397 protein-coding genes, 6 tRNA genes, 1 pseudogene and 1 riboswitch (1 of these 405 cut by a window edge) are annotated in these 461,373 nt (G+C 63.4%); of the genes and pseudogenes, 187 read left to right on the top strand and 217 right to left on the bottom strand.

What is annotated here, in order from left to right:
• Nucleotides 1-110: 110 nt before the first annotated feature.
• The 6 genes from metH (at nucleotide 111) to hisG (ending at nucleotide 7,434) form a co-directional block, all read left to right on the top strand.
• Complete coding sequence (gene metH / locus RA302_RS15125) at nucleotides 111-3,680, top strand: methionine synthase (RefSeq protein ID WP_214925684.1); 3,570 nt, start codon at nucleotides 111-113, stop codon at nucleotides 3,678-3,680.
• The gene (locus tag RA302_RS15120) at nucleotides 3,673-4,371 is read left to right on the top strand and encodes an HAD family phosphatase (protein WP_007729900.1); all 699 of its coding nucleotides are present in this window, start codon (nucleotides 3,673-3,675) and stop codon (nucleotides 4,369-4,371) included. The genes metH and RA302_RS15120 overlap by 8 nt, the downstream gene beginning before the upstream one ends.
• A gap of 12 nt (nucleotides 4,372-4,383) precedes the next feature.
• Entirely contained in the window at nucleotides 4,384-5,244 is an 861-nt protein-coding gene (locus tag RA302_RS15115) for a rhodanese-related sulfurtransferase (RefSeq protein ID WP_338477218.1), read from the top strand.
• 3 nt (nucleotides 5,245-5,247) lie between these two features.
• Entirely contained in the window at nucleotides 5,248-6,162 is a 915-nt protein-coding gene (locus RA302_RS15110) for a pseudouridine synthase (RefSeq protein ID WP_007729895.1), read from the top strand.
• Between the two features lie 41 nt (nucleotides 6,163-6,203).
• Nucleotides 6,204-6,485 (top strand): phosphoribosyl-ATP diphosphatase, encoded by a 282-nt coding sequence (locus tag RA302_RS15105; RefSeq protein WP_174519490.1) that lies wholly within the window; start codon nucleotides 6,204-6,206, stop codon nucleotides 6,483-6,485.
• Between the two features lie 97 nt (nucleotides 6,486-6,582).
• Nucleotides 6,583-7,434, top strand: coding sequence for an ATP phosphoribosyltransferase (gene hisG / locus RA302_RS15100; protein WP_003944905.1), 852 nt, complete (start codon nucleotides 6,583-6,585; stop codon nucleotides 7,432-7,434).
• Nucleotides 7,435-7,480: 46 nt separating this feature from the next.
• Here the strand turns inward: hisG and RA302_RS15095 are convergent, their stop codons facing one another.
• Both RA302_RS15095 and RA302_RS15090 read right to left on the bottom strand, forming a co-directional pair.
• Nucleotides 7,481-8,290 carry a thioesterase family protein gene (locus RA302_RS15095; RefSeq protein ID WP_065352494.1) on the bottom strand — a complete coding sequence of 270 codons (810 nt, stop codon included), beginning with the start codon at nucleotides 8,288-8,290 and terminating at the stop codon, nucleotides 7,481-7,483.
• Nucleotide 8,291: 1 nt separating this feature from the next.
• The gene (locus RA302_RS15090; protein WP_003944992.1) at nucleotides 8,292-9,353 is read right to left on the bottom strand and encodes a RecB family exonuclease; all 1,062 of its coding nucleotides are present in this window, start codon (nucleotides 9,351-9,353) and stop codon (nucleotides 8,292-8,294) included.
• On the opposite strand from RA302_RS15090, the gene RA302_RS15085 reads away from it, so the two are divergent.
• Nucleotides 9,321-10,244, top strand: coding sequence for a tRNA (adenine-N1)-methyltransferase (locus RA302_RS15085; RefSeq protein ID WP_007729892.1), 924 nt, complete (start codon nucleotides 9,321-9,323; stop codon nucleotides 10,242-10,244). The genes RA302_RS15090 and RA302_RS15085 overlap by 33 nt on opposite strands.
• Before the next feature lie 64 nt (nucleotides 10,245-10,308).
• On the opposite strand, the gene RA302_RS15080 is transcribed toward RA302_RS15085, so the two are convergent.
• Nucleotides 10,309-10,833 carry a hypothetical protein gene (locus RA302_RS15080; RefSeq protein WP_003944789.1) on the bottom strand — a complete coding sequence of 175 codons (525 nt, stop codon included), beginning with the start codon at nucleotides 10,831-10,833 and terminating at the stop codon, nucleotides 10,309-10,311.
• Between the two features lie 195 nt (nucleotides 10,834-11,028).
• On the opposite strand from RA302_RS15080, the gene arc reads away from it, so the two are divergent.
• Nucleotides 11,029-12,804 carry a proteasome ATPase gene (arc, locus tag RA302_RS15075; RefSeq protein WP_003944870.1) on the top strand — a complete coding sequence of 592 codons (1,776 nt, stop codon included), beginning with the start codon at nucleotides 11,029-11,031 and terminating at the stop codon, nucleotides 12,802-12,804.
• A gap of 118 nt (nucleotides 12,805-12,922) precedes the next feature.
• Nucleotides 12,923-13,600, top strand: coding sequence for a TIGR00266 family protein (locus RA302_RS15070; RefSeq protein ID WP_003944961.1), 678 nt, complete (start codon nucleotides 12,923-12,925; stop codon nucleotides 13,598-13,600).
• Nucleotides 13,601-13,651: 51 nt separating this feature from the next.
• On the opposite strand, the gene RA302_RS15065 is transcribed toward RA302_RS15070, so the two are convergent.
• Nucleotides 13,652-14,209, bottom strand: coding sequence for an NUDIX domain-containing protein (locus tag RA302_RS15065; protein ID WP_007729886.1), 558 nt, complete (start codon nucleotides 14,207-14,209; stop codon nucleotides 13,652-13,654).
• Between the two features lie 58 nt (nucleotides 14,210-14,267).
• Here RA302_RS15065 and dop point away from each other — a divergent pair, with 58 nt between their 5' ends.
• The 4 genes from dop to prcA all read left to right on the top strand — a co-directional run bounded on the left by dop (nucleotide 14,268) and on the right by prcA (nucleotide 17,749).
• Nucleotides 14,268-15,767 carry a depupylase/deamidase Dop gene (dop, locus tag RA302_RS15060; protein ID WP_003944852.1) on the top strand — a complete coding sequence of 500 codons (1,500 nt, stop codon included), beginning with the start codon at nucleotides 14,268-14,270 and terminating at the stop codon, nucleotides 15,765-15,767.
• Nucleotides 15,768-15,915: 148 nt separating this feature from the next.
• The gene (locus RA302_RS15055) at nucleotides 15,916-16,110 is read left to right on the top strand and encodes a ubiquitin-like protein Pup (protein ID WP_003944925.1); all 195 of its coding nucleotides are present in this window, start codon (nucleotides 15,916-15,918) and stop codon (nucleotides 16,108-16,110) included.
• Nucleotides 16,107-16,985, top strand: a complete 879-nt coding sequence (gene prcB, locus RA302_RS15050; RefSeq protein ID WP_030536341.1) for a proteasome subunit beta — start codon at nucleotides 16,107-16,109, stop codon at nucleotides 16,983-16,985. Before RA302_RS15055 ends, prcB begins: the two co-directional genes overlap by 4 nt.
• Nucleotides 16,982-17,749, top strand: a complete 768-nt coding sequence (gene prcA, locus RA302_RS15045) for a proteasome subunit alpha (protein ID WP_003945006.1) — start codon at nucleotides 16,982-16,984, stop codon at nucleotides 17,747-17,749. Before prcB ends, prcA begins: the two co-directional genes overlap by 4 nt.
• Nucleotides 17,750-17,786: 37 nt before the next feature.
• Here the strand turns inward: prcA and RA302_RS15040 are convergent, their stop codons facing one another.
• Nucleotides 17,787-19,205, bottom strand: a complete 1,419-nt coding sequence (locus RA302_RS15040; RefSeq protein ID WP_007729871.1) for a phosphatase PAP2 family protein — start codon at nucleotides 19,203-19,205, stop codon at nucleotides 17,787-17,789.
• Between the two features lie 144 nt (nucleotides 19,206-19,349).
• On the opposite strand from RA302_RS15040, the gene pafA reads away from it, so the two are divergent.
• The 7 genes from pafA to RA302_RS15005 all read left to right on the top strand — a co-directional run bounded on the left by pafA (nucleotide 19,350) and on the right by RA302_RS15005 (nucleotide 27,955).
• Nucleotides 19,350-20,708 (top strand): Pup--protein ligase, encoded by a 1,359-nt coding sequence (gene pafA / locus RA302_RS15035; protein WP_007729869.1) that lies wholly within the window; start codon nucleotides 19,350-19,352, stop codon nucleotides 20,706-20,708.
• Nucleotides 20,709-20,818: 110 nt separating this feature from the next.
• The gene (locus RA302_RS15030; RefSeq protein ID WP_003944939.1) at nucleotides 20,819-21,829 is read left to right on the top strand and encodes a YafY family protein; all 1,011 of its coding nucleotides are present in this window, start codon (nucleotides 20,819-20,821) and stop codon (nucleotides 21,827-21,829) included.
• Nucleotides 21,829-22,806 (top strand): YafY family protein, encoded by a 978-nt coding sequence (locus tag RA302_RS15025; protein ID WP_070162325.1) that lies wholly within the window; start codon nucleotides 21,829-21,831, stop codon nucleotides 22,804-22,806. The genes RA302_RS15030 and RA302_RS15025 overlap by 1 nt, the downstream gene beginning before the upstream one ends.
• Nucleotides 22,807-22,940: 134 nt before the next feature.
• Nucleotides 22,941-23,216: a Sec-independent protein translocase subunit TatA gene (gene tatA / locus RA302_RS15020; RefSeq protein ID WP_003944836.1), complete on the top strand. Its 276-nt coding sequence runs from the start codon at nucleotides 22,941-22,943 to the stop codon at nucleotides 23,214-23,216.
• Nucleotides 23,217-23,289: 73 nt separating this feature from the next.
• Complete coding sequence (gene tatC / locus RA302_RS15015; protein ID WP_003945030.1) at nucleotides 23,290-24,318, top strand: twin-arginine translocase subunit TatC; 1,029 nt, start codon at nucleotides 23,290-23,292, stop codon at nucleotides 24,316-24,318.
• 48 nt (nucleotides 24,319-24,366) lie between these two features.
• Nucleotides 24,367-27,078, top strand: a complete 2,712-nt coding sequence (locus RA302_RS15010; protein WP_070162323.1) for an RNA helicase — start codon at nucleotides 24,367-24,369, stop codon at nucleotides 27,076-27,078.
• A 52-nt stretch (nucleotides 27,079-27,130) separates the two neighbouring features.
• Nucleotides 27,131-27,955: a DUF4333 domain-containing protein gene (locus tag RA302_RS15005; RefSeq protein WP_003944884.1), complete on the top strand. Its 825-nt coding sequence runs from the start codon at nucleotides 27,131-27,133 to the stop codon at nucleotides 27,953-27,955.
• 4 nt (nucleotides 27,956-27,959) lie between these two features.
• On the opposite strand, the gene RA302_RS15000 is transcribed toward RA302_RS15005, so the two are convergent.
• Nucleotides 27,960-28,925 carry a 5'-3' exonuclease gene (locus tag RA302_RS15000; RefSeq protein ID WP_003944862.1) on the bottom strand — a complete coding sequence of 322 codons (966 nt, stop codon included), beginning with the start codon at nucleotides 28,923-28,925 and terminating at the stop codon, nucleotides 27,960-27,962.
• A gap of 37 nt (nucleotides 28,926-28,962) precedes the next feature.
• Between RA302_RS15000 and RA302_RS14995 the strand changes: the two genes are divergently transcribed.
• Nucleotides 28,963-30,099: a Xaa-Pro peptidase family protein gene (locus RA302_RS14995; protein WP_064114375.1), complete on the top strand. Its 1,137-nt coding sequence runs from the start codon at nucleotides 28,963-28,965 to the stop codon at nucleotides 30,097-30,099.
• Here the strand turns inward: RA302_RS14995 and RA302_RS14990 are convergent, their stop codons facing one another.
• Nucleotides 30,100-30,525 (bottom strand): PPOX class F420-dependent oxidoreductase, encoded by a 426-nt coding sequence (locus RA302_RS14990; protein WP_007729859.1) that lies wholly within the window; start codon nucleotides 30,523-30,525, stop codon nucleotides 30,100-30,102. It abuts the gene before it with no gap.
• 30 nt (nucleotides 30,526-30,555) lie between these two features.
• Between RA302_RS14990 and RA302_RS14985 the strand changes: the two genes are divergently transcribed.
• The 8 genes from RA302_RS14985 to RA302_RS14950 all read left to right on the top strand — a co-directional run bounded on the left by RA302_RS14985 (nucleotide 30,556) and on the right by RA302_RS14950 (nucleotide 36,865).
• A complete protein-coding gene (locus RA302_RS14985; RefSeq protein ID WP_083291701.1) occupies nucleotides 30,556-31,317 on the top strand; it encodes an SDR family NAD(P)-dependent oxidoreductase in 762 nt (253 codons plus the stop codon).
• Complete coding sequence (gene cbiE, locus RA302_RS14980) at nucleotides 31,314-32,597, top strand: precorrin-6y C5,15-methyltransferase (decarboxylating) subunit CbiE (protein WP_338477197.1); 1,284 nt, start codon at nucleotides 31,314-31,316, stop codon at nucleotides 32,595-32,597. Before RA302_RS14985 ends, cbiE begins: the two co-directional genes overlap by 4 nt.
• Nucleotides 32,594-33,343, top strand: a complete 750-nt coding sequence (cobM, locus tag RA302_RS14975) for a precorrin-4 C(11)-methyltransferase (RefSeq protein ID WP_003944967.1) — start codon at nucleotides 32,594-32,596, stop codon at nucleotides 33,341-33,343. Before cbiE ends, cobM begins: the two co-directional genes overlap by 4 nt.
• A gap of 23 nt (nucleotides 33,344-33,366) precedes the next feature.
• Nucleotides 33,367-34,113 (top strand): cobalt-precorrin-6A reductase, encoded by a 747-nt coding sequence (locus tag RA302_RS14970; RefSeq protein WP_070162321.1) that lies wholly within the window; start codon nucleotides 33,367-33,369, stop codon nucleotides 34,111-34,113.
• 166 nt (nucleotides 34,114-34,279) lie between these two features.
• The gene (locus RA302_RS14965) at nucleotides 34,280-35,179 is read left to right on the top strand and encodes a HAMP domain-containing protein (protein WP_225320034.1); all 900 of its coding nucleotides are present in this window, start codon (nucleotides 34,280-34,282) and stop codon (nucleotides 35,177-35,179) included.
• 159 nt (nucleotides 35,180-35,338) lie between these two features.
• Entirely contained in the window at nucleotides 35,339-35,980 is a 642-nt protein-coding gene (locus RA302_RS14960; protein ID WP_019748499.1) for a ScbR family autoregulator-binding transcription factor, read from the top strand.
• 10 nt (nucleotides 35,981-35,990) lie between these two features.
• Nucleotides 35,991-36,350, top strand: coding sequence for a VOC family protein (locus tag RA302_RS14955; protein WP_070162319.1), 360 nt, complete (start codon nucleotides 35,991-35,993; stop codon nucleotides 36,348-36,350).
• Nucleotides 36,350-36,865: a DUF1990 domain-containing protein gene (locus tag RA302_RS14950; RefSeq protein WP_070162318.1), complete on the top strand. Its 516-nt coding sequence runs from the start codon at nucleotides 36,350-36,352 to the stop codon at nucleotides 36,863-36,865. Before RA302_RS14955 ends, RA302_RS14950 begins: the two co-directional genes overlap by 1 nt.
• 13 nt (nucleotides 36,866-36,878) lie before the next feature.
• On the opposite strand, the gene ccsB is transcribed toward RA302_RS14950, so the two are convergent.
• Entirely contained in the window at nucleotides 36,879-37,838 is a 960-nt protein-coding gene (gene ccsB, locus RA302_RS14945) for a c-type cytochrome biogenesis protein CcsB (protein ID WP_070162315.1), read from the bottom strand.
• 274 nt (nucleotides 37,839-38,112) lie between these two features.
• Here ccsB and RA302_RS14940 point away from each other — a divergent pair, with 274 nt between their 5' ends.
• Nucleotides 38,113-38,895 carry an alpha/beta hydrolase gene (locus RA302_RS14940; protein ID WP_070162313.1) on the top strand — a complete coding sequence of 261 codons (783 nt, stop codon included), beginning with the start codon at nucleotides 38,113-38,115 and terminating at the stop codon, nucleotides 38,893-38,895.
• Nucleotides 38,896-39,308: 413 nt separating this feature from the next.
• Here RA302_RS14940 and RA302_RS14935 read toward each other — a convergent pair whose 3' ends face one another.
• The 7 genes from RA302_RS14935 to cobG all read right to left on the bottom strand — a co-directional run bounded on the left by RA302_RS14935 (nucleotide 39,309) and on the right by cobG (nucleotide 44,272).
• Entirely contained in the window at nucleotides 39,309-39,899 is a 591-nt protein-coding gene (locus RA302_RS14935; protein WP_042450962.1) for a dihydrofolate reductase family protein, read from the bottom strand.
• Between the two features lie 77 nt (nucleotides 39,900-39,976).
• On the bottom strand, nucleotides 39,977-40,216 hold the full coding sequence (locus RA302_RS14930; protein WP_070162310.1) for a PLDc N-terminal domain-containing protein: 240 nt from the start codon (nucleotides 40,214-40,216) through the stop codon (nucleotides 39,977-39,979).
• Nucleotides 40,213-40,617: a hypothetical protein gene (locus RA302_RS14925; RefSeq protein ID WP_007729842.1), complete on the bottom strand. Its 405-nt coding sequence runs from the start codon at nucleotides 40,615-40,617 to the stop codon at nucleotides 40,213-40,215. Before RA302_RS14925 ends, RA302_RS14930 begins: the two co-directional genes overlap by 4 nt.
• Nucleotides 40,614-40,973, bottom strand: a complete 360-nt coding sequence (locus RA302_RS14920) for an HNH endonuclease signature motif containing protein (RefSeq protein ID WP_076948440.1) — start codon at nucleotides 40,971-40,973, stop codon at nucleotides 40,614-40,616. The genes RA302_RS14925 and RA302_RS14920 overlap by 4 nt, the downstream gene beginning before the upstream one ends.
• Before the next feature lie 26 nt (nucleotides 40,974-40,999).
• Nucleotides 41,000-42,487: a precorrin-3B C(17)-methyltransferase gene (gene cobJ, locus RA302_RS14915; RefSeq protein ID WP_030536355.1), complete on the bottom strand. Its 1,488-nt coding sequence runs from the start codon at nucleotides 42,485-42,487 to the stop codon at nucleotides 41,000-41,002.
• Nucleotides 42,484-43,110: a precorrin-8X methylmutase gene (locus RA302_RS14910; protein WP_007729839.1), complete on the bottom strand. Its 627-nt coding sequence runs from the start codon at nucleotides 43,108-43,110 to the stop codon at nucleotides 42,484-42,486. The genes cobJ and RA302_RS14910 overlap by 4 nt, the downstream gene beginning before the upstream one ends.
• A gap of 19 nt (nucleotides 43,111-43,129) precedes the next feature.
• Entirely contained in the window at nucleotides 43,130-44,272 is a 1,143-nt protein-coding gene (gene cobG, locus RA302_RS14905; protein ID WP_230358677.1) for a precorrin-3B synthase, read from the bottom strand.
• A 74-nt stretch (nucleotides 44,273-44,346) separates the two neighbouring features.
• Nucleotides 44,347-44,432, top strand: a riboswitch (cobalamin riboswitch).
• A 63-nt stretch (nucleotides 44,433-44,495) separates the two neighbouring features.
• On the opposite strand from cobG, the gene cobN reads away from it, so the two are divergent.
• Nucleotides 44,496-48,116, top strand: a complete 3,621-nt coding sequence (gene cobN / locus RA302_RS14900; RefSeq protein ID WP_030536358.1) for a cobaltochelatase subunit CobN — start codon at nucleotides 44,496-44,498, stop codon at nucleotides 48,114-48,116.
• Between the two features lie 39 nt (nucleotides 48,117-48,155).
• On the opposite strand, the gene RA302_RS14895 is transcribed toward cobN, so the two are convergent.
• Complete coding sequence (locus RA302_RS14895; RefSeq protein ID WP_030536359.1) at nucleotides 48,156-49,811, bottom strand: GMC oxidoreductase; 1,656 nt, start codon at nucleotides 49,809-49,811, stop codon at nucleotides 48,156-48,158.
• 203 nt (nucleotides 49,812-50,014) lie between these two features.
• Between RA302_RS14895 and RA302_RS14890 the strand changes: the two genes are divergently transcribed.
• A complete protein-coding gene (locus RA302_RS14890; RefSeq protein WP_003944780.1) occupies nucleotides 50,015-50,395 on the top strand; it encodes a PPOX class F420-dependent oxidoreductase in 381 nt (126 codons plus the stop codon).
• 7 nt (nucleotides 50,396-50,402) lie between these two features.
• Here the strand turns inward: RA302_RS14890 and RA302_RS14885 are convergent, their stop codons facing one another.
• The 4 genes from RA302_RS14885 to RA302_RS14870 are packed head-to-tail and all read right to left on the bottom strand — an operon-like array spanning nucleotide 50,403 to nucleotide 54,981.
• Entirely contained in the window at nucleotides 50,403-51,308 is a 906-nt protein-coding gene (locus RA302_RS14885) for a TIGR01777 family oxidoreductase (RefSeq protein WP_338477164.1), read from the bottom strand.
• Nucleotides 51,308-52,666: a metallopeptidase TldD-related protein gene (locus tag RA302_RS14880; protein ID WP_070162306.1), complete on the bottom strand. Its 1,359-nt coding sequence runs from the start codon at nucleotides 52,664-52,666 to the stop codon at nucleotides 51,308-51,310. The genes RA302_RS14885 and RA302_RS14880 overlap by 1 nt, the downstream gene beginning before the upstream one ends.
• A complete protein-coding gene (locus RA302_RS14875) occupies nucleotides 52,663-54,183 on the bottom strand; it encodes a TldD/PmbA family protein (RefSeq protein ID WP_003944822.1) in 1,521 nt (506 codons plus the stop codon). Before RA302_RS14875 ends, RA302_RS14880 begins: the two co-directional genes overlap by 4 nt.
• Before the next feature lie 30 nt (nucleotides 54,184-54,213).
• Nucleotides 54,214-54,981 carry a TSUP family transporter gene (locus tag RA302_RS14870; protein WP_030536361.1) on the bottom strand — a complete coding sequence of 256 codons (768 nt, stop codon included), beginning with the start codon at nucleotides 54,979-54,981 and terminating at the stop codon, nucleotides 54,214-54,216.
• Nucleotides 54,982-55,055: 74 nt separating this feature from the next.
• On the opposite strand from RA302_RS14870, the gene RA302_RS14865 reads away from it, so the two are divergent.
• Both RA302_RS14865 and RA302_RS14860 read left to right on the top strand, forming a co-directional pair.
• Nucleotides 55,056-56,183, top strand: a complete 1,128-nt coding sequence (locus tag RA302_RS14865; RefSeq protein WP_080712739.1) for a sensor histidine kinase — start codon at nucleotides 55,056-55,058, stop codon at nucleotides 56,181-56,183.
• Nucleotides 56,184-56,240: 57 nt separating this feature from the next.
• On the top strand, nucleotides 56,241-56,900 hold the full coding sequence (locus tag RA302_RS14860) for a response regulator transcription factor (protein WP_003945024.1): 660 nt from the start codon (nucleotides 56,241-56,243) through the stop codon (nucleotides 56,898-56,900).
• Between the two features lie 37 nt (nucleotides 56,901-56,937).
• Here the strand turns inward: RA302_RS14860 and RA302_RS14855 are convergent, their stop codons facing one another.
• On the bottom strand, nucleotides 56,938-57,597 hold the full coding sequence (locus RA302_RS14855; RefSeq protein WP_003944837.1) for a hypothetical protein: 660 nt from the start codon (nucleotides 57,595-57,597) through the stop codon (nucleotides 56,938-56,940).
• A 250-nt stretch (nucleotides 57,598-57,847) separates the two neighbouring features.
• Here RA302_RS14855 and RA302_RS14850 point away from each other — a divergent pair, with 250 nt between their 5' ends.
• The 6 genes from RA302_RS14850 (at nucleotide 57,848) to RA302_RS14825 (ending at nucleotide 64,549) form a co-directional block, all read left to right on the top strand.
• The gene (locus tag RA302_RS14850) at nucleotides 57,848-58,408 is read left to right on the top strand and encodes an FxsA family protein (RefSeq protein ID WP_003944915.1); all 561 of its coding nucleotides are present in this window, start codon (nucleotides 57,848-57,850) and stop codon (nucleotides 58,406-58,408) included.
• Between the two features lie 12 nt (nucleotides 58,409-58,420).
• Entirely contained in the window at nucleotides 58,421-60,055 is a 1,635-nt protein-coding gene (locus RA302_RS14845) for an amidohydrolase (RefSeq protein ID WP_070162303.1), read from the top strand.
• A gap of 37 nt (nucleotides 60,056-60,092) precedes the next feature.
• Nucleotides 60,093-61,661, top strand: a complete 1,569-nt coding sequence (gene lnt, locus RA302_RS14840) for an apolipoprotein N-acyltransferase (RefSeq protein WP_050655285.1) — start codon at nucleotides 60,093-60,095, stop codon at nucleotides 61,659-61,661.
• Nucleotides 61,662-61,753: 92 nt separating this feature from the next.
• A complete protein-coding gene (locus tag RA302_RS14835) occupies nucleotides 61,754-62,584 on the top strand; it encodes a hypothetical protein (protein ID WP_047270554.1) in 831 nt (276 codons plus the stop codon).
• Nucleotides 62,585-62,720: 136 nt separating this feature from the next.
• A complete protein-coding gene (locus RA302_RS14830) occupies nucleotides 62,721-63,374 on the top strand; it encodes a hypothetical protein (RefSeq protein WP_228232700.1) in 654 nt (217 codons plus the stop codon).
• Nucleotides 63,371-64,549 carry a PrsW family intramembrane metalloprotease gene (locus tag RA302_RS14825; protein ID WP_064444604.1) on the top strand — a complete coding sequence of 393 codons (1,179 nt, stop codon included), beginning with the start codon at nucleotides 63,371-63,373 and terminating at the stop codon, nucleotides 64,547-64,549. The genes RA302_RS14830 and RA302_RS14825 overlap by 4 nt, the downstream gene beginning before the upstream one ends.
• Nucleotides 64,550-64,978: 429 nt before the next feature.
• Here RA302_RS14825 and RA302_RS14820 read toward each other — a convergent pair whose 3' ends face one another.
• On the bottom strand, nucleotides 64,979-65,317 hold the full coding sequence (locus RA302_RS14820; protein ID WP_003944971.1) for an RNA polymerase-binding protein RbpA: 339 nt from the start codon (nucleotides 65,315-65,317) through the stop codon (nucleotides 64,979-64,981).
• A 189-nt stretch (nucleotides 65,318-65,506) separates the two neighbouring features.
• Here RA302_RS14820 and RA302_RS14815 point away from each other — a divergent pair, with 189 nt between their 5' ends.
• From RA302_RS14815 to RA302_RS14800, 4 genes are all read left to right on the top strand, one after another.
• Nucleotides 65,507-65,863: a hypothetical protein gene (locus RA302_RS14815; RefSeq protein WP_050655267.1), complete on the top strand. Its 357-nt coding sequence runs from the start codon at nucleotides 65,507-65,509 to the stop codon at nucleotides 65,861-65,863.
• 294 nt (nucleotides 65,864-66,157) lie between these two features.
• Nucleotides 66,158-92,734 carry a non-ribosomal peptide synthase/polyketide synthase gene (locus RA302_RS14810; RefSeq protein ID WP_338481161.1) on the top strand — a complete coding sequence of 8,859 codons (26,577 nt, stop codon included), beginning with the start codon at nucleotides 66,158-66,160 and terminating at the stop codon, nucleotides 92,732-92,734.
• Between the two features lie 80 nt (nucleotides 92,735-92,814).
• Nucleotides 92,815-94,020 carry a lipase gene (locus RA302_RS14805; protein ID WP_030536368.1) on the top strand — a complete coding sequence of 402 codons (1,206 nt, stop codon included), beginning with the start codon at nucleotides 92,815-92,817 and terminating at the stop codon, nucleotides 94,018-94,020.
• Nucleotides 94,021-94,093: 73 nt separating this feature from the next.
• Entirely contained in the window at nucleotides 94,094-94,567 is a 474-nt protein-coding gene (locus RA302_RS14800; protein WP_003945009.1) for a DUF5709 domain-containing protein, read from the top strand.
• Here the strand turns inward: RA302_RS14800 and RA302_RS14795 are convergent.
• Nucleotides 94,556-95,878: a GGDEF domain-containing protein gene (locus RA302_RS14795; protein ID WP_256261835.1), complete on the bottom strand. Its 1,323-nt coding sequence runs from the start codon at nucleotides 95,876-95,878 to the stop codon at nucleotides 94,556-94,558. The genes RA302_RS14800 and RA302_RS14795 overlap by 12 nt on opposite strands.
• Before the next feature lie 405 nt (nucleotides 95,879-96,283).
• On the opposite strand from RA302_RS14795, the gene RA302_RS14790 reads away from it, so the two are divergent.
• On the top strand, nucleotides 96,284-97,111 hold the full coding sequence (locus RA302_RS14790; protein WP_230587555.1) for a hypothetical protein: 828 nt from the start codon (nucleotides 96,284-96,286) through the stop codon (nucleotides 97,109-97,111).
• Nucleotides 97,112-97,118: 7 nt separating this feature from the next.
• On the opposite strand, the gene galE (RA302_RS14785) is transcribed toward RA302_RS14790, so the two are convergent.
• From galE (RA302_RS14785) to RA302_RS14765, 5 genes are read right to left on the bottom strand one after another with little or no spacing between them, the layout of a single operon-like run.
• Nucleotides 97,119-98,117 (bottom strand): UDP-glucose 4-epimerase GalE, encoded by a 999-nt coding sequence (gene galE / locus RA302_RS14785; protein ID WP_030536370.1) that lies wholly within the window; start codon nucleotides 98,115-98,117, stop codon nucleotides 97,119-97,121.
• Nucleotides 98,114-99,244: a nucleotidyltransferase family protein gene (locus RA302_RS14780; protein ID WP_030536371.1), complete on the bottom strand. Its 1,131-nt coding sequence runs from the start codon at nucleotides 99,242-99,244 to the stop codon at nucleotides 98,114-98,116. The genes galE (RA302_RS14785) and RA302_RS14780 overlap by 4 nt, the downstream gene beginning before the upstream one ends.
• Nucleotides 99,223-100,101, bottom strand: coding sequence for a hypothetical protein (locus RA302_RS14775; RefSeq protein ID WP_230587557.1), 879 nt, complete (start codon nucleotides 100,099-100,101; stop codon nucleotides 99,223-99,225). Before RA302_RS14775 ends, RA302_RS14780 begins: the two co-directional genes overlap by 22 nt.
• A 7-nt stretch (nucleotides 100,102-100,108) precedes the next feature.
• Nucleotides 100,109-100,381, bottom strand: a complete 273-nt coding sequence (locus tag RA302_RS14770; RefSeq protein WP_007732082.1) for a PqqD family protein — start codon at nucleotides 100,379-100,381, stop codon at nucleotides 100,109-100,111.
• 46 nt (nucleotides 100,382-100,427) lie between these two features.
• On the bottom strand, nucleotides 100,428-102,515 hold the full coding sequence (locus RA302_RS14765; RefSeq protein WP_030536373.1) for a glycosyltransferase: 2,088 nt from the start codon (nucleotides 102,513-102,515) through the stop codon (nucleotides 100,428-100,430).
• A 52-nt stretch (nucleotides 102,516-102,567) separates the two neighbouring features.
• Between RA302_RS14765 and RA302_RS14760 the strand changes: the two genes are divergently transcribed.
• Nucleotides 102,568-102,879: a hypothetical protein gene (locus RA302_RS14760; protein WP_030536374.1), complete on the top strand. Its 312-nt coding sequence runs from the start codon at nucleotides 102,568-102,570 to the stop codon at nucleotides 102,877-102,879.
• 421 nt (nucleotides 102,880-103,300) lie between these two features.
• Here RA302_RS14760 and RA302_RS14755 read toward each other — a convergent pair whose 3' ends face one another.
• A complete protein-coding gene (locus tag RA302_RS14755; protein WP_080712736.1) occupies nucleotides 103,301-104,098 on the bottom strand; it encodes a metalloregulator ArsR/SmtB family transcription factor in 798 nt (265 codons plus the stop codon).
• Between the two features lie 411 nt (nucleotides 104,099-104,509).
• On the opposite strand from RA302_RS14755, the gene RA302_RS14750 reads away from it, so the two are divergent.
• Nucleotides 104,510-105,925 carry an NAD(P)/FAD-dependent oxidoreductase gene (locus RA302_RS14750; RefSeq protein ID WP_003944885.1) on the top strand — a complete coding sequence of 472 codons (1,416 nt, stop codon included), beginning with the start codon at nucleotides 104,510-104,512 and terminating at the stop codon, nucleotides 105,923-105,925.
• 83 nt (nucleotides 105,926-106,008) lie between these two features.
• On the opposite strand, the gene RA302_RS14745 is transcribed toward RA302_RS14750, so the two are convergent.
• Nucleotides 106,009-106,437, bottom strand: coding sequence for a PaaI family thioesterase (locus RA302_RS14745; RefSeq protein ID WP_003945020.1), 429 nt, complete (start codon nucleotides 106,435-106,437; stop codon nucleotides 106,009-106,011).
• Nucleotides 106,438-106,673: 236 nt separating this feature from the next.
• On the bottom strand, nucleotides 106,674-107,456 hold the full coding sequence (locus RA302_RS14740; RefSeq protein ID WP_003944809.1) for a hypothetical protein: 783 nt from the start codon (nucleotides 107,454-107,456) through the stop codon (nucleotides 106,674-106,676).
• Nucleotides 107,457-107,658: 202 nt separating this feature from the next.
• On the opposite strand from RA302_RS14740, the gene RA302_RS14735 reads away from it, so the two are divergent.
• The 3 genes from RA302_RS14735 to RA302_RS14725 are packed head-to-tail and all read left to right on the top strand — an operon-like array spanning nucleotide 107,659 to nucleotide 111,055.
• A complete protein-coding gene (locus tag RA302_RS14735; RefSeq protein WP_073512408.1) occupies nucleotides 107,659-109,119 on the top strand; it encodes an iron ABC transporter permease in 1,461 nt (486 codons plus the stop codon).
• Nucleotides 109,116-110,207, top strand: coding sequence for an iron chelate uptake ABC transporter family permease subunit (locus tag RA302_RS14730; protein ID WP_003944960.1), 1,092 nt, complete (start codon nucleotides 109,116-109,118; stop codon nucleotides 110,205-110,207). The genes RA302_RS14735 and RA302_RS14730 overlap by 4 nt, the downstream gene beginning before the upstream one ends.
• Nucleotides 110,204-111,055: an ABC transporter ATP-binding protein gene (locus tag RA302_RS14725; RefSeq protein ID WP_030536377.1), complete on the top strand. Its 852-nt coding sequence runs from the start codon at nucleotides 110,204-110,206 to the stop codon at nucleotides 111,053-111,055. The genes RA302_RS14730 and RA302_RS14725 overlap by 4 nt, the downstream gene beginning before the upstream one ends.
• 10 nt (nucleotides 111,056-111,065) lie before the next feature.
• On the opposite strand, the gene RA302_RS14720 is transcribed toward RA302_RS14725, so the two are convergent.
• Complete coding sequence (locus RA302_RS14720) at nucleotides 111,066-113,642, bottom strand: phosphatidylglycerol lysyltransferase domain-containing protein (protein ID WP_030536378.1); 2,577 nt, start codon at nucleotides 113,640-113,642, stop codon at nucleotides 111,066-111,068.
• A 191-nt stretch (nucleotides 113,643-113,833) separates the two neighbouring features.
• On the opposite strand from RA302_RS14720, the gene RA302_RS14715 reads away from it, so the two are divergent.
• The 14 genes from RA302_RS14715 (at nucleotide 113,834) to RA302_RS14650 (ending at nucleotide 130,727) form a co-directional block, all read left to right on the top strand.
• Nucleotides 113,834-114,247, top strand: coding sequence for a BlaI/MecI/CopY family transcriptional regulator (locus RA302_RS14715; RefSeq protein WP_003944876.1), 414 nt, complete (start codon nucleotides 113,834-113,836; stop codon nucleotides 114,245-114,247).
• Between the two features lie 25 nt (nucleotides 114,248-114,272).
• Nucleotides 114,273-115,226, top strand: coding sequence for a M56 family metallopeptidase (locus tag RA302_RS14710; RefSeq protein WP_007730909.1), 954 nt, complete (start codon nucleotides 114,273-114,275; stop codon nucleotides 115,224-115,226).
• Between the two features lie 261 nt (nucleotides 115,227-115,487).
• Nucleotides 115,488-117,458: a DEAD/DEAH box helicase gene (locus RA302_RS14705; protein WP_030536379.1), complete on the top strand. Its 1,971-nt coding sequence runs from the start codon at nucleotides 115,488-115,490 to the stop codon at nucleotides 117,456-117,458.
• Between the two features lie 217 nt (nucleotides 117,459-117,675).
• On the top strand, nucleotides 117,676-119,133 hold the full coding sequence (gene gndA, locus RA302_RS14700; protein ID WP_007730904.1) for an NADP-dependent phosphogluconate dehydrogenase: 1,458 nt from the start codon (nucleotides 117,676-117,678) through the stop codon (nucleotides 119,131-119,133).
• A 62-nt stretch (nucleotides 119,134-119,195) separates the two neighbouring features.
• Complete coding sequence (locus tag RA302_RS14695) at nucleotides 119,196-120,698, top strand: DEAD/DEAH box helicase (RefSeq protein ID WP_003944962.1); 1,503 nt, start codon at nucleotides 119,196-119,198, stop codon at nucleotides 120,696-120,698.
• Nucleotides 120,699-120,702: 4 nt separating this feature from the next.
• Nucleotides 120,703-121,584: a DMT family transporter gene (locus RA302_RS14690; RefSeq protein ID WP_030536380.1), complete on the top strand. Its 882-nt coding sequence runs from the start codon at nucleotides 120,703-120,705 to the stop codon at nucleotides 121,582-121,584.
• A gap of 3 nt (nucleotides 121,585-121,587) precedes the next feature.
• Nucleotides 121,588-123,024 (top strand): GuaB1 family IMP dehydrogenase-related protein, encoded by a 1,437-nt coding sequence (locus RA302_RS14685; protein ID WP_030536381.1) that lies wholly within the window; start codon nucleotides 121,588-121,590, stop codon nucleotides 123,022-123,024.
• Nucleotides 123,025-123,335: 311 nt separating this feature from the next.
• Complete coding sequence (locus RA302_RS14680) at nucleotides 123,336-124,718, top strand: hemolysin family protein (protein WP_003944847.1); 1,383 nt, start codon at nucleotides 123,336-123,338, stop codon at nucleotides 124,716-124,718.
• Nucleotides 124,711-125,799: a hemolysin family protein gene (locus RA302_RS14675; RefSeq protein ID WP_003944826.1), complete on the top strand. Its 1,089-nt coding sequence runs from the start codon at nucleotides 124,711-124,713 to the stop codon at nucleotides 125,797-125,799. Before RA302_RS14680 ends, RA302_RS14675 begins: the two co-directional genes overlap by 8 nt.
• Nucleotides 125,800-125,802: 3 nt before the next feature.
• Nucleotides 125,803-126,681, top strand: coding sequence for a hypothetical protein (locus RA302_RS14670; protein WP_030536382.1), 879 nt, complete (start codon nucleotides 125,803-125,805; stop codon nucleotides 126,679-126,681).
• 18 nt (nucleotides 126,682-126,699) lie between these two features.
• A complete protein-coding gene (locus tag RA302_RS14665) occupies nucleotides 126,700-128,013 on the top strand; it encodes a CoA transferase (RefSeq protein WP_030536383.1) in 1,314 nt (437 codons plus the stop codon).
• Between the two features lie 31 nt (nucleotides 128,014-128,044).
• A complete protein-coding gene (locus RA302_RS14660; RefSeq protein WP_007727816.1) occupies nucleotides 128,045-128,521 on the top strand; it encodes an OsmC family protein in 477 nt (158 codons plus the stop codon).
• Nucleotides 128,514-129,548, top strand: coding sequence for a nucleoside hydrolase (locus tag RA302_RS14655; protein WP_338481160.1), 1,035 nt, complete (start codon nucleotides 128,514-128,516; stop codon nucleotides 129,546-129,548). Before RA302_RS14660 ends, RA302_RS14655 begins: the two co-directional genes overlap by 8 nt.
• 231 nt (nucleotides 129,549-129,779) lie before the next feature.
• Nucleotides 129,780-130,727: a sulfite exporter TauE/SafE family protein gene (locus RA302_RS14650; protein WP_007727818.1), complete on the top strand. Its 948-nt coding sequence runs from the start codon at nucleotides 129,780-129,782 to the stop codon at nucleotides 130,725-130,727.
• 62 nt (nucleotides 130,728-130,789) lie between these two features.
• Here the strand turns inward: RA302_RS14650 and meaB are convergent, their stop codons facing one another.
• The 3 genes from meaB to mutA are packed head-to-tail and all read right to left on the bottom strand — an operon-like array spanning nucleotide 130,790 to nucleotide 135,944.
• Nucleotides 130,790-131,782, bottom strand: a complete 993-nt coding sequence (gene meaB / locus RA302_RS14645; RefSeq protein ID WP_003945003.1) for a methylmalonyl Co-A mutase-associated GTPase MeaB — start codon at nucleotides 131,780-131,782, stop codon at nucleotides 130,790-130,792.
• A gap of 17 nt (nucleotides 131,783-131,799) precedes the next feature.
• Nucleotides 131,800-134,052 carry a methylmalonyl-CoA mutase gene (gene scpA, locus RA302_RS14640; protein ID WP_030536385.1) on the bottom strand — a complete coding sequence of 751 codons (2,253 nt, stop codon included), beginning with the start codon at nucleotides 134,050-134,052 and terminating at the stop codon, nucleotides 131,800-131,802.
• On the bottom strand, nucleotides 134,049-135,944 hold the full coding sequence (gene mutA, locus RA302_RS14635) for a methylmalonyl-CoA mutase small subunit (protein ID WP_030536386.1): 1,896 nt from the start codon (nucleotides 135,942-135,944) through the stop codon (nucleotides 134,049-134,051). The genes scpA and mutA overlap by 4 nt, the downstream gene beginning before the upstream one ends.
• Nucleotides 135,945-136,364: 420 nt before the next feature.
• Between mutA and RA302_RS14630 the strand changes: the two genes are divergently transcribed.
• From RA302_RS14630 to RA302_RS14620, 3 genes are read left to right on the top strand one after another with little or no spacing between them, the layout of a single operon-like run.
• Nucleotides 136,365-137,075 carry a TVP38/TMEM64 family protein gene (locus RA302_RS14630; protein WP_003944944.1) on the top strand — a complete coding sequence of 237 codons (711 nt, stop codon included), beginning with the start codon at nucleotides 136,365-136,367 and terminating at the stop codon, nucleotides 137,073-137,075.
• A 31-nt stretch (nucleotides 137,076-137,106) separates the two neighbouring features.
• Nucleotides 137,107-137,703, top strand: coding sequence for a hypothetical protein (locus RA302_RS14625; RefSeq protein WP_003944858.1), 597 nt, complete (start codon nucleotides 137,107-137,109; stop codon nucleotides 137,701-137,703).
• A gap of 55 nt (nucleotides 137,704-137,758) precedes the next feature.
• Nucleotides 137,759-138,292, top strand: a complete 534-nt coding sequence (locus RA302_RS14620) for a hypothetical protein (protein ID WP_003944797.1) — start codon at nucleotides 137,759-137,761, stop codon at nucleotides 138,290-138,292.
• 43 nt (nucleotides 138,293-138,335) lie between these two features.
• On the opposite strand, the gene RA302_RS14615 is transcribed toward RA302_RS14620, so the two are convergent.
• Genes RA302_RS14615 through RA302_RS14605 form a run of 3 tightly spaced genes read right to left on the bottom strand, consistent with a single transcriptional unit; the run spans nucleotide 138,336 to nucleotide 140,920 of the window.
• A complete protein-coding gene (locus RA302_RS14615) occupies nucleotides 138,336-139,619 on the bottom strand; it encodes an SPFH domain-containing protein (RefSeq protein WP_030536387.1) in 1,284 nt (427 codons plus the stop codon).
• Nucleotides 139,619-140,050, bottom strand: a complete 432-nt coding sequence (locus RA302_RS14610) for an NfeD family protein (RefSeq protein WP_003944877.1) — start codon at nucleotides 140,048-140,050, stop codon at nucleotides 139,619-139,621. The genes RA302_RS14615 and RA302_RS14610 overlap by 1 nt, the downstream gene beginning before the upstream one ends.
• 42 nt (nucleotides 140,051-140,092) lie before the next feature.
• The gene (locus tag RA302_RS14605; RefSeq protein ID WP_030536388.1) at nucleotides 140,093-140,920 is read right to left on the bottom strand and encodes a DUF3097 domain-containing protein; all 828 of its coding nucleotides are present in this window, start codon (nucleotides 140,918-140,920) and stop codon (nucleotides 140,093-140,095) included.
• 67 nt (nucleotides 140,921-140,987) lie between these two features.
• Between RA302_RS14605 and RA302_RS14600 the strand changes: the two genes are divergently transcribed.
• Entirely contained in the window at nucleotides 140,988-141,779 is a 792-nt protein-coding gene (locus RA302_RS14600; RefSeq protein ID WP_030536389.1) for a hypothetical protein, read from the top strand.
• Here the strand turns inward: RA302_RS14600 and RA302_RS14595 are convergent.
• Both RA302_RS14595 and RA302_RS14590 read right to left on the bottom strand, forming a co-directional pair.
• Nucleotides 141,769-143,562, bottom strand: coding sequence for an enoyl-CoA hydratase-related protein (locus tag RA302_RS14595; protein ID WP_070162291.1), 1,794 nt, complete (start codon nucleotides 143,560-143,562; stop codon nucleotides 141,769-141,771). The genes RA302_RS14600 and RA302_RS14595 overlap by 11 nt on opposite strands.
• A gap of 154 nt (nucleotides 143,563-143,716) precedes the next feature.
• The gene (locus tag RA302_RS14590) at nucleotides 143,717-144,208 is read right to left on the bottom strand and encodes a hypothetical protein (RefSeq protein ID WP_030536391.1); all 492 of its coding nucleotides are present in this window, start codon (nucleotides 144,206-144,208) and stop codon (nucleotides 143,717-143,719) included.
• 77 nt (nucleotides 144,209-144,285) lie between these two features.
• Between RA302_RS14590 and RA302_RS14585 the strand changes: the two genes are divergently transcribed.
• Entirely contained in the window at nucleotides 144,286-144,627 is a 342-nt protein-coding gene (locus RA302_RS14585; protein ID WP_003944783.1) for a metallopeptidase family protein, read from the top strand.
• A gap of 106 nt (nucleotides 144,628-144,733) precedes the next feature.
• Entirely contained in the window at nucleotides 144,734-145,342 is a 609-nt protein-coding gene (locus RA302_RS14580) for a transcriptional regulator (RefSeq protein ID WP_007727873.1), read from the top strand.
• An 11-nt stretch (nucleotides 145,343-145,353) separates the two neighbouring features.
• Here RA302_RS14580 and RA302_RS14575 read toward each other — a convergent pair whose 3' ends face one another.
• The 8 genes from RA302_RS14575 to RA302_RS14540 form a co-directional block, all read right to left on the bottom strand.
• A complete protein-coding gene (locus RA302_RS14575) occupies nucleotides 145,354-146,418 on the bottom strand; it encodes a ferrochelatase (RefSeq protein WP_030536392.1) in 1,065 nt (354 codons plus the stop codon).
• A gap of 72 nt (nucleotides 146,419-146,490) precedes the next feature.
• Nucleotides 146,491-147,288: an NADH-dependent enoyl-ACP reductase InhA gene (inhA, locus tag RA302_RS14570; RefSeq protein WP_003944803.1), complete on the bottom strand. Its 798-nt coding sequence runs from the start codon at nucleotides 147,286-147,288 to the stop codon at nucleotides 146,491-146,493.
• Between the two features lie 54 nt (nucleotides 147,289-147,342).
• Nucleotides 147,343-148,092, bottom strand: a complete 750-nt coding sequence (gene fabG1, locus RA302_RS14565) for a 3-oxoacyl-ACP reductase FabG1 (protein WP_007727875.1) — start codon at nucleotides 148,090-148,092, stop codon at nucleotides 147,343-147,345.
• A 70-nt stretch (nucleotides 148,093-148,162) separates the two neighbouring features.
• Complete coding sequence (locus RA302_RS14560; protein ID WP_003944878.1) at nucleotides 148,163-149,143, bottom strand: VWA domain-containing protein; 981 nt, start codon at nucleotides 149,141-149,143, stop codon at nucleotides 148,163-148,165.
• Entirely contained in the window at nucleotides 149,140-150,132 is a 993-nt protein-coding gene (locus RA302_RS14555; protein WP_030536393.1) for a DUF58 domain-containing protein, read from the bottom strand. Before RA302_RS14555 ends, RA302_RS14560 begins: the two co-directional genes overlap by 4 nt.
• Nucleotides 150,129-151,229, bottom strand: a complete 1,101-nt coding sequence (locus RA302_RS14550; RefSeq protein ID WP_230587571.1) for a MoxR family ATPase — start codon at nucleotides 151,227-151,229, stop codon at nucleotides 150,129-150,131. Before RA302_RS14550 ends, RA302_RS14555 begins: the two co-directional genes overlap by 4 nt.
• A 228-nt stretch (nucleotides 151,230-151,457) precedes the next feature.
• Nucleotides 151,458-153,005 carry an NlpC/P60 family protein gene (locus RA302_RS14545; RefSeq protein WP_003944866.1) on the bottom strand — a complete coding sequence of 516 codons (1,548 nt, stop codon included), beginning with the start codon at nucleotides 153,003-153,005 and terminating at the stop codon, nucleotides 151,458-151,460.
• Nucleotides 153,006-153,456: 451 nt separating this feature from the next.
• Entirely contained in the window at nucleotides 153,457-154,047 is a 591-nt protein-coding gene (locus tag RA302_RS14540; RefSeq protein WP_030536395.1) for a DUF6676 family protein, read from the bottom strand.
• A gap of 456 nt (nucleotides 154,048-154,503) precedes the next feature.
• Between RA302_RS14540 and acnA the strand changes: the two genes are divergently transcribed.
• Both acnA and RA302_RS14530 read left to right on the top strand, forming a co-directional pair.
• Nucleotides 154,504-157,305, top strand: coding sequence for an aconitate hydratase AcnA (gene acnA, locus RA302_RS14535; protein WP_007727883.1), 2,802 nt, complete (start codon nucleotides 154,504-154,506; stop codon nucleotides 157,303-157,305).
• 180 nt (nucleotides 157,306-157,485) lie between these two features.
• Complete coding sequence (locus RA302_RS14530) at nucleotides 157,486-158,052, top strand: TetR/AcrR family transcriptional regulator (RefSeq protein ID WP_003944970.1); 567 nt, start codon at nucleotides 157,486-157,488, stop codon at nucleotides 158,050-158,052.
• Nucleotides 158,053-158,112: 60 nt separating this feature from the next.
• Here RA302_RS14530 and RA302_RS14525 read toward each other — a convergent pair whose 3' ends face one another.
• Complete coding sequence (locus tag RA302_RS14525; RefSeq protein ID WP_003944932.1) at nucleotides 158,113-159,744, bottom strand: ABC-F family ATP-binding cassette domain-containing protein; 1,632 nt, start codon at nucleotides 159,742-159,744, stop codon at nucleotides 158,113-158,115.
• Nucleotides 159,745-159,873: 129 nt separating this feature from the next.
• On the opposite strand from RA302_RS14525, the gene RA302_RS14520 reads away from it, so the two are divergent.
• Both RA302_RS14520 and RA302_RS14515 read left to right on the top strand, forming a co-directional pair.
• Nucleotides 159,874-160,659 (top strand): SDR family oxidoreductase, encoded by a 786-nt coding sequence (locus RA302_RS14520; protein WP_030536396.1) that lies wholly within the window; start codon nucleotides 159,874-159,876, stop codon nucleotides 160,657-160,659.
• A 10-nt stretch (nucleotides 160,660-160,669) separates the two neighbouring features.
• Entirely contained in the window at nucleotides 160,670-161,800 is a 1,131-nt protein-coding gene (locus RA302_RS14515) for a lycopene cyclase family protein (protein WP_030536397.1), read from the top strand.
• Between the two features lie 14 nt (nucleotides 161,801-161,814).
• Here the strand turns inward: RA302_RS14515 and RA302_RS14510 are convergent, their stop codons facing one another.
• The gene (locus RA302_RS14510) at nucleotides 161,815-162,786 is read right to left on the bottom strand and encodes an alpha/beta hydrolase family protein (protein ID WP_030536398.1); all 972 of its coding nucleotides are present in this window, start codon (nucleotides 162,784-162,786) and stop codon (nucleotides 161,815-161,817) included.
• Nucleotides 162,787-162,926: 140 nt separating this feature from the next.
• Between RA302_RS14510 and RA302_RS14505 the strand changes: the two genes are divergently transcribed.
• Entirely contained in the window at nucleotides 162,927-163,775 is an 849-nt protein-coding gene (locus RA302_RS14505; protein ID WP_020907736.1) for a Ku protein, read from the top strand.
• A gap of 1 nt (nucleotide 163,776) precedes the next feature.
• On the opposite strand, the gene RA302_RS14500 is transcribed toward RA302_RS14505, so the two are convergent.
• The 8 genes from RA302_RS14500 to RA302_RS14465 all read right to left on the bottom strand — a co-directional run bounded on the left by RA302_RS14500 (nucleotide 163,777) and on the right by RA302_RS14465 (nucleotide 185,049).
• Nucleotides 163,777-178,062 carry a non-ribosomal peptide synthetase gene (locus RA302_RS14500; RefSeq protein ID WP_030536399.1) on the bottom strand — a complete coding sequence of 4,762 codons (14,286 nt, stop codon included), beginning with the start codon at nucleotides 178,060-178,062 and terminating at the stop codon, nucleotides 163,777-163,779.
• A gap of 339 nt (nucleotides 178,063-178,401) precedes the next feature.
• Nucleotides 178,402-178,824, bottom strand: coding sequence for a metal-sulfur cluster assembly factor (locus RA302_RS14495; RefSeq protein ID WP_003944963.1), 423 nt, complete (start codon nucleotides 178,822-178,824; stop codon nucleotides 178,402-178,404).
• Nucleotides 178,821-179,324 (bottom strand): Fe-S cluster assembly sulfur transfer protein SufU, encoded by a 504-nt coding sequence (gene sufU, locus RA302_RS14490; RefSeq protein WP_003944894.1) that lies wholly within the window; start codon nucleotides 179,322-179,324, stop codon nucleotides 178,821-178,823. Before sufU ends, RA302_RS14495 begins: the two co-directional genes overlap by 4 nt.
• Before the next feature lie 3 nt (nucleotides 179,325-179,327).
• Entirely contained in the window at nucleotides 179,328-180,593 is a 1,266-nt protein-coding gene (locus RA302_RS14485) for a cysteine desulfurase (RefSeq protein WP_003944865.1), read from the bottom strand.
• A 5-nt stretch (nucleotides 180,594-180,598) separates the two neighbouring features.
• Nucleotides 180,599-181,405 (bottom strand): Fe-S cluster assembly ATPase SufC, encoded by an 807-nt coding sequence (sufC, locus tag RA302_RS14480; RefSeq protein WP_003944795.1) that lies wholly within the window; start codon nucleotides 181,403-181,405, stop codon nucleotides 180,599-180,601.
• 61 nt (nucleotides 181,406-181,466) lie between these two features.
• On the bottom strand, nucleotides 181,467-182,687 hold the full coding sequence (gene sufD, locus RA302_RS14475; RefSeq protein ID WP_003945011.1) for a Fe-S cluster assembly protein SufD: 1,221 nt from the start codon (nucleotides 182,685-182,687) through the stop codon (nucleotides 181,467-181,469).
• Nucleotides 182,687-184,147: a Fe-S cluster assembly protein SufB gene (sufB, locus tag RA302_RS14470; RefSeq protein ID WP_003944799.1), complete on the bottom strand. Its 1,461-nt coding sequence runs from the start codon at nucleotides 184,145-184,147 to the stop codon at nucleotides 182,687-182,689. The genes sufD and sufB overlap by 1 nt, the downstream gene beginning before the upstream one ends.
• 155 nt (nucleotides 184,148-184,302) lie before the next feature.
• Nucleotides 184,303-185,049, bottom strand: a complete 747-nt coding sequence (locus RA302_RS14465; RefSeq protein ID WP_269455348.1) for a metalloregulator ArsR/SmtB family transcription factor — start codon at nucleotides 185,047-185,049, stop codon at nucleotides 184,303-184,305.
• Nucleotides 185,050-185,179: 130 nt separating this feature from the next.
• Here RA302_RS14465 and mptB point away from each other — a divergent pair, with 130 nt between their 5' ends.
• The 5 genes from mptB (at nucleotide 185,180) to RA302_RS14440 (ending at nucleotide 191,461) form a co-directional block, all read left to right on the top strand.
• Nucleotides 185,180-186,934, top strand: coding sequence for a polyprenol phosphomannose-dependent alpha 1,6 mannosyltransferase MptB (gene mptB, locus RA302_RS14460; RefSeq protein ID WP_003944776.1), 1,755 nt, complete (start codon nucleotides 185,180-185,182; stop codon nucleotides 186,932-186,934).
• Entirely contained in the window at nucleotides 186,931-187,872 is a 942-nt protein-coding gene (locus RA302_RS14455; RefSeq protein ID WP_007727917.1) for an ABC transporter ATP-binding protein, read from the top strand. The genes mptB and RA302_RS14455 overlap by 4 nt, the downstream gene beginning before the upstream one ends.
• Nucleotides 187,869-188,723, top strand: coding sequence for an ABC transporter permease (locus RA302_RS14450; protein ID WP_080712737.1), 855 nt, complete (start codon nucleotides 187,869-187,871; stop codon nucleotides 188,721-188,723). The genes RA302_RS14455 and RA302_RS14450 overlap by 4 nt, the downstream gene beginning before the upstream one ends.
• Nucleotides 188,724-188,770: 47 nt before the next feature.
• Entirely contained in the window at nucleotides 188,771-190,165 is a 1,395-nt protein-coding gene (locus RA302_RS14445; RefSeq protein WP_218960187.1) for a hypothetical protein, read from the top strand.
• A 321-nt stretch (nucleotides 190,166-190,486) separates the two neighbouring features.
• Nucleotides 190,487-191,461: a heme A synthase gene (locus RA302_RS14440; RefSeq protein ID WP_021332987.1), complete on the top strand. Its 975-nt coding sequence runs from the start codon at nucleotides 190,487-190,489 to the stop codon at nucleotides 191,459-191,461.
• Nucleotides 191,462-191,524: 63 nt separating this feature from the next.
• On the opposite strand, the gene RA302_RS14435 is transcribed toward RA302_RS14440, so the two are convergent.
• Nucleotides 191,525-191,887, bottom strand: coding sequence for a hypothetical protein (locus RA302_RS14435; protein ID WP_003945032.1), 363 nt, complete (start codon nucleotides 191,885-191,887; stop codon nucleotides 191,525-191,527).
• An 83-nt stretch (nucleotides 191,888-191,970) separates the two neighbouring features.
• Here RA302_RS14435 and RA302_RS14430 point away from each other — a divergent pair, with 83 nt between their 5' ends.
• Complete coding sequence (locus tag RA302_RS14430) at nucleotides 191,971-192,936, top strand: quinone oxidoreductase (RefSeq protein ID WP_007727939.1); 966 nt, start codon at nucleotides 191,971-191,973, stop codon at nucleotides 192,934-192,936.
• A 56-nt stretch (nucleotides 192,937-192,992) separates the two neighbouring features.
• Here RA302_RS14430 and RA302_RS14425 read toward each other — a convergent pair whose 3' ends face one another.
• Nucleotides 192,993-193,976 carry a heme o synthase gene (locus RA302_RS14425; RefSeq protein ID WP_003944994.1) on the bottom strand — a complete coding sequence of 328 codons (984 nt, stop codon included), beginning with the start codon at nucleotides 193,974-193,976 and terminating at the stop codon, nucleotides 192,993-192,995.
• Nucleotides 193,977-194,177: 201 nt separating this feature from the next.
• Between RA302_RS14425 and tkt the strand changes: the two genes are divergently transcribed.
• From tkt to RA302_RS14370, 11 genes are all read left to right on the top strand, one after another.
• A complete protein-coding gene (gene tkt / locus RA302_RS14420) occupies nucleotides 194,178-196,280 on the top strand; it encodes a transketolase (RefSeq protein WP_003944976.1) in 2,103 nt (700 codons plus the stop codon).
• A 5-nt stretch (nucleotides 196,281-196,285) separates the two neighbouring features.
• The gene (gene tal, locus RA302_RS14415) at nucleotides 196,286-197,410 is read left to right on the top strand and encodes a transaldolase (protein WP_030536403.1); all 1,125 of its coding nucleotides are present in this window, start codon (nucleotides 196,286-196,288) and stop codon (nucleotides 197,408-197,410) included.
• A 4-nt stretch (nucleotides 197,411-197,414) separates the two neighbouring features.
• Nucleotides 197,415-198,959, top strand: a complete 1,545-nt coding sequence (zwf, locus tag RA302_RS14410) for a glucose-6-phosphate dehydrogenase (protein WP_030536404.1) — start codon at nucleotides 197,415-197,417, stop codon at nucleotides 198,957-198,959.
• Nucleotides 198,959-199,867 carry a glucose-6-phosphate dehydrogenase assembly protein OpcA gene (gene opcA / locus RA302_RS14405; protein WP_003944921.1) on the top strand — a complete coding sequence of 303 codons (909 nt, stop codon included), beginning with the start codon at nucleotides 198,959-198,961 and terminating at the stop codon, nucleotides 199,865-199,867. Before zwf ends, opcA begins: the two co-directional genes overlap by 1 nt.
• The gene (gene pgl, locus RA302_RS14400; RefSeq protein ID WP_338481159.1) at nucleotides 199,860-200,600 is read left to right on the top strand and encodes a 6-phosphogluconolactonase; all 741 of its coding nucleotides are present in this window, start codon (nucleotides 199,860-199,862) and stop codon (nucleotides 200,598-200,600) included. The genes opcA and pgl overlap by 8 nt, the downstream gene beginning before the upstream one ends.
• 324 nt (nucleotides 200,601-200,924) lie before the next feature.
• A complete protein-coding gene (locus tag RA302_RS14395) occupies nucleotides 200,925-201,845 on the top strand; it encodes an SDR family oxidoreductase (protein ID WP_030536406.1) in 921 nt (306 codons plus the stop codon).
• A gap of 25 nt (nucleotides 201,846-201,870) precedes the next feature.
• Nucleotides 201,871-202,215 (top strand): DUF1801 domain-containing protein, encoded by a 345-nt coding sequence (locus RA302_RS14390; RefSeq protein WP_030536407.1) that lies wholly within the window; start codon nucleotides 201,871-201,873, stop codon nucleotides 202,213-202,215.
• A gap of 32 nt (nucleotides 202,216-202,247) precedes the next feature.
• The gene (locus RA302_RS14385) at nucleotides 202,248-202,970 is read left to right on the top strand and encodes an AAA family ATPase (protein ID WP_003944997.1); all 723 of its coding nucleotides are present in this window, start codon (nucleotides 202,248-202,250) and stop codon (nucleotides 202,968-202,970) included.
• Between the two features lie 27 nt (nucleotides 202,971-202,997).
• Nucleotides 202,998-203,318, top strand: a complete 321-nt coding sequence (locus tag RA302_RS14380) for a TfoX/Sxy family protein (protein ID WP_003944891.1) — start codon at nucleotides 202,998-203,000, stop codon at nucleotides 203,316-203,318.
• A gap of 134 nt (nucleotides 203,319-203,452) precedes the next feature.
• On the top strand, nucleotides 203,453-203,701 hold the full coding sequence (locus RA302_RS14375) for a hypothetical protein (protein WP_207624530.1): 249 nt from the start codon (nucleotides 203,453-203,455) through the stop codon (nucleotides 203,699-203,701).
• A gap of 172 nt (nucleotides 203,702-203,873) precedes the next feature.
• Nucleotides 203,874-204,386: a hypothetical protein gene (locus RA302_RS14370; RefSeq protein ID WP_230587563.1), complete on the top strand. Its 513-nt coding sequence runs from the start codon at nucleotides 203,874-203,876 to the stop codon at nucleotides 204,384-204,386.
• On the opposite strand, the gene RA302_RS14365 is transcribed toward RA302_RS14370, so the two are convergent.
• The 3 genes from RA302_RS14365 to secG all read right to left on the bottom strand — a co-directional run bounded on the left by RA302_RS14365 (nucleotide 204,373) and on the right by secG (nucleotide 208,374).
• Nucleotides 204,373-205,158, bottom strand: a complete 786-nt coding sequence (locus tag RA302_RS14365; RefSeq protein ID WP_030536410.1) for an oxidoreductase — start codon at nucleotides 205,156-205,158, stop codon at nucleotides 204,373-204,375. The two genes, RA302_RS14370 and RA302_RS14365, sit on opposite strands and share 14 nt — an antisense overlap.
• 104 nt (nucleotides 205,159-205,262) lie before the next feature.
• The gene (gene ppc / locus RA302_RS14360; protein WP_030536411.1) at nucleotides 205,263-208,037 is read right to left on the bottom strand and encodes a phosphoenolpyruvate carboxylase; all 2,775 of its coding nucleotides are present in this window, start codon (nucleotides 208,035-208,037) and stop codon (nucleotides 205,263-205,265) included.
• A 103-nt stretch (nucleotides 208,038-208,140) separates the two neighbouring features.
• Entirely contained in the window at nucleotides 208,141-208,374 is a 234-nt protein-coding gene (gene secG, locus RA302_RS14355; protein WP_003944946.1) for a preprotein translocase subunit SecG, read from the bottom strand.
• A gap of 209 nt (nucleotides 208,375-208,583) precedes the next feature.
• Here secG and RA302_RS14350 point away from each other — a divergent pair, with 209 nt between their 5' ends.
• Entirely contained in the window at nucleotides 208,584-209,384 is an 801-nt protein-coding gene (locus RA302_RS14350) for a tyrosine-protein phosphatase (RefSeq protein ID WP_030536412.1), read from the top strand.
• An 89-nt stretch (nucleotides 209,385-209,473) separates the two neighbouring features.
• On the opposite strand, the gene tpiA is transcribed toward RA302_RS14350, so the two are convergent.
• The 16 genes from tpiA to fmt form a co-directional block, all read right to left on the bottom strand.
• Entirely contained in the window at nucleotides 209,474-210,259 is a 786-nt protein-coding gene (gene tpiA / locus RA302_RS14345; RefSeq protein WP_030536413.1) for a triose-phosphate isomerase, read from the bottom strand.
• Nucleotides 210,260-210,265: 6 nt separating this feature from the next.
• On the bottom strand, nucleotides 210,266-211,477 hold the full coding sequence (locus RA302_RS14340; protein WP_030536414.1) for a phosphoglycerate kinase: 1,212 nt from the start codon (nucleotides 211,475-211,477) through the stop codon (nucleotides 210,266-210,268).
• Nucleotides 211,478-211,494: 17 nt separating this feature from the next.
• Nucleotides 211,495-212,514, bottom strand: a complete 1,020-nt coding sequence (gene gap / locus RA302_RS14335) for a type I glyceraldehyde-3-phosphate dehydrogenase (protein WP_003944851.1) — start codon at nucleotides 212,512-212,514, stop codon at nucleotides 211,495-211,497.
• Between the two features lie 158 nt (nucleotides 212,515-212,672).
• A complete protein-coding gene (whiA, locus tag RA302_RS14330; protein WP_021344225.1) occupies nucleotides 212,673-213,650 on the bottom strand; it encodes a DNA-binding protein WhiA in 978 nt (325 codons plus the stop codon).
• Complete coding sequence (yvcK, locus tag RA302_RS14325) at nucleotides 213,647-214,711, bottom strand: uridine diphosphate-N-acetylglucosamine-binding protein YvcK (RefSeq protein ID WP_003944943.1); 1,065 nt, start codon at nucleotides 214,709-214,711, stop codon at nucleotides 213,647-213,649. The genes whiA and yvcK overlap by 4 nt, the downstream gene beginning before the upstream one ends.
• Entirely contained in the window at nucleotides 214,708-215,607 is a 900-nt protein-coding gene (rapZ, locus tag RA302_RS14320) for an RNase adapter RapZ (protein WP_003944872.1), read from the bottom strand. Before rapZ ends, yvcK begins: the two co-directional genes overlap by 4 nt.
• Entirely contained in the window at nucleotides 215,604-217,796 is a 2,193-nt protein-coding gene (gene uvrC, locus RA302_RS14315; RefSeq protein WP_030536415.1) for an excinuclease ABC subunit UvrC, read from the bottom strand. Before uvrC ends, rapZ begins: the two co-directional genes overlap by 4 nt.
• Nucleotides 217,797-217,870: 74 nt before the next feature.
• Nucleotides 217,871-218,344, bottom strand: a complete 474-nt coding sequence (locus RA302_RS14310; protein WP_003944987.1) for a PH domain-containing protein — start codon at nucleotides 218,342-218,344, stop codon at nucleotides 217,871-217,873.
• On the bottom strand, nucleotides 218,341-218,838 hold the full coding sequence (gene ribH / locus RA302_RS14305; RefSeq protein WP_003944999.1) for a 6,7-dimethyl-8-ribityllumazine synthase: 498 nt from the start codon (nucleotides 218,836-218,838) through the stop codon (nucleotides 218,341-218,343). The genes RA302_RS14310 and ribH overlap by 4 nt, the downstream gene beginning before the upstream one ends.
• Nucleotides 218,835-220,109, bottom strand: a complete 1,275-nt coding sequence (locus RA302_RS14300) for a bifunctional 3,4-dihydroxy-2-butanone-4-phosphate synthase/GTP cyclohydrolase II (RefSeq protein WP_003944833.1) — start codon at nucleotides 220,107-220,109, stop codon at nucleotides 218,835-218,837. The genes ribH and RA302_RS14300 overlap by 4 nt, the downstream gene beginning before the upstream one ends.
• Before the next feature lie 110 nt (nucleotides 220,110-220,219).
• Complete coding sequence (locus RA302_RS14295) at nucleotides 220,220-220,828, bottom strand: riboflavin synthase (RefSeq protein ID WP_003944892.1); 609 nt, start codon at nucleotides 220,826-220,828, stop codon at nucleotides 220,220-220,222.
• A gap of 5 nt (nucleotides 220,829-220,833) precedes the next feature.
• Nucleotides 220,834-221,886 (bottom strand): bifunctional diaminohydroxyphosphoribosylaminopyrimidine deaminase/5-amino-6-(5-phosphoribosylamino)uracil reductase RibD, encoded by a 1,053-nt coding sequence (ribD, locus tag RA302_RS14290; protein ID WP_030536416.1) that lies wholly within the window; start codon nucleotides 221,884-221,886, stop codon nucleotides 220,834-220,836.
• An 8-nt stretch (nucleotides 221,887-221,894) separates the two neighbouring features.
• On the bottom strand, nucleotides 221,895-222,578 hold the full coding sequence (gene rpe, locus RA302_RS14285) for a ribulose-phosphate 3-epimerase (RefSeq protein ID WP_030536417.1): 684 nt from the start codon (nucleotides 222,576-222,578) through the stop codon (nucleotides 221,895-221,897).
• Between the two features lie 64 nt (nucleotides 222,579-222,642).
• On the bottom strand, nucleotides 222,643-222,990 hold the full coding sequence (locus tag RA302_RS14280) for an MmcQ/YjbR family DNA-binding protein (RefSeq protein ID WP_003944924.1): 348 nt from the start codon (nucleotides 222,988-222,990) through the stop codon (nucleotides 222,643-222,645).
• Nucleotides 222,991-223,030: 40 nt separating this feature from the next.
• Complete coding sequence (locus RA302_RS14275) at nucleotides 223,031-224,479, bottom strand: transcription antitermination factor NusB (RefSeq protein ID WP_003944903.1); 1,449 nt, start codon at nucleotides 224,477-224,479, stop codon at nucleotides 223,031-223,033.
• The gene (gene fmt, locus RA302_RS14270) at nucleotides 224,476-225,399 is read right to left on the bottom strand and encodes a methionyl-tRNA formyltransferase (protein WP_030536418.1); all 924 of its coding nucleotides are present in this window, start codon (nucleotides 225,397-225,399) and stop codon (nucleotides 224,476-224,478) included. The genes RA302_RS14275 and fmt overlap by 4 nt, the downstream gene beginning before the upstream one ends.
• A 288-nt stretch (nucleotides 225,400-225,687) precedes the next feature.
• On the opposite strand from fmt, the gene RA302_RS14265 reads away from it, so the two are divergent.
• Nucleotides 225,688-225,894, top strand: coding sequence for a hypothetical protein (locus RA302_RS14265; protein WP_003944900.1), 207 nt, complete (start codon nucleotides 225,688-225,690; stop codon nucleotides 225,892-225,894).
• A 57-nt stretch (nucleotides 225,895-225,951) separates the two neighbouring features.
• Here RA302_RS14265 and RA302_RS14260 read toward each other — a convergent pair whose 3' ends face one another.
• The 19 genes from RA302_RS14260 to RA302_RS14170 form a co-directional block, all read right to left on the bottom strand.
• Entirely contained in the window at nucleotides 225,952-226,971 is a 1,020-nt protein-coding gene (locus tag RA302_RS14260; protein WP_030536419.1) for an alpha/beta fold hydrolase, read from the bottom strand.
• 94 nt (nucleotides 226,972-227,065) lie between these two features.
• Nucleotides 227,066-227,821, bottom strand: a complete 756-nt coding sequence (locus RA302_RS14255) for a PadR family transcriptional regulator (protein ID WP_306170107.1) — start codon at nucleotides 227,819-227,821, stop codon at nucleotides 227,066-227,068.
• 85 nt (nucleotides 227,822-227,906) lie between these two features.
• Nucleotides 227,907-229,925 carry a primosomal protein N' gene (locus RA302_RS14250; RefSeq protein WP_030536421.1) on the bottom strand — a complete coding sequence of 673 codons (2,019 nt, stop codon included), beginning with the start codon at nucleotides 229,923-229,925 and terminating at the stop codon, nucleotides 227,907-227,909.
• Between the two features lie 25 nt (nucleotides 229,926-229,950).
• On the bottom strand, nucleotides 229,951-231,165 hold the full coding sequence (gene metK, locus RA302_RS14245; RefSeq protein WP_003944827.1) for a methionine adenosyltransferase: 1,215 nt from the start codon (nucleotides 231,163-231,165) through the stop codon (nucleotides 229,951-229,953).
• 188 nt (nucleotides 231,166-231,353) lie between these two features.
• Nucleotides 231,354-232,604, bottom strand: a complete 1,251-nt coding sequence (gene coaBC / locus RA302_RS14240; RefSeq protein WP_085989960.1) for a bifunctional phosphopantothenoylcysteine decarboxylase/phosphopantothenate--cysteine ligase CoaBC — start codon at nucleotides 232,602-232,604, stop codon at nucleotides 231,354-231,356.
• 44 nt (nucleotides 232,605-232,648) lie between these two features.
• A complete protein-coding gene (gene rpoZ / locus RA302_RS14235; RefSeq protein WP_003944996.1) occupies nucleotides 232,649-232,948 on the bottom strand; it encodes a DNA-directed RNA polymerase subunit omega in 300 nt (99 codons plus the stop codon).
• 98 nt (nucleotides 232,949-233,046) lie between these two features.
• Nucleotides 233,047-233,646 (bottom strand): guanylate kinase, encoded by a 600-nt coding sequence (gene gmk, locus RA302_RS14230; RefSeq protein WP_003944801.1) that lies wholly within the window; start codon nucleotides 233,644-233,646, stop codon nucleotides 233,047-233,049.
• A gap of 36 nt (nucleotides 233,647-233,682) precedes the next feature.
• A complete protein-coding gene (gene mihF, locus RA302_RS14225; RefSeq protein ID WP_003944825.1) occupies nucleotides 233,683-234,003 on the bottom strand; it encodes an integration host factor, actinobacterial type in 321 nt (106 codons plus the stop codon).
• A 369-nt stretch (nucleotides 234,004-234,372) separates the two neighbouring features.
• Nucleotides 234,373-235,572: a glycosyltransferase 87 family protein gene (locus RA302_RS14220; RefSeq protein ID WP_230793238.1), complete on the bottom strand. Its 1,200-nt coding sequence runs from the start codon at nucleotides 235,570-235,572 to the stop codon at nucleotides 234,373-234,375.
• Nucleotides 235,573-235,629: 57 nt separating this feature from the next.
• Nucleotides 235,630-236,451, bottom strand: coding sequence for an orotidine-5'-phosphate decarboxylase (pyrF, locus tag RA302_RS14215; RefSeq protein WP_007728008.1), 822 nt, complete (start codon nucleotides 236,449-236,451; stop codon nucleotides 235,630-235,632).
• Nucleotides 236,448-239,804: a carbamoyl-phosphate synthase large subunit gene (carB, locus tag RA302_RS14210; RefSeq protein WP_003945010.1), complete on the bottom strand. Its 3,357-nt coding sequence runs from the start codon at nucleotides 239,802-239,804 to the stop codon at nucleotides 236,448-236,450. Before carB ends, pyrF begins: the two co-directional genes overlap by 4 nt.
• The gene (gene carA, locus RA302_RS14205; RefSeq protein ID WP_007728009.1) at nucleotides 239,804-240,979 is read right to left on the bottom strand and encodes a glutamine-hydrolyzing carbamoyl-phosphate synthase small subunit; all 1,176 of its coding nucleotides are present in this window, start codon (nucleotides 240,977-240,979) and stop codon (nucleotides 239,804-239,806) included. Before carA ends, carB begins: the two co-directional genes overlap by 1 nt.
• On the bottom strand, nucleotides 240,976-241,542 hold the full coding sequence (locus RA302_RS14200; RefSeq protein ID WP_030536423.1) for a transporter: 567 nt from the start codon (nucleotides 241,540-241,542) through the stop codon (nucleotides 240,976-240,978). The genes carA and RA302_RS14200 overlap by 4 nt, the downstream gene beginning before the upstream one ends.
• 6 nt (nucleotides 241,543-241,548) lie before the next feature.
• Entirely contained in the window at nucleotides 241,549-242,856 is a 1,308-nt protein-coding gene (locus RA302_RS14195) for a dihydroorotase (RefSeq protein WP_003944990.1), read from the bottom strand.
• 26 nt (nucleotides 242,857-242,882) lie between these two features.
• On the bottom strand, nucleotides 242,883-243,827 hold the full coding sequence (locus tag RA302_RS14190; protein WP_003944883.1) for an aspartate carbamoyltransferase catalytic subunit: 945 nt from the start codon (nucleotides 243,825-243,827) through the stop codon (nucleotides 242,883-242,885).
• Nucleotides 243,824-244,465, bottom strand: coding sequence for a bifunctional pyr operon transcriptional regulator/uracil phosphoribosyltransferase PyrR (pyrR, locus tag RA302_RS14185; protein ID WP_003944977.1), 642 nt, complete (start codon nucleotides 244,463-244,465; stop codon nucleotides 243,824-243,826). Before pyrR ends, RA302_RS14190 begins: the two co-directional genes overlap by 4 nt.
• Nucleotides 244,466-244,638: 173 nt before the next feature.
• Nucleotides 244,639-245,136, bottom strand: coding sequence for a transcription antitermination factor NusB (gene nusB / locus RA302_RS14180; RefSeq protein WP_007728014.1), 498 nt, complete (start codon nucleotides 245,134-245,136; stop codon nucleotides 244,639-244,641).
• Complete coding sequence (gene efp / locus RA302_RS14175; RefSeq protein WP_003944958.1) at nucleotides 245,137-245,700, bottom strand: elongation factor P; 564 nt, start codon at nucleotides 245,698-245,700, stop codon at nucleotides 245,137-245,139.
• Between the two features lie 34 nt (nucleotides 245,701-245,734).
• Entirely contained in the window at nucleotides 245,735-246,829 is a 1,095-nt protein-coding gene (locus tag RA302_RS14170; RefSeq protein ID WP_030536424.1) for a Xaa-Pro peptidase family protein, read from the bottom strand.
• 111 nt (nucleotides 246,830-246,940) lie between these two features.
• On the opposite strand from RA302_RS14170, the gene RA302_RS14165 reads away from it, so the two are divergent.
• A complete protein-coding gene (locus tag RA302_RS14165) occupies nucleotides 246,941-247,549 on the top strand; it encodes a B-4DMT family transporter (protein ID WP_019748369.1) in 609 nt (202 codons plus the stop codon).
• An 87-nt stretch (nucleotides 247,550-247,636) separates the two neighbouring features.
• Here the strand turns inward: RA302_RS14165 and aroQ are convergent, their stop codons facing one another.
• The 11 genes from aroQ to RA302_RS14110 form a co-directional block, all read right to left on the bottom strand.
• Nucleotides 247,637-248,065, bottom strand: coding sequence for a type II 3-dehydroquinate dehydratase (gene aroQ / locus RA302_RS14160; RefSeq protein ID WP_003944916.1), 429 nt, complete (start codon nucleotides 248,063-248,065; stop codon nucleotides 247,637-247,639).
• Nucleotides 248,062-249,171 carry a 3-dehydroquinate synthase gene (gene aroB, locus RA302_RS14155; protein WP_003944873.1) on the bottom strand — a complete coding sequence of 370 codons (1,110 nt, stop codon included), beginning with the start codon at nucleotides 249,169-249,171 and terminating at the stop codon, nucleotides 248,062-248,064. Before aroB ends, aroQ begins: the two co-directional genes overlap by 4 nt.
• Nucleotides 249,172-249,196: 25 nt before the next feature.
• On the bottom strand, nucleotides 249,197-249,706 hold the full coding sequence (locus RA302_RS14150) for a shikimate kinase (RefSeq protein ID WP_030536425.1): 510 nt from the start codon (nucleotides 249,704-249,706) through the stop codon (nucleotides 249,197-249,199).
• Between the two features lie 13 nt (nucleotides 249,707-249,719).
• Nucleotides 249,720-250,907 (bottom strand): chorismate synthase, encoded by a 1,188-nt coding sequence (gene aroC / locus RA302_RS14145; protein ID WP_003944974.1) that lies wholly within the window; start codon nucleotides 250,905-250,907, stop codon nucleotides 249,720-249,722.
• A gap of 111 nt (nucleotides 250,908-251,018) precedes the next feature.
• Nucleotides 251,019-251,717, bottom strand: a complete 699-nt coding sequence (locus RA302_RS14140; protein ID WP_007728030.1) for a S1 family peptidase — start codon at nucleotides 251,715-251,717, stop codon at nucleotides 251,019-251,021.
• A 225-nt stretch (nucleotides 251,718-251,942) separates the two neighbouring features.
• Complete coding sequence (locus tag RA302_RS14135) at nucleotides 251,943-252,566, bottom strand: A24 family peptidase (RefSeq protein ID WP_030536426.1); 624 nt, start codon at nucleotides 252,564-252,566, stop codon at nucleotides 251,943-251,945.
• An 80-nt stretch (nucleotides 252,567-252,646) separates the two neighbouring features.
• Nucleotides 252,647-253,486: a shikimate dehydrogenase gene (locus RA302_RS14130; protein ID WP_003944839.1), complete on the bottom strand. Its 840-nt coding sequence runs from the start codon at nucleotides 253,484-253,486 to the stop codon at nucleotides 252,647-252,649.
• Complete coding sequence (gene mltG / locus RA302_RS14125; protein ID WP_003945033.1) at nucleotides 253,476-254,786, bottom strand: endolytic transglycosylase MltG; 1,311 nt, start codon at nucleotides 254,784-254,786, stop codon at nucleotides 253,476-253,478. The genes RA302_RS14130 and mltG overlap by 11 nt, the downstream gene beginning before the upstream one ends.
• A complete protein-coding gene (ruvX, locus tag RA302_RS14120) occupies nucleotides 254,783-255,316 on the bottom strand; it encodes a Holliday junction resolvase RuvX (protein WP_003944838.1) in 534 nt (177 codons plus the stop codon). The genes mltG and ruvX overlap by 4 nt, the downstream gene beginning before the upstream one ends.
• A gap of 2 nt (nucleotides 255,317-255,318) precedes the next feature.
• Nucleotides 255,319-257,991, bottom strand: a complete 2,673-nt coding sequence (alaS, locus tag RA302_RS14115) for an alanine--tRNA ligase (protein WP_030536427.1) — start codon at nucleotides 257,989-257,991, stop codon at nucleotides 255,319-255,321.
• A 77-nt stretch (nucleotides 257,992-258,068) separates the two neighbouring features.
• Complete coding sequence (locus RA302_RS14110) at nucleotides 258,069-259,457, bottom strand: replication-associated recombination protein A (RefSeq protein WP_230587572.1); 1,389 nt, start codon at nucleotides 259,455-259,457, stop codon at nucleotides 258,069-258,071.
• Nucleotides 259,458-259,667: 210 nt separating this feature from the next.
• On the opposite strand from RA302_RS14110, the gene RA302_RS14105 reads away from it, so the two are divergent.
• Entirely contained in the window at nucleotides 259,668-260,048 is a 381-nt protein-coding gene (locus RA302_RS14105; protein WP_003944973.1) for a nuclear transport factor 2 family protein, read from the top strand.
• 71 nt (nucleotides 260,049-260,119) lie between these two features.
• Here the strand turns inward: RA302_RS14105 and RA302_RS14100 are convergent, their stop codons facing one another.
• From RA302_RS14100 to aspS, 3 genes are all read right to left on the bottom strand, one after another.
• Nucleotides 260,120-261,301, bottom strand: coding sequence for a kinase (locus RA302_RS14100; protein ID WP_030536429.1), 1,182 nt, complete (start codon nucleotides 261,299-261,301; stop codon nucleotides 260,120-260,122).
• Between the two features lie 191 nt (nucleotides 261,302-261,492).
• Nucleotides 261,493-262,458 (bottom strand): DUF389 domain-containing protein, encoded by a 966-nt coding sequence (locus tag RA302_RS14095; RefSeq protein ID WP_007728045.1) that lies wholly within the window; start codon nucleotides 262,456-262,458, stop codon nucleotides 261,493-261,495.
• Nucleotides 262,459-262,476: 18 nt separating this feature from the next.
• Complete coding sequence (gene aspS, locus RA302_RS14090; RefSeq protein ID WP_003944808.1) at nucleotides 262,477-264,285, bottom strand: aspartate--tRNA ligase; 1,809 nt, start codon at nucleotides 264,283-264,285, stop codon at nucleotides 262,477-262,479.
• Nucleotides 264,286-264,448: 163 nt separating this feature from the next.
• On the opposite strand from aspS, the gene RA302_RS14085 reads away from it, so the two are divergent.
• From RA302_RS14085 to RA302_RS14075, 3 genes are all read left to right on the top strand, one after another.
• Nucleotides 264,449-265,372, top strand: coding sequence for a neutral zinc metallopeptidase (locus RA302_RS14085; protein WP_030536430.1), 924 nt, complete (start codon nucleotides 264,449-264,451; stop codon nucleotides 265,370-265,372).
• A 74-nt stretch (nucleotides 265,373-265,446) separates the two neighbouring features.
• Entirely contained in the window at nucleotides 265,447-266,076 is a 630-nt protein-coding gene (locus RA302_RS14080; protein ID WP_007728048.1) for a helix-turn-helix domain-containing protein, read from the top strand.
• 2 nt (nucleotides 266,077-266,078) lie between these two features.
• Nucleotides 266,079-266,795 (top strand): ATPase, encoded by a 717-nt coding sequence (locus tag RA302_RS14075; protein ID WP_030536431.1) that lies wholly within the window; start codon nucleotides 266,079-266,081, stop codon nucleotides 266,793-266,795.
• A gap of 4 nt (nucleotides 266,796-266,799) precedes the next feature.
• On the opposite strand, the gene RA302_RS14070 is transcribed toward RA302_RS14075, so the two are convergent.
• From RA302_RS14070 to RA302_RS14055, 4 genes are all read right to left on the bottom strand, one after another.
• The gene (locus RA302_RS14070) at nucleotides 266,800-268,200 is read right to left on the bottom strand and encodes a DUF2252 domain-containing protein (protein WP_007728051.1); all 1,401 of its coding nucleotides are present in this window, start codon (nucleotides 268,198-268,200) and stop codon (nucleotides 266,800-266,802) included.
• 31 nt (nucleotides 268,201-268,231) lie between these two features.
• Nucleotides 268,232-268,651 carry a DUF1622 domain-containing protein gene (locus RA302_RS14065; RefSeq protein ID WP_007728052.1) on the bottom strand — a complete coding sequence of 140 codons (420 nt, stop codon included), beginning with the start codon at nucleotides 268,649-268,651 and terminating at the stop codon, nucleotides 268,232-268,234.
• Between the two features lie 51 nt (nucleotides 268,652-268,702).
• The gene (locus tag RA302_RS14060) at nucleotides 268,703-269,734 is read right to left on the bottom strand and encodes an ABC transporter substrate-binding protein (protein WP_228402242.1); all 1,032 of its coding nucleotides are present in this window, start codon (nucleotides 269,732-269,734) and stop codon (nucleotides 268,703-268,705) included.
• Nucleotides 269,735-269,835: 101 nt separating this feature from the next.
• Nucleotides 269,836-270,180, bottom strand: coding sequence for a zinc ribbon domain-containing protein YjdM (locus RA302_RS14055; protein WP_003944988.1), 345 nt, complete (start codon nucleotides 270,178-270,180; stop codon nucleotides 269,836-269,838).
• Nucleotides 270,181-270,293: 113 nt separating this feature from the next.
• On the opposite strand from RA302_RS14055, the gene RA302_RS14050 reads away from it, so the two are divergent.
• The 4 genes from RA302_RS14050 (at nucleotide 270,294) to RA302_RS14035 (ending at nucleotide 274,092) form a co-directional block, all read left to right on the top strand.
• Nucleotides 270,294-270,926, top strand: a complete 633-nt coding sequence (locus RA302_RS14050) for a TetR/AcrR family transcriptional regulator (protein ID WP_003944787.1) — start codon at nucleotides 270,294-270,296, stop codon at nucleotides 270,924-270,926.
• Nucleotides 270,927-270,967: 41 nt separating this feature from the next.
• Nucleotides 270,968-272,539 (top strand): MDR family MFS transporter, encoded by a 1,572-nt coding sequence (locus RA302_RS14045; RefSeq protein WP_003944867.1) that lies wholly within the window; start codon nucleotides 270,968-270,970, stop codon nucleotides 272,537-272,539.
• Nucleotides 272,540-272,556: 17 nt separating this feature from the next.
• Nucleotides 272,557-273,153, top strand: a complete 597-nt coding sequence (locus tag RA302_RS14040) for a CHAP domain-containing protein (protein ID WP_176742021.1) — start codon at nucleotides 272,557-272,559, stop codon at nucleotides 273,151-273,153.
• 210 nt (nucleotides 273,154-273,363) lie between these two features.
• The gene (locus RA302_RS14035) at nucleotides 273,364-274,092 is read left to right on the top strand and encodes an HD domain-containing protein (RefSeq protein ID WP_030536434.1); all 729 of its coding nucleotides are present in this window, start codon (nucleotides 273,364-273,366) and stop codon (nucleotides 274,090-274,092) included.
• Here the strand turns inward: RA302_RS14035 and RA302_RS14030 are convergent, their stop codons facing one another.
• Entirely contained in the window at nucleotides 274,093-274,464 is a 372-nt protein-coding gene (locus tag RA302_RS14030) for a cupin domain-containing protein (RefSeq protein ID WP_030536435.1), read from the bottom strand.
• 89 nt (nucleotides 274,465-274,553) lie between these two features.
• Between RA302_RS14030 and RA302_RS14025 the strand changes: the two genes are divergently transcribed.
• On the top strand, nucleotides 274,554-275,372 hold the full coding sequence (locus tag RA302_RS14025) for an AraC family transcriptional regulator (protein WP_030536436.1): 819 nt from the start codon (nucleotides 274,554-274,556) through the stop codon (nucleotides 275,370-275,372).
• A 95-nt stretch (nucleotides 275,373-275,467) separates the two neighbouring features.
• On the opposite strand, the gene RA302_RS14020 is transcribed toward RA302_RS14025, so the two are convergent.
• Together RA302_RS14020 and RA302_RS14015 are read right to left on the bottom strand one after the other, a co-directional pair.
• Entirely contained in the window at nucleotides 275,468-275,923 is a 456-nt protein-coding gene (locus tag RA302_RS14020; RefSeq protein ID WP_230587565.1) for a hypothetical protein, read from the bottom strand.
• On the bottom strand, nucleotides 275,920-276,975 hold the full coding sequence (locus RA302_RS14015) for a LacI family DNA-binding transcriptional regulator (RefSeq protein WP_228232709.1): 1,056 nt from the start codon (nucleotides 276,973-276,975) through the stop codon (nucleotides 275,920-275,922). The genes RA302_RS14020 and RA302_RS14015 overlap by 4 nt, the downstream gene beginning before the upstream one ends.
• A gap of 70 nt (nucleotides 276,976-277,045) precedes the next feature.
• Here RA302_RS14015 and RA302_RS14010 point away from each other — a divergent pair, with 70 nt between their 5' ends.
• Nucleotides 277,046-278,275 (top strand): MFS transporter, encoded by a 1,230-nt coding sequence (locus RA302_RS14010; RefSeq protein ID WP_030536438.1) that lies wholly within the window; start codon nucleotides 277,046-277,048, stop codon nucleotides 278,273-278,275.
• Here the strand turns inward: RA302_RS14010 and RA302_RS14005 are convergent.
• Genes RA302_RS14005 through RA302_RS13990 form a run of 4 tightly spaced genes read right to left on the bottom strand, consistent with a single transcriptional unit; the run spans nucleotide 278,236 to nucleotide 283,980 of the window.
• Nucleotides 278,236-278,904 carry a class I SAM-dependent methyltransferase gene (locus RA302_RS14005; protein WP_030536439.1) on the bottom strand — a complete coding sequence of 223 codons (669 nt, stop codon included), beginning with the start codon at nucleotides 278,902-278,904 and terminating at the stop codon, nucleotides 278,236-278,238. The two genes, RA302_RS14010 and RA302_RS14005, sit on opposite strands and share 40 nt — an antisense overlap.
• Nucleotides 278,905-278,940: 36 nt before the next feature.
• Complete coding sequence (locus tag RA302_RS14000; RefSeq protein ID WP_243617261.1) at nucleotides 278,941-281,484, bottom strand: polynucleotide kinase-phosphatase; 2,544 nt, start codon at nucleotides 281,482-281,484, stop codon at nucleotides 278,941-278,943.
• Nucleotides 281,481-282,905: a 3' terminal RNA ribose 2'-O-methyltransferase Hen1 gene (locus tag RA302_RS13995; protein ID WP_243617260.1), complete on the bottom strand. Its 1,425-nt coding sequence runs from the start codon at nucleotides 282,903-282,905 to the stop codon at nucleotides 281,481-281,483. Before RA302_RS13995 ends, RA302_RS14000 begins: the two co-directional genes overlap by 4 nt.
• Nucleotides 282,906-282,942: 37 nt before the next feature.
• On the bottom strand, nucleotides 282,943-283,980 hold the full coding sequence (locus tag RA302_RS13990) for an Rv2578c family radical SAM protein (protein WP_030536442.1): 1,038 nt from the start codon (nucleotides 283,978-283,980) through the stop codon (nucleotides 282,943-282,945).
• A gap of 98 nt (nucleotides 283,981-284,078) precedes the next feature.
• Here RA302_RS13990 and RA302_RS13985 point away from each other — a divergent pair, with 98 nt between their 5' ends.
• Genes RA302_RS13985 through RA302_RS13970 form a run of 4 tightly spaced genes read left to right on the top strand, consistent with a single transcriptional unit; the run spans nucleotide 284,079 to nucleotide 287,645 of the window.
• A complete protein-coding gene (locus RA302_RS13985) occupies nucleotides 284,079-284,444 on the top strand; it encodes a RidA family protein (protein WP_007728089.1) in 366 nt (121 codons plus the stop codon).
• A 54-nt stretch (nucleotides 284,445-284,498) separates the two neighbouring features.
• Nucleotides 284,499-285,383, top strand: a complete 885-nt coding sequence (locus RA302_RS13980) for a DUF5995 family protein (RefSeq protein WP_243617282.1) — start codon at nucleotides 284,499-284,501, stop codon at nucleotides 285,381-285,383.
• Nucleotides 285,384-285,432: 49 nt separating this feature from the next.
• Nucleotides 285,433-286,866: a putative nucleotidyltransferase substrate binding domain-containing protein gene (locus tag RA302_RS13975; RefSeq protein WP_243617259.1), complete on the top strand. Its 1,434-nt coding sequence runs from the start codon at nucleotides 285,433-285,435 to the stop codon at nucleotides 286,864-286,866.
• Nucleotides 286,863-287,645 (top strand): Fic family protein, encoded by a 783-nt coding sequence (locus tag RA302_RS13970; protein ID WP_243617258.1) that lies wholly within the window; start codon nucleotides 286,863-286,865, stop codon nucleotides 287,643-287,645. Before RA302_RS13975 ends, RA302_RS13970 begins: the two co-directional genes overlap by 4 nt.
• Here the strand turns inward: RA302_RS13970 and RA302_RS13965 are convergent.
• The 5 genes from RA302_RS13965 to RA302_RS13945 form a co-directional block, all read right to left on the bottom strand.
• A complete protein-coding gene (locus RA302_RS13965; protein ID WP_243617257.1) occupies nucleotides 287,623-287,988 on the bottom strand; it encodes an AraC family ligand binding domain-containing protein in 366 nt (121 codons plus the stop codon). The genes RA302_RS13970 and RA302_RS13965 overlap by 23 nt on opposite strands.
• Nucleotides 287,989-288,148: 160 nt before the next feature.
• On the bottom strand, nucleotides 288,149-290,131 hold the full coding sequence (locus tag RA302_RS13960; protein ID WP_019748330.1) for a 5-oxoprolinase/urea amidolyase family protein: 1,983 nt from the start codon (nucleotides 290,129-290,131) through the stop codon (nucleotides 288,149-288,151).
• Nucleotides 290,128-290,781, bottom strand: coding sequence for an urea amidolyase associated protein UAAP2 (locus RA302_RS13955; RefSeq protein ID WP_020907663.1), 654 nt, complete (start codon nucleotides 290,779-290,781; stop codon nucleotides 290,128-290,130). Before RA302_RS13955 ends, RA302_RS13960 begins: the two co-directional genes overlap by 4 nt.
• The gene (locus RA302_RS13950) at nucleotides 290,778-291,611 is read right to left on the bottom strand and encodes an urea amidolyase associated protein UAAP1 (RefSeq protein ID WP_243617256.1); all 834 of its coding nucleotides are present in this window, start codon (nucleotides 291,609-291,611) and stop codon (nucleotides 290,778-290,780) included. The genes RA302_RS13955 and RA302_RS13950 overlap by 4 nt, the downstream gene beginning before the upstream one ends.
• A gap of 2 nt (nucleotides 291,612-291,613) precedes the next feature.
• Entirely contained in the window at nucleotides 291,614-293,173 is a 1,560-nt protein-coding gene (locus RA302_RS13945; protein ID WP_042951823.1) for an amino acid permease, read from the bottom strand.
• 197 nt (nucleotides 293,174-293,370) lie between these two features.
• Here RA302_RS13945 and RA302_RS13940 point away from each other — a divergent pair, with 197 nt between their 5' ends.
• Nucleotides 293,371-294,102: a TetR/AcrR family transcriptional regulator gene (locus RA302_RS13940; RefSeq protein WP_041814987.1), complete on the top strand. Its 732-nt coding sequence runs from the start codon at nucleotides 293,371-293,373 to the stop codon at nucleotides 294,100-294,102.
• A gap of 12 nt (nucleotides 294,103-294,114) precedes the next feature.
• On the opposite strand, the gene RA302_RS13935 is transcribed toward RA302_RS13940, so the two are convergent.
• On the bottom strand, nucleotides 294,115-294,669 hold the full coding sequence (locus tag RA302_RS13935) for a transglycosylase family protein (protein WP_019748325.1): 555 nt from the start codon (nucleotides 294,667-294,669) through the stop codon (nucleotides 294,115-294,117).
• Nucleotides 294,670-295,108: 439 nt separating this feature from the next.
• On the opposite strand from RA302_RS13935, the gene RA302_RS13930 reads away from it, so the two are divergent.
• Complete coding sequence (locus RA302_RS13930; protein ID WP_030245609.1) at nucleotides 295,109-295,756, top strand: hypothetical protein; 648 nt, start codon at nucleotides 295,109-295,111, stop codon at nucleotides 295,754-295,756.
• Between the two features lie 17 nt (nucleotides 295,757-295,773).
• Here RA302_RS13930 and RA302_RS13925 read toward each other — a convergent pair whose 3' ends face one another.
• Genes RA302_RS13925 through RA302_RS13915 form a run of 3 tightly spaced genes read right to left on the bottom strand, consistent with a single transcriptional unit; the run spans nucleotide 295,774 to nucleotide 299,855 of the window.
• Nucleotides 295,774-297,456: an ATP-binding cassette domain-containing protein gene (locus RA302_RS13925; RefSeq protein WP_020969548.1), complete on the bottom strand. Its 1,683-nt coding sequence runs from the start codon at nucleotides 297,454-297,456 to the stop codon at nucleotides 295,774-295,776.
• Nucleotides 297,457-297,471: 15 nt separating this feature from the next.
• Nucleotides 297,472-299,235, bottom strand: a complete 1,764-nt coding sequence (kstD, locus tag RA302_RS13920; protein ID WP_243617255.1) for a 3-oxosteroid 1-dehydrogenase — start codon at nucleotides 299,233-299,235, stop codon at nucleotides 297,472-297,474.
• The gene (locus tag RA302_RS13915) at nucleotides 299,235-299,855 is read right to left on the bottom strand and encodes a TetR/AcrR family transcriptional regulator (RefSeq protein WP_020969546.1); all 621 of its coding nucleotides are present in this window, start codon (nucleotides 299,853-299,855) and stop codon (nucleotides 299,235-299,237) included. The genes kstD and RA302_RS13915 overlap by 1 nt, the downstream gene beginning before the upstream one ends.
• A gap of 158 nt (nucleotides 299,856-300,013) precedes the next feature.
• Between RA302_RS13915 and RA302_RS13910 the strand changes: the two genes are divergently transcribed.
• From RA302_RS13910 to RA302_RS13890, 5 genes are all read left to right on the top strand, one after another.
• A complete protein-coding gene (locus RA302_RS13910) occupies nucleotides 300,014-300,517 on the top strand; it encodes a hypothetical protein (protein ID WP_223257837.1) in 504 nt (167 codons plus the stop codon).
• Entirely contained in the window at nucleotides 300,514-301,569 is a 1,056-nt protein-coding gene (locus RA302_RS13905) for a serine/threonine protein phosphatase (RefSeq protein WP_243617254.1), read from the top strand. Before RA302_RS13910 ends, RA302_RS13905 begins: the two co-directional genes overlap by 4 nt.
• An 80-nt stretch (nucleotides 301,570-301,649) precedes the next feature.
• Nucleotides 301,650-302,624 carry an ATP-binding cassette domain-containing protein gene (locus RA302_RS13900; RefSeq protein ID WP_046378519.1) on the top strand — a complete coding sequence of 325 codons (975 nt, stop codon included), beginning with the start codon at nucleotides 301,650-301,652 and terminating at the stop codon, nucleotides 302,622-302,624.
• Nucleotides 302,624-303,415, top strand: coding sequence for an ABC transporter permease (locus RA302_RS13895; protein ID WP_019748317.1), 792 nt, complete (start codon nucleotides 302,624-302,626; stop codon nucleotides 303,413-303,415). The genes RA302_RS13900 and RA302_RS13895 overlap by 1 nt, the downstream gene beginning before the upstream one ends.
• 133 nt (nucleotides 303,416-303,548) lie before the next feature.
• Entirely contained in the window at nucleotides 303,549-304,349 is an 801-nt protein-coding gene (locus RA302_RS13890) for an alpha/beta hydrolase (RefSeq protein ID WP_243617253.1), read from the top strand.
• Nucleotides 304,350-304,358: 9 nt separating this feature from the next.
• Here the strand turns inward: RA302_RS13890 and otsB are convergent, their stop codons facing one another.
• Nucleotides 304,359-305,147 carry a trehalose-phosphatase gene (otsB, locus tag RA302_RS13885; RefSeq protein ID WP_019748315.1) on the bottom strand — a complete coding sequence of 263 codons (789 nt, stop codon included), beginning with the start codon at nucleotides 305,145-305,147 and terminating at the stop codon, nucleotides 304,359-304,361.
• Between the two features lie 174 nt (nucleotides 305,148-305,321).
• Between otsB and RA302_RS13880 the strand changes: the two genes are divergently transcribed.
• Both RA302_RS13880 and RA302_RS13875 read left to right on the top strand, forming a co-directional pair.
• Nucleotides 305,322-305,651: a type VII secretion target gene (locus tag RA302_RS13880; RefSeq protein WP_243617252.1), complete on the top strand. Its 330-nt coding sequence runs from the start codon at nucleotides 305,322-305,324 to the stop codon at nucleotides 305,649-305,651.
• Nucleotides 305,648-306,955, top strand: coding sequence for a hypothetical protein (locus RA302_RS13875; protein WP_243617251.1), 1,308 nt, complete (start codon nucleotides 305,648-305,650; stop codon nucleotides 306,953-306,955). Before RA302_RS13880 ends, RA302_RS13875 begins: the two co-directional genes overlap by 4 nt.
• Before the next feature lie 33 nt (nucleotides 306,956-306,988).
• Here the strand turns inward: RA302_RS13875 and RA302_RS13870 are convergent, their stop codons facing one another.
• The 4 genes from RA302_RS13870 to RA302_RS13855 all read right to left on the bottom strand — a co-directional run bounded on the left by RA302_RS13870 (nucleotide 306,989) and on the right by RA302_RS13855 (nucleotide 310,631).
• On the bottom strand, nucleotides 306,989-307,978 hold the full coding sequence (locus RA302_RS13870) for a malate dehydrogenase (protein ID WP_019748312.1): 990 nt from the start codon (nucleotides 307,976-307,978) through the stop codon (nucleotides 306,989-306,991).
• Nucleotides 307,979-308,044: 66 nt separating this feature from the next.
• A complete protein-coding gene (locus RA302_RS13865) occupies nucleotides 308,045-308,674 on the bottom strand; it encodes a hypothetical protein (protein ID WP_047888379.1) in 630 nt (209 codons plus the stop codon).
• Nucleotides 308,664-309,935 (bottom strand): histidine--tRNA ligase, encoded by a 1,272-nt coding sequence (hisS, locus tag RA302_RS13860; protein WP_243617250.1) that lies wholly within the window; start codon nucleotides 309,933-309,935, stop codon nucleotides 308,664-308,666. The genes RA302_RS13865 and hisS overlap by 11 nt, the downstream gene beginning before the upstream one ends.
• Before the next feature lie 15 nt (nucleotides 309,936-309,950).
• Complete coding sequence (locus RA302_RS13855) at nucleotides 309,951-310,631, bottom strand: MBL fold metallo-hydrolase (protein WP_019748309.1); 681 nt, start codon at nucleotides 310,629-310,631, stop codon at nucleotides 309,951-309,953.
• A gap of 194 nt (nucleotides 310,632-310,825) precedes the next feature.
• Between RA302_RS13855 and RA302_RS13850 the strand changes: the two genes are divergently transcribed.
• The gene (locus tag RA302_RS13850) at nucleotides 310,826-311,707 is read left to right on the top strand and encodes a peptidylprolyl isomerase (protein ID WP_029255291.1); all 882 of its coding nucleotides are present in this window, start codon (nucleotides 310,826-310,828) and stop codon (nucleotides 311,705-311,707) included.
• A 17-nt stretch (nucleotides 311,708-311,724) separates the two neighbouring features.
• Nucleotides 311,725-312,519 carry a peptidylprolyl isomerase gene (locus RA302_RS13845; protein ID WP_243617281.1) on the top strand — a complete coding sequence of 265 codons (795 nt, stop codon included), beginning with the start codon at nucleotides 311,725-311,727 and terminating at the stop codon, nucleotides 312,517-312,519.
• Between the two features lie 53 nt (nucleotides 312,520-312,572).
• Here the strand turns inward: RA302_RS13845 and RA302_RS13840 are convergent, their stop codons facing one another.
• From RA302_RS13840 to RA302_RS13795, 10 genes are all read right to left on the bottom strand, one after another.
• Nucleotides 312,573-314,984 (bottom strand): RelA/SpoT family protein, encoded by a 2,412-nt coding sequence (locus RA302_RS13840; RefSeq protein WP_003943344.1) that lies wholly within the window; start codon nucleotides 314,982-314,984, stop codon nucleotides 312,573-312,575.
• Nucleotides 314,985-315,082: 98 nt separating this feature from the next.
• Nucleotides 315,083-315,616, bottom strand: a complete 534-nt coding sequence (locus tag RA302_RS13835) for an adenine phosphoribosyltransferase (protein WP_243617280.1) — start codon at nucleotides 315,614-315,616, stop codon at nucleotides 315,083-315,085.
• Nucleotides 315,617-315,657: 41 nt separating this feature from the next.
• Nucleotides 315,658-317,388: an ABC transporter substrate-binding protein gene (locus RA302_RS13830; RefSeq protein ID WP_243617249.1), complete on the bottom strand. Its 1,731-nt coding sequence runs from the start codon at nucleotides 317,386-317,388 to the stop codon at nucleotides 315,658-315,660.
• A gap of 2 nt (nucleotides 317,389-317,390) precedes the next feature.
• Nucleotides 317,391-318,614, bottom strand: a complete 1,224-nt coding sequence (gene secF, locus RA302_RS13825; RefSeq protein WP_007732958.1) for a protein translocase subunit SecF — start codon at nucleotides 318,612-318,614, stop codon at nucleotides 317,391-317,393.
• On the bottom strand, nucleotides 318,611-320,332 hold the full coding sequence (secD, locus tag RA302_RS13820) for a protein translocase subunit SecD (RefSeq protein ID WP_007732956.1): 1,722 nt from the start codon (nucleotides 320,330-320,332) through the stop codon (nucleotides 318,611-318,613). Before secD ends, secF begins: the two co-directional genes overlap by 4 nt.
• A gap of 197 nt (nucleotides 320,333-320,529) precedes the next feature.
• Nucleotides 320,530-320,877: a preprotein translocase subunit YajC gene (gene yajC, locus RA302_RS13815; RefSeq protein ID WP_003943339.1), complete on the bottom strand. Its 348-nt coding sequence runs from the start codon at nucleotides 320,875-320,877 to the stop codon at nucleotides 320,530-320,532.
• Between the two features lie 138 nt (nucleotides 320,878-321,015).
• Nucleotides 321,016-322,113, bottom strand: a complete 1,098-nt coding sequence (gene ruvB / locus RA302_RS13810) for a Holliday junction branch migration DNA helicase RuvB (RefSeq protein WP_243617248.1) — start codon at nucleotides 322,111-322,113, stop codon at nucleotides 321,016-321,018.
• Entirely contained in the window at nucleotides 322,110-322,709 is a 600-nt protein-coding gene (ruvA, locus tag RA302_RS13805; RefSeq protein ID WP_007732953.1) for a Holliday junction branch migration protein RuvA, read from the bottom strand. The genes ruvB and ruvA overlap by 4 nt, the downstream gene beginning before the upstream one ends.
• Nucleotides 322,706-323,275 carry a crossover junction endodeoxyribonuclease RuvC gene (gene ruvC / locus RA302_RS13800; RefSeq protein WP_243617247.1) on the bottom strand — a complete coding sequence of 190 codons (570 nt, stop codon included), beginning with the start codon at nucleotides 323,273-323,275 and terminating at the stop codon, nucleotides 322,706-322,708. Before ruvC ends, ruvA begins: the two co-directional genes overlap by 4 nt.
• 124 nt (nucleotides 323,276-323,399) lie before the next feature.
• Nucleotides 323,400-324,152 carry a YebC/PmpR family DNA-binding transcriptional regulator gene (locus RA302_RS13795; protein WP_007732951.1) on the bottom strand — a complete coding sequence of 251 codons (753 nt, stop codon included), beginning with the start codon at nucleotides 324,150-324,152 and terminating at the stop codon, nucleotides 323,400-323,402.
• Nucleotides 324,153-324,297: 145 nt separating this feature from the next.
• On the opposite strand from RA302_RS13795, the gene RA302_RS13790 reads away from it, so the two are divergent.
• On the top strand, nucleotides 324,298-324,654 hold the full coding sequence (locus tag RA302_RS13790) for a GntR family transcriptional regulator (RefSeq protein ID WP_047269313.1): 357 nt from the start codon (nucleotides 324,298-324,300) through the stop codon (nucleotides 324,652-324,654).
• Nucleotides 324,651-325,571: a hypothetical protein gene (locus RA302_RS13785; protein ID WP_054826060.1), complete on the top strand. Its 921-nt coding sequence runs from the start codon at nucleotides 324,651-324,653 to the stop codon at nucleotides 325,569-325,571. Before RA302_RS13790 ends, RA302_RS13785 begins: the two co-directional genes overlap by 4 nt.
• 13 nt (nucleotides 325,572-325,584) lie before the next feature.
• Here the strand turns inward: RA302_RS13785 and RA302_RS13780 are convergent, their stop codons facing one another.
• Together RA302_RS13780 and RA302_RS13775 are read right to left on the bottom strand one after the other, a co-directional pair.
• The gene (locus tag RA302_RS13780) at nucleotides 325,585-326,286 is read right to left on the bottom strand and encodes a GAP family protein (protein ID WP_081557824.1); all 702 of its coding nucleotides are present in this window, start codon (nucleotides 326,284-326,286) and stop codon (nucleotides 325,585-325,587) included.
• Between the two features lies 1 nt (nucleotide 326,287).
• Nucleotides 326,288-326,488 carry a hypothetical protein gene (locus tag RA302_RS13775; protein WP_003943331.1) on the bottom strand — a complete coding sequence of 67 codons (201 nt, stop codon included), beginning with the start codon at nucleotides 326,486-326,488 and terminating at the stop codon, nucleotides 326,288-326,290.
• A 111-nt stretch (nucleotides 326,489-326,599) separates the two neighbouring features.
• Here RA302_RS13775 and RA302_RS13770 point away from each other — a divergent pair, with 111 nt between their 5' ends.
• Complete coding sequence (locus RA302_RS13770; RefSeq protein WP_230359835.1) at nucleotides 326,600-327,814, top strand: histidine kinase; 1,215 nt, start codon at nucleotides 326,600-326,602, stop codon at nucleotides 327,812-327,814.
• The gene (locus RA302_RS13765; protein ID WP_243617246.1) at nucleotides 327,769-328,446 is read left to right on the top strand and encodes a response regulator transcription factor; all 678 of its coding nucleotides are present in this window, start codon (nucleotides 327,769-327,771) and stop codon (nucleotides 328,444-328,446) included. Before RA302_RS13770 ends, RA302_RS13765 begins: the two co-directional genes overlap by 46 nt.
• A 25-nt stretch (nucleotides 328,447-328,471) precedes the next feature.
• Here RA302_RS13765 and pdxT read toward each other — a convergent pair whose 3' ends face one another.
• Both pdxT and tesB read right to left on the bottom strand, forming a co-directional pair.
• Nucleotides 328,472-329,077 (bottom strand): pyridoxal 5'-phosphate synthase glutaminase subunit PdxT, encoded by a 606-nt coding sequence (gene pdxT, locus RA302_RS13760; protein WP_007732937.1) that lies wholly within the window; start codon nucleotides 329,075-329,077, stop codon nucleotides 328,472-328,474.
• Nucleotides 329,077-329,946 carry an acyl-CoA thioesterase II gene (tesB, locus tag RA302_RS13755; RefSeq protein WP_007732935.1) on the bottom strand — a complete coding sequence of 290 codons (870 nt, stop codon included), beginning with the start codon at nucleotides 329,944-329,946 and terminating at the stop codon, nucleotides 329,077-329,079. Before tesB ends, pdxT begins: the two co-directional genes overlap by 1 nt.
• A 37-nt stretch (nucleotides 329,947-329,983) precedes the next feature.
• Here tesB and RA302_RS13750 point away from each other — a divergent pair, with 37 nt between their 5' ends.
• A complete protein-coding gene (locus RA302_RS13750; RefSeq protein ID WP_261949404.1) occupies nucleotides 329,984-330,649 on the top strand; it encodes a hypothetical protein in 666 nt (221 codons plus the stop codon).
• A gap of 35 nt (nucleotides 330,650-330,684) precedes the next feature.
• On the opposite strand, the gene RA302_RS13745 is transcribed toward RA302_RS13750, so the two are convergent.
• The 3 genes from RA302_RS13745 to RA302_RS13735 form a co-directional block, all read right to left on the bottom strand.
• Nucleotides 330,685-331,506 (bottom strand): acyl-CoA thioesterase II, encoded by an 822-nt coding sequence (locus RA302_RS13745; protein WP_019748291.1) that lies wholly within the window; start codon nucleotides 331,504-331,506, stop codon nucleotides 330,685-330,687.
• Between the two features lie 114 nt (nucleotides 331,507-331,620).
• The gene (locus RA302_RS13740) at nucleotides 331,621-333,129 is read right to left on the bottom strand and encodes an HNH endonuclease signature motif containing protein (protein WP_243617245.1); all 1,509 of its coding nucleotides are present in this window, start codon (nucleotides 333,127-333,129) and stop codon (nucleotides 331,621-331,623) included.
• A gap of 128 nt (nucleotides 333,130-333,257) precedes the next feature.
• Nucleotides 333,258-333,680 carry an NUDIX domain-containing protein gene (locus RA302_RS13735; protein ID WP_243617244.1) on the bottom strand — a complete coding sequence of 141 codons (423 nt, stop codon included), beginning with the start codon at nucleotides 333,678-333,680 and terminating at the stop codon, nucleotides 333,258-333,260.
• Nucleotides 333,681-333,841: 161 nt separating this feature from the next.
• Between RA302_RS13735 and RA302_RS13730 the strand changes: the two genes are divergently transcribed.
• Nucleotides 333,842-334,318 (top strand): RidA family protein, encoded by a 477-nt coding sequence (locus tag RA302_RS13730; RefSeq protein WP_020969521.1) that lies wholly within the window; start codon nucleotides 333,842-333,844, stop codon nucleotides 334,316-334,318.
• Nucleotides 334,319-334,416: 98 nt separating this feature from the next.
• Here the strand turns inward: RA302_RS13730 and pdxS are convergent, their stop codons facing one another.
• The 9 genes from pdxS to RA302_RS13685 all read right to left on the bottom strand — a co-directional run bounded on the left by pdxS (nucleotide 334,417) and on the right by RA302_RS13685 (nucleotide 342,767).
• Nucleotides 334,417-335,325, bottom strand: a complete 909-nt coding sequence (gene pdxS, locus RA302_RS13725) for a pyridoxal 5'-phosphate synthase lyase subunit PdxS (protein WP_003943338.1) — start codon at nucleotides 335,323-335,325, stop codon at nucleotides 334,417-334,419.
• Between the two features lie 170 nt (nucleotides 335,326-335,495).
• Nucleotides 335,496-336,518: an NUDIX domain-containing protein gene (locus tag RA302_RS13720; RefSeq protein ID WP_020969519.1), complete on the bottom strand. Its 1,023-nt coding sequence runs from the start codon at nucleotides 336,516-336,518 to the stop codon at nucleotides 335,496-335,498.
• The gene (locus tag RA302_RS13715; RefSeq protein WP_020969518.1) at nucleotides 336,515-337,642 is read right to left on the bottom strand and encodes a glycosyltransferase family 4 protein; all 1,128 of its coding nucleotides are present in this window, start codon (nucleotides 337,640-337,642) and stop codon (nucleotides 336,515-336,517) included. Before RA302_RS13715 ends, RA302_RS13720 begins: the two co-directional genes overlap by 4 nt.
• Nucleotides 337,639-338,541: a phosphatidylinositol mannoside acyltransferase gene (locus tag RA302_RS13710; RefSeq protein ID WP_019748286.1), complete on the bottom strand. Its 903-nt coding sequence runs from the start codon at nucleotides 338,539-338,541 to the stop codon at nucleotides 337,639-337,641. Before RA302_RS13710 ends, RA302_RS13715 begins: the two co-directional genes overlap by 4 nt.
• A complete protein-coding gene (locus RA302_RS13705; protein ID WP_037134299.1) occupies nucleotides 338,538-339,233 on the bottom strand; it encodes a CDP-alcohol phosphatidyltransferase family protein in 696 nt (231 codons plus the stop codon). The genes RA302_RS13710 and RA302_RS13705 overlap by 4 nt, the downstream gene beginning before the upstream one ends.
• A gap of 81 nt (nucleotides 339,234-339,314) precedes the next feature.
• A complete protein-coding gene (locus RA302_RS13700) occupies nucleotides 339,315-339,869 on the bottom strand; it encodes an HIT domain-containing protein (RefSeq protein WP_019748284.1) in 555 nt (184 codons plus the stop codon).
• On the bottom strand, nucleotides 339,866-341,923 hold the full coding sequence (gene thrS / locus RA302_RS13695) for a threonine--tRNA ligase (protein ID WP_243617243.1): 2,058 nt from the start codon (nucleotides 341,921-341,923) through the stop codon (nucleotides 339,866-339,868). The genes RA302_RS13700 and thrS overlap by 4 nt, the downstream gene beginning before the upstream one ends.
• Before the next feature lie 133 nt (nucleotides 341,924-342,056).
• The gene (locus RA302_RS13690) at nucleotides 342,057-342,509 is read right to left on the bottom strand and encodes a TIGR02611 family protein (RefSeq protein WP_243617242.1); all 453 of its coding nucleotides are present in this window, start codon (nucleotides 342,507-342,509) and stop codon (nucleotides 342,057-342,059) included.
• Between the two features lie 186 nt (nucleotides 342,510-342,695).
• A tRNA-Val gene (locus RA302_RS13685) sits at nucleotides 342,696-342,767 on the bottom strand.
• Nucleotides 342,768-343,060: 293 nt separating this feature from the next.
• Between RA302_RS13685 and RA302_RS13680 the strand changes: the two genes are divergently transcribed.
• The 5 genes from RA302_RS13680 (at nucleotide 343,061) to RA302_RS13660 (ending at nucleotide 343,564) form a co-directional block, all read left to right on the top strand.
• A tRNA-Gly gene (locus RA302_RS13680) sits at nucleotides 343,061-343,133 on the top strand.
• Nucleotides 343,134-343,158: 25 nt separating this feature from the next.
• Nucleotides 343,159-343,229 (top strand) — tRNA-Cys (locus tag RA302_RS13675).
• A 1-nt stretch (nucleotide 343,230) separates the two neighbouring features.
• Nucleotides 343,231-343,305, top strand: a tRNA-Val gene (locus RA302_RS13670).
• 92 nt (nucleotides 343,306-343,397) lie between these two features.
• A tRNA-Gly gene (locus tag RA302_RS13665) sits at nucleotides 343,398-343,473 on the top strand.
• A 16-nt stretch (nucleotides 343,474-343,489) separates the two neighbouring features.
• Nucleotides 343,490-343,564 (top strand) — tRNA-Val (locus RA302_RS13660).
• A gap of 146 nt (nucleotides 343,565-343,710) precedes the next feature.
• On the opposite strand, the gene RA302_RS13655 is transcribed toward RA302_RS13660, so the two are convergent.
• Together RA302_RS13655 and RA302_RS13650 are read right to left on the bottom strand one after the other, a co-directional pair.
• Complete coding sequence (locus RA302_RS13655) at nucleotides 343,711-344,208, bottom strand: alpha-isopropylmalate synthase regulatory domain-containing protein (protein ID WP_243617241.1); 498 nt, start codon at nucleotides 344,206-344,208, stop codon at nucleotides 343,711-343,713.
• 174 nt (nucleotides 344,209-344,382) lie between these two features.
• On the bottom strand, nucleotides 344,383-345,768 hold the full coding sequence (locus tag RA302_RS13650; protein ID WP_243617240.1) for a GH1 family beta-glucosidase: 1,386 nt from the start codon (nucleotides 345,766-345,768) through the stop codon (nucleotides 344,383-344,385).
• A gap of 116 nt (nucleotides 345,769-345,884) precedes the next feature.
• On the opposite strand from RA302_RS13650, the gene RA302_RS13645 reads away from it, so the two are divergent.
• On the top strand, nucleotides 345,885-347,081 hold the full coding sequence (locus RA302_RS13645) for an MFS transporter (RefSeq protein ID WP_019748279.1): 1,197 nt from the start codon (nucleotides 345,885-345,887) through the stop codon (nucleotides 347,079-347,081).
• 67 nt (nucleotides 347,082-347,148) lie between these two features.
• Nucleotides 347,149-347,682, top strand: a complete 534-nt coding sequence (locus RA302_RS13640; RefSeq protein ID WP_019748278.1) for a GNAT family N-acetyltransferase — start codon at nucleotides 347,149-347,151, stop codon at nucleotides 347,680-347,682.
• 12 nt (nucleotides 347,683-347,694) lie between these two features.
• Here RA302_RS13640 and zapE read toward each other — a convergent pair whose 3' ends face one another.
• The gene (gene zapE / locus RA302_RS13635; protein ID WP_019748277.1) at nucleotides 347,695-348,711 is read right to left on the bottom strand and encodes a cell division protein ZapE; all 1,017 of its coding nucleotides are present in this window, start codon (nucleotides 348,709-348,711) and stop codon (nucleotides 347,695-347,697) included.
• Between the two features lie 43 nt (nucleotides 348,712-348,754).
• On the opposite strand from zapE, the gene RA302_RS13630 reads away from it, so the two are divergent.
• From RA302_RS13630 to msrB, 4 genes are read left to right on the top strand one after another with little or no spacing between them, the layout of a single operon-like run.
• Entirely contained in the window at nucleotides 348,755-349,504 is a 750-nt protein-coding gene (locus tag RA302_RS13630) for a pyrimidine reductase family protein (protein WP_243617239.1), read from the top strand.
• A gap of 19 nt (nucleotides 349,505-349,523) precedes the next feature.
• Complete coding sequence (locus RA302_RS13625) at nucleotides 349,524-351,077, top strand: alpha/beta hydrolase (RefSeq protein ID WP_243617238.1); 1,554 nt, start codon at nucleotides 349,524-349,526, stop codon at nucleotides 351,075-351,077.
• A 60-nt stretch (nucleotides 351,078-351,137) separates the two neighbouring features.
• On the top strand, nucleotides 351,138-352,421 hold the full coding sequence (locus tag RA302_RS13620) for a glycosyltransferase family 87 protein (protein ID WP_019748274.1): 1,284 nt from the start codon (nucleotides 351,138-351,140) through the stop codon (nucleotides 352,419-352,421).
• Nucleotides 352,422-352,430: 9 nt separating this feature from the next.
• A complete protein-coding gene (msrB, locus tag RA302_RS13615) occupies nucleotides 352,431-352,862 on the top strand; it encodes a peptide-methionine (R)-S-oxide reductase MsrB (protein ID WP_003942631.1) in 432 nt (143 codons plus the stop codon).
• A 53-nt stretch (nucleotides 352,863-352,915) separates the two neighbouring features.
• On the opposite strand, the gene RA302_RS13610 is transcribed toward msrB, so the two are convergent.
• From RA302_RS13610 to hemE, 7 genes are all read right to left on the bottom strand, one after another.
• A complete protein-coding gene (locus RA302_RS13610) occupies nucleotides 352,916-353,836 on the bottom strand; it encodes a hypothetical protein (protein ID WP_243617237.1) in 921 nt (306 codons plus the stop codon).
• Nucleotides 353,836-354,147 (bottom strand): hypothetical protein, encoded by a 312-nt coding sequence (locus RA302_RS13605; RefSeq protein WP_195791958.1) that lies wholly within the window; start codon nucleotides 354,145-354,147, stop codon nucleotides 353,836-353,838. Before RA302_RS13605 ends, RA302_RS13610 begins: the two co-directional genes overlap by 1 nt.
• A complete protein-coding gene (locus tag RA302_RS13600; protein WP_243617236.1) occupies nucleotides 354,140-354,613 on the bottom strand; it encodes a YbaB/EbfC family nucleoid-associated protein in 474 nt (157 codons plus the stop codon). Before RA302_RS13600 ends, RA302_RS13605 begins: the two co-directional genes overlap by 8 nt.
• An 82-nt stretch (nucleotides 354,614-354,695) precedes the next feature.
• Nucleotides 354,696-356,972 (bottom strand): molybdopterin-dependent oxidoreductase, encoded by a 2,277-nt coding sequence (locus tag RA302_RS13595; protein ID WP_243617279.1) that lies wholly within the window; start codon nucleotides 356,970-356,972, stop codon nucleotides 354,696-354,698.
• A 54-nt stretch (nucleotides 356,973-357,026) separates the two neighbouring features.
• Nucleotides 357,027-357,722: a hydrogen peroxide-dependent heme synthase gene (gene hemQ, locus RA302_RS13590; protein ID WP_019748269.1), complete on the bottom strand. Its 696-nt coding sequence runs from the start codon at nucleotides 357,720-357,722 to the stop codon at nucleotides 357,027-357,029.
• 4 nt (nucleotides 357,723-357,726) lie between these two features.
• A complete protein-coding gene (locus tag RA302_RS13585) occupies nucleotides 357,727-359,088 on the bottom strand; it encodes a protoporphyrinogen oxidase (RefSeq protein WP_097387402.1) in 1,362 nt (453 codons plus the stop codon).
• A complete protein-coding gene (hemE, locus tag RA302_RS13580; RefSeq protein ID WP_243617278.1) occupies nucleotides 359,085-360,152 on the bottom strand; it encodes a uroporphyrinogen decarboxylase in 1,068 nt (355 codons plus the stop codon). The genes RA302_RS13585 and hemE overlap by 4 nt, the downstream gene beginning before the upstream one ends.
• A 198-nt stretch (nucleotides 360,153-360,350) precedes the next feature.
• Between hemE and RA302_RS13575 the strand changes: the two genes are divergently transcribed.
• The 5 genes from RA302_RS13575 (at nucleotide 360,351) to RA302_RS13555 (ending at nucleotide 367,197) form a co-directional block, all read left to right on the top strand.
• The gene (locus tag RA302_RS13575; RefSeq protein ID WP_019748266.1) at nucleotides 360,351-360,941 is read left to right on the top strand and encodes a DUF3000 domain-containing protein; all 591 of its coding nucleotides are present in this window, start codon (nucleotides 360,351-360,353) and stop codon (nucleotides 360,939-360,941) included.
• A 60-nt stretch (nucleotides 360,942-361,001) separates the two neighbouring features.
• Nucleotides 361,002-362,408, top strand: a complete 1,407-nt coding sequence (locus tag RA302_RS13570) for a wax ester/triacylglycerol synthase family O-acyltransferase (RefSeq protein WP_019748265.1) — start codon at nucleotides 361,002-361,004, stop codon at nucleotides 362,406-362,408.
• Between the two features lie 11 nt (nucleotides 362,409-362,419).
• A complete protein-coding gene (locus tag RA302_RS13565) occupies nucleotides 362,420-363,709 on the top strand; it encodes a ribonuclease D (protein ID WP_243617235.1) in 1,290 nt (429 codons plus the stop codon).
• Between the two features lie 161 nt (nucleotides 363,710-363,870).
• Nucleotides 363,871-365,091 carry a thiolase family protein gene (locus RA302_RS13560; RefSeq protein WP_243617234.1) on the top strand — a complete coding sequence of 407 codons (1,221 nt, stop codon included), beginning with the start codon at nucleotides 363,871-363,873 and terminating at the stop codon, nucleotides 365,089-365,091.
• Complete coding sequence (locus tag RA302_RS13555) at nucleotides 365,092-367,197, top strand: 3-hydroxyacyl-CoA dehydrogenase NAD-binding domain-containing protein (RefSeq protein ID WP_243617233.1); 2,106 nt, start codon at nucleotides 365,092-365,094, stop codon at nucleotides 367,195-367,197.
• A gap of 66 nt (nucleotides 367,198-367,263) precedes the next feature.
• Here the strand turns inward: RA302_RS13555 and RA302_RS13550 are convergent, their stop codons facing one another.
• The gene (locus RA302_RS13550) at nucleotides 367,264-368,835 is read right to left on the bottom strand and encodes a GMC oxidoreductase (RefSeq protein WP_243617232.1); all 1,572 of its coding nucleotides are present in this window, start codon (nucleotides 368,833-368,835) and stop codon (nucleotides 367,264-367,266) included.
• Nucleotides 368,836-368,937: 102 nt separating this feature from the next.
• Complete coding sequence (locus RA302_RS13545) at nucleotides 368,938-369,489, bottom strand: TetR/AcrR family transcriptional regulator (protein ID WP_092765579.1); 552 nt, start codon at nucleotides 369,487-369,489, stop codon at nucleotides 368,938-368,940.
• A 124-nt stretch (nucleotides 369,490-369,613) separates the two neighbouring features.
• On the opposite strand from RA302_RS13545, the gene RA302_RS13540 reads away from it, so the two are divergent.
• From RA302_RS13540 to RA302_RS13530, 3 genes are all read left to right on the top strand, one after another.
• Entirely contained in the window at nucleotides 369,614-370,630 is a 1,017-nt protein-coding gene (locus tag RA302_RS13540; RefSeq protein ID WP_243617231.1) for an iron-siderophore ABC transporter substrate-binding protein, read from the top strand.
• A gap of 41 nt (nucleotides 370,631-370,671) precedes the next feature.
• Nucleotides 370,672-370,881 (top strand): hypothetical protein, encoded by a 210-nt coding sequence (locus tag RA302_RS13535; protein WP_243617230.1) that lies wholly within the window; start codon nucleotides 370,672-370,674, stop codon nucleotides 370,879-370,881.
• A 213-nt stretch (nucleotides 370,882-371,094) separates the two neighbouring features.
• On the top strand, nucleotides 371,095-372,537 hold the full coding sequence (locus tag RA302_RS13530; RefSeq protein WP_019748260.1) for a sugar porter family MFS transporter: 1,443 nt from the start codon (nucleotides 371,095-371,097) through the stop codon (nucleotides 372,535-372,537).
• An 88-nt stretch (nucleotides 372,538-372,625) separates the two neighbouring features.
• Here the strand turns inward: RA302_RS13530 and dxs are convergent, their stop codons facing one another.
• The gene (gene dxs, locus RA302_RS13525) at nucleotides 372,626-374,572 is read right to left on the bottom strand and encodes a 1-deoxy-D-xylulose-5-phosphate synthase (RefSeq protein ID WP_019748259.1); all 1,947 of its coding nucleotides are present in this window, start codon (nucleotides 374,570-374,572) and stop codon (nucleotides 372,626-372,628) included.
• A 252-nt stretch (nucleotides 374,573-374,824) separates the two neighbouring features.
• Between dxs and glsA the strand changes: the two genes are divergently transcribed.
• Both glsA and RA302_RS13515 read left to right on the top strand, forming a co-directional pair.
• The gene (gene glsA, locus RA302_RS13520) at nucleotides 374,825-376,651 is read left to right on the top strand and encodes a glutaminase A (protein ID WP_338481086.1); all 1,827 of its coding nucleotides are present in this window, start codon (nucleotides 374,825-374,827) and stop codon (nucleotides 376,649-376,651) included.
• A gap of 9 nt (nucleotides 376,652-376,660) precedes the next feature.
• The gene (locus RA302_RS13515) at nucleotides 376,661-377,326 is read left to right on the top strand and encodes an SIMPL domain-containing protein (protein ID WP_243617228.1); all 666 of its coding nucleotides are present in this window, start codon (nucleotides 376,661-376,663) and stop codon (nucleotides 377,324-377,326) included.
• A 50-nt stretch (nucleotides 377,327-377,376) separates the two neighbouring features.
• Here the strand turns inward: RA302_RS13515 and RA302_RS13510 are convergent, their stop codons facing one another.
• The 4 genes from RA302_RS13510 to RA302_RS13495 form a co-directional block, all read right to left on the bottom strand.
• Nucleotides 377,377-379,023 carry an MDR family MFS transporter gene (locus tag RA302_RS13510; RefSeq protein ID WP_019748256.1) on the bottom strand — a complete coding sequence of 549 codons (1,647 nt, stop codon included), beginning with the start codon at nucleotides 379,021-379,023 and terminating at the stop codon, nucleotides 377,377-377,379.
• A gap of 5 nt (nucleotides 379,024-379,028) precedes the next feature.
• Nucleotides 379,029-379,517 (bottom strand): MarR family winged helix-turn-helix transcriptional regulator, encoded by a 489-nt coding sequence (locus tag RA302_RS13505; RefSeq protein WP_003942624.1) that lies wholly within the window; start codon nucleotides 379,515-379,517, stop codon nucleotides 379,029-379,031.
• Nucleotides 379,518-379,671: 154 nt separating this feature from the next.
• Nucleotides 379,672-380,940 carry a TRAM domain-containing protein gene (locus RA302_RS13500; protein WP_113683575.1) on the bottom strand — a complete coding sequence of 423 codons (1,269 nt, stop codon included), beginning with the start codon at nucleotides 380,938-380,940 and terminating at the stop codon, nucleotides 379,672-379,674.
• 48 nt (nucleotides 380,941-380,988) lie between these two features.
• The gene (locus tag RA302_RS13495; RefSeq protein ID WP_007732857.1) at nucleotides 380,989-382,983 is read right to left on the bottom strand and encodes an APC family permease; all 1,995 of its coding nucleotides are present in this window, start codon (nucleotides 382,981-382,983) and stop codon (nucleotides 380,989-380,991) included.
• Between the two features lie 171 nt (nucleotides 382,984-383,154).
• On the opposite strand from RA302_RS13495, the gene RA302_RS13490 reads away from it, so the two are divergent.
• From RA302_RS13490 to RA302_RS13480, 3 genes are all read left to right on the top strand, one after another.
• Nucleotides 383,155-383,820 carry a TrkA family potassium uptake protein gene (locus RA302_RS13490; protein ID WP_019748254.1) on the top strand — a complete coding sequence of 222 codons (666 nt, stop codon included), beginning with the start codon at nucleotides 383,155-383,157 and terminating at the stop codon, nucleotides 383,818-383,820.
• A gap of 86 nt (nucleotides 383,821-383,906) precedes the next feature.
• Complete coding sequence (locus tag RA302_RS13485; protein ID WP_003942632.1) at nucleotides 383,907-384,569, top strand: TrkA family potassium uptake protein; 663 nt, start codon at nucleotides 383,907-383,909, stop codon at nucleotides 384,567-384,569.
• A gap of 33 nt (nucleotides 384,570-384,602) precedes the next feature.
• Nucleotides 384,603-384,896 (top strand): GNAT family N-acetyltransferase, encoded by a 294-nt coding sequence (locus RA302_RS13480; protein WP_243617227.1) that lies wholly within the window; start codon nucleotides 384,603-384,605, stop codon nucleotides 384,894-384,896.
• Here the strand turns inward: RA302_RS13480 and RA302_RS13475 are convergent.
• Both RA302_RS13475 and RA302_RS13470 read right to left on the bottom strand, forming a co-directional pair.
• Complete coding sequence (locus tag RA302_RS13475) at nucleotides 384,889-385,602, bottom strand: DUF3159 domain-containing protein (protein ID WP_019748252.1); 714 nt, start codon at nucleotides 385,600-385,602, stop codon at nucleotides 384,889-384,891. The two genes, RA302_RS13480 and RA302_RS13475, sit on opposite strands and share 8 nt — an antisense overlap.
• Before the next feature lie 52 nt (nucleotides 385,603-385,654).
• Nucleotides 385,655-386,029: an OB-fold nucleic acid binding domain-containing protein gene (locus RA302_RS13470; protein WP_003942613.1), complete on the bottom strand. Its 375-nt coding sequence runs from the start codon at nucleotides 386,027-386,029 to the stop codon at nucleotides 385,655-385,657.
• 138 nt (nucleotides 386,030-386,167) lie between these two features.
• Here RA302_RS13470 and RA302_RS13465 point away from each other — a divergent pair, with 138 nt between their 5' ends.
• Nucleotides 386,168-386,893, top strand: coding sequence for an alpha/beta hydrolase (locus tag RA302_RS13465; RefSeq protein WP_042951781.1), 726 nt, complete (start codon nucleotides 386,168-386,170; stop codon nucleotides 386,891-386,893).
• Between the two features lie 11 nt (nucleotides 386,894-386,904).
• Here the strand turns inward: RA302_RS13465 and RA302_RS13460 are convergent, their stop codons facing one another.
• A complete protein-coding gene (locus RA302_RS13460; protein ID WP_243617226.1) occupies nucleotides 386,905-387,744 on the bottom strand; it encodes a DUF3710 domain-containing protein in 840 nt (279 codons plus the stop codon).
• 3 nt (nucleotides 387,745-387,747) lie between these two features.
• Nucleotides 387,748-388,242 (bottom strand): dUTP diphosphatase, encoded by a 495-nt coding sequence (gene dut / locus RA302_RS13455; RefSeq protein WP_003942635.1) that lies wholly within the window; start codon nucleotides 388,240-388,242, stop codon nucleotides 387,748-387,750.
• Nucleotides 388,243-388,283: 41 nt separating this feature from the next.
• On the opposite strand from dut, the gene RA302_RS13450 reads away from it, so the two are divergent.
• Nucleotides 388,284-388,781 (top strand): DUF3093 domain-containing protein, encoded by a 498-nt coding sequence (locus tag RA302_RS13450; RefSeq protein WP_019748248.1) that lies wholly within the window; start codon nucleotides 388,284-388,286, stop codon nucleotides 388,779-388,781.
• Between the two features lie 80 nt (nucleotides 388,782-388,861).
• Here RA302_RS13450 and RA302_RS13445 read toward each other — a convergent pair whose 3' ends face one another.
• The gene (locus RA302_RS13445; RefSeq protein WP_003942593.1) at nucleotides 388,862-389,164 is read right to left on the bottom strand and encodes a DUF4193 domain-containing protein; all 303 of its coding nucleotides are present in this window, start codon (nucleotides 389,162-389,164) and stop codon (nucleotides 388,862-388,864) included.
• 533 nt (nucleotides 389,165-389,697) lie between these two features.
• On the opposite strand from RA302_RS13445, the gene cei reads away from it, so the two are divergent.
• Complete coding sequence (cei, locus tag RA302_RS13440) at nucleotides 389,698-390,381, top strand: envelope integrity protein Cei (protein WP_003942618.1); 684 nt, start codon at nucleotides 389,698-389,700, stop codon at nucleotides 390,379-390,381.
• A gap of 16 nt (nucleotides 390,382-390,397) precedes the next feature.
• Here cei and RA302_RS13435 read toward each other — a convergent pair whose 3' ends face one another.
• Nucleotides 390,398-391,276, bottom strand: coding sequence for an inositol monophosphatase family protein (locus RA302_RS13435; protein WP_021344118.1), 879 nt, complete (start codon nucleotides 391,274-391,276; stop codon nucleotides 390,398-390,400).
• A gap of 156 nt (nucleotides 391,277-391,432) precedes the next feature.
• Here RA302_RS13435 and RA302_RS13430 point away from each other — a divergent pair, with 156 nt between their 5' ends.
• Together RA302_RS13430 and RA302_RS13425 are read left to right on the top strand one after the other, a co-directional pair.
• On the top strand, nucleotides 391,433-392,200 hold the full coding sequence (locus RA302_RS13430; protein WP_007732834.1) for an ROK family protein: 768 nt from the start codon (nucleotides 391,433-391,435) through the stop codon (nucleotides 392,198-392,200).
• A 178-nt stretch (nucleotides 392,201-392,378) separates the two neighbouring features.
• On the top strand, nucleotides 392,379-393,737 hold the full coding sequence (locus RA302_RS13425; protein WP_019748245.1) for an RNA polymerase sigma factor: 1,359 nt from the start codon (nucleotides 392,379-392,381) through the stop codon (nucleotides 393,735-393,737).
• Between the two features lie 69 nt (nucleotides 393,738-393,806).
• On the opposite strand, the gene RA302_RS13420 is transcribed toward RA302_RS13425, so the two are convergent.
• The 4 genes from RA302_RS13420 to RA302_RS13405 form a co-directional block, all read right to left on the bottom strand.
• Nucleotides 393,807-394,616, bottom strand: a complete 810-nt coding sequence (locus tag RA302_RS13420) for a tyrosine-protein phosphatase (protein ID WP_047888402.1) — start codon at nucleotides 394,614-394,616, stop codon at nucleotides 393,807-393,809.
• 21 nt (nucleotides 394,617-394,637) lie between these two features.
• Nucleotides 394,638-395,810: a cation:proton antiporter gene (locus tag RA302_RS13415; RefSeq protein WP_003943778.1), complete on the bottom strand. Its 1,173-nt coding sequence runs from the start codon at nucleotides 395,808-395,810 to the stop codon at nucleotides 394,638-394,640.
• A gap of 7 nt (nucleotides 395,811-395,817) precedes the next feature.
• Nucleotides 395,818-396,300, bottom strand: a complete 483-nt coding sequence (locus RA302_RS13410) for a cation:proton antiporter regulatory subunit (RefSeq protein WP_021344116.1) — start codon at nucleotides 396,298-396,300, stop codon at nucleotides 395,818-395,820.
• 86 nt (nucleotides 396,301-396,386) lie between these two features.
• Nucleotides 396,387-396,764 (bottom strand): DUF952 domain-containing protein, encoded by a 378-nt coding sequence (locus RA302_RS13405; protein ID WP_243617225.1) that lies wholly within the window; start codon nucleotides 396,762-396,764, stop codon nucleotides 396,387-396,389.
• Nucleotides 396,765-396,998: 234 nt separating this feature from the next.
• On the opposite strand from RA302_RS13405, the gene RA302_RS13400 reads away from it, so the two are divergent.
• Entirely contained in the window at nucleotides 396,999-397,190 is a 192-nt protein-coding gene (locus RA302_RS13400; protein ID WP_003942643.1) for a hypothetical protein, read from the top strand.
• Nucleotides 397,191-397,323: 133 nt separating this feature from the next.
• Here the strand turns inward: RA302_RS13400 and RA302_RS13395 are convergent, their stop codons facing one another.
• Nucleotides 397,324-399,102 carry a DEAD/DEAH box helicase gene (locus RA302_RS13395; RefSeq protein ID WP_020907558.1) on the bottom strand — a complete coding sequence of 593 codons (1,779 nt, stop codon included), beginning with the start codon at nucleotides 399,100-399,102 and terminating at the stop codon, nucleotides 397,324-397,326.
• Between the two features lie 256 nt (nucleotides 399,103-399,358).
• Here RA302_RS13395 and RA302_RS13390 point away from each other — a divergent pair, with 256 nt between their 5' ends.
• Nucleotides 399,359-400,606, top strand: coding sequence for a YihY/virulence factor BrkB family protein (locus RA302_RS13390; protein WP_020907556.1), 1,248 nt, complete (start codon nucleotides 399,359-399,361; stop codon nucleotides 400,604-400,606).
• Here RA302_RS13390 and RA302_RS13385 read toward each other — a convergent pair.
• A complete protein-coding gene (locus tag RA302_RS13385; protein WP_003942602.1) occupies nucleotides 400,579-400,815 on the bottom strand; it encodes a DUF3039 domain-containing protein in 237 nt (78 codons plus the stop codon). The genes RA302_RS13390 and RA302_RS13385 overlap by 28 nt on opposite strands.
• Nucleotides 400,816-400,898: 83 nt before the next feature.
• On the opposite strand from RA302_RS13385, the gene RA302_RS13380 reads away from it, so the two are divergent.
• The 3 genes from RA302_RS13380 (at nucleotide 400,899) to RA302_RS13370 (ending at nucleotide 403,915) form a co-directional block, all read left to right on the top strand.
• The gene (locus tag RA302_RS13380; RefSeq protein ID WP_019748237.1) at nucleotides 400,899-401,258 is read left to right on the top strand and encodes a DUF3099 domain-containing protein; all 360 of its coding nucleotides are present in this window, start codon (nucleotides 400,899-400,901) and stop codon (nucleotides 401,256-401,258) included.
• Nucleotides 401,259-401,284: 26 nt separating this feature from the next.
• A complete protein-coding gene (locus RA302_RS13375) occupies nucleotides 401,285-402,784 on the top strand; it encodes a methyltransferase (RefSeq protein ID WP_243617224.1) in 1,500 nt (499 codons plus the stop codon).
• Nucleotides 402,785-402,943: 159 nt separating this feature from the next.
• Nucleotides 402,944-403,915, top strand: a complete 972-nt coding sequence (locus RA302_RS13370; RefSeq protein ID WP_003942639.1) for a sigma-70 family RNA polymerase sigma factor — start codon at nucleotides 402,944-402,946, stop codon at nucleotides 403,913-403,915.
• A gap of 142 nt (nucleotides 403,916-404,057) precedes the next feature.
• Here RA302_RS13370 and RA302_RS13365 read toward each other — a convergent pair whose 3' ends face one another.
• Nucleotides 404,058-406,763 carry a bifunctional GNAT family N-acetyltransferase/acetate--CoA ligase family protein gene (locus RA302_RS13365; RefSeq protein WP_060938493.1) on the bottom strand — a complete coding sequence of 902 codons (2,706 nt, stop codon included), beginning with the start codon at nucleotides 406,761-406,763 and terminating at the stop codon, nucleotides 404,058-404,060.
• Nucleotides 406,756-408,027, bottom strand: coding sequence for an acetoin utilization protein AcuC (locus tag RA302_RS13360; RefSeq protein WP_019748234.1), 1,272 nt, complete (start codon nucleotides 408,025-408,027; stop codon nucleotides 406,756-406,758). The genes RA302_RS13365 and RA302_RS13360 overlap by 8 nt, the downstream gene beginning before the upstream one ends.
• A 176-nt stretch (nucleotides 408,028-408,203) precedes the next feature.
• On the opposite strand from RA302_RS13360, the gene RA302_RS13355 reads away from it, so the two are divergent.
• Both RA302_RS13355 and galE (RA302_RS13350) read left to right on the top strand, forming a co-directional pair.
• The gene (locus RA302_RS13355; RefSeq protein WP_003942150.1) at nucleotides 408,204-408,890 is read left to right on the top strand and encodes a metal-dependent transcriptional regulator; all 687 of its coding nucleotides are present in this window, start codon (nucleotides 408,204-408,206) and stop codon (nucleotides 408,888-408,890) included.
• 8 nt (nucleotides 408,891-408,898) lie between these two features.
• Nucleotides 408,899-409,888 (top strand): UDP-glucose 4-epimerase GalE, encoded by a 990-nt coding sequence (gene galE / locus RA302_RS13350; protein ID WP_029255256.1) that lies wholly within the window; start codon nucleotides 408,899-408,901, stop codon nucleotides 409,886-409,888.
• Here the strand turns inward: galE (RA302_RS13350) and RA302_RS13345 are convergent.
• Nucleotides 409,885-411,015 (bottom strand): DUF4192 domain-containing protein, encoded by a 1,131-nt coding sequence (locus RA302_RS13345; RefSeq protein ID WP_243617223.1) that lies wholly within the window; start codon nucleotides 411,013-411,015, stop codon nucleotides 409,885-409,887. The genes galE (RA302_RS13350) and RA302_RS13345 overlap by 4 nt on opposite strands.
• Before the next feature lie 155 nt (nucleotides 411,016-411,170).
• Nucleotides 411,171-411,926 (bottom strand): sensor domain-containing protein, encoded by a 756-nt coding sequence (locus tag RA302_RS13340; RefSeq protein ID WP_041814972.1) that lies wholly within the window; start codon nucleotides 411,924-411,926, stop codon nucleotides 411,171-411,173.
• 361 nt (nucleotides 411,927-412,287) lie between these two features.
• Here RA302_RS13340 and RA302_RS13335 point away from each other — a divergent pair, with 361 nt between their 5' ends.
• From RA302_RS13335 to RA302_RS13325, 3 genes are all read left to right on the top strand, one after another.
• Complete coding sequence (locus RA302_RS13335) at nucleotides 412,288-413,247, top strand: PAC2 family protein (RefSeq protein ID WP_003942198.1); 960 nt, start codon at nucleotides 412,288-412,290, stop codon at nucleotides 413,245-413,247.
• 181 nt (nucleotides 413,248-413,428) lie between these two features.
• Nucleotides 413,429-414,466, top strand: coding sequence for an alpha/beta hydrolase (locus RA302_RS13330; RefSeq protein WP_019748230.1), 1,038 nt, complete (start codon nucleotides 413,429-413,431; stop codon nucleotides 414,464-414,466).
• Nucleotides 414,467-414,492: 26 nt separating this feature from the next.
• Nucleotides 414,493-416,997, top strand: a complete 2,505-nt coding sequence (locus RA302_RS13325; RefSeq protein WP_020907550.1) for a DEAD/DEAH box helicase — start codon at nucleotides 414,493-414,495, stop codon at nucleotides 416,995-416,997.
• Between the two features lie 55 nt (nucleotides 416,998-417,052).
• On the opposite strand, the gene RA302_RS13320 is transcribed toward RA302_RS13325, so the two are convergent.
• A complete protein-coding gene (locus RA302_RS13320) occupies nucleotides 417,053-417,460 on the bottom strand; it encodes a DUF5997 family protein (protein ID WP_019748228.1) in 408 nt (135 codons plus the stop codon).
• A 56-nt stretch (nucleotides 417,461-417,516) separates the two neighbouring features.
• On the opposite strand from RA302_RS13320, the gene RA302_RS13315 reads away from it, so the two are divergent.
• The 6 genes and pseudogenes from RA302_RS13315 (at nucleotide 417,517) to RA302_RS13290 (ending at nucleotide 423,432) form a co-directional block, all read left to right on the top strand.
• The gene (locus tag RA302_RS13315; RefSeq protein ID WP_003942255.1) at nucleotides 417,517-418,365 is read left to right on the top strand and encodes a LysR substrate-binding domain-containing protein; all 849 of its coding nucleotides are present in this window, start codon (nucleotides 417,517-417,519) and stop codon (nucleotides 418,363-418,365) included.
• Nucleotides 418,366-418,485: 120 nt separating this feature from the next.
• A complete protein-coding gene (locus RA302_RS13310; protein ID WP_019748226.1) occupies nucleotides 418,486-418,794 on the top strand; it encodes a type VII secretion target in 309 nt (102 codons plus the stop codon).
• Nucleotides 418,791-420,638, top strand: coding sequence for a hypothetical protein (locus RA302_RS13305; RefSeq protein WP_243617222.1), 1,848 nt, complete (start codon nucleotides 418,791-418,793; stop codon nucleotides 420,636-420,638). The genes RA302_RS13310 and RA302_RS13305 overlap by 4 nt, the downstream gene beginning before the upstream one ends.
• Nucleotides 420,638-421,147, top strand: a complete 510-nt coding sequence (locus RA302_RS13300) for a hypothetical protein (RefSeq protein ID WP_243617221.1) — start codon at nucleotides 420,638-420,640, stop codon at nucleotides 421,145-421,147. Before RA302_RS13305 ends, RA302_RS13300 begins: the two co-directional genes overlap by 1 nt.
• 163 nt (nucleotides 421,148-421,310) lie before the next feature.
• Complete coding sequence (locus tag RA302_RS13295; protein WP_338481048.1) at nucleotides 421,311-421,955, top strand: hypothetical protein; 645 nt, start codon at nucleotides 421,311-421,313, stop codon at nucleotides 421,953-421,955.
• Nucleotides 421,956-422,032: 77 nt separating this feature from the next.
• A pseudogene (locus RA302_RS13290) lies at nucleotides 422,033-423,432 on the top strand (FAD-linked oxidase C-terminal domain-containing protein).
• A gap of 28 nt (nucleotides 423,433-423,460) precedes the next feature.
• On the opposite strand, the gene RA302_RS13285 reads toward RA302_RS13290, so the two are convergent.
• Entirely contained in the window at nucleotides 423,461-424,381 is a 921-nt protein-coding gene (locus RA302_RS13285) for a hydrogen peroxide-inducible genes activator (RefSeq protein WP_020907545.1), read from the bottom strand.
• Between the two features lie 229 nt (nucleotides 424,382-424,610).
• Here RA302_RS13285 and RA302_RS13280 point away from each other — a divergent pair, with 229 nt between their 5' ends.
• From RA302_RS13280 to RA302_RS13270, 3 genes are all read left to right on the top strand, one after another.
• Nucleotides 424,611-425,198, top strand: a complete 588-nt coding sequence (locus RA302_RS13280; RefSeq protein WP_003942119.1) for a peroxiredoxin — start codon at nucleotides 424,611-424,613, stop codon at nucleotides 425,196-425,198.
• A gap of 2 nt (nucleotides 425,199-425,200) precedes the next feature.
• Nucleotides 425,201-425,740, top strand: coding sequence for a carboxymuconolactone decarboxylase family protein (locus tag RA302_RS13275; RefSeq protein WP_003942122.1), 540 nt, complete (start codon nucleotides 425,201-425,203; stop codon nucleotides 425,738-425,740).
• 80 nt (nucleotides 425,741-425,820) lie between these two features.
• Nucleotides 425,821-426,501: a PhzF family phenazine biosynthesis protein gene (locus RA302_RS13270; protein WP_003942237.1), complete on the top strand. Its 681-nt coding sequence runs from the start codon at nucleotides 425,821-425,823 to the stop codon at nucleotides 426,499-426,501.
• On the opposite strand, the gene RA302_RS13265 is transcribed toward RA302_RS13270, so the two are convergent.
• Nucleotides 426,487-427,185 carry a hypothetical protein gene (locus RA302_RS13265; protein WP_243617219.1) on the bottom strand — a complete coding sequence of 233 codons (699 nt, stop codon included), beginning with the start codon at nucleotides 427,183-427,185 and terminating at the stop codon, nucleotides 426,487-426,489. The genes RA302_RS13270 and RA302_RS13265 overlap by 15 nt on opposite strands.
• 17 nt (nucleotides 427,186-427,202) lie before the next feature.
• Between RA302_RS13265 and RA302_RS13260 the strand changes: the two genes are divergently transcribed.
• Nucleotides 427,203-427,469, top strand: a complete 267-nt coding sequence (locus tag RA302_RS13260) for a hypothetical protein (protein ID WP_007732799.1) — start codon at nucleotides 427,203-427,205, stop codon at nucleotides 427,467-427,469.
• A gap of 2 nt (nucleotides 427,470-427,471) precedes the next feature.
• On the opposite strand, the gene RA302_RS13255 is transcribed toward RA302_RS13260, so the two are convergent.
• Nucleotides 427,472-428,695 carry an aminotransferase class III-fold pyridoxal phosphate-dependent enzyme gene (locus RA302_RS13255; RefSeq protein ID WP_020907543.1) on the bottom strand — a complete coding sequence of 408 codons (1,224 nt, stop codon included), beginning with the start codon at nucleotides 428,693-428,695 and terminating at the stop codon, nucleotides 427,472-427,474.
• Between the two features lie 132 nt (nucleotides 428,696-428,827).
• Here RA302_RS13255 and RA302_RS13250 point away from each other — a divergent pair, with 132 nt between their 5' ends.
• Nucleotides 428,828-429,145 (top strand): DUF2322 family protein, encoded by a 318-nt coding sequence (locus RA302_RS13250; protein ID WP_020907542.1) that lies wholly within the window; start codon nucleotides 428,828-428,830, stop codon nucleotides 429,143-429,145.
• Here RA302_RS13250 and RA302_RS13245 read toward each other — a convergent pair.
• Nucleotides 429,116-429,793 (bottom strand): Pr6Pr family membrane protein, encoded by a 678-nt coding sequence (locus tag RA302_RS13245; protein ID WP_243617218.1) that lies wholly within the window; start codon nucleotides 429,791-429,793, stop codon nucleotides 429,116-429,118. The two genes, RA302_RS13250 and RA302_RS13245, sit on opposite strands and share 30 nt — an antisense overlap.
• 53 nt (nucleotides 429,794-429,846) lie before the next feature.
• Here RA302_RS13245 and hrpA point away from each other — a divergent pair, with 53 nt between their 5' ends.
• Nucleotides 429,847-433,752: an ATP-dependent RNA helicase HrpA gene (gene hrpA, locus RA302_RS13240; protein ID WP_047889277.1), complete on the top strand. Its 3,906-nt coding sequence runs from the start codon at nucleotides 429,847-429,849 to the stop codon at nucleotides 433,750-433,752.
• 286 nt (nucleotides 433,753-434,038) lie between these two features.
• On the opposite strand, the gene nrdR is transcribed toward hrpA, so the two are convergent.
• Nucleotides 434,039-434,536 carry a transcriptional regulator NrdR gene (nrdR, locus tag RA302_RS13235; RefSeq protein ID WP_020907539.1) on the bottom strand — a complete coding sequence of 166 codons (498 nt, stop codon included), beginning with the start codon at nucleotides 434,534-434,536 and terminating at the stop codon, nucleotides 434,039-434,041.
• 195 nt (nucleotides 434,537-434,731) lie between these two features.
• Nucleotides 434,732-435,472 carry a LysM peptidoglycan-binding domain-containing protein gene (locus RA302_RS13230; protein WP_024487622.1) on the bottom strand — a complete coding sequence of 247 codons (741 nt, stop codon included), beginning with the start codon at nucleotides 435,470-435,472 and terminating at the stop codon, nucleotides 434,732-434,734.
• Nucleotides 435,473-435,758: 286 nt separating this feature from the next.
• On the opposite strand from RA302_RS13230, the gene lexA reads away from it, so the two are divergent.
• A complete protein-coding gene (gene lexA / locus RA302_RS13225) occupies nucleotides 435,759-436,487 on the top strand; it encodes a transcriptional repressor LexA (RefSeq protein WP_020723648.1) in 729 nt (242 codons plus the stop codon).
• A gap of 92 nt (nucleotides 436,488-436,579) precedes the next feature.
• Here the strand turns inward: lexA and RA302_RS13220 are convergent, their stop codons facing one another.
• From RA302_RS13220 to RA302_RS13210, 3 genes are all read right to left on the bottom strand, one after another.
• A complete protein-coding gene (locus RA302_RS13220; protein ID WP_019748214.1) occupies nucleotides 436,580-437,722 on the bottom strand; it encodes an acyl-CoA dehydrogenase family protein in 1,143 nt (380 codons plus the stop codon).
• 185 nt (nucleotides 437,723-437,907) lie between these two features.
• Nucleotides 437,908-439,188 carry a solute carrier family 23 protein gene (locus tag RA302_RS13215; protein ID WP_020907537.1) on the bottom strand — a complete coding sequence of 427 codons (1,281 nt, stop codon included), beginning with the start codon at nucleotides 439,186-439,188 and terminating at the stop codon, nucleotides 437,908-437,910.
• Between the two features lie 75 nt (nucleotides 439,189-439,263).
• A complete protein-coding gene (locus tag RA302_RS13210) occupies nucleotides 439,264-440,937 on the bottom strand; it encodes a putative PEP-binding protein (RefSeq protein ID WP_243617217.1) in 1,674 nt (557 codons plus the stop codon).
• Nucleotides 440,938-441,128: 191 nt separating this feature from the next.
• Here RA302_RS13210 and RA302_RS13205 point away from each other — a divergent pair, with 191 nt between their 5' ends.
• The 4 genes from RA302_RS13205 (at nucleotide 441,129) to RA302_RS13190 (ending at nucleotide 445,331) form a co-directional block, all read left to right on the top strand.
• Nucleotides 441,129-441,896 (top strand): DeoR/GlpR family DNA-binding transcription regulator, encoded by a 768-nt coding sequence (locus tag RA302_RS13205; protein WP_020907535.1) that lies wholly within the window; start codon nucleotides 441,129-441,131, stop codon nucleotides 441,894-441,896.
• Nucleotides 441,893-442,888 carry a 1-phosphofructokinase family hexose kinase gene (locus tag RA302_RS13200; RefSeq protein ID WP_020907534.1) on the top strand — a complete coding sequence of 332 codons (996 nt, stop codon included), beginning with the start codon at nucleotides 441,893-441,895 and terminating at the stop codon, nucleotides 442,886-442,888. Before RA302_RS13205 ends, RA302_RS13200 begins: the two co-directional genes overlap by 4 nt.
• A gap of 18 nt (nucleotides 442,889-442,906) precedes the next feature.
• Nucleotides 442,907-444,976 carry a fructose-specific PTS transporter subunit EIIC gene (locus RA302_RS13195; RefSeq protein WP_020969479.1) on the top strand — a complete coding sequence of 690 codons (2,070 nt, stop codon included), beginning with the start codon at nucleotides 442,907-442,909 and terminating at the stop codon, nucleotides 444,974-444,976.
• 97 nt (nucleotides 444,977-445,073) lie between these two features.
• On the top strand, nucleotides 445,074-445,331 hold the full coding sequence (locus RA302_RS13190) for an HPr family phosphocarrier protein (protein ID WP_003942144.1): 258 nt from the start codon (nucleotides 445,074-445,076) through the stop codon (nucleotides 445,329-445,331).
• A gap of 39 nt (nucleotides 445,332-445,370) precedes the next feature.
• Here RA302_RS13190 and RA302_RS13185 read toward each other — a convergent pair whose 3' ends face one another.
• The 7 genes from RA302_RS13185 to RA302_RS13155 all read right to left on the bottom strand — a co-directional run bounded on the left by RA302_RS13185 (nucleotide 445,371) and on the right by RA302_RS13155 (nucleotide 452,686).
• Complete coding sequence (locus RA302_RS13185; protein WP_243617216.1) at nucleotides 445,371-446,696, bottom strand: alpha/beta hydrolase-fold protein; 1,326 nt, start codon at nucleotides 446,694-446,696, stop codon at nucleotides 445,371-445,373.
• A 55-nt stretch (nucleotides 446,697-446,751) separates the two neighbouring features.
• Nucleotides 446,752-447,759: a hypothetical protein gene (locus tag RA302_RS13180; protein WP_243617215.1), complete on the bottom strand. Its 1,008-nt coding sequence runs from the start codon at nucleotides 447,757-447,759 to the stop codon at nucleotides 446,752-446,754.
• Nucleotides 447,752-449,227, bottom strand: coding sequence for a GTPase HflX (gene hflX / locus RA302_RS13175; RefSeq protein ID WP_003942213.1), 1,476 nt, complete (start codon nucleotides 449,225-449,227; stop codon nucleotides 447,752-447,754). The genes RA302_RS13180 and hflX overlap by 8 nt, the downstream gene beginning before the upstream one ends.
• 115 nt (nucleotides 449,228-449,342) lie before the next feature.
• Nucleotides 449,343-450,212 (bottom strand): diaminopimelate epimerase, encoded by an 870-nt coding sequence (gene dapF, locus RA302_RS13170; protein WP_243617214.1) that lies wholly within the window; start codon nucleotides 450,210-450,212, stop codon nucleotides 449,343-449,345.
• Between the two features lie 32 nt (nucleotides 450,213-450,244).
• Complete coding sequence (locus RA302_RS13165) at nucleotides 450,245-450,916, bottom strand: class F sortase (RefSeq protein WP_070797206.1); 672 nt, start codon at nucleotides 450,914-450,916, stop codon at nucleotides 450,245-450,247.
• 85 nt (nucleotides 450,917-451,001) lie between these two features.
• Nucleotides 451,002-451,937, bottom strand: a complete 936-nt coding sequence (gene miaA / locus RA302_RS13160) for a tRNA (adenosine(37)-N6)-dimethylallyltransferase MiaA (RefSeq protein ID WP_243617213.1) — start codon at nucleotides 451,935-451,937, stop codon at nucleotides 451,002-451,004.
• Entirely contained in the window at nucleotides 451,925-452,686 is a 762-nt protein-coding gene (locus RA302_RS13155; protein ID WP_243617212.1) for a class III extradiol dioxygenase subunit B-like domain-containing protein, read from the bottom strand. The genes miaA and RA302_RS13155 overlap by 13 nt, the downstream gene beginning before the upstream one ends.
• Nucleotides 452,687-452,825: 139 nt before the next feature.
• On the opposite strand from RA302_RS13155, the gene RA302_RS13150 reads away from it, so the two are divergent.
• Entirely contained in the window at nucleotides 452,826-454,211 is a 1,386-nt protein-coding gene (locus RA302_RS13150; protein WP_019748202.1) for a DUF349 domain-containing protein, read from the top strand.
• A 92-nt stretch (nucleotides 454,212-454,303) separates the two neighbouring features.
• Here RA302_RS13150 and RA302_RS13145 read toward each other — a convergent pair whose 3' ends face one another.
• Nucleotides 454,304-454,894, bottom strand: coding sequence for a hypothetical protein (locus RA302_RS13145; RefSeq protein ID WP_243617211.1), 591 nt, complete (start codon nucleotides 454,892-454,894; stop codon nucleotides 454,304-454,306).
• Entirely contained in the window at nucleotides 454,891-456,438 is a 1,548-nt protein-coding gene (gene miaB / locus RA302_RS13140) for a tRNA (N6-isopentenyl adenosine(37)-C2)-methylthiotransferase MiaB (protein ID WP_020907524.1), read from the bottom strand. Before miaB ends, RA302_RS13145 begins: the two co-directional genes overlap by 4 nt.
• Before the next feature lie 231 nt (nucleotides 456,439-456,669).
• On the opposite strand from miaB, the gene gluA reads away from it, so the two are divergent.
• The 4 genes from gluA to RA302_RS13120 all read left to right on the top strand — a co-directional run bounded on the left by gluA (nucleotide 456,670) and on the right by RA302_RS13120 (nucleotide 460,034).
• Nucleotides 456,670-457,398: a glutamate ABC transporter ATP-binding protein GluA gene (gene gluA / locus RA302_RS13135; RefSeq protein ID WP_007735175.1), complete on the top strand. Its 729-nt coding sequence runs from the start codon at nucleotides 456,670-456,672 to the stop codon at nucleotides 457,396-457,398.
• Nucleotides 457,399-457,524: 126 nt separating this feature from the next.
• Nucleotides 457,525-458,361 carry a glutamate ABC transporter substrate-binding protein gene (locus RA302_RS13130; protein ID WP_020907523.1) on the top strand — a complete coding sequence of 279 codons (837 nt, stop codon included), beginning with the start codon at nucleotides 457,525-457,527 and terminating at the stop codon, nucleotides 458,359-458,361.
• A gap of 99 nt (nucleotides 458,362-458,460) precedes the next feature.
• Entirely contained in the window at nucleotides 458,461-459,141 is a 681-nt protein-coding gene (locus RA302_RS13125) for an amino acid ABC transporter permease (RefSeq protein ID WP_019748198.1), read from the top strand.
• Nucleotides 459,138-460,034, top strand: a complete 897-nt coding sequence (locus tag RA302_RS13120; RefSeq protein WP_007735172.1) for an amino acid ABC transporter permease — start codon at nucleotides 459,138-459,140, stop codon at nucleotides 460,032-460,034. The genes RA302_RS13125 and RA302_RS13120 overlap by 4 nt, the downstream gene beginning before the upstream one ends.
• Before the next feature lie 115 nt (nucleotides 460,035-460,149).
• Here the strand turns inward: RA302_RS13120 and recX are convergent, their stop codons facing one another.
• Nucleotides 460,150-460,728 (bottom strand): recombination regulator RecX, encoded by a 579-nt coding sequence (gene recX / locus RA302_RS13115; protein WP_099697704.1) that lies wholly within the window; start codon nucleotides 460,726-460,728, stop codon nucleotides 460,150-460,152.
• 8 nt (nucleotides 460,729-460,736) lie between these two features.
• Nucleotides 460,737-461,373, bottom strand: the 3' portion of a protein-coding gene (gene recA / locus RA302_RS13110; RefSeq protein ID WP_007735170.1) for a recombinase RecA. It continues 401 nt past the right edge of the window; the window shows 637 of its 1,038 coding nt (coding positions 402-1,038); its start codon lies beyond the right edge, outside the window; its stop codon occupies nucleotides 460,737-460,739.

Genomic DNA, 461,373 nt, shown 5'->3' with positions numbered 1-461,373 from the left:
GCGGAATCATCGAAATCGACCGGGCCGTCGGGAGTGACGGGGAACTCACTTGGACTCACCCACCCAGCCTACGGCCAGAGCTTGTCGGTGCGCCCACTACTCTGGACGGCATGTCTGCCCCATTTAACTCTGCCCTGCTTGATGCGCTGAAACAGCGCGTTGTCATCGGCGACGGAGCGATGGGCACCATGTTGCAGGCCGCGGACCTCACCCTGGACGACTTCCTCGGCCTCGAGGGGTGCAATGAGATCCTCAACGACACCCGTCCCGACGTGCTCAAAGACATCCACCGTGCGTACTTCGCCGCTGGTGCCGATGCCGTCGAGACCAACACCTTCGGTTGCAACCTGCCCAACCTCGCCGACTACGACATCTCTCACCGGATCCGCGAACTCGCGGAAAAAGGCACTGCTCTCGCCCGTGAAGTAGCGGACGAGATGGGACCAGGCCGCGACGGCATGGCCCGATTCGTACTCGGCTCGATGGGACCGGGAACCAAGCTCCCCAGCCTGGGACACGCACCGTACGCAGTCCTGCGTGACGCGTACACCGAAGCTGCGCTCGGCATGATCGACGGTGGCGCCGACGCCATCCTCGTCGAAACCTGCCAGGACCTGCTTCAGGTGAAAGCTGCAATCCTCGGCAGCCAGCGTGCGATGGAGCAACTCGGACTGCGGTTGCCGATCATCACGCACGTGACGGTCGAGACAACCGGAACGATGCTCCTGGGCAGTGAGATCGGTGCGGCGCTGACGGCACTCGAGCCACTCGGTATCGACATGATCGGTCTGAACTGTGCCACCGGGCCGGCCGAGATGAGTGAACATCTCCGTCATCTGTCCAAGTACTCCACGCTGCCGGTGTCGGTCATGCCCAATGCCGGCCTGCCGCAGCTCGGCCCCAAGGGTGCCGAGTATCCGCTGACTGCCGACGAATTGGCCGAAGCCCTCAGTGGTTTCGTCTCCGAGTTCGGACTCGGCCTCGTCGGTGGCTGCTGCGGTACGACGCCCGAGCACATCAGCGCGGTCGCCGACGCGGTTCGTCAGGTCGAGAAGGCCCAGCGCACGCCGATCCACGAGCCGAGCACCTCTTCGCTGTACTCGGCGGTGCCGTTCGAGCAGGACGCCAGCATCCTGATGATCGGCGAACGCACGAACTCCAACGGCTCCAAGGCTTTCCGCGAGGCGATGCTCTCCGCGGACTACCAGAAGTGCCTGGACATCGCCAAGGACCAGACCCGCGACGGCGCACACATGCTCGACCTCAACGTCGACTACGTGGGCCGCGACGGTGCCGCCGACATGTCGGAACTTGCCAGCCGCCTGGCGACGTCCTCGACGCTGCCGATCATGCTCGACTCCACCGAGCCTGCCGTGCTGCAAGCCGGCCTCGAGCACCTCGGTGGCCGCTGCGCCGTCAACTCCGTCAACTACGAAGACGGCGCCGGCCCCGAATCGCGTTTCCACAAGATCATGACTCTGGTCAAGGAGCACGGCGCGGCGGTCGTCGCCCTGACCATCGACGAAGAGGGCCAGGCTCGCACCGCCGAGACGAAGGTCGCCATCGCCAAGCGTCTGATCGAGGACATCAAGGGAAACTGGGGACTCGCCGAGTCCGACATCATCGTCGACGCCTTGACCTTCCCCATCTCCACCGGTCAGGAAGAGGTGCGACGCGACGGCATCGAGACCATCGAAGCCATCCGTCAGCTCAAGGCTGCGTACCCGGAACTCCACTTCACCCTGGGTATCTCGAACATCTCGTTCGGTTTGAACCCGGCCGCACGGCAGGTTCTCAACTCGGTGTTCCTGCACGAGTGCACCGAGGCAGGTCTGGACACGGCGATCGTTCATGCTTCCAAGATTCTGCCGATGGCCCGAATTCCTGACGAGCAGCGTGAAACCGCACTCGACCTCGTCTACGACCGTCGTAGCGAGGGGTACGACCCGCTGCAGAAGCTGATGGCTCTGTTCGAGGGTGTCTCGGCTGCGTCGGCGCGCGAGTCCCGTGCGCAGGAACTGGCGGGACTTCCGTTGTTCGACCGGCTCGAACGCCGCATCGTCGACGGCGAGCGCAACGGCCTCGACGACGACCTCACCGAGGCGATGACGATCAAGCCTCCGCTGGCCATCATCAACGAGACCTTGCTCTCGGGCATGAAGACCGTCGGCGAGCTGTTCGGCTCCGGACAGATGCAGTTGCCGTTCGTGTTGCAGTCGGCCGAGGTCATGAAGGCTGCCGTGGCATTCCTCGAACCGCACATGGAAGCGAGCGACGAGGACGGCAAGGGTCGCATCGTGATCGCGACCGTCAAGGGCGACGTTCACGACATCGGCAAGAACCTGGTCGACATCATCTTGAGCAACAACGGCTACGAGGTCGTCAACATCGGTATCAAGCAGCCGATCGCGACCATCCTCGACGTCGCGTTGGACAAGAAAGCCGACGTGATCGGCATGTCCGGACTGCTCGTGAAGTCCACTGTCGTGATGAAGGAAAACCTCCAGGAACTCAACGCACGCGGAGTCGCCGAGAAGTTCCCGGTTCTGCTCGGTGGTGCGGCGCTCACGCGCTCCTACGTCGAGAACGACCTGCAGGAGGTGTACGAGGGCGACGTCAGCTATGCCCGCGACGCCTTCGAGGGTCTGAACTTGATGGACCAGATCATGACGACCAAGCGTGGTGGCGGCCCGGCGCCGGACAGCCCGGAGGCCATCGCTGCTCGCGAGAAGGCTGCCGAGCGTAAGGCACGTCACGAGCGTTCCAAGCGCATCGCCGAAAAGCGTAAGGCTGCAGCGGTTCCCGTGGTCCTGCCGGAGCGTTCCGATGTCGCAGCCGACATCGCGGTGCCGACACCTCCCTTCTGGGGCTCGCGCATCGTCAAGGGAATCTCGCTGTCCGAGTACTCGGGGCTGCTCGACGAGCGCGCTCTTTTCCTCGGCCAGTGGGGCCTTCGCGGTCAGCGCAAGGGCGACGGTCCGACGTACGAGGAATTGGTCGAGTCGGAAGGCCGTCCGCGACTTCGGTACTGGCTCGATCGGTTGACGTCCGAGGGCATCCTCGCGCATGCCGCGGTCGTGTACGGGTACTTCCCGGCGATCTCGGAGGGCGACGACGTCATCGTGCTCACCGAGCCGAAACCGGATGCACCCGAAAGGTTCCGGTTCACCTACCCGCGCCAGCACCGCGACCGCTTCCTGTGCATCGCGGACTTCGTTCGCTCGCGCAAGGACGCCGAGGCCACCGGGCAGGTCGACGTACTCCCGTTCCAGTTGGTGACGATGGGTCAGCCGATCGCGGACTTCGCCAACGAGTTGTTCGCATCGAACTCGTACCGCGATTACCTCGAGGTTCACGGAATCGGTGTCCAACTCACGGAATCTCTGGCCGAGTACTGGCATCGACGCGTCCGTGAAGAGCTAGTGCTTCCCGAGGGTCACACCGTCGCGGAGCAGGATCCCACCGAGGTTGCCGGTTACTTCGATCTCGAGTACCGCGGCGCTCGTTATTCGTTCGGATACGGCGCGTGCCCGGATCTCGAGGATCGAGCCAAGTTGGTTGCGTTGCTCGAACCCGAACGAATCGGCGTCGAATTGTCCGAGGAGCTGCAGCTGCATCCCGAGCAGTCCACGGACGCTTTTGTCCTGCACCACCCGGAAGCAAAGTATTTCAATGTCTGAGTTGTTGACCGAAGTATCCGAATCAACGCTCGGTGGTGTCCTGTGGGACATGGACGGCACCCTGCTCGATTCGGAGAAGCTGTGGGACATCGCGCTTCGTGAGCTGTCCCTACGCCTGGGCGGACCGATGACGGAAGCGACACGCGTTGCCGTCATCGGTGCGTCGAGCCCCTTCGCCCTTGCGACGGTGTTCGACGCTCTCGGCCTGGAGAAGCATCCCGATGCCATCGCCGAGGCGAAGGACTGGATGTACACCCGCGTCGGCGATCTTTTCGAGGACGGCGTGACCTGGCGGCCGGGTGCTCGCGACGCACTGTCGACCGTGCGTGACGGTGGTCTGCGTTCTGCACTGGTCACCAACACCGAGCGAGTTCTGGTCGATCGGGCACTCGGCATGCTCGGCCGTGAGTTCTTCGACCATTCGGTGTGTGGCGACGAGGTCCCCAACGGGAAACCGGCAGCGGATCCGTACCTGCGCGGCGCGCATCTGCTCGGACTCGAGCCGGCGCAGTGCCTCGCGATCGAGGACTCGCCGACCGGCACGGCGTCGGCCAGCGCTGCGGGTTGCGCGGTGCTCGTCGTTCCGTGTGAGGTCGACGTCCCCGCCGGCCCTGGACGCGTGTTTCGAGAGTCCCTGTTGGACTTGTCCATTCACGATCTTCACGACGTTCACTCGAGCGCGGCACGTTAGGCTGGATTTGCTGTGGCTATTCCGAAAATTGTTCTCTTCTACCAGTTCACGCCGTTGGCGGACCCGGAAGCGATCAAGCTGTGGCAGCACAGCCTGGCCGAGTCCAACAACCTGACGGGCCGGATCATCGTCTCGCCGCACGGGATCAACGCGACGGTCGGCGGAGACATCGAGGATGTCAAGCGATATGTCCGTGGTACGCGTGGTTACGAACCCTTCCGTACCGCTGACATCAAGTGGTCGGACGGCCTCGGGAACGATTTCCCTCGTCTGAGTGTCAAGGCACGCTCGGAGATCGTGACGTTCGGTGCCCCAGACGAGCTGAAAGTCGACGAGAACGGTGTGGTCGGCGGAGGAGTTCACCTGGTGCCCAAGGAACTACACGAACTCGTCGAAACTCGCGGTGACGACGTCGTGTTCTTCGACGGGCGCAATGCCTTCGAAGCCGAGATCGGCCGTTTCCGAGATGCGATAGTTCCGGACGTCGCCACCACTCGGGATTTCGTCAACGAACTCGACAGTGGCAAATACGACCATCTCAAGGGCAAAGCCGTGGTCACGTACTGCACCGGCGGAGTGCGCTGTGAGGTGTTGTCTTCGCTGATGCGCTCACGTGGCTTCGACGAGGTCTATCAGTTGGACGGCGGAATCGTCCGTTACGGCGAGACTTTCGGCGACCGCGGCCTCTGGGACGGTTCCCTGTACGTGTTCGACAAGCGGATGAACATCGAGTTCTCATCCGAAGCCAAGACACTCGGCGTGTGTGTCGATTGTGGTACTCCGACCCCGCGGTACCGCAACCGGATCGACGGCGACGGCCGAACCCTCGAATTGCTCTGCGAGAGTTGTTCACCAGACCTCGAGCAGGACTGAGCTGTGCCCAAGGCTCCGTTGCCGATCCGAAATGGTCTCGGACCTGACCGGCTGCGGATGCCGGCGGAGTCGTCGGCGCGGACCGTCCTCGAGCACCTGGTCGGCGAGCATCCCGGGGAGCGGGACCTGTGGGCGGACCTCGTCAGCGCCGGGGACGTCGTCGACGAGCACGGGCGGAAGATCACGAGCCGAACGCCCTATCAGCCGACCCGGTTCGTGTACTTCTACCGCGAGCCGGCCCCCGAGATTCCGGTTCCGCACGAGATCGAGATCTTGTACCGCGACGACTCGATTCTCGTGATCGACAAACCGCACTTCCTGGCGACCATTCCACGGGGAGCGCACATTGTCGAAAGCGCAGTCGTGCGCCTGCGTCGTGACCTGGACCTTCCGGATCTTGCGCCAGTTCACCGCCTCGACCGGATGACGGCGGGTGTCATCGTGTTCACCGTGACACCGGACCTACGACGGCCGTACCAGGAACTTTTTGCCGAGCAGCGGATCGTCAAGGAGTACGAGGCGATTGCGGGCTTCGATCCGGAACTGACTTTCCCTCGCACGGTGCGCAGCCGCATCAACAAAGTTCACGGCGAGATGACGGCTACCGAAATCGCGGGCGAGCCGAACAGTGAGACCTCGATCGAACTGATCGAGGTGATCACCGACTCGGCGGGCCGGACGCTCGGGCGATACAGGTTGCTCCCACGGACCGGCCGGACCCATCAGCTTCGGCTGCACCTCAACTCGCTGGGCGTCCCGATCGTCGGTGACAATTACTATCCGGAGTATCTGCCCGCAGTGCCCGGTGACTTCTCGACTCCGTTGCGATTGTTGGCGCGAGCGTTGGAGTACCCGGATCCGATCACCGGGCAGACCCGCAGGTTCGTGAGTTCGCGCAGCCTCGACGCAGGCCTGTGAACACCGCTGTTCGTGGGCGTGTGAAAACCGCTTCCGTCCTCGTGAAAGAATGGCTACCCGTGAAGACCTTCGAATCCTTGTTCGCCGAATTGACCGAGCGCGCTGCTACTCGCCCCGAGGGGTCCGGCACTGTCGCCGCCCTCGACGCCGGTGTGCATGCTCAGGGCAAAAAGGTCATCGAGGAAGCCGGTGAAGTGTGGATCGCTGCGGAATACCAGAGCGATGAGCAGCTCGCCGAGGAAATTTCCCAGCTGCTGTACTGGACGCAGGTGTTGATGGTCGGTCGCGGACTGACCCTCGAGGACGTGTACCGACATCTGTGATCGGAGCTGACCAGCGAGGTGTACTCCCTCTCGCTCGTCCAGGGCTTCCGATTCATGTCGTCTCACGTCACCCACACCTTCCGAAAGGACATCCACCATGCTGCGCGTAGCAGTTCCCAACAAAGGCTCACTGTCCGAGTCCGCCGCCGAGATTCTCAGCGAGGCCGGCTACCGTCGACGCACCGATTCCCGTGACCTGACGGTCCTGGATCCGGCCAATCAGGTCGAGTTCTTCTTCTTGCGCCCCAAGGACATTGCGATCTACGTCGGCTCCGGTGAGCTGGATCTCGGCATCACCGGTCGTGATCTCGCCGGCGACTCGGGTGCTCCCGTATCCGAGCGTCTGTCACTGGGCTTCGGCCGTTCGTCGTTCCGTTACGCAGCACCGGCCGGCAAGGACTGGGCCGTCGAGGATCTGTCCGGCCTGCGCATTGCAACGTCGTACCCGAACCTGGTCCGTAAGGACCTCACAGATCGCGGACTCGACGCCACCGTCATCCGTCTCGACGGAGCAGTGGAAATCTCGATTCAGCTCGGCGTCGCCGACGCGATCGCCGACGTGGTCGGATCGGGCCGTACTCTCCGCCAACACAACCTCGTGGCTTTCGGTGAATCGCTCTGCGATTCCGAAGGTGTCCTGATCGAGCGCACCGGCGCTCCGCAGGACGATCCCGCCCGCAACCAGCTCATCGAACGCGTTCGCGGAATTGTCTTCGCGCAGCAGAATCTGATGATCGACTACGACTGCCCGCGCACCATCCTCGACGACGCCATCAAGATGACTCCGGGTATGGAGTCGCCAACGCTCTCACCGTTGGCCGATCCCGACTGGGTCGCGGTTCGCGCGATGGTCCCGATCAAGGGACACAACCAGGTGATGGATGCCTTGGCCGAACTCGGTGCCAAGGCCATCCTCGCGTCGAACATCCGCTCGGTACGCGCTTTCTGATCACTGCCTGAATAGATTTACGCGCATTCGCGCCCGTTCCTGGAAATCAGGAACGGGCGCGAATCTGCAAAGTCTGGGCGATACGGCCCACGGCACCCTGCTCGTCGTAGAGCACGCCCGCACACATGCCGACGCCGTCCGGACCCGTTGTGGTTTCGGCGGCGACACCGACCCACTCTCCCTCGGGCACACGGAAGATATGCACCGTGAGATCTGTGTTGAGAAACGTCCAGTGCTCCGGGTCGAGCTTGGCGCCGACCCCGTTTGAGATGTCGGCCACCGCGAACAAACGCTCGAGAGCAGACATCTTCTCACCCTCGACCAGCTCTGGCTTGGGGCGCGCCCATACCTTGCCGGTTCCCACGCATCCGATTGGAGCAATCCAGGACCAGTCGAGGGTCTTGAGATAGCCGACGCTCCACAGACCCTCGAGAACGCCCGGGGTGCCGCTGTCGCGGGGTTCGAGCGGGGGATCGACTACGTGGACGACGTCGCCGGTATCCACCGTCTCCATCCGCCACGCCGTACCGCGCGCAACCGCGCGTGCAGTTCCATCGGCGGTGGTTGCCCACAGTTCGGCGACGATCAATTCGATTCGGCGACCGGGTCGTTCGATCCAGGACCGGACTTCGAGGTCGGCAATCGGAATCGGTCCGAGAATCTCGACGACGACGCGCGTCAGACGGGTTTCGTCGCGCGCACCGCACCGCTCGAGGGCTCGTACCAACAGCGCCGACGGGGGAGCGCCGTGCTGCAGTGTCGGGCCCCAGATGCTGACAGTTGCCTGCGTGCTCGCGAACCGCTCGTGCCCTTCCTCCGTCGTTCCGAGGTAGCGGTAGTACGAACTGTCCGTCATGTTATGAATTCTCCTTTGCAGCAACAGGTTCGGTGCTCAGCAGGTCCGGCCAACCTGGATACGGCGGAGGTGTTCCGCCGAACGAGGGGCACAGTGACTTGTGATCGCACCAGTCGCACAGTTTGCCAGGCTTGGGTCTGAAGTCTCCGGTCGCACCTGCTGCGAGGATCGCTTTCCAGATGGCGGAGAGGGTTCGCTCGAATCGGATGAGCTCGTCGTGATCCGGGGCGTACGTGAGAATCGAGCCGGAGGCCAGATAGATCAGGCGCAGTTGTGCGGGAACGATTCCGCGAGTGCGCAGCAGTACGAGCGCGTAGAACTTCATCTGGAAGAGCGCCTTGGATTCGGTGAACTCGCGAGGCGCTTTTCCGGTCTTGTAGTCGACCACCCGCACCTCACCCGTCGGTGCAACGTCTATCCGGTCGACGAAGCCGCGAAGTCGAACGCCGTTCTCCAATTCGGTCTCGACGTAGACCTCGCACGCCTCGGCATCGAATCGAGTGGGATCTTCGAGCGTGTAGTACGTCGCGACGAGCTTGCCGACTTCGTCGAGGAACGAATCCAGCTCGCCCTCCGGAACAAGGTCAGCGGCCTCGGGAGACTCGGCACTGACACGTTCCCACGCGGGACGGACGAGTTCGGCGGCGCGATCGGGAACCCGGTGACCGGTCGGGAGTGCAAACAGTGCTTCCAGTGCCGCGTGTACGACGGTGCCTCTGACCTGGGCTCTGGTTGGCGTTTCCGGAATTCTGTCGACTGCTCGGAAGCGATAGAGCAGGGGGCATTGTTTGTAGTCACCCGCCCGAGACGGAGAGAGCGCCGGCCGACTACGCGGGCGCTCGTGTGATGTTGCACCCGTTGGAGTGGGGGTTGGCAATTCGACAGAGCTCACACCTGGCAGGCTATGCGGTTGGTCCGACAACTCCGTCGGAGCCGGTGGCGAGGACACCGGAAACAAGCGAACAGGGATCATCTGCGCATGGCGAACGAGCTGCAACCAGAAGAAGGCACGACCGAAGTGGATGAGGTTGTGCAGTCCGCTGTCGCCGAGATTCCCGAACAAGAGCTTCCAGAAGCTGATCTCACTGCGCCGGGCAAGCGGCCGTCAGGTCCGTTCCGCGTCGGCGACCGAGTACAGCTGACCGACGGCAAGGGACGCCACTACACGATCGTTCTCGAGGCGAACCGCGAATACCACACCCACAAGGGCGGAATCGTTCACAACGATCTGATCGGTGCCGACGAGGGCAGCGTCGTCAAGTCGGTCAACGGCACGCCCTATCTCGCACTGCGCCCCCTGCTGGTGGACTACGTGCTGTCCATGCCGCGCGGTGCCCAGGTCATCTACCCGAAGGACGCAGCTCAGATCGTCCACGAAGGCGACGTGTTCCCCGGAGCACGCGTGCTCGAGGCCGGAGCCGGCTCCGGCGCACTGACATGTTCGCTGCTGCGTGCCGTCGGACCCGAGGGCAAGGTCATCTCCTACGAGGTCCGCGACGATCATGCCGAACATGCGGTTCGCAACGTCGAGACCTTCTTCGGGGAACGTCCGCCGAACTGGGAACTGACCATCGCCGATCTCGCCGAGTTCGATCCGGAAGCGCACGGAGGCAAGGTCGATCGCGTCGTCCTCGACATGCTGGCCCCGTGGGACGTCCTGCCCGCCGTCTCGAAGGCACTCGTGCCGGGCGGCGTGTTGATCGTCTACGTCGCGACCGTTACTCAGCTCTCGAAGGTCGTCGAGGCGATGCGGGAGCAAGAATGCTGGACCGAGCCCCGCTCGTGGGAATCGATCGTGCGCGGTTGGCACGTCGTCGGTTTGGCGGTGCGGCCCGAACATCGGATGCAAGGCCACACCGCGTTCCTCGTGAGTGCTCGTCGTCTCGCCGAAGGAACCGTCACCCCGAAGCCGCAGCGGCGTGCGGGCAAGGGCTCGAACACCGCGGCCAAGTAGTCACACGAAAACAACAAGAGCGGCGATCCGGTATCCGGATCGCCGCTCTTGTCGTAGCTGGAAGTTATGCGGTGCAGGAAGCGCGGCCCATTTCCAGGAGCACGCATGCCGAGGTGTCGGACAGCTTCCAGGAGCCGTCTTCGAGCTCCCAGGTCCACGGGGTGGCCGGGGCGGCGCCGTGCGGGCTGACGACGGCGACGTCTGCGGTTGCGGTCTGACCGTCGACCTTGACGTTGTCCACGTTGAACGTGATCGCGTAGGCAGGGTTACCGCCCAGCGCAGCACTCATCGTCTCGATGTTGGCCTGACGCTTGGTTCCGTCGACCACCAGAGCGGTCTTCTCCTCGATCGGCTTGGCCGGATCGATCAGAGCGACGAGCGAAGCGTTGAGCTCCTCGGCCGTCGGAGCCGCTGCGGCAGCGGCAGCTGACGTCGTGGCGGAAGCCGAGGCCTTGGCCGTGGTGCTCGAGGCGGCGGCGGAAGTCGAACTTGCAGCCGTCGAATCCTTGTTGTCGTCCGAGCTGCATGCACCCATGGTCAGGACGGCAGCGACAGCACAAGCGCTGATGAGAGTCTTGCGGATGATCACAGCGTTACCTTTCGTTGTAAAGAGAGACAGGCGCTGTCTCCATCTTGTAGGCAAGGCTAACATGATCAAATTCTGGCTCGAGACCAGTCGGCACGGTCCGCGCGCAGGTGTGAATTCGCACTCGCGCACCGTGTCTGGCGACAGTTGGGGCCTTATGCCGGTAGCGTTGATGGATCGCACTGGGAGGAGACGCACATGAGCTCGACAGAGAACCCGGATTCGGTTGCGGCAGCAGAAGAACTCCACGCGCTACGAGTGGAAGCACAAGTACTGCGCCGACAACTTGCACAATCGCCGGAGCAGGTGCGTGAGCTGGAGTCGAAGGTGGACTCGTTGTCCATCCGAAACAGCAAGTTGATGGACACCCTCAAAGAGGCCCGTCAGCAGCTCATCGCGCTTCGTGAAGAAGTCGACAGACTCGGTCAACCGCCGAGCGGTTACGGAGTCCTTCTCTCGGTACACGAGGACAAGACCGTCGACGTGTTCACGTCGGGTCGCAAGATGCGGTTGACGTGCTCACCGAACATCGACACGGACACCCTCGCCCTCGGGCAGACGGTTCGCCTCAACGAGGCACTCACCATCGTCGAGGCCGGCACCTACGAGCAGGTCGGTGAGATCAGCACGCTCCGTGAGGTACTCGACGACGGCTTGCGCGCACTGGTGGTCGGCCATGCCGACGAAGAGCGCATCGTCTGGCTCGCAGCACCGTTGGCGGCCGTCTTCGCCGACCCCGAAGCCGACATCATCGCGTACGACGCCGATTCTCCGACCAGGAAACTGCGTCCGGGTGACTCGTTGCTCGTCGACACCAAGGCCGGGTACGCCTTCGAGCGCATCCCGAAGGCCGAGGTCGAAGATCTGGTTCTCGAGGAAGTTCCGGACGTTCACTACGACGACATCGGTGGTCTCGGGCGTCAGATCGAGCAGATCCGTGATGCCGTCGAACTCCCGTTCCTCCACAAGGATCTGTTCCACGAGTACTCGCTGAGGCCGCCGAAGGGTGTACTGCTCTACGGTCCGCCTGGTTGCGGCAAGACGCTCATCGCCAAGGCCGTCGCCAACTCGTTGGCCAAGAAGATCGCCGAAGCTCGCGGTCAGGACAGCAAGGACGCCAAGTCCTACTTCCTGAACATCAAGGGCCCGGAACTTCTGAACAAGTTCGTCGGCGAAACCGAGCGTCACATCCGGATGATCTTCCAGCGTGCTCGTGAGAAGGCGTCCGAGGGCACGCCGGTGATCGTCTTCTTCGACGAGATGGACTCGATCTTCCGTACCCGTGGTTCGGGAGTCTCCTCCGACGTCGAGACAACGGTTGTTCCGCAGCTGCTCAGCGAGATCGACGGCGTGGAAGGGCTCGAGAACGTCATCGTCATCGGCGCCTCCAACCGTGAGGACATGATCGACCCGGCCATCCTGCGTCCCGGCCGACTGGACGTGAAGATCAAGATCGAGCGCCCCGACGCGGAATCGGCTCAGGACATCTTCTCGAAGTACCTGGTGGACGGTCTGCCGATCAATGCAGACGACCTCGCCGAGTTCGGTGGAGATCGCACTGCCTGCTTGAAGGCGATGATCGTTCGCGTCGTCGATCGCATGTACGCGGAGAGCGAAGAGAATCGTTTCCTCGAGGTCACGTACGCCAACGGCGACAAGGAAGTTCTGTTCTTCAAGGACTTCAACTCGGGGGCGATGATCCAGAACATCGTCGACCGCGCCAAGAAGTACGCGATCAAGTCTGTGCTCGACACCGGTGCTCCGGGCTTGCGTGTGCAGCACCTCTTCGATTCCATCGTCGACGAGTTCGCCGAGAACGAGGATCTGCCCAACACCACCAATCCTGATGACTGGGCACGTATTTCGGGCAAGAAGGGTGAGCGGATCGTCTACATCCGCACTCTCGTCACGGGCAAGAACGCCAGTGCAAGCCGCGCGATCGACACGGAGTCGAACACGGGCCAGTACCTGTAACGAAACGAACATCGATCGGGCCGGCCGCTCCGCGAGAGTTGTCGGCCCGATCTCTGCGTCGCTGCCGTTGACTTCGTTGCGATTGGACCGGTCGGTCGCGCTGGTTTAGAGTCCCGCCGTGCAGATACATCTTCGACACAATCCGTCGTCCACAGTCGCTCGCTGCTACCTCGCGCCCGGCGAACCGCTGCGCGTGGAGAGCGGGGCGATGCTCGCGCATTCTGCCGGCGTAGTTCTCGAAGCGAAGGCGCAGGGCGGCGTCCTGCAGGGACTCAAGCGGTCGATGCTGAGCGGCGAATCATTTTTCGTCACGACGTATACCGCTCCGCCGCAAGGTGGTTGGGTCGACGTGACTGGTGTGCTTCCCGGAGATCTGATCCCGCTGACCATCACCTCTGATCGCCCGTTCTTCCTCAACCGTGGAACCTGGTTGGCCAACTCCTACGGTGTGACGGTCGAGTCCAAGTGGGGCGGCATGTCCAACCTCTTCGGCGGTGAGGGAGGCTTCGGCCTGCGGGCAAGTGGCGACGGTGAAGTAGTGCTGGCCGTCTACGGCGCGATCGACGTCATCGACTTGCAGCCAGGCGAGACAGTCACGATCGATACCGGTCACGTGGTCGCCTACGACCTCGGCATGAATTTCAACATGCGGCGCGCCGTTCAGGGGCGCACCATTCAGTCGATGAAGTCCGGTGAAGGATTTGTCTTCGACTTCACCGGCCCAGGACGCGTTCTCGCGCAGACCCGCAACCCCAGCGCGTTCGCTGCTTGGCTCTCGGCGATCACCCCGGGCTGATCACAGGTCCCACCAGTGTTCAGTCCCAGCGGTGTTCAGTCCCAGCGGTGTTCAGCTCCAGCAATAGTCGGCCAGCAGCGCGCGTGAGTCCGGAACGAACGGCCACGACGGGTCCTGCAGGTGGGCGCCGAGTTCTTTCGGCGTCCACCACCAACCTTCGGCGATCTCGCTGGGCTGATGTGCCATCGGCCCGTCGTATCTGAGTTCGAACGCAAACAGGTGACAGCGCAACGGAGAGTTGTTCCACTCGCCGTCCCAGGATTTTCGAGCGATCTCCGTCAGTCGGAGTGGCTGGTCTGCCGTTCCGAAGATTCCGAGTTCTTCACCGACTTCACGGATCGCAGTTTCCTGCGGCGTCTCACCTGGATCGACGACACCTCCGGCCAGACAGTCGTGATAGCCCCCGAACACCGCTTTCGTGTCGGTTCGGCGATGGACGTAGATGCGGGAGCCGTCCCCGGTACGAACCAGGACGCCCGCACTCGCGTGCCAGAGCCCACCCGAGTAGACGACGGAACGTGGTGCTCGGCCGATCGGATTACCCGTCCGGTCGTACACGGCGACTACCTCGTCCGCGGGATTCAGGTCTGCGGTGAGAGGTTGGTGCATTCCTCCAACTGTGCCACGCCTGTGGGTGCCGCGCCGCAATCACATAGGCTCTTGTGTCATGCAGCGGATCATCGGTGTCGAGGTCGAATACGGAATATCTTCACCCAGTGAGCCGTCGGCGAATCCGATTCTCACTTCAACCCAGGCGGTGCTTGCCTACGCCGCCGCAGCGGGCGTGCCACGGGCCAAGCGCACACGCTGGGATTACGAGGTCGAATCTCCGCTGCGAGATGCCCGAGGCTTCGATCTGGGGCGAATGAGCGGTCCCGCGCCGGTGATCGACGCGGACGAGATCGGCGCCGCGAACATGATTCTCACCAACGGGGCACGGTTGTACGTCGACCACGCACATCCGGAGTATTCGGCGCCCGAGGTCGCCGACCCGCTCGACGCCGTGATCTGGGACAAGGCCGGCGAACGCGTCATGGAAGCGGCTGCGCGGCACGCATCCAGCGTGCCGGGTGCGCCTCGGCTCCAGCTGTACAAGAACAACGTCGACGGCAAGGGTGCCTCGTACGGCACGCACGAGAACTACCTCTGCTCACGTGAGACCCCGTTCGCCTCGATCGTGACAGGATTGACGCCGTTTTTCGCGTCCCGGCAGGTCATCTGCGGTTCCGGGCGTGTGGGTCTCGGTCAGTCCGGCGACGAGGCCGGATTCCAGCTTTCGCAGCGATCCGACTACATCGAGGTCGAAGTAGGCCTCGAGACCACTCTCAAGCGCGGAATCATCAACACCCGCGACGAACCGCACGCGGATGCGGACAAGTATCGCCGCCTGCACGTCATCATCGGTGACGCGAACCTCGCGGAGATGTCGACGTACCTCAAGGTTGGAACAACGGCGCTGGTACTCGACCTGATCGAGGCAGGTGTCGACCTCACCGATCTGCAACTGGCGCGTCCGGTCACGGCCGTCCACCACATCAGTCACGACCCCACTCTGCGCAAGACCGTTGCGCTGGCCGACGGACGTGAACTGACAGGGCTTGCGCTGCAACGCATTTACCTCGAACGTGTCTCGAAGTTCCTCGACCGTGAGACCGATCGTGATCCGCGAGCGGACGATATCGTCGCCAAGTGGGCGATGGTTCTCGATCTCCTCGAGCGCGATCCCATGGAGTGCGCGAACATCCTCGACTGGCCGGCCAAACTGCGTCTGCTCGAAGGGTTCCGCAATCGTGAGGGACTCGCGTGGTCGGCGCCGCGATTGCATCTGGTGGATCTGCAGTACTCCGACGTGCGACTCGACAAGGGCCTGTACAACCGCCTGGTTGCTCGCGGCTCCATGGAGCGGCTTGTCACCGAACAGCAGGTTCTCGACGCGGTCACGAACCCTCCCACCGACACTCGCGCATACTTCCGGGGCGAGTGCCTACGCCGATTCGGTGCCGATATCGCGGCCGCGAGCTGGGATTCGGTCATCTTCGATCTCGGCGGTGAATCGTTGATCCGTATCCCCACCCTCGAGCCGCTTCGAGGTACCAAAGCGCACGTCGGAGCGTTGCTCGACTCCGTGGACAGCGCCGCGGAACTGGTTGATCAGCTCACTCACTGAAATCAGCCGATTCGGCTCGCCGTCGCGTCTCTCCACACCTGACGGTGCCGCTCGGTAGGGTGAAGGTCCGAGCGGGATCAGTTACCGACTCTGCTGGGCCGAACAGGATGCTCGCGAGAGCTCCCTTCACACAAGGAGGTCGACGGCGATGGCTCAAGAACAGACGCAGCGTGCCGGTGGCGGCGAAGACGACGAAACCACTGGTGGCGACGGCAGTGCCGGCCAGGAACGTCGCGAGAAGCTCGCTGCAGAAACCGACGACCTGCTCGACGAGATCGACGACGTGTTGGAAGAGAACGCCGAGGACTTCGTCCGTGCCTACGTCCAGAAGGGCGGCCAGTGACGGTGGATCGCGCGCCCCGGATCACAGACGGGGACACACGGTTGAGCTTCGGCTCGAATCTGTCGTCATTCTCGGAATACCTTCGGGTGCATGCACCGGAGCATCTTCCGCAGAACCGCTTCGCCGACACAGGAGGTGTTGTCATGGGCGGGGGAGACGTAGCTCCGCACGGCACCACCATCGTCGCGATCAGCTATGCGGGTGGTGTTCTGCTCGCGGGTGATCGCCGAGCGACGATGGGCAATCTCATCGCCAGCCGTGACGTGCAGAAGGTGTACGTCACGGATGACTACTCGGCTGCGGGTATTGCCGGTACGGCCGGGATCGCAATCGAACTGGTCCGGCTCTTCGCGGTCGAGCTCGAACATTACGAGAAGATCGAAGGCGTCCCACTCACGTTCGACGGCAAGGCCAATCGACTTTCGTCGATGGTTCGAGGAAATCTCGGAGCAGCGATGCAAGGTTTGGCGGTTGTGCCACTGCTCGTGGGTTACGACCTGGACGCGGTCGATCCGTCCACCGCCGGTCGCATCGTCTCCTACGACGTCGTCGGTGGGCGATACGAGGAGCGCGCGGGCTATCACGCAGTCGGATCCGGCTCCCTGTTCGCGAAATCGGCGCTCAAGAAGCTGTATTCACCGGGAATCGACGAGGACACCGCGCTTCGGTTCGCCGTCGAGGCGCTCTACGACGCGGCAGATGACGATTCGGCTACCGGTGGTCCTGATCTGACACGAGGGATCTATCCGACGGCGGTCACCATCACCTCGGCCGGCGCTGTGGAGTTGTCGCCCAGCAGGGCTGCCGAGATCGCCCGGGAGATCGTCGCGGCTCGCACGGCGACCGCGAGTCCGGAAGGGGAGTCTGCGCTATGACGATGCCGTACTACGCATCAGCCGAACAGATCATGCGCGATCGTTCGGAATTGGCGCGCAAGGGAATTGCCCGCGGGCGCAGCGTCGTCGTTCTCACCTACCGCGACGGAGTGCTCTTTGTCGCCGAGAACCCGTCGCGTGCTCTGCACAAGGTCAGCGAACTGTACGACCGTCTCGGATTCGCGGCAGTGGGCAAGTACAACGAGTTCGAGAATCTGCGCCGCGCGGGCATCGTCCACGCAGACATGCGTGGGTACTCGTACGACCGTCGGGACGTAACCGGGCGTTCTCTCGCCAATGCGTACGCACAAACCCTGGGAACGATCTTCACCGAGCAGCCCAAGCCGTACGAGGTCGAGATCTGTGTTGCCGAGATCGGTCGCTTCGGAAGCAGTACGCCGGCTCAGCTCTACCGGATCACGTACGACGGATCCATCGCGGACGAGCAGGAATTCGTGGTCATGGGCGGCACGACCGAACCGATCGTGACGGCGATGCGCGAGTCGTACCAGCGAGACCTCGACCTCGAATCCGCAGTGCGGATTGCAGTCGGGGCGCTCCAAAAGGGCGGCCCGGCACCGGCCGGAACCACTGAGGCGGAACCACGAACTCTCGATGTGAGTGCACTCGAGGTTGCCGTACTCGACAGCAATCGTCCACGCCGTGCGTTCAAACGGATCGCTGGAACGGTTTTGGAAGAGATGCTTCCAGCTCCGGCAGCAGTCGAGGATGCGCCGCCGGCAAACGGCGACGCACCCTCGTAGATACTCCGTAGGTCTGGGAGTTACTGCAGGTCTGGAGTTACTGAGTGACTCGGTAGACGGCCACCGCGCCCGGTTCGGTGTCGAAATCGAACCGGCGCGCGTCTGCCACCACTTCACCGTCGGTGGCGATGGCTACCGGTGAATCGGCGACTCGAACCGACATCGACGAGACGAGTTCGCGAACGTAGACCCGCGAGCTGCCCAATGTTCCTGTGGCAGCCGCAAACAGCAGACGTGAGCGCGAGAATTTCTTGTCCGCGCGCAGATAGCGGACGTCGAGTAGTCCACGGTTCATCTCCGGACGCGACATCGGCACCTGATCGGCGGGGGAGTATCGCCCGTTTCCGACGAACAGCATCCAGATTGTGGTCCGCTTCCCGTCGATGGTCACCGTCATCGGCTCCGCCGCTGCGAGAACCCGGATCATCGCGGCTCCTGCGGCCGGCCACTTACCGAATCGTGGTTCCCATTTTTCCCTCAGGCGCACAGCATCCGGGTATCCACCGAGGCTGGCTGTGTTGAGAAACCGTGCAGTCACTCCGGAATCCGTGCGCACCACCGCGTGGTCGACGAATGCCGCCTGACCGGACTCGACTGCCTGTGCGGTCTCCTCGACATTCACCGCCCCGACGTCGCGGGCGAAATGGTTCAATGTTCCGCCGGGAAAAACCGCAAGTGGTAGCTCGTGCTTTGTCGCCGCGGTCGCGACCGTGACCACTGTTCCGTCGCCGCCGCATACACCCAACGCTTTCGGCGAGAGCTCGGGGATCTTGGCATCGATCTGCATGTCGAAGTCGATGTCCGCGTCGAACTCGTAGACGATCGCTTCCGGTAGTAGTTCTCGAATCGATTCCACGATCCCGTCGTCCTCGGAGCCTGAACCAGGATTGGTGAAGACCAACAAGCCTTCTCCGCGCGGGAGCGCGGGAACCACGCACTCGGGTCCGAGTTCGGCGGGTTCTTCGTCGCGCACCGCCCACCAACGACGCGTGCCGGCAGCGATAGCACCGCCGACCGCGAGGCCTGCGAAGACGTCGGACGGCCAGTGGACTCCGTTGTGAACGCGTGAGTACGCCACTGCCGCGGCCAGTGGTGCGAGAGCAGCTCCAGCAACCGGGGACTCCATGGCCACTGCCGCGGTGAATGCCGCGGCCGAAGACGAATGTCCGGAGGGGAACGAGGACGACGTCGGAATGTCGACGCCTCGCTTCGGGCTCAGCCAGACGCGTGCCGGTGGGCGTCGGCGGGGAAAGAGGGGCTTGAGTATGCCGTTGGCCAGCGCGCTGGAACCGGCCAGTGCGAGCAGCCCGCGTGCTGCTGCCCTACGGGGCCGCCCGCCGATCATCGCGAGCAAGGCGGCGACAACCATCCACAAAACGCCGTGATCGGCGGCTCTGGAGAGAAACCGCATGGTCGGGTCGAGCACGGAAGGGCGCAGTGCTCCAGTGCTTTCCATGACTTTGACGTCGCTTCGGACAACTTTTCGGCGAATAAGGCTCACACCGTCACACTATGCTGCCGCCCGACGTTGTCGAGTCGTGACTTACGACGCGATCGAAGTACACGGGTGAACCTCGCATTCTGGTTGTACTGTCGAAGTGTGCAGAGACGAATCATGGGTATCGAGACGGAATTCGGCGTTACCTGCACCTTTCACGGGCACAGGAGACTGAGCCCCGACGAGGTTGCTCGTTACCTCTTCCGTCGTGTCGTGTCGTGGGGTCGCAGCTCCAACGTCTTCCTCCGTAACGGAGCTCGCTTGTACCTGGATGTGGGTTCGCACCCGGAGTACGCGACGGCCGAGTGCGACAGCCTCATCCAGCTGGTCAATCACGACCGTGCCGGTGAGCGTGTGCTCGAAGAACTGCTGATCGACGCCGAGGCGAGACTCGCCGAGGAGGGTATTGGTGGCGACATCTATCTCTTCAAGAACAACACCGACTCGGCCGGAAACTCGTACGGCTGCCACGAGAACTTTCTCGTCGCGCGCGCCGGTGAGTTCTCCCGCATTTCGGATGTCTTGTTGCCGTTCCTCGTCACGCGCCAGTTGATCTGCGGCGCCGGAAAGGTACTGCAGACTCCGAAGGCCGCGACGTTCTGCCTCTCGCAGCGCGCGGAACACATCTGGGAGGGCGTCTCGTCGGCTACCACTCGCTCGCGTCCGATCATCAACACCCGCGACGAACCGCACGCGGACGCCGAGAAGTACCGCCGCCTGCACGTGATCGTCGGCGATTCGAACATGGCCGAAACGACGACGATGCTCAAGGTCGGTTCTGCCGCACTGGTGCTCGAGATGATCGAAGCCGGGGTGTCGTTCCGCGATTTCGCGCTGGACAACCCGATTCGTGCCATCCGCGAGGTCAGTCACGACGTGACCGGTAAAAAGCCGGTTCGCCTTGCTGGTGGACGTCAGGCCAGTGCCCTCGATATTCAACGCGAATACCACGCCAAGGCAGTCGAACATCTGCGTAACCGCGAACCGGACCCGCAGGTGGAGCAGGTAGTCGACCTGTGGGGTCGCACCCTCGATGCCGTCGAAGCTCAGGATTTTGCGAAGGTCGACACGGAGATCGACTGGGTCATCAAGCGCAAGCTGTTCCAGCGCTACCAGGACCGTCACGGTTTCGACCTGTCCGATCCCAAGATCGCGCAGCTCGACTTGGCGTACCACGACATCAAACGCGGCCGGGGTGTCTTCGACGTTCTCCAGCGCAAGGGCTTGGTCAAGCGGGTCACCGAGGACGAAACGATCGACGACGCCGTCGAGAATCCGCCGCAGACCACGCGCGCCAAATTGCGGGGCGACTTCATCACCGCAGCCCAGGCCGCAGGCCGGGACTTCACAGTCGACTGGGTTCACCTCAAGCTCAACGATCAGGCGCAGAGAACGGTGCTGTGCAAGGACCCGTTCCGCTCCGTCGACGAGCGTGTCGAGCGTTTGATCGCTTCGATGTAGGTCACTCAATTTCGAGATGTACAAGACGGCAGGTCTGTTTTGCGGCGACGCGCCGGGCACGAAAGTGTCCGGCGCGCGTTCGGTTATCGGATAGCCACTAGGATTTCGGCGTGGCGACATCAAAAATCGAGCGGTTGATGAACCTGGTGATCGCATTGCTGTCCACCAGACAGTTCCTCACGGCGGAGAAAATCCGTGACAGTGTGGCCGGGTACAACGATTCCGCGAACTACGAAGCGTTCAGTCGGATGTTCGAGCGCGACAAGAACGAACTTCGTGACCTGGGTGTCCCGTTGGAAACCGGTCTGGCAGGACGGTTCTCGACCGTCGAGGGGTATCGGATCAATCGCAATGCCTACGAGCTTCCGGACGTGGACCTCACCAGCGAGGAATCTGCTGCAGTCGCCGTCGCGGTGCAGTTGTGGGAGTCGCCGGAACTGATTTCGGCAGCCCAGAGTGCACTACTCAAACTCCGAGCGGCCGGCGTCCAGGTCGACTCAGAAGTCAGTGCCGCCCCGGTCACCGCGATTCCCGCGCGCACCCGCGGTTCGGAGCCCGCGCTCGGCAAGCTTCTTGCAGCGGTCGACGCCGGCCGAGCAGTTCATTTTCAGCACCGCGGCGCATTGAACGAACCGTTCACCGAGCGCACCGTCGAGCCGTGGGGCGTCGTCACGCACAACGGCAAGTGGTACCTGGTCGGGCACGACGTCGACCGTGATGCGGTGAGGACCTTCCGGCTCTCACGGATCGGTGACGACGTCAGGGAGTTCGGCCCGGCCGGTTCGGTTCACAAACCTGAAGGTGTCGACCTTCGCGAGGTCGTCGATCGCGTGACCGGTTCGGGCGTCGTGACCGGGACGGCTACGGTGTGGGTCGCAGACGGCCGCGCCCATGAGCTTCGGCGGCTTGCGACGTCGTCGTCCGAACGGCGGTTGACCGATCGCGACGGCAGCGTGCTGGCCATCCCCGTCCGATCCTGGGAATGGACCGCTCGGTTGATCGCCGGTCACGGGTTGGACGCATTGGTACTGGACCCACCGGATTTGCGTGCTGAGGTCGTCGCGAAGCTGCGCGCCGCCGCGGCGAGCCCGATCACCGGCAATGGACAGGGGGACCACTGATGAGCAATCGACTGTCGTCGCGGTTGGCACGGCTGCTCAACCTCGTGCCGTACTTCATCGCGAATCCTGGCATCAGTCCCGCCGAGGCCGCCGAGGAGCTCGGTGTCAGCACCACTCAACTGATGACCGACCTCAATCAACTGTGGGTGTGCGGACTGCCCGGTTACGGTCCCGGTGATCTCATCGACCTGTCCTTCTCCGAGGAAAGTATCGAGGTCACGTTCTCGGCCGGGATCGATCGCCCGTTGCGCCTCACGTCGACGGAGGCGACGGCGTTGCTGATCGCCCTGCGGTCCTTGGTGGAAATGCCGGGCATGGTCGATCCGTCCTCGGCGCAGCGTGCCATCGCGAAGATCGAGGACGCAGCAGGCTCGGCCGCGGCACGAGCCATCGGTCAGGACCGGGACACATCGCCGGCGCCGGATATCGCCGAAGACCCGATAGCCGCGACGGTCAGAGCCGCGCTCGCAGACAAGACCGCCCTGCGATTGACGTATTACTCGGCCTCGCGTGACGCGGTCTCCGAGCGCATCGTCGACCCCGTTCGTATCGTGTTGGTCGACAACTACAGCTACCTCCAGGCGTGGTGCCGTCAAGCCGAGGGCGTGCGGTTGTTCAGATTCGATCGGATCGACGCCGCCGTCCAACTCGCCGAGCCCGCCGACCCGCCGCCGCAGGCCCTCGAGGAGGATTCGAATCTCGAATTGTTCAGCGGCGACGGTTCCCTTCCGGAAGCGCGGTTGTTCATCACCAAAGAGTGGGTGTGGATGCTCGACTACTACCCGTTGGACGTCGAGCACGTGAACGACGACGGGTCGGTCGAGGCGACGATGAGTTTCGGAACACTTGAATGGATGGCAAGGCTGGTGTTGGGATTCGGTGAGGGCGTTCGGGTCCTTCATCCGCCGGAACTGGTCTCCGAAGTCCATGATCGAGCCGTTGCGGCGCTCGACGCCTATGACGTAATCGGTTCGTAAAACTTCGGGAAACTTCACGTTCAGTGAGTTCGCAGGAAACAAACAGGTAAAAGGTAGCTGAAGTAAGTGCTTTGGCACCTCCGAGCGCCGGTTGTGTCCGGTAGCATCGAGGAATCTGATCATGGGAGGTCGTTATGGGTGCAATGCAGCCGATGCATTGGCTGATTGTCGCTGTTGTCGTCGTAATTCTGTTCGGGTCGAAGAAGCTTCCCGATGCAGCACGCGGTCTGGGTCGTTCCCTCCGCATCTTCAAGAGCGAAGTCAAGGAAATGCAGAACGACGATGCGGCGCCCGCAAGCGCGCCGGTCGCACAGCCTGCTCCGGCACAGTTGCCGACGGCCAACACCGCGGTGGTCGCAAACGGTGCAGCAGCACCTGTTGCGCAGCCGACCGAAGTCAAGCCGCTCTAGTACACACTGCGTTCTAGCCGGGGTGAAATATTCGTTCACCCCGGTTGTCTGCTGACCAAGACCAGGATGCACAGTGCGTATTCCGTTAGACCCGCGTAACCGCAAGCGGAAGGTCAACCCAGACGGCACCATGTCGTTGGTCGACCACCTGTACGAATTGCGGACTCGTTTGTTGTTCGCATTCCTCGGCGTGATCATCACCACGGCGTTCGGCTTCTTCTGGTATTCACACTCGATACTCGGTCTCGAAAGTCTGGGCGATCTGCTTCGCGGACCGTACTGTGAGCTTCCGTCCGAGAGTCGCGCCAACCTCAGCACCGACGACGCGTGCCGATTGCTGGCGACCGGGCCGTTCGAGCAGTTCATGCTGCGATTCAAAGTGGCGCTCACCGCCGGCATCGTTCTTGCCTGCCCGGTGTGGCTTTACCAATTGTGGGCATTCATCACCCCGGGCCTATACGCCAAAGAGCGTCGCTACGCGGTCGGATTCGTCACCGCGGGTGCCGCTCTCTTCATTCTCGGCGCAATCCTGGCGTACCTCGTCGTGGCGAAGGCTTTGCACTTCCTCCTGACCATCGGTGACAACGTCCAGATCACCGCGCTCAGTGGTTCGGAGTACTTCGGCTTCATCATCAATCTGCTGCTCATCTTCGGCGTCAGCTTCGAAATCCCACTGCTCGTCGTCGTGTTGAACTTTGCCGGCATTCTGACGTACGAGCGTTTGAAGGCCTGGCGTCGAGGATTGATCTTCGGGCTCTTCGTATTCGCTGCAGTTGCCACGCCAGGGTCGGATCCGTTCTCGATGTTGGCGCTCGCGCTGGCTCTGACGCTTCTCTTCGAGGTCGCGGTCCAGATCGCTCGCCTCAACGACAAACGTAAGGCCAAGCGAGCCGGTGAAGACTGGGGCGCACTGTCCGACGAGGAAGCTTCCTCCATCTCGGCTCCGTCCGATCTGAACGAGGCTTTCGACAATCCGACCAAACCCAAGGCCGAATCGAGTGGATTGTTCGGACGTAAGTCCAAGTCCAAGGCTCCGGTCGCGGAGAAATCCGACACCGCCGGCGACAACGCGCCCGGCCAGGATTTCACTGACACTCTCTGAGCGCCGTGCCACCACGTCGGCGGCGTGTGAAACCCTGACGAGGTGGTTATGAACAAGAGTGAACTGAGCACGTTCGCGTCCAGCCTGAAGTTCGAACTCGATCCATTCCAGGTGAAGGCATGCGTTGCGCTCGAAGCGGGCCACGGCGTCCTTGTCTGCGCGCCGACCGGTGCAGGCAAGACCGTGGTCGGCGAGTTCGCTGTCCACCTGGCTCTGGCGGCGGGCCGCAAGTGTTTCTACACGACGCCGATCAAAGCGCTGAGCAATCAGAAGTACGCCGAACTCGTCGAGCGGTACGGCCCCGGCGAAGTCGGTCTGCTGACGGGTGATTCGAGTATCAACTCCGACGCACCGGTGGTCGTCATGACCACCGAAGTCCTGCGGAACATGCTCTACGCCAACTCCGAGGCACTGCGCGGGCTTTCGCACGTCGTCATGGACGAAGTGCATTACCTGGCCGACCGGTTCCGTGGGGCGGTGTGGGAGGAAGTGATCCTGCACTTGTCCGAGGACGTACGCCTGGTGAGTTTGTCGGCGACCGTGAGCAATGCCGAAGAATTCGGTGCCTGGATGGAAACCGTCCGCGGCAACACCACTGTGGTCGTGGACGAGACTCGGCCGATCCCGCTGTGGCAGCACATCATGGTCGGTAGGCGAATCTTCGATCTCTTCGACAGTCGTAGTCATCCTGCTGCCGGGCCGAAGACCGTGCTCGTCGACCAGGATCTGGTTCGCCACGTCAAGCAGCGTCAGGCTCTCGAACGCGTCGAGAGCTGGCAGCCGCGTGGCCGCGGACGACGCGGCAGCTACCAGAGTTCCAACGATTTCCGGCCCTTGCCACGACCTGACGTCATCGCTCAGCTCGATCAGTCCGGACTGCTCCCGGCCATCACTTTCATCTTCAGCCGAGCCGGTTGTGATGCGGCTCTTGCACAGTGCCTGCGGTCCAGACTGGATCTCACTTCGCCGGAGCAGGTCCGCGAGATCGACACCATCATCGAGAAACACACCGGGGAACTACCCGAAGAGGATCTCGAAGTTCTCGGATATCGGGACTGGTGCAAGGCACTACGACGCGGACTGGCATCTCACCATGCCGGCATGCTGCCGGCATTCCGCCAGACAGTCGAGGAACTGTTCGTCAAGGGGCTCGTGCGGGCGGTCTTCGCGACCGAGACGCTGGCCCTCGGCATCAACATGCCGGCACGCACGGTGGTGCTCGAACGTCTGGTCAAGTACAACGGTGAATCGCACGCCGAACTGACGCCGGGGGAGTACACGCAGCTGACGGGTCGGGCCGGCCGACGCGGCATCGACGTCGAAGGCCACGCTGTGGTCCTGTGGCAGCCCGGGGTCGAGCCGACGGATGTCGCCGGTTTGGCGTCGACACGGACGTTCCCGCTCCGCAGTTCGTTCCGCCCCTCGTACAACATGTCGATCAATCTCGTCGAACGCATGGGCGCGGCGGATTCACGGAAGCTGCTCGAACGTTCCTTCGCGCAGTTCCAAGCGGATCGCTCGGTGGTCGGCCTGGTGCGTGGCATCGAGCGGAACGAAGAAGCACTGAAGGGTTTGCAGGAGAAACTCGGCGGTGCGGACGGCGAATACTTCGAATACGCGTCGTTGCGTGAGCGGCTCAGTGCGCGCGAGCGCGCGCTCGAACGTAAGGGCCGCGAAGACCGACGCGGAGATGCGGTGGAGTCCCTCCGTGCACTCGCCCGCGGTGACGTGATCGCAATTCCCATCGGTCGTCATTCCGGGGTGGCAGTGGTCCTCGTCCCGGACAACGATCCGAAGGACCCGCGTCCGCTGGTTCTGACGGCCGACCAGTGGGCCGGCCGACTCTCCTCGAGTGATTTCCCGGAAGCAGCCGACGTTCTGGGAAAGATGCGACTGCCCAAGCATGTCGATCACCACACCGCCCGGATCCGGCGCGATCTGGCCTCGGCGTTGCGTAGTACCGGGATCAGTGCCCCCCGGCGAAAGAAGCGCCACAAGGCGGGCGCATCCGAAGATGCCGAGGTCGCTACTTTGCGACGTGCTATTCGCTCGCATCCGTGCCACAGCTGGCCCGATCGTGAACATCTGAGCCGGATCGGTGAGCGCTACAACCGGCTGGCCAGGGAAACGCAGTCGATGAGGGAAAAGGCTGCGGCCACCACCAACTCGTTGGCGCGGACGTTCGACCGCATCATTGCGCTACTCAAAGAGCGTGAGTACATGACTGCCGAAGCAGCGCCCGAAGTCACCGAATCCGGACGACGACTCAGCCGCATCTACTCGGAAAGCGACCTTCTGGTCGCCGAATGCCTGCGGACCGGGGCGTGGACAGGTCTCAGCCCGGCCGAGCTGGCGGCCGTCGTGTCCTCGGTGGTCTACGAATCACGTCGGGACGGGGACACCGTCGATCGGGTGCCGACAGCGGCGCTTCGTCACGCCCTCAACGACACTCAACGATTGTGGAGCGAGCTGCGGTCGGACGAGATTCGCCACAAGCTGCCGCCGACGCGGGAACCGGATCTCGGATTCGTCACTGCCGTTTATCACTGGGCGAGCGAAAACTCGCTTGTCGACGCACTGATCGCGGCCGGAGTGCAGGGTCGTGCGCTGTCTGCGGGTGACTTTGTACGTTGGTGTCGTCAGGTGATCGATCTCCTCGATCAGGTCCGCCTGACTTCGACGGATGCCGACGTCGCGAAGACTGCGGCGCGGGCGGTAGCTGCAATTCGTCGCGGGGTAGTTGCTGTCGACGCAGCATGACCGCAACTATGTGGTTTGATTCGCAGACTGGTATTTCGAGTGGGAGGCGAACATGAGCGGGCCTTACGGACCGAACGATCCGAATCGGCAATGGGGTCCTGGTGATCAGCAGCAGCCGAACGAGCAGCAGTGGGGGCAGAATCCTCAGCAGCCGGGCGGACAACAGCAGCCTGGTCAGCAGCCCGGCCAGCAACAGCCGTGGGGTCAGCCTGGTCAAACACCGCAGCCCGGTCAGCAGCCCGGCCAGCAACAGCCGTGGGGACAACCTGCCTACGGCCAGCCGGGTGGTCAGCCTGCGTACGGTCAGCCGCAACAGCCTGGACAAGGACAACCCGGCCAGCAACAGCCGTGGGGACAACCCCAGCAACAACCTCCCGCACAGCCGTGGGGTCAGCCCGGGCAACAGCAGTCACCTGACGCAACCCAGGCGTGGGGTCAGCCTCCGGCTGCCGCACCGCAGCAGGCGTGGGGCGCCACGGCCCCCGGGCAGACTCCGGGACAGCAGAACCAGTGGAACCAGGCTCAGCCGTTCCCGAGTCCCGGTGCGCCCGGAAACCAGTCGGGTAAGTCGAAGAAGCCCCTGATCTTCGGTGCGATCGGCGTTCTCGTCGTTCTTGCCGCTGTCGTGGTGGCCCTGGTGTTCGGAGTCTTCGGCAAGAACACACTCGATCAGAGCGCGGCTCAGGCCGGCGTCGAGAAGATCGTCACCGAGTCCTACGGGGCGAAGAACGTGAGCAACGTTCAGTGCCCCGCGGACCAGGAAGTCAAGTCAGGCAACAAGTTCACCTGCACGCTTTCGATCGCGGGTGTGAAGTCGAACGTGACCGTGACGTTTGTCGACGACAACGGCACGTACGAGGTCAGCCGCCCGAGCTGACGCCCTATTGGTCGGAACGGCCTGCCGCCGCAGCCTCGAGCGCGGCGGCAAGCCGGCCGGCCGAGCGCTCGATGTTGAGCGAGGCCGCCACTTCCTCGAGGCGTGCGGGATCGACGGGGGTCGCCGGGAGTCGGTCGTCCTTCGAGAACTGAACGTCCGCGTCGCGAACCACTCGTACGACCGGCAACGCAGCATCAAGGTAAGCCATTGCCTCAGGTGAGGTCAGTTTTGCGCGAATCCCCTTGGCCATATCCGATTCAGGATCAGCTGCGGCCGCCCGAAGTCCGGCCAACGAGCCGTAACGGAGCATCAGTGTCGACGCAGTCTTCTCACCGACACCCTTGATGCCGGGTAGACCGTCGGAGGCGTCTCCGCGCAGTACCGCGAGTTCGGCGTAAGCCTCGCCCGCACGGTCACCGGGGACTCCGTATTTCTCCGCAACCTCGACCGGTCCGAAGAGTTCCGCCTTGGACAGGCCACGGCCCACGTACAGGACACGGACGGGCACGTACTCGTCGGTGACGACCTGCAGTAGGTCTCGGTCACCACTGACGACGACGGTGAGATCTTCGCGCTCGGTGGCGGCAAGCGTTCCCAGTACGTCGTCGGCTTCGAGTCCGACTGCACCCGCCGTCGCGATACCCGCTGCAGCGAGCACGTCCATGATCATGTCGACCTGAGGCGTCAACGTGTCCGGAACTTCTTCGGACGCACCGTCAGAGCCTTCCTCGACGCGATGCGCTTTGTACGTCGGGACTGCATCGACGCGGAACTGCGGTCGCCAGTCCAAGTCCAGGCACACGGCGAGACGACTCGGCTGGTGTTTGGTGATCAGGGAAGCAACCATGTCGGTGAAACCGCGCACGGCGTTGACAGGTCTTCCGTCGGGGTCGACGAATGACTCGGGCAGCGCGTAGAACGCACGAAACCACAGGCTGGCACCGTCGAGGAGAAGCAATGGCCCACTCATGGTCACCATCCTGCCAGTCGGCACTAACCTGTAAGCCATGACGTCTCCAGCCGAACAGGATTCCCGATTCTCCAGCGCCGTGTACGGCGCACGTATCGCTCGCGCCGCGGAGTTGGCTCGATCAGCAGGTCTCGACGGTCTGGTGGTGACTCCAGGTCCGGATCTTCGGTACCTGACAGGTTCTCGGGCTGACTCGTTCGAGCGCTTGACCGCGTTGGTCATCGCCGCGGACACGGCGAAGGCATCCGTCGTACTTCCTCGGTTGGAGTTGGCGTCGCTGAAGGAATCGGCAGTGGGCGATCTCGGGTTGACCGTCCTCGACTGGGTCGACGGTGTCGACCCGTATGCGATTGTGGCGGCGCAACTCCCGACCGGCGCGAAGGTGGCGGTGACGGATGCGATGCCTGCGCTGCATCTGATCCCGCTCGCAGACACCTTGGGCGCGTTGCCGATTCTCGCCACCGGCGTCTTGCGCGAATTGCGGATGGTCAAGGACGGCGCCGAGATCGAGGCGTTGCGGCGAGCCGGTGCGGCCATCGACCGTGTTCACGCCCGCATGGCCGAGTTCTTGGTCGTCGGACGTACGGAAGCTGAAGTAGGCGAAGCGATTTCGGCGGCGATTCTCGAAGAGGGGCACACCGAGGCCGCGTTCGTGATTGTCGGTTCGGGCCCGCACGGCGCCGATCCGCATCACGAGGTTTCGGACCGGGTGATCGAGAGCGGCGATATCGTGGTCATCGACATCGGCGGACCGGTCGAGCCCGGATACAACTCGGACTCCACTCGCACGTACAGCATGGGGCAGCCGTCCGCGGAGGTTGCCGCACAGTTCGCGGTACTCGAGGCGGCGCAGCAGGCTGCGGTCGATTCGGTGCGGCCAGGAGTCTCCGCAGAATCCGTGGACGTTGCAGCCCGCGAAGTGCTTGCCGCACAAGGGCTTGCAGAGGTATTCGTTCACCGCACCGGTCACGGTATCGGGCTGTCCGTGCACGAGGAGCCGTACATCGTCGAGGGCAACACCATCGAACTCGTCGAAGGTATGGCCTTCAGCATCGAACCGGGAATCTACTTCCGCGGCAGTTGGGGTGCCCGTATCGAGGACATCGTCGTCGTGACCGCCGACGGTTGCGAGTCGTTCAACAACCGTCCGCACGGCCTGACTGTCCTCGCCTGATCAGCTTTTCTTGAACGCAGCGGACCCGAGTATGCGTGTGACGTCGATTTCGATGACCACGCGCGCGGGATTGACCCGTGGCTGGCGGTACCGCTCGGCATAGCGCCGAACGGCGTCGGCCACGGAGTCCGCGTCGGTGAGCACGCGTGCCGGCCCCTCGAGCGTGAGCCAGCGGCCACCGTCGACCGAACTGACGGCGGCGTATCCGCCACGCGCTGCGTTGATCGCCTTCTGTGAGCCACCGCTGGTGATCACGCGCGCCTTTCCGGCTTCCTGGTCCCAGGTGAACCCGACGGCAACGACGTGTGGGGTGCCGTTCGGACGCAACGTCGTGAGTGTCGCGAGGTGGTATTCACCGACGAACTTCAGCCCGTCTTCGGTGAGAGTCTGTTGTGACGATGGCGTGGTGGAGGGGGTGAGCGTCATGCCACGACGGTAATCCAGGACACTGGAGCGGTGACTGCGGGTGCGAACGTGAATGACATCGAGACGGTACTGCTCCTCGGCGGACGAAGTGAGATCGGCCTCGAGATCGCGGTCAGGCTCGCGCCGGGCCGCAACATCGTTCTGGCTGCCAGACGCAGCGGAGAGCTGTCGGACCAGGAGCAGATGCTCAAAAATGCCGGCGCTGTCGACGTCTCCACCGTCGAGTTCGACGCCGACGCCGTCGACACGCACGGAGACCTCCTGGGCGCCGTAGTCGCCGAGCACGGTCGGATTTCGGTTGCAGTGCTGGCCTTCGGAATTCTCGGCGATCAGGCGCGTGCCGAAACCGACGCGGCGCATGCGGTCGCGGTGGTGCACACCGACTACGTGGCGCAGATCAGCATCCTCACGCACCTCGCGGAGATCATGCGCCGACAGGGAACCGGAAAGATCGTGGTGTTCTCGTCCGTCGCCGGCGTCCGGGTTCGCCGCGCCAACTACGTCTACGGGAGCGCAAAGGCCGGCTTGGAAGGTTTTGCCAGCGGTCTGGGCGACGCGCTGCACGGTTCGGGCGTCCAATTGATGCTGGTACGGCCAGGGTTCGTCATCGGCAAGATGACCGAGGGAATGTCGCCTGCCCCTATGTCGAGCACTCCGTCGCAGGTCGCGGACGCCGTCGTGCGGGGACTGAACTCCGGGGCGACGCGTGTGTGGGTACCGCGAATTCTGCAGCCGGTGTTCTTCGTCATGCGGCTTCTGCCTCAGACGATCTGGCGCCGGATGCCGCGATGACCACACACCCGGTGGTGATCGTCGGCATCGGCGCCGACGGCTGGGATGGGCTGTCCGAGAGCGCAAAGGGCGCAATCCTGGGCGCGGAGGTCCTGATGGGGTCGCCGCGCCAATTGGACTTGGTCCCGGCGACACATCTCGGGGCACGGCGTGCGCCCACCAGGCTGACCTGGCCGTCTCCGATGATTCCGGCGTTGCCGTCGATGTTCGCCGAGAACGCGGACCGCAGAGTATGCGTGCTCGCCAGCGGTGACCCGATGTTCCACGGTCTCGGTGTCACATTGGTCAGGCTGCTCGGCGCGGACAACGTGCGAGTGATCTCCCACCCGTCGTCGGCGGCGTTGGCGAGCGCGCGAATGGGATGGGCATCGGCCGAGATCGACGTCGTGAGCCTGGTCAACCGAGACTCGGCGACAGTATTGGCTTCCGTGACTGACGGTGCGCGACTGCTGGTGTTGAGCAACGGGCGCTCGACACCGGGGGAGGTGGCACGTCTGTTGTCCGGCGCGGGCTTCGGTCGATCGATCGTGACCGTGCTGGCCCAGCTGGGCGGGGCCGGGGAATCGCGGACCGTCACGGTCGCAGACGAGTGGGATCACGCGGACGAGGACGTGGACGCGTTGAACGTTCTGGCCGTCGAGTGCATCGCGGCCGATCCTCTCTTGCGGCTGACTCGAATCCCGGGGCTACCGGATGCTGCTTTTGTCGGCGACGGTCAGATGACCAAGCAGGAGATCCGTGCGTTGACGTTGTGCGCGCTTGCCCCGGCGCCGGGAGAACACCTCTGGGACGTGGGCGGTGGGTCGGGAACCGTCGCCATCGAGTGGATGCGAACTCACCCACGTTGCACTGCAACAATATTCGAGAAGGTGGCGAGCCGCGTGTCGCAGATCGGTGCCAATGCACTCAATCTCGGCGTGCCCGCGTTGAACGTGAAAGGGGACGCGCCGGAGGCGTTTGCGGACGAAACTCGACGTCCCGATGCGGTGTTCGTCGGCGGCGGCGTCACGCAACCGGGAATGCTCGAAGCGTGCTGGGAGCAGTTGAGCGTGGGTGGTCGTCTGGTCGCGAATGCCGTGACCGCCGAGTCCGAATCGTTGCTGCTCGGCTGGATGAGTCGCCACGGTGGGACGCTTCGACGCTTTCAGGTGCAGCGCGCCGAGCCGTTGGGAACGTTCAACGTTTGGCGACCGCAACTTCCGGTGGTCCAATGGTCCGTCACAAAACGTCAGCCGTCTGCAGGCGCAGACACAGATACGCCGGAGGAATCCACACAATGACCGTTCATTTCATCGGTGCGGGTCCCGGTGCGGCAGATTTGATCACTGTCCGCGCGCAACGGATCATCGCTGCGAGCCCTGTGTGCTTGTACGCAGGCAGCCTTGTTCCAGCGGAGTTGCTCGAGTGGTGCCCGGTCGGAGCTCAGGTCGTGGACACTGCTCGGCTGAGCCTGGACGAGATCACCGCGATTCTTGTCGAAGCGGATTCCGCTGGGCTGGACGTCGCGCGTTTGCATTCCGGTGATCCGTCGATCTTCAGTGCAGTGGCAGAGCAAGCTCGTCGCCTGGACGCCGCAGGAGTCGATTTCGACATGATTCCCGGTGTTCCTGCATTTACCGCGGCTGCAGCCGCGCTGGGGCGCGAGCTGACTGTCCCAGGCGTCTCGCAGACCATTGTTCTCACCCGAGTCTCCACCTTGTCGACGGCGATGCCGGAGGGCGAGGATCTGCGGTCCCTCGGCCGCAGCGGCGCGACGATGGTGATTCACCTCGGCGCTCATCGCATCGAACAGATCGCATCCGAGTTGGCCGACAATTACGGCGAGGACTGCCCGGTCGCGGTGGTCGCCTTCGCCTCACGGCCCGAGGAGATCGTTGTTCGAGGCACTTTGAAGACGATCGTCGAACTTGTTCATGCGGCCGGCATCACGAAGACGGCCGTCGTGATCGTCGGCCGAGTGTTGACTGCGGAGGGGTTTCCGGACAGCTACCTCTACTCGGCAGCGCGCGAGAGAAGCACACACTGACCTCGACAGGTACTCGTCGTCGCGTGCTCCTGCTCGGCGGCACAGGCGAAGGTCGAGTGATCGCTTCTCGCTTGGCCGGTTCAGCCGACCTCGAGGTTGTCACATCGCTGGCCGGCCGGGTTCGTGATCCTCGATGGCCCGAGGGGGAAGTGCGTATCGGCGGGTTCGGGGGAGCCGAAGGGCTGTCGGAGTGGTTGTCGGCCAATGATATTCGTGCAGTGCTCGACGCCACGCATCCGTTTGCCGCTCGCATCACCCAGAATGCGTTCGAAGCGTGCCTTGCGAATTCCGTGCCGTACGCCATGTACCGACGCCCGCCCTGGCGCGAGCAACTCGGTGACACTTGGCTTTCGGCACACGATCTCGATCACGCCGCAGAGTTGGTGCCGACGGTCGGCTCACGCGCTTTTCTGACGATCGGGAGGCAAGGAGTTTCGGCGTTCGACCGCGTGAAGAGCGTCTCGTTTCTCGTCCGCTCGATCGATCCGCCTTCAGGGACATTGCCGCCTCACTCGCAATTGCTGCTCGCACGTGGTCCATTCGACATCGAAGCGGAAGTCGATCTGATGCGAACTCACAGCATCGACGTCGTGATCACCAAGAACAGTGGCGGCGAGCAGACGTACGCAAAGATCGCCGCAGCCAGGCAATTGTCGATCCCGGTGATCGTCGTCGAACGACCACCGATCCCGGCGACCGTCCCGGCATTCGATACCGAAGCCGAGGCGATGGACTGGCTCACGGCTTTCGGTCGTGGAACGGCGCTGTGAGGCCGACATCGCGTTCGCTTCAGGTTCGTCTAAGGTTCCGTGACCATACTGGAGGGATGTTGGGATTTTTCGACGCCGCACTGCGGGACCGCGCATGAGAGTGTCGGTTCCCGGAATGAGCCGTCGAAAACCATCGGGAATTCACGTGCGGACGCTCCATGCTCGCGTGAAATTGCTGACTGCAGGCCTGGTGGCGATCGCGGTGATCGTGTCGGCGTCGGCGGTGTACATAGTGTTCAACGCGTATTTGCAAGGCAACGTCGATCGGCAACTCGAGCGCACGAGTGACGCGATCACCGACACCGTCAATTTCGGCGGTGTCACACCGGTTCTGGGATTGACGGCCGGCGCGGATACAGCGGTCATCCAGGCGGTGGGGCTTCTTACTGCCGACGGCGCCTTGGTGACGGCGACTCCCGGTCTGCCGCCGTTCAGCACGAGCGCAGACGCCATCAGGTCGATCGCAGACGGCAATTCGTCGCAGACAATCGCGACGGTTGATGCGTATCGAATTCTTGTCGAGCCCTCGGTTGCGGGCCAGACTTTGGTTGTCGCGCAATCCCTGGGGCCGACGCGTTCGGTACTCAAGCGACTGGCAGTGGTGTTGGCGGCACTCGGGGCGGCCGGAATCGCCCTAGCTTACGCGGCCGGAGATGCTGTGGCACGCACAGGATTACGGCCGATCGCGCGACTTACTGCGGCGACGCGGCGGGTCGCCGAAACGGATGATCTTGCGCCGATCCCGGTGACCGGTGACGACGAGTTGGCGTCGTTGACAGTCAGTTTCAATCGGATGCTCGGGACGTTGTCGGAATCGCGGGCACGCCAGAGAAGTCTGATCACCGAAGCGGGCCAGGACCTTCTGGCTCCTTTGACTGCACTTCGCACCAATATCGAGTTGTTGATGTCTTTCGATACCAAGTCCGGCGCGATTTCCGAGGCGGATGCAACGCAGCTGCGTGAGGAAATCACCGACCAGATGATGGAGTTGACGCTCCTCGTCGGAGAGTTGGTGGACCGTGCGCGGGTTGACGAAAGCACGTTGGGGAGAGGAGATTCCCTCTAAATCGGACGTCTGACCAGCGACTTTGTTGCATTCGTAATTGAAGCAATGGAAGGAGCGCTGGTAATGTGGGGCAATTGTGAAGTTTTTGGGTATAGCTGGAATGTGGCGCGAACCGTGGGGTTTGCTGGGCGGGGGCCTTTGGAGGACGAGAGGGATTCAGTGGTCAAGCAAGCACGCGCCGAGCTGACTCGGCAGCAAATCGTTGCCGGCGCGGCCGCGCAGTTCGAGAAGACTGGTTACGGCAGCACCAGCATGGCCGACATAGTCTCGGGGGCCGGTACTACCAAGGGCGCGTTGTATTTCCATTTCGCGTCGAAGGACGAGCTCGCGCAGTTCATCATTGCCGAACAGCATCGGCTCTCGATCGAGTCGGTGCAGGCGATTTCCGCGACGGGCAAGGACCCGTTGGAACAGATGATCATGCTCACGCACGAAATGGCACGCCAGATTGTCGACGAGCCGATCGTTCGCGCGGGCATTCGCCTCACGCTGGAACTGAGCACGTACGAGGGGCCGGTGGAACCGTACGCCGAATGGATCTCGGCAATCACCGATCTCACCGCCAGAGCTCAGGCGGAAGGTGAAATCCGAAAATCGGTCAGCGCAGAGTCGTTCGGCAGGTTCATGCCCTCGGCATTCACGGGGGTACAGCTGGTTTCGAACGTTCTCACCCGACGCTCGGATCTTCCGGATCGTGTCGACGAGATGTGGCAGATCCTGCTTCCGGGGATCGTCAGCGACGAACTTTCCGGTGACATCGAGCGCCTCGTCAAGTCGCGGTGGACTCCGGCGGCGGCGTAACCTGCGGGACATGGCCGTCACGCGGATAGTTTCGGATCTGTCGAGTAGTTCGCTCGAGGCCGCGCAGCGCTTCTACACCGAAGTGCTGGGCCTCGAAGTTGTCATGGATCACGGGTGGATCGTGACGTTGGCTTCGCCGACGGATCCGTCATTGCAGATCAGCATCATGACGCACGACGCTCATGCGCCCGTAGTACCGGACGTCTCCGTCGAGGTGGATGATCTCGACGCGGCGTACGAGGCCGCGGTGCAGCGCGGCGACACCATCGTCTATCCCGTCACCGAGGAGCCGTGGGGTGTCCGCAGGTTCTTCGCTTCCGACCCCGACGGCCACGTGATCAACATCCTCAGCCACCGACGCGAGCAATGATGGCGTCCCGCCCGGACGGGCTGACGTACCTCGAGGTGGGCGCAACGTCAGGCGTTCTCCCCGCCGGCTATCACCACGTTCACGAGAGCGCGACGGTCGGATCCGGACGGGAGGATTTCGAGGTTGCCGCTCGAACCGTCGCGAATTGGGGAATGCACCGCGGAGCCGGACTGGCCGTACGGACGGCAGCCCCGACCGCCGTGGCGGGTCAAGATGCGACCTTCGGACTCGGTCCGGTAACTATCCCCGTTCGGATCGTCTATGTCGTAGACGAACCCAATCGCAAGGGCTTCGCGTACGGAACCCGCGCAGGCCACCCCGAATGCGGGGAGGAGTTGTTTGTCGTCCAGTTCGACGAGACCAGCCAAGCGGTTCGTATCGAGATCGTCGCATTCTCCAAGCCTGGAACGTGGTGGGTACGTCTCGGCGCTCCGATCGGACGTCGAGTACAGGCGTTTGTCACGCGCCGCTACATCCGTGCCGTCCGCCAGAGCGTCGCCCGATCGCGGGTCTGACCCGTTGTAGGCGTCAATTCAATCCAGCGTACGAATGCAATCCCGACACGACGTAGTTGATCGCAAACATGTTGAAAAGCATGGTGGCGAGCGCAGCAACATTGATCCATGCCGCACGCATGTTCTTCAACCCGGCGGTAGCGCGCGCATGGAGGTACGCGGCATAGAGAACCCAGGAGATGAACGAGACCGTCTCCTTGGGGTCCCAGCCCCAGAAACGTCCCCACGCGGCCTCCGCCCAGATCGCCCCGCAGATCACCCCGATGCTGAACAACGGGAACCCGACGACCGTTGTTCGGTAGGCCACGCGGTCAAGCAATTCGGATGACGGCAGTCGTGCCGCAATCCAACGCAACGCGCGTTTCTTCGACTGCGGGCCCACCTCGGCAATCATGAAAAGTGCGCTGACCGAACTTGCGAACGTAAGGATGCCGGAGGCGGCGACGATGATCGTGACGTGCACGCCGATCCAGTACGAACGAAGAGCGGGTACGACCGGCGCTGCCTCGGCATACATGCTTGCGGCGGCGACGAACAGAAGCACCACGGTGGGTGACAGAACGAAGATGGTCAACGATCGAATCGGGCACCGCCGCAGAATGACCAGCCAGCATGCCACCAATGCCGCGCTGAGGAAAAGCGCGTACTCGTAGAGGTTTCCGAGAGGCCATCGGTGCGTCGAGATGCCGCGAAGTGCAAGCGCGGTGACGTTGAGGACCAGGGCGACGACGATGAGAGACATGGCAGCGCGACCCGCACGATGGGCGCGGGTTCGATTCGGCAGCAATGCGATCCGGCCGGGCAATGCAGGATTCGATGCACTTCCGGCATGTGCGAGTGCCGGTCGCACCGTGGCAGAGAGGGGTGTGCTGGAGAAGTCGACGACGGAAAGAACCAGGGCGAGAACGTAAATCGCGAAAGACGACGCGAAGGCGTAGTCGCTGTACTGCGCGAGAACTGGATCGACCGACATCAGACTCCTCATAACGACCGGTTGGTTGTCATTTGGAATCTACTACACACGATCGTAGAACTGGCAGGGCCGTCTGTCGGATCAGTGGCCCGGAAAATGATTGGACGAGCTTCGGTTGGGGTTGATAGCTTGTGCGAGACCGTGACAACACGCCAGGAGGTGAGACCCATGAACGCTGTAACCATGTGGGTGCTCCCACTCGTGTTCACGGATCGGCGATTGACGTAGGTGTCGCCGGGAGCGCCCCGAGTAGGCAATCCCGAAAGGTAACACCATGCAATCCAATTCTCCGACCATCGAATTCACTTCCGAGACAACGTCGAACGGTGTCATCGAACGCCATTTCGTTGTAGACGACATCACCGGCGTGCTCTGGTCACTCGCGTCCGGATCTGTCGAATCACCACTTCTGCTGTCCGGGCACTCCGGCGGCATGCACAAGAAGGCGCCGGGACTTGTTGCCAGCGCACTCCACAGTGTGAGCTCCCACGGGTTCGCAGTCGCCGCGATCGACGCGCCCGGACACGGCGACCGGCCGCGGAACACACAGGACGAACAGTGGGTCGAGGCGATCCACCAGGCTAGGGCGGCCCACGAACCGATCGCCCCGATCGTCGTCGAGTACAACCGATCGTTGGCGGAGCGTGCAGTGCCGGAATGGCAGGTGACCATCGACGCTCTGCAAACGCTGCCCGACGTCGACGCCGACGCTCCGATGGGCTTCGGCGGCGTGTCGCTAGGGGTCGTGACCGGGCTGATGTTGGCCTCGGTCGAGTCTAGGATCGCTGCCGTGAGCTTCGGGGGAGTTTTTGTGGACGACTCCCTCATCGAAGCGGCACGAAAGCTCGCGGTCCCGGTCGAGTACCGGATCCCTTGGGACGACAAGGATTACGACCGCACGTCGGGGATAGCGTTGTTCGATGCCTTCGGCTCGAAGGAGAAGACGCTGCACGCCTACTCGGGCAGGCACTATCCGGTGCCCGACTACGAGCGCGACAGTTCGGCTCGGTTCTTCGCCCGCCACCTCGGCGGGAGCGGTGGCGCTCCTGTGAGCTGACGTGAACACGTATCGGCGTCCGGCCTGTGTCGGACGCCGATACGATTTTGATCCTTCGCTCGCTAGAAGCCGTCCAGCTTGGCCATTTTTGTTGAGGCGCGCGAGGGCGCGCGCAAGCATGGCCCTCGACCGGGGGTGCTTACAGCTCGAGGTGCAGTGCCCGTGGAATAGGGGGCCAGAGTGTTCGATAGCGACGAGTGGTCCTTACGGTCCGCCGGGCGGAACGAACTTGTTCGTGATCCAGTTCGATGCTTCGATCTCGTTGAGGATTGTCCGGAGACTTCGGTGGCTAATGCTCGTGCTGTGCCGAGTGTCCGGTCAATACCGAACATCGAACAAGACTGGAAACTTTCTCGTGTCCGACCTGAGGCGACGACATGTCTTTCAACCGCGCATGTCCAGCCATGCGTCGACTAACCGTCCGATACCTGACCTGGGGGCGGTACTTGAGTGGGCCGATATCGCACGGCGACTGCACCCGACTGGAACTCGTGGCGATCGACGAGTTCGAGTTGGATGCGCTCGTGCAGACCGGCGAGCAACGTCGGTCCGTGTCCGGCAAGGACCGGTTGCACAACGAACTCGTACTCGTCGATCAGTCCCAGGTCTGCCAATGCCAGGGGGAGTGTCACGCCGCCAACCCACAGACCTTCGCCGGGCTGCTCCTTGAGCCGTTGAATCGCTGACCCCAAGTCGCCTTGCACGAGTTCGGCATTCCAATCGACCCCGCTCAGCGTGCTCGACACGACGTACTTCTTAGCCCGGTCCATTGCCTCGGCGAACGGGATCTCCCACTCGTCCATCCAGTCAGGCCACGCCCCCGTTGCGGGCCGCCGCCACGCCGACTCCATCATCTCGTAGGTCACCCGGCCGAACAGCAAAGCATCGGCTCGTTCCATCTGAGCGGTCCAGTAGCGCATCGACTCCTCGTCGGGTGGAAGCCCCGCCTCGTGATGGCAGCAGCCGTCGAGGGTGACGTTGATCGAGTATCGAAGTGGTCTCATCTCGTTGTTCTCCCCTGATACGCGCAGAGTGACAGCACCGGACCGTACTCAGACTACTGCCGGGCCGTCGGTGTAGATCAGGTTCGGGACCTGGAGTCACGCGGGGGTCGACCGAACAGTAACCAGACGAGCGCACCGAGTACAGGCACCGCGATCACCAGTGCCGACCACCAGAATTTGCTCCCCAAGCGGTCGAAATCGGTGCACACGATCGCCACGAGCGCGCTAATCGTGATGAAGATCCAGGCAAGAACGAAGACGGTGAAGGTGATGTCCATCCAAAGCGGAATGGTGGGGTTGGGGGTCGATTCGTTCACGCTTCCAGACCACTTTCGACGACTGTGCCTTGATGAAACAACACGCTCCATCGATTCTCGGTGAACCGCCAGATGGATGATCGCTCGGTAACTCGTTGCGCTTGCGCCAGCCGGTACGTCACCAGATACGTGTCAGGCGCAATCCGGCTCAGCGCTGGCCGGTCGGCCGTCCACCCGAGTTCGGCGGCGTCGTTCACCTCGCCGCGGAGGCGTCGGCGCTCAACTACCGACTGCACGTAGTCGCGGGTGTATCGAGCGCCGGAGGCTCCGATCTCCCGGAACTGCGGGTCGACGACCGCATCGAACTCGTCTCGTGACATCGCTACTCGAGTTCGGTGAAACAGAGGTTCGAACTCCATCAACTCGTCGAGGATCGGGCGAAACTCGTGTGGGGTCGTCACGACTGCTCCGAGAACTGCGCCCTCATCTCGATCCCTATCTCCGCGTGTCGCAGGAGGAAGGCCTTCTCGTCATACCCCTTGCGCCGCAACCAGAGAGTGACCTCGCTGTTGCATTTGCTTGCATTGCACGAGCGGCACGCCGGTGCGATGTTGTCGAGTGTGTAGCGCCCACCGCGGGAGATCGCCAGCACGCAGTCACGTTGCGGCGACTCGTCCGACTCGCCGCAGTACGCGCAGCCACCCCAGGCCGCTTTGAGCGCGGACCACTGCTCGACGGACAGATCGTGCTCCACCAAATCCATCCGGCGTTTCCGTTTACGCGCGTATCTTGCTTTCCGGGTCCGGTTGACGGGCATGACGCCATGCTATCGCCGTGCGGCGTTCACTCCGGGTAGCGCCGCGGGGTGAACACCTGACGGCCCGAACCGGTTTCGACGACGGTTGTCATCGACGAACCGACGATGAGCAGCGTCCGCATGTCGATCTCGGAAGGCTCGAGCTCGCCGAGGGTCACGACGCGAACTGATTCCTCGGCACCGGCAACATCGCGGCCGATGACGACGGGAGTCTCGGGGGAGCGGTGCTCGAGCACGAGGTCCTTCATGGCTTGGACCTGCCACGTCCGGGACTTCGACGCCGGGTTGTAGACCGCAAACGCCATGTCCGCGGCTGCAACTGCCGAGATACGGCGCGCGACGACATCCCACGGCTTGAGGCGATCAGACAACGAGAGCACCGCGTAGTCGTGCCCGAGGGGAGCACCGACGCGACTGGCGACAGCGTTTGCCGCCGTCATGCCGGGAAGGATGCGGACCGGCACGCCGCGCCACTGGTCTTCGGCGGCAACTTCGAGAACTGCTGCAGCCATGGCGAATACGCCGGGATCTCCCGACGAGACGACAGCTACACGGGCGCCGTTCTTCGCCAGGTCCAACGCCATCGCGGCGCGTTCCGCTTCGACGCGGTTGTCGCTGGAATGGCGACGCTGGCCCGGACGCGTCGGCACGCGATCGACGTACGGGCCGTAGCCGACGAGGTCGGTTGCCAACGAAAGCTCATGCGCCACTTCGGGTGTGGTCCAGGCGGTGTCGCCCGGCCCGAGTCCGACCACGACCACCTCGCCGCGAGACTCGGTCGCAGGTCGAGGGTTGTTCGACGGGCTCGGAACGATGGCGATCGAAAAGTACGGAACTCCGTCCGGGTCGACCTCGGCAGCGGATTCGACGCGTTGACGTGTGGTGCTCGCGCGCTCGACGTAGTGGGCCTCGCCGAGGCGACCGGAATCCTCGAGCGATTGGAGGACCGGTGGGAAGGTACGTCCGAGCTTGAGGATGGCCGCGGCGTCGGTTTCCTTGAGCCGCCTGGTCAGCTCGGCCTGCGGCAACGTTCCGGGCAGGATCGTGAGGATCTCTTCACCCTCGACCAGCGGCTTTCCGAGTGCAGCAGATGCCGCGCTGACGGAGGTGACGCCGGGAATCACTTCGGCGTCGAAGCGATCGGCCAGTCTCTTGTGCATGTGCATGTAGGAGCTGTAGAAGAGCGGATCGCCGGCGGCGAGCAACGCGACGGTTCGACCGGCCGCGAGGTGAACTGCCAGCCGTTCGGCAGCTGCTTCGTAGAACTCGTCCATCGCGCCCTGGTATCCGCCGGGATGATCAACGGTCTCGGTGGTCACGGGGTAGACGAGGTGTTCTTCGATCTGTCCTTCGCGCATGTACGGCGCTGCAACTCCGCGGGAGATGCTCTTGCCGTGCCGCGCGGAGTGGAACGCAACCACATCGGCCTCGCCGATGACGCGGGCGGCCTTGACGGTCACCAATTCGGGATCGCCGGGGCCGATACCGACACCCCAGAGCTTGCCTGCACTCATTCGACTTCGCTCGCAATCGCATTGACGACGGCGGCGGTGATCGCGCTGCCGCCGCGTCGGCCGCGGAGAACGAGATGATCGATCCCGCTGGCGTGTTCGATGAGGGCTTCCTTCGACTCGGCAGCGCCGATGAAGCCGACCGGACCTCCGACGATGGCGGCCGGACGGGGTGCGCCGGCTTCGATGAGATTCAGAAGATGGAACAGTGCGGTGGGTGCGTTTCCGATCGCGACAACAGCGCCCTCGAGCTTGGCTCCCCACAGTTCGAGAGCAGCCGCCGAGCGAGTGTTGTCGATGGTCGACGCCAGCACGGGAACCCGCGGATCGCCGAGGGTGCAGATGACGTCGTTGCCGGCGGGCAGACGCTTGCGCGTGATGCCGGCAGCCACCATCTGGGCGTCGCAGAAGATCGGCGCGCCGTCGCGCAGAGCTGCGCGCGCAGCCGAGACGACACCGGGTGTGAAGGCGACGTCGTCGACGAGATCGACCTGGCCACTTGCATGAATCATGCGCACTACAGCTTGCGAGACATCCGCCGGGAAACGGCTCAGGTCGGCTTCGGCCCGAATGGTGGCAAAGGACTGGCGATAGATTTCCGCGCCGTCACGGATGTACTCGATCATGTGCCACACGATAGAGGCATCACCGATCGGGCGGATTCACCCGGTAACCGTCACCCGTCGCGATCACATCCGCTACGTCCCCGCGGGGACGTCCGCAGCTGCGGTCGCACCCGGCCCAGTGCTGGCGCCCGACAACCGGAAGTTCTGCCTGCTCGACCGCGGTGATCGCGTCGGCGCGCACATCGGCGAGCGACTTCTCGCATCCCGGACTTCCGGTGCAGGCGGTGACCTCGAGCCACGGTGAGTTCTCGTCGAAGATCAACCCCATGGGTGCCAGCACCCGGACTACCTGCTCGGCTGCCCATTCGTCGAGGTCGAAGATATGCACCGATCGCCACGGCGTCACGACGACGGGCTTGTCGACGGCGGCGAGGAACTCGGCCAGCCGAGCGTCGAGCAGCCCGAATCGCAGGCCGCCGCCCAGAGCTACGGTCCCGTCGCGCTGCTCGAGCCAGCCGATAGTGGGCCGTGCATCCGGCGTGAGGTCCGCCGCAACGGTGGACTCGGCGCTCAGACCCAGCTGCTCGAGGGTGCGTTCGATTCCGTCCGGAACCTCGGCCAGGCGCCAGTGCTTGTCGCGGACGTCGAGGAATGATCGAGCCGCCTCGAGGAGCAATTCGACGGCGTCGTCCGCCTGGACGAGATGAGTGGTGTGGTGACCGGCGAGCACCAGTGAATGCTCGGTGGCGCTGCGCGCATGGAGTCCGAAATCGCCCCGTAGCCCGGTGATGTCTCCGCGCCCGTCGTCGAGGGTGAACAGGGTTCGCCCTGGCAGATCCGCCAATGCTTGATCTGCTTGGATCGCCGAATCGAGACGGTGGACCAGTTCACGAATGTCGGCTACGCCCCCGATACGGCCGGACAGTGGGGACGCGAGGATGTTGCGCACTCGCTCGTGCGTCGCGGACGGCAGCAGGCCGGCCGACGCGATTCGCGCTGCGAAGGCTTCGGGATCCGAGACCGAGCGCAGTTGTACGTTGCCCCTCGAGGTGAGTTCCATCTGCCCGTTGCCGAGATCGCGCGCCGCGTCGGCGAGCGTCTGCAACTGGGTGGGGGTGAGGAGTCCGCCGGGTAGGCGCACGCGTGCCAATGCGCCGTCGGCGGCGTGGTGAACTTGCAGTGCACCCGGGCACGCGTCTGGCTGTGAACGGTCCGTGGGCATGGCTCCAGGGTACGACCTGTCATGAGTGCCTTCTGCGGACCGGTAGCATCACCACCACCAGTGACGGCAGTTGAGGAAACCGGTGAAAGTCCGGTGCGGTCGCGCCACTGTGAGTGTTGCTCGAGCGGGACGTGTTTCCGCTCGGAAACACGAGTCAGACCCTCAACCGCCGTCGATGACAGATCTGTGCCACGGGGCGCGAAACCCCAGGAAGGCTTCACCCGTGATTCTTCTGCTCTCCACGTCCGACACCGATCTGCTGAGCGCCCGCGCCAGCCAGGAAGCCGGCGACGGAGTCTCCTATCGCTGGGCCAACCCCTCACGCTTGCTGGTCTCGGAGGACTTGCCGCCCTTGCTCGACGGCGTCGACCTCGTGATCGTTCGTATCCTCGGCAGCCGTCGCAGCTGGGAAGACGGCCTGGACATGGTCCTCGCCTCCGGACTCCCCGTAGTCGTTCTCGGCGGCGAGCACGCGCCGGACGCCGACCTCATGGAGTGCTCGACGGTCTCCGCCGGCGTTGCTGCCGAGGCGCACAACTACCTGGCCGAGGGTGGCGCACAGAATCTGGCACAGCTGCACCACTTCCTGTCCGACACGGTCCTGCTCACCGGCCACGGTTTCGAGCCGCCGGCTCACCTGCCTTCCTGGGGCATCGCTGATTTCGCGCCCGATCTCGACTCGGCGAGCGGTCCGGTCATCGCAGTTCTGTACTACCGTGCTCAGCATTTGGCCGGCAACACCCGGTACATCCAGGCGTTGTGCGACGCGGTCGCCGAGGCCGGTGGCACCGCGCTGCCGATCTACTGCGCATCTCTGCGAACCGCTGAAGCCGAACTTCTGAGCACGCTCCGCCGCGCCGACGCCATGGTCGTGACAGTTCTCGCTGCCGGTGGCACGAAGCCCGCTACCGCGTCCGCCGGTGGGGACGACGAAGCCTGGGATGTCGCCGCACTCGCTGCACTCGACGTCCCGATCCTGCAGGGGCTGTGCCTGACCAGTAGCCGCGCCACCTGGGACGAGAACGACGACGGACTGTCGCCTCTCGACGTCGCGACCCAGGTCGCGGTGCCGGAATTCGACGGCCGCATCATTACCGTCCCGTTCTCCTTCAAGGAAATCGACTCCGACGGACTGTCCACGTACGTCCCCGACGTCGAGCGCGCCGCCCGTGTCGCCGGGATCGCGGTCCGTCACGGCAAGCTGCGCCACATTCCCACCACCGAGCGTCGCGTTGCTCTGATGCTCTCGGCGTACCCGACCAAGCACGCCCGCATCGGCAACGCGGTCGGTCTCGATACTCCGGCGAGCGCAATCGACCTGCTCACCGAAATGCGTTCTGCCGGTTACGACCTCGGTCCGGTCGACGGCCCGGACGCAGTTCCCGGCCTGGCGGCGAAGGACGGCGACGCGCTGATCCATGCCCTGATCGCGGCCGGCGGCCAGGATCCTGACTGGCTCACTGCCGAGCAGCTCGAGGGCAATCCGATCCGCATCTCGGCAGCAAAGTACCGCGAATGGTTCGCCACCCTGCCCGAGGAACTGCGCAGCGGCGTCGAAGAGCACTGGGGCGCAGCGCCCGGAGAGCTGTACGTCGACCGCTCGCAGGATCCGGACGGCGAAATCGTCATCGCGGCACTGCGATTCAACAACATCGTGCTCATGGTCCAGCCGCCGCGGGGATTCGGTGAAAAGCCCGTCGCGATCTACCACGACCCGGATCTGCCGCCGAGCCACCACTACCTCGCGGCCTACCGCTGGATCGCTGCAACACCGGACAACGGCGGATTCGGCGCCGACGCCGTTGTGCACCTCGGCAAGCACGGCAACCTCGAATGGTTGCCGGGCAAGACGCTCGGCATGTCCAGCAACTGCGGCACCGACGCAGCCCTCGGCGACCTGCCGCTGATCTACCCCTTCCTGGTCAACGACCCGGGTGAAGGAACACAGGCAAAGCGTCGTGCCCACGCGACACTCGTCGATCACCTGATCCCACCGATGGCCCGCGCCGAAAGCTACGGCGACATCTCCCGTCTCGAGCAACTGCTCGACGAGCACTCCAACATCTCCGCACTGGACCCGTCCAAGCTGCCGGCCATTCGCCAGCAGATCTGGACGCTGATGCGGGCAGCCAAGATGGACCACGACCTCGGCCTCGCGGAGCGTCCCGAAGAAGACGTGTTCGACGACATGCTCCTGCACGTCGACGGGTGGCTGTGTGAGATCAAGGACGTCCAGATCCGCGACGGCCTGCACATTCTCGGCCGCGCACCCGAGGGCGACGCCGAAATCGAACTGGTCCTGGCTATGCTCCGTGCCCGTCAGATGTGGGGCGGCGAACAGAGCGTCCCTGGTCTGCGCGAAGCTCTCGGGCTCAGCGAAGACGGCGACGAGTCCCGCAACCGTGTCGACGACGTCGAGGAAAAGGCGCACGCACTGGTTCGCGGCATGTACGACGCCGATTGGAACCCCGCTGCGGCAGAACAACTCAGCGACGACGAGACCGTCGTGAAGATCCTGCAGTTCGCGGCCACCGAAGTGGTTCCGCGTCTTCGGCAGACCGACAACGAGATCAAGCAGGTCCTGCACGCGCTCGACGGCGGATTCATCGCCGCGGGTCCGAGCGGTTCGCCGCTGCGCGGCCTGATCAACGTTCTTCCCACTGGTCGTAACTTCTACTCCGTCGACCCCAAGGCAGTTCCTTCACGCCTGGCGTGGGAGACCGGTCAGGCGATGGCCGAGTCGCTCGCCGCTCGCTATCTCGCCGATCACGGCGAATACCCGCGCTCGGTGGGTCTGTCGGTGTGGGGAACCGCCGCCATGCGTACCTCCGGCGACGACATCGCCGAAGTGTTCGCGCTCCTCGGTGTTCGCCCCGTCTGGGACGAAGCGAGCCGACGCGTCGTCAACCTCGAAGTGATCGATCTCGAAGAACTCGGCCGCCCGCGCATCGACGTCACCGTCCGCATCTCCGGATTCTTCCGTGATGCGTTCCCGCACGTGCTCGCACTGCTCGACGACGCCGTTCAGCTGGTCGCGGCACTGGACGAGACGGACGAGCAGAACTACGTGCGCGCCCACGCACAGGCCGACCTTGCCGAGCACGGCGACGCCAGGCGTGCGACCACCCGTATCTTCGGTTCGAAGCCCGGAACATACGGCGCCGGACTGCTGCAACTCATCGACTCCAAGACCTGGCGCGGTGACGACGACCTCGCCGAGGTGTACACCAACTGGGGCGGCTTCGCGTACGGCCGTGGGCTCGACGGAATCCCGGCAGCTGACGACATGCGCAGTGCTTACCGTCGAATCAACGTGGCGGCCAAGAACACCGACACGCGTGAGCACGACATCGCCGATTCGGACGACTACTTCCAGTACCACGGCGGCATGGTTGCCACCGTGCGCGCGCTGACCGGAAAGTCGCCCGAGGCATATATCGGCGACAGCACTCGACCGGAATCGGTTCGCACACGCACACTTTCGGAAGAGACCGCACGTGTCTTCCGGGCGCGCGTGGTCAATCCCCGCTGGCTCGACGCGATGCGCCGTCACGGGTACAAGGGTGCCTTCGAGATGGCAGCCACGGTCGACTACCTCTTCGGGTACGACGCCACCACCAACGTGGTCGCGGACTGGATGTACGAAAAGCTCGCCGAGACCTACGTTCTGGACGAGCAGAACCAGAAGTTCATGATGCAATCCAACCCGTGGGCACTACACGGAATCGCCGAGCGGCTCCTCGAAGCTGCCGAGCGCAACATGTGGGAGCACCCCGAGCAGAAGACACTCGACGGCTTGCGTCAGGTGTACCTCGAAACCGAAGGCGAGCTCGAGGGGGAGTAGACCTCGAGCATCACCGGCAGATCCGGGCGCTGAAGTGAGTCAGCGTCCGGACTTGATGATCTGAGCGATGTTCCGCTCCGCCAGGGCAGTGATGGTCAGTGACGGGTTGACGGTGCCGGTGCTGCCCGGAATAGCGGCGCCATCCATCACGTACAGGCCGTCGTAGCCCTTGACTCGCCCGTAACCGTCGGTGGCCTTGCCCAGAACCGCACCGCCTAGGGGATGCGCGGTGAACGAGGAATTGACGTCCTTCGCGAACGGCAATGCCGACGGCAGCGTGGTGCCGGCGAAGGCCATCTTGTTCTGGACGGCGCGTAGTGCCTCGACGGTGGCGTCGTTGCCGTTCTTCGGCCAGTTCAGCACCACCCGATCGGAGCCGCCGTCGTAGGCGAAGTCGGCGCGCTGCGAGTCGAGGGTCATCCCCAAGGTTCCGAGCATGCCGATGTTGAGGGGCAAGCCGGGGACGTACCAATTTTCCAGGGAGAGTGGCATTCCCGACTCGTCGACGATGCGTGATGCCGACGGTGCGGCTTGCGCAGTGCCGTCACTGAAGCCGAACGAGCGCACCATCCCGGCGTCGCCGTTCGTTCCCCAGCCTTTGCCGACGTGTTCGTTGAGGTTCGGCAGCGCACCGGTCGCCTGGGCGCGTACCAACAGTTCGGACGTGCCGATCGAACCGGCGCCGAGGAACAGACGGTCACAGGTAAGAGTCTTCCGGGCCAGAACGCCACCCGTCGGATCCGTCGATTCGACGTCGACGACGTAGCGTCCATCACGTTCGCGACTGATCGCGAGCACCTGATGTCCGTAACAGACGGTGGCTCGTCCGGTGGCTTCGGCGGCAGGAATGTAGTTCTGTGTGAGGTCGAACTTAGCGCCGTTGGAGTTACCCATGTTGCTGTCACCGACAGTGGCCGAGGCTCGGGTTCGGCCGTCGAGTTCTGAGCGCACCACGTCCCAGTTCCAGATCCCGTCGATCCGCTGCGGATCGAATCCGGCACGACGAGCGTCCTGATCCCAACGACGCGAGTGACCGAAGTTCGGGGTTTGGTAAATGTCTTCGGGCAACGGGCTCAGACGCAGCATCTGGCGCACTTTGGGGTACCAGGTGGACGCCATCTCGTCGTAGTCGAGGGAGTTGCCGAAGACTGCGTCGAAGAATCGGCGCTCGGGCGCGATCATCACGCCGGTGAAGATGATGGAACCACCGCCGACTGCAGCGCCGCGCCAGACCGAGATGTGTTGGTAGTCGGTGGCATCGAGGACGCCGCTGAAGTAGTCGCACGCCACGGGGAGTCCGGTGAGGTTGGTGAACGATGTTCGCCGGAAGACTCCGCGGCCGTCGGCCAGCATGTCGGAGGTGTGAATCTCCCGCTGCGGATCATGCGGCCATCGGAGTCCGCGTTCGAGGATGGTGACCTGGGTGCCGCTCTGCGCCAACCGGAGAGCGGTGGCGCTTGCGCCGAATCCGGACCCGATGACGATGGCTTCGGAATGCTCCGGGGGAGTAGGAGAGGGTGCGAACAACTCGGGGACGAGCGCGCGGTAGTGATCAGCACCCATCGGGAGCGCCCGCAGTGGTGCGGGGGTGGCGTGGCTGGTCGACGTCGACATGAGCGGTGTCGCGGCGGCAACTGCCGCCCCCGCCCCGGCGGCTTTGAAAAAGTCACGACGCTGCATGTCACGGCGCTGCATGTGTAAGTTCGACTCCCCAGTTCGACGGTTTGCCTCAGAATAACTCGAGATGGAGTTCGGGGACGAAACGGCGTGTCCGACGTCAAGAAGAACCGGATAAAACGTGCATAAGTGGCACTTCCTGGGTGGTACTGATCGGTCGCCAGATAGTCGCGGAATCTTGTCGGTGTTCAGCGAGAGGCGCTCGCACCTATCCTCGAGGAGTGAACCCCGACTTCAAGCGCGTCTCCGAGGCCAAGTACGTCCTACTCACGACCTTCCGCAAGGATGGAACTCCGGTGGCGACTCCACTCTGGGCCGCGCCGGACGGCGACAAGCTCCTGATGTGGACCGTCACCGATTCCTACAAGGTCAAGCGCATCAGGCGAAACCCGTCGGTCACCGTCGCTGCGTGTGACGCTCGGGGAAATCCCAAGGGTGAACCGGTGGCCGCCGTCGCCGAGATCCTCGACGGACCGGGCACCGATCATGCTCGCGACGCGATCGCGCGTCGCTACGGAATCCTCGGCTGGATCACCATGAAAGGCAGTCTCCTTCGCCGCGGCAAGACCGGAACGATCGGACTTGCCGTCACTGCAGCCTGACCGCGCGTCAGTTGCCGAGCAGATCGTCCAACGTTGAGTCGAAGCGCGGATACGTGAAGGGGAAGCCTTTGTCGGCCAACACTTTCGATACGGCATGACGACCCGTCAGGCCCAGGGCAGCGTCGCTGCGAAGAAGGAACGCGCCGATTCTGACCATGAAAGCGGGCGTCGGCGGCGCAGGTGGCCGGTGAAGGTGCTTGCGCAGCCCGGCCATCAGTTCTGAGTTTCGGACGGGATCCGGAGCAGTCGCGATGACCACGCCCGAGGCAGCCGAATCGGGTTCGAGTGCCCAGCGCACGATCGACAGCCAGTCCTCGATGTGAATCCAACTGGTCCACTGCCTACCCGAGGCGACGCGTCCGCCCAGTCCGAGACGCACGAGCAACAGCAATCGCTCGAGCGCCGGTGTGCCCTTCTCCAACACGACACTGGTTCGCAGGATCACTACTCGTGACGTGTTTGCTCCCTCGACCGCTGCCTCCCAGTCCTTTGCGACGTCGGTCATCTGAGGTGGCCCGTCAGCGAGTGGGGAAGCCTCGTCGAGCCGGGTCTCTCCGGCGTCGCCGTAGATCGCGAGCGTGCTCGCCTGGATCCACACCGGAACAGGGTTCGCCAGTAGTTTCGACGCTTCGACCAGCGCGCGGGTCGGATCGACTCGGGAACTGGTGAGTAGTGCGATGTTTGCCGGTGTGGGTCGGCGATCGACCAACTCGCCGGCCAGATTGATCACCGATGCGCCGTCGAGTTCTCCCGCCCAGTCGCCCACCGTGACGCCGTCCCACTGAACCTGCCTGTGCCTGCCGGGTTTCGGTGAGCGAGTCAGGACCACGACGTCATATCCGCGGTCCGCGAGATCGTCGCTGATTCGGCGGCCGAGAGCGCCGGTGCCGCCGGCGATCACGACCTTCGTCATCACTGCGCCTGGCTGACCGAGGACATGTGGAAGTCGGGAATCCGCATGGGCGGCATGGCCGTGCGGGTGAACCAATCTTTCCACTCCCGGGGAAGCGTGATCTCGGTGCGTCCAGCCTCGGTGACCCGCCGCAGGAGATCGAGCGGACTCTCGTTGAAACGGAAGTTGTTGACGGCACCGACGATCTTGCCGTCCTCGATCAAATACACCCCGTCACGGGTGAGTCCGGTCAACAGCAGCGTCGTAGGATCGACCTCACGGATGTACCAGAGGGTTGTGAGCAGTAGACCCTTCTCGGTACCTGCGATCATGTCCTCGATCGAGGTGTCGTCACCACCGGTCAGGATGAGATTGTCGCCGGGAACTGCGACAGGTCGACCGAATTCTCGTGCAGCGTGGCGCGGGTACGCCAACGCATTGACGACGCCGTCTCGGACCCAGTCGACGGGTTCGATCTCCATACCGTTGTCGAACAGTGAGACGGATTCACTCGACGACGTCGTGATCACGAACGGCGCGGATTGCAAGCCCTCGGCGCCGGGGTCAGAGGTGAGTGTCAGTGGCAATCCGAGCTTCTCGCCGATCCGGGTACCACCGGTGGTGGACAGTGCGGTGTGGCCCTCTTCGGCGCCGCGACCCTCCATGGTCCACATCAGATAGATCATCAGGTCCGCCACAGCAGACGGCGGAAGAATTGTCTCGTAGCGGCCGGCAGGCAGACTGACGGAGTTACCCGCCCAGTCGAGTCGAGTGGTCAACTGCGACAAGAGCTTCGGTATCGAGATATCGCTGAAATCGACGGTTCCGGATCCGACCCAGGCGCTGGCGTCGTCGCGCTTGCCGTTGATTTCCACGGAGCCGGTGGCCTGAGCCGTTCTACGTCGCACGCCCGTCGAGGTTCCGAGCCAGGTGGTGTGCAACTGGTGGTGGGCGAAGCCGAACAACTGGTCGCCGCCGTCGAAGCCCTTCGCCAGGTCGGCAGCCAACTGAGCGAAGACAGCGATGTCGGTCAGGGCGGCCGGCAGGTCCCAGTCGGTCTCTGCCGCCGACTGCGTGATCAGGTCGGACGCGTCGTCAGCCGGAGTGGCTGTGCGCGCAGCTTCTTCGCTTGCCTGTACGAGTGCGGAAATCTGCTCCGGATCGACACTGCTGGAACTGACAGTGCCCACCTTCGCGATGTCACCCTCGCGCACGATCGAGATCACCGTCCACGTCCGGGACAGCGAAACTCCGTTGGTGGTCATCGAATTGTTGGCCCACCGCAGCGACGCCTCACTCGCATCGGTCACGATCACCAACGATTCGTCTACCGTCCTCGCGGCCAATGCACGCTCGACGACCTGCTGCGGATCGATCACTGCTGAGCCTCCGAACGAGTATTGAGGATGTTGACTCCGCGGAACAGAGCGGACGGGCAGCCGTGGCTGACCGCCGCAACCTGACCGGGTTGCGCCTTGCCGCAGTTGAACGCCCCCTGCAGGCGCCAGGTCGACTCACCGCCAACGGCTTCCATCGAGCCCCAGAAATCCGTCGTCGTCGCCTGATACGCCACGTCGCGCACCTGACCGTCGAGCTTTCCGTCACGGATCTTGAAGAACCGCTGACCGGTGAACTGAAAGTTGTAGCGCTGCATGTCGATCGACCAGGACTTGTCACCGACGACGTAGATGCCGTTCTCGACTCGCGAGATCAGGTCTGCAGTCGAGGTGTCCGTAGAAGGGTCGGGGGAGAGCGAGACGTTGGCCATTCGCTGGATGGGAACGTGATGTGCGGAGTCGGCGTACGAGCAACCGTTGGAACGCGTCAGCCCCAGCCTCGGCGCGAACACACGGTCTAGTTGATACCCGACCAGTGTTCCCTCTGCCACCAGATCCCACCGTTGAGAGGCGACGCCGTCGTCGTCGAATCCGACGCTGGCCAGGCCGTGCTCTTCGTTTCGGTCGGCGGTCACGTGCATGAGTGGCGTTCCGTATTTCAGCGTTCCCAGCTTGTCCGGCGTCGCGAACGACGTACCGGCGTAGGCCGCTTCGTAGCCGATCGCGCGGTCGTATTCGGTGGCGTGTCCGATGGATTCGTGGATCGTGAGCCACAGATTGGTCGGATCGATCACGAGGTCGGTCGGACCTGCTTCGACGGTCGGTGCCTTGGTCTTCTCGGCCAGCCACTCCGGGATCTGCGCGAGCTCATCGCCCCAGTTCCATGTGCTCTCCGCCCCGAGGTACTCCCATCCGCGCCCTACCGGCGGCGCCAAGGTACGCATCGATTCGAAGCTGCCGGCCGACTTGTCGACGGCAGTGGCCTCGAACTCGGGGTGTAGACGCACCCGTTGCTGGGTGATCGACGAACCGGCCAGATCCGCGTAGAAGGTCTGCTCCTTGACCTGGAGGACACTCGCCGTGACGTGATCCACGCCGTCGGCGGCTTGAAGCCGTCCGGAGTAGTCGACCAGCAGGCCTACCTTCTCGGCCGTCGGTGTCGCGAAGGGATCTTCGAGGTACGGCGACACCCACGTCGCGTCGGCGTAGACGGGCTCGTCGGCGAGGGTGACCGGATCCCGATTGAGCGAGCGCAATGCCTTCGCGACCTCGACCGCTTGGCGTGCCAGCGCAGCAGCGACATCGGGGGACACCTCGGCGTGCGAGGCGAATCCCCACGTGCCGTCGACGATCACACGGACGGCGACCCCGATCTCGTCTCCGTCGGACACCGCCTGAACTACGCCGTCGCGCAAGCGGATCGACTGTGTGAGCACGCGGTGGACACGAACATCGGCGTGCTGGGCGCCGGCCGTTCTCGCTGCCGACAGCGCCGCATCAGCGACAGCTCGCAGCGGGAGGGCGAGGAAATCTGCATCGACATCTCGGGTGACGGTCACGCACACGACGCTAGCCGACGACCGCCGATCTCAGCCGAACTGCTGCCATCCGAGGCGAATCACCATGGCGATCACGACCACCAACAGCGTGATCCGCACGAATCCGGATCCCTTGCTCAGCGCCATCCGCGAACCGATGACCGCGCCGAGAACGTTGCACACCGCCATCGCCAAACCCAAACTCCACCAGACATGCCCGGTGACGGCGAAGTAGGCGAGCGCGCCGAAATTGGAACCGAGATTGATCACCTTCGCCATGGCCGCGCTCCGAACGAATTCGGTTCCGAGGAAGGTCGCGAAGCTGATGATGAGGAAGGTGCCGGTGCCGGGTCCGAGCAGACCGTCGTAGAGGCCGATGAGTCCGGCGGAGAGCAGCAGGACGAGGACGGTCTTGCGCTGCGTCGGACGATGAGTGGCGATCGTCGTGCCCAGCGTCGGACGCATGGTCACGAAGACGGCGACGGCGACGAGGACGACCATCACGATCGGAATGAAGTACTTCTTGTCGATCAGCGAAACGGCCGCCGCCCCGCACGCGGCCGTCACCGCAGCCAACGCGGCTGCCGGCGCCATCTGCCGCCATTCCATCGGGATTCGGCGGGAGAACGTGTACACCGCAGCACTCGTCCCGGTGAATGCCGTCAATTTATTGGTGGCCAGTGCCGCCTGTGGGGTCAATTGGGGTGCGACCAGAAAGAGCGCCGGCAACAGAATCAATCCACCGCCGCCGACCACGGCGTCGACCCAACCCGCCGCCGTCGCTGCCGTCATCAGCAGTCCCCAATCAGCAATATCCACGGCGGTGACTCTTTCACAGCTGTGACACTCTTGAGCACATGCGGAGGTTCAGCCTGTGGCTGCGAGGAAAGCCGATGATCGCGGACAGCGCGCTGGCGCTCGTGTTCTTCGCGCTCGAGGTAGTCACGTTCGTCAGTTCGCCGCGTGAGGAGCGGTGGCCTCAGCTCGTCGTCGGATTTCTGATCTGCCTTCCCGTCGTGTGGCGTCGCAAATATCCGCGTGTGTCCGCTGCGTCCATTTTGTCGATGTCGTACTTCGCAACCTTGATGATGTGGGCGACCGGGGATCCGGCTGCGGAACATCCAGGCCTGTTGGCGCTCGGGGTCTCGCTCTACACACTCGTTGCGTATGTCGATCGACGCACCGGGGCGATTTTCGCGTGCTTCCTTGCCCTGGACATGACACTCTCGTTGCTCGTCATCCGCGAAGACGTGATCCTCACGATCATCATCGCGACCCTGCTCTATGCACTGGCCTGGATCACCGCCGAGTTCTTGAGCGCCCGCCGCGCCTACGACGAGGAAGTGGCCGCCAGACTCGAAGTGGCCGAATACGAACGGGATCGGCGTGCCGAGGATGCGGTGGCCACGGAAAGAACCCGAATCGCCCGCGAACTCCACGATGTCGTCGCCCACGCGGTCAGCGTGATGATCGTCCAGGCGGACGGCGCGTCGTATGCGGTCGATTCCAATCCCGCGTTGGCCAAGAAGGCGCTCGGCAACATCTCCAGCACCGGACGCGACGCCCTTGCCGAGCTTCGCCGGACCGTCTCGCTGCTGCGCACCGAGGTCAGTAGTGATGCGATGCCGCAACACGGAACTGCCGGCATCGCCAAGGTCGTCGAGATGATGCGGGCCGCTGGTCTCGGCGTGCGCCTCGAGCTGACCGGCGAGCTCGACGACGTCAGTCCTTCAGTCAGCCTGGGAATTCATCGCCTCGTTCAGGAATCACTGACCAATGTCCTCCGCCACGCCGGCGCAAACCCGAAGGCACGAGTCACCGTGCGCCGCACCGACACCGCGGTACTACTCGAGGTCGTCGACAACGGAACGTCGAGTTCGACCTTCTCCCACGGTTCGGGGAATGGACTGGTCGGAATGCGTGAGCGGGTGGCGGTACTGCACGGGACGCTCGAGACCGGACGACGCCCCGACGGCAGTTGGCGTGTGTACGCAGAGCTGCCGCTCGAGATCCACGATTGATACCGGCTCGCCGCAATCGCATTGGCACCGACGTCTCAGGCCCGATAGGTTTACGCCGTGCCCATCACCGTGCTGCTAGTCGACGACCAGGAACTCATGCGGATGGGCCTGAACATGGTGCTCGAAGCACATGAAGACATCTCGGTTATCGGTGAGGCCGGCGACGGGGCCGCGGCGGTCGCAGCGGCGGTGGCGCTGAAGCCTGACGTCGTGTTGATGGATGTGCGGATGCCGATTGTCGACGGGGTGAAAGCGACCGAGCAGATTCTTGCCTCCGGGATCGAATCCAGGGTCCTGGTGATGACGACCTTCGACCTGGACGAACACGCTCTCGGTGCCTTGCGCGCCGGAGCCAGCGGCTTCCTTCTCAAGGACACCCCGCCCGAGGATCTCGTGTCGGCTATCCGCAGCGTGGCAGCCGGTGACGCGGTTGTTTCCCCGAAGGTGACACGTCGTCTGCTGTCGAGGTTCATCGTGGACGGTCCGGCGCCCCGGCGCGATCCGGTAGTTCTCGACGTCCTGACCGAACGCGAACGCGAAGTCCTCGGACACGTGGCCACGGGGCTGTCGAACATCGAGATCGCACAGCAGCTGTACCTGTCCGAATCGACGATCAAGTCGCACGTCGGACGCATTCTCACCAAACTCGATCTGCGTGATCGTGTGCAGGCTGTGGTGCTGGCCTACGAGACCGGACTGGTGACTCCGGGCGCGTAGGCCAGCCGTCTGTCAGGCAGCGAGCGTTTCGCTCTGCTCAAGCATCAAAAGCGCCCACTGTTGGCAGCACGATGCAGGTCTTCCCGTCTGCGTAATCGACATTGCCGAACAGAGCGGCAAACACCTTGCCGTCACCGGTGTCGACGACCTTCGAGAGCAACGGCGTATCGAGTACGGGCAACTTCTCGTCCAACGGGACGATGCCGCCCTTGAACGTGCCGACGTTGATCCAGGCAACACTCAACCCTGAGGTCTTGGGTATGCCGACGTAACCCGGGATTGCCTGGAAACGGAGATGGTCGGCCTCGACCCACGGCGGCAACGGGAAGTTCGGACCGGCCTGTGCGGAGCTGAGGGTTACGGTGACGGGTTCACCGGCCACGCCACACCCGACCGTCGGTGCGGGGTACATGAACGACTGCGGCTTGGTGACGCCGATGTCCGGGAGATCGAGAGCGGTCGTGATCTGATCAGCGCCTGCCGTGCCGATCAACTGCTGAACAGCAGCAGAGGCTTCGGGGGAGATGGCTGCGGCCTGCGCGATCAGTGCGGCAATCCCTTCGGGTACTACCGGTTCTGCGGCCGCGGTTCCCGCGCTGATCATCGCGCTGCCGGCGGTGAGTGCCACGACGGCGGCAGTGCCGGCGATGGCAGCGGGAATGCGTCGGGCGAGTGTCTTGCCGGGGAGTCGGCTCATGTCGGGCTCCTTCATTTCATGAGGCCGGGAAATGCGGCCCGAAGTGACTTGACCATGCGCAGAGTCTCAACGTCAACTTGAGGTTTAGAATCGTTAGCGGAGCGTTAGTTAACGCCAGGCAAGTCGCACGTGCGTGAGAGAAGGCCCGTGTGACTCACGGCACCCACCTGTTTTGCACCTCTGCGTCGTTGTCGGGAGAAAAACCGGCCCCTCGAGCGTTGAACGAATAGACCGTCTGAAAGGGGACGTCATGATCGCCGCCGTATTTCTCCTCTACGTGATCGTCGAGATCGCAGCCTTGGTCATCGTGGGCAACGCCATCGGTGTCGCCTGGACAGTGCTGCTGTTTCTCGCCGGATCGCTTGTCGGATTGATCCTCATGCGCTCGCAGTGGCGACGGGTCATGGACGGGTTCCGTAAGGCCACGCGGGGTGAGGGATCGCCGTCACTGGCGGTCGCCGACGGCGCCCTGGTCGCGGCGGGCTCCGCGTTGATGTTCGTACCCGGACTCGTGACTTCGGTTCTGGGCCTGCTGCTTCTGATTCCGCCGACCCGCTGGGCGCTGCGCCCGCTTGCAGTGCTCCTGGCAGGTAAGCGCGCAGCAGCATTTGCCGCCGGTGGTGACGCCTTCGCCGGAACCGTCGGCTACGCGGCGCGGATGCGCGGAAACGGCGAGGTGATCGACGGCGAGATCATCGTCGAGACACCCGAAACCACCGAGTACGTCGCCAGCAACGGCAAGGAACTCGTCCTCGAGGGTGAGATTCTGGACACGGATACACCCACCCGTTCGCGGGGGCCGCAGTACTAACAGGCAGACTGGGTGCTCGTGACTACTCGTCTGCTGGTCAACGGCCGGATCTACAGTTCATTTGCACCTGACGCGACCTCGATCGCCATCACCGACGGCACCGTCGGGTGGGTCGGCGACGAGCGCGCCGGACGGGCGTTGCACCCCGCCGCGGAGATCGAAGACCTGGGTGGTGCGTTTGTCACTCCCGGGTTCGTCGACACCCACGTCCACATCACCGCGCTGGGACTCAATCTCGTCGGCCTCGATCTCGTGGGCGCGAACTCTCTGGACGAATGTCTCGCGCGAGTACGAACATTCGCAGCCGCGAACCCCGAAACTGCCCATCCCGACGCAGTCATCTGGGGACACGGTTGGGACGACACCGAGTGGGCCGAACAGACCCCGCCGTCGACCGCAGATCTCGACGCGGCCGCCCCTGGCCGCAAGGTGTATCTCTCGCGGATCGACGTTCACTCGGCCGCGTGCTCGAGCGCACTGCGCGACGGGATCTCCGGCCTCGCCGCCACCGCTGGATACTCGGCCGAAGGCCCGTTGACGTTCGACGCACACCACCTGGCGCGCAATGCCGCTCGGAATCTGCTGACGGAAACTCAGCGCGCTTCTGCTCGTACCGCTGCGCTCGATCTCTGCGCCTCACGCGGAATCGTGGCCGTTCACGAGTGCGGGGGACCGGACATCTCGGGATTGACCGATTTCCAGGAACTGTTGGCCCACGATCACGGCGTGGAGGTTCGGGGCTACTGGGGTGAGCGTGTCGACAGCGAAGAGGATGCTCGCGCGCTCCTCGACAAAACCGGAGCAGACGGACTCGGCGGGGATCTCTTCATCGACGGCTCGCTCGGTTCGCATACCGCGTGGTTGCTCGAACCCTATGCAGACCAACCTGATTCGACGGGCAATGCCTACCTCGACGTCGACGCGATCGCCGCACACATCCGGGCCTGTACCCTCGCGGGCGTCCAGGCCGGGTTCCATGCCATCGGTGACGGCGCCGTCTCGTCGGCAGCTGCCGCGTTCCGCAGGGTCGCCGACGAACTGGGTGGCCCCAAGGTCGCCGCGTTGGGTCACCGCCTCGAGCACGCGGAAATGATGTCCATGGCCGACGCGGAAACCTTTGCCGCCTTGGGTGTCATCGCTAGCGTCCAACCGGTGTTCGACGCACTGTGGGGTGGCACCGACGGTCTTTACGCCACGCGCCTGGGAGTAGAGCGCGCAGCAGCGTTGAATCCGTTTGCACCTGCTGCCGGTAAGGGTGTCTCGCTCGCATTCAGCTCCGACGCCCCGGTCACCCCCATCGAGCCGTGGGCGATGCTGCGCGCCGCTGTCCAGCACCGCACCGACGGAAGTGGAATCTCGCCGCGTGCGGCCTTCTCCGCGGCAACTCGCGGCGCCTGGCGCGCGGGCGGAGTGCGGGACGGCGCCGCGGGAACCCTTAATCCGGGCGCACCGGCCTCCTACGTGTTGTGGGAGGCAGGCGAACTCGAAGTGAGCGCACCCGCCGACTCGGTTCAGCGATGGTCTACCGATCCGCGCTCGCGCGTACCCGCTCTGCCGAGGCTGGCGGAAGATGCGCCGATTCCGGTCTGCATCAAGTCGGTGCATCGCGGACGCGTCGTCTATCAGCGCGGCTCGTCGAGTGAGTGAGGCCGGCGCAGAGGCGTCTGTCGGTGATCGCTCCCGTGTGAGCGCTGTGCTCACCGGTTCCGCATGGCTACGTTCGCTGTACGCGGCCGCAGGTGGATTCCTGATCTTCGCAGGGTTCCCACCCCGCCCGCTGTGGTTCTTGGCGCCCGTCGGGATCGCTCTTCTGACGTGTGTGTTGACGAACTTCGGGCGCGGCGGACTGCGCCTTCGTGCCGGCTTCGGTTACGGATACTTGGCCGGTCTCGGATTTCTGGTGCCGTTGCTTCCGTGGATCGGTGTGTTCGTAGGTGCGGTCCCGTGGATCGCGTTGGCCGCGGTGGAGTCGTTGTTCATCGGACTGTTCGGGCTGCTTGCGGTTCTGGTGGCGAGGTTGCCATGGGCACCCTTGTGGATTGCCGCGACCTGGACGCTCACCGAGTGGCTTCGTTCCAGCGTTCCTTTCGGCGGATTTCCTTGGGGCAGGCTCGCATTCGGTCAATCCGAAGGGTGGCTCCTCCCACTTGCGAGTGTCGGCGGTGCGCCGCTGCTCAGCTTCGCGGTGGCCCTGACCGGTACCGGCTTGGCAGCAGTTGCAGTCGCTGTCGCGGCCAAACGATGGGACCGAGGATTCTTCGGAGCTGTTGCCGCTGCCCTCGTGCCCGTGATCATTGCTCTCGCGGTGTCGCCGTTCTTGTCCACCATGGATTCCGGTGATCGAACGATCACCGTCGCCGCCATTCAGGGAAGCGTTCCGAGGTTGGGCTTGGACTTCAACTCGCAACGCAAGCAGGTCCTCGACAACCATGTCGCCGAAACCGTGAAACTTGCTGCCGAGGTGGACGCGGGCCGCGTCGATCAGCCTGACGTCGTGATCTGGCCGGAGAACGCCTCGGACATCGACCCCCTGCGAAACGCCGATGCCGCTGCCGACATCACCCGGGCCTCCGAAGCGATCGGAGCGCCGATTCTTGTCGGCACCGTACTCGTGAACGCCGATCGTACGACCACCAATTCGGTGATCGTGTGGGACGGCGCCAACGGTCCTCAGGAACAGCACGACAAGAAGATCATTCAGCCGTTCGGCGAATACCTGCCCTACCGAAGCTTCTTCCGGAACTTCTCCTCGTACGCCGATCGCGCGGGCAATTTCGTTCCCGGCGAGGGCAACGGCGTTGTCCATGCAGCGGGGGTACCCATCGGTGTCGCGACTTGTTACGAGGTGGCGTTCGACCGGGCGTTCCAGGAATCTGTGCGCAACGGTGCACAGTTGCTGGCGGTACCGACCAACAACGCCACTTTCGGGGACACCGAGATGACCTATCAGCAGCTGGCAATGTCGCGTGTGCGGGCAGTCGAGCACGGCCGCGCCGTCGTTGTCGCCGCAACCAGTGGTGTCAGCGCCATCATCGCTCCCGACGGTGCGGTGACTTCGCAAACCGACCTGTTCGTGCCGGCGACCCTGGTGGCGAAGGTGCCGCTCTCGACCAGCTCCACCCTTGCCAGCCGAGTAGGTCCGGTGCCGGAGATCGTGCTCAGCATCATCGCGGTCGGCGCGATTGCCATGGCAGTGCTGGCCCGGCGCCGAGATCAGGCTGAGCACTCACCCGAGGAGACTGCGGCAATCTGAGCCGAGCATCGGATATTAGGGCTGCCGATGTTCCGAGGAGCGCCTACGCGGGTACTCGCTGTGCCACCCGTTCCTGCGTAAGGCGGCTTCTTGTGACCGAGCCTGAGAAAACCGAGCCAGACAAGTCCGAGCCCCGGGATGCAGTTCACAAAACCAGTGTCGTCGACGCGGTTCTGCAGTCACCGCTCGCCGGCCTGTCACCGTGGATCTTGCTGTCTTTGCTCTCCGGGCCGGGAAGGTTCGAGGAATCCGCGGCCGCAGCCCTCGGGTTGTCGCTGCTGATCTTGGCGGCCAGTCACCGGCGCGGCGGCACCGTGAAGCTGTTGGAGGTCTTCGACGTCGTGTTCTTCGGCGTTCTGGCGGCCATCGGCCTCCTCGCGTCGGCGAACACGATTCGGTGGTTCGAACTCTGGGGAGGCGAACTGACCAACATCGCGCTGGTGGTCTTTGCCTTCGGATCGATCCTGCTCCGCAATCCTTTCACTTTGCAGTACGCGAAAGAGTCGACGCCTGAAGAGTATTGGACGACGCCACTGTTTCTGCGCATCAACTACGTCATTACGGCGGTGTGGGCTCTCGCCTTCACCTGGTCGGCCGTGGTGGGCCTGTTCGGAGACGCACTGCTGCACGACGGTGACAACTTCTGGACCGGATGGATTCTGCAGTTGCTCGGAACCTTCTTCGCGATCTCCTTCACCGAGTGGTACCCCGAGTATGCGCCGAACAAGGCCGCTCAGGCTCAGGGCCTCGAAACCGAACCACCGCAGTCGATTTTCAGGCTGTTCGACTTTTTGCCGGTGTTCGTAGCCGTGACCGGCATCGCGGGGTTGGTGACCGACTCCGTTTCCGTGACCGCAGGCGTCACGTTGATTCTGGTCGGCGTGTTCGGACATCTGGCGATGCGAAGATTCACAGTCGACTAGGAGCTCTCGGTGATCTCGCGCCTACGGGAACTTGGTGCACGATCGTCTCGATGACCGGCAGGTGCCGGCTGATGCACGGAATTTGTCCGTTTCTGCGATAGTCAGTGCACCTGCTGTGCAATGGAAACGAGGGAAATTGAGCGTTATTTCGAGTACTGCACACAAGCACGAGCCCCTACACGGAAGACGTCCACCAGCGGATCACCGCTTCCTCGGATTCGACACACGAGTCTTCCCACACGCCCTCGCGATCTTGGCGGTGTGGATGCTCTGGACCGTGATCGTGCCCGCCATCGATTCCGCTGTCTCCTCCGAAGATCCAACCGGCGCCGGAGACCGGATGGCCGTGACCGAAACGGTCTCCTTCGCCGTACCTGCGGGCTGGAATGTCGACAGTGGTTTCCGAACCGACCAACATGGCGCGTCCGATTCGCTCCCACGTGTGACGTTGACCGATGGCACCGTCACCGTGAGCGTCGACGCCGACACATTCAGTGGAACTGCCGACGAGCTCCTCTCCCAAACAGATGCCGTGAGTCTTGCGACGAACGGCAGTTCCGTGCTTGCGGTCTCCGGTGCGCGCCAGCCGATCAGCACCGCCGGGGGTCTGAGCGGCGTCCAGGTCAGCTTTGACACTCCGCGGTCCGCCGGATCGGTGACCACATTCGTCGTCGACGGCAAGGGAATTCGGGTACAGGTAGTCGGCCCACCCGATCAGATCGCCGCCCGCAGTCGAGAAATCACCGACATGATCGCCTCTATCGGCACACACGAGGGAGACACCAAGTGAGCACCGATCTCCTCGAAACCCGCTCCCGCGCATTCGATACGACGGCCTGGGGCGAGAAATTTCACTTCTTCCAGCCACGCAACGTCGTGTTCTGGATATACCTGTGGATGTGCGGATTCGGCCTCGTCAAAGGCTGGCAGATGTTTGCTCCCTTCGCCGGATACTTCGGGCGCGCACTCCTCGTTGCCGGCATCGTCGGCGTCATCAGCGCCGCGGTCTGGACATGGTGGTTCCGGCACATCGACCGCCACGAACGCCAACCCGTAGGACTAGTGGTCACCGGCTTCATCTGGGGCGCCACCGCAGCAACGTTCACTATCGCAGTACCCGCGAACGGAGCAGTCGGTTCGCTCTACTCGAAGATTTTCGGGCAGGTATGGGCTCAGGACTGGCATGCGGGCCTCTCTGCACCCTTCGTGGAGGAAACCGCCAAAGGCATCGGCATCGTAGTCCTCCTCGCGCTTGCACCACGCCTGGTGCGCACCGCAACCGACGGCCTGCTCCTCGGTGCTTTCATCGGCTTGGGATTTCAGACCAGCGAAGACTTTCTGTACTCGATTGCCGGCGCAACACAGGGCTTCGGCGCCCACCAAACCGACGGCCTGCTCGGTTCCATCGCCACCCGCACCTACTCCGACATCGTCTCTCATCCCCTGTTCACCGCCCTTTTCTGCGCCGGCGTGATCTATCTGATCGGCACCCCGGCCCAGCCCCGGCGGATCGGACGCGGATTGGCGTTGATCGTGGCACCCATCCTGATCCACGGCGTGTGGGATTCCATGCTCGCGATCGCCGGCGGCAGCAGTTCGCTCGTGTTCGTCATCATGATCGGCGACATCGTCTTCGCGTTCACTGCCTTGTGGATCGCGTTCGTCTGGGCGCACCCACGTGAATCCCACTTCGTCCGTGACATTCTCGCCCCGGAAATCGAGTCCGGCGTCCTGACCGACGCCGAGGTGACAGCCGCCGGCGGATGGCGACAACAACGCACTTACGCGAAAGCCGCACCCACTCGCACCGAACGTCGCCAACGACGACATATCGTTCGTGCCGCGCTGGATCTGTGCAGCGACCTAGCTGTCAGCAAGGGCGACGACAGCCCCCAGGTCGTCGAATCACGCAACGAAATCACCCGCCTCCGCCAAGGAACCGCGGCACAGAGCATCACTCGGTGACCGGGAAGTAGCGGAAGAACCGTTCAGCACCGCAAATCATTCACCCACACCCCAGTCGGCCGGGTTGCTTGCCATCGTCACTTAGCAAGCAACCCGGCCGAGTGACTGGGCTACCAGTTCACTCCGTATCGAAGTTTGGTGTACCGAAGTTTGGTGTGTCGCGGGGTGGGGGATACAGCTCACACTGGTGCACGAAGCAGTGCCGATGGTTCTCCAGCGCAAGTCCAGGATTTGCGCACTGTCGGCCCGCGAGTGCGCCTGGATGCTGAATGACGTTGCCCTGAAGTGTCTTTGAGGACCGCGAAGCATCCTGAAGTTGCCACGTCGAAGAAGGGCCGAAGTATGACGTCGACTTGTGAACGATCACTCCCCGAAGAACGAGAAAGACCGCCCGGTGTAGAACCGGACGGTCTTGATCGAAGTGCTAGTTCATGCGCCGCGACGCTTGGCCTTCAGCAAATCGAGACGCTCTTTGAGGAGCTCTTCGAGTTCCTCGACCGAGCGACGCTCGAGCAGCATGTCCCAGTGGGTGCGGGGAGGCTTGACCTTCTTGGCTTCGGGAGCAGTCCCCTCCATGAGGGTGCCTTCGAGGCCGTTTCGGCACAACCAGGTGCCGGGGATCTCGGCTTCGTCCGCGAACGGGATGTCGAAGATCTCGCCGTTCTCGCACTTGTACTTGGCCATACGACGGGGCGCGAGGTCATGGTCACGGTCGGTCTCGTAGCTCACAGCTCCGAGTCGGCTACCTCGAAGTACGCGATCTGCCATGGTGGTGTCCTCTCTTCGTTCGTCACCGCTGGTGGGCGCCCTGACTTGGGGAGTAGACGCTCACACTCATCTACAACGCCACGAGCACCCGATTGGTTCCCGTGTGGCGAGAAGACGCAACCTCTCCATCTTACCGGGTACCGTGCGCGTTCATCGAAGGCGTCCGAATCTCGAGTACAGTGTCGATTCATGGCTGAGAGCACACGCGTCGGATCACCGCAGTCTGCGCGTTCGGGAAACCCGTGTGTGTGGTGTGGTCGAGAGGTCGCGGTGACCGGTGTCGGTCGTCGACGCCGGTACTGCAGCCAGTCTTGTCGACAGCGTGCGTACGAGCAGCGCAATGCCGTCAAGGGCACGTCGATCCCGGCTGACGCCGTCATCTTGACCGCAGTCGAAGCGGTCGAACTCGTGGATCGGATGTTCGAGGTCCGATGCGCTGCCGAAGATGTGGCGACAGCAATTGCCGAGGGCGCAGAGAGTTCAGAGCTCACACAGTTGTGTGAACGGTTGACCGAGCTTGCCCGCGAAGCCGAACGTTTCCGGTAGAGCAGGTGTGGGCAACCGGTTTCTAGCCTTGCGTCGAGCACTGCAACACTGCGGTGCTCCTGACGCCTGACGACGACAAATTTTGATCCTGAGTTCGGACCTTCGGGGAGGTTCGGACTTCGAAGCGACCCTTCGTCGAGGTCGATGACCTTCGGCTGCGCTCTCGCAGGATCGCCACATGGTTTCCACTCGATATCGAGGCGGTGCGATGTTTCTCTTCAATCCCCGAGCCACACTTCCCGGCGCTGATCGTGACAACGCTGATCGTCACAACGCTGTGTGGGGGTGGTCGTGATGGATACCGACAAGAGGATCGACCCGCTCACCGGATCGCGAAGCCTGCCGGCAGGAGCGTTCCCCCTGTCAGCGGTGCAGCGCAGCATGTGGTTTGCGCAGCAACTTCACCCGACGGTCCCGTACTTCATCGCGCAGTACATCGAGTTCCACGGCGATTTGGACATGCAACTGCTCAGTCGCGCCGCGGTGGAGGCTGCCCACGAGTTCGAATCACCGTTTCTACGGTTGATGTACCCGGATGGGGAGCCCTGCCAGATCGTGGACTTCACGATCGACCCGGGCATCGACTACTTCGACTTCCGCGAGCGTGAGAACCCTCGGCAGGCTGCCTCGGAGTGGATGGACAACGATTACGCGACGACGCTCGATCTGACTCGCGATCGTCTCGTCGAGATGACAATTCTTCAAACTGGTGATCGGGATTACCTGTGGTACACCAGGATTCATCACGTCGCTCTCGACGGATACAGCGGTATGACGATCGTCAATCGGATTGCGGCGATCTACACCGCAGCCGTCGAAGGTCGAGAGCCTGCGGTGAACAAGGCGCTCGACGTCACGACGCTGTCCGAGCTCGACCAGAAGTACCGCGAATCGAGCCGATTCGAAGCCGACCGCGAGTACTGGGCCCAGCGTGTGTCGGGCGTCGAACACGGTTCGACGTTGGCCACCCGTGAGGGACCCCCGACTGCACGCAGTGAACTCGTCAGTGCCGCGATGTCGGCGAACAGCCTTGCTGCCTTGGACGAGTGGAATTCACGTTCCGGTGCAACTCCGGCCGCAGTGTTGATTTCGGCACTGGCGTGCTACCTGTCCCGCAGTACCGGCTACGACGACGTGCTGATCAACCTGCCGGTTTCCGCGAGGACGACGGCACCGCTGCAGCGGTCCGGCGGAATGCTGGTCAACGTCGCGCCGCTACACATCCACGTAAACCCGGACGAAAGTGTCGACGATCTGGTCGGGCGCGTGCAACTCGAACTTCTCGGTGCGCTTCGTCATCAGCGATGCAGCCTCGAGGACATCCGGCGTGATGCCGGTCTGACCGTCGGCGACGCGCGTCTGTCCGGCCCGATGATGAATGTGATGCTCTTCCGGCAGGAGATAACCCTCGGGCCACTGACCGGTGAGTATCACATCGTCACGTCGGGTCCGGTCGAGGATCTGCTGGTCAACGTGTACCAGAGCGGCGATCCGGCGCAGACGTTGATCGACTTTCGCGGAAACCCCAATCGCTACGGACACGACGAACTGGCCGAGCACCACCGGGCGTTCACCGAGTTGGTCGCAGAACTGACAGCAGCACCGGCCGGTACGCCGATGAACCGGATTCATCCGGCAAGTGCCGAGGCAGGGGCGCGCAGTGCACAGCGCAGGGAACTCGAGCGGTTCTGGGCGAGATACCTGGGGGACTCCGACGAGGGCTCCACACTGGACCTCGAGACACTGGGCCTCGAGCGAATCGACGCCGAATCGGAGCCCACCGGTACGAATCGGCTGAGCGTCCCACTCGATCCCGCGGTCGCCGAACTTGCGCGCACGGAAGGCGTCTCCCTCTTTGCCGTTGTCCATGCCGCATTTGCTTCGTTGCTGTCGAGATCGACCGAGCGCCGGGACGTGCTGATCGGAACGAGGACCGAGTGGGGAACTTTGCCCCTGCGCTGCGAGGTCGATCCGGCGGCGCCGTTCGACGAGTTCGTGAGTTCTCTTGCTCGAGAACGCGATACGTTGTCGATTCGATCGGCGGCAGGTGTCCCCGCACTGCCCGAGTTGCACGTCCACCTCAACGACGGCTCGCAGGAGACCACGATTGCCGGCCTCGACGTGGCGATCGACGTCCACGCAGATACCGGCGCCCTCGAGGTTGCGTACTCCACGCAGCACTACGCCGAATCCACGGTCCGAGCCTTCCTCTCGCGACTGGTGCGGATCCTTGCAGGCGCAGCAGCAGCCCCGCGAACGCCGGTCGGAGACCTCGATCTCCTCGACGACTTCGAGCGTGAGTCCCTGGTACCGGCGCGGGGAGCGACCGCGTCCTCCCCGTTGACCCTCCCCGATATTCTCCGCCGGGCCTCGGCTGTGAACCCCGATGCCCCAGCGCTCGTTTTCGGTGATCGTGAGGTGAGCTACCGGGATCTCGACGCCGAGTCGAACACACTCGCCCGTGAACTGATCAACAGGGGAGTCGGCCCCGGCACCTATGTCGCCCTTGCGCTGTCGAGGTCTCTCGAATCGGTGACCGCGACGTGGGCGGTGGCCAAGACCGGCGGTGCCTTCCTCCCGATCGATCCGCACTACCCCGAGGATCGTATTCGGCACATGCTCACCGATTCGGGAGCTGTAGTCGGAATCAGTGTGGGGGAGCACCACGGCGGGCTCGCCGATTCGGTGGATTGGCTGCTCCTCGACGAACTGGACACCTCGCACCATTCCGATGCACCGGTCGACGACGCCGAGCGGCGTACGCGCCTGAGCTACGACGATCCGGCATACCTCATCTACACGTCCGGCTCCACTGGTGTCCCCAAAGGCGTCGTGGTCAGTCACCGCGGGCTGAGCAGCTTCGCCGACGAAGAACGAGTCAGGTTCGGAGTCGAACCTGGAGACCGCACCCTGCATTTCTCTTCGCCGAGCTTCGACGCTTCGGTCCTCGAACTCCTCCTTGCCTTCGGGGGCGCGGCAACGATGGTGATCGCGCCGCCCACCGTGTACGGCGGCGACGAACTGGCACAGGTGATGCGTATCGGACGGGTCACCCACGCCTTCGTCACCCCGGCCGCGCTGGCAACAGTCGATCCCGCCGGCCTACCGGATCTACGAGTGGTCGTGACCGGCGGCGACGCATGCTCACCCGCGCTGGTGGATCAGTGGTCACACGGACGCTCGATGTTCAACGCGTACGGACCGACCGAAACCACCGTCGTCGCCACTCTGACCGGACCGCTGAGCAGCGATGTTCCCGTCACCATCGGGAAGCCGATGCGCGGAGCCGCAACCGTCCTCCTGGACTCGCGGCTTCAACCGGTGCCGATCGGTGTCGCCGGCGAGCTCTATGTGAGCGGTGTCGGTTTGGCGCGCGGGTACCACGCGCGTGCCACGATTACGGCCGAACGATTTGTTGCCGACCCCAACGGTGTTGCGGGAGAGCGCATGTACCGCACGGGTGACCTCGCGCGGTGGAACGGCGAGGGTGAGCTGGAGTACCTCGGCCGGAGCGACTTCCAGATCAAGATCCGCGGTTTCCGCGTCGAGCTCGGCGAGATCGACGACGTGCTGCGCCGCCACCCGAGCGTCGCACAGGCAGTCACCGCCGGAGTTGCGGGCCCGAGTGGGGAAACACTGTTGGCGGCGTACGTCACGGCGGCTGCGGGCACACACATCGACAACTCCGAGCTGGTCGCCCACGCGAGATCTTCGTTGGCAGCCCACATGGTTCCGGCGCGGATCGTCGTCCTCGACTCCATTCCGTTGACTCCGGCAGGAAAGATCGACAGGAAAGCGTTACCGGACATCGATTCTGTGGGCGGGTCGGCTGAATACCGTGCCCCTGAGACCTCGACCGAGAAGCGAATTTCGGCGGTGTTCTGCGATCTGCTCGGTATCACCCGGGCGGGAGCAGACGACAGTTTCTTCGACCTCGGCGGTGACTCGTTGATCGCGACCCGCGTCGTGTCGCGAGTCAACGGAGCTCTCGGAACGACGCTGAGCGTTCTCGACCTCTTCGAGGCGCCGACCGTCTCCGCTCTGGCAGCACGTGCCGACCTCGCGGACTCGCGGAACACACGTGCCCCGGCACTGACGCGTATCGATCGCCCTGACCGGATACCGGTATCTCTGGCGCAGCAACGAATGTGGCTGACCAATCAACTCGATCCGAGTTCGCCGGCGTACAACATTCCGATCGCGGTTTCGATGACCGGCGATCTCGACGTCGATGCACTGTTCACCGCGCTGCGGGACGTGATCGTTCGACACGAGATCTTGCGGACCGTTTTCCCCGAGAGTGCGCGTGGCCCCGTCCAGCACGTTCTCGGTGTGGACGAGATGTTCGATCATCTCGAGGTGGAAACGGTGCCTGCCGCAGTGACCTCGGCGCGGGCGAGTGAGCTCGCGCGAGAGGGATTCGACGTCAGCGAATCGGTGCCGATCCGCGCGACTCTGCTCGAGGTGAACGAACGCGAGCACACCTTGGTCCTCGTCGTGCACCACATTGCAGCAGACGGCCTGTCGATGGCGCCGCTGGCTCGTGACGTGATGGTGGCGTACGCCTCGCGGGCGAGCGGACGCGTGCCGGCGTGGCTGCCACTCGAAGTGCAGTACGGCGATTTCAGCGAGTGGCAACGCGGAGCGCTCGGTGAAGCGTCCGACCCGGATTCGATTCTTGCCGAGCAGTTGCGGTTCTGGTCGCACACGCTCACCGAACGCGGTGAGCTCGCGGAACTGCCGATGGATCACCCGCGGCCTGCGGGTGTCTCGCTGCGCGGTGACGATCTCGATTTCCGGATCGACTCCGCGACGTACCGCCGGGTCGGCGAGATCGCGGCGCGCAGCGACGTCAGCGTGTTCATGGTGATCCACGCCGCGCTGGCCGTCCTGCTCAGCCGAGAATCCGGAGCGAACGACATCACGATCGGCACTCCGGTGGCCGGGCGGAGCGAGCGCGCTCTCGACGACGTCGTCGGAATGTTCGTCAACACGGTGGTGCTGAGGACGGTTCTCGAGGGGGGACTCACCTTCGGTGAAGTTCTCACCCGCGTCCGCGACGTCGACGTGGCGGCCTTGCAGCACACCGAAGTGCCGTACGACGTACTCGTCGAATCCCTCGCAGACAACCAGGCGCCGCTGTTCCAGGTGATGCTGGTGATGCAGGGCGCCGCTCCCACCGAGGTCACTTTGCCCGAGCTCGAGGTCACGGTCGACGAACTGTCGACGGGCGCGGCAAAGTTCGACCTTCAGGTCATTCTCACCGACCGCGGCGACCATCTCGACGGCCAGTTGAACTACGCCAGCCAGCTTTTCGACTCGGACACCATGTCCGGCCTCGCTGATCGCTTCACGATGCTCCTCGACGCGGTAGCTGCCTACCCGGAATCCGTCGTCGGCGACGTCGATCTCACAGCTCCGGGCGAGGCGGAACTGGTCCTCGAGCGTTGGAATGCCACCGAACACGCCGTACCGATCACCACCCTCTCGGACCTGGTGGCGGAGCAGGCAGCCCGGACACCCGAGGGGGCCGCGCTGGTCTACGGCGAGCGGACACTGACCTATGCGGAGTTCGACGCGAGGGTCGATGAACTTGCCAGAACCCTCATCGCCCGCGGGGTCGGCCCGGACATGCGCGTCGCGGTGTCGATTCGACGGTCACCGGAACTACTCGTCGCGGTCCACTCCGTGATCCGTGCCGGTGCGGCATACGTCCCGGTGGATCCCGATCATCCCGCCGAGCGCATCGCGTACGTCTTCGACATCGCGGAACCGATCTGCGTGCTGAGCCGGCCCCAGGACCACGGCGCTCTTCCCGCGCGAGTCCCGATCGTGGACGTCGATCTCGATCGTCAGGTGTCCACGACGGCGCCGATCACCGACGCTGATCGGCTCGGACCCCTCCGCCCGGACAATGCTGCTTACGTGATCTTCACGTCCGGATCGACGGGTCGACCGAAAGGTGTTGCAGTATCACACCGTTCGATCGTCAATCGCCTGCTGTGGATGCAGGACACGTACCCCCTTCACGCGTCGGACGTGGTGCTGCACAAGACCCCGGTGACCTTCGACGTCTCGGTGTGGGAACTGTTCTGGCCCCTGCAGACCGGCGCGCAGTTGGTGATCGCGGAACCGGACGGGCACCGTGATCCCGGGTACCTGTCGGCGTTGATTGCCGACAGAGGCGTCACGACGGCGCACTTCGTTCCGTCGATGCTCGCGGAATTCGTCGCTGCCGCGACTGCCGGGCAGTGTGCGAGCCTGCGTCAGGTGTTCTGCAGCGGTGAAGCCCTCGCGCCTACCACTGCGGAGGCGTTCACCCGTCTGAGTTCTGCGGGACTGTTCAACCTGTACGGACCCACGGAGGCTGCCGTCGACGTCAGCGCCGCCGAATTCACCCCCGACATGACCGTCACCGTTCCCATCGGTGCGCCCGTGTGGAACACCCAGCTCTATGTCCTCGACGGGCGGCTGCATCCGGTTCCGGTCGGCGTTCACGGCGAGCTGTATCTGGCGGGAGTGCAACTGGCGCGTGGATACCTCGGGCGCAGCGATCTCACCGCCGACAGGTTCGTGGCCGACCCGTACGGCCCGTCTGGCACCCGGATGTACCGAACCGGTGATGTCGTCCGGTGGCGCGCCGACGGGCTGCTCGACTATGTCGGTCGACGCGATTTCCAGGTCAAGATCCGCGGCCAGCGCATCGAACTCGCCGAGGTCGAAGCAGCATTGCTCAGGCTGCCCGGTGTCGCGCAAGCTGCTGCTCTCGTCCATCACGACGACGTGGTCGGTGACAGTTTGGTCGGCTACGTCATCGCCGACACCGGCACTTCGATTGACACGGACGGCCTACGCACCGAGTTGAGAGGTCTCCTTCCGGCCTACATGGTTCCCGCGGTGGTCATCGCCCTCGACGTGTTCCCTCTCGGTTCGACCGGCAAGCTTGATCGGAAGGCTCTGCCCGCGCCCAGCTTCGACAGTTCGCAGACGTATCTGGCGCCGCGAACACCGCTCGAAGCGCAGTTGGCGGCGATCTTCGAGGAGCTTCTGGAATCCGGGGCAGTCGGTGTTCACGACAACTTCTTCGAGATCGGCGGAAACAGCCTCGTCGCTGCACGCGCTGTGGCGCGCGTGAACGATTCGCTGTCGTTGAACTTGTCGATCAGAGAGTTGTTCGACGCGCCGACCGTTGCGCAGTTGGCGGTCGAGTGCGCCACGGCACGAGGGGGACCGGCAGTCCTTCCGCTCGAGGCATTGCCGCGGCCACAGACGATCCCGCTGTCGCTGGCACAAAAGCGCATGTGGTTCGTCAATCAATTCGACGTCACGTCCGCGGCGTACAACGTCGCCATAGCGATCAGGCTGAGAGGCCGGTTGGACGTTGCCGTGTTGGAGGGCGCGATCACCGACGTGCTTACTCGCCACGAATCGCTGCGCACGCTGTTTCCCATGGTCGAGGGAGTGCCGGCGCAGGTGATCGTCGAACCCGGTGAAGCGTTGGGCGCGCTGCCGGTTGTCGCCGCAAACGCCGAAGCGGTACTCGGGGAGATCGAACGTCTCACCTCGAGGGGCTTCGACGTCACGCAGGCTCCACCGATCAGGGCGGAACTGATCGAGGTCGACGAAGAAGATCACGTCCTGACCGTGGTCGTCCATCACATCTGCGCCGACGGATTCTCGATGGCACCGTTGGCGTTCGACGTGATGAGCGCGTACTCGGCAAGGCATCGAGGTGAGGCGCCCGACTGGTCTCCTCTTCCGGTCCAGTACGCGGACTTCGCCATCTGGCAGGAAAGGGCTCTCGGTCGGATCGACGAAGCGGACAGCACTCTTGCCGGTCAGCTCGAGTACTGGACACGTCAACTGGCGAGTGTTCCCGAAATTCTTGCGCTCCCCGCAGATCGACCGCGTCCGCGTGTGCAGGATCTCTCGGGCGGCGTCGTTCGATTCGACATCGATGCCGGCATCCACCGTCGTCTGAGCGAAACCACGATCGAACACCGAAGCAGTATGTTCATGGCGGTACACGCCGCATACGCAGTGCTCGTGGCGAGATTGTCCGGCATGGAAGACATCACGATCGGCTCACCGATCGCCGGGCGCGGAAATGCCCTGCTGGATCCGATGGTCGGTATGTTCGTCGGCACGTTGGTCCTGCGCGCCGACGTCGACCCCGCCGCCTCGTTCACCGATCTGTTGGCCAGAGTTCGCAGCACCGACCTCGACGCCTTCGCTCACGCAGACGTCCCCTTCGAGCGCGTCGTCGATGCGCTGGCTCCGGAGCGGTCGACGTCGCATTCACCGTTGTTCCAGGTGATGCTGGAGTTCAAGAACACCACTCGGCCAGCAGTTCGTCTGACGGATTTGGACGTCGAGGTCCTCGAACTCGAATCCGCCGTCTCGAATTTCGATCTGCAACTCACGCTTGCCGAGACCTTCGACGACGACGGCCGGCCGGCCGGAATCGAGGCCGGGTTCACCTACGCGAGCGCCCTGTTCGACGAGTCGACCGTCGAAGGTTTCGCTCGATACCTGGTTCGGATTCTCGGTGCTGTCACCGAGTCACCGCACACGCCGGTCGGCGACATCGATCTCGTGAGTGATCTCGACACGATTCGCGCCGTCGCACCGGAACTTCCCGAGCAGGTTCACTTCTCGACGTTGCTCGAGCGGAAGTACGTCGACGAACCGCAGAGGGCTGCACTGATTTTCGGCGACCGCCATCTGACCTACTCCGATCTGGACCGCCGCGCCAACCGGCTTGCACGACTGTTGATCAGCCGCGGGGTCGGTCCGGAATCCGTTGTCGCCCTGGCATTACCACGCTCACTGGAATCCGTGGTCGCGATCTGGGCGGTTGCCCGGTCCGGCGCTGCATTCGTACCCGTCGACCCGGCGTATCCCGTCGACCGCGTGCACCACATGATCAACGACTCGGGAGCGGGCGTCGTTCTCACCACCGCCGAGCATGTGGGTGTCGTCCCCGACGAGGCAGACGCCGTTCTGCTCGATCAGGCAAAGACACTCGCAACCCTCGAACAGATCGGTGATCAGCGGATAGATGCCTCGGAGCTGCTGGCTGCGGTGTCCCTGGACAACCCGGCCTATGTCATCTACACCTCCGGTTCCACCGGCGTCCCCAAAGGCGTCATGGTCACTCACCGTGGGCTTTCGGCACTCGCCGAGCAGGAACGCAGTCGCTTCCGCGTCGAGTCGACCTCGCGCACGCTGCATTTCAGCTCACCGAGCTTCGACGCCTCGATTCTCGAACTCCTGATGGCTGTTGGTGCCGGGGCCACGATGGTCATCGCCCCACCGAGCATCATCGGCGGAACCGAACTGACGAGTCTGATCGCCGACCAGCACGTCACGCACGCCTTCATCACACCAGCCGCACTGGCCACGGTCGATCCGAGCGGACTGAACGAGCTGGTGTGCATCGGAACCGGCGGCGACGTCTGCCCACCCGATCTCGTCGCCGCCTGGGTCAGCGATCACCGGATCATGATCAATGCCTACGGACCAACCGAATCGACGGTCGTCGCCAGCATCACCGAGCCGATGTCCCCGACCGATCGAGTCACGATCGGTCGCCCGTCGACAGGCATCACCGCGTGGGTCCTCGACAATCGCCTACACCGCGTCCCGGTCGGAGTGACGGGAGAGCTGTACGTCAGCGGCGACGGACTCGCCCGCGGTTACCGAAACCGCGCCGGCACGACCGCCGAACGATTCGTGCCCAATCCCGCGGGCAGTGCGGGCACACGGATGTACCGAACCGGCGACCTCGCCAGGTGGAACAAGAACGGCGAACTCGAGTACCAGGGTCGAGGCGATTTCCAGGTCAAGATTCGCGGATTCCGCATCGAACTCGGCGAGATCGAGGCAGTTCTGGCTCGCTATCCCGGCGTTGCACATTCCGTGGTGACCACGCTCGAACGTGACGGAGGCGCCGCACGGATCGTCGGATACGTCGTGCCTGCCAACGACGCTCAGACTGTGGATCCCGAGGCCGTCATCGCGTTCGCGGGCTCGGCTCTGGCCCCGTACATGGTTCCTGCGGTCGTGGTCGTTCTCGACGAACTGCCGATGACTGCCAACGGAAAGCTCGACCGCCGAGCCCTGCCGGTTCCTGACTTGCGAGCAACCCAGGCACGCTCGCGGGCCGCCGAATCCGATACCGAACGCACGCTGGCCGCCTTGTTCGTCGATGTCCTCGGTGTCGAATCGGTGGGCGTCGACGACTCGTTCTTCTCGATGGGCGGCGATTCGATCATGTCGATTCAGCTCGTCGCCCGTGCCCGCGATGCCGGGCTCGTCTTCACCCCGCGTGACGTCTTCGAGGTGAAATCGGTCGCCGGTCTTGCGGTTTTGCTGGCATCGACCAAGGACGACGAACCCGAGGTGCTCGAGGAACTTCCCGGAGACGGCGTGGGCCACGTGCCGTTGATGCCGGTGGCTCAGTGGTGGCTCGACCGGCTCGGCTCCGATCTCCGAGGTCTCGATTCGTTCTCCCAAGCGACTCTTCTCAACGCGCCGCACGGGCTTCACAGTGTGGAGCAGTTGACCGCGGCTCTTCAAGTTGTTCTCGATCGTCACGACATCCTTCGCGCACGCCTCGAGCTCGACGGCGAGCGCAGGCTTGTTGTCGGCGAGCCGGGATCTGTTGCAGCCGAGAATATTTGCCGGGTGATCGAGGTAGAGGCCGAGCCGGGCACCGCGGTGTTCGACGCGGCGATCGTCGACGCACTGGGCGGTGCGCGTCGAGAACTCGACCCCGGCCGGGGCGCGATGGTGCGGGTCGTCTGGTTGTCCGGCGTGCGCAACACCGGCCGGCTGCTCCTGGTGATCCACCACCTCGCCGTCGACGGTGTCTCCTGGCGCGTCCTCGTGCCGGAACTTGCGTCGGCTTTCCACCGCATCGATGCAGGCGAGGAACCGGAGCCGTCGTACTCGGGCACGTCGGTTCGTCGTTGGTCGCATGCGCTCCGCGACATCGCGCCCGATCGAAGAGTCGAATTGCCCCGGTGGCGTTCGATACTCGAAGGTGCCGACCCGCTGATCGGAACCCGGCCGCTGGACCCGCGGCTCGACACGTTCGATTCGGTCGGCCGAGTTGTCGCCGACGTACCCGTCGAACTGTCCGACACAGTCCTGACCACGCTTCCGGCGCTTTTCGGTGGATCAGTCAACGACGGTCTCGTTGCTGCTCTCGCACTGGCACTGACGCAGTGGAGGCAGGCACAGGGCATACGAACCGACAACGTGCTCATCTCGATGGAGGGCCACGGACGCGAAGCTCACGTGGTGCCCGGTGCGGACGTCCTGCACACGGTCGGCTGGTTCACCAGCGTCTTCCCGATGCGGATCGACCTCGCCGGCATCGACATCGCGGAAGTGATGAGCAGCGCCCCAGAGGCAGCGGTGGTGCTCAAGCGTGTCAAGGAAGAACTCTTGGGTGTTCCGGACAGCGGCATCGGCTACGGAGTTCTGCGTTACCTCGACGAGGTGGGTCGAGCGGAACTCGAAGACCTCCGCCAACCGCAGATCTCGTTCAACTATCTGGGCCGTTTCTCCGGCACCGAAGCAGGAGAGTCACTGGGGGACTGGGCACTGGCCCGGGACGTCGATCTGGAAGCGGCAGCGCGGTCCGAGATGCCAGTGGGTTCGGTCCTGGACGTCAACGTCGTCACCACCGAGATCTCGGGCGCACCGCACATCGGTGCCACTATCGCCTATCCCACCGGCGTGCTGGCAGAGCGCGATGCTCGCGCCATCGCCGACCTCTGGGTGCAGGCGTTGCGCGCGCTGGCCACCTATGCCGAACACAGCGAACGCGGGGGACTCACCCCGTCCGACATCGACCTGATCGACCTCGACCAGGATTCCATCGACCACCTCGAGCGCGAGTTCCCGACACTGACCGACGTCTGGTCCCTCTCACCGCTGCAATCCGGACTGCTCTTCCACGCCCGCTACGCCGAACACACAGTCGACGCGTACACCGTCCAACTCGCACTCGAACTCGACGGCGTCGACGCGTCCCGGTTGCACCGTGCCGCACAGGCACTGCTCGACAGACACGAGAACCTACGCGCGGCGTTCACGACCGACACCGGTGGACGATCGGTGCAGGTGATCAACGCAGACGTTGACGTGCCGTGGACCGAGATCGACATCTCTCCGTTGGCCCCCACCGAACAAGCGACCGAGATACGCGAGCTTCTCCATGCGGATCGGGTCCGCGGCTTCGACATGGCCACTCCGCCCCTGCTGCGGTTCCTGCTTCTGCGAACCGGTGACGACGCGTATCGGTTGATCCTGACCAACCACCACATCCTCCTCGACGGATGGTCGATGCCGCTGCTGGTCCGCGACCTACTGACGCTCTACGCGACAGACAGTGATCACAGTGCCATCCCACGCGTACACCCCTACCGGGACTATCTGAGCTGGATCAGCACTCGCGACGACAGCGTGTCGATCGAGGCCTGGGGCGAAGCACTCCGCGGACTCGACGACCCGACGCTGCTCACCGGAACTCACGCCGTCGACGAGGACGGCGCTACCTCACGCTCGACGACCACAGCGCTCGGAGAACGTGAGACGGAACTTCTGCGTGGATTCGTCCGCTCCCGTGGCCTGACGACAGCCTCCTTGATCCAGGTGGCCTGGGGAATCGTGCTCGCCGAACTCCTCGGACGCGACGACGTCGTCTTCGGTGGAACCGTCTCCGGCCGACCACCCCAGGTGTCCGGCGTCGAGTCGATGGTGGGTTTGTTCATCAACACCGTCCCCGTCCGAGTTCGCCTCGATCCAAGAGAGTCCCTGGCGGCGCTGTGCGTTCGCGTCCAAGCGGAACAGGCGCGGTTGTCCGATCACCATCATGTCGGGCTTTCGCACATCACTTCGGCTGTGGGGTCCGCTGCATCGTTCGACACGCTGACTGTGTTCGAGTCGTATCCCGTCGACCGCGGTGGACTCTCCTCCGGCACCGACATAGCCGGAATGCACGTTCTCGACGTCCACGACGCCGAGGATGCCGCGCACTATCCACTCGCGATCGTTGCCTCTGCGGCAGACGGGCGACTGCGGCTCAAATTTGAGTATTTCCCGGGAGTCCTGGGCGATCACGACATCGACGCGATCGCCGACCGGCTGCTCCGCACCCTCGAGCTGATCACCGCGCAACCGGATCTCCCGCTGGCGAAACTGCGCCTGATGCCGGATTCGCAAGTGCAGCAATTGGTTCCCGCGCGCGGCCGGCAGGGCCGCTCGGTCAGGACACTCGATCGCATCTTTTCGGACACCGCGAGCAGATTCCCCGAACGGGTCGCACTGTCCTGTGGTGACAGAAAGATGACCTATCGAGAGCTGGACGAGGCGTCGAACCAGTGGGCGCGCGTGCTCATCTCGGAAGGCGCCGGCCCGGACTCACGGGTGGCGATCTGTGTGGAACGGTCCTTCGAATCCGTCGCAGCGGTCTGGGCGATCACCAAGACCGGCGCCGCCTTCGTGCCGATCGATCCTCGCTACCCGAGTGACCGGATCTCGTTCATGCTCGAGGACTCGGCATCCTCGCTCGGATTGACCACGGCTGCCCACAGACCCGGCGACGGCGGTGTGACGAAGTGGCTCGAACTCGACGACCCGACGAGCATCGCTCGGCTCTCCGGAGTGTCCACGGCGCCGCTACGCGAGGACGAGCGTCGAGGAACCCCGCGGTTGGAGAACACTGCCTACCTCATCTACACCTCGGGCTCGACCGGCCGACCCAAGGGCGTCGTCGTCACGCACACCGGTCTCGAGAACTTCGCCGACGAACAGCGTCATCGCTACGGTCTCACCGAGAATTCACGCGCACTGCATTTCGCCTCTCCGAGCTTCGACGCCTCCGTTCTCGAGTATCTGCTCGCCTTCGCCGTCGGCGGTGAACTGGTCGTAGCTCCCACCACCGTCTACGGAGGAACCGAACTGGCCGACGTTCTCCGCGAGGGACATGTCACCCACGCGTTCATCACGCCTGCAGCGCTGACGTCGGTGGATCCCGAGGGAATCGACGAACTGACCACCATCACGGTGGGCGGCGAGGCGCCCTCGGCGGACCTGGTGCGCACCTGGGCGCCGGGAAGATCGTTCGTCAACGTCTACGGACCCACCGAAACCACCATCTCCTGCAACCTCAGCGACCCCATCCCGGCCGGCGAGAAAGTCTATCTCGGACCGCCGAACCGCGGATTCAGCGAGGTCGTCCTCGATCGCAGACTTCAACCGGTGTCCGTCGGAGTTCCCGGCGAACTGTATGTCGCCGGAGTCGGACTCGCGCGCGGCTATCACGGGCGCTCACCACTGACGAGCGAACGATTTGTCGCCAACCCGTACGGCGAGCCGGGGGAGCGGATGTACCGCACGGGCGACGTGGTGCGCTGGCGCAGCGACCGCACCATCGAGTACCTCGGACGCAGCGACTTCCAGGTCAAGATCCGCGGCTTCCGGATCGAACTCGGCGAGGTCGACACGGCGTTGGGTCAGCTGCCCGGCGTGGAGTACGCGGTCACGTTGGCGGTGCGCGGACCCTCCGACGAGCAGGCCTTGGCGGCATATGTCGTCTGCGACGACGAACGCCGGGTGAGCGCCGAGGACATCCGGGCGGCGGCACGGGAGCTACTGCCGGCACACATGGTGCCCGCAAGCGTCGTCGTGCTCGACGAACTACCGCTGACCGGCGTCGGCAAGGTCGATCGGGCTGCTCTTCCGGCGCCTCGTTTCGACACCGATGCCGAAACACTCACTGCACCGGCCACCGAGTTGGAACGGCTGGTGGTGGGCGTTTTCGAGGACGTGCTCGGAGTGTCTCCGATCGGTATCGACACTCACTTCTTCGACGTCGGCGGAAACTCACTGACCGCGACCCGCGTCATCGCCCGCGTCAACGCACTTCTCGGCACCGACATCGGCGTTCGAGGATTGTTCGAGTCTCCGACAGTTCGGCAGCTGTCTCGTCTGGCGGAGAGCGTCGGCCGCGGCGAGAACCCCAGACCACCGTTGACTCGGCGATCCCGCCCGGACCCACTGCCCGTGTCACTGGCACAGAAGCGGATGTGGTTCCTCAACCAGTTCGACGTGACGTCCCCCGCCTACAACGTTCCCCTGGCAGTGCGCCTCGACGGCGATCTGGACTTCGCCGCATTGCAGGCCGCGGTAGCGGACGTACTGGGGCGCCACGAGAGCTTGCGGACGAAGTTCCCCTCGATCGACGGACAGCCGGTTCAGCAGGTGATGTCCAGCGACGAGGTCATGCCGATCCTGGAGCCGGAAATCGTCACTGCTGCCAGAGTGTCCGATCGAATCCTCGAGCTGGCCTCGGCAGGCTTCGACGCCTCGGCCGAAGTTCCGATCCGCTGCGCGGTCCTGCGCGTCGACGGGGACGAGCGCAGGCACGTACTCGTGATCGTCGTCCACCACATCGTCGCCGACGGGTTCTCGATGAACCCCCTCGCAGCGGACGTGGCAGCGGCTTACGCGGCCCGCAGTGCCGGCAGTGCGCCGAACTGGTCGGAACTGGCCGTGCAGTACGGCGACTTCGCTGTGTGGCAGCACGAAGTGCTCGGCTCCGAGGAAGATCCGGACTCGGCTCTGACCCGTCAGCTCGATTACTGGAAGGACCGACTCGCGGGACTGGGCGAGCCGATCGCGTTGCCGACGTCGTTCCCACGTCCGGCAAAGCCGTCCATGGTCGGCTCGGTCCACCGGTTCGCGGTATCGCCGCAGACCCATCGGGCGCTGACCGACCTGGCACGTGAGCACGGCACCACCATGTTCATGCTCATGCACGCAGCACTGGCGGTACTTGCGGCGCGCCTGGCCGGTACCGAGGACATCGCCATCGGGACACCCGTCGCCGGCCGCGGCGAGGCCGAACTCGATCACCTGGTCGGTATGTTCGTCAACACTCTTGTGCTGCGAACACAGATCACGCCCGACGCGTCGTTCGAGGACGTCCTCGCCCAGGTTCGCGAAGGCGACCTCGGCGCGTTCCAGCACACCGATTTGCCCTTCGAAAGGTTGGTCGACGCACTCGACCCGGAACGCTCGACTTCGCACACTCCGTTGTTCCAGATCCTCATCGAGTTCCGCAACAATGCACTCCCACAACTCGAATTGCCGGGGCTGTCGGTCTCGGGAGTCGAGTTCGACCTACCCGTCGCCAAGTTCGATCTGCAACTCTCGGTCACCGAGCGTTACGACGCGGATGGCGGAACGGATGGAATCGACGCCGAATTCATCTACGCCACAGACCTGTTCGACGGTGACTTGATCGATTCGTTCTCACGCAGACTGCTCACCATCCTCGAGGCGGTCTCGCGAGAGCCGTCGACTCCTACCTGTGACATCGACGTCGTGAGCGCCGACGAGCGTCGACAGATGCTGACCGAGTGGAACACTCACGCCGAACCGGCTCCAGCGGACAACATCGCGGACCGATTCTTCGAGGCTGTTGCAGCACATCCGTCGTCGACCGCGGTCAACGACAGCGACGGCGCCATGACGTACGCCGAACTGGACGGGCGCGCTAACCGCCTGGCGCGGCTCCTGATCGGCCGCGGTATCGGTCCGGAATCCGTGGTGGCTGTTGCAATGCCCAGAACCACCGATCTCGTGCTGGCCCTCGTCGCCGTCATCAAAACCGGAGCGGCATACCTGCCGGTCGACATCACCTACCCGGCCGAGCGCATGCGGTTCCTCTTCGACGACGCGCGGCCGGTATGCCTGGTCACGACCGGAGACTTCCGAAGCGACCTACCTTCGGAGATCATCGAATCCGGCATAGACGTCGTCGAACTCGGATCGCCGGAGATCGCGGTACGCCTCGATCACTCCGCGCCCCATCGCATCACCGACGCGGACCGGACGACACCACTTCTGCCCGACGCGATCGCGTACATCATCTACACCTCCGGATCCACAGGGCGCCCCAAAGGTGTCCAGGTCAGCCACCGAAACGTCCTGACTCTGACGGACAACACCGCCCCGACGTTCGGGTTCGACGACACGGACGTGTGGACCATGTTCCACTCGTACGCATTCGACTTCTCCGTCTGGGAGCTGTGGGGGCCGCTGCTACACGGGGGCCGGCTGGTCGTCGTCGACTACTACACGACCAGATCACCGGACATGTTCCACGAACTGCTCCGCCGTGAGCGAGTGACGGTCCTGAACCAAACGCCCACCGCCTTCTACCAACTCGCCGAAGCCGACCGTGCGTACTCACCAAACGGCACGGATCCCGACCTTGCACTGCGTTACGTCGTCTTCGGTGGCGAAGCGCTCGACCTCGGGCAGTTGCGCAAGTGGTACGACAGGCGGCCCGACACGGCCCCGACGTTGGTCAACATGTACGGGATCACCGAGACGACAGTGCACGTCAGTCGAATCGCACTCGACCGCAACGACAGCGAGCACGCGTCGGCGAGCATCATCGGGCGAGCAGTACCGGGATTGTCCGTCTACGTACTCGATCGGCGACTGAACTTGGTACCACCAGGTGTCGTCGGCGAAATGTACGTCGCCGGTGATCAGGTGACTCGGGGATACCTCGGGAAACCCGCATTGACTTCGGTGCGGTTCCTTCCCGATCCATTCGGTAGTTTGGGGGATCGAATGTATCGGAGCGGGGACCTGGCGAGGTGGAACGACGCGGGGCAGTTGGAGTACGTGGGCCGCAGTGATTTCCAGGTGAAGGTGCGTGGTTTCCGCATCGAACTCGGAGAGATCGAAGCCGCAATGCTCCGCTGCCCCGGCGTCGCGGCCTCGGTAGCACTTGTTCGGACAGAGGGAGCGTCACCGCGGATCGTCGGGTACGTGGTCGCCGAAACAGGCAGTACCGTCGATTCAGCGACGGTGACCGACTTCGTCGCCGCCGAACTCGCGGAGTACATGGTGCCCACCGCCATCGTCGTCCTCGAATCGCTTCCACTGACGGTCAACGGAAAGCTCGACCGACGCAGCCTCCCGGCTCCGGACTTCACCGTCACGGGAACAACCGAGGCGACGCGGGCGCCGGCCACCGCTACCGAAGCGGTCCTCGCGGACCTCTTCGCGGAGGTGCTGGGTCGGGGCAGTATCGGAGTAGACGATTCCTTCTTCGGTCTCGGCGGCGATTCGATCATGTCGATCCAACTCGTCTCACGGGCGAAGTCCGCAGGCCTCGTCTTCACTCCGCGGGACGTCTTCGAAGCGAAGACCGTGGCCGGCCTCACCAAAGTGCTCCTCATCGAATCATCGGAAACGGCACCGGTTCTCACGGAGCTACCCGGCGGGGGAGCCGGCCCGCTACCGCTCACGCCGATCATGGAGTGGCTCGTCGAACGCAGTCGCGGTGACCTGAGCACGATCCGCAGTTACAGCCAGAGCGCGCTGATCGCACTGCCCGCGGATGTCTCCGGCCCCGCGCTGGAACGAGCATTGCAAACGATCCTCGATCGTCACGACGTGCTGCGGGCGCGCCTGGACGCCGCGACTCACCAACTCGAGATCCGCGAGCCAGGGAGCATCACCGCCCCCGACATCCTGCGCCGAACCTCCATCGTGTCCACCAGCGGCGAAGAATTCGTCGCCGCTGCGGAAACCGCGATGCAGGACGCATCCAGCCGCCTCGATCCCGAACACGGGAAGATGATCAGCGCAGTCTGGTTGGATCCCGTCAGCTCGAACGGCAACCGGGCCGAAGCCGGACGGTTGCTCCTGGTCCTTCATCACCTCGCGGTCGACGGTGTGTCCTGGCGCATGCTCGTCCCGGGCCTGGTCACTGCTTATGCCTCGGCGTTCGACGGAGAAACACCGATACTTCCGCCGGGTGGAACGTCGATACGTCGCTGGGCGACAGCGCTCGCCGAGACCGCTGCGCAGCGACGCGACGAGATCGACCTGTGGTCGAGAATGCGGACCGACGAGCCATTGCTCGGGGCACGCGGGCTCGACCCAGCCGTCGATGTCGGAGCCACCGTCGACCGAGTCAGCGTCGACGTTCCGACCTCCGTGACCGAGAACGTCATCTCGACGGTGCCTCAGCATTTCGGAGGCTCGGTGAACGACGGGCTGCTCGCTGCTCTCGCGATTGCCGTTACCGCCTGGCGTCGATCGCGCGGACAGCGCAGCGGGGACGTGCTCGTCAACCTCGAAGGGCACGGCCGGGAGGAGAACGCCGTACCGGGCGCCGACCTCTCGCGCACGGTCGGTTGGTTCACCACCTTGTTCCCCGTCCGGATCGATCTCACCGGACTCGATGTCGTCGATGCACTGGCCGGGGGATCAACCGCCGCCTCCGCCGTGAAACTCGTCAAGGAAACGCTGCTCGGCCTGCCCGACAACGGAATCGGGTTCGGCATCCTGAAGTACCTCGATCGAAACGAGGAACTTCGTGAGCTGCCCACGCCGCAGATCTCGTTCAACTACCTCGGACGATTTGCCGGCTCGGATCCCGAGCACGGCGAAGTGCCGTGGCTGCCGATCTCGGAAGTGACCCTCGACGAAGCGCACAGCGGCGAATTGGCCGCCGCGTCGGTGCTCGACATCAACGCCGTCACGACCGATACCGCACACGGTCCGATTCTGCGCGCTACGTGGTCCTTCCCCCGCGGCATTCTCAGCGAGGCCGAAGTCACCGAACTGGCGGAGCTCTGGGCCCGAGCACTGGGCGCACTGAGTGAATACGTGGAGGAACACTCCGAGCGCGAGCTCACGCCCACCGATCTCGATCTCGTCACCGCGGATCAACAGAGCATCGAACAGCTCGAGCGCAGATTCCCCGACCTGACCGACATCTGGTCACTGTCACCTCTGCAGTCGGGCATGCTCTTCCACGCCCAGTTCGACGAAACCGAAATCGACCCGTACATGGTGCAACTGACCCTCGAGCTCGGGGGTCGGGTGGAGGCGCCGCGCCTGCGCCGCGCCGCGCAGGCCTTGGTTGATCGTCATCCGAGCCTGCGCGCGGGATTTGTCTCCGCACCGGGAGGGCGGGCACTGCAGGTGATCCGTTCCGGTGTCGACATCGGCTGGGCCGAGATCGACCTGTCCGGAGCCGAAGACAGTGAAGTCGCGTTCGGTCAGCTGCTCGAACGCGATCGCGCTCATCGTTTCTACATGGAAACAGCCCCGTTGATCCGCTTCATGCTCGTGCGAATCGGACCGGACACAGCACGCCTCGTCGTGACGAACCACCACATCCTGCTCGACGGCTGGTCCACCCCGCTGTTGCTTCGAGACCTGCTCACTCTCTACGCAACCGACGGTGACCCCGAGATTCTGCCCCGAGTTCAGTCGTATCGCGACTATCTCTCCTGGATCTCGAAGCAAGAACCCGAGACTTCGCTACGGGCGTGGCAAGAAGCGCTACGGGGCGTCGACACGTCCACCCACCTCTCGAGGGCAGACACCGCCGCCGAAACCGTGGCAAGTGAAATCCACTCGTACTCGCTGCCGACAGAACGAACCGAGACTCTTCGAGCGTTCGCGCGAAGCCGCGGCCTGACCATGGCGACCCTGGTACAGGTGGCATGGGGAATCGTGCTCGCCGAACTTCTCGGACGCGACGACGTCGTCTTCGGCGGAACGGTCTCAGGACGCCCACCACAGGTGCCCGGCGTGGAATCGATAGTCGGCTTGTTCATCAACACGGTGCCTGTCCGAGTCCGCCTCGACGCCCGAGAAACCCTCGCCGAAATGGCCATTCGCGTCCAATCCGAGCAAGCGTCATTGCTCGACCACCACCACATCGGACTGTCGGACATCGCCGGAGCAGTCGGCGCCGCCGGCTCCTTCGACACCCTGACGGTATTCGAGTCGTATCCCGTCGACGAGACAGCCCTGACCGCCGAAACCGACATCGCGGGAATGCACGTTCTCGGCATCGACGGACGCGACTCGGCGCACTATCCGATTGCCGTGGTGGCGTCCGAAAGTGACACGCTGAATCTGAAGATGGAGTACTTGCCGACGCACTTCTCCGCCCGCGAAGTCGCCAAGATCACCGAGCGCGTGGGCATCGTCCTCGGGCAACTCGCCTCGGCACCGGATCAGCCGCTGGCCCGTCTGCAGGTTCTCACAGAGTTCGAGAGCCGTGATCTTGCGCCGGTCTTCGGCTCCCCGGGGCGCTCCGCGCGAACGCTCCCAGAGATTCTCGCCGACGTCTCTGCCACCTATCCCGACCGCATCGCGCTCTCGGCCGGCAGCCGTTCCATGACCTACGCCGAACTGGACCGGCGCTCGAACCAGTTGGCCAGAGCCATGATTCGCCGCGGCGCCGGGCCCGAGACGTCGGTTGCCATCGGCATCGAAAGGTCCGTCGAATCCGTACTCGCGGTGTGGGCGGTGGCCAAGACCGGCGCAGCGTTCGTCCCCGTCGACCCCACCTATCCGGCTGACCGAATCGAACACATGCTCAGCGACTCCGAGGTGCTGTTCGGGTTGACCGTCGTCGACGCCATCGACACACTTCCACCCATCGTGTCCTGGTTGGTGCTCGGAGAAGAGGCATTCGACGACGACGTCGCCACCAGTTGCACGCTGCCGATCACCCAGGACGAACGGCGTGCACCGGTGGTCATGGACAACGCCGCCTACGTGGTCTACACCTCGGGATCCACCGGCCGACCCAAGGGAGTTGTCGTCACCCACACCGGACTCGACAGCTTCGCACTCGACCAGCAGCGTCGATTCCACGCAGATCACCACTCTCGAACCCTGCACTTCGCCACCCCCAGCTTCGACGGAGCCGTCTTCGAGTACCTGCAGGCATTCGGTGTTGGAGCCACCATGGTGATCGTCCCGACCGACATCTACGGCGGCGCCGAACTGGCAAGTCTCATCCGCCGCGAACACGTCACTCACGCGTTCGTCACCACGGCAGCGCTCGCCACCGTCGACCCGGCCGGCCTGGACGAGTTCCGGCACGTCGTCGTCGGGGGAGAGACACTACCGCCGCATCTCGTCGGCCTCTGGGCTCCCGGACGAGAATTCGTCAACGCCTACGGCCCGACCGAGACAACCGTCATGGCAGACATCAGCGAACCCATGACAGTGGGCGCACCCATCACGATCGGTGGACCGATCCGCGGCGTGCACGAGATGATCCTCGATTCGCGCCTGCAACCCGTACCCGTCGGAGCTCCCGGTGAGCTGTACATCGCCGGCATCGGCCTGGCTCGCGGATACCACCGGCGTCCCGGCCTGACCAGCGAGCGATTTGTCGCCGACCCCTTCGGCAAGCCAGGCGACCGGATGTACCGCACGGGCGACATCGTCTCCTGGCGAAGCGATCACACCATCGAATACGTCGGGCGCAGCGACTTCCAGGTCAAGATTCGCGGATTCCGCATCGAGCTCGGCGAGGTCGACGCCCAGATCACCGCAATGGCGAGTGTCACGAACTGCGTGACACTCGGCGTCGACGGACCGGCCGGCGCCACAGTTCTCGCGTCCTACCTCACCGTGGAGGAAGGATCGACGCTGACCGGGGCAGAGATCACCGCGCACCTCGCCGGACGTGTTCCCTCGCACATGGTTCCGGCCAGCATCATGATCGTCGACGAGCTACCGCGCACCGCGGTCGGCAAGCTCGATCGAAAAGCGTTGCCGACGCCGGAGTTCACCGGAACCGGTGTGGAATTCCGGGCGCCCGGCACCAGCCTCGAACGTCGGATCGCCGATGCGTTCATCGACGTACTCGGCGTCGAACGGGTCGGCGTCGACGACAATTTCTTCGAGCTCGGCGGCAACTCGCTGATCGCCACTCGCGTGGTCTCGCGGCTCAACTCCGCACTGAACATCGACGTCGGGGTGCGCGTGCTGTTCGAGGCACCGACGACGGCTCAGCTCGCCGAACGGCTCTCCAGCGCTGTCACTGCCGTCGGCGCTGTGCCGCTCACTCCCATGGAGCGCAGTGGCAGCGTCCCGCTCTCGTTGGCGCAGAAGCGCATGTGGTTCCTGAACCAATTCGACACACGCTCAGCCGCGTACAACATCCCACTAGCGGTTCGCCTTACCGGTGACCTCGACGTCACGGCCATGCAACAGGCCATCGCCGACGTCGTCGAGCGGCACGAAACACTGCGGACGGTGTTCCCCGCCGTCGGCGGCGATCCGATTCAGCAAGTGCTCACCGTCGACGAGGCAGTACCGCCGGTCCGTGAAATGACGTTGGGGGAGGACGAGCTCGCGGAGCGCATGCAACGACTCGCCACGACCGGCTTCGACGTGTCGGTGGACCTGCCGCTGCGCGTGGCACTGTTCCGACTCGACACCGCTGAACCCGTTCACATTCTGTTTGTCGTGGTCCATCACATCTGCGCCGACGGTTCGTCGATGGCGCCGCTCGCACGCGACGTGATGACGGCCTACCTGGCGCGTACGGCTGGGACCGAGCCCACGTGGGCGCCGCTCGAGGTGCAGTACGCAGACTTCACGTTGTGGCAGCATCGCGTCCTCGGATCGGAAGACGACCCGGAATCCGTCATCAGTCGCCAATTGCACTACTGGAGTGAGCAACTCGCCGGACTCGACGACGTCATCGCACTGCCCGCCGACCACCCGCGACCCGTGCAACAGACCTTCCACGGTGACCGATTCACCTTCGACATCGACGCGAACACCCACCGCGCCCTCGCGGACCTCACCAGGGCAAACGGTGTCACGATGTTCATGGCGCTGCACGGCGCGCTCGCAGTGCTGATGTCCAAGTTGTCGGGCGCCGACGAAGTCACCATCGGCACACCGATCGCCGGCCGAGGTCAGGCAGCGCTCGACCATCTCGTCGGAATGTTCGTCAACACACTGGTCCTGCGAACCAGCGTCGATCCCGACATCACGTTTGCCGACCTGTTGGAGCACGTCCGGGAAATCGACCTGGCCGCATTCCAGAACTCGGACCTGCCATTCGAACGGCTCGTCGACGTCATCAACCCAACCAGATCCACGTCGTACTCACCGTTGTTCCAGGTCGCCCTCGAACTTCAGAACAACGAACCCGCACATTTCCACCTACCCGGCCTCGACATCGACGGACTGACCGTGGAAACCAAATTCGCGAAGGAGGACCTGGAGCTGATCGTCGACGAGAAGTTCGACGAGTTCGGCATCCCGGCTGGGATGTCCGCAGCCTTCGACTTCGCAACCGATCTCTTCGAACCCGCCACCATTCGTCGGTTTGCCGACCGACTGCGCCTGATCCTGGACGCTGTCGGACGCGACCCCGCAACACGTATCGCCGACATCGGCATCCTCGGCGCCGATGAAACAGCTGCCCTGGTGCCGGCATCCGGTGCCGCCGCGACTCGAGCGCGGGTGTGGCCGGAGATCCTCGCCGAAGCAGTCGCCTCGAACCCGGATGCCCCAGCCCTCTCGAGTCGCGAGAGGTCGATGACCTACCGCGAGCTCGACGAGGAATCGACGAAGCTGGCGCGCGCGCTGTGTCGGCGCGGCGTCGGTCCCGAAGATTTTGTGGCGCTGGGTCTGCCGCGGTCCACTGCGGAGATCGTCGCGATCTGGGCGGTCACGAAAACCGGTGCAGCGTTCTTGCCGGTCGACCCGAACTATCCCGACGATCGCATCAACCACATGCTCGACGATTCGCGGGCCGTACTCGGCATCACCGACGACGCTCACCGCAGTCAACTTCCCGACACGGTCGAGTGGATGGTCCTCGATGAAGCCGAGACCGTCGACGAGATCGACGCCCAGAGCGCAGCCGCGATCACCGATCGCGACCGCACGATCCCCTTGCATCACGGGCATCCCGCGTACCTGATCTACACCTCGGGTTCAACCGGGAAGCCGAAGGGCGTCATCGTCACCCACCTCGGGTTGTCAAACCTCAACGCCGAGGAACATCAGAGATTCAACGTCCAGCCCTATTCGCGGATCTCTCACCTGGCATCACCGAGCTTCGACGCCTCGGTCTTCGAACTCATGATGGCATTCGGCAGCGGAGCGTGCCTGGTCGTCATCCCACCGACGGTCTTCGGCGGATCCGAGTTGGCCGAAATCTTTGCCGACGAACACGTCTCACACGCGTTCATCACTCCGACCGCGCTCAGCTCGATCGAAAGCTCCGCGCTACCCGAACTCCGCGTACTCGCAGTCGGTGGCGAAGCCTGCCCACCCGAACTCGTGGACATCTGGGGCCGCGACCGTCGCATGTTCAACGGATACGGACCCACCGAATCCACCATCCAGGCCAGCGTCAGTGAACCCATGCGACCGGGCAAGGACATCAACATCGGACGACCGGCCATCGGCTTTGCCGGACTGGTCCTCGACGGGCACCTCAAGCCCGTGCCGGTGGGAGTCATCGGGGAGCTGTACGTGACCGGCCCCGGACTCGCCCGGGGATACCACAATCGTCCCGACCTCACCGCCGACCGATTTGTCGCCGATCCGTTCGGCGAACCAGGCCAGCGGATGTACCGCACGGGCGACCTGGTGCGCTGGCGCTCCGACAGCACCCTCGAATACCTGGGCCGCAGCGACTTCCAGATCAAAGTCCGCGGATTCCGCATCGAGCTCGGCGAAATCGACTCTGTCCTGATGGCACACCCATCCGTCTACTTCGCCGCCACACTCGGGCACGAAGCGCCGTCGGGGGAGACGATGATCGCCTCCTACATCCAGCCCGTGGAAGGACAGACCGTCGACGACTGGGAGCTTCGCCGCCATCTGTCTTCTCGCCTGCCCGCGCACATGGTTCCCGGCGCGATCGTCGTCGTCGACCGCATTCCGGTGACACCGGTCGGCAAGCTGGACCGCAAGGCACTGCCGACCCCGAGCTTCGAGCGACGCACGGTCCCGTACGCACCGCCGACAAACAACACCGAACGAACGGTCGTCGACATCTTCGAGACGGTGCTCGGGCACGAGCACATCGGCGTCGACGACGACTTCTTCGAACTGGGCGGAACGTCGATCGTGGCCACTCGCATCACCATCGAACTCGAGAAGCGTCTCGGGATGCGAGTGCCGTTGCAATCGCTTTTCCTGGATCCGACACCTGCCGGTGTCGCCCGGGCTGCCGACGGAATGGACGCACACTCGCCGGACGATTCGTCGGATCTTCTCGCCCCGATGATCACGCTGCGCGCCGGATCCGATCGTGCACCATTGTTCTTCGTCCATCCGGGTATCGGATTGTCCTGGGGTTACGCAGAATTCGTCAAGCATCTCGAGCTGGATCAACCCGTCTACGGTCTTCAGCTGCCGTCCCTGAGCGGCGGGCCCAGCTTCGACTCGCTGATCGAGCTCGCCGACGACTACGCGAATCGCATTGCAGCCGTGGCATCGACCGGCCCGATCCATCTGGCCGGCTGGTCGCTCGGCGGCGTGATCGCACACGCCGTGGCACACAGCCTCACTCGGAGCGGACGTGACGTGACTCTGTCGATACTCGACAGCTATCCGTCGTCGGATTCCGATCAGCCCGCAGAACTCTCGGTCTCCGAACTACTGGCCGGGCTCGCGATGCCGGCGGGATCCAAGACGGTCGAGACCTTCGAAGAAGCGGCGGAATTGCTGGAGCAGACCCTGGGTGCCGGAATCGGAATCGAAGCGGAGCATCTGGCGCGGATCAGTCGCGGTTACTCCCACTCCGTCGAATTGACGAATCGGCACCAACCGCCTGTCCACGTTGGAGCCGTCGAGTTCTTCGTAGCCGGAAGATCTACGGAGAACGGACACGATGTCGCCGAATGGCGAAGGTTTGTAGAAGGGGACATCCGAGTCACCGAAGTCGATTGCGAACACAACCAGATGATCGAACCGGGTCCGGCGGCAACCATAGCTGTACGATTGCGAGAAGTTATCGCTCAGTGGGGTGTCTGAACCAGGTTCGACATGGGTATGAGTGAAACACACAGGGTGATGGACCCCGGGTGGGTCCGGACGAGGGGAAAACGTTGAAACTGCGAACCACACGCGTGTTTACCGGATCGATGCTGACTGCCGCTGCACTGACTGCCGCACTGCTCTCCGGGGGGACTGCACAGGCCGATCCCGCATATCCGGCACCGGACCCGGACCCGTTCTACTCGCAAGCAGCGGCCGAGGGGACCGCCGGCACGCCGATCTCCGTGCGCCGGGCCCCTGACCTGATGACCTTTCCCGGCGTCGCGATCTGGCAGGTCAGTTACAGGTCCACGAACTCAGAGAACAAGCCTATTGCCGCGGTCAGCACGATCCTGGTCCCGCCGAATCAAGCACAAGACGGCCCGTTGCTCTCGTATCAGCACATCGTCAATGCACTCGGTACGGGATGTGCGCCGTCTCGCGCGCTTTACGCATCGGATCCCAACATCGTCATCCGTGAAGCGCCCATCCTCAACGTCGCGCTGCAACGTGGATGGACCATTGCCCTTCCCGACCATCTCGGACCCAACAGTGCGTACGGCGCCGCGCGCCTGGGCGGACAGATCACGCTCGACGGTATCCGCGCCGTTCAGAAAGTCCCCGAATTGCGTAGTGGCGCCAGCCCTGTAGGTATTGCCGGCTACTCCGGCGGCGGCATGGCCACCGCGTGGGCGGCCGCACTGGCCCCGAGCTACGCACCCGAGGTCAACCTTGTCGGTGTAGCCGAGGGCGGCGTCCCGATGAATCTGTCCAAGATGGCAAACGGCCTCGGACAGGATCCGCACCCGGCATTCGGCCTCGCCTTCGCCGCAGCAATGGGCCTCGAACGCGAGTATCCCGACCTACTGCCGCTGAGCAACCAACTCAACGACCTCGGACGGTCGATGCGGGCCGAACTCACCAACGCGTGCACCAACGACATCCTCAGGGTCGGTGCCGGGCGCAGTGCCTCTCAGGTGTCGACGTCGACATCCTTGCTGTCCAGCCCTGAAGTGCGAAAGGTGATGGACGACAACAGCGTCGAACTCTATCCCGGTGTGCCGACTGCCCCGGTGTTCGAATGGCACACGCCCGACGACGTTCTGATCCCCATCGATTCGGTGGTCAACACGATTTCGCGGTACTGCGCCGCCGGAGCCACGATTCAATCCCAACTGTTCCCCAGCCCGGACCACCTCACCACTGCGGTCCTCGGTCTGCCCACCGCATTCGAGTACCTACAGGACCGATTCGACGGAGTGCCGGCCCCGCGTTCGTGCTGAATGTCTCCGGAGTGACGTATCGAGCAGGCGCGGCACATGGCCAACTCGGTGTGCCCGTGGCATCGTTGATCGTATGAGCGACACGGATGACACCGGCGCGGCCGGCAATGGCGATTACAGTCTCGATCCCGACGACCAGCTTCAACCTGAAGACACTCTGATCGATCGAGGCGTCGACGACATTCTCGACGAGGGAATCTCACCACCGGAACGCCCACTGGGACTTGATGCCCACGGGTTGACCGGCAGCGAGGAATCAGCGGGGGAGACCCTCGACGAGCGCCTGGCCGAAGAAGAACCCGATCCGTACGCGTCGCTCGGAGATCCTTTGAAGGATCCCGCCGATGCCGACGAATTCGAACGGGAAGAAGAATTCCCGAACGGTGACGAAGTGGGTAACCGTCGGGTCGGCCGTCTCGTTGCCGAAGACGAGGGCAGATACGAGGACGAGGAAAGTGAACTCATTGCCGGAGACGTCGGAATCGACGGCGGCGCAGCGTCGGCAGAGGAAGCCGCGATGCATCTGATCGACGATTCAGAGGACTGAACGACCGCCTGACTGTTGTGGCTGTTGTAGCTGTTGATCGGTGAGAACGATGGAGTGGACGTGATTTCCACCCATTCTCTTGCTTTCGTACATCGCCGAATCGGCGAGGCGATGTAGATCGTGAACGCCACTTTCTGCTGCTTGTACGTCCGGCCAGGCGCCGTTGTGGATGGCTATGCCGATGCTTGTCGTCGAGATTGGTTCGCCTGTAGGGGAGTTCATGATGGGCGCGATCCGGGCCAGTAGATCGCCGACGTACGGCAACGGCATCATCTGAACGACGACGAACTCGTCACCGCCGAAGCGCGCTATCGCCGCGTCCGATCTGGCCCAGTCGTGTAGTCGATAGGCCGTGCGCAGTATGACTCGGTCGCCGACGTCGTGACCGTAGGTGTCGTTGAAGTGTTTGAAATTGTCGATGTCGATCACCACCACCAGCAAAGACTGGTCGAGGCTGGATTTCGCTTGCAGTAGTTCGGAAGTCCGCCGTGCGAGTCCGCGCCGATTCAGCAGGTCCGTCAACGGATCGAGTTCTGAGCTTTGAGCGTCGTTGCTCAGGAGCGCCAGAGCAATCTGCGTGACCACCGGTATGACAGTGATGACAGGAATGGCAAAGGCAATGCGTCCCAGGACGTCTGGAAGGCCAGAAGGTACATCGGTGAACACGCCGATGCTGGCAACAACGATGACCGCCCCGGAAAACAGCAGGTGCCACAGCTGAGTTCGAAGATTGTGAAAGAAGGCTATGTACGAGCCGACGAGCCCGAAGACGAGACATCCAAGCAATCTCTGATCCGGATTCGCCTCGGCCAGCACGATCACCGCAACAGCGAAGTCCCCGGCAACGACGAAGAAATACGACCTTTCACGGGTGGTCGCTACGACAGGCAGGGCAATTCCGCCGATCATCACAAGCACTGCGACGACGACGTCCAACGGAAATCCGATGGTCTGTACCGAATGAGTGCCCAGTCGCTTCAGCAGAATCGTGATACCCAGGAGGAAAACCAATACGCCGATGCCTATCCGAGTCGGCATCAGAATTCCGTTGTCGCGCAAGAATCGCGTGAATCGGTCAAACTGGTCTGGCACTGCGAGCCAGCGATGCACGACCTTGGGTGTGTCGCTCATCGCGGCCACTGACCATGAGAAGCGGCCGGTCGAATACAACACATGCGGCGATAGTAGTCCGTGGCGATGACAATGGAACTGAACTCGCCTCCAGCCTGTCAACCATAATACGTCACAGTGACGAATTGAGGTGGGGTAGCCGGAAGTCGGTGAGACGTGTTTATCGGCATCAATCCACATCAGAGCACTTATTGGTCGTTCCTGCTCGTGAGCGTCCAGGTCGCGCGGCGTAGCCGCAGTCGCCGGCGAGGCCAGGCGGTGATCGGCAGCAATTCAGCCGGCGATCGCGGAGTCGCAATGGTCGAGTCGTGCAAGCCGGTCGCAGATCTCGGACTGAAACGCAGGAAAGCCGGCAAATGTACCGGCAGACAGACATGAGTGGGCGGAAACAAAGAAGGTTGCACGAACCAGGCGTGAGGCGGATATCGCCAGTTCGAGAATTTGCCGATAATCTACATTATGTCAAGTAATGGATATTCGAACGTCCCCCGTCAGCTTGTCCGCTAGCTTTACCCACATGGATTCCGTTGCACTCGTCCTCGGTTCACCACGTGGCCGTCGCTTCTGTGCGAACGTCGGTTACGCATGCCAGCAGAAATGTCCGAACTCGAGATTCTGCACTGTCTTGCGTATGCCGTAGATTGCGCACGCTACTGGGAGCCGCCGGACGAAGAAGACCTGATCTTCGTCCGGCCGGATGTCGCAGCGGCGCTGCGACCGATTGCCGAAGCACTACTCGACTCGCCACACACTGCCTGGTGGACCGAGCCGATCGACCGTCTGAACCAGAATCTGGTTGAAAAGCGAAACCCTATTTACGGCTGGTCGGACCTACCCTTGCGGATTTACCGCACAGAAGACGGCCTCGAACAGTGGCGTGCTGAGGCACTCGACAACGAACGTCAGTTTCTGGAATACCAGATCGAAGATCCGGACCGTCACATCGGAGGCGAATGGTGGTCTATCCCGTTTGCCAACGGCACAACCGAAACAACCAGGGCCCGCGACGGTATCGGGGCCCTCGGGGTGTTTCTCGAAGAAGACAGCTCCTCGAACGAGGCGCGGGTGCAGCCGGTAAGGATCTACGGCGCGCCCCGGATCTACGAGATCACCGGTCCGCAGGACTGGGCGAATCTGGTCGATACCTATCCCCTGCCTGTGCCCGCTTCACGTCGCTCCGTGTGGTACGACACGACCGGTGAATACCGTGACTGGTTCATTCCGGACTGGGTTTCGGTCGCTGCAGATTACGACGCCGTGCACCTGACCATGATGGCTTATCTGACCACGCCAGGCATCGCGATCCCGTTGTCGGCCAACTCGGGGGCCACCGTGCTCGCCGGGTGGGATCCGGACGCCACCTTCTGGCTACGTAGCAACAACATCACCGTTCACGACGACCCGACGGGCTGACGTTCGGCTACACCGAGTTGAGCAAGTGCGGCCGCACTGCCAGCCACCGCGCGGTGTCCTCGATCCCCTGTTCCAGGGTGAATGTCGGAACCCACCCGAGTAGTCGCAACGCACGATCGTTCGACGCATAAGCGCCGGCAGTGTCACCGGTGCGTCGGCCGGCAGCGACCACGTCGATATCTTCACCGAGCACGTTCTCGAATGTGTGTACCAGCTCCCACACCGTCGTCCCCCGCCCGCTGCCCAGATTGACCACAGTCATGCGTGATGATTCAGCGGTGACCCGGTCGAACCTTTCCAGCGCTCGAACATGAGCGTCTGCAAGGTCCCAGACATGAACGTAATCACGCACTCCGGATCCGTCGCGCGTCGGCCAATCCGTTCCCGTAACCCTGAAAGGCGTTCCTGTCGAATATGATTCGAACAGCTTTCCGAGTGCGTGGGTCGGGCGTGCCGATGGTGTACCACTTCGCAGCTCCGGATCTGCCCCGACCGGATTGAAGTAGCGTAGAGATATCGCCGATAATTTAGTGGCCGCCGCAATGTCGTCGAGCATCGTTTCGAACTGAGCCTTGCTGTGCGCATAGGGACTCTGCGGTGCGATCCCCCAATGTTCGTCGACACACCCACCGTCGCTCGGCGCATACACCGCCGCAGAGGAACTGAACAAGAAGCGCTCACACCCGTTCCGAAGGACACTCGATACCAGCGTCAGCGACTTGGATACGTTGTTCTCGTAGTACCGCGCCGGGCTACTCACGGAATCTCCGACCACGATCAAGGCCGCACAGTGAACTGTCGCATCGATATCGGGATGGTCGGCGAATATCTTGTCGAGCAGTTTCTCGTCCGCGATGTCGCCGCAGTAGAACGGGAATCTGTGCGCAAATTCGGCGCGGCCGGTCAGCAGGTTGTCGAGAATCACGACATCGATCCCGGCGTCGACGCACTTCGACGCTACGGTGCTTCCGATGAATCCCGCTCCGCCCGTGATCAGTACTTTCACGCCGCTCCCCCGGCATCTTCGACGGCAGTCCTCGCACGACGGACGAAGTGGGACACGCGTGAGCGGGCCAAGTCCCATCCACGTAGGTCGCGCCCGTCCCGGATGGAAAGCCGATCACGGTCGAGAAAGAGCGGCACCATGACCAGATCGCGGTAGAGCGAGTGCAGGCGTGGGCGATCCGCCAACCACAGCGTCCATCGCCACCACCAACGCGCCGAGATGGTCGTCATTCCGGTACTGACGCCGAAGATCGATTCCACCGCCGCCCAGTGGACGTTCACCGCCCGACGGACATCGCGTGGCAACTGGCGTCTGGAGAGCGTCACAGCGAGTTCCGGTTCGGAAGTGAGCAGGTACCCCACGTCGAAGACACTGTTCAACGACAAATCGGCTCGAATCAAGGCCCGATCGGCAAGCCGCGCGTGAGCGATGACGTGCAGCGTCACGTCGGCCATCGCAAGGCGGGATCCTTCCGCCTCCGCGCTGATTCCTCGGACCGCGGCCTCCCGGGTCAGCGCGTGACGTGCGAACCGCGGAAGCAAGTGCGAATGGATTTCGACGGAGCCATGACGGTCGTCGCGAAGGAGTGCCGGTTCCTGGTGATCGTCGTGATCGATGGAGTCGGAGTCCACTTCGTCGGGGCGGACCATTCGGTAGCCGAAATCGAGGATCGCGTCGTTGGCCGGAACGGCATGTGCAGGGTCGACGACCAAAAGGTCGATGTCCGTCATCCGTCGAGCTGCCGGGTTCGGCCAGATTTTTCGCTCGAGAAGGGCGGCACCCTTCAGTGCAACCGTCGGAAATCCGTTGCTGTGTAACAACTCTTGCAGTTCCACTCGCTGCGCGTCGAGGTCCGAGATCCTTATGGTGTTTCGGTGATGGACAAGGCTCAGCGTCAGTTCCGGACTCGATGCGGTGGCCGAGGATTCCGACAGCATTTCCGCGAAGCTCGCAGGTAGGACCGATGCGAAGCCGGCCTCGACCGCTCGGGAGGCGAGCAGCGGCAATACCTTGTGCCTTACAGCGGCGTCGATGACTCTGGGCCAATCCTGCTGCGAACACAAGCGGATGACGTCGGCCCCACACTCGGGTTTCAACATGGAAATCAGGTACCGGGTGTCACGCATGACGCCACCAGTTCCTCCACGGTGTCGGCGCCGGTGTCGCCGTGATGTCGAATCAGTCTGTAGCACGGGGCATTCGAGAGTAGAGCAGCGATGTTTCTCAGGGTCAATCCGTGGTTGTCGGACCACAGTGCGGATTGCTCGGCTAGCGACTGTATCGCTTGGGGTACGGGCATCGGAGCGAGTCGAGTCGGCCCCTCGTCCCATCCATCGAGGATCAGCACCAGGTCGATTCCGCGAACCGCCGAGCTGACGTTTCGTTCAGCAGGCAAGGTCGACGGGTCCAACGCCCACACCGGCGGGGCGTACGGAAGATACAGCGAATCGTGCGCTTTGATCTCCGGGAGGACGTCGAACGTACCGGCTTTGAGGTGAACCCGCCGCGGTAAGCCCACAGCTTCGGTACCACGAATGAAGACGCCTTCGTCAGCACGCAGTTGTGCACCCCGCATCGCAAGGGCGAGCGCCAAGGTGGTCTTGCCCGCCCCTGAATGCCCGGCGATCGCCACTCTCACACCGTTGCAGTCGACCAGAGCGGCGTGCAGGCGTGTCCACTGTCGGGCGTGCGCGGCCGTCATGACATCCCGGTGCACCGTGCGGTACACGCTCTCCGCGAGCTGGAGACCGTCCAGACCGATCAGCGTTTCATGGCTGCCGCCGATGGTCGATTCGATGGTGACGTCCCAGCGACCGAATGTCGCTCGATTCCGCTGAATCCGAACTTCGACGTTGTTGTCCGCAGGCCACGGGCTGGCAATCCGGTGCTCGACGACACCGACCTCGGGTATGCGGAAACCGCGCACAATCGCGTCAACCCAAAGGTAGTGCGCCCGGAATTGTGGTACGTGGTTGCCTGTCACGGAATTCTCACACCAGCAGACGAGAGGTGCTCAGCTGTCCGTACGTCTCGTTGACTACCGACTTCGCCTCGTCGTCAGGGATCTCGAGCACTTCTGCCACGGCCTGGACAATTTCGCTGACGGTCCGGCCGTCACACAGTTCCCACACCAACGTCGCGACCGGGTTGAGGTGATGGGCAACCTCGCTGGAACTGTCGTACAGCACAACACCGTCGGTGAGATCGTTGCTCTCCACCGTCTGAGAGCGTTGCGGTCTCACACCTTCGAGTAGTTCGGTCAAGATATCTCCTTGATTCAGCGAATCCGATTTCGTTTTGGTGGTGGTCTCACAGTGCGAAGCGTCGTGAGTATTCGGATTCGATTGCGCCCGAACGAATCAGGCTGCGTGTGGAGGCGATGCCGGGCGACAGCGTCAGGCACGTGAGCGCTCCCCCGGCACTCGCATCCACCAGGTAGTCGCCCAGAGTTCGGTAGTGACCCGCCCATTGTCCGAATGCTGCGGGATCTGACTCCGGATCCGCAATCTCATCGAGAATTTGCTCGAAGGCGCGCGAATGTACGAGAACGGCGTGGACTCCACGGTTCTCAGGACTGGTGCGCAAGAGTGCCGAACCGTCGAGCAGAGCTCCGTCCCTCGATTTCGGGTCGTGTCCGAGGTGGACGACATCCCAATCGCCGTGATCCAACTCTTCGCGGGCATGGCCAAGGATCGATGCGGCGGCATCCAGCAAACTGACGTCGTCAGCGGCGATGAGGACCGAATCCCAGCCCTTCTCAGTCGCCCGAGCGAGCGCACGACGCCACGAGACGGTGAAGGCCGCGTCCTGATTCATCGCGTCCTCGAAAGCCGACACTCTTTCCACCGCTGTTACGCGCGGTAAGCGAATGAATCTATGCCAGGACGCTTTCCATCTGTCGATGTCAAGATCGAGATTCACGACGGCAACACCGAGGTCCGACTGAGAATCCTCGACAACGGGGTTGGGTTCTCCCCCTACTCGGACAGGCGACAGTGGGCGATCGAGCACAACGTCGACTGCGCCTCGCTCGAGCAGATAAGCCGCCAGTGAGAAGTCGGACGGCACGGGTCCGTTGATCCTTCGTGAGAGTTCGTCTCGCAAAGTTCCGTATGTCGCCGCGCGAACAATCAGTGCAGCTCCGACCAGATCTTCGCCGTGTGCGTGGATGACAGCCGTATCGGCTTCGGCGGGGAGGTCGTCGACGATGTTCCGTAGCTTGTACATAACCGCGGGTTCGATCACGCGCGCCTCGTCCAGAAAAACCACCGACTTCCAGCCCAGCAGAATTGCCTTGTCGAGTCCGGCGACGAACGCAGAGACCGTCCTCCACCCATCCGGACCGTCGTCCTCCGCCGGAATGGCACGGTGAACGGTCAGTTCGATCGACTCGGCCTCCGCCAGGCATGAACGCCACGGAGCGACTCGGCCGTCGTCGCTGAGAACGACCACCCCACCGAAGACCAACTCGGGTCGCTGGACGCTCAGCTCGGCACGGCGACGAATCTCGGGATACGAATCACCGAGGTACCTGGAGAACTGACGATGGAGTGAGTCGAGATCCCATCCGACCTCACTCCAACCGAGCAGGTAATTGTGAACACGATCTTCCCAGTTTATTCGATACGGGACACCGGCCGGGCGCTCGAATCGATGGTGCCAACCAAATGTCGGAAGGCAGACGACCTTTCCGCCGTTGATCCGGAACTTCTCGTGGATGTATCCCTCTTCACCGCCGAATCCGGTGAAGTGCGAGTTCAATCCCGGCCATGCCTCACGCCTGCAGGCAAATGAGCCGAGGCCCTGCATGACGATCTCGAAAGGCACGTCAGGGTGTTGCTTCGCTCGCGGATCAACTCCCCACGAGCCGAACATCCCGTTGCGCCACTTGGGGTCCATGTGGGTGGCCGCGATGTGCGAGGAATCCTGGGAGAGCATCGGTCCCTGGATCAGATCGTCGGTTTCCGGGTCCGCATCGAAATACGCCAGCAACGCCGACAACGATCCCGGTGCCAAGATCACGTGGGAGTCGAGGACCAGGACGTACTTTCCTGTTGCCTTGCGGAACAGGACGTCCCGCACCGCAGTCGATCGAACGTCGGTGAACGGAACGTAGCGGAACCGATCGATACACCCCCCAAACGATTCGAGCATCGGCGCCGGCAACCCCTCGGGGTTGTTGTCCAACAAGACGAATTCGACTCTGTCCAGAACCTCGCGATGATGGACCAAGATCGAGTGGATCGTGAAGTACGCGCCGTCGAAATCGTCGTAGGTCGCGATCGCGATAGTCAGATCGGCCGGTTCTCCGTGCGGTGGAGTCTCCTTCACCTGAACCGACCCCGCGCTCTGAAACTTCTTCAGAGCGCGGTGTAGCGCGACATCGAACTCTGTCATCGTCGGTGTTCCCCCTCGGAACCAGTCGCGTCGTGTCGGCTACGTAGGTTCCGTGGGATTCGTCGGCTGGGTCGGAGGGGTCGGGAAGGTCGGCTCGGTGCGAGTGGTTGGCACTGTCGGTACGGTTGGCACAGTCGGGACGGTCGGCTCCGTCGGCACAGTCGGCCCGGTCGGCTTAGCCGTCGTCGTTCCACCGGAACCTGACGAGCTACCGGTTGATCCGGCACCTGTGGAACTTCCAGACGATCCCGAACTCCCGGAACTACCCGAACTGCCTGACGATCCCGAACTTCCCGATGATCCGGGGTTGCCCGGCTCGTTTCCGCCCGGCTGGTTCCCTCCCGGAGTATGGCCACCGGGCTGATTCCCGCCTGGTTGTTCGCCGCCTGGTTGATTCGGGTTCTGCTGGCCACGACTTGGCGCTCCGGAGAGATTCGGCGTGTCTCCGGCTGCGAAGGCCGGCGCCGCACCACCGAGGCTGATCGACGTCACGACGGGCACAGTTACCGCCGAGGCCGCTAGAACTGTCTTGACGAACTTGCGTCGATCAACCGGAACATTCTGAAAAGCGTCGTCGCCCATAGTGTTTCTCCCATGCGTCCGAGACGAGGTCGTCCTCACTCGATGTCGGGCAAAACGCTAGCATCCTTCCGGCAACTTTACAGACTGAACCCGCCGAAATTTGGTTCTTATGCGAAGTTGAGACCGGACTGGGCCGGCAATTCGGACGGGAGTACGACAATTCCCTCCAGCACAGGGAGCACGTTTGTCCTGTTCCATCACCGTCAGCCGGCCGGCATCTCCCACGGCGCCACCGGAAGAGTGCTTCCGGTTTCGAGGTAGGACTTCAGGTTCGACAACACCGCCGACCATCCACCGGCCACCTCCATGCGAGCCGATTCGTCCGCCAAATCGGTGTGCTTGACGGTCAGTCGCACGATCGCGCCGAAGGCTTCGATGTCGAAACTCACCCGAGAGATGTCGACGCCCGGTTCGCCGTTCGGATCAGCCCAGGTGGTGACCAACCTCGACGGAGGGTTGCTCTCGACTACGGTGCCGACTACATCGGCAATGTTCGAACCGTCGATCCGGCGGTGCTCCCAGGTCGATCCCGGCTGCCAGTCGGAGACGTTGCTGTGTCCCCAATACTCTGCGGTGGCCTGTGCGTCGGTGAGCGCTTTCCAGACGTTGTCCGCCGTGCTCGCAATGTAGGTGACGTACACAAAACTAGGCTTGTCGGTCATGGCTTCCTCCGCAATTTTTTTGACGGTACTGAGCGCACGAAGGCGCGGTACCTCGAACTTGTTGATCCACCGCTCTCGAATCTCCTCGAGCGCAACGGGATTGAGATAGTGAAGCTTTGCCCTCCCCTGTCGGACCGTGCTGATCAGATTGGCGTCCTCGAGCATGGTGAGGTGTTGAGTGACAGCTTGCCGACTCATGTCGAGGCTGTCGCACAGCTCGCCGAGCGACTGACCGTTGGCTACGAACAAGCGGTCCAGGAGAAGCCTTCGTGTGGGATCGGCCAGTGCTTTGAAGGCTGCATTCATCCGGTCGTTCACAACTTCACAATATGCAAGCATTTACTTGCATGTCAACGGTTGGGCGTGCCGGGTTTCGAAAGTTGGGACGGATGAGGTGTGATGTCTCTAGGCAGATGTGATCTGAATCCCGGATTACACCGTAAGAGAGGTTGGGCACATGGACTGGGCAGCAATTGGAGTGGGTGTCGGGTATGCCTCGGTGGCCCTGTCGATCCTGGTTTTCGTCGGCGGGTGCATCGCACTGTTCATCTTGTCCGTCCGCCAGTAGCTGACACCTCGACAAAGTGGTGATCACCCCGGGGTCCGGCCAAGCCGATCACCTCGGGAGCGATCACCCTCGAGGCCGCTTGATCGATTCGGACACACCGGCGCGCGTCGGACTGCTCGCAGAGAAGCTCGGCCGCGGTGGGACTACCGTAGGACTGTCGCCTAGAACTCGAGGAGTACGGAATGAGCATCCAGTCGGTTGAACCGCACCGCCATCGCGTAGTGGTGATCGGTTCCGGCTTCGGAGGATTGTTCGGCACTCAGGCTCTCAAAAAAGCCGATGCCGACATCACGATGATCGCGCGTACAACCCACCATCTGTTTCAGCCGCTCCTCTATCAGGTTGCGACCGGCATCCTCTCGGTCGGTGACATCGCTCCCGCCACGAGACTGGTGCTGCGCAAGCAGAAGAACGCACAGGTACTGCTCGGTGAGGTCGAGACCATTGATCTCGAGAATCAGACCGTGACCTCGCGCCTGCTCGAACGCGTCACGGTTACGCCGTTCGACAGTCTGATCGTGGCAGCCGGTGCCGGTCAGTCGTACTTCGGCAACGACCAGTTCGCGGAGTTCGCTCCCGGAATGAAAACGATCGACGACGCCCTCGAACTGCGCGGACGAATCCTCGGGGCCTTCGAACAGGCCGAACTGTCGGACGATCCCGCCGAGCGTGCGCGCTTGCTCACCTTCGTCGTTGTCGGCGCCGGCCCCACCGGCGTGGAGTTGGCCGGGCAGATCGCCGAGCTTTCCCGTCGAACGCTGGACGGCGCGTTCCGCAAGATCGATCCTCGTGAAGCGCGCGTCGTGCTCCTCGACGGCGCCCCTGCCGTGTTGCCCGTGTACGGCGGGAAGCTCAGCCGCAAGGCTGCCGAGACGCTCGAGAAGCTCGGCGTCGAGATCCAGCTCGACGCGATGGTCACCGACGTGGACAACGACGGTCTGATCATCAAGGAGAAGGACGGCACGCTTCGCCGTATCGAGTCGCAGTGCAAGGTGTGGTCCGCCGGCGTGCAGGCCAGCCCCCTCGGCAAGCAGCTCGCAGAACAGAGCGGCGGAGAAACCGACCGCGCCGGCCGCGTCATGGTCAATCCCGACTTGTCTCTGCCCGGGCACCCCAACGTCTTTGTCATCGGCGACATGATGTCGCTCGACAAGCTTCCCGGTTTGGCTCAGGTTGCCATGCAGGGTGGCAAGTACGCGGCCAAGCAGATCAAAGCGTCACTGGACGGCAAGTCCCCGTCGGAACGAGTTCCGTTCAAGTACTTCGACAAGGGCAGTATGGCAACGATCTCGCGCTTCAGCGCGGTAGCCAAGGTGGGCAAGCTCGAGATCAGCGGCTTCATCGGGTGGGTTGCCTGGCTGGCAATTCACCTCCTCTACCTCGTCGGATTCCGTTCCCGTGCCTCGACGCTGTTGTCATGGGCGGTGACGTTCTTCGGGCGTGGCCGTGCTCAGATGGCGTCCACCGAGCAGCAGGTCTTCGCGCGAAACGCGATGGGCGAATTGGAGAAGAAAAACAAGGAAGCGACGGAGTCCGGCAGCGCTTCGAATGGCGAAGCCAAGAAGGCTGCCGGCAAGCAGCAGAAGGCCGCCGGCTGATCAACACCTGAGTGACCGGCGGAGGGCGGCTGTGGAGTTCAACTCCACAGCTGCCCTCCGTCATTCGATCGACTGCCGTGTTGTCAGTTTCCGATCTTCGCCACCTCGGTGATGTTCGCGAGGCGAACCTGTCCCTTGGAAACGAGTCGGTCGTTCTCGTCGGTGATGCGAACTTCCCAGAGTTGCTGGGTGCGTCCGCGATGAATCGGGGTGGCTTCAGCGGTGAGAGTGCCCTCCCGCGTTGCGCGCAGGAAGTCGGTGTTGTTGTTGACTCCGACCACGTGTCCTCGCTCACCCAGCCACACGGTGCCACCGACGCTGGCGAGAGACTCCACCACCGAGCAGTACACACCCCCGTGCTGTATCCCGGCGGGCTGGTGCAGCGTGGGCTTGACGGTCCATTGCGCCCGCACGCGATCTGGGCTCAGTTCGGTGTATTCCAGGCCGATGGTGGCGTCGAAGCCCGTTCCGAGCCGTTTCATCATCTCTGCGGTCTCAGCAGTGTCGACCATGCCATCTCCATCTGTGATTCTCTGGCGCCGGTGTGGCTGCCACTCCCTACCTGATTACACGAGAGGTAACTCGAGCTTGGAATCAGGTCTGGAAAAAGAACCGGCGGGTTTCACATCATTCGATGTGAAACCCGCCGTGGGAAGGACCGGGAGTCTCTGCAGCCCTCAGGACTCCGGCGCGGTCCGGCAGTTTCGTCACTCTCGCGGGGTGTAGCTCTCCGCGCGGTGTTCCACAATCATAGGCAAGGCTGACCTAATTTAGCAAGCCCTTCGTCGAACTGGTTCCAACGAGGACGTAGCGAGACCTTGCGGCGTGCACGCACGGGCAGTCCGGCGGCGACAAAAGCGTCCAGCAGCCCCTGCCCGCGGCGCTGAGCGGCTGATTCGCCCCCGCCGGCCAAGATGGGGACATATGCCGCTGCGCCCAGGATCGACTCCCCTACCAAGCCCCAGAATCTGAACTGGTCGACGGGCGCACACCTGGAGACGGCGTCGTAGATCGCCCGTAGCGAGGTCAGGCAACGGTGCGCGGTCCAGACGAGGAGCGCTTCTTCGCACGGCATGTCGACGACGCCGTCACTGCCGGACTCCCGTCCGTTCGGCGCAACGCGCAGAGTTTCGTCGATCACCCCGGCCCAGTCGATACCGCCGTCGCTGTCCATGTGGATGAACAGGTTCTCGAGGCCTGGATCCCAAGCGGCACCTTCGGAGACGATCGATGCGGCAACCCTGCCGACCACAGCGTGAATCAGTGATGTTGCGACCTGTATCGCCGCAGCTTCGGCACTGTCGAGATCCTGGAGCGAGCGGGCGAACATCTGATGCACCCGATCCCCGCACAAGCCTTCACTCAACTGCCACCAACGCCGTTTGCCTTCACCTGACATGGCGGCAACCGCGTAGACGCGCGGGTAGTCAGGGTTGAGTGCTCGTAGGCGAACGCTGGTGCGGCTCAATGCGTTCGACCGGAGTTCGAATTCACGAACATCCGCATGCTGGGTGGTCAAGGTGATTGTCACCGTGCACTCCAATCGGCCGAAGTTGTCTTGTGGTTCTTAATGTAGGTTAGCCTCACCATAATTCAAGAGTAAAGAACTGTGACGCTGGGCACCGCATATTCACAGGAACTTGCCCCGCAAGGAGCACACCCACATAGGGTTCCGTAACCTAAGATGCGAATTCCCTGCGCACAAAGACCAGGAGCTCGAACCGCCAGTGACGATGATCAAACCGCTCGGGAACGGACATCCCCGAGGACCCAGCGAGACGTACGGACGGCGCATAGTGCCGCGCGGCCCGGCTCCTGTCCGAATGCGTGTTCTAGCTGGGATTTTCGACGCGGGGGTGTTCCTGCTTCCGTTGCTCGTCGGCTGGTACGTCGTTCAGTCGCTCCGAGACGAGAACGGTGGCGGCGAAGCCGACCGCGCAGTATTCGGTGGGACGGCAATAGCCATTGCCGTTGGTCTCCTCGTGTGGAACCTGGGATTCCGCGAAGGTGCCACAGGCCGGACCTCGGGAAAGGGATGGGTAGGTCTGGTCACGCGTGACGCGAAGACAAAGCAGCCCATCGGTGTTCGCCGGGCTCTGCGCAGGCCGTTCGATCGAACCGGTATCGAGGTGGTCCGTGAAAGCACGGCGCGCGAAGAAGGGTTCGAGGAACTCGCGCGCGACAACAGCGTCGGGGCAACTCGTCGACGCCGGCTGATCGGTCTCGCGGTGCTCACGGTTCTTCTCGCGCTCGTCATGCTCGCGAGCATCGCGGTGGGCGCACGTCCGCTGACGTTTGCCGAGATCTTCCACGCCATCTTCAGTTCGGACGGCACCCAGACGGACATCATCGTGCGAACGTTGCGCGCTCCGCGGACCATCCTGGGTCTTGTCGTCGGCATCGCACTCGGTATCGCCGGCGCCCTGATTCAGGGACACACGCGTAACCCGTTGGCAGATGCCGGACTACTCGGCCTCAACGCCGGCGCGGCTTTCTTCGTAGTCATGGCGATCTATCTCTTCGGCTTCACCGCACCGAGTCAGTACCTCTGGTTCGCGTTTGCAGGATCGTTCGTCGCCAGCATCGTCGTCTTCGGCTTGTCCTCCATCGGAAACGGCGGCGCAAGTCCTCTGAGTCTGGCTCTGGCGGGCGCGGCCGTCGCGTTCTTCCTGCAAGCCATGACCAACGCCGTGATAATCCTCGACCAGACGAGCCTGGACGCCTACCGTTTCTGGGTAGTCGGGTCGGTGTCCGGTCGCGGGTTCGACGTTCTCTGGCAGGTCCTCCCCTTCCTGATACTCGGGTTGGTCATCGCCCTGGCGAGTACGCCTGGTCTCAATGTCCTCAGCCTTGGTGAAGACGTCGCAAAAGCGTTGGGAACGAACATCGCGTTCAGTCGCACCCTCGGCATCATCGCGATCACCCTGCTGACCGGCGCCGCGACCGCAGCGTGTGGACCTATCGCGTTCATCGGATTGGTGGTCCCCCACGTGGCCCGGGCCATCACCGGACCCGACTATCGCTGGCTGGTCCCGTACGCGGGCTTGCTCGGTGCGGTCATGTTGATCACCGCGGACATCATCGGTCGCGTAGTCGTGCGCCCCGGCGAGTTGCAGGTCGGAATCATCCTGGCCCTCTTCGGCGCCCCGTTCTTCATCGCTCTCGTACGCCGCAGGAAGTTGGCAAGTCTGTGACGCTCAAGCAAGAACTCCGGGTACTCCCCCGGACCGTCCCCTCACGTAAGTCGATTCGTATCGGTGGATTCTCGCTGGTCTACCGTCCACTCGCGGTGTCGGTGTGCATTGCGCTCGCGGTCGCACTCTTCCTTCTGCTCTGCATCAACATCGGACGCGGCGACTATCCGATCTCGATCCCCGATGTCATTTCCGTCCTGCTCGGTAATGGAAGCAAGACACAGAACCTGATCGTCTTCGATCTCCGACTTCCTCGATCGCTCACCGCACTCTTCATCGGCATGGCACTCGGTATTGCCGGTGCGGTCACCCAGACGATCGCTCGCAACGCCCTCGCCAGCCCCGACATCCTCGGAATCACGGCCGGATCGAGTGCTGCCGCGGTTGCTCTCATCGTGCTCGGTGGTGGCGGGTCGTTCGTGGGACTGCTTGCCACACTGGGGATTCCGTTGGCTGCACTCTGCGGCGGCCTACTGACAGCAGTGGTGATCTACGCCTTGGCGTGGCGCAAGGGCGTCGAGGGGTTCCGCCTCATCCTGATCGGTATCGGCATCAACGCCATGCTGGTGGCAGCGACGGGATGGCTCCTCATCTCGGCGGACATCAACGATGCTTCCCGCGCACAGGTGTGGCTCAACGGTTCACTCAACGGTGCCACCTGGAATCAGATGTGGCCGGTAGCCATCGCCGTCGCAGTAGTCGGCGGCTACGCGGTGATCGCATCGTTCACCATGGGAGCGCTGCGGTTGGGCGACGACAACGCCACCTCACTCGGTGTTCGCTTGCAATCATCGCAGGCCAAACTGTTGCTCTCCGCCGTGGCGCTGGCCGCCATCGCAACCGCCGCAGCAGGTCCGGTCGGCTTTGTCGCCCTGGCTGCGCCACAGGTCGCTATGCGTCTGGTGCGCTCTGCCGGCCCGCCCATCGTGGCGTCCGCGCTGACCGGTGCTGTACTGGTGGTCGGCAGCGACGTCATCGCTCGAACAATTCTGCCTGTGGAACTCCCCGTCGGAATCGTGACTTCCGCACTTGGTGGTCCGTTCCTGCTCTACCTGTTGGTTCGTAACAATCGGAAGGTCACAGCATGACCACCATCGCCCAGTCCACCGATACTCCTTCGCGTCTCGTCGCCAAGAACCTGACGCTCGGGTACGGGGACCGCATCATCGTCGACGGACTCGATCTCGAGATCCCTACCGGCGTGATCACGACGGTCATCGGCCCCAACGGTTGCGGCAAGTCGACGCTCCTGCGTGCGCTCGGTCGTCTGCTCAAGCCCAAGGGCGGATCGGTTGTCCTGGACGGCAAGGCGATCAGTTCGATGAAGACCAAGGAAGTCGCACGGGTGCTCGGAATGCTCCCCCAGACTCCAGTTGCGCCCGAAGGACTCACCGTCGCCGATCTGGTCTCACGTGGGCGCCACCCGCACCAGTCGTGGATCAGGCAGTGGTCCGCGGACGACGAGGGCGAGGTCGCCGAAGCGCTGGAGCTGACCGGTGTCTCGGATCTCGCCGATCGACCCGTCGATCAATTGTCCGGCGGTCAGCGCCAGCGAGCCTGGATCTCGATGGCTCTCGCCCAGGGAACCGACATTCTGCTTCTCGACGAACCGACTACCTATCTGGACCTCGCGCACTCGATGGAAGTCCTCGACCTGGTGGATCAACTCCACGAGGAAATGGGGCGCACCGTGGTGATGGTTCTGCACGACCTCAATCTCGCGGTCAGATACAGCGATCATCTGATCGTGATGCGCGACGGCGCCGTCGTCGCTTCTGGTGTCCCCAAGGACATCATTTCCGCGGAACTTCTGCTCGACGTATTCGGTCTCGAAGCTGCGGTCATCGACGATCCCGTCTCGGATCGGCCGCTGATCGTTCCGATCGGAACCCGGCACGTGTTCGGCGCCGTCGGCGGGCCGGCAAAGCCTGCGTGACGATCGCGAATCAGCGACCCAGAATCGTCCGAACAAGTTTGAATCCCTGACCGATCGTCACGGTCGGCAGGTACGCCCGTCCGACCGCGTTCCCGATGCTCGGCAACGCGGCTGGATCGGCGAAGGTCATGTGCATCGGCACGTACCGAGGCTGGAACTTCGATTTGAAGGCCAACAGCGAACGAAATCCGTACACCGGTTCCAGGGTGCGACCGAGCAGGTCGAGCACGCTGTCCATCATCGCCGAGAAAGTCGTGGCCTCCGGTTCGTTCGCATTCCTCTCGGAATCACCGGCGATTGTTGCCAACGGTGCACCGGACAGACTGAGGAACTCGACGTCCTCCTCCTCCTCCAATTTCAGTGCAGCGGAGGCGATGAGGAACTCCATCGCGGGACGGAATCCTTCGGAGCGTCGCCTCATGAAGTCGAGTGTCCACCCGACGACTTTGCCGTCGCGGTACACCGGTAGCCACGACGTGACACCGTGCACGGTGCGATCCTCGTCGACGGCGATCAGGCACCGCACTTGTTCGTCGTCGATCTCGTCGAGTCCGCCGAGGGTGAATCCCATCTCGGGCATCCCCTTGTCCGCCACCCATTCCTCCGAGATCGCAACTATCTGATCCTTGATCGCGAGAGGTGCATGAGGGAAGGAAATCCACTCGGCCGTGATCCCGGACTTCTTCGCCCGGTTCAGTGCTGTTCGCACATCCTGGAACCGCTTTCCTGTGAACGCGACCTGTCCGAGGTCGAGCACGGTTTCCTCGGCGACCTGCAGGCCGCTCCAGCCCATGGAATCAGTGATGCTTCGGGCGTCGTCGGTCACTGAATAGAAGCAGGGAATCCAACCGTTCGACGAAGCGAACTCGGCAAACTCCTCGATCGCCGTGCGCATGCGATCTGGAGGACCGACCGGATCACCGGTTGTGAGAGCAACACCGGCGATGACGCGATACGCGACGTAACTCGAACCGTCCGCGCTGAACCAGTATGTGTTTCCCTTCCACGTCGTCATCCAGGACAACGGGCTGCCGGTACCGGCGATCAACATGGATCGTGCTCGTTCGGCGGCTTTGGGATCGGCGGTCTTGACCGGCTTGAGGAAACTCACGAACACCAACACGGCGGCGACGCCCCAGAACACGACGCCGGTCCACTCGAAGAGCAACGTCGACTCGATGTCCACGGGAAGCAGACGCGGATCGATCAACTGCAGGTACACGGGCGGTACAAGGCGCTGAGGGAAGTCCGCGAGCAACATCGTTACGGTGGGCTCGCGATCGAACCCGTGCCTGGCGAGCATTCCGCCGCCGACGTAGATCACGGCGAGGACCGCGAGCAAGGTCACGATCGCAGCACCGAGACGTCGGTATGTCTTGGCCGGGGCCGCGACGTCGAAGTATCGACGTGTCGCGATCAGCAGGATCAGTACGAAGAGCGGTGTCAGGAACGGCACCAGAGTTCGGTACACGTTCGGATCGCTGATTCCGTAGAACAAGCTGTCACTGTCGACGGCGTCGACGAACCTGATGACGAAGTTCCCGATCGAGAGGACGAGTAGGACTACCTGAGCACACACTGTCGCAATCCAGGCAAATCTGCGGCCACGACGGAGCCCGTCACTCAACACGAGAACGAAGATCGACGGCATCAGCGAGAGCAGAGTCGGGCCGATACCGGAGAGTCTGAGCTCGAGGAGTCCTCGTCGGCAGTCCGGATCCGACGAGGACTCCTCACACAGTTCTCGAACCTCGGCGACAGTCCAGGGAACTCCGCGGAAGAGGTCACGGAGGACCGCGAGTGGGCCGACCGCCTGCGGGGACAATGCGGCGATCATCGGGCCGATCGCACTCGCCGCGACGACGATGGCGACCAGGACGCGACCCTCTCGCTGTGTCCCGGCGATGCGCTCACCGCGCGCCGATCGTCCGACGATCCACTGTCCGATCACCAAACCCACCACAGCGGCAAAGAATCGGATGACGTCTTGCAGCTGACCACTGAACAAGGCCAAAGTGATCGTCAACGCCAAAGTTCCGACGCGAATGCGACGGCGCCACAGGGTGCCCATGTTCGAGCTGGCGGCCATCGCAGCGCCGACGATCCATGCACTGGCTCCGACCGCGGAGCCCACGTGGAGGCGGAATCCCCAACTGGAATCGAACACCTTCGCAAACGACGCCCAGCCGAGCCCGAGCAGGACTCCCAAGATTTGAGTGCTTGCGCCGGCGATCGCAAGCTTGATCGTTCCCATTCGGCGTTCGAGGGGTGCGGCGACTGCGATCAGGAGCACGGTCGCGCCGAGGTACCCGAGCAGGTTTCCTGCCCACAGCACGGACGTGAGCGGAGTCCAGATGCGGCCGTGCTGGATCGAGCCCATTCCGGCACCGATCGTGTGCTCGAGATCGCGGGACGGTCCGTGAACGAGGCTGCCGGTTGCGGCACCCACGATCCACATGGTGAGAAGTAGAACGACCGTCAATGGTGCGTCGCGAATGCCGAAACGGATGATGCCGGCAGCTTTCTGCGTGACTACCCGCGCCCGTGATGTCGATTCTTCGGTGCCCGGCGAACTGTCGATCGTCATCTACGTGCGGCTACTTTCTGCGGATCGACTGTTGGCTTGCAATTATCGGGCATCGTCATTGTCGGGAATTCCGTCGTCTCACACCACCGTAACCGTCACGCAGATCACTATGGCCAATACCACACCCCCACCGAGGTGGTTACTACTACCAGTAGTACGTATTTCGTCGTGGAAGTCCGTAGAATCGAAGAATGGCAGGTCTAGGTGAACTCGAACGCGCGGTGATGGATCATTTGTGGTCCACATCGGAACCGCAAACTGTGCGACAGGTGCATGAAGCACTCGCGACGCATCGCGAATTGGCGTACACGACGGTAATGACCGTTCTGCAGCGCCTGGCGAAGAAGCATCTGGTGATTCAGCAGCGTGACGATCGCGCACATCGCTATCTTCCCGTCAACAAACGCGAAGAACTGGTCGCGAGTCTGATGGTCGACGCGCTGGCCCAGGCTCCGGAGTCCGGCGGTCGCGCCGCGGCGCTCGTCCACTTCGTGGGACAGGTCAATGCTGACGAAGCCGATGCTCTCCGCGAGGCGCTCGCTGCCCTCGAGGTGCGCGAGTCCGCGAAAAAGGCTGCGCAGCCCGGAATTTCTAGGCCGAACTGATTTCGTCGTGCATGATGTGTAGGACATGAACGCCACTACTGCACTGGTTTTCGGACTGCTTGCCTTGTTGCTGGCCGGTCCGGTTCCCGCACTCCTGAGCCGCTCCACGTGGCCTTACCGCGCTCCACGCGCGGCGTTGGTTCTGTGGCAAGCCGTCGCAATTGCTGCGGTGCTGTCGGCATTCAGCTCGGGCCTGGCCATTGCCAGCCAGCTGCTCGTTCCCGGCACTGACGGTAGGCCGACGACGGCCCCGACCGCCGAAATCGATGCACTCGGGCTCCCGCTGTGGATTCTGTACGTGGTTGTTTTTGCCCTGACGCTTCTGATCGGCGCGAAGCTGATCTTCTCGATCATCCAGGTCGCTGTGAGAACCCGACGTCGCCGTGCACGTCACCGCGTGTTGGTGGACCTTCTCGACGACTGCGCCATGCCCGCGTCGGTGGAACGCACACCCGATCTGCGGGTACTGGACGTCGACGAACCGATCGCATACTGCCTGCCAGGTCTGCGTCAACGCGTGGTTCTCAGTCAAGGCACTCTGCAGAACCTCGATCATGCCGAGGTCAAAGCCATCCTGACGCACGAGCGTTCCCACCTGCGAGCTCGTCACGATCTGGTCCTCGAGGCTTTCACTGCCGTCAACCACGCGTTCCCCCGTTTCGTTCGTAGCAAGTCGGCCCTGGGATCGGTGCAGCTACTGGTGGAGTTGCTCGCCGACGATTCAGCCGTGCGGGCTACCGGTCCCACTCCCCTCGCGCGGGCGCTTGTCGCGTGTGCCGGATCGACGGCACCCCGCGGGGCAATGGCAGCGGGCGGGCCGTCGACGCTCATCCGAGTGCAACGCCTCTCGGCCGACGACGCAGATCCCCGCATCGCAGTTTTTGCGTATCTCGGGGCGGTCGCGATTCTCGTTGTTCCCACGGTTGCGGTGGCTGTGCCCTGGCTCACCGAACTTCGACTGCTTTTCAACGCATACTGAGTCTTGACCTGCGTAACCCCGTGTAGTAGTGCAGGTCACAGGCGGGGCTACCTGACTTCGGTGTCCCCGGTGGCGTAGAGTGGATCACGGCCACCATCGTGGTCCGTCAACATATAACGGCACACAGCCCAATTCCCCGCAGTATGCGTTCGGATTGCCAGGTGACATGTGCCCTGGCTCGTCCCTTTGCGAACTGTGTCGTGTATTTCAGCATGGCTTCTTCCGCTCCGCGACGTGCCCGTAGTCCGGAGAGGTTTCCGCGTGACCAACGCTGTCCAAATGTCGTCTTCCGAGAACATCGAAGACCCCACCGTCAACACCCCCGCTGCCGAAGAAGCAGTCGCCACCGAGCCGGGTATCACCTTCGCCGAGATCGGCCTGCCCGAGCAGCTTGTTGCCGCATTGGCGCGCAACTCCATCACCGTCCCGTCCCCCATCCAGGCGCAGTCCATCCCGGACGCGCTCGCCGGAACCAACGTTCTCGGCCGCGCACAGACCGGATCGGGCAAGACCCTCGCCTTCGGCCTGCCGATGCTGACCCGCCTCTCACGCCACGAAGATCGCCCGGCCGCCAAGCGTCCCCGCGCACTCGTGCTCGTCCCCACCCGTGAGCTTGCTTTCCAGGTGGTCGACTCCCTCAACTCCTACGCCGGCGCACTCGGACTCACGGTTCGTCCCGCTGTCGGTGGAACGCCGTTCGCCAAGCAGGTCGATCAGCTCCGACGCGGCGTAGACGTCCTCGTCGCAACGCCGGGTCGTCTCGGCGACCACCTGCGTCAGGGCACCTGCATCCTCGACTCGGTGGAAATCACCGCACTCGACGAAGCCGATCAGATGGCAGACATGGGCTTCCTGCCCGAGGTTCGCTCGATCCTCGGTGAGACCCCCGCAGACGGACAGCGTCTGCTGTTCTCGGCAACCCTCGACCGTGAGGTCCAGTCGCTGGTTCGTCAGTTCCTGGCCAACCACGTCACCCACTCCACCGAAGACGGCCGCGCAAGCGTCGACACGATGGAGCACTACGTTCTCCTCGTCGATCGTGGACAGAAGGATTCCGTTCTCGCCGAGATCGGTGCCCGCGACGGACGCACCATCATGTTCGCCCGCACCAAGCTCGGTTGCGAGGGAATCACCGACCGCCTCCGCGCAGTCGGCATCGCTGCCGAGTCGCTTCACGGCGGCAAGGCACAGAACCAGCGCACCCGCGTCCTCGAGCGTTTCAAGAACGGCCGCACCCCGGTCCTCGTCGCAACGGACGTCGCAGCACGCGGCATCCACGTCGACGGCATCGACCTCGTCGTTCACGTCGATCCCCCGGCCGACCACAAGGACTACCTGCACCGCGCTGGTCGTACCGCTCGCGCCGGCGAGAAGGGCACCGTTGTCGCCATCGTGCTGCCGAACCAGAAGCGTCAGTTCAAGCGTCTGACCGGTATGGCCGGCGTCAATGCCGCAGCCGTTGCCGTCACCCCGGGTTCTGCTGAACTTGCTCGCATCACCGGCGCCAAGAAGCCGACCGGAGAACCGTTGCGCGAGAGCTCTTCTCGTGGCGAGCGTTCCTTCGGTGATCGTGGTGGAAGCCGTGGCGGCTACCAGGGCAACCGCTCGTCCGGTGGATACCAGGGCAACCGCTCTTCGGGTGGCTACCAGGGCAACCGCGACGGCGAGAGCCGCGGCGGATACCAGGGTGATCGCTCCAGTGGTGGTTACCAGGGCAACCGCGACAGCCGCCCCTCGACCGGATACCAAGGAAACCGCTCTTCGGGTGGCTACCAGGGCAACCGCGACGGCGAGAGCCGCGGCGGATACCAGGGCAACCGTTCGTCCGGTGGTGGATACCAGGGTGATCGCTCCAGCGGTGGTTACCAGGGCAACCGTGACAGCCGTCCGTCCTACGGAGACCGCGACAGCCGCCCGTCGACGGGTTACCAGGGCAACCGCTCGTCGGGCGGATACCAGGGAAGCCGTGACGGCGAGAGCCGCGGCGGATACCAGGGCAACCGTTCGTCCGGTGGTGGATACCAGGGCAGCCGTGACAACAACCGCTCGTACGGCGATCGCGACAGCCGCCCCTCGACCGGCTACCAGGGCAACCGCTCCTCCGGTGGATACCAGGGAAACCGCGAAGGCGGCGACAACCGTGCAGCCTCGACCAGCGGTGGCGGCTTCCGCAGCCGCACCGACCGTCGTAGCTATGACGGATTCGACGGCCCGAAGCGCGATCAGCGGTAATACCTGCGCTGAGCTGCGGCTCGACAACTGAACACTGAAAACCTTCCGGCTGTGCCGGAAGCTGTATCGAGACGGATGCAGGTCACTGCAATTAAAGTGATCTGCATCCGTGTTTTGTATGCACGGTCTGATGTTCACGCGCGTCGCGGCCGCACCGTTTTCGGCTGCGCACAGCGCAGGATTTCACAGCCGCGGACCGAGAGGGAAAGCTGTAAGCATGTCAACCACTAGCACCGAATCACCCCGAGCTCAGATCGGCGTCACCGGCCTGGCCGTCATGGGTTCGAATATTGCCCGCAATTTCGCCCGCCACGGTCACACCGTTGCCCTGCACAACCGCAGCATCGCGAAGACCGATGCCCTGATCGCCGAGCATGGTTCCGAGGGCGATTTCGTGCGCACCGAGACCGTCGAGGAGTTTGTTGCCGCACTTCAGAAGCCGCGACGCGTCCTGATCATGGTCAAGGCCGGCGCCCCGACCGATGCTGTCATCGAAGAGCTCGCAAACGCCATGGAGCCCGGCGACATCATCATCGACGGTGGCAACTCGCTCTACACCGACACGATCCGTCGTGAAGCGGCGATCCGCGCCCGCGGACTGCACTTCGTCGGCGCCGGTATCTCCGGTGGCGAAGAAGGCGCACTCAACGGTCCGTCGATCATGCCGGGCGGCCCGAAGGAGTCCTACGAGGCTCTCGGCCCGCTTCTCGAGTCCATCTCCGCTCACGTCGACGGCACCCCGTGCTGCACGCACATCGGCCCCGACGGCAGCGGTCACTTCGTCAAGATGGTGCACAACGGCATCGAGTACGCCGACATGCAGCTCATCGGCGAGGCGTACAACCTATTCCGCGACGCTCTGGGCTACGACGCCGGTCAGGTTGCCGACGTCTTCACCGAGTGGAACAAGGGCACCCTCGAGTCCTACCTGATCGAGATCACCGCCGAGGTGCTCCGCCAGGTCGACGCCGAGACGGGCAAGCCTTTGGTCGACGTCATCGTCGACGCTGCCGAGCAGAAGGGCACGGGCCGCTGGACGGTCAAGTCCGCTCTGGATCTGGGCGTGCCGGTCACCGGCATCGCCGAGGCCGTATTTGCTCGCGCACTGTCCGGTAGCCGCAATCAGCGCGCCGCAGCTCAGGCGCAGGGTCTGGCTGCCGGCTCTCTCGGCGACAAGCCTGCTGACGCCGAGCAGTTTGCCGCCGACATCCAGGCCGCGCTGTACGCGTCGAAGATCGTGGCGTACGCGCAGGGCTTCGATCAGATCGCTGCCGGCAGCGCCGAGTACGACTGGAACCTCAAGCCTGCCGACCTGGCGACGATCTGGCGCGGTGGCTGCATCATCCGTGCGCAGTTCCTCAACCGCATCAAGGACGCGTTCGACGCCGATCCGAGCCTGCCGAGCTTGATTCTGGCGCCGTACTTCCGCGAGGCCATCGAGGCAGGCATCGACAGCTGGCGCCGCGTGGTCGCCACCGCGACGATGCTCGGCATTCCGGTACCTGCGTTCGCGTCCTCGCTGTCGTACTACGACGGTCTGCGCGCGGAGCGTCTGCCGGCCGCCCTGACTCAGGGTCAGCGCGACTTCTTCGGCGCGCACACCTACGAGCGCATCGACAAGCCGGGCAAGTTCCACACACTGTGGAGCGGTGACCGCAGCGAAATCGAGGCCTGATTCACAGCGGGTATCGGTAGATGCGGTCATCTGCGTCTACCGATACCCGGTAGCCTGGACAAATGCAGGAATCGACGATCGACTCGCCCACCTCGACCGAAGGGCGTTCGTTCGTCGACCTCGGAATCCCCGCCGTGATGGTGCACGCGTTGCGCCGAAGCGGCATCGATGCCCCCTTCCCCATTCAGTCGGCAACCATCCCCGATGTTCTTGCCGGTCGGGATGTACTCGGGCGCGGTGCGACGGGTTCCGGAAAGACTCTGGCCTTCGGGCTTCCGATGCTGGTGCGCCTCAAGGGTGGGGCGAGCAAGCGGAATCGTCCGCGCGGTTTGGTGCTCGCTCCCACCCGTGAGCTGGCGATCCAGATCCACAAGGCACTCGACGACGCCGCTACCGAGATCGGTTTGCGTGTGGCAAATGCGGTCGGGGGCGTTCCGATCAAGCGTCAGGCCGACATCCTTGCCCGCGGCGTCGATCTGCTGATTGCGACCCCCGGGCGCCTGCTCGACCTACTCGAGCAGAAGTCGGTGATTCTCGACGACGTCGTGATCACGACCATCGACGAAGCCGACCACATGGCAGACATGGGTTTCATCGACGAGGTTGCGAAGATTCTCGACACGACTCCGAAAGACGGTCAGCGTCTTCTCTTTTCGGCGACACTCGACGGCAAGGTCGACGATCTGGTCGCGGGTTACCTGCGCAATCCGGCGTCGCACTCGACTGCTCCCCCGGTTGCGACCGTCTCGACCATGGAGCATCACCTGCTTTTCGTCGACCGCGACGACAAGAGATCCGTTGTCGCACATATCGCTTCGCGCGCGGGGCGGACCATCATGTTCGTCAAGACCAAGCACGGTGTGGATCGTCTTGCGCAGCAACTGCATTTGATCGGCGTCTCGGCCGGGGCTCTGCACGGCGGCAAGACGCAGAACAATCGGACCAAGACCCTCGCGTCGTTCTCCGACGGGACAACACCGGTCCTGGTCGCCACCGATGTCGCCGCGCGCGGAATCCATGTCGACGACGTGACGCTCGTCGTTCACGTCGATCCCCCGGCCGAGGCGAAGGACTACCTGCACCGGGCCGGCCGGACGGCACGCGCCGGGGAATCAGGCGTCGTCGTCACCATCGTCACCGACGAAGAACGTGATTCGGTCGAGAAGTTGACCAAGCAGGCAGGCATCAAGGTTCACGGTGTGCGGGTTCGTCCTGACGATCTTGAACTCACGCGCATCACCGGTGCGATGGAGCCGACGGGAATTCCGGTCGAGGCTCCCGATACGACGGTTGCCGTCAAGCACACCGCCAAGCGTGGCCGTCAGGAACACGACACTGCAGGCCGGACCGCTGCCGGAGGCCGGATGAAGAAGGACGGCGACAAGCGCGCCGCCTCCTCGCGGCGCGTCACCGATCCGAAGAGTGTGAAGAAGATCCGTGCGGACGGCACTCCGGTCCCGACCCGTTCGGAGCGTCTGGCGTCCAAGGGCTTGACCCCGCGTCGCGGCGCACCCGGCGCAGGAAAGCCGTCTGCCGGAAATCGGGCGGGCAAGCGCGCACACTGAGGGAATGGGTGATCTTCCACTGATCTCGGTTCTCTGCGCACTTCTCGCTGCACTGCTCTTCGCGTGCGCTTCGGTCGCTCAGCAACGGGCGGCGTCCGCGGTTCCCGAGGGCGAGGCGTTGGTGGCGTCGTTGATTCGCAGTCCTCGGTGGTGGGCCGGGCTGATCGGTGACGGCGGCGGGTACGTCATGCAGGCCGTTGCACTGTCGTTGGGTTCGGTGTTGGTGGTGCAGCCGCTGATCGTGACCTCGTTGCTGTTCGCGCTGCCTCTCTCGGCCAAATTCTCGGGAATCCGCATCACCCGTTCCGCGTGGTCACTGGCGATCATGCTCGCGATTTCCTTGGCGATCTTCCTCGTCGTCGGCGATCCCACCGAGGGAGACAGCAATGCTTCATGGTCGGATTGGGCTGTGCCCCTGACGATTACGGTCGCAGTGGCCGTGGCCGCAACTGTCGGCGGCTTGTCCAAACTCGACGGCGGCTGGCGCGCACTGCTTCTCGGCTCTGCGGCAGGCATCTTTTACGGCGTCGCCGTCGCATTCACCAAGTACGTCACCGACCTACTCGGCCACGGCGTCGTCGGGGTGATTTCGGCATGGCAGACGTGGGCGCTGATCGCCTCGGGCGCAATCGGGGTCTACCTGCAACAGCGCGCGTTCCAGGTCGGGCCGCTGTCGGCGTCGCTACCCGCCCTGACGATCGGCGAGCCGATCGCGGCCATCTTCCTGGGGATGACAGTGCTCGACGAACGCCTCCGCGTCGACGGTCCCGGAATTGCTCTCATCGGGTGCGCCGTCGCCGTCATGATCATGACCACGATCGCCCTTTCCCGCTCACAAGCGCGCGATACCGAGGGCGCTACGGCGGAATCGACGGTAGGCTCGTGAAACGTGCAGTTCCTCGAAGGGCAACGCCCCCCATACGACCTGACCTACGACGACGTCTTCCTCGTCCCTAACCGGACCGAGGTCACCTCTCGGTTCGACGTCGATCTCAATTCTTCCGACGGATCCGGAACGACCATTCCCGTCGTGGTCGCCAATATGACCGCAGTCGCCGGCCGCCGCATGGCGGAGACTGTCGCCCGCCGCGGCGGACTGGTCATCATTCCGCAGGACGTCCCCACCGAAGCTGTCGCCGAGACCGTGGCGTTCGTCAAGAGCCGCCACCTCGTCGCCGATACGCCGGTCACGCTGAGTCCGGACGACGCCGTCTCCGATGCGCTGGCGCTGCTTCCCAAGCGCGCTCACGGCGCGGTCGTGGTGGTCGAGGACGGTAAGCCTCTCGGTGTCGTCACCGAGGGTGCCTGCGCGGATGTCGATCGGTTCACTCGCCTACGTACCGTCGCGATCACCGACTTCGTCACGGCCCCGGTCACCGCCACACCGCGTGAGGTCTTCGAACTGCTCGAAACCAAGCACGATCCGCTGGCGGTCATCGTCAACGAAGACGGGACTCTTGCCGGCGTCCTCACCCGCACCGGCGCGATCCGTGCCGGCATCTACGACCCCGCAGTCGACGAGCGCGGCGCACTCCGGGTCGCTGCGGCGGTCGGTGTGAACGGTGACGTGGGCGCCAAGGCCAAGGCACTCGTCGACGCCGGTGCCGACGTGATCGTCGTGGACACGGCTCACGGTCACCAGCAGAGAATGATCGATGCACTCACCACCCTCAAGGCGCTCGATCTCGGCGTCCCGTTGGTCGCAGGCAACGTGGTCTCCGCACAGGGAACCCGTGATCTGATCGCCGCAGGCGCGGACATCGTCAAGGTCGGCGTCGGACCCGGAGCCATGTGCACGACTCGCATGATGACCGGCGTCGGACGCCCGCAGTTCTCGGCCGTCGCGGAATGTGCTGCAGCGGCACGTGAGCTCGGCAAGCACGTCTGGGCCGACGGCGGCGTTCGCCACCCCCGCGACGTTGCACTCGCCCTCGCGGCGGGCGCGTCGAACGTCATGATCGGCTCGTGGTTCGCCGGCACGTACGAGTCCCCCGGCGACCTCAAAGTCGATCAGGCGGGCAACGCGTACAAGGAGAGCTTCGGTATGGCCTCCAAGCGCGCTGTTGCCGCTCGCACAGCCACCGAAACGGCTTTCGATCGCGCCCGTAAGGGATTGTTCGAGGAAGGCATCTCCAGTTCGCGGATGCGTCTCGATCCCGAGCGCCCCGGAGTCGAGGACCTGATCGATCAGATCTGTTCCGGCGTGCGCAGTACCTGCACGTACGCGGGTGCGCGCTCTCTCGAGGAGCTGCACGAGAAGGCCGTTCTGGGCGTGCAGTCCGCCGCCGGATTTGCCGAAGGACGGCCGCTTCCGTCTGGTTGGTGAACCACGTTCTGTGACTGTCGGCGGGTGCTCGGGTCCCTACTCCCGGGCACCCGCCGGTATCATTGGATCCGTAAACAGAAAACAAAACTCGGTCGGGTGCCCTTCGGCGACCCGACCGAGCCCGCTACAGCCGAGAACTACTCGGCTCTGACGAAAGGAACCCGGTGCCCGAGGCACCCACACACTTACCCGGCGCTACACCCGTCGTATTATCCGAGGAATCTTCTGATTCCGCCGGTTCGGAGGGCTCCTCTAGCGAGCCGGGAGACAAACCCGGCGGCCCCCGTGCACATCTCAGGTGGCGATGACACATGGACATCGTTTTCACCATTCTCAGCCTGGTCGGCTTCATCGCGCTGACTGCAGGCACCGCCCTCTTCGTGGCGGCCGAATTCTCACTGACCGCGCTCGAACGCAGCACCGTCGACGAAGCTGCTCGTGGCGGCGACCGACGCTCGCGGCAGGTTCAACACGCGCACAAGACTCTTTCGTTCCAGCTCTCCGGCGCTCAGCTGGGCATCACGATCACAACCCTGATCACCGGTTACCTGGCCGAGCCGGTCCTGGCACGGTTCATCACACCGGTCACGAAGGCCGTCGGGCTCAGTGAATCCGCGGCATCGACAACGTCTTTGATCCTGGCGCTCGTGATCGCGACCTCGTTCTCCATGATCTTCGGTGAGCTCGTACCGAAGAACCTCGCAATCTCCAAGCCGATGCCCACCGCCCGCGCGACTGCGGGCCTGCAAGCAGGGTTCTCGCTGATCTTCCGGTGGGCCATCAACGGCCTCAACGGAACCGCCAACTGGATCGTGCGACGCCTGGGCATCGAACCCGCGGAGGAATTGCGCTCCGCGCGATCACCGCAGGAACTCGGGTCCCTCGTGCGGACGTCCGCGCAGCGCGGGTCCATCGACAAGGGCACGGCGATGCTCGTCGACCGTTCACTGCAGTTCGGTGACCGCACGGCAGAAGAGCTGATGACTCCGCGAGTGAAGATCGAATCGCTGGAACTCTCGGACACCGTCGCAGACCTGATCGTGACGGCGTCGCGGACCGGCTATTCGCGCTTCCCGGTCGTTCGCGGCGATCTCGACGACACGGTCGGCGTCGTACACATCAAGCACGCGTTCACCGTTCCGGCCGAACGTCGGCGCACGACGCGCGTCGACAGTCTGGCTCAACGTGTTCCCGTCGTGCCGTCGAGCCTGGACGGAGACACCGTCATGGAGCGAATCCGCTCCGACGGTATGCAGGTTGCGCTCGTCGTCGACGAGTACGGCGGAACTGCCGGCATCGTCACGATGGAAGACCTCATCGAGGAAATCGTCGGCGATGTGCGCGACGAACACGACGAACCCGAACTCGACGTGCAGCGCGTCGGCGACGGATGGTCGTGCTCCGGTCTCCTGCGCATCGACGAGGTCACTTCGGCTACCGGGTACACCGCTCCCGAAGGCGACTACGACACGCTCGGCGGCTTGGTGCTCACCGAACTGGGCCGCATCCCCGACGAGGGTGACGAGGTGGAATTGCCCGACGTCGACTCGTCCGGTGATTCGCGCGGAAAGTGGATTGCACGAGTGACCGGCATGGACGGCCGCCGTATCGACCGGGTGACCATCACGCCGGTCCCCGCTTACGTCGAACCCGAATCCGCAGACGACAGCAAGAAGGAGTCCGACGATGAATAACCTCTTCGGTGTACTCCTCACCGTCGTGCTGCTCGCCGGCAATGCATTCTTCGTCGGTGCGGAGTTCGCACTGATCTCCGCACGACGTGACCGCCTCGAAGCACTGGTCGCGCAAGGCAAGAAGCGGGCGCTCACAGTCATCAAGGCCGGTGAGAACCTCTCGCTCATGCTTGCGGCGGCTCAGCTGGGCATCACGATCTGCTCGATCCTCCTCGGTAAGGTCGCCGAGCCCGCCATTGCGCACCTCCTCGAGGTGCCGATGGAAGCCGTCGGCCTGCCCGACGGATTGCTGCACCCGATCTCGTTTGCCATCGCGCTGTCGCTCGTCGTCGTGCTGCACATCCTGCTCGGCGAGATGGTGCCCAAGAACATCGCGTTGGCCGGCCCCGAGAAGACGGCCATGCTGCTCGTTCCCGTGCATCTGGCGTTCATCAAGATCGCTCGCCCGATCATCGCGTTCTACAACCTGTGCGCGAACGGAGTGCTCAAGCTTCTGCGCGTCGAACCCAAGGACGAACTCGACGTCACGGTCTCGGCGGTGGAGTTGTCCGCGATGATCGGTGAGTCGCGATCCGAAGGTCTGATCGACGCCGAAGAACACCGGCGCTTGAAGCAGGCACTCGAATCGACCGATCGGACCGTCTCCGAGGTCCTGATCACTCTCGACAAGGTGCGGACCATTCCCCTAACACCGTCGGGAACAACACTGGGTGAGATCGAGCGTGCGGTCATCGAGACCGGATACTCGCGTTACCCGGTGCGAGCGAGCGACGGATCGCTGGCTGGGTACGTGCACCTCAAGGACGTGCTCGACGAGGTGCTCGACGAGGCCGCTGGACCGGACACCGTCGTTCCGACGTCGGATATCCGGCCGCTGCCCATCGTTCCGCTCAGCACACCGCTGGCCGAAGCGTTGGCCGGCCTTCGTCGGGCCAGCTCGCACCTCGGCGCTGTCACGGACGCTGACGGAGTGGTGATCGGTATCGTCGCGCTCGAGGATCTCCTCGAGGAGTACGTCGGAACGGTCCGCGACGGCACGCACCGCGGCACGGATGCTGTTCCCGGACAAAGAAACAGCTGATCGATGACACGTTCGGTGCATTCACTCGCACTCGCGCAGAGCGAGTGGACGGCTCGGCGGGCGCTTCACCTCGAGGAGGTGGAGAAGCTCGTCGAGCCGCACCGAGCGCGTCGTAGCGCCGGTATCTCTCACCCGGTGCACGACTTCCTCTTCACGTACTACAACTTCAAACCCGCCCAACTGCGCCGCTGGCACCCCGGGTACGGAGTCGCGCTCGAGAACGCCGCCGAATACGCAGCCTTCTCCGGCTACCGCGTCGACGAGTCGGGTACCGCGACGGTCGAGGCCTCAGTGCTGGAGCGTCGGCGTCACACAGTCGAATTCGTGTGGAATCTGTTGAATCAGACGTCTGCGCGGCCCGCTGTGCTGGGTTGCTTCGGCCTCCACGAATGGGCGATGGTCTATCGCGGGGGCGAGGACGCAATCCGTCACCAGTCGGTGCCGCTGCGACTCGGGTTCGCCGGTACCGACGCGGTCGTCGAATCCCTGCCACTCAAATGCACGCACTACGACGCGTTCCGGTTCTTCACACCGGACGCGGCCCCCAAGAACTCGCTCCCGCTTGCACGCGAAACTCAGATCGATCACGAACAGCCGGGCTGCCTGCACGCCGGTATGGACCTGTACAAGTGGAGCTTCAAATTGTTGCCACTCGTCGATTCCGACCTGGTGATGCGGTGCTTCGAACACGCGCTCCTGGCCCGTGAACTCGACATGCGCGCGAGCCCATACGACCTTGCCGAGTACGGGTACTCCCCCATTCGTATCGAAACTCCCGCGGGCCGCGCCGAATACGTGCGTCAGCAACAACAGTTGGCGGATCGTGCTGCGCCGCTCCGCGATACGCTGGCAGAGAAGTGCCGGGAGCTTCTCGGCCACTGAACTGCCGAAAGGCGTCGCATGGATCACGGGTACGGGTTCTATCTCGACGAATACCAGCGTGACGTCGGGGTGCACACCGACGACCGACGCGGGCACATCGAATGCCCGGACTCGGCGGGTTTCCTTGCGGCGCACTTGCCGGTGTTCGACCTCGCTGCGGGCTCGGTAGCGGCGTTCGCCTCGGCGATTCATCGGTCAACCGGCCCGGGCGACGGACACTGGACCCTCGATCCCGAGCGCATCGCCGCGTCCTTCTCGAGCGATCGACTGTTCCGGATCGGCGGCGAGCCGATCAACGGGTTCTCCGAGCACTCGGGGTTCTTTGCCGCCCGCGACGGTTGGGTCCGCACGCACGGCAACTATCCGCACCATCGCGACCGCCTGCTCGCCGTCCTCGAGCTCGATCACGGATCACCCAAAGATGCAGTGGCGCAACGGATATCCGAACTCAGCGCCATCGAGATCGAGCAGCAGGCCGCCGAGATCGGAGCCATCGCGGTCCGTGTTCGTACCGAGACCGAGTGGCGCCTGAGTGAGCAGTGCGCAGCTGCGAGGTCTGCGCCTCTGGTATCCATCCGAGCACGCGACGAGGGAAAACCCCGCACGCATCCGACGCGCCCACGCGTTCTCGACCTGACCCGCGTCATCGCCGGTCCGGTCGCGACGCGCGCCCTGGCGTTGGTCGGCGCTGACGTTCTGCGGATCGATCCCCCGGCGATCCCTGAGATCGGATGGCAGCACCTCGACAGTGGACAGGGCAAGCGGTCGGCGCTTCTCGACCTGAAGTCCTCGGCGGGAGCGACAGCGTTCCGAGAACTCCTCGAAACCGCAGACGTACTGGTCACCGGCTACCGGCCGGGTGCACTCGAAGCGCTCATCGGGCAAGATCTTCCCGCCCACCTGATTCACGGGCGCGTCAGCGCATGGGGATGGGAAGGTCCGTGGGCGAATCGCCGTGGCTTCGACAGCATCGTGCAGGCCGCGTCCGGCATTTCGTTTCTCGAGGGCGGTGAGAACCCTGGTGCACTTCCGGCGCAGGCACTCGACCACTCGACCGGATACTTCTTGGCAGCGGGGATCCTCGACGCGTTGACGCTGCGCTCGCAGGACGGCGGTGGCCGCGATGTCGACGTGTCATTGGCCAGCACCGGCGCCCGTCTTCTCGACGCACCCGGCCGAACCGTCCATCCCGGTCTGCCGACCGCTCCCGGCCTGAATGTTGTTGTCAACCATGCCGACGTGACCACCGCACGACCCGCGCTGGCAGAGTTCGAGGACTACCCCGAACCGGCGCATCCGTGGGGATCGGATCGCGCGGAGTGGGCACACTGAGGGACCGGCACATTCAGGGCAAGATGGACCTGTGAAGTCACATACCTACACACTCGACCTTCAGTGGACGGGCGATCTGGGAACCGGAACGTCCAGCACGCAGGGATATTCGCGCAATCATGCAATATCCGCGGTCGGAAAGCCGGAACTTCTCGGCAGCTCCGATCCCTCGTTCCGCGGTGACGCGCAGCGATGGAACCCCGAGGAACTGCTCGTTGCCTCCCTCGCCCAGTGCCACATGCTCTGGTACCTCGGTCTGGCAGCTGCCGCTGGGGTCGTCGTTCTCGACTACAGCGATCAGCCGGTCGGCAGCATGATCGAGGAATCCGATGGCGGCGGCCAGTTCATCGAAGTGACGTTGAATCCGACGGTGTTGGTCGCGGAGGCGTCGATGGTCGAGAAGGCCCAGGAGCTTCACGGCCCCGCACACACGAAGTGCTTCATCGCTCGGTCGGTGAACTTCCCCGTCCTGCATTCCCCGACGATCCTGGTGGCCACCGATGAGTGACATGCACAAGCTCATCGTCGACGTCGACACCGGTATCGACGACTCGTTGGCGCTTCTCTATCTCCTTGCCAGCCCCGAAGCCGAGATACTGGGGATTGCGAGCACCGCCGGCAACGTTCCGGTGGAACAGGTCGCGGCCAACAACTTGAACTGGCTTGCGCTCTGCGGCGCCCCGAACATCGAGGTTGCACTCGGCGCCCGCGAGCCATTGGTCATACCGTTGCGCACCACCGAGGAGACTCACGGTCCGCAAGGAATCGGCCATGCGGTCCTCCCCGATTCGGGTCGCAAGCGCTCGGTCCGAACCGCCACCGACCTCTGGGTGGATCTCGTCCGGGAGTACCCCGGACAACTCACCGGGCTGGTGACGGGGCCGCTCACCAACCTGGCCTTGGCGATCAGACGTGAACCCGATCTGCCGTCTCTGCTGAAGCGACTGGTAGTGATGGGTGGGTCGTTCAACTATCCGGGCAACACGACGCCGACCGCGGAGTGGAACGTCTCGGTGGATCCGCACGCCGCCAAGGAGGTGTTCGACGCGTTCTCCGTCGTACCCGCGCACCGGCGCCCGATCATCTGCGGCCTCAACGTCACCGAATCCATCGAGATGTTCCCCGAACATGTGCGTCGGCTCGCCGAAGCTGCCGGGAGCACCCCGGAAGAGATCATCTCGCCTGACGACGGTCCCGACGTCCGCAGTTCCGCGTCCAACAGCGTGATCAGGCATATGTCCGACGCAATCCGGTTCTACATGGAATTCCATCGTGAATACGACCAGGGATTTCTTGCTCACATGCATGATCCCTTCGCTGCTGCCGTCGCGCTCGATCCGAGCCTGGCGACGCTGAAACCGGCAACGGTAGATGTCGAAACCGAGAGCCCACTGCTGATCGGAACGACGGTTGCGGACTGGGTCGGGCACTGGAAGCGTGAGCCCAACGCGGATATCGCGGTCAGCACCGATCCGGCGGAATTCTTCGATCGACTTGTCCACCGAGTGGGAAATTATGCCCGCGTCGTGAGTTGACCGAGCCGGGCACCGGCTATGCTCGCATGGACAGAACACCAACGAACGAGAACAAAGGACCTGACGTGCAGATTTCCAGCCACGATGCCTCCCCGGCATTTGCGCTCGGATTGATGGCGTTCTGGCCCACTCGTCGTAGCGCATGCTTCGATCAGGCGTGTTGCTGAGCGGCGATTTCTCGCTGCCTGCACCCCTGACTTTGTCGCTTCTTCGCTCGGAGTCTGTCTTCTCATGTTCAATCTTCTTTTGTTCACCCTTGTCGGCGTCGGCGCCCAGCTCGTCGACGGCGCCCTCGGTATGGCCTTCGGTGTCACCGCAACCACTCTGTTGATGATCGGTGGCCTCGGTCCGGCTCAGGCCAGCGCCGCTGTTCACCTGGCCGAGGTCGGCACCACCCTCGCTTCGGGTGTGTCGCATTGGAAGTTCAAGAACATCGACTGGAAGCTCGTCGCCAAGCTCGGTGTGCCCGGCGCAGTCGGTGCATTCATCGGCGCAACTGTGCTCTCGGGTCTGTCCACCGAAGCGGCAGTCCCCATCACGGCGACGATCCTGCTGGCCATCGGTATCTATGTGGCACTACGCTTTTCGGTCCGCCCACCGGCCGTCGCAGACGCTCGTACCACCCCGCACACTGCACGTTTCCTGTCCCCACTCGGCCTGTTCGGTGGTTTCATCGATGCATCCGGCGGTGGTGGTTGGGGTCCGATCACCACCAGCACGCTGCTCTCACGAGGAAAGACCGCGCCGCGCACCGTGATCGGCTCGGTCAGTGCCTCGGAGTTTCTGGTCGCGTCAGCCGCGTCGCTGGGATTCCTTGTCGGATTGGGACGTGAGTCGGCGGGAAACCTCCTCGTTGTCGCCGGTCTCGCGCTCGGCGGTGTCATCGCAGCTCCGTTCGCGGCGTGGCTGGTCAGCCGCGTACCTGCAACCTTGCTCGGAACGGCGGTGGGCGGCGTCATCGTGTTGACCAACGCACAGAAGCTGTTCAAATCCTTCGACATCACCGGGGCGGTCACAGTGGCCGGTTACCTGACCATTCTCGGCGCGTGGGCAGCGCTGCTGTTCTACGCGTGGAAGCGGTCCACTCTCACCCCGGCCGAGGCAGAAGGCGATTTCACGGGAGTCGAACTCGCTGTCGAGACCGAACTCACCGAGCCTGCAGTCAAACGCGAACGATAGCTCGTCACAGAAGAAATCCCGGGTATCCGCGCTCGGATACCCGGGATTTTGTTCTTTCCGCGCTAGTTGCTTCCGTCGAACGCGTCGAGAATTCGCCCCGCCGCCAACGCTGCCGTCAGCGAACCGTCACGCACGCTCTGCTCGACGTCGGCCCGGATCGCACGCACCCGATCGTTGCTCGAGAGCCTGCGTAGCAGCTGATCGTTGACCATCGTCCAGGTCCAATCGACCTGTTGCTTGCGACGCTTCTCCTCGAACTGTCCCGCTTCGGTGAGCACCTCACGGTGTTTGGTGACAGTTCCCCAGAACTCGTCCAGCCCGACACCTTCGAGACCGCTCATCGTGATGACGGGCGGCTTCCAGATGGCGTCGTGCGGGTAGATCAGGCGAAGCGCACCCGCCAATTCACGGGCAGCGCCCTTTGCCTCGCGCTCATGCTTGCCATCGGCCTTGTTGACCGCCACCAGATCTGCGAGCTCGAGGACACCCTTCTTGATGCCCTGGAGCTGATCACCGGTACGAGCGAGGGTCAGGAACGTGAAGCAGTCCACCATGTTGGCAACAGTGACTTCGGACTGGCCGACACCCACCGTTTCCACCAGGATGACGTCGAAACCGGCAGCTTCGAGAAGCACGATGGTCTCGCGGGTTGCCTTGGCAACACCACCGAGCGTGCCGGACGTCGGTGACGGCCGGATGTACGCATTCGGTTCGACGGTGAGCCGAGCCATGCGTGTCTTGTCGCCGAGAATCGAGCCGCCGGTGCGGGTGGACGACGGATCGACCGCCAACACCGCAACCCGATGTCCCTTGCCCAGCAAGTACATTCCGAGCGCGTCGATGAAGGTCGACTTGCCGACGCCGGGAACGCCGGTGATGCCGATCCGGTGCGCTCCCCCGGCCTCCGGCAGCAACTTCAGTAGAAGTTGCTGCGCGAGGGCCCGGTGGTCGTCGCGGGTGGACTCGACGAGGGTGATCGCCCGAGCGAGGCCGGCACGCTGATTTCCGCGCACCGCCTCGGCGAGGGAATCAATGTCGATGGGCTGACGTGCCATCTTCAGTGACCCCCTTCTCAGCTGTTGTCGTGACCCAGTTGGGCGGAGAGCTTCTCCAACAATCCGCTGGCAGCGTCGGCGATGACGGTGCCGGGCGGGAAGATGGCAGCAGCGCCGGCCTCGTAGAGTTCGTCGAAGTCACCGGGCGGAATGACGCCGCCGACGACGATCATGATGTCGGGACGACCGGCCGCAGCCAAAGCCTCCCGCAGCGCCGGCACCAAGGTGAGGTGACCGGCTGCCAACGACGACACACCGACTACGTGGACGTCGTTGTCGGCCGCCTGATTGGCGACCTCTTCGGGGGTCTGGAACAGCGGTCCGACGTCGACGTCGAATCCGATGTCCGCGAAGGCGGTGGAGATGACCTTCTGGCCACGGTCGTGACCGTCCTGGCCCATCTTCGCGACGAGGATGCGGGGACGACGTCCCTCGTCCTCGGCGAACTTCTCGACCAGTTCCATCGCCTTGCTGATGTTGCTCACCGTTCCTGCCTCGTCGCGGTACACACCACTGATGGTGCGGATCTCGGCCTGGTGGCGTCCGTACACCTTTTCGAGGGCGTCGGAAATCTCGCCGACGGTAGCCATCGCGCGGGCGGCGACGACAGCGAGGGCGAGGAGGTTGTTCTCCATGCCGCCTTCGGTGGATGCGGCAGCGCGAGTGAGGTTCGCCAGTGCGGCCTCGACGGCTTCCGGATCACGTTCCGCGCGAAGGCGAACCAACTTCTCGAGCTGTTCCTTGCGGACCTTGGAGTTCTCGACCTTGAGAACTTCGATGGTGTCGACCTCGTCGGGAACGTACTTGTTGACGCCGACGAGCGGCTGCCGACCGGAGTCGATGCGTGCCTGGGTGCGGGCGGCAGCTTCCTCGATGCGCAGCTTCGGGATGCCTTCGTTGATGGCCTGAGCCATTCCGCCGGCTTCCTCGACCTCTTCGATGTGCTTACGAGCCCGGTTGGCGAGTTCGTTGGTGAGCCACTCGACGTAGTACGAGCCACCCCACGGGTCGATGGGACGCACTGTGCCGGATTCCTGCTGCAGCAGCAACTGGGTGTTACGGGCGATGCGGGCGGAGAAGTCCGTCGGCAATGCGATCGCTTCGTCGAGTGCGTTGGTGTGCAAGGACTGGGTGTGGCCCTGGGTGGCAGCCATGGCTTCGACGCAGGTACGCGGCACGTTGTTGAAGACGTCCTGCGCGGTCAGGGACCAGCCGGAGGTCTGCGAGTGGGTACGCAGCGAGAGCGACTTCGCGCTCTTGGGGTCGAACTTGGCGACAAGCTCGGCCCACAGGAGGCGTCCGGCGCGGAGCTTGGCGACCTCCATGAAGAAGTTCATGCCGATGGCCCAGAAGAAGGACAGGCGAGGTGCGAACTTGTCGATGTCCATACCGGCGTCGAGGCCGGCGCGGATGTACTCGACGCCGTCGGCGAGGGTGTACGCCAGTTCCAGATCGGCCGTCGCTCCGGCTTCCTGGATGTGGTAGCCCGAGATGGAGATGGAGTTGTACTTCGGCATTTCCGCGCTGGAATACGCGAAGATGTCCGAGATGATCCGCATCGAGGGCTTCGGCGGATAGATGTAGGTGTTACGAACCATGAACTCTTTGAGGATGTCGTTCTGGATCGTTCCGGCCAGCTTGTCCGGAGTGACACCTTGCTCGCCTGCCGCAGCGACGTACAGCGCGAGAATCGGCAGCACGGCGCCGTTCATCGTCATCGAGACCGAGACCTGCGAGAGGTCGATTCCGTCGAAGAGCTGACGCATGTCGAGGATGGAATCGATTGCGACACCGGCCATTCCGACGTCACCGGCAACGCGAGGATGATCGGAGTCGTAGCCGCGGTGTGTGGCGAGGTCGAAGGCGACCGAGAGACCCATCTGACCGGCCGCGAGGTTACGACGGTAGAACGCATTCGACTCCGCGGCAGTGGAGAATCCGGCGTACTGGCGAATGGTCCACGGCTGGTTCACGTACATGGTCGGGTACGGACCACGCAGGAACGGCGCTGCGCCCGGGAAGCTGTCGAGCGGGTAACCCGACTCGGCGGCGGCCGTGCGGTCCGCACCGGTGTACACCGGCTTGACGTCGATGCCTTCGGGGGTGGACCAGACAACCTGCTCGGCGGCGTAGTTGTTGGCGTTGGCGCCCTCTTCGATGAGCGCCTGGGCCTGCTCGACCGACGGCGGTGTGGGTGCCGGAGACTGCGGGTCCTCGAGTGGGACCTCGGCGAAACTGCCGATCACGTGCTTGACCTCTCGTGTCGTCACTTGGAGCTTCCCGTCTCGATGAAGTCGAGCAGTTCGGTCAGAGCCGACACTGCGTCGATGCGGGCGGTGAGGAATCCGTCCGGGCGAGAATCGCCGGTCGCGTCGGCGACTGCCTTCTCCGGTCCTGCGAGCAGCACCTTGGTGATGCCGGCGGCGCGAAGTTCGGCGACGGCCGCTGCGGCGCTCTCGCCGTAGCGCTTGTCCGTGCCGCACAGCACGGCGACGGTGGCACCGGAAGCCTTGACTGCAGCGGAGATGGCCTCGGCGCCCACCTCGAGCGGGCCGGGGTTGACTGCGTCGATACCACCCGAAGCGAGCAGGTTGGACGCAAACGTGGTGCGCACGTTGTGTTCTGCAACCGAGCCCAGCGGCGCGAGAAGCGCAGTGGGACGGGCGCCGCCGGCGGCGAGGAACGCGTCCGAACGGTCACGAAGCGCTTCGAATGCAGCTGCGTAGCGGGCGACGGACTGGCCGGGCTCGACGGCTTCGGCGGACAGCGGCGTTTCGCCGAGGTTCGGGAACTCGTTGACACCGGTGACCGTGGTCTTGCGGTGTGCGATGTCGGAGTCGCGCTTGGCCTTGGTAGCGGCGATGCGACCGGAGACGATTCCCGCTTCGAGTGCCGCCAGATATCCGCCGGCTGCTTCGATTTCCTGGAAGAACTCCCACGCGGTGGCGGCGATCTGCTGTGTCAGGTCCTCGACGTACCAAGACCCGGCCGACGGATCGAGGACACGGCCCAGGTGCGACTCCTCGAGCAGGAGCAGCTGTGTGTTGCGCGCGATGCGCGAGGAGAAGGACTTGCTGACACCGAGGGTGCCGTCGGCCAGGGCGACGTCGAACGGAAGAACAGTCACTGCATCTGCTCCGCCGACGCCGGCGCCGAATGCAGCGAGGGTCGTGCGCAGCATGTTCACCCAGGGATCACGCTGAGCCATCATCGCGGCGGAGGTGACTGCGTGCTGCGGCGCTCCACCAAAATCGGAAGCTCCGCAGACCTGGGCGATGCGTGCCCATACGAGACGTGCGGCGCGGAACTTCGCGATGGTCTGGAACTGATCGTCGGTTGCCGCGTAGCGGAAAGCCAACTGCGACAACGCAGCACCGATGGTCAGGCCGCTCTGGGCGGTGAGTGCACGGAGGTACTCGAGGCCGGCGGCGATTGCGGCTCCGAGTTCTTCGGCGTCGCCGGCACCCGCGTTGTGAAAGGCCGTGCCGTCCACGGTGATCGCGTGCACGGTTTCCGCACGAGCGGCGGCGAGGGCGGCCAACTCGACTGCGCCTGCAAATTCGACGTCGGCTGCGCCGGAGAACGAACTGGTCAGCGGTGCTGCACCGAGGTGAACTCGGATACTGCTGCGATCGCTGACACCGTCGCCGGCTTCGCTGCGTGCATCGAGGAGTGAGAAGAGTGCTCGGGCTGCATCGTTTGTCGCTGCGCCTGCATCGAGCGTGAGCGGTGCGAGGTCGAGAAGCACGCCCTCGAGCGCAGCGGCGAGGTCGGTGACCGGAACGCCGTCGGCGCCCACCTTCAACCAGAGTGCGCTGACTCCGTTTTCGAGGGCGTCCAGGATGGCGCGATTGGTCTCGGCCGCCGAGGCGGTTCCGAATGCAGCGGAAACCAACCAACCGGCATTGACATCACGGTGAGCGTCGACGCCACGCACGTACGGAAACGTGCCCGGCAAGCTCTGCTCGGGACGCTCGTCGCGTGGGCTGTAGAGCGGTGCGACAGTGACACCGTCGTAGGTGACGGTTTCGAGCAGTTTCTGTGGCTCGGGGCCCAGTTCTGCCGCATCGACTCTGCGGGACTTGGCGAGCACACCGGCTACGGAGCGCTGCCACTCCGCGTACGCCTGCTCGACAGCCTCGGCTTCTGAAGCTAATGACACTGTGTCCGCTCCCTCTCATTTTTTGCGTGAGCGCTTTACCGATAATCGGATTTGTTCGTTAGTTCTGTGATGCTAACCCGCGGTTGAGCCCAGATATCGTGAGGATCACGTCATGTTCTTCACAGGGCTGTTCGTGGCCACTTTCCGACCGGCCGGGCGACGTGCGGATTCGGTCGTTCGTGCACGTGTAACCGGCCCTTACCTAGCGATTGTTCAGCATGTTTGCGGGTTACCCGCGAGTTCGTTTCACTGGCCGGGACTGCAGGTGAAGGCCACTCCGAAAGCCTAGTGGTTTTCGTCACAGCGCCGTTTCATTGTCGCCTGGAGCACGTCGCTTTCCCGCCCCCGTGGCGATGTTCGACTCACGATTGCGGGTCGGCAGTCGGCCCGGTTCACCGTTCGCAGGTAGCCTTGTGACCTGTGATGGGACGCCTGCTGGACCGAAGATTGATCGCAATAGTCCTGGTAGTGCTCGCTTTGTTCCTCGCAGCCCTCCTCGCCCCACATCCCACGGTGTCCCAGGTGCGAGAGTGGGCGGACTCGGTTGGCCCGGCGTTTCCCCTCGTGTTCTTCCTGGTTCATTCGATAGTCACCGTCGCGCCGTTCCCGCGCACCGTCTTCACGCTCAGCGCGGGGGTTCTTTTCGGCTCGGTGACCGGCATCGCTCTTACCGTGGCGGCAACGACTGTGAGCGCCGTTCTGGCCCTCTACCTGGTCCGCGCCATCGGCCGCGACGTCGTGTGGCAACGGATTTCGAGTCCGACGATCCGGCGGGTGGACGAGCGGATCGAAAAGCGGGGGTGGCTGGCCGTCGGCTCTCTGCGCTTGATCGCGTTTGTCCCCTTCTCGGTGGTGAACTACTGCTGCGGCATTTCGTCGATCCGGATCGTGCCCTACATCCTTGCCACCGTCGTCGGCATCTTGCCCGGCACTGTTGGGATTGTCGTTCTGGGCGATGCGCTCTCCGGCGAAGCCGATCCTCGTCTCCTGATTCTGTCCGGGATCTGCATTGCGATCGGCATCGCCGGTCTGGTGTTCGACGCTCGCCGTCAGCCTTCACCGGGCGAAACCATCGTTGACAACGGTCAACCCCAAGAGGTTGATTTGATTGAGTCAACCCAAAACGATTGACTATTGAAAGTCAACTATCTAGCATTGACTAATGTTTGTACTGACGGTGGATCAGCGAGGTAGCCGACGGGATGTCGACCGCGTCGGGGACATCATCGACGACATGGCCGATCGCAGGCTCCTGCGGCCGTTCGAGCGCACAGCGGGCGACGAGATTCAAGCGGTGACCGACGATCCGGCGCTACTCGTCCTCGTCGCACTCGAGCTGATTCGGCGCGAGCACTGGAGTGTCGGGATCGGGATCGGTCCCGTCGAGCAGCCTCTCCCACGGCAGACCCGGGCCGGACGCGGACCGGCATTCGAAGCTGCTCGGATCGCCGTCGAGCGAGCCAAGCGAGCTCCGGCCAGAATTGCCGTCGAACAGGCGCCGGCGGATAGCTCACGCGACGAACTCGCCGCAGATGTCGATGCCGCGTTCACCTTGCTCGGAACGATCGTCACGAGACAGACGAAGGACGGACGCGAAGCCATCGCCCTGATGGACAGCGGACTCACTCAGGTCAGCGCAGCGGCCCACCTCGGAATCACCAAACAGGCCATGTCCAAGCGACTCCTGACAGCCGGGTGGCACGCAGAACTCGCCGGGCGCAGACTCGCAGAACGACTTTTGGTCAGACTCCAGCCCTAGACTGCTCACGCTCGCACCGGTACAAACTCGTCGACACAGCAGGGGGCTCGAATACATGGTCGTTCTGGCGTTGATCGCGCTCGCCGTCGCCGCCGCGGCACCAGCAGTTGCAGCGGCACTGGGACCGCTCAGTCGTGGTCGACTCGAAGTCCCCGAATGGGCGTCGTCCGTGGTGGCTCTTCCGGCGCTGGGTGTTGCCGCACTGGCATCGACCCGAACGACCCCGGTCACCGGTTTCGCTCTCGGGGCGACGCTTGTCCTGTGCGTACTTGCCGCCGCCACGGCCGGTGCACCGTTGGTACTTGCCACCTTCAAGATCGCTCGTCGCCAACCGGACGGGAGCCCGGCACCGGACGCCGGACCTCTTCGCGGCGGACGTGTGATCGGCATCCTCGAACGGCTCGCGGTGGCGGCATCGATTCTCGCAACCTGGCCGGAAGGCATCGCGATCGTCTTGGCAGTCAAGGGGCTCGCGCGGTACCCGGAACTTCGCGAACCTCATGCGTCCGAGCAGTTCATCATGGGAACCTTCGTCAGTGTCCTCTGGGCGATCGCCGTATGCGGAACGGGACGGGCACTCATCACGTAGGTGATGAGTGCCCGTCCCGATCAACGTTCGCTACGAGAGGCGTCTACTGGCGCTGGCCACCCTCGGGCGGCTGCCCCTGGTACGGGTACTTCTGCTGGAAATCTTCACGCTCGGGCGGCAGCGGCAACTGACCCGGCCAAGGATTTTCGCCCTGCTGTGGCAACGCGGGATCTACGAATCCAGGCTGCTCGGGCGCACTCTCACGGCGGTGCCTGACCGCAGCTGCCGGGTCTTCGACCGGTGTGCGTGCAGCAACTTCAGCAGCGCGCACTGCTTCCGCGATAGCCGGATCGGATTTGGTCTCGAACCACTCCGCCACCTCGGCTGAATCGTCCTCAGGATTGGGAAGATTCTCTTCGGCGGCCGGCGGCTCGTACCGGAAAACGCCATCCTGCCCTTGCGCGCCAAGCGTTTTGGCAAATCCCTTCAGCGCGTCACCGAAGTCGCTGGGTACGAGCCACACCTTGTTCGCATCGCCTTGCGCCATCTGCGGCAACGTCTGAAGATACTGGTATGCAAGCAATTCCGGAGTCGGCTTACCGGACTTGATGGCAGCAAAAACCTTCTCGATGGCCTTGGCCTCGCCTTGAGCCTGCAAGTACTTGGCCGCGCGGTCACCTTGAGCGCGAAGGATCTGGGACTGGCGCTCACCCTCGGCGTTCAGGATCGAGGCCTGCTTGTTTCCCTCGGCAGAAAGAATCTGGCTCTGCTTGGCACCCTCGGCGGTCTTGATAGCGGATTCGCGGTGACCTTCAGCCGTCAGAATCATCGCGCGCTTCTCGCGGTCCGCCTTCATCTGCTTTTCCATCGACTCCTGGATCGAGGGCGGCGGATCGATGCTCTTGAGCTCGACGCGGGCCACTCGCAGGCCCCAGCGACCAGTCGCCTCGTCGAGGACACCACGAAGCTGACCGTTGATGGAATCACGCGAGGTAAGCGTCTCTTCGAGGGTCATTCCGCCGACGACGTTTCGCAGCGTGGTGGTTGCCAACTGCTCGACGGCAGCGATGTAGTTGCTGATCTCGTACACCGCAGCTTGCGGATTGGTGACCTGGAAGTACACCACCGTGTCGATGGACAGTGTCAGGTTGTCCTGGGTGATCACCGGCTGCGGTGGGAAGGAGACCACCCGCTCACGAAGATCCACCTTGGCGCGCACACGATCGGCGAACGGGATCAAGAACGTGAGCTGCCCGGACACCGTCTTCGAATACCTACCGAGCCGCTCGATCACCGCGGCTTCTGCCTGCGGTACCAGTGCTACCGACTTCGCGACCACCAAGATCACGAATAGCACCAACACACCGAGCACTATGAGTGCTGCCATTAAGGTCCCCTCCAGACGACTGCTGTTGCGCCGTTGATTTCCATCACCGTCACCTTGGTGCCCGGCGGGTACACCTCGGTGGTGTCGTACGGCCTGGCAGTCCACACCTCGCCGTCCAACTTGACCTGCCCGGAATGCTCGCCCACTTCTTCCAGAACCAGAGCGTGCTTACCTTCGAGTGCCTGTATTCCGGTCGGGGTCGGCGGCGGACTACCGAAGCGACGCAACATGATCGGTCGCACGCCCAGGACGAGGGCGGCGGAGAACACTCCGAACATGACGGCGTCGACCCACACCGGGAAGTCGGTGACAGCACTGACACCGGCAGTAGCGAGCGCCCCACCGGCGAGCATCAGCAGGAAGAAATCCCCCACCAGCGCTTCGGCCCCGGCGAGCACCAGTGCTCCGATCAGCCAAATAAGTGCAGCCACAACACCATCTAACCAGAATGTGTGACCCAGGCCGCCGCTACGTCAGTTCGGCTCGGTAACGAAATCGACAAGTTGTTCGACGGCACCGATCAAGGGAGCTTCCAGATCGCGGAAGCTCTCGACCGAGTTGTAGACCCGCCGCCAGCCCTCCTGAGGTGTCCCCCAGCCCAGTTCGCGGCAGATTCCCGTCTTCCAATCCTCGCCGCGTGGAATCTTCGGCCAGGAGGCGATTCCGACAGATTTGGGACGAACGGCCTCCCACACGTCGATGTACGGATGTCCGGTCACCAACACGTTCGGGCCGAGGCCCTGAGTCAGTTGGGTTTCCTTGGAACCGGTGACCAGGTGGTCGACGAGGACACCGACACGGCGGCCGGGGCCCGGCCCGAATTCGGCAAGCCGCTCCCCCAGATTGTCGAGCCCTTCGAGATGTTCGACGACAACACCTTCGACGCGAAGGTCATGGCCCCACACCCGCTCGACGAGGGCAGCATCGTGTACTCCCTCCACCCAGATCCGGCTGGGCAGTGCCGTGCGTGCACGTAAGCCTTCGACTCGGGTCGAACCCGAAGCCGACCGTGCGGGTTTGGTGGACACGGGCTTGGGGGCCGGGCGTACGAGGGTGACCGGTGAGCCGTCGATGAGGAAGGCCGCCTCGCGCATCGCGAACAACCGCGTCCGGGAACGACCGTCCTCGAGCCGCACGAAATCGCCGTCGTACGTGCGCTCGAAACCGACTACCGCACCGCAGAATCCCGTCGCCGCATCCTCGACGACAAGATCACGCTCGGCCGCCACTTCAGGCGTCACGCGCTTCTGTTTGCGGGTATGACCCGCAAAAATGTCACCGTATCCGTTGCCACCGCTCACGCCGGTTCACGCTAGGTCACAACGCCGGGGCCGCGCATGTCGCCACGCCGAACTAAACTTCACGGTCATGAGTTCTCCCAGCGCAACCCTCACCGTGTGGGCAGCGTCATGGCTCGCCGGCGACGCTGCGCCGGACGACGTCATCGACGCCCTTGCCGCGTGGGCACCGATGCACCTGATCGGCGCCGCCGATGCGGAAACCGCGGTCCGCCACGATCTCGAATGGCCGGGAGTCACGGCTTCCGGTGTGCCCACCCTGCTCAGAATCGCACGCTCGGAGGCTGCCGAGGTCCGCCTGGTCCTTCCTACGGCCGGTGATGTACGTGGTCTGCCCACCGGGACCGAGTTCGCGCGCGCTGCGATCGCAACGGGTGAAGGGTTACAGATCGGCGCCGTCGGCAAGCCGGGAGTCGGACTCGTGCCGTCGAAGGAAGGCCCGGACGTCCTGCGATGGACGGTCTTCTCCATTCCCACTGTGGCGGGCAGCGCCGAATCGATCGGACTCCGCGAAGCCGAATACGAACTGCGCCAAGCTGTTCGGGACGCAGCCGAGGTGCTCGGCGGGCTTCCGACCGTAGCCACCGGAATGCCTGGAAACGACGCTCGCACGCTGGTCGCCGAAGCCCTGCAGGCACAGGCCGGACATCGCTGGCCGTCGACACTGTCACCTCGGCATTTGCAGGTGATCGACACCGCCGACAACGTGGCAGCCATTCTCACCGTGGCTGCGTCGGTATCGACCAATCAGGCCCCGAGCGTGTCTACTGCGCAGAGGCGTGACGACCTGCTGCGACGACTGTGGGACGTTGTTCGCACTGCCCGTGTCGCGTCGGCGAACAGCGTGTCGATCAGAGCTTGAGCACGAAGTTCCGGCGTTTCTCGGCAAACCCGTTGCGGTCACCGAACATGTCGATCTTCATCTCTTCGAGCTCACGCTCCTCGTAGGGCTCCACCGGATCACGTTCCAGTCGAAGACGTTTGCACTCCAGCATCGATTCCAGCCGATCTCCTTCGAGCAAGTCGGTGGCGACCTCGCGCAACCACGCCTCGAACAGATCCGGCCGCCTGGGGCCGATCGCGTCGACAAGTCCGATGTCCAAGGCTCGACGGATGCCGATCGCACTGCACTCGGCCAGCAGACTGCGGGCCTGCTGCTCGCCGACCCGAGCCGGAAGTGTGTACGTGTGCAGTTCCGAGCCGAACAGGCCCATCGTGGCGTAATGAGGATTGAGAACCACACCGTCCCTGGCCACGACTACGTCGGCTCCAAGCGGGAGCATGACCCCGCCGGCACCGGCGTTGCCTGTGAATGCCGCCACCACAACCTGTTCCGTACAGGTGACGATCGCTTTCGCGATCTCGTTGATGGCTTTGATGTTGGCCCACGCTTCTCCGGCTTGATCCGACGCGGCCTCGATGACGTTGAGGTGGATACCGTTGCTGAATCTGTCGTAGTCACCCGTCAGGACAAGGATCTTGGTGTCCTGCGCGATCGCCCAGCGGAGCCTGGAGGTCAGTCGCGCGCATTGCTTCGTACTCATCGCACCGTTGTAGAAGCGGAACGAGAGATATCCGATTTCGCCGTCGCGGTGATAGTCGGTCTCGGGGTAACGACTCTCCCAGACCTGTGGAACGAACACGTCCGGACGTACGACCGCGGTCGACGGAAGTTTGACATTGCCGGCGCCGACGAGCCGCGCATGTCCGATCCAAACGGAGCCCGCACCGGTGGCAACACGTATTGCCTGGTGGAAGTACTCGACGATGGTGCCGGGCGCTGCATCGACGTGGGTATCGAGGTGAGCGTCGTAGACGTAGACCCGGTCGAGCCCCAACTGAACGGCGACGCCGGGAAACCCGTCGGCGGCGTTGACGGCGCGGACGATGCTCGACGCGTCTTGCTCCCAGCTGAAAACGCGATCGGCCTGTTTCATGCTGGGCCTCGATCGGGTCGAAGCCACGGGCCGCGCAACTAGGTCCGATGGGATCGCCTGGAAGTCAGGAGTCCGGAAATGTTCGACGACCTCCGTAATGCACTCCATCGCCGCGTCGGTGACTTCCTCGTTGTATACCGAGGATTTGGTTGCCCCGTTCCGGAGTTCGAACGTCCGCCAGGCCCACACCGGCCCGGCGTCGAGTTCCTCAGCGGCCTGCAATGCCGTGACACCCCAGATCGGTTCGCCATCCGTTATCGCCCAGTCCAGCGACGACGGCCCGCGATCTCCGGGCGGGCCGGGATGGATGATGATCGTTGTCCACCGCTGCCAAACAGATTCCGGGACATAGGCTTTCAAGAACGGGCAGATGACGAGGTCAAAATCTCCCGAAGAAGTCGCGGCCAGCACTGCGTCCGCGTCGGCGACGACGGCTGTACGGACTTGGTGTCCCGCCTCGCGAAGAACAAGACCGGCCCGCTGCGAGAGACCGTTGTCGGAGGTGACGAGAAGAAGCACGCTCAACGGTGGCGCGGAAGTCGTACGTGGGCGTGAGCGCCGGAACAGCGCCGCCGTCGCCGCTCGCAGACGGCCCCTGCCCGATACACCTTCACGTAGCTTCGCCGTTGCTCCATCGCTGGAAATAGCCACAGAAGTCGTGAGCGCGGCCGATTTGGGCATCGGTCGCACTTCGGGGGTCGAAACCATGAATTCCTGCTCGCATGCTCGGGTATCTGCAGCGCAGACCAGACTCCCCCCAGAGCAGGACCGACGCACCGATAGATTGATTGAGGTATTTAGGGACTTTATACCTACCGTCGGTTTGTTTCAATAGCTATTTTCAAGCAAACCGTTTGATCGATCAACCCACAGACTTGTGATTGATCGCGATATGGCGGTCGATGCGAATATGTTCATCCAGCGTCGGGTAGCGCAAACCGGTGTCCTGGCTGTACCCCTGACGGCGCAACCAATCCAGGACGTCGCCCCAGAACCAGATCCCCCCGGCAACCGAGTTGTACGGAATCGGGAAAGGCGTAGCCGCCTGCCGGACCCCTCGCACCCACTGCCCGACAGCTTGCCGCGTCACCCCCGCACGGTCGGCAATGTCCTGACGTGACACCAGATCGGGATGTGTCCGCTGGGGACGCACGCCTGCAGCCACCAACTGGTCCACCACGGTGATAGCCGTTGTCGCCGCTCGCATACCTTCCGAGGTGAGCGTCAGCAGCTGCAGCCCGCGTCGGTCCTCGACCCTTCCGCCCAAGCTCTCTTCGATCGCCTGCTCTTGCGAGACTGTCAGCATCTGAACGATGAATGTGAATTCGTAACGGTGATAGAGGTCTTCGGCCACGCAATGAACATAGCCGTAAGCTGCACTGTTTCCACATGGACACACCCGGGTCCCGCCCCCGCACGCACAATGGGCAGATGATCGACGTGGACGACAGCCAGTTCGAGGACATGGTCAAGCGGGCGCTCGACAGCCTGCCACCGAAATTGGGTGCGGAGATGGCCAATGTCGCAGTGACCGTTCAACTCGAAGGTGGACGACCGGGGCTACTCGGGCTGTATCAGGGCATCCCACTGACCAAGAGAACCACCACGTACGCCGGCGTCCTTCCCGATCGCATCACGATCTACCGCAGGGCCATCTGTGCGATCTGCAGCACCGAAGACGAGGTGATCGAGCAAGTTCGCCGAACCGTGATCCACGAAATCGGCCACCACTTCGGGATCGGAGATCCCCGGTTGCGTGAACTCGGATGGTGACAACCGACTCATCTACAAGTCGGAAATCAGCTAGAGGTTGATAATCGGCGAATTGTCATGTCAGCTGTACCAAGCCCGCAACAATTGAACACTTACAGGAGTTCGCATGGTCAATTTGATCCAGATCGCCCCGAAGAATGCCCCGACGTTCGCGATGAGCCGACAGAAGGCCGCAGAACTGCTGGGCATCTCGGTCGACAGCGTCGCGTTTCTCCTCAAGTCTCGCTATCTCCCGGATCTGGACGCCGGTCGGTTGATCAAGATGGCCAACCAGCCCTGGTTGTACTCGGACGGCGACTTTCCCGTCCTTCAGCAGGGCGCATCCGAACTTGCCCCCAAGAAGATGCTGCCCGCACGTAAGTACATCGGCGAGAGCGCAATTCACTCCGATGCCGAATGCGTGGAGGCCAACCAGGGGCAGTGGGCGGGATTCAACGTCGACCACGTTCTCGGCGCCCGCTTCCTGCCTGTGACGCTGCGCAAGTTTCCGGTGTCGGTGCTGCAGATCCACGACGTCAACGACGACGACGAAGAACGCGTCTCGTTTGTCGCGACCCTCGCCGGGCGAGTCCGCGAACTGGGCGCGCCCGAACTCAACTACATCGACCCGTCACTGAGCCCCGAGGATCGACAGATCGTCGAGACGCTCCTCACCTCGCGCAGCACGTCCACCGTTCCCGGGCCCTGCGGAAAGCTCAAGCATCCGAACACCTGAGCGCCGGACCGTCAGCGGGGACGCTGAACGGCCGCGCAGCAATTGAGCGCACACGAGAGACCGTTGGTGGTCGAGCCGAGCAGCGGCTCGACCCCCAGTCGCAGTGGCTGCTCGGCCTCGGCCAGTTCCCGAACGAGCGTGGGCACCAGCTGCGCGAAACGCTGATCGCGGCCGGGCGTTGCTGCCCGAACGAAATCCATCCCGAGTTCGGCTGCCTTGTCCTTGGCCTCGGTGTCCAGGTCCCACACCACTTCGAGGTGATCGGAGACGAAACCGACGGGGCACACGATCACGGCGCGAACATCCTTGGCGGACAACGTATCCAGGTGATCACAGATGTCGGGGTCCAGCCACGGAACCTGCGGCGGGCCTGATCGCGACTGCCACACCAGATCGAAATCCTCGGCGCCGACGGCCTCGGCAACCAACTTCGCGGCCTCGGCGACCTGTCGACTGTAGAGGTTTCCGCCCTCTGCCGGCGGCCCTGCATTGCGGTCTGCGGCACTCGGTACCGAATGCGCGGTGAACACCAGGCGCGCAGTATCGCGAGTCGCTTCGGGCAACTCTGCGCGGGCCGCGCGCACACCGTCGGCGAACGCGCCGACGACCAGCGGATGGTCGTAGTACTGGCGAAGTTTTGTCAGCGTCGGTGCGCCGTCACCGACCGCCTCACGGGCACGGGCGATGTCCTCGTGGTACTGCCGACATCCGGAGTAACCACCCCACGCCGACGTGGCGAACACGGCGGCGTTGCGGACACCGTCCTCGCGCATCTTGGCAACGGTGTCTTCGACCATCGGGTGCCAGTTGCGGTTGCCGAAGTACACGGGCAAATCCACGCCGGCTGCTGCCAGCTCACCTTCGACCCGTTCGATCAGGTCTCGGTTGAGCGCGTTGATGGGCGAAACTCCACCGAAATGCATGTAGTGCTCGACAACGGCGTCGAGCCGCTCCGGTGGCACTCCCCTACCGCGCGTGACGTTTTCGAGGAACGGCCGTACGTCTTCGGGTTTTTCGGGACCGCCGAACGACAAAACGAGAAGAGCATCGAACTGCATGTCCATACTTACGGTCATGAGTTCAATCTTGCGCGATGCCGTTCGGCGGGAGTCACCCGGGTACTCACCTGCGTAGTAGAAGGGGTGTTACTAGCCGACCATCGCGTGGAAGCCGCCGTCGACGTAGATGATCGACGCGGTCGTGCCGGGCAACCAATCCGAGAGAACGGTGCAGACCGTTTTGGCGACCGGCTCGCGATCGTCGACGTCCCAGCCGATGGGCGCAGCACCGTCCCATGCGGTGTTCAGCTTGTCCAACTCCGCGCCCGGGCCGGTGCTGTCGCCGGCAATGGCCTTGGCGGCCAGGGTCTTGATCGGGCCGGAGGACACCAGGTTCGAGCGGATGCCGCGGACGCCGACTTCTTTGGCCACGTACCGATTGACGGCCTCGAGGGTTGCCTTGGAGACACCCATCCAGTTGTAGAAGGGCATTGCGCGTGCCGGATCGAAGTCCATTCCGACGATGGACGCGTTGTCGTTGAGCACCGGCAGCAAGGCCTTGGCCAGTGCGCTGTACGAGTATGCGGACACCTCGAGTGCGACCGCCACGTCTTCCCACGGCGCGTCCATGAACGGGCTTCCCAGGCAGGAGCGGGGAGCGAAGCCGATCGAGTGGACGACGCCGTCGATACCCTCGGGAGCCAGCTCGCGCACACGCTCGGCGAGAGATGCGAGATCCTCCGAGCTCTGGACGTTGAGCGAGATTGCCGGCGGCACGGGCTGCGGCAGTCGCTGGGCGATGCGATCGATGAGGCGCAGACGATCGAATCCGGTGATCAGTACCTTCGCGCCCTGTTCCTGCGCGACCTTGGCCACGTGGAACGCGATCGACGAATCGGTGATGATGCCGGTGACAAGAATGGTCTTACCCTCGAGCAAGCCGCCCATGAGATGTCCTCCTGATTTCAGACGTACGAGAAAGGTGTGTGTACGAAAAGCGGGTCAGTGCCCCATGCCGAGTCCACCGTCGACGGGGATGACCGCACCCGAGACGTAGGCCGAATCGTCGGAGGCGAGGAAACTGACAACTGCTGCAACATCTTCCGGCTTTCCGGTCCGCTGCAACGGGATGAACTCGGTGGCCTTGTCCTTGACGTCGTCGCCCAGTGCTGCCGTCATGTCGGTCTCGATGAACCCGGGAGCGACGACGTTGGCGGTGATCGAACGTGAGCCGAGTTCCCTTGTCAGGGAACGAGCGATACCGACGATGCCTGCTTTGGACGCGGCGTAGTTGACCTGGCCGGCTTGTCCTGCCAGACCCACCACAGAGCCGAGGAAGATGAACCGTCCGAAACGCGCGCGCAGCATCGACCGGGTCGCACGCTTCGAGAGGCGGAACGTACCGGTGAGGTTCGCGTCGACGACGCTCGTGAACTGCTCTTCGCTCATTCGCATGATCAGTGTGTCGTCGGTGACGCCGGCATTGGCGACGATGACCTCGACCGGCCCCTGGTGCGCTTCGACCTCTTTGAACGCACGGTCGATCGACTCGGTGTCGGTGACGTCGCACACGACGCCGAACAACCCTTCGGGGACACCGGAACCGCGGTGCGTGACGGCTACCTTGTGGCCGTCTGCGGCGAGCCGCTGAGCGACGGCCAAGCCGATTCCGCGGTTACCGCCGGTGACGAGCACCGAGCGCGGTGTGGTGACGGTCCGTTCGGAAACCACTGTCGTGGGAGGGGTAGACATGGCGATCAACCTATCAATTCTCTGCGGGCCGCGTACCAGCGGTATTTGGACAATTCGGAACTGCTCTCGATCAGGGCAGACGCTGCCTGCGTACCAGGGCAATCGTCAGACCAGCGGTCGCGAACACGACGCCGAGAACCAACCACGGTCGACTCGCATCGCCTCGTGTCGTCTCGAAACCGATCTGCTCTTCGAGCGTGTCGTACACCTGGCGCAGTTCTTCGAGGCTCGATGCCGTGAAGAAACTTCCGCCGGAAAGGTTGGCGATCTCCTTCAATGACGCGTCGTCGACCGGGACGGGGATTCGGTCTCCTTCGATCTCGACTCGCCCGTATGTCGTTCCGAAGGAAATGGTCGAGATCGGAACGCCCTTGTCCTTGGCCTGACGGGCAGCGGTGAATCCGCCCCGCGGATCGTCCGAGTTCTCGGGAACGGTCTGCTTACCGTCGGACAGCAACACGATGCGCGCCGGTGGCGCCTGATCGCTGCCGCCGAGAACAGCCGACAGCGTGTCGATCGACTGCAACGAGGTGAAGATCGCTTCGCCCGTCGCCGTTCGCTCACTGAGCTTGAGGTTGTCGATGGCGACCTTCGTCGCGTCACGATTCGTGGTGGGCGACACCAGAACCGAAGCGGTTCCGGCAAATGCGACCAACCCGAGGTTGATGCCGGGAGTCAGACCGTCGGCGAACGACTTCGCAGCTTCCTGCGCTGCTGCCAATCGCGTCGGCTCGACGTCGGTGGCCTGCATCGACAGCGACACGTCGATCACGAGGATCACCGTGGCACGGTTTCGCGGGACCTTCTTGTCTGCCGTCGGACCGGCAAGGGCGACGGTGAAGAACACCAATGCGATGACCATCAGAATCGCCGGAATATGACGCCACCGCCCGGGCCGCGAAGGCGCGACCTTCTCCAACAGTGCGAAGTTCGTGAACCGAAGTGTGTGCTTGGCTCGCTGCTTCTGCACGAGTACGTAACCGACCACCAACGCGGCGATGACAGCGAGGAACAGCAGCCACCACGGTGCGGTGAATTGAGAAAGACTCACGAACGAACGCCCCCAGTTCCGGCGCCGGCACCATAACTGTGTCGGCGTGCCGAGATGAATCTCACGACGTCGGCGATCCAGTCCCGATCGGTGTGCAGGGACATGAGCGGTGCGCCGCAACGACGTAGAGCTTGCCTGACCTCGACGCGGTGCTCGGCGGCGACTCTGGCGAAGTCGGCGCGCAGTTGCGGCGTCGTGGTGAATTCTCTGGTCCGGCCGGACTCGGGATCGTGGAGCACCACGTCGCCCACGTCGGGCAGTTCGAGGTCTCGCGGATCGACCACTTCCACACCGAGCACGTCGTGCCGTCCTGAAATGGCGCGCAGCGAGCGTTCCCAGTCGATCGGTCCGAGGAAGTCGCTGATGACGACCGCGAGTCCGCGCCGACGCTGTGGGCGTCTGAGCGCTTCGATCGCGCCGACCAGATCACCGCGTACCCCGTCCGGCGCGTGCGGAGTCGTCGCGATCTTGCGGAGCATCGCCTGTGCGTGAATTCGCCCACCGCGGGCCGGAATTCGAGTTGTCTGTGCGCCGGTCGAGATGATGGCGCCGACGCGGTTACCGCCCGAACTGGTCAGGTGAGTGATCGCCGCGGCTGCGGCGACGACCAGGTCGCGCTTCTCGCATCCGGCGGTCCCGAAGTCGAGACTTGCGGACAAGTCGATGACGAGCCACGTCTCGAGCTCACGATCTGCGACCGTTTGACGCACGTGTGGGTGCGTCGTCCGTGCGGTGACGGACCAGTCCATCTGCCGCACGTCGTCGCCCGGCTGATACTCGCGGGCATCTCCCGGCTCCGAACCCGGACCGGGAATCAGGCCGAGATGATCGCCGTGCAGCACACCGTCGAGGCGGCGGCGAACCGTCAGCTCGAGGGTGCGCAGCGCAGCGGTGAGTTTGGGGTCGCTGAGCTCGCCGGATCGGAACGACGGCGGAGAACCGGTGGATCCGGCGGGTGTCGCCTGGCCACCGTCGCGGCCTTCGGTCACTGCGGGCGACTCATCGTCTCAGCGGTCGCGATCGGCGCGCCGTTGCCCTGCGGATTAGCTGTGCCCGGTGCGTTGAACTGCGGTGCTTGCGGTGCGCCCTGCTGGGGCGGTCCGGGAACGGTAGGAACCGGCCGCGCGGCGATCTGCGGCAGTCCGACGGTCTGCAGCACCCGGGCGATGACGGCGTCGGGAGTCACCTCGTCGGCCATGGCGTCGTAGGAAAGAACGAGACGGTGACGCAACACGTCCGGGATCACCTCGATGACGTCCTGCGGCACTACGTAGTCGCGCCCGCGGACGAGAGCGAGGGCCCGCGACGCGGCGATGATGCCGAGCGTCGCGCGGGGTGAGGCGCCGTACGCGATCCAGCCGGCGACGTCCTCGAGTCCGACCTCACGCGGCGTACGCGTGGCGGCGATGACCCGGACAACGTAATCGACGAGCGCGTGGTGAACGAAGACGTTGCTGGCGACGCGTTGGAGCCTGACCAACTCCTCCGGACCGAGGATCTGGTGCGGCTCCGGCGCTGCCACGCCCATCCGGTAGACGATTTCGCGTTCTTCCTCCACTGTCGGGTAATCGACGAGGATCTTGAACAGGAAGCGGTCGCGCTGCGCTTCGGGGAGCGGATAGACGCCCTCGTTCTCGATGGGGTTCTGCGTCGCCATCACCAGGAACGGATCGGGCATGTGGTACCGCTTGCCACCGATCGAGACGTGGCGTTCTGCCATCACCTCGAGGAGCGCGGACTGCACCTTGGCCGGGGCACGGTTGATCTCGTCGGCCAACACGAAGTTGGCGACGACGGGGCCGAGTTCGGTGTCGAACTCCTCGCGGCCCTGACGGTAGATGCGCGTGCCGATCAGGTCGGTGGGCACCAGGTCCGGGGTGAACTGGACGCGGGAGAACGAACCGCCGACGACCTTCGCGAAAGTCTCGACGGCCAGCGTCTTGGCGACACCGGGTACGCCTTCGAGGAGGACGTGCCCCTTGGCGAGAAGTCCGACGAGAATGCGCTCGACAAGCCGGTCCTGCCCGACGATGACTCGCTTGACCTCGTAAATCGCTCGTTCCAAGGTCTGAACGTCGGCTGCCAGGGAAGGTGCTGCTCCGTCCGCACTTCCACTCGCCTTGCTTACGTCGACCGTTCCGACCGAATCTTCACGTGAGGTCACCAAGAATCCATCGCTTTCACCTAGAAAAGTACCGACAGTAACGTGTTCCCCGTCAACTATTCCAGGTAGTTGCGCTCGATGCCGTAACACCACGTCGGGAACTTGATACTTCCCTGACAATGCGGGTGTCAGCGGCATTTCCTCTGACGGTCAGGACACCAGTCGGACGGCGTACGGCGTCATTCCGCCCCACCGAACCGGTGAGACCATGACACTCGAACCGGATTGTGGTGCCTCGAGCATCTGACCGTTACCGAGGTAGAGCGCCACGTGTTGGCTGGCGTTGGGGCCGTAGAAGATCATGTCGCCGCGCTTCATCTCCGAAGACGGAACCTGAGTGCCTGCGGTGTACTGATAGCCGGTGTAGTGCGGCAGCGAGATCCCGATGCCGGCAAAGGCATAAATCATCAAGCCGGAGCAGTCGAACCCGACCTTGTTGAAGTCGCCGTAACTGTCAGCGACGCCGCCGTCACGGATGCCTCGCGTCGGACCGTTCTCGTCGCCGCCGCCCCAGGCATACTGCACGCCTAGCTGAGACATTCCGCGGTCGATGACGGATTCGATTGCAGCGCTTCCGGTGACGGAAGGCTTCGGAGTGGTGGGTTTCGGCGTCGTCGGCTTCGGGGTGGTGGGCTTGGGCGTCGTGACCGTTTCCTCGTCGGTGCCGGTCTCTTCGTCCGTGCCTGTTTCCTCGTCGGTCCCTGTTTCTTCGTCAGTCCAGGTGTCGTCGTCGTCCGGGATGACGGTCGGAGTCGGGTCTTCGACCGCGGTGTGCGGACGCTGGGCTGCTGCCAATGCGGCAGCTCGATCCTTGGCTGCCTGGTCGGCAGCGGCACGGGCGGCGGCCTGAGCGGCCGCTTCCTTGGCAGCGGCTTCGAGAGCCTTCTGATGAGCTTCCTCGGCGCGGCGCTGTTCGTCCCAGGTCGCGTATGCCTGGCGTTGACCCTGCAAGCCGGCGACGGCGTTGCGGGCGGCGTCGAGCTGAGCCTGGGCAGAGTTGCGCTCGGCTTCGATCGCGGCCTTCTTGGCTACCTGCTGATCGAGAGCGTTGCGCGCGATCTGAATCGCCTGCTCCGCCAGATCCTTCAGCTGCGCGGCGACCTCGGCGGCGGCATCGGCCTGCTGCTTGGCCTGGCGGGTCGCGGAATCCTTGTTCGCCTGCTCGGTACGTGCTCGCTGGAGACCGTCGAGCACTGCACTCTGCGTATTGGCGAGAAGCTTGAGGACCTGGGCGCGGTCGAGAACGTCGCCAGGACCCTTGGCGTCGAGGAACGACGAGATCGACGCAGTATTGGTGCCCTTGACGTAGCTCGAGCGTGCGTACTTGTCGAAGTCCGTCTGAGCGACCTCGATCTGCGCCGACGCGTCCTTCAGAGCTTGTTTCGTGACTCCGACGGCCTGCGCTGCGGAGTCTGCGGCGCCGCGAGCGTTCTGCAGATCCACGAGAGTCTTGTTGACGTCTTCACGCTTGATCGCAACTTCGTTGTCGAGTGCCGACAACTGTTCGTTTGCCGATGCGACTTGATTGATGAGCGCGCTGACGGTGCCGACGCTCGACGAGACCTGCGAATCTGCCGCGGCGATATCCGAGTCACTCGGATTCGGCGGCGGTGGCGGTACGGCCGAGGACATGGCCGGCGTCCCGACGATCAGGGATCCGACGACGCCGAATCCGATGACCAGTTGCGCCAGGCGCATCGATTTACGGGAAGGACCACGACGGGACTCGCCGCCACGTGTTACTTGCCTCACAAATAACTCTCCCTCGCGTGTAACGCCACGGCCCGCTGGGTCGCCGATCCGTGCGGGGAGGGAATGCGCAGACCAAGCACCGGTCGCCCACAGCCCGAGAGCTGCTCGTCGACCTGGACGTGCCGTACGAACGCCACCGTCGACACCCCGAGAACGAGGCAACCGACAAGTACGCGTCGAACAACATCAGCCTGTCTGCGACACTTCTTCCCCAAAAAGTGCCAGTTGTACCGTACGACACTCAAGCGCTCTTTGGAAACTTTAGCCACAAATAACACAAACGGTATTTGAGCTGGTCGAATGGCATGCAGGCACCAAAAAGGGCAGGTACTCACCGCAAACAGCGGTGAGTACCTGTTTTCGACGAGTTACTGAAAATCTCGCAAGAGGACCAAGGTCAGACGGAATCGGCCCGGTGGTCGGATGGTACTGGTGTTTCCGAAGGCGAAGCGATATGTCTGGTTTGCGCGTTTTCTGGCTCTCGCCGCCACTTGACGGCAAAGGTAATTCCGGCAATAACCGCCACCACTGCGATGACAAGGACCGTGTAAAGCGTCCACGGCGGACCTGGCGCCACGATCTCGTGCGAGAAGCGGTCCGCGGTCACGCTTGCGCTTTCGCCGAAAGATCGGTCCTGTGCAGTTTCGAGCTGCACTCGACTGATCGAATCGCTGTAGCTACCCATCCAGTCAGGGCTCAGAACGAGAACCGTTCCGCCTTCTGTTTTGCCGACCGTCGTGGCCAGGTCTCGAAGATCGGACGGCCGGCCCGGATTTGCGTCGACTACTACGACGCTCAAGTCGACACCACGTTCACGAGCGTCGGTCACCACCGCGGTCAGCCCCGCAACATCATCCGCGGGGGCGGAGACGCCGTCCGTCGAAATGTCCGCGAGCACGTCGTCGAGATCGACGTCCGACGGAACAGCGACGTGCAACGGGGACTTCACGTGCACAGGCGCAAAAGCGTGATTTGTAGGAGCAGACATCTCTCATCCGGGTGCTGTTCGGATTCCGTCCACCGCTGAGATGCGGGGAGTTCTTCCGAGGTCGTTTTTCGGCGGCCGACCCGCGACGGGCCTGCATGCACCCTACTTCAGGTCGACTGCCACCAGGCGTCACACACAACCGCCGCGCGTGCCGCCCGAGCGGTAGCTGTGGGTGCGGTCACCCAGCCAAGCCTGCGTTGCGCAGGCCCGCAGTCTGCATGAAGATTGTTTCGGTCAACTTGCCCTGAATTCTCACAGGACAAGCGTACTGTTAGACTTGGACCAAGAGGTACCACCGGTCAGGACAGGTTCTACTGCAGCTCCGATGTTCGGACAGTTCTCACGCGAACTGTGCGATTGGCGTGAGCTACGGAGGATCTTCCCGGCCGAAGTACCTCGCTTCAGCTGCCGACACAGCCCCGTCGGTAGCGACCCTCATAGACGAGTGGAGCAGACGTGAGCACCAGTATCGATTCATTCGGAGCCAAGGGAACCCTCGAGGTCGGTGAGAACTCTTACGAGATCTTCCGCCTCTCGGCCGTCCCCGGCACCGAGAAATTGCCCTATTCCTTGAAGGTTCTCGCCGAGAACCTTCTCCGCACCGAAGACGGCGCCAACATCACCGCGGATCACATCCGCGCAATCGCAAGCTGGGATCCCTCAGCCGAGCCGAGCATCGAAATCCAGTTCACGCCTGCCCGCGTGATCATGCAGGACTTCACCGGCGTTCCTTGCATCGTCGACCTCGCCACCATGCGTGAGGCCGTCACCACCCTCGGCGGCGACCCGAACAAGGTCAACCCGCTCTCCCCCGCCGACATGGTCATCGACCACTCGGTCATCCTCGACGTCTTCGGCCAGGCCGACGCACTCGAGCGCAACGTCGACCTCGAATACGAGCGCAACGGCGAGCGTTACCAGTTCCTCCGTTGGGGCCAGGGCGCATTCGACGACTTCAAGGTCGTCCCCCCGGGAATGGGCATCGTTCACCAGGTCAACATCGAGTACCTGGCACCCACCGTCATGTCGCGTAACGGACAGGCATACCCCGACACCTGTGTCGGCACCGACTCGCACACCACGATGGTCAACGGCCTCGGCGTGCTCGGCTGGGGCGTCGGCGGCATCGAGGCCGAGGCAGCAATGCTCGGCCAGCCCGTCTCCATGCTGATCCCCCGCGTCGTCGGCTTCAAGCTCTCCGGTGAGATCAAGCCCGGCGTCACCGCAACCGACGTCGTGCTCACCGCCACCGAGATGCTCCGTAAGCACGGCGTCGTCGGCAAGTTCGTCGAGTTCTACGGCAACGGTGTTGCCGAGGTTCCGCTCGCGAACCGCGCGACGCTGGGCAACATGAGCCCCGAATTCGGTTCCACCGCAGCGATCTTCCCGATCGACGCCGAGACCATCGAATACCTGCGCCTCACCGGCCGCAGCGACGAGCAGCTCGCTCTCGTCGAGGCGTACGCCAAGGAACAGGGCCTGTGGCACAACCCCGACAAGGAACCCGTCTTCTCGGAGTACATCGAGCTGGATCTGGGAACCGTTGTTCCCTCGATCGCCGGCCCGAAGCGCCCGCAGGACCGAATCCTGTTGTCGGAGTCCAAGACTGCGTTCCGCAAGGACATCCACAACTACGTGGAAGAGAACCACCCGACCGAGCACACCCAGCTCGACGAGGCCGTCGAAGAGTCCTTCCCGGCTTCCGATCCCGCGGTTCTGTCGTTTGCCGACGACGGAGCGGTCGACGTTCTCTCTGCTGCCAACGGTGCAGAAGGCCGTCCGAGCAAGCCGGTCGTCGTCAAGTCCGACGCCGGTGAGTTCGTTCTCGACCACGGCGCCGTCGTCGTTGCAGGTATCACCTCCTGCACCAACACGTCCAACCCGTCGGTCATGCTCGGCGCTGCACTGCTCGCACGCAACGCCGTCGAAAAGGGCCTCGCCACCAAGCCGTGGGTCAAGACCAACATGGCTCCCGGTTCGCAGGTCGTCACCGACTACTACGAGAAGGCCGGCCTGTGGCCGTACCTCGAGAAGCTCGGTTACTACCTCGGTGGTTACGGCTGCACCACGTGCATCGGTAACACCGGACCGCTGCCCGAGGCAGTCTCGAAGGCGATCAACGACAACGACCTCTCGGTCACCGCGGTGCTCTCGGGTAACCGTAACTTCGAGGGACGTATCTCCCCCGACGTCAAGATGAACTACCTGGCTTCCCCGCCGCTCGTGATTGCCTACGGCCTCGCCGGAACCATGGACTTCGACTTCGAGACCGATTCGCTCGGTAACGACACCGACGGAAACCCCGTCTACCTCAAGGACATCTGGCCGTCCACGCAGGAAATCGAAGAGACGATCAAGTCCTCGATCGACCAGGACATGTTCCGCAAGTCGTACGCCACCATCTTTGCGGGCGACAGCCGCTGGCAGAACCTCGAAACCCCGAAGGGTGACACCTTCGAGTGGGACGAGAACTCCACCTACGTGCGGAAGCCACCTTACTTCGACGGCATGACGATGGATCCGGCTCCGGTCAAGGACATCAAGGGCGCTCGCGTCCTCGCACTGCTCGGCGACTCGGTCACCACCGACCACATCAGCCCGGCAGGTCCGATCAAGGTCGGTACCCCCGCTGCGCAGTACCTCGACTCCCATGGCGTCGAGCGTGCGGATTACAACTCGCTCGGCTCGCGTCGCGGTAACCACGAGGTCATGATTCGCGGAACGTTCGCGAACATCCGTCTGCGCAACCAGCTCCTCGACGACGTCTCCGGTGGTTACACCCGCGACTTCACGCAGGAAGGCGCACCGCAGGCATTCATCTACGACGCGTCGCAGAACTACCAGGCAGCCGGCATCCCGCTGGTCGTCCTGGGCGGCAAGGAGTACGGCTCCGGATCCTCGCGTGACTGGGCAGCCAAGGGCACGAGCCTGCTCGGCGTCAAGGCCGTCATCACCGAGTCGTTCGAGCGCATCCACCGCTCCAACCTGATCGGCATGGGCGTTGTCCCGCTGCAGTTCCCGGTCGGCGAGTCCGCAGGTTCGCTCAAGCTCGACGGCACCGAGACCTTCGACATCGAAGGTGTCGAGAAGCTCAACGAGGGCGTCACCCCGAAGACCATGAAGGTCACGGCGACGCGCGAGAACGGCGAGAAGGTCGTGTTCGACGCAGTCGTACGCATCGACACCCCCGGCGAAGCGGATTACTACCGCAACGGTGGCATCCTGCAGTACGTGCTTCGCAACATGATCCGCGGCTAGTAGGCACTACGTGCCTGTGAGCACTTTCGGCCCCTGACGGGTCACAAAGCGCTCACGACCACTTTCGCCGGAAGGCGAACCAGGTTTCATCGGTGGTCGTGAGCGCTTTGTGCACTGAGTCGACATTCAGCGCCTACGGCCGAAAGTGTTCACAGGCAACCCGACAAAGGAGGGATGCCCGTGCCCAAGGTCAGTGAAGACCATCTCGCGGCACGGCGCAGTCAGATCCTTGACGGCGCCCGCCGCTGCTTTGCGGAATACGGCTACGACGGCGCCACAGTTCGCCGTCTCGAAGAAGTCACCGGTTTGTCCCGCGGAGCGATCTTCCATCACTTCAAGGACAAGGACGGCCTGTTCCTCGCTCTCGCAAGCGAGGATGCGAGCCGGATGGCAGATGTCGTCGCCGAAGAGGGCCTCGTCCAGGTCATGCGGGACATGCTCGCGCAGCCCGACCAATTCGATTGGCTGGGAACGCGACTGGAGATAGCGCGTCGACTGCGCAACGACGCCGATTTCCGCGAGAAGTGGTCGCAGCGCTCCGTAGAACTGACGGAAGCGACCAGTGCGCGCCTCGCCAGACAGAAATCGGCCGGTCGGCTCCGTGACGACGTCCCCACCGAAATTCTGATCGGGTATCTGGATCTGGTGATGGACGGCCTGGTCGCGAGAATCGCCTCCGGCCACGGCGTCGACAACCTGTCAGCGGTTCTCGATCTAGTCGAGGAATCGGTGCGGCGGAGAGATTGAGGGGCTTCGCCCCTGTGCGCCTTTTTGGTAGTTCCCACTACCAAAAAGGCGCACAGGGGGTTAGGCGAGCTGGATCAGCTCGAGGTACTCCTGCGACCAGTGGTCCTCGTTGCCGTCGGGCAGGAGGATGACCCGCTCGGGGTTGAGGGCCTCGGCAGCGCCCGGATCGTGGGTGACCAGGACGACGGCACCGGTGTAGCTGCGGAGCGCGTCGAGCACCTGCTCGCGCGAGATCGGGTCCAGGTTGTTGGTGGGCTCGTCGAGAAGCAGAACGTTGGCAGCCGAAGACACCAGACCGGCCAGAGCCAAACGCGTCTTCTCACCACCCGAGAGCGTTCCGGCCGGCTGTTCGAGCTGCGGGCCGGTGAACATGAAGGCACCGAGCAGCGAACGCAGTTCCTGCTCCCCTGTGTCCGGCGCGGCGTGGCGGATGTTCTCCCAAACGGACGCGTCGTCGTCGAGGGTGTCGTGCTCCTGAGCGAAGTAGCCGACCTTGAGTCCGTGACCGGCGATCAGCTCACCAGCGTCCGCCTTCTCCGCGCCCGCGAGGATGCGGAGCAGCGTGGTCTTACCTGCACCGTTGAGTCCGAGGATAACCACACGAGACCCACGATCGATCGCGAGATCGACACCGGTGAAGATCTCGAGCGAGCCGTACACCTTGGTGAGGTTCTTGCCCATCAGAGGAGTCTTGCCACAAGCGGCGGGTTCGGGGAAACGAATCCGCGCAACCTTGTCCGAGACACGTTCGGCATCGAGGTTCGCCATCAATTTGTCGGCTCGCTTGGCCATGTTCTGAGCCGCGACGGCCTTGGTTGCCTTTGCGCCCATCTTGGCGGCCTGAATCCGCAGCGCACCGGCCTTCTTCTCGGCATTGGCGCGCTCGCGGCGACGACGCTGCTCGTCCGTGGCACGAGCGTCGAGGTACTTCTTCCAGTTCATGTTGTAGACGTCGGCCTCACCGCGGACGGCATCGAGGAACCACACGCGGTTGACGACGTCGTTGAGCAGGTCGACGTCGTGGCTGATGACCACCAGTCCACCCTCGTGGTTCTGGAGGAAGCCACGCAGCCAGGTGATGGAGTCGGCGTCGAGGTGGTTGGTGGGCTCGTCGAGCAGCAGAGTCGTGTCCGAGCGGGCACCGCTGCCGTCGGAGGCGGCGAAGAGGATGCGCGCCAATTCGACGCGACGACGCTGACCGCCGGACAGCGTGCTGAGCGGCTGCCCGAGAATGCGGTCTTCGAGACCGAGGCTGCTGGTGATGCGTGCAGCTTCACTCTCGGCTTCGTATCCGCCGAGGGCCGAGAACCGATCCTCGAGCTGACCGTACTTCTTGACCGCGCGGTCCTGCGATTCCTGATCGAGCACCTCGCCCATCAGAATCTGCTGCTTCTCCATCTCGCGGAGCATCGTGTCGAGGCCACGTGCGGAGAGAACCCGGTCCTTGGCGAGGACGCTCAGGTCGCCCTCTTTGGGATCCTGCGGGAGGTATCCGAGTTCACCGGTACGTACGACGCTTCCGGCATATGCCTCACCTTCGCCGGCGAGGATGCGCAGTGTGGTCGTCTTTCCGGCTCCGTTACGTCCGACGAGTCCGATCCGGTCGCCCGGCTGGATGCGCAACGAAGGCCCGGGAGCCGTGAGAAGGGTGCGGACACCGGCACGAACTTCGAGGTCAGTGGCGGTAATCAAGCAAACTCCTCAGGAAAAACGACGAATACGGGTAAACAATGCCTGACTACAGACACAAGAACTATCGATTTTACCGTGACCTGACGGTCGTTCCGACCAGCAGCGTGTGAGTCCGCTAACGTTCGGGACATGACTAGCGAAAACAGCACTCGTCCTCGCGACCTCGAAGGCCGTGCCGCCATCGTCACCGGCGCAAGTCGCGGAATCGGCAAAGCTGTCGCCGCCGAACTCCTCGCTCGCGGTGCCGACGTCTTGATCACAGCCCGCAAGCCGGAGCCCCTCGAGGCCGCCGCATCCGAGCTGTCCGCTCTGGGGCACGGCGGAAAGGTCGTCGCATTCGCGGGCAACGCAGCCGATGCCGAAGCCCGCTCCGGTGCCGTCTACCGCGCCGTGTCCGAATTCGGTTCACTCGACATTCTGGTCAACAACACCGGAATCAACCCCGTCTTCGGTTCGCTCATGGAAGCGGACCTCGACGCCGTGCGCAAGATCTTCGACGTGAATGTGGTTGCCGCCCTCGGTTACGTCCAGCAAGCACATCGGGCATGGATGGGCGAACACGGTGGAGCCGTCGTGAACCTGGCAAGTGTGGCCGGGATCCGGTCGACGGGCGTCATCGCGGCGTACGGCGCGTCGAAGGCTGCGCTCATCCGCCTGACGGAAGAACTGGCCTGGCAACTGGGACCGAAGATTCGTGTCAACGCCGTAGCTCCCGGGATCGTCAAGACGCAGTTCGCGGCAGCCCTGGTCGCTGCCGGCGAGGACAAGGCGTCGGCGGGCTACCCGATGAAGCGGCTCGGCACCCCCGAGGACGTTGCCGGTCTGGTCGGCTTCCTCGTCTCCGACGCGGCGGCGTGGATCACGGGCGAAACGGTCCGGGTCGACGGCGGTCTGCTCGCAACGGGATCGATGTAGTGCGCCGGTCGTGAGCACAGACAACTCTTCCGCCGACGTGGTGATCGTCGGTGGCGGCCCGGCCGGGCGGGCACTCGCCACCCGCTGTATCGCCCGGCAACTCACCGTCGTCGTTGTCGATCCGCATCCCCATCGGGTGTGGACGCCGACCTATTCGGCGTGGGCTGACGAGCTGCCGTCGTGGCTGCCGGTCGATGTGATCGCAAGCCGGATCGAACGCCCGAGCGTGTGGACCCGCAGACAGAAAACGCTTGATCGCACATATTGCGTATTGAATACATCTTTACTGCAATCATTTCTCTCGGGCACATCCGTACAGTTCAGAGCCTTGCGTGCTCAAACACTGTCACCCACCGCCGTCCTGTGCGTGGACGGATCGCAGCTGAGGGGATCAGTCGTCATCGATGCCCGAGGTACCGAACTGACGGTGACAACAGCGCAGCAGACCGCCTTCGGAGTGATCGTCGACCGCGCTCTGGCCGATCCGATTCTGGGTAGTGGCGAAGCCTGGTTCATGGACTGGCGACCAGACAACGGCGCCTCCGACGCCGACACTCCGTCGTTTCTCTATGCGGTCCCACTCGATGACGAGCGAGTTCTCCTCGAGGAGACCTGCCTCGTCGGCCGGCCGGCGTTGGGGCTCCGCGAACTCGAAGCGCGTCTGCGCACCCGGCTTCGCAATCGGGGCTGCGAAGTCCCCGACGACGCACCGGTCGAGCGGGTCCGTTTTGCAGTCGAAGGCCCGAAGGAGTCGTTCCCCGACGGTGTACTCCGTTTCGGCGGGCGAGGCGGTCTGATGCATCCGGGAACCGGATACAGCGTTGCCTCGTCACTCGCCGAGGCAGACGCTGTCGCCAAAGCAATCGCCGACGGTGGAGATCCCAACGCGGCGCTCTGGCCGCGGTCGGCCAAGGCGGTGTCTGCCCTTCGCCGCGTTGGCCTGAACGCACTTCTCAACCTCGGCTCGAGAGAGGTCGCGACATTCTTCGACACGTTCTTCGATCTACCGGTCGAGGCTCAGCGGTCCTACCTGTCCGATCGGCGGGACGCGTCCGCGACGGCGAAGGTGATGGCAACCCTGTTCCGATCGTCACCGTGGCACGTCCGAAAGACGTTGATGCGCGCGCCGTTTCTGAGGTGAGCACTCCGGACCGACTACTGCGCTCCCATCGAGCCGGCGATCATCGGCCAGGAATTGTGTAGGTCGTCCTGCCAGTAGCCCCACGAGTGGGTTCCGGTCGGCTTGAAGTCGAAGGTCGCGGGGATGCCCAGTGCGTTCAGTCGGTCCGCCAAGCCGTGCGTGCACCCGTTGACCGCGGATTCGATGATGCCGCCGACGACGATCTGATTAAGGAGGGCTCCGGGATTTCCGTTCACATCGGGTGCCTGGAGGTTGTCGTGCGGACCTGGCAGACCGGATCCGCTGGAAACGTACAGTGCGGTCCCCCGCAACTTCTCCGCGTTCACGACCGGATCGTTCTCGCGCCACCCCGGACCGTCGAACGGTCCCCACATGTTTGTCGGATCAGCGCCACCCCGCGCGCCGACCACCAACCGCACATAGTCCTGACCCGGCTGCGTGGAAGTCTCCGCGCACCCGCTGTAGGCCCCGACACTCCGATAAAGCCCTGGTGCCGAGATCGCGAGATTGAGTACCGACGTCGCCGTCATCGAAATCGCCGCGATGGAGTTGACCCCGTTGGTACCGAACTGCGCATCGATGACGGGCGGCAGTTCGCGAGTGAGGAACGTCTGCCACTTGTTGCGCCCGAGTACGGGATCGTCTTTCTGCCAGTCGGTGTAGTAGCTGAACGCTCCTTCCAGCGGCGTCACGACGTTGACGTTCTTGTCGGCGAAGAAATCCAGGACATCGGTCCGTCCTTCCCACGTTGCACTGTCCTCGCCGCCACCGGCACCGTTGAGCAGATACAGCGTCGGGCGTGGCGCACTGGTGTCGGCGGGGAGGATCACCTCGAGAGGTATGTCGCGGTCCATCGCTTCCGAATGAACAGTGATCCGGACGGTACGGGCCGGATCCGCGCCCGCATGCCAAGGAGCCAACAGCAACGAAACCAGTGAAATCGCCAGCGCCGCGGTGACGCGTCGACGGTGGGTTCGGATTCTCATCGGAGCGTCCCCCCAGGTGTGCGAGTCGGGTTCTCGAAGCGGATACCCGCTCGATACGCCCCGAACCGACCCATCCACACGCAACGGTTCGGGATCAACCGTGATCGTTTGCCTCGCGCAAACGGCCGGCGGCGACCATCATGGGAGGCATGCGCTCGATTTGGAAAGGCTCGATAGCCTTCGGTCTGGTCAACGTCCCGGTCAAGGTGTACTCGGCGACCGAGGACCACGACATCCGATTTCACCAGGTCCATGCAAAAGACGGTGGCCGCATCAAGTACAACCGTGTGTGTTCCGAGTGCGGAAACACGGTTCAGTTCGCGGACATCGACAAGGCGTACGACTCGGAAGACGGATCGCGCGTCATCTTGAGCGACGAGGACTTCAACAAACTCCCGGCTGCGGAGAAGCACGAGATTCCGGTGCTGGAATTCGTGCCGAACGATCAGATCGATCCGATCTTGTTCGAGAAGAGTTACTTCCTCGAACCCGATTCGGCGTCGCCGAAGGCATACGTCCTGCTTTCGACTGTACTCACCGAGAGTGATCGAACAGCACTGGTGCATTTCACTCTGCGACAGAAGACGCGCCTGGCCGCGATGCGCGCTCGCGACGGCGTCCTGGTGATCCAGACGTTGCTGTGGCCCGACGAAGTTCGCGCAGCAGAGTTCCCTTCGCTCGACGACGTGGAGAAGCCGAAGGCCAAGGAACTGAAGATGGCGCAGACGCTCGTCGAGAGCATGGCGGGCGATTTCGATCCGACCGAGTTCACCGACGACTACCAGCTCCAACTGCGGCAGTTGCTCGACGAGATGATCGAGAACGGCGGCAAGAAGGTCATCCCCGCCGCCGAGGTCGACCAAGAGGGCACCGATGCGGAGGTGGTCGACCTGGTTGCCGCACTGCAGCGCAGTGTGGACGAAGCGAAGTCGAACGCCTCCAAGGCCGGCTCGTCGAAGTCGACCACACCGAGGAAGAAACGAGCCTGAGTCAGCCGCGCACGTCTTGGACCTCGATCAGAGCGTCCAACTCTGCGTCGACGTCCGGGGCCGCGTGACGACCCGTTCCGACCGCAAGGTTGATCACGGGTCCGATCGCCTCCAGACCTGCCTCGGTGAACATTTCGGCGTGTGACGTGGGCACCGGACGGTCGATGATCACCCCGGAGACGAACGGTCGCCACGCCGACGCGGTTCGCAGCGGGTCGAAGGTGTCGGCGTGTGCCGAGAAGAACAGCAGATCGCCCACGAACTTGCCCGGGCGGTATCGGTGAGCCAGTTCGGCGCCTGCGGAGTATTCCTCGAACAGTCGCTCGATCCGATCGCTCGAGACCAAAGGGTGATCGCCGATGGCTTCGAGCAAGAGCGCTTCGGCGTCCTCGGGTGTCAGATCACGCTCGCCGGTGTCCGGGACCGAGATCCCCAACCCGCCGATCAGTTCGGCGAGAGAAGGCTGCGCGCCCGCCATCGTCGGGTCTTCGAGAACGAAGCTGTCGAGCAGAATCAGGTCGGCGACGCTCTCACCCGCGGCTTGCAACTGCACCGCCGCCGCGTGAGCGATCAATCCGCCGATGGACCACCCCAGCAGGTGATACGGACCGTGCGGCTGAACTCCGCGAATTTCCTCGACGTACCGCGCCGCGAAGTCCTCGATCAGCTCCGCCCGAAATTCGGAGTCCGTCAGGACCGGCGACTGCAGGCCGTAGAGCGGCCGGCTGGAGTCGACGTAGCGATCGAGCGCTCCGTAGCACCAGGCCAATCCGATGGCCGGATGGATGCAGAACAGTGGCTCGGCGCGGCCTTCCGGACGTAGTGGCAGGACTACCGCAAGTGCGGAGGTATCCGCGTCACTTGTCACAACTGTTGCCTCGAGTTCGAAGAGTCTGCGCGCCAATGCCTCCGGAGTCGGGTCGGAGAATATCCACGCGACGGGGACGGTCATGCTGGTGCGTTCTTTGATGGCAGCGACCAAACGCGTTGCCATGAGTGAGTTGCCGCCGAGTTCGAAGAAACTCGAATCGGCGTACGTGTCTACGTCGGCCAGATCGAGTACCTCTGCGAAAGCAGCGCAGATCGCGATCTCGTCGCTGCCTTCCGGACTGCGTCCACTCGGCGACTCCCAGTTGGGAGCAGGCAGAGCGCTGCGATCGAGCTTGCCCGCCGGTGTGGTCGGGACTGCGTCGATCACGACAACAGCGGACGGGATCATGTGCGCAGGCAGCGATATACCTGCGTGACGGCGTAGCGCGGCGGCGTCGAAGTCCGCATGTGCCGGGACGACGTACGCGACGATCCGAGCGTCGACGCCCTCCCCGACGACGACGCTGACAGCCGAATGCACGGACGCTTCCGCTGCCAGCACCGCGTCGATTTCTCCGAGTTCGATTCGGAACCCTCGGATCTTGACCTGGTGGTCTGCGCGTCCGAGGTAGATCAGTGCCCCTGAGCGATCTTCGCTCACAAGATCCCCGGTGCGGTACATCCGAGCGCCTTCGGGTCCATGCGGGTCGGCGACGAAGCGCGCGGCTGTGAGTGCGGGGTTGCCGAGGTACCCGCGGGCGAGACCGTCGCCGCTGACGTAGAGCTCACCGACGACCTGGCCGGGAACCGAGTGCAGTCGGGAATCGAGAATCATCGCGTCCACGCCGCGGATCGGACCGCCGATCGTCACGGGCTCCCCCGCGACCAGCGAATCACTGATGGTGACTGCGACGGTGGCCTCGGTCGGGCCGTACGCGTTGAACATTCGGCGCCCCGGTGCCCACCGAGATACGAGGTCGGCGGAACAGGCGTCGCCGCCGACGACGACGGCTTCGAGATGGTCGAGCCCGGCGGGATCGACAGTCGCCAAGGCGGCTGGAGTCACGAAAGCATGGGTGATCGTCTGCTCGTCGAGCAGTTCGTGCAATTCGACACCGCCGAGAACTGTCGGAGGCGCTATCACCATCGTTGCGCCGGCGCCGAAAGCCAGAAGGAGCTCGAGAACCGACGCGTCGAAGCTCGTCGAGGCGAAGCTCAGAGCGCGAGAGTGCGCGGTGACGCCGAAACGCTCCCGCTGTTCGTCGGCAAACGCTGCCAGTCCCGCGTGAGTGACCAACACGCCCTTGGGTTTTCCTGTCGAGCCCGAGGTGTAGATCAAGTAGGCCGGGTTGTCGAACTCGAGTGGCGCGTCCGGCAGTGTCTCGGAATGGACTGCCTCGATTTCGGTGGTGAATTCGATCGCATCCAACTCGATCCACGATGTGACGCCAGGAAGGTCGGCCGCATACTCGCCCCTGGTGATACCGAGTACCGCTCCACTGTCGGTGAGCATGTGCTCGATCCGCTCGGCGGGGTACGCCGGATCCACGGGAAGAAACACTCCGCCGGCTTTCGCTACGGCCCAGAGCGCGATCACATAGTCGGCCGACCTCGGAAGCGCCAGTGCCACCATCATTTCCGGCGCTATTCCGCGAGCGATCAACGCAAACGCCATAGCGTCGGAGCGTCGGTCGAGTTCGCCGTACGTGAGCGTGACGGATGTGGCGACGTCGACGATTGCCGGAGCGTGCGGATCGGCAGCGCCGCGAAGCAGCAACTCCGGCAAGGTCAAAGCATCGCCGGCCGGACGTCCGGGCAACGCACGCAGGCGACGTCCCGCAAGATCCACGTCACCGACGACGGCGGAGGGCTGGGCAGTCAGTGTCTCGACGATCGTTTCCAGCATCACTGCAAACGACTCCGCCGTATCGGTGTCGAAGAGATCCTTCGCGTAGGTGAGGGAGGCCTCGTAGCCGCCGCCTTCCTCCGCGGTCTGTTCGACAACGGTGAACTGCAGGTCGTACTTGGCGATGTCCGGTGTGATCTCGTGGGCACGAACGGCAAGTCCAGGCAGGTCCCACGTCGTCGGGTGGGCGCCGTGGAACGAGATCATCGTCTGGAACACCGGATGACGGTCGGTGCTCCGGGTCGGCGCCACCACGTCCACGACCTGCTCGAACGGAATGTCCGCGTGGGCGAAGGCGTCGAGATCGACGGAGCGGACAGTACGCAGAACGTCGACGAACGTCGACCCGGGATCGACCGTCGTGCGCAGTCCGACCGTGCCCACGAACATTCCCACGAGGTCGTCGAGAACTCGGTGTCCTCGCCCGGCGACCGGAGATCCGATCACGATGTCGGTGCTTCGACTCAGCCTGGACAGCAGGACGGCATAGGCAGCGTGCAGCACCATGAACGGCGTCGCCGCATTGGCTCCAGCAACCGCCTCGACCGCGATCCGGGTGTGCGCCGGAAGCGAGACCGCGGTGTGGGCACCGCTCAACGACTGGGTGAGCGGGCGCGCTCGATCGCTCGGAAGGTCGATCAATTCAGGTGCGCCCCGCAACGTCTCCCGCCAGTACGACGCCTGTGCCCCGAGCACGCTCGCGGATTCGTTCACCGCGCCCAGCGCTTCCCGCTGCCAGATGGCGAAGTCCGCGTAATGCACCTCGAGCGCGGTGAACTCGGGAGCGTGTCCCGAACTTCTCGCGACGTAGGCGGTGAGCACGTCCTTCATCAACGGCGCGATCGACCATCCGTCCGCCGCGATGTGGTGGATCACGATGACAAGTGTGTGGTGCTGCGGCGTCGATTCGAGCAGGAGCGCGCGAACGGGAGCTTGGGTCGTGATGTCGAATCCGCGCGACGCGAATTCTCTGGCTAGCTCTGCCGGTTCACGGGTGTCCGCATTTCCGTACTCGAGCGAGGTGAATGCATCCTGGATCACCTGGTGTGGACCGGAGTCGGAGTCGGGGAACACCGTGCGCAGGATTTCGTGCCTTTCGATCACATCGAGGACCGCAGCTTCGAGGGCCGGCACGTCGAGTGCACCGTCGAGGGAGATCGCAGCAGGGACGTTGTACGCGGGTGAGCCGGGATCCATCTGGTTGAGGAACCAGATGCGTGCTTGCGCGTAGGACAGCGGAATTCGCTCGGGGCGGTCTACGGCGGTGATCGGTGGAAGCGCCTTCGCCCCGGCGGATGTGTCGAGCGCGGTGGCAAGTTCCCGAATTTCGGGGTGCTCGAACAGCATTCGGACAGGCACCTGCCTGCCCAACGACTCGCCGAGTCGCTGGGCCAGTCTGGTGGCGAGCAGTGAGTTGCCACCGAGTTCGAAGAAACTGTCCGACGCACTGATCTGTTCGATACCCAGCAGTTCCGCCACGACGCCGGCAACCTGGAGTTCGGTCGCGGTCGTCAGCGGCTCGACACTTCGCTCGGGCGAACGCAGTGTCGGCGCCGGCAATGCCGATCGGTCGAGCTTCCCGACGGGGGTCAGCGGTACGTGATCGATCGGGGTGATCGCCGACGGCACCATGAAGGCGGGCAGTGAGCGGCGCGCATGGCTCAGCAACTCGTCCATCTCGACCGCATCGGCACCGAGCACTACGTACGACGCCAACATCGTCTCACCGGAAGCTGCGTCGACGCCCACGGTGACCGCGAACTCGACGCCGGGGTAAGTGCTGAGGACGGAGTCGATCTCGCCCAGTTCGATGCGGAATCCGCGCACTTTCACCTGGTGATCGGAGCGCCCGACGTATTCGATCGTCCCGAGCGGCGTCCACCGAACCAGGTCACCGGTCCGGTACATGCGGGTGCCGGCCGGGCCGAACGGCGCTGCCACGAATCGCGTCGCCGTCAAGGCGGGTTGGTCGAGGTAGCCGCGGGCAAGTCCCAGGCCGGCGATGTAGAGCTCACCGGTGACCCCGACAGGTACCGGCTGAGCCGAGCCGTCGAGAATTACCGCGGACACGCCGCGGACGGGCCCGCCGATGGTCACGGTCTCCCCCACGCTCAAGGCATCACTGATGCAGACCATGACGGTGGTTTCCGTCGGCCCGTAGCCGTTGAACAATCGGCGACCCGGTGCCCACTTACGGACCAGTTCGGGTGGGCATGCCTCGCCACCGACAACGATCGACTGCAAGACGTCCAGCCCGGTGGGATCGACCGAGGCCAGCGCTGCCGGTGTGATGAACGCGTGGGTCACCTGGTGATCGGTGACCAATTCGGCGAGGTCCTGGCCGCCGTAGACGTCGGGAGAGGCGATCACCATCGTCGCGCCTTCACCGACTGCGAGCAGCAGTTCGAGGATGGATGCGTCGAAGCTCGGTGAGGAGAAGTGCAGCGTCCGCGACTGCGCCGAGATGCCGTAACGCGCCGTCTGCTCGGCCGCCAACGCGCTAAGGCCACGATGAGTGATGCTGACGCCCTTGGGCTTTCCCGTCGATCCGGAGGTGTAGATGATGTAGGCGAGGTTGTCGATTCGGATCGGCGCGGCCGGAACCGGCTGCCCGACACCGTCGCCGTGGATGTCGTCCATTGTCATCCACGGAACCGGGCGGGGCAGTGATTCGATCACCGCTTCCGTCGTCACTCCGCGAGTGGCTCCGGAGTCGGTGAGCATGTGCAGAATGCGATCGGCGGGGTATCGCGGATCGACCGGAACAAACGCGGCGCCGGTCAAGGAAACGCCCCACAAGGCGACGATCGAGTCGATCGAGCGCGGAATCGCGATCGCCACAATGTCTTCGGCACCGATCCCTTCCGTGGTCAGACGGCGGGCAAGCGCCGATGCACGGGCGAAGAGATCTCGGTAGAGCACGGTGGTGTCACCGGATCGAAGGGCCACCGAATCGCCTGAACGGGTGGCGGTCCGCGTCAATATTTCGGCCAAGGTGCGCGAACTGGTCCACGCCGGACCTCGTACCGGCATCAGCGACGCCCGCTCGAGGGTGCTGAGGAAATCTAGGTCGTCGATCGCGGCGTCCGGATCTGCGGCGACGGCGCGGGCCACCGACTGCACACGCGCGGCGATCGTTTCCGCGGTGGCAATGTCGAAGAGCGCCTCGGCGAACCTGAGCGACCCGGTGATCTCGGTCTTCTCGGAATCGCCTGCCAGCAGGGTGAACTCGAGGTCGAACTTCGCGACGGACGGTTCGAGTGCTTGCGCTTCGAGATGCGCGTCGTGGACCGTGACCTGCGGCGAGACCACATTCTGGTGGTACGACAGCATGACCTGAAACAGGGGGTGTCGCGTAGTCGACCGGTCGAGATCGAGGGCGTCGACCAGCACCTCGAAGGGCAGCTCGGGGTGCGCAAAGGCGGCAAGGTCGCGCTCACGGACGACCTCGAGCAGGGAGGTGAACGGCGCTCGGTGATCGACCGGCGTGCGAAGCGGTACCGAATTGACGAACATCCCGATCAGGGAATCCAGCTCGGGTCGCCCGCGGCCTGCCACCGGGGTGCCGACCACCACGTCGTCGGTTGCACCGAGACGCGCGAGAACAACCGCCAGGATCGCGTGTACGACCATGAACTGCGTCGAGCCACTGCGCCTCGCCAAGGCGGCGAGACGCTCCCCGGTCGCCGCGTCGATGACGATCGGCACCGATCCGACGGCGGTCGTGGAGACAGATCCGCGTGGGCGATCGACCGGTAGCAGTACCTCGTCCGGGGCACCAGCCATGGCAGTGGTCCAGAAGGTCAGTTCGCGGGCAACCAGAGACTCCTGGTCGCCGACCTGTCCGAGCGAGTCTTGCTGCCACACCGCGTAGTCGGCGTACTGCACGTCGAGCGGTGTGAAAACCGGGGCGTCTCCAACGACGCGTGCGGAGTACGCCGCGACGAAATCTGTCGCAAAGGGAGTCAGGGACCAGCCGTCGAAGGCGATGTGGTGGATGACGACGACCAGTACGTGAGCGCCGGCGTCCTCGCGCACCAGCATGGCCCGAATCGGCAGATCCGAACCGAGATCGAACCCACACGCCGCGAACTCCGTCGTCGCCGCGTCCACACCTTCGGATCCGCAGTAGCGCTCGACGGAGAACTGCACGTCGGAGAGCGCTCGGATGACCTGGCTCGGGCCGTCGGCGCTGTCGACGTAGATCGTTCGAAGCACCTCATGGCGTGCAATGACGTCCGCAAGCGCCTCCTCGAGTGCATCGCCGTGGATGTCTCCGGTGATGCGGATCGCGAACGGAATGTTGTAGACCGCGGACTGGGGGTCGAAGCGATTGACGAACCACAGGCGCTGTTGCGCGGCGGAGAGCGGTAGGCGGTCCGGCCGAGCGCCGGCGCTCAGGGCAGGTCGATCGTCTGATTCTTCGGCGCTCGCCGCCAGACGTGCAGCGAGCGCTTCGACGGTCGGCGCTTCGAAGATCGAGCGAACGTCCACCGTGAGTCCCGTCGCTGCGCTCAACCGCGCGGACACCTGCGTCGCGACGAGCGAGTTGCCCCCGAGATCGAAGAAGCTGTCTCCGGCCCGGACCTCGGGCACGTCGAGCAGTGAAGCGAACACGTCGGCAACGGTTCGTTCGAGTCCGGCCTCGGGTTCACGGCCCGTTCCGAGGATTTCGCGCGGTATCGGCGTCGGCAACGCTCTGCGATCGAGTTTGCCGACCGGAGTCAACGGAATGGCGTCGATCGGGGTGATCGACGACGGAATCATGTACCGCGGCAGCGTGTCGGCGAGTCCCACGAACAGCGACTCGATATCAGCGTCGCCGCTCAGCAACACGTACGACGCCAGAGTGGTACCCGCGGCGGATTCGACGGGAATCGTCGTGGCGAACTGGACGAGAGGGGAATCCATCAGAGCAGCGTCGATCTCGCCGAGTTCGATGCGGAACCCGCGGATCTTGAGCTGATGATCGCTGCGGCCCACGTAGCGAAGGGTCAGGTCCTTGGTCCAGCGGACCAGGTCACCGGTTCGGTACATCCGGGCACCGGGCGTCGAGTACGGATGCGCGACAAACCGATCCGACGTCAGCGCGGGACGAAGGTGGTAACCACGTGCAAGGCCCGGCCCACCGATGTACAGCTCGCCGACGCCGCCGATCGGGACCGGTTGCAGCCGAGAGTCGAGCACCACGGCGTCGATTCCGCGGATGGGACCGCCGATGGTGATCGGCTCCCCCGGTGAGAGTGGGTCACTGATGGCAACCATGACAGTGGTTTCGGTCGGACCGTATCCGTTGTGCAGTCTGCGCCCGTTGCCCCAGCTCGAGACCAATTCCGGCGTGCACACGTCGCCGCCGACGACTACGCATTCCAGTGACGTCACGCCCGCCGGATCGACGGTCGCCAGCGCAGCCGGAGTGATGAAGGCATGAGTGACCTCGCGGCTTCGGAGGAACTCGCTCAACGCCTCCCCTCCGTAGATGTCGGGAGGGGCGATCACCATCGTCGCGCCGGTCGAACCGGCGAGCAGTAGCTCGAGTACGGCGCCGTCGAAGCTCGGTGACGCAAAATGCAGAGTTCGCGACCCGGCGGTGATCCGGTACCGATCCTGTTGTTCGCGAGCAAGATTGGCCAAACCCGCGTGAGTGACGACGGTGCCCTTCGGCACTCCGGTCGAGCCGGACGTGTAGATGACGTACGCAGCCGACGCCGCAGTGATCGACGCTGTTCTGTCAGCGTCGTCGATGGCAGCGTCGGAGTAGGCGGCACATTCTGCAACCGTGTCCGCGTCGCCGAGGTCGATCCAGACTGCGACGTTCCCACCGGCTGCCGGACCAGCCGCAACCTCGGCGGACCGAATTCCGATCCGCACACCCGAATCCTCGAGCATGTGCGCAACTCGATCTGCGGGATAACGGGGATCGACCGGGACGAAAACGCCACCGGCTTTGGTGACCGACCAGACTGCGAGCACGGAGTCGACCGATCGGGCGACGGCCAGTGCGACCGGTGTCTCGGGGCCGACTCCCAGGTCCATGAGGTATCGAGCGATCCGATTCGATCGACGCTCCAGCTCCCCGTACGAGAGTGAGCGCTCGGAGTCTTCGAGGGCGATCGCGTCGGGATACGTCCTCGCGGTGTCCCCGAGGATCTGCGCCAGCGTCGATTCGCCCACCGAAGCCACACCGCGTCGCGGCAACGTCGCGGCACTCTCCCGCGATCCGAGTACACGAAGGTCACCAACCGATGCAGTCGGTTCCGACACTGCCGATTCCACGAGTGTCACGAAGTTTCGCGCCAACGCTTCGACGGTCGCGCTGTCGAACAGGTCGGTGGAATAGGTGAACGTGGCATCGATTCCTGCTGCGGCCCCGGCCTCGTGACGTTCGGTGACGGTGAGCTCGAGGTCGAACTTGGTCAGCCCCGTCTCGACTGCCCGCGCCGTCATCGACACCCCTGCCAGTTCGGCTGTGTGGGTGGTGGCTATCCGCGAGGTGATGGCCGCTTGAAAGACCGGGTGGTGTGCGGGCGAGCGGTCCAGTTCGAGCGCGTCCACGACGACGTCGAAAGGCACGTCCGCATTGTCGAAGGCATCCACGTCGACGGCCCTGACCTGTGACAGGTGTGCGGCGAACGTTGCGTCCCGATCGACGACGGTCCGCAGGGCAAGAGTGTTGACGAACATGCCGACGAGCAGATCGAGAGATCTGTCCCCTCGTCCGGCCACCGGTGTTCCGATGACGATGTCGTCCGTGCCGCTGTACCTGGCCAGAAGCAGGGCGAAGCACGCGTGCAGGGCGATGAACGGCGTGGCGTCGTGATCGGCGGCAAGTACAACGAGCTTCTGATGCGTGGAAGCGCCGATTCTGATGTCGACTCCGGCTCCGCGCATGGTCGGGTCGAGTGCGCGCGGACGGTCCGTCGGCAGGTGGAGCTGCTCGGGCGCTCCCGCCAGCTGCTGCTTCCAGAACGCGATCTGTGAGTGGGCAAGTGAATCGGTGGATGACGCGTCGCCGAGGTGTTCTCGGTGCCAGAGCGTGTAGTCGGCGTACTGCACCGGAAGGGGTGCCCACTGCGGGCTGTTGCCGCCGACGCGGGCGGCGTAGGCGCCGGTGAGATCAGCAGCCAACGGCGCGAGCGACCAACCGTCGGCCACCATGTGGTGCAGAACCACTACGAGGACAGCTTCCTCGTCATCGCCTTCCTTCTCGGCGGCGACAGTGATCAGCAGGTAGCGCACCGGACGTTCGCGGACCAGATCGAAACCGGCCGAAGAGAATTCGAAGATCACTCTCTCGAGGCTTCCGCGTTCCACGTCGATCGACTCGAGCCCTGCGATCCCCTCGCCCAGGCCCAGAACCTTCTGCGTCGCGTTGTCCCCGATCTGAGGAAACACGGTGCGTAGTGACTCGTGACGTGTCACGACGTCCACGATCGCGGCACTGAGTGCGTCGGGATCGACGGCGCCGCGCAACGACACCGCCAGTGGAATGTTGTACGCACCTGATTCCGGTGCCACGCGGTTCAGGAACCACAGTCGCTGCTGCGCGGGAGCGAGAGGCAGTACCGCCGGCCGGGCCACGACCTGAATACCGTCGGCGTCCGGGGTCTGTGCCGCACGCTCGATCGTCGCCGCGATCCCGGACACCGTGGGATGGTCGAAGAGTGCACGCAGCGGCATTTTAACCCCGGTGGCTTCGGTCAAGCGCGCTACCGCCGTCGTCGCTACCAGCGAGTTTCCGCCCAGATGGAAGAAATTATCGTCGAGTCCGAGCGGTCCACTACTCAGGATGTCAGCCAGAACCGCCGCAACCTTGCCCTCGGTCGGGGTCGTCGGGGGTCGGAAGACCTTGGTGGAGGCCAGGATAGGCGAAGGCAGCGCACGCCGGTCCAGTTTTCCGTTGGTGGTCAACGGAATCGAATCGAGGACCATGAAGGCATCGGGAACCATGTAGGTCGGGAGGGCTTCGGCGGCGTGAGCTCGGAGGGCTTCGGCGTCCACGACGTCGGAAGCGGTCACATAGGTCACGAGAGCGCCGCCCGCCGGCGTCGGAGCCACGACGGTCACGGCATCGTCGATTCCCGGCGCGCTGAGGATGACGGAGTCGATTTCGCCGAGTTCGATCCGGAATCCGCGGATCTTGACCTGCGCGTCGCCGCGTCCGAGGTACTCGAGTTGTCCGGGCGCAATCCATCGTGCGCGGTCGCCGGACCGGTACAACCGTCGTCCGCCGGCATTGAACGGATCGGCGACGAACCGGCCCGCGGTGAGGTCTGGACGGCCCAGATAGCCACGGGCGAGTTGACCGCCCGCGACATAGATCTCCCCCGCGATCCCCACCGGGACCGGGGAGAGATGCTCGTCGAGCAGGTACACACGAAGTCCGTCGATCGCGTCACCGATCCGGCTGCCGGTCAGCGCACTCGCGCTCGCCCGGTCGAGTTCGAGATGGGTGACGTGCACCGTCGTCTCGGTGATGCCGTACATGTTGACGAGTGCAGGCCCGGATTCCGTGTGACTTTCGTACCCCGGGTGATTGTCGTACCAGCGCCCGAGGCGACGAAGATCCAAGGCTTCGCCACCGAAGATCACGTACCGGAGCCGGGTCTCCGAATCGGCTCGAAGGTCGGCTTCGATGTACTGGTAGAAGGCCGAGGGCGTTTGATTGAGCACGGTGACGCCTTCTGCGGCGACCAGCGCCCGGAAGGCGTCAGGGTCGCGTGATACCTCGTGATCGACCAGGACCAGCGTTCCGCCGTGGAGCAGCGCGCCCCACAGTTCCCAGACCGAGAAGTCGAAGGCGAACGAGTGGAACATCGTCCACACGTCGTTGCCGTCGAATCCGAATTCGACGTGCGTGTTCTCGAACAATCGCACCACGGTGGCGTGGGTGACGGAGACACCTTTGGGTCGGCCCGTCGACCCCGAGGTGTAGATCACGTACGCCAGATTGTCGGCTCCGTGTCCGCGCGGGCGCTCATCGGTTTCCAGACTCTCACCGGAGTACTCGTCGGATTCGACCCCGACGACCACCACGTCAGAGTTCGGGAAGGCGGAGTTCGGGAAAGTGGAATCGGAGATGACGCACACCGGTTGCGCATCCTCGACCACGTATGCCAAACGCTCGGCGGGGTGCGCACGATCGAGTGGGAGGTATCCGCCGCCGGCCTTCACTACCGCGACAGCGGCAACGATCATGTCCACGGATTTCGGCAGCATGATTCCGACCAACGACTCGGATCGCACGCCATGATCGACGAGCTTGCGCGCCAACTGATTCGATCGTCGATCGAGTTCGCGGTACGACACGCGCTCGCTGCCCGCGACAACGGCGATCGCTTCCGGGGTCGCCCGAATGCGGTCGGAAAGGATCTCGGAGAGCGTTCGGACCGGGGTAATCGGCAGAACGGGCGGCACCAGCGCCTGGCGCGCCTCCGGGCGCAGTAGATCCACTGAGCCGAGCGCCGAGTGCGGAGTACCGACCATCGCGGTCAAGATTCGTAGATAACGGTCGGCGAGGTCCTCGGCTTGCTCCTTCGTGCCGAGCCAATCCAGAACACCGGAGATCGGCTGATCGAAATCGGCATGCTCACCAGTCGGAATCGCCAGGGAGACAAACAGTTCCGGCACGGTGGCCAGATCCGATCCGATAGGCGCACCGACCATGAGCCCCGGAAATCTCGGGTGAGCATCCAGCGGCTCCTCGAAACAGACCATCGCCCGGAACAACGGGCCCGTCTCGACCCAGCGGCCGTCACCGAGTGCGGCGGTCACCGAAGACAGAAGAATGTCTGCGTGTTCGAGAGCTTCGATTGCGACGGTGTCCACCGCACCGACCAGGTCGGTGAGCGTCATGGTGTTTGACACCGTCGAGCGAAGCACCAACTGGTTGGCGAACATCGAGACGAAATCGTCCGGATTGGAGGCGCCGTACCCTCGGACCGAGACGCCGATCGACACCTCGTCGGCCGAACCGACGCGGCGCAGCAGTCCGGCCATCGCAGACTGGAACAGCACGAACAGACTCGTGTTCATCGTCGTCGCCATCGTCTCGAGGCTCCGGCAGAGGCCTGCCTCGATCTCGAGGGGCGTGGACGTTCGACCGGATCCGGCGACGACCGGCAAACCCAGTTCCTCGGCGGGGTTCGACAAGGTCGCAGACCAGTACTCGACGTTGCGGGCGTGTTGAACTTCGGCGATCCATTTACCCGCGGCGTCGGGGTCGATATCCATCAATCGAGTTCCCGATTCCGCAGCGCAGAACAAGTCGAGGAACTCGAGGAAACGCCGGTGGTGACGCGAGATGTCCTCGTTGGTGTACAGGTCTGGATTCGCGGCGAAGTCGATCTGGATCTCTTCGGCTGCGGAAGTCTGATAGACGTTGACGGAGAGGTCTTCGATCGGCCCGGTCGAGATCACGTTCAGTTCGCCGTGCGCGTCCCCGAGAGTGATTCCGGAATGGAACAGCATGAGGTTGATCAACGGCCCGTGGAAGCCTCGTCCGTCGGCGATGCTGTGATCACCGGCGTTGAGGTCGCGTCGTAGGTCCTCGTGGCGGTACTTCTGATGACGCAGTGCGCCGGTGAGTTCGATCTTCACCTCGTGCAGCAGGTCCCCGACCGCGAAATGCGGATCGACGCTCGCACGTATCGGGACGACGTTCGACATCATTCCGCCGGACCTGCGAGCAGCTTTTGTCGTCCGCCCCGAGACCGGCAGGCTGAGGACCACGTCGCGGGTCCCGGTGGCCCGGGCGAGGTAAGCCGCCAGTGCACCGATCACCACTGACGACGTCGTCACGTCGTGGGCGGCGGCCAGCCGTTCGAGGGAGCTCCGCAGTTCCGTAGGTACCGTGGCCGACCGTAGGCGTGACCATGCCTGCGACGGAGCAGTCGAGGACGCGAGCGAGGTTCCGCCCGGCTTGTCGGCCATCTTGGTGTTCCAGTAGTCGCGATCGCGTTCCCACCGGGTTGAGCCCAGATAGTCGGCCTCTGCCTTCACCAACGATTGGAGGGGGGCAGTTACCGCTGGGGGAACTGGCAGATCCCGCACCGCGGCGGTGTAGATCTCGGCTGTGCGGTTCATCATCGACATCGCGCCGAAACCGTCGAGCGCCACATGATGAATACGGCTGTACCAGTAGTAATGGTCGTCGCGAAGCACCAGGACTGCCAGCCTGACCAGACGATCGGTGAACGGATCGATGGCGGTGGTGTGCTCTCTGCGCATCCATTCCTGCGCTGCAGATTCCGGATCCGATTCGGCGCGAAGATCGACCACGTCGAGGGAGTCGTCCATGTCGAGATCGAGCCACTGACGCGCAACCCCGTCCACCTCGACCAGGCGCAGATATCCGGAGCCGATCTCACGACCGGTCTGTTTGCTGGCAGCGGTCAGCAGCTCGATGTCGAGTGGGCCGTCCACGTCCACGTACTGAGCGATGCTGACGGGAATCTCGGGTCGAAGCTGTTGTGCGACAAGCAGGGAAAGTTGCGCGGCAGAAAGAGGGAAGGTGAGTTCGTCGTCCGGACGAGCTGCGGAAACGATTCCTCGGTCGGGACTGCCATCCACACGAATCTCCCTCTTACAACTTGATCATGATGCAAACAGGTTTATGCGTCCGCTGGACGCTTCGAACTGATCGGGGCACTTCGAAAATGAGACGAATACTTTGGAAAGCTCGGGTGGAAACTGGCTAATCGCCCGCCGGAGATCACATCGTGACAATCAGCTGCGATGTTACCGATCAGTCAGCTTCCAGCAAATATTCATCAAACAACCATTTGGGACTATTGTCCTGAATATCATGGCTAAAACGGCCCTATATAACAAACCGAAGCGCCGGTACCCGACGAACGGGCACCGACGCTCCGGTGAAATGTATTCAGTTGATCGTGCCGAGGTTGCTTGTCAGACCGTGAAGCCGAGTGCGCGCAGTTGCTCGCGTCCGTCTTCGGTGATCTTGTCCGGTCCCCACGGCGGCAACCACACCCAGTTGATCTTCATGTCGGTACACAGATCGCTACGCACAAGTGCGCCGCGCGCCTGGTCCTCGATCACGTCGGTCAACGGGCACGCCGCCGACGTCAAAGTCATGTCGATCGTGACGACACCGTCGTCTTCGAAGAGTCCGTAGACCAAGCCGAGATCGACGACGTTGATTCCCAGTTCGGGATCGACGACGTCGCGCATCGCTTCTTCGAGTTCGTCGAGTCGCTCAGGCGACGGGACAGTGCCACTGCCCTGTGCGCCACCGAATTCCGCAGTGGAATCGGGATTCGGATTCACCGGAGCGCCGACCTCGGCGTCCTGCACTGGTTGTGTCTCGGTCATGATCCCTGTCCTTCAGTCGTGTCGACCAATTCACTGCTGCTGTCCGCCGTCGTCACAGCACTGCCGTCGACAATCTGGACTACAGCATCCTTGAATGCCATCCATCCGAGCAAGGCGCACTTCACGCGTGCCGGATACTTCGAGACTCCGACGAACGCGATACCGTCGCCGAGAACGTCCTCGTCCCCCTCGACGGTGCCCCGACTGCTCACCATCTCGTTGAACGCCGTCACCGTCTTCAGTGCGTCGGTGACCTGCATCCCGATGACGAGGTCGTTGAGCACCGACGTCGACGCCTGGCTGATCGAACAACCCTGACCGTCGTACGAGACGTCGGAGACCGTTCCGTCCTCGGATATCTGGACGCGCAACGTCACCTCGTCGCCACACGTCGGGTTGACGTGGTGCACCTCGGCGCCGAACGGCTCACGGAGTCCGCGGCCGTGCGGATGTTTGTAGTGATCGAGGATCACTTCCTGATACATCTGCTCCATGCGCATGATTCAGTTCAACTCCCCTGCGACACCGAAAAATTCCTGCGCACGCTTGATCGCTGCAACGAGAACATCGATTTCCGCGGTGGTGTTGTAGAGCGCAAACGACGCACGGGCCGTCGCAGCGACACCGAACTTACGATGCAGCGGCCACGCACAATGGTGTCCGACGCGAATCGCGACGCCCTCGTCGTCGAGGATCTGTCCGAGGTCGTGGGCGTGAATACCGTCCACGACAAAGGAAATCGCTCCGCCGCGGTTCTCGGACGTCTGTGGTCCGATGATGCGCAGACCTTCGATCGCCGACAACTTTTCGAGAGCAGCCTCCACCAACACGTGCTCGTGCGCAGCGACGGCGTCCATCCCGAAGGTGTTCAGGTAATCCACGGCAGCGCCCAGTCCGACCACCTGTGAGGTCATCGGTACGCCGGCTTCGAAACGCTGAGGCGGCGGCGCGTAGGTGCTGACCTCCATGGTGACCGTCTCGATCATCGACCCGCCGGTGATGAACGGAGGCATCGCTGCCAGCAGTTCACGACGGCCGTAGAGAACTCCGACCCCCGAAGGGCCGAGCATCTTGTGGCCCGAGAACGCCGCGTAGTCCACTCCCAGTTCGTGGAAGTCGACGGCCATGTGAGGCACCGACTGGCACGCGTCGAGCACGACGAGTGCACCGACGGCGCGTGCTCGTCGCACCAATTCCTCGACGGGCGCGATCGCGCCGGTCACGTTGGACTGGTGGGTGAACGAAACGACCTTCACCGCGTCTGTCAGCTCCAGCGAATCGAGATCGATCCGGCCGTCGTCGGTGACTCCGTACCACTTGAGCGTCGCACCGGTTCGGCGCGCAAGTTCCTGCCAGGGAACGAGGTTGGCGTGGTGTTCGAGTTCGGTGATGACGATTTCGTCGCCAGGACCGACATGGCGGTCGAAGCGATCGTCACCGAGAACGTAGGTCACCAGATTGAGAGCCTCGGTGGCGTTCTTGGTGAACACCAACTCGTCCGAATCCGCGCCCACGAAAGAAGCGATGGTGGCGCGAGCATTCTCGTACGCGTCCGTCGCCTCTTCTGCGAGCTGATGAGCACCCCGGTGTACTGCCGCGTTACACGTGGTCAGGAAGTCCCGTTCGGCATCGAGAACCTGGACCGGACGCTGCGAGGTAGCGCCGGAATCCAAGTACACCAAAGGTTTTCCGTCGCGCACGGTTCGCGCCAGGATCGGGAAGTCGGCCCGAACCGCTGTGACGTCGAGCTCGCGCACCGAGGTGGTCATCGTGATTACGCTCCCTGGGTAGCTGCGGTGTCCGCGGTGAAACGAACGTAGCCGTTGGTCTCGAGCTCGTCGGCCAGCTCCGGTCCACCGGACTCGACGATGCGGCCACCGACGAACACGTGAACGAAGTCGGGGTTGATGTAGCGCAGAATGCGCGTGTAGTGCGTGATCAGCAGAACGCCGCCGTTCTCGCGCTCCTTGTAGCGGTTGACGCCTTCCGAGACGGTGCGCAGAGCGTCGACGTCGAGGCCGGAGTCGGTCTCGTCGAGTATCGCGATCTTCGGCTTGAGCATGCCCAACTGCAGGATCTCGTGGCGCTTCTTCTCGCCACCGGAGAAGCCTTCGTTGACCGAGCGCTCGATGAACGAGGGATCGATCTCGAGCTCGCTGAGGGCTTCCTTGACTTCCTTGACCCAGTGGCGCAGCTTGGGAGCCTCGCCTCGCACGGCCGTAGCGGCGGTGCGCAGGAAGTTGGACATGGAAACGCCGGGAACCTCGACGGGGTACTGCATGGCCAGGAAGAGCCCGGCACGTGCACGCTCGTCGACGCTCATTGCGAGGACGTCTTCACCGTTGAGGGTGATGGAGCCGGACGTGACCTGGTACTTGGGGTGACCGGCGATGGCGTACGACAGAGTCGACTTGCCGGAGCCGTTGGGGCCCATGATCGCGTGGGTCTCCCCGGAGCGGACCGTCAGGTCGACGCCCTTGAGGATCTGGATGGGCTCGGCGTTGGCATCGGAGTTGGCGACCTCGACGTGCAGGTCACGAACCTCGAGGACCGAGGTGGTGGTGTTGTCACTGGTAGACATGAAATTCCTTCAAGATGAGGCGGGCGAGCGTAGCGACGGGGTGGTGTCGCAGGCGGGGCGGTCAGGAGCCGACGGCTGCGAGTTCGGCTTCGACTGCGGCTTCGAGGCGATCGCGCACCTCGGGAACAGCGATCTTGTTGATGATTTCGTGGAAGAACCCACGTACGACCAGACGACGAGCCTGATCCTCCGGGATACCACGAGCACGCAGGTAGAACAGCTGCTCGTCGTCGAAACGTCCCGTTGCACTTGCGTGGCCGGCCCCGACGATCTCACCGGTTTCGATTTCGAGGTTCGGAACCGAGTCGGCGCGGGCGCCGTCGGTCAGCACCAGGTTGCGGTTGAGCTCGAACGTGTCGGTGCCCTCCGCTGCGGCGCGGATGAGAACGTCGCCGATCCACACGGTGTGCGCGTCGGGCTTGCCGGATCCGGGATCTCCCTGAAGCGCACCCTTGTAGACCACGTTGGACTTGCAGTTGGGCTGCGAATGGTCCACCAGCAGACGCTGTTCCAGATGCTGGCCGGCGTCGGCGAAGTACAGGCCGAGCAGTTCGGCGTCGCCGCCCGGTCCGTCGTACTTGACGGTGGCGGACAGGCGAACCAGGTCGCCGCCCAGGCTGATCGAGGTGTATCGAAGCACTGCGTCGCGGTTCAGGCGAGCGTGGTGTGACGTCACGTGAACTGCGTCGTCCGCCCAGTCCTGGATGGCCACCACGGTCAGCTGCGAACTGTCACCGAGAACGAATTCGATGTTCTCCGCGAAGGTTCCGCTGCCGCGCTGGTCGATCACGAACGTCGCCTTGGCGAACTGCGCCAGACGAATCTGGGTGTGTCCGTAGGCGACGTTGTCGACTCCGGGGCCGGTCATGGTGACTACAACGGGCTTCTCGACCTCGACCTCGGCACCAACCGAGATGACCGTTGCCGTCTCGAAGCTCGAATACGCCTGCGCTGCAATGCGATCAGCGGGAACGCCGGCTTTGCCCAGACGTGCGTCGTCACGCCCGACGGTCTCGACGGTGATGTCGCTTCCGCCGTCGACCTCGACGGTGACCTGTCCGTTGGCGACGGCGCTGCCGTCGTGCAATCCCCGGAGGCGACGCAGCGGGGTGAACCGCCAGATCTCGTCACGTCCGCCGGGAACCTCGAAAGCATTGACGTCGAACGAGGAGAACTGCTCACCCTTGTTCGTGATGGGTGAGCCTGTGGCTGCACCCTTTACAGGAGCGGTCGGGTTCTCCCCGGCAACAGCTCCGATGACTCCGGTCTCTGGCGTGGTCACTAACCCACAGCCCCTTCCATCTGAAGTTCGATAAGGCGGTTGAGCTCGAGCGCGTACTCCATCGGGAGCTCCTTCGCGATGGGCTCGACGAATCCACGCACGATGGTGGCCATCGCCTCGTCCTCGGTCAGTCCGCGGCTCATCAGGTAGAAGAGCTGATCGTCACTGACCTTGGAGACGGTGGCCTCGTGACCCATGGTGACGTCGTCCTCGCGGATGTCGACGTACGGGTAGGTGTCGCTGCGGCTGATCTGGTCGACGAGCAGAGCGTCACACTTGACGGTCGACTTGGAGCCGTGGGCACCCTTGTTGACCTGCACCAGACCGCGGTACGACGCACGTCCACCGCCGCGGGCGACAGACTTGCTGATGATGGTCGAGGACGTGTGCGGCGCGAGGTGGAGCATCTTGGCGCCGGTGTCCTGGTGCTGGCCCTCGCCGGAGAACGCAACGGAGAGAACCTCACCGCGGGCGTACTCACCCATCAGCCACACGGCCGGGTACTTCATGGTGACCTTGGAGCCGATGTTGCCGTCGACCCACTCCATGGATCCGCCGGCCTCTACCTTGGTGCGCTTGGTCACCAGGTTGTAGACGTTGTTGGACCAGTTCTGGATGGTCGTGTAGCGGCAGTGGCCGCCCTTCTTCACGATGATCTCGACGACGGCCGAGTGCAGTGAATCGGACTTGTAGATCGGCGCGGTGCAACCCTCGACGTAGTGCACGGAGGCATCTTCGTCGACGATGATCAGGGTGCGCTCGAACTGACCCATGTTCTCGGTGTTGATGCGGAAGTACGCCTGCAGCGGGATGTCCACGTGGACTCCCGGCGGAACGTAGATGAACGAGCCGCCCGACCACACGGCGGTGTTCAGCGCGGAGAACTTGTTGTCGCCGGCCGGGATGACCGATCCGAAGTACTCCTTGAACAGCTCCGGATGCTGCTTGAGACCGGTGTCCGTGTCGAGGAAGATGACGCCCTGCTCCTCGAGGTCCTCACGGATCGAGTGGTAGACGACCTCGGACTCGTACTGAGCTGCGACGCCGGCAACGAGGCGCTGCTTCTCCGCCTCGGGGATGCCGAGCTTGTCGTACGTGTTCTTGATGTCCTCGGGCAGGTCTTCCCACGACTCGGCCTGCTTCTCGCTGGACCGGACGAAGTACTTGATGTTGTCGAAGTGAATACCTTCGAGGTCGCTGCCCCAGTTCGGCATCGGCTTCTTGTCGAAGGTGCGCAGCGCCTTGAGGCGGATGTCGAGCATCCACTCGGGCTCGCTCTTTTTGGCGGAGATGTCCCGCACGACAGCCTCGGACAACCCGCGCTGCGCGCTGGCTCCGGCTTCGTCGGAATCGGACCAGCCGTAGCCGTAATGACCGAGGGACGCGATGGTCTCTTCCTGCGTGAGCGGCTCGGTGCCTGCTGCCGCAGTGGTAGTCGCCTGGTCTGATGTGACGGTCATGCGAGCTCCTTCCGGAGTCTTGTTTCTTGACGGCTGCTCGGGCTCAGCGAGGGCTGGTCGCTGTGGTCGAGCAGTTCTGACTTTGAAGAACTAGCTGAAAAATCTTTATTCGAACGCTGCACGGTGGCAACGCTCTGTAGAACACTCTGGTCCGGTCATCTACTCCCGGTGGACACGAGGGGCACGTGCGTCGTGCAGGCGCAGTCACCGTTGGCGATGGTCGCCAGACGCTGAACATGAGTCCCGAGCAATTGCCGGAATGCTTGCTGCTCTGCCTCGCACAGTTCCGGAAACTCTTCTGCCACATGGGAAACCGGGCAATGGTGTTGGCAGATCTGCACGCCGTTGCCGACCGGCCGGGTCGACGCCGCGAACCCCACCGCGTTGAAGGCTTCGGCGATTGCGTCCGCTGTCGCCTCGACGTTGTCGACATCTGTCGGATCAGCCGGTTCGACGTCTCCGACGATCGCCTGAACCCGACGCTTGGCGAACTCCTCGATTGCCGCGTCTCCGCCGATTTCACGGAGTTGCCGCATCGCGGCTCCCGCCAGATCGTCGTAGGTGTGGCCGAGGCGGCCGCGACCGGTCGCGGTGATCTGGAACTGCTTGGCGGGACGACCTCGTCCACGCTGACGCAGCGACGACGCCGAAGCAGTTCGGGCTTCGCCGGACTCGATCAACGCATCCAAGTGACGTCGGACACCTGCGGCACTCAAACCGAGGCGCGTGCCGATTTCGGAGGCGGTAATGGGGCCTTCTTCGAGTAGCAGCTTGACCACTGCCGCCCGCGTCTGACCTTCGACGCTCACTGTCACCGGATTTGCGGCAGCACTCGGCGAGGCCGCTACAGTGGGCTGACCTGCAACTTCCTTGCTTCGTGGGTCTGACGCATTTCTTTTCACAACACAAGTGTGACGGAATTCTTTTCGCAGGTCTACTAAGGGCAACCTGCATTACATTCGGGAATATCCGGACAACGTACGTTGTTTGTGCTTGTCTGTCCGGCTGGATGGAGCCGCTACGCTGCCTGGTGTGCCGCAGACCCCCGAGAAGACGACGACCGCCCGATCGGCGCGCGCGATCCTGCTGGAAAAACCCAAGGCACTCGCGCTTTCCACAATCGGCGTTCGACCTTTCGGATCCGCTCCCCGGCAGAGTATGGCCGCGGTGCTGCACGGCGACGAGGACGAGCGCCCGGGCCTGAACGCGAAGGAAACCGCACAACTGCGAGGGATTCGCCGATTCGGCGCAACCGGCGCGGTCTTGATGGCAGTCGGAGCGCTCGGCGCCGGCGCACAACCCGTCCTGCAGAATCCGACCGCAGGACTTCGAGTCCTCAGCCTTCCCGGACGTATGCCGACGGTCTCACTCACCATGACGATGACCGGAACCGTGCTCGTCGTTCTGGCCTGGCTGATGATGGGCCGATTTGCAGTCGGGGACATACGCAGCCGTTCCGGCGCACCGCGGCGCATGACCCGTTCCCAGTTGGACCGCACACTCCTGCTGTGGATCCTGCCGCTCTCGGTCGCACCGCCGATGTTCAGCCGCGACGTCTACTCGTATCTGGCTCAAAGCGAAATCGCGGCCCGTGGACTCGATCCGTACGCCATCGGCCCCAAGGCGGCACTGGGCGTCGACCACGTTCTCACCCGCACGGTTCCGACGATCTGGCGCGACACCCCGGCTCCGTACGGTCCGTTCTTCCTGTGGCTGGGACGCGGGATCAGCTCACTGACCGGCGACAACATCGTGGCCGGAATCTTCTTGCACCGCTTGCTCGCATTGGCCGGCGTCGCGCTCATCGTGTGGGCGATACCGCGACTGGCCAAGCGATGCGGTGTCTCTGCCGTCAGTTCGCTCTGGCTCGGTGCCGCGAACCCGCTGTTGCTCTTCCACTTGGTGGCCGGCATCCACAACGAAGCACTCATGCTCGGGTTGATGCTCGCCGGAATCGAGATCGCTCTTCGCGCAGTCGAAGGGTCCGGGCCCATCCGTGGGCGAGCGCTGTTCTATCTCGTTGCGGGATCAGGTTTGATCGCATTGTCGTCGACCGTCAAAATTCCGTCCTTGCTTGCACTGGGATTTGTCGGCATGGCCTTGGCCCGGCGTTGGGGTGGAACCTGGAAAGCCCTGGCGGGAGCCGCGATTCTCCTGGGCATCGTTGCCGCTGTCGTCACGTTTGTCATCAGCGTGGCCAGTGGGCTCGGTATGGGTTGGATCAACACCCTCGACACCGCCACGGCAGTCCGGAGTTGGATGTCCATCCCGACGCTCCTGGGCGTCGGCACGGGATTGGCAGGCGTACTGCTCGGACTCGGCGATCACACGACGGCGATCCTCACGATCACGCGGCCCATCGCAACTCTCGTCGCCATGCTCGTCACCGCACGGATGATGATCTCGGTCTACATGGGCCGCATCCATCCGGTCGGCGGACTCGGCATCGCGCTCGGCGCGATCGTTCTCCTGTTCCCCGTCGTTCAGCCGTGGTACCTGCTGTGGGCGATCCTTCCGTTGGCGGCGTGGGCCACCGCGCCGATTTTCCGCATCCCTGCCGTCGTCTTCACCTCGATCGTCAGCGTCATGTTGATGTCCAACGGCGCCGAATACCTTCCGTTCATGATCGTGCAGGCCGTCATCGCGACCATCCTCACCGCCGGAACGCTCATCGTCTTCACCCGCAATTCACTCCCCTGGCGTAGCGACAAGCCAGTAGCGGAGATCACGAAAGGCGGACCGGTAGACGAAGACAACTCGGCGGGGGCTTACGCTGATTCCCCGTGACCTCGAGAGCCTCCAGATCGTCGACGCCGGCGGTACAGATCCAGGGTGTCGTCAAGTCCTTCGACGGTGTTCGAGCCGTCGACGGTATCGATCTCACTGTCGAGACGGCCCAGGTCGTTGCCCTGCTCGGCCCCAACGGAGCCGGCAAGACAACCACCGTCGAGATGTGCGAAGGGTTTGTCACCCCCGATGCCGGCACGGTTCGAGTGCTCGGTCTCGACCCCATCGCCGACTCCGGTGAAGTCCGCTCGCGAATCGGCGTCATGCTGCAGGGCGGCGGCGCGTACCCCGGGTCCAAGGCCGGGGAAATGCTCGACCTCGTGGCCGCATACTCGGCCGACCCGCTCGATCCCGCCTGGCTCCTTTCCAAACTCGGCCTCACCGATGCGCGCAAGACCCCGTACCGCCGCCTCTCCGGAGGCCAGCAGCAACGACTGTCCCTGGCGTGCGCGCTGGTCGGGCGTCCCGAGTTGGTATTTCTGGACGAACCCACCGCCGGCCTCGACGCTCAGGCGCGCCTGCTCGTGTGGGAACTCATCGATGCTCTGCGACGCGACGGCGTGAGCGTCCTGCTCACCACACACCTCATGGACGAGGCCGAAGCGCTCGCCGACGAACTGGTCATCATCGACCACGGCAAGATCGTCGCGTCGGGAACGCCGGCGGAGGTCACCAGCAAGGGCGCCGAAGGACAACTCCGTCTGACGACGGTTCCCGGTTTGAGCCTCGATTCGCTGGCCGGTTCACTCGCCGGGTTCCGCATCGAGGAATCCAACCCCGGCACCTATGTCGTCGAAGGTGCAATCGATCCGGCAACCGTGGCGACTGTCGCAACGTGGTGTGCCGATCAGGACGTGCTGATCAACGACATTCGCGTCGATCAACGGAGTCTGGAAGACGTCTTCCTCGAATTGACGGGCCGGGAACTGAGGGGATGACGGAGATCAAGGTCATGAACGAAACAGCGTCGAACGGCCAGAGCAGTCCCATCAGCGTTGCCAGAGACCGACGGCTCGCCGAGAACCGCTTCGAGCCACGCACCTTCTCGCCGGATCCCCGCCCCAATTCGGCGGCCAAGATGCTGGCGGCGCAGACCAAACTGGAGCTGACTCTTCTGCTCCGCAACGGTGAGCAATTGCTGCTCACCATGTTCATCCCGATCACCCTGCTCATCGGACTGTGTCTACTTCCGATCGGCGATTTGGGCGATTCTCGGGTCGATACCGTGCTCCCTGGTGTCATGATGGTTGCCGTGATGTCGACGGCGTTCACCGGACAGGCCATCGCCGTCGGATTCGACCGCCGATACGGCGCGCTCAAGCGACTCGGTGCAACGCCGCTACCGCGGTGGGGAATCATCGCAGGCAAGAGCGCTGCCGTCATCATCGTCGTGGCTCTGCAGTCACTCTTGCTCGGCGCTATCGGTTTGGCGTTGGGATGGCGTCCGTCATTCGTCGAACTTGTACTCGGCGCAGTGGTCATTGCCATCGGTACTGTCACATTTGCAGCGCTTGGCCTACTGCTCGGCGGTACTTTGCGAGCAGAGATCGTTCTCGCTCTCGCCAACATCCTGTGGTTCATCATGGTGGGCATCGGCAGTGTGGTCTTCGCCAGTGGTGAACTTCCGACCGCCGTCCACACGCTGGTCCGCATTGTTCCGTCCGGCGCTCTCGCACACGCACTCGAAGCGGCCCTCGACACCTCGATGGACTGGTTCTCGATTCTCGTACTTCTCATCTGGGCCGCAGTGGCCGGAGTCTGCGCAGCAAGGTGGTTCAAGTTCACGTGAGTACACGACGGACAGCTCAGATCGTCGGCTGTGTGGCCGCAACAGTCATGTTGTGTGCCGGACCCGCAACGGCGACCCCTTCGGTGTCCGGTCCCCTCGCACCTGCAAATCCGTACCTCGGTCCCGTCGGTACTTCCACCATGCACGGTGACGCGGGCTCGTCCGACGTCACGCCGCTGCCTGGTCCAGGAACCGGCCCACACGAGGTGACAGCTTTCCCGATGATGGCCGCCTGCCCGACGGTCCTCCAGGGTTCCGACGGCATGGTCGTCTCGCTCTGCACGACGATGATCGGCCAGATCCCGACCATCCATTTGATCGATCCGAAGGCCGACGCCACGCCGTTGGGTAGATCCGTAGCACAACTGCCGCTCGCGAAGGGCAGTCTGCTCGGCGGCGTCTACGCCTACCTCGACAACGAGAACCGTCTCGTAGCCGTCGACGGAAACCGTCAACTGGTCCGCATTTCCCATGCGCAGAATCCGGACGGCAGTTGGCGGCTGGAACTCGCGGAGGTCATCGATCTCAGTGGTGCGGTTGCCGCCGACGACAACGTCACCGGCCTCGCTCCGGACTGGGACGGCAATGTCTGGTTCGCCACCGGGCACGGCACCGTCGGGTATGTCGGCGCGGATCGAATCGCGCACAGCATTGCGCTCCCCGAAGGTGAACAGGTGCAGAACAGCATCTCCACCTCCCCGACGGGCACTGCTGTCGCAACTACCCACGCGCTCTACCAACTGAAGCGAAATGGCGACGAGGTCGTCATCGACTGGCGTCAGCCGTACGACCGCGGGCCGGCCCGTAATCCGGGTCAGCTCAGCTGGGGAACCGGATCGACGCCGACATACTTCGGCCCGTCGACGGGCAGCGATTTCTTGACCATCGTCGACAACGCCCACCCGACAGTGAGCTTGCATGTCTATCGCGCTGACACGGGCGCCGAGGTGTGCACGCAGCCGGTGTTGTCCGCTGCCAGCCAGGACGGCTCACCGAGCGGCAGCGAGAACTCCCCCGTCGGCATCGGTCATTCCGTCTACGTCGCCGGCACTTACGGATACCCGTACCCCACGACTCCTGAAGGTGCCGGTCCAGCGGTCCCCGCCACGGCACCCTTCAACGGCGGAATGACCCGCGTCGACATCGATCCGGTCGGCTGCCATGTCGTGTGGGACAACACGATTCGCAGCTCCGCGGTACCTCACCTCTCGACGGCTGACGGCTCGATTTACACGGTGACACGGGACGGTGCTCCGAACACCTCTCCGCTGGACGGTTACTCCTTCGCGGTGATCGACTCGAAGGACGGGTCTCAGATCGGTTCGACTCCGTTGCCGTCGACGATCCTCAACGACACCCTTCAGATGTCTGCACTCATCACCGAGTCGGGCGAGTACTTCCAGGGAACGATCTCGGGAATCGTGCGAGTTCGCGCGAACTGACGCGAGCTGGCCCCACGGCTGCGCAGTTCTGGTCTCGACGAGTCGGGGCAGGCGCGGAGCGAGCTGGCCCCAACGACGCGGGGCAGGCGCGGAGCGAGCTGGCCCCAACGACGCGGGGCAGGCGCGGAGCGAGCTGGCCCCAACGACGCGGGGCAGGCGCGGAGCGAGCTGGCCCCAACGACGCGGGGCAGGCGCGGAGCGAGCTGGCCCCAACGACGCGGGGCAGGCGCGGAGCGAGCTGGCCCCAACGACGCGGGGCAGGCGCGGAGCGAGCTGGCCCCAACGACACTGTGTAGTTGATGGGGAACTACGATCGTTGGCGTGGTGAATCGTGTGTATGCCGGATTTTTACGCTTGGTGGATCGACTACCTCTCCCCTCGCTGAAAACGCAGAAAATCATCGCGTTCATCGTGATCCTGACGCAGGGCGGCATCGCTGTCACCGGCGCGGTGGTGCGCGTGACGGACTCGGGACTCGGTTGCCCGACGTGGCCGCAGTGCTTCCCCGGTAGCTTCGTCCCGGTCGGCCACGGACAGGTCGCGGTGATTCACCAAGCCGTCGAGTTCGGCAACCGCCTGCTGACCTTCCTGGTCGTCATCGTCGCCGCTGCGATCGTGCTTGCGGTGACTCGCGCTCGCCGACGCAAAGAGGTGCTTGTCTACGCCTGGATGATGCCGCTCGGCACTGTCGTTCAGGCAGTGATCGGCGGTATCACCGTCCTCACAGGCTTGCTGTGGTGGACGGTCGCCATTCACCTGGTTGCGTCGATGCTGATGGTCTGGGTTGCCACGGTGATGTACGCGAAGATCGCGGAACCCGACGAAGCAACAACTCTGGTCGTGATGCCGAAGCCGTTGCGCTGGCTTACCGCGCTGTCAGGTGTCGCGCTCGCCGGCGTTTTGGTCGCTGGAACTCTCGTAACGGGCGCAGGCCCGCACGCCGGCGACAAGGGACTGGACCGGACGGTGCCTCGCCTGGAGATCGAGATCGTGACGCTCGTCCATCTGCACTCACAGCTTCTGGTCGGATATCTCGCGCTGGTCGTGGGTCTGACCTTCGGCCTGTATGCGGTCGGGACATCCGCAGCCGTGAAGATCCGTCTGAAGGTCCTGCTGGGACTGATCCTCGCGCAGTCGCTCATCGGTGTCGTGCAGTACTTCACCGATGTGCCGGAAGTTCTGGTGATCATGCACGTCGCCGGTGCAGGACTGTGCACGGCTGCGACCGCAGCAGTTTGGGCTGCGGGTAAGACCCGCCAGTACACGCCGACCAATTCGCCGATACCAGCTGTCTGACGCTTCAAGACACGTGTGGGGCGTAGGAACACCAAAAGGTGTTCCTACGCCCCACACGTCATTTCAGGATTCGTTGCGAGCTTTCGGGAACCGAGTCTGGTTGGCGACCCAACCGGCCATCTTCTTGAAATGGCCTTCCTGCGGGGTGACGATGCTCGTCAGTTCGCGCTCCCACTCGGCAACGGTGACGTTGTCGAAGGACGCAACGACGGCATTGGCCGTGGCGAGGTCCTCGACGACCTGATCACCGAGGATGCCGTCGGCACCTACGAGGGTGATGCGAACGCCGGCCAGGCCGACCGGCTGGATGACGGCGCTGGCGGAGCCGCCGTGCTCGGCGACGAACTTGGTGATGGCGTTCACCGTGGACTTCGGCAGTTCCGGCGCGGACGGGGTGGCGTCCGACTTCTCGGTATCGGTGCTCATGACTCGACAATACTGGTCGGTAGCCCGGAAGCGACACCAGGCATGGACTGAGCGTCGGCCGCCTCGGGTGTAGAACAGAAACCATGCGAGCCATCTACGTGACCGAGACCGGCGGACCAGAGGTTCTGACTCTGACCGAACAACCCGAACCGACACCCGGCCCAGGCGATCTACTCGTCAAGACCGAAGCGATCGGCATCAATTTCATCGACACGTACTTCCGAATGGGCCAGTACAAGCGTCCGCTCCCCTACATTCCCGGCGACGAGGGCAGCGGTGTCGTCGAAGCTGTCGGCTCCGAGGTCAACGAATTCTCCGTGGGCGACCGGGTCGCGTGGGCCGCTGCCACTGGCAGCTATGCCGAGAAGGTGGCTGTTCCCGCCGCAGTCGCAGTGAAAGTGCCTGACGGTGTCCCGGCATCGGCCGCAGCGTCGGCGCTCCTGCAGGGGATGACAGCGCACTACCTCGCGAAGTCGACGTATCCGATCCAGAGCGGCGACACCGTGCTCGTGCACGCAGGCGCGGGCGGCGTCGGGTTGATCCTGACGCAGATGGCCGTCAGCCTCGGGGCGAAGGTCATCACGACTGTGTCATCGGATGCAAAGGAAGGACTCTCGCGCGGCGCCGGTGCCTCGGAGGTTCTGCGGTACGACGAGGACATCGCAGCGCGAGTCCGGGAGTTGACCGGCGGCGAAGGAGTAGCGGCGGCATACGACGGCGTCGGCGCGACAACTTTTGATTCGAGCTTGGCTTCCGTGCGCATCCGCGGCACGGTCGCTTTGTTCGGTGCGGCCAGTGGACCGGTTCCGCCTGTCGATCCGCAGCGGCTCAATTCGTCGGGTTCGCTGTTCCTGACGCGTCCGACGCTCGCGCATCACATTCGCACTCGAGAGGAACTGACCTGGCGTGCCGGCGATGTCTTCGACGCCATTGCGGCCGGGAAGCTCGATATTCGTGTCGGCGCCGATTATCCCCTCGCCGACGCGGCAACAGCCCATCGGGATCTGGAAGGTAGAGCAACGACCGGGTCGATCGTTCTGATCCCCTAGCGAAGTGCTGTGCGCCTTTATTAACCGCCCGCGGTTAATAAAGGCGCACAGCAGAATCAGCTGAGCATGTCGCTGATCGTCTGCAGTCCGAGAACCGAGTCGACAGCGAGGCCGACGAACACGATCGCAAGATAGTTGTTGGACTGCAGGAACAGGCGGAGCGGTTTGACCTGAGCACCACCGCGAACGCTGCGGTACAGCTGATGTGCCATGAGCAGGAACCACGCACCGGCGACGATGGTGATTGCGGCGTAGATGACGCCCGACGCGGGGACGAGGACAAGCGTCGTGACGACCATTGCCCAGCTGTAGAACAGAATCTGCTTGGTGACGTGCTCTTCGGTGGCGATCACCGGAAGCATGGGAACACCGGCAGCTTTGTAGTCCTCTTTGTATCGCATCGCCAGCGCCCAGGTATGCGGCGGCGTCCAGAAGAAGATGATCAGGAACAGCACGACGGGCTGCCAGCTCAGCGACCCGGTGACAGCGGCCCAGCCCACGAGGACGGGCATACATCCGGCTGCGCCACCCCAGATGACGTTCTGCCAGGTACGACGCTTGAGAACCATCGTGTAGATGAGGACGTAGAACGCGATCGTGATCACGACGAGGATGCCGGCTAGGAGGTTGGCTCGCCACCACAGCCACAGGAACGACGCGAGTCCGAGAAGGAGCCCGAAGACGAGCGCGTTGCGCGTCGGCACCGCCTCGCGGGCCAGCGGACGCTTCGCCGTGCGCTTCATGACCTTGTCGATGTCGGCGTCGACAACGCAGTTGAGCGAGTTCGCACTCGCCGCGCCCATCCAGCCACCGAAGAGGGTGCTGAGGATCAGAACGATGTCGACCGTTCCGCGATCGGCCAGCAGCATTGCCGGAATGGTTGCCACCAACAGCAATTCGATCACTCGCGGCTTCGTGAGCGCGATATAAGCCAGAACCTTGCCCGTTGCGCGACCCCACACCGTATCGGTATTGGTCGCCCGCGGGGCGGCACCTGGGCTGCCGAAGCCATGTCCGCTCGGCTGTTGCCCTGTCCGCACGTTCTCTCCTTGCACCACGCGTTACCGCACTAACTCTTCACGACACACTGCTGACACTGTTCTCTACTACGAACGATGGTAGACCGCAGCCATTGAGGAACCGAATCGACCCGGACAGCCAGGACCATTAGGCTGGGTTACGCAGTGGAGGGACACCCCACCCTCGCAATCCACGTACACCATGTCAGGAGACATCTGCCAGTGTCGATCACAGACGAGATCCACGTCCTCACGCAACCCGTCCACCCCTCGGACTGGACCGACCTGGACACCAAGGCTGTCGATACCGCCCGCGTGCTCGCCGCCGACGCGGTTCAGAAGGTCGGCAACGGCCATCCCGGAACTGCAATGAGCTTGGCGCCGTTGGCATACACCCTCTTCCAGCGCGTCATGCGCCACGATCCTTCGGATGCAGAATGGGTCGGCCGTGACCGCTTCGTTCTCTCCTGTGGCCATTCATCCTTGACGCTGTACACCCAGCTCTACCTGTCGGGCTACGGTCTCGAGCTCGCTGACCTCGAAGCTCTCCGCACGTGGGGCGCACTGACCCCCGGCCACCCCGAGGTCGGCCACACCGTCGGCGTCGAGATGACCACCGGTCCGCTGGGCCAGGGCCTTGCGTCCGCAGTCGGTATGGCGATGGCTGCGCGTCGTGAGCGTGGGTTGTTCGATCCGGAGACCCCGGTCGGCTCCTCCCCCTTCGACCATCACATCTACGTGATCGCGTCCGACGGTGACATCGAAGAAGGCGTCACGTCCGAGGCCTCGTCGCTCGCCGGTGTCCAGGAACTGGGCAACCTCATCGTCTTCTACGACGACAACAAGATCTCCATCGAGCACGACACCACCATCGCTCTCGGCGAAGACGTCGGAAAGCGATACGAGGCATACGGCTGGCACGTTCAGCACGTCGAAGGTGGCGAGAACGTCTCCGGCATCCTCGACGCGGTTGCCGCGGCCAAGGCCGTCGTCGATCGTCCGTCCATCATCTTGCTCCGCACCATCATCGGTTTTCCGGCTCCGAAGAAGATGAACACCGGCGACGTCCACGGCTCCGCTCTCGGTGCCGACGAAGTTGCAGCGGTCAAGGAAGCCCTCGGCTTCGATCCGGCCAAGTCCTTCGACGTCGACGCCGACGCTCTGGCTCACGCCCGTGAGGTCGTCTCCCGCGGCGCCGACGCACGCAAGGCATGGCAGGTCGAGTTCGACGCGTGGGCTGCACGTGAGACCGAGCGCAAGGAACTCTTCGACCGCCTGTTCGCCGGTGAGTTCCCCGCCGGCTGGGCCGACGCTCTCCCGACCTACGAGGCCGACGCCAAGGGCGTTGCGACTCGCAAGGCCTCCGGTTCGGCACTCAACGCGCTCGGACCGATCCTGCCCGAGCTGTGGGGCGGCTCCGCCGACCTCGCCGGCAGCAACAACACCACCATCAAGGGCGCAGATTCGTTCGGCCCGTTCTCCATCTCCACCAACGACTGGAATGCGCAGCCTTACGGCCGCACGCTCCACTTCGGCATCCGCGAGCACGCGATGGGCTCGATCCTCAACGGCATCGCGCTTCACGGACCCACCCGCCCGTACGGCGGAACCTTCATGGTCTTCTCCGACTACATGCGTCCGGCGGTTCGCCTGGCCGCACTGATGAAGACTGCCGTCACCTACGTCTGGACCCACGACTCCATCGGTCTCGGCGAAGACGGCCCGACCCACCAGCCGGTCGAGCACCTCGCTGCTCTTCGTGCGATCCCGAACCTCGCCGTCGTCCGCCCGGGTGACGCCAACGAGACCTCGTTCGCATGGCAGGCAGCACTCGAGAACAAGACGGGCCCGACGGCTCTGGCACTCACTCGCCAGGACATCCCGGTTCTCGAAGGCACCAAGGAGAAGGCTGCCGAGGGTGTCAAGCGCGGCGCTTACGTCCTCGTCGACGCAGCCAACGGTTCGCCCGAGGTCATCTTGCTGGCGACCGGTTCCGAACTGCATCTGGCCACCGAGGCTCGCGAAACCCTCGAAGCTCAGGGCGTCGCAACCCGCGTCGTTTCCGTGCCGTGCCTCGATTGGTTCCTCGAGCAGGATCAGGCGTACCGCGACGAGGTCATTCCGCCCGCCGTGCGCGCGCGTGTGTCCGTCGAAGCCGGCATCGCGATGCCGTGGTGGCGCATCCTCGGCGACGCCGGTCAGGCCGTCTCGCTCGAGCACTACGGCGCTTCCGCCGATTACAAGACCTTGTTCCGGGAGTTCGGCATCACTGCCGACGCGACTGTCGAAGCCGCGCAGCGCTCCCTCGCAGCTGTGAAGGGATGATCTCGATGACACAGAACGTGACTACCGAAAAGCTCTCCGCTGCAGGCGTTTCCATCTGGCTCGACGACCTCTCGCGGGATCGCATCCAGTCCGGCAACCTGCAGAACCTCATCGACACGAAGTCGATCGTGGGTGTCACGACCAACCCGTCGATCTTCCAGGCGGCACTGTCCAAGGGATCGGCGTACGACGCTCAGGTCCGTGAGCTCGCACAGCGCGGCGCCGATGTCGACGCCACCATCACCGCGGTGACCACCGACGACGTGCGTGCTGCGTGCGACATCCTGGCTCCGCAGTTCGAGGCGTCGAACGGCGTCGACGGCCGCGTGTCCATCGAAGTCGATCCTCGCCTGGCACACGACACCGACGCCACCGTCGCGCAGGCGATCGAGCTGCACAAGATCGTCGATCGTCCGAACGTCCTGATCAAGATCCCCGCGACGCTGGCAGGCATTCCCGCCATCGCCAAGGTGATCGGTGAGGGCATCAGCGTCAACGTCACCTTGATCTTCTCGGTCGAGCGCTACGAGGCAGTCATGGGCGCATACCTGGAAGGTCTGGACACCGCCAAGGCTGCCGGCCGCGACATCTCGTCCATCGAGTCGGTCGCCTCGTTCTTCGTCTCCCGCGTGGATTCCGAGATCGACAACCGCCTCACGGCAATCGGCACGCCGGAAGCCCTCGAGCTTCGTGGCAAGGCTGCACTCGCAAACGCGCGTCTGGCGTACAACGCGTACCAGCAGATCTTCGAGGTGCAGCCGCGCTTCCAGGCTCTTCTGTCCGACGGCGCCAAGGCTCAGCGTCCGCTGTGGGCGTCGACCGGCGTGAAGAACCCGGATTACCCCGACACTCTCTACGTCACCGAGTTGGTTGCGCCGAACACGGTCAACACCATGCCGGAGAAGACGCTCGACGCTCTCGCCGACCACGGCGAGATCACCGGCGACACGATCTCGGGCACCGCTCAGGAGTCACAGGCGGTCTTCGATCAGCTCGCTGCAGTCGGCATCGATCTTGCGGACGTGTTCAAGGTCCTCGAGACAGAGGGCGTCGACAAGTTCGAGGTGTCCTGGAACGAGTTGCTCGACGCAACCGCCGAGCAGCTCCGCGCAGCAACCCAGAAGAGCTGAGCCTGTGAGCGATTCCGCGGCGGCATCAGATTGGGTGAATCCCCTTCGGGACAGCACCGACAAACGGCTTCCGCACATTGCGGGGCCCTGCGCCCTGGTGATTTTCGGTGTTACCGGCGACCTTGCCAGGCGCAAGCTCATGCCCGCCATCTACGACCTCGCCAACCGTGGACTGTTGCCGCCCGGATTCGCTCTGGTCGGGTTCGCCCGGCGTGACTGGACGGACGAGGACTTCACGAACGTCGTCCTCGAAGCAGTCAAGGACGGCGCTCGCACCAAGTTCCGTCAGGACGTCTGGGAGAGGCTCGCCGAAGGTATCCGGTTCGTGGAGGGCAGTTTCGACGAGGCCGAGGCCTTCCAGAACCTGTCCGACACGTTGGCCACGCTCGACAACGAACGTGGTATCGGCGGCAATCACGGTTTCTACCTTGCGATTCCGCCCAACGCGTTTCCTCAGGTGCTCGAGCAACTGTCGGCGTCGGGCCTCGCGCAGGCCGAGGACGGTCAGTGGCGACGAGTCGTCATCGAGAAGCCGTTCGGCCACGACCTCGAGAGCGCTCGCGAACTGAACGCCGTCGTCAACAAGGTGTTCCCCGAGGACACGGTCTTCCGTATCGACCACTACCTCGGTAAGGAAACCGTCCAGAACATTCTGGCTCTGCGCTTCGCGAACCAGTTGTTCGATCCGATCTGGAACGCGCACTACGTCGACCACGTTCAGATCACGATGGCCGAGGACATCGGCCTCGGTGGACGCGCGGGGTACTACGACGGCATCGGCGCGGCCCGTGACGTGATCCAGAACCACCTGCTGCAGTTGCTCGCGTTCACGGCGATGGAAGAACCCATCAGCTTCGAGCCGCTCAATCTGCAGGCGGAGAAGATCAAGGTCCTCTCGGCTACTCGCCTTGCCGAGCCCCTCGACGAGACCACCGCCCGCGGCCAGTACGCGGGCGGCTGGCAGGGTGGGCTGCCGGTGGTCGGGCTCCTCGAAGAAGACGGCTTCGCAGCGGACTCCATCACGGAGACCTTTGCCGCCATCACCCTCGAGGTCGACACCCGCCGCTGGGCGGGTGTGCCGTTCTACCTGCGCACGGGCAAACGACTCGGACGCCGTGTCACCGAGATCGCGGTGGTGTTCAAACGTGCACCGCACCTACCGTTCGACAAGACGATGACCGAAGACCTCGGCCAGAACGCTCTGGTCATCCGCGTGCAGCCCGACGAGGGCGTCACCATGCGGTTCGGCTCGAAGGTTCCCGGATCGAGCATGGAAGTCCGTGACGTCAACATGGACTTCTCGTACGGCCAGGCTTTCACCGAGTCGTCTCCGGAGGCGTACGAGCGGCTCATTCTCGACGTGTTGCTCGGCGAGCCGTCTCTGTTCCCGGTGAATGCCGAAGTCGAATTGTCTTGGGAGATCCTCGATCCCGTCCTCGAGCACTGGGCTGCCGGCGGTAAGCCGGAACCCTACGAGGCCGGAACGTGGGGACCACCGTCTGCGGACGAAATGATGCAACGCACCGGACGCGAATGGAGGCGACCCTAGTGATTCTCGATTTGCCGTCCACCACCACGGTCCAGGTCAGCAAGAAACTGGTCGAGGTACGTAAGACCGGCGGCGCTGTCACCTTGGGACGAGTGTTGACGCTCGTCGTCTGCACCAGGGACACCGGGAATGCCGAGGAAGCCATCGAGGCCGCCAACGAAGCAAGCCGCGAGCACCCATGCCGCGTCATCGTGCTTCTGCGTGGCGACGAGCAGAGTGAGCCCAGGCTCGATGCTCAGATCCGTGTCGGCGGGGACGCCGGCGCCTCGGAGGTTGTCGTGTTGCGTCTCTACGGTCCGCTTGCGGATCACGAGAGCAGCGTCGTCATCCCGTTCCTGCTCCCCGATACACCGGTAGTCGCGTGGTGGCCCCTCGAGGCACCCGAGATTCCGGCCAAGGATCCCGTCGGGAAGCTCGCGATACGGCGCATCACCGATGCCACCGGCGCCCCCGATCCGACCGCCACCATCAAGGGGCGACTCGCGTCGTACACCGCCGGCGATACCGATCTCGCCTGGAGTCGCGTCACCTACTGGCGCGCGCTCCTCGCGTCGGCTCTCGATCAGCCGCCGCACGAGAAGATCACCTCAGCGGTGGTCTCCGGTCTCAAAACCGAACCGGCACTGGATATTCTCGCCGGTTGGTTGGCGGCCAAGATCGACGGTCCGGTCATTCGACGTACGGGTGAGCTGACGGTCGAGTTGAAGCTCGAGACCCGCAGTATCTCCATCAGTCGTCCGCAGGAGGGCACGACCGCTACGTTGATCCGCACCGGTCAGCCTGACGCGCTGGTTTCTCTGGGTCGTCGAGAGACACGCGATTGCCTCGCCGAGGAATTGCGTCGGCTCGATCCGGACGAGATCTACGAAGAAGCTCTGGCCGGATTGGAGAAGGTGACCTATGAGTGATGTTGTCGTGGAGAAGTTTTCCGACGCCGGCCAACTTGTCGACGCTGCCGCCGCACGCCTGGTCACGACCATCGTCGATGCCCAGAAGGCTCGCGGGTTTGCGTCCATCGTGCTGACTGGCGGTGGAACCGGCATCGCACTTCTCGAGAAGTTGCGTGAAGCTCCCGGCGACATCGACTGGTCGCAGATCGATCTGTACTGGGGCGACGAACGGTTCCTGCCGTCCGGCGATCCCGAGCGGAACGAAGTGCAAGCACGTGAGGCGCTTCTCGATCATGTGCCGGTCGATCCCGACAGGGTACATGCGATGGCCGCATCCGACGGTATCTACGACGGTGATCCACACGGGGCGGCGACGGCGTACGAACAACTGCTGGGCGCTCAGGCACACGGGAATCAGGTTCCGACGTTCGACGTGCACCTGCTCGGTATGGGCGGCGAAGGACACGTCAACTCGTTGTTCCCGCATACCGACGCTGTTCGCGAAGAAGCGCGTTTCGTAGTCGCGGTGATGGACTCCCCCAAGCCGCCACCGGTGCGGATCACCCTCACGTTGCCTGCTGTTCGGCGAGCCAAAGAGGTCTGGCTGCTCGTCTCGGGTGCTGCAAAGGCCGAGGCCGTTGCCAAAGCCGTCGGAGGTGCTTCGGCCGACGACTGGCCGTCTGCCGGCGCCACCGGTTTGGTTGCGACACGTTGGTTCCTCGATTCGGACGCTGCCTCGCAGCTTCCCTGATCTGATTTCACAGATCTGATTTCACACCGGTCGGGAATCGTCTTCGGGCGATTCCCGGCTTGGTGGTACGTCGACGACTTCCTCACCGTGGCGACTTTCGATTACCCGCCGAGTCCGGATCCGATGCGAATTTCCTTTTGACGGAACGGAACTCAATCCCGAGATCCCGTTTCTCCAACCAGCACTGCGCCCCACACAACGATCCATCTCTCCCCTACCTCCTTCATCCGAGTGATTACTACCTTGGACGCCGCGAAGTAAGGTTCGGTTCCGCAGATCGCGTTCACTCTTGAACGAAGCAATCCAGGCGAGAACAATCGAACAATGTCGTGGACACCGAATCCGGACGCACTTCGCGGGCGAGTGGCTGTAGTTGCCGGGGCGACGAGGGGCGCCGGACGCGGAATCGCCGCGGCCTTGGGCGAGGCCGGTGCAACCGTCATCTGCACTGGCCGGAGCACATCTGCCGGAATTCTTCAGTCGGACTATCCGCGCGGAGAGACCATCGAAGAGACGGCAGAGCTGGTCACCGAGCTGGGCGGCGTCGGCGTGCCGATTGCCGTCGATCATCTCAAGAGCAAACAAGTGGCTGATCTCGCCGAACGCTTGCGAATCGACTATCACCATATCGACATCTTGGTCAACGACATCTGGGGCGCGGAATTACTCAAGGGTGGGCCGGCGGAGTGGAACACGCCGGTATGGGAACACGATCTGGACAAGGGGTTTCACATCTTGCGTCTGGCGATCGACACCCACATCACCACGTCGCACCACCTCCTGCCGCTCATGACTGATCGGCCAGGCGGACTGGTCGCCGAAATAACCGATGGCACTACCGAATACAACGCATCGAACTATCGCATCTCGGTGTTCTACGACTTGGCCAAGGTGTCCGTGAACAGGCTCGCATTTTCGCAAGGCCACGAACTTGCCCCGTTCGGCTGTACTGCCGTCGCCATCACTCCCGGGTTCCTGCGATCGGAGATGATGCTCGAGAATTTTGGTGTCGGCGAATCGAATTGGCGTGACGCTTTGTTGCCGGAGCGGGATGGTCCGACTGCGCCCGCGGATTTCGCACGCTCCGAGTCACCGAGATTCATCGGACGTGCGATCGCGGCCATCGCTGCCGATCCGAATCGACAGCGATGGAATCAGCGATCGGTCAGTTCAGGCGAACTCGGAACGGAATACGGGTTCACCGACGCGGACGGCAGCCGCCCCGATTTCTGGCGGACCAAATGAATCCGGCTGCGATTATGATCCGCGCATGGCCGAATTCGCGACGATCAACGAATACATCGCTTCGTTTCCCACCGACGTGCAACCAGCCCTCGAGAGTATCCGCGAGACGATTCACAACACGGTTCCAGGCCTCGATGAGACCATCAGCTATCAGATGCCGACCATGACGGTGCACGGAAAGAACCTGATTCACTTCGCAGGCTGGAAAAACCACATCTCGATGTACCCGCTCCCGGCGGGTGACGCCGAGTTCGAGAAGTCCGTCGACCCTTACCGGGCTGCGAAATCAACGGTGAAGTTCCCGCTGAACAAACCGATCCCTCTCGATCTCGTGGCTCAGATCGTCGAATTGCTCGCGCAGCGCCACTAACGTCCGTTCTCGTCGGAGCCTTGTGAGAACGTATGGCCGTGCAGAGACAACCCATCCGCCGCATCAAGGCCGGGCCATCGTCGGGCGCCGACGTAGGCAGCTGGCCGATGACGGTGCCTGCAGTCGCGCAGATCGTTCAGCACGGTCTCGAGCTACCACCGGGTGTCACCATTCTGGTCGGCGAAAACGGAGCGGGAAAGTCGACCGTCATCGAAATTATTGCCGCCGTTCTCGGTCTCAACGCCGAAGGCGGGTCGACCAATACGCGGCATCAGACTCGATCGAGTGAACCGGGCGGCCTCGACCTTGTGCTCGAGCGGAGTCCCGGAGCATCGAAGTGGGCGTACTACCTCCGAGACGAAACCCTGCACGGTTTGTACACGTACTTGGAGGACAACCCCAATCCCAAGCGACCTGAACCGCTTTACCATCACCTCTCCCACGGTGAGGCGCTGCTCGAGATCCTGTCGTCGAGGACCTCCGACGGCGGCTTCTATCTCATCGACGAACCCGATGCCGCACTCTCCTTCCAGGGGACCCTGACACTGGCCGCGCTGCTCGGCGAGCTGGTGGAATCCGGCGCGCAGGCGGTGATCGCGACGCACTCGCCGATCATCGCGGCGCTGCCGAACGCCAACCTGCTCGAGATCGGCGAATGGGGAATCCGAGCCTCGAGCTGGGAGGACCTCGATCTGGTCTCGAACTGGCAGCGGTTCCTTCACGACCCGCACACGTACCTGCGCCATCTGATCTAACCTGGAACTCCACCCCAGGAGGCCTCCATGGCATACGACAAAGCGCTGGCTGAGCGTATCCGCGATGCGCTCTCGGGCGAGGACGACGTCGAGGAAGTAAAGATGTTCGGTGGGCTGAGCTTCATGGTGAACGGGAAGCTGGCCGCCAGTGCGAACTCACACGGCAACATCATGGTTCGGTGTGACCCCGATCGAGTCGACGAGCTTCTGACGCACAAGGGTGCAAGCTGGCCCGAGATGCGGGGTAAGCCGATGAGCAAGGGATGGATCGTCGTCGACCGAACCGGGACGAGTTCGAACGTCGAATTCAACGCGTGGATCAAGGAAGCTCTGGACTTCGTTCACTGACAGCTGGGGTGCGTTGCCGAAGATATCTGACGAGACTGGTGTGGCCGCGGGCTCTCGCGTCGATGAGAGACTGAACCGTGCCCGATCGACCTGAGATTGTCTGTATCTGCGGCTCTGCGCGATTCGCTGAAGAGATGCGGGAGGCGAACCGCGACCTGACGTTCGCGGGCGTGATCGTCGTCGCGCCGGTTGAAGCAGACGAGGCGGTCTCTGTCGAGCAGAAGAACCTGCTCGACGCGCTCCATCTGCGCAAGATCGACCTCGCCGATCGGGTTCTGGTCGTCAACCCTCGCGGATACATCGGTGAGTCCACGCGCCGAGAGATCGCGTACGCGCGCGCCGCCGGCAAACCAGTGTCGTTCACGACGCCGTTTGATCAGTAAGCGCCTCGTCGGTGCGGGCCGCAACGAATATTCTCACGCCGAGTTGCTCGAGCCCTAGCGCCGGTTCGATCAATTTCGCTCGATTCGGCAAAAGTGAACTGGGCGGCCCTTAGACTCCGGAAAAGCATTGGATTGGGCGGCTCGACGCCGCGGAGGAAAGGTGGTCCGTCGCGTGACGTTCACACCCAATCAGCCGGATCACCAACGCGCCTTCGGGTTTCAGACGCCGTCGACCCGCGCAATTCCCTCCCTCATGCCCGACCGTTTCGGACCTAGCCTCATCGGATCGCTCTGGGCGTGCGCCGGGATCGTCGCCGGAAGCCTCGGCCCGTGGACGTCATCCTCTGCGCTGGACCACAGTGGTGTCGACGAATGCGGAGCGATCACTCTCGTCCTCGCTCTGTGCGCGGTGACCGCGTTGATCACCCTCATGGTTCGAGACGTCACGCCCGAGATCAAGAATCACTGCACCGGCCCTTTGGTCGGAATCGCGGTATTGATCGTTGCCGTCGGAAACGCCGCGTCCATCGTGCGACGTAGTACCGAGTTCGCAGGGCACACTGCCGGACCGTCCATCGGGTGGGGACTGTGGGTGGTCATCGCGTCCGCAGTGATCCTGTGCATCACGTCGTCGACCGTCGCGCACATGATCAGGTTTCAGGCAGCAATGATCACAAGGTCTTGATCAGACCGCCGTCGATCACGAAATCCGCGCCTGTCACGTTCCCCGCACGATCGCTGGCGAGGAACAACACCAGGTCGGCAACCTCTTCGGGGAAGGTAAACCGCCCAGTCTCGGCTCCGGCCGCGGCGCTTTCGACGATGTCGTCGGCGGCTGATCCACTCGCCTTCGCCAGCGTCGAGGCCACTCCGTGCTTGCCGAGCCACAACTCCGTTTGCACCGGGCCAGGGCTGACGGTATTGACGCGGATCCCCTGCCCGCCCAGTTCTTTCGACAACGACTTCGAGAAGTTGGTCAATGCCGCTTTGGCGGCGCTGTAGTCGATCACCGTGGGGTCAGGTAAGAATGCGTTGACCGAACTGATCGTCACGATGCTCCCTCCACCTCGGCGGATCAACTCCCGCAGCGCAGCGCGAACAGTGCGTACAGCAGACAAGAACGTCAGATTGAACGACGCCGCCCACTCTTCGTCCGTGATGGCCGCGAAACCGCTCGTTCTCGGGGTGACGGCGCCGACGTTGTTGACCAGGATGTCGACGCCGCCCCTCGCTGCTGCAACCTCGAGCAGTCGGGTTGATCCTTCGACACTCGCGAGGTCGACGCCGACAAAGGTGACGGCGCCGCCGGACTGCAGCGATTCGAGTTCCGGCGAGAGCGTCCGCGAGCCCGCGACGACGTGGACTCCCTCGGCCACCAGGGCCCGAGTGATCGCCAACCCGATACCTTTTCCCGCGCCGGTAACGACGGCAGTTCGTCCGTCCAATTGCAGATCCACTGCGGTCCCCGTTCGGTCCGGTGCGCAGCGTTGGGTGTGCGTGCGACAGCTCTAGAGTCGCCGCACGCACACCCTGGTAAACCTGCAGAACCAGCCGCTGTTACCTAGCCACTGTTACGAAGCGCAGTGGCCAGGCCGTTCATCGTCAGCTGGATACCCCGACGCACCTGATCGCTCTCGTCGCCGGAACGGTACCGACGGATCAGCTCGACCTGTAGATGGTTGAGAGGTTCGAGGTACGGGAACCGGTTGTGGACCGAACGCTCGAGGCCCGAGTTGTCGGCAAAGAGGTTCTCGTTGCCCGTGATTGCCTTGTACATGCGAATTGTGCGTTCGTGCTCGTCGGTGATCATTCCGAAGACTCGATCGCGCAGTTCGGCGTCGGGCACGAGGTCCGCGTACCGGGCCGCCAAACCGAGATCCGACTTCGACATCACCATGGCCATGTTCGAGAGCACGGTTCGGAAGAACGGCCACTTCTCGTACAGGGCCGTCAACGTGGCAAGCCGAGTATCGTCTCCGTCTATCCATCTTTCGAACGCGGCGCCGGTTCCGTACCAACCCGGAAGCATCACGCGAGACTGACTCCACGAGAGCACCCAGGGAATCGCTCGCAGGTCGGAGATCGCCTTGGTCTGCTTGCGAGAGGCCGGACGAGAGCCGATGTTGAGTGCCCCGATCTCGGCGACCGGTGTCGACGCTTCGAAGTACTGCACGAATCCTGGTGTGTCGTGCACCAATTCGCTGTACGCGGTGCGGGCGAGGGCCGCGAGCTCGTCCAGTACCGCGTAGGCAGCGTCGGCATCGCTGCCGAGTCCTTCGACGTCGAGCAACGTCGACTCGATAGTCGCGGCGATGAGTGTTTCGAGGTTGCGATGTGCCAGACGCGGTTCGGCGTACTTGGCCGCAATCACCTCACCCTGCTCGGTGATTCGCAGAGAACCCGCGACTGCACCGGGAGGCTGAGCCAGAATCGCTTCGTAACTCGGTCCGCCGCCACGTCCGACGGTTCCGCCGCGGCCGTGGAAGAGCCTCAACCTGATTCCGCTCTTACGCGCGGCATCGACGAGGTCGAGTTCGGCACGGTACAGCGCCCAGTTGGCTGCCAGGTACCCGCCGTCCTTGTTCGAGTCGGAGTACCCGAGCATCACTTCTTGACTGTCACCACGGGAACGGACGATCGCACGATAGATCGGGATGTCGAGCGTCGCCAGCAATGTGTCGGCGCCGCCCTGCAGATCCTCGATCGTCTCGAACAACGGCACGATGCCGATCGGGCACGAGGGCTCGCTACCGACGCCCGGATCGAGCACCCCGACCTCTTTGAGCAGCACTGCAGCCTCGAGCATGTCACTGACCGAGGTACACATGCTGATGATGTAGTTGGGTACCGCACCCGCTCCGAGAACCCGCACTGCCTTGGCACCGGCCGCCATGATGGCCAGTTCCTTGGTGGTCAATTCGCTGAACTCGGCGTCCGGCGAAGTCAGTGGTCGCCGCGTCGTCAACTCGGCCGACAGCAATTCGACTCGATCGGCTTCCGGCAAGGACGCGTAGTCCGGGTGAACTCCGGCCCACGCCAGAAGTTCTGCGACGACGCTTTCGTGTACCTCGGAGTTCTGCCGCATGTCCAGACCGGACAGGTGAAAGCCGAACACCTCCACCGCTTCTCGGAGCCGATCGAGTCGATCGTCGGCGATGGTCTCGTCACCGAAACGACGCAACGAGGTGTCGATGATTCCGAGATCCCGCTGCAACTGTGCCGGGTCGGTGTACGCCTCGAGTCCGTCGTCGGACCCGTGGGCGGGCAACTCCCCCAGTACCGTCAGTGCTGTGGCGCTCAAGCGCCCGCGGATACCGCGAATCGCGCGACGGTACGGCTCGTCGGCCCTGAAGGCAGAGTCGTCGCCGGAGGTAGACGCCAGCAGATCGAGTTCGGGCGTGACGGAAACCAGCCGCGCCGACATCGACAGTTCACGCTCGAGATGTTCGAGTTCCTCGAGGTGATGCTCGAGAGCAGTCGCCGCAGCGCGCGACGTGGCGCGCTGGACGATTTCGCCGGTCACGTACGGATTGCCGTCTCGGTCACCGCCGATCCACGAACCCGGCCTCAGGATCGGTTCCGGCAGGAGCCCGGCGTCCGGCCAACGAGTGCGCAGAGCTTTGCGAACCTCGGCGTTGATCTTCGGAATCACCTCGAACAACGCTGCGTCGTAGTAGCGCAGGCCTACCTCGATTTCATCCTGGATGCGGAGGCGGCTGAGCCGGATCAGAGCCGTCTGCCACAGGGTCAGGATCTGACGGCGCAATTGCAGATCGACATCAGCGGTTTCTGCGACGCTCAGCGCCGTGCGCTCGCGGTATCGCATCAACTCGGTGATCCGACTCTGCGTCTCGAACACCGTACGGCGTCGAGTCTCCGTCGGGTGAGCGGTGATGACGGGTGAGACCAGAGCGCCCCGAAGCGCTTCTTCGACGGTGGCCGAATCGATATCGGCTGCATCAAGTTTGGTGTACGTGGCCGCGAGAGTGCTGTCGCGGGGCGGTTCCCCCGCGTTGACGTGGATGGCCCGTCGACGCTCGCGATGGATGTCCTCGGCCAGGTTGGCGAGCAGTGCGAAGTGACTGAACGCCCGGATGACGGGAATGGCGTCGTCCGTACTGATTTCGGCGAACAGCGACACCAGTTCGGCGCGATCGATCTCCGAACGACGGACTCGGAACGACTCGACACGGGCTCGCTCGACCAGATCGAACACATTGTCGCCGGCTTGCTCTCGCACTATTTGTCCGAGTATTCCGCCGAGAAGCCGGATGTCTTCGCGCAGCGGCTCGGTGGCCTCTCGCGGTGTTTCTCGATGCGACGCGGTTTCAGTCATCACACAATTATCGACCGAAACAAAGAACCCCGCTCGATAGGCGGGGTTCCGTGTCTGAAATTCGTGTGTGAAAAACTACCGGCTGTAAGTCATGAGCCGAGAATCAGGCGAACTTGATCTCCAGGCCGATGCCGACGATCGAAATGAGCCAGATCAACGCGGTGAAGACCGTCAACCGGTCGAGGTTCTTCTCGACAACAGTCGATCCGGACAGGCTGGACTGGACACCGCCACCGAACAGACTCGACAAACCGCCGCCCTTACCGCGATGCAGGAGCACCAAGGCGATGAGGAGCAAGCTGGTGATGACCAGCAGGATATCCAGGAACAGTTTCATGTCTGTCTACGTCCACCAATCCAATAGGGACAACTACAACCGATAACACCATACAGGCGCGCGCAGATAGCCTGACCACATACCCGCCTCGCACATGACTTTGCACCCGGCCAGGCACGACTCTTGGTCAGTGGCATCGATCACACTGTCGAGATACCGATTCAGTAGTTTTTCAGTTGACGCGACTCTACCTCCGAAAGGCCGGCTCCATGCTTTCCGACACTGCCCTGCCCAACACTGCCCTGCCCGACACACCCCTGCCTGACACACCGCGTCTGGCTTCGATTCACAACTTCCGCGACGTGGCCGGCCCCGGGTACGTCACGACCAGCGGACAGGCGATGAGCCGCGGAGTCTTCTACCGTGCAAACGTACTGACGCCCTCGCCCGAGGATCTTGCAATCGTGGAATCGCTGGGGCTGACCGCCGTCTATGACGTGCGCTCCGAAACCGAGGCGAACGAAACTCCCGACATCGTGCCGGCGCCGGCGATGTACGCCCACATTCCCATCCTGTCCGGAAACATCCACGCCGAAGCGATGGCTCTCCGAACAGCGGACGCTGCAACAGCTTTCATGCAGAACATCAATCGCAGCTTTGTCGCAGACCCCGTCACTCGGAACGGATTTTCGCAGTTGTTCGCCGCCCTGGCGACCACCGCGGGGCCGCAACTCTTCCACTGCACGGCGGGCAAGGACCGAACAGGTTGGGCGGCAGCACTACTGCAGACACTCGCTGGTGTACCGCGCGAAACGATCACGGCGGACTACCTGCTCACGAACACGTACTCGGCCGAGTACATCGAGGCAACAGTCGCGAAGATCGCCGCTGCCACAGATGCAGACAAGGGCGAGGTGATCCGGTTGCTGCTTTCCGTCGACGCGAGTTACCTGGGCGCTGCCTTCGAGCAGGTCGAGCACCACTACGGAACCGTTGAGAACTATCTGACCGCCGGGTTGGAGCTTGCTCCCGAACTCGTCGGCGCTCTGGAAACCAAACTCCTGACCTGACTCGCGAACAAAAAACTGCGGGCGTGTGACCTAGTCGGTCACACACCCGCAGTCTTAGTCTCGAGCAGTTTCAGCTCACTACCCGATCATCACGGGAGTGGACCGCCTGCAGCGATCGCAGACAGTGTCGCGAACTCGTCAGCCTTGAGTGACGCGCCGCCGACAAGAGCGCCGTCGACGTCGGCCTGGCCGACGATCTCTCCGACGTTCTTGGAGCTGACGCTACCGCCGTACAGAACGCGAACGCCGGCCGCGACCTCGGCGTCGGCAAGTTCGGCCACTGTTGCTCGTACCGCAGCACACACTTCCTGTGCATCGGCGGCAGAAGCGACACGGCCGGTGCCGATGGCCCAGACAGGTTCGTACGCGATGACGATCTTGGAGATCTCCTCCGCGCTCAGGCCCGCCAACGAACCCTTGAGCTGGTCGACGTTGTAGGCGACATGCTCGCCCGCTTCGCGGATCTCGAGGCCTTCGCCGATGCACACGATCGGCGTGAGGCCGTTCTTGAGAGCAGCCTTCGTCTTCGCGAGGACGGTCTCGTTGGTCTCACCGTGAAGGGTGCGACGCTCGGAGTGACCGACCACGACGAAGGTGCAACCGAGCTTGGCCAGCATGGAGCCGCTGATCTCGCCCGTGAACGCACCCGAGTCATGAGCCGAGACATCTTGCGCGCCGTATGTGAGGAGGAGCTTGTCGCCCTCGATCAGCGTCTGGACGCTTCGGATGTCGGTGAACGGCGGGATGACCGTGACGTCCACTTTGTCGAAGTACTTCGCAGGCAAGGAGAAAGCGATCTTCTGCACCAGGGCGATAGCCTCGAGGTGGTTCAGATTCATCTTCCAGTTGCCGGCGATCAACGGCTTACGTGCCATGTCGGATCAGCCTTCCAGTACTGCGATGCCAGGCAGCTCTTTGCCCTCGAGGTACTCGAGGGAAGCGCCACCACCGGTGGAAATGTGCGAGAAGCCCTCGTCCGGGATACCGAGCTGACGAACGGCTGCTGCGGAGTCGCCGCCGCCGACGACGCTGAAGGCGCCCTTCTCGGTTGCCTCCACGATTGCCTCGGCGACACCGCGGGTGCCTGCCTCGAACTTCGGGAACTCGAACACGCCCATCGGGCCGTTCCAGAACACCGTCTTGGCGCCGGTCAGGATCGCGGCAAAACGCTTGACCGACTCCGGTCCGATGTCCAGACCCATCCAGCCGTCGGGAATCTTGTCGAACGGAACGATCTTCGACTCGGCATCGGCCGAGAAGGAGTCCGCGACGACAACATCCTGAGGGATGTGGATGACGTCGGCGTACCGGTCGAGGAGATCCTTGCAGGTCTCGATCATGGACTCTTCGCACAGCGAATTGCCCACGGACACACCCTGAGCCGCGAGGAACGTGTAGAACATTCCGCCGCCGATCACCAGAGTGTCGACCTTCGGCGCCAGTGCCTCGATGACGGCCAGCTTGTCCGAGACCTTGGAGCCACCGAGCACCACCGCGTACGGACGCGCCGCGTCCTGCGTGAGCTTGGCGAGCACCTCGACCTCGGCGCCGACCAGGTATCCGGCGTAATGCGGGAGCAGCTTCGCGACGTCGAAGACCGACGCCTGCTTACGGTGAACAACACCGAATCCGTCGGAGACGAATGCGCCGTCGTCACCGACCAGCTCGACGAGAGCCTTGGCGAGCTTGACCCGCTCGGCTTCGTCCTTGCTGGTCTCGCGAGGGTCGAAACGGATGTTCTCGAGCATCAGGACGTCACCGTCGGTGAGTCCTTCGGAACGAGCCAGCGCGTCCTGTCCCACGACGTCACCGGCGAGTTGCACGTTGCGACCGAGGATTTCGGCCAACTTCGCGGCAACCGGTGCGAGGGAGAACTTGGGATCGGGCTGACCGTCGGGGCGCCCGAGGTGCGCGGTCACGATGACCTTCGCTCCACCCTCGGCGAGTGCCCGCAGGGTGGGAGCGGACGCGACGATGCGACCCGGGTCCGTGATTTCTACGCCATCCAACGGGACGTTGAGGTCGGAACGCACCAGTACGGTGCGCCCCTCGACCCCAGCGTCCAGCAGATCCTTCAGCGTCTGAACTGCCACTGTTATCGAAACTCCGCTCAGAGAGACTTGGCGACGAGGCCGATGAGGTCGGCGAGGCGGTTGGAGTAGCCCCACTCGTTGTCGTACCAGGAGACGATCTTGACCTGGTCGTCGATGACCTTCGTCAGACCCGAGTCGAAGATCGACGAGTGCGGGTCGGTGACGATGTCCGAGGAGACGATCGGTGCGTCGGTGTACTTCAGGATGCCCTTGAGGGGTCCTTCGGCAGCAGCCTTCATCGCGGCGTTGATCTCGTCGGCGGTGGCCGACTTCTTCAGGTTCGCGGTGAGGTCGGTGACCGAGCCCGTGGGGATCGGCACGCGCAGTGCGTAGCCGTCGAGCTTGCCGAGCAGCTGCGGGAGAACCAGGCCGATTGCCTTGGCTGCACCGGTACCGGTGGGAACGATGTTGAGGGCAGCTGCGCGGGCGCGACGGAGGTCTGCGTGCGGAGCGTCCTGCAGGTTCTGATCCTGGGTGTACGCGTGGATCGTGGTCATCAGACCCTTGACGATGCCGAACTCGTCGTCGAGAACCTTGGCGATGGGGCCGAGGCAGTTGGTGGTGCACGACGCGTTGGAGATGATGTTCTGGCTGCCGTCGTACTTGTCGTCGTTGACGCCCATCACGATGGTGATGTCTTCACCCTTGGCCGGAGCCGAGATGATGACCTTCTTGGCGCCGGCTTCGAGGTGTCCCTTGGCCTTTGCGGCGTCGGTGAAGATGCCGGTGGACTCGACGACGACGTCGACGCCCAGCTCGCCCCAGGGAAGTTCGTTCAACGGGCCACGGTGTGCGAGGGCCTTGATGCGCTGATCGCCGACGACGATCGTGTCGTCACCGTCGAGCGACACGTCGTACGGCAAACGGCCGAGGATGGAGTCGTACTTCAGCAGGTGAGCGAGCGTCGCGTTGTCAGTCAGGTCGTTGACTGCCACGATCTCGATATCGGTGGTTCCGAGCGCCTTCTGCGCATCCACCGCCCTGAAGAAGTTACGTCCGATACGGCCGAAACCGTTTACGCCAACCCGGACAGTCACAATTCGCTCCTTTGACCATGATTCTGGTGTGCAACTTGACCCACGCATACTCCGAATCCGTGTGTGCACGACGCGGACGTGGGGTTCATCGGTCGATGTGACTCATACCCTAATGCGCGTGGCCCGAACGTGCGCAGCCCACCCTGACGGAGGGCAGGTCACCCCTCTTCGAGTAGCTCCACATTCACTGCGGATTCGGTGTCGGGTATGCCCGTTTCCTTGGCCTTGCGATCAGCCATGGACAGCAGGCGACGGATACGTCCGGCAACGGCGTCCTTGGTCATCGGCGGGTCGGCCAACTGGCCGAGTTCTTCGAGGGACGCCTGCCGATGCTCGACGCGCAGTGCACCCGCCGCCGCGAGGTGATCGGGCACGTCCTCACCGAGGATCTCCAACGCACGCTCGACGCGCGCAGCAGCCGCAACGGCAGCGCGAGCAGAGCGTCGCAGGTTTGCGTCGTCGAAATTGGCGAGACGATTGGCGGTGGCGCGGACCTCGCGTCGCATCCGCCTCTCCTCCCACACCAGACGTGTGTCCTGGGCTCCCATTCGGGTCAGGAGATCGCCGATGGCCTCACCGTCGCGGATCACCACACGATCCGTTCCGCGAACCTCACGTGCCTTCGCCGAGATCCCCAGACGCCGCGCAGCTCCAACCAGAGCAAGTGCGGCTTCCGGGCCCGGGCAGCTCACTTCGAGCGCCGACGAACGGCCGGGTTCGGTCAGGGAACCGTGCGCGAGGAACGCACCGCGCCACGCTGCTTCGGCGTCGCCGACACTTCCGCCGACGACCTGCGCAGGCAAGCCGCGAACCGGGCGCCCGCGAAGATCGAGCAGTCCCGTCTGGCGCGCGAGGGCCTCACCCTCCTTCGCCACACGCACGATGTAGCGAGCGGACTTTCGAAGCCCGCCCGCACTGAGTACGTGCACATCGGCACTGTAGGTGAACAGGTCGAATATCTCCCGGCGCAGACGTCGCGCCGTGGAGCCCAGATCCACCTCTGCTTCGACGACCACCCGGCCGCCGACGATGTGGAGCCCACCGGCAAAGCGCAGCAACGCGGAGACCTCTGCCTTGCGGCAGCTGACCTGAGTCACCACTAACCGGCTCAGTTCGTCCTTGACCTCCGCTGTCATTGCCACGAAGCGTTCTCCCTCTGTTCTTCGGATTGCTGTTCTTGCAGGGAAGACTGTGTCGAATCCCCTACTGCCGCACTGCTCGACAGTTCAGCCAGTACATCGGCCAGTTTTGCCGGATCGTGTACATGCGCTGCGCCCGGTGAGGTGTCCGCGACATCCGCGTACCTGACTTCGGCTGAAAATTGATCCGCCGCACGCTGCAGATGTTCACGTTCACGCCCGGCCGGTACCGACGCCGAGTCGACCACCACGTAGTCGACCCGGAAATCGGGCACGTGTTGGGAGAGTACGTGCAGGTGACGCTCCGCGGAGAATCCGGCGGTCTCCCCCGGCTCGGGTGCGAGATTGAGCACCAGTACCTTTCGAGCCTTCGTCGACGACAGTGATTCGACGAGTTCGGGTACCAGGACGTGTGGGATCACGCTCGAGAACCACGATCCCGGGCCGAGAACCACGAGATCGGCACGATCGATCGCAGTCACGGCATCGGGGCACGCGGGCGGATTGGACGGGAGCAGTCTCACACGCCGAACCTTGCCCGGGGTGGTCGCGACGGCAACCTGTCCACGAATGCAGCGGCTGACGCGGGGGTCCTCTTCGAGTCCCTGAACGTCGGCTTCGATCTCGAGCGCGATCGGCGACATCGGCAGCACACGGCCACGGATTCGCAGCAGTCGCGCCATCTCGTCGAGCGCGACGACCGGATCGCCGAGCACCTCGGTCAGTCCGGCCAGGATGAGATTGCCCACCGAATGCCCGGCAAGTGCGCCGACACCGCCGAAGCGATGCTGAATGGTCCGAGTCCAGTCGACTATCTCGGGTTCGTCCGACGCGAGAGCAGCCAGCGCCATCCGGAGGTCTCCAGGCGGGATGACGCCGAGTTCGGCGCGTAGCCGGCCCGACGAACCACCGTCGTCGGCGACCGTGACCACGGCGGTGACGTCGACCGTCAAGCGTCTGACGGCCTGGAGCGTGGCGAACAATCCGTGCCCGCCGCCGAGCGCGACGATGGCCGGCCCTTCGGGTGTCTCCCGCGAGCGATGTGTCGGTTCACTCATTCGCGCCCCAGATCCCGGTGCACGATGCTGACCGAGATGTCGTCCTCGGAACCCAAACGCCTCGCGAGAGCTTCGGACATGGCCACGCTTCGGTGCTTACCGCCGGTGCACCCGACCGCAATTGTCATGTAGCGCTTTCCTTCTCGTCGATATCCGGCGATCGTCAAATCCACCAGATGTCGGTAGGTGTCGAGATAGTCTTCCGCGCCCTCGCGGGACAACACGTAGTCGCGGACGTCGGCATCCTGACCGGTGTGCGGGCGAAGTTCAGGGATCCAGTGGGGATTGGGCAGGAAACGAACGTCACAGACGAGATCGGCGTCCATCGGCAGGCCGTACTTGAATCCGAACGACTGGACCGTCACCTTCATCGTTCGGTTGGCATCGTTTCCGAACGCCGTTTCGATCTTCTGACGCAGCTGATGCGCCTTCAGTGCCGACGTGTCGATGACCAGATCGGCGGCCGCCTTCACCACGGCCAACTGCCGACGCTCGGCTGCGATCCCTTCGGACAACGTGCCGTCGATGCCGTCGTTCTGCAACGGATGACTGCGGCGCACCTGTTCGAACCGTCGGATCAACACGTCGTCCGACGCTTCGAGGTACAGCACCCGAGTGTGGATCGGTTCCGCCTCGAGTTCGGTGAGCACCCACCCGAGATCGCCGGTGAAGAGTCGACTCCGCACGTCGATCACGACGGCGAGACGATCGACCGGCGGATCGGAGGTCAAGCTCAGACCGACCATTCGGGAAATGAGCTCAGGTGGCAAATTGTCCGCGACATACCAGCCGAGGTCTTCGAGCACCTTGGCAGCGGTACTCAAACCTGCTCCGGACAATCCCGTCACCAGCAGGAAATCCATCGTTCGACTGTCTTTGGCGCTGTCGGTAGTCACTGTGCACTCGGCCCCGTCGTCGGCATGGACAATTCTCGCGACTCGGAGCCCTCGTCATCGCTACCGGATTCGGCGCTGGGCGCGTCAGCAGACGTAACAGACGATTCGGATTCCGTGTCCAGCTCATCATCCCCTACCGCGGCTGGCAGCGCTCGAGCTTCAGCACCCGCGTCGGCTGCAGCCGAATCCGTGCCGAGTGCGGCCAGAACTGCTGTGGCGGTGGTCTCACCGATACCGGGGACCTGCATGATCTCCTCGACCGTTGCCGTTTTCAGCTTCGCCACGGAACCGAAGTGAGCCACCAGAGCGGTTCGACGAGTTTCACCGAGCCCCTTGACCGAATCCAGAGCCGAAGCCGTCATCCGCCTCGAGCGTTTGCTGCGATGGAACGTGATCGCGAAGCGGTGGGCTTCGTCTCGGATGCGCTGCAGTAGGTACAACGACTCGCTCGTCCGAGGGAGGATGACCGGATCTTCTTCCCCCGGCACCCATACCTCTTCGAGTCTTTTGGCCAACCCGACTACCGCGACGTCAGTGACCCCCAGCTCGTCGAGGACCGCCGCTGCCGCCGTGACCTGAGGGGCGCCGCCGTCCACGACGAACAGATTGGGCGGATAGGCGAACCGCCGAGGCCGGCCCGTCGCCGGGTCGATCGCCGCTTCGGGAGCCAGATCCCCACCGTCCGAGTCCATGGTCGACGCCGACGCCGCGAGGACGCCCAGGTCGCGGTTGTGGCGCAGGAACCGCCGACGCGTGATCTCCGCGATACTCGCGACGTCGTCGGAATGACCGTCGCCGGCAGCTTCCTTGATCGCGTAACGGCGGTAGTCCGACTTACGCGGGAGCCCGTCCTCGAACACGACCAGTGACGCCACGACGTCGGTTCCCTGGACGTGACTGATGTCGATGCATTCGATTCGTAGCGGAGCCGAGTCCAGGTCCAGTGCTTCCTGGATGCCCTGCAGCGCCGCGGAACGCGAAGTGAAATCGCCGGCGCGCTTGAGCTTGTGCTGCGCCAGAGCCTCTTTCGCGTTTCGCTGGACTGTTTCGGCGAGGTCTTTCTTGTCGCCGCGTTGCGGAACCCGCAGTTGCACTTGCGATCCCCGAAGCTTGCTCAGCCACGCCTGGATCTCGGTCGCGTTTGCCGGCAGAACCGGCACCAGAACTTCCTTGGGAACTGCGCTGATCCCGGCCTCGGAACCCGCTCCCGGGTCGAGGGCCGCCTGCTCACCGTAGAACTGGGTGAGGAACTGCTCGACCAGGATCGGCAGGTCGGACTCGGCGTCGAGTGCGGCCCAGTCGATGGCGTCGCCTGCCTTCTCCACGACCCATCCACGCTGACCCCGCACGCGTCCGCCCCGCACGTGGAACACCTGAACGGCGGCTTCGAGATCATCGGTGGCAAAGGCGACGAGATCGGCGTCGGTGCCGTCACCGAGTACGACGGCCTGCTTCTCGAGCGCCTTGCGCAAAGCCCCGATATCGTCACGCAGACGGGCTGCGGTCTCGAAGTCGAGATCCTCGGAAGCCTGCTGCATGCGCTTTTCGAGATCTTTGACCAACTTGTCCGTGCGGCCGGCGAGGAAGTCGCAGAAATCTTCGACGATCTGACGATGCTCCTCGGCGCTGACTCGCCCGACGCAGGGCGCCGAGCACTTGTCGATGTAGCCGAGCAGACACGGACGACCGATCTGGTTGTGCCGTTTGAAGACTCCGGACGAGCACGTTCGTGCGGGAAAGACTCGTAGCAGCAGATCGAGAGTTTCGCGGATCGCCCAGGCATGGGAGTAGGGACCGAAGTACCGGACACCCTTGCGCCGCGGACCGCGGTAGACGAACAAGCGCGGGAACTCTTCGTTGAGCGTCACCGCGAGAACCGGATACGTCTTGTCGTCGCGGTACCGGACGTTGAACCGCGGATCGAATTCCTTGATCCAGTTGTACTCGAGCTGAAGCGCTTCGACTTCGGTACTGACGACGGTCCACTCGACGCTGCCGGCGGTGGTCACCATCTGCCGAGTACGGGGATGAAGTGTCGTGACGTCCGCGAAGTACGAGTTCAAACGTGAACGGAGGCTTTTCGCCTTTCCGACGTAAATGACCCGACCATGCGGATCGCGAAATTTGTAGACGCCCGGCGCAGCCGGAATGGTTCCGGTAGCGGGGCGGTAAGTCGAGGGATCCGGCACGGTTTCAGGTTAGTCGCCGCCACCGACCGACTCGGAAACGCGCAGGATGCGGGCACCGAACCGGTCGGAAGACGTCAGTTGCTCTTGTGCGCGACCGGTGCGTAGCGGTCGGCCAGTTCGCGGAACTTACCGACCGTGTCGACGGCGTACTCGCGGTCGTTGGACTGGATCGCCATCACTGCCATGTACTCGTCGTCGGGCAATTCGATGCGTGCCCAGGCGGCACCGTCGGGGAACGAGAGTCCCTCGAACAGATCCCAGTCGACGATCTTCTCGCCCAGGATGTTTCGTACGGCAATACCCTGCTTGCCCACCTTGACCCGGGGCCGCGTCAACATCAGCACACCGAGAGCCAGAATGGTGCCGATGCCTGCCATCGCGATCTGGTCCGCGGCACGGAAGTACACGCCGGTGGACCCCTGGCGAAGCAGGAGCGCCAGTGTGACGTGAACGATCACCAGAAGGACAGCAACTCCGATCGCGTATCGCGTCGACTTACGCGGTGACGCAATCAGTTCCCAGTTCTCGTTGTCGCCGGGTGTACTCATCGAAACGAATCCTCGGTCCATGGTGCTCGGAGATGGCGCAGGGTCACTGCGGTGTCCAGTGCGGCCGCGCAGGCCTGTGCGCCCTTGTCCTCGACGCTACCCGGCAGACCCGAACGGTCAAGAGCCTGCTGCTCGGTGTCGGTGGTCAGGACACCGTTCCCCACGGGGGTGCTTTCGTCGAGCGAGACGCGTGTGAGGCCCGCGGTGACCGCGTCGCACACGTACTCGAAGTGCGGCGTACCGCCGCGGATGACAACACCGAGAGCGACGACGGCGTCGTGCGTGCGCGCCAATGCCTGCGCAACGACCGGCAGTTCGATCGCGCCGGCGACACGGACCAGTGTCACGTCCTTGATCTGTGCTTCCTGCGCGACGCGCTGCGCGCCCGCGATCAGAGCCTCGGAGATCGTCGCGTGCCACTGCCCGGCAACGATCGCCAGCTTCAGATCCTTGGCCTCGGCGATCGCGAGCTGCGGCTGACCTTCGCCGCTCACAGTGCGGTTCCCGGCTGTGCGGTGTTCTGGTTCGCCTCGTACTCGTCCAGTCCGATCAGATCGTGACCCATCCGATCGCGCTTGGTGCGCAGGTAGGTGAGGTTCTCCGCATTCGCGCGCAGCGGCATCGGAACACGATCGGTGATCTGCAGGCCGTAGCCGTCCAGACCCACACGCTTGGCCGGGTTGTTGGTCAGCAGACGCATCGACGAGATCCCCAGATCGACGAGGATCTGGGCACCGATGCCGTAGTCACGGGCGTCCGCCGGTAGGCCGAGTTCGAGATTGGCGTCGACGGTGTCGGAACCGGCGTCCTGGAGCTGGTAGGCCTGCAGCTTGTGCATGAGACCGATGCCACGACCCTCGTGCCCGCGCATGTACAGAACAACGCCGCGGCCCTCCTGGGCGACCATGTCCAGTGCGGCGTCGAGCTGCGGGCCGCAATCGCACCGCAACGAACCGAAGACGTCGCCGGTGAGGCACTCGGAGTGAACGCGGACGAGTACGTCGCTACCGTCTCCGTCGGGGCCTGCGATGTCGCCGCGCACCAGCGCAACGTGCTCGACCTCGTCGTAGATGCTGGTGTAGCCGACAGCGGTGAACTCACCGTGGCGGGTGGGGATGCGGGCCTCGGCGATACGCAGCACGTGCTTCTCGTGCTTGCGACGCCACGCGATGAGGTCCGCGATCGAGATCAGAGCAAGGTTGTGTTCGTCGGCGAAGACTCGCAGCTCGTCGGTCTGAGCCATCGCGCCTTCGTCCTTCTGGCTGACGATTTCGCAGATGACGCCGGCAGGACGCAGGTCCGCCATGCGGGCGAGGTCGACTGCAGCTTCCGTGTGGCCAGGACGACGCAGTACTCCGCCTTCCTTCGCGCGGAGCGGAACGACGTGACCGGGGCGAGTGAAATCGTTGGCACCGGATTCGGGGTTGGCGAGCAGACGCATCGTCGCAGCGCGGTCCGACGCCGAGATGCCGGTACCGATTCCCTCACGGGCGTCGACGGTGACGGTGTACGCCGTACCGTGCTTGTCCTGGTTGGTGGCGTACATCGGGGGCAGGCCCAACCGATCGCAATCGTCACCGTCGAGCGGCACGCACAGGTAGCCGGAGGTGTACCGGACCATGAACGCCACCAGTTCCGGGGTGGCTTTCTCGGCGGCGAAGATGAGGTCGCCCTCGTTCTCGCGATCCTCGTCGTCCACGACGACAACAGCTTTACCTGCAGCGATATCTGCTACTGCGCGCTCGATACTGTCGAACCTGGTCACGTGCTCGCACTCCAAAGTCTTGACTTTTCACATCATCGAATACAACAAGTGCATCCGACGGATGCACTGACAACCCTACGACCAATCGGACGGGTCCGATCAGCCTGGTCCTACCGACCGGCAGAGTGAAGCCGCTCGACGTACTTGGCGATCACGTCCACCTCGAGGTTGACCGGCGTACCGACCACAGCGGTTCCGAGCGTCGTCAACTCGAGCGTTGTCGGGATCAGCGAGATCTCGAAGTACTCGAACCCGCGGTCTCCGCCCAGCGCGGAGACCGTCAGCGAGACTCCGTCGACGGTGATCGAACCCTTCTCCACGACGTAACGGGAAATGGAGTCGGGCAGTGCGATCCGCACTACCTCCCAGTTCTCGGACGGCGAGCGGGAAATGACGTGGCCTGTTCCATCGACATGCCCTTGAACCAGGTGGCCGCCGAGTCGGCTGTTCAGCGCCGCGGCACGCTCGAGGTTGACGCGAGAGCCGACATCCAATTTCGCCAGGCTCGAGCGGTTCAGGGTTTCCTGCATGACATCTGCGGTGAACGAACCGTCGGCAAGCACGTCGACCACCGTCAGGCACACTCCGTTGACCGCGATCGAATCACCGTGGCCGGCGTCGGAGGTGACCAGTGGCCCGCGCACCGTGAAACGTGCAGCATCGACCAGTTCTTCCTTGGCGACAATTTCGCCGAGTTCTTCCACAATTCCTGTGAACACGCGCCCTACTCCTCGTTCCCCGGAGCAGAACTCTCCGGAACCAGACTCAACAAAATATCGGGGCCGATCGTTACCGCAGACTCCAAACGGAATCGGTGGGCGTCGGTGATGGTGTGCACTCCGGCATCGACGAGCGCGGAAGCGCCCGCGCCGAGCAGGATCGGAGCGATGTATGCCTCTATGACGTCGACATATCCGGCGGCAAGGAATGCTCCGGCCAGACGCGGCCCACCCTCGAGAAGTACGTCCGTGTACTCCCCCAACGCCTCGACTACTTCGTCGATGTTGTCGGTGTTGAGCACCAGAGTCGGTGCGGTGTCGTCGAGAATGCTTGCCGTCGAGGGTATTTCGCGCTTTCCGACGACGACGCGAACGGGCTGGTGCGCCGCGAGCTCACCGGTGGGCTGACGTGCGGTCAGCCACGGATCGTCGGCGAACACGGTGCCGGTACCGACCACGATCGCATCGATCTGCGCTCGCTGCGCATGCACGCGCGCCCTCGCCTGCGGACCGGTGATCCACTGACTCGTTCCGTCCTCGGCGGCGCTGCGTCCGTCCAGACTGGCCGCGTACTTCCACGTGATGTGCGGGCGACCGGTGCGCTGTTTGTGCAGCCAGGCCCGCAGTGGACCAGCTTCCACCTCGGGTGCTCGCAGTCCGGCCGTGACGCTGATTCCAGCGCGCATGAGGGTCGCTGCGCCGCCGGAAGCCTCGGGATTGGGATCACCGACGGCGTAGACAACCGCCGAGACTCCGGCGTCGATCAATGCCTGCGAGCAAGGGCCGGTTCGTCCCTGGTGATTGCACGGTTCCAGTGTCACCACGGCCGTACCGCCACGTGCCGCATCGCCGGCCTCGTCGAGAGCCACGACCTCCGCGTGCGGTCCACCGGGCGGTTGCGTCATACCGACGCCCGCGATGGTTCCGTCGGCAGCGAGGATGACCGCGCCGACCGGTGGGTTGGGGCTGGTGAATCCGCGCGCGGAATCAGCTGCGGCCAGCGCGATCTGCATCGCGGCGTCGAGATCAGCCGTCGACGCCTGTCCACCCTTTGCCATCGAGCGGCTCAGACCGACAGCGTCAGGTGCGGCGACGCCGAGGCGGCCTGCGCGCGCAGCTTGCGCACCGCCTCACCGGGATCACTCGCTCCGTACACCGCCGAACCGGCGACGAAGCAGTCGATCCCTGCTTCAGCGGCCTGCTCGATCGTGGAAGCGTTGATGCCGCCGTCGATTTCGACAAGGAGCGTCAGCTCACCCGAGTCGACGAGCTTTCGAACTGCGCGTGCCTTGTCGAGCACCTGAGGCATGAAGGACTGACCACCGAATCCGGGTTCGACGCTCATGATCAAGAGGGTGTCGAAGTCCTCGAGGATTTCCAGGTAGTCGTCGATCGGGGTTCCAGGCTTGATGCTCAGCCCCGCCTTGGCACCAGCTGCACGAATATCGCGGGCAACCGAACGCGGATCGTCGGTGGCCTCGGCGTGAAACGTGACGTTGTACGCACCGGCCTCGGCGTACGGCGGCGCCCAGCGCTCCGGATTCTCGATCATGAGATGGCAGTCGAGCGGAATATCCGTCGCCTTCAGCAGACTCTCGACCACCGGCAGACCCAGCGTGAGATTGGGAACGAAATGCGCGTCCATCACGTCGACGTGAAGCCAGTCGGAGCCGGACACGGCAGTCGCTTCATCAGCGAGTCGAGCAAAATCTGCGGACAGAATGGACGGTGCAATCATCGGGGAAGCCACGACGCCGAGTTTAGCTGTGTCTCATTGCCGACCGTGCATGCACATCGGAGCCGGTGCAATCAGATCAGTTCTTGACGACGGTGTGGAGCTTTCGCACCTTGGCCGGTGCCTTGATCCGCCACGCGTCTTCGAGCATCTCACCCAACTGCACCTCGTCGATCAGTTCGAGGTGCACGAGGATCGAGCCGTGCCCGTGATAGTGATCGGTGGTGAAGAAAGCCGCCTCGCCACTGGCGAGTAGCGCCTCCTTCTCGTCCAGACCGCACATCACGACCAAAGCGCCCTCCGCTTCGGTGCGGAGCCGCGCAAAAGTCTTACCTGCCACCTTGAGTGCCGGGGTGTTGTACGAGGTCGACTCTTCCACGGAGGGAAGAGCCGAACCCAGTACTACAACCTGTTCCCACGTAACCATGTAGGCACCATACGACTACCGATGCCCAGAAGTCATCCGATCAGGCCAGCGGCTTGCGCAAAGCGGCCATGAACATCGCATCGGTCCCGTGTCGGTGCGGCCACAACTGAACCGACGATCCGTCGCCGACGTCTGGGACACCTGGCACCAATTCCTTGGTGTCGAGTTCCACGACGCCGTGACGTCGCACTGCATCGGCGACCACTGCCAGCGTTTCCGACAAGTGCGGCGAGCACGTGGAGTACAGCACCACTCCGCCGGGGCGAACCAGTTCGATTGCGGCAGCGAGCAATTCACGCTGTAACTTCACGAGCGGAGCCACATCGGACGGCTGGCGACGCCAACGTGCCTCCGGGCGCCGACGCAGCGCACCCAACCCGGTGCAGGGAGCGTCGACGAGGATGCGGTCGTATCCGGGTTCGAGCCCGGATTCGCGGCCGTCCGCCACGTGTACGTCGACGGGAAGTTCGCGAGTGGTCTTGCGGATCAGTTCGGCGCGATGTTCGACGGGCTCGACGGCGTCGAGTCGACCACCTTCAATGCCGGCAAGAGCACCGAGAAGTGCCGCTTTTCCTCCTGGACCTGCACAGAGGTCGAGCCAGCGTCCGGAGTCTTCACCTTCGAGAGGAGCAATGCTGAGGGCGCGGGCCACCAGCTGACTGCCCTCGTCCTGCACGCCCGCCAAGCCTTGGCGGACCGCCTCGAGCTGTCCGGGGTCACCGCCGTCGAGATGCACGGCGTACGGCGAGTACGGCCCGATCTCGCCGCCGGTCACCAGTGCTAGCTCCTCGGCGGAGATCTCGCCGGGGCGGGCGACGAGGTGTACTGCAGGGCGGGCGTCGTCGGCGATCAGGACGTCTTCGAGTTCACCGGCAGCAGCGCCGAGCGAGTCGGCAAATACCTGCGCGATCCACAGGGGGTGAGCGTGCTCGAAGGCGAGCCGGCCGACCGGGTCCTTCGGGGCCAGCAGCTCGACCCACTCCTCCTGGGTGCGTTCGGAAACACGGCGCAGGACCGCATTGACGAATCCTGCTCGGCCCTGGCCGTTTTCGGCGCGGACCAGATCGACCGAGGTTGCGACGGCAGCGTGCGGTGCGACACGAGTGCGCAGCAATTGGTACGAGCCGAGTCGGAGTACATCGAGCAGCGTTCCGTCGATCTCTTCGATCGGCCGACCCGCTGCATGGGCGATCACCGCATCCAGCAGTCCCTGAGCACGTGCCGCGCCGTACGCCAGTTCGGTTGCCAGCGCAGCGTCGCGTGCGTCGAGTTTGCGGTCACGCAGGAGCCCTGGCAGAACCAGGTTCGCGTACGCGTCACGCTCACGGACCGCGCGCAGGACGTCACGCGCCGCCAGACGCGGTTGATCGAGCCCGGCGGTTGCCGGATCAGGCCGCTTGGCCTGCTTCGGCTTGGTGTTCTTGGCGCCGCCGCCGTTCTTGGCTCCGGGACCCTGTGTCCGCCGTGCCGGTCGTCGTGATTCGGTCACTGTGCTCGTACCTCCGCGTCGAGTCGGGCACCGCGTGCCCAGTCCCCTGCCGACATCAATTTCTTGCCCGGGGGCTGAATCTGCCCGAGTCGCACCGCGGTGGTCGCGGTACCGATGTACAGACCATCCTTGCGTACCGAGATCTCACCGACTGCCAGGGTCTCGTCCGTAACGGTGACCGGGCCGACCTTGACTCGAAGATCACCGATCATCGTCCAGGCCCCGGGTGCGGGTGTGACGGCTCGGATGTGCCGGTCCACCGTGCGAGCGGGCAGTTCCCATCGCACGCGGGCCGCGTCCACCGTCACCTTGGGGGCGTACGAGACGCCGTCGTCAGACTGCGGAACCGCGTTGATCTCTCCGGCCTCCAGGCCGTCGAGTACCGATTCGAGCAGGGCAGCGCCGTTTTCCGCCAGACGCCCGAGCAGGTCGCCTGCCGTATCGGTGTCGCGAATCCGCTCGGTCATCACTCCGTACACGGGGCCGGTATCCATGCCGGCTTCCAAACGGAACGCGCTCGCACCCGTCACCTCGTCACCGGCACTGATCGCGGCCTGCACCGGCGCGGCGCCGCGCCACGCGGGAAGCAACGAGAAATGCAGATTGACCCAACCGTATTTCGGAATGTCGAGGACGTTCTGTGGCAACAGGTTTCCGTAGGCGACGACGGGTGCACAGTCCGGTTCGAGGCGGGCGAGTTCGGCCGCGAAGTCGGGATCGGACGCCTTGGCCGGCGTCAGCACCGGGATGCCGTGCTCGTCGGCAAGCAGACCGATCGGCGATCGGGTGACTTTTCGACCGCGGCCCGCCACAGCGTCCGGACGCGTGACGACAGCTACCACTTCGTGGTTGGCGGATTCGATGAGCCGACGCAGTGAAGGAACCGCGGGTTCGGGTGTTCCGGCGAACACGACGCGCATGTCAGCTCTCCCGTTTCGTTGGGCTCTTCGGACTCTGATCAGCCGATCGGCCTGTCGAACGCGGTGGACTGCAACTCACGAAAATGCTCCCGGATGTGTCGGTGGGTGGAACTGTCAGTCTAAGGACTGCGAGAGCTACGACCTACCTCGCGCCACACCGAACCACTTTCTCAGCAATTTCTTTGATCAGAACCCTGCACATTCACCGGTCCTCGGTATTGACTGTTTCTGTCGTCGCCACTCGGCGGAGGCTGATACGGGATACACCGATCACACGGAGGAACTTAGATGGCAGGCATCGACAGTAAGTTCGACAAGGCCTACGCAGGAAAGTCCGTCGAAGAATTGGCGGACGCCCCGGTCGCGGCACTCAACGGCGTAAGCGATTCGGACGCAGAACATTTGAAGGCAGCGTTCAACATCAAGACCGTCCGCGACCTCGGAACGAACAAGTTCTTCCTGTGGGCGCAGGCCACTGCCAAGCTCGCCGAGTAAACATCCCGACCCACGTGATCTCGGTGCTCACGAGTTAGCAGCTCACGAATTTGCAGCTCACGAATTTGCGTCGATGACCACTTGCGGAATATCCGTGCCGAGCGGCACCACGCTACACGAAGCGTGCCGCTCGGCATCGGGGTCGAGGACCGTCCGGATGACGTCGATCACGTATGGGTCGTACGGCATGCGGAAATGGCCGGTCAGGTTCGACGGGCACAGATCCTGGAGGACGATGTTTTCTGCACCGGCATCGCGGAGCGCGATGTTCGAGGACGGCTGGATCATCTCGTCGACAGTGGACCCGATGGTCGTGTAGCGCACTCCGGGAACGGTGTCGCCTCCGGCGTTGAGGGCGTTCAACATATCCGACCCTTGCATCTGCTCGCGGACAGCTCGCGAAAAGACGTCTTCGACAAAGTCTTCTCCGCCGGGGATCGCACGAACAATGGGAACCAACCCGAACATCACCCCACCGTAGGTCGGCGAAGCCAAACCGACCCAATGATCGACGTAGGCGTCGCCGCCCATCTTGTTGACGTAGTACCGCGTCACCGTCGCGCCTTGGGAGTAGCCGATCACGTCGACCTTGTCCGCTCCGGTCGCGGTCAGCACCTGATCGACGAAAGAACCGAACGCGGTGGCACTACCGACTATGTCGCCGACGCCGTAGGTCTCGTGTGCGACGTCCCCGTCTACTTCTTTGATCGCACCGCCGTAATTGAGGGCGAAGACGCAGTAGCCGTCAGCTGCCAGTGCCGGCGACAGGGCCGCCCAATCCGCGTACGCCTCGGTGTCGGTTCCGTGGGCGAGTACAACCGGTCGGGGATGCGTGGCGGAAGGCTCACAGCCGAAATCGTTCGATCCGGCAGGTGCGGATGCTGGATGAGCATGCGCATATGCCGTAGCAACGGAACGGGTCGCCTGACCCGGACCGACGTCGAGAGGAACGTCCATCGCGTCGGCACTCGCAGACGGAAGCGTCGGTGCGGCACCCGATATAGCCGGCGGTGCTCCGATCAGCAGCGCCACTGCTACCGAAAATGTCAGTCCCACAGACCGTTTGACGCCAGACATTGTTCCTGCTCCTGCTCTAATCCTACGAGGGAGCTGACCGTAACACCAGAAACTTCGAGGCGCATACCCTACCGAACAGTAGGTATCCGACGTCTCAATTGCCGCCTTCATCGGCGTCATCACCGGCAAGCACTCGGTAGAGCGATTTGCGCGCCTCGACAAGCACGTCGGCTGCGGCCTTGACCTGCGCTGGTGTGCCTACAGCAGCCACTTGACCGGCCGCGCCCATCAGCTGGCCGATCAGTTCTCGAAGGTCCTGCTCCGGCTCCCCTACGCTGAGACGAACGTCATCCCACGGCGCCCCGAGATCGGCGCGATGTTCCTCGACGTACGCGACGCCTTCTTCTGTCAGCTTGGCGGTCTTGCGGCCGGCAACCTTTTCGATGATCACCAGTCCTTCGTCCTCGAGTTGGGACAGCGCGGGATAAATGGAGCCCGGACTCGGCTTCCAGACGCCGCCGCTGCGCTCGACGATCTGCTGAATCAATTCGTAGCCGTGCATCGGCTCTTCCGCGATCAACAGCAGAATCGCAGCGCGCACATCTCCTCGACGACCTCGTCCGCCACGTCCTCGCCCGCGACCGAACTGAGCGCCCGGACCGAAGCCGGGGCCGGGTCCGCCGTCTGGACCGAAACGCCCCCGCCGATGGCCTCTGCGTGGCATGTCACCGAAGCCCGGCCGCTCGTGCGGTCGACCGCGTCGTCCACCGTCTCGATCGCCGGGACCATCGCCCGACGCGCCGTCGTCCGTCGGCACCCACATCACAAATGGTGGCCGTTGCTCACGGCCGAAACCGCCGAAGAAACCGCGCCGGCCGAACATCCCCTCGTTCGGGAAACTTGCATCCATCGTCGAACCTCCATCACTATCGTTGATAGTTCGACGATATATCGTCATATCGGGTAGCGCAAGGATTCCTCCGACAACTCGAAACTCAGCCGATGCGGCGTGGGTCGATCTGAATGCGGACCGGACCCGAAGACTTCCGCGCACTGCGCGCGGCCCTCGCATGTGCCAGAGCGTCCGCAAGGCCGCGACCGTCCTTGCGTGGAACGCGGACCAGCATTCGCTCCGGCGCGACACCGCTCTCGTCCTCACCGGAATACGGAAGCCTCTCCCCCGCAGGCAATTCCACTGGTCCGAGCAGTACAGCACTTGCCGGCAGATCAGCTGAATCCACCAACTCCGCAATTGCCGCGGATCCACCGTCGATCGCAGCCATGTGAACGGCCGGAGGAAAGCCGACCTCGTCCCGTTCCTCGAATTGAGACTGTGCGTGCCCCACTGGATCCCATCGGACCAACGCCTGCACCGTCGGGATACCCGAGTCTGCGACAACCACAACTTCACCGCCTTCGGACAGCGGAATCACCATGGCAGCAGCCGACATCCAGCGTCTGAGTGTTTCCTCGGCGGCGCGAAGATCGGGCCGGCCGAGCAGTGCCCAACCGTCGAGCAAGAGCGCGGCGCCGTAGCCGCCGGTCATCACCGGCTCCGCACCCACTGTCGAGACCACCAACGCGGGCCCGTGTGGCAGTTCCTTGACCACATCACTGCCCCCGGACAGAACAACTTTCACACCGGGAAACGCCCGCCCGAGTTCTTCGGCGGTCCGGCCGGCACCGACCACCACCGCGCGCAACGCTTTCGCCCCGCACGCGTGACATCGGTAGGCGGCATCGGCAACCCCGCACCAGCGGCACGCCGGTGTCCCGGCGCCGTCGGGACCTGCCGCAGCGGGAAGAGCCAGTGGGCCGTTGCACCGACGGCACCGTGCCGGGGCACGGCACTTTCCGCAGGCCAGGGTCGGTACGTACCCCCGCCGAGGCACCTGTACCAGGACTCCGTTGCCCTCACCCAGAGCGCGCCGGGCGGCCGCGAATGCAATAGCGGGCAAACGAGCCGCTCTGGCTCCCGGATCGCGGGCCAAGGCTTGATCGCTGTCGGCAAGCGCGGTGATCTTGGGTGCGTGGGCACGAACGACGTCCCGCGTAGCGACCAGATCGTGCGCCCATCCCGAGTCGACGAATACCTGCGCTTCTGCCGTACGGGAGAACCCACCGATCACGACGGCGCACCCGGCGACGTAGCCACGCAGGACGGCAACTTCGCGGGCATGTGGATACGGCGACCGCGGCTCGGACAAGTTGTCGTCGCCGTCGTCCCAGACGACGACAAGACCGGTCTCGGGCGTCGGCGCAAAAACAGCACTCCGCGTGCCGACGACGATCCGGGCGGTCCCGCGCAGTGCAGCGAGCCACCTCCGATATCGCATGGCCGGCCCCAGGCCCGCGGACAGACCTACCACCGCATCCGCTCCGGAGAGTTCGGTACAAGCGGCGACGACGCGGTCCAGGTCGCGTTGATCGGGCACAACCAGGATCGCGGATTTACCACTTGCCGCTACGGCCCCGGCCAGTTCGGCCAGGCGCAGTGGCCAGTTTTCACCAGGCAACGCCTGCCAGACCGCACGTGGGCTTTTCGACTCGCGAATCGCGGACAGGAAGGCGTCACCGAATCTGTAGAGATGCCAACCATTTTCGATCGGTTCAGGAGCGGACGGCGGCTCGGCGGGCCCCCACGGTTCCGCCTCGACCTTCGCGTGCCGCGGCGGTACCGCCAAACGGAGAACATCGGCACGGGTTCCGGCATAACGCTCCGCCACACGATCGACGACTTGCGCGATTTCGGCCGTCAGGACCCGCTCGGACGAGATGACGCGTTCGAGCCAGCCGAACTTCCCCTGATGGTCACTGGTCGCCTCGCGCGAGACGATGAAACCGTCCACCAGACGACCAGCGAAGCGGATGCGCACCCGGACTCCGGGCTGCGCATCCGCTTCGAGTTCACGAGGAACGAGGTAGTCGAATTCACGGTCGAGGTGAGCGAGCGGGAGCATCGGCAGCACCCGGGCGACCGGATCGACTTCTGCCGCTACTCTTTCCGCGCCCACCCGCGCCCCGTCTGTACGTCAGTGATCAGAGACCAGCTGCGCTACGCAGCTTGTCGGCGCGATCGGTGCTCTCCCACGGGAGGTCGATATCGGTGCGACCGAAGTGACCGTATGCCGCCGTCTGCGCGTAGATCGGGCGCAGCAGGTCGAGGTCGCGGATGATCGCTCCCGGACGCAGGTCGAAGATCTCGGTGATCGCCTTCTGGATCCGTGCCGGATCGGTCTTCTCGGTGCCGAAGGTTTCGACGAAGAGTCCGACCGGAGCTGCCTTGCCGATGGCGTAGGCGACCTGAACCTCGATGCGGTCGGCCAGACCTGCGGCAACAGCGTTCTTGGCCACCCAGCGCATGGCGTAGGCAGCGCTGCGGTCGACCTTTGACGGGTCCTTGCCGGAGAACGCGCCGCCACCGTGGCGAGCCATTCCGCCGTAGGTGTCGACGATGATCTTGCGGCCGGTCAAACCGGCGTCACCCATCGGGCCACCGAGGACGAACTTGCCCGTCGGGTTCACCAACAGACGAACATCGGAGGTGTCGAGATCGGTGAGGTTGACGTCGGTCAGCACCGAGTGAAGCACCTTCTCGCGAAGATCGGGCGTCAACAGGTTGTCGAGGTCGATGTCAGCGGCATGCTGGGTGGAGATGACCACGGTGTCGAGACGGACAGCCTTGTCACCGTCGTACTCGATGGTGACCTGGGTCTTGCCGTCCGGGCGCAGGTACGGCAGCACGCCGGACTTACGGACCTCGGTCAACCGGCGAGAGAGACGATGAGCCAGCGCGATGGGCAGCGGCATCAGTTCCGGCGTGTCGGTGGTGGCGTAGCCGAACATCAGGCCCTGGTCGCCCGCACCCTGACGGTCGATCTCGTCGTCGCTGATTCCGTCGACGCGAGCCTCGTGCGAGTGATCGACACCCTGCGCGATCTCGGGCGACTGGGCGCCGATCGCGACGTTGACGCCGCAGGAGTTACCGTCGAAGCCCTTTGCGGAGCTGTCGTAGCCGATTTCGAGGACCGTGTCGCGCACGATCTTCGGAATGTCCGCGTACGCAGTGGTCGTGACCTCACCGGCTACGTGAACCTGGCCGGTGGTGACCAGTGTCTCGACGGCCACGCGGGCGCGCGGGTCCTGGGTGAGCAGCGCGTCGAGGATCGAGTCGCTGATCGCGTCACAGATCTTGTCCGGGTGCCCCTCGGTGACGGACTCGCTGGTGAATAGCCGACTGCCGGACTTGCTCACAGATCTCCCTCTCGACGACTGAGTTCTTGACTACAGCTTATTGAAGTATCCGAATCACCGTTCGGTGACCGTTTTGTCATGCTTTGTTAGCTGGGGGCTGAGCCGACGATAACGGTTGGACCGCCTGCGCAACACCCTTGTACTCACCCGATTATCGTGGGGTAACTCTCACCACCGGGCGCGTGTCGCTACTCGGGAAAGAGCTTGACCAGGGCGTCGAGTACTCGACTGGCCATCAAAGCCTTGGATCCGTGTTCGAGAGCGGACTCCGAGCCGTCGGAACCGAGCAGCCAACCGTCGTTGTGATCGACCTCGAACGCCTTGCCCTCGCCGACCGCATTGACCACGAGGAGATCGCAACCTTTGCGGGCAAGCTTGGAGCGGGCATAGGTGAGTACGTCACCATGGGCGTCACCGGTCTCAGCGGCGAATCCGACGATCACCGTTCGAGCATCCAAGTCGCCGTCACGACGCGCTTCGACGAGACCGGCGAGGATGTCGGCATTTCTGGTGAGGCTGATCGAGTCGGGTTCGTTTGCGCCCTTCTTGATCTTGCTGCCTTCGACGGTGGTGGGGCGGAAGTCCGCGACAGCCGCAGCCATGACGACTCCGTCGTGTCCCGGTGCGTGCTTTTCCACTGCCAACCGGAGATCTTCGGCCGTCTTGATGTGCACGACGTCGACAGCGGCGGGGTCGGCGAGATCAGCCGTGTACCCGGCGATCAGTGTCACGTGCGCGCCGCGTTGCGCGGCAAGACGGGCGAGCGCGTAGCCCTGCTTGCCCGAGCTGCGATTACCGAGAAAGCGCACGGGATCGAGCGGCTCGCGAGTACCGCCGGCGGTGACCAGAATGCGGCGACCCTCCAGGTCGCGCGGCAACGCGTCCGAGCGCTCGAGGAGCAACGATGCCAACCCGACGATCTCGTCGGGTTCGGGAAGTCGACCGGCTCCGGTGTCTTTCCCGGTCAAACGCCCGGAGGCAGGTTCGATCACGTGGACGCCGCGCGAACGCAGTGTCGCCACGTTCGAGACCGTTGCGGGGTGCTCCCACATCTCGGTGTGCATTGCTGGGGCGAAGACGACCGGACAGCGCGCGGTCAACAAAGTGGCCGTCAACAGGTCGTCTGCGCGACCCATGACCGCTCGCGCCATCAGATCAGCGGTTGCCGGCGCGATGACGACCAGATCGGCTTCCTGTCCGAGACGGACATGCGGAACCTGCGGGACGTCGTTGAAGACGCCGGTGTGAACCGGGTTGCCGGAGAGTGCTTCGAACGTCGCGCGCCCGACGAACTCCAGAGCGGATTCGGTCGGAATCACGCGGACGTGATGACCGCTCTCGGTGAAGCTGCGGATGATCGAGCACGCCTTGTACGCGGCGATACCCCCACCGACACCGACGACAATGCGCTTACGTATCGATGTGGGCGCGTCGGACACTCCCCCGACACCCGAACGAGGTTCGGGTGCGGCAGATGTGGTGCTCACTCGCCTTCGGTGTGCTCGAGGAGATCAGCGTGGATTTCACGCAACGCGATGGACAGCGGCTTTTCCTGCAGACCGGGCTCGACCAGAGGTCCGACGTATTCGAGGATGCCGTCACCGAGCTGGTTGTAGTAGTCGTTGATCTGGCGCGCGCGCTTGGCCGAGTAGATGACCAGGGCGTACTTGGAAGAGGTGCGTTCGAGCAACTCGTCGATCGGCGGGTTGGTGATGCCGAGCGGGGTGTCGTAGGCAGGCAGAGCGCCCTGACCTGCTGCGGACGCGGCTGAAGTGCTGCTCACTCTTGTGTCTCCTGAATTAGATCTTCATTGAAGAACTAGTTTTATCGATCCGGATATCTGAGAAACGGGGTGGAAATCGGTTCCCGAAGGGTGCGGAATCAGTTCCCAACCAACAAGGATACCAACTCATCGCAAGCACGGCTTACATCCTCGTTCACGATGACCGTGTCGAACTCGTCCTGTGCGGCCAATTCCACTCGGGCCGTCTCGAGTCGGCGCGCCACGACGTCTTCCGTTTCGGTTCCACGTCCGGTCAGCCGTTGCACCAGAACGTCCCAGCTCGGTGGAGCCATGAACACCAACAGAGCCTCGGGCATCGCCTTGCGGACAGCTCGTGCTCCGGCGAGATCGACCTCGACGAGAACGGGCTTTCCAGCTTCGAGCGCTTCTTCGACCGGAGCTGCGGGGGTGCCGGAGCGCTGCAGGCCGCCGTGGATTTCCGCCCATTCGAGAAGTTCACCGGAGTCGATCATCCGTTGAAATTCTTCACGGGAGGTGAATCGGTAGTCCTTGCCGTCCACTTCACCTGGACGGGGATCGCGAGTGGTCGCCGAAACACTGAAAACGAGTTCAGGCAACCGAGTTCTCAGCTCGCGAACGACGCTGGACTTACCGACAGCCGAAGGGCCGGCCAGTACAACCAGCCGACCCCTCCGCACTGCGGTCTTGCTCTCTGACACTGTTGCGTCAGCAATCATCAGACACTGCCGCGTCAGCAATCATCACTTGTCGGCTCAGGCCTCGAAGTCGAACTTGGTGAGCAGAGCCTTGCGCTGCCGATCACCGAGGCCACGAAGGCGACGGGTCGGTGCAATCTCCAGCTCGGTCATGATCTCCTGAGCCTTGACCTTGCCCACCTTGGGCAGCGCCTCGAGCAGTGCCGAAACCTTCATCTTGCCCAAGATTTCGTTGTCTTCGGCGTCCTTGAGGACCTGCTTGAGGTCGGTGCCGCCACGCTTCAGGCGCTCCTTGAGCTCAGCCCTGGCCTTGCGGGCAGCAGCTGCCTTCTCCAAAGCAGCAGCGCGCTGCTCATCAGTCAACTGGGGAAGGGCCACGGTTCCTCCGTCTCGTCGTGTGCAAATTTTGTCTATTCCGCTGATAACCAGCAGCGATAGCGACCGTACTCACGCCTGGCGCGAATTGCTAACCCACCCCCCGCGGTCCGATGCAGATCGCGGTGGGTTATGCGCGTCGAATCGATGTCACGGATCGTCACCGTTTTCGGCTGGATCGAGACGAATTCGACGCCACACGAACGTGCGTACAGTACCGAAATAGACTGTAACACAATGTATTTCGACCCATAGCGTGCGACACCCCCGTGCGAGTGTGCGAAATCGTTACCTGCGGGAATGAACGTGGTCGCCGACACATCCAAAATTTTCGAGCATTTTCGACGCCTATGCGCGTGTCGCGGCCCGTTTTCAGGTCTGCAGCGACGATTTCGGATCGCCGGCGTCGACCGTCTCGGGTTCGATGCGACTCACGCCGGGGGCGGCCAGAGCGAGCACTACCGCGAGGCTCGCCCAGAGCAATGAATTCTCCAGCACGAAGCCGACTACCGGGATATCCATGTCCGCGCCGACTCGAGGAAGCCGAAACAGCACTACGACAGCGGTGAGACCGATCGCGATCCAGGACCACACAGGGACCGATCGAGTGCCCTCCCCCACGCCAGACTTGATCGGAACGAGGAGTACACCGACCGCCGGCACCAACCACACGAAGTGGTGCGTCCAGGCAATGGGAGTCACGATTGCCGCCAGCAGAGCCACCACCGTGAAACCGGCGAGATGGCCCCGCAGGCGCTGAGCGCGCCGCGTCGCGACAATTCCGAGGACACCCAACACCGCACAGGCGACGAGCCATGCCGGACCCACCAGGCCCTCGGGAAGTAGCCGCAAGGCCATTCCACGCACGGACTGGTTACCGAACACGGACGGGTCACCGACGGCGACGCGCCCCGAGAGTGAGGCGATGTCGCCGAAGTAGTCGATCGTCTGGCGCGGGAGAACCGCAAAGCCCAGAGCCGTGGCGCCGAGGAAGCCGGCGAGGCCGCCCGCAACTGCTTTCCAGCGCCCGGTGATCACGTAGTAACCGATGTAGACGAGTGGCACCAGTTTGACCGCGCCGGCGATCCCCACCAGCACACCCTCGGGAATCCACCGTGGTCGAGCCAGCACGTCGATCAAGCACAGGAGAGTCAGAAACAACCCGACCTGGCCGTACCCGAGGTGATCGGAGATCGGCGATGCCGCCGTCCACAGGACCAGGAAACCCACGTAGACGACGACTGGCCGCTTACGTGTGAACGGGACTTCGCGATAGCTGAGCACGATGATCGCGGCCAGCATCAGGAGGCTGACGAAACTCCATCCCCACTGGACCGCACCCCAGGAACCCAGGGCGACTGGAACGGCGACGAGCGCAGCGAAGGGCGGATACGTGAACGGCAGTCTCGCGTTGAACGACTCGTCGTACAGGTTCGAGCCGTCGAGGACGGCCTGACCCGCCGTCCGGTACACGGCGAGATCGTCGCCGTGTACGCCGGTGACGGATTGGAACCCGGTGGCCAGCAGCGCGCACGCCGCGACGAGAAGTCCGATCTGCCACCAACGATTCACCGACGGACGGTACCACCGGGTTCCACCGCTCGAACGAGCCTCGAGGTCACTCACGGATCAGTTCGCCAATGCGGCTTCGATCTCGTCTCGGTCACGCATTGCTGCCTCCCGAAGTGCCGATACCGAAGGACCATGCTTGAGCACCCCACGGGAAGTGTTCGGCAGCAGGAGCTCGGTCGATCCCGCGAAGATGTCTGCGAGATCCGCTGCCGTCGCACCCTGAGCGCCGAGTCCCGGAGCGAGAATCGGGCCGTTGAACTGCGACAGGTCCAGACCGTGGTCCCGAGTTGCACCGACCACCAGTCCGACGGTGTCACGGCCGTCGCCGTTCGCATCGACCGCAGCGTCGACGATCGACTGAGCCACGCTCACACCGTCAGTCGACGACTGTTGAAGTACGCCGCCTTCCGGATTGGAGGTTCGTGCCAGGACGAAGATCCCGCGGGCGTTCTGCCGTGCCAGTTCGAGTGTCGGAGTCAGCGCCCCGAATCCCAGGTACGGCGAAACGGTGACCGAGTCGGAGGCCAACGGCGAATCACCCAACCAGGCTTGCGCGTACGCGTCCATCGTCGAACCGATGTCACCGCGCTTGGCATCCGCGACGACCAGAGTTCCCGCATCACGAAGAACCGAGATGGTCCGCTCCAACACGGCGAAGCCGGCGCTGCCGTAAGCCTCGAAGAACGCGACCTGAGGTTTGACCAGTCCGACCTCACCGGTGAAGGCCTCGACGCAGATCTCGGCGAAAGTCTCGAGACCTTCGGCCGTACGCGGCAGTCCCCACGCGTCGAGAAGCGCGGGATGCGGGTCGATACCGACGCACAGCCGCCCCCGGTCCGCGATCGCGGACCGGAGACGCTGCCCCCAACTGTGACTCACGACTGCTGTGCCGGCTGACGAAGACCTGCGTGCAATTCCTGCAGGGAGTGAACTCCGATGTCGCCGCGAATGGCTGCTTCGATGCCCTGCACGGCAGCCGAGGCGCCCTGCACCGTCGTGATGCACGGGATGTTCGACGCAACCGCTGCGCTTCGGATCTCGTAGCCGTCGACACGCGGGCCGTTGTTGCCGTACGGCGTGTTGATGACCATGGCGACCTCGCCGCTGCGGATCTGGTCGACGATGGTCTCGGCACCGGCCGGAACATCTTCACCCGACTGCTTGTACACCTGCTTGCACTCGATACCGTTGCGCCGCAAAACATCTGCGGTTCCTTCGGTGGCAAGAATGGTGAATCCGAGGTCTGCCAGGCGCTTGACCGGGAAGATCAGCGAACGCTTGTCCTTGTTGGCGACCGAGACGAACACCGCGCCCGTGGTGGGCAACGAACCGTAGGCGGCAGTCTGCGACTTGGCAAAAGCCGTACCGAAGTCGAAGTCGATTCCCATGACTTCACCGGTGGACTTCATTTCCGGGCTGAGCAAGGTATCCACGCCGGTACCGTCGGCGCGGCGGAAGCGGTTGAACGGCAACACAGCTTCCTTGACCGCGATCGGTGCACCGGCCGGGGTGTTTCCGCCGTCGCCCTTCGCCGGCAGAATGCCGCTCGCACGCAGTTCCGCGATGGATTCGCCGAGCATGACGCGGGCGCATGCCTTGGCCAGCTGGACGGCCGTCGCCTTGGACACGAACGGAACCGTGCGGCTGGCGCGGGGATTTGCTTCCAGCACGTAAAGGATGTCGTCCTTGAGGGCGTACTGGACGTTGAGCAGGCCCTTGACGCCGATGCCCTTCGCGAGAGCCTCGGTGGAGCGGCGGACGTTCTCGAGATCCGCCCGGCCCAGAGTGATGGGCGGGAGCGCACACGCCGAGTCACCGGAGTGAATGCCGGCTTCCTCGATGTGCTCCATGACGCCGCCGAGGTACACCTCGGTGCCGTCACACAGAGCGTCGACGTCGATCTCGACCGCGTCTTCGAGGAAGCGGTCGACCAGGACCGGACGATCGTCGGAGATCTCCGTGGCGCGCGAGATGTAGTCGGCGAGGGAAGCCTCGTCGTAGACGATCTCCATGCCGCGACCACCGAGCACGTACGACGGACGCACCAGCACCGGGTAGCCGATGCCTGCTGCGATCTCGCGGGCGCCGTCGAACGTGGTGGCGGTACCGAACTTCGGTGCAGGCAGACCGGCTTCGGTGAGCACGCGACCGAATTCGCCGCGGTCCTCCGCCAGGTCGATGGCTGCGGGGCTGGTTCCCACGATGGGGACGCCGGCAGCTTCGAGACGCTTCGCCAGTCCGAGCGGGGTCTGGCCGCCGAGCTGGACGATGACGCCGGCAACGGTGCCCGACTGCGCCTCCGCGCGGTAGACCTCGAAGACGTCCTCGAACGTCAGCGGCTCGAAGTACAGGCGATCAGCGGTGTCGTAGTCCGTGGAGACGGTCTCGGGGTTGCAGTTGACCATGACGGTCTCGTACCCGGCCTCGGACAGCGTCTGCGCCGCGTGGACACACGAGTAGTCGAACTCGATGCCCTGACCGATGCGGTTGGGGCCGGATCCGAGGATCAGAACCTTGGGTCGCTCGGTCTGCGGAGCAACTTCGGACTCGGCCTCGGGATCGAGCTCGTAGGTCGAGTAGTGGTACGGCGTCTTGGCCTCGAACTCTGCGGCGCAGGTGTCGACGGTCTTGTAGACAGGGCGCACGCCCAGCTGATCACGCAGAGCGCGAACGGCGTCCTCACCTGCGTGCGTGTCACCACCGAGTTCGGGGCGCAGAGCCGCGATCTGGCGGTCCGAGATGCCGTGGTACTTGGCCTGACGCAGGGAAGCCTCGTCGAAAGACTCTGCAGCGCGCAGCTTTTCACCGAGCTCGTGAATCTGCTGGAACTGGTCGAGGAACCACGGATCGATCTTGGTGGCGTCGAAGAGCTGCTCGACAGTTGCGCCGAGCGCGAATGCCTTCTCGATGCCGTACATGCGGCCGTCCTGCGGAACGCTCAGATCGGCGAGCAGTGCATCCAGGCTCTCCGTCTCGATGTCGGCGCCGGTCCAGTAACCCGCACGCTTGGTCTCGAGCGAACGCATGACCTTGCCGAAAGCCTCGGTGAAGTTGCGGCCGATGCTCATGGCCTCGCCCACCGACTTCATCGTGGTGGTCAGAGTTCCGTCGGCACCGGGGAACTTCTCGAAAGCGAACCGCGGAGCCTTGACGACGACGTAGTCGAGCGTCGGCTCGAAGCAAGCCGGGGTTTCCTTGGTGATGTCGTTGACGATCTCGTCGAGCGTGTAGCCGATGGCAAGCTTGGCCGCCATCTTCGCGATCGGGTAACCGGTCGCCTTCGACGCCAGAGCCGACGAGCGGGAGACACGCGGGTTCATCTCGATGACGACCAGGCGGCCGTCCTTCGGGTCCATCGCGAACTGGATGTTGCAGCCGCCGGTGTCGACGCCCACCTCACGCAGAATGTCGATGGAAAGGTCGCGCATCGCCTGGTACTCGCGGTCGGTCAGCGTCATCGCCGGGGCGACGGTGACCGAGTCTCCGGTGTGGACACCGACCGGGTCGACGTTCTCGATGGAGCAGACGATCACGACGTTGTCGCGACTGTCACGCATGAGCTCGAGTTCGTATTCCTTCCAACCGAGGATGGATTCCTCGATCAGGACGTTCGCCGTCGGCGACGCGGCCAGACCGCCACCGGCGATGCGGTTGAGATCGTCGACGTCGTACGCCATGCCGGAACCGAGGCCGCCCATGGTGAAGGACGGACGCACGACAACCGGGTAACCGAGTTCGGCGACCGTGGCGTGTACTTCGTCCATCGTGTAGCAAACTGCGGACTTCGCGGATTCGCCACCGACCTTGGCGACGATGTCCTTGAACTTCTGGCGATCCTCGCCGCGCTGGATGGCGTCGAAGTCGGCGCCGATCAGTTCGACGTCGTACTTCTCGAGGATGCCCTGCTCGTGCAGCGCCACTGCGGCGTTGAGCGCAGTCTGACCGCCGAGCGTCGCGAGGACGGCGTCGATCTTGTTGCCCTGCAAGGCTTCCTTGGCGATGACCTTCTCGAGGAACTCGGCCGTGATCGGCTCGACGTACGTGGCGTCGGCGAACTCGGGGTCCGTCATGATGGTGGCCGGGTTGGAGTTGACCAGGCTGACGCGCAGGCCCTCCTCCTGGAGGACGCGGCAGGCCTGGGTGCCCGAGTAGTCGAACTCGCAGGCCTGACCGATGACGATCGGACCGGAGCCGATTACCAGGATGTGCTTGAGATCTGTACGGCGTGGCATTAGTTCTTGACTCCGGTTTCTTTCCGTGCGGAGAGCAGGCTGGTGAAGCGGTCGAAGAGGTACGCGGCGTCGTGCGGGCCGGCTGCCGCCTCGGGGTGGTACTGCACCGAGAAGGCCGAATCGTCCAGCAGGCGAACACCTTCGACGGCTCCGTCGTTGGCGCAGGTGTGGCTGACCACCGCGCGGCCGAACGGGGTGTCGAATTCCTGACCGGCTTCGCCTTCGAGCGCGAAGCCGTGGTTCTGAGCGGTGATCGCGATGCGACCGGTCTGATGCTCGATCACCGGGATGTTGATTCCGCGGTGGCCGAACTTCATCTTGTAGGTGCTCAGGCCCAGGGCGCGGCCCAGGATCTGGTTGCCGAAGCAGATACCGAACAGCGGCAAGCCCTGTCCGATGACCTCTTTCGTGAGGTGGACTGCGCCGTCGGCGGTGGCTGGGTCACCGGGACCGTTGGAGAGGAACACTCCGTCGGCCTTCAGGTCGAGGATCTGTTCGAGACTCGCGTTGGACGGCAACACGTGGACGCGAATACCGCGCTCGGCGAACATGCGCGGGGTGTTGGTCTTGATACCGAGGTCGATGGCGGCAACCGTGTACAGCGCCTCCCCGCCCTTCGGCTCGACGACGTAGCCGCTGGTGGTGCTGACCTCACCGGCAAGATCGGCGCCGAGCATGGTCGGCTGATCCTGAACCCGTCGGACCAGTTCGTCATCGGCGGCGATGGCTTCACCGGAAAAAATTCCGGCCTTCATCGAACCGCGAGTACGCAGGTGGCGAACCAGGGCGCGGGTGTCGATCCCGGCGATTCCGACGATGCCCTGCTCTTCGAGCTTGGCCTGGAGCGAACCGGTTGCACGCCAGCTCGAGGTGACGCGCGAGGGGTCACGAACGACGTACCCGGCAACCCAGATCTTGGCGCCGGCACGCTCGCCGGTCGGTCCGACCGACTCGTCGTCTTCGTCGTTCCAGCCGGTGTTGCCGATCTGCGGTGCGGTGGAGACGACGATCTGGCGGTGGTAGCTGGGATCGGTGAGCGTTTCCTGGTAGCCGGTCATTCCGGTGCTGAACACCGCTTCGCCCAGGGTCTGTCCAACCGCACCGAAGGTGGTTCCGCGGAACACCCGTCCGTCTTCGAGGACCAGTACTGCGGGGCTGTTGTCAAAGCCGCTCATGCGTTCTTTCCGTTCTGCTCGATGTCGCCAGAGCTTGCGTCTTCGTTGTCATTCGTCTTGTTCGAAGCGGTCTTGTTCGAAGCAGTCACCGGCTTGACCCAGTCCGGATAAACCGTCTTGTCGTCACCGCGCACGCCCGTGTCGATCTCGGTTCCGCTCGGCAATTCCCAGCGAATCACCAGGACGCCGTCCTTGCTCATGACCTTGCCGGCAAGACCGTTCTCCGTGCGGATCGCGCGGATCGACTTCTCCGGAATCCAGATGGCCGACGCGCCGTCACGCTCGACCAGAATTCCGCCGCTGTAGTGGCTGATCTCGCAGGTGGCGCGGAAACCGAGGTCGCCGACGGCGATTCGGTCCTGCCAACTGGGTGCGATGGTGCTGCCGACGTACAGGCCGGTGGTCGGCAGGACGAGCAGTTCACCCAGGGTTGCCGGTACCGTCGGCAGTTCGCCGATCTTGTCTTTCTGGCGTCGAGCGCGTCCACGCCAGCCGACGTACATCAGGCCGATCATCGCGACCCAGAAGATCGCCAGACCGATGATCCACAGTGCTCTGTCCATGACGCGCTACTCCTCGCTACTCCGCAGCCGCACATTCCCGTCGTGTGCGGTGATGCGGCCACGTAACAGTGTGGTCGTGACCCGAGCGGGCAATGTCATCGACTCGTACGGAGTGTTATGCGCGACACTCGCCAGGTCGGGACCGTGGACCGTCCACTCGGCCGACGGATCGACCAATGTCAGGTTCGCGGGCTCCCCCACCTCGATGGGACGGCCCTGATCGTCGAGGCCGACGATTGCCGCGGGGCGCTCGCTCATGACCCGGGCAACACCGCGCCAGTCCAACAGGCCGGGCTGGACCATCGTCTGCACGATGATCGAGAGTGCGGTCTCGAGGCCGAGCATTCCAGGGCGAGCGGCTGCGAACTCGCAGCACTTGTCCTGCTCGGCGTGCGGAGCATGGTCGGTCGCGACGCAGTCGATGATTCCCTCGGCCAGACCCTTGCGCAGCGCGGCAACATCACTGGCCTCACGCAAGGGCGGGTTGACCTTGTTGATCGCGTCGTACGTCTCGAGCCGTGAATCGTCGAGGAGCAGGTGATGCGGGGTGACCTCGGCGGTGATCGAAATCCCTTGGCTGCGAGCCCACTTCACGAGTTCGACGGTTCCGGCGGTGGAGGCGTGGCAGATGTGAACGCGGGCGCCGGCGTCACGCGCGAGCAGTGCGTCGCGGGCCACGATCGATTCTTCGGCTGCTCGCGGCCATCCGGCCAGGCCGAGACGCGCGGCCGTGGGGCCCTCGTGGGCGACCGCACCGACGGTCAAACGCGGCTCTTCCGCGTGCTGGGCGATCAGGACGCCCAGTGAACTGGAGTATTCGAGCGCGCGACGCATGATCAGTGGGTCGTAGACGCAGTGGCCGTCGTCGGAGAACATCTTGACCTTGCCGACGCCTGCGGCCATGGTCGCCATCTCGGCGAGTTGTTTGCCTTCCAGGCCCGCTGTGACTGCGCCGACGGGGTGGACGTCGACGAGGCCGACTTCCTGCCCGCGTCGCCAGACGTGATCGGTGATGACCACCGAATCGGCGACGGGACTCGTGTTGGCCATCGCGAAGACCGCGGTGTATCCACCCAGAGCCGCTGCCGAGCTTCCGGTTTCGATGGTCTCGGTGTCTTCGCGGCCGGGCTCACGCAGATGTGTGTGCAGGTCCACGAAGCCGGGAAGCAGGATCTGCCCGCCGGCATCGATCACCTCGGATGCCGTGGCCGGATCGAGGTCCACGCCGATCTCGAGGATCGTGCCGTCGCCGACGAGTACGTCGGTGGGCTCACCTTCTCCGTAGATCAGGACTCCGCGGAGCAGGACACTCACGGGTGATTCTCCGTTCTCGTTTCTGGTCACAGCGCACCGTCCTCCGACCCGACCAGCAGTCGGAACAAGACAGCCATGCGCATGTGTACGCCGTTGGTAACCTGTTGCAGTACAGCAGTTTTGGAGGAATCGGCAACGGCGGATGCAATCTCCATGCCGCGCAGCATCGGGCCGGGGTGCAGGACCACCGCGTGATCGGCCAGCATCGCCAGCCGCTTCTCGGACAGGCCGTAGTTGATCGAGTACTCGCGCTGCGACGGGAAGAAGCCACCGTTCATGCGTTCGGCCTGAACCCGCAGCATCAGCACCGCGTCGAGTCCGGGCAGTTCCGCGTCGAGCGAATGCGAAACCGTGACCGGCCACGTGTGCGCACCGACCGGCAGCAGTGTCGGCGGCGCAACAAGAACAACCTCGGCACCGAGCATCGAGAGCAGCAGTGCGTTGGAGCGGGCGACACGGCTGTGCAGGATGTCGCCGACGATGGCGATCCGCTTGCCCTCGATGTCGCCGAGACGCTGGCGAAGGGTCAAAGCGTCGAGAAGCGCCTGAGTGGGGTGCTCGTGCGTGCCGTCACCTGCGTTGATGACTGCCGGGCCACCGTCGTCGGCCGCTCCGGTCCACTTTGCGATCTGGTGGGCGGCGCCCGAAGCCGGGTGGCGCACGATGAGTGCGTCGGCACCGGCCGCGCGCAGGGTCATCGCGGTATCGCGCAGGGATTCACCTTTGGACACCGAGGAACTGGATGCGCTGACATTGATGACGTCGGCACTCATCCATTTGCCTGCCACCTCGAAAGACACCCGGGTGCGCGTCGAGTTCTCGAAGAACACCGTCATGACCGTGCGTCCGCGCAGCGTCGGGAGCTTGCGTACCTCTCGTCCCAGAAGTGCCTGCTCGAACCGTTCTGCCTCGTCGAGAAGTTCTACCGCGGACTCACGATCGAGGTCCGCGATGGAAAGTAGGTGCTTCACGCGCTCTTACCCCCGGAGATGACTACCGCTTCCCTGCCGTCGTGCTCCTGGAGGAGAACCTTGACGTCCTCGGACCTCGCGGTCGGGACGTTCTTGCCGACGTAGTCGGCGCGCAGCGGGAGTTCGCGGTGACCACGATCCACGAGCACTGCGAGTTGGACCGCGCGGGGGCGGCCCAGATCGCGCAACGCGTCAAGTGCCGAGCGCACGGTGCGACCGGAGAAGAGGACGTCGTCCACGAGAACGACCAGCGCATTGTCGACGCCACCTTCGGGGACGGACGTGCGCTCGAGCGGGCGGTGCGGCTTGTTCCGGAGATCGTCGCGGTAGAGGGTGATGTCGAGAGATCCGATGGGAAGTCGCACACCGGAGAATTCTTCGATCTTGGCGCGCAGTCGCGTGGCGAGGGTGGTTCCACGCGTCGGGATCCCGATCAGGACCACACGAGGGGCAGTTCCCTCGGGTCCGTCGAGTGCGGTCTTCTCGATGATCTCGTGAGCGATCCGCGCGATGGTCCGGCCCACATCCTGGGCGGACAACAATTCGCGGGTTTCGCTACCTGCCTCGGCACCGACCGGCGCCTTCGAGTTACCTGGACCTGCAAGATCGGATGGGCGAGACCCTTCGGGCACGCTCATGCAGCGACCTCCTTCTCCGCCTCACTGGACGGATCGTTAAAGGATGTCTGACGGTCCCCACCCTATCAGCCGACAGACCTGATCCCGCCGTGCGAGCAGCGACTCCGACCGGTTGTGTGCAGACACACAACGCGCTCGGTGACACTCGCACGGCGGTGGTGGAACAAAACTTGCTACTCGGTACCCGAATCCGATTCCTGCGCGCGCTGGGAGGTCGCGGCCGCAGCCGATCGAACCTGCGGCGCAACGAGAACGACCTGGCCGAGGATTCCGTTGACGAATCCCGGAGAGTCGTCCGTCGAGAGCTGCTTCGCGAGTTCGACGGCCTCGTCCACGGCGACAACCGGCGGAACGTCCGTCGCGTGGAAGAGCTCCCACACGGCGATACGCAGAATCGCACGGTCGACGGCGGGCAGACGCTCGAGCGTCCAGTCCTGCAGATGCGAGGAGATGACCTGATCGATCCGGTCCAGATTCTCCGCAACGCCGGACACCAACGTGACGGTGTAGGCCGCGACGGGTGCTACCGCGTCGTCCTTGACGGACAGATCGGAACGCTCCGACGCCAGTGCGACCGGATCGAGGTCACGTGCCTCGGCTTCGAAGAGGAAGTCGACGGCACGCTTGCGCGCCTTGTGGCGTGCACCGAGTTTCTTATGTGTGCCGGACACTCAGGAATTCACACGCCCGAGGTAGTTGCCGTCACGGGAATCGACCTTGAGCTTGTCACCGGTGTTGATGAAGAGCGGGACGTTGATCTCGGCACCGGTCTCGAGGGTGGCAGGCTTGGTGCCGCCGGTGGAGCGGTCGCCCTGCAGGCCCGGATCGGTGTGCTTGACGACGAGCTCGACGGTGACCGGAAGCTCGACGAAGAGGGGAACGTCTTCGTGGGTCGCGACCTGGACTGCCATGTTCTCGAGCAGGAAACGCGACTGGTCGCCGACGGTGGATTCGCTGATCGACACCTGGTCGTAGGTGTCGCCGTCCATGAAGATGTAGTCGCTGCCGTCGTGGTACAGGTACGTCATGTCACGACGGTCGACCGTGGCGGTCTCGACCTTCACACCGGCGTTGAACGTCTTGTCCACTACCTTGCCCGAGAGCACGTTCTTGAGCTTGGTGCGCACGAAGGCAGGGCCCTTGCCGGGCTTGACGTGCTGGAACTCGATGATCGTCCACAGCTGGCCTTCGATCTGCAGAACCAGACCATTCTTGAAATCACTGGTGGAAGCCACTTGCTTCGCGTCTCCTAGGGGTCGGGAAACCGTCTCAGATGACGGTAAGGTCTTTTGCGGTCAGTGTGAGCAGCTCTGGCCCCTGCTCACGAACAACGAGCGTGTCCTCGATCCGTACACCTCCGCGCCCGGAGAAGTACACGCCCGGCTCGACGGTCACCGCCGCGCCGGAAAGAAGTGTACCGGTGCCGAGCTTGCCGATCCCCGGTGCTTCGTGGATTTCGAGCCCCACACCGTGGCCGAGGCCGTGCAGGAACAACTCGCCGTAGCCTGCATCGTCGATCACCGCACGGGCGACGGCGTCGACTGCCGCACATTCGACACCCGGCGCGAGCGCGTCGCAACCGGCAGCTTGCGAACGCGCGACGAGCTCGTAGATCTCCCGTTGCCAATCGGAAACGGACTCGAGCACGTAGGTCCGTGTCATGTCCGAGTGGTACCCACCGACCTGGGCTCCGAAGTCGAGTTTGACGAAGTCACCCGACGCCAGGATCGCATCGGTCGGTCGGTGATGCGGAATCGCCGAGTTGGCGCCGGCCGCCACGATCGTCTCGAAGGAAATACCGTCCGCCCCGTTGTCGAGCATCAGATTTTCCAGCTCGCGGCCGACCTCTCGTTCCGTTCGGCCAGGTCGCAGGCCACCGCGAGCGATCAACTGCGCCAACGCGACATCGGCTGCGGTGCACGCGGCTCGCAACAACTCCACCTCGTACTCGTCCTTGACCATGCGCAATTGTTCGACGAGTCCGCTCACCGGTTCGAACCGGATCTTCGGCGCTGCTTCGGTCCAAGCCCGATGTTCGGCGAACGTCGCCACATGTGACTCGAACGCGAGAACGGGCGCCGTGGACTTCTCGATCAAGTGCGCAGCACTCGAACGGGCGATTTCGGCCCGAAGGTCCGGCACCTGCTCTGACACCTGCGTCACGTAGCGGCCGTCGGTGCAGATCACCGTCTCACGCTCGTCGGACGCTGAATCCGATGCACTGACGACGAGCGCCGCATTGGAACCGGTGAAACCGGTGAGGTATCTGATGTTGAGGAGATCTGTGACGAGAATCGCGTCGAGTTCGCGCTCCGAGAGGAGGCGTCTGAGGGATTCACGGCGTGTTCTGAAGTCGACCGGCATCCCTCGAACCTACCGCCCGCGCAGACCTGCCGATCAACTCGAAACTCGCGGTTACAGCAATAACTGTGGGTTAGGCCACAAGGTGTAATGGGTTCTAGTTAGGCTGTACCCATGAATGCGTGGTTGGTACGTGGCCTCGGCATGGCCCTGATACATGTTGTGTTTCGTGCGTTGCTCGGTGCAGCGATCGCACAGTGGCCACTTCAGGGGTCCACCCTGCGCTGGCTGTCCCTGTTGATCGTCATCGTCTTCGCCGCGATCTGGGGTGGCATCGACGGCATTCGCGACCGCCGGAATTTCCCCGAACCAGAGGACGGCGCCGATCTGACCATGCTGTGGCTCAAGGCCGCATTGGTCGGCGGGTTCGTCGCCGGCGCTGCCAGCTGGGCACTCAGCCTGGTCCCCTCCCTCGAACTGACCCAGCAGGGCTTGTTCTTCGAGGTGACCTCCGGTGCGGCGTTCACGATCCTTCTCATCTTCGTCCCCGCCATGATCGCCATCACCGTCGGACGCTTCTTCGTCAGCCGTGAACAGCGCAAGAACGGAACAGCTCCGCAGACCCCGTCCCACGAGCGTCACCACGAACCGGTGCCCGTCAGCGAGGGCTACGACTCCCCCACCGAGCAGCACGCATACAGCGGAGCCGCCATGTCCGTCGAGGAATCCGACGCCGATACCGCGGTCTTCCCGGCGATCGATCTGGGCAAGCGCGAGCAGTAACGCCCGCCGTCCACACAACCGAATGCGGCCCCGAGGATATTTTCCTCGGGGCCGCATTCGTGTGGCTGTTTTTTCGACTTCCCTCGTTCAGCCTCGCTCGGCGAGGAACCTGATCGCCAGCGGATACGCGGCGACGCCGAGTCCGACGATCACTCCGGTCGCAATCGGACTCAGGTAGGAGTGGTGCCGAAACTCTTCTCGCGCATGAACGTTCGAGATGTGTACCTCGACGAGACCTGCGGTCAGTTCGGCGCATGCATCTCGCAGGACCACCGACGTGTGCGTCAAGCCACCGGCATTGAGGATCACCGGTTCCCCCGCGTCCGCCGCATCGTGGATCCAGCCGAGCAGATCACCTTCGTGATCGCTCTGACGGACGATCACCTCGACGCCGAGCTCCTTGCCTGCCGCGACACACAATTCGATCAGATCGTCGTGTGTGGTCGCGCCGTAGACCTCGGGCTGACGCTTACCCAGACGCCCCAGATTGGGTCCGTTGACGACGTTGATCCTCACAACAGGACCGTTCCGCCGGCCGGCCTCGCATCGCGGGCAATCGCGGAGTACGCCGCAACCAGCAGACTCGGATCCGGCCCCTCGAGGCGACCCGGCTTGGCCAGTCCGTCGAGGACCACGAAACGCAGCAGCCCGGCACGGTTCTTCTTGTCGGTCTGCATTCCCTTCATCAGATCGCCGAACGCATCACCGTCGTACGACGTCGGCAGCCCGACGAGATCGAGGATCGACTTGTGACGATCCGCGGTGGCGTCGTCGAGTCGGCCCGCGAGCCGTCCGAGTTCGGCAGCGAAAACCAGGCCGACGGAGACAGCGGCACCGTGGCGCCACTTGTAGCGCTCACGACGTTCGATCGCGTGGCCGAGGGTGTGGCCGTAGTTGAGGATTTCGCGCAGATCCGACTCGCGCAGATCCGCGGCCACGACCTTGGCCTTGACCTCCACGGAGCGCCGAATCAACTCGGGCAGAACAGTTCCCGACGGATCGAGAGCTGCCTTGGGATCGGCTTCGATGAGATCCAGGATCACCGGGTCGGCGATGAATCCGGTCTTGATGACCTCGGCCATGCCTGCAACGATCTCGTTGTGCGGCACAGTCTCGAGCGTCGCGAGATCGATGAACACCGCTCCCGGCTCGTGGAACGAACCGACGAGGTTCTTGCCCGCTTCGGTGTTGATACCGGTCTTGCCGCCCACTGCTGCGTCGACCATCGCGAGCAAGGTGGTGGGGACGTGAACTACCTTGACACCGCGCATCCACGTAGCCGCGACGAAGCCGGTGAGGTCGGTCGCCGCTCCCCCGCCCAAGCTCATGATCGCGTCGCTGCGAGTCAGGCCGATCCGGCCGAGCACGTCCCAGCAGAAGCCCGCCACAGCAAGATCCTTGCCGTCCTCGGCATCGGGGATCTCGATACGGTGGGCGTCGATTCCCTTCTCCGCCAACGCAGCCCGTACGGCCTCCGCGGTCTCTGCCAGCGGCGGCTGATGGAAGATCGCGACAGTGCGCGCGCCGTCGAACTCGGCAACGAGATCACCGAGCAGGCCGCGGCCGATCACGACCGGGTAAGGACTTGCGGTCTTCACCTCTACACGTACGGGTTCGGTCACTGCTCCACTACTCCGCTCCGGTTGTTCATTTGTCTTGAAGTTTCGACACCAGTTGCCCGACGACACGCGCCGGACTTCGGCCGTCGGTCCGAATCCGAATCGTGGCCGAACGCCGGTACAGCGGACGACGACGCCTCATCAACTCCTGGTACTTGACCTTGGGATCTCCGCCGGCCAGCAGCGGGCGATGATTGTTCGCCCCCGTGCGGCGAAGCCCTTCGGCGACACTGATCTCGAGGTAGATGACCGTGTGCCCCTGGAGCAGTTCGCGCGTGCGATCGGAGAGGATCGCACCACCGCCGAGCGAGACGATTCCGTCAGTGGCCTGCAACGCTTCGCGAACCACCGATTCCTCGATTTCACGAAACCGAGGCTCTCCGTCATGGGTGAAGATCTCCGGGATCGTCCTACCCGTGGTCCGTTCGATCTCGGCGTCGGTATCGACCAACTCGAGTTCGAGTGCCTGCGCGAGACGTCGACCGATGGTCGATTTGCCGGCACCGGGCGGACCGATGAGTACAGCCTTCGGCTTCATCGATACGTGAGTCCTATCGAGGCGGTCGGGCTGCGATGCCCTCGGCGTAACGACGGTAGTTGGCAGTGGTTTCAGCAATGGAATCACCACCGAACTTTTCGAGTGCGGCCTGAGCCACGACGAGCGCGACCATCGACTCGGCGACGACGCCGGCGGCCGGAACCGCGCACACGTCGCTGCGCTGGTGGATGGCAACCGCTTCCTCGCCGCTCTCCATGTCGACCGTCGCCAGAGCGCGCGGAACCGTCGAGATCGGCTTCATCGCGGCGCGAACTCGAAGAGCCTCACCATTGGTCATGCCACCTTCGATTCCGCCTGCGCGGTTCGTGGAGCGCACGATGCCGTCCGGGCCCGGACGGATCTCGTCGTGAGCTTCGCTGCCACGACGGCGCGCGGTCTCGAAGCCGTCGCCGACCTCAACGCCCTTGATGGCCTGAATTCCCATGAGAGCAGCAGCAAGTCGTGAATCGAGACGCTCGGCGCCGCTGACGAAAGTGCCGAGTCCGACCGGCAGGCCGTGGATGACGACCTCCACGACGCCACCGAGGGTGTCGCCGTCCTTCTTCGCCGATTCGATTTCGGCGATCATCGACTCTTCTGCAGCCTTGTCGAATGCGCGGACCGGGCTCGCGTCGATCGCGTCGAGATCCTTGCCCTCCGGCACGGGTCCGACGTACGGCTCGGAAGCACCGATGGAAATAACGTGTGAAACGACCTCGGCACCGAATACCTGACGCAGGAAGGACCGTGCGACGGTTCCAGCGGCCACGCGGGCTGCGGTCTCGCGAGCGCTGGCGCGCTCGAGGACGGGACGCGCGTCGTTGAAGCCGTACTTGAGCATGCCGCTGTAATCGGCGTGTCCGGGACGCGGGCGCGTCAACGGGGCATTGCGAGCCTGATCGGCGAGCAGGTCCGGGTCGACCGGGTCGGCGGACATGATGGTTTCCCACTTGGGCCACTCGGTGTTGCCGATCTCGATGGCCACGGGGCCACCGAGCGTAAATCCGTGGCGGACACCGCCGATGATGGTGACCTTGTCGGCCTCGAACTTCATCCGTGCGCCACGGCCGTAACCGAGTCGACGACGGGCAAGTTCGGACGAGATGGCCTCAGAGGTCACTTCGACCCCCGCGACCATGCCCTCGAGCATCGCGACGAGGGCGGGACCATGGGATTCTCCGGCAGTTATCCAACGCAGCACGCCGACCATCTTTCCACGTCGCAGACCTCAGTTGTCACAGTGGTCCTCCCGGTGAACACAGATGGCCCACACGCACGAGGCGTGTGGGCCATCTCAGAGGTACCTGTGGGTCTAGAACAGGCGGAATCCTCCACCGTTTGCGTTGATGTCAGCCAAACCGATGTTGATGTCCGCCGAGTTGTCGGGAGCGTGGAACGGCGGCGGAAGCGGCTCGAAGCAGTACGGCGGGTAGCCATTGCTGATCAAGCCCACCAGGCGGTCACCGACGACGAGCGGTCCACCGGAATCACCGGGAATCGAGCACGTGTGCTCGACGATCTCACCGTAGACGGAGTCGTAACCCCAGGTGATACCGCACGTGTTGCCGGTCGAACGGCCTTCCTTGCACACGATCGTGCCCGGTGCCGGCGGGGCGCCGATTCCGTTGATCGTCGTGCCGCCGACGGTACGCAGCGGAGCTACCTTGGCGTCGTCGAGATCGATCACGGCGATGTCCGAGACCGGACTCGAGTAAGAGAACCGACCGATGGGTCCGGCCTCGGGCAGATACTCGGCGAACACCCGGTCCCCGACAACTCCGCAGTGTCCGGCGGTGAGTGCCACGAGAGAACCGGCGTTGTCGTAGCCGACCGCGGTCAACGTGCATGCTGCAACTCGGTCAGGATCGGAGTGATCCACGTCCGGCAGCAGGATTCCTGAGCCCCCGCCCAGTGCCACCGATGAAGGTGCAGGCGCGGCGCCGGCGACGCCCGCTCCTGCAGCCACAGCCGCCAAACAGGCTGCCGCGGCGACGAAAAGCCTTGTGCGCATAGGTTCCCCCGATAATCGAGTGCGAAACGAGATTCGTTTTGTCCCATTTCCGAAACCTCAGTGAACGTCAGGATGTGGACATTCGGCAAGTCCGACTCGCCGCATATTGGGACCGCGCGCTGGCAATACCCGCATTTATGAAACCGACGGTTACGTCTTTCCTGCAGTTCACCGTCCGTCGTTGAACGGTCAATAACGCCAGACTTCTCGCGGATGTTGCACTCGTCACGTCAGCCAGGCAAACGCAATCGAACCGCAGGCTGCCAGGCACATCGAGGGTCCGTGCGCAATGGGCGAATTGTGGGCTACCGGCCCTCGTCTTCGCAGTTCCAGCGCGGTGCCCAGCGTTGCGGTGAGCACCGAGGCAGACACCAACGACCACAGCCAGGCGTCCGCTCCCACCAATCCGGTCACGGCGCCCAGAGGAAGCGACAGCTTCACATCGCCGACGCCCATGGAACCAGGCGACATCACGTGCGCCAGGAGGTGGATTCCGGCGAGCAGTGCCGACCCCACCACCGCCACCCACACCGTTCCCGACACCGTCGCGTAGACCATCACGACGGCGTAGCCCGGCAGCGTGAAACTGTTGGGCAGCCGACGCACAGCCAGGTCGACAGTCGAGATCGCGACGCACCACCACACCACGGCGAGACCGGAAAATAACTGCACCACCGAGGTATTCAGCGCACCGACGACAACCCAGCCTGTTGCGACGGCGCACTGCGGCACACAACAGAAAGTCACGACTGGTCGATAACCGTGTCGCCGCAACCAATTGTCGACGATCGCCCGAGCTCCGAAGCCAGCGACTACCCCCGAGCCTGCCAAGACCATCAACGTCCACATGGTTTCGAGCTTGGCGTCTGCCGTTCGCCAGCGGCAGACTACGAATCGTCTTGTGGACTACCTCGACACTGTGAACAGACCTAAGCGATAGCGGCTGCCATCGCCTCTCGCGGAGCGGGCTTGCCCGTGAACTGCTCTACCTGCCCGAAGGCCTGATTGAGCAACATCTCGAGGCCACCGATCACCGTGCCATCGGCCGCCTCGACAACCGAAGCAAGTGGCGTCGGCCAGGGGTTGTAGATCGCGTCGAGGACAAATCGCGCCTTCCCCAATTGCTGGGCAAAGGGCGCTGCCGCTTCCGCGGGAACGGTACTGACCAAGACCGAGGATTCGGCGCAGATCCCGCCTAGCCGTGCGTCGTCGAAGGCGACCAGATCAATGTCCAACCCGACAGCACCGCCGCATTCGATGGCACCGGATGCGCGCCCCGGATCACGCGCGACCACGGTGACTGTCCGAACTCCCATGTCGGCCAACGCGACCAATGCCGGCCGCGCGGTGCCGCCCGCGCCGACAACTACCGCCGAAGTGCCGCTGAGATCGCCGACACCGCCGGCGATCAACGCACCGCTGACTCCGTCGACGTCCGTGCAGTCGGCACGCCAACCGCCGTCGATGCGAACCAGGGTGTTGGCCGAGCCGATGGTCACCGCTCGCGGTGTGCGTTCGGTGGCATATTCGAGTGCTGCGATCTTGCCCGGCATCGTCACCGAGAGGCCGATCCATTCGGGGCCGAGTGAGTCGACGAGGGCAGGCAACTGCTCGCCGGTGCATTCGATCCGCTCGTAGGTCCAATCGCTCAGCCCCAAAGCCGCGTACGCCGCAAGATGCAGCAACGGGGACTTCGAGTGAGCGATCGGGCTTCCGAGAACTGCCGCCTTACGTGGCGTCGCGAGCGAAGTCGCGGTACTACCGTCCACTGTCGAGAATCCCACTTTGCTGTGCCAGTTCGATGTTGGCCAAATGCTCCTCGTAGCTCTTGGTGAAGAGCGTCTGGCCTTCCTTGTTGATCGTGACGAAGTACAACCAGTCACCGGCCGCCGGCGATTCCACGGCCTTCAGCGCGTCGATGCTCGGCGAAGCGATGGGCGTTGCAGGCAGACCCGGCATTGCGTACGTGTTCCACGGCGTGACGCGCTCACGGTCGGCATCCGTGGTTGCGACCTCGGTGGTGTCGAGTGAGTAGTTGACCGTGGAGTCGAACTGCAGAGGCTGATCGACTGCGAGTCGGTTGACGATCACCCGCGCAACCTTGGCCATGTCAGCGGGCAACGCCTCACGCTCGACCAGCGACGCTGCCACCAACAACTGGTACGGAGACATTCCGACCCCGCTGCCGGCTGTCAGAATTCCCGTGGCCTCGTACTTGGCGGCGCTACCCTCGACCAACGACCGCAGGATCTCGGTGGGCGTAGCAGTGGGATCGAAATCCCAACTGCTGGCGGCGATCAGGCCTTCGAGCTGACGGTCCTTGTCCGGCACGCTCTTGACCGACGACATCGCCCAGTCCGGCACGCCGAGCGAAGCCAGATCGGAAGATGCTCCCGCAGTGTTCAATTCGTCTGTCGAGACACATTTCTGAGCGGAAACCGGGCCGACACAACTCGCCTCGGAAATGAGGTTGTAGATGCCCTTCTTGAGCGAGCCGGTCTGCGCGTCCGAACTGTCGTGCAGCTGACGCCCTTCGGCGATGACAACACTGCCGACTCGGGAGTCCGGGGCAACCAAGGTGTCGAGTGCGCTCGCGGCGCTACTCTGCACCGGCACCTGGTAGAAGCCGGGTTGCACCTTCTGGATCTCAGACGGATTGGCGATCGCCGCGTTGTAGAAAGCAGCGGAACTCGCGACGACGTTCTTCGCCTCGAGCGTCGCACCGATCTCCGATGCGGTTTCTCCACTGTTGATCTGGATGACCACGGGTGCGCCGCCGGGGCCGGCAAAATCCTCCGCGGTCTTGTTGCGATCCATGTACCAGAGAGCGCCGTATGCACCGACACCGAGGACTGCGATCACCAACACCAGCAGGGCGAGAACGCCGACCTTCTTGCCACGCTTGGCGCGCTTGTTGCGCGCTTCGCGTTGCTTGCGTGCCTCGGCTCGCGACATGTGCGGCGGATCGATGTTCTGCGGCAGTGCACGCATGACCATGGTCTCGTCGTTGTCGAAGTCGAACGAACTGGTGGGCCGGCTTCCGCCGCCCTCATCCCACCGCGCGTTCACAGATCGCCCTCCAGTGCAGCGTCCTTCGACGACTCCCCTGGTTTCACAGCTCTACTCCGCTCGTCCAGCCAGCCTTGCAGGATTTCCACCGCCGCAGCCTGATCGATCATCGGTCGCTGGCCGCGTGCCTTGACTCCACTTTCGCGGAGATTGCGCGCAGCCGTGACGGTCGTCAGTCGTTCGTCGGACAGTCTCACCGGGATCGGTTCGACGGCCCGCTGCAGTCGTTTGGCGAATGCAGTCGCGATACCGGCGGCTTTACCTTGCTCACCGCGCAGCGTCTGTGGCAGTCCGACGATAACCTCAACGGCCTCGTATTCGGACACGATGGCGATAATGCGCCGGATATCCGGCGCGTCGGGCCCACGCTCCTTCGAGCGTGGAACCGTTTCCACCGGTGTCGCGAGGATGCCGTCGGGGTCGCTGGACGCGACGCCGATGCGAACACTGCCCACGTCGATGGCGATGCGCCGCCCGCGACCAGGGTCGTCGATGCCGGGGCGATCGGGACCCTGTTGCGTAGCCACCACCGTCAGCTGCCGCCCGCCAGCTCTCCGACTCTGTCCCGGATCGCATCGAGCGCCGCCGGGATTCCTGCGGAGTCCGAACCCGAACCCTGGGCCATGTCGGGCTTTCCGCCGCCGCGGCCGCCGATCTTGGGACCGAACGACGCGACCAGCTCGCCGGCCTTCACACCGAGACCTTGAGCTGCCTTGCTCGAGGCGACCACGAACGGAACCTTGCCGTCGACGTCACCGAGCAGAGCTACGACGGCAGGTTCGGAGCCGAGGCGACCCTTGATGTCCGTGACGAGGCTGCGCAGGTCGTTTCCGCCGACTCCGGCGGGAGCAGGCTCGGCGATGACGAGGACACTGCCGATGCGCTTGGCCTTGGCGACGTACTCGCCTGCCGACGCCAGCACAGCCTTGGCCTTTGTCTGCTCGAGTTCCTTCTCGGCCACCTTGAGTCGCTCGACGAGCGCCTCGACGCGGGCGGGCACCTCTTCCGAAGGAACCTTCAGCGAGGAGGAGAGTCCGGCCAGGAGCGCGCGTTCCTTGGCGAGGTAGCGGTAGGAGTCCAAACCGACGTACGCCTCGACGCGTCGGATTCCGGAGCCGACCGACTGCTCACCGAGCAGCGTTACCTGACCGATCTGTGCGGAGCTTCCGACGTGAGTGCCACCGCACAGTTCCATCGAGAACGGGCCGCCGATTTCGACGACGCGAACCTCGTCGCCGTAGTTTTCACCGAAGAGTGCCATCGCACCCATCGCCTTGGCCTTGTCGAGATCCGTGACAAATGTGTTGACCGCGTAGTTCGACGCCACGGCTTCGTTGGTGAGTGCCTCGATGTCCTGCTTCTGGGAGTCGGACAGCGCGCCCTGCCACGAGAAGTCGAAGCGGAGGTAACCCGGCTTGTTGAGCGAGCCCGCCTGCACCGCGTTGGGGCCGAGCACCTGACGCAGCGCCGCGTGCACCATGTGGGTGCCGGAGTGCCCCTGGGTTGCACCCTTGCGCCACTCGGCGTCGACGTGCGCGAGTACGACGTCGCCCTCGGTGATCTCGCCCTTCTGCACCGTCACCTTGTGCGTCCAGACCTTCTTGGCGATCTTCTGCACGTCGTTGACCTTGGCTTCGAGGCCCGGAGCGGTGAGCGAACCGATGTCGGCGATCTGTCCACCGGACTCTGCGTAAAGCGGGCTGCGGTCGAGGATGACCTCGACGTCCTGACCGGCCTTCGCGACCGGCACGCGGACACCGTCGACGATCAGTGCGAGGACGTGAGCCTCGGAGACGAGCTCGTCGAAACCGGTGAACTCGGTGGCGCCTCGGTCGAGCAGTTCCTTGTAGACCGTGAGGTCGGCATGGGCGTGCTTGCGCGCTTGAGCGTCGTCCTTGGCGCGCTTGCGCTGCTCGGCCATGAGCGTGCGGAAGCCGTCCTCGTCCACGGTGAGACCGGCCTCGGACGCCATCTCGAGCGTGAGATCGATCGGGAAGCCGTAGGTGTCGTGCAGTGCAAATGCCTGATCGCCGGCGATGACCGACTTTCCGGACGACTTGACCGTCTCGGCAGCATTCTCGAACAGAGCAGAACCCGAAGCCAGCGTCTTGAGGAACGCGGTCTCCTCGCCGACGGCGACGTTCTCGATGCGCGTGAAGTCGGTTTCCAAAACCGGGTACGACGGCGCCATCGTGTCGCGGACGACGACCATGAACTCGCGCATGGTGGGCTGCTCGCTGCCGAGCAGTTTGGCCGAACGCACGATGCGACGCAGCAACCGGCGCAGGACGTAGCCGCGGCCGTAGTTGCCGGGGTTCACACCGTCGGCGATCAACATCGCTGCGGTGCGTGCGTGGTCGGCGATGACGCGGAAACGGACGTCTGAAGTGTGGTCGGTCCCGTAGACACTGCCGGTCAGTTCGGCGGCCTTGTCGATGACGGGGCGGAGAAGATCTGTCTCGTAGACGTTTTCGACGCCCTGCAGGAGGAACGCAACGCGCTCGACGCCCATGCCGGTGTCGATGTTCTTCTTCGGCAACGGTCCGAGGATCGGGTAGTCGCCCTTGTTGGTGCCCTCGCCGCGCTCGTTCTGCATGAACACGAGGTTCCAGATCTCGATGTAGCGATCCTCGTCGGCTTCGGGGCCACCCTCGACGCCGTATTCGGCGCCGCGGTCGTAGAAGATCTCCGAGCAGGGGCCGCACGGCCCGGGAATGCCCATGGACCAGTAGTTGTCCTTCATGCCGCGGCGCTGGATGCGCTCTTCGGGCACTCCTACCTCGTCGCGCCAGATCGAGAACGCTTCGTCGTCGTCGAGGTAGACGGTGGCCCACAGGCGCGTGGGATCGATGCCGTATCCGCCGTCCTCGACCGAACCTGTCAGCAACTGCCAGGCGTGGGAGATGGCTTCCTTCTTGAAGTAGTCACCGAAGGAGAAGTTGCCCGCCATCTGGAAGAAGGTGTTGTGGCGGGTGGTGATGCCGACCTCTTCGATGTCCAGGGTGCGGACGCACTTCTGCACGGACGTCGCCCGTGAGTAGGACGGCGTCTGCTGCCCGAGGAAGAACGGCACGAACGGAACCATGCCCGCGTTGACGAACAGAAGGTTCGGGTCGTCGAGAATCAGCGAGGCGCTGGGCACCTCGGTGTGGCCGGCCTTGACGAAGTGGTCGAGGAATCGCCTGCGGATCTCGTGGGTTTGCACTAACCGGTCCTTACCTTCAAGAGCGTCGAGCTATGGGTGTCCAGACTAACGCGTCGGCCGGTGGAACCTGGCAGGCGTCAGCCACGAACTATTCGGCGAAGTTTGCTCACCCGATCGGCGATCTCCCGCTCGTTGCCGTGCGCGGTGGGCTGGTAATAGTCGACACCCACCAGATCGTCCGGTGGATACTGTTGCCGCAGAACACCATCACGTGTGTCGTGCGGGTACTTGTATCCGACTGCGTTGCCCAATTGCTCGGCGCCCTTGTAGTGCCCGTCACGCAGGTGCGGCGGTACCAGTCCGGATTTTCCGGCGGCCACGTCGGCCATGGCCGCGCCGAGTGCGGCGATGACCGCACCCGATTTGGGAGCCGTCGCCAGATGAATGGTGGCCTGTGCCAGCGCCAGACGAGCCTCCGGCATACCGATCAGCTGCACTGCCTGCGCCGCGGCGGTGGCAGTCTGCAGCGCCATCGGATCAGCCATGCCGATGTCTTCGCTGGCGTGAACCACCAGACGCCGTGCGATGAAGCGAGGGTCTTCGCCCGCGGTCAGCATCCGTGCGAGGTAGTGCAGGGCGGCGTCGACGTCTGATCCACGAATGCTCTTGATGAATGCACTGATGACGTCGTAGTGCTGATCTCCGGCACGGTCGTACCGAACCGCGGCCTTGTCGACACTGGCCTCGACGGTCGCGAGGTCGAGCACCACCGGGCCCGAAGCGTCACCGGCCGTGTCCAGTGCAGCTCCGGCGGCAGCCTCGAGTGCCGTCAGGGCTCGGCGGGCGTCGCCGGCCGTGTCCAGTGCAGCTCCGGCGGCAGCCTCGAGTGCCGTCAGGGCTCGGCGGGCGTCGCCGGCCGCCAGACGAACGAGGTGTTCCATCGCGTCGTCGTCGATCGTGATCGCTCCGCCGAACCCGCGTTCGTCGGCGACAGCGCGCTCGAGCAGTTCCTGGACATCCGCAGCGGTGAGCGATTGCAGTTGCAGGACCAACGAGCGCGACAACAGAGCGGAGACGACCGAGAACGACGGGTTCTCGGTGGTCGCGCCGACCAAGAGCACGATGCGGTTCTCGACCGCGGCGAGCAAGGCGTCCTGCTGGGTCTTGGAGAAGCGATGAACTTCGTCGATGAACAAGACGGTTTGTTCGCCGTTCAGCAGGCGGCGGCGCGCGAGTTCGATGACACCGCGGACTTCTTTGACTCCGGCGGACAGAGCCGACAGAGCCTCGAACCGGCGGCCGGTAGCACCCGAGATCAACGATGCGAGCGTGGTCTTGCCGGTGCCGGGAGGTCCGTACAGAAGTACCGATGCGGCGCCGGACCCCTCGACCATTCTGCGGAGTGGCGCGCCGGGCCCGAGTAAGTGCTGTTGGCCGACAACTTCACCAAGAGTGAGCGGACGCATGCGGACAGCCAGAGGAGCACCGGGCGGCACCGAGGACAGGGCGCGCTCGGCTACAGACACGACATCTGGTTCGTCGACGATCGCGGATTCCTCCGGAGTTGCCTCGAACAGGCCGTCTTCCGCCACCACGCCGTCTTTCGCCCCCACACTGTCTTCCGCTTGCCAATCGCTCACGAATCGACGCTACTAGAGACCACCGACGCCCGACACAATCCGCTGTTCCGCCAGCCCTCACCCAGTCGTGAATCCGCATTGGATAGCGTTGTCGCCATGAGCACCTCCGAGATCGCCACCGTCCTCGCGTGGCACGATGCACTCAACTCCCAAGACGTCGACACTCTGCTGCAGTTGTCGAGTGACGACATCGAGGTAGGCGGCCCCAAGGGCGCGAGCCAGGGACTCGCTGCCCTGCGCGAGTGGGCCACCAACGCCGGCATCACGCTCGTCCCCGGAAAGATGTACGTCCACCACGGCGTGGTCGTCGTCGAACAGACCGCAACGTGGGCGGCCGAACCGGACAAGTCCGCGACCCTGGCCTCTGCTTTCCGAGTCGTGGCCGACCAGGTGACGTCGACGTTCCGGCATCCCGATCTGGCGACGGCGCTCGCGGCGACGGACCTGTCCGAGAACGATCTGGTCTCCGACAACTGAGCGGACTCGACCGAGAAAGGGCGCTCGTGCTTCGTGCACGGGCGCCCTTCTGTGTGTGATCGGTCAGGGCCTCAGCTGAACTCGGTCCGCAGCGCCGCCACGACGTCGCGGGCGTGTGCTTCGACGGCGTCGTTGCCGGCGAGCTGAGCCGAGCGTGCGAGCCTGGCCCAGCGTCCGACCAGTGCGTCGGCGCGTGGAATCGAGAGATAATGTTCGCGGACGGCGGCGATACGCGAATGATCCTCGGGCAGGTACAGATAGGTACTGAGCCAGACCCAGATGAGTTGGGCCTCGACGATCCTGCGCCCCAATTCGGCCTCGTCGGCCAGGGCGGGCCACATCCCCACGACCTCGGCCCGCCAGGCATCGACCATCGCCGACGCCCGCTCTTCGGTCAGGTCGATGTTGCACAGGCAGCCGGGAAAAGACACCAACGCGTAGGTGATGTCGAGGAGGGCGTCGCGGTAGCCACCCCACTCGTAGTCGAGGAACTGCACGCCGTCGTCGTTGACGATGATGTTGTCGGGGCACAAGTCCGACGGACTGAAGGCACGGAACCGACCGCCACTGAACAGTGTCTGCGCGTGCTGAACCTGCTCGAGAATGTCCGAACTCACATCGATCCCGAGACTTTCCACCAACATCGCGGGAACACCGGTCACTGCGCGTCCCACCTGATCCGCAACTTCATCGGAGCAATGGGCAACCTCGGCTCGACGCAGCAGTGCGGTGAAGTCGTCCTCCCGGCCGACGGTCGCGGCGTGCATGCGTCCCATTGCCTGAGCCATGGCCATCAACGTGTAAGTGACGGTGTCCGGGTCGGAGTCTTCGAGTCGGACGCTGATTGCGGTGGCGTCGCCGAGATCACTCAGGATCAGGAGGCGAGCATCGAGGTCGGACGCCAACAGTTCGGCGCCGGGGCGTGCGTCCTTGGCAAGCGCGTTGGCGAACTGATACGACACCGCTTCACGAAGGAATGCGGTCTCGACGTCGAAGTCACCTTCGGACGCGGCCGGGAGCGCAATCGCTGTTTTGGTAGCTCCCTGGAAGTTGTCGCGGACCTGCTTGATCACCAAAGTTCGGGGCAGGGAGAACGGGTTCTCGGCGACACGAACGCGCAGCACGACGGTGCGGCCACTCCCCCCGAGATCTACGGGATCCACCAGGGTTACGGGTGCCCCTGTGCGGCGTGTCAGCAACTGCTCAGCAGCTGCGACGACTTCGGAAACGGGGTCTGCCAGTAATGCGGTCATCACCGACCAACTTACCCGTTAGTGACTCCGATCATGCCCAGCTCGTCCGCTCGCAGCGGAGAATTCAAGGCCTCACAGCAACAGAAATTGCCGACTACCTGCGGCGATGACAAAAGTCCCCAATCGCCACACCGGCACACAGTTCTCTCGAGAATTTTGCTGTCGGTGAGCAGAACTCCGAACCTGCGACGTCATGGAGTCTTGTCCTCGTCGACAAATCGAGAAATGCCTTTCAACGCTGCTTCGAATTCCTCGTCGGCCCGGGTTCTGAGCCAGAGAACAAGCACGCAGGCAGTGACGATCCCGAGCAGGTTGACAGCCAGTTGCAGAGACGACAACCCGGCGATCCGCCATTCTCCGTTTGCTGCCGCAACCACCGCGAAACCGGCGGCAGGAACCGTGGTGACAGAGATGAACACCCCGACCAAGGCAGCGGACTTCGACGAGACGAGTGCCAGCATCCCAGCCGCACCGGCAAGAAGCGCGACGACAAACGAAATGGGCCCGACCTTGTATACGAAATCGACCTCGTGGAGTGACTCGAGACTGACGACGTCCATCCATCCGAAGAACTTCACCACGAACGTTGCGGCAAGCGTCACGCCCATCGCGATGGGGAATCCGACGGCAAGCGCGAGAATCGAACGCCGACGCAACCGTCGATCCCGCCGTACGAGTGCGACTGCCAAAGCAGCCAGCGGACCGAACTCCGGACCGACGACCATGGCGCCGACGATCGTGATCTGAGAGTCGGTCACGACGCCGATCGCGGCCAGCAGACACGCAATGGTCAGGAACGCGACGAACAATCCGTTGAGAGTCGACTCTTCGCGAGTGCGGGACAGCAATTCCTCCCACACGACGGAATCCGCGGGATCACCAGGCACGTCACGCTCGGCTTTGCGCGCCGCCGCCGACAACACCGTCTCGACCGGTACGAGCGTCATTCCGCCGTCCTCGGCGACGCCGAGTTCGTTCAGGGCATCGACGACGTCGTTTGCCGCCTCACGGGCGACGTCGGCCTCCACCATGTCGCCGGCAGGATGAACCGCGACGTCGCGCATCACGACGATGTGTGTCGCGCCCCGCTGCGACGCGAGCGCACCGAGAACTTGCTCGGTGCGCTCGGTCGGGCAGATCACCCGCAAATGCAGCATGGCGATCCGGTGTCGGCTCTACTTGGCTTCGCCGGTGTCGCCTTCGGACTTCTTGTCCTCTGACTTCTTCTCGGGCTTCGCGTCGATACCCGATTCCTTGCGCTGCTGAGCCGAGATCGGTGCCGGAGCATCCGTCAGCGGGTCGACGCCGCCGCCGGACTTCGGGAACGCGATGACCTCACGGATGGAATCCATGCCGGCGAGGAGCGCGGTGATGCGGTCCCAGCCGAATGCGATTCCGCCGTGCGGCGGCGCACCGAAGGCGAAGGCGTCGAGGAGGAAGCCGAACTGCTCCTGCGCCTCTTCCTCGGAGATACCCATCACCTTGAACACTCGTTCCTGAATGTCCTTGCGGTGGATACGAATACTGCCGCCGCCGATCTCGTTGCCGTTGCAGACGATGTCGTACGCGTAGGCGAGAGCGGAATCCGGATCGGTGTCGAACGTGTCGAAGAACTCCGGCTTCGGCGACGTGAACGCGTGGTGCACGGCGGTCCACGCGGAGTGGCCGAGAGCGACGTCACCGGATGCAGTGGCGTCGGCGGTCGGCTCGAACATCGGAGCGTCGACGATCCACACGAACGCCCACGCGTCAGGATCGATGAGGTCCTTCTTGCGGGCGATCTCACCACGGGCAGCGCCGAGGAGGGCGCGCATCGGCTTCGTTGCACCAGCTGCGAAGAAGACGCAGTCTCCCGGCTGAGCTCCGACGTGGGCGGCCAGGCCCTCACGCTCGGCGTCGGTCAGGTTCTTGGCAACAGGTCCACCGAGAGTGCCGTCTTCACCGACCAACACGTACGCCAGACCCTTGGCCCCACGCTGCTTGGCCCATTCCTGCCAGGCGTCGAGTTGCTTGCGCGGCTGGCTTGCACCGCCGGGCATCACGACGGCGCCGACGTACTCCGCCTGGAACACGCGGAACGTCGTGTCCTTGAAGAAGTCCATGCACTCGACGAGTTCGATGTCGAAACGCAGGTCCGGCTTGTCGCTGCCGTAACGACGCATTGCCTCGGTGTAGGTCATGCGGTCGATCGGCGTCTTGATCTCGTGGCCGACGAGCTTCCAGAGCGCCGTCAGGATTTCCTCGGCGAGCAGGATGATGTCGTCCTGGTTGACGAAAGCCATCTCGATGTCGAGCTGAGTGAACTCGGGCTGGCGATCGGCGCGGAAATCCTCGTCGCGGTAGCAACGTGCGATCTGGTAGTAGCGCTCGATGCCGCCGACCATGAGGAGCTGCTTGAACAGCTGCGGGCTCTGCGGCAGTGCGTAGAAGCTACCGGGCTGAAGGCGCGACGGCACCAGGAAGTCACGGGCACCCTCGGGCGTCGAGCGCGTGAGCGTCGGAGTCTCGACCTCGACGAACTCGTGATGCGCGAGAACGCCGCGCGCTGCAGCACTTACCTTGGAGCGCAAGCGAATTGCGGAGCCGGGGCCTTCACGGCGCAGGTCGAGGTAGCGGTACTTGAGGCGCGCTTCTTCGCCGACCTGATCGTCGAGCTGGAACGGCAGCGGTGCGCTTTCGTTGAGAACCTCGAGTTCAGTGGCGTTGACCTCGATTGCTCCGGTGGGGATCTCGAAGTTCTGGTTGCCCTCGGGGCGAACCTCGACCGTTCCGGTCACGCGAACGCAGTATTCCGCGCGCAGACGGTGCGCCTGCTCGGCCACGTCACCTGCCCGGAAAACTACCTGCGCAACTCCGGATGCATCACGGAGATCGATGAAGATCACTCCGCCGTGATCACGACGCCTGGCTACCCAACCGGTGAGCGTTACGGTCTGCTCTGCCTGCTCGGGTCGCAATGAACCGGCGAGATGTGTGCGCAGCACGGGATTCCTTTCGAACTACTTCCAATAACCGACGACCGACTACTTTGCCTGCGATCCTACGGAGCGAACTGCACAGAGCGGAAACGCGGACCCGCATCGCATGCGAAGCTATCTCCAGAAGTGACGGCAAGCACTTGTTCACGACAGCAGAAAGCGGACATAGATGACCTTCAACGAGGGGGCCCGCGGCGAAGCGGGACGCGTTCAGGTTCAAGGCGGCGGGGGTGGCGGTGGCCGCGGCGGCAAAATCGCGATCGGCGGTGGCGCGGGCGGCATTATCGTTCTGATCCTGGCGCTGTTGTTCGGCGGTGACCCCGGCTCACTCCTGGGTACGTCTACCGAGACTTCGAGTTCGTCGACCGGACTGTCGTCGGTCGACGAGTGCACCGGTGCTCAGGCAAACGCCGATGTGAACTGCCGCGTCACACTGACCGTCGGAAGCCTCGACGACGTTTGGGAACAGCAGTTGGTCAAGCAGTCCGGCACGGCGTACGTGCGACCCGAAGTCATTCTGTTCAGCGGTTCGGTCAACACCGGTTGCGGCCAGGCGTCGAGTGACGTCGGTCCGTTCTACTGCCCGGCCGACCAGACTGCGTACTTCGACACGAGTTTCTTCCAACTACTCGTCGACCGTTTCGGTTCCAGCGCCGGACCGCTCGCACAGGAGTACGTGGTCGCGCACGAGTTCGGACATCACATCCAGAATCAGCTCGGCGACATCGGCCGCGCGCAGGCCGACCCGCAGGGTGAGCAGTCGGGTGCGGTTCGCACCGAACTCCAGGCCGATTGCTACGCCGGCGTCTGGGCACATTTTGCGGACACGATTCCCGACGAAGCGACCGGTCAACCATTCCTGAAGCCCTTGTCCGAGAGCGATATTCGAGACGCCCTCTCGGCGGCGTCATCGGTGGGCGACGACCGCATCCAGAAGTCCACGACCGGTCGGGTCAACCCCGAAGGCTGGACACACGGCTCCTCCGCACAGCGGCAGGCGTGGTTCAAGACCGGATACCAGACCGGCCAGATTTCGTCGTGTGACACGTACTCGGCGCGGGATCTGAACAACCCGCCCGACCTCAAGCGATAGCGAACCTTCGAAACCATCCCACCGACAATTTTTTCTGTCTTGACAGATTCAGTTGTCGGTGGGATGGTTTTCTCATGTTGGACGTAGCAGTCATCGATCGCCCCGGCGCTGCCGAGGCGTCGCTCGATCCGATTCGGCAACGGATTCTGGCCGAATTGGCGGTGCCGGGATCGGCATCCTCGCTGGCGCCCCGGATCGGGCTGACACGCCAGAAGGTGAACTACCACCTGCGCACTCTCGAAGACCACGGACTTGTCGAGCTCGTCGAGGAACGCAAGCGAGGCAACATGACCGAGCGAATCATGCAGGCCAGTGCCGCGTCGTACGTCATATCCCCTGCCGCCATGTCGGCGCTCGCCCCGGACCCGGGCCGGTTCCCCGATCAACTCTCGGCGCGCTGGCTCGTCAGTCTCGCAGCGCGGATCGTCCGAGAGGTCGGCGAACTGATCGCCGGAGCAACTGCAGCCGGAAAACCGTTGGCGTCCTTTGCCATCGACAGCGACATCACCTTTGCCACGGCGGCCGACCGTGCCGCCTTCGCCGGCGAACTCGGCGAGTCGATCAACTCACTCGTCGCCAAGTATCACGACGGCAATTCCGAAGGCGGACGCAAACACCGCCTCGTTGTCGCCCTGCATCCCAGCCTCACCACACCCCAAACCATCACAACCCAAGCGATCGACGCGCCCGAAACGGAGAAGTAGCAATGTCCGAGAAATTCGAAATCCGCCGCGAGGTGGTCGTCCCAGGAACCCCCGAGCAGATCTGGGCCGCCATCTCGGCCGAAACGGCCGGCTGGATGTTCCCCTCCCCTCTCGAGATCCCCGCCGACGGCAGCCGCCCGGACAGCCCGATCATCGCGACCTGGGAGCCGCCCCGCGAACTCGCCATCCACATGCAAGGCCCCGACGGCTGGTTCAACAACCTCGAATACGTCGTCGAAGCACGCGACGAGAGCACCGCCGTTGTCCGCTACGTCCACGCCGGAGTGTTTGCCGATGACTGGGACAACCAGTACGACGGCGCGAGCAAGCACACGGACTTCTACCTGCACAGTCTCGGCCAATACGTGCGGTACTTCGCCGGAAAAACCGTCACCTATGTCTCGGCCGAAGGCCCGGAATCCTCGTCCGCGCCGCAAGCGATGGGAACGCTTCGCAGCGCCCTCGGAATCACCTCGGGCGCCGGTGTCGGTGACTCCGCGTCGGTGGAAGTCCCCGGAATCGGAACCGTCGACGCGATTGTCGACTACATCAACGACTGGTTCATCGGCTTGCGCACCGAGGACGCATTGCTGCGGTTCTACGGCCGAAATGCTTTCGGCGGCAACGTCGACGCGGCCCATCACCTCTTCGCAGAGGGCGCTGACGGTGGATCAGCAACGGCAGCGTGGCAGGGCTGGCTCGACGGCGTGTTCGCCTGAGTCGTCACACTCCCCGCTCTGCTGACACGCGACCGTCGTCGATCGCGGTCAGCAGAGCGGCGTGATCGCGAGCATTGCGCTTGGCGTAGGCAGCCGCGAACTCCCCGATCGCGAAATCGAATTCGGTTCCGTCACCGAGATATTCGGCGATCGCTATCCGATCGGACGAGCGAGCGTGTGCGTAGGCAAGGACCCTGGCGCACAGGCGCCCGTAGAGTTCCAGCCCCTGCGGCACCATCTCTTCGATGACTGCCGACCCTTTACCGTCACGCAGTTGACGAATGTAGAAATCGTGCTCACCCTCGTCGAGCCCCGGCCCTCGTTCCCAGCCGAGAAAGATGTCGCTTGTCGCTTGCATCAAGCGTTGCCCGTTGACGACGCGTTCCCCTTCGTTCTTGAAGGTCGGACCATCGACGTAGCCGGACAATACCGAGGGTTGCGCTTCCTTGACCTGCAGGATCAACGGATCGTCGTCGTCGACGCCTTTCATGAGGATCATCCATGCGCGTGTTCCGACGCTCCCGACACCGACAACCTTCCGCGCAATGTGCGTCATCTCGAAGCTTTCGAGCAACACCCGACGGTCCCACTGCAGCGTGCTCCGATACGACCGAACGCGCTGACGTAGCAACTCCTCGATCTGCGTGAGATCGGTCCCTGCGAACAACTCGTTTGCGGGCACGATCAGCGGCGGATCACTGATGAATTGCCGCCGGCCGTCGACGATTTCGGTGAACTTGCCTGCCGCCTGCACACTGTCGCGGCGACGAGCCTTGTCCAGCGTCGCTTGTGTGCGAGCAAGCATGCGCTTCTTCAGGTCGATCTGGAGAGCCTCGAGCCCGTCCTCGGGTGCGATGTGCGAGTACCAGACTGCAAGATTTCCCAATCCTGCCTGGGTGATCATGGTTTCCCGATACTCGGCCGCGCATCCGCGAACGATCTTCTTCCGCTCCTTGCCCGAAAATCCGTTGTCCTTTGCGGCGATCACCAAACTTGCGGCCAGACGCTTGACGTCCCATTCGAACGGTCCCGGGTACGTTTCGTCGAAGTCGTTGATGTCGAACGCGAGCTTTCGCTCGGGCGTCGCATAGATACCGAAGTTGCTCAGGTGCGCGTCGCCGCAGAGTTGGCTGGCAAGACCCGAATCCGGACTGCGTGACAAATCGTCGGCCATCACCAGCGCAGCGCCGCGGAAGAACGAGAACCGCGATGCCGACATCCGCCCGTATCGGATGGGCACCAGGTCCTGTACCCGCGACTTCGCCTGCAATTCGAGCAGTGATATCGGATCACGGTCACTCTCTGCCAGATCCGCGAGCGCGGCCAATGGCGTATCTCTACGCGCCTGGCGCCCGCGCGCCCGCCTTTCGTCGACCGTGAGATGCTCGGTGCGCACTGCTGTCATCTGCCCGACCTTTCACTCGCAACGGCTATCGCTACGAACTCGACGCGTCGGGCGTCGTGCGGCCTCCTGATCCGCGCGCTGCGCGTACCAGGAGTTCCGGACTTGACACCAACGCCTTGCGCCACGGAAGTACCCCGTCGATCTCGATCTGAATCGACAGGCTCAGCACGGTCCGAATAAGAACGATCATGCCCAGAACTGCGGCGTCTGTCAGCGACGGCGACGACGTCACCGTCTTCACCAGATCAGCGGCGACAAGGATCTCGAGGCCGAGAAGGATGACCGCGCCCATGGTCTCGCGCAGAGTACGAAACGCCGAACTACCGTCCCGCGTTCGACTCCATGCGCGCCCCGCGATCACGAATGCGAACACGAACCCGAGAACCATGGCGACAACACCGAGTACCTCGAACCATTCGGTGACCAGCTCGAAGAACCTGATTTTGTCCATGGTCATGATTCTCGAGGTAATGCACCGATAAGTCGAGGTGACACGACGGCGTCAGCTGAAGATCCGCTCGATGTCGTCGAGTCGCAGCTCGGTCGCGCGGGGAGAATAGCCCGAGCCCCACAGGCTGTCGTCGACGTAATGGACGTTCCCCGAGCGGACAGCGGGAAGACGCTCCCAGAGCGGGTTCATCGCCAACTGCGCGCGGACGTCCTGCTGGTCCTGGAATGCGCCCACGATGATCACGTCGCTGGTCACCTGATCGAGTTGCTCCGCTGTGAGTGTGCGCGTGAACTCCTCCGATGTAGCTCGTTCGCCGGGGAAACCGAGGGCGTCGAGAAGAGCGTCGACCTGGTTGTAGACGACACCGTTCTCGCCGGTGCGGAGGAGGGTCACCGACGGCAACGAACCGAGGGCGGAGAGTCGATCCTTGATTGTGAGGAGGCGCTCTTCCGTTCTCGCGTTCAATTCCGCAGCAGCGTCTTCGCGTCGGACCGCGACGCCCATCGAGGTGACCAACTTCTTCATCTCGGCCCACGTGAGGTACCCGTTGAAGCCGGCGAATACTGGAACACCGGTCGCGGAGAGTTCGTCGTAGGACTTTGCCGCATAAGCATTTCCGGCGGTCAGGAGCATGACGATCAGATCCGGCGACGCGCCGATGATCGCTTCCTTGTTCCACGTCCCCGCCGTGCCGAGGTTCGGGATGTTCGCAGCCTCCGGCATCGTACGCAACACCGCGTCACCGCTCACACCCTCGAGACCGAAGAAGCCGCCGACGATCTTCTCCGGCGGCACACCGAGGTCGAGCACCGTCGCCATGGCGCTGACATGGGCGATGACCATTCGCTGCGGGTCCGACGGAATCTCGACACTGCCCGTCTCATCCTGCACTGTGACGAGACCACTTGGCGCCGAGCCGTTTTCGTCGCTGCTGCACGCTGCAAGCAAGGTCGCGGCCGCGGCACCGAGCCCGGCGCCGAGGAAACCCCTGCGCGTCAGCGCATCGACGATGCGTTTCCACTGCTCGTCTGTATCGAGTGCGGTGTTATCGAGTGCGGGCGCCAGGCAGATCGAGTTCGGCACAGTTCGGTCCATTCGTTCGAGCGGTCGAGAATCACCTCGATTGTGGCTATCGAACCGTCGAAACTGAACAGGATTTCGAGCCGACAACTATCGCTGTCCGGTCACACCTTCTTGACGACGCTCGACTTCAATTGCATCGGTCCGATGCCGTCGACCTTGCAGTCGATGTCGTGGTCACCAACACCCTGAACAAGGCGGATGTTGCGAACTTTCGTACCTGACTTGATGCCGGTCGGACTGCCCTTCACCTTGAGCGTCTTGACGACCGTCACCGTGTCGCCGTCCGCAAGAATGTTGCCTACGGCATCTTTCACCACACCCAGGTCCTCGCCGGCACTATCGGTCGGCGCCCACTCGTGCGCGCAGGACGGGCAGACCATCAACGCGCCCATCTCGTAGGTGTATTCGCCGGCGCATTCAGGGCAAGGGGGCAAGGTGTCTTCCACGCGGTTCATCCTATCCACCAGGCACCCGATCCCCATTTTTGCATTTCATGAGGCATTCTTGGGCGAAATATTGCATTCGATGAAACTTTGCACTCTGTGCAATTATGGATGAAATGGGAACCGAAACTCTCGGATTGCGCGAACGAAAACGAATTGCGACGAGGCAGCTGATCGAGCACACCGCCGTCGAACTCGTTCTCGACCTGGGCTATGACGAAGTGACCGTCGAGAAAATCTGCGAAGCCTGCAATCTGTCGACCCGCACGTTCTTCAACTACTTCCCCACCAAGGACGCAGCGATCGGTGGGCTCATGCTCGTCGTGCCAAGTGAGACGACCATGCTCACGCTCATCGGCGAGCACCCGGACGATCCGCTGCGCGGCGCTCTCGCGGTATTCGAGGCGGCGATGCAAATCGTCGACGAGCGACCCGATCTGCTCGCGCATCGACGCGAATTGTTCGAGCGTCATCCCACGCTGTTGCAACAACATCTGGCCACCTTCCACGATCTTGAAGACACGCTCACCCGGATCCTCACGCGGGAGTTGTCGAACAGAACCGAGTATCGCCGCCTGCACTCGGACACAGCCGCTGCCGACGAAGCCACAGCAACGGTCATCACCGCAGGCGCCGCGATGCGTTACGTCTTCCGAAAATGGCAGAACAGTGAACGGGCAAGCCCCAGAACAGATTTGCTCGATCCGGCACTACTCCTGATGGCTCGAATACTGAGGTCCGAGAGCTGATCCACACTCTCGCACCCGCCGTCACTCAACTAAGGAACTACATGTCCACTCGAGAAGCTGCGACCGTCGAGCCCGACGGCACGCATACCGACACCGAGGCCTCGCCGGACAAACGGTCGATCATCCTCGTTTTTGTCGGGCTGATGATCACGATGCTTCTGGCTTCGCTCGACCAGATGATCTTCAGTACCGCTTTGCCCACCATCGTGGGCGAATTGAACGGCGTCAACCACATGGTCTGGGTGACGACGGCATACATCCTCGCCTCGACCGTCATGATGCCGGTGTACGGAAAACTCGGTGACCTGATCGGCCGCAAGGGCCTCTTCATCGGCGCCATCAGCATTTTCATCGTCGGTTCGGTGATCGGCGGTCTGTCCCACGACATGACCACACTCATCGCTGGTCGAGCCGTGCAGGGACTCGGCGGCGGCGGATTGATCCTGCTGTCCCAGGCGATCATCGCCGACGTCGTCCCCGCCAGGCAACGCGGCCGGTACATGGGTGCGATGGGCGGGGTGTTCGCACTGGCTTCGGTTGCCGGTCCCCTACTCGGCGGCTGGTTCACCGAGGGCATCGGTTGGCGTTGGGCCTTCTGGATCAACATCCCCCTAGGCCTACTCGCCATCGCGAGCGCGATGGCATTTCTGCACCTGCGGAAGCCGAACCTCGGCAAGCCTCGCATCGACTATCTGGGCATGGTTCTCGTCGCGACGGCAGCGACGTGTCTGATCCTGTTCACGACCTGGGGCGGAAACACCTACGCCTGGGGATCGGCCGTCATCATCGGGTTGATCGTCGGCTGCGTCGTGACGGCAGTGGCTTTTGTCTTCGTCGAAAAGCGTGCCGACGAACCGGTGATTCCGATGCACCTGTTCGCTCAGCGCAACTTCGTGTTGACCACCGTCGCCGGCCTGATCATCGGAATCGCCATGTTCGGTGCGCTCGCCTACCTGCCGACCTACATCCAAATGGTGACAGGCAAGAACGCCACCGAAGCTGGATTGATGATGATTCCCATGATGGCGGGCCTGCTCGTCGCCTCCATCGGGTCCGGCCAGCTGGTCAGCAAGACCGGCCGCTACAAGATCTTCCCCATCGTCGGAACATCCATCGTCGCTGTTGCTCTGGTCCTGCTCTCACGTCTGACGCCGTCGACCTCACTGCTGGTCTTCGGTTGCTACATCGCACTCATGGGTATCGGACTCGGCCTCGTCATGCAGATCTTGATCTTGATCGTGCAGAACACCTTCCCCGCGGCCGAAGTGGGAACGGCCACCGCGTCGAACAACTTCTTCCGCCAGATCGGTGCGTCGTTGGGCAGCGCGATCGTGGGCAGCCTGTTCGCCTCGCGTCTGACCAATCTCCTGGCCGAGCGACTCCCGGCGAATGGCGGCGCGGTCGGTGGTGACGAGAACTCCTTGACCCCGGGAATCCTCTGGAAGTTGCCGAGCCAGGTTCGCGAGATCATCGTCGGTGCATACAACGACGCGCTGGCGCCGATCTTCCTGTACCTCGTCCCCTTGGTCATCGCGGCGGTTGTCCTGTTGCTCTTCGTCAAGGAGAAGCCCCTCGCGACGACGATCGATCGCTCGGCGCCCCCGCTCGAGTAATTGACTATCGTGGCGTGATGTCGCACGCACCGAATACGCCCAGACGCACTCTCGCTGTTCTGGGCGTATTCGGCGTTGTGGTGGTCGTAGTTGTCGCCGGCGCACTGTGGTGGTTCGCGCGCGGCGACGACGCTCTTGCCGGCGAGAATCTCGATTCGTTCCCGGCCGTCGACCACAGCATTCTCAGCGCTCAGCAGAGTGCGCTACTGGGCGTCCTCGAGCAGGAGTGGGAGTCAGGGAGTCCCGGCACCAAATACGCCGAGGGTGTCGAAGAATCGTGGTGTGCCGATTTCGTGAGCTGGTCGATGAACCAGATCGGCACGCCGTTCTCGAACCCCAACTCAGGGTCGTGGCGCATCCCCGGGGTGTACACGCTGCAGGAGTATTACGAGTCCGTCGACGCGTTTGTCCCCTACGGTCAGGACTACCAACCCAAGGTCGGCGACACGATCCTGTACGGCGACTCGAGCCCCTTCGGCCAACACGTCAACGTCGTTCTGGTCAACGACGCCGGCACTCTGACGACCGTCGGCGGCAACGAGAACAACAAGGTCATGCTCCATCGCATCGTCCCGTCGGAAGTCCCGGGCATCGTCGGGTTCGGCGTCATCTGAGCCCGAGCCCCACCGTCGTTGCTTGATGGTTCTTGCGATGTCCAGAGGTGAGGCTACAGATTCGTGGTTGCCGTTGGATGGCACTTGCTATTAACCGATATTCTGATAATTCCGTGTTTCCGTCATTGACAGACATTAGACATCTGTGAAGAAGTTTCCCTGCCAACTAGATTCGTATCCAGCTGTCCCCCCACCCAGAACAGGAATTCGATGCGCCCTGGTGAGCTCTCCACTCTCGAGCAGATACAACTCATGGCCCGCGCGGCTGCTGCGCAGGCCATGAGTGCTCCGTCGATGCTCCGACTGCGGCTCGGCCGCTACCCCACTCGCACACCCGAGCTGCGCAAACGCCCACTCCCCGACACCAAGCTGTGCAGCGAAGCGCTCGATCACGCCAGAGGAACCCTCTCCCCCGCGGTCTTGAACCACAGCCTGCGCTGCTGGATCTGGGCCGACGCCTTCGCGCAGATCGATGCGATCGAGTACGACCCCGAAGATCTCTTCACTGCGTGCGCCCTTCACGATGTCGGACTGGGCGCAGAAGGATCGGCCGAGCACGGGTGTTTCACCTACATCAGTGCCGCAGACGCAGAAGAACTCGCGACCCGAGTGGGAACTTCGGAGAGGTCGGTACAGCGAATCGGCGAAGCGATCCGTCTGCACATGGATCTGACCGTCGACCGCGGCGCGGGCGCTGACGCCTATCTACTGCATGCCGCAGCGCATTTCGACGTTGCCGGTCGGCGTGCGCCCGAAATTCCGCGAGCAACTGTTGATGCAGCAATCGCGGAGTACCCGCGAACAGGGTTCACCGACGAGTTCACGCAGTCGATGCGGCGCGAGGTCCAGCTCCGTCCGCACTCTCGCGCGGCGACGCTCTGGAGATCGGGCATGGCACTGCCGCTCCGAACCAATCCCCTGGATTGGAAGAGCCGCTAGCTACGTCCAGTCCTCGAGCACCGCGGTTCGTGATCCTCCGACGTTCCCGGTATTCACCACGCCCACGGGTTCGATCAACATCACCTCCGCTTCCTCTTCGGCGATGGGACAATGCTCGACTCCGCGAGGCACAACGAACAATTCACCGGGCCCCAACGAAACATCTCCGTCGCGCAGTTGGATTCGGATCTGCCCCTTTGTCACCAGAAACATTTCGTCGGTGTCGGTGTGGGAGTGCCAGACGAATTCACCTTTGATCTTGACGATCTTGATCTCGTAATCATTGAGGGCCGCAATCTTCTTGGGCGACCAGTGCTCGGTGAACTGACCGAACTTCTCGCGGAGCGATACCGCTGTTGCCGAACTGTTCATGTTGTTCCTCCCTCGGTCGCGCCACCACCGCGATGACGACCCCGCCACTCTTCGTCACCCGAGGCAGCTGCGTCTTGTACGTTTCTGACATGGACCCCCGCGGCGCACAGATCACCGCGTGGGCACCGAGCCTCGCGGGAATCACCGAGGTCTTCCATGCCGATTTCGTCGGACACGCCTATCCCAAACACACGCACGATCAGTGGTCCCTGATGCTCGTCGACCGCGGCACGATTGCATACGACCTCGATCATCGCGCTCATGGCGCAGCACCAGAGATCGTGACTCTGTTGCCGCCAGGCATCGCACACGACGGAGTTCCGGTCACCGAGGCCGGATTTCGTCAACGAATCCTCTACCTCGACACGTCAGTTCTCGGCGAGGTCCTCATAGGCCCGGCGGTGGACAGCCCCGAGATTCGAGACCCTCTGCTGCGCCATCGCATCGATCAACTGCACTCTGCACTCGGCCCGGACGGCGAATCACTCGAAGCCGAAAGTCGCCTGGGGTTCCTCGCTGAAAGATTGAACGAGATCCTCACACCGGCCACAGGTCGATCCCTTCACACGCCGACCGTTGACGAACGCGTTGCCGATCAACTTCGGGACCTGCTCGATGCGCGACTCACAACGGGAATCACGATGCGGGAAGCGTCGAACATCCTGCAACGGAACCCCACGTATCTGATCAAGAACTTCGCGAAGCATTTCGGGCTTCCGCCCCACAAGTACGTGACGGGACGTCGAATCGATCTGGCGCGACGCGCAATCCTCGCCGGGCGCGAATTGGCGGACGTGGCCGTCGACGTCGGATTCCACGATCAATCCCACCTGTCGCGGCACTTCGTCAAGCATGTCGGGGCGCCGCCCGGTAAATACGCACTGAACGTGGTCGGCAGAGCGCGCTAGTCGAAGCACCTGGCACCGGTTTCGTCGAGCAGACACTGACTCCGATCAGCTGGAGTCTGTGTCCACTGAATGAAAACGGTGTCAGGTCCCAACGATCAAGCAGCCGTCTCGAGGTCGACCAGGAGGAAGTCCTCGCGCCGCGGCCCGTATTCACGATCGGTCAGCTGATACGAGCGCAACGCACGAGGTGCACGGGCCAACTCGTAGAACCGCTCGGAGCCAGGCACGAATTGCCTCGTAGCCCAACCCCAGTTCGGGCCGTGCGGAAACTTCGGGTCTGGCAGCATGTCGGACTCCATCGACATCAGCCGTAGACGGCGAACCACTCCGGTAGTGGAGGCATTATCGTCGAAATCGGCCCACGCCTGACGCGCGTTTGGGTCGTCACGAGGAGTTCCGGCGCGTAGTTGCAAAGCGCCCGCGACTTCGGCAACCGCCCACCGGCGCGGGTTGTCGACATTCCAGGAGAGTCCCCACCGGACGGTCTCCCCCAATTCTGGAGGAACAAACCACCGAAAACGCAGACCGTCGATGACTACCGGCGTGATCATCGCGTCGAGGTTCGCCGACGCACCGACCATTCGACCGGCTCGACCGCATCGTCGAGCCCGAGAACCACGCGAGCTGCGTTGCGCCCTTGATCGAACAGGGACTGGCGAACCGTTGTCAGGCCGGCGTCCGATGCGGCTGTTGTGTCGTCCCATCCGACGACTGCGACATCGTCGGGCAGCGCGAGGCCGAGTTCACGGATCGCGTCCAGAACCCCCAGAGCCAGTTCGTCACTCATCGCCAAGATGACATCGGGCCTTCGGCTCTCGGGAACGTCGAGCAGGGACCGAGCCATCCGCGCACCCTCGCTCCGCTCGTTGACAGTGACGACCCCTACCCGCACCGAGGGCCAATCGAGGCCCGCGTCGCGGACGGCGCGCTCGTAGCCCTCGAGCCGATGGCGGGACACCGGAAAGAACGCTTCACCTGGATCCACGTCCATCCGAATCTCGGACCGACGCTCACGATCCCACGGAAGGCTGATCACCGCGGGCCGCTGCGCCCCCGACAACCCGACTGCCGCGATCGCGACGGCGCCGGCAACATCGTCCATCCCGACGAGATCCACACCCTCGTGCAACGGACCACCCTGGATGCATGCGGGTTTTCCGGTGCCGACAATCGCGTCGAGGATGGGATCGTCGAAGACGGTGGTCCAGACGACAAAACCGTCTACTGCCGCGTCGCGAACTCTGTCGACGTCTCCCGGTTTCCCCGAGTTCGGCAGCATCATCAGCCCGGCGTTCGCATCCAGGCACGCTTCGGCGACTCCCGAGAGGAACCGCCGAGCTACTGCGTCTTCGAAGGCGTACGTCAGCTTCTCGCTGAAGACGACCGCGATGTTGTTGAATTTCCCGCTCCGCAAGGACTGCGCCGCCCGGTTCGGGCCCGCGTACTCGAGCTCTTCGGCGGCGGCGAACACCTTGGCCCGCGTTGATTCAGACACGCGCTCGGGCTGCGCGAAGGAGTACGACACCGACATCACCGACACGCCTGCGGCCTTGGCGACGTCGGCCATCGTCGGACGACTCGAACGCTGCGCACGTATGGCCATGAGCATCAGCATAGCGAGTGCAAAATATCCATTGCGCAGTTGTGTATCGATACATGTATCGTTACACAACATGACTGCTCGACTGCCGAAGGCAACCACGCTACGGCTGATGACACTGGCCGGAGCAGCCTTCGCCTACGTGACGGCCGAAATGCTCCCCGTCGGACTGCTCAGCGAAATCTCGACGGACCTCTACGTCACCGAAGGGCGTGTCGGCCTACTGCTGACCTTCTACGCATACGGTGTCGCGGTCTTGACGCTTCCGCTGATCGGAGCGGTCAAAACCTGGCCGCGACGACGCGTCGTCGTTCTGACGGTGGCCACCCTCGCGGTGTCGCAACTGGTCGCAGCATTGGCCGTCAACTATCCGATGCTCGTGATCGGACGATTGCTCTGCGCTGCGACGCACGGAGTGTTCTGGGCTGTCGTTGCACCGGTCGCTGCCACCCTGGTTCCGCGCGGACAACAGGGCAAGGCCATCGCGATGGTGTATGCCGGTACGTCTCTCGCTTTTGTTCTCGGAGGACCCCTGTCTTCGGCGATCGGCCAGTCCTGGGGTTGGCGGACCGCGTCGGCGGCAATCGGTGTGGTGGCAGTGGTCATTGCTTTCTCACTGCATCGTGCGTTGCCAGAAATGCCGGTCGATCAACACCATCGGAGTAAGCGAGACAAACCGAAGCCGACACCGGCGATGAAACGGGCACTCGCCGTCATCTGCGCGGCAACGCTGTTTGCCGCCCTTGGGCAATTCGCTTCGTACACGTTCTTCACACTTCTGGTGGAGGAAAGCCTCGGCTCGTCCGGTGGCATCCGTACCGCGATGCTTCTGGTCTACGGCGCCGCCGGCGCCGTCGGAGTGTGGGTCGCCGGCAAGTACTACGACCGCCGACCACGCCTCTTCACGCTCATCTCGATCGCGACGGTGGCAGGCGCGCTGGCCATCTTCTGGCTCTTGGCGCCGTCGATGGGAGCGTTCGCTGTCGTCGCCACGATCTTGTGGGGTGCGGCGTTCACCACCGTTCCGATCTGCCTCCAGTCCTCGGTTCTGCGCGCCGTCCCGATCGGGACCGACCGTGCCTCGGCCATCTACGTTGTCGTGTTCCAGATCGCGATTGCAACGGGCGCTCTGCTCGGTGCGGCCGTCGTCGACAGTGGCGGGCTCTCACATCTGGCGGGCATCGGGGTCGCTCTGATGATCGCTTCGTTGGCGATAGTCGGGTTCGGCCGACGCGCGTTTCCCCAGGAACCGGAACGGTCTACTCACTCCCCCACCGACGCGCCGGCCGGACTCTCGTCGTAGATCAGGGTGTATCGCCAGAACAGTCGTCTCCTGATCCGGCTACCTGGCAGACACAACGCGGCCGCGCGCCGGACGTCAGCCATCGACTCACCCGGTTCCGCGGTGGGAGCTGTCATCGCCTTCAGTGGCTCGGAGGCAACCCGTCGATGCTTGACGACGCCGACGACGGGATTGCACACGGTCGCCAACACCGACAGGAGTGCGTCGGTGGCTGTGGTCGATCGATAACACCCGACCACGACGAGCCGCCCGCCCGGTTCGAGCAGGCTACTCAGCTGCTTCATCGATTCTTCGAGTGGAAGATGATGCAACGCTGCGACGACTGTGATCGCGTCGTACTTCGCCTCGGATGCAAAGTCCTCGATCCGCTGCGCGTCGATGATCACGTTCTCGTCGTCGACAAACCTTGCGCGCACGGCGGCCGAGGTTGTCGGGTCGGGTTCCACACCGACCACCACGTCGAACCGCCGACGCAAGAGGTCGATCAGATTGCCCGTCCCGCACCCCACGTCGAGAGCGCGACCGGACCTGACCCCGCGCAGTTTACGTAGAATCCGCCGGCGGTAGTGATCGTTGTGACTCCACGGATGGCGTCGGTTGAAACCGTCCAAGCGAGCAATCACACCCATACCCGACGGTATCAATCCGAGCCTGCGCACCGACCGTCACAACCGCGGGTCGACCGGCTCCGATTCGAGAGCCAACACCGCGAACACGGCCTGGTGCGCTCGCCACAAAGGTTCACGGTCGACAAGCCTGGAGACTGCCTCCATGCCGAGCGCGTACTCGCGCAGCGCCATCGACTGCTTGTGCCCGAGGTTGCGATTGCGTAGCCGAGCAAGTGTCGACGGTTCGAGGTAGTCGGCACCATAAATCAATCGCAGGTACTCCCGGCCGCGAACCTTGATCCCTGGCTGAACCTTCGCGTTGTACCCCCGCGGTCCGTGAATCTGATTCGCCAGCGGTTTGACGACCATCCCCTCACCACCGTCGCCGGTGAGCGACTCCCACCACTTCGTCGCTTCGGACACCGAGTCCTCGGAACCGAGATCGACCACCAGGCGACGTGTAGTGGTAAATCGACTCGGGTCGGCCGCGGCCAGGCGATCCGAAATACCGAGGTGCCATTCGTGATCCCGTTCCCCGTACGACTGGCCCTCGGCCGCCAGAATCTGGAACGGCGCGATGGTGACGCCGTCCAGTCCGTTCGTCGGCCACACGTACCGTCGGTACGCCTCGCCGAAGCGCTCGATACTGGCGGCCCGAACAGTTGTCTGTTCGAACATCTCCGCCACGTCCAGGCCCCGCGCCCCGGCCCGCGCCAGCACGGCCTCGCGAGCTGTGAGGTCTGATCGCCCGGCCGCCGCGACCGACGCGTACTGCGAGCGCAGCAGACCTTCCGCTTTGACGTTCCACGGCAACAGTTCGCAGTCGAGGAGCAGCCAGTCGGTGCCCAACTCTTCCCACAACCCAGCGGAGGTGACTGCGGCGGCGATGTCGTCGATCAACTGCTGAGTCAGGTCGTCGTCGAAGAACTGGCGGCCGGTGCGGGTGTGCACCATCCCGGTGAGCGCATCCGGTGCGTCGAAGCGGGACTGAGCAACCGATCGATCACGGCACACGAGCACCACTGCCCGCGAACCCATGTGCTTCTCTTCGCAGATCACTGTTCCGATTCCGCCGGCCCGGTATGCGTCGAACGCGGTCGACGGGTGTTCCAGATAGTCATCGGATTGGGCGCTCGCGCAGGGCGCCATGGTCGGCGGTAGGTATCGCAGCCATTGCGGCGCGACCGCGAATCGGCTCATCACTTCCAAGGCGCCGGCAGCGTTGTCGGTGCGAACGGACACTCGACCGCGCAGTTCGGTGTCGACGCCGGTCGTTTCGAGGACGTCGGCGAGATCGAGCACATCCGGATCACGAGTCGGCGGTGCCAGCGGTACCACCGGCTCGTACCAAACCTGCTCCGCCGGAACCGACACGATCTCTCGTTCCGGGTATCGAAGGGCGGTGAGGGATCCACCGAAGACGCACCCGGTGTCGAGGCACGCGGTGTTGTTGATCCATTCCACCTCGTGCACCGGCGTGTGACCGTAGAGGACCGTCGCTGATCCTCGGTAGTCCTGCGCCCACGGGTATCGAACGGGTAAGCCGAATTCGTCCGTCTCACCGGTAGTTTCACCGTAGAGCGCAAAGCTCCGGACTCGACCGGATGCCCTGTTGTGGTAGTCCTCCTTGAGACCGGCGTGCGCGACAACGAGTTTGCCGTCGTCCAGGACGAGGTGCGCGACGAGGCCGTCACAGAAGTCGACGACGCTTTCGCGGAACTCCGCCGACTCGGTGGCCATCTGCTCGAGGGTCTCGGCGAGTCCGTGACTGGCCGTGACCTTCTTACCGCGCAAGGCCTTGACGAGTTTGTTCTCGTGGTTACCCGGAACCGCTATCGCATGTCCCGCCGCGACCATCCCCATGACCAGACTCAGCACACCGACCGAATCCGGTCCTCGATCCACGTAGTCACCGAGGAAGACGGCAGTTCGCCCTTCCGGCGGCACCGCATCGACAGCTCTGCCATCGGTCCCGTAGTCGACGGTGTAGCCGAGTTTCACGAGGAGCGTCTCGAGCTCGCTTCGACATCCGTGGATGTCACCGATGACGTCGAACGGACCACGCTCGACACGCAGATCGCTGCGGAGCGGGTGGCGCAAGAATGTGGCTTCGGAAACCGCGTCCTCACCTCTGAGTATGTGAACCGAACGGAAACCTTCCTTGCCCAACCCGCGAAGCGAGCGAGTCAGCTGTTGGTGCTGGCGGCGAATGACGTCGCGTCCGAACGTCCGATCAGAGCGTGCGTCGTTGCGCGCAGAACAGACCGATTCCGGAATATCGAGCACGACTGCCACCGGCAGTATGTCGTGCTCGCGAGCCAACGCAACGAGTCGCTTGCGCGCGGCGGGCTGGACGTTGGTCGCGTCGACCACCGTGAGGCGTCCGCGTCGCAAACGCTTGGCCGCGACGAACTCCAGCACTTCGAAAGCATCGGACGTCGACTCCTGTGAGTTCGGATCATCACTGACCCACCCTCTGAATGTGTCACTCGAGAGAGTTTCGAACTCACCGAAGTGGCGCGCCGCGAAGGTCGACTTTCCCGAGCCACTGACGCCGATGAGTACTACCAGGGCGAGATCTGGAATCTCGTACACCGTCATGACGTTCGTGCCTCCTTCGTGAAGATTGCCATCTGTGTCGGTCCGCCAAGGACCGGATCAATTGCTCCGACAAATTCGAACTCCACGCAATAGCCGTGGACTCGGGCCGTTTCGGTTGCCCAGTCGCGGAATTGGGTCCGTGAGAACTCGAACCTGTGATCGGGGTGCCTGAACTCTCCCTCTGCCAACGCCGGATACAGCACGTTGTAGTCGGCATTCGGAGTAGTCAGCAGCACATACTGCGGTGCTGCGTCCACGAAGACCGATCTGACCAGAGCCGGCAGGCGCGCCGTGTCGACGTGCTCGACCACCTCCATCAGCACGGCTGCGTCGAAGCCTTTCAAGCGTGCGTCGCGGTACGTCGCGGACGACTGCATCAAAGACACACGATCACGTTGGGCGTCGGACATTTCGGTGAACTTCAATCTGCGTTGCGCCCGTGTCAGTTCGCGCGCGCTCACATCGACGCCGACAAGTTTGTCGAATTGAGCGTGCGGCATCAGCGCCTCGATCAGTTTGCCTTCGCCGCAACCGATGTCGACAATCGTTCTGACGTGCAGTCGCTGAAGCGTCGCCAAAACTGCGTCGACGCGAAGCCGTGCCAGCGGCGGATCCGGTCGCGGTAGTTCGATCTGCGCCTCTGCTTGGTCGGGAATCAGTCGATCGACCACCGATTCGACCAGGTCGCGTCGACGCGCCAGGTAGCGGGACATGATCAGCGCGGAATCCGGATGCGACGCCAACCACTCTCCAGCGACGCGGATCAACTTGTCTGCCTCGTCAGGTCCCACCCAGTAGTGCTTCACATCGTCGAGGACCGGCAACAGCACGTAGAGGTGCCGAAGGGCACTCTGCACCGTGTGTTCCCCGGTAAGTATCAGCGACACGAAGTCGGAGTTTCCCCACGTCGGCAGGTGCGGATCAAGCTGCACCGGTATCGCGGTCACATCCCAGCCCAGCGGCTCGAACAACCGACGAGGCAATTCCGCATCGCCGCCACACGGAACCACCGGAATCGAGACGGTCAACGCGAGTTCGGTTCCAACGAGTTCCGGGTGCGACTTGCACGTTCCCGTCAACGCGGTCCGAAACAGCTTCGACAGAGCAACCGAGAGTATGGACGACGCCGCATACGGCCGATCATTGACATACTCACCCAGCGAAAAGTTGTCGCCACTCTTGCCGCGGCGATACCTACTCTGCACAAGTTCGATGGGGTCGACGTCCACAATCACTGCCACCGTGGTCTTTTCGGCCGAGGCCTCCGGGTACAGAACCGTGGCGGTGCCGATCGCCAAGTCGAAGCTTTGCACGCGGTCGGGATGTTTGTGCAGCAGGTAGCTCAACGCGGTCGCATCAGGAGTCTGCGGGGTCGGGGTGGACGTCAGTGTGAGTAGCACCAGGCGAATGTAGCCCGGCAAACGTCCGGGGCGCCTCCGATTTACGCGCCCGCGGCCGTCAGAACAAAGTGAGAGCTGCTCCCGCACCCACCAGTTCCCGGGGCGCCTCACGCGGCTCACTGCCAGCCGCACTGACGTCTCGATGCCCCGAACGACCACCCAACCCATGACGCTCGACCAATGGCTCGACACGGCTTGCGAGCCAACGCTTGTATTCGGGAGTGACATACGCGCCCCGCCCGTACAGCTCGCGGTAGCGACGGATGAGCGCCGGATGTTCCTGAGCAAGCCAATTCATGAACCAACCCCGAGTACTCCCCCGCAGGTGCATCGGGAAGACCGTCACACTCGTCGCACCGGCTTCGGACAGTGCCTCGAACAGCCCGTCGAGATGACTGGTGGAATCGGTGAGGAACGGAATGACCGGCGCCACCATGACATTGCACGAGAATCCCGCGTCGGTGATGGCCCGGATCATCTCGAGACGCGCCCGCGGCGACGGGGTACCAGGCTCGATCTGCTTCTGAAGTGCAGCGTCGTTGATCGCCAACGACACACCGATTCCGACGTCGACCTGCGCTGCCGCCATCTTCAACAGCGGCAGGTCCCGTCGGAGCAGAGTTCCCTTCGTCAGGATCGAGAAGGGAGTTCCCGATTCGGTCAACGCGCGAATAATGCCGGGCATCAAGCGGTATCGGCCCTCCGCTCGCTGATAAGGATCAGTGTTGGTACCCAGTGCCACCGCCTCCCGTTTCCAGGACTTTCGCGCCAACTCCTTGCGGAGCACCGCGGCAATGTTCGTCTTCACGACCACTTGGGAATCGAAATCCGCGCCGGCGTCGAGGTCGAGATACTCGTGACTCGGTCTCGCGAAGCAATATCGGCATGCGTGCGAACAACCACGAAAAGCGTTGACGGTGAAGCTGAACGGCAACGTCGACTCTTCGGGCATCTTGTTGAGCGCGCTCTTGCAGAGCACCTCGTGAAACGTGATTCCCTCGAACTCGGGAGTCTGCACGGAGCGAACCAACCCGGCCCGTTCGAGTCCGGGTAGCGCTCCGTCATCTGCATCCAATGCCTGACCCGACCACCTCATGGCCCCAAGTCGAACACTTGTTCTAAGGTATGTCAAGATGGAGCGAATACCCGACCGTGCCTCACCACGGCCGGGAAGTTGTTGGCAGAATTCGGTGCATGTCGAACAGAATCAATATTTCGTCCGGTTCCGAATGGGAACCCAAGATCGGTTACTCCCGTGCCGTGCGCATCGGTAACCAGATCGCAGTCTCCGGCACCACCGCTCCTGGTGAGACCCTCACAGATCAGACCCGCGCAGCGCTCGAAACGATCAAGGCAGCACTGGTCGAGGCCGGCGCCTCGCTCGACGACGTCATCCGCACTCGCATGTACCTGCGCGACATGACGCAGTGGGAGCAGGCCGCTCTCGCGCACGGTGAAGTGTTCGGCGAGATTCGTCCCGCCACGACCATCCTCGAGGTCAGCTCGCTGATCGACCCCGCTCTGCTCATCGAGATCGAGGCCGACGCGGTCCTCAGCTGATCGCCAATCCGGACGTTTGTGACAGTGGGCGCCTAGTCTGAGCCGATGAAACCGATGCGGCTGTATCCGTTGACGCTCGCGCTCGGCATCACCGCCGCTTTCCTCTCGCCCGGCTCTGCACTCGCAGAACCGGGCGAGAGTCTTTCGACGGCTTGCGGCAGCCCGCTGAGCAATGCCGAGGTCGATAGGATTGCCGAACTCAGCGACGTCACGACACTGACCGGCGGCGGGCTACCTCGCCTCGAGACCGCTGTCGAACGTCATCGTGAGATCACGTCGATCCTCGTCTCCCACCACGATTGGCGAGGCCTGTTCTCCGTCGGCCTCGACGCTGTCGAACACGAGGCGGTGATGCCGCTGCAGCGAGACCCCGCGGCCTTCGACGATGACGAGTGGGCCCATTCGGTCAGCTACGAATTGCTGCGCAGGTACCTGGTGAACGTCCATGCGGAGTTCACCGGCACTCCCACCGATCCGGCGTGGACCAACTACTTCACCCTGACGCGTCAGTGCGACGCCAGTCCGGCACGAGTCGCCATGGCCGGCTACAACGCGCATCTCACCGTCGACCTCGCTCACGCCGTCGCCACGTCCGGAACCACAGCGGAGGATGTCCCCGATTTCTACAAGATCGTCGATTCGATTGCCGTCAAGGGTGGTTCGATCGTGACGCTCACCAAGGCCGAGTACGACGCCGATCTCGGGCCCCTCTGGCGGTTCTACTTCGTCGGCGAAGGACTCGACCGATTGGCCGGAAACTCGCAGCCCTCGGAACTGTTGCTCCGCGCCGCCGACAGCGGATACAACACCATCACGCTGGCCAACGGGTTCGCCCTCCAGAATCCGCAGACACGTCCCGGCGCAGAACAGGAGATCGACGCGCTCTGGCGTACTACAGATTCCGCTCTCGACGTACTCTCGCGACTCGGTGGTCTCTGACATCTCACCCTCCGCTGCCTGAACCGGACACACCTGCGACAATGACCCCATGACGGGGCACTCGACGGGGCAAGGCATCCAGAGTCCCGCCATGCGCCGGGTGCGAGACCTGTTGCGCGGGCCCGCAATTGTCTGCGACGGCCAGGCAACCATCCGCGAGGCCGCGAAGTTGATGACCGATGCGGGCCGCCGCGCCGTTGTGATCCCGACGGAGACAAGCGGTTTCGGAATCTTCACCGAAGGTGACCTACGCGCTCGCGTGGTAGTCGGTGGTATCGACAGCAATCAGCCGGTATCAACAGTGATGACGCCGTCAGCAGTGACAGTCGATCCGGATCGATTGGGCGCCGACGCCGTGACCGACATGCTCGAGTACGGATTGCGCCATCTCCCGGTCGTGACCGAGGCAGGCGCACTGATGGGCGTGCTCGAACTCAGCGACCTCCTGACTTCGGCCACCAATCAGGGTTTCGAACTGCGCGCAGCGCTCGCCACAGCACAGGACGACGCCCACCTCGTCGAAACAGCCCGCGCGGTCCCTGTTCTGGTGACGGAATTGGTGGCCTCACGGGTCTCACCGCTCGACATCGGCGCGACGCTGGCCGTGCTGATCGACGTGACGGTCAGGCGAGCCATCGAATTGGTGGTGGGCGGAGACGAGCGACCGGATTTCGCGTGGCTGTCGCTCGGCAGCGTCGCCAGGCGTGAAGCGCTCCCCTCTTCGGATATCGACAGTGCGCTGGTGTGGGGCGGCGAATCTCATCACGAGGGAGCCGACGCCGCGAAGACCATCCACGACATCCTCGATCTCTGCGGGTTCCCTCGCGACACCAAGAACGCCGTCGCGACCCAGGCCAGGTTTGCTCGGACGCTCCCACAATGGCGCACTGCGCTGCGGAAATGGGTATCCAATCCGTACCAGGACCAAGCCCTGGTCATGTTGTCGATGCTGGCGGATGCCCGCGTCGTCGCAGGCGATCCGGCGTTGGATCCTCGCCCTGCGGCGTTGGATCAACTGCGACTGCACCCGGCCGTCATGCGACTGCTCCTTCGCGAAGCGGTCGGAGACAAGGCAAAGCTCCATTCGTTCAAGGACGTGATGACGCGTCGGACCGGAACCGTCGACCTCAAAGCCAGCGCCGTCCAACCGATCGTGAACATCGCTCGATGGGCGGGGATTTCCGTGGGCGCCCGCACGAGTTCGACACTCGAACGCCTCAAGGCTGCAGCGGGAAGCGGTTTCCTACTCGACGACGACGCCCAGGTACTGATCGAATCTTTCGAGGTGTTGCAGCAGATTCGTGTCCGCCACCAGACCGATCAGTTCGCGGCAGGTCGGCCACCGACCGACGAAGTCGTGATCTCCGAACTCACTCCGCTCTCGCGGAGCTTGCTGAGCAATGCAGTACGCGAGGTCGCGGGTGTGCAACGACGACTCGAATATGCCGCGTCCGCGTCGGCGCTACCCGACATCGACCCGTGAATCGCACTGCGCTCGAACAGGTTCTGGCGGCGGAGCGCCTCGAAGGCTGGGATCCGAGTAACGAGCAGATCGCGGAACTCGAGGCCGTCATGATCGGGATGCTCTCTCGGCGTGAGTATTTCGAGCAGGAATTGGCGCGAGCCGTCGGCCTGTCGTCAGCAATTCCCCCGCGAATCCGCTGGCGAAGATCAGCGCCGTACGTCTATCGCGGTACATCGGTACTCGAGAACAATTTCGACGTGCGAGATCCCGCCGCACTGCAATCACTCGAGTTCGCGTCGACCGCGCTTCGTCTGGGTGAGGCGCATCTCGGCGGCGACCTCGTACCGCACACGCGAGACACAGCCGAACTTCTCCTACTTCACCAGCACGTTTTCCAAGATCTGTACCAGTGGGCCGGCCACATCAGAACCGTCGACATCAGAAAAGGTGCGGCAACGTTTGCTCCGGTCTCGGCGATTCGGAACTACCTGTCCGAGGTGGAAGAGATCATCGCCGCCGTCGATTGGGTAGCGCTCGATCACGGCGCTGCGTCGTTCGCGCTCGCATCGGTGTACTCGACGCTCAATCATGCCCACCCGTTTCGGGAAGGAAACGGGCGAACCGGAACACTCTTCCTGCACCGACTCGCCGCCGACACCCGGTATCAGCTCGACTTGTCGCGGGTGAGCAGAACCGAGTGGGTATCCGCGTCGAGGGATTCTGCGCCTTTCCGGCCGACCGGAACCCCGTCGCCTCGCCCGTTCATCGATCTGTTCAATCGCGCGCTGACTCGCTGACGAGCCCGGTGAACGGAGTGCCGCTTTGCACTATCACCACAAGCATCCCGTCATCCGAACCGGACTCGTGGATCTCGCCAGGGCTCCACAACACTGCCTCGCCTGACGCCATCGAGACCCGTCGACCGTCGCCTTCGGCTACCCAGCCCGAGCCGTCCACGACGACGTACAGCTGCCAGAGGTTCGCAGAGTGCTTCCCCAACAGGCTGTTCGGCCGACACCACGCGAAGTGACTCCTGAATTCTCCACCGTCCACCGAACGGGCGAGCTGCATCATGGTGATGTTCCGGCTGCCGTACTCGTCGGCGTCCAGGCTTCCTTGGGGCAGTGTCACGAATCGCATGGCTGAGTGTCGCTCACGTCGTCGACCTCCACAATGACCAACCCATGAATGACCAATGATGACAACCACCGCGGACTGAACATCGTTACTGCTGAGTGAGCACCGCTTCCGACACTCTGGAAGCGGTGCTCACTCTAAGACGACTGTGCTCACTCGACCATCAACCGGGCAGCGCGAACTCCCCTGCGTCGGACCAGCGCTGACGCTCGGCCCCGAACGCGACGGACTGCATCGCACGGAACTCCTCGATCGAGCGCGAGTTCGACGCGAGGAACTCCTGATGCTCGGCCAGCGAGAAGCTGCCGTCCTCGATCTCGACGCCCCCGCCGCGGCCGGCCGCAGTGTCAGCGCGCAGATCCATCAGCTCTTCCGGCTCGACGGGGTACCAGGAGATCCGGTCGAAGAATCGCAGCAACCACGGAGTGCCCTCCTCGAACGGGCCCGACTTCGCGGGGTGGCGGTGATTCCACACCTGCGTCGTACGCCCGACGAACTGGTACCCGCCCGGGCCTTCCATGCCGTAGATGCAGAGGTAAGCCCCACCGATCCCGACGGCGTTTTCGGGGGTCCAGGTGCGGGCGGGGTTGTATTTGGTCGTGACAAGGCGATGACGTGGGTCGAGCGGCGTCGCGACCGGAGCTCCGAGGTAGACGTCGCCGAGCCCGAGCACCATGTATTCGGCGCCGAAAACGGTGTCGAACACGTCGTTCACGGATTCGAGACCGTTCATCCGGCGGATGAACTCGATGTTCCACGGGCACCACGGCGCGTCTGCGCGCACTCCGTGCATGTACCGCTGGATCGCTTCGCGCGTAGCCGGGTCGTCCCACGACAGTGGCATCCGCACAGTGCGACTGGGCACAACGAGTTCGTTGGCCGCAGGCAAGGTGTCCTCCGCCTCGGCGAGCATTCCCATCAGTTTGCCGACGGGCAGCACGTCTGGGTCGACGCGGACCTGCAGGCTACGGATTCCCGGGGTGAGATCGAGTAGTCCGGCCGGCTTCTCGGCTTCGAGTCGCTGATGCAGTGCATGTGCACGCGCACGTAACGCCAGGTCGAGATTCATGTCGCCGTATTCGACCAACACATTGTCATCGCCTGAGCGCCGGTACGTGACCGCGGTGTCGCCGTCACGGCGAGCTATGACGCCGTCGTCGCCGTCACCACCGGAGGAATGCACAACCGAATTGGACGCTCGACGCGATACTCCGAGGTCACGCCGGGAGGCTGCCCGTTCGGCGCGGACCGGCACGAAGCGAATCTTGTTCCCGGGAGCCAACTGTCCAAGCTTCCAGCGATCAGCAGACACCACCGTGATCGGGCAGACGAAGCCGCCGAGGCTCGGTCCGTCGGGCCCGAGGAGGATGGGCGTGTCGCCGGTGAAGTCGAGTGCACCGATCGAATACGCGTTGTCGTGGATGTTCGAAGGGTGAAGTCCCGCTTCGCCGCCGGTGGTTCTGGCCCAGTCAGGTTTCGGACCGATCAACCGGACTCCGGTGCGGTCGGAGTTGAAGTGGACCTCGTACTCGGTCGCGTACAGCGTGTCGATGTCGGAGCGGGTGAAGAACTCCGGCGCCCCGTGCGGGCCCTCGGTCACCGCAAGTTCCCAGCACGTGTGTATCGCCGGAACATGCTCGGCGGGAACACCTCCCGCTGCGCCGGTCGCCTGTCCGAGTTTGAGAACGTCCCCCGCCCGCAAAGTCCTACCTTCGTGTCCACCGAACCTGCCCAGGGTGAAGGTCGACGCACTGCCGAGATAGTCGTCGGTCTCGATTCCGCCCTGTACGAGTACGTAGATGCGCAGTCCTGGGCCGCTGAGCGTCCCGACGTCGAGCACCGCTCCAGCGGGGACGAAAACAGGACGCCACTGACCGTGGGCGATGCCGTCGACGGTCACAGACACCGGAGCGCCCGTGACGCACACCGTGGTGTCCTCGTCGAACGTCATCGCAGGTCCGGCCATCGCGCATTCGATGCCGGGTGCGCCTTCGGGATTTCCGAGTGCGGTGTTTCCCAACCGAAACGACAGGTCGTCCATCGGGCCCGACGGTGGGACACCGATCTGCCAGTACCCGACGCGCCCTGGATAGTCCTGAACCGTCGTCAACATTCCGGGACGTACGATGGTCAGTTTTGCGTTCATTCGTCTGCCTCCGGCCGTGTGACGATCATGCGGACGGCCGTCGGATCGAAGCCGTTGCACGGGTTGTTGATCTGCGGGCAGTTGGACACGAGGACGAGCGCGTCGCGTTCGGCACGCAACGCGAGCCGCTTGCCTGGCGCAGACATTCCGTCGACGATTCCGAGTGTGCCGTCGGGGTCGACCGGGACGTTCATGAAGAAATTGATGTTGGACACCAGGTCCCGCTTCCCGAGCCCCCATTTTGCGCCCTCGACGAGGAAGTTCTCGACGCACGCGTGCTGGTGCTTGGTGTGGTGGCCGTATCGCAGGGTGTTCGATTCCTGTGAGCACGCGCCGCCGACGGTGTCGTGGTTTCCGACCTCGTCCGCGACCAGGGTCATGAGCGGAGTTCCGTCGTCACTGCGGAGCACGGATCCTGTGGTCAGAAACAGATTCTGCTGCGCTGTGACCGTCGCTGCTGCCGAGTACCGAACGCTGTGATCGTCACTGGCATAGACGAGTGTGTCGACGGCTTGATTTCCGTGCAGATCGACGATGGTCAGGACGTCGCCGGCGCGGACAACTGCGGACCACGGCCCGAACGCTTCAGCAATCTCGTCGAGGATCACCGTTCCGGGAACGAGGGCGGGGACATCCAGGGTGGTGGTCATGCGATCTCCTCCAGGTTCGAAGCCGTCCAGGCGTCTTCGGTATTGAGCACTGCGCGTTGGTATTCCGGCCCGAGATCGTCAAGGCTGCCGAGTTCGTCGGCCGCGTTCCACGCGAGCACTTCGAGGGACGTGGTGGGAAACTCCAGCGCCGGATCGAGTGGGTGCGCGGTGTTGGCGATCATCACGATGACCGGCAGGTGGATCAGAAGGTCGACCGTCGCGCCGGCGCCGGCGGAACCCGTACTGGTGAGAGCGCCGTCCGCCTCGACGCGGACACCATGGAAGAAGGACAACGGCGGCGCAATGTCCTGCGGCCCGAGTCCGTTCTTCGCGACAGCGACGGTGAACAGTTCACGACCGGCGGGTGAGGCACTGTGCAGCGAACCCTGCCCGTACTTCGCCTCGTTGGTAGCGCGTGACGTCGTTCCGCAGAACGCGTCGTGGTGACCCGACGTGTCGGCGACCACCGTCGCGAGTACTCGCCCCTGATCGGAGAGCAACGGGTGCCCGACACCGAGATAGGCCTGCCATGGCACCTTGACGGTATCGGCGACGTTGAGACGCTCCCAGGGGGCGTCGGCGCGGTAGAGCAAGATGTTTGCACAGGCGCTGCCGACGATGTCGCGAAGTCGCAATCGGGTTCCACGGGCGAGAACCTTGGTCGTGTATCGCCCACCTGGCACTGTTTCAGCCCAGGTCAGACGTTCGGGAGCGACGTCGTCGGGCGGGTTCGGCCAGCGGGTGGCCGGCAACACCGGCATGGAGTCTGTGATTGTTCCGGCCTGGGACCGGGCATGCTCGCGCGCTCCGGCGGTGGTCTGAGTACTCATGGTCAGGCTCCGATCGTGACGGGATTCGGGGTGGCGCGGCCACGTGGGAAGCAAGCGACTCCCAGCCCCACGACCAGCGCTACCGTGATGGGCGCGGCCCACTGCAGAATGGGGTACTCCCCGGTGGGGTTGAAGATCTCGGCTCGTGGCCATGACAGGTTGATCACCATCAGCGCGCCGTACACAACCGCGGCGATGTTGACCGGAACTCCCCAGATGCCCAGGGAGAAAAGCTTTTTGCCTTCGGCGTCGAACTTGGGGCCGACTGCCGTGCGAGGCCATCCCTTGAGACGCTGAACCAGCAGCGGCACGGTCACCATGAGGTAGGCCAAGTAGATCAAGATGATGCATACGCTGGACAGGGTTGCGAAAATTGCCGAGTTGCCCACGTTGACGGCCAGGACGGCAATGCAGACCAGACCGATGAGGACGGACGGCGCGATAGGTGTTCCGGTGCGGGGGTTGACCTTTGCCAGTACCTGCGAGGCAGGAAGCCGCCCGTCGCGGGCCATGGAGAACATCAGCCGTGAAGCAGCAGTCTGAATGGCCAAGGTGCACACGAACACTGCGATCGAGACGTCGATCAACAAGACCGTGCCCCACGGCGAACTCAGAATAGAGGTCAGTACGTACGGCAAACCTTCCGTGGCCAGGCGTCCGTCGGTGAGTGAGGGCGCTGCCATCAACGCGCCGAGGATCATCAAGCCGCCGCCGAGTGCGGAAGCGGAGAGTGCAAGGCGGATCGTACGAGGTGCGACGCGTCGGGGGTTGCGGGTCTCCTCGGCCAGTTCGCCTGCCGAACCGAAGCCGACCATGACGTAGGCAGCCATCAGTCCGGACATGATCCACGCCCAGGCGTATCCGGGCTGACCGCCGGCACTGCCGGTGTCGAAGACGACGTCCGGTCCGCGCTGAGCGTGGGTGAAGAACATCCCGATCACCGCGATGACACCGACGATTTCGCAGGTCACGCCGATGTTGTTGATACGCGACATCCAGTTGACGCCGATGCAGTTGATGAAGGTGGTCAGAACCAGAAGTACCGAACCGAGCAGCACGGCATTGGCAGCACCGCTCGAGGAGGTGAGTGCACTGTCCTCACCGATGATCTGGAACCCGCTCCACACATTCGGGAGCACGACCTGCAAGGCGATCGCGGCGGCGGACGCGGTGACGATCTGAGCGAGAATCATGAACCAACCCGCGAACCAGCCGACGATTTCACCACCCATCCGCCGCGACCACTGGTAGATGGCGCCCGAAATCGGATATCTGGCAGCAAGTTCCGCGAAGTTGAGAGCAACCATGAACTGACCGATGAAGACGACGGGCCAGGTCCAGAAGAACGCCGGACCCGCGAAACCGAAACCGAGGCCGAACAATTGGAAGATCGTGGTCAGGATGGAAACAAAGGAGAAGCCCGCGGCGAACGACGCGAACTTTCCCAGCGATCGATGCAGCTGCTGCTCGTAACCGAACTCCGCGAGGTCACCGTCGTCGTGAGGCGAAGAGGCGAGTGCGGATGCGGTGGTGGGCTGCGCAGCCGGGGTGGTTGCACTCAACGGCGTACTCCTTCGGCGAAGCGATTCAGAGGCGAATAACTGTCGATTGATAGTTTTCGCGAAATCCACTCGCCGCAGGTGACGCCCGCGTATACGATTCGCCTGATTCTGTAACAGGCTCGTTGAGTACGTTTCGAGCACGTGACCGAATGCTCACAGCGACGGCCACCCCGCATGTAAGGCCAGAGCCTGCCACTATGGAAGGCGTGACCAACGCCGGCCCCGGACGACCCCGCCTGACCGCTCGCCGACGCCCGGGTGGGACTGCCCGGGCGGAGATCTTGGATGCAGCCGCTGAACTGTTCACCACCCGAGGCTTCGCCGCGACGTCGACACGCCACATCGCCGAAGCAGTCGGAATGCGTCAGGCGTCGCTGTACAACCATTTCGCCACCAAGGACGACATCCTGGTTGCACTGCTCGCCGACACCGTGACTCCGGCGCTCGACTTCGCGGAGAATCTCAGGCCACGCGGCACTTCACCCGAGGTGAAGCTGTACGCACTTTCGTACATCGACGCCGCCCAACTGATCACCGGACGGTGGAACCTCGGCGTCCTCTATCTCTTACCGGAACTGAGAAGCGACAGGTTCATGTCGTTCCGAGCCGATCGCGATCGGCTTCGCGAGCAATACCGGGCCCTCGCCCAGGCAGTGCTCGACGCGATTGACGATCCAGCATCAACTCACCTGGCCGAGCTTCCGTTTCGCCTGGTAGAAAGCGTGATCAGCGCGCGAGCCGACGCACTCGAAGGCACCCCGATCCCCAACGCCGCCGTCATCGCCGGGTCGGCACTGCACATTCTGGGGTGGCGCCAGGATCTTGATCCCATCCACACGGAAGCGGCAGAGCTCATTGCGAACGCAGAAACGCCGAAATTGTCCGGGGCTGCATCAGCTCCGGACAATTTCGACGCAATGAGGACCTAAACGGCCACGAGACTAGACCGAGAGGGACTGTCCCGGGAAGATCAGGTTGATGTTCGGGACCTGGCTGGCGAGGTTCTCGAGCGAGATGCCGTGTGCAGCAGCGATCTTCGACAGGGTGTCGCCTGCCTTGACCACGTAGTTGCCGCTTCCGGTGCTTGCTGCCGGAGCCGACTCGACGGAAGCCTCAGCGGTGACGGGGGCTGCTGCGGCCTCGTAGTTCCCTGCGGTGGTGCCGGTGGTCAGGTACTGACCGCAGACGGGCCATGCGCCGACGCCCTGGCCTGCGAGAACGTTCTCGGCGACACGGATCTGCTCAGACTGGCTGGCGTTGGCAGCGTTGCCCGATCCACCGAACGCGTTCCAGGTGCTCTGCGTGAACTGCAGTCCGCCGTAGAAGCCGTTTCCGGTGTTGGCGGCCCAGTTACCGGAGGACTCGCAGTTTGCGACTCCGGACCAGTCGTGGCCGGCTGCCGAAGCGGTGCCGGTGCTCATGGCGAGCGGGATTGCGACGACTGCGCCTGCGGTTGCAACTGCGCCGAGGGCGCGCTTGAAGGTGATGCTGGTCATTGGGTAAATCCTCTCCGCTACCGCGGACGAGGTCGGCCCGGACGCTTTCACGTCTCGTCGATCGACTCGCCTGTTTCACTCCTGCCCCGCGAAGGTTTCGGGAGTACCGGACCCGCGGGGCAGAAGCACGCAGTTGCGGGTCGGTGTTTGCCCGGTAGTTTCGGGCTGTCAACGACCGTAGGCGATGGTCACGGATTGGTCACGGGGCAGTTTTCCGGCACTGCCGTACCAGATTCAGTCGAGATGCAAGAAATAACCACAGGTCAACTAGTTGATTCGAGCTTCAACCATACCGATCGTTATCCGTCCGTTATGTGGCAACCGTCACTGCGATTTTGTGACCCACCGCACCGAAACGGGCGTGTCGGAACGCAAAACAGCCCCATTCAAATGTTAAGAGAGTCCTGGCAACGAGCAAAAACCAACCGCCCCAATCATTATGGAGAATGAACTGGTGATCGTCGCAGTAGAAGGACCCAGCGCCGCCGGCAAGACCACCTGGTGCCGAACCCAACTCGGTGGACAAACCGCAGCGGAAGGATTCGTCGCCGAGTATCAGCCCACGGGGCGCGAGCCGGACGGCACGGATCTCGACGTCCAGGCAAGTTACTGGGCAACGGTCAATTCGAAGCGATGGTCGCAAGCGGAAGAACTCGAATCGAGAACCGGGATCGCGCTCTGCGACAGCGACCCGCTGAAACTGCACTACAGCTGGTGTCTCGCCGCGGTGGGCGCCGCACCTCGGGAGCGATTCGAGTACGAGCTCGAGGCAGTCGAGACGGCTTTTACGCGCCTCGAACTGGGTCTCGCGGATCTGACCGTCATCTCGATACCGTCACCGAAGCAACTTCGACTGCAGCGCGAAGGAGACCCCAGCCGCCGACGACGGCATTTCGAGCTTCACGCGGCGCTCGCCGAGCCGCTCACCCACTGGTACTCGGCGGTGGACAGGGTGGATCCAGGTCGCGTTCTGTGGGGCTTCCCGACACTGCTCGATCTTTCGCGCTGTCCCCCACCTCGATCGGATCGCAGCGATCCGGGCCTCCTGCGCGCGATGATCAACGAGTTGCCGCCACTCCCCAGATAGCAAGCGGCTACTCGATCTCAGCGCGCTCGTTCGACCCTGGCCTCGTCCCACACCGGAGACTCGCTCTCGTACACGTTCCCGTCCGATCCGAATACCAGGAACCTGTCGAACCCGCGCGCGAACCAACGATCGTGGGTTACCGAGATGACGGTGCCGGCAAACTGTGCGATGCCCTGTTCGAGCGCGTCAGCCGAATGAAGGTCGAGGTTGTCTGTCGGCTCGTCGAGCAGCAACATCGTGGCGCCGGAAAGCTCGAGGAGCAGAATCTGCAGGCGCGCCTGCTGTCCGCCGGACAGGTCGTCGTACTTCTGTTCGGCTGCTTGGGACAATCCGTAACGGTCGAGCGCGCGGCTCGCCGCTTCACGCCCCATTCCGTTTCGGTGTTCGTCGCCCATGTGCAGGATCTCGAGCAGCGTGTTCCCGGTCAGATCAGGCCTGGAATGGGTCTGCGCAAACAATCCGGGACGTACCCGGGCACCCAGCGTCGCAGTACCCCCGTGCTCGACCGGCGCGATGTCGAGCGCCTCGACGGGCAGATGCTCGGTCCCCGGATCGGTCCCACCACCCGCCAAGAGACGAAGGAAATGTGACTTCCCGGATCCATTGGAGCCCAGCACGGCAACCCGATCTCCGTACCAGATCTCGGTGTCGAAAGGCTTCATCAATCCGGTCAGCTCGAGATCCTGACATACCAACGCGCGCTTGGCGGTTCGCCCGCCCGCCAGCCGAACTGTCACCTTCTGCTGAAGTGGAATCGCTTCGGGTGGCCCTGCCTCCTCGAACTTCGCCAACCTGGTTTGCGAGGCGTGATACCGCGCAGCGACGCCGTCGTTGAACTTGGCCTTTTCACGCAATCGCAGAACCAGGGCACGCAGTTTCGCGTGCTCCTCGTCCCAGCGTCGACGCAGTTCTTCGAATCGAGCGTTGCGATCCTCGCGGGCCTGGTGGTAGCTGGCCAGCCCAGCGCCGTGGGTCCACGACGTTGCGCCGCTGATTCCGGGCTCGAGCGTCACGATGTGGGTGGCCGCGTTGGCGATCAGTTCGCGGTCGTGGCTGACGAACAAAACCACTTTCGACGATTCCGAGATCGTCTTTTCCAGCCATCGCTTGCCCGGAACATCGAGGTAGTTGTCCGGCTCGTCCAGCAGGAGTGCGTCGTCGGGCCCAGCGAACAGTGCTTCGAGAACCAACCGTTTCTGCTCGCCACCGCTGAGCGAGTTGGCCGCGCGCCACTTCGCACGGTCATAAGGAACACCGAGAGCCGCGGTAGTGACCTTGTCCCAGAAGTCTTCGGTCTCGTAGCCGCCCACATCGGCCCAATCGGCCAGCGCATGCGAATACTTCATTTGAGTTGATTCCTCGTCGCGCTCGATCATCGCGTTTTCTGCCGTATCGAGCGCCAGTGCTGCATCCCGGATCCGCGCCGGAGAGACGGACAACAAAAGATCGCGCACGGTGGACTCGTCGCGAACCTGGCCGACGAATTGCCGCATCACGCCCAGTGTTCCGGATCGAGTGACAGCGCCCTCGTCGGCGACGGCGTCTCCGGCGACAATGCGAAGCAATGTCGTCTTACCAGTCCCGTTGGGCCCGATCAGTGCAGTTTTTGCACCGTTTCCGACCCGAAAGCTGACACCGCTGAGCAGTTGTCGACCATCAGGAAGGAAGTAGTCGACGTCGGCGATGTTGAGGTGGGTCACGCTCTCAAGGGAACCCTACCCACGGCGATCTGCCAAACCATTATTCCTGCCTTCGCTGTCGAGTTCACGACCGTCATGGGATCGTCCGACCGCATCGAGCGCGGCCAGATATCCGAAAACCATTGCGGGACCGATAGTTGCACCTGGACCGGCATAGGTATGACCCATGACCGGCGAGCTGGTATTACCTGCTGCGTAGAGCCCGTCGATGACCGAACCGTCGGCGCGCAACGCTCGCGCGCGAGCGTCCGTGTTGATGCCGCCCTTGGTCCCCAGGTCTCCGGGCACCATCTTCGCGGCATAGAACGGACCCTTCGTGAGTTCTCCGAGGCTGGGGTTGGGCTTGTTGGTGCAGTCGCCGTAGTAGTGGTCGTATCTGCTTGTCCCACGGCCGAAGTCGCGATCGACTCCGTCGCGCGCGTGACTGTTGAATCGTGTGATGGTCGCGGACAGCGCATCGCCCGGCACTCCGATCTCGGCAGCGAGTTCGGCAATCGATCCAGCTCGCACGATCGCACCCGATTCGATCCACGACCGAGGTATCGGCCTGCGCGCCGGCACTCCCGCGAACAGGTAACGGTCACGGTACGTCTGATCGAAGATCAGCCAAGCGGGGATGTTTTCAGCGGGTCCTTCACCTCGGCCGTACTTTCCGCCGAACATGGCGTGCGCGGCTTCGACGTAGGGAAGCGACTCGTTCATGAAGCGCTGACCGCTGGCGTTGACCATCAGGCTTCGAGGCAACGAGCGTTCCGCCAAGGCGAACCACGGGCCTTTGGGCAGCGGAATCGACGGGGCCCACCACGCGTCGTCCATGTACGAAATTGCCGCGTCGACGCGCAGAGCGGCACGGATACCGTCCCCGGTATTGGTCGGTGCCCCGAGAGTCCACTGCGCACTACTCGGCCGGCGCTGGTACTCGCCTCGCATGTCGTCGTTGTTGTCGAACCCGCCGCATGCGAGGATGACACCGCATCGAGCGTGCATGGTTCTCCGCACTCCCCCGGACTCGAGTCGCGCACCCACGACACGATCATTGTCGGTAACCAAATCCACAAGCCTCGTTCCGAGCTCGACCGTCACTCCGGCGTCCCGAACTCCGAGCATCAGTTCCGCCATGAGCGCCGGCCCGAGCCCGATCAGCTTCTTCTTCCGAGCTTTTGCGACCAGGGATCTCATTCCCACCCGAAGCATTCGCACCGGCCCCCGCCAATGCCGAACCCCCGTGCTCAGCCAACGGTAATCAGATTGTTGGACAACCATGTTGAGCGGCACCTTCATGTACGGCGGATGAAGGGTCGCGAGATCGTCGCCCAGAGCTCGCGCGTCGAACGGGCGCGGCTCGCACGAGCGGCCGCTTGCAAGTCCGCCAGGTGCCTCGGGAAAGTAGTCGGAGTAACCCTTCACCCATTCGAGCTCGAGTGCAGAGTGCCGAATCAGGAAATCGAGGGCTTCCGGGCCTCGATCGATATACGTGTCGATACGGTCGGTGTCTGCATCCTCTCCGACAATGCTCTTCAGATATGTTCGCGCAGAGTCGATATCATCCGCCGGCGCCTCGCGGCGAAGTATCGAGTTTCCCGGAATCCACACTCCGCCCCCGGACCGGGACGACGAACCGCCCCAGTACTCCGACTTCTCCACGAGAATTGTCGAGAGTCCGTTGCGGGCTGCAGTGATGGCTGCCGACATGCCGGCAGCCCCCGATCCCACAACGATCACATCCACCGCTGGTACATCCACTACCGAGCGCTCGGAGTTTCGAGAGTTCTCGTTCATCACTGATCACGACCTTTCATGTCATCGTCATCCTGCGTGCGCCACCGGGATCCCTGAACCGCGTCGAGTGCCCCCTCGACGCACACGGGAAGTGATGCCCCACGCTTCTGGGGGTTACGTATCCATTGCCGATAGCCGAACTCCGCCGCCGCCAACATCAAGTGAACGAGTAGTCCTGGTCGGCTGTCATTTTCAGGATCGAGTTGCATTCGTTGTGCCACCAACTCCACCAACCGATCACGATGCTCGGGCGCGATCAGCGCGACTCGATCCATCAGGTGCGGCGCGGTGCGGAACGCTGCTCGCCACTGATCGATCTCCGCGGACTCGAAAGCATTGGAACGCTCGAGGATTGCCCGCGAGATCGCAAGATCAGCCGACTCAGATGCCGGGCGATCCTCGAGCAGTGTCACGATCCCGGCACCGCCCTGCCTGACCGGGTCCAACAGCAGATCCTCCTTGTTACGAACGTGCCGGAAGTACGTACTCGCCGACACCCCCGCTGCTGCCGCAATCTGCTCGGTGGTCACATCCTCGAAACCGTCACGCGCGAACAGATCGAATGCCGCACGTTGAATGTCTGCTCGCACCTGCAACCGTTGTCTCTCCCGTAGTGACATCAGCAACGTCCTCCCGCCTCGGCCGAGATCCGGCCATTCTCGATAATGCGAGTCTCACCTATTGTGACAGTCACTGTCAATATCCAATACTCTGTCAGATATCAGCAGACCCCGGCATTTCGTTGACAGGGCATTCGATGCCACGACAAGCTTCGAAGATGAAACGATGGTTCGCGGCGGGCTTCGGAACGGCGATCGTCTCGCGATCACTTCTGCGCAAAGCACTCATCTTCAAGTTCCGACGCGACGTCCGTGCACTCAATTCCGGCAACTACCGGCCGCTGTTGAATTCCTATCACCACCACGCGGTGCTCAGATTCGCCGAGGGTGATCATCGGTGGGCAGGAGTGCATGCCGGACGGGACCAAATCGAGACGTTTCTCCAGGAATTTGTCGACGCGGGGCTTCAAGGCGCGGTCACCGAAGCGTATTTCGGTGGTCCGCTCTGGCGCATGACACTGCTCGTCCGATTCGACGACCGAGCCCTAGGCCCGGACGGCGCCGTCATCTATCAAAATCGAACAGTGCTTCTCGTTCGAACCAAGTGGGGAAGAATCGTCGAGCAGGAGGACTACTACGAGGACACCGCCAGAATCGGTGACTTCGACAGACGGCTCCGCGAAATCGAAGCCGGACGAGCCTGTGGCACAGTCGCGGAATGACGGACGTCAGGATTGACCGCCACCGGAAACTATCAGCATTCCTGTCTTCCCAGAACGATGTCGAACTGGCCCGACTGGTCGACACCGCTCGAGTCTCGAGCGTAGGCGTGGGCGGCGCCGCAGGACTCGTCGGTGTCTGCGAAAACGGGTTCGACAGCGTTCCGGTATTCACCAAACGCATCCCACTGACCGAACAGGAACTCGCCGACGTGGGCTCTACTTCCAACCATTTCGACTTGCCGACGTTCTGCCAGTACGGCATTGGGGGCCCGAGCTTCAACGCCTGGCGAGAGCTGGCCGCGAACGTCTTGGTCACCGAGGCCGTTCTGGCCGGCGAAACACAGTCGTTCCCAATGCTTTACCACTGGCGGGTGCTGCCCGGTCGATCGCCGGTTGCACCCGAACACGCCGACATCGCTTCCGTTCCCACCGCCTGCGCCAGTAGTGAAGCGCGGGTCCGCCTCGAAGCACTCGCCACTGCGCCGTGCAGCCTCGTACTGTTCTGCGAGTACGTCGCACACCCGATCTCGGATTGGCTGCATGACAACCCGGCCGCCAAAGCTGCCGAAGTCGAGCGACAGTTTTCGGAGATCGTGGCGTTCTTACGCGATCGACAGTTGCTGCACATGGACGGACATTTCGGCAACATGCGCACAGATATGGAGCGGATCTATCTCACCGACTTCGGACTGGCCACATCCCCACACTTCGACCTGTCGACTACCGAACATGACTTCGTCCGGCGCCATGCCACCCATGACGCCGACTACGCCGCCATGCTTCTGGTCAACTGGCTGGTCACCGAGGTCTGCGGAGTGCCGAGACCGAAACACGGCGGACCAGTCGCCCGCAACCAGTACGTACGACGATGCGCCACAGGTCATGTCCCAGGTGATGTGGCAGCGGAGGAGGCCGCGATCTTGACCCGGCACGCGCCCGCCGCTGCGAGAATGAATGACTTCTACTGGCGATTGTTCGACGGCGACTTCGACGCGCCCTACCCTCATGCCGCGGCAGTTCCGACTTCCGGTCGAGGACAGGGTTTTCCCTGAACTGCCGTCTCCACATCTCAGGGTCCATGTCATCCTCCGGACCGATGTGCTGGTCAGCGCCGTAGGGCACAGTTCTCCTCATGATTGAACTGAGGGGATTGACCAAGGTTTACGGACCGACGAAAGCGGTGGACGATTTGTCGTTCACGGTCAAGCCGGGCATCGTGACGGGCTTTCTGGGCCCCAACGGTGCGGGTAAGTCGACGACGATGCGGATGATCCTGGGTTTGGATCAGCCGACGTCGGGTGCGGCGTTGATCGACGGCAAGCCGTACCGCGAGCTCAAGACACCGCTGCGGACTGTGGGCGCGTTGTTGGATGCGAAGTGGGTGCACCCCAATCGCAGTGCGCGGGCGCATCTGCAGTGGATGGCCGCTTCGAACGGGATCCCGAAGTCCCGCGTCGACGAGGTACTCGGGTTGGTCGGATTGTCCGAGGTGGCGGGCAAGAAGGCCGGCGGGTTCTCGCTCGGTATGTCGCAGCGTCTCGGGTTGGCGGGTGCGTTGTTGGGTGATCCGAAGGTGTTGTTGTTCGACGAGCCGGTCAACGGTCTCGATCCGGAGGGCATCGTCTGGATTCGTAAGTTCATGCAGCGGTTGGCGGCCGAGGGCCGCACGGTGCTGGTGTCGAGTCACCTTCTCTCGGAGATGGCGTTGACGGCGGAGCAGTTGGTGGTGATCGGTCGGGGTCGGTTGATTTCGGATTCGACGGTCGCGGAGTTCGTGGATCGCTCGTCGGAGTCGACGGTGCGCGTGCGCAGCCCACAATTGGACGCTCTCCATGCCGCATTGACTGCCCACGGACTGACTGTCCGCGAGGAGCATTCAGGATCGGAGGCGGTGTTGGTGGTCGTAGATTCGACGACTGACGTGATCGGCGGTCTGGCTGGTTCGCAGGGAATCGTGTTGCACGAGTTGGCGTCTGTGCAGGGATCGCTCGAGGATGCGTTCATGAAGTTGACCGGAGACGATGTCCAGTACCACGCATCCGGTATCGATCCGGGTGCCGGAGCCCACCACACAAACACACAGCACGCTATGGGAGGTGCACTGTAATGGCTGTTCTCAGTGCTGAACGTATCAAGATCACCACGACCAAGTCGCCGCTGTGGTGCACGATCACAATCATCGTCCTAGGGTTGGGCGTCGCCTGGATGATCGGGCGTTCGTCGAGTTCGAGCATTCAGGCGTACAACGACGAAGCCGCATCAGGAACTCCTGATTTCGAGAAGTTCCTCCCCACGTTCAATGAAGCGGGACTGGGCGTTTCCGGCTTCGGCGTCATGGTCCTGATGATCATGGCGGCCCTCGCGATTACCAGTGAGTACCGCTTCGGCATCATCCGCACCACGTTCCAGGCCATCCCGAGCCGGGCTTCGGTCCTGATCGCCAAAGCCGGCCTGATCGGCGCCTTCGGCGCGGCGCTGTCCTTCGTTCTCATGCTCGGCGCGGTATTCATCACCAAAGCTGCTGCAGGCTCTGAAGGTTCCACCAATCTGGCACTCGACAACGCCGATGCCTGGCGCGCCGTCTACGGCGTACCGATCTTCGCCTTCCTCTGCGTTGTCCTTGCCATCGCCGTCGGAGCACTCCTGCGGCAATCTGCCGGCGCTATTGCATTGCTCCTGCTCTGGCCGCTGCTCATCGAGAGCCTGTTCGGCATGTTCGGATCCTTCGGTAGAAACGTCACACCGTTCCTCCCGTTCGCCAACGCCGACCACTTCCTCTCTTCGGGTTCGAGCACCAATTTCCATTGGGGCCCTTGGGGAAGCCTGTTCTACTTCGCAGCATTTGTGCTGGTGGTTTTCGGAATCAGCATCGCCGTCGTCAACAAGCGCGACGCCTGACCTAACACCAAGACTGGCCGTACCGGAGATGTTCCGGTGCGGCCAGTTTCTTGTTGCCACAACCGCGATCCACAGAAGTTAGGATAGCCTCACTTCCATCTGATTCGGCAACGAACTGAGGCAACGGACAGCGATGCAGACTCTGACAACCCAGACTATTTCCACTCCGGGCACCGAAATGCGTGTGTGGCGCACGCCGGCGCTCGATCGGAAATGCATCGTCTTCCTGCATGGCGCCGGAGTTGATCATCGAATGTTCGACGACCAGGTCGCGGAACTCGCGGGCGCCTATTCCCTGGTGCTGCCCGACCTACGTGGTCAAGGGCTGTCGATTCTCAAGAAAGGCCACCGCGCCACTCTCGACACTGTGATCGACGACGTGAAGGTCATGCTCGACTCGCTCGGAATCGATCGCGCAAGCATCGTCGGACACTCGTTCGGCGGAAACATCGCGCAGGAGTTCACCCATCGTCATGCGGATCGAGTAGACAAGCTCGTCATGATCGGCAGCCCTGGCCAGCACCGGGAAATGAGTGGAGCCGCTGCCTCGGCGATCAAAATCGGCACGCATTTGTATCGACGGATTCCGTGGGGTCCCTTTGCCTTTTACAGTGGCCGGTGGTCGAGTCGAAATCCCGCAACTCGCAGATACGTTGCAGACTGCATGCTGGCCGCCGGACGGCAGACCTGGCTGGATCTGGGAACAAGCGGGTTCGCGTCACTCTGCCCGGTGGATACGGCACCCCGAAAGGAGACCCTCCTGATGCGGGGAGAGGTCGACATGCCGCGCCAACTCGATCGAATCTACGACGCCCTGAGCGATCAACTACCGGACCTGACTCGCCGGGTGGTGATCACCGGCGTCGGACATCAATGCACACAGGACAATCCGGAAGAGGTCAACCGCGCGCTGGTCGAGTTCTTGGCAGACTGACCTCACGTGTCAGCGTTCCAGGTGCGCGGCAAGCTCTTTCATCCAATCGAGGAATGCCGGCGGGCCGTCGAACTGGACGCCGTCGACAGCAGCCACTTCCGGTGCAATGTCATCGCCCTTGACCACCAACGCTTCTCCACCCGAGGCAAGGACAGCAGCAAAGGCAGGTAGGTCACCACGGTCGTCGCCCGCGTACGCGACGACGTCGACGCCTGCGGTGGCGATCGCGCGAAGGAGGCCTGTCCCCTTGTCCTCCTCAACGGGTGGACGCAATTCTTCGACCAACTTGCCGGGCTCACGCCGCAACCCGGTCCGGCTCGCGATTTCTGTCGTCGCTGCTTCCACCAGGCGCTGCGCGACCGCTCGATCCGCGGCCCGACGCCAATGCACAGCCACCGCAAGGCCTTTGCTCTCGACGTGGATGCCAGGAACTGACTGAGAGTCGAACAGGCGACGCAGTTCGGCTTCTGCTTCGGCGACGGCATCACTGAACGCAGCGACGGCCGGAAGCACTTCGATTCCGTTCTCCGTCCAGGTCTCGACGCCGTAGGAACCCATGAGAACAACCGAATCCAGACTCAGTCGTTCTCGCAAGAACGACGCCGGCCGTCCCGAGAGCAAGCCCACCACGCCGAAGTGCCTCGACAAAGTCGCGAGCACCTCCTCGGCACCGGGCAGGAGCGCACTGGCCGACGGATCGTCGACGATAGGTGCAAGCACGCCGTCGAAATCCATCACCAGCCCACACCGAGCTGGATCGGACGTGAGTCGGAGGATGACGTCCGAAGCGGTTCGCATGGTTCGAGTGTGCCAAATCGATCGCACCCGCATAACCAACACCGGATCAGAATGTAATCTCTGCCACTTCGTCCAGGTTGTCCGGAAAGCGCAGGGTGAGCCGTGTCCACTCCCCTCCGGCGCCGCTTCTCTCCGATACAGTTCTCACGACGCTTACCAACTGGGGGGGTAATGATGAGCGAATTGACTGTCGTCACTGACGACATCCGAAGGTACGGCTCGACGTCGGCCGAAGCTGCAGGACACATCGCGCAGGCCGCCGCCGTCGATCTGGGCGCCAACATCGCGGCAGTCGCACCAGCCGTCGGTCCTGTCGGCATCGAGTTTCTCGCGGCATTCGCGCGCGCCCAGGCAACTCACACCAAAGATGTTGCAGCACTGGCGTCCTTCTACGCCGGCAACGCAGCAACGGCGAGTGCAGCAGCTCAGGCCTACGACACCACAGATCTTTCAACCGCGTCAGATCTGGCCGGCATCGCTGGATCGACGGACGTGACCGCGTGAATACCGACCGCGTGAACAGCGATCGCGTCGACACCGATCGTATGAACACCGAAGACGACTCGACGACGGTCCTCGAATTCCTTCAAGGTGGTGCTCCGGCCCCGGCATTGCCGAACAACACGGTCGAATCGATGCTCGCCGGCATAGCGGTTCCGGCACTACCCGGAATCGAAGATCTGTTCGCGCCTTTGATCGAACTCGGGAAGAGCCTCGGCACCGGCACTTTTGCCAGCGTCGATCCCGTCGGCATCTTCAACCAGGCGTCCACTCTCATCGACCAAGCCATGGGACTGTCCCAAAGCGCGGTCGCCGAGGTGGGCCAGACCTGGAACAGCACCGGCAGTGAAGCCGCGACCGAACTGTCGCGATCCGCCCAGAACAGCGGCGCAGAATTGAGCGAACGCGGAACCGCGATATCGAAAACCGCTGCTGCCGCCGCGGAATCGGTGCAGCGAGGCAACGCGAATCTCGCGGCGATCGCGCAGTCCTTCGCGACCACGGTTGCAGCTGCTGCACCGATCGCGTGGACACCACCAGGACAGGCGATGCTGATTGCCTCCGCAGCCGAACACATGCAGGCAGCCGTCGCGGCGGTGACACAGACTCGCGGGGAAATGCTCGGGCACACCGCTGCCATGAACGCCCTTGCCGGGTCGATCCCCGTGCCGACTCCACCGATCGGTGAGGCTCTCGCCAACCTTGCCACTCCGGAGGCGCTCGCCGACGCCGCCCGTCAGATCGCCCAACCTCTGGCGGCATCAGCCGTGTCGGCATCGCCGCTGTCTGGATCGCCGCTGTCTGGATCGACCGATGCCGGCGACGCACCGTTCTCCACCCACTCAGGCGCCGACGCCGTTCGGACCTCGGCAGCGCAGGCAGGCGCCGGACTTCCGACCGGCGTCGACAAGCTGTGGGGCGCAGGCAATTCGTCGACGTCACTCGCAGCCGGCGGGTCGCCGTCGTCCAGTGCGACAGCGAGCTCCGGCGGAGCATGGGTGGGTGGAAGCGGCACTACCGGTGGAACGATGAGAGGTGCAGCGGGAGTTGCTGCAGTTCAACCGGTTCCGGTAGCAACGCCCGGCCTGGGTGCACCATCTTCGGCGGTCGGCAGTAGCGACATATCGCCGGGCGGCATGATGGGCGGCGGTCCTCGCGGAACGCGGGACGACGAGTCGTCACGCACTACTCCGGGGTATCTCGTCAGCGCCGGTGACGAAAACTCGATGGTCGACGATCTACCGATGGTGTCACCGCCCGTGCTCGGTGCCGAGAATCCCGATCAGTACCTGTTCCGAGATCTCTGATCGGGACTCCCCGGCCGGGGCGGCATTACAACCTCAAACGAAGCCCAACTCCCGTACCGCCGCACGCTCCTGCTCCAATTCGCTGACGGACAGGTCAATCCGTTCGCGTGAGAAGTCGTCGATCGCGAGATCCGGAACGATAGCGAATTCACCATCGGCACAGGTCACCGGGAAGGACGAGATCAATCCTTCGGGCACCCCGTAGGAACCGTCCGAACAGACGGCCATGGATACCCAGTCGTCCTCGGCCGTTCCGATCACCCAGTCGCGGACGTGGTCGATCGACGCGCTGGCCGCACTTGCCGCAGAGGACGATCCACGCGCAGCAATGATGGCGGTGCCTCGCACCTGCACAGTCGGGATGAAATCGTTCTCCACCCAGTCGCGGTCGTTGATCACCGCGAGCGCAGGCTCACCCGCGACGGTCGCGTGGGACAGGTCCGGGTACTGCGTCGCCGAATGGTTTCCCCAGACGGACACCTTGCGCACCGACGACGCACGAACGCCGGTCTTCTTCACCACCTGCGCAATCGCTCGGTTGTGGTCGAGGCGCGTCAGCGCGCTGAACCGAGTATCGGGTACATCCGGCGCGTTGTTCATCGCGATGAGAGCGTTGGTGTTGGCCGGGTTTCCGACGACCAGCACCTTGACGTCCGAGGCTGCGTTGTTGTTGATCGCCTTCCCATGCGCTGTGAAAATAGCGCCGTTCGCGCTCAGCAAGTCGGCGCGCTCCATCCCCTTGCTCCGCGGACGTGCACCGACCAGCATCCCGACGTTCGCGCCGGAGAAGGCGACATCGGGATCGTCGGTGATGTCGATGGAGCTCAGCAAGGGAAACGCGCCGTCTTCGAGCTCCATCGCGACGCCTTCGGCAGCGGACACGGCGGCGGGAATCTCGAGCAGTCGAAGTTTGATCGGTACGTCAGCGCCGAGCATCTCCCCCGCAGCTATGCGGAAAAGCATGCCGTAGGCGATCTGACCCGACGCTCCGGTCACCGTGACGGTTACGGGCGCAATACTCATTGCCGACTCCTCACCTGCCGTTTTCACGACTGTCCGTTCTACAACGCTGTAAGAACGGTTTCCACGCTAGTCGAGTAATCCGGCCACTTCGTGGTCTGTCAGTGTGGTTCTCGGCACTCGTCCCTCCGCCGTCACGAGTTCGACGGCGCGGTAGAGCGGACGCTCGGCCAGTCCGGCGCCGCGGGCTTCGGCACGCAACTGTTCGATCAGCACCGAGGACAACGCGGCAGCCGGTACCAACTCACTGGCCGCCAGGGCGTCGGCGAGCTTGCGGAGTGCAAGGATCTCCAATTCGCGCCCGCCCCCTGCCGTGTAGAGCGCGAGCGGTATTCGCACGGTGGACCGACCGTCACCGAGTGTCAGGCTGACCTCGCTGATCCGGCCGGATCGCACCGTCAACGCCGCCGTGAGCACCTCGGCCACGTCGACGTCGTTGGTGCGAAAACCAGCTTGTGCTCGAATCCTGTTGCCATACAAGGTGATATGCCGGCGCAGCGTCATCAGAATCGCCAGTGACGTCGGAACCGCGATGACGGCACCGACGATCACTCCGACCGTCATCGTCGAGAACACACTGACGATCAACCCGACGACCACACCGAAGACCACCACAACAACGGCGAACTTCTTCAGCCGCGGCGCGATCAACGCCACGGGAACCAGATCGAGCGAAACCGGTTCAGCCTCAGTGCTCAACGAGATCCCCGAGCTTGTCGACAACTTGGTCGAGCGGCACCGTCTCCTGCTCACCTGTCGCCAATTGCTTGACAACGACAACGCCCTCTTCGAGCTCGCGCTCGCCGAGAACCAAGGCGACTGCGGCGCCCGAGCGATCGGCCGCTTTCATCGAGCCCTTGACGCCACGATTTCCGTACGCCAGGTCGACGCGAATCCCATTGGCACGCAACTGGTGTGCGATCTTCACCAGTGCCGCCTTCGCCTCGGCTCCCATCGGTACACAGAAGACGTCGACACGTGCCGGTGGCGCAACCGACTTACCCTCGGCCTCGAGCGCGAGAACCGTGCGGTCGACGCCGATTCCGAACCCGATCCCCGAGAGCGGCTGTCCGCCCAGCTGTTCCATCAGTCCGTCGTATCGACCACCACCACCGATTCCGGACTGCGCGCCCAGTCCGTCGTGCACGAATTCGAAGGTCGTCTTGGTGTAGTAGTCGAGGCCGCGGACCATGCGCGGGTTGACGACGTAGGGAACTCCCAAGGCGTCGAGGTGCGCTAGTACCTCGTCGAAGTGCGCCTTGCAGCTCTCCGAGAGGTTATCGAGCATGAGCGGTGCGCCGGCCGTCATCTCGCGTACATCTGGGCGCTTGTCGTCGAGCACCCGAAGCGGGTTGATCTCGGCGCGTCGACGCGTGTCTTCGTCGAGCGGGAGTGCAAAGAGAAACTCCTGCAGCAGTTCGCGGTACTGCGGTCGGCAGGTGTCATCGCCGAGAGAGGTGATTTCGAGGCGGAAGCCGTCGAGCCCCAACGACCGGAATCCAGCGTCAGCGATCGCGATGACCTCAGCGTCGAGCGCGGGGTCGTCGATCCCGATGGCCTCGACGCCGACCTGCTGCAACTGGCGGTAGCGACCGGCCTGCGGGCGCTCGTAGCGGAAGAACGGGCCCGCGTAGCTGACCTTGACCGGCAACTGTCCACGATCGAGGCTGTGCTCGATGACGGCACGCATGACACCGGCGGTTCCCTCGGGACGCAACGTCACCGAACGGTCACCGCGATCGGCGAACGTGTACATCTCTTTGCTCACGACATCGGTCGACTCGCCGACGCCGCGCGCGAACAATCCGGTGTCCTCGAAGATCGGCAATTCGATGTGGCCGTACCCGGCCAACCTGGCGGCGCGCGTCAAACCGTCACGAACGGCGACGAATTCGGCTGACTGCGGCGGAACGTAGTCCGGAATTCCCTTGGGTGCAGAGAAGGTGCTGGCTTTACTCACGAGAGGTACTTTTCCTTATTTCTGTGCGCTGAGTCCAACGAGAAACGGGTTCGAGCTTCGCTCGGCGCCGATCGAACTGTTGCCACCGTGCCCGGGCAGGACCACGGTCTCGTCACCGAGTACCAGTAGCTTGCGGGCGATCGAAGCGAGCAACTGCTCGTGATTTCCGCCTGGCAGGTCGCTGCGCCCGATGGAACCCTGGAACAGGGTGTCACCGGTGAACGCCAAGTCCACGGGCCCGCTCTCGGTGTTCGCCTGGGTGCGGAACACCACCGATCCCTGCGTGTGCCCGGGTGTGTGGTCCACCACGAACGTCATTCCGGCCTCGGTGATCTTGTCTCCGTCACTCAGTTCGATCACCTCGTCCGGCTCCACGAACGTCATGCCCTGAATGAATTCCTTCATCGTCGGGCCGATCCCCCGTGCCGGATCGCTGAGCATGTAGCGATCCTCGGGATGGATGTACGCGGGCACGGAGTACCGCTCACAGACCTCGCGGGCCGACCACACGTGATCGAGGTGACCGTGGGTCAGAAGTACTGCATTGACCGACATGTCCTTGGAGTCGAGATATTCGAAGAGCGGCTCGGCTGCATCCTGACCCGGATCGACGACTACGCATTCGCACGCGTCGTCCTGAGCGAGTATGTAGCAGTTGGTTTGGAACATCCCGGCCGGAAAACCAGTGACGAGCACGGGGGCAACTCCTCTTCGAAGGGTGGAAACGAACAACACGCTGTCGGTTACAGCCTAAGCTGCTGCCCCGCCAGTAAGTTCTCAGGTTGCAATGGGAGACTCTGACGACGAGTAGAGCCGCTTGCCGAAGCCGACCCCAGGGTGTCGCTCGGCGGGCCGACCACGATCCACCCGCGATACGGAGGACTACAGCAGTGCCGAGTAACGAGCAACGCCGCGAGGCGGCGAAACGCAAGCTCGAGCGTCAGCTCGAACGTCGCGCAGAACGTGCCCGCAAGCGCAAGCAGATGACGATAGCCGGAACTGCGCTCGGCGTGGTCGTCGTAGTCGGCGTCGTCGGTGGACTCATCTGGTTCAGCAATCGCAGTGACGACGACGCGAACACCACCAACACTGCTGCCGACGATTCGAGCCTCACGCCACAGACTGCGGGTGCAATGCCGGCCGGTCTGTCGACGCCGCTGGCCGACACGGTTTCCTGCTCGTACCCGGCTGACGGCGCTACCGCGTCCAAGGCCAACAACCCTCCTCGTACCGACGGGATTCCCACCACCGCGCCGGACGCGACGCCGAGCATCAGCGTCGAGACCTCGCAGGGAAACATCGGGCTCAAGCTCGACGGAACGAAGTCTCCGTGCACGGTCAACAGCTTCGTGAGCTTGGCGCAGCAGGATTACTTCAACGACACCACCTGCCACCGCATGACGACGAGCCCCTCGCTCCAGGTTCTGCAGTGCGGTGACCCGTCGGGCACCGGCACCGGCGGACCGGGCTACGGATTCGACAACGAGTTCCCCACCACGGCGTACGCCACCACCGACCCGGCAGCGCAAGAGCCCGTCACCTACGCGCGCGGCACGGTTGCGATGGCCAACACCGGGGCACCCGGTAGCAACGGCAGCCAGTTCTTCCTCGTCTACGGCGACTCACAACTCCCGCCGCAGTACACGGTTTTCGGCACGATCGACGAGACCGGTCTCGCCACTTTGGACAAGGTCGCGGCCGGCGGATCGACACCAGAGGGTGACGGCAAGCCGAATCTGACCACCGACATCAAGACAGTAAGGCTCGACTGATGCGACGTAATCCTGTGATGCGCTTTCCTGTAGTTATTGCCGCTGCAAGCGCCGCAGCGCTGCTTCTGGCTGGTTGTTCCAGTGATTCCGGTAGCTCGGACTCGCCGTCCAGCACCTCCAAGGCGAAGACGACAACGGCTGCCATGCCACCGCTCGACATGTCACAGTTCGACGCACTCCCGCCTGTCCCGACTCCGGCGTCGGCGACTGTCGACTGCTCGTACCCGAGCGCGGCGGGCGCTGCAAAGACAGTCAATCCGCCGAACTCCACGGGCGTGTCCACCGAGGGAACCGTCAACGTCGCGCTCACGACTACGGCCGGCCCGATCGGGATGGAACTGAATCGCGCAGCAGCCCCCTGCACTGTCAACAGCATCGTGAGCCTGACCGAGCAGAAGTATTTCGACGACACCCCGTGCCATCGACTCTCGACGATGCCGGGTCTGCAGATTCTCCAATGCGGCGACCCGTCGGGTAAGGGCACCGGTGGACCGGGGTACCAGTTTGCAAACGAGTACCCCACGACCACATACGCTGGGAACGACCCGGCGCTGTCGCTGCCGGTCGTCTACCCCCGTGGCACTCTGGCGATGGCTCATTCGTCCGTACCTGACAGCAACGGTAGCCAGTTCTTCCTCGTCTACGAGGATTCGATGCTGCCGCCTGACTACACGGTCTTCGGAAAGATCGACGACGCCGGCCTGGCGACGATCGAGAAGATCGCAGCCGACGGCGACGACGGAGGCATGGGCGCAACCGGTGGCGGCGCACCCAACACCCCGATCACCATCGAGACTGCAGTAGTCGCCTAACCCTGCTGTGCGCCTTTATTAACCGCCCGCGGTTAATAAAGGCGCACAGCAGTTTACGAAGCAGAGGTCACGCGGTAGACGTCGTAGACGCCTTCCACATTGCGAACCACGTTGAGCACATGACCCAAGTGCTTCGGGTCGCCCATCTCGAAGGTGAACTTGCTGATCGCCACTCGGTCACCTGAGGTGGTGACCGAGGCCGATAGGATGTTCACTTTCTCGTCGGCCAACGCCTTGGTGACGTCGGAAAGCAACCGATGACGATCGAGCGCCTCGATCTGGATCGCGACCAGGAACACCGACGTCGCTGAGGGCGCCCATTCGACGTCGATGATTCGCTCGGACTGATCGTGGAGCGAGTTGGCGTTGGTGCAGTCGGTACGGTGCACGCTGACCGCCCCGCCGCGCGTGACGAAGCCCAGAATCGAATCGCCCGGAACCGGCGTGCAACACTTTGCGAGTTTTGCCACCGTACCGGGTGCTCCGGGAACCAGAATTCCGGAGTCGCCCGTGCTGCGGGTGCGCACCGGCATGGTCGACGGCGTCGAACGCTCGGCCAGTTCCTCCTCGACGGCGCCGACGCCGCCCAGATGAGCAACCAGTCGCTGCACGACGTGGTGCGCAGACACCTGGCTCTCGCCTACCGCCGTGTACAACGCCGAGACGTCGGGATAGCGAAGTTCATGCGCGATCGTGCTCATCGATTCGGCATTCATCAACCGCTGCAACGGAAGTCCCACACGGCGGACTTCCTTCGCGATCTGATCCTTGCCGGACTCGAGCGCCTCTTCGCGGCGTTCCTTCGCGAACCACTGACGGATCTTCGCCTTGGCACGCGGCGAGACGACAAACGTCTGCCAATCTCGGCTCGGCCCGGCGGTGGCAGCCTTCGACGTGAAGACCTCCACCACTTCGCCGTTTTCGAGAGTTCGTTCCAGCGCGACCAGTCGGCCGTTGACCCTGGCACCGATGCATCGGTGCCCGACCTCGGTGTGCACCGCATACGCGAAATCGACGGGAGTCGATCCGGCAGGCAACGTGATCACGTCACCCTTCGGCGTGAAGACGAAGATCTCCTTGACCGCGAGGTCGTAACGCAACGATTCGAGGAACTCCCCCGGATCGGCCGCTTCACGTTGCCAGTCGAGTAGCTGACGCATCCACGCCATGTCGTCGACCTCGGCGATGTCGCCCGCGTGCTTGCCCTTGGTCTCCTTGTACCGCCAGTGCGCGGCGATACCGAACTCCGCGGTCCGGTGCATGTCCTGGGTCCGGATCTGGACCTCCAGGGGCTTGCCTTCCGGTCCCACGACGGTGGTGTGCAGCGACTGGTAGACGCCGTAGCGCGGCTGTGCGATGTAGTCCTTGAAGCGTCCGGCCATCGGCTGCCACAGTGAGTGGACAACGCCGACCGCGGCGTAACAGTCACGCACTTCTTCACACAGGATGCGGACGCCGACCAGATCGTGGATGTCGTCGAAATCGCGGCCCTTGACGATCATCTTCTGATAGATCGACCAGTAATGCTTGGGCCTGCCTTCGACGATGGCGTTGATCCGCGAGGCGGACAGGGTCGAGTTGATCTCGGCGCGAACCTTGGCCAGATAGGTGTCACGAGAAGGCGCGCGATCGGCGACCAGTCGAACGATCTCGTCATACTTCTTCGGGTGCAAGATGGCGAATGAGAGGTCCTCGAGTTCCCACTTGACGGTCGCCATTCCAAGTCGATGTGCAAGTGGCGCAATGACTTCGAGAGTCTCTCGCGCCTTACGTGCCTGCTTTTCTGGCGGCAGGAATCGCATCGTGCGCATGTTGTGCAGACGATCCGCGACCTTGATCACGAGCACGCGCGGGTCCCGCGCCATCGCGATGATCATCTTGCGGATGGTTTCGCCCTCGGCGGCGGTGCCCAGAACGACCTTGTCGAGTTTGGTGACGCCGTCGACGAGGTGAGCGACCTCGTCACCGAAGTCCTTGGTCAACTCTTCGAGTGAGTACCCGGTGTCCTCGACGGTGTCGTGCAGCAGGGCTGCGACGAGGGTGGTGGTGTCCATACCCAACTCGGCCAGAATGCTTGCGACGGCCAACGGATGCGTGATGTACGGATCGCCGGACTTGCGACGCTGGCTCGAATGTCTGTCCTCGGCGACGTCGTACGCACGCTGGAGCAGCGCGAGGTCGGCCTTCGGATACAGCTCACGGTGGAGGCTGACCAACGGCTCGAGCACCGGGCGGATGGTGGCGTTGCGCTGACCGGTGATGCGCCGAGCAAGCCGAGCGCGCACCCTACGGGAGGCGGAAGCGGGCACGGCCAGATTCTGCCCACCCCGATTGCCGGTAGTTTGCGCAGATCCCGAATCGTCGGGCACCGCGGACTTCGATGGTGTCGTCTCCGGAGCCGGAACTGCACCCGTCTCCTGCGACACTGCACCCGAGTTCTGTGATCGATCAAGATTCGACGTCATGTCGCCACCTCCTACCACCGAGTTGGTTGAGGCAACCGCCCTGCATCGGGTAATTGCCCTGGAGGTCTAACTCGACCCCCAGGAGACAACTTTAATACTCAGACCTTCACCAGTGATGTCAGTGGGTACTTCAAGAAGCGATCTCGACCGCGCAGTTCCTCGATCTCGAGCACCACTGCGACGCCGACGACGTTCGCTCCACCCAACTCGATCAACTGTACAGCCGCCTCGAGTGTCCCTCCGGTAGCCAGAACGTCGTCGATCACCAGAACATTCCGCCCGGTGAGATCGAAGCCGTTTGCGGGAATCTCGAGAGTCGAGGATCCGTACTCGAGGCTGTACGAACGAGAGAGCACCGGCGGCGGCAGTTTGCCGACCTTCCGCACGGCAACGACTCCCGCACCCATCTTCGCGGCCGCACCGGCACCGAGCAGGAAACCGCGAGCATCGACGGCGGCGATCGTGTCGGCGTCCGGAGCACAGGCGACAAGGGCATCGAGCACGGCCCCGAACCCCTCGGCGTCGGCGAACACCGGAGTCAGATCGGCGAACCGAACACCGGGACCGGGAAAGTTGTCCGCCCAGCGGGTCAGCCGAACAACGGCGTCCCCGGCAGCCCGGTGGATTGCGATCAATTCTTCAGTCGTGTGCAAGGCAACACCATTCGAGACGCTCATCTGCGTAGTACCCATCTGTCCATGTTCCAGCCGGTAGCGGCCCGAGTCGGATTGACCAACACTGCCGACATGCCTGGAGCTACAGCGACAGTTCGTAGTTGATTGAACAGTGGAATCGTAGGCACCTGGGTCCACAGGATGTTCTCCGCCTCCACCGAGAGTCCCAATTGCGCACTCGTGCTCGCATCCACGTTCAACTGATCGATGATCTGATCGATCCTGGCATTTCCGTACGTACCGAGGTTTGCGCCGTTGCCCGATCGCAGCGCTCCGCGCGCGTCGATCATGCTCGCTGTTCCGCCTGCGCCGACTTTGCCTGCCATGCCGGAGAGCACGGCGTCGACTCCCCCACTCTGCAGACTCGCGGGATCGAAGCTGTCGCTACTTGCGTCCTCGACCGTGATTCCCGCCGGAGCACACGCGGCTTTCGCTTCGGAGACGATCTGCGCCCGCACCGGGTCCGGTGCGAGGTACCCGACCCGGACGGTCAACTGGTCGAGGTCGGCTTCCGACAACGACGTCTTCGCAGCCTCGATGTCGGCATTGGCGTACCGATCACCGTCGACCGCAGCGGCGTCGCTGTAAACGAGTGAATCCGGCGCCATCAGTCGCGAATCGACCACGCCGGAACCCAAACCCGCCTGCGGCGCATTCTCCGTCTGCCCGAACTTCTCGAACAGAGTCGTACGCGGAACACAATGCGCGAACGCTCGACGGGCGGCTTCGTCACCAAGCGAACCAGAGGTCGCGAGAACGAACTGCTCGATCGACCGCGACGGAATCTGTTGGACGTCGAACCCGGACGGAGTACCGAGTTCGCCAGCCGAGCCGGAAGCGACGTCGACTACCTCGATCGAGTTCTTGTCGAGATCCTCGGTCAGATTCACACCACGTGGCCAGACGACGATGCGATCGGTCGCCGGCTTGTTGCCCCACCACCGCTCGTTCGCGACCAGCACCAGGCCGTCGTCGGTACTGTACGAGTCGATTCGATACGGACCAGCGGAGGGCAGTACGGAGGTGTCCACCTGACCTGGAGTCAGGTTCCACCCGGTGTTCCAGAAGTCCGCGATCTTCGACAACGCTTCGGTGTCACCGGCATTCACCGCGCTCACCACGTCGCTGACACCCGTGCGCTGCGTCACGATGTGTGAAGGCATCAACGCAGTCGCACCGAACAACGACCGCCAATCGGTGAACGATCGCCCGGGTTTGAAGAACACCGTCGCGTCCTTCGCCCCGCTCTGGCAGTCGATCCGGTCGATGTCCGCGTATCCGAGATTGTTCGCCGTGTCGAACATGGGCTTCACGGCACCATCGACGTCTTCGGTGAACTTGCCACTCGACGCCGCCCAGGTGAGGACGAGATCGTCACAGGACATCGGAATCCCGTCGGAGTACACGGACGCCGGATTGAGCTTGTACGAGACCGTGAGCACGTCACCGGGCAACTCCGACGCCGTTCCGATGTCGGTGTCGGAGACAGGTGCTCCGGCCGGGCCGGTGAACGTGAAGCCGGGAAGCACCCGGCCGAACGCGGCCATCGCCCCGGACACCGATCCAGCTGTCGTGTTGGCGTTGTACGTGGAGATGGAGTTGTCGATGGCATATCCGATGGACGGAACCTGCTCGGCGCTTTCCGAGCAGGCCGCCAACGAACCCGCAGCCACAGCGGTGGCCGCAACGAACGTCATCGATCGAACCAGTGTGCGTGTTCTTGGGAGCATGTTCAGTGCCCCTTCTTGTTTCGCTTTCCGGTCGGCCGCGCACCCGGCTGCGGAGCAACCGGAGCACGGCGTGCAACTGGTGCGCCGACGGCAACCGTCTGCGTACCCTTCTCGGCCAGCGTAGCCCGGCGCGAGAGCACCTTACGAGTGTGCGCGGCAACGGGTCCCCAGCGTTCCTTCATCGACACCAGGAGCGGCGTCGCGAAGAAGATCGAGGAGTACGCACCCACGATGATGCCGACGAGCTGAACGAGCGCAAGGTCCTTGAGTGTGCCGACGCCGAGCATCCAGACCGCGACAACCATCAGAGCGATCACCGGGAGCACGCTGATGACGGTCGTGTTGATCGATCGCATCAAGGTCTGATTCACCGCGAGGTTGGCCTGCTCGCCGTACGTCCGGCGCGTCAGATGCAGAACACCGCGGGTGTTCTCTTCGACCTTGTCGAACACCACCACGGTGTCGTACAGCGAGAAGCCGAGAATGGTGAGCAAACCGATCACCGTCGCGGGTGTCACCTCGAAACCGACGAGCGAGTAGACGCCGGCAGTGACGATGATGTCGAAGAACAACGCAACGATCGCAGCTACCGCCATGTCCCGCTCGAAGCGGATGGCGATGTAGATACTCACGATCACCAGGAACACAATCAGCGCGATCAGCGCCTTCTTGGTGATCTGGCCGCCCCAGGTTTCACTCACGTCCGCAAAACTGATGGCTTGCGCCGACGGGTTCCCGTTCTTGTCCTTGGGCTGGAACTCGTCGAAGAGAGCCGACTGAAGATCGTTGATCTGCGTCGCGTTCAACGTCTCCGACCGGATCTGCACGGTTGCGCTGGCACCCGAGCCGACTGTCTGCACGCTGACCGGTTCGAACCCGAGTGTGTCGGAGTAGACGGTTTCCACCGCCGACGTCTCGACTCCGCCCTCGGCCGGGAACTGAATGCGTGATCCGCCTTCGAAATCGATACCGAAGGTGAAGCCGCGCAGAATGATGCTCAGCAGCGCAATGGCGACCAGAGCGCCGGTCAGTCCGTAGTAGAAGCGACGCTTGCCGACGACCTCGAACGCACCCGTTCCGGTGTACAACCGCGAGAGCCAGCTGTGCTTGGGCATCGCGCCCTGATCGACGCCTGAGTCGGTGATCTCCGACCGGGCCGCCGCATCGGCGGACTCGGCGGCGGAACTGTTGGTGGACCCCACCGGGGAGTTGTTGGACTCGCTCATGCTCGTGTCTCCTTAGCCGACGCAGCGGCGGCAACCTTACGTTCGCGGGCAACCTCTTGCACTGCGCCGAGACCGTTGACGCTGGGCTTGGACCAGAACGCCGAACGGGACGCCATGCTGACCAGTGGCCACGTCACGAGGAACACGACAATCACGTCGAGAATGGTCGTCAGACCCAAGGTGAAGGCGAAGCCGCGCACCTGTCCGACCGCAAGCACGTACAGAACTGCAGCGGCGATGAAGCTCACCGCGTTGCCGGAAAGAATTGTTCGGCGTGCTCTTGCCCAACCGCGTGGCACCGCCGAGCGGAAGCTACGGCCCTCACGCATTTCGTCCTTGATGCGTTCGAAGAACACGACGAACGAGTCGGCGGTCATACCGATACCGATGATCAGACCAGCCATGCCGGCCAAGTCGAGCGTGAAGCCGATGTATCTGCCGAGCAGAACCATGATCGCGTAGACCATGACTCCGGAGAGAATCAGCGACAACGCCGTCAGGACGCCGAGCATGCGGTAGTAGACGAGGCAGTACAGCAGAACGAGAACGAGACCGACCGCGCCGGCGATCAATGCCGCCTGCAGTGAGGCCAGGCCGAGCGTGGCCGAGACCGTCTCGGCCTCAGAGGCTGCGAACGAGAGCGGAAGCGAACCGTACTTCAGTGTGTTGGCAAGTTCTTTGGCACTCTCAGCAGTGAAACTGCCCGTGATCGAGGTGGCGCTACCCGCAGGCGTTGCACCTTGAATCGTGGGAGCGCTGACGACCTTCGAGTCGAGCGTGAACGCTGCCTGCTTGCCGATGTTGGCTGAGGTGAACTCGGCCCAGGTGTTGCTGCCGGTCGTCTTGAACGAGAGGCTGATCTCGTGGCGCGACTGCTGCGAGTTGAAGACCGAAGACGCGTCGGCAATCTCCTGGCCGTCGATGATCGAAGGACCGAGGAGATAGATGTTCAGTCCGTCTTGCGAGCACGCGACCAGCGGCAGGGTCGGGTCGTCGTTTCCACGGAGTGGATCCGCGACGGAGCAGTCGAGGTTCGCCACTGCTTGCTGCTGCACGGTCGGATCGCTGCTCTGCCGGAGGGCGCGCGCTGCGGCGATTTCCGCTGCTGCTGCGTCGCCTTCGTCGGTGCCGTCGCTCGGCGCGTCCCCGGTGGGGGCCGGAGTCGTTGTCTGCGGCGCGGGCGTTGCCTCGGGAGTAGTCGGGTCCTGAGCCAGGAACGGACGGTTCTGCGGCGTCTGCGTCCCGTCAGCGGGTGCTTCGGGGGCCGGTGCATCAGTGGCCGGAGTTTCGGCCGCCGGCGCCTCAGGCGTAGCTGTCCGATTCGCGTCACGGGTGGCGACGTCGATCGAACCCGTCACCGGGCGGATGTACAGACGAGCGGTCTGGCCGAGCGAGCGAGCCTGCGCACTGTCGTCGCCGGGAACGGTGATGACGAGGTTGTCACCGTCGACAACGACCTCGGAACCGGAAACGCCGAGACCGTTGACGCGGGTCTCGATGATTTCCTGAGCCTGCTTGAGACTGTCCTGACTGGGAGCGCTGCCGTCCGGGGTACGAGCGGTCAACGTGACGCGCGTTCCACCCTGCAGGTCGATGCCGAGTTTCGGCGTGGCCGACTTGTCTCCAGTGAAGAACACCAGGGCATACAGTGCCACTACCAGGACCCCGAAAAGGGCCAGGTAGCGGACCGGATGCACCGTTCCGGTGGAAGGTGCCACGATCTTTAAGTCTCCTCGGTAGGTGCAGAGCTTCAGTAAGTGCACGGCTCGGGTGGTCGACGACCACCCGAGCTGCGGCGTTCGAACTGCAACGATTGATCAACGGGGTGAACTGAGCTGCTGGTGTAAGAGCGGACAAGACAATCTGGACGTGTGTCCGAGTTCACAACTCTAGAACACGTACCAGGTCGACGAAGTCAGGACTCCTTGGTGAGCCGGATTTCGGTGTCGGCAGCAGACTCTTCGATCTCGGAAATCGAGTCGTCGTCGTACTCGTCGGTCTCGGTCGTCTCGACGACGCGCTCACGGATGACCAGACGCGACCAGGTGGTGATGACACCGTCCGCGATCTCGAGGTCCACGGTGTCGTCGTCCAGGGAAGCGATCGTGGCGTAGAGCCCGGCCGTGGTCTGCACCCGATCGCCGACCTGCAGCGAGTCCTGCATCTCGGAAGTCGCGGCCAAGGCCTTCTTCTGCTTGCGCATGCCCAGGAACATGGGCACCAGCAGTGCGAGGATCAAGAGGGGGAAAAGCAAACTCGACATGTGTTGATCAACCTCGGTTGTGTTGCACGTTTTACGCCGCGATGGTCCCGGATGGACCTACGCAATACACCAGTGTGCCATTAGTTGCTGAGGATTCCTGACAGATCGGCCGTTCAAGTAGGCCTTTCCAGTCGAAATTCACTCGCCGTTCGGATCGAACAACGTGGCCTGCGGTTCGTTGACACGAACCTCGATACCGCCCGTTGCGGCATCCGGCGGCGGTGTCATTCCGAGTTGAGTCCAGGCAGCGGCGGTAGCCACACGTCCTCGCGGCGTCCGGGCGATCATCCCGGCCCGGACCAGGAACGGCTCGCACACTTCTTCCACCGTCGACGGTTCCTCGCCGACGGCCACCGCAAGCGTCGACACGCCGACGGGCCCGCCGCCGAACGAACGCACCAAAGCACTCAGTACCGAACGGTCGAGACGGTCCAAGCCCAACTGGTCCACGTCGTAGACGGCCAAGGCCGCCTGAGCGACGTCCATGGTGACGATTCCGTCGGCGCGCACCTCGGCGAAGTCGCGAACCCGGCGCAGCAATCGGTTCGCGATACGCGGTGTCCCCCGCGAGCGTCGTGCGATTTCGGCGCCGGCGTCAACTTCGAGATCGACGCCCAGAATTCCGGCCGAACGCATCAGAATCTGTTGCAGCTCTTCGGGTTCGTAGAAATCCATGTGAGCGGTGAACCCGAAGCGGTCGCGCAACGGACCGGTCAGCGCACCCGACCGCGTAGTCGCACCGACCAGCGTGAACGGTGCAACCTCCAGAGGAATCGACGTGGCACCCGGCCCCTTACCGACGACGACGTCGACACGGAAGTCCTCCATCGCCAGGTACAACATCTCCTCGGCCGGACGAGCGATTCGGTGAATTTCGTCGATGAACAACACGTCGCCCTCGACGAGGTTGCTCAGCATCGCGGCCAGGTCTCCGGCGCGTTCGAGCGCCGGTCCGGACGTCAACCGCAGAGAAGAGCCCAACTCCCCCGCGATGATCATCGCCATCGACGTCTTGCCGAGCCCGGGGGGACCGGACATCAGGATGTGATCAGGCGTGCTGCCGCGAAGTTTTGCTCCGGTGAGCACGAGCTGCAGTTGTTCGCGAACACGAGGTTGACCGATGAAGTCGTCGAGACTCTTGGGGCGCAAACTCGCTTCGACATCACCGTCTCCCGCCACCAATTCGGCAGAGACCTGCGACTCGTCGTCGAAATCGTCGATCGGGTCGAAGTTCATCGAGTCTTACCGAGCAGCGACAGAGCAGAACGCAGTGCGACCGACGTAGTGGCCTCGGGCGATTCCGCCAGAACCGAATCCGTGGCCTGCTCAGCCTGCTTGATCGGGAAGCCCAGACCTTCGAGAGCCTCGACGATCTGATCACGGATCGAGCTGCCGACGACGACACCGGACGCCGCGCCGGCCGTCGTCGCGACCGCGTCGACCTTGTCACGCAGTTCGACAACCATGCGCTCAGCGCCGCGTTTTCCGATACCGGGCACCCTCGTCAACGCCGTCAGGTTGCCTTCCGAGAGCGCCCGCCGCAATGCGTCCGGTTCGAGCACTGCAAGAGTTGCCATCGCCAGGCGCGGTCCGACTCCGGAAACCGTCTGCAAGAGGCTGAACAAGTCCTTCGACTCGGTATCGGAAAAACCGTACAGCGTCATCGAGTCTTCGCGAACGATCATCGTCGTGAACAGTCGCGCTTCGCTTCCCCGGTGCAGCGCACCGAGAGTCACCGGGGTGGCATTGACCCGATAGCCGACACCTGACGCTTCGATGACCGCGTGATCGAGCGCAATATCGAGTACCTCGCCGCGTACCGACGCGATCATCGTGAACCTGCCTTCTTCATCTCGGCCAATTTTGCCTGATACTTACGCATTTGTTCAGCGGCCATCGCCTCGGCGCGGGCCATCCGCTCGATCATCGGTGCTCGCCAGCAGTGACAGATCGCCAGCGCCAGAGCGTCGGCAGCGTCAGCAGGTTTCGGCGCCGTCTTCAAATTCAGGATTCGCGTCACCATCGCAGTGACCTGCGCCTTGTCGGCGTTACCGCTGCCGGTGACGGCGGCCTTCACCTCGCTGGGCGTGTGGAAACACACCGGAATGCCGCGTCTGGCGGCAGCGAGCGCGACAACTCCGCCTGCTTGCGCCGTCCCCATCGCGGTACTGACGTTGTGTTGCGCGAACACGCGCTCGATCGCGACGACCTCCGGCTTGTACTGCTCGATCCACAGTTCAGCCGCATCGGAGATCCGCAGAAGCCGAGAACCGAGGTCCATCTCGGCCGGAGTCCGCACCACGTCGACCGCAATGGGGCGCACTTTCCTGCCGTTGCTCCCGTCGACCACTCCCAACCCGCAGCGAGTCAAGCCTGGGTCCACTCCGAGCACGCGCACTTGTCACACCTCTCCATACCGAACAGCTGTTCGATAGCTTAGCGGTGCGCGGGACTACTCCCCCGCATCAACACGCAACCCGGCCCGGACGCGGACGTCAGGACCGGGTTGAGTTGAAAAGCAATCAGTCTTCGAGAGCCGCGAGAACCTCGTCGGAAAGATCGATGTTGGTGTAGACGTTCTGCACGTCGTCAGAATCTTCGAGCGCGTCGACGAGCTTGAAGATCTTGCGTGCGCCGTCGACATCCAGGGGAACCTCGACGGAAGCGCGGAAATCGGCTTCAGCGGAGTCGTAGTCGATGCCGGCTTCCTGAAGTGCCGACCGTACGGCAACCAGATCCTGTGGCTCACTGACGATTTCGAAGGTTTCACCGAGATCGGTGACTTCCTCGGCACCGGCGTCGAGCACAGCCATCAGGACGTCGTCCTCCGACTGGCCGTTCTTCTCGAGCGTGACGACACCCTTGCGAGCAAACAGGTAGGAGACGGAACCCGGGTCAGCGAGGTTGCCACCGTTACGGGTCATCGCGGTGCGAACTTCACCGGCTGCGCGGTTGCGGTTGTCGGTGAGGCACTCGATCAGAACGGCGACGCCGTTGGGTCCGTAGCCCTCGTACATGATGGTCTGCCAGTCTGCGCCGCCCGCTTCTTCACCGGCGCCGCGCTTGCGCGCACGCTCGATGTTGTCATTGGGAACAGACGTCTTCTTCGCCTTCTGGATGGCGTCGTACAAGGTGGGGTTGCCCGTGGGATCGCCACCGCCGGTTCGTGCCGCCACCTCGATGTTCTTGATCAGCTTCGCGAAGGATTTGCCACGACGTGCGTCGATCACAGCCTTCTTGTGCTTGGTGGTGGCCCATTTTGAGTGGCCGCTCATGCGATTCAAGCCCCTTTCCTGCTGCGTTGCGCACGCCGAATGCGCGTCTTTCAGCTCTGCCGATGTTACCCGTCCCACGTCACAACTCGCTGCATCCCCCGACACGAATTAGTCAAACCACGCATTGTTTGCATAGAATGCAAACATGTTGGTGCGAATAGATCACGCCTCCACAACTCCACTCGCGGAGCAGATTGCGGCCGGGGTTCGTGGCTCGGTCATCCGCGGTGAGATCGGTCCCGGTGACCGTCTGCCGTCCGCTCGCGCTCTCGCCGACTCGATCGACGTCAATCTCCACACGGTTCTTCGGGCGTACGCAACACTCCGCGACGAAGGCCTGATCGACCTCCGACGCGGACGTGGCGCCGTTATTCGCGCCGAGTTCGACTCGGGAAGAACAGCTCTCAACGAATCTGCGCGCGAGTTCGTGCGGCAGGCCCGAAATCTCGGACTCGACACCGCGCACATGCTCGACCTCATCAAGGAGACCAGCACACAATGACGACCAGCAAGATCCGACTCTGGACAGCAGCTTCACTGACGTTGATCCCGACCCTGATCCTGGTTCTCGCGCGCTTCGCGTGGGATGAACGCCTGCCCGAAACCGTCGCGAGCCATTGGTCCGGATCGACCCCGGACGGGTTCAGCACCACGACGACGTTTTTCGCCATCGCGCTGGTGATTTCACTGGTGGCTGTCGTTTGCGCCTGTGTCGTCGCGGCCCGTTCGAGCGACAACGCGCCCCTGTTTCTGGCCGTCACCTCAATCTCGAGTGCGACACTGGCGACGATCTGGATTCTGAGCGTCGCCCTGACGATCGACGCCGGGTCGCCGGAAGACGCGCGTATCGGCTGGTGGATTCTTGCGCCGATCGCGGCGGTACTCGTAGGAGTTCTGGCATACGCGCTGCCTGACCAGCAACGAAGCGGCCCGGAGTCGGCACTGCCGACCCCGACGCTCGACACTCCGCTGACGGCCTCCGAACGTGCAGTGTGGGTCGGGCAGGTCCGCAGCGTCTGGCCGTGGATCGTTACCGCCGGCCTCGTAGTTCTCGTGATCGCGACTGCCGCGTACTCGGATTGGTGGGTTGCCGTGATCCTGGGTGTGTCCACACTCGCCGTCACAGCATTCGCGTCGATCACCGTGCGCGTCGACCGTCACGGTGTCGGCATCAGTTCCTGGGGCGTTCGATGGAAGAAGATCCCCATCTCGAAGGTGAAGTCCGCATCAGTCGACGCGATACGTCCAGCCGAATGGGGCGGATGGGGTTACCGAATGACACCGCGCGGAACAGCCGTCACTCTCCGCTCGGGTGAGGCCATCGTGGTCACTCTCGAGAGCGGACGACTGTTCGCCGTAACCGTCGATCACCCGGAAGACGGTGTGAAGCTGATCAATTCGTTGGTTCAGGCTGGTTGATTCACGAACAACGTCAATTCACGAACAACACGGCAGCGGCATTGCCGGCGAGGTAGAAACCGGCAATGCCGAATACCCAACCCATTGCGCTGTCGCCGTAGCGAGACATCAGCGAGTCCACTCGGCGCAGCGGCTTGTCGAGGCGGTTGCCGGCCACGACCCGCCCGCACAACAGAAGCACTGCGGGCATGGCCATGATCAGGCAGTATCCGGCAAGTATCGACGCAGACGCGACTGCGGGCAGCCCAGCAGCGGTGATCATCGCGATCGCCGCCAAGTAGGGCAACATCGTCACCAATTCGGCGGTTCCGGCAGCAATCGCCAGAAGTACAACACTTCTCGCGGAACTGGCCGAGCCGAGCACCCGCTCTCGCCAAACATGGGTTCGATCGGCCTGACCGGATGTGCGTCTCTTCTCGGAATCGAATCGAAAGCTCCACGCGAACAACGCGATACCGAGAATCAACTGCGCAACGCGGGCGGCGGGGGTGTCGAGTAGCGGGGCGACGACTGGCATGCCTACCCGTGCCGTCGTCCAGACGACCACCCCGACAACAAAATAGAACGTCGTGATGACCACCAGATATGTCAGCAGCCTGCGAACCTGCGGTCGTCCCGGCATCAACAACATCCAGACCGGGACGACCAATGTTCCGATGCTCGTACTGTCCAGCAGGGCGAGCCCGCCCAGCGTGGTGAGCAGGACGAGTTCCACGTCAGTCGTTTCGGCGCTCGGGTATCGCTGTCTCCCTCGTTCGGACTGCATTCACGATGTCGAAGGCACCGATGATCGCGAGGATCACGCCGAGTGGTCCGCCGCGAAACCAGAAGAACTCGGCGTCACGCGCGAACAGCCACAGACAGCCGCCACCGACGACCAAGAGAATGCCGATCATCAACTCGAAGCGAATTTTCATACGTCGAGCCTGTCTTCTCTATCGAATCCGCACATCAGCCATCGGAACAACGCCGACCTCATCATTTGGTATGACAAGTCAGGCGCCCCGATGTGCTCTGATAAGTCTGTGGTGACCAGAAGTCGGAGTGTCGGCAAGTGGAACGATCCGCTCATCGCCTTCGGCCTGTTCGCGATCGGGGTACTCCTCTACCTGGTCGGCCTGTACCAAATGTGGACCGATGTCGGAGGTGTCGCCGACGTTCCCGCCGGGGTTCGGATCGGGATGCTGGCTCTGCTGTGTGCGATCGACTCGTTCCGGCGGGTGCGTCCGGCAACAGCTTTGGCGGCGGGGGCCGTCATCGTCGCGGTCGACGCTGCCCTGGGACCCACTCTGCCGATGTGGCTGGTCCTCTCGGATCTCACCTACGCCGCAGTTCTGTACGGGACGGCGCGGCTGGGCCGAGTGGTGTGTTCTCTGACCGCGGTGACGGTTGCCGCGCTAACCGCACTCGTCTACCTGTCCACCCAGGACGTCCGCGCTGCGGCTGGGGCAGGCGTGGTGACCGCTCTGTTCTTCGGTACACCGGTGTGGTGGGCACTGGTCATCCGTCGACAAGTCGAACTGACCGAGGCCGAACGCGAGCGTTCCAGAGTCCACGAAGCACTCGCCACTCTGGACCGCGAGGCCGCAGTCGCTCACGAACGAGCAACCATGGCGCGCGATCTGCACGACGTCATCGCAAGCCACCTCTCCGCCATCGCAATCCATTCGGAGGCGGCACTGTCCACCTCAGCTCTCTCCGGTGAACGGGGCCAACCAGACGACGGATTGAGGGAGATGATCGGAGCGATCAGATCGAGCAGTCTCGCGGGCCTTTCCGAGATGCGGTCGATGATCGAACTGCTCCACGCCGGGGACGACGAGACCCCGGACCCGCGTTCCTCTCCCCCGCGGCTGACCGAGTTGCCCGTCGTCCTGGACGCAGTTCGGGCAGCCGGCGCCGCCGTGCACGTTGCGATCGACATCGATACTGCCGACCTGCCGAGCGTGGTCGATCACACGGCGTACCGGATCACCCAGGAGGCGTTGACCAATGCGCTCAAGCATGCGCCTGGTGCACCGATCTCGATGTCGATCTCTCTCCAGCACAATGCATTACAGATCGAGATCCGAAACCCCATCGGTCGCGACACATCCAGTTTTCGGGCGGGAACGCACGGACTTGCAAACATGCGTCACCGCGCCGAACTGCTGGGCGGTTCACTCGACGCACTTCCGGTCGACGGAGAATGGACGGTATGCGCACAGATACCGGTCCCCGCGCCGAACGGAACGGATCGGTGATCACCGTCGCCCTGGTCGACGACCACGCCGCGATCCGGTCGGGACTCGCGATGATCCTGCGGCAGCACGACGACATCGATGTCGTCGCAGAAGCCGGTGACGGAGCGTCGGCGATCACCGTCACCCGCACGCATCAACCCGACGTCGTACTCATGGACGTCCGGATGCCAGGCACCGACGGCATCGAGGCGACGCGTCAGATCATCGGGACGACCCGCAGCCGGGTTCTGGTGTTGACCACCTTCGACCTCGACGAATACGTCTTCGCGGCCCTGCGCGCCGGTGCTTCGGGATTCCTGCTCAAGACTGCGACCGCGGACGAGCTGACCAGCGCTATCCGCAACGTCGCGGCCGGAGATGCAGTGCTCGCTCCGCGCGCGGCGCGTGTCCTGATCGGCGAGTTCGTGCAGCGCGCACCCAAACCCACCGAACCGCTGGGATTGAGCGAGCTCACCGACCGTGAACGCGAGGTCCTCGCGCTGTTGGGGACGGGTATGTCCAACGACGAACTGTCGCGTGAACTCGGGGTCGGTGCTCCGACGGTGAAGTCGCACGTGTCGCGAGTTCTGTCGAAGTTGCACCTCACCTCACGCGTCCAGGCGGCGATCCTTGCCCGCGAACTGGAGCTGTAGGTTCGGCCGAGGCTGACTACTCCAGTTATCCGCGAACCAGATCGACGAACATCTCGTGCACTCGACGGTCCCCGGTAACCTCGGGATGGAAAGAAGTGGCGATCACCGAGCCCTGCCGAACCGCGACGATCCGGCCCGCGGCCTCCCCCGCGGCGGCGGGAACCTGCGCAAGGACCTCAACGCCCGGCCCAACTCGCTCCACCCACGGCGCGCGGATGAAGACAGCGCGAATGGGATCACCGATGATGCCCTCGAACTCCAGGTCGGACTCGAAAGAATCGACCTGCCGACCGAAAGCGTTGCGGCGCACCGTCATGTCGATGGCGCCGAGATGCTCGGCGTCCGGCCGGGTGTCTAGTACCTCGCTGGCGAGCAGAATCATGCCCGCACACGATCCGTAAGCCGGCAGCCCGCCGCGGAGTCGCTCACGAAGCGGTTCCAGCAGCTCGAATACCTGCAGAAGCCGGCTCATCGTGGTGGATTCGCCACCGGGGATCACGATGCCGTCGACCTTGTCGAGTTCCTCCGGGCGCCGGATACCCACCGCATCCGCTCCCGAATCATCGAGTGCGGCAAGGTGTTCGCGAACATCACCTTGGAGGGCGAGTACACCGATCAACGGACGCGTCATCACACAGTTCCTGTCTTGTTCTCACGGCTGTTCTTGCTCTCATGGCTGTCGGGTTCGCGTTCGAGACGCGTCAAACCCTCCTGAACCACCGCTGCCACCATGTTGCCATCGCGATCGTAGATACGCCCCTGAGTGAGCGCGCGACCAAAACCTGCCGACGGCGACGTCTGGTCGTAGAGCAACCACTCGTCGGCCCGGAACGGACGCAGGAACCACATCGCGTGATCGAGCGAAGCAGTCTGCGTCTTCACGCCGCGGTGCGGGACTTTCGAAGTTCCGAGCAGGGTCATGTCACTGAGGTACGCGAGGGTGCAGATGTGCAGCAGCGGACGATCCGGCAGAGCCTCGCGGTAGCGCATCCACACGCGTTGTTGCGCGGCGAGATCCGGCGCTGACGCGCTCTGCTCAGCGGGCACAATTCTGATGTCCCAGTTCTTCCATTCCTGATAGAACTGCGATTCAGCCAACTTCGGAACAGTCTGCGCATCCGGCAAGTCCTCCGGCGCCGGAACGGAGGGCATCCGGTCCTGGTGCTCGATACCTTCGTCGTCGACGTGGAACGAGGCCGACATCGTGAAGATCGTCTTGCCGTCCTGAACTGCATTCACCCGGCGGGTGCAGAACGAGCGCCCGTCGCGGATGCGGTCCACCAGGTAGACCGTCGGAATCTTCGGATTGCCCGGGCGCAGGAAATATCCGTGCAACGAGTGCACGTGGTAGCTCTCGTCAACGGTGCTCACGGCAGAAACCAACGACTGCCCGGCAACCTGCCCGCCGAACGTCCGTTGAAGTGCGGTGGGATGGACCGCACCACGGAAGATGTCCTTCTCCAGGTGTTCGAGCGCGAGGATCTCCTCGATACCAACCATGAGTCCTCCGAAAACATAGACCGCCGCACTGGGCGCGATGACGGTTCACAATATCGCCTCGGCGAGCGGGCACGGCACCATGGTGGGCGTGAGTACATTCATCCCGTCCAGTCCCCTCGCCCTGGCCGAGCAGATTGCAACGCTGAGCGGATCGTTTCCGTCGGTGGCGGTAGTAGCGATCGACGGACCTGATTGTGCACAGCCGTCTCGGCTCGCGGATCTGGTCGGCACCGCCGTCGAGTCGCGCGACAGGCCGAGTGCTGTTGTGTCACTGCACGACTACGTGCGGCCGGCTTCGCTGCGATACGAGTTCGGCCACGAGGATGCGCTGAGTTACCGCACTATCTGGTTCGACTATCCGGCACTCGATCGTGAAGTGATCACCGCAGCCCGCACAAAACGGGCGTTCTTGCCGAAACTCTGGGACGAACCCACCGATCGATCGGCTCGGTCGACCCGTATCCCCGTCCATGAGCGCGCGGTCATCGTGATCGCCGGTCCGATGTTGCTCGGGCGCGGGCTGGAGTTCGACGTCAGCGTCCGCCTGGACATGAGCGAACCTGCCATGCGGCGGCACACACCGGAGGCAGATCTGTGGACCGTCGAGGCACTCCTCGAACACCGATCAGAAGTGTCCGAGGAGGTCGATTTCGAGGTCAGATACGACCATCCGGCCCGGCCTGCGGTGCGGTCTCGCCAGTGAAGGTCTCACTGCCATTGATCTCACGTCGGCCGACCTCACTTCGGGCGATACAGCCTGGTCAGACCCTCCTGGACGACTGCAGCAACCATATTTCCTCGGCTGTCGAAGATTCGTCCCTGCGTCAGGGCGCGACCGAAGCCCGCTGACGGCGACGTCTGGTCGTACAACAGCCACTCGTCGGCGCGGAACGGCCGCAGGAACCACATGGCGTGATCGAGCGAAGCGCTTTGCATGGCGACGTCCATGTGGGGGCCGCGAGAAGATCCGAGCAGCGTCATGTCGCTCATGTAGGCAAGCGTGCACACGTGAAATACCGGGTCGTCCGGGAGTGCCTCGCGGGAACGGAACCACACTTGCTGCTGCGCGGCAGCGCCCGGACGTTTGTTGATGTCGGCCTTCGGCACCATTCGAAGGTCCCAATCGGACCACTCACGCGCCAGCCACGCAGTCTCGGGATCCTCCGAATCCTGGGCGATGGCCAAGGTCTCGGGGTCAGGAACGGGTGGCATCTCGTCCTGGTGCTCGATGCCTTCGTCTTGGACGTGGAAGGACGCCGACATCGTGAAAATGGCTTGCCCGTCTTGAATTCCGGTGACCAAGCGGGTCGCGAACGATCGACCGTCCCGAACACGATCGACCAGAAAGACCGTCGGCTCCATCGGATTGCCCGGACGCAGGAAGTATCCGTGCAACGAATGAACTGAATAGGCCGGATCGACCGTGCGTACCGCCGACACCAATGCCTGGCCGGCGACCTGGCCGCCGAAAGTGCGGGTCAGGGTGGTCTCCGCGATGATTCCTCGAAAGATGTCACGCTCGAGGCGTTCCAACTCCAGAATTTCTTCGATCCTCGCCATCGATGCTCCACATCTTCCCATGTACCGACGTCTACCGACCTTCACACAATGCCTGACGCACCCCCAGCCACCAAAGTGGGCATCCGAAAACACTGAGCGACGGGGCGCATCGACTCAGAATGGCGGTGGATCGTCTCCGCCGTCGAAGGTCCTCCTCTGTGCCTTCTTCATCCGCCGGTGCATCCGTATCCGCTGACGCCGGCGTTCACCCCGCACACGAGAGGCCTTGTTCTCCAGACGTGTGCGCCGACGCCGACCACCCTCGGGCAGTACAGGCTCGAGCATTCCCGCCAGCAGATCTGACGGCCTGGTTCGGTAGCAATGTCCGGTCGGCGAGGTCAGCATGACACTCCGGTCCGGGTTCGAGATGTGCAGCCACTGACCGGAATGTCTGAGGCGGTGATGGTTTCGACAATACGCACTCAGATTCGACGCCACGGTCTTTCCACCACGAGCGGGATTGCGATGATCAAAGGGCTCAGTGTGATCAAGATCTGAATTCCATGCAGCGACATCGCAGTGCAACCACTGGCAGCTTCCTGCGATCACCCGCACCCAGGTGTCGAGGACAGTGCCGGGGCGGTAGACCGACGCCGAAGGAACAACGGGTGGAGGTACTGGCTCGCCCTCACCGGAAGACTCGAGCGCGGCATCGGCTGGTACCTTCACCTTCCGAATCAGCGCAGCCGCGGCGATGTCACGCGCATGCTCTGCACTGATCACTCCATAACCGTCGAGGTGAGCGGGTTCGTCTGCACCTGGTGCGTCACCGCCCTGAAGCGTTGATTCCAGCATGACCACGTGAACCAACGGCCGACGCACCACGACAATCCCGCTTCGATCTTGTGGGCAATCGTCCAGGCCGCAATCGCACCGCAGAATCGTCGACCCGGATACCAACACTCCCAATGCGTCAGCTCGTCGTTGCTCGTACTTACGGGAATCGTGTCGACACACCGACATTGCCAACTCCCGCAACCGACGGTCGAAAGCCCGTGCTTCCTCCGCCGGAATACTCCCCAATATCCGCGCCATTCCGTCCTCGGCAGCGCTCACACCCACGAACCGATCAGCCAGGGCGCGGCGTCGACGTTCGCGTATCCCCTCGGGATCCACCACGGCGACGATCCGGTCGATAGCCGCTGTCAATCGGCGACCGGTCAAGCCGGTACCGCCAGGCATCGGTGGCGCCGAGACCTTTTCGAGGAGTTGCCGTTCCACCTCGTCGATCAAATCGTCGGCGACGTTAGCCGTAGCGGAGTCGATCAATCCGACTCGATACAGATCCAGTTCTCCGCGCGCCATGGCGGCACGCGTGCGATGGAGGCGAGTCTTGAGAGAAAAGCCGAGACCGATCAACTTTCCCGCTGCGGCACGGCCCATGGTCAATGCCGCGCCGAGCTCGGCCTCAGCCAGTTCGTGAGCGGTAGACGACCAAGCACCGTTATCAGTGTGGTCAGCGCTGCGACGCTCGCAAAACTCGGCAATGGCAGCCAGTTTCCGTTCCACGAGCATCGATTCGCGCGCATGCAGATCGGCGATGAGATCAATGAGGGCGCAGTCGGATTCGGCACCAGGCAGCTGCGCTGCGGTACCCGAACTTCCTACTCCGTCATCGAACATTCCTCAACATTATTCGAATATACGTTCGATATCCATGATTTCCAGGAATCAGTCCGAACAATCCCGATTGACCGAAAATTGTTGCGGAGCAACCTTTGCGGCCACTCGTGTTCCGGCAACGGATTCCCCTACTGAACCAGGGCGTTGATAATGCGGGCAGCTTCGGCCGGGTAGATAGGGCGGTCGGACCCACCACTCAAAACCCAGTGGACTGGACTACCTTCGTCGAGGACTCGGAGTTGCACGTCGAGCGGAAACGCATCGATGTCAGCTGAGTCGACTGCAAAGACATGGACAATCTCATGCCCAGGTCGCCCCTCGAACTCGAAGATGTTCTCGACGACCTCGAGCAACTCGACGCTTCCCAACGTGACGCCGAGTTCCTCCGCGAACTCGCGTCGCAACGCTGCCTCGGCCGTCTCACCGAACTCGATACCGCCACCGATCAATCGATGAAAGTTCTCCCCCGTGACAGAGTCCGTGCCGTCGAGCATGAGTACGTGACCGGAACGGACAGGTATCCCCAGTGAGATGTTACGAATTGACGACATACGACACAGTTTAGGTGGCCAACTCGAACACCATTTGAATCCGACGACGGCGAATATCACCAAAAGTGATGGGGTGGGCGCAAATACGACTTGGACTTGCCGAGACTCCCGATGACAGACTCGAACACCATTCCCGGACAAAAGACCCCATTGAGGAACCGATGAACGACGCAAGTACCTGGACCGCACGACTCGCCGCACTCGACCTGACCCTCCCGCCTGTTGCCACCCCCGCAGGCTCATATCTTCCCGCCGTTCAGACCGGGTCATACGTCTACACGTCGGGGCAATTGCCGCTCGTCGACGGCACTACGACGTGCATCGGCAAGTTGGGCGAGGGCGTCTCCGTCGAAGACGCCGCCCAGGCGGCGCGGTTGTGCACTCTCAACGGACTCGCGGCCGTTGATGCCTTGGTCGGTCTCGACCGCATCGTTCGGGTCGTCAAGGTCGTTGGATTTGTTGCTTCGGGATCCGGATTCTCGCAGCAACCCCAGGTGATCAACGGTGCGTCCGACCTGCTGGCCGAGATCTTCGGTACCGCTGGACAGCACGCCCGCTCTGCGATCGGCGTGGCCGAACTCCCCCGAAACAGTGCCGTCGAGGTCGAGTTCGTGTTCGAGGTATCGGACAGCATCTGACGGTCCACCACACCCCGAAGGGCGGCGGTTGCCAATGCAACCGCCGCCCTTCTTGTGTGAAGACTTTCAGGCACTGAGCCCGGTCGTCGAACCTGCTGTCACCAACCGCGCTCTGCGAGGCGGTGTCCGACGGGCAGGTCGTCGACGTTGATGCCGACCATTGCCTCGCCGAGTCCGCGCGAGACCTTGGCGAGCACGTCCGGGTCGTCGTAGAACGTGGTGGCCTTGACGATTGCCTCGGCGCGCTGCTTCGGGTTGCCGGACTTGAAGATACCTGATCCGACGAAGACGCCTTCGGCGCCGAGCTGCATCATCATCGCAGCGTCTGCGGGGGTGGCGATGCCGCCGGCGGTGAACATGGTGACAGGCAGCTTGCCTGCCTTGGCGACCTCGACGACCAGTTCGTACGGGGCCTGCAGTTCCTTGGCGGCTACGTACAGTTCGTCCTCGCTCAGCGAGGTCAACCGGCGGATCTCGCCGCGGATGGTGCGCATGTGTGTGGTGGCGTTGGAGACGTCTCCGGTGCCGGCTTCACCCTTCGAGCGGATCATGGCCGCGCCTTCGTTGATGCGACGGAGTGCTTCACCGAGGTTGGTGGCGCCACACACGAAGGGAGCGGTGAACTTCCACTTGTCGATGTGGTTGGCGTAGTCGGCCGGGGTCAGGACCTCGGACTCGTCGATGTAGTCGACGCCGAGGCTCTGCAGGATCTGCGCTTCGACGAAGTGACCGATGCGTGCCTTCGCCATGACGGGGATGCTGACGGTGGAGATGATGCTGTCGATCATGTCCGGGTCACTCATGCGCGAGACGCCGCCCTGTGCGCGAATGTCTGCGGGGACCCGCTCGAGTGCCATGACGGCGACGGCGCCTGCGTCTTCGGCGATCTTGGCCTGCTCAGCGGTGACCACGTCCATGATCACACCGCCCTTGAGCATTTCAGCCATGCCGCGCTTGACGCGGGCGGTGCCGATGGCGGTGGTGGGGGCAGAGTCGGGGGTGCTCACAGCAAACTCCTGCAGTAGTGGCGTGACAAAAGAAACGAGGCACGGCGAACACACGAGTTCATTCGCTCGGAGGCCTCTGGCCAGAACTCTAGGACTAACCGGCCTTCGATTCCGTATCCAATTTGCCATTGCTGGCCTTAAACGGCCGCAAGCACTGAACGACCGAACGATCAGCGGATGGAACGCACTTCCGGATCCTCGGAACCGTCCGCAATCGTCGCGGCCTCCACCAGGAGGTTTGCCAGATCCAACGGGTAGACGGGCTCACCGGACTTGGCCAGTCGGCGGATCTCGTCGGCGCTGCACCAGCGATGACCCGTAATCGCACGCTGCTCCAATTCCGTGTGGCCTTGGAAGACCGGCTCGAAGCCGTGAGTGCGCGTAGCGAAGAACAGCTCTTCCGAACGGATCAGCTCACCGTCGAACGGGAAGATCGCCACCCGACGCCAAAGCGGACCTCGCAGATTCTCCGGCGCCACGACGAATCCGGTCTCCTCCTCGATCTCACGAACCGCGGCCGCTCGCAGATGTTCGCCGCGTTCGAGCCCGCCGCCGACGGTGAACCAGAAGTAAGTGTTCGGGATCTTGGGATCGTGCCCGCGCAACAGCAGCACCCGATCTTCCTCGTCCAGCATCACCACGCGGGCAGAGGTCCGTGACGTATCCACGGTGATTCCCTCGGGCACCGCCGCCGCGGTCGTGCGCTCAGAGATCTCGAAGTATTGAGGCAGTGGCGCCGTTCCGCCGAGATGTAGCCATCGAACAAGTCGTCGGGTACGCAACGCGAGAGTGTCTCGCACCGCGTCGTTGTGGAACCGCCGGGCGATCAGCACGCGCGCCTCGGCATCGGCCAACTCGGCCACCAGTTGAGGTCGCAGCGACGTCGTGCCGTAGGCAGCGAGAGCATTGGACAGCCGGTTCTCGGCAAGCTCGCGATCCTGACGATCCGCCCGTTCGGCGGCGTCCGCCAAGGTGACGAATCTGCGGGCGTCGTCGGCGCTCATGTCCACAGCCGCCGCGCGGACAACCGCGGCACGACGGGACAGAGCCGCATCGAGCGCCAACCAAGACTGATCCGAACGCACATGCAGTCGATCGAGTCGGTTCGCCGTCCCGTACGCCCACAGTCCGACGACCAGGACGACGGCAGCGACGAGCCCGAGAATGAAGATCGTCAGAGCGGAGAAGGTCATGAACCCACCACGCGTACGCCGGTGCCGCCAACCGTGACGGTCTCGTAGACACGCAGGATCTGTTCGGCCACCACCGGCCAGTCGTATTCGGCAACAACACTTGTCGCGGTGTTGACCAGCGCGCGTCGTCGATCCGGGTCACCGAGAACGGAATCGATTGCCTCGGCCAAGGCATCGGAGTTCCCGATGGGGACCAGCAAGCCGGCCTGACCGTCGCGAAGAACACGGCGGAAAGCGTCCAACTCACTGGCCACGACGGCAGTTCCAGCCGCCATGGCCTCGACCAGCACGATCCCGAAGCTCTCACCGCCGAGATTGGGCGCGCAGTAGACGTCCGCACTGCGAAGCGCCGACGCTTTCTCCTCATCGCTGACCTGCCCGAGCAGGCGGAGATGCTTGAAGTAGTTGCCCGCCTCTTTGCGGAGTTTCTCCTCGTCGCCGCGTCCGACCACGATCACTTCGAGATCCGGGTGACGCTCGACCAACTCCGGCAACGCACCGAGTAGTACGGCCATCCCCTTGCGCGGTTCGTCGTAGCGACCGAGGAACAGAATGGTTCCACCTTCGCGCGGGTAGCCGGGCAACAGATCGGCCTCGGCAAACGCTGCGACATCGACGCCGTTGGGGATCTCGACGGCGTCGGATCCGAGGGACTCGACCTGCCAACGACGCGCCAACTCCGAGACTGCGATCCGGCCACTGATCTTCTCGAGATACGGAGCCAAGACACCCTGAAAAGTGCTCAGCACCAACGACTTCGTGGTCGACGTGTGGAAGGTGGCGACGATCGGGCCCTCCGCGATACGCAACGCGAGCATGGACAGACTCGGCGCATTGGGTTCGTGGATATGCAGAACGTCGAAGTCACCTTCCGCGATGAACTTGCGGAGGCGGTTGTTCGCCGTCGGGCCGAAAGACAACCGCGCAACAGAACCGTTGTAGGGAATCGCGACGGCTTTACCTGCGGAAACCACAAAATCCGGCAACTCGTCGTCATCGGACGACGGCGCAAGCACACTCACTTTGTGACCACGTTCGATCAGCACCTCGGCCAGATCCACCACGTGCGCCTGCACGCCACCGGGGACGTCGAAGGAGTACGGGCAGATCATGCCGATCTTCATTCACCCTCCATGCGGGCGAGCCGCGATTCGGAGAGGTCGGAGCGCCACAGCGGCTGAAGCATGTGCCAGTCAGCGGGGTGCGCTGCGATGTTGACGGCAAAACGGTCGGCAAGTGCCTGCGTGGCCGGGCCGACTCCGCCGGATACGTCGATCGGTGGGTCGATCTTGAAACCCCAACCGTCGGGAGTGAACCAGCAGTGGACCGGAAGTAGCGGCGCGCCGGTGTCGATCGCGAGCTTCGCCGGGCCGGCGGGCATGCGAGTGGGTTCTCCGAAGAAGGTGACGGGCACACCCTTCTTCGCCAGATCGCGCTCCCCCAGCAAGCACACGATCTTGTTCTCGCGCAGATGCTTGGACAGTTCGACGAACGGAGGATGCTCCCCGCCGCTGAGCGGAAAGATCTCGAAACCGAGACTCTCGCGGTATTCGACAAACCGTTCGTACAGGGATTCGGGCTTGAGCCGCTCGGCAACGGAGGTCAACCCACCCCATTGCTGAACACACCACACGCCGGCCATGTCCCAATTACCGCTGTGGGGCAGCGCCAATACCGCGCCATGACCTGCCGCCATTGCCTTTTCCAGATGTTCCTGGCCCTCGACCAGCGCATGCAGCGCTTTACCGGTCGCGACCAGATCCATCGACGGAAGACGGAACGCCTCACGCCAATACCGGGCGTACGAGCGCATCGAATCCTTGATCAACTGATCCGGAACTTCCGCCGGCGTCGTGCCCAGAACTCTCGCGAGGTTCTTCCTGAGTTGTTCGGGTCCGCCCTTGCGTACCGCGAAATCTGCTCCGGCGTCGAACAGCTTGACCGCCACCGATTCCGGCAGGCTTCTCACCAGCCGCCAACCCGCGGCATATCCCAGATCGGTTGCGCGCTCGGAAAAACTCACTGCTCGGCCTCACCTTCAGGCTTGGGATCGCCCTCGGTGTTCGGCGCGCCTTCGACCGTCGATGCCGCCGGGGCGATCGGCAGAAGTTCCCGGGCGCCAGGCGAATTGCGCACCGCGAGCACTCGTTGGAAGACCGTCACGATACTTCCGGCGGCAAGTACCCACATCGCGATGTGAATCGCCCACGGTAGACCCATACCTGTCAGGCCAGATCCGACCAACACGATGATCAGTCGGTCCGGGCGCTCGATCCACCCGCCGTCCGCAGTCAGCCCGCTCGCCTCCGCGCGCGCCTTCGCGTACGAGATGACCTGCGAGGTGACGAGGCAGATGAGCGTCGCGACGAGCAGCCACTTGCTGTTCTCGTGGTAGACCGCCCACCAGGCCAGGCCGGCAAAAATCGCGCCGTCGGCCACGCGGTCGCAGGTCGCGTCCAGTACCGCCCCGTACCGCGTTCCGCCGCCGCGAGCACGAGCCATTGCGCCGTCGAGCATGTCGAACATGACGAAGAACCAGATGAACATGGTTCCCCAGAACAGATGTCCGGACGGAAACAGCGTCACCGCACCGGCGACGCTTGCCACCGTGCCGATCACCGTCACCGAGTCCGGCGTCAGACCGGTCTTGACCAGCGCCTTGCCCATAGGTGCCGTCACCTTGGACACCGATGCGCGCCCGAAGAAGCTCAACACCGCAGGAACCCTCCCCGTCGTGAGTTCCGGTTCGGAACTCGTTGCAGCAATGCATCCTGCCATGAAGCCGGGTGCATCAACCTATTGTTGCCAGGCACCGGCGAGTAGTCCCCTGGTCTCCCGCAGCAATTGCGGCATCACCTTGACCCCACCGAGCACGGTGATGAAGTTGGCGTCGCCGCCCCAACGTGGGACTACGTGTTGGTGAAGGTGCTCGGACAGCGAACCGCCCGCGGCAGCACCGAGATTCAGACCGACGTTGAATCCGTGCGGATTCGACACGCTCTTGATCACCCGCAACGCACGCTGGGTGAACGCCATCAACTCGGCGCTCTCCTCGGGCGTGAGGTCTTCGAGGGCCGCGACCTTGCGGTACGGCACCACCATCAGGTGGCCCGGGTTGTACGGGTACAGGTTCAAGACCGCGTAGACGTGTTCACCGCGGGCGACGATCAACCCTTCCTCGTCCGACATTTTCGGAATGTCGATGAACGGTTCACCCGTCGTACCCGGGGTGTTGGGCGCCTCGGTGATGTACGACATCCGATGTGGCGACCAAATACGCTGCAAATGATCAGGATCGCCGACGCCGTGGTCGATCAGCGAACCCGGACCATCGTCACCGGGGGCGCTCACTGCGCCACGCTTGGCTGCACCAGTTCGGCTGTCGGCGAGGCATTCTCGCGGCGGCCGATCCACTCGGTGATGATCCGGACGGCGTCGTCGACGGGAATTCCGTTGATCTGGGTGCCGTCGCGGAAACGGAAGCTGACCGCGCCGGCTTCCACGTCACGCTCGCCCGCGAGGAGCATGAACGGGACCTTTTGCGTGGTGTGGTTACGGATCTTCTTCTGCATCCGGTCGTCACTGAAATCGACCTCGGCGCGAACACCGGCTGCCTTGAGCTTCTTCGTGACGTCGAACAGGTGATCGGCGAAGGCCTCGGCCACCGGGATTCCGACGACCTGCACCGGCGCCAGCCACGCCGGGAACGCGCCCGCGTAGTGCTCGGTCAGGACACCGAAGAACCGCTCGATCGAGCCGAACAGCGCGCGGTGGATCATGACCGGACGAGTCTTGACGCCGTCGTTGCCGGTGTATTCGAGCTCGAACCGCTCGGGCAGGTTGAAGTCGAGCTGGATGGTCGACATCTGCCAGGTGCGGCCGAGGGCGTCCTTGACCTGAACGGAAATCTTGGGACCGTAGAAGGCGGCTCCGCCCGGATCCGGCACCAGCGTCAGGCCGGAAGCTTCACCGACCTCGGCGAGGGTTGCAGTTGCCTCTTCCCAGACGTCGTCGCTACCGACGAATTTGTCCGGGTTCTTGGTGGACAGCTCGAGGTAGAAGTCGTCGAGGCCGTAGTCCTTGAGCAGGTTCAGCACGAACTGCAGCGTGGTGGTCAGCTCGTCGCGCATCTGCTCACGGGTGCAGTAGATGTGAGCGTCGTCCTGGGTCATGCCGCGCACGCGGGTCAGGCCGTGGATGACGCCGGACTTCTCGTAGCGGTAGACCGAGCCGAATTCGAAGAGCCGCAACGGCAATTCACGGTACGAGCGTCCGCGAGCACGGAAGATCAGGTTGTGCATCGGGCAGTTCATCGGCTTGAGGTAGTAGTCCTGGCCCGGCTTACGCACGGTGCCGTCCTCGTTCAGTTCCTCGTCGACATGCATCGCCGGGAACATTCCGTCGCGGTACCAGTCGAGGTGACCGGAAACCTCGTACAGATGTCCCTTGGTGATGTGCGGAGTGTTGACGAACTCGTAGCCCGCCTCGATGTGGCGGCTGCGCGAGTAGTTCTCCATCTCGGTGCGGATGATGCCGCCCTTGGGATGGAACACCGGCAGACCCGAACCGAGTTCGTCGGGGAAGCTGAAGAGGTCCAGTTCGGTACCGAGCTTGCGGTGATCACGACGCTCGGCCTCGGCGAGCAGTTCGAGGTACTCGTCCTGAGCCTCGGTGGACTCCCACGCGGTGCCGTAGACACGCTGAAGATCGGCGTTGTCCTGGTTGCCACGCCAGTAGGCGGCGGAGCTTCGGGTCAACTTGAATGCCGGAATGTGCTTGGTGGTCGGAATATGCGGGCCGCGGCACAGATCGGACCAGATCTTGTTGCCAGTGCGCGGATCGAGATTGTCGTAGATGGTCAGCTCGTTGCCGCCCACCTCCATGATCTCGGGATCGTCGATACCGGACTTGTCGTCGATCAGTTCGAGCTTGAAGGGCTCGTCGGCCAACTCGACCCGAGCGTCCTCGATCGAATCGACCACCCGACGCGAGAAACGCTGCGATCCCTTGATGATCTGCTTCATACGCTTTTCGAGCTTGGCCAGATCCTCCGGAGTGAACGGACGATCCACTGCGAAGTCGTAGTAGAAGCCATCCTTGATCGGCGGACCGATGCCGAGCTTCGCGTCGGGGAATTCCTTCTGGACCGCCTGCGCGAGGACGTGGGCCGCGGAGTGCCGGATGACGCTGCGGCCGTCCTCGGTGGATGCTGCCACCGGCTCGACGTCGACATCGACCTCAGGTGTCCACGACAGATCCTTGAGCGTTCCCTCGCCATCGCGGACAACGACGATCACGTCGGGCCCCTTCGTGGGGTATCCGGCTTCGCGCACTGCAGTCCCGGCGGTCGTCCCCGCGGGCACCCGAAGTGGGGCGGCTGAGTGCTCTGGCGCGGGACTGGTCACGGCGATGTGCTCCTAAAGGTATTGCGACAAGTTAGACAGGCGTCGTACCCACTGCGAGCACGCGCACGATCATGTTATCGGCCCTACCGACATGGTGAGACAACCGAGTGAAGGAAACCGGGCCGCGTTCAGCTCACAGTGGCGACTCGAGCCACGAGTAGTCCAGGCCCACCCATGTCCCGATCAGGCCGAAGGTGCCGAGCACCCACAAAGTCGCCAGGACGATCACTGTGGTGAACAGAACGCCCAACCCCTTGACGAACAGCGACTGCTTGCCGAACCATTCCATGAACCTGTCGTATCGAGCCTTCGCGAAATGAAGGAGTCGATGTGCCCACGCGAACTCCGACGCCAGTATGCCGAGGCCGGCGAAGACGATGAGCCAACCGGGCCCGGGGTACGGAATAGCCACGATGCCTGCGGCGAACACGATCGTGCCCACGACTCCCACGCCGATGCGGTACGCAAGATTGAGGGTGGGCCGCGCGGCGATTCCAGCGCGCCACCGCTCCCAGCGGGACTCTGCGTCTTGGAAGACGGACAGGTCTGAATCGTCGACGGCAGAATCGACCTTTTCGGTACTCAAGTCGGTCACCTTTTCGGTCGCGAAATGTCTCTTCGACCAGGCTACCGAAATCGTCGGCCGGCGACCTGCGACGACGGTCTGCATGCCGAAACAACCGTGCCCTCGAACAGCTGTGCTCTCAAACAGCTGTGCTCTTAAACGACTGAAGGCGTCCCCGATGATCGGGAACGCCTTCAGTGTTTTCTGTGGTCCCGGCTGGGATCGAACCAGCGACCTTCCGCGTGTGAAGCGGACGCTCTCCCACTGAGCCACGGGACCGTAAGTCATCCGAACGCATGCGCTCGAACGAGTTGGAACATTAACACGGCTGCGCGATGAATACGAATCACCAGGTTGGCATTCGTTTTGCTCCAGGCGACCCCGAAATCTACGAATTCGAGCTGATTTCAGACCGTATTCATCGCCAAGACGGACAGTTGCAACGCGCGCGACGGGCCAATTCGACTCCGAACACGCCACTGAGCTGGTGATTTGTGTGTATCCGACACGGTCGGCTAATGTTTCCAACGCACCGAGGAGAGCGAGCAGCTCCCCAAGCAACACGGTGCGATGCGGACGTGGCGCAGCTGGTAGCGCACAACCTTGCCAAGGTTGGGGTCGCGGGTTCGAATCCCGTCGTCCGCTCGAGAGGTGTGACTCAACCTTTTACGGTGGAGTGGCCGAGTGGTGAGGCAACGGCCTGCAAAGCCGTGCACACGGGTTCGATTCCCGTCTCCACCTCGCGCGATTAGCTCAGCGGGAGAGCGCTTCCCTGACACGGAAGAGGTCACTGGTTCAATCCCAGTATCGCGCACCACGTCAGGCCCTCGGGCCTGATGGTCAAGACCTGCTTGCAGGTCTGATAAGTTAGAAAAGTACTGAGTTCCGGTAACGGAGTTCATTGCTCATGCGGACGTGGCGCAGCTGGTAGCGCACAACCTTGCCAAGGTTGGGGTCGCGGGTTCGAATCCCGTCGTCCGCTCCATTTTTCTCCAGAACCCGCGCGATTAGCTCAGCGGGAGAGCGCTTCCCTGACACGGAAGAGGTCACTGGTTCAATCCCAGTATCGCGCACCATTTGAAATTGCAAGAAGCCGGAACCTCAGGGTTCCGGCTTTTTGCGTTCGAGCGCCGAACACATCAACCGCAGTACAGACGCAAGCCCTCTCGGGAATCCACGTCAGTACTGCGGTTGATGTAGCTGATCAGATTGTTGTAACTGATCAGTGAGAGAAGCGGTTCGCTGCCGAAGTCATCGCGCGCAGCGAGGACTCAGTCGACGACTCCGCAATCCCCATCGCCCAGCTCCGACGGCCCTCGCACTCGGTAAAGATGAACGTCGCCGTGCGGTGGCCGATCTGGTGCTGATGGAAAGACAGGATCTCGAGCGAGATTCCCGCGTCGTGCAGCATCGACGTCATGGCCGAGATCGCGCCAGTCGAGGTGGCGGAAGCCTTCTGGATGCGCTCCCCCAGACCGAGAGTCGCTTCGAAAGTCCAACGACCCGGCGCAATCTTCTCGGAGGACCACGCGCCCAAACGGATCGGGCCGCTCATAGCCGCATACGTGGACTCGAACTCGGTCCAAGACATCGCTGAGCATTCGGCGCGCAGGCCGGCTGGCAGAGATTTTCCGTGACGCGTCGCGAAAGGATCAGCAGCGGTAGAAGAAGAATCAGAAGCGAAGGCAGAATCAGAAGCGAAGGCGAAGTTGTAAGTCATGATCGTGGTCTTCCTGGAATGAAGTGGAGGACCAACTGGTAGCAAGACGACCCGCAGCGAGGGGTCGGTCCGATTCAGACCCCGCTACGGCGGCTTACTACGAGAATTCGCTTCATGAGAGACGAGGCTAGGCGGCCCGGTTCGAGAATGCAACCCGGACCGCCTCCGCACAGGTCAGACCTGAGCCGATTTGTGCCCGGCGATCAGGGCGCGATACCACTCGAACGAGGTCTTCGGTGTGCGCTTCTGGGTATCGAAATCGACGTGGACCAGGCCGAATCGTTCCTGGTAGCCGGCTGCCCACTCGAAGTTGTCGAGGAGTGACCACACAAAATAGCCACGGACGTCGACACCGTCGTCCATTGCCGATCGGAGGGCGCGAAGGTGCGCATCGTGGTAGTCGATTCGCGCTTCGTCCTCGACGACGCCTGCGGCATCCGGTGCGTCGTGGAATGAACATCCGCTTTCCGTGATGTAGATCGGCGGCAGTGCGTCACCGAACCGAGCCTGGAACGTCCGCAGGATCTCACCCAGCCCTTCGGGAACGATCGGCCATCCGAAATCGGTTGTGGGATAACCGGTAATCGCGACAGGCGCAAAGGGCAGGCCCGGCGGTAGGTCGACCTCGAGCACACCTTCGGTCCCCTGGCCTTCCACCGGAGCGGCAATCATCGTCGGCTCGTAGTAGTTGATCCCGTACCAGTCGAGCGGCGCCCCGATGATTTTCAAGTCCTCGTCGACGGGACCGCTGAGCAGCTGAGCGAACTCGTCGGCGGGGTACTTACCGACCAGAACCGGGTCGGCGAACATCCAATTGACGACGTGGTCGTAGATGTCGGCAGCCATCACGTCTTCCGGGGAATCGGAAGCGGCCCGCACCGGTGCATGGTTCGAGGCGATTCCGATGTTCGTGCATCCGGTTGCCCGAAGCGCTTCGACAGCGAGGCCGTGCCCGAGCAGCTGGTGATGTGCGGCTTGGAAAGCCTCGAACCCCAAGGCCAGGCCGGGGGCATGAACTCCCAGGGCATGTCCGTAGAGCGTGTGCACTACCGGTTCGTTGAGCGGCATCCACATTCCGACGCGATCGGACAACCGTTCGCCGACGGCCTGGGCGTACTCCCCCAGCCGGTACGAGGTGTCTCGGTTCATCCAGCCGCCCTGCTCTTGCAGTGCGAGGGGCAGATCCCAGTGAAAGAGAGTGACGGCAGGAGTAATTCCCACCGAACACAGTCGATCGATCAGGCGGTCGTAGAAGTCGAGCCCTTTCGCATTCACAGCCCCCGATCCGGTGGGCAGAATTCGCGACCACGACAGGGACAGCCGATAAGCGTCGAGCCCGAGGTCTTTCATCAACTCGATATCCGATTCCCAGCGGTGATAATGATCGGCAGCAACCGCTCCGGTGTCGCCCCCGACGACTACACCGGGGCGGTCACAGAACTCGTCCCAAATCGACGGTCCGCGACCGTCTTCGGCCACAGCTCCTTCGATTTGGTAGGCCGCGGTGGCGGTTCCCCAGACGAAGGAAGACGGAAATTCTGGTGTCGGCTGCCGAGTCATGTCGGTCAGTTAATCAAAGAAACGTGCAAAACACGCAGCTTTGTTGGACACTCGACCAGTATCAAGATCCAGTACCGTTCGGCCTAACCGAACGAACGAGACAAAGGCCCTGCTTGATGACGGATAACACCCGCACCCTGACGAGGGCTCGGATCGCCACTTCGGTGGCCTTCGGACTTCAAGGATTTCTGCTCGCCGCCATTCTGACGCAGCTGCCGCAGTACAAGGACTTGTTCGAGCTGAGCGAGACACTGGTTGTGGTTGCGGTTGTCACCGTGTCCGTCATCGCCGGGCTCGGCAGCGTGCTCGCCGAGATTCTGGCCGTGAGAACGTCGAGCAAGATGACTCTGCGAACCGGACTCGCCGTCATCGCAGTCTTCGGCGGGGCAACCGGAATTGCGCCCAACGCGGCGATGTTCTTCGTCTTCCTGGCGATCTACGGCATCGGACTCGGCATGGTCGACGCGGCCGCCAACATGCAGGCAGTCTCGATCCAACACGCCAAGGGCCGCTTCATCCTCTCCTCGTTCCATGCTTCCTGGAGCGTCGGAGCGATTGTCGGCGCTCTGTTCATCTCTGCTACCGCAAGCCTCGACATCTCGATCCGCATAACGCAGGTGATCGCGGGAGTTGTTGTCGGACTGATGCTTCTGGCCTTCGGCCCGCAACTGCTCGATCGCTCCGAGTCTCCGGTTGCCGATGCAAACATCACGAGCACCGCGAAATTCACCGTACCCACCCGCGCGTTCGTCCTCCTCGGCGTCGCGATGGCATTGTTCTATGCGGTCGACTTCAGCGTCGGAAACTGGTCGACGCTGTACGTCAAGGACGAACTGCTCGCCGACGCCGGGACGGCCGCCCTTTCCGTGGCGGCGTACCAAATCGCGGCATTGGTCGCACGACTGACCGGCGACTACTGGGTCGGCAAGTTCGGTGAGACCACCGTCGTGCGGATCGGCTCTCTCATCGGCGTGGTCGGCATGACGATCGTTGTCCTCGCGCAATCTCCCGCCGTTGCCATCGCCGGCTTCCTGATCGTCGGCCTCGGCGTACCGGTGATCGCCCCGATCTGCTTCAGCGCGGCCGGACGGATGGCTCCCCCGGATCAGGTCGACGCGGTGATCGCACGCATCAACCTCTTCAACTACGTCGGCACGGTGGTCGGCGGCGGCATCGTCGGCGCGGTCGCTGCCTTCAGTGACCTTCGAATCGGGTTCCTGATTCCGCTGGCGTTCTGCGCGATCTTGATAGTTCTTGCTCCCGCGTTCGCACCGAAACGAGCCACGACGCCGGTCGCCGAGAACGCCGCTTGAGCATCACGCTCGACGAAGGTGGTGTACTTGATCAACCGAATCATGTGCGCGAGAGGTAGAAACTGACGTGACGATCACCGTTGACCGGGCCGGAATCTGGGATTCCGAAGCAATCGCCGACGTGGCAGCGGTGACGTTTCCGCTGGCTTGTCCGCCGGGCGCATCCGACGACGACATCAGTGCCTTCATCGACAACGTCCTATCCGTCGACAAGTTCTCCGAGTATCTGACGGACCCGACACGAACCGTTCTCAAGGTCATTCGCGACGGCGCGATCGTCGGCTACGCGATGCTCGTCGACGACGAGCCCGCCGACCCGGACGTCAAAGCTGCTGTGACACTTCGCCCGACGACGGAACTGAGCAAGCTGTACGTGCTTCCGGGAAACCACGGAACCGGCGCGGCAGCATCCTTGATGGACGCGGTTGTCGACCATGCACGACGCAGCGGAAGTGCCGGGATCTGGCTGGGTGTCAATCAGGAAAATCTGCGCGCCCAGAAGTTCTACGCCAAACACGGCTTCACCCAGGTCGGCACGAAGACTTTTCTCGTGGGGGCACAACTCCACCACGATTTCGTGATGGAGCGCCCCGTCAGCTGACAGGCCTGCTGATCAGCCGGCCGCGACCTCGAAACGAGAAAGTGCGAGCAGACGCGAGGTCGCGCGCAGGTACTTCTTCTTGTACCCACCGGCGAGCATCTCGGGAGTGAAGATCTCGTCGAGGCGTGCGCCGGAAACGGTGACCGGGATGCTCGCGTCGTACAAGCGGTCGGCGAGAACCACGATGCGCAGTGCAACAGACTGATCCGTGGCCGGGTGAACGCCGTCGATGAAGACCGCCTTCACCCCCTCGACCAACTTGTTGTAGCGCGACGGATGCAGTGTGCTGAGGTGCTTGCACAGCTCGTCGAAGTTGTCGAGCGTGGCGCCGTCGATCGCCTCGGCCCGAGAGACCAATTCCTCCGAGGAGATGGGCTCCGGTGCGGGCGGGAGATCGCGGTGACGGTAGTCGGGGCCGTCGACGCGAATCGTCTCGAAGATCGAGCCGAGCTTCTTGATCTCACGCAGGAAGTCCTGAGCCGCGAAGCGACCCTCACCGAGCTGGCCGGGAAGCGTGTTCGACGTCGCGACGATGGACACGCCGCGCGCGGAAAGCTCCGAAAGGAGGCGAGAGACGAGCATGGTGTCGCCCGGATCGTCGAGCTCGAACTCGTCGATGCAGAGAACGCTGTGGTCGGCGAGCGCTTCGACCGCTTTGTTGAAGCCGAGAGCGCCGACGACGTGTGTCAGCTCGACGAAGGTTCCGAAAGCCTTCGGCGACGGGACGCTGTGGAAGATCGACGCCAGCAAGTGAGTCTTACCGACACCGAACCCGCCGTCGAGGTACAGGCCGGCGCCGGTCGCCTGGGTCTTCTTGCCGAACAGTCCGCGGCGTCCACCACTACGGATCTTGGTTACGCGCTTGGAGAATTCCTCGGCCTTGGCGACAGCAGCTGCCTGGCTCGGTTCCTTCGGATCAGGAATGTAGGACGCAAAACTCACCTCGTCGAACATTGCGGGAGGCACCATTTGAGCTACCAGTTGATCGGCGGGTACCACCGGGCTGCGATCGACAAGACGTTCATGCATCCGTCAAGGGTATCTACGTGATGTGATCTCTCATGTGCACCGTATGGATATTGCGACCTACTTCACACCAGGCCACGAAGACGAACTCCGCGGCTTGTACGCCTATCCGGCGAACCTCTCCCAACCCTGGATGCGCGTGAACTTCGTTTCCAGCATCGACGGGTGCGTCTCCGTCGACGGAGTGAGCCATGGACTGGGCACACCTGCAGACAAGTCGGTATTCGGGATCTTGCGCGAACTTTGTGACGTCGTCGTGGTCGGCGCAGGCACAGCGCGAGCCGAGAACTACGGGGGTGTGCAGATCTCGGACGAAGCCCGGGCGCGACGAAAGGCGGGCGGCCTCGCTCCGGTCCCACCGATCCTCGTCGTCTCGGCGCACGCGTCGATCGACCCTGAAAGCCGGCTCCTACGAGATACCGAAATTCCGCCGATTCTTGTTGTCGGTAGCGCCGCGGACAGCGCAGCGATTTCAGCGCTGAGGTCGGCCGGAGCGCAGGTGGAGGTGACGGACTCACCGAATGTCAGCAGCGGCGACATCGACAGGGCCTTGTCGGCTCGCAAGCTCCGTCGCGCGCTGTGCGAGGGCGGGCCGTCACTTTTCGGGCAGTTGATCGAGGACAATGCCGTCGACGAACTCTGCATCACCACTTCACCTCAGCTGGTGGGGAGCAAAGTCGGCCGAATCTCGCTCTCCCCCAATGCAATGCCCACGTCGATGCGTCCCGCTCACATTCTCGGCGATTCGGACGGCACGATCCTCACTCGATGGGTTCGTCAGCAGCCACGTCGGTGAACCTGGCACTCTGGTCGGCATGCGCAGAGTTGCTTTGATGGCCGTCGTCCTCGCGACGTGTTGTGCGTGCGGAGCCGGTCCGTCGCTTCGGCCCGCCGTCGCGGTCGAAGGCCGCACCGACGGCAGCCCTGCCCAGAGCGAGGTACCGTCACCCGATGCGCCGCCGGTTGACCCCGGCGTCCCGACCGACGACATACCGTGGCGAGACTGCACCGGCACGTCACTCGCCGACCAGGCTCTCACAGCGTCGAGCGCCGGCGTCATCCTCGAATGCGCGGAATTCAGTGCCCCCATCGACGTGACCGGCGCCATCGACGGCAACTTCACTGCCGGCTTGACCCGCGCTCGAACATCCTCGACGCCTGCCAACGCGTATCCGATCGTGTTCACATCCGGCACCGACCGTTCGTCGGGAAACTCTCTGGCCATGCTCGCTACGTCCGGCTTGACGACGGTACTCACGGACCACCCCGTCGTTGCCCTGGATCGACGCGGAATCGACAGGTCCACCGCAATCGACTGCATGACGCCGGAGATTCGGCGCGGCCTTCACGATCTGGGCCAGTTCGACGCGGACTCCACCGGCGACGCCGCCGACGCGGTCGCCGCTCTCGGTCACGATGCAACCATCGCCTGTACCGACTATCTCGATCCTCAAGAGCTGAAGTTCGGCGCGGACTCCGCTGCCGAGGACATCGACGCTCTACGTACGCGGTGGGGCGTCGAGACCATCGCTCTGTGGTCGGCAGGGTCCGGCTCGGACATCGCGCTGAGCTACGCGGCAGCCCACCCCGAGAACCTCGCGAGGTTGATCCTCGATTCTCCCGCTCCGGTGGCCACCGACGCTGCCACCGAGGCAGAGAGCCGCGTGCAGGGCGAGGAAGCGGCGTTGACCGCATTCGCTCAGCGATGTGTGGCGCTGGGGTGCTCTCTCGGACCTGATCCGAAGAAAGCGGTCACGGACTTGATGGAGCGCGCTCGGGCCGATGAATTCCAGCCGCTGTCCGCCGCTGCGGTGTCGAACGCGATTTCGGCGAGCCTGTGGACTGCCGGAACCAACCGTGAGCAAGAGACCCGCTCGCTCTCAGACGCTCTGTCCGCGCTCGGTACCGGCAACGCTTCGCCGATTCGAGAGCGCGCCGCCCGGGCAGAGAACGAGGTGGACGGTGACGGCCAGTTCATCGGACGATGCACCGACGGCATGCAGTGGCCGGGGATCGGGCGCGTCCGCGAACTGGCGGACACCTGGGGCACCAACTATCCGGTATTCGGTCGAGAAGCCGCGCTCGGTTTGCTCGCGTGCGCCAGCTGGCCGTCGACCGCCAACTCTCCCCTGCCGAATCAGTTGAAGCCCGCCGTCCTCGTGCTGAGCGGTCAGGGCGACCCGGCCGTCGGGAACTCCGGACTCTCGACCGTCACCGGCGTCGTGACCAACGCGGGGTCGCGCTTCGCAACCCTGGACTGGCAGGGTGCAGGTCACCCCGCGGCACAATCCACCTGCGCGCAGCAGGCGATGAGGGCATACCTCACCGATGCCTCCCTGCCCAGCAACGGAAGCGTGTGCCCGGCCTGACTCGGGCGCTTGTCCACCACGACCGAAAAGGGGTGCATCCCCCGATCACACCCTGCTCCGGTGTACCGTGCCGAAGTGTTCCTTCGACAGCTCGAGCCGCGTACCGGGCGGACAACCCAACAAGTCGTCAACTTCGTTTTGTGGCCGATCGCCGTGATGACCGTGCTCAATCGTGTCATCGTCACAGCAGTCAACGGCGCCATCACCGATGACTTCCGACCGGTCTACAACGCCGCGCTGGCGTTCTGGAACGGGCGCGACGTCTACACCGCAGATTTCAACTCCGTAGACCCCCATTATCTGTACCCACCATCGGGTTCCTTGTTGATGGCACCCCTGGCGATCCTCGATCCCGAGCGCTCGCGGTGGCTGTTCATCGGTGTCAATGCCGTCGCCATTCTCGTGGCTCTCTACCTGCTGTTGCGCTTGTTCGACCTGACGATCAGTTCCATCGCGGCGCCGATTCTGGTGCTCGGCGCTTTCATGTCGGAGACGGTCACCAACACGTTGGTGTTCACCAACATCAACGGCCTCGTACTACTCGGCGAAGTTGCCTTCCTCCTGCTGCTGATGCGCAAGAAGGATCTGTGGGCCGGCGCCGCGATCGGTCTCACCATCGCAGTGAAACCCACTCTCGCGCCACTGCTCCTGCTGCCGCTCGTTCGCGGTCAGTGGAAGGTGCTCGTCACCGCCCTGGGCATCCCGTTCATTCTCACGGTCGTGGCATGGCCGCTTGCGTCGGATCCGATGGACTTCGTCCGCCGCACCGTGCCGTACCTGCTCGAATCTCGTGACTACTTCAACAGTTCGATTGTCGGAAACGGCGCTTACTTCGGTCTGCCCGAATGGTTGATCCTGCTGTTGCGCGTCGTGTTGGCCGCCATGGTCGTCGTCTCTCTGTGGCTTCTTTACCGCTATTACCGCAACGACGAACTCTTCTTCCTCACCACCGCGACCGGTGTGATCATGACCGCGTCGTTCCTGCTGCCATCGCTCGGCCAGATGTACTACTCGATGATGCTGTTGCCGCTGTTGATGTCCGTGGTGCTCAAGAACTCGGTCATGCGGAACTGGCCGGCGTGGCTCGCCGTCTACGGCTTCATGACGTTCGACAGCTGGTGGTCGAACCGCTGGCCGACCTTCGGCCGGGCAGCCGAATACACCAAGAGCACCCTCGGCTGGAGCCTTCTGCTGATCGTGATCTTCTGTGTCCTCGGATACCGGTATCTGGTCGCGCGTCGCGAGGGCCGCTTGGATCGCGGAATCGATCCCGCCTACCTCCTCGATCCCCCACTCGATACCGTCTCACCTGCCGACGAAGCCGAAACGGCGACAAAGCATTAGCGTGGAGGCATGAGTTCTTCACACGATGGCATCGACAGCACACCTGAGGTCACGTACACCGAGAGCGAGTGGCGCGAAAAGCTGACGCCGGAGGAGTTCGCCGTCCTGCGCCAAGCCGGCACCGAACGCCCCTTCGTCGGCGAGTACACCGACACCACCACGGAAGGCGTTTACTCCTGCCGTGCGTGCGGAGCCGAACTGTTCCGCAGCACCGAGAAGTTCGAATCGCACTGCGGGTGGCCGTCCTTCTTCGATCCGGCGGATTCGGATGCCGTGATCCTGAAGGAAGACAGCTCACTCGGGATGCGCCGTGTCGAGGTCATCTGCAAGAAGTGCCACAGCCACCTCGGTCACGTCTTCGAGGGCGAGGGATACCCGACGCCGACCGATCAGCGGTACTGCATCAACTCGATCTCGCTGGTTCTCAAGCCCGCTCAGTAGCCAGGTCGTGGGCTACCCCGTGTCACTGGTAGCCCACGATTCGAGACTTCAACTCAGAAGTCCCAGTTCAGCGCAGTCGGGCTCAGACCAGCCGCGTTCAGGTCCTCGTTTCGAGCGACAAGACCGTCCTTGACTGACCCGATCCCACCACCGATCGCGCCGGACGTGATGTCCGTCAACGAGGCATCGCCGCCCGTGACTTCCTTCGTCACGATCGCAGCGGACGCTCCCGATACCGCATCGTCGAAAGCCCCCCGCGCGATCTGCTGCAATCTCGAACCGGTCGGGAGCGGGTTCGGGTCGGGGCCGACACGATCCGGCGTCGTCTTCAACCCTCCGTTCGCAAGTCCCTTGATGAAACCGTCGCGCCCCTCGGTCACGACCTTGCCACCGTCGATCGACTGGCGATGATCCATCGTCATCTGCCCGAGTTGAATGGCGAGGCCGGAGAAGACGGCAGCGGCAGCTTCCACTGCTGCAGCCTCGATCACTCGTATCAACAATTGCTGCAACAGCATTCGGACCGTGAGTGTTGTTGCCACCTCAGCCGCCACGATTCCGGCGGTACTCGCACCCAGTGTCGGGACAGCGGCCGCCACCATGGCGGCAATCTCGAGCGCCAGTGCGCCCAGCGCCGCGAGGATCGACAGTTTGGTGTACTCGATGTCCGTGCCGGTATCGGTGCATGACTGACCCAGTTCGGCCGCGGCAGAGGACAACCGCTCGAAGACCTCCGCAACTCCCCCGGCCTCCGACCAATACCGAGACAACGAGTCGCCGGCTCGACCGTCGATCGATGCCAGTAATGTTTGCAATCCGTAACCACCGGCAGCGGCCGAAGCCTCGATCCGATCAGCCGCGCCTGACCAGGCATCACCCAACCTCCATAGTGCCGTTTCGTCTCCTTGCGGCCAGTCACTGCCCACCGCAACCGACGCAACCGCCTGTAACCAGCCTGGAATCTCGAGTCCCATCAGAGCCCACCCGCCATGTCGTCGGCAAGCGAGGTGTCGATCGATTCGAAACGATCGGTGATCTCGATCAGCGTGGCAGTCAATGCGCGAAGCGCGCCCGCGACCAGTGTCATCCCGCCGACTGCTGACTCCGCACCGGGAACATAGGCGTCCGAGAATGCGGTTCCGAACTGGTCAGCGCCCCAGCACCCCTCTTCGGCGCCGGCCACTGTTTCCAGAGCACTCCGCGCCTCGTCGAGATCGGCAGCGACCACCTCGAATGCTGGTGCAGCACTTCCCATCGCGGCCACGTCCACGTCCAGTTCAGACATTGCCGGAGCTCCTCAGAACGGTGCGGTCCCAGTGCTCGTCGCCGCCGACCGGCACCGACGCCGGACGAGGCGCGAGAATCTCACGCAATCCGAGCACACCGGGAACGAGGTCGGGCAAATCGATCCTGGCCGCTTCGGTGAACGGCCTCGACATCTCGGCAATCTGTCGGCGCATGTCCTCCGCCGCAGATGTGGCCGTGGCCAGGATCAGATTTCCCAACGCTACCGGCGAATGCTTGCCGTAAGCGCTCCCGGAGAGGGTGACTCCCACGGTCGCCCCCGAAGCGTCTACGACGACTTCCACGCTGCCATCACTCGAGCGTGCACTCGCCGTTGCTCGTGCGATCTTCTCCTGCATATCCGCCAGCGATCGCGTTCGCTCCAACAGATCAACCTGCATCGAATCGATCTGAGCCCGAAGAACTTCGACGTGTCCCCTCATCGAACCAACATCCGCTCGACTCACGATGGTCCCCACCTTCGATAGATCGTGACACCTGATTCAGGCGCTCACGAGGTTCGACGCGGGAGGTGGCCGATCGGTTCCGTCAGCGCGAACGAAGCACGGGCGGATCGAACGCCTTGACCGGCGGCAGAACCCCTTGGAATTTCTCGATCTGCACCAGAACGTGCTGGCCGGTGCACCCGTGCGAAAGCGAAGACGTGCCGACGTCTGGCGTCAGAACGTTGGGATTTCCGTGAACACACAGCGAATCGGGGTCGGCAGGATCGAGCGGGTCGTACCACGCCCCGGTCGACAACTGGACGACGTCGCTCCGCAAATCCGAATCGACGATCACACCAGCCAGGCACGCCCCGCGATCGTTGAATACGCGCACCACGTCCCCAGCCGACACGCCGCGCGCGGCCGCTGCATCGGGGTGCATACGAATCGGCTCGCGTCCCTGAATCTTCGATGCCTGGCTCGCAGCGCCGTGATCGAGTTGGCTGTGCAGGCGCGTCTTGGGCTGGTTGGCGATCAAGTGAAGCGGGAATTGCGTGGCCCGTGGTCCACCCAGCCACTCGTCGGGCTCGTACCAGCGCGGATTGCCGGCGCAGTCGTCGTAGCCGAAAGACTCGATGGTCTCGGAGAAGATCTCGATCTTCCCACTCGGAGTCGAGAGCGGATACTTCTCGGGGTCCTCGCGGAAGTCACCGAAGAGCACGAGGTTGTCTTCGGTTCGCATCCGGTAGTGCCCGTCCGACCAGAAATCCTCGAACGTCGGTGTGTTGCCGCCGTCTGCATCGACGAACGGCCGCCATTGACCGTAGAGATGCTCGATCCACTCCTGTGAGGATCTCCCCTCGGTGAACTGCTCCCCGAATCCGAGCGCAGAAGCCAGAGCGGCAAACGTGTCGTAGTCGTCTCGCGAATTCGCGAAAGGTGGAACTACTTGCTGCATCGCGACCAGAAGTGGATCATTTCGTGTGCAGCTCAGGTCATTTCGTTCGAGCGACGTTGTCGACGGGACAACGATGTCGGCATTGCGAGCCATCGGCGTCCAGTAGGGATCGTGAACGACGATCGTGTCCGGACGCGCAAATGCCCGTCGCAGCCTCGGGAGATCCTGGTGGTGGTGAAACGGATTGCCACCGGCCCAGTAGACCAACCGAATATCCGGATAGGTCAGGCGCCTGCCGTCGTAGTCGAACTCCTCGCCGGGCGAGAGCAAGAGATCGGAGATCGCGGCCACCGGAATGAAATCGGGCACCGGATTCACACCTTGCGAGAAGGTCGGCAACGGATACGGCACCGGAGCCAGACCCGGCTCGTTCATCGAACCGTAGCCGTGGCCGAAACCGCCACCCGGAAGCCCGAATTGGCCGAGCATCGCGGCGAGTGTCACGCCCATCCACGGTGCCTGTTCACCGTGTTTGATGCGTTGCAACGACCACGTGACGGTCACCAGCGTCCGGCCGGACGCCATTCTCCGAGCCAGGTCGGTGATGAACTCCGCCGGCACCCCGGAGATCTTCTGCGCCCAGCGCGGATCCTTCGGTACACCGTCGGCACGTCCGAGCAGGTAATCCTCGAAGCGTTCGTAGCCGACGCAGAAGCGGTTCAGGAAATCGCGATCGTGCAGGTCCTCCGACGCCAGGACAAACGCCAGGGCAAGCATGATTGCCACGTCGGTTCCCGGAATGGGTGCGATCCACTCGCAGTCGCCATCGACGTCGTCGCGCAACGGACTGAAGGAGACGATCTTTCCGCCGCGGGCACGAAATGCGTCGAGCGCCCCGCGCGTCGGATGATCGCTCGTACCACCGGCATTGACGCCGGTGTTCTTGATCGGCACTCCCCCGAACGAGACGAGAAGATCGGAGTGCTTGGCGATGACGTCCCACGACGTGGAGCGCGCGAACAACTTCCAGTGTGTTCCGACCACACGCGGCATGATGACACCGGTGGCACCGAGCGAGTAGCTGTGGACCGACTTGGTGTATCCACCCAGCTGATTCAGAAATCGGTGAACTTGGCTCTGCGCGTGATGGAATCGACCGGCGCTGGCCCAGCCGTACGAGCCGCCGAAGATCGCGTTGTTCCCGTGCGTGTCGACCACGCGACGCAACTCGCGGGAGAGGAGTTCGGTCAGTTCGTCCCACGAGACCGAGACGAACTCGTCCGCGCCACGTCGGTCGCTGGGACCAGGTCCGGTCTCGAGCCAACCGCGGCGCACCGCCGGGCCCGAAACGCGAGCCCGACTGCGCACCGAACCGGCGAGGTTCCCGAGCATCGGCGAGGGATTCGAATCACCCTCGTACGGATGCACGGCGGTCACCTCGCCGGCGACCGATTCGGCGGTGAACATTCCCCAATGGGACATGTGTTGACGACGCCGGTTCGGTGCAGTTGTCACAGAAACTACTTTCGAAGTAGATCAGGGTAGGGAAAGGACCAGCTTCTCGATGTCCACGCGCGGCCCGGTGAAGAACGGCACCTCTTCGCGAACGTGCAAGCGAGCTTCGGTGGCACGCAGATCGCGCATCAGATCGACGATACGGATGAGCTCAGGCGCTTCGAACGCGAGAATCCACTCGTAGTCCCCCAGAGCGAAGGCCGGGACCGTGTTGGCGCGAACGTCCTTGTACGAACGAGCAGCCATACCGTGATCGGCGAGCATCTTGCGACGCTCCTCGTCGGGGAGCAGGTACCACTCGTACGAGCGGACGAACGGGTAAACGCAGATGTAGTCGCCCGGATCCTCACCCGCGATGAACGAGGGCACGTGGCTCTTGTTGAACTCCGCGGGGCGGTGCACCGCCGAGTTGCTCCAGATGGGAGCACTGGCCTGTCCGAGGACGGTGGTGCGGCGGAAATCCGCGTACGCGGCCTGAAGTTCCTCGATGCTGGCCGCGTGGGTCCAGATCATGAAGTCCGCGTCGGCGCGCAAGCCGGCGACGTCGTAGATGCCGCGAACCACGACGCCCTTGTCTTCGAGACCCTCGAAGAACAAGCGGGCGTCCTTGACCGCAGCTTCCCGATCATCGCCCAGCACACCGGGTTCCACCTGGAACACGGAGAACATGAGGTAACGGATTTCAGAGTTCAGTTTGTCGAAATCAAGGCGTGCCATGGGTCTATCGTGCCACTCGCTCGAATATCCGTGTAGCCGCCGTCGTGCCGACTGCGACACACGCCGGAACCCCGACGCCGTGCAGCCACGACCCGGCCACTTCGAGGCCGTCGAACTGCGTCATCCCGGACTCGATTTCAGCCACGATTTCCGTGTGACCTGGGGAGTACTGGGGAAGACCGCCGTGCCACCGCTGTACGAAGCTCGCTCCTGGCTCCTCGGTGATTCCGGTCACGGTCTCGAGATCGGCGCGCGCAAGTTCGATCAGTTCACCATCCGGCCGGTCGACGATCTCCGATGCGCCGAATCGACCGAACGACACCCGAACGAGATGCTCGCCGCGATCAGCGAGGTGCGTCCACTTTCGGCTCGACAGCGTGAACGCCTTGGCGGTCAGGTCGGCGTCGGTGGCAACCAGGATCCCCGAATTCTGCGGAAGGTCGACCTGACCGGGCAGGCGGAGCGCCACCACCGCGGACGACGCCAGTTCGATCCGCGACGCGATACGCGCAATATCCGCATCGACGCCGGCCAACAGCACCGCTGCGCGCGGCGCCGGAACAGCCAGAATCACCGCGTCGACGCTGCCGAGCGGATCGACGTTCCAACCTTTCCCGTCCCTGCGTAACTCGGAAGCCTCGCCGCGGACGAACGTCGCGTCGGCGGCCTGCCGCAGCGCATCGAGCAAGATGCCGTAACCGTCCCTGAGCGCTCCGAACACTGGTCCGGGTGCAGGTGTCGGCACTGCGGCTGCAACTGCGTCCGTGAGGCTCTGAGCGCCCGCATCGAGCGCCGCAGCGAGTGTCGGCAAAGCTGCACGCACTCCGATGGTCTCCGCCAGGCCCGAGTACACCCCGCCGAGAAGGGGATCCACCGATCGGCTGACCACCTGATCACCGAATCGCTGTGAAACCAGTTCGGCAACACTGCAATCGGAACCGCGGGTCCACTCGAACGGAGCGCCTGGTTCGGCAGCTATGCGCGACAGTGTCTGCTCGTCGACTAGATCTCTCACCGACTCGGACGATGCCGGGATTCCCATCAGGGTTCCGGCAGGAAGTCGATTCAGTGAGCCCTGGGACCAGATCAACGGGCTCAACCCCGCGGGGTAAACGATCTGATCGGTCAGTCCCAGCTCGGCGAGAAGCGCAGGGACTTCGGGCCGACGGGCGATGAACGCCTCGGCGCCGATGTCGATCGGGCCACCGCCAAGATCAATCGTTCGCAGCTTCCCGCCCAGTCGCGGAGAGTCGTCGACGACCGTGATGTCGGCAACGGAGCCCAGACTGCGCCGAAGCCGGTACGCGGCAACCAGACCGGAGATTCCGCCTCCGATCACCGCGACCGACGGCCGAGTGGTTGTCACAGCGAGTGCACCAGCTCCACCGCCGAGGTGATCGCCGTGGGATCGGTGTCGGGAAGAACTCCATGGCCGAGGTTGAAGATGTGGCCGATGGCACCGGCTTCGATCGCGCGGTCACCTTCGGCGGCGATCCGGCGCACCTCACGATCGATCACCTCGGGGCCCGCGAACAGTACAGCGGGATCGAGATTGCCTTGCAGCGCCTTGCCCGGACCGACACGACCGGCCGCGACGTCGAGCGGAATCCGCCAGTCGACACCCACGACGTCGGCACCTGCCTCCCCCATCGCGCCGAGAAGTTCACCGGTTCCGACACCGAAGTGGATACGCGGAACGCCGGCAGCGGCAACCTCGGCAAACACCCGTTCGGAATGCGGGAGAACAAATTCCCGGTAATCGGCCAGCGAGAGCGCGCCGGCCCACGAGTCGAACAGCTGAACCGCGTCGACACCCGCCTTGAGCTGCGTCTGCAGGAAGCAGATCGTGGTGTCTGCCAGGCTTCCGAGCAACGCGTGCCAGGTCTTCGGATCGGAGTGCATGAGCGCCTTGGTCTTCTCGTGGTTCCGGCTCGGACCACCCTCGACCAGATACGACGCCAAGGTGAACGGCGCTCCGGCAAAGCCGATCAGCGGAGTCGAGCCCAACTCGGTGGTGAGAAGTCGAACGGCCTGCGCGATCGCCCCGACCTCTTCGGGGACCAACCGCGGGAGGGCTGCGACGTCGGCGATGGAGCGAATCGGATTGGCAACCACCGGTCCGACGCCGGCAACGATGTCGAGATCGATTCCCGCAGCCTTGAGCGGAACAACGATGTCCGAGAACAGGATTGCCGCGTCCACGTCGTGACGGCACACCGGCTGCATCGTGATCTCACAGACCAGCGCCGGATCGAAACACGACTCCAACATGCCGATCCCCGCGCGGATCTCGCGATACTCCGGCAACGAACGTCCGGCCTGGCGCATGAACCACACCGGCCGTCGACTCGGAGTGCGTCCGGTCGCCGCGGCGAGCAACGGTGCGTCGGGCAAAACTCGCCGAGCGCTGTATTCCGCCGACCCGGTCATGCCTGAATTCATGTTGTCCAACCCGCTCATCAGTCCTCGCGCTCTCCGCCAACGTGTGTCTTCGATCGACTCAATGCTGCCATGTCCCACACTCGGGATCGGACACCCGAGCGGTTCGTGAGCGGCCACACACCCGAACCACACTCGGTCGGCGCGCCTCCACCTACCCGCCCTTATCCCCGACTAACGTCCTGACCTGTGACGACATCCGGATCGACAGCCGACCCGGCCGAGTTCCGTGCCGCCGTGGAGGCGATGACCGCTGCGCGGGTTCGGCCCGAGATAGAGGTCGGTCCCATCCGTCCGCCGCAGCGTCTCGCTCCGTACAGCCACGCAGTGGGAGCCGAGGTTCTGCACCCGGACTCCGACGTCGTGGCCGAACAGTCCGAAGGCGACGCTTTCGGCCGCCTGATCCTGTTGTTCGATCCGGACGGCGACGAGGCATGGAACGGCACCATGCGGTTGGTGGCCTACATCCAGGCCGATCTCGACGAAGCCGTCGCCGCGGATCCACTACTTCCCGAAGTAGCCTGGAGTTGGCTGGTGGACGCACTCGAAGCCGGACCGGAACCTTTTGTGGCCCTGGGCGGTACGGTCACAGCCACAACTTCCGTGCGATACGGCGACATCGCGGGCCCGCCGCGAGCCCACCAACTCGAGTTACGTGCATCCTGGACTGCAACGTCATCGGAATTGGCTCACCACGTCGAGGCTTTCTGTGAAGTTCTCGCGTACGCGGCAGGACTTCCGCCTGCCGGGATAACCACGCTGTCGCGGCAGGGCGACTAACTCCACTACTCGTTTACGCATTCCCCCGGAAAAATACTAGAACCTGTTCTAAAATGAGTCATGCAACGTCTCAGCGGACTCGACGCGACCTTCCTCTACTTGGAAACACCGACCCAGCTATTGCACGTTTGTGGACTCGTACTGCTCGACCCCTCGACCATTCCGGGCGGTTACGACTACCGGAAGCTGCTTCGCGAGTTGGACTCGCGGATGGCCACGATGCCGACCTTTCGGCGCAAACTCAAAGATTCCCGCCTCAATCTCGACTACCCGGTATGGGTCGACGATCACGATTTCGACATCGAGCGGCACTGCCACCGGACCGCGGTACCTGCTCCGGGCACACACGCGGAACTGGCAGAACTCGCCGGACACATCGCGAGCCAACCGCTGGATCGTTCCCGCCCACTATGGGAGATGTGGGTCATCGAGGGACTTGCCGACGGACAGATCGCCGTCATGTCGAAGATCCATCACAGCGCTGCCGACGGCGTCACCGGCGCGAACATCCTCGCTCAGCTGTGCAGTCTCGAACCGGATTCACCGGCGCTCGTGGATCCCACCGCACAGGGTGCGGGCGACGCGGGAACGCTGGACATCGCGATCGGCGGACTCATGGCCGTCATCGCCCGACCCGCAAGAATTGCCCGTCTGGTCCCCGGCGGAATCGCGATGCTCCCCAAGTGGGTGACGCGTGCACGCAAGGGTGAAGCGATGCCTGCTCCGTTCACCGCGCCGCGGACCTCGTTCAACGGCGCTATCACCGGTCACCGCAACGTCGCCTTCAGCCAGCTCGATCTCGCGAAGGTCAAAGCCGTCAAAGACCGTCACGGGGTGAAGGTCAACGATGTGGTTCTCGCGCTGTGCGCGGGTGCTTTGCGGACCTACCTCGAGGACCGCGACGAACTGCCGGAGGACTCACTCGTCGCGATGGTCCCCGTATCGGTCCACGGTAAATCCGATCGGCCGGGCACAAACCAGATCTCGGGCATGTTCACGCAGCTGGGCACCCAGATCGGCGATCCGGTCGAGCGTCTGCACGCGATCAGCGATTACAACGCCACCTCGAAGAACCACAACGAGGCTCTGGGTGCGAACATGCTCCAGGACTGGTCCCAGTTCGCATCACCAGCGGTGTTCGGCGCCGCCATGCGGGTGTACTCGTCGCTCAAACTCGCCGAGCGTCACCCCGTCGTGTCCAACCTGGTCGTCTCGAACGTGCCCGGGCCGCCGGTCCCGCTCTACTTCCTCGGCGCCCAGATCAAGGGAATGTTCCCGCTCGGCCCGATCTTTCACGGGGCAGGACTCAACGTGACGGTGATGTCACTCGACGGAAAACTCGACGTCGGCATCGTCAGTTGCTCCGATCTGGCACCCGAATTGGACCAGCTCGCGCAAGGTTTCGGAGCCGCACTCGACGAACTGTTCGACGCTGAGGTGACAACCCCGGCCCCGACTGCGACGTAGAGTCAGTGACCATGTCCGAAGTCACCGATGATGCAACCGAGCCCACCTCCGACGTAGTTCCGCTGCTCGTTCCGCGTGACGGAGTTCCGGACGTCATCACCACTGCCGCCGGTGTCGCCGACGCCGCGGCCGCGCTGGCCTCCGGCCACGGCCCGCTCGCCGTGGACGCCGAGCGGGCATCCGGATTCCGTTATTCGGCACGGGCGTACCTGATCCAGCTCCGACGCGAAGGAGCGGGATCGTTCCTGCTCGACCCGATCCCGACAGCGCAGGACCTGCAGCCGTTGGCCGAGGCGATCAATCCGTTGCAATGGGTGCTGCACTCGGCCGATCAGGATCTCCCCGGCCTCGCCGAACTGGGCCTGACACCGGCCGAGCTGTTCGACACCGAACTGGCCGGTCGACTGGCCGGGTTCGAACGAGTCGGACTCGCCGCGATAGTGGAACGAACCCTGCGGGTGGAACTTCGCAAGGGTCACGGGGCCGCGGACTGGTCGACACGTCCGCTACCGGACGCCTGGTTGAACTACGCCGCCCTCGACGTCGAAGTGCTTCTCGAACTGCGCGACGCCATGGAAGCCGAACTCGAATCCCAGGGCAAGCTCGAGTGGGCGAAGGAGGAGTTCGAGTACATCCGTCTGGCCGGCCCGCCCAAGCCCAAGCCCGACCGTTGGCGTCGTACATCGCACATCACCTCGCTCAAGACCACTCGGCAGTTGGCGGCAGTACGGGCGCTGTGGCAGGCGCGTGAGGATCTCGCGCGCAAGCGCGACGTGTCGCCGAGCCGGGTTCTCCCTGACTCCGCCATCATCGACGCCGCCCTCAAAGATCCTCAGTCGCTGGATGCGCTCCGTTCGCTTCCCGTGTTCGGCGGACCACGTCAACGCCGGTATTCGCGTGTGTGGATGGACGCGCTGGAAGCTGCGCGCAGGCTCCCGGACAGCGAGCTTCCGCCGAAGACCCCGCCGATCGTCGGACCCCCTGCCGCCGGCCGCTGGGCTCGCCAGGACCCGGCGGCAGCCGACCGACTGACGGCGGCTCGGGCAGCACTGTCGGACCTGAGCAAGGAAGTGTCGGTGCCCGTGGAGAATCTGCTCCAACCCGACCTGGTCAGGCGCCTGTGCTGGGACTGGAAGTTGGAACCCGACTCCGACATCACCGAAGTCGAGAGTGCAATCGAGACCAAGCTCACTTCCGGTGGCGCACGTGGCTGGCAACGCACTTTGACGGTTCCCGTCCTCGCCGAGGCACTGAACTCCGTGGTCCCGGCCGAGCCCGAAGTAGAAGAGTCTGAATCTTGACCTGACCCCGGTGTGAGGTTGGAGCAATTCGGCACGTTAAGTTACCGGTCAGTAATGGGCAGTAGTACGCTCGATACGAGGCCGGACGCCTGGCCGTGATCGCCGAACCAACGTCTCACCGCACTTCGGAGTGGTGGGCAGCTCCATCAGGAGGAATTCGCGTGGCTCCATCCACAAACAACCAACGCAACGTCGTCTTCGTCGACGGCATTCGCACCCCGTTCGGCAAGGCCGGCCCGAAAGGCATGTACGCCGACACGCGCGCAGACGATCTCGTCGTCAAGGCGATTCGTGAGCTGCTTCGCCGTAACCCGCAGCTCGATCCCGCACGGATCGACGAAGTGGCTGTCGCAGCCACCACGCAGACCGGTGACCAGGGCCTGACCATCGGCCGCACCGCTGCGATCCTCGCCGGTCTCCCCGAAACCGTTCCCGGATTCGCCATCGACCGCATGTGCGCCGGCGCGATGACCGCCGTCACCACCACCGCGTCGGGCATCGGCTTCGGCCAGTACGACGTCGTGATCGCCGGTGGCGTCGAGCACATGGGCCACCACCCGATGGGTGAGGGCGCAGACCCCAACCCGCGCTTCCTCGCCGACCGCCTGGTCGACCCGAGCGCCCTCGTGATGGGTAACACCGCCGAGAACCTGCACGACCGGTTCCCGACCATCACCAAGGACCGCACGGACGCCTACGCCGTCAACAGCCAGAACAAGTACGACGCTGCCAAGAAGGCCGGCTTCATCGCCGACACCCTGGTCCCCGTCGCCACCCGCAGTTCCGCGGGCTGGGGTCTGGCCACCGAAGACGAGCCGCCGCGCCCCGGAACCACCGTCGAAGATCTCGCGAAGCTCAAGACGCCATTCCGCCCGGCCGGACGCATCACCGCCGGTAACGCCGCCGGACTCAACGACGGTGCCACCGCAGCACTGCTCGCCGGTGAGGACACCGCAGCCGAGCTCGGCCTGCCGGTCGGCATGCGCATGGTGGGCTTCGCCTACCAGGGCGTCGACCCCGCCGTCATGGGTATCGGCCCGGTTCCCGCCACCGAGAAGCTCCTGACACGCACCGGCCTGAAGATCGAGGACATCGGACTCTTCGAGATCAACGAGGCGTTCGCCGTTCAGGTCCTCGCGTTCCTCGAGCACTACGGAATCGCCGACGACGACCCGCGCGTCAACCAGTGGGGCGGCGCCATCGCGTGTGGCCACCCCCTCGCTTCCTCGGGCGTTCGCCTGATGACGCAGCTCTCCCGCCAGTTCGCGACGCGTCCCGACGTGCGCTACGGCTTGACCACCATGTGCATCGGACTCGGCATGGGCGGCACCGTCATCTGGGAGAACCCGAACCACGCTGACTACCAGGCAGGGGTTAACTAAATGTCTGATATTGCAACAGCATTCGCCGACGAGGTCGTGACGAACGCCTACACGAAGATCATCTCGGTCCCCGGCATCGAGGGCCCGTTTGCACTGATCACCCTCGACAACGGCTTCGACCACACCAAGCCGTCGTCATTCGGTCCCGGCGGACTCACAGCATTCGACGCCGCCCTCGACGAAGCCTTCGCAGCCAACCCGGTTGCCATCGCCGTCACCGGCAAGCCGTTCATCTTCGCCGCCGGCGCGGACCTCAAGGGTGTTCCCGCGATCACCTCTCGTGAGCAGGGACTCGAGCTGGGCCGCTTGGGTCACAAGGTGTTCCGACGCCTGCGTGAGTCGTCCGTTCCCACGTTCGCCTTCATCAACGGTGTCGCTCTGGGCGGCGGCCTCGAGGTCGGCCTGCACAGCCACTACCGCACGGTTGCCGCCAATGCGGGCGCACTGGGTCTTCCGGAAGCATTCCTCGGTCTGGTCCCCGGTTGGGGCGGAACGCAGTTGCTCCCCAACCTCGTCGGCCCGTCGAACGCCGTCACCGTGGTGATCGAGAACTCGCTGAACCAGAACAAGGTGCTCTCCCCCAAGAAGGCACTCGAACTCGGCGTCGTCGACGTCGTTCTCGATTCTGCCGACTTCATCGAGCAGTCCCTCGCCTGGGCGTCGCAGGTCCTCGCCGGCACAGTGACCCCCGCTCGCCCCGAGATCGATCGTGGCCAGGGCTGGGACGACGCGATCGCTCGTGCGAAGGCGATCGTCGACGGCAAGACCAAGGGCAACGCTCCCGGCGCCGTCAAGGCCGTCGAGCTGCTCGAACTGGCTCGCAGTACCGACATCACCGATGCCGCTTCGCTCGACAAGGGCTTCGCGGCCGAGGACGAGGCTCTTGCCGACCTCCTCCTGACCGACGAACTCCGTGCAGGTCTGTACGCCTTCGATCTGGTGAACAAGCGCGCCAAGCGCCCCGCCGGAGCACCCGACCGCTCGCTCGCCCGCAAGGTCAGCGGCGTCGGCATCGTCGGTGCCGGTCTCATGGCCAGCCAGCTCGCGCTGCTCTTCGTCCGCCAGCTCAAGGTGCCGGTCATCCTGACCGACATCGACCAAGAGCGCATCGACAAGGGTGTCGGTTACGTCCACACCGAAATCGAGAAGCTCCAGGGCAAGGGGCGCCTGTCCCCCGACGCTGCGAACCGCCTCAAGGCGCTCGTCTCCGGTTCCCTCGACAAGGCCGCGTTCGCCAAGACCGACTTCGTCATCGAAGCCGTCTTCGAGAACATGGACGTCAAGAAGAAGGTCTTCGCGGAACTCGAGCAGTTCATCGCTCCCGAAACCATCCTCGCCACCAACACCTCCTCGCTCTCCATCACGGAGATGGCGTCCGGCCTCGAGCATCCCGAGCGTGTGGTCGGCTTCCACTTCTTCAACCCGGTTGCCGTTCTTCCTCTCCTCGAGATCATCAAGGGCAGCAAGACCGACGATGCCACTCTCGCAACGGCTTTCGCCACCGCGAAGTCGCTGAAGAAGTCCGCCGTCCTCTGCGGCGACAAAGCAGGCTTCGTCTTCAACCGCCTCGTCACCCGCACCTTGGGTGAGGTCATGTCCGCCGTCGACGAAGGCACCCCCTTCGACGTCGCGGACAACGCCATCGCCGAACTCGGCATGCCCATGTCGCCGTTCACCTTGCTGGCCCTCGTCGGACCCGCAGTGGCTCTGCACACCGGTGAGACCCTGCAGGAGTCCTACCCGGACCGGTTCAAGAGCTCACCTGGACTCGAAGCACTCGTCGAGGCTCGCAAGCCCGGCGTGTGGACCTGGGGCGAGAACGGTCAGGCCGTCGATCCCGAGGTCGCCGCACTGTGGCCGCAGGGTGACAAGGTGTCCACCTCGGAAGAGGTCCTCGAGCGCACACGTCGTGCGTTTGCCGAGGAAATTCAGATCATGCTCGACGAGGGCGTCGTAGCGGCAGCCGAGGACATCGACCTCTGCCTGCTGCTCGGCGGCGGGTTCGGATTCTGGAACGGCGGCATCACGCCGTACCTGGACCGGACCGGTACCTCCGAGGCTGTCAACGGCAAGCGCTTCCTCGCGCCTGGTGTTGCCAGCGTCTGAGTCAGTCGATCGACCCGTCACGGACGGCGTGCCTTCTGGTACGCCGTCCGTGGCGTTTGCGCAGGTTCAGAATAGTTTTCCCACATCGTCTTTCACGATGTTCTCGAGCGCACGCTCCGCGACGGCGGCGATAGTCATCGACGGATTGCACGCAGCGGAGTTTCCCGGCAGCAGAGCGCCGTCGAGCACGTACAACCCCCGCTGGCCCAGAACCCGCCCATCAAGATCGCACACCGAGTTCATGCAGGCACCGCCGAGGGGATGCCACGTGGACGGCAGTATCGCGTTCGTATCGGTGAGCAGTCCTCCTGCCGCGATCCGGTGGGCGGCCGGCCCGATGTGGCCTTGCTGGATCGCCGAATCCCCGTCCTTCGGCCAACGGAGCACCGCCTCACCCCGCGCCGAGTCGTACACGAACCGACCTCGGTCGCGGCTCACACCGAATCCGACCATCACCGTGCTGTGAGCGTCGAACGCCACCGGCGGGAACGACGCCTGAATGACGGTGAACGCGTTATGCGGGTCGTCCCAGTTCCGGCTGCCGTAGACGACCGGCCCGCCCTGTGTCGCACCGAAATTCTCCGCGAGATCCGACCAGATGTAGATCCGGTCGGCATTGGTCCCCCATCCCGCGCCGAGTTCGTCGGGCAGATCCGTGATCCGCCCCGTTGCTGCGGCGCGGACCAGGAGTTTGGTGGTGTTCATGCTGCCGGCAGCCATCACGAGCGCATCCGTCGTCAAAATCTTGTTCTCGAGAATCTTGCCGGAAATGTCGGTCCGGTCCACGTACACACGCCACCGTCCGTCGGCCGCCCGCTCGACATCGGTGACCTGGTGCAGAGTCTCCACATTCACCAATCCGGTCGCTTCCGCTGCCGCAACGTAGGTGACATCCACCGAATGCTTGCCCCCGTTGTTGACACCGAGCGCGCCGTCACCGTTGGTGTACGACGGCTTCATCTCACCCCTCAGTTCGGCCAACGCGTAGTTCCAGTCGATCGGCATCGGAATCTTCGACACGGGTAGACCGGAACGCGTTGCGTTACGCGCGAATACACGTGCCGCCTCGTAGTTCGGGCTGGAAATCAGTTCGTCGGGTGCAGTTTCCACTTGCAACATCCGCGCCACCCGCGGGTAATGGACGCGGTCCATTCGTGCGTAATCGAGCTCCTCCGGAAAGTGCGTGTTGAAGACCGCTTCTTCCGGTTGCAGCGTCATCCCTTGGTACACAAGCGATCCGCCGCCCACCCCGGCTGCGCAGATCGCGGTCATGTTCTCACCGGTCACCGTCTCCAACAAACCCGCGTATGGCTCGAAGATCGCCGGCCTGCCGAACAGAGTCGGGTTGGACTGATGCCAGAGGATACGCTTGTCTGGACTGGCGGGATGCGGAAAAGTTTCGGCATTCGGCCCGGTCTGCCACCGAATCCCTCTCTCCAGCAGGGTGACCGGAACCCCGGCCTCGGCCAAGCGAAGTGCCGTCACCCCTCCGCCGAACCCCGAACCGATAACCACGACACGGTGCACTTCACGTGTCAGCGGAATCCCTGTTGCAGCCTTGGCAGTGCGTGGCGCCATCATCGCGACTCCCACGGCGGCCGTACCGGCCAAGAACGATCTACGTTTCACTCCGGACATGACTGGTGCTCCCTCGAAGAATGTCGCCAGAGAATTCCGGGCACGCCAAAACTAGACACTCTGACGCTTAAGTGTCAAGGTTTTGGCGGAGCAGGCGAGGAACTACGAGTTCGACCGGATTGCGGGCCCGAGCCACCTCGAGAGAAAGGCCCGCAAAGAGTCATCGGAATGGACGAGGTCACTGTCGAATGCAACAACCGAAAGCCCCAGTCGCACGGCAATTTCCACTATCTCATCCAACTCCGCCTCCGTGGCGAGGCCACGTTCGACCATAGGGGCGAGCATCTGACCAGCGAAAGGTATTGCTCGACTCATCATTTCGAGATCGAAGACAGGGTTTCCCCGCTCGGCGAGGAGCAGAGTCGCGAGCACCGGGTGAGCACGCACGGCAGTTCGCGCGGCAACGATGAATTCGACGACGTAGTCGCACGCCGTGTCGACCGACTCCACCTGTGCCGTGATCTCCCCGAGAACCTCGACAGCGAGACCGCCCATCGCCTGGGAGACGACCTCTTCACGTGTACCGAAAATCGAGTACACCGTCTGGCGCGAGACACCGGCCGCGGTGGCAACTGCGGCAATGTTCACAGCCTCGAATCCGCCACCTTCGATCAGTCCGAGGGCGGCGCCGAGAATCTTCTGCTGTGATCGCACGAGGAAAGTATCGCCCACCGAAACGGCGCCCTGAGAAACGCGGTCCAGATCCGACTCCCACCTGCATAAACGGCACAATCGGTTTCGTTTGGCTGCCGAAATTCAGTAGGTTAGGCTGCCCTTCATGAAAACTTCTGTTCGGGGCTTCTCTGCCCTCGGTGCGGCTGCAATCGCGGTCACCGCACTTGTCTCGTGCTCCTCGGATTCGGGCACATCCACGACATCCCAAGGTACGGACGGATTCCCCGTCAGCATCGAGAACACCTTCGGCACCACGACCATCGACTCGAAGCCCGAGCGCCTCGTCACCCTCGGATGGAACGCGCAGGACATCCTGTACGCACTCGATCTGACTCCGGTCGGACAGCCCAAGTACACCTACGGTGCGGACGACAACGGCGTCATGCCCTGGGCCCAGGACTACTTCGACGCGGACAAGACAACGCTCTTCGACATGCCGGCCAGCGGAGAACCGCCGATCGAGTCCATCGCGTCGTTGACCCCCGACGTCATCCTGGCGCCGTACGAGGGCTTCGAGGAATCCGTCTACAACCAACTGAGCAAGATCGCACCGACGGCCGCTTATCCCGGCGCAGCGTGGCAGACGTCCTGGCAGGACCAGACCCGCATCGTCGGCAAGGCAGTCGGCAAGAGCGAAGAGGCCGAGAAGCTCGTCGACGGCCTCGACGCGACTCTCGCCGATACCGCCGCAGCCCACCCGGAGTTCGCCGGAAAGACATTGGCAGTGGTCAACTTCGACACCGATTCGAGCAACATCAACGTCTATCTGCCCACCGACCCGCGGGTCCAGGTGCTGACGGAACTCGGATTCGTCAACGCGCCGGGCGTCGAGAAGCTCGCCGCGGACAATGCAGGTGGATCGTTCTTCAAGACGATCTCCTACGAGAACATCGCCGACATCGACGCCGACGTGATCGTCGGCTTCACCGACGGCTCCGGTGATCCGTCCGGCATACCCGCAGTCGGTGGACTCGACGCGGTCAAACGCGGATCCACCGCATTCCTCAGCGACACCCGCGTCATCGGCGGACTGAGCAACGTCAACGTCCTGAGCACGCCTTGGGTCCTCGGCCAGATCACACCGACGTTGAGTGAAGCCGCAAAGCGCGCGACCGCCTAGAAACGGGATTTTCACGACACCCTCAAAGCCAACTCCCACGCATGAACTACACGAGCGGGTTCACTCTGAAGCCTGACGCCACAGACACGATCCGCGAGATGTACTTCTCCGGGGAATCCGAATCCACTTCACGTATCTCGAAGATCTTCACAGCGGTATTCGGTCGATTGGGCGCGCGGGTGACCCGGAAATTCATGGCAAAGGATCTCGAGGACATCGCAGCCAAAGCTGAGAGTCTCGCGGGTAAGTAAACCGCCCTCACCTGCATCGACATTATTGTTTGCATAGTCACTGCAATCAATACCTTGTCTCTGCGTCCGGTTGTTTCGACCTGGGAATGGACTCAGCTGGATAACGGCGCGTGAGTCCCCGCCAAATCTCGTCCGGTGGGCGTAGCGTGCAGAGTGCTCGCGGATGGATCGACGCATCGGGGTGTCGACCGTAGGGCCTTTGAGGGGGCAGGAATGGCATTCAGCGGAACCGCCTCCGGCGGTGGATCCGGCGCTACTCGCGCCGACGTCGGACATGCAGTGCTCTTCGCCGGCGCCGCCGCGCTCGGTGGTTTTCTGTTCGGATACGACACCGCTGTCATCAACGGGGCAGTCGGTGCGATCCGAGACAAGTACGACATCGGCGCCTCGGGCACCGGGCTCACGGTCTCACTGACTCTGCTCGGCGCAGCACTCGGCGCCTGGATCGCAGGCACACTCGCAGATCGCCTCGGCCGCATCCGCGTCATGCAAATAGCCGCGGTGTTGTTCATAATCGGCGCCGTCGGTTCCGCAGTTCCGTTCAGCGTCTACGACCTCACGTTCTGGCGCGTGGTCGGTGGCCTGGCCGTCGGTTTCGCATCGGTCATCGCTCCGGCGTACATCGCGGAGATCTCTCCCGCTGCGATTCGCGGCCGTCTCGGTTCGATGTACCAATTGGCGATCGTTCTCGGAATCGCTGTGTCGCAGTTGGTCAACTACGCACTCCAGGCCGCGGCCGGCGGCGATCGCAATCAGATCGCGGGCCTCGAGGCCTGGCAGTGGATGTTGATGCTCGAAGCCGTTCCCGCAGTTCTGTATCTGATCATGACGACCACGATTCCCGAGTCGCCACGATTCCTCGTAGCGCAGGGCAAGGACGATCGCGCTCGCAAGATCATCTCCGACCTTGAAGGCGGCGATCACGACGCCGTCACCGAGCGGATGAACGAGATCCGCGACTCGCTCAGCGAGAAGCAGGCCAAAACAACGGTCCGCCAACTCTTCTCGAAGCGGCTCGGCGTCTCCCACCTGGTGTGGGTCGGTATCGCGTTGGCCGCACTGCAGCAGCTGGTCGGTATCAATGTGATCTTCTACTACTCCAGCACCCTGTGGCAGGCAGTGGGATTCGGCGCCGACCGCTCCCTTCTGATCAGCGTCGTGAGCGCCTTGGTCAACATCGTCGGTACGTTTGTCGCCATCGCCGTCATCGACCGGGTCGGTCGAAAGCCGCTGTTGTTGGTCGGTTCCGCCGGTATGGCCATCTCACTGGGCACCGCGGCGTTCTGTTTCCATTCGGCAACAGTGACCAAGAACGAGATCGGCGAATCGGTGGCCACGCTGACCGGAGCCAACGCGACTGTCGCACTTATCGGTGCGAACGCATTCGTGTTCTTCTTCGCTCTGTCCTGGGGCCCGGTGGTCTGGGTGTTGATCTCCGAAATGTTCCCCAATCGCGTGCGTGCTGCAGCAGTAGGAATTGCGACCGCCACCAACTGGGTCGCGAACTTCCTGGTCTCCTGGACGTTCCCGGCACTGGCCGATTGGAATCTGTCGTACACCTATGCCGGCTACGCCGTCATGGCAGCGTTGTCACTGTTCGTCGTCCTGCGATTCGTGAAGGAAACGCGAGGCAGCACACTCGAATCCGTCCAGTAGCGAGATCTCACGGTTTCACACCGAAAAGCGGTGGCCCTCGGATTGATCCGAGGGCCACCGCTTTTCGAGATTATCGTGAGACGAGCCGTCAGCCTTGCGCGACTTCGCCCTGAGCCGAAGCCGACGACGCGTCTTCCTGGACGTGGACGCCGACGCTGCCCATCCCCGCCACCCAGCCGGTGATCTTGCGGGAGAGGTCCTGAGCCGTGAGTCCGAGTTCCTTGTGGATGGCTTCGCGGCTGGCGTGATCGAGGAACTGCTGAGGAACGCCCATGTCGCGGCACGACGTGTGCACTCCGGCGGCACGCATCGCGGCCGAGACCGTCGAACCGATGCCGCCGTGCAGACCGCCGTCTTCGATGGTGACCACGAGGGCGTACTTGTCCGCCATCTTCACCAGCGAATCCGCGACCGGCAGAACCCATCGCGGATCAACGACGGCAACCGAGATGCCCTGCTTGTCGAGCCGCTCGGCAATCTCGAGCGCCAAGGATGCAAACGGGCCCACCGCGACGAGGAGCACGTCGCCTCGCTCACCCTCGCTGGCCTTGAGGACGTCGACCATTCCGTCGAGTCGCTTCACTGCCGGAATCGCTTCGGGTACAGCACCCTTCGGGAACCGTACGACCGTTGGACCGTCGTCGACGAGAAGCGCCTCGTCCAGTTCTTCCCGCAGTGTGTCTGCATCACGCGGTGCCGCGACGCGAATCCCCGGGATGATTCCGAGCAGCGAAAGATCCCAGACGCCGTTGTGGCTGGCGCCGTCGACTCCGGTGACCCCGGCGCGGTCGAGCACGACTGTCACCGGTTGTTTGAGCAGTGCGACGTCCATCAACAACTGGTCGAAAGCCCGATTGAGGAAGGTCGAGTAGATAGCAACGACGGGGTGAAGTCCGCCAAGTGCAAGACCGGCGGCCGAGGTCATCGCATGCTGCTCGGCGATACCGACGTCGAAAATCCGATCGGGGAACTTCTCCCCGAAGGCCGCGAGGCCGGTGGGCCCGGCCATCGCCGCGGTGATGGCGACGATGTCCTCACGACGCGAAGCCTGCTCGATCAATGCGGCCGAGAAGACCGACGTCCAGTCCGGCGCGGACGACTTGGTGCCGCGACCGGTGACGGGATCGATGACGCCGGTGGCATGCATCTGGTCGGCCACGTCGTTCTCGGCGTGTGCGTAACCGTTGCCCTTACGAGTGACGGCATGCACGATGACCGGTCCGCCGTAGGCCTTCGCCCGGCGCAACGCCGATTCCATGGCGGCTTCGTCGTGACCGTCGACCGGTCCGAGGTACTTGATACCCAGATCGGTGAACATGACCTGAGGGCTGACCGCGTCCTTGAGACCCGCCTTCATTCCGTGCAGGACGGAGTACGCGGTGCGCCCCACCCAGGGCAGTCTCTTGACCATGCGTCGGCCACTGTCGAGGGCGCGCTCGTAACTCGGCGCGGTGCGCAGTGCCGAAAGATGGTCGGCGAGGCCGCCGATGGTCGGCGCGTACGAGCGGCCGTTGTCGTTGACGACGATCACCACCGAACGGTCTTTTCCGGCTGCGATGTTGTTGAGGGCCTCCCAACACATTCCGCCGGTCAGAGCGCCGTCACCGACGACGGCGACAACGTGGCGATTCTGGCCCGTGAGCGCGAAGGCCTTCGCGAGGCCGTCGGCATAGGACAACGCGGCGGAAGCGTGAGAGGACTCGACCCAGTCGTGTTCGCTCTCGGCGCGGCACGGATACCCGGACAGTCCCCCCTGCTTACGCAGAGTGTCGAACTGATCCTGACGACCGGTGAGGATCTTGTGCACGTAGGCCTGATGGCCCGTGTCGAAGATGATCGCGTCCTGCGGCGAGTCGAAAATTCGGTGCAGTGCGAGGGTCAACTCCACGACGCCCAAGTTGGGCCCGAGGTGACCACCGGTCGCAGCGACCTTCAGCACGAGGAACTCACGAATCTCGTCGGCCAACTCCGTCATCTCGGCGTGGCTCAACTGACGTAGATCGTCAGGACCCTGAATGCGGGCAAGAACACCCAACGAGATCGCTCCCTCCGTGCTTCACAGCTGCACCGGTGCGCGCCGCGGCTGTCTTCGCGACAGTGCTGCCAGTCTACGGAGCGTTCCGGCGAACCGACACGCGGACTCGGCCCGAATCCGGTGTGACTTCGCGTAACAGCGAAATCCCACGGATCGCTCGTGATCGCAATCACAGACAAATGGGATCCGTCGCAATCGACTCGACAACTCTTGTTCCACAAAACGACCGCCATGTCGGCTTAAGGTCGACACATGGGAACTGTGGTCGAAGACCTGATAACGCGAGTGTTCGACGAAGTCCGATCACTCGACGAGGGCGAGTTGGCCGACTACATCCCCGAACTCGCGGCGGTCGCCCCCGATTCGTTCGGAATCTGCATCGCCACCGTCGACGGTTACGTCTACGAGATCGGCGACTCGCGAATCCCGTTCACCATTCAGTCGATCTCGAAACCCTTCACCTACGCCTTGGCTCTCGCCGATCGGGGAAGCGAGGCGGTTGCCGCGAAAATCGACGTCGAACCATCCGGCGAGCCGTTCAACGAAATCAGCCTCGACCCGCTCACCGAACGGCCACGAAACCCCATGATCAATGCCGGGGCGATCACCGCTGCATCACTGGTCGCCGGCCCGAATCCCGAGGCCCGCTTCGAGCGCATCCGCTCGGCGTACTCGAGGTACGCGGGCCGCGAACTGGCATTCAACGAGTCGGTCTACACCTCCGAGGCGCGCACCGGTCACCGCAACCGCGCGATCGGACACATGCTGCGATCCTTCGACGTCATCACCGGCAATCCCGACGAGGCCGTCGACCTGTATTTCCGTCAATGCTCGATCGACGTGACCTGCCGCGACCTGAGTCTGATGGCTGCGACGATGGCGAACAACGGTGTCAATCCGCTCACCCACGAGCGCGCGCTGGCTCCCGCGGGCGTCGAACAGGTCCTCAGCGTCATGGCTACGTGCGGAATGTACGACGGCGCCGGCAAGTGGCTGGTAGAGGTCGGATTGCCGGCCAAGAGCGGCGTCGGCGGCGGAGTCCTGGCGGTTCTGCCCGGCCAGATCGGCATCGCGGTGTACTCCCCCAGGCTCGACATTCACGGAAACAGCGTTCGCGGAGTTGCGTCTGCCCGTGCACTGTCGAAGGAACTCGAACTGCACTTCCTCCACGTGACGCGGGCGTCACGCTCGTCGATCCGGGCCAGATACAGCGTCATCGAAGCACCGTCGCGAGTACGACGCACCCCGACCGAACAAGCTGTGCTCGACGACGTCGGCAAGCGCAGCCGGGTCTACGAACTGCACGGCGATCTCCTCTTCACCGGTGCCGAATCGGCGGTCCGCGAAATCGGCTCGGTGGACGAGGGCCTCGAAGTTGTAGTCATCGACGTCCGCCGTGTCGACGACGCAAGCGACGTCGCAGTACGCATGATCACCGCGCTGCAGGTTCAACTGGCCGAGCAGGCTTGTGCGGTGGCCGTCGTCGATCCGCAAGGACTGCTGGGACAACGAAGTTCGAGCATCGACCCCGCCAGAAGAAGTGGTCGGGTTTTTGCGGATCTCGATTCCGCCATGCAGTGGTGCGAAGACACGTTGCTTGCGGTGCATTGTGAGGCCGAACGGCAGGCGTCGACGATCTCGATCGAGGACCACCCAGTTCTCGATGCTCTGTCCGCGGCACAGATCGAGGGATTCTCGGCAGAGTTGGAGACCCGTACCTATGCCCGCGGCGAGAAGATCGCCCGCCGAGGTGAATCGGCGTCTGGCTTCTACCTGATTCTCAGTGGCCAGGTCAGCACCATGTTTACCGACGCGCACGGGGTCGAGCACCGCATCACGACGCTCTCCGCCGGAATGACGTTCGGCGAGATGACGATGTTCCTCGACACTCCGTTCCTCAACGACATCCGCGCCGATTCCACGGTCACCGTGGCCGTGCTGACTCCGGAGCGATATGCAGAACTGACCGCGCAGGCACCCGAGTTGAAACTTGCGCTGCTCGAACGACTGGCTGCGGGCGCCTACGAGCAATTGGGCCTGATGTTGCGGAGTGTCATATCCGCCGGACGAATCGGATAGGAAGTACACATGCCGACCACCGCCCTCACCTCGGAACCGTCCACTGTCACGGTGACCGGAACTGCCACTGCAACAGCTGTTCCCGACATCGTGCGGCTGACGATCGGAGTATCGGTGACACAGACGGCCGTTTCCGACGCATTCGACGCCGTCGCGCGTCTGTCCACTGCGCTGACCGAGACCCTGCACGCGCGCGGTGTGCGCGGAGCGGACCTCACCACCGCCGGGCTGAGCGTCCATCCGCAGACTCACTGGAGTGACGGAGGCCGCCAGGAGACAACAGGATTCACCGCATCGACAACTTTTCGAGTCGTACTGCGAGAACTGGAGCCGGAAGCGGCGAACTCCCCCGCCTCCGTCATCGCGGCGTGTGTATCGGTGGGCGGCGACGCGATTCGGCTCGACGGGCTCGAGTTCGACCTCGACGACCGCAGCGATCTGGCGACAAAAGCACGCGAATTGGCATGGACGGCAGCCGAATCGAAAGCCAGACAGTTCGCAGACCTGGCAGACAAAGATCTGGTCGAAGTTCTCGAGGTGCTCGAGGACTTCGACCAGATCGTGCCGATGCGCGGACGTGTCGCGGCGATGAAAGCGGATTCGGCCCCGATAGCCGTCGAACGCGGAGAGATCGAAGAATCGATCTCTGTCCGCGTTCGATGGGCTATGGCGTGACAGAACTGTTCAGAAGACGCGGCCGGCGGTAGACCAGCCGGGCATGCGGATCAGCGAGTGAGGTTCTTCTCTTCGTTCTTCTCTTCGCGCTCTTCTTCGTACTTCTGCTCGGCGTCGGGAGTCGCGATGTCGATCGTGGTGCGCAACGGACGGTTCGGGATGAAGATGACCGACACGAGCGTGACCACAGCGACGACGGCTGCGACCAGGAAGATCCGTCCTGTTGCGTCGCCGTAGGCGAACCGAACGATCTGCGAGACGAAGTCAGGCATATTGCTCAGGTCGAGGCCGTCCTGGAGGCTCTTTCCAGCTACTGCCTGCTGCTCGGGCGGCAAGGTGGAGACCGAATCGACTGTCAGTGTCTTGACGCGGGTCGCAAGAATCGAACCGAGCACCGACACGCCGATCGCGCCGCCGAACGTGCGGAAGAACGCCACGATACTGCTGGCCGCACCGATGTTCTCGACGCTGACCGTGTTCTGCACCGCGAGCACGATGTTCTGCATCAACATGCCGGTACCCAGACCGACGATGGCGATGAAGATTCCGATGGTCCAGAGGCTGGTGGCGTGGTCGATCGTCGACAGCAGCCCGAAACCGACCAGCAGCAGAACTGCGCCGGCGACGATGAAGGGCTTCCACTGACCGAACTTGGTGATCAGCTGTCCCGAGCCGACGGAGGCGACGAGCATGCCTGCGACCATCGGAATGGTGAGCAATCCGGCTTCGGTGGGATCGAATCCGCGTGCGGTCTGGAAGTACTGCGTCAGGAAGGTCGTCGCACCGAAGAGGCCGACACCGACTGCGATCGAGGCGATGATCGCGAGAGCAGTTGTGCGCTCGGTGATGATCTTGATCGGCAGGATCGGATCCTTGACCTTGGATTCGACGAACATCGTCAGGCCGAGCAGGGCCAGACCACCGATGACGAAGAAGGCCGACTCCTTCGAGAACCAGGCGTAGTAGTCGTCCTGACCGGCAAACGAAACCCAGATCAGCAGGACGCTGACACCGGCGGTGAGCAAGGTGGCGCCCATCCAGTCGATGGAGACGTTGTCCTTCTTCACGGTCTCGACGTGCAGTGTGCGCTGAAGCAGGAACAGTGCGATGACTGCCAACGGAACACACACGTAGAAGCACCAGCGCCAGCCGGCAGTGTCCACGAGGACGCCGCCGAGGATCGGTCCACCGGACATCGAGACGGCCATTGCCGCACCCATGTATCCGGAGTAGCGACCACGATCTCGCGGCGGGATGATCGTGCCGATGATGGCTACGACGAGAGCAGTCAGGCCGCCCATGCCGATGCCCTGGATGACACGTGCACCCAGCAGCAACGGAACATTGTGCGCCGCGCCGGCGATGACCGAGCCGATCACGAAGATGACGATCGCGGTCTGGACCAGGACCTTCTTGTTGTAAAGGTCGGCCAGTTTGCCCCAGATCGGCGTCGATGCCGCAGTGGCGAGCAGTGCCGTGGTGATGATCCAGGCGTACTGCGTCTGAGTTCCGTGCAGTTCACCGATGATCGTGGGAAGCGCTGTCGAAACGATGGTGCTGCTGAGCAGCGCGGTGAACAGCGCTGCGATGAGTCCGGTGAGTGCTTCGAGAATTTCGCGGTGAGTCATCGCGCCCGCTTCGCGAGCCGATCCGTCACCTCCGGTACTTGCCCGGGTTTCTCCTACTGTTGCTGCCATGTGCCTTATCTCCCAATACTTTCTACGCCCGTGTGCGGAACTGCCGGTGAGGCCTGCCGATTCGATGCGCCGAACGTCTCGTTGAGACGTTGCAGCGATGTCACTGCGGCCATGGCCTCTTCCTGGCTCCAGTCTTCGAGCATGTTGCGCAAACGCGCCGCACGCCGCTGCGTGGTTCTCCGTAAAACGTCGTGTCCCTCTTCCGATACTCGGATGCGGAACGCCCGCTTGTCAGCCGGATCGGGATTTCTCTCGACATACCCAGCGTCGACCAGATCCGACATTTGCCGGCTGAGCGACGACTGACTGACACACAGATCGACGGCCAATTCGTTCTGTCGGCACTCCCCACGCGCTGCCAGCATGAACAACACACTGACCAGCGCAGGCGGCAGCAGGCTGTCTGCACCGGTGGTGACCGCGGCTCGCAGCGATCTGCCGAACATGAAGATCGTGTCGACGAGCGCTTGGGCCGTCTCCGGCTGTACCGACATTGCCTACCCCTGAATTCGAGTGGCTCGAACGAGCCGTGACTTGAAAACGGAAAACTACTTGCAGAACGAAACTATACGATTAGTTGCGTAATGCAAGCAACTGTTCTGAACGCGAGAAGCGTCACACCGTTTCAGGGAAAGATTTCGGGACGCGTCAGCGTTCTAGGAGCGCGATGCACTCCATGTGGTGTGTCTGAGGGAAGGCGTCGAACGCCCGGAGGCCGCCGATTCTGAAGCCCTGCTCCAGGTAGAGACCGATATCGCGGCCGAACGACGCCGGGTCGCACCCGATGTGCACGATCCGTTCAGCGCCCGTTGCGGCGAGAGCTTCCACGACCGGACGGCCGGCTCCCGCACGTGGCGGGTCTAGCACGACGACGGCAGGCGAACGCTCCAGCTCCGCGATGACGTTCTCGACGCGGGCGCTGTGGAAGCGCACGTGACCGAGATCGGACAGAGCCGCCCGCCCGTCCGCGACTGCGCGCGCCGAAGATTCGACTGACTCCACCACGCCGGACGGCCCGACAAGGTCGGCGAGCACGGATGCGAAAACCCCGACTCCGCCGTAGAGATCCCACGCCGTGTCCGCGGTAGCGGCGCCGGCCCACTCCCCGACCACCTGTGAGTACGCGTTCGCAGCGCCGCGATGGGCCTGCCAGAAACCGGTCGCGGCCAGCTCCCATTCTCGATTGCCGACGCGCTCGATCACTGTGTCCGATCCGATGGCCACTCGGGTCTTTCGCGGGCCGCCGCTCGCCGCTCGGCGTGCCATCGCGCCGCGACGCCCCGGCGTCCGCCGTCCCGTCTTGGACACCGCGGGTGCGGCAACTTCCACGACGTGCCGCTGACCGGCAGCGTCGAGAACGACCTGCAGCTCGCTCCCTGGCGCCCATTGCGCACCGCCGAGACCGTCGTACGCGCTCTGATCGATCTGGGTGCAGCGCAAGTCCGTGACGATCCGGTTGCTCCGGTACGCGTGGTATCCCGCGACCCCGTGCCCGTCCACCGCCAACCGGACTCGCGTGCGCCAACCCGTTCCGTCTCCGGTTCCAGGTAGTTCCTCTACCGCGACGTCCGATTCGACACGAGCGAGTCGCAGAAGCTGCTCACGCACGACCGAGGTCTTCATCTCACGTTGGACACTCAGATCCGCATGCGAGTAGTCGCAGCAGCCCGCCCCGCCCGGGCCGGAGATCGGGCATGTCGGATCGATGCGATGCGGAGATGCGTCGAGAACTGTGATCGCGTCGGCGCGGCAGAACGATCCACCCTTGTCCTCCGTCACCCGGACCAGCGCCCGCTCCCCCGGCAAACCGTGACGGACGAACACGACCCGTCCCTCGTGCCGGGCGACGACGAACCCGCCGTGACCGGGGTTGCCCAGATCGACCTCGAAGGTCTGCCCGGTCCAATTCTCACTCAACGAACTACGCCTGCCATTTCGATGTTGCCGATCATTTTTCGCCGGTGATCATTTCTCGCCGGTGTCGTAACCGCGACGCGTGGCGCCTGCGGTCTTCTCGATGTCCAGCGGCTTTGCCTTTGCCGACGAACTCAGCTGCCACGGAACGCTGGTCACCATCACGCCGGGCTGGAAGAGCAGACGACTCTTCAGACGAAGCGCGCTCTGATTGTGCAGGATCTGCTCCCACCAGTGTCCGACGACGTACTCGGGAATGAAGACGGTGACGACATCACGCGGAGCATCGCGTCGTACACGCTTGACGTAATCGAGAACCGGCTTGGTGATTTCGCGGTACGGCGACTCGATCACCTTGAGCGGAACCGTCACGTCGCTCTTCTCCCACTCACGCACGAGTGCACGGGTGTCGGGCTCGTCGACGTTGACCGTGATGGCTTCGAGGGTGTCCGGTCGCGTGGCTCGCGCGTAGGCGAGAGCTCGCATCGTCGGCATGTGCAACTTCGAGACGAGCACGATCGAGTGCGTGCGGCTGGGAAGTACGCCGTCCCACTCCTGCTCCTCGAGCTCGGCTGCGACGCTGTCGTAGTGCTTGCGGATCATCTTCATCACGATGAAGATCGCGACCATCGCGACGATGGCGATCCAGGCGCCGGCAGCGAACTTGGTGATCAGAACGATGATCAGGACGGTGGCGGTCATTGCGAGACCGATCGAATTGATCACTCGCGAGCGCTGCATCCGGGCCCGCTGTGCCTTGTCGGTCTCGGACTTCAGATGCCGAGTCCAGTGCTTGATCATGCCCGTCTGGCTGAGCACGAACGAGACGAAGACGCCGACGATGTACAGCTGGATGAGCTTGGTGACCTCGGCGCCGAACACCACGACGAATGCGATCGCAGCACCGGAGAGGAAGAGGATTCCGTTGCTGAATGCCAGTCGGTCGCCGCGCGTGTGCAGCTGACGCGGTAGGTACCGGTCCTGCGCCAGGATCGATCCGAGTACCGGGAATCCGTTGAACGCGGTGTTCGCGGCCAGAACCAAGATCAGTGCCGTGACGATCGCCATGAAGAAGAATCCGATCGGGAAACCACTGAACACGGCTTCGGCGATCTGCGCGATCAAGGTCTTCTGGTGGTAACCCTCCGGCGCACCGACCAGCTGTTCCTGCGGATTGTGTGCGTAGACGATGCCGATCTTCTGAGCCAGGATGATGATGCCCATCAACAGGACGATGGCGATCGACCCGAGCAGCAGCAAGGTCGTGGCCGCGTTGCGCGATTTCGGCTTCTGGAACGCCGGTACGCCGTTACTGATGGCCTCGACGCCGGTCAATGCAGCACAGCCCGAGGAGAAGGCACGCGCGATCAGGAACGCGAAGGCAATTCCGTACAGATGCGAATCCTCGGCGTTGAGTGTGAACGACGACGATTCCGCGTGCACGTCTTCACCAAGAACGTAGATCCGGAAGAATCCCCACCCGAGCATCAGGAACATGCCGACGATGAATGCGTAGGTCGGAATTGCGAACGCGGTACCGGATTCACGGATACCGCGAAGGTTGACCGCGGTCAGCAACACGATCGCCGCAACCGCGAACAACACCTTGTGCTGCGCGACGAACGGCAGAGCCGAGCCGATGTTCGACGCCGCCGACGAGATCGACACAGCGACCGTCAGCACGTAGTCGACCATCAGCGCACTACCGACGGTCAGACCGGCGGTCGGGCCGAGGTTGACCGTCGCGACCTCGTAGTCGCCGCCACCGGACGGGTATGCATGGACGTTCTGGCGGTAACTCGCCACCACCACAGCCATGACGATGGCGACGGACAATCCGATCCAGGGTGTGTACGCATACGCGGAAATACCAGCGACGGAGAGAACCAGGAAGATTTCTTCGGGGGCATACGCGACGGACGACATCGCGTCGGACGCGAAGACCGGTAGTGCAATTCGCTTGGGTAGCAGCGTGTGCCCGAGTTTGTCGCTTCGGAACGGCCGACCGAGCAGGAGCCGCTTGGTAGCGGTCGAGAGCTTAGACACGTGCAAAGCGTAAGCCGTCTCGCCCGATTCGGAGTCATCAGAGCCCCAACTTCACCTTTTGTCGTGACACCCGGCACGCAGGCGACCGTTGTACTTGCTCTTCCCGTGAGGGGCTGTACCGTTCGATTCGGCGTGCAATCGCGCCATGAGGGTCCATGAACGGAGTAGGGCGTGTATGTCGTCATCATGGGGTGCGGTCGAGTGGGTTCTTCCCTCGCCGCGTCTCTGACCAGGATCGGACATGAGGTCGCCGTCATCGACCGCGATCAGAGTGCGTTTCTGCGTCTCGATCTCGACTTCCCGGGAACCAAGGTTCTGGGAATGGGGTTCGACCGTGACGTGCTGGTCCGGGCGGGCATCGAGCGGGCCGACGCCTTCGCTGCGGTGTCCTCGGGAGACAACTCCAACATCATCGCAGCGCGAGTCGCACGCGAGACTTTCGGCGTCGAACGCGTCGTCGCGCGTATTTACGACGCCAAGCGTGCCGCTGTTTACGAGCGCCTCGGCATCCCCACCGTCGCGACCGTGCCGTGGTCGACGGATCGCTTCCTTCACACGCTGACCAAGGAAAGTCAGACCGCGAAGTGGCGCGATCCTTCGGGCACTGTTGCGATTACCGAACTTGCCCTGCACGAGGATTGGGCCGGCAAGCCGATCGCACTACTCGAGAGCGCGACCAGTTCGAGAGTCGCCTTCATCATCCGATTCGGAACCGGCGTGCTCCCCGATCGCAAGACCGTCATCCAGGCCGACGACCAGGTCTACATCGCCGCGGTATCGGGAACCGTCGCCGAAGCGATCGCACTGGCCGGCAACCCGCCGCCGAGTGACGACTGACGGAGGCCGCAGATGACTGATCCGAACGCCGCCCCTCACAACAAGCCTGCGACTGTGTTGCACTACAACGTGATTGGAAGTTCTCGATGAAGGTCGCCATCGCCGGAGCCGGCGCAGTAGGCCGCTCCATTGCGCGAGAGCTGATTCGAAGCTCACACGACGTCATGCTGATCGAGCGCAAACTCGATCACATCGAACCGGAGTCGGTGCCCGAGGCGAAGTGGGTACACGCGGACGCGTGCGAACTCAGCCGCCTCGAGGACGCGTCGATGGAGTCCTACGAGGTCGTGATCGCCGCAACCGGAGACGACAAGGCCAACCTGGTCCTCAGTCTGCTCGCGAAAACCGAGTTCGGCGTTCGCCGAGTTGTCGCCCGCGTCAATGATCCCCGCAACGAATGGCTCTTCGACGAGTCGTGGGGCGTCGACGTCGCCGTCTCGACACCGCGGATGCTCGCTTCGCTCGTCGAAGAAGCCGTCTCCGTCGGTGACCTGGTCAAACTGATGACACTGCGGCAGGGGCAGGCCAATCTCGTCGAGATCACGTTGCCCGACAACACACCTCTTGCCGGAAAAGCCGTCAAGAAACTCGAACTTCCGCGGGACTGCGCACTGGTCACCATTCTGCGGGGCGGGCGTGTGATCGTCCCGCAGATGGACGATCCCATCGAAGGTGGAGACGAACTCCTGTTCGTCGCGGCCGTCGACGCCGAGGATCAGTTGCGCGTTGCACTCCGCCTGGAGAACTGACCGACGAACACACTGACGACGAAAGGGAATCACATGGCACAAGCACCCGAAAACACCGTAGTCACCGACAATCCAGCCCAGAGCCGGTACGAGATCCATGCAGACGGCGACCTCGCCGGCATCGAGGACTACACCACGTCCGGTGACGTCGTCTCGTTCAACCACACCGAGATCTACCCGGCCTTCGAAGGTTTCGGGCTGGCCGCGATTCTCGTCCGCCAGGCTCTGGACGACCTACGCGCCCGTGGCCTCGAGGTTCACCCGGTCTGCCCGTACGTCGTGAAGTTTCTCGACAAGCACCCCGAGTACCAGGACCTGATCAGCTGAGATCGCGGTCTTCGCGCGGCTTCGTCAGATTCACCGAGCCCACCTCTTCGGACCCTGCGTCCGTTGCGGTGGGCTCGCTGCTTTCGGGCTCCACAACCGGTTCCGGCTCGACGATGCGATCGGCCTTCCGCACAGCCCAGACCGTCACGAGCAGCACCAAACCGGTCAATGGCCAACCCATGCCGATACGCGCGACTGCGAGCCATCCGGTGTGGTCGGTGTCGTAGAGCTGTGACTGAACGAGATACCGTGCACCGAAGACCAGCGCCCACGCCGCCGTCGCGATGTCGTAGAGCCGGACGGCGGAGCTGTGCTTGCGCCACAGATTGCCGTGCCCGTTGAGATAACCCCAGATGATTCCGACGAGGGGCCAGCGCACGAGGATGGAAATCAGGAAGACCGCACCGTAGGCGAGGCTCGTGTAGATACCGAAGAGGAAATATCCTTTGGCATCGCCGGTGCGATAGGCGATGAACGCGGAAACTCCGACTCCGAGAAACCCGGAAATTGCGGGTTGGAGGGAATCCTTGCGGAAAAGGCGCCAGGCCGCGATAGCGACAGCGACGCCCAATGCGGCCCAGATTGCCGCGGTGAGGTTCCAGATGCTGTTGACCGGGACAAAAATCAGAATCGGCAAAGACGAATAGATCAGACCACTCAGCCCGCCGAGTTGGTCGATTACCGATCGCTGTTGTGTTTCAGTCACCTGTCGAGGGTGCCACAGTCACCGAGTTGCACGGTAAATGCGGGAAACGCGCCTATTCGCCGCGCAGTTCGTAGTAAGGGTTGAAGATCGCCTTGCGACCGTCACGCTCGCCCACACGACCGCGGATCAGCAGGGTCTTACCGGTCTCGATTCCCGGGATCCGGCGACGCCCGATCCAGACGAGATTGATCACCTCGGTGCCGTCGAAGAACTCGGCCTCGATGCTGGCATTTCCCGACTTGGGACACGCGTCGACGCTGCGGAGTCGGCCCACCATCGTGACTTCTTCACCGCGACGACAATCGCAGGCCTTCTGACCTCCGGAAGCCTTGTTGGACTCGGCCATCTCCTGGGCGTCCAACTGGTCGACGTCCTCGGTCAGACGCTGGGTCAGTCGACGAAAATATCCTGCGGCGGCGGGTGCCATTGCGCGCTCCTGCGAACATGTGTGACGCAAGGGTTTCGCGTCACGTGAAGGGCTGTGTGATCGCCACTGTAGACCCATTACGAGCGTGTAACCACACCGGTCAGTCCGCGTCTCGGGGGCACCGGGCAAGATCAGAAGATGCAGAACTCAGAATCGGCGACCGTTGCCGTCGTTCTCCCAGGTACAGGCTCTGACGCCCACTTCGCAGACCGCGCATTCCGGGCGCCGCTAGCGGCTCTGGGTGTGCGCATCGTCGCAATTGAACCGGACCCTCGGCGTGTCGTGGACGGCTATCTGGACGCGATGGACCGAGCCGCGGACACACACGGCCGAATCATCGTCGGAGGCGTCTCGATCGGGGCCGCCGTGGCGCTCCAGTGGGCCGCCGAGAACCCCGATAGAACCGTGAGTGTGTTGGCAGCGCTTCCGGCCTGGATCGGGTCGGCGGACGACGCACCCGCTGCAGCGAGCGCGAGGTTCACCGCAGCACAACTGCGCTCCGAAGGATTGGAGGCGGTGATCGCAGCGATGCTCGCGTCGAGTCCGGCGTGGCTCGGAGCCGAACTCGAGCGCTCCTGGCGCTCTCAATGGCCCGATCTCCCGGCCGCGCTCGACGAGGCGGCGTCGTACCACTCGCTCAGCGAGAGCGCGTTACAGGCGGTGGGCATTCCGGTCGGCATCGCTTCGGCGGTGGACGATCCGGTTCATCCCGCGGCAGTGGCGCAGGCCTGGGCGAATGCACTCCCCCGCGGCGCAGTCGCCACGACGACGCTCGACATGATCGGGCGCGACCCCGCGGTTCTCGGGTCCACCTGCATCAAAGCGCTCGCGGCGATCGAATCCGATACCACCGCGAGCGCCTGAAAGAAAACCTGCTATTGACCCAATTGCTGCATGGCAGAACCGGATTCGCCGCTACGCGGCGGCGGGGTCGGTCGCGCTGGAGGTGACGGCGGAGCGGGCGGAGCTGACTGCTGTTGCTGCTGGGCGGCGACTTGTTGCTGCTGCGCTGTTGCCAACTGCTGCTCGTGTGCGGCCGCCAGCTGCTCGGCGAGTACCTGCGGGAGCACGACGGGCAGCGGTGTCCGCACCGGATGCGGCTCCGATCCTCGGTTGACGACGGTGTCGCGCAGGATGTCGCGTGCGATTGCCACCAAAGGGGTGTTCGCGGCGGTGGATCCGCTCGGACCCGCTACCACGCAGCGGACCATCCACCGCGGACCGTCGACGCCGATGAACCGCAGGTCCATGTTGGCCGTCACGGCAGCCAGTTCCCGGCCCCAAGGGCCGTTCTCGACGCTCACCGCAGAATTGTCGTCGCGAAGCGACTGCGCGAGTTCGGCAACGACCTCACGCCACTGACCGGGTGATTTCGGGGCGGCGTATGCAGCAACCGTGATGCGGCCATGTTCGGTGACCAGGTGCACGGCCTGCGGCGAACCGTTGGGTGCCATCTCGACCTGCAACTGTCCGCCGGTCGGCATCGGCACCAGAACGGAACCGAGATCCAGGCGCTGACCGTCACGGCCTGCCGTCGGATCGTCGGAATCGATCTCCGTGATGTCGTAAGGGCCTTCCGATTCGTCACCGAACTCGTCGCCGGCGACGTCGAGATCGTCTTCGACCTCGTCGATCTCCACCGACTCGTCGTTCTCGTCACCGAAGAAGCTGGTGGTTTCCTCGTCGACGTCTGTCTTCTTCTTGCGTCCGAACATGATTCAGACTCCCTCTCCGACGACCGCGCCAGGCGCATCGGTATCGAGTATCGCGTGACCGCCGCTGGAACCGTAGCCTCCGGTTCCTCTGGTCGTGTCGTCCAGCGACTCGACTTCCTCGAAAACCGGAAGTTCGACTCGTTGAACCACGAGCTGAGCGATTCGGTCACCGCGGCGGATGTCGATGGCTGTGGCCGGATCGAGATTGATCAAGCAGACCTTGAGTTCGCCCCGGTATCCCGCGTCCACGGTTCCGGGCGCGTTCACGATCGACAGTCCCGATTTTGCGGCAAGTCCGGAACGCGGATGGATCAACCCGACGGTGCCCACCGGCAAAGCGATCGCGATCCCCGTTCCGACCAGTGTTCGGTGGCCGGGTTCGATGGTGACATCGCTGGTGGAGCACAGATCCACACCCGCATCTCCGGGATGCGCACGCTGTGGAACGGGCAGGTCTGGATCCAGTCGCTTCAAGGCGATGGAGAGATGGTCGCTCACGTGGGCCAAGACTACTCGTAGCGACGGACTATCCTTGACAGGTGCCCGAAACATCTCGACCTGACGTCGCCACCACAACGCCCCCGTCCACGACGCTGTTCTCCGAGCGCTTGTGGGTGCCGATCTGGTGGTGGATCGCCGGGCTGGCCGTAGCCGGACTCCTCGCGGCCGAGGTCCACATGGGCCGTCCGGGGCTTCTCTCGTACCTGGCGTACGTCGTGCTGCTCCCCATCCCGATCTGGGCGGCATTCTGGCTCAGCCGGATGCGCGTCGAGGTGGTGGAGACAGCAGGGGTGAAAGAACTGCACGTGGGTCGAGCCCACCTGCCGGTCGAACTGATTTCGCGGGCGGCAGCAGTGCCGGCTTCCGCAAAGAGTGCGGCGATGGGGCGCCAACTCGATCCGTCGGCGTTCGTCCAACATCGCCCATGGGTCAAGACAATGGTGTTGATCGTGCTCGACGACCCGGAGGATCCCACGCCGTACTGGCTGGTGAGCACACGTCGTCCCGCTGATCTGCTGGCTGCGCTGGATCGCTGACCAGCGCGGTCACAGCAAAGCAGTACTTCCCGACCCTTGGTCGACCCGCGAGCTGACGGGTCGACCACCGGGAAGGGAGATCAGGCAGCGCAGTCCATGCATACGAGCTGTCCGTTGGCATCACTGGCCAGGCGGCTGCGGTGATGAACCAGGAAGCAGCTCGAACACGTGAACTCGTCTGCCTGCTTCGGAACAACTCGAACCGAGAGTTCCTCGCCGGAAAGGTCGGCACCCGGCAGCTCGAAGGACTCCGCGGTGTCCGTCTCGTCGATGTCGACGACGGCTGACTGCGCTTCGTTGCGTCGCGCCTTCAGCTCCTCGAGAGAGTCCTCCGAAACCTCGTCGGACTCTGTACGCCTCGGTGCGTCGTAGTCAGTTGCCATCTCGTCTACCCCATCCTCTTCGTGTATCCCGGTCCCGTGTGCGCCGAGAATCCGGTAGATCCTTGATGCGCATGGAAACCGCCGTGGCATCCAGATCATTCCCTGTCGCTGCATAACGCTGCAGGACTGGAATTAGTGCCCGGAAGTTCCTTCCGGGAACGTGATCTGCGCCTCATTTGGTTGTCATTTCGGCGTCCGGCCGATGCCCAGTTGAACGACCTGGGCCGCCAGACAGTAGCCGACGTGAGCACGAAAGTAGTAACCGAATCGGAAATTTCCGAAAAATGACTGCGAATTGCCACCAAGGCAAGAGCAAGCTGTGACCTTTCGGCGACATTTTCAGACCGGATCCGGGTAGAAACTGCCCGCTAGTTGCCCAACTACCGTTGGGCGATCGCCAGCGGCTCGACGCGTCGAGCCGCGCTTCGGCTGTGTCGTCACACAAGCCCTCTAAGGTAGGCACCGAACGTCATGCCGGCGCCGCTCGGCCCGATGGCGAAGTAGAAGTTTCGTCAAGAAAGTCGAGGGATACCGTGGTTTCTCTGATCACCGAAGGCAGCTCTACCGATGACCAGGGACGTCCGTTCCGCCGTCGGCGCGCGTGGCCGGTGATCGCCGTGTTCGCGGTACTCGCATTGATCGGCAGTGTCTTGTGGGTCCGCATCCTGAGCGCCGAGGCAGAAGTCAGTGACACCGTCGCCTGCAACCTCCCGCAGCCTTCCTCCGATCCCTCGGCAGCGGCGCCACTACCGCTGGGAACCGTCGTCGACCGTTCGAAGCTGCTCGACGTTGATCCCGCTCCCCTGGCGGCCACCAAGGTTCGTGTGTTCAACGCCAACGGCGAACACGGTCAGGCCGCCCAGGTGGCAGCGCAACTGAGCGAGTTCGGCTTCTCCAGCGCGCCGGACGTCCAGGTCGGAAACGACCCCGTCTACGTCGACCAGAACATGGAGTGCCAGGGTCAGATCCGCTTCGGAGCGAACGGCCTCGCCGCCGCCAGTTCCGTCTGGCTGGTCGCCCCCTGCGCCGAACTGGTCCAGGACGGCCGCGGCGACGACACCGTCGACCTGGCTCTCGGCACCTACAACAAGGGCGCCCTGACCCCCAACACCGACGCCACCGCGATCCTGCATGCTCTGGCCGAGCAGCCCGCAAACGCCGAAGTCGCTCCGATGGACATCGCACTGCTCAAAGCAGCGCGCACGGCGCGCTGCTGACAAACCCGGTTCGGCCTCAGCTCGGAATCGGCTGATCTGCGCCGATCGAACTGAGCATGTGCGCGAACTGCTCGGCGATCGCCGGAGCCACCGCATAGACGACATCGCCGTCGGCCGACGTGGAATTGGGCGCCGGGACGTTGATCACGGCGCCCGCTTCGGAAGCGATCAGGGAGCCCGCGGCCCAGTCCCACGGACTCAGCCCGTGCTCGAAGTGAGCGTCGACCCGGCCGGTGGCAACCATGCACAGATCCAAAGCAGCCGAACCTATGCGTCGGATGTCGCGAACCTGCGGCAGGATCTGCCCGATCAAGGTGCCCTGCACCTTTCGGCGATCCGCTCCGTAGCCGAAACCGGTGGCCAACAGAGCCATTGACAGTTCGGTCACCTCATTGGCGTGCAGTTCGCTGACGACGCCGTCGGCCGTGGCCATGGTTGCGCCGCCGCCCCGGTGCGCGGAATACGTTGTTTCCAGCGACACGTCGACGACAGCCCCGGCCACTGAGATCCCGTCGATCTGTACGGCCACCGAAATGGCGAACGCGGGGATTCCGTAGAGAAAATTCACCGTGCCGTCGATGGGATCGACAACCCATCGAACTCCCGCGGAATCGTCGGTGTCTCCGCCACCTTCCTCACCCAAGATCGAATCTGCAGGGCGCAATTGCGCCAGAAGGTCGCGAATCACCTGTTCGGTTTCGGTATCGACCACCGTGACGGGATCGGTCGGCGTGCTCTTCGCAGCAACCGAACCACCCTCGGAGGCACCGGAACCCACCAGGCCGAATACCTCGGGCCGACGCACGCGGACGTGTTCGGCTGCGCGTTCGGCGACGGCTACGGCAACTGCCCGCAATTGTGCGGGGTCCAGAGAATCGGCGGAAAAGTCGGGCAACGTTCTTTCTGAAGGGCGCACCGGACCATCGCAACACATCTCTACCGAGGGGCACCACTCGAACGCCTGGAGTCGCACGCGCCCGAGTCCTTGTTCGGGTTAGTGTTTGCAACGGTAGATCGTGACCTCGAATTCGACACTCAGGAGCGCAGGACGATGACAACCACAGGTTTCGGGATCGACGTCGGCGGCAGCGGCGTCAAGGGCGGCACGATCGACCTGAGCACCGGGGAAATGATCGGTGACCGCATCAAGATCCTGACCCCGCAGCCGTCCACTCCCGATGCGATCGCGGGCACTGTGGCCGAGATCGTCGAGCAAGCAAAGTGGACCGGGCCGGTCGGCATCACGTTGCCCGCTGTCGTGACCGGCGGCGTCGCGCGCAGCGCCGCGAACATCGACAAGTCCTGGATCGACACCGACGCGGCCGCGCTCTTCGGCAAGGCCCTGGGCGGGCGCGAAGTCACCGTCCTCAACGACGCCGACGCCGCCGGAATTGCCGAGGACTCGTTCGGCGCGGGCAAGGACACCTCCGGCGTCGTGATCCTCTTGACCTTCGGCACCGGAATCGGATCTGCCGTGTTGCACAACGGAGTTCTGTTGCCCAACACCGAGTTCGGCCACCTCGAGGTCGACGGCAAGGAAGCCGAGCATCGAGCGGCGTCGTCGGTGAAGGAAAAAAAGGACTGGAGCTACAAGGAGTGGGCGGTCGAGGTCTCCCGAGTTCTGACCACCTTCGAGAACCTGCTGTGGCCTGATCTCTTCATCGCCGGAGGCGGAATCAGCCGCAAGCACGAGAAGTGGATTCCGCACCTGACCAACCGCACGAAGGTCGTCCCCGCCACCCTCCTCAACACCGCTGGAATCGCCGGAGCTGCGCTCGCGTCGGTCGGACTGACCAGGCCGGCCCCCGTCGCCGGATGAGAAAACCTGCACGTGAAAAGCGGAAAATCTACCTGTTACGGCCCGCCGTGACGTAAGAGTTTCCTGAGAGTCGTTACAATGGTGAAGTCCGGCTGCGCGCCGGCCAACAACCATTGACCTCTCCGCCGGATCACCACTCTGGCGTGACGCCGCACGACACCGTCACGAAAGGGCGTACGTGGCAGCCACCGATACACGTCAGACTGCTGATTCTCCATCAGAGTCAGAGCCACAATCTCCAGCCGTGGAGGCGGCCACCGTCACCGCTCCGGCAGCCAAGAAGGCTCCGGCGAAAAAGGCTCCCGCCAAGAAGGCAGCAGCAAAGAAGGCTCCGGCCAAGAAAGCTCCGGCCAAGAAGGCAGCAGCTAAGAAGGCCAGCCCCAAGAAGGCCGGCGATCCTGATGCCGAAGACGGCGATGTCGAGTTGGAAGACATCGACATCACGGACGGCGACCTTGCCGAGGTCGAGTCCGATGTCGTCGAGGTCGTAGCAGTCGGCGAAGACGAAGAGACCGCTGCAGAGCCGTCCGAGAAGGACAAGGCTTCCGGCGACTTCGTCTGGGACGAGGAAGAGTCCGAGGCTCTCCGCCAGGCACGCAAGGACGCCGAACTGACGGCGTCCGCCGACTCGGTTCGCGCTTACCTCAAGCAGATCGGCAAGGTCGCACTCCTCAACGCCGAAGAGGAAGTCGAACTGGCCAAGCGCATCGAGGCCGGCCTCTACGCCGTGCAGATCATGCAGGATCTTGCTGACAAGGGCGAGAAGTTGCCTGCAGCTCAGCGACGCGACATGAGCTGGATCTGCCGCGACGGCAACCGCGCCAAGAACCACCTCCTCGAGGCCAACCTTCGCCTGGTCGTCTCGCTGGCCAAGCGCTACACGGGCCGCGGCATGGCGTTCCTGGACCTCATCCAGGAAGGCAACCTCGGTCTGATCCGTGCAGTCGAGAAGTTCGACTACACCAAGGGTTACAAGTTCTCGACCTACGCCACGTGGTGGATCCGTCAGGCCATCACCCGTGCAATGGCCGACCAGGCTCGCACCATCCGCATCCCGGTGCACATGGTCGAGGTCATCAACAAGCTCGGCCGTATCCAGCGTGAGCTGCTCCAGGACCTGGGCCGTGAGCCCACGCCGGAAGAGCTTGCCAAGGAAATGGACATCACGCCGGAGAAGGTGCTGGAAATCCAGCAGTACGCGCGTGAGCCGATCTCTCTCGACCAGACCATCGGCGACGAGGGCGACAGCCAACTCGGTGACTTCATCGAGGACTCCGAAGCTGTTGTCGCAGTCGACGCCGTCTCGTTCACTTTGCTGCAGGATCAGCTGCAGTCGGTACTCGAGACGCTGTCCGAGCGCGAAGCCGGCGTGGTTCGCCTGCGCTTCGGCCTCACCGACGGCCAGCCGAGGACTTTAGACGAAATCGGACAGGTCTACGGCGTCACGCGTGAGCGTATCCGTCAGATCGAATCGAAGACGATGTCGAAGCTGCGCCACCCGTCGCGTTCGCAGGTTCTGCGCGACTACCTCGACTAGTCACACCAGCTATACGAAGAAGAGCCGCTCTCCGGATTTCCGGAGAGCGGCTCTTCTTCGTTTGCCGCCTCAGGCCAAGAGTGTGTCCCGGAGTTGTGCGATGTCCCCGTCGCTCAACTGCAGGCCGTCCCGGACGTAGTTGTCGAAGTTGCCGTACACCCGATCCACCGTGGCGAAAGACGTGTCCAGCCACGACTGTTCGACGCCGTCGATGAACGCACTCCCGGTGCGAGGTCCGGTGAGGTACTGGTTGCTGAGCATGTAGTCGGCGTTCACGTCGGCGCGGCTCACGCCGAGGAGGGTCAGAAGAACCGCAGTCATCCAGCCGGTACGGTCCTTGCCCGCCGAGCAGTGGTAGAGGACTGCACCCTCGGTGTTCGCGACGTTCACCAGAGCATCGTGGAATGCGCGGCTCGCCCCCGGATCGGTCGCCATCAACGCGTACATCGTGGGCATGTCCACCAGAGCCGGGAGGTTGGCGGGGTTGGTTCCGATGACGTCGAACCAGTTGGTTCGTGCCCCGTTCGGAATGCGGTCCTGCGAGAGCGTCCGTTCGACGACCGTGCGGAAGTCGTCCACCGATTCCACTCCGCGTTCGCTCAACGACGCGAGATCCGACGGCGTCAGCTTGTCGAGGGCATTCGAGCGAAACACCTTCCCCCACCGAACGGTCCGCCCCTCCTCGGTGACGTAACCGCCGATGTCACGCGCGTTCGACGCACCCTCGAGATGCAGCGATCGGTCTGCGGCAACCTGCGCAGCTGCAGGTCCGGCTTGTTCGAGCGCGGGTATTCCCCCGGCGAGCGCCGGCACCGGACCGCACGAGAGGATCACCGCGCACAGGACTGTCGCGGCGGGACGGGCGATTCTGTTCGACATCCGGACAGAATAGGGCCGCAATCAGGACTTCGTACGAACCTTGATGTACAACGAGGCAACCGGTTCGATAACTCTTGCCGCCACTGGACCGATGACCGCCATCAGGAGCACGTAAGCCGTTGCCAATGCCGCCAGTTCGGCGTCGACCGCACCCGCGGACACCGCCAGCCCGGCGATGATGATGGAGAACTCACCGCGGGCGATCAGGGCGGCACCGGCGCGCGCTTGACCCATTCGCGCGACACCCTGACGTCTGGCCGCCCAGGCGCCGGTGATCAGCTTCGTGATCGCGGTGACGACGGCCAGGATCGCAGCCCACCCGAGGACGGGCGGAATGGAACTGGGATCGGTGTTGAGACCGAAGACCACGAAGAACATTGCAGCGAACAGATCTCGAAGGGGCTCGAGCACGCGACTGGCATTGTGCGCCGTCGACCCCGAGATCGCGATCCCGAGGAGGAACGCGCCCACAGCCGCCGACACCTGCATCGCCGAACTGATGCCGGCAACCAACAGTGCGGCACCGAGCAGCTTGAGCAGGAGCGTCTCGCTGTCGGGACTGTCCAGGAGCGCGGAGACGTACCGCCCGTATCGCAGGGCCACAACAAGAACCACGGTGATGACCAACAACGAGATCCCGACCGCTTCGAGCCCGCCCATGAAGCTGACGCCCGCAAGCATCGCGGTCAGAATCGGCAGATACAGCGCCATCGCCAGGTCTTCGAACACCAGAATCGACAGCACGACCGGTGTTTCGCGGTTACCGAGGCGCCCTAGGTCGCTGAGCACCTTGGCGATGATTCCCGAAGACGAGATGTAGGTGACGCCGGCCATGACCGTCGCCCCCACGACGCCCCAGCCGAGAATCAAGCCGACCACCGCGCCGGGAGTCGCGTTGAGGACGATGTCGACGATGCCCGCTACGCGTGAGCGTTTGAGACCGGTCACGAGCTCGGCCGCGGTGTATTCGAGCCCCAACAGCAACAAGAGCAGGACGATCCCGATCTCACTTGCCAGATGGGAGAACTCGCCGATGTCTCCGAGTTGGATGAAACCGCCCTGTCCGAAGCACAGGCCGCCGATCAGGTAGAACGGGATCGGCGACATCCCCACGCGAGCAGCGAGTCGTCCGAGCAGTCCGAGCGCGAAGAAGACCGCGCCGAGTTCGATCAGTGCGAGGGTGGTTGTGTCCACGCGCCAGTCAGCCGTTGGCCAAGATTTTTGCCGCTGCGGCCAAACCGTCCGGCGTTCCGACTGCTACGAGAAGATCTCCCCCGGTGAAGGTGAAGTCGGGGTTCGGGGACGGGCTGACCTGTCCGGCACGCATGACGGCGACGATGGAGACTCCGGTACGCGTGCGCATGCCGGTGTCCCCGAGGGTCTGCCCGTCGTAGCGCGAACCGTCCTTGATGTAGAGCTGTTTGGTTCGAATGCCCGGAAGGTCACGGTGCTCTTCTTCGAGCTGCGCAACGAGCTGTGGGGCACCCAGGAGATTGCTGAGCGCTGCCGCTTCCTCGGTGGTCAGAGGCAGCGAGGCAGCACACGCGTCAGGGTCGTCTGCCTTGGACACGATGAGGTCGGTATGACCGTCCCGATGGGTGACGACACCCACGCGACGACCGGAAGACAGAACAAAATCCTTGCGCGTCCCGATCCCCGGTAGTGGGGTGACTTCTACGTTCATATACCAACGGTAGCGCCGATCGGCGACCTGCATCGCGTGAGGGCCACAATCCGCCGGGAGCACTTCGCGGCGAGCGAACCGGCGACCTACCGAACCGGCGAAAACACGCCGTTCTCGTCCGGAAGATACTCGACGACAGCGGTGACGGCTGCGACCGGAATCGGGGCGTACAGATGCGGGAATCGCATCGATTCCGGGTCAGAAGGGACGCCCGGTTCGTACTTGACCTGACCACCGAGCAGGGCCGGATCGATGGCGAGAAGGACTATGTCGTCGCGGCCGGCGAAGATCCGATTCGCCGGGAGATGAACTTGCGCCGGAGTCGACATGTGAACAAATCCCTCCGCCTCGAATCCGTCGGGGATACGTTCGCCGTGCTGTTGTGCCCGCGCCCATTCCTCGCGCGTGCATATGTGGAGCAACTCGACGCTCTCGTCGACAAGGGGTTCGCGTCCCGGGTTCATCCGCCCAGAATATCGGGCTGAGGTCGGCGATTCGAATCAGCTGTCAGCGAACAATCTTCACCCGAGAATGCCTGCCCAGCGCATTTCCAGTGAGACACAACACTAAGAAACGCCTTCGGGAACAACCCGTAAACCCCAAACGTCTGTAAGAGTGGATCTACCGCGCCATTCCGACGCGGCGGACCAGGCCCCAGGCACGCGGCCCGAATGCCGCAAAGCCAGTACGGAGGAGTCATGCCCGGAACACTGACCAGCCCACAGTTGACCGCTGCCGACCGGTGCGACCGGTGCGGTGCCGGAGCACGCGTACGCGCCGTGCTTCCCACCGGCGGCGAGCTTCTCTTCTGCGGACACCACGCAACCGAACACGCGGATCGACTTCGCGAGATGAATGCCGTCGTCTCCGAAAGCGAACCCGCAATCTGACCTGTCAGCCGGGGGTGGCCTCTTCACGAGGCGCGCCATGAACGCCAGAACGGGCGATCACATTCACTGTGATCGCCCGTTCTGCCGTTCCGGGGCCGCAAGCACGCGAAGCGTGCGGGATCGGTATCGGCTGCTACCAGCTGCGTAGGATCGCGATGCGCTCGGTCAGCTGATCGACAGTCGCGATGGCCGTCGGCGGGCCTCCGCACACTCGGCGAAGTTCCGCGTGAATGATGCCGTGTGGTTTGCCGGTGCGGTGAACGTTCATCGCCACCAACCCGTTCAGCTCCTTGCGGAGCGCTCCGAGCTGATCTGCCGTGGCCGCTCGATCGGATACCACTGCCGCCGTGGGTTGCGGTGCGGCGGCCTTGGCCGAGTTGGCCTCGACCTGTGTCTGCTGGCGTTGACGCAGCAATGCCCGCATCTGATCGGCGTCGAGTAGGCCTGGCAGACCGAGGTAGTCGGCTTCCTCGTCACTTCCGGCGAATGTCGCGGTACCGAAGGACGATCCGTCGTAGATCACCTGGTCGAGTTCGGCATCGGCGCCCAGGGACGTGAACGCCTTCTCCTCCTCGCCCAGCTCGTCCTTCTGCTTGTTCGCATCGGCGAGCAGGTCGTCTTCGAGGCCGTCCTTCTCACGATGCGGCTTGCCGAGTACGTGGTCACGCTGAGCCTCGAGCTGTGCAGCAAGGTCGAGAAGCACCGGCACCGACGGCAGGAAGACGCTGGCAGTTTCGCCCTTACGACGCGAACGCACGAAGCGCCCGATCGCCTGAGCGAAGTACAGCGGGGTCGACGCGCTGGTCGCGTACACACCGACCGCCAGACGGGGAACGTCGACGCCCTCGGACACCATGCGCACCGCGACCATCCATTTCTGGTCGCTCGCACCGAATTCGGCGATTCGCTTGGACGCGGTGGGGTCGTCGGACAGCACGACGGCCGGCTGTTCGCCGGTGATCGCTGTCAACGCCTTCGCGTACTCGCGGGCCACCGTCTGGTCCGTCGCGATGACAAGTCCACCGGCATCGGGCATACCCGTACTGCGCAGCTGCGCCAAACGGGTGTCTGCTGCTTGCAGCACGGCAGGAATCCAGTCGCCGGCAGGGTCCAAGGCCGTACGCCATGCCCGAGTCGTCTGCTCGGCGCTCAGCGGCTCGCCGAGCCGAGCGGTGAATTCCTCGCCGGCGTTGTTTCGCCACCGTGCCTCGCCCGAGTAGGCGAGAAACACGACGGGGCGAACCACGCCGTCCTTGAGGGCATCCGAATATCCGTAGGAGTGATCGGCTTTCGAGCGGAGCAGACCTTCCTTGTCCGGCTCGTACTCGACAAAAGGAATGGCACTGTCGTCACTGCGGAACGGAGTTCCGGTCAGTGCGAGACGCCTGGTCGCGTCGCCGAACGCCTCACGAATGGCGTCGCCCCAGCTCTTGGCGTCGCCGCCGTGGTGGATCTCGTCGAGGATGACCAGCGTCTTGCGGCCCTCGGTGCGCACACGGTGCTTCGACGGGTGCGAGGCAACCTGGGCGTAGGTCAGCACGACGCCGTGATAGTCACTCGAGGTCTGGCCGGTCGAGTTGGAGAACCGCGAGTCCAATGCCAGGCCGGATCGCTGAGCGGACTCCGCCCACTGGTGCTTGAGGTGCTCGGTCGGCGCCACGACGGTTATCTGGTCGACCGTCCGGTCACGGAGCAATTCCGAAGCTACCCGCAGAGCGAAGGTGGTCTTACCTGCTCCCGGCGTTGCGACCGCCAGGAAGTCACGCGGACTGCTGGAAAGGTACTTGGTCAGTGCACGGCGCTGCCATGCACGAAGGGAACCGGTAGGGGCGCCAGGTTGGGTTCCCGCGGATTGAGCTCCGGCGGGTTCGGGCGAATTGCCGAACTCGGCTGCCACGGTCTCAGACGTCATAGGCCGCGCCTCCACTGGAATCGCACTGTTGTCTCGCGCTCCTCGAATTTTCATCAATGTCCGGCGACGAGCCTAGCCGCCGCCACCGACGAAAGCCGCACTCGAAGCGCGTACTCATGGCCGTTCTCACTCCGGCCGGCGAGGTTTCGCTGCTCTCGCATCCTGCCGACCTGCACGCGAATTGTCTCAGAAATGTGCGACACGTCGGCGCCATGGTTGGGCAACCGGGTGTGTCGTCAGGGATGCTGGAGACATCATGAGTGAAGCGCGAGGCGAGAAGTCGAGCGGAAGTGATCTGCACCACCGCAGATGGCATCCGCTACGCCGCACCGGGCAGTTGATCGGTCGCACACTGAGCAAGGCCTGGGACGATTCCATCTTCGGAAAGGCGGCTACGGCCGCGTTCTGGCAAACGCTGTCACTGGCTCCCCTGCTTCTGGGCCTTCTCGGAATGATCGGCTACATCGGTGGGTGGTTCGGACCCAACACCGTCGAGATCATCGAATCCAAGATCGTCACGTTCAGCGGAACGATCTTCAGCGAAAGCGTCGTCGACCAGATCATCCGCCCGACGGTGACGGACGTCCTTCAGCGCGGACGACCGGAGATCATCTCGGTGGGCTTCCTGCTCTCCCTGTGGGCGGGATCATCGGCGATCAGTACGTTCGTCGACTCGATCGTGGAAGCACACGGTCAGCAGGATGCACGCAATCCCATCTGGCAGCGCATCTTCGCCCTGCTGCTCTACGTGATGTTCCTGGTGATGGCTGTGTTCATCCTGCCGCTGGTAGCTCTCGGGCCGACGCTCGTCGGGCGAGCACTGCCGGCCTCCTGGTACGTGGTCGGATCGAATCTGGTCGACACGTTCTACTACCCCGCTGTCGGTCTACTGGTGATCATCGGCCTCACGACGCTCTACAAAGTCGCTCTACCGAAGTCGCTGCCGTGGCATCGGCTGCTCGCGGGCGCGCTGGTCGCCGGTGTGTTCTTCATGGCCGCCAGTACCGGATTGCGCTGGTACCTGGGATTTGTCACCAGCACCGGCTACACGTACGGCGCACTGGCAACGCCGATCGCATTTCTGCTCTTCACGTTCTTCCTCGGTTTCGCCGTCGTCCTCGGCGCCGAGTTCAACGCGACGGTTCAGGAGTTCTGGCCGGCTCGTGCCACTCGGATGGAGCAGATGCGAGAGTGGCTTGCGGCTCAGAACACCGACGACGAGACCGGTCCGGTCACCAACCTGACCTGGCACCTGGCCACCAGCCCGATCCGCATCTCGGGCGACAAAGCGGATCCGGCCACGGTCCCCTCGTACGGGCGGCCCCGCAGCAGACAAACAGAGTCGCGCCAGAACTCGTGCGCCGACCAAGATCCCTGCGATGAACCGCAGGCAGACGCGAAGAGCCCGGCGGCCGACTGCGTCGAGGCTGTCGATCCGCCGAGCTCCGGAAGTACTCCCGCTCGCGTGACCCGAGGTCAGTCGCCCTTGCGGAGCCCTTCGTAAATCTTCTTGCAGTCCGGGCACACCGGTGATCCCGGCTTGGCGGACTTCGTCACGGGAAACACCTCGCCGCACAGCGCGACGACATGGGTTCCCATGACGGCGCTCTCGGCGATCTTGTTCTTCTTCACGTAGTGGAAGAACTTCGGGGTGTCGTCGTCGGTCGTTTCGTCGGTGGAGACGTCGGGACGTTCCTTGGTTTGAGTGCTCACCCCTCCAATAATGCCGTCTCCGTCACAGCGGTGCGACCCACGGGTCGTGTGCAATTGTCGGCCGAGAGTGGAACAGTGGAGTCATGGCACGAAATGGCGCGTTCGGCAGGTCCGACGAGGCCGGGACTCCCGATAATCCCGTACTGATCACCGAAGCGCAGAAGTCCGTCGAAGAACAGCACAAAGCCCGAGTGCGCAAGTACATGATCATCATGTCCTTCCGGTTCCCGGCGTTGATCCTCGCGGCGATCGCGTACGGCATCTGGGCCAACGCCTGGATCTCGATGCTCATCATCGGCGCATCCATTCCGCTTCCCTGGATCGCCGTCCTGATCGCCAACGACCGACCACCGCGCACCAAGGACGAACCGAGCCGATACGACGGACGAAAGAAGACCGCAGGCGAGATCGAATCCGCGACGCACCACACCATCGAAGGCTGACAAGTTCCGCCTGCGAGAATGACGGGGTGAGAAGCGAAACGCTCCTGTCCATCACCCCTGCGCTGCGTGAGGCCCTGCTTCGCAATCGATTCGACACGGGAACCATGCTCGAGGCATTGGGTCCCGAAGTTCACGCCGCTCTCGGCCGAAGTGAGCCGGTACCCGTGCGCCGCGCCACCCGAGAACTCGGGGACCTGGGCGTTCTCATCAGACTGTTCCTTCTCGCCGATGATTGCCCAGCAGGCGACGTCGCCGCGGCGTTGACTCCGCTGACAATTGCGCAGTGCGTCGACGCCGGCCTGCTCGAAGGTGAAAACTTCGACAGTGAGAATCCGCTCGTGCGGGCCGCGGTCGATCTTCGCCCCATCGACGTCGGCGACGGCGACCGTTGGGTGATCTCGGATCTCGACGGCGGAATCCGTCCCAAGAAGGCCATGGCCGATCACGTGCTGGGAGTCGGACATGCGTCACTGTCCTTGCTGCAGGCCACGCCCACCGCGAAGGTCGGCAGCGTGCTCGACCTCGGTACGGGATGCGGCATCCAAGCCCTGCACGCGAACACATACGCGGATTCGGTCACCGCAACCGACATCAATCAACGCGCCGTCGACCTCACGGCCGCAACCATGGCGCTCAACGGACTGGACGTCGAACTGCTTCAGGGGTCCTGGTTCGAACCCGTCGAGGGTCGAACCTTCGACCAGGTGGTCGCCAATCCCCCGTTTGTCGTCGGCGAGGCACGCGTCCATCACACGTACCGCGATTCCGGCCTCGATCTCGACGGTGCGAGCGAATTGATGATCTCGCGCTCGATCGACTATCTGAACCCCGGCGGCACGGCAGCACTGTTGGCCTCGTGGGTGCACATCGAAGGACAGGACTGGCGTTCGCGGATCGCGTCGTGGCTGCCGGCGCACGGCGTCGACGCCTGGGTGGTGCAGCGCGACGTGGCGGACCCAGCTCTGTACGTCGGCACGTGGCTCAAGGACGGCGGGCAGGATCCGCGAGATCCGGAATCGGCATCGAGAGCAAACGCCTGGCTGGATCACCTCGAAGAAGCCGATGTCGAGGGCGTCGGCTTCGGTTTCGTGTTCCTTCGCCGCACCGACTCCCCCACCGACCTGATGGCCGAGGACCTCATGCACGGCTTCTCGGACCCGCTCGGGGCCGAGGCGCTCGCTTACTTCGACCGTCTTACCTGGTTGCGTGAACACGACGTCCTCGAGGAACGATTCGTCCTCGATCCGGACACGGCTCTCGAACGCGTCTACCTCCCCGGCGACGAGGGATGGCAGCAAGTGGTCACGCGTGTGCACCGCGGCAACGGACCGCACTGGCAGCACGAGATCGACGAGCTCGGTGCTGCGCTGCTGGCCGGGCTCCGAGCGGACGGACTGGTGGTCGACGAACTGGTCGAACTTCTCGCCGCGGCGAACGGCGAAGACCCGGACCAGCTACGTGAGGCCGTCGTCACATTGCTGGTCTCGCTTGTCCGGCACGGGTTGGTGCTTCCCGTCACGAACTGAGTTCCCGGTGAGTTGCAGATTTTTGTGTTCTCAGCAACTTCTCAGGACGACTGGGAAATAACTGCAGGTCACGGCGTTTTAGCGGAAATCGGCGCGGGAACTTTCCCGGAACTCTCACACGTTGAACTGTGTGAGAGACCGCCGATAGGGAGGCAAGTCATGACAAGCCCCAGCACCACTACTCGCATTCGTCCGAGCGCCGCAGATCTGGACGCCCAGAGCCCGGCCGCAGACCTGGTCCGCGTCTACCTGAACGGGATCGGTCGTACTGCACTGCTGACAGCAGCAGACGAGGTCGAACTGGCGAAGCGAATCGAAGCGGGGCTGTACGCCAGCCACGTCCTTGCCACGGGAAAGCGCCTGACAGTCGCCAAGAAGCGGGATCTCGCAACGATCGTTCGCGAGGGACAGTCGGCGCGTAGCCACCTCCTGGAAGCGAACCTGCGACTCGTCGTGTCGCTGGCCAAGCGCTACACCGGCCGCGGAATGCCGCTCCTCGATCTCATTCAAGAAGGCAACCTCGGACTCATCCGTGCCATGGAGAAGTTCGACTACGCCAAGGGCTTCAAGTTCTCGACGTACGCCACCTGGTGGATCCGTCAGGCGATCACCCGCGGAATGGCTGATCAGAGCCGCACCATCCGGCTCCCAGTCCACCTCGTGGAGCAGGTCAACAAGCTCGCCCGCATCAAGCGTGAACTGCACCAGCAGCTCGGGCGCGAAGCGACGGACGACGAGTTGGCCGAAGAGTCGGGCATCCCGGCGCACAAGATCGCGGACCTGCTCGACCACAGTCGCGACCCGGTAAGCCTGGACATGCCCGTCGGTAACGACGAAGAAGCACCCTTGGGCGACTTCATCGAAGATTCCGAGGCGACTTCGGCGGAGAACGCCGTCATCGCCGGTCTGCTGCACAGCGATGTGCGCAGCGTGCTCGGGACGCTCGACGAGCGCGAGCAGCAGGTCATCCGACTTCGCTACGGTCTCGACGACGGCCAGCCTCGCACACTCGATCAGATCGGCAAGCTCTTCGGCCTCTCGCGTGAGCGGGTTCGTCAGATCGAGCGTGAGGTCATGGGCAAGCTCCGCGTCGGCGATCGCGCCGAGAAACTGCGTTCCTACGCGAGCTGATCAAACAACACAGCACGTGCGTCAGCGCGCCACACCACTCGCGCTGACGCACCGCACAAAGCACCGGCCACCGCTTATTCCCTCCCCCTCGGGAATGTGCGATGGCCGGTGTTGTTCGTTGTACCTACCGCAGACGCTGTATCTACCGCAGACGCCTGGGCCCCAGGTCGATTGCACTCGGCTCGGGCCCGATGCGTACTCGCGAATCGGTGATCTCCGCGCCGGTAGCCGAAGCAAGTACCGGCTCACAGGCCAGTTCGCGGACTTCGGGAATGTCGTCGGCCAGCGCCGAGATCCGCTGGACCAGATCGACCAAGGCACCCTTGTTGACCGGAACGGCATTTCGATATCCGGAGAGCAGCGGTGCTGCCTTGGGTGCGTCGATCAACTCCGTAGCAGCGTCTTCCGTGAGCGGCAGTACGCGATAGGCACGGTCCCCGAGGAGATCGGAGATCACACCGGCGAGACCGAACGAGATCAGCGAACCGAACGACGGGTCGTCTTGGACACCAACCACACACCCGATGCCCTTGGTTGCCATTTTCTGCACGTGCAGCAGCGGTTCACCCGACGCGGCCGCAAGATCTCGGTAAGCGAGGCGCACCGATTCCGGTCCACTCAGATCCAGCCTGACGCCGCCCAGATCCGGTCGGTGTCGCCACATTTCGCCGGTTGCCTTGACCGCGACCGGGTAGCCGACAGCATCCGCTGCCTCTACAGCTTCGTCTTCGCTCAGGACCGAACGGAATTCGACGACTGCAACCCCGTAGCACTCGAGAAGAGCTGCTGCTTCGACGTCCGAAAGCCAACGGCCAGGCGAGTTTTCAAGCCAGGCGGCCACCATCTTCTGGGCTCGTTCGGAGTCGATTCCCGCGGGGCGAACAACCTTCGACGCAGGCTTGCTGCGCCACTCCGCGTAACGCCAGGCCCTCGCCAACGCCAGTGCGGCGCGCTCCGGCCCTGGGTAGGACGGCACCGAACCGCGGGTCGGGTTTCCGACTTCGTCGCGGACCGCCAGGACGTCCGGCACACCCTCGGCTGCGAGGAACGTCGTGAGAATCGGCTTGTCCGAGCCGGCGACGGCGTCTTTGAGCGCTTTCGCGAACGGCTCGACCGGAATGGCAACCGGAGGAACGAAGACGGCGATGACGGCATCGACGTCGAACGACGCCAACGCGTCGCGCACGGCAGCGGCGAACAATTCCGGACTCGCCTGGGCGCCAAGGTCGACCGGGTCGCTGACCTGCAAACCTTCACTGCGGGCGGCGTCCGCGGCAAGGACACCGAGCGCGGTCGAGTTGCCGATGACAGCAAGCCGCGGACCCGCCGGCAACGGCTGGTATCCGAAGAGCAAGGCACAGTCGAACAATTGTGAAATGGAGCCGACCTGGATGACGCCCGCCTGTTCGAAGAGGGCGCGGACGATCGAATCGTCGATCTCGACTCCGGTGGCGGCGAGAACCGGCGGAACCGCGTGCCGACCGCTCTTGACCGCGACGATCGGCTTCTTCCGCGCAACTCGGCGGGCGATCCGGGAGAACTTTCGCGGGTTGCCGAAGCTCTCCAGGTAGAGAAGGACCACTTCGGTGGACTGGTCGGAATCCCAGTACTGCAGAAGGTCGTTGCCCGAGACGTCCGCACGGTTGCCGGCAGAAACGAAGGCGGACAACCCGATTCGGCTGCGCGCGGCTTCGTCGAGAATGGCGATACCGAGCGCGCCGGACTGACAGAAGAAACCCACGTTGCCTGCCACCGGCAAGACCGGCGCGAGAGTCGCATTCAACGAGATCGCGGGGTCGTTGTTCGCGACACCCAGCGCATTCGGACCGATGAGGCGCATTCCGTGAGCGCGTGCTGCATGGACCAGTTTGCGTTCGGACGAGCGTCCGTCCGGACCGCTCTCACTGAAGCCCGACGAGACCACCACCAGCGCTTTGACGCCCTTGTCGAGGCAGTCGTCGAGTACCGAATTGATCGATTCCGCAGGTACAGCCACGACGGCGAGATCGACGTCGTCAGGAATGTCACGAACAGTTGGGTACGCCCGCACCCCGTGAACCGAACGATGCTCCGCGTTGACGGGGTAGACCGGTCCGGTGAATCCGCCGCGCAGCAGGTTGGTCAACACCGCGTTACCCACCTTGGCGGGGTCCGCTGATGCGCCGATCACTGCCACCGATCGTGGACTCAGCACGTTTCCCATGCTGCGGGCCTCAGCTGCCCGCTCACGCGAATTACGCACTGAAACAAGCGCTTCCGTCGGGTCGATCGCGAATTCGAGTCGCAGCACGCCACCGTCGAACGAGCGGCTCACCTGATACCCCGCCTCACGGAACACCGTCACCATGTTGCGGTTCTCGGACAGGACCTCGGCGACGAACATCGTCAGGCCGTTCTCGGCCGCTGCTGCTGCCAGGTATTCGAGCAGGATCGGGCCGAGGCCGCGCCCCTGGTGTGCGTCGGCGACGACGAAGGCGACCTCGGCAGACTTTCCGTCACCGACGTCGAGGAGTCGCTCGTAGCGACCCACCGCGATGATCTCGTCGCCGAGCATCATCACGAAGGCGACGCGGTTGTGGTGGTCGACCGTCGTGAAATTCTTCACGTCGCGCGCCGACATCGTGGGGTACGGGCCGAAGTAGCGCAGGTACCGGGTCCGCTCGGAGAGTTTGCCGTGGAATTCGACGAGCTTGTCCGCGTCCTCGGGAACGATGGGTCGCAACGCCACCGCGCCGCCGTCGGAGGCGAGAACATCGACTACCCACGAATGGGGATAGGTGTGAGCGGGGTCGGTGTTCGGCGCCTGGTCGCTCGCGCCGCCGGCATCGGTATCGGACTGTTCAGTCACGGGGATCCTCCGGGTCGAGTCCGAGTAGCGGGAACGAAGCGCGGCGTGTGGCGATGATCGCCGAGTCGATTCGGGTGAGTGCACGATCTACCGAGGCGACACCTGTCTCCGGTGTACCACCCGGGCCGTCCCACGGGGTGTATGCGACATCTCCGCCGTCGCCCATGGTCGGCGGGAGGTCGACGCTCGGCGCTCGCAGCTTCGTCGATTCCTTCCACTCGTCAGGCACAGCTGTGTCGACGTCGACCTCGCGATCGAGCGCGGCAGCGATCAGGTGAGTCCATGCCCTCGGCACGACGCGAACCAGTCCGTATCCGCCGCCGCCGACTGCCAGCCACCGGCCCTCGGAGTAGCGGTCGGCAAGATCGCGCATTGCCAGGAACGCTGCTCGCTGGCCGTCGACGGTCAGAGCGAGGTCCGCGAGCGGGTCCTCGCGGTGCGAGTCGACTCCGCACTGGCTGATGATGATCTGCGGGCGGAAGGCTGCAATGGCTCCCGGGACGACGGCGTGAAATGCGCGCAGCCACAACGCGTCGACGGTCCCGGGAAGCACCGGGATGTTCACTGCAGTGCCTTCAGCGGCCCCGTCGCCGACCTCGCTCGACCATCCGGTGTTCGGCCACAAGGTTGCCGGGTGCTGATGCAGCGAGACCGTGAGCACCCGGGGGTCCCCGAGGAACGCATGTTGCACTCCGTCGCCGTGATGAGCGTCGACGTCGATGTAGGCGATGCGGTCGTAGCCGTTGTCGAGCAGCCACGAAATCGCCACAGCCGCATCGTTGTAGACGCAGAATCCCGAAGCCCAATCCGCCATCGCGTGGTGCATGCCGCCGCCGATGCTGACCGCGCGTCGCGTACGTCCCGAAGCGATTTCCTGCGCTGCGGCCAGCGAGCCGCCGGCGAGGATCGCACTTGCTTCGTGCATGTGCGGGAAGACCGGGTTGTCCTCGGTACCGAGCCCGTGGGGAACATCCTGGCCGCTCACACCGTTGTTCGCAGAGTTACCCGCGTCTTTGACCGCTGCAAGATATGCCGGTGTGTGGATTCTGAGGAGGTCGGCATCGGACGCGGCGCTCGGTTCGAGAAATTCGATGCCCTCGAGAAGTCCGAGGCTTCGCGAGAGTGCCATCGTGAGATCGAGGCGAGTGGGATTCATCGGGTGATCGGCGCTCCACCGATAGCTCAGGTACTCCGGACTCCACACCACGACTCGATTCGCTCGAGACGCCGCGGGGTCCCCGTCAGATCTGATCGACGCGGTCATGGGATCACGCTACTTCCTTCTCGTTTCGTGCCGCACACCACACTCGCGGCCCGCTTCGGAGACCGAGATCGAGTGACACGAATCCAATTCGGACACGCGCTGGACTCGCCGCAGTGGAGGCGGCACCGGAACCACGAACTGAACGGTAGAATGATCAACTGACGAAGGGGTTGAGTGTGAAGGATCTAGTCGACACCACGGAGATGTATCTCCGGACGATCTACGACTTGGAAGAAGAGGGCGTAGTCCCACTCCGGGCGCGGATCGCCGAACGGCTCGAACAGAGCGGACCCACCGTCAGCCAGACAGTTGCGCGTATGGAGCGCGACGGCTTGCTGATGGTCGCCGGCGATCGACATCTGGAACTCACCGACAAGGGTCGCGATCTCGCGATCTCTGTCATGCGTAAGCACCGGTTGGCAGAGCGCCTACTGGTGGACGTCATCGGTCTCAAATGGGAAGACGTACATGCCGAGGCATGCCGTTGGGAGCACGTGATGAGCGAGGAGGTCGAGCGTCGACTCGTCGTCGTTCTGAACAACCCCACGACGTCGCCATACGGCAACCCGATTCCGGGCTTGGACCAGTTGGGACTCGACGGCCCGGTTGCCACCACCGAAACGTTGGTGCGCCTGACCGATATTCCGCACGGCGCACAGACAGCTGTGGTCGTTCGGCGACTCGCCGAGCACGTGCAGTCCGATCCCGAGGTGATCGCGCAGCTGCGTGACGCCGGCGTCGTTCCCGACGCCAGGGTGACGGTCGAAACCCGTCCGGGCTCGGTGACCATCATCGTGCCGGGTCACAGCGGGTTCGACCTGTCCGAGGAAATGGCTCACGCCGTTCAGGTCAAGCAGGTCTGAGGAACTAGATGAAACTCCTGGTCACCGGCGGCGCCGGTTACGTCGGCAGTGTGTGCAGCACTGTGTTGCTCGAGCGTGGACACGAAGTTGTCGTCATCGACGACCTCTCCACCGGAAATGCCGACGCGGTGCCTGCCGGTGCCGAGTTCATCGAAGGGGATGTGGGGGCGCTGGCCGCCGACATCCTCGGCAGTGCGGGTTCACCGGTTTTCGACGGCGTACTTCACTTCGCTGCGCAGTCGCTGGTCGGCGAATCCGTGCTGCACCCCGAAAAGTACTGGCGCGGAAACGTCGTCACGACCATCGAACTGCTCGAGGCGATTCGTGTCTCCGGCACTCCCCGGCTCGTGTTCTCTTCCACCGCCGCGACGTACGGCGAGCCGGAGCAGTCCCCCATCGTGGAAACCGCTCCGACCCGCCCTACGAATCCGTACGGCGCGACCAAGCTCGCGATCGATCATGCGATCACCTCGTACTCGATCGCCCACGGCCTCGGCGCTACCAGCTTGCGCTACTTCAACGTCGCGGGTGCGTACAAGTCCGCCGGCGAGAACCGGGTGATCGAAACCCACCTGATTCCGCTCGTCCTTCAGGTCGCACTCGAGCAGCGAGACAAGATCTCGGTATTCGGAACCGACTGGCCCACGCCGGACGGCACCGCGGTACGCGACTACATACACGTGCTTGACCTCGCCGAAGCGCATCTGCTGGCGCTCGAATCCTCGGTTCCCGGCGAGCACCGCATCTACAACCTCGGAAGTGGTGCCGGCTTCAGCGTGCGCGAGGTGATCGCTGCCTGTGCGCGGGTCACCGGCCTGCCGATCAACGTCGAAGACGCGTCACGACGGCTGGGTGATCCGGCCGTACTGATCGCATCGAGCGACAAGGCGATTGCCGAGTTGGGTTGGACGCCCACGCGTACCGATCTCGACGTCATAGTCGCCGATGCATGGCAGTTCCTCCAGGATCTGGGCGACCGCTCACACGCTGCTCGCTAGCTTCCACTCGGCAGCGCCGGCGGCAAGCCGGCAATTCCGAGCGATTCGCCGATGGACAATCCGACGGCCGCAAGGTCACGGATCCCATCGGGGTGCACACCGGATTGGAGCGATAAATCCAGCAATCCGGCCAAGGTATGTTCCGAATCGGCCGACAGTGCGGCCGACAGCGCAACACCTGCCAGGGGCCCGTCGCCGCGCACGTATGCAAAGAACCCGAGAAGTGTTGCCGGCCAAGCTCGTTCGGGAGACGGTACTTCATGGGTAAGTACGAGCCACAATTGTTCGGCATGTGCGGCAACCGACGTGATCGCCAGACCCAACACCACGTCGCGCACGTGAACGTCCGTCAAAGCGACCACCAGATCGGCGCATTCCTGCGGGTCAGGGTAGTAAGTGCCCGCCTCCACACGGCGGACATGTTCCAACACCAGATCGACCCGGCGCTGAACTGCTGCATCACGGCCTGATCCTCCGCTGCACTCACTCGATTCTCGGCGGCTCGCGATCAGTCGGGCAATCGCGTCGTGATTGCGAGCGGCACCCTGTACCCACCGGACCAGTTCCTCACGCGAACGGCGAATGACCCTCCCGCCCAACACCTGCGCCGCCGCGACCGACGAAGATGCCGGGTCTGGCAGGGTGCCGCAGTGAATCGAACGCGTGACGCTCGTCCACGGCTGGTCAGATTCTATTGCGGCCGTGCACAATACGTCAGCCAGCTCGACGCAGGTTCCGCCGAGCATGTCTTCGAATACCTCGGCCAGTTCGATGGTTTCGTCGATGAGAGTTTCAGCTGTCGAGCAATTGGTGATCACCACGAGAACGACCGCACGCGCTCCTTCCCCGTCACACACGGCGGCGAACTGGCGCAGCGCCGCGCTCATCTGCCTCGCAGGCTTTCCTTTGACGCTTGGAAAGTAGTCGTGTCGCATTACCGGGCCGAGCGTCGAGGCGGAAGCGCCCATCAGAGACAGCGCAACGACGGAGTTGGACGGATGGAATCCCAGGAGGGCGGGTATTGCCGCGATCAATTCGCCTGGATCGGAAACACGTTCAACGCGTCCGAAAAGGGCCAGGTCGTCGTCGGAGAATTCGAATTCTCCTGGAAGAGGTGATGTGGTCATGCACAGACCCTCGCCGATCGCCCCGATGCCGCCATCCGCTCGACCAGGGAAAACAGCGACGTCGAATTCGTCTGTGGATTATCGAGTCAGTTGGGGACGAATTATCGCGCCGCACCGAAAAGGTCCGCTCTGTGTCGGACCCGTGTGCTGCGAAATCACTTGCCTGCTTTGACCTTCTGTACGGCTGCGGTGAACGCTTGATCCAGAGGTGCCGTCGAGGGCGTCGCAGAACCGAACGTCATCAGTGTTGTTGCTACCCGTACGTCGCCGACCTGCGCGATCAATGTCAGCATCGTCTGATCGCCGGCTGCGGCTTTGGGGGACACGACGGTGCGGCGAAGTGACATCGTCTTGTCGGCATCGATCGGCGACGGCGGAAGAATTTCCGTCGTCACTGTAGTGGTGACGCCGTTCGCAGTGACAGTCATGGACGGGCACTGGCGAGTTTGCGCTTCCAACTCGTCCAGTGGTGCGTCGACCTTCGTGAGTTCGACCGAAATCGTTGCCCTCGTCGCATTGTCGGTCCCGACCGCCATCACGGTCCCGTTCGGACCGTAATCCTGTTCCGGTGGCTCACATTCGGATGGATCGACGGTGGCACCGCGTGGGACGCCGACTAGATCCGGCGCTGCCATCGGAACGGCCTGCGGGGGCAGCACAACGGCGCCGAAGGGCTCGGGAAATTCCTCGGGAGTCAGCAGCAGTTCGGACAACGGTGCCGCCGTTTTCGGAGAGGTGGATTTCGGCGTCGAGGATTTGGGTGCAGCCGTCGTACTCGGTGCCGCTGAGCCGCTGTCGGTCGCACCGGCAGTCGCCGGCGCGGAGTCCGGAACGGGTGCACCTTGGACCGACCCGGAGCAGCCCGCGAGTAGTGCAACGGCGGCCACCGCAGCAAGGGAGCATGCGGCCACTCGCCTGGACGATCGTGGACACACCCGCATGTAAGCCTCCGCACTCGACCTCGACCGATCCCGACAATCGACCAATGCATTTCGGACAAATCGGCCGTGCCGACCTTGTCTTCCACTCTGCCATGTCCGAAGCCGCGCACCCGACATCTAGCGAACGCCCAGGCCAAGTGTCGAAAGATACCGCTCGGCTTCGCTCTCGGCGAACGTCCGTCTCGTCGGATCGGGAATGATCGGTCACCGACTCGGTGTTCTTACCGATGAACGTCTGATCCAGTGCTGTCGGGCACCTGACTCCGATGCTGTCGAGCGTGCGCCGATAGTGGACACTTGAGATCAAGACCGAAGAGCGAAGGGGACTGCGATGGACGAACAGTCGAGGATGTACGAGCTGGAATTTCCGGCGCCCCAGTTGGCGGCTGCCGACGGCCAGGGACCGATCCTGATTCACGGACTCGAGGGTTACTCCGACGCCGGTCACGCCGTGAAGTTGGCGACGACGCATCTGCGCGAAAGCCTGGAAACCGAGCTTGTCGCGTCGTTTGCTGTCGACGAGCTGATCGACTACCGCTCACGTCGACCAACGATGACGTTCAAGGCCGATCATTTCTCCGATTACGACGCTCCGGCGCTCAATCTGTACGCACTGCGCGATACGGCCGGCACGCCGTTCCTGCTGCTCGCAGGGATGGAACCGGACCTCAAGTGGGAGCGGTTCACCACAGCCGTTCGTCTGTTGTCCGAACAGCTGGGAGTGCGTCGAACCATCGGGCTCAACGCGATTCCGATGGCAATCCCGCACACCCGACCGCTGGGTGTGACAGCACATTCGACCAACAAGGACCTGATCCAGGACCATCAGCGTTGGTCAGGTGAACTGCAGGTTCCCGGCAGCGCATCGTCACTCCTCGAGCTTCGTATGTCTCAGCACGGGCACGAGGCGATGGGCTTTTCGGTGCATGTCCCCCACTACCTCGCGCAAACGGACTACCCGGGCGCCGCAGAGACTTTGCTCGAAAACGTTTCCGAGGTTTCGGATCTGGAATTGCCCTTGGTTGCACTGGGTGAGGCCGCGGCGCGCGTTCGGGAACAGGTTAACGAGCACATAGCCGGGAACGAAGAAGTTCAGACTGTAGTCCACGCTTTGGAGCGTCAATACGACACTTTTGTCGCCGCTCAGGAACAACAGTCGTCCCTTCTGGCCGGCGAGGCCGACCTTCCCAGCGGTGACGAGATCGGCGCAGAGTTCGAAAAGTTCCTGGCCGAACAGGCAGGAAATGACGACTTCGGCTCAGCTGGAGACCTCGATCGAGGCGACAACTGACGAAAATGTGACGGGCGGGGCGCATAATTCGACATTGTGCGCATTCCGCAACCCCTCCGTTACCTGGGCTGTTGTTCAGGACACATCCGTCGGATAGCCTCAAACTCTGTGTGATTTTCGTTGACGGCTCAACAACTGGAGCAGACAGTCAACGTGGTCACACGCCGAGCCAGGAGGCGACATGAGCAGACCACGGAACCGTCAGCTCCGACCGGTCCCCGACGAGGAACCGCGGATGATGTTCCGGACGATTCACGGCTACCGACGCGCATTTCGGATAGCCGGCGAGGGTCCGGCAGTACTGCTCCTGCACGGAATCGGCGACAACTCGTCGACGTGGACCGAGATCATTCCCCACCTCGCCAAGAAGTACACCGTCATCGCACCTGACCTGTTGGGTCACGGCCGCTCCGACAAGCCGCGCGCAGATTACTCGGTAGCCGCGTATGCCAACGGCATGCGTGATCTTCTGTCGACGCTCGGCATCGAGCACGTCACCGTCATCGGGCATTCGCTCGGCGGCGGCGTCGCGATGCAGTTCTCGTATCAGTTCCCTCACATGGTCGATCGCCTCGTGCTGGTCTCAGCCGGTGGCGTCACCAAGGACGTCCACCCGCTGCTGCGGCTCATGTCCGTTCCTGTGGTCAACGAGGTCGTCAAACTGCTCCGGATACCTGGCGCGATGCCGCTCGTCCGGATGGCCGGAAACCTTGCCGGTGTCGTCCACGGTTCGAATCTGCGCCCCGGCACCATGCTGCACGACACGCCAGACCTGATTCGAGTGCTCGCTGATCTCCCCGACCCCACTGCCTACGAGGCTTACCTTCGTACGCTGCGGGCAGTCGTGGACTGGCGCGGACAGGTCGTCACGATGCTCGACCGCTGTTATCTGACCGAGAATCTGCCGGTTCAACTGATCTGGGGCGACGACGACTCCGTCATTCCCGTCTCCCACGCTCACCTCGCGCACGCGGCGATGCCGAACTCACGTCTCGAAATCTTCCGCGGCTCGGGCCACTTCCCGTTCCGCGACGATCCGATGCGTTTCCTGCAGATCGTCGAAGATTTTCTTTCCAGCACCGCACCACTCGTCTTCGACGAGGCCCGCTGGCGTCACATGCTGATCTCCGGCGTCGGCGAGAACACCATCACCGGAACGTCGTCCACCCGCATGGCAGTGCTCGACGCCATGGGCTCGGACGAGCGAAGCGCAACCTGATCCGCGGTTGCGGCTAGCCTGTACGAGTGCTGCTGACGGAACTTCTCCCCGACAACGCGGATCCTGATTCCGTTTTCGACGCCTTCTCTTCGTGGACCCTCGAACGAGGTTTGACGCTCTATCCTGCCCAGGAAGAGGCCGTCATGGAGTTGGTCTCGGGTGCAAACGTGATCCTTGCGACGCCGACCGGGTCCGGCAAATCGATGGTAGCGATCGGCGCGCATTTCTATGCGATGTCGCTCGGCAAGCGCACCTACTACACAGCGCCGATCAAGGCCTTGGTGAGCGAGAAGTTCTTTGCGCTGTGTGAGGTCTTCGGTGCCGAGAACGTCGGCATGATGACCGGCGACGCCGCCGTGAACTCGTCGGCGCCGATCATTTGTGCGACGGCAGAGATCGTCGCGAATCTCGCACTGCGAGAGGGCCCGAACTCCGATATCGGCCAGGTCGTGATGGACGAGTTCCATTTCTACTCCGAACCCGATCGAGGTTGGGCGTGGCAGGTTCCGCTCATAGAGTTGCCGCACGCGCAGTTCCTCTTGATGTCGGCAACTCTCGGTGAGGTCGACTTCTTCTCCGAGGATCTGACGCGTCGCACCGGGAAGCCGACCACCGTCGTCTCCGGCACGGAACGCCCTGTGCCTTTGATGTTCTCGTACGCGACCACGCCGGTCGGCGAAACCATCGAAGATCTGGTGACCACCAACCAGTCCCCCGTCTACATCGTGCATTTCACGCAGGCGGCCGCGCTCGAGCGCGCCCAGGCACTGACGAGCGTCAACTTCTGTTCCAAGGCAGAGAAGGAAGCGATCGCCGAAGCGCTGGGCGGTTTCCGCTTCACCACGGGGTTCGGAAAGACACTCTCGCGCCTGGTCCGGCACGGCATCGGCGTTCACCATGCTGGCATGTTGCCCAAGTACCGACGGCTCATCGAAGTTCTCGCGCAGGACGGACTTCTCAAGGTGATCTGCGGTACCGACACTCTGGGCGTCGGAATCAACGTCCCGATCCGCACAGTGCTGCTGACCGGTCTCGCCAAGTACGACGGCGTCCGCACACGGCATCTGAAGGCCCGCGAGTTCCATCAGATCGCCGGCCGCGCGGGTCGTGCAGGCTACGACACGATGGGCACCGTTGTCGTCCAGGCACCGGAACACGAAGTGGAGAATCTGCGGGCAGTCGCCAAGGCCGGCGACGATCCGAAGAAGATCAAGAAGATTCAACGCAAGAAGGCTCCCGAGGGGTTTGTGTCCTGGAGCGAAGCGACGTTCGACCGCTTGGTCGCGGCATCGCCCGAACCGTTGGTATCGCGATTCTCGGTCAGCAACTCGATGCTGCTCAATGTCATTGCCCGCCCGGGCAACTGCTTCGACGCGATGCGGCATCTGTTGGAGGACAACCACGAATCGCGTCCGGCGCAACGTAAGCACATCCTCAAAGCGATCTCGCTGTATCGCGGATTGCTCAGCGCCGGCATCGTGGAACGCCTCGACGAACCCGACGAGTACGGCCGCATGGCTCGGTTGACGATGGACCTGCAACGCGACTTCGCCTTGAACCAGCCACTCTCACCGTTCGCCTTGGCGGCATTCGAACTTCTCGACGTCGAATCCGACAGTTACGCACTCGATGTCGTCTCGATCATCGAGTCGACGCTCGACGATCCGCGTCAGGTTCTGATGGCGCAGCAGCACTTCGCACGCGGCGAAGCGGTGGCGCAGATGAAGGCGGACGGCATCGAGTACGAGGAGCGCATGGAGCTTCTCGAAGAGGTCACCTGGCCGAAACCGTTGTCGGACTTGCTGTTCCCGGCTTTCGAAATGTACCGGGGTGGCCACCCGTGGATCACCGAGTTCGCCCTCTCCCCCAAGTCCGTGGTGCGCGACATGATCGAACGCGCCATGACCTTTGCCGAATTGATCAGCCATTACGGACTTACCCGGTCCGAGGGCCTCGTCCTGCGCTACCTCGCCGACGCCTACCGCGCGCTGAGGCAAACCGTCCCGACCGAAGCGCGCACCGAGGAACTCGAAGACATCATCGAGTGGTTGGGCGAGCTGATCCGTCAGGTCGACTCGAGCCTGCTCGACGAGTGGGAGTCACTCACCGACCCCGGAGCCGAGGCAGACACGGAAGAGGTTGCGTTCGGCGCCGACATTCCCCGTCCCATCTCGGCGAACCCGCGCGCATTCCGCGTCATGGTGCGCAATGCGATGTTCCGACGCATCGATCTCGCGTCGCGTCGACAGTGGAACGAGCTGGAAAACCTCGAGGACGGTATCGAGGCCGCCGAGTGGGAAGAGCAACTACTGCCGTACTTCGAGGAGTACGCAACCATCGGAACCGGGCCGTCGGCGCGCGGTCCGGCGCTCTTCCAGGTCACTGAGGACGGAGAGTTCTGGCGGGTGCGGCAGGTGCTCGAGGATCCGGAGGGCGATCACGGATGGGCGCTGCTTGCCGTCGTCGACATCCCGGAATCGGATGCCGCGGGTGAAATCGTGTTCGACGAACTGAGCGTCGTAGAAGGCTAGCGCCTGTGCGCCTTTCCGGTAGTCATCGCTACCGGAAAGGCGCACAGGGGGGGCGTCAGCCCCTTCGAGCCTTCCGCGGCTGGTTACGACGCGCAGCGCGCTTTTCCTTGATGCGAACGTTTTCGGCCCGCACGTCGGCCTGAACAGCGCGTTCCTTTTCGAGCCAATCAGGCTTCTCTTCGAGGAGTGCGGCGATCTGATCCGTGGTGAGTGCTTCTTCGACGCCGCCGCGGGCCAGGCCGGCGATCGATACGCCCAGCTTGGCGGCGATGACCGGGCGAGGGTGCGGTCCGGTGCGTCGCAGCTCCAGCAGCCACTCCGGCGGATCGGTCTGCAGAGCGGTCAGCTCGTCACGAGTCACGTCGCCTTCCTGGAACTGCGCAGGTGTTGCTTCCAGGTACACACCCAGCTTCTTGGCAGCCGTCGTCGGCTTCATCGTCTGGGGAGTTTTGTTCGACGTCATGCAACAAGAGTAACCAGCCGATACGGGTGCTTTTACCAAGGCGGTAGCCTTGCCTGGTGACAGACGCGGATAGTCAGGCAATTTTTCGACTCGCGTACGCCCCGGGGGTGACGCCCACCAAGTGGGTCCGGGTGTGGCACGAGCGGCTCCCCGAGGTGCGTCTGGAACTTGTTCAGTTCCCGGTTCTCGAACTCGAAGCTGCACTTCGCGCAGGTGAAGCAGATGCAGGGTTGGTTCGCCTGCCGATCGACCGGACCGGCATCAGCGCCATCTCGCTGTATGCGGAAACCCCGGTGGTGGTGGTGCCGAAAGATCACGTGTTCACTACTGTCGATCAGATTTCCGTCGACGATCTGGCCGACGAGATAGTGCTCGATCCGCTCGACGACAGACTCGACTGGCCGACCCGTCCCGGAAAGACCGCCGCCGAGCGACCCGCGACCATCGCCGACGCCATCGAGTTGGTGGCCGCCGGCGTCGGAGTTGTCGTGGTTCCCCATTCGCTGGCGCGGTTCCACCATCGCAAGGACCTGACCTTCCGTCCGGTGGACGGTGCGCCCGAGGCTCCTGTGGCTTTGGCATGGATGGAGTCCAAGACCACAGATCTGGTCGAGGAACTTATCGGCATCGTGCGGGGCCGAACGGCGCAGAGTTCCCGCGGCCGAAACGGTGAGCCGGCGGAGAAGATCAAGGGCTCCGTCAAGGCCAAGATCGCGGCCCGCGAGCGTCGCGCAGAAGCTGCCAAGAACGGGCAGAAAGCTAAGGGCGCCGGCACCGCAAAGAACATATCCGGACGCAACGCCGGTTCCGGTAAGGCCAAGGCCGGTGGCAAATCGGGTAGCGGCAAGTCCGGCGGGACCAAGAGTTCGGGTGGCCGGTTCTCCGGAAAGCAGAAGGGCCGTTAGGGCTTTCACACAACCCCCTCGACCGCGAGGACGATGACGCGCCCCTCGAGGTCGGGTCATCTGGCATGCTCTATCCTCGATTCACTGTGATCTCGCAGATGAATTCGGGGGGATTCGTTCATGGGTGTGGATACTTTTTCAGCTGATCCAGCCGAATTGGCAAGTACTGCGGAGGGGCTGACGGCACCTGCCGAGGAACTCGGTGGATTCTCGGCTTCGGAAGCCGCTACCGCCGCATCGGCCGGAGCCGCCGGGTCGGCGTTCGCTGCAGCCATAGCCGACAACGTCGTCACCGTCGACGAACTCGGCCGCGCAATCGGAGCGGGGATCACCGCTACCCGCACGAAACTGGAAAACTCCGCACGAGAGTTCGCCCGGGTCGACATCACCAACGGCGCACGGATCGAGGATTCGGGAGACGTGCGATGACACTGTCGATCTCGCAGATCCGATCCTGGGATCTGGACGCCCTCGACAACTATGCCGGCTCCCTGGGCCGCGGACATGACGTATTCGACAGCAACGTCGACATCGGGCACCGAATCATGGACACCGCAACCAGCGATTGGAGCGGCAGCGCGGCGACCGCAGCGTGGGATTCGGCAACGCAGCAGCATGCCTTCGGGCGAGACGCCGTCGCGATAGTCGGAGACGCCGGGCGCTGTGTCGCAGCGCAATCGGCAAACCTCCGGTACGCCCGCGAAACACTGGTCAGCCGCGTCGACTACGCGAGCGCCGACGGTTTCACCGTCTCTGACGACGGTTCCGTCACCGCGACGCCCGCAACTCTGGCGAGCACAGATCCGCGCGAGGTAGAAGCCCGCCTCGAATATCACTCGTGGCGCATCGGCACGGCACTCACGGACGTCGACGAGACTGACGCGAGCGCCGCCAGAATCCTCACGGAGATCATCGCCGCAGGCACCTCGCTCATCGACCGCAAGGCCGATTTCGGGATCCCCGATGCAGCGTCGACCACCCCTTCACATCACGTTCGGTTCGATGGTCAGGGAGCCCACGACTCCGACATTCTCGCGCAGTCCCCGGGCGCAACACCCGAGAGCGAGGCGGCCAAGCAACGGTTGATCGCCGCGACGACTTTCACTCCGGAACAACAAGCGCAACTTGCTGCCGGCGGGCCCGTGGTCGTCGACCCGGAACAACTCGCCTACCTACGTGAGTTCTACGCCGATACCAACCTCGACGAGCTGAAGAATATCGGTGCAGGAGCCGAAGGATTCCGCACGGTCAACTTCCCCGATGCGAATGTCCCCGCCGACGCGCGAATCCCCAGCGCCCTCGCCTCGGGCATGTTCACCGTCTCCAATCCCAACGTCACCGACGGCAACGGCAACGGCAACGTGGGCAGCCTCGACAACCTTCCGCCAGACGTCCGCAGAATCTTCAGCGACCCCGCGTACAGCTCGCAACTCCAACCCGGCGGGTACTCCACCACCGTGAACGTCAACCATTTCGACGATTCGAATGCCCTCGCGGACATACTTCGAAATGCAGACCCGGCGACACAATCCGGCAGCGCTCTGAGTTCTGCACTGCTCGATCGCAGCGCAGATCTCGCCCCTCTCCAATCGCAAACTTCATCGAGCGCCCCGATGCGATTGGTCTTCGACGACGACGGCCAGCCCGTCAGCAACGATGAGCTCGACTCCAGCCTCACCAAAGCCCTCGACGTTGCCACTCGGGACATACCTTCGAACGCCGACTTCCTCACCACCCCTGCTCATCAGGACGACGTGGTGAATCTGTTCACCCGCGAATGGAACGATGACGGACGAGCCGTCAGCGGCCTCACCGATTGGATCGGACCCGACGCCACCAACTCCAACCCAGCTGTTGCCGAACGGGCCGGCGCCTCTGCCCTTGCGCTCGCCCACAATCTCGCCGACAACAAAGGTGCCTACCTCGACATCGCCGGCCTGGACAACAGATCCATCGGAGAAGTGAATCCCGCGTTGACGCAATCCATTGGTTCCGCGGTGACCCCGTACATCGGGAATCTCGTCGGATTGGAACCCGATCAAACCGGTACCCTCGGTTTCGAAAATCTCGATGCCTACGACGACAGATTCGCCAATGCAAAATCGGTGATCGCGATCATCGACAGCGACCCCCACGCAGCCGCAAGTTTCAATGCGAACATGCTCGGAGCCGCGGGCCAACTCCAAGGGACCTTCGTCGAAACCAGCATAGCGGAGACATCGCCGCGGGTTCTTCGCAATATGCAATATATGCGGGACGCGTCCAGGCACTGATGGACGGCGCTCTGGAGGAAGAAGCCTTCAACCGAACCGGTGACGCTGCGGCGGCGCAACAGGACATCATCAGCAGACGTGGGAAAACATACGACGAACTCGGTTGGCTGATTTCCGGCGGTGCCGCCATGATCCCAGGCTTCGGACCACCGACCAGCGTTGCAGTCAGCATGCTGGGAGTCGAACTCAAAGATCACGTCCTGGGCTCCCCGGTCGAAGTTCCTCCGGCACAACTCAACTTCACAGACCAGAGTTCGGCTTCGACGACCCTTCTCGACTACCGATTGGTTCAGGCACTCGACAACGCCTACGGAAGAAAAGACTTCGAGCAACTGAACGGTTTTCGAGTCAATGGCGATCCGAGCGAATCCCTCAGACCAGTCGATCTGGAGACCCTGGGTCTAAACGGCAAATTCGACAGCACGCTGCAGGACTATTTGACGTTTCGGGGATTCAATCGCGATACGTTCATGACCAACATGAGAGACGGACTCGACGATGTCGGATAGATTTCCTGCGTTTACAAGGCGAAACCACCGCGCCGCAACCGCTCTTGCACTGGCATTCAGCATGGGATCATGTATCGCGGGTTGCGCGGCACCCAACTCAACCGAAAACGTCAGCGCCACAACCACGCCCGCCGCGTCAAACGTCTATGTACTACCGAGCTACATGACCGACTATCACAACCAATGGCTCGCAGACCCCGGCATCGACCTCTTCAGCGAAGAGGCCACCATAATCCGAGCATTCATAGAATCCGACTACATCGTTGACAGTGGTGGCGATCGCAGCGACGCCTACCACGGGTTCTCGAGAATCACTGCGAACACTCATGGAACGGTCTCGAGCGATCGCCGCTACGGAGAACCCGCAGACACACCACCACGCGTCTACCGAGGTACCAGCATCAACCGGATCTTGAGTATTCAAACAATTCCCGCCGGATACCCTGGCGATTCGACCGTCGTCGCTTACGCCTGCTCCGACGCCTACGATACCGATTACGACGGCCGCAAACCGGATTCGTCGCGACTCCCGAGCAGTAGTTACGAGATCTGGATGCACAACACCGCTTCTACGGCTACCCCCTACCCTCGATTCGAAGGGCCCCGCAATGCACCGGAAGGGGACGTCTTCGGCGGCTGGATCGTCGACAAATTCACCAGCTCCACCAGCGACCGTGTGCAACAGGAGACTTGCTCTGACTGGTTCAAATCGCGTCACGACGGGAATCGACTCCGGATGAGCACCGACTTCGCCCCATCCCTCGTCCTCCCCAACTACCCCGGCTGGCCAGAAGATGCGGCCCGGTAGGGGCCAGGGCAACGGTGCCGCGCCCAAATCTGACCAAGTCAGGACCTCAGCGGCGCTGCCGGACGCATGATGGAGTGATGACGGTCGAAAATTCGTACGCCTTGGACGAACTTGTAGCGGCACTCCCCGAGGGAGCCGTCCTGCTGGATCCGGATGTGACCGCGGGCTACCGCCAGGACTGGGCCGCCGACCCGACCGCCGGCCATCCCGCTGCCGTGGTTCGCGCAACGTGCACCGAAGACATCCAAACAGTGATGCGCTGGGCAACCGCCAACCGCGTACCGGTGGTTCCCGAGGTGCCGGCTCGGGCCTTTCCGGTGGATCCAGCGCCGTCGACGGTTGCATAGTGGTCAGCACCGAGCGAATGCGACAGATCACGATCGACCCGGTCGCCCGTGTGGCGGTTACGCAGCCCGGTTTGATGAATGCCGAGGTCAAGAAAGCAGCCGCAGAGCACGGACTCTGGTACCCACCTGACCCGTCGTCCTTCGAGATCTGTTCCATCGGCGGCAATGCAGCCACCAACGCCGGCGGACTCTGCTGCGTCAAGTACGGAGTTACCACCGACTACGTTCTCGGACTCCGGGTCGTGCTGGCAGACGGGACAGCGGTCAGCCTCGGAGGTCCCCTTCTCAAGGACGTCGCCGGACTCTCCCTCACCAAACTGTTCGTGGGCAGTGAGGGAACTCTCGGCATCATCACGGAAATCACGTTGCGTTTGATTCCCGCGCAGCCGCCCGCATCAACCGTCGTCGCGTCGTTCGACTCGGTACAAGAAGCTGCGGACGCGGTCTTGGCGATCACCAGCAACATGCGTCCGGCGATGCTCGAGTTCATGGATCATGCCAGCATCAATGCCGTCGAGGATTCGGTACGCATGGGTCTGAACCGCAAGGCTCACGCACTGCTGCTCGCGCAGTCCGACGCACCCGGCGCGGCAGGCGTGCTGGAAATCGAGACGATTGTTCAGGCGTGCGAAAACAACGGAGCCACCGAAGTATTCGCCACCGATGACCAGGCCGAAGGTGACGCTTTTGCGGCGGCACGGCGGGCAGTGTTCCCGGCAGTGCTCGCGATGGGAAGTCTGCTTCTCGAAGACGTGGGCGTTCCCATGCGCGCACTCCCGCAGCTGGTAACCGGGGTCGAAGCCATCGCCGACGACCTCGACGTCCTGATCTGCACGGTGGCGCACGCCGGAGACGGAAACACACACCCGCTCATCGTCTTCGACCCCGCAGACCCGGACATGTCCGAACGCGCACAGATCGCATTCGGACGGGTGATGGATCTCGCCATCGCGCTCGGCGGCACGATCACCGGCGAACACGGGGTCGGTCGACTCAAGCGCGACTGGCTGCCGTCACAGTTGGGTGAAGACGTCATGGCCCTCAATCGCAAGGTCAAGGATGCGCTCGACCCGCTGGGAATTCTCAATCCCGGAGCCGTCATTGCCGCGAAAGAAGGCTCTCTCGACTAGCTTTCACGTCGACGTCGAACGAGTTACGTCATCGAGGAACCGTCGGGCTGACCGAACGGACCAGCTCGGCCAGCTGACGGAATCCTTCTGCTCGGCCACTCGACGAGCGGAACACGACGCCGATCGTGCGACCTGGAGCCGGCGAGGCGAAATGCGCCGTCGACAAGTCCCCGCGTCGAACCTCCACGGCAACAGCCGATTCCGGGACCAAAGTCACCCCGAGTCCCCCGGCCACACATTGCACGACTGTCGCGAGAGAGGTAGCCCGCGTGTCGCCGGCAAGCGGATGGGCGTCTACCGAACGGCACAGATCCAACGTCTGGTCGCGCAGGCAGTGGCCGTCGTCGAGCAAGAGCAACGGCAGCGCGTCGAGCACGTCCGCCGTGAGATCGACACGTCCGGCCAAGGAATGATCGTTCGGCACGACCATCACGAAATCCTCTTCGTACACAGGAACTTCCACCAGGCCAGGTGTTCCGGCAGGAAGCGCCAACACCGCGACGTCGAGCGCTCCCGATCGCAGGGCATCAAGCAAGCGCGCCGTTTGATCCTCGACTATTTGCGGCGCCAACGACGGTAGCTTCTCGCGCAGCTCCGGCAACAACCCCGGAAGAATGTACGGCGCAACGGTCGGGATCAACCCGATGCGTAGCGGTCCGGTCAGAGAGTCGCCGGAGCCGGCCGCGCTCGCGACGAAACCGTCGGCAGCCTCGAGGATTTGCTTCGCCTGACCGAGCAAGCGCTGTCCGTCCGCGGTCACGAGCACGCGCCGCGTACTACGTTCGATCAGTTTGACCCCTAGTCCCGCCTCGAGAGCCGCCAGCGCCTGCGACAGTGTGGGTTGGCTCACACCGGAACGTGCTGCGGCAGTACCGAAGTGCCGGTACTCGGCCACCGACACAAAGGCACGCAGCTGTGACAAGGAAGGTTGATAAGTCTGATCAGACATGCCTATCAGTGTAGTGCCACCCATCACCTTTACCTTTTGAACGGTTTGATGCAGAATGGACTCATACCAAAAAGCGCCGGTCACAACCTCGACACTCCAGTCGAAACCGTCCGACCCGCTGACGGTGACAAACCCTCTCGATCCAGCACGTTCGGCCGTCACAGTCCGAACAGCCGGATCGTGTGCGCAAGAAATTCCTGTTCACGAGACACGTAGGAGAATGAGACACATGGCTCTGCTCACAATCGGCGACCAGTTCCCCGCTTACAACCTCACGGCTGTCATCGGCGGCGACCTGTCCAAGGTCGATGCCCAGCAGCCCGATGACTACTTCACCACCGTCACCAGTGACGACTACGCAGGCAAGTGGCGCATCGTCTTCTTCTGGCCCAAGGACTTCACCTTCGTGTGCCCCACCGAGATTGCTGCATTCGGCAAGCTCAACGAAGAGTTCGCAGACCGTGACGCTCAGGTTCTCGGCGCTTCCGTCGACAACGAGTTCGTGCACTTCCAGTGGCGTGCACAGCACGAAGAGCTCAAGACCCTCCCCTTCCCGATGCTCTCGGACCTCAAGCGTGAGCTTGCCGAGGCCACCGGCGTCCTCAACGCCGACGGCGTTGCAGACCGCGCGACGTTCATCGTCGACCCCAATAACGAGATCCAGTTCGTCTCCGTCACAGCCGGTTCCGTCGGCCGTAACGTCGACGAGGTTCTCCGCGTCCTCGACGCTCTCCAGAGCGACGAGCTGTGCGCATGCAACTGGAAGAAGGGCGACCCGACCATCAACGCCGGCGAGCTCCTGACTGCGAGCGTCTGAGTATGAGCGTCGAGAACCTCAAGAACTCGCTTCCCGAGTACGCGAAGGACCTCAAGCTCAACCTGAGTTCCATTGCGCGCACGACGGTCCTGAACGAGCAGCAGTTGTGGGGAACGCTCCTCGCAACGGCCGCAGCCACCAAGTCTGCGTCCACGCTCAAGGAGATTGCTTCCGAGGCTGCCGACAACCTGTCGGCAGAGGCGTACAACGCCGCTCTCGGCGCAGCGTCGATCATGGGCATGAACAACGTCTTCTACCGCACCAAGGGCTACCTCGACGGTAAGTACGACGACCTTCGTGCCGGCCTGCGGATGAACATCATCGGCAACCCGGGCGTCGACAAGGCCGACTTCGAATTGTGGTCGCTTGCAGTGTCCGCGATCAACGGCTGCAACCACTGCCTCGAAGCTCACGAGAACACCCTCCGCCAGGAAGGTGTCGACCGCGAGGTCATCTTCGAAGCGATCCGCGCCGGTTCCATCGTCGCGGGCGTCGCACAGGCTGTCGAAGCCAACGAGATCCTCTCTGCCGCACAGGTCTGATCACTCGGACCTGAGTGCAGTTCGACGAGCCCTCCCCACAGTGAAGGTGGGGAGGGCTTTTTGCGCGCTAGGGTGGACCGATGGGTATCGAGGTGAGTGTGGTCCGGGTCTTCACGGACGAGAACGGCAAGCACGGGAATCCGTTGGGAATCGTCGACGCGTCCACGGTTGCAGAATCGGATCGACAAGCCGTCGCGAAGGAACTCGACTACAGCGAGACCATCTTCATCGACGTTCCGGATGACGGCGCCTCACGTGCGCGGGTCCAGATCTTCACTCCGGCAGCAGAACTCCCCTTCGCCGGACACCCGACCGTCGGTGCCACGTGGTGGCTGGGCGAACAGGGCCGTCGCGTGAGCGCCCTCGACGTTCCTGCCGGCAGTGTCGACGTCCGCCAATCCGGCGCTTTGACGTGGGTACGCGCGCGTGCCGAATGGGCACCGGAATTCGCGATCTATCCGATGGACACGGTCGACGACGTCATCGACGCAGATCCGTCCGACTACGAGGCGGATCATTCGTATCTGTGGGCATGGCAGGACAAGCTCGAAGCTGCCATCCGCGCACGCATGTTCGCACCGGTGATGGGAATCGCCGAGGACGAGGCGACCGGATCTGCAGCGCTGCGCATCACGGACCGGTTGAGGAAATCACTGCTCATCACCCAGGGACGCGGATCGGTGCTTCACACCACCTTCTCTCCGGAAGGGTGGCTCGAAGTCGGCGGCCGCGTCGTCGCCGAGCCGTCACGAACCTTGTGAGTACCCGGCGGGATTGCGTCCGGCCTCGAGGTCACGTGCGCTGAGTGACACCGAGATCTCGTCACCGAGCGCAACTCCCGGCGCGAGGGGCAACTGATCTCCACTCCAGAACTTGCCCGGATCGAACCAGTTGATACGACGGTTACCGACAAGCAGACCCATCGCCTCATAGGTCTTGGCAACCACTTCGGCGCAATAGGCGCTCTCGACGGCCACTGCGGACACGTCGGACTTCTTGCGCAGCTTCGGGATTCGGCCTCCGAACCAGCGTGAGGCAAGCTTCGCCGTCGACGGGAACGGCGTACCGTCCAGCCGTGCGATCGTCTCGAGCAGAGCGTCTTCCTGCTCCCGGGTGACTTCGTGGTCGAGCTGGCGCAACCATCCACGCTGCCCGTACTTGGCGCCCCAGACCTGAACCGCCGATCGCAGATCGTGCAGTTGGACACCACGCTGGAAGCGTCCGGTCCACATGTCCTGCAGCGAGTGACCGAGTTCCGCATGCCACATCAGCGGCGGAAGGTCGTCGATCACGACCGACATTCCGACGTGGTTGACCGGGCTGTTGGTCAGCGTCTGGATGGCCCGGTCCGCCGTCGACTCTCCGCGGAAGATCCAGATGTCGCCCGTGCGGGTCGCCGCGGCGGCCTCCTCGAGACTCACCTGCGAAAGCAATCGTCGGTCCATGCCTCTAGCGTAGAGGGATGAAACTCCCTACTCCTCTGCGCGCCTCGCACGTTTGGAAACTGGTCGGCCTCGCCGGTGCAATGGGCGTTGCCGCCACCGGGGTTCTCGTTGCGCGCGGCGAACGCCAGCGTCGGGCCTACTCTCCGGACGAAATTCGCTCGGTACTGCACGAGCGGTACACCCAGGCCTACGCCAAGCAGTCGGAACAAGAGGTTCTGGAACTCGAACCTGCACCCAACGCTGTGCGGCGCCGAATCGAGAAACTCTTCCGGCGCCGCAACTGAACTCATCCGAGAGCTGCGAGGATCCCTGCTGCCATCTCCGCGACCTGATCGTCGGTCATGACGAACGTCGGCGAAATCTGCATCGCACCCTGACCCGCCGCGCGACCCGAAATACCGTGCTCACGCAACGTCTTCACAAACGGCAACGCCTCCGCCGGATCAGCCAACTGCACCGCAGCGACCGCACCCAGTCCACTACGAACCTCCGCCACCCGCGGATGCTCGGCCAACGGCTGCAGATGCGTATGCAACGACGCCTCCAGACGCTTCGACTCCCCAAGCAAATTCTCACGCTCGAGAATGTCGAGGTTCGCCATCGCCGCCGCAGCAGCACCGGCATGCCCGCCGTACGTGTAACCATGACGCCACCACGAACCCGCATAGAACGGCTCCGCCACCCGCGGCGCGATGAACACCGCACCCATCGGAACGTAACCGGACGTCAAACCCTTTGCCGTGGTCATCATGTCGGGCTGCAAATCGAAACGAGTAGACGCGAACCACTCGCCGCCGATACGACCGAAACCGGTCACGACCTCGTCGACGACAAACAGAATGTCGTGCTCGCGGCAGATGTCGCGCACCTCGGCCAGGTACCCCTCCGGCGGAAGATACACCCCACCGGCACCGATGATCGGCTCCGCGAAGAACGCGGCGATCTTGTTCGCACCGATCCTCTCGATCAACTCGAGCAGACTCTTCGCATCATCCCAGCCGACCGTGGCCGCATCCGCCATCAGCTCGCCGTAACCCTCACGGTTCACCGGAATACCCGCCAGAGCCGTTCCCGCAACATGCATTCCGTGGTACGCCTTCTGACGACCGACGATGATCGCCTTCTCCGGCTGCCCCACCTCGTGCCAGTACCGGCGAGCGAGCTTCGCCGCAGTGTCCACCGAATCCGAACCACCCGAAGTGAAGAAGATCTTGCTCCCGGCAACCGGCGCGATCGTCGCCAACCGCTCCGCCAACACCTGCGTGGTCTCGGGAACAAAATCACCGAAATTCGAGAAATGAGCGATCTTCGACAACTGAGCCGCCACCGCATCCGCGATCTCCGTGCGCCCGTGCCCGACATTGGTGAACCACAGGCCCGCCGTCGCATCCAGATACCGAGTGCCCTCGCGGTCCCAGATGTACGCGCCCTCACCGCGAGAGACGACAAACGCGCCGTTCTTCTCCACAGCGCCCATGTCCGCGAACCCGTGCCACAATGCCGAAGCCATCATTGTCCCCTTCGAATACAAACGATGCTGGTGTGCAAACGATGTGCTGCGACTATATCGACACCGGGAATCGGCGGACGACGGCGCTCGCCGGGCACCGGCATTTCCGGGTACACACGTAATCTGTCGACCATGACCTTTGCCGACAATCTCGCCGCACTGCCCACCATCGATCATCTGGCCGCCATCGAGGTACTCGACGCCGACGGAACCGTCATCGACACCGTCGAGAACAAGCCCGGAAAGTCCGGCTCGGTCAAGGTGTACAACCATCTCGCTCAGGTCTACGGCGCGCTCACACCCGAAGCCGCCTCGGCAGGACTGACGATCTTTGCCGAACACACCGAGGACGCGCGGGCCAACCCCGGTAAGCACCCGAACGTGGACCGCCTCGAGCAGGTGCTCGCCTCCGGCAATCCACTAGGACTTCGCAGCGTTCCGTCCGCGTAGCCCGGCTCCCAGCCGTCCGACGGCATTGACCGCCAACGCCATCAGGGCCATCGCGATGCCCAGTACGACAAATCCGATGAACAGGGCCACATAGCCCTGGTGGCGAGGATCCATGAACGGATACGGATACCAGTCGACGATCGGCCCTCGAATCAACGTGTACACCGCGTAGATCACTGGAAACAGCAGCCACTGCAGCGAGCGGATTTCGGAGATCCTGTGCCTCGAAGCGAAGAACACCCAGTCGAGGAGCATCACCAGCGGAAGAATGCGGTGGAGCGCCGAGTTGATCCACGCGTCGTTCAAATTGACGTCGATATTCGCCAGTAGAACGGCGTAGATGATTCCGGTGATCACCATGTAGAGCGTCACCGCACCGCGAACCGACTGCCATGTCCGAGACTGCGGATCCCGAAGGGCGCCGACCAGCAATACGATCACCGCAAGGATGTTGCTCTCGATGGTGAAGTAGCTCAGATAGTTCGACAACGAGAATCCGTCGGCGTTTCGAATCGGAATCCACAGCAGCGCCGTGAGTCCGTAAATCGCGAACAACAAGCGAAGTACTCGCACGGCAACAGGCGTCGACGCGACCGGTGCAGCAGCCTCATTTGCGGTATTTGTCGTCACTGGTCGATATTTGCACATCAAAACGATCTGCGAGCGGTAGTTGTGAACGCGTTCGATAGGCTGTCATCAGCATGTCTACAACACCACCGGCCCCACTCTCCCCCAAGCGGAGTGACCTGAAGAGCGCGCTGGCGCAGGTCTCACTCCGCGACGAGAGTCGACTCCGTCGCAAACTCGACCGTGCCCGCACACCAGACGCTTTGGTGGCGCTGGCCGAGGAAATTGAAACGGCGCGCACACGGTTGGCGGCACGATCCGCCAATGTTCCCGCAGTCTCGTATCCGGAAGCTCTGCCCGTCAGTCAGCGCAAGGACGACATCGCGACCGCGATCTCGGAGAATCAGGTTGTCATCGTCGCCGGCGAGACCGGCTCGGGTAAGACAACTCAGATCCCGAAGATCTGTCTCGAACTCGGACGTGGCGTCCGCGGCCTGATCGGACATACACAGCCTCGCCGGCTGGCAGCACGCACCGTTGCCGAACGTATCGCCGAAGAACTCGACACCGAACTCGGCGACGCCGTCGGATACACCGTGCGGTTCACCGACCAGGTCTCGGACCGCACCTACGTCAAGCTCATGACCGACGGCATTCTCCTCGCCGAAATTCAGCGCGACCGTATGCTCCGACGCTACGACACGCTGATCATCGACGAAGCGCACGAACGCAGCCTCAACATCGACTTCATCCTCGGTTACCTGGCTCAGCTGCTCCCCCGCCGACCCGATCTCAAGGTCATCATCACGTCGGCGACCATCGATCCCGAACGCTTCGCCAAGCACTTCGCTGTCGACGGTAAGCCCGCGCCGATCGTCGAGGTATCCGGGCGAACATTCCCCGTCGAAATGCGTTACCGGCCACTGACCGTCGAGTCCGGCGACATCACCTTCGACCGCGATCCCGTCGATGCGGTCTGCGAGGCGGTCGACGAGCTGAGCGCGGAGGGCGAAGGCGACATCTTGGTCTTCCTCTCCGGCGAACGCGAAATTCGCGACACCGCAGACGCTTTACGCGATCGGCGTCTTCGCAACACCGAAATCGTCCCGCTGTACGCGCGACTGTCTGCTGCCGAGCAACACAAAGTGTTCTCGCCGCACACCGGCCGACGCGTCGTCCTTGCCACCAACGTAGCCGAGACCTCGTTGACCGTTCCCGGCATTCGGTACGTCGTCGATCCGGGAACCGCGCGCATTTCGCGATATTCGGTGCGCACCAAGGTTCAACGATTGCCGATCGAGCCCATTTCGCAGGCGTCAGCTCGTCAACGTTCCGGGCGTTGCGGCCGCGTCGCCGAAGGAATCTGCATCCGCCTGTATTCCGAGGAGGACTTCGAGTCACGGCCGGCGTTCACCGAGCCGGAAATCCTGCGGACCAATCTCGCATCCGTCATCTTGCAGATGACGGCCCTCGGTCTGGGCGACATCGCTGCCTTCCCCTTCGTCGAACCGCCGGACCAGCGCGCCGTCAAGGACGGAATCGGACTGCTCGAAGAACTCGGCGCCATCGCGCGAGGTTCCGAGGCAAGCCACCCCGAACTGACGCCGGTCGGCCGCGAGCTGGCCCAGATTCCGGTGGATCCGCGGATGGCACGAATGCTGGTGGAAGCCAAGAACAACGGTTGCCTTCACGAAACCCTTGTCATCGTCGCGGCGTTGTCCATCCAGGACGTTCGCGAGCGGCCCGCCGAGTTCCAGCAGGCCGCCGACGAAAAGCACGCCAGGTTCAATGTCGAGAACTCCGACTTCCTGGCATACCTGAAACTGTGGGACTACTTACGCGAACAACGTAACGATCTGTCCTCCAACCAGTTTCGCAAGATGTGCCGGAACGAGTTCCTGCACTGGCTCCGCATCCGCGAATGGCAGGATTTGCACGGGCAACTCCGGCAGATCACCCGCGGCCTCGGCTGGACGGTGGGTGAGACACCCGCAAGCGAGAACGCGATCCATCAGTCACTCCTCGCCGGTTTGCTCTCACACATCGGGCTACGCGAGGGCGAGAAGCGGGACTACCTGGGCGCCAGGGGCAGCCACTTCGCGATCTTCCCCGGATCAGGACTGTTCAAGAAGCCACCACGCTGGGTCATGGCCGCCGAACTCGTGGAAACGTCGAGACTGTGGGCTCGCATGTCCGCGCGCATCGAACCCGAGTGGGCTGAAAAGCTCGCCCCGCACCTGGTGAAACGGACCTATTCCGAACCTCACTGGTCCTCCAAGCGCGGCTCGGCGATGGCATACGAGCGGGTCACTCTCTACGGAGTTCCTCTGGTGACCGGCCGCGCAGTGACGTACTCACGAATCGATCCCGAGGCCTCTCGCGATCTCTTCATCCGCCATGCGCTCGTGCAGGGCGAATGGCAGACGAACCACAAGTTCTTCCACGAGAACCGTGCACTGCTCGACAACGTCGAGGAACTCGAGAACCGCGCGCGCCGCCGCGACATCCTCGTCGACGACGAAACTCTCTACGAGTTCTACGACGAACGTATCGGCCAGGAAGCCGTATCCGCCAAGCATTTCGACCAGTGGTGGAAGACCGAGCGGCGCAAGAATCCGAGTCTGCTGACTTTCACGCCGGAAACGGTGGTCAACTCCGACGCGGCTGCAGTACTGGGCGGCGAGTACCCGGACGCCTGGCGCCAGGGCGACATGCAGTTTCCGCTCACTTACCAATTCGAGCCCGGAAAGGACGACGACGGCGTCAGCGCGCACATCCCGGTCGGCCTGCTCGCGCAACTTCAGCCGGTCGGCTTCGACTGGTTGGTCCCCGGTATGCGCGTCGATCTGGTTACTGCTCTGATCAAGACGTTGCCCAAGAACATCCGACGCGCTGTCGTACCCGCACCTGACTACGCCGCCGCAGCATTGGCAGCAGTCAAACCTCGATCCGAGCCGTTGATGACCGCAATGGCCCGCGAACTCTCGCACTTGGGCGGGATCCAGATCGACGCCAAGGACTTCGATCCCGCCGCGCTGCCCGACCATCTTCGGATGACATTTGTCGTCGAGGACGAATCGGGCACGGTTCTCGCGAAGGGTAAGGATCTGGCGCAGCTACGACGCACGCTCGCCCCGCGCGTACAGAAGGAAGTGGCCAAGGCGGCAACCGGTACGGAACGGGCAGCGGCAACCGTCTGGACATCCGAAACGCTCGGCGCACTGGAACCGACCATCACTCGCTCCATCGGCGGACAGCAGGTAACCGGCTACCCAGCACTGGTGCCGGAAAACGGCGGCGTTGCCGTTCGTGTCCTGAGTACGCCGGCTGCGCAGGCGCAGGCGATGCGGGAAGGCACTCGGGCGCTTCTTCTCGCGGCCGTTCCCACCCAGCTCAAGGCCGTGACCGCCGGCTTGTCGAACACTCAGCGTCTGGCTCTCGGCCAGAATCCGGACGGCGGCTTGGAGGCCCTCGTCGAAGATTGCCGGGTGGCAGCTGCCAACGAAGTGATAGCTGCCCACGGCGGACCGGTACGCACGCCTGAGGCGTTCGACGCCCTGGTGAAGATCGCACGCTCCGAACTGGCCGGACGCGTCTCCGCGATCCTGCGCATGATTGTTCCGATCCTCGAACAAGCACACCAACTGAGCGTCGTTCTGGACCGCTCCCGCGGCGAAGCAGCAGACGACGTCCGAGAACAGTTGACCTCACTGCTGTTTCCGGGATTTGTCGCCGAATTGGGCTCGGCCCGCCTACGCGATTTGCCGCGGTATCTTGCCGCAGCAAAATTCCGTCTCGAAGCTCTACCCGCAAGTGCACAACGAGATCAGCAGGCGATGGACGTCCTCGACCGGGTGTACGCAGCGTACGACCGGTTGTTGAGTTCACTTCCCGAAGAGCGTCGCACTGCTCGAGATGTCGACTCGATCAGCTGGATGATCGAAGAACTGCGCGTGAGCCTGTTTGCGCAGTCCCTCGGTACACCCACACCGATTTCCGAAAAGCGAGTCCTGAAAGCTATCGAAGCGATCAAGCGTTGACGTTCGGCGAGAATTGCGCGATCAGTAGATTGTCTGAATGTTGACGTTGGTGAGGAAACCACCAAAGGTGGCAACAGTGTTGGCGAACCCGAGGGTTACCAGGCTGTTCACGACTCCGAGAACTGCAACTAAGTTCATAACGCCTCCGTGAAGATCCGAGATGCGGACGAACGTACTTGGTCGACACTAAGCGAATAACTTGCCCGATTTGTTCGATTGTTCGCTTTGTGTTCTCAGCGTTACCTACGGCCGCTTTGTGCTCTCAGCGTTATCTAAGGCAAAGGCCTCAGTCGACGGAAACGGTCTCGGCGCCGGAAGCCTTGTCGGCAGCACGGGTCTCGGCATGTTCGCGCATGTCGGTGATCTCACGTTCGAAATCCGCGGCAGAACTGAAGGACTTGTACACCGATGCGAATCGCAGGTATGCAACCTCGTCGAGATTTCGAAGCGGATCGAGAATCGCGAGCCCTACCTCGTTGCTGGGAATTTCGGCAGAACCCGAAGCACGTACGGCATCTTCGACCTGTTGGGCCAGCAAATTCAGCGAATCGTTGTCCACTTGGCGGCCCTGGCATGCGCGACGCACTCCTTTGACCACCTTTTCTCGGCTGAACGGCTCCGTCACGCCGCTGCGCTTCACAACCGAGAGAACTGCCGTCTCAACCGTGGTGAATCGGCGGCCACACTCGGGGCACGAACGGCGCCGCCTGATCGCCTGGCCCTCGTCGGCCTCGCGCGAATCGACCACTCGGGAATCAGGGTGCCGGCAGAACGGGCAATGCATCGGGGTTCCTTCGTTGTCGCCGAAATGGCCGCAACTCAGATTCGCTACCGACTGCAAATCCTCCGACGATTTACAGAGCAGATCCACGTACTCAACGCGACCACCCGAGGTGGTGGGACTGTCAAGTGGACAGCTTACTCGCTGTGAACCGACTGCTCTCACGCTCGGTACGCCCCCGCCTGGCACGGGGTACGGTCAGCGGCCCGAGGCCGGCACGATCAGCGTTTGCCCAACGGACAGTCCGGAACTCGACATCGCATTGAGATCCATGATCTGCTCGATCACCGAGCCGACAGCCTGGCCAGGCGCAACCTTGGCAGCAATATCACTGAGGGATTCACCCGCAGCAACACGAACCACTTCGGTCGCACCGTTTGTCGCAGCGACATCACCACTCGACAAAGCGCCGATCCCCACCAACGCCAACACTGCCAGTGCAGTGAATACGGCGCCAAGGAACACTGTCTTCCAACTGACGTCCTCGGCAGGCGCTTCATGTTCGACCCGTGAGACACCGACTCTGTTTCGGTGCGCGAAACTTCCTCCGTACGGGCGTGACGAATCGTGCTCGCCGTCCCACCGGCGAGGAGATTCACGCAATGAACGCGAACCTGAAACCGCGCCAACCGCCGGAACACGACGAACGACGGCCGCCTGCGGTTCGTTGTCGACATACCTGGCCACGCCCCGCATTTCGGCCGTGCCGCGCCGTTCGAACGACACACCGTCAGCGTCGGATCCACCATCGGGCCCATAGAACGAGGGGTGGTACTTCAACGCCGACGTGCCGTCGAAACCAATCGCGTCATCACCAATCGCGTCGTCACCAATCGCGTCGTCGAAAACCCTGTTGCTTCTCAGTGCTGCGTTACCCATCGTGACCTCCGCTGGTCGACACCGATCGATGTGTTCGATCATGCGTTCGATGGAACGCATGTTCGAATTTCTACCACGCCTGGCCGACAATGTCTCTACTTCAAGCGACACGAATCGAACAGATGTTTGAAACCGCGAGCAAATCCGGCTAGATTCGTGTCAGACCACACAGCGGGAATTGCGAAAGCCTCCGTGTTTGTCGACAGCTCGAATGTTGACAGGAGGCACCGACAGGTTTCTGCGCGATTTGCACCAGGCACTTTTTCAGACACAGCTTTTTCAGACACAGCCTTTACAGACACGACTTCTTCAGACACGACTTCATCAGACACGGAGGCAACAGGCCATGAAGGACGATCGCTCCAGCACAGCCGCGGAGGCAGGAGCTTCTGCAGTTCCGTCTCCGTCGAGCGAGACGCTCACCGAGCGTCAGCGGCGCGTTCTCGAAGTCATCCGCGATTCGGTGACGGAGCGCGGGTATCCGCCGAGCATTCGCGAGATCGGTGATGCGGTGGGGCTCACCTCCACGTCGTCGGTCGCACATCAACTGCGAACGTTGGAGCGCAAGGGCTTCCTTCGACGCGATCCCAATCGCCCTCGCGCAGTCGATGTTCGAGGTCTCGACGAGGTTGCGGCCGATACCGCCATCGCGTCGGTGTCAAAGCATTCCGGCGAGTACAACAGTGCCGACCCGCTACCGGAGCCGGCGTTCGTCCCTATCCTGGGTCGCATCGCTGCCGGCGGACCGATCCTTGCCGAGGAAGCGGTAGAGGACGTGTTCCCACTCCCCCGCGAACTCGTCGGCCAGGGTTCGCTCTTCATGCTCAAGGTTGTCGGCGAGTCGATGATCGATGCAGCGATCTGCGATGGCGACTGGGTTGTGGTCCGTCAGCAGAACGTGGCGGAGAACGGTGACATCGTGGCCGCCATGATCGACGGCGAAGCCACCGTGAAGACGTTCAAGCGTACGAAGAAGGAGGTGTGGCTGATGCCGCACAACGAACTCTTCGAGCCGATTCCCGGCAACAACGCCGTCATCCTGGGCAAGGTTGTCACCGTCATGCGGAAGATCTGAGTTCGCTCGCACCCTCGATCACAAGACTCTGGGCCCCGGCATCAGCCGGGGCCCAGAGTCTTTTCGTGACGATCAGCGGTCCATCACCCGAATCAGAGATTCAGCGAACGTCCGATGATCTCCTTCATGATCTCGGTTGTGCCACCGTAGATGGTCTGCACACGAGAGTCCATGTACGCCTTTGCAACCGGGTATTCCTTCATGTAGCCGTAGCCTCCGTGCAGCTGGAGGCAGCGGTCGATGAGCTTGACCTGAGCTTCGGTGGTCCACCACTTCGCCATCGCAGCTTCCTGCACGGTCAGCTTCTCGGCATTGAGCTGCTCGATGAACTTGTCCACCAGGATGCGCACTGCCGTGGTCTCCGTTGCCAATTCGGCCAGTACGAATCGGGTGTTCTGGAAGCTGCCGATCGACTTGCCGAATGCCTTGCGGTCGCGGCAGTACTGGATCGTGCTCTCGAGAACCGATTCCATTGCGGCAGCGGCAACGACGGCGATCGAGAGTCGTTCCTGGGGAAGGTTCTTCATCAAGTAGAAGAATCCCATTCCCTCCTCGCCCAGCAGGTTGGCAGCGGGAACGCGTACGTCGGTGAAGCTGAGTTCGGCAGTGTCCTGAGCCTTCATGCCGATCTTGTCGAGGTTGCGTCCACGCTCGAAGCCAGGCATGTCCCGCTCGACCACGAGGAGGCTGAAGCCCTGAGCACCCTTGTCCGGGTCGGTGCACGCGACAACGATGATGATGTCGGCGTTGATTCCGTTGGTGATGAAGGTCTTCGAACCGTTGAGGACCCAGTGATCCCCGTCGCGAACCGCTTTCGTCTTGATGCCCTGCAGGTCGCTACCGGTACCCGGTTCGGTCATCGCGATCGCCGAGATCAGCTCACCCGACGCGAATCCGGGTAGCCAACGCTGCTTCTGCTCCTCGTTGCTCAACTCCAGGAGGTACGGTGCCACCACGTCGTTGTGCAGCGTGAAGCCGATACCGCTGAACCCACCCTTGGTGGTTTCCTCGGTGATGATCGCGTTGTAGCGGAAATCCTTGACACCGCCGCCGCCGAATTCCTCAGGGACCGCAGTTCCCAGGAAGCCCTGCTTTCCGGCCTCGACCCAGACGTCACGATCGACGATGTTCTGCTCTTCCCACTTCTCGTGGTTCGGTGCCACGTGCTGTGCCAAGAACTTCTGGTACGACTCCCGGAAGAGTTCATGTTCCGGTTCGAACAGGGTGCGCTCCACGCCGACTCCTTGCAATTCGATATATGGCACTTCAGTGATGTACCCGCTGGGGATGTACCCGCTGGGGTGTATTCGCTGAGACTGGGCACGCCGAAGTGCGCGGGCCCACGTCACTGCCTCCGACGGTAGAACCTGTTGCGATACCCGTCGATGACCCGAACGATCACGATTCGTGACTGTAGCGGTTATCTGTTACTCGAAGTACGGAATTTGGCGAGATATCGCATGATCGGGTACGCGACGAGGATGCCGATCGAACCCCAGGCGATGCCGCCCAACTCGACCGAACCGATGGTCAGCGTCAAGTTCCCGATGCCGGCGACCAACGCCGCCGCGGCGACCGTGAGGTTGACCGGATCGGTGAAGTCGACCTTCGCTTCCATCCAGATGCGCACACCGAGAATGCCGATGAGGCCGTAGAGAACCATCGTTGCGCCGCCGATGACGCCGTTCGGAACCGTGAAGACCAGTGCGCCGAATTTGGGCGAAAATGCCAGGATCACAGCGGTAGCGGCGGCTACCCAGTACGCGGCGGTCGAGTACACACGCGTCGCTGCCATGACACCGATGTTCTCGGCATACGTGGTGGTTCCGGATCCGCCACCGGCGCCCGCCAAGGTAGTGGCGAGACCGTCGGCAAACAGTGCATTTCCGGCCAGATCGTCGAGGGACTTACCAGTCATGGCGGACACCGCTTTGACATGTCCGACGTTTTCGGCGACCAGAACGATGACCACGGGGAGCGCGAGCACGATCACCGACCAGTCGAACGACGGTCCGTGCAGACTCGGCAGCCCGAACCAGTCCGCTTCGCGCAGAGCGGACACTCGTTCACTGTCGAGTCCGCCGATGACCGCGGCGAAGACCCAGCCGATCACGACGCCGACCAGAATGCCCAGCCGGCCGAGCAGCCCGGGACCGACGACCGTGACCAGCAGGATCGAAACGAGCGTCACCGTGGCGATCAGCGGCTGCGATTCGAAGGAGCCGACCGCCGTCGGAGCGAGGTTGAGACCGATCAGCGCGACGACAGCTCCCGTCACCACCGGCGGCATGACGGCGTCGATGACCCGGCTGCCGATCAGACGTACGGCGACGCCGATCAACATCAACACGATGCCGACGGCCATGACGGCACCGAGTTGCGCGGCCGGGCCCGATCCTGCCGACGCTGTCAGCGGGGCGATGAACGCGAAGGACGAACCGAGATAGCTGGGGATCCGGCCCCGGGTGATGAGCAGGAACAGCGCGGTGCCGATACCCGAGAACAGCAGCGTCGTCGTGACGGGGAAGCCGGTGATGGTCGGAACGAGCAGTGTCGCTCCGAACATCGCGATGACGTGTTGCATCCCGATTCCGATGGTGCGCGGCCAACTCAGTCGTTCGTCCGGCGCCACGACGGCTCCGTCGGCGATCCGCTTGCCGTCTCCGTGGACAGTCCAGCCGATTCCGCCGGCCCCGGTCATTGTTTCTCGTTCGATCACAGGTCGAAATACTAGAGGTCAGGCGCTCGGTCTCCGACCGAGACCGACCAAACCAGTTCAGCTGATTGCGTCGGCCGCCGCTTTGCGCGCTGCCACCGGATCACCGGTTGCCAGCACCGCCGCCGCAGCCGCCTCACATTGCGCCATGGTGACGGACCCGACCTTCGCTCCCACACCCGCGACCGACGCCGCAGCGCACGACAGCGACGAAACGCCGAGACCGGCAAGCACGCAGGCCAACAGCGGATCGGCGGCCGCCTCACCGCAGACGCCGACGCGCTTGCCTGCCGCCTGACCGGCCTGGGCCGTACGTGCGACAAGGGCGAGCACCGCGGGCTGCCACGGATCGGTCAGGTCGGCGAGTTCGGAGGACATCCGATCAGCGGCCATCGTGTACTGAGCGAGGTCGTTGGTACCGATCGAGAGGAATTCGACGTGTTCGAGAATCTGGTCGGCCAACAGCGCCGCCGCCGGGATCTCCACCATCACACCGGGAACAAGATCGCGTGCCCGCACCGCATCGGCAAAACGTTTCGCCTCGGCCGGGGTGGCGATCATCGGTGCCATGACCCACGGGGACGAGTTGGTCGACGCCGCGGCTGCCGCGATCGCGTCGAGCTGGCGGTCGAGAATTCCCATGTCCTGCCAGGCGATTCGGACCCCACGAACGCCGAGTGCCGGATTCGCTTCCTCTTGATGGTTGGCGAATTTGAGCGGCTTGTCCGAACCCGCGTCCAACGTGCGAATGATGACCTTCTTTCCTGCGAAGGCCTCGAGAACCTCGGCGTAGATCGCCGCCTGCTCGTCTACGGTCGGTTCGGTCTCACGGCCGAGGAAGCAGAGTTCGGTCCGGAAGAGCCCGATGCCCCCCGCAGCAGTCGACGCCGCGGCGCGAGCGCCCGCGCCGTCTTGAACGTTGGCGAGAACGTCTACCGGCCGGCCGTCCGCCGTCTGGCCCGGTCCGGTCCAGGTGCTGACGCGTTCGCGATCGATCCGGGATTGTTCGACCAGTTCACGCGCGTGCCCGGGATCCGGCTCCGCGATCACGTCGCCGGTTGTTCCGTCGATCAGAATCGGTATTCCTGCCGAGATGGATTCCAATTCCTTCGCGGCGACGATGCACGGGATGCCCAACTGCCTCGCGATGATTGCCGTATGGCTGGTCGGGCCGCCGTAAATGGTCACGAGTCCGATGATCTTGGATGCATCGAGGCCCGCGGTGTCTGCAGGAGCCAGATCGTCCGCGCACAGCACCGACGGTGTCTCGGGCATCGGAACTCCAGGTTCGGGTAATCCGGAGAGTTCGGCGATCACGCGATCGCGGATGTCCTCGAGGTCGGTGACGCGCTCGGCCATCAAACCGCCGACCTTGGTGAACAGCACCACGAACTGCTCCGTCGCCGCGATCGCAGCCTGCACCGGGGGCACTCCGCCGGCGATCGACTTCTTGGCCGCCCCGATCCAGCCACGATCAGCTGCCATCGCCGCGTTGGCCTGCAAAACCTCTGCGGCCGCGCCGGTAGCTTCGGCGGCCCGTCCGAGAAGGCGGTTCTCGACAGCCTTCGCCGCTGCGACGAAGGCGTCCACGGCGGCTTCTCGATCGGCCTCGTCGAGTGCCGGCGCATCGGTGACGAGTTCTGGTCGGCTGGACGGCCAGATCGCCGGGCCGTAGGCGATTCCAGACACCACGGGGGTGCCGTGCACGGTGATTCGGTTGAGCTGTTCGGTCATCTGTCCTCCTTGAGCGATGGGCCCGGTGTCACACCGGATCACCTCGAGCGCGTAAAGCCCTCACCTTCGTTGTGACGAAGATTACTCCCAAGTCTTGACATGTCAACACACTCGGGCGTAAAACAACATAAAGCAACATTCACTGTGATCCACAACGCACCGTCGGATCACACTTCGGAATCGGAGAGCACGTGTACGCGGAAGAACGCCAACAAGCGATCGGCACCATGGTGTCGCAGCGCGGACGCATGTCCGTGGCGGCTCTGTCGGAGACCTTCGGTGTGACCACCGAGACCGTGCGTCGCGATCTGGCCTTCCTCGAGCGGATCGGACAGATCAGGCGTGTACACGGCGGCGCCGTTCCCACCGGATCCCTCCACGTCACCGAACCGGGCATGGCGGAACGCGATCAGACCCGCGCGCAACAGAAGGACCGGATCGCCCGCTGCGCGGTCACCTACCTCCCTCCCACCGGCGGCAGCGTGATCTTCGACGCGGGCACGACCACGGGCCGCATGATCCCCGAACTGCCGACCGAGAACGACTTCACAGCCGTCACCAATTCCGTCCCGATCGGCGCACGCCTGGCATCGATGAACTCGATTTCCCTGATACTGCTCGGCGGTCGAGTACGCGGGGTGACTCAAGCCGTGGTCGGCGAGGACGCCCTACGACTGCTGAGCACGTTGCGAGTCGACGTCGCCTTCATCGGAACGAACGCGATCAGCGTCGGGCACGGACTCTCCACTCCGGACAGCGAAGAGGCCGCCGTCAAACGAGCAATGGTCAAAGCCGCCAATCACGTTGTGGTGGTGGCCGATTCCACCAAAGTCGGCCGCGAGCACTTGATCAGCTTCGCCCCGCTCGACAGCATCGACGTCCTCATCACCGACGAAGAGATCAGTCCCTCAGACACATCCGAGTTCCACGACCACGGAATCGAGGTGGTGATCGCATGATCGTCACACTGACAGCCAACCCGAGTATCGATCGGACCGTGCAACTCGAGCAACGGCTCGAACGAGGCTCCGTCCTACGTGCCCACTCCACTCGCAGCGACCCCGGCGGCAAGGGGGTCAACGTCGCGCGTGTTCTCGCCGCCGCCGACCTCGACGTTCTCGCGGTTCTACCGGGAAACGGTGGTGACCCTCTGCTCTCGGCGCTGGCAGCCGGTGGGATTCCCCACATCGGTGTCGCCACAACGGGTCTGGCTCGCACCAACATCACCATTGCGGAACCGGACGGGACAACGACGAAGATCAACGAACCCGGCGCAACGCTGTCCGGTTCGACGCTCGACGCCCTGGCACAGGAGTTGATTGTCCGCGCCGATACCGCACTGTGGTTCGCGCTGTCCGGCTCACTGCCCCCCGGCGTTCCGCTCGGGTGGTACGGCGAACTTGTCGCGGCGCTGCGCGATCACCCGTGCAAGGTTGCGGTCGACACCTCGGACGCCCCGCTGACGGCACTCGCCGAAGCGTTCCCCGGCTCGGCACCCGACCTGCTCAAACCCAACGGCGAGGAACTCGCACAACTGACCGGCGTCGACGGCCACGTCCTCGAACGTGCTGCCGAGAACGGTGATCCCGGGCCTGCAATCACGGCGGCGCAGCGATTGGTCGACCGCGGCGTCGGCAGTGTGCTCGCCACGCTCGGCGCAGCAGGTGCTGTCCTCGTCACCGCCGACGGCGCGTGGATCGCCACTGCTCCCCCGATTGTCGCAGTCAGTACCGTCGGCGCAGGCGATTCTTCGCTGGCCGGCTACATCCTCGCCGAAGCGGGAGGCGGCTCGGAATCCGAGCGGTTACGTCACGCGGTCGCCTACGGAAGCGCCGCTGCCTCCCTTCCCGGCACAACTCTTCCCACGCCCGAACAGATCGATCTGGCAGCGGTTTCGGTATCTGCAGCCGATGCCTCCTCTCCCATCCCCGTCCCCACCGAACTCGCCTGACGCCCTAAGGAACCTGACATGTCCGATACCAACGCAGCCGGCGGTTCCGGCCCCGAGATCATCAGTCCCGAACTGATCTCACTCGACACCGACCTGGGTACGACCAAGGAAGATGTCATTCGTTCTCTCGCAGCGCGACTGACTGCAGCGGGACGAGCGAGCGACGCCGCGGGGCTGGTCGATGCCGCACTCGCTCGCGAAGCGCAGTCCGCGACCGGACTGCCGGGCGGAATCGCCATTCCCCACTGCCGCGCCGAGGCCGTCTCGTCCGCGTCCCTGGGATTTGCTCGACTGGATCCGAAGGTCGATTTCGGTGCACCCGACGGCCCCGCCGATCTGGTGTTCCTGATCGCGGCACCCGAAGGCGCCGGAGCCGAGCACATGAAGCTGCTCTCGTCCTTGGCCCGAGCGCTCGTCCGACCCGCGTTTGTCACGTCGCTTCGTGAGGCGTCGACGCCGAACGAGATCGTGAGACTGGTCGACGAGGTACTCAATCCCGCGCCGAAGGATGCACCAGCAAAAGCTGCGGCAGCCACACCCACTCCTCCTGTTTCCACCGGGAAACACGCCACCGAGGAGGCCCCGGCTCCAACGCCCGCGGAGCGTCACATCGTCGCGGTCACCGCGTGCCCGACCGGAATCGCTCATACCTACATGGCTGCGGACTCGCTCGTCGCCGCGGGTGAACGCGCCGGGGTCAAGGTTCACGTCGAAACGCAGGGCTCGAGCGGAAGCACCCCGCTTGACCCTTCGGTCATCGCCGGAGCCGCCGCGGTTATCTTCGCCACCGACGTCGGAGTGAAGGGCCGCGACCGGTTCGCCGGCAAACCCGTTGTCGCTTCCGGTGTGAAGCGGGCGATCAACGAGCCGGACAAGATGCTTGCAGAAGCGTTGCGCGCCTCCGAGAATCCCGCCGCCGCCACCGTGGACGGCACCGCCGCCGCGGCTGCGGATTCCGATGCCGGTTCCGTAGGGTTCGGCACCCACCTCCGTCAGGTCCTCCTGACCGGTGTCAGCTACATGATCCCGTTCGTCGCGGCCGGCGGTCTGCTGATCGCACTCGGCTTCCTGCTCGGCGGATACGAGATCTCCGGTCCTGCCAAGGACATCGTTCTCAACAACTCGATCACCAACCTTCCCGACGGTGGTCTGGCCACCTATCTCGGCGCAGTGCTGTTCCAGATCGGTTCGTTGGCATTCAGCTTCCTGGTGCCCGCGTTGGCCGGCTACATCGCCTTCGCTATCGCCGACCGGCCTGGCATCGCTCCCGGCTTCACAGCCGGCGCGGTCGCCGTGTTTGTCGGTGCCGGATTCATCGGCGGCCTGGTCGGTGGTCTCATCGCCGGTGTCGTCGCGCTCTACATCGGCCGGATCGCCGTCCCGCAGTGGCTGCGGGGCCTGATGCCGGTGGTGATCATTCCGCTGTTCGCGACGCTGGTTGTCGGAGCACTGATGTTCATCGTCCTCGGTCGTCCGCTCGCCGCGATCACCTCCGGTCTCACCGACTGGCTCAACGGACTGTCCGGCAGTTCGGCCATCTTCCTCGGCATCATTCTCGGCCTGATGATGTGCTTCGACCTCGGCGGACCGGTCAACAAGGCGGCTTACGCCTTCGCTGTAGCCGGACTCAACGTCAACGACCCGGCCACTTTGCGCATCATGGCGGCAGTCATGGCTGCCGGTATGGTTCCGCCGCTGGCCATGGCACTTGCCTCGACGGTGCTGCGTCCCAAGCTCTTCAGCGAAGCCGAACGTGAGAACGGAAAGGCTGCCTGGTTGCTGGGCTCGGCATTCATCTCCGAGGGCGCGATTCCGTTCGCCGCTGCCGACCCGCTTCGCGTGATCCCCTCGATGATGGCGGGCGGCGCCGTCACCGGTGCACTGATCATGGCTTTCGACGTCACTCTCAGCGCCCCGCACGGCGGGATCTTCGTCTTCTTCGCAGTCGGCGGAATCGGCTGGTTCCTGGTCTCGCTCGCCGCGGGAACCGTGGTAGCTGCGCTCGCCGTCGTCGGAGCCAAGGAGTTCTTCCGCAAGGGGCCGTCCGATGCCGAACTCGACCCCGAAATCGTGCCCGCTGCGGCATGATCGACAGCAGGCAACACTGCAGTCACCACCTGAGTCACCAGATCTGCCCGAACACCCCATAACGTCCGCAACGACAGTTCTACAACGAGGAGATCCCATGCCCAGCAAGACAGTTGCCGTCGGTTCCGCAGTCGGCCTCCACGCCCGCCCCGCCGCTCTCATCGCCGAAGCAGTCGGAGCCTCCGGCGCCACGGTCACCCTCGCAGTCGCCGACGGCGAACCCGTGGATGCAGGTTCGGCACTGATGATCATGACGCTCGGAGCCGCCAAGGACACCGAAGTCACCATCGAGTCCGACGACGCCGACGCACTCGCCAAGGTCGCCGAACTGGTAGCCGCTGATCTCGACGCCTGACCTGATGTCAGTCGGTGCTGTGTAGCGGGCCGGACACTCTCACGGAGTCAGTGCGAGTGTCCGGCCCAGCCAGTCCATTTCGAGTTCCAGAGCAGTGCCCCACACATCACCCGAGTGCCCGCCGGGAAGGGTGTAGTAGTCCACGTTCATGTCGGCGGCGCGCGCAGCCTCGAACATGATCTCCTGCTGAGGGCGGTAGATGTCGTCGTCTTCACCCGCGACAAATACACCAGACAACTGCGGATACCGATTCTGCGCCATCAGGTCTCGGGCGTTGACCGCGTCGAAAGCGTCTTCGTCGCCGTTGAACATCGCAGCCACAGTGTCCTCGTGGTCACCGGTCGACGGTTCGTCCTGGCCGGAGAAGTCCAGGAACGACGGGTATCGGTCCGGGAAGTTCACGGCCATTTCGATCGCGCATGTCCCGCCGTACGAAAACCCACCGATAGCCCATTGCGCAGCGTCCGGATTCACTTGAAGGTTCGATTCGATCCAGTTCGGGACGTCCTGGTCCAGATACGTCGCGACGTTGCCGAGCGCCGAATCCATGCAGCCGGGGTTGGCGTCGTAGTCCCCCAACGCGTCGGGCACCACCACCACGGGAGCAAGCCCGGCATGCCTCGATGCATAGGCGTCGACGGTGGTCGCGAGACGGCCACTGTCCAGCCAGTCACTTGGGCTGCCGGGCTCACCCGCCACCAACACCAGGACGGGCAACTCCGCACGTGGATCGGCAAGATAGGCCGGCGGGAGATACAACGTCGCCGGCCTCGCGTCGAAACCCGAGATGTTTCCCGGAATCGACGCTTCCGTCACGACGCCGTTGCTCGGCATCCGCACCGGAACCTCCCAATGAGTTTCGGTGGGAAGTCCCCGCTGTAGCCGAGGTTCGGCCCCGGGGAGCGAATCGAAAGCAACGTGCTCGACCGAGCCGACCGGCCAGTGCCCGACCAGTGATCCGAGCGTGGGGTAAGTGCCGGTCTGGGCATTGACCTGACCCACCGCGACGATCGCGGCCAGACCGGCCAACACCGTCACGGAAAGGCCGCGGGCCAGTCCTGGACGCCGAAGGAGGACAAGCGCCGCGCCGATGACTCCGAATATCGCCAACGCTATCCACACAAAACTCGACAGGGGTAGCTGCGCGGGCAACGGTCGATAACTGAGCCACACGAACATCGCGCCGCCGGCGGACCCGACCACTGACAAGCCCAGTGCGACAAGCACGGCCCGACGCGGCAACCAACGAAGCAAAAGCAGCGTGCCGACGCCGACGAGGACGGAACCAACGAGCAGCGCTGCGGTGATGTGTCCGTGCTCGAGTGACATACGCGAGAGCCGCGTCAGGAGTTGATGCCCGTGCATTCGTTCCAGTATCCACATCTACCGGCAGTCTGCGAATTCGTGGAATTGGTGGGAATCAGCGGCGTCGTCGAGATCTCACGAACGCCGCGCCCCCGAGCGCGCATCCTGCCGCGACCAATCCGGCCCACACGAACGTCCATGGATCGACCCCGACGCCGACCGAACCGGCAGACGAGTCAGCCGTCGATTCGGTCGCTTCCACGAGCGCGCGCATCACGTGAACCGGCGGCAAAGCTCCACCCGCAGATTCCGATCCGATCAGAACATCGCCCGCGTCGTTGAATGCCACGGCCTCGCCCTGAGGCTCCGTCGGGAGCGGGATCCGCAGGGGTTCGGTATCGGTGAGCGTCGCGCCGATTCCGCCGTCCACGACCTCGTACAGGTACAGATCGGAGTAACTCCGAAGCGCGATCGCCGAACCGTCCGACGACACCGCTCCCCCGGTGAACATCACCGACACGGACTTCTCCGGTCCGAGAGATACGGCTCCGACGCGCTCGAGCGGCGTCGGGCCGGGTTGCGCCAAGTCACTCAGTTTCTGATCCCCGACGGGTGTGTAGACACTGCTGGAGCCGAACAATTCCTTGGTCACGACAAACACATGGCCATCAGGGTCGAGCAGAATCGATTCGGTGTCGTGCGCGCCGTCCGGGTACGTGAGGCGGTGCAACGTACCGTCACCGGAATCGAGGTCCATCGTGACGAACGCCACCGTGTCGCGGGTTCGGAGGTTGTCGCCGGTATCCGACAGAACGAGCGTTCGACCACTCACCGCAAGATCTTCGACGTCGTATGGATCGATCGGAACCGGAATCTGTTTCTGGACAACACAGTTCAGGTCCATTTCGAATACGAAGTCGTCACTGCCGCCGTCACCCATCGCGTAGATCCGATCGTCGACGACGACCATCCCCGACAACTCCTGGAGCGCAGGATCGGTAGGTGTACAGAGTGGGGCGAACTCGCTCGGTTCGAACGACGACGCCTGTGCGAGCGCTCCGGGAAGCAGTGCGGTTGCCGTAGTCGCAGCAAGCACCGCAACCACGGCCCCGAAACTACGCACTAGGTGCGTACTCCACCAATGCCGAGGCCAACATCTGTGGCACGCGTGCGTGCACCCGCGTTCCCGCCTCTTCGTGAGTCGATTCCAAAATCGTTCCGTCCGAGTGGATTCGAGCCATCAGATCACCGCGCGTGTACGGCACCAGCACGTCGACCTCGACCTCCGGCCGAACCAGCACCTCGCTGAGATGTGCTCGTAGTTCAGCGATTCCTTCACCGGTCCGCGCCGAGACGAACACGGCACCAGGCAACAGACCACGTAGTTGCGTCAAGGTAACCGGATCTGCCGCATCGATCTTGTTGACCACGATCAACTCCGGCGGAGCCTTCGAATCCGTCTCGCGCAGAACATCGGTGACGACTTCCCGCACAGCCTTGATCTGTTCTGTCGGCAACGGATCCGAACCGTCGACGACATGCAGAAGCAGATCCGCGTCGGTCACTTCCTCGAGAGTCGAACGGAATGCCTCGACCAACTGAGTCGGAAGGTGTCGCACGAAGCCGACCGTGTCGGTGAGTACGTACTCGCGGCCGTCGTCGAGTGCAGCGCGGCGAGTTGTCGGGTCCAAGGTGGCGAACAACGCGTTCTCCACGAGCACACCGGATCCGGTGAGCGAATTGAGCAGACTCGATTTGCCCGCGTTCGTGTATCCGACGATGGCGATCGACGGGATGTCACTCTGCAGTCGACGTGTGCGCTTGGTGTCGCGGGCGGCCTTCATGCCCTTGATCTCGCGGCGCAGTTTTGCCATGCGCTCACGAATACGGCGACGGTCCGTCTCGATTTTCGTCTCACCGGGACCACGCAGGCCCACACCGCCGTTACTGCCGGCACGGCCACCGGCCTGGCGCGACATCGACTCGCCCCAACCACGCAGACGCGGGAGCATGTATTCCATCTGAGCGAAAGCCACCTGGGCTTTACCCTCACGAGACGTGGCGTGCTGAGCAAAGATGTCGAGAATCAGAGCCGTCCGGTCGATGACCTTGACCTTGACGATCTTCTCCAGCGCCGTGAGCTGCGCCGGCGTCAGCTCACCGTCGCAGACGACGGTGTCGGCGCCGGTCGCCAGGACTACTTCGCGCAGTTCCTGAGCCTTGCCGGAACCGATGTAGGTGGCAGCGTCGGGTTTGTCGCGGCGCTGAACCAGTCCTTCGAGGACCTCGGAGCCGGCTGTCTCTGCCAGTGCGGCCAGCTCGGTCATGCTCGCCTCGGCCTGCTCGGCAGTTCCCTGCGTCCAGACGCCGACCAGGACAACTCTTTCGAGTCGAAGCTGGCGGTACTCGACTTCGGTGACGTCCTCGAGCTCGGTCGACAGACCGGCCACGCGGCGCAGAGCGCCGCGATCTGCGAGTTGCATCTCACCGGTCGACGGGTTGCCCGATGCGGACGCTGCCGTGTATTCGGCTTGCGCGTACTCGGACTGCTCGTGAGCGGTGGACTCTTCGTTTTCATGTGTGTTCGTCATACAAGATCCATGGTCCCACGAAACCTGGCCACGGTGCATCCGTATTTCCTGCAGGCGTATTTCCCGCGGGCGATATCACACGAGTTTCCTGCAGGCGTATTTCCCGCGGGCGATATCACACGAGCGATTGCCACCAGGCATCGCTGATCGTCCCGTTCGCCACCAGAACCGAGGGCCCCCGCAACGACCCTTCGCCGCCTTCGACGGTGACCTGCACTTCGCCGCCGCGCACGCGCACCAGCACCGAGCCTTCGTCTCGGCCGTCGAACTTCAGCGCCGCGGCCGCAGCTGCGACCGTTCCGGTTCCGCAGGAACGAGTCTCGCCCACACCACGCTCGTGTACGCGCATGTGGACCCCACCGTCGTGGATCGGCGTCACGATCTCGATGTTGACCCCGTGCGGGAAGAACCCCGGATCGAAGCCCGGAGAAACACTCAAATCGAGCGCACTCAAAACTTCTGCCGTCACGTGCTCGTCGACACACGCCAAATGCGGATTACCGACGTCGATGCCGACGCCGGCGAAGACGCGGCCGTCGATTGTTGCCGAACTGGTGCCGAGGTCCTTGATCGGGCCCATCGCCACGGTCACGTCACCATGTGTGGCGTCGTAGCCGTGCACCACGACCGGACGCGCTCCGGCACGACTGCCGACCACGAACTCGTCCTTGCTCTCCAAGCCCGAGGCCTTGAGATAGTGGGCGAATACGCGAACTCCGTTTCCGCACATCTCCGCGATGGAGCCGTCGCTGTTGCGGTAGTCCATGAACCAGTCTTCGGCAGCGACGCCGTCGGGCAGCGCACCGAGCACGCCCGCGTCCGCAAGTGCGCCTGCCCGGGCGACACGAAGGATGCCGTCGGCGCCGAGGCCACGCTGACGATCACACAACGCTGAAACTCGCGCCGGCTCGAGATCGACCCGAACGTCGAGGTCAGGGAGAACAACGAAGTCGTTCTGCGTGCCGTGGCCCTTACTGAAATCCATGGTCGCCATCCTATCCGGACCTACCGACCGACTCACGCAGGTGACGCGGTGACCACCACGTTCTGTTCGTACGTGAATCCAGACGGCAACGAGGGGTCGGGCACGGTTGCGCCGCCGCAGGTCACGAGGACCAGCCTGGGCGCACCCGTTTCGGAAAAGAACTCGGCCGGCAAAGCCACCTTTTCGTACAGCTTCAGGCTCGCTGCGTGATAGGTGAACATCGTTCCGGTGTCGTCGCTCACGTAGATCGGTGTTCCGGGCTTCATCTGGTGCAGCGCCCACAAGGCGCCGTGCGTGCGATCCCCGTCGTCGACGTGGCCGGCAACAAGATTGGTGCCCTCCGAAGATCCGAACTGCACACCGTTGGTGAAATGCGAAACCTTGTCAGGATGCGGAAGGATCATTCCGCGGTTGGCGCCGAACCCACTGGTCACGATGTCGGCTCGCACATCGAGATCGGGAATCGCGAGCGTGTTCGGCGGCAGATCCGTTGGCGCAGGCGCCCAACTCGCCCCTGGATCGGTTGGGGCTCCCACGTCGAAGGGTGCTTCGGGAACAGGTGCGCTGATGGGCTTCCCGGCCGCACTCACCGCAAAATAGACGAGCACCCCGCCGACCGCGAGAAATGTGACGAGCAGTAGGAGAAGCGGCAGCCGACCCGCGCGTCGGCCTCTCGGTCGCGCGTGTGCCCCGGTCTGCGCCATGTTCGTTGTCCTCCAGTCCGTCGATCGCGAAACGAATGAATCGCGAAAAGAGCTAACTGTAAGATAGCTGATCGGCACGATCGTGTTACAGGCCGCGATCTGCAAGGGCAGCGAAGGCCGAGCGAGCCAGCTCCGGATCGGCACCGTCGAGCCAGTGCACGCGTGCGTCACGACGGAACCATGATCGTTGGCGGCGAACGTAGCGCCGCGTCCCGATGAACGTCCGTTCGAGTGCCTCGGCCAGATCGTATTCACCGTCGAAATGTGCGAGCACCTGTGCGTAGCCGATGGCTCGCGGCGCTGTGATGCCCTCACGCAATCCTTGCTCGACGAGTACGGCGACTTCGTCGACAAGTCCGCCTGAAAACATCAGTTCGGTTCGCAACCGAATCCGTGTGTCGAGTTCTTCCGTATCCCGATCCACGCCGAGAATGCGGGTTCCCCAACGAGGGTCACCGATCTGCGGAGCTGAGGCCGCGAACGGCAGACCTGTCAGCTCGACGACCTCGAGCGCCCGAACCATCCGCCGACCGTCCGTCGGCAGTATCGACGCCGCCGCTACCGGATCAGCAGCAACAAGCGCCGTATGCACCGCACCGACCCCACCGTCGGCCAGCACTGCCTCCCACTTCGCGCGAACTTCGGGATCCGTTGCCGGAAAGGACCATTCGTCGAGCAGAGACTGGACGTACATCATGGATCCGCCGACGATCACCGGAACCTTGCCCGCCGCGATCAGATTCTCGGCGATCGCGATCGCGTCGCTTTGATAACGCGCGACGGTGGCGGTCTCCTTCACGTCGAGAACGTCGAGCAGGTGATGCGGAATCCCGCGACGCTCGGCCGGCGTCAGTTTGGCGGTCCCGATATCCATGCCGCGATAGAGCTGCATCGCGTCGATGTTGATGATCTCACCGCCGAATTCTTCGGCCAGTGCCAACGCGAGATCGGACTTTCCCGATGCGGTCGGACCGACAACTGCGATCGGGCGAAGTTCTTCAGGGACGTTCACGGCCGCCACGTCCCGACGTGGTAAGCGACGCCGAACGGCGCGTCGCTGTAGTCGACCACCGAACGTGTCGTGGTTGACCGAGACGAGTCCATGAAGACACCGGCCAGGACCTGCCACGCCGCACGCCCCTGGGCTCCGACACTCCGGCAGAGCTGCGGATCGAGAGCAAGAAGCGCCTCCGGGTCACCGGCGGTCAGGGCATCGTCGATCGCTGATTGCACGCCCGCGGCGCGCTCGTCGAAGCTTCCGGGCGCCTTTGCCGTCAGCGTGGACGCACCGTCAGCCACGATCAGAAGCCCTTGCGGTCGGTTGTCGCTGTCGAGTTGCTTGCGCAGCTGCTGCCCGAATTCACGACATTCATTCACCGACGCCTTTGCACTGACGACGTGCATGTCGACGGTGATCTCCACGTCCGCTCGGGCACGCAGCCAGCCGGCAACAAGGGCGCACAGTTCGAGAGATGGCAGCGGTTCACCTGCCGCATCCGCGTCCAGGGACGTCCGGACATCGGCGCCGAATCCCGCGAAAGTACCGATCTGCCCACGTCCGACGCCCGATCGCCAGCGTTCGCCTGCTGCATTCTCGGGTTCTGCATTCTCGGGGCCGACACCGACGCCCACCCAGTGAACCGCCTCGTGAGAGAGCCGGCGCACGGCGGCTATCGCTGCAGCGCGCACCTGAGCGGACTCGGCCGAATCACCGGACAATTCCGGCACGAGTAACGGCGCCGAGGGGACGAGAACAGCGGAAGTCAACACAGTTGCCACGCTAGTCGACCCCGAGGTGGCGACCTCACACCCTCTTACCTGATTCAATAGTCGGAGAACGTGAGTACCGGGTTCAATGGAACCAGGAATGCGATCAGGCAGCCGTGACGCGCGGCAGAGACGAGGACCGATGACCGAGAACAGTGAACCCACCACCGGCGCCGACAGCAGTTCGGCCAGCCCGAGCCCGGCAGCACCCAAACCCGGTGCTCCCAAACCTGGTGGACCACGCCCCGGTGCGCCCCGCCCCGGAGCACCTCGCCCCGGCCCGGCAGCCTCGCATGCCGTCACCGCCGCGCCGGCCAGCGACCCGAGCAAGTTCGGCCGCGTCGAGGAAGACGGAACCGCCTGGGTGAAGACCGCTGACGGTGAACGCCAGATCGGTTCGTGGCAGGCCGGGGACGCCACCGAGGGCCTCGCCCATTTCGGTCGTCGCTACGACGACCTCGCGACCGAGGTCTCGCTACTCGAGGCTCGTCTGACGTCGGGCGCCGGAGACGCCAAGAAAACCAAGGCTGCCGCCATCGCTCTGTCCGAATCCCTCTCCACCGCTGCCGTGATCGGTGACCTCGACGCTTTGGCCCGCCGACTCGACGTGATCGTTGCCGGGTCCGACGAGGCCGCAGCGCACGCGAAGGAAGAGAAGGAACAGTCTCGCGCCGCGAGCACCGCCCGCAAGGAGGCCCTCGCAGTCGAGGCCGAACAGATCGGTTCGGAGTCGACCCAGTGGAAGACCGCGGGTGATCGACTGCGCGAGATTCTCGACGAGTGGAAGACGATTCGCGGAATCGACCGCAAGGTCGACGACGCACTGTGGAAGCGGTACTCCAAGGCTCGCGAGTCCTTCAACCGACGGCGTGGAGCGCATTTCGCCGAACTCGATCGTGATCGTGCGAGCGCACGTTCTACGAAGGAAGAACTGGTCGAGCGCGCCGAGAAGCTGTCTACCTCCACTGAATGGGGACAGACCGCTGGAGAATTCCGCGATCTGCTCAGCGAGTGGAAGGCTGCCGGCCGCGCACCGCGCGAGGCCGACGACAACCTGTGGAAGCGCTTCAAGGGCGCTCAGGACGTGTTCTTCGCCGCACGCAACGCTGCTGCATCCGAGCGCGACGCCGAATTCGAGCAGAACGCAGTCGCGAAGGAAGAGCTGCTCGCTGCGAACGCGAACATCGACCCGGCGCACGGACTCGAGAATGCTCGTGCAGCGCTGCGCGACCTGCAGGAGAAGTGGGACGCGATCGGCAAGGTGCCGCGCGACCGGATGCAGGAACTCGAAGCGAAGCTCCGGGCCATCGAAACCAAGGTGCGCGACGCCGTCGACGCCGAGTGGCGTCGTACCGATCCGGAAGCACTTGCCCGGGTCGCGCAGTTCAAGGAGCGGGTGAGCCAGTTCGAGGAGCAGGCCGCCAAGGCTCAGGCTGCCGGCAAGACGAAGGACGCCGAGAAGGCTCTCGCTCAGGCAAAGCAGTGGCGTGAGTGGGCCGAAGCAGCCGAGAGCGCTGTCAGCGAGTAGCAGACGACAAACGAGTACGACTACAACGCCGGCTGACTCCGAAAGGAGTCAGCCGGCGTTGTAGTGCGCTATTGGCTAAGAGAACTTCCGTGTCAGCCGACGTTCCATTCCTGATGCTTCTCGGCTTCAGCCGCAGCGATCCGGCGTTGCTCCTCGGCGGCGAGCTGAATGTTGGTTCGCGTCCAGACCACCTTGAGCCAATGGAACGTCAAGAACACGACGGCAAACCATCCGACGACCAGCCCGATCGACGGTCCTGCCACGTTGAATCCGGCGGGAATGGTCTGACGTGACCAGACGGCCATCATTCCCAGCGCACTCGCCACGGCACTACCGGCCAGCGCGACCCACGCCAGACTCCAGCGCCGCGTCACGAGCGCGAGCATCGAGAATCCGATGCCGAAGATGACAACGAACCACACGAACAAGCGTGAGAACAGTGCAATCCGTTCACTTTCGGCGTCCTGGTTGTACGCGAGCACATCCCAACCGTTCGCCACTCCCGCATGGGGCAGTGCAAGGGTGCCGACCAGCACGAGCACCGCAACCGCGACAACCATGGCGCGCGCACCCGGATCGATTTCTCCCGCGACCTTGCGTTCCGCGTCGTCGAGGTCCTTGCGGTAGCCCTCGAAGGCGTCGTCGCCCGGCTGAGGTGTCTTGTTCTCGTGTTGCGAGGTCATGCGTTGCATCCCATCTGGACGGGTTGTGGGGCTGGGGCACCGATCTTCGGTAGTCCGAGACCTACGCCGATGGGCGGGGTCTTGGGTGTGATGCCCTTTTCGAACGAATCACCGGCGCGGGTCCGACGGTGTGTGAGCACTCCGTCATCTGCCACGAGGTGATGGGGTGCTCCGTGGGTGACGACGACCGTCACCACGTCGCCGGGTCGGATTGTGCCGTCGAGGTTTCCCTCGGGTCGGAAATGCACCAGGCGGCCGTCTCGCGCGCGACCGCTGAGACGGTGAGTCGCTGCGTTCTTGCGGCCCTCACCCGCAGCCACCAGCAGTTCTACCTCGGTGCCGACGAGTTTGCGATTTTCCTCGATGTTCACTTCTTCCTGAACCGCGAGCAATCGCATGTAGCGTTCCTGGACAACCTCTTTGGGGAGTTGATCGGCCATCTCCGCCGCCGGCGTGCCCGGGCGCTTGGAGTACTGGAAGGTGTAGGCGTTGGAGAATCGCGCCTTACGCACGACGTCCAGCGTCTCCTGGAAATCCTCTTCCGTCTCCCCCGGGAACCCGACGATGATGTCCGTGGTGATGGCGGCGTGCGGCATTGCGGCGCGCACCTTCTCGATGATCCCGAGGTACTTCGACTTGCGGTATGAGCGCTTCATCGCCTTGAGAACCTTGTCCGAACCGGACTGCAACGGCATGTGCAGTTGCGGGCAGACGTTGGGAGTGGTTGCCATAGCTTCGATGACGTCATCGGTGAACTCTGCCGGGTGCGGCGATGTGAACCTGACCCGTTCGAGGCCGTCGATGTGTCCACATGCCTTCAAGAGGGAAGCGAAGGCTCCGCGATCGCGCGGTTGTTCCGGATCGGCGAACGACACGCCGTAGGCGTTGACGTTCTGTCCGAGCAGGGTCACTTCCGAGACACCCTCGTCGACGAGTGCCTGCACCTCGGCCAGAATGTCGCCGGGACGTCGATCCACTTCCTTGCCACGCAAAGCTGGAACGATGCAGAACGTGCACGTGTTGTTACAGCCCACCGAGATGGAAACCCAACCCGCGTAGGCGGATTCGCGCTTGGCGGGCAGTGTCGACGGAAATGCCTCCAGCGCGTCGAGGATTTCGACTTCGGCGCGCTGATTGTGGCGCGCACGGTCGAGCAGCGCGGGAAGCGAGCCGATGTTGTGAGTGCCGAAGACGACATCGACGAACGGCGCCTTCTTGACGACGGTGTCACGATCCTTCTGCGCCAGGCACCCACCGACCGCGATCTGCATGTCGGGGTTCGCCTCCTTGTTCGGGGCGAGCTGGCTGAGGTTGCCGTACAACTTGTTGTCCGCGTTCTCGCGGACCGCACACGTATTGAAGACGACAAGATCAGGATCGGTTCCGGTCTCCGCCTTCGAATACCCGGCGTCCTCGAGCAGACCGGACAGTCGCTCGGAATCGTGGACGTTCATCTGACAGCCGTACGTCCGCACCTCGTAGGTGCGAACAGGCGTAGCAGTTGCCTCCGGAACTGCAGTCGGCTCCGGAAGTGCAGGGGACATTTCGTCGATCAGTGACACGCTTCAGCCTAGCTCACGTCCACTACGACGTGTAATAACGCCCTGATAAACAGCCGAAACGCGACATAAACGTCGTCACAGTAAAATTTCCATTACATATGGCAAGAACCATGGCGAAATCACGGGCGTCGACGCAAACTACGCCTAAGGTTCTCGTTTATGACCCAAGCCGACGATGCGACGACGCCGACCACCTCCGGCGATTCCACATCCATGATTTCGATGACCTCGGTGAACAAACACTTCGGGGAACTTCACGTCCTGCAAGAGGTCAATCTCGAGGTACCCAAGGGCCAAGTGGTGATCGTCCTCGGTCCGTCGGGCTCCGGTAAGTCGACTCTGTGCCGCACCATCAATCGCCTCGAACCCATCGACTCCGGCACCATCGCCGTCGACGGAAAGACGCTCCCCGAAGAGGGCAAAGCACTTGCCGCACTTCGTGCCGACGTCGGGATGGTCTTTCAGTCTTTCAACCTGTTCGCGCACAAGACGATCCTCGAGAACGTCATGCTCGCACCGATGAAGGTCCGCAAGGCAAAAAAGGACGAAGCCAAGAAGACCGCGCAGGCGTTGCTCGAACGTGTCGGTATCGCCAATCAGGCCGACAAGTACCCGGCGCAGCTTTCCGGCGGTCAGCAACAGCGTGTCGCCATTGCTCGCGCTCTTGCGATGCAGCCGAAGGTGATGTTGTTCGACGAGCCCACCTCCGCTCTCGACCCCGAGATGGTCAACGAAGTCCTCGACGTCATGACCTCCCTCGCGAAGGAAGGCATGACCATGCTCGTGGTCACGCACGAGATGGGCTTCGCGCGCAAAGCCGGCGATCGTGTGCTGTTCATGGCTGACGGCCAGGTCGTCGAAGACACCACGCCCGAAGAGTTCTTCACCCATCCCAAGTCGGATCGGGCCAAGGACTTCCTCGGCAAGATCCTCACGCACTGATTACAGTCTCCCCTCCGACAGTCCTGTCCTCGTCCACAAGACAACTTGCTCGACTGCACCGTTCACCTCGGCTGCACCGTTCATCTCGACTGCACTGTTCGTGTGTCGACAACTGAGAGGATCTTCATGAAGATCAATCGTTCCGTCCGTTTCGGAATCGGAATCATGGCCATTGCGTTCGCTGCCACGGCCTGTGGCGGCGGCGAGGAGAACAAGTCGATCACCGAGAGCGCTTCCGACGGCACTCTCACCGTCGGCATCAAGTTCGATCAGCCCGGCCTCGGTCAGCGCAACCCTGACGGCACCTTCTCCGGCTTCGACGTCGAGGTAGCCCGTTACATCGCAAACGAACTCGGCGTGAAGCCCGAAGGCATCACCTTCAAGGAATCTCCGTCAGCCCAGCGCGAGACCCTGATCCAGAACGGCGAGGTCGACTACATCGTCGCGACATACTCGATCACCGACACGCGCAAGGAAAAGGTCAGCTTCGGCGGCCCGTACTTCATCGCAGGCCAGTCGCTGCTCGTTCGCTCCGACAACACCGACATCACCGGCCCCGATTCCCTGACCGGCGGCAAGAAGCTCTGCTCGGTGTCGGGTTCGACTCCGGCGCAGAACATCCAGGACAACTACGCAAAGGACGTCCAGCTCCAGCCGCTCGACACCTACTCCGCTTGTGTCGAGGCTCTGCGCAACGGCGCTGTCGACGCTGTCACCACCGACGACATCATCCTCGCCGGCTACGCCGCCCAGTACCCGGGCGAGCTGAAGGTCGTCGGAGAACCGTTCACGACCGAAAAGTACGGTGTCGGCCTGGCCAAGGACGATTCCGAGGGTCGCGGCAAGATCAACGATGCCATCGAGAAGATGATCTCCACCGGCGCGTGGGAAGAAGCCTTCAACAACACCGTTGGTGCTTCGGGCTACCCCATCCCGGCCCCGCCCACCGTTGATCGTTACTGACCTGCTTTTTTCACCGTCAATCGCGCTGCGGCTCCCCACTTCGGGAGCCGCAGCGCGTGACGCCACCAACGGAGATCCCGTGATCTGGGGAGACGGCAAGTGAACCTTCTGAGCAAGTACGGCGACCAGATTCTGGAAGCCTTCTGGACCACGATCCAGCTGACGTTCTTCTCCGCGATCGGCGCCGTCATCATCGGTGTCCTGATCGCGGCCATGCGCGTGTCACCGGTTCCGGTCGCCCGATTCCTGGGTACCGCGTACGTGACCGTGTTCCGCAACACCCCCCTGACACTGATTCTGCTGTTCTGTCTGTTCGGTCTGTCGCAGACGCTCGGAGTCAATCTCGCCAAGTCGGACTCACCGACGTTCTTGACAGACAACAACTTCCGACTCGCAGTACTCGGCCTCAGTGTCTATACCGCCGCGTTCGTGTGTGAGTCACTTCGATCGGGAATCAATACCGTTCCGGTCGGCCAGGCCGAAGCGGGCCGATCACTCGGTCTGTCGTTCGCACAAAATCTTCGGCTGATCGTCCTGCCTCAGGCATTTCGCGCGGTCACAGCACCGCTGGGTAGCGTGCTGATCGCACTGACCAAGAACTCGACCATCGCCGCGGTGATCGGCGTATCCGAAGCGTCAGCGCTGATGAAGAAGATGATCGAAAACGAAGCGGCGATCTTCGTCGTCGGTGGAATCTTCGCTGTCGGTTTCGTGATCCTGACACTTCCCATGGGCTTGATCTTCGGCAAGCTGAGCAAGCGATTCGAGGTTTCACGATGAGCAACCGCGCAACAGTCCTCTACGACGCGCCCGGCCCCAGAGCGCGAAATCTCTACCGATTCGCATCCCTTGTCGTCGCTGCACTCATGGTCGCAATCGGTTACGTCATCTACCGCGCACTCGACGAAAAGGGCCAGCTGACAGCAGCGAAGTGGGATCCGTTCCTCGAATCCACGTCGTGGACAACGTATCTGATACCCGGCATCCGGGGAACGCTGATCGCGGCTGCGATGTCCATCGTCTTCGCGCTCATCCTCGGTTCTGCCCTGGGTATCGGCCGACTCTCCGAGCACAACATCATTCGGAAGATTTGCGGCGTCATCGTCGAATTGTTCCGAGCAGTACCGGTTCTGATTCTGATGATCTTCTCGTATCAGGTGTTCGCCGAATACGAGGTCTTCAAGTCCAAGTACCTCGCACTCGCGGCAGTCGTCGTGGGTCTGACTCTGTACAACGGGTCAGTGATCGCCGAGATCGTCCGTGCCGGAATCAACTCACTCCCACGAGGGCAAAGTGAGGCCGCCAAGGCACTGGGCATGCGCAAGACGCAGATCATGGTGACGATCCTGCTCCCCCAGGCGGTTACCGCCATGCTCCCGGCACTGATTTCACAGATGGTCGTGGCGTTGAAGGACTCCGCCCTCGGTTACCTGATCGGGTATGTCGAGCTGGTGCGTCAGGCCCAACAGCTCGGCACCTTCTACGGAAACTTCCTGCCGGCGCTCATCGTGGTCGCCGCGATTATGATCGCTCTCAACTCGGCTCTGACCTTCCTGGCAACCAAGGTGGAGAAGCGCCTGCGTTCCGGAAAGCGAAAGGGCAAGGGCCCCATCGCGGCTCCGTCCGCCGACCCAGCCGTTTCGGTTCCGGGCATGGACCTGACCAAGCCGTGAATCAGATGGAGCCGTGAGTCGAATCCGGCCGCGTTAGCGCGAATACACAACAGGGCGGGGGTACCACCGAATTTCGGTGGTACCCCCGCCCTGTTGTTCTGAATGCTGCACTTCGTTAGGAGTCGGTGACCGCCGCCATCTCGGCTTTGACCACCTCGTACGACATCCCAGCTGAATATCCCTTGCGTGCCAGCATCGAGACCAGTCGACGCGTGACCTTGTCACGATCATCGACGGGCTTGTTCTTCAGCTTCCGCCGAACCAGCTCCGCTGCTCGCTCGCGCTCATCTTCCGGATCGATCTGCGACAACGCTTCGGAAGCGACGTCCTGGTCGATTCCTTTGAGCCGCAACTCGACTGCAAGCGCACGCTTTCCCTTGCCCGAGTACGTATGCCGCGAATGAACCCATTGGTTCGCGAAGTCCGCGTCGTCGATCAACCCGATTTCCTGGAGTCGATCGAGGACCTTGGTAATGATCTCGGGTTCGAAGCCGCGTCCGCTCAGCTTGGTTTCCAGTTCGGAGCGGCTGCGCGCCCGGTCGGTCAGGAGGCGCAGGCAAGCATCTTTGGCCTGCGCCTCTGTCCCGCCTTCTGCGCGTTGCGACGGCTTCTCGGATCGTTGACGGGATCGACGCCGAGTAGCGCCGTACTCTTCACGAGCATTCTCGCCGTTGTCACCGTCGTCGAAGCTCATGACTGAACTCAGAAGTCGGCGGGAGCTTCGTCGGTTGCAGTGACGTCAGCACCGATACCGAGCTTTTCCTTGATCTTCTTCTCGATCTCGTCACGGATATCGGTGTTCTCCAGCAAGAACTTACGAGCATTTTCCTTGCCCTGACCCAACTGGTCACCTTCGTAGGTGTACCAGGAGCCGGACTTGCGGATGAACCCGTGCTCGACACCCATATCGATGAGCGAGCCTTCCTTGCTGATGCCCTGGCCGTAGAGAATATCGAACTCGGCCTGCTTGAACGGCGGCGCGACCTTGTTCTTGACGACCTTGACTCGAGTGCGGTTACCGACTGCGTCGGTACCGTCCTTGAGAGTTTCGATACGACGGATGTCGAGGCGGACCGAAGCGTAGAACTTCAGTGCCTTACCACCGGTGGTGGTTTCGGGAGAACCGAACATCACGCCGATCTTCTCGCGAAGCTGGTTGATGAAGATGACGGTGGTGCCCGAGTTGTTCATGGCACCGGTGATCTTGCGCAGTGCCTGGCTCATCAGTCGAGCCTGCAAACCGACGTGGCTGTCACCCATCTCGCCTTCGATCTCGGCGCGAGGAACAAGAGCGGCCACGGAGTCGATCACGACGATGTCGAGGGCGCCCGAACGGATC

Origin of the sequence: Rhodococcus sp. DN22, assembly GCF_036669995.1 — a bacterium.
In the GTDB taxonomy this organism is placed as follows: Bacteria; Actinomycetota; Actinomycetes; order Mycobacteriales; family Mycobacteriaceae; genus Rhodococcus_F; species Rhodococcus_F erythropolis.
The sequence above is the reverse complement of the archived record's forward strand: the minus strand, read 5'-3'. Positions and strand labels throughout refer to the sequence as shown.

Excerpts from the sequence above, each read along its gene's own strand:
- metH (WP_214925684.1), top strand. The coding sequence starts at position 111 with ATGTCTGCCCCATTTAACTCTGCCCTGCTTGATGCGCTGAAACAGCGC.
- RA302_RS15120 (WP_007729900.1), top strand. The coding sequence starts at position 3,673 with ATGTCTGAGTTGTTGACCGAAGTATCCGAATCAACGCTCGGTGGTGTC.
- hisG (WP_003944905.1), top strand. The coding sequence starts at position 6,583 with ATGCTGCGCGTAGCAGTTCCCAACAAAGGCTCACTGTCCGAGTCCGCC.
- RA302_RS15095 (WP_065352494.1), bottom strand. The coding sequence starts at position 8,290 with ATGACGGACAGTTCGTACTACCGCTACCTCGGAACGACGGAGGAAGGG.
- arc (WP_003944870.1), top strand. The coding sequence starts at position 11,029 with ATGAGCTCGACAGAGAACCCGGATTCGGTTGCGGCAGCAGAAGAACTC.
- RA302_RS15065 (WP_007729886.1), bottom strand. The coding sequence starts at position 14,209 with ATGCACCAACCTCTCACCGCAGACCTGAATCCCGCGGACGAGGTAGTC.
- dop (WP_003944852.1), top strand. The coding sequence starts at position 14,268 with ATGCAGCGGATCATCGGTGTCGAGGTCGAATACGGAATATCTTCACCC.
- RA302_RS15055 (WP_003944925.1), top strand. The coding sequence starts at position 15,916 with ATGGCTCAAGAACAGACGCAGCGTGCCGGTGGCGGCGAAGACGACGAA.
- prcA (WP_003945006.1), top strand. The coding sequence starts at position 16,982 with ATGACGATGCCGTACTACGCATCAGCCGAACAGATCATGCGCGATCGT.
- RA302_RS15040 (WP_007729871.1), bottom strand. The coding sequence starts at position 19,205 with ATGGAAAGCACTGGAGCACTGCGCCCTTCCGTGCTCGACCCGACCATG.
- RA302_RS15025 (WP_070162325.1), top strand. The coding sequence starts at position 21,829 with ATGAGCAATCGACTGTCGTCGCGGTTGGCACGGCTGCTCAACCTCGTG.
- tatA (WP_003944836.1), top strand. The coding sequence starts at position 22,941 with ATGGGTGCAATGCAGCCGATGCATTGGCTGATTGTCGCTGTTGTCGTC.
- RA302_RS15010 (WP_070162323.1), top strand. The coding sequence starts at position 24,367 with ATGAACAAGAGTGAACTGAGCACGTTCGCGTCCAGCCTGAAGTTCGAA.
- RA302_RS15005 (WP_003944884.1), top strand. The coding sequence starts at position 27,131 with ATGAGCGGGCCTTACGGACCGAACGATCCGAATCGGCAATGGGGTCCT.
- RA302_RS15000 (WP_003944862.1), bottom strand. The coding sequence starts at position 28,925 with ATGAGTGGGCCATTGCTTCTCCTCGACGGTGCCAGCCTGTGGTTTCGT.
- RA302_RS14995 (WP_064114375.1), top strand. The coding sequence starts at position 28,963 with ATGACGTCTCCAGCCGAACAGGATTCCCGATTCTCCAGCGCCGTGTAC.
- RA302_RS14990 (WP_007729859.1), bottom strand. The coding sequence starts at position 30,525 with ATGACGCTCACCCCCTCCACCACGCCATCGTCACAACAGACTCTCACC.
- cbiE (WP_338477197.1), top strand. The coding sequence starts at position 31,314 with ATGACCACACACCCGGTGGTGATCGTCGGCATCGGCGCCGACGGCTGG.
- cobM (WP_003944967.1), top strand. The coding sequence starts at position 32,594 with ATGACCGTTCATTTCATCGGTGCGGGTCCCGGTGCGGCAGATTTGATC.
- RA302_RS14955 (WP_070162319.1), top strand. The coding sequence starts at position 35,991 with ATGGCCGTCACGCGGATAGTTTCGGATCTGTCGAGTAGTTCGCTCGAG.
- RA302_RS14950 (WP_070162318.1), top strand. The coding sequence starts at position 36,350 with ATGGCGTCCCGCCCGGACGGGCTGACGTACCTCGAGGTGGGCGCAACG.
- ccsB (WP_070162315.1), bottom strand. The coding sequence starts at position 37,838 with ATGTCGGTCGATCCAGTTCTCGCGCAGTACAGCGACTACGCCTTCGCG.
- RA302_RS14940 (WP_070162313.1), top strand. The coding sequence starts at position 38,113 with ATGCAATCCAATTCTCCGACCATCGAATTCACTTCCGAGACAACGTCG.
- RA302_RS14935 (WP_042450962.1), bottom strand. The coding sequence starts at position 39,899 with ATGAGACCACTTCGATACTCGATCAACGTCACCCTCGACGGCTGCTGC.
- RA302_RS14920 (WP_076948440.1), bottom strand. The coding sequence starts at position 40,973 with ATGCCCGTCAACCGGACCCGGAAAGCAAGATACGCGCGTAAACGGAAA.
- cobJ (WP_030536355.1), bottom strand. The coding sequence starts at position 42,487 with ATGAGTGCAGGCAAGCTCTGGGGTGTCGGTATCGGCCCCGGCGATCCC.
- RA302_RS14910 (WP_007729839.1), bottom strand. The coding sequence starts at position 43,110 with ATGATCGAGTACATCCGTGACGGCGCGGAAATCTATCGCCAGTCCTTT.
- cobG (WP_230358677.1), bottom strand. The coding sequence starts at position 44,272 with ATGCCCACGGACCGTTCACAGCCAGACGCGTGCCCGGGTGCACTGCAA.
- RA302_RS14895 (WP_030536359.1), bottom strand. The coding sequence starts at position 49,811 with ATGCAGCGCCGTGACATGCAGCGTCGTGACTTTTTCAAAGCCGCCGGG.
- RA302_RS14885 (WP_338477164.1), bottom strand. The coding sequence starts at position 51,308 with ATGACGAAGGTCGTGATCGCCGGCGGCACCGGCGCTCTCGGCCGCCGA.
- RA302_RS14865 (WP_080712739.1), top strand. The coding sequence starts at position 55,056 with ATGATCGCGGACAGCGCGCTGGCGCTCGTGTTCTTCGCGCTCGAGGTA.
- RA302_RS14855 (WP_003944837.1), bottom strand. The coding sequence starts at position 57,597 with ATGAGCCGACTCCCCGGCAAGACACTCGCCCGACGCATTCCCGCTGCC.
- RA302_RS14850 (WP_003944915.1), top strand. The coding sequence starts at position 57,848 with ATGATCGCCGCCGTATTTCTCCTCTACGTGATCGTCGAGATCGCAGCC.
- RA302_RS14820 (WP_003944971.1), bottom strand. The coding sequence starts at position 65,317 with ATGGCAGATCGCGTACTTCGAGGTAGCCGACTCGGAGCTGTGAGCTAC.
- RA302_RS14815 (WP_050655267.1), top strand. The coding sequence starts at position 65,507 with ATGGCTGAGAGCACACGCGTCGGATCACCGCAGTCTGCGCGTTCGGGA.
- RA302_RS14810 (WP_338481161.1), top strand. The coding sequence starts at position 66,158 with ATGGATACCGACAAGAGGATCGACCCGCTCACCGGATCGCGAAGCCTG.
- RA302_RS14800 (WP_003945009.1), top strand. The coding sequence starts at position 94,094 with ATGAGCGACACGGATGACACCGGCGCGGCCGGCAATGGCGATTACAGT.
- RA302_RS14795 (WP_256261835.1), bottom strand. The coding sequence starts at position 95,878 with ATGTGGATTGATGCCGATAAACACGTCTCACCGACTTCCGGCTACCCC.
- RA302_RS14790 (WP_230587555.1), top strand. The coding sequence starts at position 96,284 with ATGCCAGCAGAAATGTCCGAACTCGAGATTCTGCACTGTCTTGCGTAT.
- RA302_RS14780 (WP_030536371.1), bottom strand. The coding sequence starts at position 99,244 with ATGCGTGACACCCGGTACCTGATTTCCATGTTGAAACCCGAGTGTGGG.
- RA302_RS14765 (WP_030536373.1), bottom strand. The coding sequence starts at position 102,515 with ATGACAGAGTTCGATGTCGCGCTACACCGCGCTCTGAAGAAGTTTCAG.
- RA302_RS14755 (WP_080712736.1), bottom strand. The coding sequence starts at position 104,098 with ATGCTTGCATATTGTGAAGTTGTGAACGACCGGATGAATGCAGCCTTC.
- RA302_RS14750 (WP_003944885.1), top strand. The coding sequence starts at position 104,510 with ATGAGCATCCAGTCGGTTGAACCGCACCGCCATCGCGTAGTGGTGATC.
- RA302_RS14745 (WP_003945020.1), bottom strand. The coding sequence starts at position 106,437 with ATGGTCGACACTGCTGAGACCGCAGAGATGATGAAACGGCTCGGAACG.
- RA302_RS14735 (WP_073512408.1), top strand. The coding sequence starts at position 107,659 with ATGATCAAACCGCTCGGGAACGGACATCCCCGAGGACCCAGCGAGACG.
- RA302_RS14725 (WP_030536377.1), top strand. The coding sequence starts at position 110,204 with ATGACCACCATCGCCCAGTCCACCGATACTCCTTCGCGTCTCGTCGCC.
- RA302_RS14720 (WP_030536378.1), bottom strand. The coding sequence starts at position 113,642 with ATGACGATCGACAGTTCGCCGGGCACCGAAGAATCGACATCACGGGCG.
- RA302_RS14715 (WP_003944876.1), top strand. The coding sequence starts at position 113,834 with ATGGCAGGTCTAGGTGAACTCGAACGCGCGGTGATGGATCATTTGTGG.
- RA302_RS14710 (WP_007730909.1), top strand. The coding sequence starts at position 114,273 with ATGAACGCCACTACTGCACTGGTTTTCGGACTGCTTGCCTTGTTGCTG.
- gndA (WP_007730904.1), top strand. The coding sequence starts at position 117,676 with ATGTCAACCACTAGCACCGAATCACCCCGAGCTCAGATCGGCGTCACC.
- RA302_RS14695 (WP_003944962.1), top strand. The coding sequence starts at position 119,196 with ATGCAGGAATCGACGATCGACTCGCCCACCTCGACCGAAGGGCGTTCG.
- RA302_RS14690 (WP_030536380.1), top strand. The coding sequence starts at position 120,703 with ATGGGTGATCTTCCACTGATCTCGGTTCTCTGCGCACTTCTCGCTGCA.
- RA302_RS14680 (WP_003944847.1), top strand. The coding sequence starts at position 123,336 with ATGGACATCGTTTTCACCATTCTCAGCCTGGTCGGCTTCATCGCGCTG.
- RA302_RS14675 (WP_003944826.1), top strand. The coding sequence starts at position 124,711 with ATGAATAACCTCTTCGGTGTACTCCTCACCGTCGTGCTGCTCGCCGGC.
- RA302_RS14670 (WP_030536382.1), top strand. The coding sequence starts at position 125,803 with ATGACACGTTCGGTGCATTCACTCGCACTCGCGCAGAGCGAGTGGACG.
- RA302_RS14665 (WP_030536383.1), top strand. The coding sequence starts at position 126,700 with ATGGATCACGGGTACGGGTTCTATCTCGACGAATACCAGCGTGACGTC.
- RA302_RS14655 (WP_338481160.1), top strand. The coding sequence starts at position 128,514 with ATGAGTGACATGCACAAGCTCATCGTCGACGTCGACACCGGTATCGAC.
- RA302_RS14650 (WP_007727818.1), top strand. The coding sequence starts at position 129,780 with ATGTTCAATCTTCTTTTGTTCACCCTTGTCGGCGTCGGCGCCCAGCTC.
- meaB (WP_003945003.1), bottom strand. The coding sequence starts at position 131,782 with ATGGCACGTCAGCCCATCGACATTGATTCCCTCGCCGAGGCGGTGCGC.
- RA302_RS14625 (WP_003944858.1), top strand. The coding sequence starts at position 137,107 with ATGTTTGTACTGACGGTGGATCAGCGAGGTAGCCGACGGGATGTCGAC.
- RA302_RS14620 (WP_003944797.1), top strand. The coding sequence starts at position 137,759 with ATGGTCGTTCTGGCGTTGATCGCGCTCGCCGTCGCCGCCGCGGCACCA.
- RA302_RS14615 (WP_030536387.1), bottom strand. The coding sequence starts at position 139,619 with ATGGCAGCACTCATAGTGCTCGGTGTGTTGGTGCTATTCGTGATCTTG.
- RA302_RS14600 (WP_030536389.1), top strand. The coding sequence starts at position 140,988 with ATGAGTTCTCCCAGCGCAACCCTCACCGTGTGGGCAGCGTCATGGCTC.
- RA302_RS14595 (WP_070162291.1), bottom strand. The coding sequence starts at position 143,562 with ATGGTTTCGACCCCCGAAGTGCGACCGATGCCCAAATCGGCCGCGCTC.
- RA302_RS14585 (WP_003944783.1), top strand. The coding sequence starts at position 144,286 with ATGATCGACGTGGACGACAGCCAGTTCGAGGACATGGTCAAGCGGGCG.
- RA302_RS14580 (WP_007727873.1), top strand. The coding sequence starts at position 144,734 with ATGGTCAATTTGATCCAGATCGCCCCGAAGAATGCCCCGACGTTCGCG.
- RA302_RS14575 (WP_030536392.1), bottom strand. The coding sequence starts at position 146,418 with ATGACCGTAAGTATGGACATGCAGTTCGATGCTCTTCTCGTTTTGTCG.
- inhA (WP_003944803.1), bottom strand. The coding sequence starts at position 147,288 with ATGGGCGGCTTGCTCGAGGGTAAGACCATTCTTGTCACCGGCATCATC.
- fabG1 (WP_007727875.1), bottom strand. The coding sequence starts at position 148,092 with ATGTCTACCCCTCCCACGACAGTGGTTTCCGAACGGACCGTCACCACA.
- RA302_RS14545 (WP_003944866.1), bottom strand. The coding sequence starts at position 153,005 with ATGCGCCTGGCGCAACTGGTCATCGGATTCGGCGTCGTCGGATCCCTG.
- RA302_RS14540 (WP_030536395.1), bottom strand. The coding sequence starts at position 154,047 with ATGTCTGCTCCTACAAATCACGCTTTTGCGCCTGTGCACGTGAAGTCC.
- RA302_RS14520 (WP_030536396.1), top strand. The coding sequence starts at position 159,874 with ATGACTAGCGAAAACAGCACTCGTCCTCGCGACCTCGAAGGCCGTGCC.
- RA302_RS14510 (WP_030536398.1), bottom strand. The coding sequence starts at position 162,786 with ATGAGAATCCGAACCCACCGTCGACGCGTCACCGCGGCGCTGGCGATT.
- RA302_RS14505 (WP_020907736.1), top strand. The coding sequence starts at position 162,927 with ATGGGAGGCATGCGCTCGATTTGGAAAGGCTCGATAGCCTTCGGTCTG.
- RA302_RS14495 (WP_003944963.1), bottom strand. The coding sequence starts at position 178,824 with ATGACCGAGACACAACCAGTGCAGGACGCCGAGGTCGGCGCTCCGGTG.
- sufU (WP_003944894.1), bottom strand. The coding sequence starts at position 179,324 with ATGCGCATGGAGCAGATGTATCAGGAAGTGATCCTCGATCACTACAAA.
- RA302_RS14485 (WP_003944865.1), bottom strand. The coding sequence starts at position 180,593 with ATGACCACCTCGGTGCGCGAGCTCGACGTCACAGCGGTTCGGGCCGAC.
- sufC (WP_003944795.1), bottom strand. The coding sequence starts at position 181,405 with ATGTCTACCAGTGACAACACCACCACCTCGGTCCTCGAGGTTCGTGAC.
- sufB (WP_003944799.1), bottom strand. The coding sequence starts at position 184,147 with ATGACCGTCACATCAGACCAGGCGACTACCACTGCGGCAGCAGGCACC.
- RA302_RS14450 (WP_080712737.1), top strand. The coding sequence starts at position 187,869 with ATGACGGAGATCAAGGTCATGAACGAAACAGCGTCGAACGGCCAGAGC.
- RA302_RS14445 (WP_218960187.1), top strand. The coding sequence starts at position 188,771 with ATGTTGTGTGCCGGACCCGCAACGGCGACCCCTTCGGTGTCCGGTCCC.
- RA302_RS14435 (WP_003945032.1), bottom strand. The coding sequence starts at position 191,887 with ATGAGCACCGATACCGAGAAGTCGGACGCCACCCCGTCCGCGCCGGAA.
- RA302_RS14430 (WP_007727939.1), top strand. The coding sequence starts at position 191,971 with ATGCGAGCCATCTACGTGACCGAGACCGGCGGACCAGAGGTTCTGACT.
- tal (WP_030536403.1), top strand. The coding sequence starts at position 196,286 with ATGACACAGAACGTGACTACCGAAAAGCTCTCCGCTGCAGGCGTTTCC.
- pgl (WP_338481159.1), top strand. The coding sequence starts at position 199,860 with ATGAGTGATGTTGTCGTGGAGAAGTTTTCCGACGCCGGCCAACTTGTC.
- RA302_RS14395 (WP_030536406.1), top strand. The coding sequence starts at position 200,925 with ATGTCGTGGACACCGAATCCGGACGCACTTCGCGGGCGAGTGGCTGTA.
- RA302_RS14390 (WP_030536407.1), top strand. The coding sequence starts at position 201,871 with ATGGCCGAATTCGCGACGATCAACGAATACATCGCTTCGTTTCCCACC.
- RA302_RS14385 (WP_003944997.1), top strand. The coding sequence starts at position 202,248 with ATGGCCGTGCAGAGACAACCCATCCGCCGCATCAAGGCCGGGCCATCG.
- RA302_RS14380 (WP_003944891.1), top strand. The coding sequence starts at position 202,998 with ATGGCATACGACAAAGCGCTGGCTGAGCGTATCCGCGATGCGCTCTCG.
- RA302_RS14375 (WP_207624530.1), top strand. The coding sequence starts at position 203,453 with ATGCGGGAGGCGAACCGCGACCTGACGTTCGCGGGCGTGATCGTCGTC.
- ppc (WP_030536411.1), bottom strand. The coding sequence starts at position 208,037 with ATGACTGAAACCGCGTCGCATCGAGAAACACCGCGAGAGGCCACCGAG.
- secG (WP_003944946.1), bottom strand. The coding sequence starts at position 208,374 with ATGAAACTGTTCCTGGATATCCTGCTGGTCATCACCAGCTTGCTCCTC.
- RA302_RS14350 (WP_030536412.1), top strand. The coding sequence starts at position 208,584 with ATGCTTTCCGACACTGCCCTGCCCAACACTGCCCTGCCCGACACACCC.
- tpiA (WP_030536413.1), bottom strand. The coding sequence starts at position 210,259 with ATGGCACGTAAGCCGTTGATCGCCGGCAACTGGAAGATGAATCTGAAC.
- whiA (WP_021344225.1), bottom strand. The coding sequence starts at position 213,650 with ATGACAGCGGAGGTCAAGGACGAACTGAGCCGGTTAGTGGTGACTCAG.
- yvcK (WP_003944943.1), bottom strand. The coding sequence starts at position 214,711 with ATGAGTGAACCGACACATCGCTCGCGGGAGACACCCGAAGGGCCGGCC.
- RA302_RS14310 (WP_003944987.1), bottom strand. The coding sequence starts at position 218,344 with ATGAGTACACCCGGCGACAACGAGAACTGGGAACTGATTGCGTCACCG.
- ribD (WP_030536416.1), bottom strand. The coding sequence starts at position 221,886 with ATGGCAAAGGGTGGACAGGCGTCGACGGCTGATCTCGACGCCGCGATG.
- RA302_RS14280 (WP_003944924.1), bottom strand. The coding sequence starts at position 222,990 with ATGGTTACGTGGGAACAGGTTGTAGTACTGGGTTCGGCTCTTCCCTCC.
- fmt (WP_030536418.1), bottom strand. The coding sequence starts at position 225,399 with ATGCGCGTCGTGTTCGCCGGAACACCCGAACCCGCGGTTCCTTCACTG.
- RA302_RS14265 (WP_003944900.1), top strand. The coding sequence starts at position 225,688 with ATGGCAGGCATCGACAGTAAGTTCGACAAGGCCTACGCAGGAAAGTCC.
- RA302_RS14260 (WP_030536419.1), bottom strand. The coding sequence starts at position 226,971 with ATGTCTGGCGTCAAACGGTCTGTGGGACTGACATTTTCGGTAGCAGTG.
- RA302_RS14255 (WP_306170107.1), bottom strand. The coding sequence starts at position 227,821 with ATGGATGCAAGTTTCCCGAACGAGGGGATGTTCGGCCGGCGCGGTTTC.
- gmk (WP_003944801.1), bottom strand. The coding sequence starts at position 233,646 with ATGATTGCTGACGCAACAGTGTCAGAGAGCAAGACCGCAGTGCGGAGG.
- carB (WP_003945010.1), bottom strand. The coding sequence starts at position 239,804 with ATGCCACGCCGTACAGATCTCAAGCACATCCTGGTAATCGGCTCCGGT.
- carA (WP_007728009.1), bottom strand. The coding sequence starts at position 240,979 with ATGAGCGGCTTTGACAACAGCCCCGCAGTACTGGTCCTCGAAGACGGA.
- RA302_RS14200 (WP_030536423.1), bottom strand. The coding sequence starts at position 241,542 with ATGGACAGAGCACTGTGGATCATCGGTCTGGCGATCTTCTGGGTCGCG.
- pyrR (WP_003944977.1), bottom strand. The coding sequence starts at position 244,465 with ATGAGCGTGCCCGAAGGGTCTCGCCCATCCGATCTTGCAGGTCCAGGT.
- RA302_RS14170 (WP_030536424.1), bottom strand. The coding sequence starts at position 246,829 with ATGCCGGTCGACTTCAGAACACGCCGTGAATCCCTCAGACGCCTCCTC.
- RA302_RS14165 (WP_019748369.1), top strand. The coding sequence starts at position 246,941 with ATGAATGCGTGGTTGGTACGTGGCCTCGGCATGGCCCTGATACATGTT.
- RA302_RS14150 (WP_030536425.1), bottom strand. The coding sequence starts at position 249,706 with ATGAAGCCGAAGGCTGTACTCATCGGTCCGCCCGGTGCCGGCAAATCG.
- RA302_RS14140 (WP_007728030.1), bottom strand. The coding sequence starts at position 251,717 with ATGCGCACAAGGCTTTTCGTCGCCGCGGCAGCCTGTTTGGCGGCTGTG.
- RA302_RS14135 (WP_030536426.1), bottom strand. The coding sequence starts at position 252,566 with ATGTGGACGTTGATGGTCTTGGCAGGCTCGGGGGTAGTCGCTGGCTTC.
- RA302_RS14105 (WP_003944973.1), top strand. The coding sequence starts at position 259,668 with ATGAGCACCTCCGAGATCGCCACCGTCCTCGCGTGGCACGATGCACTC.
- RA302_RS14100 (WP_030536429.1), bottom strand. The coding sequence starts at position 261,301 with ATGACCGCATTACTGGCAGACCCCGTTTCCGAAGTCGTCGCAGCTGCT.
- RA302_RS14095 (WP_007728045.1), bottom strand. The coding sequence starts at position 262,458 with ATGCTGCATTTGCGGGTGATCTGCCCGACCGAGCGCACCGAGCAAGTT.
- RA302_RS14085 (WP_030536430.1), top strand. The coding sequence starts at position 264,449 with ATGACCTTCAACGAGGGGGCCCGCGGCGAAGCGGGACGCGTTCAGGTT.
- RA302_RS14080 (WP_007728048.1), top strand. The coding sequence starts at position 265,447 with ATGTTGGACGTAGCAGTCATCGATCGCCCCGGCGCTGCCGAGGCGTCG.
- RA302_RS14075 (WP_030536431.1), top strand. The coding sequence starts at position 266,079 with ATGTCCGAGAAATTCGAAATCCGCCGCGAGGTGGTCGTCCCAGGAACC.
- RA302_RS14070 (WP_007728051.1), bottom strand. The coding sequence starts at position 268,200 with ATGACAGCAGTGCGCACCGAGCATCTCACGGTCGACGAAAGGCGGGCG.
- RA302_RS14065 (WP_007728052.1), bottom strand. The coding sequence starts at position 268,651 with ATGGACAAAATCAGGTTCTTCGAGCTGGTCACCGAATGGTTCGAGGTA.
- RA302_RS14050 (WP_003944787.1), top strand. The coding sequence starts at position 270,294 with ATGGGAACCGAAACTCTCGGATTGCGCGAACGAAAACGAATTGCGACG.
- RA302_RS14045 (WP_003944867.1), top strand. The coding sequence starts at position 270,968 with ATGTCCACTCGAGAAGCTGCGACCGTCGAGCCCGACGGCACGCATACC.
- RA302_RS14040 (WP_176742021.1), top strand. The coding sequence starts at position 272,557 with ATGTCGCACGCACCGAATACGCCCAGACGCACTCTCGCTGTTCTGGGC.
- RA302_RS14035 (WP_030536434.1), top strand. The coding sequence starts at position 273,364 with ATGCGCCCTGGTGAGCTCTCCACTCTCGAGCAGATACAACTCATGGCC.
- RA302_RS14030 (WP_030536435.1), bottom strand. The coding sequence starts at position 274,464 with ATGAACAGTTCGGCAACAGCGGTATCGCTCCGCGAGAAGTTCGGTCAG.
- RA302_RS14025 (WP_030536436.1), top strand. The coding sequence starts at position 274,554 with ATGGACCCCCGCGGCGCACAGATCACCGCGTGGGCACCGAGCCTCGCG.
- RA302_RS14020 (WP_230587565.1), bottom strand. The coding sequence starts at position 275,923 with ATGATCACGCCGGTAGTCATCGACGGTCTGCGTTTTCGGTGGTTTGTT.
- RA302_RS14015 (WP_228232709.1), bottom strand. The coding sequence starts at position 276,975 with ATGGCCATACGTGCGCAGCGTTCGAGTCGTCCGACGATGGCCGACGTC.
- RA302_RS14010 (WP_030536438.1), top strand. The coding sequence starts at position 277,046 with ATGACTGCTCGACTGCCGAAGGCAACCACGCTACGGCTGATGACACTG.
- RA302_RS14005 (WP_030536439.1), bottom strand. The coding sequence starts at position 278,904 with ATGGGTGTGATTGCTCGCTTGGACGGTTTCAACCGACGCCATCCGTGG.
- RA302_RS14000 (WP_243617261.1), bottom strand. The coding sequence starts at position 281,484 with ATGACGGTGTACGAGATTCCAGATCTCGCCCTGGTAGTACTCATCGGC.
- RA302_RS13990 (WP_030536442.1), bottom strand. The coding sequence starts at position 283,980 with ATGAGGTGGTCGGGTCAGGCATTGGATGCAGATGACGGAGCGCTACCC.
- RA302_RS13985 (WP_007728089.1), top strand. The coding sequence starts at position 284,079 with ATGTCGAACAGAATCAATATTTCGTCCGGTTCCGAATGGGAACCCAAG.
- RA302_RS13980 (WP_243617282.1), top strand. The coding sequence starts at position 284,499 with ATGCGGCTGTATCCGTTGACGCTCGCGCTCGGCATCACCGCCGCTTTC.
- RA302_RS13975 (WP_243617259.1), top strand. The coding sequence starts at position 285,433 with ATGACGGGGCACTCGACGGGGCAAGGCATCCAGAGTCCCGCCATGCGC.
- RA302_RS13965 (WP_243617257.1), bottom strand. The coding sequence starts at position 287,988 with ATGCGATTCGTGACACTGCCCCAAGGAAGCCTGGACGCCGACGAGTAC.
- RA302_RS13960 (WP_019748330.1), bottom strand. The coding sequence starts at position 290,131 with ATGAACGCAAAACTGACCATCGTACGTCCCGGAATGTTGACGACGGTT.
- RA302_RS13955 (WP_020907663.1), bottom strand. The coding sequence starts at position 290,781 with ATGACCACCACCCTGGATGTCCCCGCCCTCGTTCCCGGAACGGTGATC.
- RA302_RS13950 (WP_243617256.1), bottom strand. The coding sequence starts at position 291,611 with ATGAGTACTCAGACCACCGCCGGAGCGCGCGAGCATGCCCGGTCCCAG.
- RA302_RS13940 (WP_041814987.1), top strand. The coding sequence starts at position 293,371 with ATGGAAGGCGTGACCAACGCCGGCCCCGGACGACCCCGCCTGACCGCT.
- RA302_RS13935 (WP_019748325.1), bottom strand. The coding sequence starts at position 294,669 with ATGACCAGCATCACCTTCAAGCGCGCCCTCGGCGCAGTTGCAACCGCA.
- RA302_RS13930 (WP_030245609.1), top strand. The coding sequence starts at position 295,109 with ATGGAGAATGAACTGGTGATCGTCGCAGTAGAAGGACCCAGCGCCGCC.
- kstD (WP_243617255.1), bottom strand. The coding sequence starts at position 299,235 with ATGAACGAGAACTCTCGAAACTCCGAGCGCTCGGTAGTGGATGTACCA.
- RA302_RS13915 (WP_020969546.1), bottom strand. The coding sequence starts at position 299,855 with ATGTCACTACGGGAGAGACAACGGTTGCAGGTGCGAGCAGACATTCAA.
- RA302_RS13910 (WP_223257837.1), top strand. The coding sequence starts at position 300,014 with ATGAAACGATGGTTCGCGGCGGGCTTCGGAACGGCGATCGTCTCGCGA.
- RA302_RS13905 (WP_243617254.1), top strand. The coding sequence starts at position 300,514 with ATGACGGACGTCAGGATTGACCGCCACCGGAAACTATCAGCATTCCTG.
- RA302_RS13900 (WP_046378519.1), top strand. The coding sequence starts at position 301,650 with ATGATTGAACTGAGGGGATTGACCAAGGTTTACGGACCGACGAAAGCG.
- RA302_RS13895 (WP_019748317.1), top strand. The coding sequence starts at position 302,624 with ATGGCTGTTCTCAGTGCTGAACGTATCAAGATCACCACGACCAAGTCG.
- RA302_RS13890 (WP_243617253.1), top strand. The coding sequence starts at position 303,549 with ATGCAGACTCTGACAACCCAGACTATTTCCACTCCGGGCACCGAAATG.
- otsB (WP_019748315.1), bottom strand. The coding sequence starts at position 305,147 with ATGCGAACCGCTTCGGACGTCATCCTCCGACTCACGTCCGATCCAGCT.
- RA302_RS13880 (WP_243617252.1), top strand. The coding sequence starts at position 305,322 with ATGAGCGAATTGACTGTCGTCACTGACGACATCCGAAGGTACGGCTCG.
- RA302_RS13870 (WP_019748312.1), bottom strand. The coding sequence starts at position 307,978 with ATGAGTATTGCGCCCGTAACCGTCACGGTGACCGGAGCGTCGGGTCAG.
- RA302_RS13845 (WP_243617281.1), top strand. The coding sequence starts at position 311,725 with ATGCGCTTTCCTGTAGTTATTGCCGCTGCAAGCGCCGCAGCGCTGCTT.
- RA302_RS13840 (WP_003943344.1), bottom strand. The coding sequence starts at position 314,984 with ATGACGTCGAATCTTGATCGATCACAGAACTCGGGTGCAGTGTCGCAG.
- RA302_RS13830 (WP_243617249.1), bottom strand. The coding sequence starts at position 317,388 with ATGCTCCCAAGAACACGCACACTGGTTCGATCGATGACGTTCGTTGCG.
- secF (WP_007732958.1), bottom strand. The coding sequence starts at position 318,614 with ATGAGCGAGTCCAACAACTCCCCGGTGGGGTCCACCAACAGTTCCGCC.
- yajC (WP_003943339.1), bottom strand. The coding sequence starts at position 320,877 with ATGTCGAGTTTGCTTTTCCCCCTCTTGATCCTCGCACTGCTGGTGCCC.
- ruvB (WP_243617248.1), bottom strand. The coding sequence starts at position 322,113 with ATGAACTTCGACCCGATCGACGATTTCGACGACGAGTCGCAGGTCTCT.
- ruvA (WP_007732953.1), bottom strand. The coding sequence starts at position 322,709 with ATGATCGCGTCGGTACGCGGCGAGGTACTCGATATTGCGCTCGATCAC.
- RA302_RS13795 (WP_007732951.1), bottom strand. The coding sequence starts at position 324,152 with ATGAGCGGCCACTCAAAATGGGCCACCACCAAGCACAAGAAGGCTGTG.
- RA302_RS13790 (WP_047269313.1), top strand. The coding sequence starts at position 324,298 with ATGTTGGTGCGAATAGATCACGCCTCCACAACTCCACTCGCGGAGCAG.
- RA302_RS13785 (WP_054826060.1), top strand. The coding sequence starts at position 324,651 with ATGACGACCAGCAAGATCCGACTCTGGACAGCAGCTTCACTGACGTTG.
- RA302_RS13775 (WP_003943331.1), bottom strand. The coding sequence starts at position 326,488 with ATGAAAATTCGCTTCGAGTTGATGATCGGCATTCTCTTGGTCGTCGGT.
- RA302_RS13765 (WP_243617246.1), top strand. The coding sequence starts at position 327,769 with ATGCGCACAGATACCGGTCCCCGCGCCGAACGGAACGGATCGGTGATC.
- pdxT (WP_007732937.1), bottom strand. The coding sequence starts at position 329,077 with ATGACGCGTCCGTTGATCGGTGTACTCGCCCTCCAAGGTGATGTTCGC.
- tesB (WP_007732935.1), bottom strand. The coding sequence starts at position 329,946 with ATGGTTGGTATCGAGGAGATCCTCGCGCTCGAACACCTGGAGAAGGAC.
- RA302_RS13750 (WP_261949404.1), top strand. The coding sequence starts at position 329,984 with ATGACGGTTCACAATATCGCCTCGGCGAGCGGGCACGGCACCATGGTG.
- RA302_RS13745 (WP_019748291.1), bottom strand. The coding sequence starts at position 331,506 with ATGGCGAGGATCGAAGAAATTCTGGAGTTGGAACGCCTCGAGCGTGAC.
- RA302_RS13740 (WP_243617245.1), bottom strand. The coding sequence starts at position 333,129 with ATGTTCGATGACGGAGTAGGAAGTTCGGGTACCGCAGCGCAGCTGCCT.
- RA302_RS13735 (WP_243617244.1), bottom strand. The coding sequence starts at position 333,680 with ATGTCGTCAATTCGTAACATCTCACTGGGGATACCTGTCCGTTCCGGT.
- RA302_RS13730 (WP_020969521.1), top strand. The coding sequence starts at position 333,842 with ATGAACGACGCAAGTACCTGGACCGCACGACTCGCCGCACTCGACCTG.
- RA302_RS13720 (WP_020969519.1), bottom strand. The coding sequence starts at position 336,518 with ATGACCTTCTCCGCTCTGACGATCTTCATTCTCGGGCTCGTCGCTGCC.
- RA302_RS13715 (WP_020969518.1), bottom strand. The coding sequence starts at position 337,642 with ATGAAGATCGGCATGATCTGCCCGTACTCCTTCGACGTCCCCGGTGGC.
- RA302_RS13655 (WP_243617241.1), bottom strand. The coding sequence starts at position 344,208 with ATGACTTACAACTTCGCCTTCGCTTCTGATTCTGCCTTCGCTTCTGAT.
- RA302_RS13650 (WP_243617240.1), bottom strand. The coding sequence starts at position 345,768 with ATGACTCGGCAGCCGACACCAGAATTTCCGTCTTCCTTCGTCTGGGGA.
- RA302_RS13645 (WP_019748279.1), top strand. The coding sequence starts at position 345,885 with ATGACGGATAACACCCGCACCCTGACGAGGGCTCGGATCGCCACTTCG.
- zapE (WP_019748277.1), bottom strand. The coding sequence starts at position 348,711 with ATGCATGAACGTCTTGTCGATCGCAGCCCGGTGGTACCCGCCGATCAA.
- RA302_RS13630 (WP_243617239.1), top strand. The coding sequence starts at position 348,755 with ATGGATATTGCGACCTACTTCACACCAGGCCACGAAGACGAACTCCGC.
- RA302_RS13625 (WP_243617238.1), top strand. The coding sequence starts at position 349,524 with ATGCGCAGAGTTGCTTTGATGGCCGTCGTCCTCGCGACGTGTTGTGCG.
- msrB (WP_003942631.1), top strand. The coding sequence starts at position 352,431 with ATGAGTTCTTCACACGATGGCATCGACAGCACACCTGAGGTCACGTAC.
- RA302_RS13610 (WP_243617237.1), bottom strand. The coding sequence starts at position 353,836 with ATGGGACTCGAGATTCCAGGCTGGTTACAGGCGGTTGCGTCGGTTGCG.
- RA302_RS13605 (WP_195791958.1), bottom strand. The coding sequence starts at position 354,147 with ATGTCTGAACTGGACGTGGACGTGGCCGCGATGGGAAGTGCTGCACCA.
- RA302_RS13595 (WP_243617279.1), bottom strand. The coding sequence starts at position 356,972 with ATGTCCCATTGGGGAATGTTCACCGCCGAATCGGTCGCCGGCGAGGTG.
- hemQ (WP_019748269.1), bottom strand. The coding sequence starts at position 357,722 with ATGGCACGCCTTGATTTCGACAAACTGAACTCTGAAATCCGTTACCTC.
- hemE (WP_243617278.1), bottom strand. The coding sequence starts at position 360,152 with ATGACCGGGTCGGCGGAATACAGCGCTCGGCGAGTTTTGCCCGACGCA.
- RA302_RS13570 (WP_019748265.1), top strand. The coding sequence starts at position 361,002 with ATGCAACGTCTCAGCGGACTCGACGCGACCTTCCTCTACTTGGAAACA.
- RA302_RS13565 (WP_243617235.1), top strand. The coding sequence starts at position 362,420 with ATGTCCGAAGTCACCGATGATGCAACCGAGCCCACCTCCGACGTAGTT.
- RA302_RS13555 (WP_243617233.1), top strand. The coding sequence starts at position 365,092 with ATGTCTGATATTGCAACAGCATTCGCCGACGAGGTCGTGACGAACGCC.
- RA302_RS13550 (WP_243617232.1), bottom strand. The coding sequence starts at position 368,835 with ATGTCCGGAGTGAAACGTAGATCGTTCTTGGCCGGTACGGCCGCCGTG.
- RA302_RS13540 (WP_243617231.1), top strand. The coding sequence starts at position 369,614 with ATGAAAACTTCTGTTCGGGGCTTCTCTGCCCTCGGTGCGGCTGCAATC.
- RA302_RS13535 (WP_243617230.1), top strand. The coding sequence starts at position 370,672 with ATGAACTACACGAGCGGGTTCACTCTGAAGCCTGACGCCACAGACACG.
- RA302_RS13530 (WP_019748260.1), top strand. The coding sequence starts at position 371,095 with ATGGCATTCAGCGGAACCGCCTCCGGCGGTGGATCCGGCGCTACTCGC.
- glsA (WP_338481086.1), top strand. The coding sequence starts at position 374,825 with ATGGGAACTGTGGTCGAAGACCTGATAACGCGAGTGTTCGACGAAGTC.
- RA302_RS13515 (WP_243617228.1), top strand. The coding sequence starts at position 376,661 with ATGCCGACCACCGCCCTCACCTCGGAACCGTCCACTGTCACGGTGACC.
- RA302_RS13510 (WP_019748256.1), bottom strand. The coding sequence starts at position 379,023 with ATGGCAGCAACAGTAGGAGAAACCCGGGCAAGTACCGGAGGTGACGGA.
- RA302_RS13505 (WP_003942624.1), bottom strand. The coding sequence starts at position 379,517 with ATGTCGGTACAGCCGGAGACGGCCCAAGCGCTCGTCGACACGATCTTC.
- RA302_RS13485 (WP_003942632.1), top strand. The coding sequence starts at position 383,907 with ATGAAGGTCGCCATCGCCGGAGCCGGCGCAGTAGGCCGCTCCATTGCG.
- RA302_RS13480 (WP_243617227.1), top strand. The coding sequence starts at position 384,603 with ATGGCACAAGCACCCGAAAACACCGTAGTCACCGACAATCCAGCCCAG.
- RA302_RS13470 (WP_003942613.1), bottom strand. The coding sequence starts at position 386,029 with ATGGCACCCGCCGCCGCAGGATATTTTCGTCGACTGACCCAGCGTCTG.
- RA302_RS13465 (WP_042951781.1), top strand. The coding sequence starts at position 386,168 with ATGCAGAACTCAGAATCGGCGACCGTTGCCGTCGTTCTCCCAGGTACA.
- RA302_RS13460 (WP_243617226.1), bottom strand. The coding sequence starts at position 387,744 with ATGTTCGGACGCAAGAAGAAGACAGACGTCGACGAGGAAACCACCAGC.
- RA302_RS13445 (WP_003942593.1), bottom strand. The coding sequence starts at position 389,164 with ATGGCAACTGACTACGACGCACCGAGGCGTACAGAGTCCGACGAGGTT.
- RA302_RS13430 (WP_007732834.1), top strand. The coding sequence starts at position 391,433 with ATGACAACCACAGGTTTCGGGATCGACGTCGGCGGCAGCGGCGTCAAG.
- RA302_RS13420 (WP_047888402.1), bottom strand. The coding sequence starts at position 394,616 with ATGTCGAACAGAATCGCCCGTCCCGCCGCGACAGTCCTGTGCGCGGTG.
- RA302_RS13410 (WP_021344116.1), bottom strand. The coding sequence starts at position 396,300 with ATGAACGTAGAAGTCACCCCACTACCGGGGATCGGGACGCGCAAGGAT.
- RA302_RS13405 (WP_243617225.1), bottom strand. The coding sequence starts at position 396,764 with ATGAACCCGGGACGCGAACCCCTTGTCGACGAGAGCGTCGAGTTGCTC.
- RA302_RS13400 (WP_003942643.1), top strand. The coding sequence starts at position 396,999 with ATGCCCGGAACACTGACCAGCCCACAGTTGACCGCTGCCGACCGGTGC.
- RA302_RS13395 (WP_020907558.1), bottom strand. The coding sequence starts at position 399,102 with ATGACGTCTGAGACCGTGGCAGCCGAGTTCGGCAATTCGCCCGAACCC.
- RA302_RS13390 (WP_020907556.1), top strand. The coding sequence starts at position 399,359 with ATGAGTGAAGCGCGAGGCGAGAAGTCGAGCGGAAGTGATCTGCACCAC.
- RA302_RS13380 (WP_019748237.1), top strand. The coding sequence starts at position 400,899 with ATGGCACGAAATGGCGCGTTCGGCAGGTCCGACGAGGCCGGGACTCCC.
- RA302_RS13370 (WP_003942639.1), top strand. The coding sequence starts at position 402,944 with ATGACAAGCCCCAGCACCACTACTCGCATTCGTCCGAGCGCCGCAGAT.
- RA302_RS13360 (WP_019748234.1), bottom strand. The coding sequence starts at position 408,027 with ATGACCGCGTCGATCAGATCTGACGGGGACCCCGCGGCGTCTCGAGCG.
- galE (WP_029255256.1), top strand. The coding sequence starts at position 408,899 with ATGAAACTCCTGGTCACCGGCGGCGCCGGTTACGTCGGCAGTGTGTGC.
- RA302_RS13345 (WP_243617223.1), bottom strand. The coding sequence starts at position 411,015 with ATGACCACATCACCTCTTCCAGGAGAATTCGAATTCTCCGACGACGAC.
- RA302_RS13335 (WP_003942198.1), top strand. The coding sequence starts at position 412,288 with ATGGACGAACAGTCGAGGATGTACGAGCTGGAATTTCCGGCGCCCCAG.
- RA302_RS13330 (WP_019748230.1), top strand. The coding sequence starts at position 413,429 with ATGAGCAGACCACGGAACCGTCAGCTCCGACCGGTCCCCGACGAGGAA.
- RA302_RS13320 (WP_019748228.1), bottom strand. The coding sequence starts at position 417,460 with ATGACGTCGAACAAAACTCCCCAGACGATGAAGCCGACGACGGCTGCC.
- RA302_RS13310 (WP_019748226.1), top strand. The coding sequence starts at position 418,486 with ATGGGTGTGGATACTTTTTCAGCTGATCCAGCCGAATTGGCAAGTACT.
- RA302_RS13305 (WP_243617222.1), top strand. The coding sequence starts at position 418,791 with ATGACACTGTCGATCTCGCAGATCCGATCCTGGGATCTGGACGCCCTC.
- RA302_RS13300 (WP_243617221.1), top strand. The coding sequence starts at position 420,638 with ATGGACGGCGCTCTGGAGGAAGAAGCCTTCAACCGAACCGGTGACGCT.
- RA302_RS13295 (WP_338481048.1), top strand. The coding sequence starts at position 421,311 with ATGACCGACTATCACAACCAATGGCTCGCAGACCCCGGCATCGACCTC.
- RA302_RS13285 (WP_020907545.1), bottom strand. The coding sequence starts at position 424,381 with ATGTCTGATCAGACTTATCAACCTTCCTTGTCACAGCTGCGTGCCTTT.
- RA302_RS13280 (WP_003942119.1), top strand. The coding sequence starts at position 424,611 with ATGGCTCTGCTCACAATCGGCGACCAGTTCCCCGCTTACAACCTCACG.
- RA302_RS13275 (WP_003942122.1), top strand. The coding sequence starts at position 425,201 with ATGAGCGTCGAGAACCTCAAGAACTCGCTTCCCGAGTACGCGAAGGAC.
- RA302_RS13270 (WP_003942237.1), top strand. The coding sequence starts at position 425,821 with ATGGGTATCGAGGTGAGTGTGGTCCGGGTCTTCACGGACGAGAACGGC.
- RA302_RS13265 (WP_243617219.1), bottom strand. The coding sequence starts at position 427,185 with ATGGACCGACGATTGCTTTCGCAGGTGAGTCTCGAGGAGGCCGCCGCG.
- RA302_RS13260 (WP_007732799.1), top strand. The coding sequence starts at position 427,203 with ATGAAACTCCCTACTCCTCTGCGCGCCTCGCACGTTTGGAAACTGGTC.
- RA302_RS13255 (WP_020907543.1), bottom strand. The coding sequence starts at position 428,695 with ATGGCTTCGGCATTGTGGCACGGGTTCGCGGACATGGGCGCTGTGGAG.
- RA302_RS13250 (WP_020907542.1), top strand. The coding sequence starts at position 428,828 with ATGACCTTTGCCGACAATCTCGCCGCACTGCCCACCATCGATCATCTG.
- RA302_RS13245 (WP_243617218.1), bottom strand. The coding sequence starts at position 429,793 with ATGTGCAAATATCGACCAGTGACGACAAATACCGCAAATGAGGCTGCT.
- hrpA (WP_047889277.1), top strand. The coding sequence starts at position 429,847 with ATGTCTACAACACCACCGGCCCCACTCTCCCCCAAGCGGAGTGACCTG.
- nrdR (WP_020907539.1), bottom strand. The coding sequence starts at position 434,536 with ATGCATTGCCCGTTCTGCCGGCACCCTGATTCCCGAGTGGTCGATTCG.
- RA302_RS13230 (WP_024487622.1), bottom strand. The coding sequence starts at position 435,472 with ATGCGTTCCATCGAACGCATGATCGAACACATCGATCGGTGTCGACCA.
- lexA (WP_020723648.1), top strand. The coding sequence starts at position 435,759 with ATGAAGGACGATCGCTCCAGCACAGCCGCGGAGGCAGGAGCTTCTGCA.
- RA302_RS13215 (WP_020907537.1), bottom strand. The coding sequence starts at position 439,188 with ATGACCGGGGCCGGCGGAATCGGCTGGACTGTCCACGGAGACGGCAAG.
- RA302_RS13210 (WP_243617217.1), bottom strand. The coding sequence starts at position 440,937 with ATGACCGAACAGCTCAACCGAATCACCGTGCACGGCACCCCCGTGGTG.
- RA302_RS13200 (WP_020907534.1), top strand. The coding sequence starts at position 441,893 with ATGATCGTCACACTGACAGCCAACCCGAGTATCGATCGGACCGTGCAA.
- RA302_RS13195 (WP_020969479.1), top strand. The coding sequence starts at position 442,907 with ATGTCCGATACCAACGCAGCCGGCGGTTCCGGCCCCGAGATCATCAGT.
- RA302_RS13190 (WP_003942144.1), top strand. The coding sequence starts at position 445,074 with ATGCCCAGCAAGACAGTTGCCGTCGGTTCCGCAGTCGGCCTCCACGCC.
- RA302_RS13185 (WP_243617216.1), bottom strand. The coding sequence starts at position 446,696 with ATGCACGGGCATCAACTCCTGACGCGGCTCTCGCGTATGTCACTCGAG.
- hflX (WP_003942213.1), bottom strand. The coding sequence starts at position 449,227 with ATGACGAACACACATGAAAACGAAGAGTCCACCGCTCACGAGCAGTCC.
- dapF (WP_243617214.1), bottom strand. The coding sequence starts at position 450,212 with ATGGATTTCAGTAAGGGCCACGGCACGCAGAACGACTTCGTTGTTCTC.
- RA302_RS13165 (WP_070797206.1), bottom strand. The coding sequence starts at position 450,916 with ATGGCGCAGACCGGGGCACACGCGCGACCGAGAGGCCGACGCGCGGGT.
- RA302_RS13150 (WP_019748202.1), top strand. The coding sequence starts at position 452,826 with ATGACCGAGAACAGTGAACCCACCACCGGCGCCGACAGCAGTTCGGCC.
- RA302_RS13145 (WP_243617211.1), bottom strand. The coding sequence starts at position 454,894 with ATGACCTCGCAACACGAGAACAAGACACCTCAGCCGGGCGACGACGCC.
- miaB (WP_020907524.1), bottom strand. The coding sequence starts at position 456,438 with ATGTCCCCTGCACTTCCGGAGCCGACTGCAGTTCCGGAGGCAACTGCT.
- gluA (WP_007735175.1), top strand. The coding sequence starts at position 456,670 with ATGATTTCGATGACCTCGGTGAACAAACACTTCGGGGAACTTCACGTC.
- RA302_RS13130 (WP_020907523.1), top strand. The coding sequence starts at position 457,525 with ATGAAGATCAATCGTTCCGTCCGTTTCGGAATCGGAATCATGGCCATT.
- RA302_RS13120 (WP_007735172.1), top strand. The coding sequence starts at position 459,138 with ATGAGCAACCGCGCAACAGTCCTCTACGACGCGCCCGGCCCCAGAGCG.
- recX (WP_099697704.1), bottom strand. The coding sequence starts at position 460,728 with ATGAGCTTCGACGACGGTGACAACGGCGAGAATGCTCGTGAAGAGTAC.